Source organism: Zhongshania sp. R06B22, assembly GCF_040892595.1.
In the GTDB taxonomy this organism is placed as follows: Bacteria; Pseudomonadota; Gammaproteobacteria; order Pseudomonadales; family Spongiibacteraceae; genus Spongiibacter; species Spongiibacter arctica.
In genome coordinates, this window is the sequence record NZ_JBFRYB010000001.1 from 1,497,317 (window position 1) to 1,958,689 (window position 461,373).

General features: G+C 49.1%; 418 protein-coding genes, 3 pseudogenes and 1 riboswitch (2 of these 422 only partly in view). Of the genes and pseudogenes, 253 read left to right on the forward strand and 168 right to left on the reverse strand.

Annotated elements, in window-relative coordinates; genetic code table 11:
* Together AB4875_RS06795 and AB4875_RS06800 are read right to left on the reverse strand one after the other, a co-directional pair.
* A protein-coding gene (locus AB4875_RS06795; RefSeq protein WP_368375298.1) for a spinster family MFS transporter crosses the window boundary here: on the reverse strand, positions 1 to 494 show its start. Its footprint begins 838 nt before the window's first position; only the first 494 of its 1,332 coding nucleotides appear in the window; the start codon lies at positions 492 to 494; its stop codon lies off the left edge, out of view.
* Between the two features lie 341 nt (positions 495 to 835).
* Complete coding sequence (locus tag AB4875_RS06800; RefSeq protein ID WP_368375299.1) at positions 836 to 1,975, reverse strand: zinc-binding dehydrogenase; 1,140 nt, start codon at positions 1,973 to 1,975, stop codon at positions 836 to 838.
* Positions 1,976 to 2,318: 343 nt separating this feature from the next.
* Here AB4875_RS06800 and AB4875_RS06805 point away from each other — a divergent pair, with 343 nt between their 5' ends.
* From AB4875_RS06805 to AB4875_RS06855, 11 genes and pseudogenes are all read left to right on the forward strand, one after another.
* Positions 2,319 to 2,804 carry a hypothetical protein gene (locus tag AB4875_RS06805; RefSeq protein WP_368375300.1) on the forward strand — a complete coding sequence of 162 codons (486 nt, stop codon included), beginning with the start codon at positions 2,319 to 2,321 and terminating at the stop codon, positions 2,802 to 2,804.
* A gap of 69 nt (positions 2,805 to 2,873) precedes the next feature.
* Complete coding sequence (locus AB4875_RS06810) at positions 2,874 to 3,710, forward strand: helix-turn-helix domain-containing protein (RefSeq protein ID WP_368375301.1); 837 nt, start codon at positions 2,874 to 2,876, stop codon at positions 3,708 to 3,710.
* Positions 3,711 to 3,813: 103 nt separating this feature from the next.
* Positions 3,814 to 5,619 carry an acyl-CoA dehydrogenase gene (locus tag AB4875_RS06815; RefSeq protein WP_368375302.1) on the forward strand — a complete coding sequence of 602 codons (1,806 nt, stop codon included), beginning with the start codon at positions 3,814 to 3,816 and terminating at the stop codon, positions 5,617 to 5,619.
* Between the two features lie 28 nt (positions 5,620 to 5,647).
* Positions 5,648 to 6,109 (forward strand): MaoC family dehydratase, encoded by a 462-nt coding sequence (locus tag AB4875_RS06820; RefSeq protein ID WP_368375303.1) that lies wholly within the window; start codon positions 5,648 to 5,650, stop codon positions 6,107 to 6,109.
* Positions 6,110 to 6,125: 16 nt separating this feature from the next.
* Positions 6,126 to 7,037, forward strand: coding sequence for an SDR family NAD(P)-dependent oxidoreductase (locus tag AB4875_RS06825; protein WP_368375304.1), 912 nt, complete (start codon positions 6,126 to 6,128; stop codon positions 7,035 to 7,037).
* Positions 7,038 to 7,129: 92 nt separating this feature from the next.
* Positions 7,130 to 8,311, forward strand: coding sequence for an acetyl-CoA C-acyltransferase (locus AB4875_RS06830; RefSeq protein ID WP_368375305.1), 1,182 nt, complete (start codon positions 7,130 to 7,132; stop codon positions 8,309 to 8,311).
* A 384-nt stretch (positions 8,312 to 8,695) separates the two neighbouring features.
* Positions 8,696 to 9,400 carry a crotonase/enoyl-CoA hydratase family protein gene (locus AB4875_RS06835; RefSeq protein ID WP_368375306.1) on the forward strand — a complete coding sequence of 235 codons (705 nt, stop codon included), beginning with the start codon at positions 8,696 to 8,698 and terminating at the stop codon, positions 9,398 to 9,400.
* Between the two features lie 457 nt (positions 9,401 to 9,857).
* Positions 9,858 to 10,556: a LysE family translocator gene (locus tag AB4875_RS06840; protein ID WP_368375307.1), complete on the forward strand. Its 699-nt coding sequence runs from the start codon at positions 9,858 to 9,860 to the stop codon at positions 10,554 to 10,556.
* Between the two features lie 408 nt (positions 10,557 to 10,964).
* The gene (locus AB4875_RS06845) at positions 10,965 to 11,429 is read left to right on the forward strand and encodes an ATP-dependent zinc protease family protein (RefSeq protein WP_368375308.1); all 465 of its coding nucleotides are present in this window, start codon (positions 10,965 to 10,967) and stop codon (positions 11,427 to 11,429) included.
* A gap of 64 nt (positions 11,430 to 11,493) precedes the next feature.
* A pseudogene (gene rimK, locus AB4875_RS06850) lies at positions 11,494 to 12,417 on the forward strand (30S ribosomal protein S6--L-glutamate ligase); the annotation flags it as partial.
* A gap of 15 nt (positions 12,418 to 12,432) precedes the next feature.
* Entirely contained in the window at positions 12,433 to 12,705 is a 273-nt protein-coding gene (locus tag AB4875_RS06855; RefSeq protein WP_368377056.1) for a cation:proton antiporter regulatory subunit, read from the forward strand.
* Between the two features lie 2 nt (positions 12,706 to 12,707).
* Here the strand turns inward: AB4875_RS06855 and mgtE are convergent, their stop codons facing one another.
* The 5 genes from mgtE to AB4875_RS06880 form a co-directional block, all read right to left on the reverse strand.
* Positions 12,708 to 14,033 carry a magnesium transporter gene (gene mgtE / locus AB4875_RS06860; RefSeq protein WP_368375309.1) on the reverse strand — a complete coding sequence of 442 codons (1,326 nt, stop codon included), beginning with the start codon at positions 14,031 to 14,033 and terminating at the stop codon, positions 12,708 to 12,710.
* Positions 14,017 to 14,871, reverse strand: a complete 855-nt coding sequence (locus tag AB4875_RS06865) for a magnesium transporter MgtE N-terminal domain-containing protein (RefSeq protein WP_368375310.1) — start codon at positions 14,869 to 14,871, stop codon at positions 14,017 to 14,019. Before AB4875_RS06865 ends, mgtE begins: the two co-directional genes overlap by 17 nt.
* Complete coding sequence (locus tag AB4875_RS06870; protein ID WP_368375311.1) at positions 14,861 to 15,685, reverse strand: mechanosensitive ion channel family protein; 825 nt, start codon at positions 15,683 to 15,685, stop codon at positions 14,861 to 14,863. The genes AB4875_RS06865 and AB4875_RS06870 overlap by 11 nt, the downstream gene beginning before the upstream one ends.
* A gap of 384 nt (positions 15,686 to 16,069) precedes the next feature.
* On the reverse strand, positions 16,070 to 17,872 hold the full coding sequence (locus tag AB4875_RS06875; RefSeq protein ID WP_368375312.1) for an alpha/beta hydrolase: 1,803 nt from the start codon (positions 17,870 to 17,872) through the stop codon (positions 16,070 to 16,072).
* Positions 17,873 to 18,089: 217 nt separating this feature from the next.
* The gene (locus tag AB4875_RS06880) at positions 18,090 to 18,950 is read right to left on the reverse strand and encodes a sterol desaturase family protein (RefSeq protein ID WP_368375313.1); all 861 of its coding nucleotides are present in this window, start codon (positions 18,948 to 18,950) and stop codon (positions 18,090 to 18,092) included.
* 101 nt (positions 18,951 to 19,051) lie between these two features.
* On the opposite strand from AB4875_RS06880, the gene AB4875_RS06885 reads away from it, so the two are divergent.
* The 15 genes from AB4875_RS06885 to AB4875_RS06955 all read left to right on the forward strand — a co-directional run bounded on the left by AB4875_RS06885 (position 19,052) and on the right by AB4875_RS06955 (position 30,773).
* Entirely contained in the window at positions 19,052 to 19,978 is a 927-nt protein-coding gene (locus AB4875_RS06885; RefSeq protein ID WP_368375314.1) for a LysR substrate-binding domain-containing protein, read from the forward strand.
* A gap of 115 nt (positions 19,979 to 20,093) precedes the next feature.
* Positions 20,094 to 20,519 (forward strand): VOC family protein, encoded by a 426-nt coding sequence (locus AB4875_RS06890; protein ID WP_368375315.1) that lies wholly within the window; start codon positions 20,094 to 20,096, stop codon positions 20,517 to 20,519.
* A gap of 52 nt (positions 20,520 to 20,571) precedes the next feature.
* Complete coding sequence (locus tag AB4875_RS06895) at positions 20,572 to 21,060, forward strand: GNAT family N-acetyltransferase (protein WP_368375316.1); 489 nt, start codon at positions 20,572 to 20,574, stop codon at positions 21,058 to 21,060.
* 92 nt (positions 21,061 to 21,152) lie between these two features.
* Positions 21,153 to 21,596, forward strand: coding sequence for a TM2 domain-containing protein (locus tag AB4875_RS06900; RefSeq protein WP_368375317.1), 444 nt, complete (start codon positions 21,153 to 21,155; stop codon positions 21,594 to 21,596).
* A gap of 299 nt (positions 21,597 to 21,895) precedes the next feature.
* A complete protein-coding gene (gene cobB / locus AB4875_RS06905) occupies positions 21,896 to 22,609 on the forward strand; it encodes a Sir2 family NAD+-dependent deacetylase (protein WP_368375318.1) in 714 nt (237 codons plus the stop codon).
* Between the two features lie 248 nt (positions 22,610 to 22,857).
* A complete protein-coding gene (locus AB4875_RS06910) occupies positions 22,858 to 23,256 on the forward strand; it encodes an ectoine synthase (RefSeq protein WP_368375319.1) in 399 nt (132 codons plus the stop codon).
* A gap of 607 nt (positions 23,257 to 23,863) precedes the next feature.
* Positions 23,864 to 25,171 carry an ATP-grasp domain-containing protein gene (locus AB4875_RS06915; protein ID WP_368375320.1) on the forward strand — a complete coding sequence of 436 codons (1,308 nt, stop codon included), beginning with the start codon at positions 23,864 to 23,866 and terminating at the stop codon, positions 25,169 to 25,171.
* 397 nt (positions 25,172 to 25,568) lie between these two features.
* Positions 25,569 to 26,102, forward strand: a complete 534-nt coding sequence (locus tag AB4875_RS06920) for a GNAT family N-acetyltransferase (protein ID WP_368375321.1) — start codon at positions 25,569 to 25,571, stop codon at positions 26,100 to 26,102.
* Positions 26,103 to 26,155: 53 nt separating this feature from the next.
* Positions 26,156 to 27,256 (forward strand): histone deacetylase family protein, encoded by a 1,101-nt coding sequence (locus tag AB4875_RS06925; RefSeq protein ID WP_368375322.1) that lies wholly within the window; start codon positions 26,156 to 26,158, stop codon positions 27,254 to 27,256.
* A gap of 51 nt (positions 27,257 to 27,307) precedes the next feature.
* Complete coding sequence (locus AB4875_RS06930; RefSeq protein WP_368375323.1) at positions 27,308 to 27,685, forward strand: hypothetical protein; 378 nt, start codon at positions 27,308 to 27,310, stop codon at positions 27,683 to 27,685.
* Between the two features lie 130 nt (positions 27,686 to 27,815).
* Complete coding sequence (locus AB4875_RS06935; protein WP_368375324.1) at positions 27,816 to 28,154, forward strand: rhodanese-like domain-containing protein; 339 nt, start codon at positions 27,816 to 27,818, stop codon at positions 28,152 to 28,154.
* A gap of 112 nt (positions 28,155 to 28,266) precedes the next feature.
* Positions 28,267 to 29,088, forward strand: coding sequence for a class II glutamine amidotransferase (locus AB4875_RS06940; protein WP_368375325.1), 822 nt, complete (start codon positions 28,267 to 28,269; stop codon positions 29,086 to 29,088).
* A gap of 74 nt (positions 29,089 to 29,162) precedes the next feature.
* Complete coding sequence (locus AB4875_RS06945) at positions 29,163 to 29,972, forward strand: ion transporter (protein ID WP_368375326.1); 810 nt, start codon at positions 29,163 to 29,165, stop codon at positions 29,970 to 29,972.
* Between the two features lie 20 nt (positions 29,973 to 29,992).
* Positions 29,993 to 30,136, forward strand: coding sequence for a hypothetical protein (locus tag AB4875_RS06950; protein ID WP_368375327.1), 144 nt, complete (start codon positions 29,993 to 29,995; stop codon positions 30,134 to 30,136).
* Position 30,137: 1 nt separating this feature from the next.
* The gene (locus AB4875_RS06955; protein ID WP_368375328.1) at positions 30,138 to 30,773 is read left to right on the forward strand and encodes an SOUL family heme-binding protein; all 636 of its coding nucleotides are present in this window, start codon (positions 30,138 to 30,140) and stop codon (positions 30,771 to 30,773) included.
* 103 nt (positions 30,774 to 30,876) lie between these two features.
* Here AB4875_RS06955 and recQ read toward each other — a convergent pair whose 3' ends face one another.
* From recQ to AB4875_RS06980, 5 genes are all read right to left on the reverse strand, one after another.
* Complete coding sequence (gene recQ, locus AB4875_RS06960) at positions 30,877 to 33,021, reverse strand: DNA helicase RecQ (protein ID WP_368377057.1); 2,145 nt, start codon at positions 33,019 to 33,021, stop codon at positions 30,877 to 30,879.
* A 6-nt stretch (positions 33,022 to 33,027) separates the two neighbouring features.
* Positions 33,028 to 33,570 (reverse strand): DUF2058 domain-containing protein, encoded by a 543-nt coding sequence (locus AB4875_RS06965; protein ID WP_368375329.1) that lies wholly within the window; start codon positions 33,568 to 33,570, stop codon positions 33,028 to 33,030.
* A 152-nt stretch (positions 33,571 to 33,722) separates the two neighbouring features.
* A complete protein-coding gene (locus tag AB4875_RS06970; protein WP_368375330.1) occupies positions 33,723 to 35,384 on the reverse strand; it encodes an NAD(P)/FAD-dependent oxidoreductase in 1,662 nt (553 codons plus the stop codon).
* Positions 35,385 to 35,420: 36 nt separating this feature from the next.
* Positions 35,421 to 36,173 (reverse strand): SDR family oxidoreductase, encoded by a 753-nt coding sequence (locus tag AB4875_RS06975; RefSeq protein ID WP_368375331.1) that lies wholly within the window; start codon positions 36,171 to 36,173, stop codon positions 35,421 to 35,423.
* A gap of 99 nt (positions 36,174 to 36,272) precedes the next feature.
* Positions 36,273 to 37,442 (reverse strand): BaiN/RdsA family NAD(P)/FAD-dependent oxidoreductase, encoded by a 1,170-nt coding sequence (locus AB4875_RS06980; RefSeq protein WP_438273531.1) that lies wholly within the window; start codon positions 37,440 to 37,442, stop codon positions 36,273 to 36,275.
* A gap of 397 nt (positions 37,443 to 37,839) precedes the next feature.
* Here AB4875_RS06980 and AB4875_RS06985 point away from each other — a divergent pair, with 397 nt between their 5' ends.
* Both AB4875_RS06985 and AB4875_RS06990 read left to right on the forward strand, forming a co-directional pair.
* Entirely contained in the window at positions 37,840 to 40,014 is a 2,175-nt protein-coding gene (locus AB4875_RS06985; RefSeq protein WP_368375333.1) for a glutamine synthetase III family protein, read from the forward strand.
* Positions 40,015 to 40,440: 426 nt separating this feature from the next.
* Positions 40,441 to 41,751: a mechanosensitive ion channel family protein gene (locus AB4875_RS06990; RefSeq protein ID WP_368375334.1), complete on the forward strand. Its 1,311-nt coding sequence runs from the start codon at positions 40,441 to 40,443 to the stop codon at positions 41,749 to 41,751.
* A gap of 175 nt (positions 41,752 to 41,926) precedes the next feature.
* Here AB4875_RS06990 and AB4875_RS06995 read toward each other — a convergent pair whose 3' ends face one another.
* The 3 genes from AB4875_RS06995 to AB4875_RS07005 all read right to left on the reverse strand — a co-directional run bounded on the left by AB4875_RS06995 (position 41,927) and on the right by AB4875_RS07005 (position 44,362).
* Positions 41,927 to 42,919: an LLM class flavin-dependent oxidoreductase gene (locus tag AB4875_RS06995; protein ID WP_368375335.1), complete on the reverse strand. Its 993-nt coding sequence runs from the start codon at positions 42,917 to 42,919 to the stop codon at positions 41,927 to 41,929.
* Between the two features lie 55 nt (positions 42,920 to 42,974).
* Positions 42,975 to 43,976 carry a metal-dependent hydrolase gene (locus AB4875_RS07000; RefSeq protein ID WP_368375336.1) on the reverse strand — a complete coding sequence of 334 codons (1,002 nt, stop codon included), beginning with the start codon at positions 43,974 to 43,976 and terminating at the stop codon, positions 42,975 to 42,977.
* Positions 43,977 to 44,110: 134 nt separating this feature from the next.
* Positions 44,111 to 44,362, reverse strand: coding sequence for a TIGR02647 family protein (locus AB4875_RS07005; protein WP_368375337.1), 252 nt, complete (start codon positions 44,360 to 44,362; stop codon positions 44,111 to 44,113).
* Positions 44,363 to 44,591: 229 nt separating this feature from the next.
* Here AB4875_RS07005 and AB4875_RS07010 point away from each other — a divergent pair, with 229 nt between their 5' ends.
* Together AB4875_RS07010 and AB4875_RS07015 are read left to right on the forward strand one after the other, a co-directional pair.
* On the forward strand, positions 44,592 to 46,067 hold the full coding sequence (locus AB4875_RS07010; RefSeq protein WP_368375338.1) for an amidase: 1,476 nt from the start codon (positions 44,592 to 44,594) through the stop codon (positions 46,065 to 46,067).
* A gap of 177 nt (positions 46,068 to 46,244) precedes the next feature.
* On the forward strand, positions 46,245 to 49,217 hold the full coding sequence (locus AB4875_RS07015) for a methyl-accepting chemotaxis protein (RefSeq protein WP_368375339.1): 2,973 nt from the start codon (positions 46,245 to 46,247) through the stop codon (positions 49,215 to 49,217).
* A 217-nt stretch (positions 49,218 to 49,434) separates the two neighbouring features.
* Here the strand turns inward: AB4875_RS07015 and AB4875_RS07020 are convergent, their stop codons facing one another.
* Both AB4875_RS07020 and AB4875_RS07025 read right to left on the reverse strand, forming a co-directional pair.
* On the reverse strand, positions 49,435 to 50,142 hold the full coding sequence (locus tag AB4875_RS07020) for a pseudouridine synthase (protein WP_368375340.1): 708 nt from the start codon (positions 50,140 to 50,142) through the stop codon (positions 49,435 to 49,437).
* A gap of 304 nt (positions 50,143 to 50,446) precedes the next feature.
* Entirely contained in the window at positions 50,447 to 51,967 is a 1,521-nt protein-coding gene (locus tag AB4875_RS07025) for a succinylglutamate desuccinylase/aspartoacylase family protein (protein WP_368375341.1), read from the reverse strand.
* A gap of 334 nt (positions 51,968 to 52,301) precedes the next feature.
* Here AB4875_RS07025 and AB4875_RS07030 point away from each other — a divergent pair, with 334 nt between their 5' ends.
* The 12 genes from AB4875_RS07030 (at position 52,302) to efp (ending at position 62,592) form a co-directional block, all read left to right on the forward strand.
* Positions 52,302 to 53,846 (forward strand): 2-isopropylmalate synthase, encoded by a 1,545-nt coding sequence (locus AB4875_RS07030; protein ID WP_368375342.1) that lies wholly within the window; start codon positions 52,302 to 52,304, stop codon positions 53,844 to 53,846.
* Positions 53,847 to 54,674 (forward strand): hypothetical protein, encoded by an 828-nt coding sequence (locus AB4875_RS07035; RefSeq protein WP_368375343.1) that lies wholly within the window; start codon positions 53,847 to 53,849, stop codon positions 54,672 to 54,674. It begins immediately after the preceding gene.
* A 4-nt stretch (positions 54,675 to 54,678) separates the two neighbouring features.
* A complete protein-coding gene (locus tag AB4875_RS07040) occupies positions 54,679 to 55,125 on the forward strand; it encodes a GNAT family N-acetyltransferase (RefSeq protein ID WP_368375344.1) in 447 nt (148 codons plus the stop codon).
* A gap of 45 nt (positions 55,126 to 55,170) precedes the next feature.
* Positions 55,171 to 55,593, forward strand: a complete 423-nt coding sequence (locus AB4875_RS07045; protein ID WP_368375345.1) for a hypothetical protein — start codon at positions 55,171 to 55,173, stop codon at positions 55,591 to 55,593.
* Positions 55,594 to 55,668: 75 nt separating this feature from the next.
* Positions 55,669 to 56,601, forward strand: a complete 933-nt coding sequence (gene pbpG, locus AB4875_RS07050; protein ID WP_368375346.1) for a D-alanyl-D-alanine endopeptidase — start codon at positions 55,669 to 55,671, stop codon at positions 56,599 to 56,601.
* An 86-nt stretch (positions 56,602 to 56,687) separates the two neighbouring features.
* Positions 56,688 to 57,131 carry a hypothetical protein gene (locus AB4875_RS07055; RefSeq protein WP_368375347.1) on the forward strand — a complete coding sequence of 148 codons (444 nt, stop codon included), beginning with the start codon at positions 56,688 to 56,690 and terminating at the stop codon, positions 57,129 to 57,131.
* Between the two features lie 152 nt (positions 57,132 to 57,283).
* Positions 57,284 to 58,237: a ribosome biogenesis GTPase YlqF gene (gene ylqF, locus AB4875_RS07060; RefSeq protein WP_368375348.1), complete on the forward strand. Its 954-nt coding sequence runs from the start codon at positions 57,284 to 57,286 to the stop codon at positions 58,235 to 58,237.
* A 28-nt stretch (positions 58,238 to 58,265) separates the two neighbouring features.
* Complete coding sequence (locus tag AB4875_RS07065; protein ID WP_368375349.1) at positions 58,266 to 58,754, forward strand: YehS family protein; 489 nt, start codon at positions 58,266 to 58,268, stop codon at positions 58,752 to 58,754.
* 549 nt (positions 58,755 to 59,303) lie between these two features.
* Entirely contained in the window at positions 59,304 to 60,113 is an 810-nt protein-coding gene (locus AB4875_RS07070) for an enoyl-CoA hydratase-related protein (RefSeq protein ID WP_368375350.1), read from the forward strand.
* A 219-nt stretch (positions 60,114 to 60,332) separates the two neighbouring features.
* Positions 60,333 to 60,782, forward strand: coding sequence for a PaaI family thioesterase (locus tag AB4875_RS07075; protein WP_368375351.1), 450 nt, complete (start codon positions 60,333 to 60,335; stop codon positions 60,780 to 60,782).
* 40 nt (positions 60,783 to 60,822) lie between these two features.
* The gene (gene earP, locus AB4875_RS07080) at positions 60,823 to 61,968 is read left to right on the forward strand and encodes an elongation factor P maturation arginine rhamnosyltransferase EarP (RefSeq protein ID WP_368375352.1); all 1,146 of its coding nucleotides are present in this window, start codon (positions 60,823 to 60,825) and stop codon (positions 61,966 to 61,968) included.
* 51 nt (positions 61,969 to 62,019) lie between these two features.
* Complete coding sequence (efp, locus tag AB4875_RS07085; RefSeq protein WP_368375353.1) at positions 62,020 to 62,592, forward strand: elongation factor P; 573 nt, start codon at positions 62,020 to 62,022, stop codon at positions 62,590 to 62,592.
* A gap of 153 nt (positions 62,593 to 62,745) precedes the next feature.
* Here efp and AB4875_RS07090 read toward each other — a convergent pair whose 3' ends face one another.
* On the reverse strand, positions 62,746 to 63,279 hold the full coding sequence (locus AB4875_RS07090) for a hypothetical protein (RefSeq protein ID WP_368375354.1): 534 nt from the start codon (positions 63,277 to 63,279) through the stop codon (positions 62,746 to 62,748).
* A gap of 332 nt (positions 63,280 to 63,611) precedes the next feature.
* Between AB4875_RS07090 and AB4875_RS07095 the strand changes: the two genes are divergently transcribed.
* On the forward strand, positions 63,612 to 64,277 hold the full coding sequence (locus AB4875_RS07095; protein WP_368375355.1) for a class I SAM-dependent methyltransferase: 666 nt from the start codon (positions 63,612 to 63,614) through the stop codon (positions 64,275 to 64,277).
* A gap of 187 nt (positions 64,278 to 64,464) precedes the next feature.
* Here AB4875_RS07095 and AB4875_RS07100 read toward each other — a convergent pair whose 3' ends face one another.
* From AB4875_RS07100 to AB4875_RS07110, 3 genes are all read right to left on the reverse strand, one after another.
* A complete protein-coding gene (locus AB4875_RS07100; RefSeq protein ID WP_368375356.1) occupies positions 64,465 to 65,238 on the reverse strand; it encodes a hypothetical protein in 774 nt (257 codons plus the stop codon).
* A 116-nt stretch (positions 65,239 to 65,354) separates the two neighbouring features.
* Positions 65,355 to 67,184: an alkaline phosphatase family protein gene (locus AB4875_RS07105; RefSeq protein ID WP_368375357.1), complete on the reverse strand. Its 1,830-nt coding sequence runs from the start codon at positions 67,182 to 67,184 to the stop codon at positions 65,355 to 65,357.
* Between the two features lie 11 nt (positions 67,185 to 67,195).
* The gene (locus AB4875_RS07110) at positions 67,196 to 68,743 is read right to left on the reverse strand and encodes an alkaline phosphatase (RefSeq protein WP_368375358.1); all 1,548 of its coding nucleotides are present in this window, start codon (positions 68,741 to 68,743) and stop codon (positions 67,196 to 67,198) included.
* 454 nt (positions 68,744 to 69,197) lie between these two features.
* On the opposite strand from AB4875_RS07110, the gene AB4875_RS07115 reads away from it, so the two are divergent.
* Positions 69,198 to 71,537: a TonB-dependent receptor gene (locus tag AB4875_RS07115; protein WP_368375359.1), complete on the forward strand. Its 2,340-nt coding sequence runs from the start codon at positions 69,198 to 69,200 to the stop codon at positions 71,535 to 71,537.
* A gap of 160 nt (positions 71,538 to 71,697) precedes the next feature.
* Here AB4875_RS07115 and AB4875_RS07120 read toward each other — a convergent pair whose 3' ends face one another.
* From AB4875_RS07120 to AB4875_RS07130, 3 genes are all read right to left on the reverse strand, one after another.
* Positions 71,698 to 73,017, reverse strand: a complete 1,320-nt coding sequence (locus AB4875_RS07120; RefSeq protein ID WP_368375360.1) for an ABC1 kinase family protein — start codon at positions 73,015 to 73,017, stop codon at positions 71,698 to 71,700.
* A 323-nt stretch (positions 73,018 to 73,340) separates the two neighbouring features.
* The gene (locus tag AB4875_RS07125) at positions 73,341 to 73,778 is read right to left on the reverse strand and encodes a hypothetical protein (protein WP_368375361.1); all 438 of its coding nucleotides are present in this window, start codon (positions 73,776 to 73,778) and stop codon (positions 73,341 to 73,343) included.
* Positions 73,779 to 73,986: 208 nt separating this feature from the next.
* A complete protein-coding gene (locus tag AB4875_RS07130; protein WP_368375362.1) occupies positions 73,987 to 74,541 on the reverse strand; it encodes a carboxymuconolactone decarboxylase family protein in 555 nt (184 codons plus the stop codon).
* Between the two features lie 259 nt (positions 74,542 to 74,800).
* Between AB4875_RS07130 and AB4875_RS07135 the strand changes: the two genes are divergently transcribed.
* The 9 genes from AB4875_RS07135 to AB4875_RS07175 all read left to right on the forward strand — a co-directional run bounded on the left by AB4875_RS07135 (position 74,801) and on the right by AB4875_RS07175 (position 86,614).
* Positions 74,801 to 75,382: a TetR/AcrR family transcriptional regulator gene (locus AB4875_RS07135; protein ID WP_368375363.1), complete on the forward strand. Its 582-nt coding sequence runs from the start codon at positions 74,801 to 74,803 to the stop codon at positions 75,380 to 75,382.
* A gap of 102 nt (positions 75,383 to 75,484) precedes the next feature.
* Positions 75,485 to 76,159, forward strand: coding sequence for a haloacid dehalogenase type II (locus AB4875_RS07140; RefSeq protein ID WP_368375364.1), 675 nt, complete (start codon positions 75,485 to 75,487; stop codon positions 76,157 to 76,159).
* A 181-nt stretch (positions 76,160 to 76,340) separates the two neighbouring features.
* The gene (locus AB4875_RS07145) at positions 76,341 to 78,521 is read left to right on the forward strand and encodes an FdhF/YdeP family oxidoreductase (protein WP_368375365.1); all 2,181 of its coding nucleotides are present in this window, start codon (positions 76,341 to 76,343) and stop codon (positions 78,519 to 78,521) included.
* Between the two features lie 93 nt (positions 78,522 to 78,614).
* Positions 78,615 to 79,313, forward strand: a complete 699-nt coding sequence (locus AB4875_RS07150; protein ID WP_368375366.1) for a c-type cytochrome — start codon at positions 78,615 to 78,617, stop codon at positions 79,311 to 79,313.
* On the forward strand, positions 79,310 to 80,761 hold the full coding sequence (locus AB4875_RS07155; RefSeq protein WP_368375367.1) for a flavin monoamine oxidase family protein: 1,452 nt from the start codon (positions 79,310 to 79,312) through the stop codon (positions 80,759 to 80,761). Before AB4875_RS07150 ends, AB4875_RS07155 begins: the two co-directional genes overlap by 4 nt.
* Positions 80,762 to 80,979: 218 nt before the next feature.
* Positions 80,980 to 81,780 carry an iron-containing redox enzyme family protein gene (locus tag AB4875_RS07160; protein WP_368375368.1) on the forward strand — a complete coding sequence of 267 codons (801 nt, stop codon included), beginning with the start codon at positions 80,980 to 80,982 and terminating at the stop codon, positions 81,778 to 81,780.
* A 14-nt stretch (positions 81,781 to 81,794) separates the two neighbouring features.
* On the forward strand, positions 81,795 to 82,541 hold the full coding sequence (locus AB4875_RS07165; protein WP_368375369.1) for a class I SAM-dependent methyltransferase: 747 nt from the start codon (positions 81,795 to 81,797) through the stop codon (positions 82,539 to 82,541).
* On the forward strand, positions 82,538 to 85,312 hold the full coding sequence (locus tag AB4875_RS07170; protein ID WP_368375370.1) for an AMP-binding protein: 2,775 nt from the start codon (positions 82,538 to 82,540) through the stop codon (positions 85,310 to 85,312). Before AB4875_RS07165 ends, AB4875_RS07170 begins: the two co-directional genes overlap by 4 nt.
* A gap of 147 nt (positions 85,313 to 85,459) precedes the next feature.
* Positions 85,460 to 86,614: a Na/Pi symporter gene (locus AB4875_RS07175; RefSeq protein ID WP_368375371.1), complete on the forward strand. Its 1,155-nt coding sequence runs from the start codon at positions 85,460 to 85,462 to the stop codon at positions 86,612 to 86,614.
* Between the two features lie 201 nt (positions 86,615 to 86,815).
* On the opposite strand, the gene AB4875_RS07180 is transcribed toward AB4875_RS07175, so the two are convergent.
* Positions 86,816 to 89,185, reverse strand: coding sequence for a neutral/alkaline non-lysosomal ceramidase N-terminal domain-containing protein (locus tag AB4875_RS07180; protein ID WP_368375372.1), 2,370 nt, complete (start codon positions 89,183 to 89,185; stop codon positions 86,816 to 86,818).
* Positions 89,186 to 89,553: 368 nt separating this feature from the next.
* On the opposite strand from AB4875_RS07180, the gene AB4875_RS07185 reads away from it, so the two are divergent.
* From AB4875_RS07185 to AB4875_RS07230, 10 genes are all read left to right on the forward strand, one after another.
* Positions 89,554 to 92,160 (forward strand): efflux RND transporter permease subunit, encoded by a 2,607-nt coding sequence (locus tag AB4875_RS07185; RefSeq protein WP_368375373.1) that lies wholly within the window; start codon positions 89,554 to 89,556, stop codon positions 92,158 to 92,160.
* Positions 92,157 to 93,071 (forward strand): outer membrane lipoprotein-sorting protein, encoded by a 915-nt coding sequence (locus tag AB4875_RS07190; RefSeq protein WP_368375374.1) that lies wholly within the window; start codon positions 92,157 to 92,159, stop codon positions 93,069 to 93,071. Before AB4875_RS07185 ends, AB4875_RS07190 begins: the two co-directional genes overlap by 4 nt.
* On the forward strand, positions 93,068 to 94,342 hold the full coding sequence (locus tag AB4875_RS07195; RefSeq protein ID WP_368375375.1) for a DUF1302 family protein: 1,275 nt from the start codon (positions 93,068 to 93,070) through the stop codon (positions 94,340 to 94,342). Before AB4875_RS07190 ends, AB4875_RS07195 begins: the two co-directional genes overlap by 4 nt.
* Positions 94,332 to 94,913 carry a TetR/AcrR family transcriptional regulator gene (locus AB4875_RS07200; RefSeq protein ID WP_368375376.1) on the forward strand — a complete coding sequence of 194 codons (582 nt, stop codon included), beginning with the start codon at positions 94,332 to 94,334 and terminating at the stop codon, positions 94,911 to 94,913. Before AB4875_RS07195 ends, AB4875_RS07200 begins: the two co-directional genes overlap by 11 nt.
* Positions 94,914 to 95,059: 146 nt before the next feature.
* A complete protein-coding gene (locus AB4875_RS07205) occupies positions 95,060 to 95,461 on the forward strand; it encodes a rhodanese-like domain-containing protein (protein ID WP_368375377.1) in 402 nt (133 codons plus the stop codon).
* A 248-nt stretch (positions 95,462 to 95,709) separates the two neighbouring features.
* Complete coding sequence (locus AB4875_RS07210; protein ID WP_368375378.1) at positions 95,710 to 96,585, forward strand: HupE/UreJ family protein; 876 nt, start codon at positions 95,710 to 95,712, stop codon at positions 96,583 to 96,585.
* Positions 96,586 to 96,599: 14 nt separating this feature from the next.
* A complete protein-coding gene (locus tag AB4875_RS07215) occupies positions 96,600 to 96,947 on the forward strand; it encodes a DUF6488 family protein (protein WP_368375379.1) in 348 nt (115 codons plus the stop codon).
* 10 nt (positions 96,948 to 96,957) lie between these two features.
* Positions 96,958 to 97,305, forward strand: a complete 348-nt coding sequence (locus AB4875_RS07220; RefSeq protein WP_368375380.1) for a hypothetical protein — start codon at positions 96,958 to 96,960, stop codon at positions 97,303 to 97,305.
* A 248-nt stretch (positions 97,306 to 97,553) separates the two neighbouring features.
* A complete protein-coding gene (locus tag AB4875_RS07225; protein WP_368375381.1) occupies positions 97,554 to 100,082 on the forward strand; it encodes a TonB-dependent receptor in 2,529 nt (842 codons plus the stop codon).
* 11 nt (positions 100,083 to 100,093) lie between these two features.
* Complete coding sequence (locus AB4875_RS07230; protein WP_368375382.1) at positions 100,094 to 101,542, forward strand: M20 family peptidase; 1,449 nt, start codon at positions 100,094 to 100,096, stop codon at positions 101,540 to 101,542.
* Positions 101,543 to 101,596: 54 nt separating this feature from the next.
* Here AB4875_RS07230 and AB4875_RS07235 read toward each other — a convergent pair whose 3' ends face one another.
* The 4 genes from AB4875_RS07235 to AB4875_RS07250 form a co-directional block, all read right to left on the reverse strand.
* On the reverse strand, positions 101,597 to 104,704 hold the full coding sequence (locus AB4875_RS07235; RefSeq protein WP_368375383.1) for an error-prone DNA polymerase: 3,108 nt from the start codon (positions 104,702 to 104,704) through the stop codon (positions 101,597 to 101,599).
* 4 nt (positions 104,705 to 104,708) lie between these two features.
* The gene (locus tag AB4875_RS07240; RefSeq protein WP_368375384.1) at positions 104,709 to 106,193 is read right to left on the reverse strand and encodes a Y-family DNA polymerase; all 1,485 of its coding nucleotides are present in this window, start codon (positions 106,191 to 106,193) and stop codon (positions 104,709 to 104,711) included.
* Positions 106,193 to 107,014, reverse strand: a complete 822-nt coding sequence (imuA, locus tag AB4875_RS07245) for a translesion DNA synthesis-associated protein ImuA (RefSeq protein WP_368375385.1) — start codon at positions 107,012 to 107,014, stop codon at positions 106,193 to 106,195. Before imuA ends, AB4875_RS07240 begins: the two co-directional genes overlap by 1 nt.
* Before the next feature lie 241 nt (positions 107,015 to 107,255).
* Positions 107,256 to 108,281, reverse strand: coding sequence for an AraC family transcriptional regulator (locus AB4875_RS07250; protein ID WP_368375386.1), 1,026 nt, complete (start codon positions 108,279 to 108,281; stop codon positions 107,256 to 107,258).
* Positions 108,282 to 108,622: 341 nt separating this feature from the next.
* Here AB4875_RS07250 and AB4875_RS07255 point away from each other — a divergent pair, with 341 nt between their 5' ends.
* The 9 genes from AB4875_RS07255 to AB4875_RS07295 all read left to right on the forward strand — a co-directional run bounded on the left by AB4875_RS07255 (position 108,623) and on the right by AB4875_RS07295 (position 121,494).
* Positions 108,623 to 109,756, forward strand: coding sequence for a saccharopine dehydrogenase family protein (locus AB4875_RS07255; RefSeq protein WP_368375387.1), 1,134 nt, complete (start codon positions 108,623 to 108,625; stop codon positions 109,754 to 109,756).
* Positions 109,757 to 109,774: 18 nt separating this feature from the next.
* The gene (locus AB4875_RS07260; RefSeq protein ID WP_368375388.1) at positions 109,775 to 111,331 is read left to right on the forward strand and encodes a class I adenylate-forming enzyme family protein; all 1,557 of its coding nucleotides are present in this window, start codon (positions 109,775 to 109,777) and stop codon (positions 111,329 to 111,331) included.
* Between the two features lie 38 nt (positions 111,332 to 111,369).
* The gene (locus AB4875_RS07265; protein ID WP_368375389.1) at positions 111,370 to 112,173 is read left to right on the forward strand and encodes an SDR family NAD(P)-dependent oxidoreductase; all 804 of its coding nucleotides are present in this window, start codon (positions 111,370 to 111,372) and stop codon (positions 112,171 to 112,173) included.
* 31 nt (positions 112,174 to 112,204) lie between these two features.
* A complete protein-coding gene (locus tag AB4875_RS07270; protein WP_368375390.1) occupies positions 112,205 to 113,446 on the forward strand; it encodes a thiolase family protein in 1,242 nt (413 codons plus the stop codon).
* 335 nt (positions 113,447 to 113,781) lie between these two features.
* Positions 113,782 to 114,162 (forward strand): hypothetical protein, encoded by a 381-nt coding sequence (locus AB4875_RS07275; protein WP_368375391.1) that lies wholly within the window; start codon positions 113,782 to 113,784, stop codon positions 114,160 to 114,162.
* A 312-nt stretch (positions 114,163 to 114,474) separates the two neighbouring features.
* Positions 114,475 to 117,186 (forward strand): helix-turn-helix transcriptional regulator, encoded by a 2,712-nt coding sequence (locus AB4875_RS07280; RefSeq protein WP_368375392.1) that lies wholly within the window; start codon positions 114,475 to 114,477, stop codon positions 117,184 to 117,186.
* A gap of 281 nt (positions 117,187 to 117,467) precedes the next feature.
* Positions 117,468 to 118,754, forward strand: coding sequence for an acyl-CoA dehydrogenase family protein (locus AB4875_RS07285; protein ID WP_368375393.1), 1,287 nt, complete (start codon positions 117,468 to 117,470; stop codon positions 118,752 to 118,754).
* A gap of 40 nt (positions 118,755 to 118,794) precedes the next feature.
* Entirely contained in the window at positions 118,795 to 119,901 is a 1,107-nt protein-coding gene (locus tag AB4875_RS07290) for a DUF5938 domain-containing protein (protein WP_368375394.1), read from the forward strand.
* A gap of 30 nt (positions 119,902 to 119,931) precedes the next feature.
* Positions 119,932 to 121,494, forward strand: coding sequence for a class I adenylate-forming enzyme family protein (locus tag AB4875_RS07295; protein WP_368375395.1), 1,563 nt, complete (start codon positions 119,932 to 119,934; stop codon positions 121,492 to 121,494).
* Positions 121,495 to 121,654: 160 nt separating this feature from the next.
* On the opposite strand, the gene AB4875_RS07300 is transcribed toward AB4875_RS07295, so the two are convergent.
* The 5 genes from AB4875_RS07300 to AB4875_RS07320 all read right to left on the reverse strand — a co-directional run bounded on the left by AB4875_RS07300 (position 121,655) and on the right by AB4875_RS07320 (position 128,632).
* On the reverse strand, positions 121,655 to 122,392 hold the full coding sequence (locus tag AB4875_RS07300; protein ID WP_368375396.1) for a Coq4 family protein: 738 nt from the start codon (positions 122,390 to 122,392) through the stop codon (positions 121,655 to 121,657).
* 85 nt (positions 122,393 to 122,477) lie between these two features.
* Positions 122,478 to 123,362: a metal-dependent hydrolase gene (locus AB4875_RS07305; protein ID WP_368375397.1), complete on the reverse strand. Its 885-nt coding sequence runs from the start codon at positions 123,360 to 123,362 to the stop codon at positions 122,478 to 122,480.
* A gap of 191 nt (positions 123,363 to 123,553) precedes the next feature.
* Positions 123,554 to 124,516: an AraC family transcriptional regulator gene (locus AB4875_RS07310; protein WP_368375398.1), complete on the reverse strand. Its 963-nt coding sequence runs from the start codon at positions 124,514 to 124,516 to the stop codon at positions 123,554 to 123,556.
* 445 nt (positions 124,517 to 124,961) lie between these two features.
* Positions 124,962 to 126,185 carry an FAD-dependent monooxygenase gene (locus tag AB4875_RS07315; RefSeq protein ID WP_368375399.1) on the reverse strand — a complete coding sequence of 408 codons (1,224 nt, stop codon included), beginning with the start codon at positions 126,183 to 126,185 and terminating at the stop codon, positions 124,962 to 124,964.
* 212 nt (positions 126,186 to 126,397) lie between these two features.
* The gene (locus tag AB4875_RS07320) at positions 126,398 to 128,632 is read right to left on the reverse strand and encodes a TonB-dependent receptor (protein ID WP_368375400.1); all 2,235 of its coding nucleotides are present in this window, start codon (positions 128,630 to 128,632) and stop codon (positions 126,398 to 126,400) included.
* Positions 128,633 to 129,357: 725 nt separating this feature from the next.
* Here AB4875_RS07320 and AB4875_RS07325 point away from each other — a divergent pair.
* From AB4875_RS07325 to AB4875_RS07340, 4 genes are all read left to right on the forward strand, one after another.
* Positions 129,358 to 129,756: a DUF4345 family protein gene (locus AB4875_RS07325; RefSeq protein WP_368375401.1), complete on the forward strand. Its 399-nt coding sequence runs from the start codon at positions 129,358 to 129,360 to the stop codon at positions 129,754 to 129,756.
* 134 nt (positions 129,757 to 129,890) lie between these two features.
* Positions 129,891 to 131,102, forward strand: a complete 1,212-nt coding sequence (locus tag AB4875_RS07330) for a DUF445 domain-containing protein (RefSeq protein WP_368375402.1) — start codon at positions 129,891 to 129,893, stop codon at positions 131,100 to 131,102.
* A gap of 122 nt (positions 131,103 to 131,224) precedes the next feature.
* Positions 131,225 to 132,091 (forward strand): metal-dependent hydrolase, encoded by an 867-nt coding sequence (locus tag AB4875_RS07335; RefSeq protein ID WP_368375403.1) that lies wholly within the window; start codon positions 131,225 to 131,227, stop codon positions 132,089 to 132,091.
* 328 nt (positions 132,092 to 132,419) lie between these two features.
* On the forward strand, positions 132,420 to 132,842 hold the full coding sequence (locus AB4875_RS07340) for a hypothetical protein (RefSeq protein ID WP_368375404.1): 423 nt from the start codon (positions 132,420 to 132,422) through the stop codon (positions 132,840 to 132,842).
* Between the two features lie 115 nt (positions 132,843 to 132,957).
* On the opposite strand, the gene AB4875_RS07345 is transcribed toward AB4875_RS07340, so the two are convergent.
* Complete coding sequence (locus tag AB4875_RS07345; protein WP_368375405.1) at positions 132,958 to 134,229, reverse strand: serine hydrolase domain-containing protein; 1,272 nt, start codon at positions 134,227 to 134,229, stop codon at positions 132,958 to 132,960.
* A gap of 230 nt (positions 134,230 to 134,459) precedes the next feature.
* Positions 134,460 to 135,341, reverse strand: coding sequence for a DUF6279 family lipoprotein (locus AB4875_RS07350; protein ID WP_368375406.1), 882 nt, complete (start codon positions 135,339 to 135,341; stop codon positions 134,460 to 134,462).
* Positions 135,342 to 135,632: 291 nt separating this feature from the next.
* Here AB4875_RS07350 and AB4875_RS07355 point away from each other — a divergent pair, with 291 nt between their 5' ends.
* Positions 135,633 to 136,073 (forward strand): BLUF domain-containing protein, encoded by a 441-nt coding sequence (locus tag AB4875_RS07355; RefSeq protein WP_368375407.1) that lies wholly within the window; start codon positions 135,633 to 135,635, stop codon positions 136,071 to 136,073.
* A 121-nt stretch (positions 136,074 to 136,194) separates the two neighbouring features.
* Here AB4875_RS07355 and AB4875_RS07360 read toward each other — a convergent pair whose 3' ends face one another.
* A complete protein-coding gene (locus tag AB4875_RS07360; RefSeq protein ID WP_368375408.1) occupies positions 136,195 to 137,421 on the reverse strand; it encodes a cytochrome P450 in 1,227 nt (408 codons plus the stop codon).
* Between the two features lie 41 nt (positions 137,422 to 137,462).
* Positions 137,463 to 137,957 carry a 2,4'-dihydroxyacetophenone dioxygenase family protein gene (locus tag AB4875_RS07365; protein ID WP_368375409.1) on the reverse strand — a complete coding sequence of 165 codons (495 nt, stop codon included), beginning with the start codon at positions 137,955 to 137,957 and terminating at the stop codon, positions 137,463 to 137,465.
* A 270-nt stretch (positions 137,958 to 138,227) separates the two neighbouring features.
* Here AB4875_RS07365 and AB4875_RS07370 point away from each other — a divergent pair, with 270 nt between their 5' ends.
* A complete protein-coding gene (locus AB4875_RS07370) occupies positions 138,228 to 138,590 on the forward strand; it encodes a YkgJ family cysteine cluster protein (RefSeq protein ID WP_438273521.1) in 363 nt (120 codons plus the stop codon).
* Between the two features lie 102 nt (positions 138,591 to 138,692).
* Here the strand turns inward: AB4875_RS07370 and AB4875_RS07375 are convergent, their stop codons facing one another.
* From AB4875_RS07375 to doeB2, 4 genes are read right to left on the reverse strand one after another with little or no spacing between them, the layout of a single operon-like run.
* Positions 138,693 to 140,054 (reverse strand): NAD-dependent succinate-semialdehyde dehydrogenase, encoded by a 1,362-nt coding sequence (locus tag AB4875_RS07375; protein ID WP_368375410.1) that lies wholly within the window; start codon positions 140,052 to 140,054, stop codon positions 138,693 to 138,695.
* A 56-nt stretch (positions 140,055 to 140,110) separates the two neighbouring features.
* Positions 140,111 to 141,382 carry an ectoine hydrolase gene (gene doeA, locus AB4875_RS07380; RefSeq protein WP_368375411.1) on the reverse strand — a complete coding sequence of 424 codons (1,272 nt, stop codon included), beginning with the start codon at positions 141,380 to 141,382 and terminating at the stop codon, positions 140,111 to 140,113.
* Positions 141,379 to 142,617: an aspartate aminotransferase family protein gene (locus tag AB4875_RS07385; protein ID WP_368375412.1), complete on the reverse strand. Its 1,239-nt coding sequence runs from the start codon at positions 142,615 to 142,617 to the stop codon at positions 141,379 to 141,381. Before AB4875_RS07385 ends, doeA begins: the two co-directional genes overlap by 4 nt.
* A 47-nt stretch (positions 142,618 to 142,664) precedes the next feature.
* Positions 142,665 to 143,864: a N(2)-acetyl-L-2,4-diaminobutanoate deacetylase DoeB2 gene (gene doeB2, locus AB4875_RS07390; RefSeq protein WP_368375413.1), complete on the reverse strand. Its 1,200-nt coding sequence runs from the start codon at positions 143,862 to 143,864 to the stop codon at positions 142,665 to 142,667.
* 393 nt (positions 143,865 to 144,257) lie between these two features.
* On the opposite strand from doeB2, the gene ggpS reads away from it, so the two are divergent.
* Positions 144,258 to 146,534 (forward strand): glucosylglycerol-phosphate synthase, encoded by a 2,277-nt coding sequence (gene ggpS, locus AB4875_RS07395; protein ID WP_368375414.1) that lies wholly within the window; start codon positions 144,258 to 144,260, stop codon positions 146,532 to 146,534.
* Positions 146,535 to 146,661: 127 nt separating this feature from the next.
* On the opposite strand, the gene AB4875_RS07400 is transcribed toward ggpS, so the two are convergent.
* Positions 146,662 to 147,303, reverse strand: coding sequence for a TetR/AcrR family transcriptional regulator (locus AB4875_RS07400; protein WP_368375415.1), 642 nt, complete (start codon positions 147,301 to 147,303; stop codon positions 146,662 to 146,664).
* 123 nt (positions 147,304 to 147,426) lie between these two features.
* Here AB4875_RS07400 and roxB point away from each other — a divergent pair, with 123 nt between their 5' ends.
* From roxB to AB4875_RS07435, 7 genes are all read left to right on the forward strand, one after another.
* On the forward strand, positions 147,427 to 149,508 hold the full coding sequence (gene roxB, locus AB4875_RS07405; RefSeq protein WP_368375416.1) for a rubber dioxygenase RoxB: 2,082 nt from the start codon (positions 147,427 to 147,429) through the stop codon (positions 149,506 to 149,508).
* A gap of 72 nt (positions 149,509 to 149,580) precedes the next feature.
* Positions 149,581 to 150,822 (forward strand): cytochrome P450, encoded by a 1,242-nt coding sequence (locus tag AB4875_RS07410; protein ID WP_368375417.1) that lies wholly within the window; start codon positions 149,581 to 149,583, stop codon positions 150,820 to 150,822.
* Positions 150,823 to 151,167: 345 nt separating this feature from the next.
* On the forward strand, positions 151,168 to 152,610 hold the full coding sequence (gene gtfA, locus AB4875_RS07415; RefSeq protein ID WP_368375418.1) for a sucrose phosphorylase: 1,443 nt from the start codon (positions 151,168 to 151,170) through the stop codon (positions 152,608 to 152,610).
* Between the two features lie 259 nt (positions 152,611 to 152,869).
* Positions 152,870 to 153,076 carry a cold-shock protein gene (locus AB4875_RS07420; protein ID WP_008251819.1) on the forward strand — a complete coding sequence of 69 codons (207 nt, stop codon included), beginning with the start codon at positions 152,870 to 152,872 and terminating at the stop codon, positions 153,074 to 153,076.
* Positions 153,077 to 153,251: 175 nt separating this feature from the next.
* Positions 153,252 to 154,640 carry an ATP-dependent RNA helicase DbpA gene (dbpA, locus tag AB4875_RS07425; RefSeq protein ID WP_368375419.1) on the forward strand — a complete coding sequence of 463 codons (1,389 nt, stop codon included), beginning with the start codon at positions 153,252 to 153,254 and terminating at the stop codon, positions 154,638 to 154,640.
* A 34-nt stretch (positions 154,641 to 154,674) separates the two neighbouring features.
* Positions 154,675 to 155,778 (forward strand): PepSY-associated TM helix domain-containing protein, encoded by a 1,104-nt coding sequence (locus AB4875_RS07430; RefSeq protein WP_368375420.1) that lies wholly within the window; start codon positions 154,675 to 154,677, stop codon positions 155,776 to 155,778.
* A gap of 140 nt (positions 155,779 to 155,918) precedes the next feature.
* A complete protein-coding gene (locus AB4875_RS07435; protein ID WP_368375421.1) occupies positions 155,919 to 156,941 on the forward strand; it encodes a putative metalloprotease CJM1_0395 family protein in 1,023 nt (340 codons plus the stop codon).
* Positions 156,942 to 157,024: 83 nt separating this feature from the next.
* On the opposite strand, the gene AB4875_RS07440 is transcribed toward AB4875_RS07435, so the two are convergent.
* Positions 157,025 to 158,326, reverse strand: coding sequence for a DEAD/DEAH box helicase (locus tag AB4875_RS07440; RefSeq protein ID WP_368375422.1), 1,302 nt, complete (start codon positions 158,324 to 158,326; stop codon positions 157,025 to 157,027).
* A gap of 300 nt (positions 158,327 to 158,626) precedes the next feature.
* Here AB4875_RS07440 and AB4875_RS07445 point away from each other — a divergent pair, with 300 nt between their 5' ends.
* The 4 genes from AB4875_RS07445 (at position 158,627) to AB4875_RS07460 (ending at position 162,861) form a co-directional block, all read left to right on the forward strand.
* Positions 158,627 to 160,213 carry a peptide chain release factor 3 gene (locus tag AB4875_RS07445; RefSeq protein WP_368375423.1) on the forward strand — a complete coding sequence of 529 codons (1,587 nt, stop codon included), beginning with the start codon at positions 158,627 to 158,629 and terminating at the stop codon, positions 160,211 to 160,213.
* A gap of 166 nt (positions 160,214 to 160,379) precedes the next feature.
* On the forward strand, positions 160,380 to 160,859 hold the full coding sequence (locus tag AB4875_RS07450; protein WP_368375424.1) for a hypothetical protein: 480 nt from the start codon (positions 160,380 to 160,382) through the stop codon (positions 160,857 to 160,859).
* Positions 160,860 to 160,977: 118 nt separating this feature from the next.
* Positions 160,978 to 161,706 carry a pseudouridine synthase gene (locus AB4875_RS07455; RefSeq protein ID WP_368375425.1) on the forward strand — a complete coding sequence of 243 codons (729 nt, stop codon included), beginning with the start codon at positions 160,978 to 160,980 and terminating at the stop codon, positions 161,704 to 161,706.
* A gap of 48 nt (positions 161,707 to 161,754) precedes the next feature.
* Positions 161,755 to 162,861, forward strand: a complete 1,107-nt coding sequence (locus AB4875_RS07460) for a class I SAM-dependent methyltransferase (protein WP_368375426.1) — start codon at positions 161,755 to 161,757, stop codon at positions 162,859 to 162,861.
* A 6-nt stretch (positions 162,862 to 162,867) separates the two neighbouring features.
* Here AB4875_RS07460 and AB4875_RS07465 read toward each other — a convergent pair whose 3' ends face one another.
* A complete protein-coding gene (locus AB4875_RS07465) occupies positions 162,868 to 165,588 on the reverse strand; it encodes an AsmA family protein (protein WP_368375427.1) in 2,721 nt (906 codons plus the stop codon).
* A gap of 273 nt (positions 165,589 to 165,861) precedes the next feature.
* Between AB4875_RS07465 and sfsA the strand changes: the two genes are divergently transcribed.
* Complete coding sequence (gene sfsA / locus AB4875_RS07470) at positions 165,862 to 166,572, forward strand: DNA/RNA nuclease SfsA (RefSeq protein ID WP_368375428.1); 711 nt, start codon at positions 165,862 to 165,864, stop codon at positions 166,570 to 166,572.
* A 36-nt stretch (positions 166,573 to 166,608) separates the two neighbouring features.
* Here sfsA and AB4875_RS07475 read toward each other — a convergent pair whose 3' ends face one another.
* Positions 166,609 to 166,935: a Rieske (2Fe-2S) protein gene (locus AB4875_RS07475; protein WP_368375429.1), complete on the reverse strand. Its 327-nt coding sequence runs from the start codon at positions 166,933 to 166,935 to the stop codon at positions 166,609 to 166,611.
* 40 nt (positions 166,936 to 166,975) lie between these two features.
* A complete protein-coding gene (locus AB4875_RS07480; protein ID WP_368375430.1) occupies positions 166,976 to 168,004 on the reverse strand; it encodes a patatin-like phospholipase family protein in 1,029 nt (342 codons plus the stop codon).
* Positions 168,005 to 168,101: 97 nt separating this feature from the next.
* Here AB4875_RS07480 and AB4875_RS07485 point away from each other — a divergent pair, with 97 nt between their 5' ends.
* The 3 genes from AB4875_RS07485 (at position 168,102) to AB4875_RS07495 (ending at position 170,202) form a co-directional block, all read left to right on the forward strand.
* Positions 168,102 to 168,851, forward strand: a complete 750-nt coding sequence (locus tag AB4875_RS07485; RefSeq protein WP_368375431.1) for a M15 family metallopeptidase — start codon at positions 168,102 to 168,104, stop codon at positions 168,849 to 168,851.
* Entirely contained in the window at positions 168,848 to 169,639 is a 792-nt protein-coding gene (cysE, locus tag AB4875_RS07490; RefSeq protein ID WP_368375432.1) for a serine O-acetyltransferase, read from the forward strand. The genes AB4875_RS07485 and cysE overlap by 4 nt, the downstream gene beginning before the upstream one ends.
* An 86-nt stretch (positions 169,640 to 169,725) precedes the next feature.
* The gene (locus AB4875_RS07495) at positions 169,726 to 170,202 is read left to right on the forward strand and encodes a hypothetical protein (RefSeq protein WP_368375433.1); all 477 of its coding nucleotides are present in this window, start codon (positions 169,726 to 169,728) and stop codon (positions 170,200 to 170,202) included.
* 184 nt (positions 170,203 to 170,386) lie between these two features.
* Here AB4875_RS07495 and ppa read toward each other — a convergent pair whose 3' ends face one another.
* The 4 genes from ppa to AB4875_RS07515 all read right to left on the reverse strand — a co-directional run bounded on the left by ppa (position 170,387) and on the right by AB4875_RS07515 (position 173,916).
* On the reverse strand, positions 170,387 to 170,914 hold the full coding sequence (gene ppa / locus AB4875_RS07500; RefSeq protein WP_368375434.1) for an inorganic diphosphatase: 528 nt from the start codon (positions 170,912 to 170,914) through the stop codon (positions 170,387 to 170,389).
* A gap of 260 nt (positions 170,915 to 171,174) precedes the next feature.
* A complete protein-coding gene (locus tag AB4875_RS07505) occupies positions 171,175 to 171,495 on the reverse strand; it encodes a 2Fe-2S iron-sulfur cluster-binding protein (RefSeq protein ID WP_368375435.1) in 321 nt (106 codons plus the stop codon).
* A gap of 23 nt (positions 171,496 to 171,518) precedes the next feature.
* Positions 171,519 to 172,739, reverse strand: coding sequence for an NAD(P)/FAD-dependent oxidoreductase (locus AB4875_RS07510; protein WP_368375436.1), 1,221 nt, complete (start codon positions 172,737 to 172,739; stop codon positions 171,519 to 171,521).
* Positions 172,740 to 173,118: 379 nt separating this feature from the next.
* Positions 173,119 to 173,916 carry an enoyl-CoA hydratase-related protein gene (locus tag AB4875_RS07515; protein WP_368375437.1) on the reverse strand — a complete coding sequence of 266 codons (798 nt, stop codon included), beginning with the start codon at positions 173,914 to 173,916 and terminating at the stop codon, positions 173,119 to 173,121.
* A 366-nt stretch (positions 173,917 to 174,282) separates the two neighbouring features.
* Between AB4875_RS07515 and AB4875_RS07520 the strand changes: the two genes are divergently transcribed.
* Complete coding sequence (locus AB4875_RS07520) at positions 174,283 to 176,721, forward strand: ATP-dependent helicase (RefSeq protein ID WP_368375438.1); 2,439 nt, start codon at positions 174,283 to 174,285, stop codon at positions 176,719 to 176,721.
* Between the two features lie 97 nt (positions 176,722 to 176,818).
* Positions 176,819 to 177,211, forward strand: coding sequence for a DUF6491 family protein (locus tag AB4875_RS07525; RefSeq protein ID WP_368375439.1), 393 nt, complete (start codon positions 176,819 to 176,821; stop codon positions 177,209 to 177,211).
* Positions 177,212 to 177,239: 28 nt separating this feature from the next.
* On the opposite strand, the gene mtnC is transcribed toward AB4875_RS07525, so the two are convergent.
* Genes mtnC through mtnA form a run of 4 tightly spaced genes read right to left on the reverse strand, consistent with a single transcriptional unit; the run spans position 177,240 to position 180,199 of the window.
* Complete coding sequence (gene mtnC, locus AB4875_RS07530) at positions 177,240 to 177,926, reverse strand: acireductone synthase (RefSeq protein ID WP_368375440.1); 687 nt, start codon at positions 177,924 to 177,926, stop codon at positions 177,240 to 177,242.
* Between the two features lie 22 nt (positions 177,927 to 177,948).
* Positions 177,949 to 178,494 (reverse strand): 1,2-dihydroxy-3-keto-5-methylthiopentene dioxygenase, encoded by a 546-nt coding sequence (locus AB4875_RS07535; RefSeq protein WP_368375441.1) that lies wholly within the window; start codon positions 178,492 to 178,494, stop codon positions 177,949 to 177,951.
* Positions 178,495 to 178,512: 18 nt separating this feature from the next.
* Positions 178,513 to 179,136 carry a methylthioribulose 1-phosphate dehydratase gene (locus AB4875_RS07540; RefSeq protein WP_368375442.1) on the reverse strand — a complete coding sequence of 208 codons (624 nt, stop codon included), beginning with the start codon at positions 179,134 to 179,136 and terminating at the stop codon, positions 178,513 to 178,515.
* A gap of 4 nt (positions 179,137 to 179,140) precedes the next feature.
* The gene (gene mtnA, locus AB4875_RS07545; protein WP_368375443.1) at positions 179,141 to 180,199 is read right to left on the reverse strand and encodes an S-methyl-5-thioribose-1-phosphate isomerase; all 1,059 of its coding nucleotides are present in this window, start codon (positions 180,197 to 180,199) and stop codon (positions 179,141 to 179,143) included.
* Positions 180,200 to 180,497: 298 nt separating this feature from the next.
* Between mtnA and AB4875_RS07550 the strand changes: the two genes are divergently transcribed.
* A complete protein-coding gene (locus AB4875_RS07550) occupies positions 180,498 to 180,950 on the forward strand; it encodes a DUF2489 domain-containing protein (protein ID WP_368375444.1) in 453 nt (150 codons plus the stop codon).
* Between the two features lie 19 nt (positions 180,951 to 180,969).
* Here the strand turns inward: AB4875_RS07550 and AB4875_RS07555 are convergent, their stop codons facing one another.
* The 5 genes from AB4875_RS07555 to AB4875_RS07575 all read right to left on the reverse strand — a co-directional run bounded on the left by AB4875_RS07555 (position 180,970) and on the right by AB4875_RS07575 (position 185,490).
* Complete coding sequence (locus tag AB4875_RS07555) at positions 180,970 to 181,575, reverse strand: TetR/AcrR family transcriptional regulator (protein WP_368375445.1); 606 nt, start codon at positions 181,573 to 181,575, stop codon at positions 180,970 to 180,972.
* Positions 181,576 to 181,623: 48 nt separating this feature from the next.
* The gene (locus AB4875_RS07560) at positions 181,624 to 182,484 is read right to left on the reverse strand and encodes a GIDE domain-containing protein (RefSeq protein WP_368375446.1); all 861 of its coding nucleotides are present in this window, start codon (positions 182,482 to 182,484) and stop codon (positions 181,624 to 181,626) included.
* Between the two features lies 1 nt (position 182,485).
* The gene (locus tag AB4875_RS07565) at positions 182,486 to 183,058 is read right to left on the reverse strand and encodes a LemA family protein (protein WP_368375447.1); all 573 of its coding nucleotides are present in this window, start codon (positions 183,056 to 183,058) and stop codon (positions 182,486 to 182,488) included.
* A gap of 102 nt (positions 183,059 to 183,160) precedes the next feature.
* Positions 183,161 to 184,399: a cytochrome P450 gene (locus AB4875_RS07570; protein WP_368375448.1), complete on the reverse strand. Its 1,239-nt coding sequence runs from the start codon at positions 184,397 to 184,399 to the stop codon at positions 183,161 to 183,163.
* An 80-nt stretch (positions 184,400 to 184,479) separates the two neighbouring features.
* A complete protein-coding gene (locus AB4875_RS07575) occupies positions 184,480 to 185,490 on the reverse strand; it encodes a cysteine synthase A (RefSeq protein WP_368375449.1) in 1,011 nt (336 codons plus the stop codon).
* 189 nt (positions 185,491 to 185,679) lie between these two features.
* Between AB4875_RS07575 and AB4875_RS07580 the strand changes: the two genes are divergently transcribed.
* Genes AB4875_RS07580 through AB4875_RS07590 form a run of 3 tightly spaced genes read left to right on the forward strand, consistent with a single transcriptional unit; the run spans position 185,680 to position 187,370 of the window.
* Positions 185,680 to 186,096, forward strand: coding sequence for a DoxX family protein (locus tag AB4875_RS07580; RefSeq protein ID WP_368375450.1), 417 nt, complete (start codon positions 185,680 to 185,682; stop codon positions 186,094 to 186,096).
* Positions 186,097 to 186,105: 9 nt separating this feature from the next.
* Positions 186,106 to 186,669, forward strand: coding sequence for a sigma-70 family RNA polymerase sigma factor (locus tag AB4875_RS07585; RefSeq protein ID WP_368375451.1), 564 nt, complete (start codon positions 186,106 to 186,108; stop codon positions 186,667 to 186,669).
* The gene (locus AB4875_RS07590; RefSeq protein WP_368375452.1) at positions 186,666 to 187,370 is read left to right on the forward strand and encodes a ChrR family anti-sigma-E factor; all 705 of its coding nucleotides are present in this window, start codon (positions 186,666 to 186,668) and stop codon (positions 187,368 to 187,370) included. The genes AB4875_RS07585 and AB4875_RS07590 overlap by 4 nt, the downstream gene beginning before the upstream one ends.
* An 83-nt stretch (positions 187,371 to 187,453) precedes the next feature.
* Here the strand turns inward: AB4875_RS07590 and AB4875_RS07595 are convergent, their stop codons facing one another.
* From AB4875_RS07595 to AB4875_RS07615, 5 genes are all read right to left on the reverse strand, one after another.
* The gene (locus AB4875_RS07595) at positions 187,454 to 189,994 is read right to left on the reverse strand and encodes a TonB-dependent receptor (protein WP_368375453.1); all 2,541 of its coding nucleotides are present in this window, start codon (positions 189,992 to 189,994) and stop codon (positions 187,454 to 187,456) included.
* Between the two features lie 267 nt (positions 189,995 to 190,261).
* Positions 190,262 to 191,029 (reverse strand): alpha/beta hydrolase family protein, encoded by a 768-nt coding sequence (locus AB4875_RS07600; protein ID WP_368375454.1) that lies wholly within the window; start codon positions 191,027 to 191,029, stop codon positions 190,262 to 190,264.
* An 81-nt stretch (positions 191,030 to 191,110) separates the two neighbouring features.
* Complete coding sequence (locus AB4875_RS07605; RefSeq protein WP_368375455.1) at positions 191,111 to 192,001, reverse strand: diguanylate cyclase; 891 nt, start codon at positions 191,999 to 192,001, stop codon at positions 191,111 to 191,113.
* Between the two features lie 7 nt (positions 192,002 to 192,008).
* Positions 192,009 to 192,359 carry an Hpt domain-containing protein gene (locus AB4875_RS07610; protein ID WP_368375456.1) on the reverse strand — a complete coding sequence of 117 codons (351 nt, stop codon included), beginning with the start codon at positions 192,357 to 192,359 and terminating at the stop codon, positions 192,009 to 192,011.
* A gap of 227 nt (positions 192,360 to 192,586) precedes the next feature.
* The gene (locus tag AB4875_RS07615) at positions 192,587 to 192,745 is read right to left on the reverse strand and encodes a hypothetical protein (protein WP_368375457.1); all 159 of its coding nucleotides are present in this window, start codon (positions 192,743 to 192,745) and stop codon (positions 192,587 to 192,589) included.
* 214 nt (positions 192,746 to 192,959) lie between these two features.
* Here AB4875_RS07615 and AB4875_RS07620 point away from each other — a divergent pair, with 214 nt between their 5' ends.
* The 7 genes from AB4875_RS07620 to cheD all read left to right on the forward strand — a co-directional run bounded on the left by AB4875_RS07620 (position 192,960) and on the right by cheD (position 198,406).
* Positions 192,960 to 193,742: a sulfite exporter TauE/SafE family protein gene (locus tag AB4875_RS07620; RefSeq protein ID WP_368375458.1), complete on the forward strand. Its 783-nt coding sequence runs from the start codon at positions 192,960 to 192,962 to the stop codon at positions 193,740 to 193,742.
* A gap of 154 nt (positions 193,743 to 193,896) precedes the next feature.
* Positions 193,897 to 194,271 (forward strand): response regulator, encoded by a 375-nt coding sequence (locus tag AB4875_RS07625; RefSeq protein WP_368375459.1) that lies wholly within the window; start codon positions 193,897 to 193,899, stop codon positions 194,269 to 194,271.
* Position 194,272: 1 nt separating this feature from the next.
* On the forward strand, positions 194,273 to 196,336 hold the full coding sequence (locus tag AB4875_RS07630) for a chemotaxis protein CheA (protein WP_368375460.1): 2,064 nt from the start codon (positions 194,273 to 194,275) through the stop codon (positions 196,334 to 196,336).
* Between the two features lie 20 nt (positions 196,337 to 196,356).
* On the forward strand, positions 196,357 to 196,860 hold the full coding sequence (locus AB4875_RS07635; protein ID WP_368375461.1) for a chemotaxis protein CheW: 504 nt from the start codon (positions 196,357 to 196,359) through the stop codon (positions 196,858 to 196,860).
* A 50-nt stretch (positions 196,861 to 196,910) separates the two neighbouring features.
* Positions 196,911 to 197,333, forward strand: a complete 423-nt coding sequence (locus AB4875_RS07640) for an STAS domain-containing protein (RefSeq protein ID WP_368375462.1) — start codon at positions 196,911 to 196,913, stop codon at positions 197,331 to 197,333.
* 127 nt (positions 197,334 to 197,460) lie between these two features.
* Positions 197,461 to 197,784: a hypothetical protein gene (locus AB4875_RS07645; RefSeq protein ID WP_368375463.1), complete on the forward strand. Its 324-nt coding sequence runs from the start codon at positions 197,461 to 197,463 to the stop codon at positions 197,782 to 197,784.
* On the forward strand, positions 197,750 to 198,406 hold the full coding sequence (gene cheD / locus AB4875_RS07650; protein WP_368375464.1) for a chemoreceptor glutamine deamidase CheD: 657 nt from the start codon (positions 197,750 to 197,752) through the stop codon (positions 198,404 to 198,406). The genes AB4875_RS07645 and cheD overlap by 35 nt, the downstream gene beginning before the upstream one ends.
* Before the next feature lie 66 nt (positions 198,407 to 198,472).
* Here cheD and AB4875_RS07655 read toward each other — a convergent pair whose 3' ends face one another.
* On the reverse strand, positions 198,473 to 199,324 hold the full coding sequence (locus AB4875_RS07655) for an HDOD domain-containing protein (protein ID WP_368375465.1): 852 nt from the start codon (positions 199,322 to 199,324) through the stop codon (positions 198,473 to 198,475).
* Positions 199,325 to 199,502: 178 nt separating this feature from the next.
* On the opposite strand from AB4875_RS07655, the gene AB4875_RS07660 reads away from it, so the two are divergent.
* From AB4875_RS07660 to AB4875_RS07685, 6 genes are all read left to right on the forward strand, one after another.
* Positions 199,503 to 199,862: a response regulator gene (locus tag AB4875_RS07660; RefSeq protein ID WP_368375466.1), complete on the forward strand. Its 360-nt coding sequence runs from the start codon at positions 199,503 to 199,505 to the stop codon at positions 199,860 to 199,862.
* Positions 199,863 to 199,876: 14 nt separating this feature from the next.
* Positions 199,877 to 200,344: a hypothetical protein gene (locus AB4875_RS07665; RefSeq protein ID WP_368375467.1), complete on the forward strand. Its 468-nt coding sequence runs from the start codon at positions 199,877 to 199,879 to the stop codon at positions 200,342 to 200,344.
* 37 nt (positions 200,345 to 200,381) lie between these two features.
* Positions 200,382 to 200,780: a YbaN family protein gene (locus tag AB4875_RS07670; protein ID WP_368375468.1), complete on the forward strand. Its 399-nt coding sequence runs from the start codon at positions 200,382 to 200,384 to the stop codon at positions 200,778 to 200,780.
* Between the two features lie 69 nt (positions 200,781 to 200,849).
* A complete protein-coding gene (locus AB4875_RS07675; protein WP_368375469.1) occupies positions 200,850 to 201,692 on the forward strand; it encodes a CheR family methyltransferase in 843 nt (280 codons plus the stop codon).
* 67 nt (positions 201,693 to 201,759) lie between these two features.
* Positions 201,760 to 204,768: a methyl-accepting chemotaxis protein gene (locus AB4875_RS07680; protein ID WP_368375470.1), complete on the forward strand. Its 3,009-nt coding sequence runs from the start codon at positions 201,760 to 201,762 to the stop codon at positions 204,766 to 204,768.
* 98 nt (positions 204,769 to 204,866) lie between these two features.
* A complete protein-coding gene (locus tag AB4875_RS07685; RefSeq protein ID WP_368375471.1) occupies positions 204,867 to 205,973 on the forward strand; it encodes a protein-glutamate methylesterase/protein-glutamine glutaminase in 1,107 nt (368 codons plus the stop codon).
* A 23-nt stretch (positions 205,974 to 205,996) separates the two neighbouring features.
* Here the strand turns inward: AB4875_RS07685 and AB4875_RS07690 are convergent, their stop codons facing one another.
* Together AB4875_RS07690 and arfB are read right to left on the reverse strand one after the other, a co-directional pair.
* Complete coding sequence (locus AB4875_RS07690) at positions 205,997 to 206,278, reverse strand: late competence development ComFB family protein (protein ID WP_368375472.1); 282 nt, start codon at positions 206,276 to 206,278, stop codon at positions 205,997 to 205,999.
* 179 nt (positions 206,279 to 206,457) lie between these two features.
* On the reverse strand, positions 206,458 to 206,871 hold the full coding sequence (gene arfB / locus AB4875_RS07695) for an alternative ribosome rescue aminoacyl-tRNA hydrolase ArfB (RefSeq protein ID WP_368375473.1): 414 nt from the start codon (positions 206,869 to 206,871) through the stop codon (positions 206,458 to 206,460).
* A 479-nt stretch (positions 206,872 to 207,350) separates the two neighbouring features.
* On the opposite strand from arfB, the gene AB4875_RS07700 reads away from it, so the two are divergent.
* Positions 207,351 to 208,262, forward strand: a complete 912-nt coding sequence (locus tag AB4875_RS07700) for an alpha/beta hydrolase (RefSeq protein ID WP_368375474.1) — start codon at positions 207,351 to 207,353, stop codon at positions 208,260 to 208,262.
* 74 nt (positions 208,263 to 208,336) lie between these two features.
* Here AB4875_RS07700 and AB4875_RS07705 read toward each other — a convergent pair whose 3' ends face one another.
* Positions 208,337 to 209,476, reverse strand: coding sequence for an epoxide hydrolase family protein (locus tag AB4875_RS07705; RefSeq protein WP_368375475.1), 1,140 nt, complete (start codon positions 209,474 to 209,476; stop codon positions 208,337 to 208,339).
* 399 nt (positions 209,477 to 209,875) lie between these two features.
* Between AB4875_RS07705 and AB4875_RS07710 the strand changes: the two genes are divergently transcribed.
* The 5 genes from AB4875_RS07710 to eda all read left to right on the forward strand — a co-directional run bounded on the left by AB4875_RS07710 (position 209,876) and on the right by eda (position 215,226).
* The gene (locus tag AB4875_RS07710) at positions 209,876 to 211,075 is read left to right on the forward strand and encodes a hypothetical protein (protein ID WP_368375476.1); all 1,200 of its coding nucleotides are present in this window, start codon (positions 209,876 to 209,878) and stop codon (positions 211,073 to 211,075) included.
* A gap of 374 nt (positions 211,076 to 211,449) precedes the next feature.
* The gene (locus AB4875_RS07715) at positions 211,450 to 212,415 is read left to right on the forward strand and encodes an HlyD family secretion protein (RefSeq protein ID WP_368375477.1); all 966 of its coding nucleotides are present in this window, start codon (positions 211,450 to 211,452) and stop codon (positions 212,413 to 212,415) included.
* Positions 212,408 to 213,337, forward strand: coding sequence for an ABC transporter ATP-binding protein (locus tag AB4875_RS07720; RefSeq protein ID WP_368375478.1), 930 nt, complete (start codon positions 212,408 to 212,410; stop codon positions 213,335 to 213,337). The genes AB4875_RS07715 and AB4875_RS07720 overlap by 8 nt, the downstream gene beginning before the upstream one ends.
* On the forward strand, positions 213,334 to 214,488 hold the full coding sequence (locus tag AB4875_RS07725) for an ABC transporter permease (protein WP_368375479.1): 1,155 nt from the start codon (positions 213,334 to 213,336) through the stop codon (positions 214,486 to 214,488). Before AB4875_RS07720 ends, AB4875_RS07725 begins: the two co-directional genes overlap by 4 nt.
* Positions 214,489 to 214,605: 117 nt before the next feature.
* Positions 214,606 to 215,226, forward strand: coding sequence for a bifunctional 4-hydroxy-2-oxoglutarate aldolase/2-dehydro-3-deoxy-phosphogluconate aldolase (gene eda / locus AB4875_RS07730; RefSeq protein WP_368375480.1), 621 nt, complete (start codon positions 214,606 to 214,608; stop codon positions 215,224 to 215,226).
* Between the two features lie 8 nt (positions 215,227 to 215,234).
* On the opposite strand, the gene edd is transcribed toward eda, so the two are convergent.
* The 3 genes from edd to zwf are packed head-to-tail and all read right to left on the reverse strand — an operon-like array spanning position 215,235 to position 219,215.
* Positions 215,235 to 217,067, reverse strand: a complete 1,833-nt coding sequence (edd, locus tag AB4875_RS07735; protein ID WP_368375481.1) for a phosphogluconate dehydratase — start codon at positions 217,065 to 217,067, stop codon at positions 215,235 to 215,237.
* Complete coding sequence (pgl, locus tag AB4875_RS07740) at positions 217,067 to 217,762, reverse strand: 6-phosphogluconolactonase (RefSeq protein WP_368375482.1); 696 nt, start codon at positions 217,760 to 217,762, stop codon at positions 217,067 to 217,069. The genes edd and pgl overlap by 1 nt, the downstream gene beginning before the upstream one ends.
* The gene (gene zwf, locus AB4875_RS07745; RefSeq protein ID WP_368375483.1) at positions 217,755 to 219,215 is read right to left on the reverse strand and encodes a glucose-6-phosphate dehydrogenase; all 1,461 of its coding nucleotides are present in this window, start codon (positions 219,213 to 219,215) and stop codon (positions 217,755 to 217,757) included. Before zwf ends, pgl begins: the two co-directional genes overlap by 8 nt.
* A 217-nt stretch (positions 219,216 to 219,432) precedes the next feature.
* Between zwf and AB4875_RS07750 the strand changes: the two genes are divergently transcribed.
* A complete protein-coding gene (locus tag AB4875_RS07750) occupies positions 219,433 to 220,047 on the forward strand; it encodes a GNAT family N-acetyltransferase (protein WP_368375484.1) in 615 nt (204 codons plus the stop codon).
* Positions 220,048 to 220,071: 24 nt separating this feature from the next.
* Here AB4875_RS07750 and AB4875_RS07755 read toward each other — a convergent pair whose 3' ends face one another.
* From AB4875_RS07755 to flgA, 3 genes are read right to left on the reverse strand one after another with little or no spacing between them, the layout of a single operon-like run.
* A complete protein-coding gene (locus AB4875_RS07755; RefSeq protein WP_368375485.1) occupies positions 220,072 to 220,497 on the reverse strand; it encodes a flagella synthesis protein FlgN in 426 nt (141 codons plus the stop codon).
* A 5-nt stretch (positions 220,498 to 220,502) separates the two neighbouring features.
* On the reverse strand, positions 220,503 to 220,805 hold the full coding sequence (flgM, locus tag AB4875_RS07760; protein ID WP_368375487.1) for a flagellar biosynthesis anti-sigma factor FlgM: 303 nt from the start codon (positions 220,803 to 220,805) through the stop codon (positions 220,503 to 220,505).
* Positions 220,806 to 220,865: 60 nt separating this feature from the next.
* Positions 220,866 to 221,576 (reverse strand): flagellar basal body P-ring formation chaperone FlgA, encoded by a 711-nt coding sequence (gene flgA / locus AB4875_RS07765; RefSeq protein ID WP_368375488.1) that lies wholly within the window; start codon positions 221,574 to 221,576, stop codon positions 220,866 to 220,868.
* Positions 221,577 to 221,898: 322 nt separating this feature from the next.
* On the opposite strand from flgA, the gene flgB reads away from it, so the two are divergent.
* The 39 genes from flgB to AB4875_RS07960 all read left to right on the forward strand — a co-directional run bounded on the left by flgB (position 221,899) and on the right by AB4875_RS07960 (position 259,144).
* A complete protein-coding gene (flgB, locus tag AB4875_RS07770) occupies positions 221,899 to 222,318 on the forward strand; it encodes a flagellar basal body rod protein FlgB (RefSeq protein WP_368375489.1) in 420 nt (139 codons plus the stop codon).
* A gap of 3 nt (positions 222,319 to 222,321) precedes the next feature.
* On the forward strand, positions 222,322 to 222,723 hold the full coding sequence (gene flgC / locus AB4875_RS07775) for a flagellar basal body rod protein FlgC (protein ID WP_368375490.1): 402 nt from the start codon (positions 222,322 to 222,324) through the stop codon (positions 222,721 to 222,723).
* A gap of 11 nt (positions 222,724 to 222,734) precedes the next feature.
* Positions 222,735 to 223,400, forward strand: a complete 666-nt coding sequence (locus AB4875_RS07780; RefSeq protein WP_368375491.1) for a flagellar hook assembly protein FlgD — start codon at positions 222,735 to 222,737, stop codon at positions 223,398 to 223,400.
* A gap of 56 nt (positions 223,401 to 223,456) precedes the next feature.
* On the forward strand, positions 223,457 to 224,674 hold the full coding sequence (gene flgE, locus AB4875_RS07785; RefSeq protein ID WP_368375492.1) for a flagellar hook protein FlgE: 1,218 nt from the start codon (positions 223,457 to 223,459) through the stop codon (positions 224,672 to 224,674).
* 27 nt (positions 224,675 to 224,701) lie between these two features.
* The gene (locus tag AB4875_RS07790; protein WP_368375493.1) at positions 224,702 to 225,445 is read left to right on the forward strand and encodes a flagellar basal body rod protein FlgF; all 744 of its coding nucleotides are present in this window, start codon (positions 224,702 to 224,704) and stop codon (positions 225,443 to 225,445) included.
* 12 nt (positions 225,446 to 225,457) lie between these two features.
* Positions 225,458 to 226,243, forward strand: coding sequence for a flagellar basal-body rod protein FlgG (gene flgG / locus AB4875_RS07795; RefSeq protein WP_368375494.1), 786 nt, complete (start codon positions 225,458 to 225,460; stop codon positions 226,241 to 226,243).
* Positions 226,244 to 226,330: 87 nt separating this feature from the next.
* Complete coding sequence (flgH, locus tag AB4875_RS07800) at positions 226,331 to 227,035, forward strand: flagellar basal body L-ring protein FlgH (RefSeq protein WP_368375495.1); 705 nt, start codon at positions 226,331 to 226,333, stop codon at positions 227,033 to 227,035.
* Between the two features lie 11 nt (positions 227,036 to 227,046).
* On the forward strand, positions 227,047 to 228,180 hold the full coding sequence (locus AB4875_RS07805; protein ID WP_368375496.1) for a flagellar basal body P-ring protein FlgI: 1,134 nt from the start codon (positions 227,047 to 227,049) through the stop codon (positions 228,178 to 228,180).
* 29 nt (positions 228,181 to 228,209) lie between these two features.
* Positions 228,210 to 228,632 carry a rod-binding protein gene (locus AB4875_RS07810; RefSeq protein WP_368375497.1) on the forward strand — a complete coding sequence of 141 codons (423 nt, stop codon included), beginning with the start codon at positions 228,210 to 228,212 and terminating at the stop codon, positions 228,630 to 228,632.
* 10 nt (positions 228,633 to 228,642) lie between these two features.
* Positions 228,643 to 230,532 (forward strand): flagellar hook-associated protein FlgK, encoded by a 1,890-nt coding sequence (flgK, locus tag AB4875_RS07815; protein ID WP_368375498.1) that lies wholly within the window; start codon positions 228,643 to 228,645, stop codon positions 230,530 to 230,532.
* Positions 230,533 to 230,612: 80 nt separating this feature from the next.
* Positions 230,613 to 231,806 carry a flagellar hook-associated protein FlgL gene (gene flgL, locus AB4875_RS07820; protein ID WP_368375499.1) on the forward strand — a complete coding sequence of 398 codons (1,194 nt, stop codon included), beginning with the start codon at positions 230,613 to 230,615 and terminating at the stop codon, positions 231,804 to 231,806.
* A gap of 428 nt (positions 231,807 to 232,234) precedes the next feature.
* Complete coding sequence (locus AB4875_RS07825; protein WP_368375500.1) at positions 232,235 to 232,636, forward strand: hypothetical protein; 402 nt, start codon at positions 232,235 to 232,237, stop codon at positions 232,634 to 232,636.
* A gap of 305 nt (positions 232,637 to 232,941) precedes the next feature.
* Positions 232,942 to 234,336 carry a flagellin gene (locus AB4875_RS07830; RefSeq protein WP_368375501.1) on the forward strand — a complete coding sequence of 465 codons (1,395 nt, stop codon included), beginning with the start codon at positions 232,942 to 232,944 and terminating at the stop codon, positions 234,334 to 234,336.
* Positions 234,337 to 234,479: 143 nt separating this feature from the next.
* A complete protein-coding gene (locus AB4875_RS07835; protein ID WP_368375502.1) occupies positions 234,480 to 234,974 on the forward strand; it encodes a flagellar protein FlaG in 495 nt (164 codons plus the stop codon).
* A gap of 163 nt (positions 234,975 to 235,137) precedes the next feature.
* On the forward strand, positions 235,138 to 236,538 hold the full coding sequence (gene fliD / locus AB4875_RS07840; protein ID WP_368375503.1) for a flagellar filament capping protein FliD: 1,401 nt from the start codon (positions 235,138 to 235,140) through the stop codon (positions 236,536 to 236,538).
* A gap of 100 nt (positions 236,539 to 236,638) precedes the next feature.
* Positions 236,639 to 237,073 carry a flagellar export chaperone FliS gene (gene fliS / locus AB4875_RS07845; RefSeq protein ID WP_368375504.1) on the forward strand — a complete coding sequence of 145 codons (435 nt, stop codon included), beginning with the start codon at positions 236,639 to 236,641 and terminating at the stop codon, positions 237,071 to 237,073.
* A gap of 78 nt (positions 237,074 to 237,151) precedes the next feature.
* Positions 237,152 to 237,499, forward strand: coding sequence for a flagellar protein FliT (gene fliT / locus AB4875_RS07850; RefSeq protein ID WP_368375505.1), 348 nt, complete (start codon positions 237,152 to 237,154; stop codon positions 237,497 to 237,499).
* Positions 237,500 to 237,717: 218 nt separating this feature from the next.
* Positions 237,718 to 238,812, forward strand: a complete 1,095-nt coding sequence (locus AB4875_RS07855; protein ID WP_368375506.1) for a sigma-54 interaction domain-containing protein — start codon at positions 237,718 to 237,720, stop codon at positions 238,810 to 238,812.
* Between the two features lie 484 nt (positions 238,813 to 239,296).
* The gene (locus AB4875_RS07860; RefSeq protein ID WP_368375507.1) at positions 239,297 to 240,295 is read left to right on the forward strand and encodes a sigma-54 interaction domain-containing protein; all 999 of its coding nucleotides are present in this window, start codon (positions 239,297 to 239,299) and stop codon (positions 240,293 to 240,295) included.
* Positions 240,296 to 240,306: 11 nt separating this feature from the next.
* Positions 240,307 to 240,654 carry a flagellar hook-basal body complex protein FliE gene (gene fliE, locus AB4875_RS07865; RefSeq protein ID WP_368375508.1) on the forward strand — a complete coding sequence of 116 codons (348 nt, stop codon included), beginning with the start codon at positions 240,307 to 240,309 and terminating at the stop codon, positions 240,652 to 240,654.
* A gap of 39 nt (positions 240,655 to 240,693) precedes the next feature.
* Positions 240,694 to 242,325 (forward strand): flagellar basal-body MS-ring/collar protein FliF, encoded by a 1,632-nt coding sequence (gene fliF / locus AB4875_RS07870; protein WP_368375509.1) that lies wholly within the window; start codon positions 240,694 to 240,696, stop codon positions 242,323 to 242,325.
* The gene (gene fliG / locus AB4875_RS07875; RefSeq protein WP_368375510.1) at positions 242,312 to 243,334 is read left to right on the forward strand and encodes a flagellar motor switch protein FliG; all 1,023 of its coding nucleotides are present in this window, start codon (positions 242,312 to 242,314) and stop codon (positions 243,332 to 243,334) included. The genes fliF and fliG overlap by 14 nt, the downstream gene beginning before the upstream one ends.
* A gap of 70 nt (positions 243,335 to 243,404) precedes the next feature.
* Entirely contained in the window at positions 243,405 to 244,121 is a 717-nt protein-coding gene (locus AB4875_RS07880) for a FliH/SctL family protein (RefSeq protein WP_368375511.1), read from the forward strand.
* 42 nt (positions 244,122 to 244,163) lie between these two features.
* The gene (fliI, locus tag AB4875_RS07885) at positions 244,164 to 245,504 is read left to right on the forward strand and encodes a flagellar protein export ATPase FliI (RefSeq protein ID WP_368375512.1); all 1,341 of its coding nucleotides are present in this window, start codon (positions 244,164 to 244,166) and stop codon (positions 245,502 to 245,504) included.
* Positions 245,505 to 245,569: 65 nt separating this feature from the next.
* Entirely contained in the window at positions 245,570 to 246,031 is a 462-nt protein-coding gene (gene fliJ, locus AB4875_RS07890; RefSeq protein WP_368375513.1) for a flagellar export protein FliJ, read from the forward strand.
* A 145-nt stretch (positions 246,032 to 246,176) separates the two neighbouring features.
* Positions 246,177 to 247,469, forward strand: coding sequence for a flagellar hook-length control protein FliK (locus AB4875_RS07895; protein WP_368375514.1), 1,293 nt, complete (start codon positions 246,177 to 246,179; stop codon positions 247,467 to 247,469).
* Between the two features lie 380 nt (positions 247,470 to 247,849).
* The gene (locus AB4875_RS07900; RefSeq protein ID WP_368375515.1) at positions 247,850 to 248,323 is read left to right on the forward strand and encodes a flagellar basal body-associated FliL family protein; all 474 of its coding nucleotides are present in this window, start codon (positions 247,850 to 247,852) and stop codon (positions 248,321 to 248,323) included.
* Between the two features lie 10 nt (positions 248,324 to 248,333).
* Positions 248,334 to 249,281: a flagellar motor switch protein FliM gene (locus AB4875_RS07905; RefSeq protein WP_368375516.1), complete on the forward strand. Its 948-nt coding sequence runs from the start codon at positions 248,334 to 248,336 to the stop codon at positions 249,279 to 249,281.
* 9 nt (positions 249,282 to 249,290) lie between these two features.
* Positions 249,291 to 249,695 (forward strand): flagellar motor switch protein FliN, encoded by a 405-nt coding sequence (fliN, locus tag AB4875_RS07910; RefSeq protein ID WP_368375517.1) that lies wholly within the window; start codon positions 249,291 to 249,293, stop codon positions 249,693 to 249,695.
* Positions 249,695 to 250,198, forward strand: coding sequence for a flagellar biosynthetic protein FliO (fliO, locus tag AB4875_RS07915; protein WP_368375518.1), 504 nt, complete (start codon positions 249,695 to 249,697; stop codon positions 250,196 to 250,198). The genes fliN and fliO overlap by 1 nt, the downstream gene beginning before the upstream one ends.
* The gene (gene fliP, locus AB4875_RS07920; RefSeq protein ID WP_368375519.1) at positions 250,195 to 250,941 is read left to right on the forward strand and encodes a flagellar type III secretion system pore protein FliP; all 747 of its coding nucleotides are present in this window, start codon (positions 250,195 to 250,197) and stop codon (positions 250,939 to 250,941) included. The genes fliO and fliP overlap by 4 nt, the downstream gene beginning before the upstream one ends.
* A gap of 100 nt (positions 250,942 to 251,041) precedes the next feature.
* Positions 251,042 to 251,311, forward strand: a complete 270-nt coding sequence (gene fliQ, locus AB4875_RS07925; protein WP_368375520.1) for a flagellar biosynthesis protein FliQ — start codon at positions 251,042 to 251,044, stop codon at positions 251,309 to 251,311.
* Positions 251,312 to 251,318: 7 nt separating this feature from the next.
* A complete protein-coding gene (gene fliR, locus AB4875_RS07930) occupies positions 251,319 to 252,095 on the forward strand; it encodes a flagellar biosynthetic protein FliR (RefSeq protein WP_368375521.1) in 777 nt (258 codons plus the stop codon).
* Positions 252,096 to 252,098: 3 nt separating this feature from the next.
* Positions 252,099 to 253,226 (forward strand): flagellar biosynthesis protein FlhB, encoded by a 1,128-nt coding sequence (gene flhB, locus AB4875_RS07935; protein WP_368375522.1) that lies wholly within the window; start codon positions 252,099 to 252,101, stop codon positions 253,224 to 253,226.
* A 153-nt stretch (positions 253,227 to 253,379) separates the two neighbouring features.
* A complete protein-coding gene (gene flhA / locus AB4875_RS07940) occupies positions 253,380 to 255,485 on the forward strand; it encodes a flagellar biosynthesis protein FlhA (RefSeq protein ID WP_368375523.1) in 2,106 nt (701 codons plus the stop codon).
* Positions 255,486 to 255,569: 84 nt separating this feature from the next.
* Positions 255,570 to 256,922, forward strand: coding sequence for a flagellar biosynthesis GTPase FlhF (gene flhF / locus AB4875_RS07945; RefSeq protein WP_368375524.1), 1,353 nt, complete (start codon positions 255,570 to 255,572; stop codon positions 256,920 to 256,922).
* Between the two features lie 140 nt (positions 256,923 to 257,062).
* On the forward strand, positions 257,063 to 257,890 hold the full coding sequence (locus AB4875_RS07950; protein ID WP_438273522.1) for a MinD/ParA family protein: 828 nt from the start codon (positions 257,063 to 257,065) through the stop codon (positions 257,888 to 257,890).
* Positions 257,887 to 258,618: an RNA polymerase sigma factor FliA gene (locus tag AB4875_RS07955; protein ID WP_368375525.1), complete on the forward strand. Its 732-nt coding sequence runs from the start codon at positions 257,887 to 257,889 to the stop codon at positions 258,616 to 258,618. The genes AB4875_RS07950 and AB4875_RS07955 overlap by 4 nt, the downstream gene beginning before the upstream one ends.
* A gap of 64 nt (positions 258,619 to 258,682) precedes the next feature.
* Positions 258,683 to 259,144: a DUF2802 domain-containing protein gene (locus AB4875_RS07960; protein ID WP_368375526.1), complete on the forward strand. Its 462-nt coding sequence runs from the start codon at positions 258,683 to 258,685 to the stop codon at positions 259,142 to 259,144.
* A gap of 8 nt (positions 259,145 to 259,152) precedes the next feature.
* Here AB4875_RS07960 and AB4875_RS07965 read toward each other — a convergent pair whose 3' ends face one another.
* Positions 259,153 to 259,731 (reverse strand): hypothetical protein, encoded by a 579-nt coding sequence (locus tag AB4875_RS07965; RefSeq protein WP_368375527.1) that lies wholly within the window; start codon positions 259,729 to 259,731, stop codon positions 259,153 to 259,155.
* 531 nt (positions 259,732 to 260,262) lie between these two features.
* Positions 260,263 to 260,378: riboswitch (TPP riboswitch) on the forward strand.
* Between the two features lie 53 nt (positions 260,379 to 260,431).
* Here AB4875_RS07965 and AB4875_RS07970 point away from each other — a divergent pair.
* From AB4875_RS07970 to AB4875_RS07985, 4 genes are all read left to right on the forward strand, one after another.
* Positions 260,432 to 262,579: a TonB-dependent receptor gene (locus AB4875_RS07970; protein WP_368375528.1), complete on the forward strand. Its 2,148-nt coding sequence runs from the start codon at positions 260,432 to 260,434 to the stop codon at positions 262,577 to 262,579.
* A gap of 86 nt (positions 262,580 to 262,665) precedes the next feature.
* On the forward strand, positions 262,666 to 262,929 hold the full coding sequence (locus AB4875_RS07975) for a YkoF family thiamine/hydroxymethylpyrimidine-binding protein (RefSeq protein ID WP_368375529.1): 264 nt from the start codon (positions 262,666 to 262,668) through the stop codon (positions 262,927 to 262,929).
* A complete protein-coding gene (gene pnuC, locus AB4875_RS07980) occupies positions 262,922 to 263,548 on the forward strand; it encodes a nicotinamide riboside transporter PnuC (protein ID WP_368375530.1) in 627 nt (208 codons plus the stop codon). Before AB4875_RS07975 ends, pnuC begins: the two co-directional genes overlap by 8 nt.
* Before the next feature lie 7 nt (positions 263,549 to 263,555).
* On the forward strand, positions 263,556 to 264,431 hold the full coding sequence (locus tag AB4875_RS07985) for a choline kinase family protein (RefSeq protein WP_368375531.1): 876 nt from the start codon (positions 263,556 to 263,558) through the stop codon (positions 264,429 to 264,431).
* Between the two features lie 63 nt (positions 264,432 to 264,494).
* On the opposite strand, the gene leuA is transcribed toward AB4875_RS07985, so the two are convergent.
* Positions 264,495 to 266,174, reverse strand: coding sequence for a 2-isopropylmalate synthase (leuA, locus tag AB4875_RS07990; protein WP_368375532.1), 1,680 nt, complete (start codon positions 266,172 to 266,174; stop codon positions 264,495 to 264,497).
* A 314-nt stretch (positions 266,175 to 266,488) separates the two neighbouring features.
* Between leuA and AB4875_RS07995 the strand changes: the two genes are divergently transcribed.
* The 9 genes from AB4875_RS07995 (at position 266,489) to AB4875_RS08035 (ending at position 277,481) form a co-directional block, all read left to right on the forward strand.
* Positions 266,489 to 266,968 carry an Lrp/AsnC family transcriptional regulator gene (locus AB4875_RS07995; RefSeq protein ID WP_368375533.1) on the forward strand — a complete coding sequence of 160 codons (480 nt, stop codon included), beginning with the start codon at positions 266,489 to 266,491 and terminating at the stop codon, positions 266,966 to 266,968.
* Between the two features lie 55 nt (positions 266,969 to 267,023).
* Positions 267,024 to 267,389 carry a Rieske (2Fe-2S) protein gene (locus AB4875_RS08000; RefSeq protein WP_368375534.1) on the forward strand — a complete coding sequence of 122 codons (366 nt, stop codon included), beginning with the start codon at positions 267,024 to 267,026 and terminating at the stop codon, positions 267,387 to 267,389.
* Between the two features lie 32 nt (positions 267,390 to 267,421).
* Positions 267,422 to 267,859 (forward strand): DUF2721 domain-containing protein, encoded by a 438-nt coding sequence (locus AB4875_RS08005; protein ID WP_368375535.1) that lies wholly within the window; start codon positions 267,422 to 267,424, stop codon positions 267,857 to 267,859.
* Between the two features lie 44 nt (positions 267,860 to 267,903).
* Positions 267,904 to 268,611, forward strand: coding sequence for a glutathione S-transferase family protein (locus AB4875_RS08010; protein WP_368375536.1), 708 nt, complete (start codon positions 267,904 to 267,906; stop codon positions 268,609 to 268,611).
* Positions 268,612 to 268,977: 366 nt separating this feature from the next.
* Entirely contained in the window at positions 268,978 to 269,382 is a 405-nt protein-coding gene (locus AB4875_RS08015; protein WP_438273523.1) for a GFA family protein, read from the forward strand.
* Positions 269,383 to 269,415: 33 nt separating this feature from the next.
* Positions 269,416 to 269,697, forward strand: coding sequence for a DUF427 domain-containing protein (locus AB4875_RS08020; protein ID WP_368375537.1), 282 nt, complete (start codon positions 269,416 to 269,418; stop codon positions 269,695 to 269,697).
* Between the two features lie 638 nt (positions 269,698 to 270,335).
* Positions 270,336 to 275,138, forward strand: coding sequence for an NAD-glutamate dehydrogenase (locus AB4875_RS08025; RefSeq protein WP_368375538.1), 4,803 nt, complete (start codon positions 270,336 to 270,338; stop codon positions 275,136 to 275,138).
* Between the two features lie 199 nt (positions 275,139 to 275,337).
* Positions 275,338 to 276,492, forward strand: a complete 1,155-nt coding sequence (locus tag AB4875_RS08030; protein ID WP_368375539.1) for an FIST signal transduction protein — start codon at positions 275,338 to 275,340, stop codon at positions 276,490 to 276,492.
* 26 nt (positions 276,493 to 276,518) lie between these two features.
* Complete coding sequence (locus AB4875_RS08035) at positions 276,519 to 277,481, forward strand: sensor histidine kinase (RefSeq protein ID WP_368375540.1); 963 nt, start codon at positions 276,519 to 276,521, stop codon at positions 277,479 to 277,481.
* Between the two features lie 479 nt (positions 277,482 to 277,960).
* Here the strand turns inward: AB4875_RS08035 and AB4875_RS08040 are convergent, their stop codons facing one another.
* Positions 277,961 to 278,593, reverse strand: a complete 633-nt coding sequence (locus AB4875_RS08040) for a TetR/AcrR family transcriptional regulator (RefSeq protein ID WP_368375541.1) — start codon at positions 278,591 to 278,593, stop codon at positions 277,961 to 277,963.
* A 48-nt stretch (positions 278,594 to 278,641) separates the two neighbouring features.
* On the opposite strand from AB4875_RS08040, the gene AB4875_RS08045 reads away from it, so the two are divergent.
* The 6 genes from AB4875_RS08045 (at position 278,642) to AB4875_RS08070 (ending at position 284,643) form a co-directional block, all read left to right on the forward strand.
* Positions 278,642 to 279,535, forward strand: coding sequence for an alpha/beta hydrolase (locus tag AB4875_RS08045; RefSeq protein ID WP_368375542.1), 894 nt, complete (start codon positions 278,642 to 278,644; stop codon positions 279,533 to 279,535).
* A 591-nt stretch (positions 279,536 to 280,126) separates the two neighbouring features.
* Positions 280,127 to 280,666: a DUF6680 family protein gene (locus tag AB4875_RS08050; RefSeq protein ID WP_368375543.1), complete on the forward strand. Its 540-nt coding sequence runs from the start codon at positions 280,127 to 280,129 to the stop codon at positions 280,664 to 280,666.
* 80 nt (positions 280,667 to 280,746) lie between these two features.
* Positions 280,747 to 281,739 carry a DUF3644 domain-containing protein gene (locus tag AB4875_RS08055; protein ID WP_368375544.1) on the forward strand — a complete coding sequence of 331 codons (993 nt, stop codon included), beginning with the start codon at positions 280,747 to 280,749 and terminating at the stop codon, positions 281,737 to 281,739.
* A 114-nt stretch (positions 281,740 to 281,853) separates the two neighbouring features.
* On the forward strand, positions 281,854 to 282,273 hold the full coding sequence (locus tag AB4875_RS08060; RefSeq protein ID WP_368375545.1) for a hypothetical protein: 420 nt from the start codon (positions 281,854 to 281,856) through the stop codon (positions 282,271 to 282,273).
* Positions 282,274 to 282,879: 606 nt separating this feature from the next.
* Positions 282,880 to 283,347, forward strand: a complete 468-nt coding sequence (locus AB4875_RS08065) for an RDD family protein (RefSeq protein ID WP_368375546.1) — start codon at positions 282,880 to 282,882, stop codon at positions 283,345 to 283,347.
* 21 nt (positions 283,348 to 283,368) lie between these two features.
* The gene (locus AB4875_RS08070) at positions 283,369 to 284,643 is read left to right on the forward strand and encodes an NAD(P)/FAD-dependent oxidoreductase (RefSeq protein WP_368375547.1); all 1,275 of its coding nucleotides are present in this window, start codon (positions 283,369 to 283,371) and stop codon (positions 284,641 to 284,643) included.
* A gap of 181 nt (positions 284,644 to 284,824) precedes the next feature.
* Here AB4875_RS08070 and AB4875_RS08075 read toward each other — a convergent pair whose 3' ends face one another.
* From AB4875_RS08075 to AB4875_RS08165, 19 genes are all read right to left on the reverse strand, one after another.
* A complete protein-coding gene (locus AB4875_RS08075) occupies positions 284,825 to 285,103 on the reverse strand; it encodes a hypothetical protein (protein ID WP_368375548.1) in 279 nt (92 codons plus the stop codon).
* A gap of 168 nt (positions 285,104 to 285,271) precedes the next feature.
* Complete coding sequence (locus AB4875_RS08080; RefSeq protein ID WP_368375549.1) at positions 285,272 to 286,156, reverse strand: FAD:protein FMN transferase; 885 nt, start codon at positions 286,154 to 286,156, stop codon at positions 285,272 to 285,274.
* 32 nt (positions 286,157 to 286,188) lie between these two features.
* Complete coding sequence (locus AB4875_RS08085) at positions 286,189 to 288,036, reverse strand: protein-disulfide reductase DsbD family protein (protein ID WP_368375550.1); 1,848 nt, start codon at positions 288,034 to 288,036, stop codon at positions 286,189 to 286,191.
* Positions 288,037 to 288,152: 116 nt separating this feature from the next.
* Positions 288,153 to 289,484 (reverse strand): DUF3570 domain-containing protein, encoded by a 1,332-nt coding sequence (locus AB4875_RS08090; protein ID WP_368375551.1) that lies wholly within the window; start codon positions 289,482 to 289,484, stop codon positions 288,153 to 288,155.
* A 21-nt stretch (positions 289,485 to 289,505) separates the two neighbouring features.
* The gene (locus AB4875_RS08095) at positions 289,506 to 289,721 is read right to left on the reverse strand and encodes a DUF4266 domain-containing protein (RefSeq protein ID WP_368375552.1); all 216 of its coding nucleotides are present in this window, start codon (positions 289,719 to 289,721) and stop codon (positions 289,506 to 289,508) included.
* Between the two features lie 43 nt (positions 289,722 to 289,764).
* Positions 289,765 to 290,241: a TlpA family protein disulfide reductase gene (locus AB4875_RS08100; protein WP_368375553.1), complete on the reverse strand. Its 477-nt coding sequence runs from the start codon at positions 290,239 to 290,241 to the stop codon at positions 289,765 to 289,767.
* A 422-nt stretch (positions 290,242 to 290,663) separates the two neighbouring features.
* On the reverse strand, positions 290,664 to 291,503 hold the full coding sequence (locus AB4875_RS08105) for a sulfite exporter TauE/SafE family protein (RefSeq protein WP_368375554.1): 840 nt from the start codon (positions 291,501 to 291,503) through the stop codon (positions 290,664 to 290,666).
* Positions 291,496 to 291,705, reverse strand: a complete 210-nt coding sequence (gene ccoS / locus AB4875_RS08110) for a cbb3-type cytochrome oxidase assembly protein CcoS (protein ID WP_368375555.1) — start codon at positions 291,703 to 291,705, stop codon at positions 291,496 to 291,498. Before ccoS ends, AB4875_RS08105 begins: the two co-directional genes overlap by 8 nt.
* The gene (locus AB4875_RS08115; RefSeq protein ID WP_368375556.1) at positions 291,698 to 294,193 is read right to left on the reverse strand and encodes a heavy metal translocating P-type ATPase; all 2,496 of its coding nucleotides are present in this window, start codon (positions 294,191 to 294,193) and stop codon (positions 291,698 to 291,700) included. Before AB4875_RS08115 ends, ccoS begins: the two co-directional genes overlap by 8 nt.
* Complete coding sequence (locus tag AB4875_RS08120; protein WP_368375557.1) at positions 294,193 to 294,747, reverse strand: FixH family protein; 555 nt, start codon at positions 294,745 to 294,747, stop codon at positions 294,193 to 294,195. The genes AB4875_RS08115 and AB4875_RS08120 overlap by 1 nt, the downstream gene beginning before the upstream one ends.
* A gap of 10 nt (positions 294,748 to 294,757) precedes the next feature.
* Positions 294,758 to 296,227 carry a cytochrome c oxidase accessory protein CcoG gene (gene ccoG, locus AB4875_RS08125; protein WP_368375558.1) on the reverse strand — a complete coding sequence of 490 codons (1,470 nt, stop codon included), beginning with the start codon at positions 296,225 to 296,227 and terminating at the stop codon, positions 294,758 to 294,760.
* Between the two features lie 13 nt (positions 296,228 to 296,240).
* Positions 296,241 to 297,146, reverse strand: a complete 906-nt coding sequence (gene ccoP / locus AB4875_RS08130; protein ID WP_368375559.1) for a cytochrome-c oxidase, cbb3-type subunit III — start codon at positions 297,144 to 297,146, stop codon at positions 296,241 to 296,243.
* Entirely contained in the window at positions 297,139 to 297,318 is a 180-nt protein-coding gene (locus tag AB4875_RS08135; RefSeq protein WP_368375560.1) for a cbb3-type cytochrome oxidase subunit 3, read from the reverse strand. The genes ccoP and AB4875_RS08135 overlap by 8 nt, the downstream gene beginning before the upstream one ends.
* 10 nt (positions 297,319 to 297,328) lie before the next feature.
* Positions 297,329 to 297,937: a cytochrome-c oxidase, cbb3-type subunit II gene (gene ccoO, locus AB4875_RS08140; protein WP_368375561.1), complete on the reverse strand. Its 609-nt coding sequence runs from the start codon at positions 297,935 to 297,937 to the stop codon at positions 297,329 to 297,331.
* Positions 297,934 to 299,364 carry a cytochrome-c oxidase, cbb3-type subunit I gene (gene ccoN, locus AB4875_RS08145; RefSeq protein WP_368375562.1) on the reverse strand — a complete coding sequence of 477 codons (1,431 nt, stop codon included), beginning with the start codon at positions 299,362 to 299,364 and terminating at the stop codon, positions 297,934 to 297,936. The genes ccoO and ccoN overlap by 4 nt, the downstream gene beginning before the upstream one ends.
* Before the next feature lie 84 nt (positions 299,365 to 299,448).
* On the reverse strand, positions 299,449 to 300,060 hold the full coding sequence (locus AB4875_RS08150; RefSeq protein WP_368375563.1) for a Yip1 family protein: 612 nt from the start codon (positions 300,058 to 300,060) through the stop codon (positions 299,449 to 299,451).
* A 134-nt stretch (positions 300,061 to 300,194) separates the two neighbouring features.
* Positions 300,195 to 300,935, reverse strand: coding sequence for a fumarate/nitrate reduction transcriptional regulator Fnr (gene fnr / locus AB4875_RS08155; protein ID WP_368375564.1), 741 nt, complete (start codon positions 300,933 to 300,935; stop codon positions 300,195 to 300,197).
* A 101-nt stretch (positions 300,936 to 301,036) separates the two neighbouring features.
* Positions 301,037 to 302,461, reverse strand: coding sequence for an oxygen-independent coproporphyrinogen III oxidase (hemN, locus tag AB4875_RS08160; RefSeq protein WP_368375565.1), 1,425 nt, complete (start codon positions 302,459 to 302,461; stop codon positions 301,037 to 301,039).
* Position 302,462: 1 nt separating this feature from the next.
* Positions 302,463 to 303,035 (reverse strand): hemerythrin domain-containing protein, encoded by a 573-nt coding sequence (locus AB4875_RS08165; protein WP_368375566.1) that lies wholly within the window; start codon positions 303,033 to 303,035, stop codon positions 302,463 to 302,465.
* A 308-nt stretch (positions 303,036 to 303,343) separates the two neighbouring features.
* On the opposite strand from AB4875_RS08165, the gene AB4875_RS08170 reads away from it, so the two are divergent.
* Positions 303,344 to 305,479 (forward strand): acetyl-CoA hydrolase/transferase C-terminal domain-containing protein, encoded by a 2,136-nt coding sequence (locus AB4875_RS08170; RefSeq protein ID WP_368375567.1) that lies wholly within the window; start codon positions 303,344 to 303,346, stop codon positions 305,477 to 305,479.
* Between the two features lie 281 nt (positions 305,480 to 305,760).
* The gene (locus AB4875_RS08175) at positions 305,761 to 306,117 is read left to right on the forward strand and encodes a hypothetical protein (protein ID WP_368375568.1); all 357 of its coding nucleotides are present in this window, start codon (positions 305,761 to 305,763) and stop codon (positions 306,115 to 306,117) included.
* 146 nt (positions 306,118 to 306,263) lie between these two features.
* Here the strand turns inward: AB4875_RS08175 and AB4875_RS08180 are convergent, their stop codons facing one another.
* Positions 306,264 to 308,066 (reverse strand): acyl-CoA dehydrogenase C-terminal domain-containing protein, encoded by a 1,803-nt coding sequence (locus AB4875_RS08180; protein ID WP_368375569.1) that lies wholly within the window; start codon positions 308,064 to 308,066, stop codon positions 306,264 to 306,266.
* A gap of 244 nt (positions 308,067 to 308,310) precedes the next feature.
* Here AB4875_RS08180 and AB4875_RS08185 point away from each other — a divergent pair, with 244 nt between their 5' ends.
* Positions 308,311 to 309,438 (forward strand): enoyl-CoA hydratase/isomerase family protein, encoded by a 1,128-nt coding sequence (locus AB4875_RS08185; RefSeq protein WP_368375570.1) that lies wholly within the window; start codon positions 308,311 to 308,313, stop codon positions 309,436 to 309,438.
* 54 nt (positions 309,439 to 309,492) lie between these two features.
* Here the strand turns inward: AB4875_RS08185 and AB4875_RS08190 are convergent, their stop codons facing one another.
* From AB4875_RS08190 to AB4875_RS08200, 3 genes are all read right to left on the reverse strand, one after another.
* Positions 309,493 to 309,672: a hypothetical protein gene (locus AB4875_RS08190; protein WP_368375571.1), complete on the reverse strand. Its 180-nt coding sequence runs from the start codon at positions 309,670 to 309,672 to the stop codon at positions 309,493 to 309,495.
* Between the two features lie 107 nt (positions 309,673 to 309,779).
* A complete protein-coding gene (locus tag AB4875_RS08195; RefSeq protein WP_368375572.1) occupies positions 309,780 to 310,967 on the reverse strand; it encodes a lipid-transfer protein in 1,188 nt (395 codons plus the stop codon).
* Positions 310,968 to 310,990: 23 nt separating this feature from the next.
* Positions 310,991 to 311,425, reverse strand: coding sequence for a Zn-ribbon domain-containing OB-fold protein (locus AB4875_RS08200; RefSeq protein WP_368375573.1), 435 nt, complete (start codon positions 311,423 to 311,425; stop codon positions 310,991 to 310,993).
* A 268-nt stretch (positions 311,426 to 311,693) separates the two neighbouring features.
* Here AB4875_RS08200 and AB4875_RS08205 point away from each other — a divergent pair, with 268 nt between their 5' ends.
* From AB4875_RS08205 to AB4875_RS08235, 7 genes are all read left to right on the forward strand, one after another.
* Positions 311,694 to 312,881, forward strand: coding sequence for an acyl-CoA dehydrogenase family protein (locus tag AB4875_RS08205; RefSeq protein WP_368375574.1), 1,188 nt, complete (start codon positions 311,694 to 311,696; stop codon positions 312,879 to 312,881).
* 31 nt (positions 312,882 to 312,912) lie between these two features.
* A complete protein-coding gene (locus AB4875_RS08210) occupies positions 312,913 to 314,049 on the forward strand; it encodes an acyl-CoA dehydrogenase family protein (protein WP_368375575.1) in 1,137 nt (378 codons plus the stop codon).
* 208 nt (positions 314,050 to 314,257) lie between these two features.
* Complete coding sequence (locus AB4875_RS08215) at positions 314,258 to 314,659, forward strand: hypothetical protein (protein WP_368375576.1); 402 nt, start codon at positions 314,258 to 314,260, stop codon at positions 314,657 to 314,659.
* 135 nt (positions 314,660 to 314,794) lie between these two features.
* Positions 314,795 to 315,694, forward strand: a complete 900-nt coding sequence (locus AB4875_RS08220) for an alpha/beta fold hydrolase (RefSeq protein WP_368375577.1) — start codon at positions 314,795 to 314,797, stop codon at positions 315,692 to 315,694.
* Positions 315,695 to 315,926: 232 nt separating this feature from the next.
* Entirely contained in the window at positions 315,927 to 316,625 is a 699-nt protein-coding gene (locus tag AB4875_RS08225) for a CsgG/HfaB family protein (RefSeq protein ID WP_368375578.1), read from the forward strand.
* A 15-nt stretch (positions 316,626 to 316,640) separates the two neighbouring features.
* Entirely contained in the window at positions 316,641 to 317,000 is a 360-nt protein-coding gene (locus tag AB4875_RS08230) for a DUF4810 domain-containing protein (RefSeq protein ID WP_368375579.1), read from the forward strand.
* Complete coding sequence (locus AB4875_RS08235; RefSeq protein ID WP_368375580.1) at positions 317,000 to 317,653, forward strand: DUF799 domain-containing protein; 654 nt, start codon at positions 317,000 to 317,002, stop codon at positions 317,651 to 317,653. The genes AB4875_RS08230 and AB4875_RS08235 overlap by 1 nt, the downstream gene beginning before the upstream one ends.
* Before the next feature lie 222 nt (positions 317,654 to 317,875).
* On the opposite strand, the gene AB4875_RS08240 is transcribed toward AB4875_RS08235, so the two are convergent.
* The 4 genes from AB4875_RS08240 to AB4875_RS08255 are packed head-to-tail and all read right to left on the reverse strand — an operon-like array spanning position 317,876 to position 321,558.
* Entirely contained in the window at positions 317,876 to 318,784 is a 909-nt protein-coding gene (locus tag AB4875_RS08240; protein WP_368375581.1) for a hydroxymethylglutaryl-CoA lyase, read from the reverse strand.
* 30 nt (positions 318,785 to 318,814) lie between these two features.
* On the reverse strand, positions 318,815 to 320,014 hold the full coding sequence (locus tag AB4875_RS08245; protein ID WP_368375582.1) for a CaiB/BaiF CoA transferase family protein: 1,200 nt from the start codon (positions 320,012 to 320,014) through the stop codon (positions 318,815 to 318,817).
* Between the two features lie 29 nt (positions 320,015 to 320,043).
* Positions 320,044 to 320,814 carry an SDR family oxidoreductase gene (locus AB4875_RS08250; protein WP_368375583.1) on the reverse strand — a complete coding sequence of 257 codons (771 nt, stop codon included), beginning with the start codon at positions 320,812 to 320,814 and terminating at the stop codon, positions 320,044 to 320,046.
* Positions 320,815 to 320,838: 24 nt separating this feature from the next.
* Positions 320,839 to 321,558 carry a glutathione S-transferase family protein gene (locus AB4875_RS08255; RefSeq protein ID WP_368375584.1) on the reverse strand — a complete coding sequence of 240 codons (720 nt, stop codon included), beginning with the start codon at positions 321,556 to 321,558 and terminating at the stop codon, positions 320,839 to 320,841.
* 249 nt (positions 321,559 to 321,807) lie between these two features.
* On the opposite strand from AB4875_RS08255, the gene AB4875_RS08260 reads away from it, so the two are divergent.
* Positions 321,808 to 324,222 (forward strand): TonB-dependent receptor, encoded by a 2,415-nt coding sequence (locus AB4875_RS08260; RefSeq protein WP_368375585.1) that lies wholly within the window; start codon positions 321,808 to 321,810, stop codon positions 324,220 to 324,222.
* Positions 324,223 to 324,256: 34 nt separating this feature from the next.
* Here the strand turns inward: AB4875_RS08260 and AB4875_RS08265 are convergent, their stop codons facing one another.
* Positions 324,257 to 326,365 (reverse strand): TonB-dependent receptor family protein, encoded by a 2,109-nt coding sequence (locus tag AB4875_RS08265; RefSeq protein WP_368375586.1) that lies wholly within the window; start codon positions 326,363 to 326,365, stop codon positions 324,257 to 324,259.
* A 508-nt stretch (positions 326,366 to 326,873) separates the two neighbouring features.
* Here AB4875_RS08265 and AB4875_RS08270 point away from each other — a divergent pair.
* The 3 genes and pseudogenes from AB4875_RS08270 to AB4875_RS08280 form a co-directional block, all read left to right on the forward strand.
* A complete protein-coding gene (locus tag AB4875_RS08270; protein WP_368375587.1) occupies positions 326,874 to 327,116 on the forward strand; it encodes a type II toxin-antitoxin system Phd/YefM family antitoxin in 243 nt (80 codons plus the stop codon).
* On the forward strand, positions 327,113 to 327,376 hold the full coding sequence (locus AB4875_RS08275; protein WP_368375588.1) for a Txe/YoeB family addiction module toxin: 264 nt from the start codon (positions 327,113 to 327,115) through the stop codon (positions 327,374 to 327,376). The genes AB4875_RS08270 and AB4875_RS08275 overlap by 4 nt, the downstream gene beginning before the upstream one ends.
* A 236-nt stretch (positions 327,377 to 327,612) precedes the next feature.
* Positions 327,613 to 328,409 (forward strand): annotated as a pseudogene (locus AB4875_RS08280) (transposase); the annotation flags it as partial.
* A 257-nt stretch (positions 328,410 to 328,666) separates the two neighbouring features.
* On the opposite strand, the gene AB4875_RS08285 reads toward AB4875_RS08280, so the two are convergent.
* Positions 328,667 to 328,930 carry a hypothetical protein gene (locus AB4875_RS08285; RefSeq protein ID WP_368375589.1) on the reverse strand — a complete coding sequence of 88 codons (264 nt, stop codon included), beginning with the start codon at positions 328,928 to 328,930 and terminating at the stop codon, positions 328,667 to 328,669.
* Positions 328,931 to 329,367: 437 nt separating this feature from the next.
* Positions 329,368 to 331,566 (reverse strand): molybdopterin-containing oxidoreductase family protein, encoded by a 2,199-nt coding sequence (locus AB4875_RS08290; RefSeq protein ID WP_368375590.1) that lies wholly within the window; start codon positions 331,564 to 331,566, stop codon positions 329,368 to 329,370.
* 383 nt (positions 331,567 to 331,949) lie between these two features.
* Between AB4875_RS08290 and AB4875_RS08295 the strand changes: the two genes are divergently transcribed.
* A complete protein-coding gene (locus tag AB4875_RS08295; RefSeq protein WP_368375591.1) occupies positions 331,950 to 332,117 on the forward strand; it encodes a hypothetical protein in 168 nt (55 codons plus the stop codon).
* A complete protein-coding gene (locus AB4875_RS08300; RefSeq protein ID WP_368375592.1) occupies positions 332,114 to 334,777 on the forward strand; it encodes an EAL domain-containing protein in 2,664 nt (887 codons plus the stop codon). Before AB4875_RS08295 ends, AB4875_RS08300 begins: the two co-directional genes overlap by 4 nt.
* Before the next feature lie 30 nt (positions 334,778 to 334,807).
* On the opposite strand, the gene AB4875_RS08305 is transcribed toward AB4875_RS08300, so the two are convergent.
* From AB4875_RS08305 to AB4875_RS08325, 5 genes are all read right to left on the reverse strand, one after another.
* A complete protein-coding gene (locus tag AB4875_RS08305; RefSeq protein ID WP_368375593.1) occupies positions 334,808 to 335,059 on the reverse strand; it encodes a GlsB/YeaQ/YmgE family stress response membrane protein in 252 nt (83 codons plus the stop codon).
* 162 nt (positions 335,060 to 335,221) lie between these two features.
* Complete coding sequence (locus tag AB4875_RS08310; protein ID WP_368375594.1) at positions 335,222 to 336,073, reverse strand: transglutaminase family protein; 852 nt, start codon at positions 336,071 to 336,073, stop codon at positions 335,222 to 335,224.
* 42 nt (positions 336,074 to 336,115) lie between these two features.
* On the reverse strand, positions 336,116 to 336,919 hold the full coding sequence (locus tag AB4875_RS08315; RefSeq protein ID WP_368375595.1) for a transglutaminase domain-containing protein: 804 nt from the start codon (positions 336,917 to 336,919) through the stop codon (positions 336,116 to 336,118).
* 125 nt (positions 336,920 to 337,044) lie between these two features.
* Positions 337,045 to 337,755, reverse strand: coding sequence for a pseudouridine synthase (locus AB4875_RS08320; protein WP_368375596.1), 711 nt, complete (start codon positions 337,753 to 337,755; stop codon positions 337,045 to 337,047).
* Positions 337,756 to 337,809: 54 nt separating this feature from the next.
* Positions 337,810 to 338,187 (reverse strand): cereblon family protein, encoded by a 378-nt coding sequence (locus tag AB4875_RS08325; protein ID WP_368375597.1) that lies wholly within the window; start codon positions 338,185 to 338,187, stop codon positions 337,810 to 337,812.
* Between the two features lie 122 nt (positions 338,188 to 338,309).
* Here AB4875_RS08325 and AB4875_RS08330 point away from each other — a divergent pair, with 122 nt between their 5' ends.
* Positions 338,310 to 338,969, forward strand: a complete 660-nt coding sequence (locus AB4875_RS08330; RefSeq protein WP_368375598.1) for a class I SAM-dependent methyltransferase — start codon at positions 338,310 to 338,312, stop codon at positions 338,967 to 338,969.
* On the opposite strand, the gene AB4875_RS08335 is transcribed toward AB4875_RS08330, so the two are convergent.
* The 3 genes from AB4875_RS08335 to AB4875_RS08345 are packed head-to-tail and all read right to left on the reverse strand — an operon-like array spanning position 338,944 to position 340,679.
* Positions 338,944 to 339,867, reverse strand: coding sequence for a M48 family metallopeptidase (locus tag AB4875_RS08335; RefSeq protein WP_368375599.1), 924 nt, complete (start codon positions 339,865 to 339,867; stop codon positions 338,944 to 338,946). The genes AB4875_RS08330 and AB4875_RS08335 overlap by 26 nt on opposite strands.
* Before the next feature lie 3 nt (positions 339,868 to 339,870).
* The gene (locus AB4875_RS08340; protein ID WP_368375600.1) at positions 339,871 to 340,347 is read right to left on the reverse strand and encodes a YbjQ family protein; all 477 of its coding nucleotides are present in this window, start codon (positions 340,345 to 340,347) and stop codon (positions 339,871 to 339,873) included.
* Between the two features lie 2 nt (positions 340,348 to 340,349).
* Entirely contained in the window at positions 340,350 to 340,679 is a 330-nt protein-coding gene (locus AB4875_RS08345; RefSeq protein WP_368375601.1) for a YbjQ family protein, read from the reverse strand.
* A 285-nt stretch (positions 340,680 to 340,964) separates the two neighbouring features.
* On the opposite strand from AB4875_RS08345, the gene AB4875_RS08350 reads away from it, so the two are divergent.
* The 3 genes from AB4875_RS08350 (at position 340,965) to oadA (ending at position 344,664) form a co-directional block, all read left to right on the forward strand.
* Positions 340,965 to 341,114 carry a hypothetical protein gene (locus AB4875_RS08350; protein WP_368375602.1) on the forward strand — a complete coding sequence of 50 codons (150 nt, stop codon included), beginning with the start codon at positions 340,965 to 340,967 and terminating at the stop codon, positions 341,112 to 341,114.
* 301 nt (positions 341,115 to 341,415) lie between these two features.
* Positions 341,416 to 342,831, forward strand: a complete 1,416-nt coding sequence (locus tag AB4875_RS08355) for an acetyl-CoA carboxylase biotin carboxylase subunit (protein WP_368375603.1) — start codon at positions 341,416 to 341,418, stop codon at positions 342,829 to 342,831.
* A gap of 18 nt (positions 342,832 to 342,849) precedes the next feature.
* Positions 342,850 to 344,664 (forward strand): sodium-extruding oxaloacetate decarboxylase subunit alpha, encoded by a 1,815-nt coding sequence (oadA, locus tag AB4875_RS08360; RefSeq protein WP_368375604.1) that lies wholly within the window; start codon positions 342,850 to 342,852, stop codon positions 344,662 to 344,664.
* A 175-nt stretch (positions 344,665 to 344,839) separates the two neighbouring features.
* Here oadA and AB4875_RS08365 read toward each other — a convergent pair whose 3' ends face one another.
* Positions 344,840 to 345,118: a peptidylprolyl isomerase gene (locus AB4875_RS08365; protein ID WP_368375605.1), complete on the reverse strand. Its 279-nt coding sequence runs from the start codon at positions 345,116 to 345,118 to the stop codon at positions 344,840 to 344,842.
* A gap of 505 nt (positions 345,119 to 345,623) precedes the next feature.
* Between AB4875_RS08365 and AB4875_RS08370 the strand changes: the two genes are divergently transcribed.
* The 3 genes from AB4875_RS08370 to AB4875_RS08380 all read left to right on the forward strand — a co-directional run bounded on the left by AB4875_RS08370 (position 345,624) and on the right by AB4875_RS08380 (position 348,294).
* The gene (locus AB4875_RS08370) at positions 345,624 to 346,295 is read left to right on the forward strand and encodes a hypothetical protein (protein ID WP_368375606.1); all 672 of its coding nucleotides are present in this window, start codon (positions 345,624 to 345,626) and stop codon (positions 346,293 to 346,295) included.
* Between the two features lie 102 nt (positions 346,296 to 346,397).
* Positions 346,398 to 347,423: a YaaC family protein gene (locus tag AB4875_RS08375; protein WP_368375607.1), complete on the forward strand. Its 1,026-nt coding sequence runs from the start codon at positions 346,398 to 346,400 to the stop codon at positions 347,421 to 347,423.
* A gap of 109 nt (positions 347,424 to 347,532) precedes the next feature.
* Positions 347,533 to 348,294 carry a VIT1/CCC1 transporter family protein gene (locus tag AB4875_RS08380; protein WP_368375608.1) on the forward strand — a complete coding sequence of 254 codons (762 nt, stop codon included), beginning with the start codon at positions 347,533 to 347,535 and terminating at the stop codon, positions 348,292 to 348,294.
* A gap of 202 nt (positions 348,295 to 348,496) precedes the next feature.
* Here the strand turns inward: AB4875_RS08380 and AB4875_RS08385 are convergent, their stop codons facing one another.
* From AB4875_RS08385 to AB4875_RS08400, 4 genes and pseudogenes are all read right to left on the reverse strand, one after another.
* Positions 348,497 to 348,712, reverse strand: a complete 216-nt coding sequence (locus tag AB4875_RS08385; RefSeq protein ID WP_368375609.1) for a hypothetical protein — start codon at positions 348,710 to 348,712, stop codon at positions 348,497 to 348,499.
* 205 nt (positions 348,713 to 348,917) lie between these two features.
* A pseudogene (locus tag AB4875_RS08390) lies at positions 348,918 to 349,064 on the reverse strand (acyl-CoA dehydrogenase family protein); the annotation flags it as partial.
* 68 nt (positions 349,065 to 349,132) lie between these two features.
* On the reverse strand, positions 349,133 to 350,101 hold the full coding sequence (locus AB4875_RS08395; RefSeq protein ID WP_368375610.1) for an MOSC domain-containing protein: 969 nt from the start codon (positions 350,099 to 350,101) through the stop codon (positions 349,133 to 349,135).
* 7 nt (positions 350,102 to 350,108) lie between these two features.
* Complete coding sequence (locus AB4875_RS08400) at positions 350,109 to 351,491, reverse strand: NAD(P)/FAD-dependent oxidoreductase (protein WP_368375611.1); 1,383 nt, start codon at positions 351,489 to 351,491, stop codon at positions 350,109 to 350,111.
* Positions 351,492 to 351,820: 329 nt separating this feature from the next.
* On the opposite strand from AB4875_RS08400, the gene AB4875_RS08405 reads away from it, so the two are divergent.
* Together AB4875_RS08405 and AB4875_RS08410 are read left to right on the forward strand one after the other, a co-directional pair.
* Positions 351,821 to 352,072, forward strand: a complete 252-nt coding sequence (locus AB4875_RS08405) for a hypothetical protein (protein WP_368375612.1) — start codon at positions 351,821 to 351,823, stop codon at positions 352,070 to 352,072.
* Positions 352,056 to 352,664, forward strand: coding sequence for a TetR/AcrR family transcriptional regulator (locus AB4875_RS08410; protein WP_368375613.1), 609 nt, complete (start codon positions 352,056 to 352,058; stop codon positions 352,662 to 352,664). Before AB4875_RS08405 ends, AB4875_RS08410 begins: the two co-directional genes overlap by 17 nt.
* Before the next feature lie 248 nt (positions 352,665 to 352,912).
* On the opposite strand, the gene AB4875_RS08415 is transcribed toward AB4875_RS08410, so the two are convergent.
* Positions 352,913 to 354,061, reverse strand: coding sequence for an acyl-CoA dehydrogenase family protein (locus AB4875_RS08415; protein WP_368375614.1), 1,149 nt, complete (start codon positions 354,059 to 354,061; stop codon positions 352,913 to 352,915).
* Positions 354,062 to 354,212: 151 nt separating this feature from the next.
* Between AB4875_RS08415 and AB4875_RS08420 the strand changes: the two genes are divergently transcribed.
* From AB4875_RS08420 to AB4875_RS08435, 4 genes are all read left to right on the forward strand, one after another.
* The gene (locus tag AB4875_RS08420; protein WP_368375615.1) at positions 354,213 to 354,635 is read left to right on the forward strand and encodes a hotdog fold thioesterase; all 423 of its coding nucleotides are present in this window, start codon (positions 354,213 to 354,215) and stop codon (positions 354,633 to 354,635) included.
* Positions 354,636 to 354,748: 113 nt separating this feature from the next.
* Positions 354,749 to 355,450 carry a tRNA (guanosine(18)-2'-O)-methyltransferase TrmH gene (gene trmH, locus AB4875_RS08425; RefSeq protein WP_368375616.1) on the forward strand — a complete coding sequence of 234 codons (702 nt, stop codon included), beginning with the start codon at positions 354,749 to 354,751 and terminating at the stop codon, positions 355,448 to 355,450.
* Between the two features lie 103 nt (positions 355,451 to 355,553).
* On the forward strand, positions 355,554 to 356,675 hold the full coding sequence (locus AB4875_RS08430) for a DUF1214 domain-containing protein (protein ID WP_368375617.1): 1,122 nt from the start codon (positions 355,554 to 355,556) through the stop codon (positions 356,673 to 356,675).
* Positions 356,676 to 356,688: 13 nt separating this feature from the next.
* On the forward strand, positions 356,689 to 357,882 hold the full coding sequence (locus AB4875_RS08435) for a sulfotransferase family protein (RefSeq protein WP_368375618.1): 1,194 nt from the start codon (positions 356,689 to 356,691) through the stop codon (positions 357,880 to 357,882).
* 92 nt (positions 357,883 to 357,974) lie between these two features.
* Here AB4875_RS08435 and AB4875_RS08440 read toward each other — a convergent pair whose 3' ends face one another.
* The 9 genes from AB4875_RS08440 to AB4875_RS08480 all read right to left on the reverse strand — a co-directional run bounded on the left by AB4875_RS08440 (position 357,975) and on the right by AB4875_RS08480 (position 369,281).
* Positions 357,975 to 359,927, reverse strand: a complete 1,953-nt coding sequence (locus AB4875_RS08440; protein ID WP_368375619.1) for an acetoacetate--CoA ligase — start codon at positions 359,925 to 359,927, stop codon at positions 357,975 to 357,977.
* A 66-nt stretch (positions 359,928 to 359,993) separates the two neighbouring features.
* On the reverse strand, positions 359,994 to 360,860 hold the full coding sequence (locus tag AB4875_RS08445) for a hydroxymethylglutaryl-CoA lyase (RefSeq protein WP_368375620.1): 867 nt from the start codon (positions 360,858 to 360,860) through the stop codon (positions 359,994 to 359,996).
* Positions 360,861 to 360,862: 2 nt separating this feature from the next.
* Positions 360,863 to 362,872, reverse strand: a complete 2,010-nt coding sequence (locus tag AB4875_RS08450) for an acetyl/propionyl/methylcrotonyl-CoA carboxylase subunit alpha (protein WP_368375621.1) — start codon at positions 362,870 to 362,872, stop codon at positions 360,863 to 360,865.
* Between the two features lie 79 nt (positions 362,873 to 362,951).
* The gene (locus AB4875_RS08455) at positions 362,952 to 364,559 is read right to left on the reverse strand and encodes a carboxyl transferase domain-containing protein (protein WP_368375622.1); all 1,608 of its coding nucleotides are present in this window, start codon (positions 364,557 to 364,559) and stop codon (positions 362,952 to 362,954) included.
* A gap of 48 nt (positions 364,560 to 364,607) precedes the next feature.
* Positions 364,608 to 365,780, reverse strand: coding sequence for an isovaleryl-CoA dehydrogenase (locus tag AB4875_RS08460; RefSeq protein ID WP_368375623.1), 1,173 nt, complete (start codon positions 365,778 to 365,780; stop codon positions 364,608 to 364,610).
* 35 nt (positions 365,781 to 365,815) lie between these two features.
* Positions 365,816 to 366,220, reverse strand: a complete 405-nt coding sequence (locus AB4875_RS08465; RefSeq protein ID WP_368375624.1) for a MerR family transcriptional regulator — start codon at positions 366,218 to 366,220, stop codon at positions 365,816 to 365,818.
* A 246-nt stretch (positions 366,221 to 366,466) separates the two neighbouring features.
* Entirely contained in the window at positions 366,467 to 367,828 is a 1,362-nt protein-coding gene (locus AB4875_RS08470; protein ID WP_368375625.1) for a cytochrome P450, read from the reverse strand.
* A gap of 17 nt (positions 367,829 to 367,845) precedes the next feature.
* Positions 367,846 to 368,499: a TetR/AcrR family transcriptional regulator gene (locus tag AB4875_RS08475; RefSeq protein WP_368375626.1), complete on the reverse strand. Its 654-nt coding sequence runs from the start codon at positions 368,497 to 368,499 to the stop codon at positions 367,846 to 367,848.
* Between the two features lie 260 nt (positions 368,500 to 368,759).
* Positions 368,760 to 369,281 carry a YbaN family protein gene (locus AB4875_RS08480; protein ID WP_368375627.1) on the reverse strand — a complete coding sequence of 174 codons (522 nt, stop codon included), beginning with the start codon at positions 369,279 to 369,281 and terminating at the stop codon, positions 368,760 to 368,762.
* A 178-nt stretch (positions 369,282 to 369,459) separates the two neighbouring features.
* Between AB4875_RS08480 and AB4875_RS08485 the strand changes: the two genes are divergently transcribed.
* From AB4875_RS08485 to AB4875_RS08525, 9 genes are all read left to right on the forward strand, one after another.
* Positions 369,460 to 370,611: an alpha/beta hydrolase family protein gene (locus AB4875_RS08485; RefSeq protein ID WP_368375628.1), complete on the forward strand. Its 1,152-nt coding sequence runs from the start codon at positions 369,460 to 369,462 to the stop codon at positions 370,609 to 370,611.
* 368 nt (positions 370,612 to 370,979) lie between these two features.
* Positions 370,980 to 371,957, forward strand: coding sequence for a Zn-ribbon domain-containing OB-fold protein (locus AB4875_RS08490; RefSeq protein ID WP_368375629.1), 978 nt, complete (start codon positions 370,980 to 370,982; stop codon positions 371,955 to 371,957).
* Positions 371,944 to 373,020: a thiolase family protein gene (locus tag AB4875_RS08495; RefSeq protein WP_368375630.1), complete on the forward strand. Its 1,077-nt coding sequence runs from the start codon at positions 371,944 to 371,946 to the stop codon at positions 373,018 to 373,020. Before AB4875_RS08490 ends, AB4875_RS08495 begins: the two co-directional genes overlap by 14 nt.
* Positions 373,020 to 374,183, forward strand: coding sequence for a thiolase family protein (locus tag AB4875_RS08500; protein ID WP_368375631.1), 1,164 nt, complete (start codon positions 373,020 to 373,022; stop codon positions 374,181 to 374,183). The genes AB4875_RS08495 and AB4875_RS08500 overlap by 1 nt, the downstream gene beginning before the upstream one ends.
* Positions 374,184 to 374,371: 188 nt before the next feature.
* The gene (locus AB4875_RS08505; protein ID WP_368375632.1) at positions 374,372 to 376,003 is read left to right on the forward strand and encodes an acyl-CoA synthetase; all 1,632 of its coding nucleotides are present in this window, start codon (positions 374,372 to 374,374) and stop codon (positions 376,001 to 376,003) included.
* A 103-nt stretch (positions 376,004 to 376,106) separates the two neighbouring features.
* Entirely contained in the window at positions 376,107 to 376,928 is an 822-nt protein-coding gene (locus AB4875_RS08510; protein ID WP_368375633.1) for a crotonase/enoyl-CoA hydratase family protein, read from the forward strand.
* Positions 376,929 to 377,025: 97 nt separating this feature from the next.
* The gene (locus AB4875_RS08515) at positions 377,026 to 378,177 is read left to right on the forward strand and encodes a CaiB/BaiF CoA transferase family protein (RefSeq protein WP_368375634.1); all 1,152 of its coding nucleotides are present in this window, start codon (positions 377,026 to 377,028) and stop codon (positions 378,175 to 378,177) included.
* A gap of 4 nt (positions 378,178 to 378,181) precedes the next feature.
* Positions 378,182 to 378,856 (forward strand): nitroreductase, encoded by a 675-nt coding sequence (locus tag AB4875_RS08520; RefSeq protein WP_368375635.1) that lies wholly within the window; start codon positions 378,182 to 378,184, stop codon positions 378,854 to 378,856.
* A 46-nt stretch (positions 378,857 to 378,902) separates the two neighbouring features.
* Positions 378,903 to 379,670, forward strand: coding sequence for an enoyl-CoA hydratase/isomerase family protein (locus AB4875_RS08525; RefSeq protein ID WP_368375636.1), 768 nt, complete (start codon positions 378,903 to 378,905; stop codon positions 379,668 to 379,670).
* Between the two features lie 316 nt (positions 379,671 to 379,986).
* Here the strand turns inward: AB4875_RS08525 and AB4875_RS08530 are convergent, their stop codons facing one another.
* The gene (locus tag AB4875_RS08530; protein WP_368375637.1) at positions 379,987 to 380,994 is read right to left on the reverse strand and encodes a helix-turn-helix domain-containing protein; all 1,008 of its coding nucleotides are present in this window, start codon (positions 380,992 to 380,994) and stop codon (positions 379,987 to 379,989) included.
* A 201-nt stretch (positions 380,995 to 381,195) separates the two neighbouring features.
* On the opposite strand from AB4875_RS08530, the gene AB4875_RS08535 reads away from it, so the two are divergent.
* The 4 genes from AB4875_RS08535 to AB4875_RS08550 all read left to right on the forward strand — a co-directional run bounded on the left by AB4875_RS08535 (position 381,196) and on the right by AB4875_RS08550 (position 386,652).
* Positions 381,196 to 382,548, forward strand: a complete 1,353-nt coding sequence (locus AB4875_RS08535) for a cytochrome P450 (RefSeq protein WP_368375638.1) — start codon at positions 381,196 to 381,198, stop codon at positions 382,546 to 382,548.
* 25 nt (positions 382,549 to 382,573) lie between these two features.
* The gene (locus AB4875_RS08540; RefSeq protein ID WP_368375639.1) at positions 382,574 to 384,859 is read left to right on the forward strand and encodes a TonB-dependent receptor; all 2,286 of its coding nucleotides are present in this window, start codon (positions 382,574 to 382,576) and stop codon (positions 384,857 to 384,859) included.
* A gap of 250 nt (positions 384,860 to 385,109) precedes the next feature.
* Complete coding sequence (locus AB4875_RS08545; RefSeq protein ID WP_368375640.1) at positions 385,110 to 385,742, forward strand: START domain-containing protein; 633 nt, start codon at positions 385,110 to 385,112, stop codon at positions 385,740 to 385,742.
* Between the two features lie 106 nt (positions 385,743 to 385,848).
* Complete coding sequence (locus AB4875_RS08550; RefSeq protein ID WP_368375641.1) at positions 385,849 to 386,652, forward strand: SDR family NAD(P)-dependent oxidoreductase; 804 nt, start codon at positions 385,849 to 385,851, stop codon at positions 386,650 to 386,652.
* 181 nt (positions 386,653 to 386,833) lie between these two features.
* Here AB4875_RS08550 and AB4875_RS08555 read toward each other — a convergent pair whose 3' ends face one another.
* Positions 386,834 to 388,600 (reverse strand): BamA/TamA family outer membrane protein, encoded by a 1,767-nt coding sequence (locus tag AB4875_RS08555; RefSeq protein ID WP_368375642.1) that lies wholly within the window; start codon positions 388,598 to 388,600, stop codon positions 386,834 to 386,836.
* Between the two features lie 181 nt (positions 388,601 to 388,781).
* On the opposite strand from AB4875_RS08555, the gene AB4875_RS08560 reads away from it, so the two are divergent.
* A complete protein-coding gene (locus AB4875_RS08560; protein ID WP_368375643.1) occupies positions 388,782 to 389,876 on the forward strand; it encodes a mechanosensitive ion channel family protein in 1,095 nt (364 codons plus the stop codon).
* 135 nt (positions 389,877 to 390,011) lie between these two features.
* On the opposite strand, the gene AB4875_RS08565 is transcribed toward AB4875_RS08560, so the two are convergent.
* The 5 genes from AB4875_RS08565 to AB4875_RS08585 all read right to left on the reverse strand — a co-directional run bounded on the left by AB4875_RS08565 (position 390,012) and on the right by AB4875_RS08585 (position 394,698).
* A complete protein-coding gene (locus AB4875_RS08565; RefSeq protein ID WP_368375644.1) occupies positions 390,012 to 391,706 on the reverse strand; it encodes an alpha-glucosidase in 1,695 nt (564 codons plus the stop codon).
* 76 nt (positions 391,707 to 391,782) lie between these two features.
* Positions 391,783 to 392,106, reverse strand: coding sequence for a VOC family protein (locus AB4875_RS08570; RefSeq protein ID WP_368375645.1), 324 nt, complete (start codon positions 392,104 to 392,106; stop codon positions 391,783 to 391,785).
* A gap of 87 nt (positions 392,107 to 392,193) precedes the next feature.
* Positions 392,194 to 393,060 carry an acyl-CoA thioesterase domain-containing protein gene (locus tag AB4875_RS08575; RefSeq protein WP_368375646.1) on the reverse strand — a complete coding sequence of 289 codons (867 nt, stop codon included), beginning with the start codon at positions 393,058 to 393,060 and terminating at the stop codon, positions 392,194 to 392,196.
* 49 nt (positions 393,061 to 393,109) lie between these two features.
* Positions 393,110 to 393,550 carry an acyl-CoA thioesterase gene (locus AB4875_RS08580; RefSeq protein ID WP_368375647.1) on the reverse strand — a complete coding sequence of 147 codons (441 nt, stop codon included), beginning with the start codon at positions 393,548 to 393,550 and terminating at the stop codon, positions 393,110 to 393,112.
* On the reverse strand, positions 393,547 to 394,698 hold the full coding sequence (locus tag AB4875_RS08585; protein ID WP_368375648.1) for an iron-containing alcohol dehydrogenase: 1,152 nt from the start codon (positions 394,696 to 394,698) through the stop codon (positions 393,547 to 393,549). The genes AB4875_RS08580 and AB4875_RS08585 overlap by 4 nt, the downstream gene beginning before the upstream one ends.
* A gap of 272 nt (positions 394,699 to 394,970) precedes the next feature.
* Between AB4875_RS08585 and AB4875_RS08590 the strand changes: the two genes are divergently transcribed.
* From AB4875_RS08590 to AB4875_RS08605, 4 genes are all read left to right on the forward strand, one after another.
* Positions 394,971 to 396,032: an AraC family transcriptional regulator gene (locus tag AB4875_RS08590; RefSeq protein WP_368375649.1), complete on the forward strand. Its 1,062-nt coding sequence runs from the start codon at positions 394,971 to 394,973 to the stop codon at positions 396,030 to 396,032.
* A gap of 108 nt (positions 396,033 to 396,140) precedes the next feature.
* Positions 396,141 to 397,316, forward strand: coding sequence for an acyl-CoA dehydrogenase family protein (locus AB4875_RS08595; RefSeq protein ID WP_368375650.1), 1,176 nt, complete (start codon positions 396,141 to 396,143; stop codon positions 397,314 to 397,316).
* A gap of 11 nt (positions 397,317 to 397,327) precedes the next feature.
* Entirely contained in the window at positions 397,328 to 398,017 is a 690-nt protein-coding gene (locus AB4875_RS08600; protein WP_368375651.1) for a glutathione S-transferase family protein, read from the forward strand.
* 38 nt (positions 398,018 to 398,055) lie between these two features.
* Positions 398,056 to 399,213 (forward strand): acyl-CoA dehydrogenase family protein, encoded by a 1,158-nt coding sequence (locus AB4875_RS08605; RefSeq protein WP_368375652.1) that lies wholly within the window; start codon positions 398,056 to 398,058, stop codon positions 399,211 to 399,213.
* A 332-nt stretch (positions 399,214 to 399,545) separates the two neighbouring features.
* On the opposite strand, the gene AB4875_RS08610 is transcribed toward AB4875_RS08605, so the two are convergent.
* The 4 genes from AB4875_RS08610 to AB4875_RS08625 all read right to left on the reverse strand — a co-directional run bounded on the left by AB4875_RS08610 (position 399,546) and on the right by AB4875_RS08625 (position 404,671).
* Entirely contained in the window at positions 399,546 to 400,946 is a 1,401-nt protein-coding gene (locus AB4875_RS08610) for a hypothetical protein (RefSeq protein ID WP_368375653.1), read from the reverse strand.
* Between the two features lie 639 nt (positions 400,947 to 401,585).
* A complete protein-coding gene (locus AB4875_RS08615; RefSeq protein ID WP_368375654.1) occupies positions 401,586 to 402,779 on the reverse strand; it encodes a GAF domain-containing sensor histidine kinase in 1,194 nt (397 codons plus the stop codon).
* A 332-nt stretch (positions 402,780 to 403,111) separates the two neighbouring features.
* Positions 403,112 to 404,068: a glutathione S-transferase family protein gene (locus AB4875_RS08620; RefSeq protein WP_368375655.1), complete on the reverse strand. Its 957-nt coding sequence runs from the start codon at positions 404,066 to 404,068 to the stop codon at positions 403,112 to 403,114.
* A 156-nt stretch (positions 404,069 to 404,224) separates the two neighbouring features.
* On the reverse strand, positions 404,225 to 404,671 hold the full coding sequence (locus AB4875_RS08625; protein ID WP_368375656.1) for a DoxX family protein: 447 nt from the start codon (positions 404,669 to 404,671) through the stop codon (positions 404,225 to 404,227).
* 131 nt (positions 404,672 to 404,802) lie between these two features.
* Between AB4875_RS08625 and AB4875_RS08630 the strand changes: the two genes are divergently transcribed.
* The 5 genes from AB4875_RS08630 to AB4875_RS08650 all read left to right on the forward strand — a co-directional run bounded on the left by AB4875_RS08630 (position 404,803) and on the right by AB4875_RS08650 (position 408,475).
* Positions 404,803 to 405,699 (forward strand): LysR family transcriptional regulator, encoded by an 897-nt coding sequence (locus tag AB4875_RS08630; protein WP_368375657.1) that lies wholly within the window; start codon positions 404,803 to 404,805, stop codon positions 405,697 to 405,699.
* Positions 405,700 to 405,919: 220 nt separating this feature from the next.
* Complete coding sequence (locus AB4875_RS08635; RefSeq protein ID WP_368375658.1) at positions 405,920 to 406,396, forward strand: DM13 domain-containing protein; 477 nt, start codon at positions 405,920 to 405,922, stop codon at positions 406,394 to 406,396.
* Positions 406,397 to 406,561: 165 nt separating this feature from the next.
* Positions 406,562 to 407,485, forward strand: a complete 924-nt coding sequence (locus AB4875_RS08640; protein WP_368375659.1) for a DUF1295 domain-containing protein — start codon at positions 406,562 to 406,564, stop codon at positions 407,483 to 407,485.
* 149 nt (positions 407,486 to 407,634) lie between these two features.
* Positions 407,635 to 408,057: an MAPEG family protein gene (locus tag AB4875_RS08645; protein WP_368375660.1), complete on the forward strand. Its 423-nt coding sequence runs from the start codon at positions 407,635 to 407,637 to the stop codon at positions 408,055 to 408,057.
* A 76-nt stretch (positions 408,058 to 408,133) separates the two neighbouring features.
* Positions 408,134 to 408,475, forward strand: a complete 342-nt coding sequence (locus tag AB4875_RS08650; protein ID WP_368375661.1) for a DUF2834 domain-containing protein — start codon at positions 408,134 to 408,136, stop codon at positions 408,473 to 408,475.
* A 37-nt stretch (positions 408,476 to 408,512) separates the two neighbouring features.
* Here the strand turns inward: AB4875_RS08650 and AB4875_RS08655 are convergent, their stop codons facing one another.
* Positions 408,513 to 408,695: a DUF6435 family protein gene (locus AB4875_RS08655; protein ID WP_368375662.1), complete on the reverse strand. Its 183-nt coding sequence runs from the start codon at positions 408,693 to 408,695 to the stop codon at positions 408,513 to 408,515.
* Positions 408,696 to 409,041: 346 nt separating this feature from the next.
* On the opposite strand from AB4875_RS08655, the gene AB4875_RS08660 reads away from it, so the two are divergent.
* Positions 409,042 to 410,334: an esterase/lipase family protein gene (locus AB4875_RS08660; protein ID WP_368375663.1), complete on the forward strand. Its 1,293-nt coding sequence runs from the start codon at positions 409,042 to 409,044 to the stop codon at positions 410,332 to 410,334.
* A gap of 32 nt (positions 410,335 to 410,366) precedes the next feature.
* On the opposite strand, the gene AB4875_RS08665 is transcribed toward AB4875_RS08660, so the two are convergent.
* The 4 genes from AB4875_RS08665 to AB4875_RS08680 all read right to left on the reverse strand — a co-directional run bounded on the left by AB4875_RS08665 (position 410,367) and on the right by AB4875_RS08680 (position 414,099).
* The gene (locus tag AB4875_RS08665; RefSeq protein ID WP_368375664.1) at positions 410,367 to 410,723 is read right to left on the reverse strand and encodes a DoxX family protein; all 357 of its coding nucleotides are present in this window, start codon (positions 410,721 to 410,723) and stop codon (positions 410,367 to 410,369) included.
* 213 nt (positions 410,724 to 410,936) lie between these two features.
* A complete protein-coding gene (locus tag AB4875_RS08670) occupies positions 410,937 to 413,207 on the reverse strand; it encodes a TonB-dependent receptor (RefSeq protein WP_368375665.1) in 2,271 nt (756 codons plus the stop codon).
* 55 nt (positions 413,208 to 413,262) lie between these two features.
* The gene (locus tag AB4875_RS08675) at positions 413,263 to 413,541 is read right to left on the reverse strand and encodes a hypothetical protein (protein ID WP_368375666.1); all 279 of its coding nucleotides are present in this window, start codon (positions 413,539 to 413,541) and stop codon (positions 413,263 to 413,265) included.
* Positions 413,542 to 413,553: 12 nt separating this feature from the next.
* Positions 413,554 to 414,099 carry a hypothetical protein gene (locus AB4875_RS08680; protein ID WP_368375667.1) on the reverse strand — a complete coding sequence of 182 codons (546 nt, stop codon included), beginning with the start codon at positions 414,097 to 414,099 and terminating at the stop codon, positions 413,554 to 413,556.
* Between the two features lie 109 nt (positions 414,100 to 414,208).
* Here AB4875_RS08680 and AB4875_RS08685 point away from each other — a divergent pair, with 109 nt between their 5' ends.
* Positions 414,209 to 414,790 (forward strand): TetR/AcrR family transcriptional regulator, encoded by a 582-nt coding sequence (locus AB4875_RS08685; protein ID WP_368375668.1) that lies wholly within the window; start codon positions 414,209 to 414,211, stop codon positions 414,788 to 414,790.
* A gap of 235 nt (positions 414,791 to 415,025) precedes the next feature.
* Here AB4875_RS08685 and AB4875_RS08690 read toward each other — a convergent pair whose 3' ends face one another.
* From AB4875_RS08690 to AB4875_RS08710, 5 genes are all read right to left on the reverse strand, one after another.
* On the reverse strand, positions 415,026 to 415,187 hold the full coding sequence (locus AB4875_RS08690; protein ID WP_368375669.1) for a PFL_1563 family small protein: 162 nt from the start codon (positions 415,185 to 415,187) through the stop codon (positions 415,026 to 415,028).
* 600 nt (positions 415,188 to 415,787) lie between these two features.
* Positions 415,788 to 416,264 carry a GFA family protein gene (locus tag AB4875_RS08695; RefSeq protein ID WP_368375670.1) on the reverse strand — a complete coding sequence of 159 codons (477 nt, stop codon included), beginning with the start codon at positions 416,262 to 416,264 and terminating at the stop codon, positions 415,788 to 415,790.
* Between the two features lie 225 nt (positions 416,265 to 416,489).
* Positions 416,490 to 416,984 carry a cytochrome c gene (locus AB4875_RS08700; protein ID WP_368375671.1) on the reverse strand — a complete coding sequence of 165 codons (495 nt, stop codon included), beginning with the start codon at positions 416,982 to 416,984 and terminating at the stop codon, positions 416,490 to 416,492.
* A gap of 131 nt (positions 416,985 to 417,115) precedes the next feature.
* Entirely contained in the window at positions 417,116 to 417,856 is a 741-nt protein-coding gene (locus tag AB4875_RS08705) for a glutathione S-transferase family protein (RefSeq protein ID WP_368375672.1), read from the reverse strand.
* 114 nt (positions 417,857 to 417,970) lie between these two features.
* Positions 417,971 to 419,176, reverse strand: coding sequence for a winged helix-turn-helix domain-containing protein (locus AB4875_RS08710; RefSeq protein ID WP_368375673.1), 1,206 nt, complete (start codon positions 419,174 to 419,176; stop codon positions 417,971 to 417,973).
* A 275-nt stretch (positions 419,177 to 419,451) separates the two neighbouring features.
* Here AB4875_RS08710 and AB4875_RS08715 point away from each other — a divergent pair, with 275 nt between their 5' ends.
* The 3 genes from AB4875_RS08715 to AB4875_RS08725 all read left to right on the forward strand — a co-directional run bounded on the left by AB4875_RS08715 (position 419,452) and on the right by AB4875_RS08725 (position 422,367).
* Positions 419,452 to 419,970 carry a hypothetical protein gene (locus AB4875_RS08715; RefSeq protein ID WP_368375674.1) on the forward strand — a complete coding sequence of 173 codons (519 nt, stop codon included), beginning with the start codon at positions 419,452 to 419,454 and terminating at the stop codon, positions 419,968 to 419,970.
* A gap of 60 nt (positions 419,971 to 420,030) precedes the next feature.
* Positions 420,031 to 420,927, forward strand: a complete 897-nt coding sequence (locus AB4875_RS08720; RefSeq protein ID WP_368375675.1) for an alpha/beta hydrolase — start codon at positions 420,031 to 420,033, stop codon at positions 420,925 to 420,927.
* A gap of 411 nt (positions 420,928 to 421,338) precedes the next feature.
* Entirely contained in the window at positions 421,339 to 422,367 is a 1,029-nt protein-coding gene (locus AB4875_RS08725; RefSeq protein ID WP_368375676.1) for an AraC family transcriptional regulator, read from the forward strand.
* On the opposite strand, the gene AB4875_RS08730 is transcribed toward AB4875_RS08725, so the two are convergent.
* Complete coding sequence (locus AB4875_RS08730) at positions 422,364 to 423,257, reverse strand: LysR family transcriptional regulator (protein ID WP_368375677.1); 894 nt, start codon at positions 423,255 to 423,257, stop codon at positions 422,364 to 422,366. The genes AB4875_RS08725 and AB4875_RS08730 overlap by 4 nt on opposite strands.
* 183 nt (positions 423,258 to 423,440) lie before the next feature.
* Here AB4875_RS08730 and AB4875_RS08735 point away from each other — a divergent pair, with 183 nt between their 5' ends.
* Genes AB4875_RS08735 through AB4875_RS08750 form a run of 4 tightly spaced genes read left to right on the forward strand, consistent with a single transcriptional unit; the run spans position 423,441 to position 427,249 of the window.
* On the forward strand, positions 423,441 to 424,127 hold the full coding sequence (locus AB4875_RS08735; protein ID WP_368375678.1) for a histidine phosphatase family protein: 687 nt from the start codon (positions 423,441 to 423,443) through the stop codon (positions 424,125 to 424,127).
* Positions 424,128 to 424,187: 60 nt separating this feature from the next.
* Entirely contained in the window at positions 424,188 to 425,411 is a 1,224-nt protein-coding gene (locus AB4875_RS08740) for an acyl-CoA dehydrogenase family protein (RefSeq protein ID WP_368375679.1), read from the forward strand.
* A 9-nt stretch (positions 425,412 to 425,420) separates the two neighbouring features.
* Positions 425,421 to 426,449, forward strand: coding sequence for a phosphotransferase (locus tag AB4875_RS08745; protein WP_368375680.1), 1,029 nt, complete (start codon positions 425,421 to 425,423; stop codon positions 426,447 to 426,449).
* Positions 426,450 to 426,469: 20 nt separating this feature from the next.
* Positions 426,470 to 427,249: an SDR family NAD(P)-dependent oxidoreductase gene (locus AB4875_RS08750; protein WP_368375681.1), complete on the forward strand. Its 780-nt coding sequence runs from the start codon at positions 426,470 to 426,472 to the stop codon at positions 427,247 to 427,249.
* 33 nt (positions 427,250 to 427,282) lie between these two features.
* Here AB4875_RS08750 and AB4875_RS08755 read toward each other — a convergent pair whose 3' ends face one another.
* Positions 427,283 to 428,209, reverse strand: a complete 927-nt coding sequence (locus AB4875_RS08755) for a LysR family transcriptional regulator (RefSeq protein ID WP_368375682.1) — start codon at positions 428,207 to 428,209, stop codon at positions 427,283 to 427,285.
* A gap of 153 nt (positions 428,210 to 428,362) precedes the next feature.
* Between AB4875_RS08755 and AB4875_RS08760 the strand changes: the two genes are divergently transcribed.
* Both AB4875_RS08760 and AB4875_RS08765 read left to right on the forward strand, forming a co-directional pair.
* A complete protein-coding gene (locus tag AB4875_RS08760) occupies positions 428,363 to 428,719 on the forward strand; it encodes a hypothetical protein (RefSeq protein WP_368375683.1) in 357 nt (118 codons plus the stop codon).
* A gap of 321 nt (positions 428,720 to 429,040) precedes the next feature.
* A complete protein-coding gene (locus tag AB4875_RS08765; protein WP_368375684.1) occupies positions 429,041 to 430,570 on the forward strand; it encodes an acetyl-CoA acetyltransferase in 1,530 nt (509 codons plus the stop codon).
* Between the two features lie 54 nt (positions 430,571 to 430,624).
* Here the strand turns inward: AB4875_RS08765 and AB4875_RS08770 are convergent, their stop codons facing one another.
* Positions 430,625 to 431,644, reverse strand: coding sequence for an AraC family transcriptional regulator (locus AB4875_RS08770; RefSeq protein WP_368375685.1), 1,020 nt, complete (start codon positions 431,642 to 431,644; stop codon positions 430,625 to 430,627).
* Positions 431,645 to 431,860: 216 nt separating this feature from the next.
* Here AB4875_RS08770 and AB4875_RS08775 point away from each other — a divergent pair, with 216 nt between their 5' ends.
* From AB4875_RS08775 to AB4875_RS08795, 5 genes are all read left to right on the forward strand, one after another.
* Positions 431,861 to 433,822 carry a TOL_0244 family TonB-dependent receptor gene (locus tag AB4875_RS08775; RefSeq protein WP_368375686.1) on the forward strand — a complete coding sequence of 654 codons (1,962 nt, stop codon included), beginning with the start codon at positions 431,861 to 431,863 and terminating at the stop codon, positions 433,820 to 433,822.
* Positions 433,810 to 434,385: a TOL_0243 family YfiR-like periplasmic protein gene (locus AB4875_RS08780; RefSeq protein WP_368375687.1), complete on the forward strand. Its 576-nt coding sequence runs from the start codon at positions 433,810 to 433,812 to the stop codon at positions 434,383 to 434,385. Before AB4875_RS08775 ends, AB4875_RS08780 begins: the two co-directional genes overlap by 13 nt.
* Before the next feature lie 20 nt (positions 434,386 to 434,405).
* Positions 434,406 to 435,980 (forward strand): ATP-binding protein, encoded by a 1,575-nt coding sequence (locus AB4875_RS08785; protein WP_368375688.1) that lies wholly within the window; start codon positions 434,406 to 434,408, stop codon positions 435,978 to 435,980.
* A gap of 1,077 nt (positions 435,981 to 437,057) precedes the next feature.
* Positions 437,058 to 439,556 (forward strand): TonB-dependent receptor, encoded by a 2,499-nt coding sequence (locus tag AB4875_RS08790; protein WP_368375689.1) that lies wholly within the window; start codon positions 437,058 to 437,060, stop codon positions 439,554 to 439,556.
* 3 nt (positions 439,557 to 439,559) lie between these two features.
* Positions 439,560 to 440,282, forward strand: a complete 723-nt coding sequence (locus tag AB4875_RS08795) for a hypothetical protein (protein ID WP_368375690.1) — start codon at positions 439,560 to 439,562, stop codon at positions 440,280 to 440,282.
* Positions 440,283 to 440,359: 77 nt separating this feature from the next.
* Here the strand turns inward: AB4875_RS08795 and gpt are convergent, their stop codons facing one another.
* From gpt to AB4875_RS08810, 3 genes are all read right to left on the reverse strand, one after another.
* Positions 440,360 to 440,824, reverse strand: coding sequence for a xanthine phosphoribosyltransferase (gene gpt, locus AB4875_RS08800; protein WP_368375691.1), 465 nt, complete (start codon positions 440,822 to 440,824; stop codon positions 440,360 to 440,362).
* A gap of 203 nt (positions 440,825 to 441,027) precedes the next feature.
* On the reverse strand, positions 441,028 to 443,226 hold the full coding sequence (locus AB4875_RS08805; RefSeq protein ID WP_368375692.1) for a TonB-dependent receptor: 2,199 nt from the start codon (positions 443,224 to 443,226) through the stop codon (positions 441,028 to 441,030).
* 183 nt (positions 443,227 to 443,409) lie between these two features.
* Positions 443,410 to 443,793: an MAPEG family protein gene (locus tag AB4875_RS08810; RefSeq protein ID WP_368375693.1), complete on the reverse strand. Its 384-nt coding sequence runs from the start codon at positions 443,791 to 443,793 to the stop codon at positions 443,410 to 443,412.
* A gap of 214 nt (positions 443,794 to 444,007) precedes the next feature.
* Between AB4875_RS08810 and AB4875_RS08815 the strand changes: the two genes are divergently transcribed.
* Complete coding sequence (locus tag AB4875_RS08815; protein WP_368375694.1) at positions 444,008 to 445,369, forward strand: sigma-54 interaction domain-containing protein; 1,362 nt, start codon at positions 444,008 to 444,010, stop codon at positions 445,367 to 445,369.
* Between the two features lies 1 nt (position 445,370).
* Here the strand turns inward: AB4875_RS08815 and AB4875_RS08820 are convergent, their stop codons facing one another.
* Both AB4875_RS08820 and AB4875_RS08825 read right to left on the reverse strand, forming a co-directional pair.
* Positions 445,371 to 445,772: a VOC family protein gene (locus tag AB4875_RS08820; protein WP_368375695.1), complete on the reverse strand. Its 402-nt coding sequence runs from the start codon at positions 445,770 to 445,772 to the stop codon at positions 445,371 to 445,373.
* A 146-nt stretch (positions 445,773 to 445,918) separates the two neighbouring features.
* Positions 445,919 to 446,266 (reverse strand): SUI1 family translation initiation factor, encoded by a 348-nt coding sequence (locus tag AB4875_RS08825; RefSeq protein WP_368375696.1) that lies wholly within the window; start codon positions 446,264 to 446,266, stop codon positions 445,919 to 445,921.
* A gap of 87 nt (positions 446,267 to 446,353) precedes the next feature.
* On the opposite strand from AB4875_RS08825, the gene AB4875_RS08830 reads away from it, so the two are divergent.
* Positions 446,354 to 446,572 carry a SlyX family protein gene (locus AB4875_RS08830; RefSeq protein ID WP_368375697.1) on the forward strand — a complete coding sequence of 73 codons (219 nt, stop codon included), beginning with the start codon at positions 446,354 to 446,356 and terminating at the stop codon, positions 446,570 to 446,572.
* A gap of 115 nt (positions 446,573 to 446,687) precedes the next feature.
* Here the strand turns inward: AB4875_RS08830 and AB4875_RS08835 are convergent, their stop codons facing one another.
* Positions 446,688 to 446,948, reverse strand: a complete 261-nt coding sequence (locus tag AB4875_RS08835; RefSeq protein ID WP_368377061.1) for a cold-shock protein — start codon at positions 446,946 to 446,948, stop codon at positions 446,688 to 446,690.
* 424 nt (positions 446,949 to 447,372) lie between these two features.
* On the opposite strand from AB4875_RS08835, the gene AB4875_RS08840 reads away from it, so the two are divergent.
* The gene (locus tag AB4875_RS08840; protein WP_368375698.1) at positions 447,373 to 449,982 is read left to right on the forward strand and encodes a PAS domain-containing sensor histidine kinase; all 2,610 of its coding nucleotides are present in this window, start codon (positions 447,373 to 447,375) and stop codon (positions 449,980 to 449,982) included.
* A gap of 72 nt (positions 449,983 to 450,054) precedes the next feature.
* Here the strand turns inward: AB4875_RS08840 and AB4875_RS08845 are convergent, their stop codons facing one another.
* The 5 genes from AB4875_RS08845 to AB4875_RS08865 all read right to left on the reverse strand — a co-directional run bounded on the left by AB4875_RS08845 (position 450,055) and on the right by AB4875_RS08865 (position 456,170).
* Positions 450,055 to 450,264 carry a cold-shock protein gene (locus AB4875_RS08845; RefSeq protein ID WP_368375699.1) on the reverse strand — a complete coding sequence of 70 codons (210 nt, stop codon included), beginning with the start codon at positions 450,262 to 450,264 and terminating at the stop codon, positions 450,055 to 450,057.
* Positions 450,265 to 450,712: 448 nt separating this feature from the next.
* Positions 450,713 to 453,580: a valine--tRNA ligase gene (locus AB4875_RS08850; RefSeq protein ID WP_368375700.1), complete on the reverse strand. Its 2,868-nt coding sequence runs from the start codon at positions 453,578 to 453,580 to the stop codon at positions 450,713 to 450,715.
* A 162-nt stretch (positions 453,581 to 453,742) separates the two neighbouring features.
* Entirely contained in the window at positions 453,743 to 454,249 is a 507-nt protein-coding gene (locus tag AB4875_RS08855) for a hypothetical protein (protein ID WP_368375701.1), read from the reverse strand.
* Between the two features lie 6 nt (positions 454,250 to 454,255).
* Positions 454,256 to 454,678 carry a DNA polymerase III subunit chi gene (locus AB4875_RS08860; RefSeq protein ID WP_368375702.1) on the reverse strand — a complete coding sequence of 141 codons (423 nt, stop codon included), beginning with the start codon at positions 454,676 to 454,678 and terminating at the stop codon, positions 454,256 to 454,258.
* Between the two features lie 13 nt (positions 454,679 to 454,691).
* Entirely contained in the window at positions 454,692 to 456,170 is a 1,479-nt protein-coding gene (locus tag AB4875_RS08865) for a leucyl aminopeptidase (protein WP_368375703.1), read from the reverse strand.
* 373 nt (positions 456,171 to 456,543) lie between these two features.
* Here AB4875_RS08865 and lptF point away from each other — a divergent pair, with 373 nt between their 5' ends.
* Together lptF and lptG are read left to right on the forward strand one after the other, a co-directional pair.
* Positions 456,544 to 457,656 (forward strand): LPS export ABC transporter permease LptF, encoded by a 1,113-nt coding sequence (lptF, locus tag AB4875_RS08870; RefSeq protein WP_368375704.1) that lies wholly within the window; start codon positions 456,544 to 456,546, stop codon positions 457,654 to 457,656.
* Complete coding sequence (gene lptG, locus AB4875_RS08875; protein ID WP_368375705.1) at positions 457,649 to 458,710, forward strand: LPS export ABC transporter permease LptG; 1,062 nt, start codon at positions 457,649 to 457,651, stop codon at positions 458,708 to 458,710. The genes lptF and lptG overlap by 8 nt, the downstream gene beginning before the upstream one ends.
* Here lptG and AB4875_RS08880 read toward each other — a convergent pair.
* Both AB4875_RS08880 and AB4875_RS08885 read right to left on the reverse strand, forming a co-directional pair.
* Positions 458,707 to 459,273 (reverse strand): RDD family protein, encoded by a 567-nt coding sequence (locus AB4875_RS08880; protein WP_368375706.1) that lies wholly within the window; start codon positions 459,271 to 459,273, stop codon positions 458,707 to 458,709. The two genes, lptG and AB4875_RS08880, sit on opposite strands and share 4 nt — an antisense overlap.
* Positions 459,274 to 459,339: 66 nt before the next feature.
* Positions 459,340 to 459,828, reverse strand: coding sequence for a hypothetical protein (locus tag AB4875_RS08885; protein WP_368375707.1), 489 nt, complete (start codon positions 459,826 to 459,828; stop codon positions 459,340 to 459,342).
* Between the two features lie 177 nt (positions 459,829 to 460,005).
* Between AB4875_RS08885 and AB4875_RS08890 the strand changes: the two genes are divergently transcribed.
* Together AB4875_RS08890 and AB4875_RS08895 are read left to right on the forward strand one after the other, a co-directional pair.
* The gene (locus tag AB4875_RS08890) at positions 460,006 to 460,683 is read left to right on the forward strand and encodes a winged helix-turn-helix domain-containing protein (protein WP_368375708.1); all 678 of its coding nucleotides are present in this window, start codon (positions 460,006 to 460,008) and stop codon (positions 460,681 to 460,683) included.
* Positions 460,670 to 461,373: the 5' portion of a sensor histidine kinase gene (locus tag AB4875_RS08895; RefSeq protein WP_368375709.1), read on the forward strand. The gene runs 670 nt beyond the window's last position; the window shows 704 of its 1,374 coding nt (coding positions 1-704); the start codon lies at positions 460,670 to 460,672; its stop codon lies beyond the right edge, outside the window. The genes AB4875_RS08890 and AB4875_RS08895 overlap by 14 nt, the downstream gene beginning before the upstream one ends.

The following is a 461,373-nucleotide window of genomic DNA, read 5'->3' on the forward strand; positions in this document are numbered from 1 at the left end:
CCAGAAGAATAAAGGCCCATTGCCGTTGCGCGCTTCTCAACAGGAAAAATATCGGAAATGATTGAGTGGGAGGGCGGGCTGCCACCGGCTTCGCCGACACCAACACCAATTCGAGCAAATAAGAGCTGCACGAAGTTTTGCGCTAGGCCACTAATGCTGGTCATAAAGCTCCAGATAAAGACAGCTAGGGCAACAATATTGCGGCGGTTGGCGCGGTCTGCCCAGCGGGCAATGGGAATGCCCGCGGTCACATAAAATGCGGCAAAGGCAAATCCGGTGAGCAGGCCCAGATGTGAGTCGCTTAAACCTAAGTCGGCCTTAATAGGTTCTTGAAGAATAGCGAGTAATTGCCGATCTATAAAATTAAAACTATAAACAATGGTTAGAACACCGAGCGAGTAATAAGCCGCGCTTGTTGTCTTGGATTGTGGCGGCGTGACGTTGTCACTAGGTTTGGGACTGCTTTTAGCCGTGTCTTTATAATCAGCACTCATAAAGTTGATTCCCGCTATTTATTGTTATGGAAATATCTCGAACTTCATACTAATTGCGGTTTTAAAGACAAATTTCCGCCAGCGTGATATTTGAGTCCAAGCTTGTTTTTATAATCAATTCACCTGCCTATCTGGAACAGATGGATAGAGTGGTGGTTTTGAGTATAGCTGCGGTGCCGCTTATAGTAGCTATATTCGGTAGATAAATACCCCGTCCTTTTAATGGGCTTTGCTCACGCCAGTGTTGGGGGCGGCTTAGTTCTTTAAACATTCAAGAGCAAGCAGGGATCGCTAGATTTATCCTTATAATTTAACTAGCGACCTCATATTGTGTGCCCCCGCTATTTTGATGGATTAATCAGGAATTTTCTTCCGGTAGCTTGCTGGCTATACGCGGCAACAATATCTTTATCAAGCGCCTCTATCAGAGAAATTTCATCGCTGTAATGGCTAGCAAAGGTGCTGCGCAGCTCATTGGCGACACGCTTGCGCAATTCCATTGTTTTCGCCATGCCGACCTTTTGTGTGAAAGGCGTGAGAAGCCAAGCACTGATACCCCAGCTAAAGCCAAAGTTACGGTTAAGAATGGTGGGTGACATATCCAAACCACCGTAAATATATAGCTGTTTAAATGTGGTGGAGCCATAAGGTCCGGGATGTTTCTCACCTTTCAGCGCCGCTTTTTCCATGCAGCTTAGAATTTGGCTCCCTAGGGTGCCGCCGCCGGTGGCGTCGAAGGCGATGTAAGCGCCGGTTTCTTCAATAGCGGTGGTCAGGTCGGCCGTAAAAGTATCGTCACTGGAATTGCATATATACTTCGCGCCCTGAGCTTTTAGTAAGTCGGCCTGCTCCTTTTTGCGCACAATATTGATTAAGTCGACGCCGTCTTTGAGGCAAATTCGGTTGAGCATTTGGCCTAAATTCGACGCCGCAGCAGTATGGATAATCGCTTTGTGGCCTTCCATTCGCATGGTCTCTACAAACCCCAGTGCGGTAAGTGGGTTTACAAAGCAAGACGCGGCCTCCCTTGCAGTAGTGCCCTCGTTCAGTGGCATGCACTGCATAATATTGACCTTGCGATACTGGCAATATAGCGCGCCGTCTAAGACTGCCACGGTTTTGCCCAGTAGGGCTTGCGCGGCGTCGCTGCTACCGGCTTTTACAACTGTGCCCGCGCCCTCGTTACCGATAGACAGTGGTTTGCCGACCCTGGCTTGTACGCGGTTCTCAATGCCTTTGCGTAATTTAGCGGTATAGCTGGTGTCAGCGCCGGTTCCAGTGGTTTCGCCGGTGCTTACATCCGCAGGTATGATGAGCGTCATCTGGTCTGATGGGTTAATAGGGGTCGCTTCAATTCTTACTATCACTTCGTCTGCGCCGGGTTCTGGCACCGCTGCTGATTGTAAAAATAACTTTAGGTGGCCATCCTCAGTAACTAATGACCGCAGTTGCAGGCCGGATGTAATAGTGTCGTTGCTCATAGCGTCGGTCTCCTGAAAAAGTCTATTTAGACTTATGATTATTTTTTTACTTAATAGCAGCCTACCATCAACCGTCGCCAAGGTATTCATTATCTAGGGAAGTCGAGGGTCACAGGTTGAGCGCCGACTTTTTAGCTGGCGGATGCCTTGCTGGTGATATGGATGCTGTTAGGATTGATTTCTGCTATGGCTGTATTAAAGCTCGAAGCAGTCTAACTATGATTACTTGGCCATTTTATGTTTAATGCCAAAAGGGTAGTAGCGTCAGTTTATGTTTCAATGATGCGTGAGCACGCGCTTTTGCAACGGCGCTTATCGGGCTATTAATGAAGTCGGTGGAAAAATGACAAGACAAAAGTTGTTCGCAGTATTTTTTGCCTGTTTGCTATTGGCAGCTTGTGCGCAAACGCCTAATACTCCAATCACTTACAGCGGCCCTGTAGCGCATCTTAATGATGGCATTAAAAAAGTGTCGTTGATCAAGTGGCATTTTTATGAATTATCGATGATAGGTGATAAACCCATATACGCCAGCTCTTCTTGCACCTACAACGACGGCGCCAATAGCCAACTGGGAGCAGATGTGTGTAAGGGGCGTCACCCGGTTCCTGCGGGCAAGCAGTTATTGCATATTCGCGCGGTAAATTATTTAACGGTGCCGTTTTTTTCACTACTGAACAACATCTATAAAGCGGAAGGCGATGTGCTTGTCACCCTAGAAGCCGGTAAGGAGTATTTTGTCAAAGGTCAGCTCATAAAAGGCTATGCCGCCGTTTGGGTAGAGGATGCGATGGGGGAGCGGGTATCACGGAAAATCGAAACCCGATAGGACTTTACGTGCAGCTCCCTAACTGCTTTGATGGCGCCAGCTTGTCCTTATTTCGTGATAACAGTGTGAATGGAAAATAATAGTTCAAAACCGGTTTTCGGGCGTTTTCTTAAGTTTTGGCGCGGCGTCCATCAGCTTAGTCAGGAAGATCTGGCGGATCGCTTAAATAGCTCTCCGCGCCATATTAGTCGCCTTGAAAATGGTAATAGTCGGCCCAGTGAAGCCATAGTGCTAGATATTGCCAGAGTCATGGGGCTGGGCCGGCGTGACTTAACCCATTTATTGATCGCCGCCGGCTACGCTCCCAGAGAAGAGCGGGTCGACTTCAATGCGCCTGAGTTAAAATGGCTTCGCAAGGCCTTGATGATGAACCTGCGGGCGCTAGACCCGTTTCCCGCCTCGGTAGTGGACAGCTCGGCCAATATCCTAATGGTCAACCGCGGCTGGGTAAGCTTTTACTCGCGAATTGTGAGCGAAGAGGCACTGGCATCGGTCACCAATTTTTACGACTTTATATTTAGTAACTCCGGTGCCGGTAATATCCTCAGCGATTGGCCGGACACCCTGTCGGCTATTTTGATGTCTATTCAGCAAACGGCCCTGTTCTCTGGTACCGACGTCGCGAACGACACCATTGCGCGCCTGCAAGCCTATCCCAGTGTGCCCTCAGATTGGCCGCAGCGGGCCGCGCGCACCGAGCCTATGGCGAGTTTTCGGGTGCAATTAGACATTGATGGCGAGTTAAAGCGGTTTTTTAGTGTGGGCACCATGGTGGGGGCCTTGGGTCCTAGCGCCTTCGCGTCTGAGCCCCAACTAAGCATTATTACCATGTATCCTGAGGACGAGGCAGACACCTTTGGTGATGCCTTAGATCAGACTTTAGCGCACCCGCTATTGTTTTATTAGCCGCCAAGCTGCCCCGTCTATTTTATCTAGACATTGGGTGTCGTGGTGGCTTAATCGTCAATTGGTCAGAATGTGTGTCTACATAACAATGAGGTCAGATAATATGACAGCGGCAATACTCTCTGAACGCGATATCCAGTTTATGCTCTACGAACTATTTGATGCTGAAAAGCTCATTAATAGAGCCCGTTACGCTGATCATTCGATAGAGACGTTTAATGCGGCAATTAATACTGCCCAGCAAATAGCCACAAAATACTTTTTGCCTATTCGTCAAAAGATAGATAGTAACCAGCCGACCTTTGACGGCGAAAAGGTCATTATGATCCCCGAGATCAAACAGGCTTTAGATGCTGCTCAGGCGGCCGGCTTAGGTGCAACCACGGCTGATTTTGAATTGGGTGGAATGCAGTTACCACCCATAGTGGCCGCAATGGTAAGTGCCTACTTAACTGCCACCGGCAGTACCACTATCGGTTATATGGCGCTCACCTCAGCCAATGCCAGCTTAATTGAAGCCTATGGTAGCCCAGAGCAAATTAAAACCTGGGTTGAGCCCATGCACGCGGGACGATTTGCCGGCACCATGGCCATGACTGAGCCCAGTGCTGGCTCGGGCTTGGGTGATCTCACCACCAGCGCCGTTAAGGCTGAGGATGGCAGCTACCGCATCACCGGCAATAAAATCTATATCTCAGGGGGGGATCACGACCTCAACGAAAATATTGTGCATTTGGTACTGGCCCGCATTAAAGATGCGCCAAAAGGCACCAAGGGTATTTCACTGTTTATCGTTCCCAAATTTCTTGTCAATGAAGATGGCTCACTGGGTGAGCGCAATGATGTTGTCTTAGCGGGTCTATTCCACAAGATGGGTGGCCGCGGTCAAACATCCTGCGCCTTGAACTTTGGTGAAAATGGCGGGGCGGTGGGGTATCTAGTCGGCGAGGAAAATCGTGGCCTGATGTGCATGTTCCACATGATGAATGAAGCCCGAATCATGGTAGGCACTGGCGCGGCGACCTTAGCCCTCACCGGTTATCAGTATTCTTTATACTATGCCAAAGAGCGTCCCCAGGGTCGTCTGCCATCGAGCAAAGACCCCTTGTCAGCGCCGGTTAATATTATTGAGCACGCCGATGTGCGGCGGATGTTACTTGCCCAAAAAGCCTACTCAGAAGGCGCCATGGCGCTGTGTCTGTTTGGCGCCCAATTGGCGGATGACAGCCATACCGCCGACACCGAAGAAGCTCGGAAGTACGCGCAGACGCTACTGGATTTCATTACCCCAATCGTTAAAACCTGGCCCTCTGAATACGGTCCCAAAGCCAATGATCTTGCCATACAGGTCTTGGGCGGAGCGGGTTATACCAATGATCATCCGGTAGAGATGTTCTATCGCGACAATCGCTTAAACCCAATTCATGAAGGCACCACTGGTATTCAGTCGCTAGACTTACTTGCGCGCAAGGTGCCAATGAACAATATGGCGGGCTATTCACTGATGCTGGGTGAATTTCAGGCAACCATAGAGCAGGCCTCAAAACGCACTGATCTGGGCGCCTTAGCTGAGCAAATGGCAGAATCTGTTGCTGTGCTTAAAAGCACCACCGAGCTCCTGCTAACATCGATGTTAGATAAAAATATTGATATGGTCTTATCTAATTCGGTGAAATACCTAGAGCTATTTGGCAACGTGGTTATTGGCTGGCTGTGGCTCAAGCAGGCGATAGTTGCAGTTGATGCATTGGCTAAATCGCCACATGAGAGCGACCGTAATTTCTATCAGGGTAAGCTTCAGGCCACACGTTATTTCTTTAGCTTTGAGCTTCCTCAAATCCATGTTTGGTCTAAAATTCTGACTGATCTTGATAGTAGCTGCTACGACATGCAGGCCGACTGGTTCTAAGCATAATTAAAAAAAGGAGGGTTGCCCCATGGTGACATTTGTTGATAAAGAACAGGTATTCGACAAGATTGGATATGAGTCGGAGCCAACGGCTTGGTTTACGGTTACCCAAGAAACCATTAATAAATTTGCCGACTGCACCTTGGATCACCAGTTTATTCACGTCGATCCAGAAAAAGCCAAAGCCACGCCTTTTGGCAGTACAATTGCCCACGGCTTTTTGAGTCTTTCTATGCTCTCGCATTTTGCCGAGGAATATAGTCTCATAATCAACGGTTTTTATATGGGCGTGAACTACGGCTTTGATAAAGTCAGATTCCTTGCTCCGGTAAAAGTGGATAAGCGTATTCGCGCGGTTCCAAAAATTTTAGACATAAGCTCAAATAAGCCCGGTCAGTATTTGTTTAAGACCCAGGTGACAATAGAAATCGAAGGTGAAGACAAGCCCGCCTGTGTGGCGGAATGGCTCAGTATGCAAATGGTTGCTTAAAGGAGAATATAAAAAAATGACAATTAGATTTGATGGACAAGTAGCAATAGTCACAGGCGCAGGTAATGGTCTGGGTCGCAGTCATGCACTGGCGTTGGCCGAACGTGGTGCGAGGGTTGTTATTAACGATCTAGGCGCATCCAGAGACGGCAGCGGCGCTTCCTCAGAAGCGGCGATGGAAGTGGTGGCCTTAATAGAAAAAAATGGCGGTGAGGCAATGGCTCACGGCGCCAATGTAGCCAACTTTGCTGAAGTTGAAGATATGGTTGCACAGGCAATGGCCAAATGGGGCCGCGTTGATATCCTCATCAACAATGCCGGCATATTGCGCGATAAGACCTTCGCCAAAATGACCTTAGACGATTTTAAACTGGTCCTAGATGTTCATCTAATGGGATCAGTAAATTGCTGTAAAGCGGTTTGGGAAATAATGCGCCAGCAAAATTACGGTCGCATTGTTATGACCACATCCTCAAGCGGTATGTACGGCAACTTTGGCCAGAGTAACTATGGCGCTGCCAAAATGGCGGTGTTGGGCCTAATGAATACGCTGGTGTTGGAAGGTGCAAAAAACAATATTCGTGTTAATGCCCTGTCGCCAACCGCCGGTACGCGCATGACAGAAGACTTAATGCCTAAAGAAATGCTCGACCTGTTGACGCCTGAAGCCGTTACTGCCGGCGCCTTGTTGCTGTGTCACAAAGACTCGCCAACACGTCAGATTCTGTGTGCGGGTGCCGGCGGCTATGCGAGTACACGCTTGTTTGAAACCGATGGTATTTTCCTTGCGGCCGACCAGCAAACCCCAGAGGAAATTGCTGCCCAGTGGGATGCGGTGAACGACACCAGTAAGCAGCAGAATCTCGAATCCGGCAGCAAACAAACTGAGAAGTTTTTGACTAAAGCAATGTCTCAACTGAAATCTTAGTGCCACCTTATTTTGTAAAATAACCATAGACCTGTGTTGCGGCAGAGATTGCCGCCTCAGGCAGGATGTCTAATCAAAAAGAGATCGATGCTATGAAAGATGCCGTTATTGTATCCGCCGCCCGTACGCCTATTGCCAAAGCTTATCGTGGTGCGTTTAATAATTTAGAGTCGCCGTCCATGGCTGCCCACGCCATTAAGGCTGCGGTTGAACGGGCTGGAATTGACCCAAATGAAATTGATGACTGCCTGATTGGCGCAGCCTTGGAGCAGGGCACCCAGTCCATGAATTTAGGTCGTATGGCCGCGATCGCTGCTGGCTTACCAACGACTGTGTCCGGTATCACTATGGATCGTCAGTGCTCGTCGGGCTTGATGGCGATCGCTACCGGCGCCAAGCAAATTATTACCGACGGCGCGCCAATGCTGGTCGCCGGCGGTTGCGAGTCGATCAGCTTAGTGCAAAACGAACATATGAATATGCATAAGCTGGTCGATCCGATGGCTATCGCCAATTCACCCAATATTTATATGGCCATGCTGGATACCGCCGAGATTGTCGCTAAGCGCTACGGCATCAGTCGCGATGCCCAGGACGAGTACGCTTTACAGTCGCAAATGCGTACTGCTGCGGCGCAGGCGGCGGGTAAGTTTGACGACGAGATTATTCCGGTAACGGCCACCAAGTTGGTGACCAACAAAGAAACCGGTGAGACTAGTGAAGAGTCGGTGACGCTGAGCCAAGACGAAGGCAACCGTCCCAGCACTACTCTAGAAGGCCTGCAGGGACTGAGAACTGTCCGCGAGGGTGGTTGCATCACCGGAGGTAATGCTTCGCAGCTATCCGATGGCGCTGCTGCAGTCGTATTGATGGATGGCACCCTCGCATCACAGCGCAATATTGAGCCACTGGGTATCTACCGTGGTATGGCGGTTGCGGGTTGCGAGCCAGATGAGATGGGTATTGGTCCGATCTTTGCCATTCCCAAATTGCTCAAGCGCAATGGTCTAACTATGGACGATATTGGCTTGTGGGAGCTAAACGAAGCCTTTGCGGTTCAGGTTATTTACTGCCGCGATAAGTTGGGCATTCCAAACGAAAACTTAAACGTCAATGGTGGTGCAATTTCTATTGGTCACCCCTATGGCATGAGTGGCGCACGCATGGTGATGCACGCTTTGATCGAAGGTAAGCGTCGCGGTGTTAAATACGTTGTTGTTACCATGTGCGTAGGTGGCGGCATGGGCGCGGCGGGTCTATTTGAAGTTCGTTAATCGCCCCTTTCGCGCTGAACTGGTTTGAGATCATAGTCAGCGCGATTCTCGCCGCAATACCGCCTTGTTGGTGTCGCGGCGACGAAATCCCCCCCTTATTTTTTTATTGAATATATACCGCTTGAATATTCAAAATATTAAATTGCCTCTATTCAGTCTGTTCACGATTTTCCTGCGCTCTTGAACGTCGGCCCGATACGCCTTTTCTAAGCTCAGTGTTGCCTGCGATTCAATATGCCGGTCTGCAATCGATGCTGCGCAGCATACTAATTCCGGTCCCCTCGCTCTCGGTACGATTATTCTGCCGTAAAAGCTGGCGGCTTATGGGTGAGTTACGTAGAATGGCTGATCAATGTTTTCGGTGAGAACACTAGGGAAGCTATAATGAACAATCTTGTTAACTACCAACTTGAAGGCAAAATTGCCACGATTACCATGCAAAATGGCAAGGTAAATGCGATGTCTCCTGACCATATTGCGGCCATTAACGGCGCGCTAGATCAGGCTGAACTAGATCAGGCGGCAGTGGTGATGATTGTTGGTCAGCCAGGAATCTTTTCTGCGGGCTTTGATTTAAAGGTCTTCCAAGCCGACGCTCGCGCGGGCATCGAAATGGTTAAGGCCGGCTCGACCCTATGTCGCCGCTTACTCGCTTTTCCTGCACCGGTGCTGGGTGTTTGTACTGGCCATTCTATCGCGCAGGGCTGCTTTACCCTACTGGCCTGCGATTACCGTATTGGTGTAGATGGTCCATTCCTGCTTGGCCTGAATGAAGTGCAGATTGGTATGACCATGCATCACGTGGGTATTGAGTTGCCCCGTGCGCGTTTGACGCCGTCCTACTTTCAGCGCTCCGTGAACACCGCCGAAATGTTCTCACCACAGGACGCCATTGCCGCGGGTTTCCTCGATAAAATAGTTCCTGCCGATGAGCTAATGACGGCGGCTACGACCGAAGCAAACCGTTTGGCTGGATTGAATCTGGCGGCCTACCAAGGCACCAAGTTGAAGGTGCGTGCCGGTTTGTTAAAAACACTGGATGACGCGATTGCTCTAGATTATAAAGAGCAAATGGCCCTATTAGGCTAATGCCTATATTGCCTTTAAAACCGGGCCAGTATGACCTCGGTTTTAAAGGCAGTGACAACGCGCTATGCCGCTCCCGGCGGCACACGTACCGCAGCGAAATCTATTTCCTGAAATCTATTCCCTGAAATCTAAGCCTTGAAAGTAATCCCCTATAATTCCCCCGTCTCGTTTGTATCAATAGACCGCTAATGCCATCGCCTTGCTCACCTGATGGTTATGCTGCGCGATGAGGAAATCACATTGCTATATTCGCTCAACGCTTAAGATTTTATTGGAACACGGTTCTGATACCACGGCTCGAAGTAGCAACATCAGTGGCTGATGTGTTTCACTAAAGCACTTGAAGCTTTGGCGCGCAGCTATGATCCCAAGCAGGGACGTAGGGAAAAGCAGTGATGACTGTTTGACTTAAAATGCTGCGCCCGATTATCCACTGCCTATGACCTATGGTTAGTACTTGGCCGGCCTTCTTGCCATAATAGTTGCGTGGCTTCCGGCCTTGATTAAAGAGGACAATACCGTGTTTGGTATCGAAAATTTATTCTTGTTTATTGTCTCTGGGATTTTACTAAATTTAATTCCCGGGCCAGACTCATTGCTAATTGTGGGTAGGGCGGCGACGCAAGGCTTTAAGGCTGGTTCGGCGGCTGCTCTGGGTGTTGGCAGCGGCACCTTTCTACATATTCTAGCGGCTACCTTCGGTTTGTCGGCAATATTAGCGACGTCTTCCATAGCATTCACGGTCGTTAAAATCTGTGGGGCCGTGTATCTACTCTATATGGCGCTAAGCATTTTTAGAGATAGTGCCGAGCAGAAGCAAATGAGCGATATCAGGCCTGCGAAGGCCTCTTTACAACGAGTATATGCGCAGGGACTCATCACCAACTTATTCAATCCCAAAGTGGCGATCTTCTTTTTAGCGTTTATGCCGCAATTTATATCAGAATCCAGCGACAGTAAGGCCTTAGCATTTTTGCTTCTCGGTTTTATCTTTAATCTCAATGCCATGATTTGGTGTCACTTTATTGCATGGGTTTCCTCGGTAAGCAGTAAGAAGTTGGCAGTGAGTCAGCCGGTCAGGAAATGGCTTCTCAGAGTGAGCGCAGGCCTGTTTGCTGCACTTGGCCTTAGATTGCTAGTTTCCAGCCAAAGCTAATAATATTATTCAATATAGTAAAGTGCGGTCGTCGCCGATATTTCGATGAGCAATAGCTATCGGTTCTTTGATTCATCAATTAGCATCCTAAATTTTTGAATTAAATTGATGTGGGTATATGATCGAGGGAAAGAGCAGTTAGATAAAAATAAACCATCACCCTAGCCGGATTGGAAAATTCGCAAGCCATCTGTTCGCATTTAACACGAATCGACGGAGCAGAGTTAAATGGAATATACGGTCTTCCGGCGTGAGAGCCGCACTCCCAAAGGTGGGGCAATAAAGTGTAGGCTCCAGCCATTTATTGACATACAATCTTTAGAAGTCTAACCACCGAAATTAATGTCGCTCCCAGACTCGAAGCCCATGCTCGACCTCCCTGTCTAACCAAAGAAGATCTTGTGAAAAATGACAAAATATCCCGATAAAATACTCGTAGGTGCACTAGAGCTATGTGATATTCCGGAATTAGGGATTACCGACTTGCAAATGCGAGTGGACACCGGCGCTGCTACCTCATCCTTGCATGTTGATAATATTGAGGAATTTGTTGTTGAGGGTAAACGGAGAGTACGCTTTGATATACATCCGGACGTCCATAATGTTGAAAAAATCATAACTGCTACCGCCCCGCTAAGCGGAAAGAAAACAGTAAAAAGTTCTTCCGCCGACAAAGAAAAACGCGTTGTTATTAAAACAGCCATAAAACTGGGCGGCGAAACTTGGAAGATCAAACTAACCTTAACGGATCGATCTACTATGACTAATCTGATGCTGTTAGGTAGGGAGGCAATGAAAGACCGGATTTTGGTAGACCCTAGCGAAGAGTTTATTTTGACCAAAGATAATTCAACTGCTTTTTTGGATAGTTAGGCCAAACCAAACTACAGAGTTGGTGCACTTGTTGTAAAACATTTTTGAACTTGGAATACTCATTATGAAACTTGCAATTTTATCCTGCGGCCCTAAAAGCTACAGCACCATGCGCCTTAAAGAGGCTGCACTGCAACGAGGCCACGACGTTAAAGTTCTCGATACCCTCAAGTTTGCTATTGATCTACAGCAAGGCGTGCCTGACCTTTACTATCGACAAAAACCCTTAAGCCACTACGATGCGGTGCTACCTCGTATCGGCGCTTCGATCACCTATTATGGTACCGCCGTGGTTAGGCAGTTCCAGGAAATGGACGTATTTTGCGCTAATACTGCCCACGGTATTAGTAACTCCCGAGATAAGCTTCGAAGCCTGCAAATACTCAGCCGCCATCATATTGGCATTCCTCGAACGACGTTTGTACGCGACAAGAAAGATGTTTTGCCTGCCATTGAGCGGGTCGGCGGCGCCCCCGTCATCATTAAATTGATCGAAGGAACTCAAGGTATAGGGGTTTTGCTTGCCGAAACTGTACAAGCAGCTGAATCCATTATTGAGCTGTTGCAGAGTCAAAAACAGAATGTGTTAATTCAAAAATTTGTCGCGGAAAGCAAAGGCAAAGACATTCGAGCATTCGTCGTCGGTGATCGCGTGGTTGCGGCAATGCGTCGAGTGGCACAAGGCCAGGAGTTTCGCAGCAATGTTCACAGAGGCGGTGTCGCCGAAGCGGTCGAGCTCTCTCCCGAGTATATAGAAACCGCTGTTCGCGCTGCCCAAATTACCGGCTTGCGCGTTGCAGGCGTCGATATGCTAGAAAGCGAATCTGGACCCCAAATAATGGAAGTGAACTCCTCACCCGGATTGGAAGGCATCGAAACCTGCACTGGCCTGGATGTAGCCGGTGCAGTTATCGATTACATTGCAGCACAGGTGGACTTTCCCGAGATCGATGTGCGCCAGAGACTAACCGTTAGTAAAGGCTATGGTGTCAGTGAAATTTATGTGCCTGAAGGTTCAAAATTTGTTGGCAGTACCATCCAAGGTACCAATCTGCGAGAGCAAGATATTAACGTACTCACCTTATACCGGGGCTCAAAAGTCATTCCGAACCCGCGGGCAGATCGTGTTCTTGAGCCCAATGACAAACTGCTATGTTTTGGCAAAATGAACTCTATGCGCGATATGGTACCCGCTAAAACACGGCGCCGGCGCAGCCCTAAAATTACCGAGCTGCCACCTAATATACCTGAAGGCAATGCGCCAGAAGGCTCCTAAAGTTACAGCATACCGCTCAGCATCGTAGCGATGCCCAGGAAAGCAAAAAACCCGGCAATATCAGTCACCGTCGTAAGAATAATTGATGACGCTTGAGCCGGGTCCTGCCCCAAACGCACTAGCACGATGGGGACTAGGGCGCCGGCAAATCCTGCTGCAACCATCGCCAGTATCATTGACGAACAAATAACGATAACTAAGCCAAGCGATCCGCTCCACAAATAAACCCCCAGCCCGCAGGTTACGGCAATACAAACGCCATTCATAAACCCTGCGGCCACTTCTTTGCGCATTACTCTAGTCCATTGCCTAGTGGTGATTTCTCGCAATGCTAAGCCACGCATGGTCACCGCCAGTGCTTGCGCACCGGCGTTTCCTGACTGCCCAGCTACCACTGGTAGTAGTACCGCAAGCGCAGTGAATTGGGCGATGGTATTTTCAAATAAGGCAACAACTGATGCCGCCATAAAGGCCGTAATCAAATTGATCTGCAGCCATGGCATTCGCTTCTTTACTGCGAAGACAGATTTAGACAATGCTCCTTCTTGGCGGCTAGCACCGACCATCGCCAACAGATCAGATGAAGACTCTTGTCGCGATGTTTGCAGCAAGCTGTCGTGGTAGATAATGCCCAGCAGCTGATTATTAAAATCGACCACGGGCAAGTCGAACAGCTTTAACTTCTCAAATAATTCTGTGACCTCTTCGTTGGGCGCGGTGTTTTGAATCGCAGCAGATACCGGCTGCGTGAGATTTTCAAGAACCGTGCCGGGCTCCGCAATAGCGATGTCCTGCAGATGAACTTTACCCGAAAGTCGGCCGACATCATCAACCAAAAACAATGAGCGAGCTGTTTTCATTTTTGCTTTTCGAAGTAAAACTACCGCTTGATCGACCGTCATATCGCCGCGAAAATGATTGATTCGAGTATCCATTAGACGACCAGCCGTGTTTGGGGGGTATGCCATTAAGGTCTTTAATTCGAGTCGAACCTCCGGGTCCAGTATTTGCAAAAATGCTTGCAAACGCTCCTCATTGAACTGACCCAGTATTTTTACCGTGAAATGCGGAGGCAGCTCACTCAGCAACTGTTTGCCTAGCTGCTTGGGTATAGCTTGTAATAGAGTCGCAGCAACATTGGGTACTAATAGCTGCCATACTGGTAGTTGCACGTAAAGTGTTTGCTTACTCAACACCTTAGCAACCATGGCAAGATCGAGATCTTCTATAATCTGAGCCGCATCCCCAGGGTAATCCAGCAAAAAGCGGCGAGCCAATGTATCATCTACCGCCTCGAATATTGCTTCCTTACTAGCGTTTGCGGTCATCACTATTTTCCTCTGTTCGGGCAGTTCCCATGCCACTCGTGGTTATTGCAAGAAGGCCAGTTGCAGTGGCCACCATGGCACTACTTAAGTGCCCGAGTAAGGTATCCTCGGGGGTAGTCTTTCGTGCAGGCTGACTCATTAACATCGCACTCATCAATGCTGTTCGATTAATTGTTCCTGCAAAAATGTCGTTACTGTCTCGAACAGGTAAGGTGTTGTAACGCCTCCACCCCTCAGCTTTCTTTGCGACTGGTAAGCTATTGTTCGCGGCTAAAGCTACGCAGCCGGAGTCAGTAATTTCTTTAAGCTTACGCTGGGGCGCGCTTATCAGTAGAGCGCTTGGTGAAATCACACCATCAATCGCGTGCTTGTCATTGATGACTACAATTAGCTCAAAAGATTGCTGGGCTTTCTTGAGTACGGCAAGACAGTCGCCCACAGTGAGCTCCCGAGAGAAGTGGGGAGTCAGATCATCCATCCAAGCACCCACAGTATCTTCGGGGTAGCTGAGTGAACGCTTGAGTGCGTTGACTAACTGACTTGGCAAGTGCTCCACGATCAGTTGACGCTGCTGCTGGTCAACCAGACGCATTATGGCGGCAACCACTGGATACTTCAGAACACTCAACACCGCGCAGGTTTTATCTAAAGGCATGCACTCAAGGATACGTGCGGCGGGCCAGCTTTCGATCTTTTCAATGACCGGTGCTACCACCCGAATCGGAATATCGTTAGCGAGATAAATAGCGGACTCTTGTGCCTCTAGGCTTTGCAATACACGCGCAGCCATTCCGGGCTTCTGAGTTAAAAAGTCGAGACTGAGCGGATTAATTGCCATCCTTTTTCTCCGATGTAATTAAACTTAGACTTTGCTCCATAAAAAGCTTTGCCGGCAATAGCGTTCGGCCGTGCTCAGTTTCGAGTAAAACACCGGTGGCAGTAAATTCCAGTACGCGGCCATGCAGCGACCCACAAGCAACTTGCTGGCCGGGTTTGACTAACAATTTGAGATGCTGATTGGCAATTAAGTTTTCGACTAAGGGTTTGGCGCCGAGGCCGAAGGCGAGAGAAAACCCTGCCAGTACCGTCGCCAATACTATGCCGAAAAGCATAATCAGAAAGGTAACATCAACGCCAATCTGTCCTAGTCCAATAATCAAACCAACAACAATAAAAGCGACCTGGGAGGATTGACCCAATAACTCTGGTCGAGCAATGTCAGCAGTTTCAGCTGCATGGGTGATCAGCTTTCTGGAAGCGCTGCCAATAATCGCGCCAGCGATAATAATCAGTCCGCCAGAAAGTAAAGAGGGTAGATAAACCACAAGGCGTTCCAGCCAGTGAGCCACTCCATCAAACCCCATAAGGCGAACAGAAACAGCCACAAAAACCAATATTGTTGCCCAAAAAACTGTGGCGCCTAACAGCTGTTGCACCGTTGTGGGAATGCGAGCAAATTCACTGTTGGTGCCATAAAAACGTCCCGCCACCAGCGTATTGAATGCTCTCGCAAGCCGCGTTATCGCCATTCTCAAAAATCTCGCCAGCAACCAACCAAGCAATAACATCAATACCGCACCGAGTAGGTCTGGCAGCAATGTGATAACAGTAGTTATTACATTTGTGGCTTCTTGCTCGAAAATTTCCAGCATAGTTGCTCCCGCTATGTGTTGAGAAAGAGAATATTAACGAGTATAGATTAAAACGGTTACGGGGTTATATTCGCCACGAACGGCATAGTGCCCGTTGTAGCGGCTTAAATAGGCTAAGTTGCGGAATTTGATTTCATGCGTTTGCAATACTCAGATTGAGCTTGCCCGCTAGCCTTGCTAGGCGGCGATGTGATCTTTCCAGTGTTGCTCGTTGTGGATTGTGTTCATAGATGGCTCGGCAGTTAAAAACTGAAGAGTAAGCCGGCCATGGGTAAATTCTTAGATGTGGTTTATTGACCGCTTACGATGATTTTGGTGAGGGGAGTGTGCCGCTGACGGTATAATAAATACCACCAGCGACGGGCTGGACCGCTTGTGAAAGATTTATTCGGCGCTGCTTGCGACGAAGGGAAAATCGATTGTACCGCTAATGGCGGCAGGAATCGGCGGCTGGGTAATGCTGCTTATGTGGGTAAAGTAGGGGTGGAAACCGTATACCATTAAGCCAATAGTGTCGCCGGCTGCCACTGGCTCAGAAACCCCAATCATTTCTTGTGCCACTAGGCCGCTGCCGCGAATGGGCAATACTTGATCGTTAATTAAGAAAGCATCGCCGCCGGCGGCAGGTATTTTTCCCAAACCGATATACAAAAGATTGCCGTCACCATTGCCACCGCTGATATTTAGCATGGCGAGTGGAATGCCCGCCAATACGCCGTCATTAGCCATTGTTTGCAGAGGAATAAATTTACCCTTGGCAACTAATTGGCTGATTAGCTCGCTGGGCAGCAAGTTCACGATGTCATCAAGATAATTTATCAGCGACGTGGGATCGGCACTGGCTGTTAAGACAGCAATTAAGGTGCTGGTGGCTTCTAGTGGTAGTGAGGTCACTGTAGCGAGTACGGTTTGCAGTGGCAGGGCCGTTAGCAGATCGATGACGTTACTGAGGCCGCCTGGAATAATCTGTGTGTCAGCGACGTTGTTAAGTGAGCCGCCACGTTTGACTTCGTTGCTTGTTGTGCCGGATTCCTGACCGGAAAGACTAAAGCATACGTCTGGTATTGTGGCGGTGCTGTTACCTCCCTGAAGTTTGTCGGCTAAAAAGTTCAGTGCTAAATCGGTGGTGGGATAGGTTTTATCATCGCAATACAGGGTGGTTTCGGTATCAAATAAAATCTGCCGACCAGCAGTTTGCAGTAGCGGTAAAATATGGCCATCACGCTGAACAAATAGATGCGCTTCGCGGCCCTGTCCCTTCCAGCATTCATAGTTCACTACGGCGTCGTTAATATTAAAGAGTACGTCGTTGCTGCCCTGAATAAATAGTGCGTCGGCGGTTGATAAGGTTCTGCCGTCGCTGCGCTCGCCTTCACAAAACGACAGTGGGCTGTGCCCAGCTAAGCGGGTTATGGTTTCTGGGGCTATTTCTCCCGTCGTGGTGGCGCCGATAACGGCCTCGAAAAGATAAGGTTCGAGTTTGCCCATAGAGGCGACGGTTAGAATGTCTAACCAAATATTCTTGGGCGTATTATTGGCGTATAAGCTGTAGGGTAGGTCGCTCCAGGCTGCTAGCGGTACGATGGCATCAAAGCGCTTATCGACACTTGAGCACACGGTTTGAAATCCGCCGCCGTAAGATAGGCCGATTGAGCCAATAAGCGGGTCGCTGCCCTCTGAGCTAAGGTTTACGAGGTTTTCTTCTGCCCAGTCGATGATTTGCGACACATTGCGGCAGTCGATATCGGGGTCCATTACGGTGATATTGCCTGAGGTTTCACCGAAGCCGCGCTGATCAAAACTAATGACGTAGAAGCCGCGTTCTAGCCAAGCTCGGCGGGCGACCTCGCCTGAGATATCGTTGGTGATGACGGCTTCAAAAATATTGGGGTCTTCAAGATTCTTAGCTCGAGACAGCCCAAAGCCGTGGCTGTGGAGGATCAGCGGCACCTGCTTTCCCTGGGGGTTTTCGGGTATGTATACGGTAAAGGCCACAGACTCGTCGTCAAAGCCGGTGAGGATCTGATCAAAGTGATTTTTGCTTTCCGCTTGGCCGGTGTTGTCGCCGCCAGAATTGTCACCAGTATTGCTGCGAGACGACGAGCTAGAGCTGCCGCCGCAGGCGGAGAGCATGGCGACTAAAAGGAATATGACTAGCTGGGTGACGTAGCGCGAGTACGGGAGCATAGGGTGCCTCGTTATTATATTGTCTTAAATGCAGTCGCTAATGGTTTAGTTAATGCATCGACAAATAAGGAAATTCAGATAACGAAGTATAATGTTTTCACCGAAAATATTAATGCTTAAGGCATTAAACTTTTCTGTTTCGTGAGCTGCCGCACTTTATAACACTCATTACTAGCTGCGCGCCCTAGTTTGGCGCACAACTAGTGGTGGCTTAGGATTAACCCAGTTTTTTCATATCAATTGCAAAGTAGCGGTGCCATATATTGTGTTCTTCTTGTGCTGATTGTTTCCAGCCGTATTGCTTGGGGCGCTCGGTTTCGATGGCGAGGGTGCCGAACAGCAGCCAATCGTAAATCGACAGAAGATTGCACATATTCTTTGCCGAGTTTTTGCCGCGAGCGTGATGGTGGTGATGTTGTGTGGGAAATGTGAGTACATGACAGAGCGCATACATGGTTTTGCGTACCCAGGCCCAGCGGTGGTTTAAGAAGTACAGATCATAGTTCCAGTTCACGTGATTGTGAGCGGCCCACAGGCCCTTAAACGCCGTGCCAAAGAGAAAGACTTCGGTCAGGCCAAGATATAGACAGGTAAATTGGAACCAAAAGTTAGGCATGATGAACCAAAACAGCGAGTGCTCAACAAAGGTCTGGGTAACTGTGATCTCACCCTTGCCATCATTGGTACCAGAAAAATGATGGGGGCGATGACCAATTTTAAAGAGCTGCTGCGCATACAGCAGGGGTTTCCAGCGCATACGACGGGCGTGGGAAAACCAGTGAGCACCGCTGTGAAGAAGCTCTTCAATACAGATATAGGCCAGTAACACCGGCCAAAAGTAAACCTCTTGCAGCCACCCAAGACCGCCCTCAAATTCCGGTACCAATATGCGCCCTAGCCACGCGGTGGCAAAGACCAGTGCGGGGCGCTGCACCGCTGCGAGCGTGACTGAGGCCAATACTGCCATGCCCCAGTCCTCTTTGCTCTTTCTGCCATCGCTGTTGCGGCCCGCCAGAAGCTCCCACAATGATGCTGCGCCGATAAAGGCGATAACGGAAAGGGTGACGTATGTGTCCATGACGAATTACCACGCTTGTTTATTGTGAGGACAGCTTAGCCCACTAGAATTATTTGTATATTAGATATTTAATATACCTATTATCCATGAAGGTGATAATAATGATAAATCTGCGTTCGGTAGACCTGAACTTACTCGCTAGTTTTGATGCCCTGATGATTGAGGGTAATTTGACCCGTGCGGCAGATCGCATTGGCTTGAGTCAGCCTGCGATGAGCGCCGCGTTGCAACGCTTGCGGTTAACCTTTCGCGACGAGCTTTTTGCTCGTACTCGACAGGGCATGGTTCCCACCCCTCGCGCCATCGCCATATACCCGCCGATTTGTGAGGCGCTCTCCTTAATACGGAGCACTTTAGTGGCCGATGAGACCTTTGATCCCGAGCGGGCTCAGCGCAACTTTACGGTGGTGGTCGATAACTATTTTGAATCGGTGGCTCTAGGCCCCTTGATTGCGCTATTAAAGCGCAGCGGTGCGGGATTGTCGCTGGAAACAAAGGGCTTAGAGAAAGATACTATCAGCAGGCTGCAGCGCATGGATATCGACCTTTTGGTGGACTACGTCAGGCCAGACTCCGATGCTCTGCAAGCTGAGCAGGTCGGCGCTGAAAAACTGATTGTTATTGCTAGGCGTGCTCACCCGCGTCTTGACGCCATGTCCAAACACCGCTTATCGCTGGATCAATACCTGAGCGAAGAGCATGTGTTCTTGCCCGTTCGCAGTCGCGAGCGCAGCCAGCTAGAGCAGGTTTTGGGTAGTCAGACCTTCCCGCGTAAAAAGGCAGCACAGGTGCAGCATTTTTCGAGCATGCTGCCGGTGGTCGCGGCCAGCGACTTTCTCGCCGTGTTGCCGGCGCGTTTATATCAGGTGTATGAGAAAGCCTTTGATCTACAATGGTTTGAATTTCCCACTGACATCCCAGCCATTCCGGTTTGGATGGTATGGGCCAATGGCTTGCAGAATGACTCTGCCCATCGTTGGCTGCGCAGCACGGTAAAAGACGTTTCTGCGGGCCTGGTGGAAATCTAGGGTCGATGACACTAATGTCTTGCTGGGTGCCCAGTGCAGACACTCGACCTTGTTGGTGGGCCTTGCTATCGTCATTGTTTAGATAGTGCTTTTGCTAAAAAGTAGGAGGATTCCAATGCCCACCTCACTGACACATATTGCCATGCACGTTCACGATTTAGCCGCCTGTGTTGATTTCTATCGCGGCTATGCGGGCATGCGTGTCGTGCATGAAAGACCACACAACAGCGGCAAAGTGACTTGGATGGCTGAACCGGGCAGGGAAAAGGATTTCATTTTAGTGCTGCTTCCCGGTGGCCCGGGCAGGGAGCAAAACGATTATGACTTCTCGCATTTGGGCTTCGCGATGGAAAGTCGTGACGCCGTTGATGCTATTGCAGACCGTGCACGCGCGGACGGGATTCTGGTTTGGGAAACCCGCGATAACGACTACCCGGTTGGCTACTACTGCGGTGTGCGCGACCCAGATGGCAACTTTGTTGAGTTTAGTTTCGGTCAGCCCCTTGGGCCGGGAGCAGAAGAGATCGAATTTCCCCAGTGATTTTTATCAATTTGGTGAACTCGATGACCAGGCAAAATAAGGTGAATACTGTATGCAGCTAAAGCTGGCGGACTATAAGGCCGGCAAGGATCGTGAGGCGATAGAGATGTTGATGGCGCACTACGCCATGGACCCCATGGGTGGTGGCGAGCCGCTGCCCGATGATGTGTTGGCCAATCTCTGCGATGCACTTGCCACCGTTCCCAATGCCGCCACTATTTTGATTTACGATGAGCAAAGCCCCGTGGCATTAGCCACGGCGTTGCAGAGTTTTTCAACTTTTAAGTGCCAGCCGCTGCTGAATATTCATGATGTGATTGTGTTGCCGGAGTATCGTGGGCGTGGTTTGGCTAAGCGCCTGATGGCCGAGATTGAAAGTCTTGCTGTGCAGCGGGGGTGCTGCAAATTAACCCTCGAAGTATTGCAGGGTAATACTGCTGCTAAGGCGGTGTATCAGCGCTGCGGTTTTGCGGCCTATGAACTCGATCCACAACAGGGCCCGGCCCTGTTTTGGCAAAAAGACATAAGTGCTAAGAGCTAGCTAGGACATTGGCCCGCAGCATGGTAGCGAGTTATGCTGAGTAAATAGGGCTTCGATGATCAACTTACTATTTGACCAAGGTTTGGATATTTATGAAGGGCAAAATTCTCGATTTTAATTCCGTGTCGGCCGAGGGTGTTATCGCTGCCGAAGACGGAAAGCGCTATCACTTTGTGGGTGGTGAATGGAAAAGCGAAGGCGCGGCCCGTGCAGGCCTTCTTGTCGATTTTGTTGTCGATGGCGAAAGCGCCCAGCAACTATACTTGGATAAAACGATTGCGCCGGTATCATCCCGAAAAATTGCTGCTGCGCTGCTGGCGTTTTTCTTTGGGGGGCTTGGTGCTCATAAATTTTACCTTGGCTACAATAAGCAAGGCATCATAATGTTGCTGACCTTCTTGTTCGGATTTATTCTGCTCGGCCTGCCATCTATGGCTATCGCCATTATTGCGTTTATTGAATTCATCTTATATATCACTAAATCAGATGATGACTTTGAGCAAAGCTATATTGTTGGTCGCCGACCTTGGTTTTAAGTTAAATACAGGGCTGATTTTCGCTGTTGTGCGGGTGGCGAGTAAGGATGAATAATCCCAGATACTTTGATTTATTGATCAATAAAATTGCCTGGGGCTTGTTTGTTTTGGGGCCGGGCCCCTTGTTGCTCGTCACCGTATTAGCAAAAATTGGAATTTGGCCTGACTCCAATCCTAATCCAGTCGGTCTAGGAATCTTAGCGCTATTTACTTTTTGGCCGGCTGTCATTTGCCTTGTCACCGGCCTTGTCGTCTGGCTGTGGAAAAATCTCATTTTTAAACGGACATAGAGCCTGCTTATGCCATACCAACGTATTGTTATCCTCACTGGCGCTGGTATTTCAGCAGAGTCAGGTATAAAGACCTTTCGCGCCGAAGATGGCTTGTGGGAGGAGCATCGCGTTGAGGATGTGGCCACCCCTGAGGGTTTTGCTGCAGACCCAGTGTTGGTACAAAATTTCTATAATGGGCGTCGTAAGCAATTATTAAGCGACGCGGTAAAACCCAATGCCGCGCATTTCGCCCTCGCAAAACTCGAGCAGGAATTTGATGGTGAACTGTTAATTGTCACTCAAAATATCGATAACCTTCACGAGCAAGCTGGGTCTAATAAGCTTATTCACATGCATGGCGAATTGCTCAAAATGCGCTGTGCCTACACCGATATCTTATATCCCATAAAAGGCGATATAAGCGTTGATGATCGCTGCGAATGCTGCGGTATGCGCGGGGCCTTGAGGCCGCATGTGGTATGGTTTGGTGAGATGCCTCTGCAAATGGAAGACATATACCAGGCGCTGGAAACCTGCGATTTATTTATTGCCATAGGCACCTCCGGTAATGTCTATCCCGCAGCAGGTTTTGTTCGTCAGGCTGGGATTTCTGGCGCAAACACGATGGAAATAAATTTAGAGCCGTCTGCCGTGCAGTCGACGTTTTCCGAGCATCGCTATGGCTTAGCAAGTTCAGAGGTGCCACGGTTGGTCGCTGAGATTTTGAGTGTGTCTTTATAATTTTCAGTCATAGGACAATAAAAAATTTAGTTCGAAATTTAATTTATGTTCTCCTTCTCCGCTTTTAAGGGCGGTTTCTTTGCCACAATTCTGTGGCGGCGTTTTATGTGATAGACTACACGGCGTTTAATTTTATTCTTGCGACTGCTCTGTAAATTAAAATTAAGATAAATATGGAAGCAGGATCTATACTGGTAGATATTTGTAGTGCTTATTCGTAATAGTTACTTAACTAAAAAGGGATTAACATGAAAATTGTCAGAGTCCAGGACGTTATCGGAACTGAACGCGAAGTAGCCGGCGTCGAGTCTCCTTGGGTTAGCCGCCGCCTTTTGCTTAAAAAAGAAGGTATGGGTTTCTCCTTCCATGAAACCATTATTCCCGCAGGTTCAGAGCACGAGTTCTGGTATAAAAATCATCTTGAGGCTGTCTACTGTGTTGCTGGTAATGGCTCGATTACAGACCTGGAAACCGGTGAAACCCATCAGATCACTGACGGCACACTCTATGCGCTAGACAAGCATGACAAGCACTTGCTGCACGGCGGTACCGAGGATATGCGCTTAATTTGCGCCTTTAACCCGCCGGTTACTGGTCGTGAAACTCATGATGCTGACGGCGCTTACAGCCTAGTCGATGATGAATAAAACCGATTTGGGTCTAATTCGTTAAAAGTCAGATCAGCTCGCCGCGACCAGTCTTTGCTAGTTGCGGCGTTATTATGCTGAATTAAGCGGGGCTATATTTTCTTTCTAATTCCCGTATTTTTTTGAGCTATATAGATGGCCTTATTGTTTTTTTGAATGCGCTCTATTTTTTATTAAGCGCTACAGTTGGCGCTCAGATGTTATGAGGGCTGTCATCTTTATTGTGGCGTCTTAGTGCTCGATTTGGGTTTTGTCAACTTTTTGTGTTGAAACTTTTTTATTAAAAATAATATTTTTTATAAATCATAAATAAGTCTATAAATTCAGCTATAAGGTATCGTTATTTTCACTGAGTTAGCGCATTAGGAGTCGGCAGCTTTGCTGTCGTGGTTTCAATTTGCGGCCAAATAAGCTATATTGACGCAGAGATTGGGACGCACTGACCCGCTGAAATTAAGCCCAGTGAACCTCCATGAGCCGCAATGTCTCACCTAGTGTTTGGTCACTCAATCTCTTGTAAGCGAGATTGCCTAATTGCTCAGTTCACCGAAAACTCGCCCCTATGAGGGCGCAGCTGTATGGGTTAACCATAAAAGGAGAATATTGAATGTCGATCAAATCAGAAAAACAAATGTCAGACGCGGTAGCTGCCTGGCTAGAACCCGACATGGATTCCGTGAAAGGAACTGAAACTCCAAAGGACCCCAACAAAGGTTATATTGCGCTGCTTGGCTGGAGCGTCAACGCGATTAAGGCCGCGCAGAAGTTTGATCGCCGCTATATCGTGGTTGCTCCGGATTGGGCAGCGGATTTCTGTACTGCCAATAAGATTCCCTTTATAGCATGGGATTTCACCCGCCTGAATGATCGCTCTATGGAGATTGCGCAAACGCTAAAGGCGGAAGGCGTTGATGTAGCCATACCATTATTTGAGGAAACGGTAGAGTGGTCCGGCGCCATTAACTCGGTGCTACTCGACAGTCCTCGGATGTATGGTCAGTCTATTCTGTTTCGCGACAAGGCACTGATGAAGCGTCGCGCTCAGCTTGGCGGTATTCGTGTTGGTATTTTTGAGGAGGCCCACGAGAAGGAAGATATCGTTCGCTTCATGAAACGTGTCAATCAAACACTGCTTAAACTTGACGGTGACCCGGATGATCCTATTCACGTTAAGGCATTCGACAAAGCCGGTTGCCTCGGCCACCGAATGATTCGCACGGTAGAAGAAATCGACAACATTCCTGATGAAGAATATCCACTGTTGATGGAAAGTCACTTGGATGGTTGGGAGTTTGCCGTTGAGGCTTGGATTCACGACGGTAAAATTCAGTTCCTTAATATTTCTGAGTACGTAACTTTGGGTTACTCGGTTTTCGTGCCGGCTACTGAGCAGCTTGAGAGCTGGCGTCCAGCGATTACCAAGCAGATTGAGCTGCTTATCAAGACTTTTGAGATTAAATTCGGTCTCATTCACCCCGAGTACTTTGTGACCGCTGACGGCGAAATGTACTTTGGCGAAGTTGCCTATCGTCCGCCAGGGTTTAAGGCTTTCGAACTTATTGAGAAAGCGTACGGATTTAATGCGTATCAGGCGTCTATGCTTGTCTTCGATCCTAATAGCACCAAAGAAGAGGTCGATAACTTCTTTCCTCGCGAGGTGGTCGACGCCAAGGGCTATGCAGGTTGCTTTGGCGTGTATCCGCGGCGTCGGGTGATCAGCAAGCTCGAAATGCCTGCTGAGACGATTGATCATCCCTACTTCGAATCCCACGAGTTAGTTGCGCCTGCAGAAGAGACGGTGCCCGATCGGGCAGCTTTTGGTACCCATTGGGGCCTGATCTTCTTCTTTGGTGACAATCCCATCAAGATGCGGGATCTACTCAAAAGACAGGAAGACCTAGACTTCTACGTATAGATCCTTGACTTTATAAGCCTAGTTTCCCAGCGGGAAGCTAGGCTTTGCTGTTTCTAGCGCCGTAAATTTTTTTGCCCCTCTATAATCCCTTCTGTTTTAGCCTCAGACATCAAAGCTGAAGCAGGCTCTCGTATTTATTCTCCTTATGACTTCATCCGCATTGGCGATCGGTATACCGGCCTTTTCGATACCTTACCTTAGCTGAGCGTCGTGGCATCTGGTATTGTTGTTTGGCATTGATTCTGAAGATAATAGCTAAGTAAATAGCGCTGAAAAATTATTATGGAAAATGGTGTTTCAAAGATCGGTTTGCCGCGCAAAAGTGGCAGATCATGCTATGGTCTTCTAGCGATATGAAATAAATCTGATCTCTTTTTTTGGATGCGGGTGGTGTTCTATGCTTGCAAAAACGTACAGCCGTAAAGATCTATTAATACGCAAGGCCGAGGACGGTGATCTTCCGGTGCTGGTAGATTTCCTGGTTAAGTTAGCGCTCCATGTGACTGGTCCACCTTCGCAAAAGCTGAAGAGAAAAGAACGCAAACGCCTCTTAGATTTTCTCGCGGCAGCCCTTGGCGATAGCGATAAACTACTGGTGGTTGCGGAGCTGCCAGATACCGGTCTTGTCGGCATGGCCTATGTCTATATTGTGCGTAGCCAAGGCATATGGGAGCAGGCGGGTGACTATGAGTATACGTCTGGCATTATTGATGATATCTGGGTGGAGCCGGCGTTTCGCAAGCTGGGTATATTCAGTGCAATGCTGAGGCGGTTGATAGCGTTTGCCGAAAGCCGCGATGTACCCGAGCTCATTCTAGAGTACGCGATTTCTAATAAAGAAGCTGAGGCTACCTGGAAAAGACTGGGCTTTGAGGTTACCGGTGTTCGCGCCGCAGCATTTACCAGTTTAGTTAAGAGTAAGCTGGGATAAAGTTCGTAGAAGGTTTGGTACAGCATGTAATTAGCGGCAGTGGGAGGTGTTTAGTGATTGGTGATCGCAGTGTCACAGTTTTTTATGACGAGCTTATGCTTGGTCATAATCCCGAAGTTGATTTGCCCTTTTTGCCCAGTCGGGTGGAGAAGCGGGTCAGAAATATCCTCAAAGATCTGGACTTCAAATGGAGCTATCCGGAACATCCGGGCCGCTTGAACGCGATCAAGGAGTTACTGGACGCCGAGCCAATACCCGGTGTTCAATTCAAAGCGGGCCAGCAGGCCAGTTATGAACAGCTGGGACGGGTTCATACGACCTCTTATCTCGATCATATATTCTCCCTGGAGGGGAAGACCGCGTGGCTAGATAGTGATACTACCGCGGTGTCGCCGAATTCCATCAAGGCGGCGACCTCGGCGGCGGGTAGTGCTATCGCTGCGGTTGAGTGCGTGGTGAGAGGCGAATCGCAAAGTGCATTTGCACTGGTTCGGCCACCGGGGCATCACGCCGAACCGGTGAGAGCGCGGGGATTTTGCTTATTTAATAACGTCGCCGTAGCCGCGGCTCATGCTCAGGCTAAACTCGGTTGCGAGCGTATTCTGATCGTTGACTGGGATGCCCATCATGGCAACGGGACTCAGGACATCTTCTGGGCCGATCCCGATGTCTTGTTCTTTGATATCCACTGCGCTGCACCTTTCTACCCTGGTTCCGGCCATCTCGAAGAAGTTGGGGGTGGGCTTGGTGAAGGCTATAATATCAATGTGCCGATTCCCGAAGATGCCGGAGATATCGCCTTTGAAAAGGCATTTCGAGAGATACTGATTCCCGCTGCAGATTATTTTAAGCCGGATCTGGTTCTGATTTCTGCAGGCTTTGACGCTCACCGTAACGATATGGCCCTAAACCTTAGTTATGATGGTTTTGCAATGCTCACTAGTATCGTTCAGGGCATTGCTGATAAGCACTGCGAAGGTCGGCTGGCTTTTGTGCTTGAGGGTGGCTACAACCTAAAATCCCTGTCCCGTGGTGTTCACACTGTATTAGAAGTTCTAGCCGGTGGTGAAGCCCCGGAGAAACTAATGGAGCGCGGTTTTAAGGAAGTGGAAGATGCTGCGGAGTTTCATATGGATGCATTTAAAGATGATTAAGCGAGCAGTATTATTTAGCCGCTCTGAGCCGGCTTTATTAAGGATTATAATGTGAATATAGCCATTTCAATATTATTATTCATTGTGGGCCTTATAAACTTTGTTCCCGTTATTGGCGTTATGTCAGCAGACAGATTATCGAATGCCTATTCAATTGAATTAGTCGGCAACGATATCGTTGTCTTAATGCGTCACCGAGCTTTGCTATTTGGTATTATTGGTGGGTTTATACTTTATTCAGTATTCAATCCCAGCTACCAGATTGCAGCGGTGATAATGGCCGCAATTTCAATGCTTGGGTTTTTATATTTTGTTTGTGCTGTTGGTGACTACAATGGAGCTATTGCCAAGGTAGCTATAATCGATTTAGTAGGTATTGCAATTTTAGCGATTGCCGCTGTTTTAAAATTCGTCAATGAAAATGGCTAGCAAGACTTTAAAATAATCTTATTTTTACCAGTTTCCCCAGTAGTCGTTAATAGTATTTTTCAGAGATGCGCGTCTGCTTATTTGAGTATTTACATCTCAGTGGTTTTTTATTCAGAAATGAGGTTTGTGTATGAATTGGCGGAAATTAATAAGTTGCTGTGTTTTTTTTATTATCATACCTTTTTCTTCTATCTCCTATGCAGACCCGGTGTGGATTGATGTGCGCAGCGCCGGCGAGCATATGATTGACAATATCGAAGGCGACACTCGTATTTCACATGGCGAGATTGTTGCCGAGGCGAATAAAATGTTTAGCGATAAGGATACCGAAATAATCCTGTATTGCCGCAGTGGCGGCAGAGCCAGCAAAGCAAGATCGGCATTACTCGATGCTGGATATACTAATGTATCCAATGTCGGCGGAATAAATGACGCGCGCAAAGCAAGAGGTCTAAGCGAAGCACAGTAAGTTTGGGCCGTGGCTGATTAGGGCGCATAAGTTATACGCCGAGTATTGTTAAATTATTTGGCTGCGCAAGGGGCTGTCACCGGCTAGTCCACCACCCAAGGAGCAATCCAGTATGTGCGAATTACTCGGAATGAGTGCCAATGTTCCTACCGATATCTGCTTTAGTTTTGCAGGTCTTAGCCGCAGAGGTGGTGAGACCGGTCCCCACGTGGATGGCTGGGGTATCGTATTTTACGAGGAGGGTGGAGTTAGAGAGTTTAAAGACTATATGCCAAGCCACGGCTCCAAGCTTTCCCAGTTCTTAAGTGATTACCCCATCAAGAGCCATATTGTAATAAGCCATATTCGGCAGGCGAATGTGGGCGGTGTGGGGCTTGAAAATACCCACCCCTTCCAGCGCGAACTTTGGGGGCAAGCCTGGAGCTACGCGCATAATGGTCAGGTGCCCGCCGCTTTAGATCTGGCAAATACCCGGTTTTCAGCCATAGGTAGCACCGACAGTGAGCGTATATTTTGCTGGCTAATGGATTCCTTGGCGGCACGCTTCGATGCGGCACCTGATCCACAGGTATGGGCGGACTATTTAAGCGGTTTGTGCGAATCGATAAATAAGCTTGGTGTTTTCAATCTATTACTGACCAACGGCAATGCGCTGTTTTGCTTTTGCTCCACTAAGCTATGTTGGATCACTCGGCGTGCGCCCTTCGGAGTTGCCCAATTGTCAGATAAAGACCTAAGTATTGATTTTGCAGAAGTAACCACAGATAACGATATTGTTACCATGATCGCCACCCAAGCCCTGACCAATAACGAGGTCTGGCATACCATGGCGCATGGGGAGTGTCGGCTATTTGTGGCGGGAGAGAGCGTTTGGGAATGCCATACTAGGGCGGTTTTACATGCCAGTGCAGCATCGCAAGCAGACGGAGCTTAAATAATAGCTAGCAAGGGATAGTAGCTTCGCTACAATACGTGAGCCCTACTATTGCGAGAATTGGAGAATCACCTTTGCAGGCAAAGCTAACGTTATTTATTGAAAACGCAGTGACCCAAAGAGTGATCATTTCGCTGATTATTCTAAACGCCATACTTTTGGGAATGGAGACTTCCAGCGGGGCCATGGCGGTGATGGGGACGTATATAGTATTCCTTGATCAAGCAATACTGACGGTGTTTGTTGCGGAGATCGCCTGCCGCATATATGTCTATCGGCTCAAGTTTTGGAAAGACCCCTGGAGTCTGTTTGATTTTGCGGTGGTGTCCATTGCAATTATTCCGACGAGTGGCGCGTTCTCGGTATTGCGTGCGCTGCGGGTATTAAGGGTGCTGCGTCTGCTTACGATGATACCGTCTATGCGCCGCGTGGTGGGAGCCTTGCTCAGTGCCATTCCCGGTCTTATCTCAATCGCCGTTGTCTTGCTGATTATTTATTATGTATTTGCAGTTATTGCCACCAACCTGTTTGCTCAGGACTACCCGCAGTGGTTTGGTAGCCTGGGCATGTCCTTGTACACGCTGTTTCAAATTATGACACTGGAAAGCTGGTCTATGGGCATAGCGCGGCCTGTTATGGAGACCTTCCCCTACGCCTGGGCCTTTTTTATACCCTTTATCTTAGTTGCTACCTTTACCATGCTGAACTTGTTCATCGCGATTATTGTTAATGCGATGCAAACCTTTAGCGAGCAGGAGCACAAAGAAACCATCGAGGCAGTAACCGTGCTAGATAATGATCTGCACGGAGAATTGAAACTTTTGCGCCAAGAAGTGCGAGAGTTAAGGCAGTTTCTTACTGATAAGACCCTGCCGCCGAGCTAGCTTTTTTGACGGTATTTTACGTGCCGTCTTTACTCAAAGTGAAAGTTGCTGCGGCGAATAGTGAGAGCGCCTATGATGGCGCAATGCTAGATCGTTTGAAGGAATTTATGCTACTTCACAAGCTGCGTGCGGGTTTGACGCAGTTCAAAAAGAAGGCGGGCTAATATGGGAAATCTACTAAGGGCGGCATTGGTTTTTGTTGCTGCGATGTTGGGGCTGGGAAATGCTATGGCGGTAGAGGAAGCGGAATACGCGGTCGAACTCAAGGAGCAATCCTTTGAGTTGCGACTTTACGAGCCCCATCTTATTGCTGAAACCCTAGTAGACGGAGAGTTTGACGAGGCCGGCAGTAAAGCCTTCAGGCGACTTTTTAAGTATATATCCGGCAATAATCAGTCTCGTGAAGAACTAAAAATGACTGCCCCGGTTGGTCAAGGCGCAGCCAGTGAGAAGATCGATATGACTTCGCCTGTGGGGCAGCAGCGTGAAAATGACCAGTGGGCGGTCAGCTTTATGATGCCCGCAAGCTATTCATTGGAGACTCTACCTGAACCACAAGACCCCATGGTGGTCCTGCGTCAGGTGCCTGCTCGCCACATCGCCGCGATTCGGTACTCGGGCTTTTGGAGTGAAAAATCGTATCTACTCAATAAGGCAAAGCTGGACGCTTGGATTGAGGAAAAAGGCTTCACGGTAGTGGGCAAGGCGGAATGGGCGCGTTACAACGCGCCATTCACTCCCTGGTTTATGCGCCGGAATGAGGTGTTAGTGCCTGTTATGAATCCTTCGGGAAACGACTAAACATCGCGCTATCATCGGCGGACAGGTTTCTGCAGTTCTGGTTTTTAATTGCTATGCCATGAATGTATAAACGCTCAGTAATCTGAGCGATTACTGCGGCAGTCTAAATACTTAGCGATACTTTGATCGCTTTCAAAATATTGTAATCGTACTCGCCGTCTAAGGCCTCAAAGACGCCTTTCATTTTGCCGTCTTCGCTTAGCTCAAAAGCAAATTGAATTTCTTTTATTTGTGTTTCATTCAGGCTGATTACGTCGCTGAGTGCAAGTTCGCCGTTGGCGATACCTTGGCAGAGGTGGGCGTAGATAGTGTTAGTAGATAACTTGCGCTCGCTTGCGATATCTTCTGGCGACTTTCCCTGTTTTAAAAGAGAAATACTGTTGGCGGCGGTGTCATTGATGCCGTCATTTTGATCATTGTCACTGCCGGCAGTCGCCAGAATAATATCTAAAAATCCCTGACCATAGGCCTCTAGTTTTCTTTCGCCGATACCGGATATGCGGCCAAGCTGCTCTAGGTTTTGTGGTTGACGCTCGGTCATTTCAGCGAGGGTGGCATCATGGAAAATCATATAGGCGGGAATACTTTGTTCCGTTGCCAGGATTTTACGGTGATCGCGCAATGCATCCCATAAGGTGTTGTTTGCGGCGCCAGAAAAAGTGCGGGTTTTGCGGCCTTGGCTTTTCTTGCTGATTTTGGCCATTTTCCGCAAAGTCAGTTGTTCTTCACCTTTTAATACCGGCCGGGCGGTGTCGGTGAGTTGCACGCTGCCGTGCCCTTCAACATCAATATGTAATAAGCCCCGAGCAATAATCTGGCGGTATAAGGTTCGCCACTCGGTGCTGTTTAGCTCGGTGCCAATACCGTAGGTGGAAATTTTATCGTGACCGAATTGGCTAATCCGGTCCTGTTCTTTACCGAGTAATACATCTACTAAATAACTTACGCCAAAGCGCTGCCCGGTGCGGTACACGCAGGACAGTGCCTTTTGTGCGGCAACGGTGGCGTCCCAGGTTTCTGGCGGTGTGAGGCAGTTGTCACAGTTGCCGCAGGGATGATCTAAGTTGTCGTCAAAATAGCGCAGCAAGGCTTGGCGACGACAGGTGGCGAGTTCGCAGAGTCCGAGCATGGCGTCTAATTTATGTTGTTCTAGGCGTTTTCGGCCTTCCTCTGCCGTGGAGTTGCCCTGCATTTGTCTGAGGGTAATCACGTCTTGCAGGCCGTAGGCCATCCACGCATCGGCGGGCAAGCCGTCACGACCTGCACGACCAGTTTCCTGGTAATAGGCTTCAATACTTTTGGGTAAATTTAAGTGGGCCACAAAGCGTACATCGGGTTTGTCTATGCCCATACCGAAGGCAATGGTGGCGACGATGATGACGCCGTCTTCGCGTAGAAACCGCTCCTGATGTTGCTGACGCATTTCGTTGCCCAGGCCTGCATGGTAGGGCAGTGCGGTCATGCCTTTGGTGCTTAGCCACTGGGCGACTTCGTCTACCCGTTTGCGCGACAGGCAATACACAATGCCGGCTTCGCCTTCGTGCTCGTTCAGAATAAAGCGTAGTAATTGCTCGCGGGCGTTGCCCTGATTTTCGGTAATGCGGTAGCGAATATTGGGTCGGTCAAAACCGTCGTTGAAAACCCGAGCTTCTTGCAGTGACAGGCGCTCGATGATTTCCCGCTGCGTTGTGCCGTCGGCGGTGGCGGTGAGGGCGATACGTGGAATATCGGGAAAGCGTTCGTGGAGAATCGATAGCTTGATGTACTCGGGCCGGAAGTCGTGGCCCCACTGGGATACGCAATGGGCTTCGTCGATGGCGAATAAGGCCAGCGGCGCTCGGCTTAGGAGGTCGAGCATGCGCGGCATCATTAAGCGTTCTGGCGCCACATAGAGTAGATCCAAGTCGCCATTCATCAACGCGGTCTCTACGCCGTTAACTTCCATTGCAGTTTGGCTGGAATTTAAAAATGACGCTCTAATGCCGTTCTGACGCAGCGCCATCACCTGATCTTGCATGAGTGCGATCAGCGGGGAAACTACAATAGCAGTGCCTTCGCGAACCAGCGCGGGAACCTGAAAACATAGCGACTTACCGCCGCCCGTTGGCATGAGTACCAGCGCGTCACCGCCATTAACAAGGTGATCTACAATCTCCGCTTGCTGGTTGCGAAAGGCGTCGTAGCCGTAAATTGTTTGCAGGACATGTAAGGCGGCGTCTGCGGGTTTACTGGTGTCAGTATGTAAGATAGTGCATTACCACATTAGGTCGTCGGGGATTTGGTAGGCTGCGTAAGGATCGTCTTCTTCCACGGCATCGTTGCTGACTTTGGTGTTGTGCACTAGCACCGCGCTGTCGTCGCGCTGGGCAATTTTATCGGCAATGGCCGCAGGCACTAACTCATAGCCGTCTCTTAATTTAACCAGGGCAATCACGCCTTTGATTAATTGCGTTTGCAAGAGTGCGTCGACGTATAGTTTTTTGATTTTTTTGCCATCAGTGAATTGATAGGCGATTTCGCCGCGTCTACGGTCAATCTTGTTTAGCGTTATCAGCTGAATGATTTGGGCTTTAATCGCTTTCTTGTCGGCTTCGGCCTGGCGCTGACGATTGAGTTCGCGATCGCGCTCGACTTTTTCGGCAAGGGCGCGTTTGGCGGCTTCTTTACTTTCGTCAACAATGACTTGGCCTGTGGCCTTGGCCTGCTTAACTTGCTTGCGCTTTTCTTGATTAAGTTGCTTGGCCTTCTTCTTGTCGACCATGCCTGCTTTAAGAAGCTGCTCTTGCAGAGATATCATGCAATAACCTCCCTATGCCTGTGTGAGTGTGTAATGTGATAGCCGTGCCTATTCTAAGCTATTCGCGTCTGCGGAGCTTGGGCTTATTGCGGTCATTTTTGAACCGGGGGCTCAGCGGCTGTGGACGGTGAGCAGTTAGTGTTCGAGCTGGCTTAACGTCCGCTGGGTATGGCGATATCCAGCTTTAGCAAATCGATGGCCACGGCTTCCGCGATCTTTATGCCGTCAATACCGGCTGACAATATACCTCCAGCGTAGCCTGCGCCTTCTCCTGCGGGATAGAGTCCGCGGGTGTTTAGGCTTTGATAATCCTTGCCGCGTTTAATACATATTGGCGACGAGGTGCGGGTTTCTATGCCGGTGAGGATGGCGTCGTTCATGGCAAAACCTTTGATCTGTTTGTCAAAGGCGGGGATCGCTTCACGAATGGCCTCATTGGCAAAGTCGGGTAGCGCTTTTGATAGATCGCCCAAAGACACACCGGGTTTATACGAGGGCGTGACGCTGGCGAGCTCGCTTGATGGCGTGTTGCGCAAATAGTCGCCAACGAGCTGCGCCGGGGCATTGTAATTTTCGCCGCCGAGTTGATACGCCAAGGTTTCCAAGGAGCGCTGTAAATCGATACCCGCTAATATGTGCTCGGGATAATCTTTTTCTGGCTCAATGCCGACCACAATAGCGGAGTTGGCATTGCGCTCATTGCGCGAGTACTGCGACATGCCATTGGTGACCACCCGGCCCTCTTCAGAGGTGGCTGCCACTACCGTGCCACCGGGACACATGCAGAAACTGTATACGCTGCGACCATTTTTACAGTGGTGAACAAGCTTGTAGTCGGCCGAACCTAAAATGGGGTGGCCGGCTTGCTCGCCAAATCGCGCTGCGTCGATAACCGATTGCGGGTGCTCAATTCTAAAGCCGATAGAAAAAGGTTTAGGCTCTATATAAACGCCTTGATCTAGAAGCATTTCAAAGGTGTCGCGGGCGCTGTGGCCAATAGCCAGAACCACATGGCTGCTTGGCAGGTGTTCGCCGCTACTCAAGGTTAAGCCGGTGATTTGGCCTTGATCATCGCTAGTCGCTTCGCGGTGAATGGTTTCTACTTTGGTGTCGAAGCGAATTTCGCCACCTAGGCGGGTAATTTCAGCGCGGATATTTTCCACCATCTTAACCAGCTTAAAGGTCCCAATATGGGGCTTGCTGACCATCAATATTTCTTCGGGTGCGCCGGCCTTAACAAATTCGGTCATGACTTTACGACCGAGGAAACGCCGATCTTTGACCTGGCTCCAAAGCTTGCCATCAGAGAAGGTGCCCGCGCCGCCTTCGCCGTATTGCACATTGGATTCGGTATTGAGTTTACCCTCGCGCCACAGCCCCCAAGTATCTTTGGTGCGCTGGCGTACGTCTTGGCCGCGCTCTAACACAATGGGCTTAAGTCCCATTTGCGCAAGCACTAAGGCCGCTAAAATGCCGCAGGGGCCAAAGCCGATAACCAGCGGCCGCTGCTGATCTGCTGCTGGGAAGTTGCTTTGTGCCTGAGCGAGTAGTGTGTATTCAGTATTGGGGCTGGGACCAAGAAAGGACTTGCCTGCAAAACGCGCCAGTAATGTGGCTTCGCAGGCTTCGCTTACCGCGATATCTAATTGATAAATTAACTGGATATCGCCTTTTTTGCGGGCGTCATAGCTGCGCTTGAATATGGCGACTGAGTGAAGATCCGCGTCCTCTATACCCAGTCTGGCCAGAATGGATTTACGTAGGGCCGCTTCTTCGTGGTCTAGCGGCAGTTTCAAGTCGTTGAGTCTGAGCATTAAGAGGCGTCGTGGTGTACTGGAAAGCGCGCTATTCTACCACGGAATAGTTTTGTGCTCCCAGTCGATAAATGTCGCTTCTGCTGGCGAGTCTTCAAGAGTGTTGGCGGTCTGCTGCATTAGCTCAAGTAGACTGTTTGCGACAAAGGCAGGAGAGAATAACTTGCCCTCTGGTACGGACGCCTGAAACGGCCGCGACAGGGCCGAGTCGGTGGTGCCGGGATGAAAGGCGATTAAGCGAACATTTTTTGCGCGCCGGCCGTATTCAATAGCAGCGCTGCGAATGCCCATGTTTAAAGCGGCTTTCGACATGCGGTAGCTATACCAGCCGCCGAGATGATTATCAGCGATACTGCCAACGCGCGCACTGAACACTGCCATGACACAGGCTTGGGGTGATTTTAATAGTGGCGCTAAGGCTTTCATCCACAGCATGGGCGTGAGGGTGTTGCTTTGCATAATGGCCATCATGGCCTCAGCGCTGATGTCTTCTAAGCGCTTTTCTGGTTTGATATTGTCGTCATGCAGGCGACCATTACAAATAATGACACGGTTAATTTTGCCGCGTAACGGGGAGAGTTCGGCAATGCATTTGCCAATCTCCGCTTCGGAATTGTCACATTGTAGATAGCTAAGTCCCTCGGTTTCGGGGATGGCCGGGCGGGCTCGGCTAATAGCCACTATGTGCGAGGTGTCAGCCATCGCACTGACGGCGTGAATACAGGCAGACGCTAAGGCGCCGCTCGCGCCAATAACGACGGTGATTGGCAATGAGTCAGGAGTTTCCATACGTTTGATACCGTGGCGCTAGAATAGTGCCTATCTTTACGGCGCTGCGGCATAGCTGGATTTATCGCCGGGCTTTGCGCTGTCAGTAAAGTGTGGGTATTAAACCACAAGGCCGGCGCTATAACCGGATGACCATGCCCATTGAAAATTGAAGCCCCCCAGCCAGCCAGTCACGTCAACTACCTCACCAATAAAGTAGAGTCCGGCTTGGTCTTTGGCCTCCATAGTTTTGGAGCTGATACCGGCGGTATCGACGCCGCCACGGGTGACTTCTGCGGTGCGGTAGCCCTCGGTACCAGACGGTTTTAACTGCCAGTTATTGAGTTTTTCACCGATGCCTATGAGCTGTTTGTCGGAAAACTCCCCCATCGGCTTGTCGGCCTGTTCATGCCACCACAGCCACTGCAGTTCGGCGACCAAACCCTTGGCTAGTTTATGGCTTAGCACGCTTCTTAGCAGACTTTTAGCCTGGCTATGTTTGGCATTGACTAACCAGTCAGCGGCGTTAATACCGGGCAGAATATTCACAGTGATGACGTCGCCGGGGTCCCAGTAATTTGAGATCTGCAGCGCCGCCGGGCCAGAAATGCCGCGATGGGTAAATAGAATGTTTTCGGTAAAGCTCACTTTATTGGTGGAAAGCTCCACTTCCAGTGCCAAGCCGGCGAGCTTTTCGCAGAACTGTTTCATGGCGTCGCTAAACATAAAGGGGACCAAGCCGGCATGGCGTTTAGTTAGCGCTAAGCCGAACTGCTTGGCAATATCGTAACCGACGCCACTGCCGCCAAGGGTGGGAATGGAGAGCGCGCCGGATGCCACCACAAAGGATTGGCAATGAAATTCTTGCTCGGTGTCCTGCTGATTTACGGTCAGTTGATAGCGTGATGAGCCCGCAATGTCTACTTGGCAAGGTGCTATTGAGACAAGTTCCGAATGGGTGCGAATCTCTGCGCCGGCCCCGGCACACTCCTCTAGCAGCATATTTAGAATATCTTTGGCTGAGTTTAGGCAGAAAAGCTGGCTGTGACGGCGCTCTTCATAGGGAATATTATAGCGTTCCACCATGCCGATAAAATCCCACTGGGTATAGCGGTTTAGGGCGGCTTTACAAAAGTGCGGATTGGCAGAAATGAAGTTGTCGGCTTCGACGAAATGATTGGTGAAATTGCATCGTCCACCGCCAGACATCAGTATCTTTTTGCCCACCTTATTGGCTTTTTCTAATACCAGTACGCGGCGGCCACGCTGGGCTGCGGTGATCGCACACATCAGGCCCGATGCGCCTGCACCAAGAATGATCACGTCGTATGTCTTTGCGCTAGTCGACACGGTGAGGGCTTCGCTGTAAGTGGTTTTGCATGAGCGGGAAGTGGGCTGGCTCTGTAAAAGAGGCGAAGTATACCGACAAAATCCGCTGTCTTATACGCGCAAGCGCCGCGCCACTGACGTGCATAGCCGTATTTGTCGAGGGCTATCTGTATAAGCTCGCTTTTCAGTCGCCTACATTGAGGTAAACAGAAATATTTGCTCCGGTAACGCAGTTTTAGGTTAGGCTGGTGCAGATTTTGCAGGCATCCGCCTAATCATTTCAGTTCCTGGTCCTCTCAGCAAACTCGAGTGATACAGATTACTTAATTTTCTAACTAATAAGGCGAGGTCTCCTTACATGAGTCGCAACCAAGCGCGTGTTCAAGCTGTTTCCCAAATAGTAAATCGTAAAACCACAGACGTTACGATGCCTGAGCCTCTGAGCAAGATCTGGGCAAGCGATGTCTTTAATCTTGCGAAGATGGAGGAAGCGCTGTCTAAAAACGCTTTCAAAGCCATCAAGACTACCGTACAAACTGGCGAGCCACTTGCTCCAGCCACCGCTGATGTTGTCGCTGCGGCCATGAAAGATTGGGCGCTTGGCAAAGGTGTTAAGTTTTTCTCGCACATTTTTTACCCCATGACCAATGCCACTGCTGAGAAGCATGATGGCTTTATTATTACCAATTCAGATGGTAATGCGATCACCGAATTTACCGGTAGCTTGTTAATTAAGGGCGAGCCGGACGGTTCATCCTTCCCCAACGGTAGCCTGCGGATGACCAATGCGGCGCGCGGATATACTGCATGGGATCCAAGTAGCCCCGCCTATATTATGCACACCGATAACGGCGCAACCTTGATGATTCCTAGCGTTTTTATGAGCTGGACAGGTGAAGCGCTAGATAAGAAAATCCCTTTGCTGCGCTCGAATTCTGCCATGAATAAAGCAGGTCAGCGGGTGTTGTCGCTGATGGGCGAAACCGAAATTGCGGCGCTGAACTCTAGCTGCGGTGCTGAGCAAGAATACTTCCTGATTGATTCTAACTTTGCCAATAGTCGTCCAGACTTGCTGTTGGCCGGCCGGACTTTGTTTGGCGCAGCGCCAGCTAAAGGCCAGCAGTTTGATGATCATTACTTTGGTGCAATCCCTGAGCGTGTTCAGATCTTCATGCAAGACTTTGAAGACCAGCTTTACCGCTTGGGTATTCCAGCTAAGACCCACCACAATGAAGTGGCTCCCGGTCAGTTTGAAATTGCACCTTACTTTGAAGCTGCAAATGTCGCATCTGACCATCAGCAGCTGCTCATGACAGTGCTGAAATTAACGGCAAAGCGTCATGGTTTTATGTGTCTATTACACGAAAAACCCTTCGCTGGTGTTAACGGTTCAGGCAAACACGTGAACTGGTCAGTGGGTAATGCAACTCAGGGTAATCTCCTTGATCCAGGTAGCACTCCCCATGAAAACATTAACTTCCTGCTCTTTTGTGGTGCAGTAATTCGTGGCGTGCACCTTTATGGCCCGCTTTTGCGCGCCGTTATCGCATCTGCATCGAACGATCATCGCTTGGGTGCAAACGAAGCCCCTCCGGCTATCCTGTCTGTTTACTTGGGCGACCAGCTTGAGCGCGTGTTTAACGATATCAAAGAAGGCAAGTTGCTGAAGTCAGAAGTTGGCGGCCTTATGGATTTGGGCTTGAGCCAAATTCTTAAATTTGAACGCGATCCCGGTGACCGTAACCGTACTTCTCCGTTTGCTTTCACCGGTAACCGTTTTGAGTTCCGTGCGGTAGGTTCTTCTGCCTCAGTCTCAGGTCCGCTGGTGGCGATGAATACCATGTTAGCTGATTCATTGAACTGGATTGCCGACAAGCTTGAAGCTGAATTAGCAACTGGTACCAGTAAGCCGGTAGCCGCAGTCAAAGTATTGAAGGAACTGATGGACGGCCACAGCAATGTTATTTTTGGTGGCGACGGATACTCTGCAGAATGGCACCGTATGGCTGTTGAAGATCGCGGCTTGAAGAATCTGCCGACCTCGGCTGATGCCCTACCTGCACTGCGTGAAGAGTCTGTTGTTAAGCTGTTTTCTGGCACCGGGGTATTAACGCCGGTTGAGCTTGAAAGCCGTTTTGAGGTTTATTCGGAGCAGTATCTGCTGTCGATTGAAGTAGAAGCCAAGTTGGTTGTTGATATGGCCACTACTAGCATTTACCCAGCAGCTATTGAGTACTTGTCGCAGCTGGCTGGTACCGCGTCTTCAATGGCAGCATTGAATATTACTTTGGACAGCGGAGTAGCTGCCGCTGTTGCTAAAGAAGCCAATGCCATGATGACCTCGGTCGCTGCCTTAAGCGCTGCATTAGACGTCCACGATTTTGACTCTACTGAAGCGCATATGCAGTATTCGGCAAGCACCTTGTGTAGCTTAATGCTCGAAGTGCGTGCTCATGCAGATGCCTTAGAAGCACTGGTCGCGGATGACTTGTGGCCACTGCCTAAGTACGCTGAAATGCTGTTTATTAAATAATACTGCGGCGGCTTTCACCGGCCGTAATAGTGTTACTTGATGACGCAAAAACGCCCTCACCTGAGGGCGTTTTTGCGTTTAGGGTATTTCTCTCGCCATCGACTCTCAGAATATATTGCTTGGGCTTGCTTCGATTGATCTTTTGTTCCCAGAGCAAAACGCTTCGCTGAGTAAATGCGGGTGGCGTCTGAAGGCAGTATTGGGCAGTCCGCGCCTTAATGTCTTGAAGCTAAAGTCTGTGATGTATTTAATATGCCTGAATAGGGTGTTGACCTCGGCTAATATAGAGAATGAATACGGCGACGATATGCTGTGACTGGTGCTTTAATTTATGTGAGGCGCCGTCGGCGTGTAAAAATGTATGTTCTAAAAGGGTGGAAGGTGTGAGATTCTGCCCTCTGATAACAAAAAGTAAGAGTAGCCAGCGTGAATTTTCAGAATTATAAGCAAAGTTTTACAGACCTCGGTAATCAGGTGGTGACCGCGGTGCTGCAAACCGAAACCTATGCCCAGCTCGGGCTGGTGTTGGTGATCTTTGGATTAACCTTTTTTATAAGCACCTATATTCGTAAGTTTGTGCCACTGTTTGCAGATGCACCGGCAAACGCGCCGCTCAAGCCTCTGCGCAAGTTAACTGGTAAATTAGGCGTTCTTATCTTTCCTCTGCTCGCCATTCTGGCATTGAGTTTAGCTGTTCAGTTGAGTCAGAGCTTTTTCGGTGAATCCTGGCTGATACGTGCCGCCTTAATCGTCGCCATGATGTTGGTTTACAGATCAATAGTTCGTGACCACGTCAAAAATGAATTCATTATTTTTGTATTCCGCTGGGTCGGCCAGCCACTGCTGTTATTACATTTATTAAATGTGCTTGAACCGATCATAGCGGTTCTTGAAGCCATGCAATTGACCGTCGGTAATATCGAGATTTCGGTGTATGGCATTGTCAGGGTGGTCTTGTTTGGATCGCTATTGTTTTGGTTGGGACGAGTTTCAAGTAGTACCGGCCAGGAGATCATTCGACGACAGCCAAAGCTCGATTTTCGCACCAAGGAAGTGGCTGCAAAGCTCTTGGAAGTCGCTATCTTTGTGGTGATTTTCTTACTGCTATTGCAGGTCATGGGGATTAATCTGACCGCCTTGGCGGTGTTTGGTGGCGCCCTCGGTGTTGGTCTGGGCTTTGGCTTACAGGCGATTGCGTCCAATTTTATTTCGGGCATTATTATTCTGCTTGATCGCTCAGTTGCACTTGATGATTATATTGAGCTTGAGGACGGCAGGACCGGGGTCGTTCGTGAACTGACCCTTAGGTCGACGACATTAGAGACCTATGATGGCAAAGACATCATGGTGCCAAACGAAAAGTTCGTGACCGAGAGCTTTACCAACTGGACCCACAAGAATAAAAAGCAGCGTTACCGTGTCGATTTCTCGGTAGCCTACGATTCGGATATTCGTCAATTGGTGGAGATCATCAAGGAAACCGTGGCATCACATGAACAGGTGATTAGCGGTGAGGATATTCCCTTTGAAGAGCGGCCAGATTGTGAGATAGATAGCTTTGGCGATTCCGGCGTGAATATGTTTGTTGAGTTTTGGATGATTGGCATAGATGACGGTAAAAACCGTGTCGGTGGCGATCTACTACTGATGATATTCGAAGCAATGCGTGACAATGGCTTCCAGATTCCATTCCCTCAGCGCGAGGTGCGGGTACTCAACGAAAGCATTGGCAAATAAACCTGCCACTTCATATGTCGCCAGACGGCTTGTTAGCAGGCAGTTTGGCGACGAAGTTCGCCGCCTCGTTTTAGCACCGTCTCTTTTCCCGTCCTACGGCTAAACACTGCTGTTGTTATGGCTGGCTGCTTTCGTCGCGCTGTGCATTTACAGACGGCTTGATACCCGCCGAAAACTAGCTGAGCTGGGACTGCAGTGACGACACAATTTCATAAGAATGGAGACGGGCCTCATGGGAGTATATCTGTGAGGTAATCATTAACTCGTCAGCCTGAGTCAGGTCGATAAATTTTTGCATTTCGCGCTGTACTGTATGTGCAGCGCCAATGGCCGAGTAGGACATAATTTGCTGGAGTAGCATTTGGTCGCTGGCTGATAATTGCGCGAGGTAGTTGTCTGCAGGGGGCTGGAGTTTTCCTGGTTGACCGCGTCGTAAATTAACGAAAGCGCGCTGCATCGAGCTCGCCAAATAGTGTGCTTGGGCATCGGTGTCGGCGGCAAAAACGTTGTAGCCAAGCATCACATAAGGTTTGCTCAGTTGGGCAGAGGGGCGGAAGCGTTCGCGGTATACGGCGATCGCATTAAGCATTTGTTCGGGGGCAAAATGCGATGCGAAGGCGTAGGGTAGACCAAGCGAAGCTGCTAATTGGGCGCCAAATAGGCTGGAGCCTAAAATCCAAAAGGGAATGTTGAGGCCTGTTCCCGGTACTGCATGGATCTTTTGCCCCGCATGCGGTTCGCCAAAATATCCCATTAGCTCAACGACATCTGTGGGAAACTGATCAAGGTCGGCGTTTAAGTTGCGACGCATGGCGTGTGCAGTTATTTGATCTGTTCCCGGCGCTCGGCCAAGACCCAAATCAATGCGGTTTGGGAATAGCGCCTCTAAGGTGCCGAATTGCTCAGCAATAATGAGGGGTGCGTGGTTGGGCAGCATTATGCCGCCGGCGCCAACCCGAATGGTTTTGGTGCCGGCGGCAATGTGGCCGATAACCACCGCTGTCGCCGCACTGGCGATGCCCTGCATATTGTGGTGTTCGGCGAGCCAGTAACGATTGAAACCCCACTTTTCGGTATGTTGGGCCAGCGACAAACTGTTTTTTAGTGAGGTGCTGGCGTTGCCGTCGGCGGTGATCGGCGATAAATCCAGGACTGCAAGCTTAACCATGGGGAATCCGCGTTGTTTGTGTGTGGCGATATTGGTTTTGGGTTTTGGCCTGGGCTTAGTGGGTCAGCATTTGCCATAGTTGATTGAGTTTGGCCCTGCCGTCAGCGCGATGGGTTTGATAGCTCACCGCGCTGTCTGGCGAGTCTGGCGACAGCTGTATACTCCAGAGCGCATCCAGTTCATTGGGCAACAAAGAATAGCGGATATCGATAATGCGATTGGGGTCGTTGGGGTCTAGAGCAATATAACCTTGGGAGAACCAGCGAAAGCGCTCAATGTCTGTCGCTTGCCGACTATTGGCAACCAGCCATGGTAGATCTGAGCTGAGTTTGAGCAAGGGAATACTGTCGCCGGTAAACACTTTGGGCTCACTGCCGACCCGCACGGCGTCGATGTAATAGGCTTCATCTGTGCGATAGACGATTTTCCAAAGCAGGATATTGCCGAAGGAGGGCTTTGCCTCCAAGCTGCGAACGACGTGACCCCGGCTGGCTGCTAATTGGTAGCCTACCGCCTCGGCGCGATCTCGCTGTAACCACCCTAAACTAGGGTAGGCAAACACCCAAAACAGCGCCATAGGAGCCGTCCAGCGCCAGTGTTTGCGCACACTTAGAATCAGTAATCCGGCAATGGGTAGAGTGTATAGCGGGTCGATAATCGACATCACATTCCATGACACACGCTCATTGCTAAATGGCCAATAGAGTTGGGTGCCATAAGTCGTGCAGGTATCGAGCAGGGCGTGTGTGGCGTAGCCCAGGGTGCAAAACAGCACAGATTGTTGCCAGCTGAGATTGGTGTTTCGCCGGCCCATTAGCTTGTATAAAACCAAGCCGCAGATGAGGCCGCCCAAGGGGATGAAAATCAGCGAATGGGTGAATTGGCGGTGAAATTCCAAAAACAGTAAGGGGTCGCTTTTAGAGCGAATTAGCACGTCTAAATCGGCGGCCATGCCGGCTAAAAAGCCGAGTACAAGCACAGTGCCGCGTTTTGCGTTGATATTGCCAGAGTTGCGAACAGCGACTGCGCCAAGTAATCCTTGGGTAAGGGGATCCATAAGTTGCTCTGTAATCGGGGCGAATCGAGAGTGTATCTGAAAACTGGTGACAGAATCACGTAATGCGAACAGCAGTGTTCATGGTCGGCAATAGTTAGAGCGTTTCTATTTGCCGACCACAGAGGCTAAGCGTGTCAGGCAACTAGGGCCTCTTTGCATTGTAGAACCGTGACTAGACTGTCCAAATGGCGAATGACTTCTTGGCCACTATTAGTCAGGTAGCCGCCGTCTGGCAGAGTAATCAGTTCTTTTGCATATAGTCGCTGGGTGGCGGCTATGGTGCTTTGATCGGCGGTGTGATGTACCTTAATGCCTTCCAGTGCGGAAGCCGGGTTAAACTGGGTGAGGACACGTATTTCGTCAAGAATGTCTTTGGATAGCGGCATAGCTACAACCTTGTATTGTTATGAATTAAAGGTGTTGCATGGATCATTTGCATAGTGAATGTTCGCTCTGGGAAGTTGTTTATTTGTTTGCCCAGATTCAATACTGTAGCGCGAAATTGGCTGTTCGGCCAAAGGCATTTTAATTATTTACACAGCAAAGCCAATTTGCTCATTTTTAATGGCTGGGCGTGGCTTGCTAGTTCCACATAAATAGACTGCGGGGGTGGGGATGTTTAAAGAATACGGTCAGTATGATGCAATGGGCCTGTCGATGTTGGTGCAGGCGGGAGAGCTTACGTCGTCAGAGCTATTAGAGGCTGCGATTGCGCGAGTTAATGCGGTTAATCCGCGTCTTAATGCGCTTATTCATCGCTTTGATAATAGGGCATTCCAGCACATTAAAGACGGTCTTGCCGACGGTCCCTTCACGGGGGTGCCCTTCGTATTGAAGGATTTACTGGCGGCGTTTGCCGGCGAACCGCTCACAATGGGCAGTCGGGGTATGACGGCGGTGCCGGATTATGACAGCGAATTAGTGCGTCGCTACAAAGCCAGTGGGGTAAATATATTCGCCAAAACCAATACCCCTGAATTCGGCCTGATTATTACTACTGAGCCCAAGGTTCATGGTGTTAGCCATAATCCTCATAAATTAGGTTACAGCACCGGCGGTTCCTCTGGTGGCAGTGCGGCGGCAGTGGCGGCGGGTATTGTTCCAATGGCTCACGGCGGCGACGGCGGGGGTTCTATTCGATTCCCCGCATCGTGGTGCGGTGTTTTTGGCCTAAAACCCTCCAGAGGACGAAACCCCCTCGGCCCTGATCAAGGTGAAGACTGGCAGGGAGCCGTGGCCGAGCATGTATTAACGCGCAGCGTGCGTGATAGCGCCGCGATGTTGGACTGTAGCAGCGGTCATGACATTGGCGCGCCCTATAATATTGGCCTACCATCGGGTTCTTTTTTGGCCGCCACCGAGCGCGATCCAAAGTCACTGCGCATTGCCCTGAGTCGTAAGCCCTTGCTCAATACTGCCTTGCACCCCGATGTAGAAGCAGCCTTAAATAAAACCGCCAAACAATTACAAGATCTTGGCCACGAGGTCATTGAGGTAGAGCCAGATATCGATATCACTCATTTTTGGCGTGATTTCTTTGTGGTGGTCTGCGCCGAGGTCGGCGCAATGGTCGACAATTACCGCACTCTATACGGCAGGGCGTGTGTAGATAAATTTGAGCCCGCTACGAAGAATATGGCAATGATCGGCCGCTCACTAAGTGCTGCCGATTTGGTGTGTGCAAAAAAAGGCTGGCACGATGTTCAGTTGGCTATGGGTAAATTATTAGAGCGTCACGACGTGATGCTATGTCCCACTGTGCCCACCCCAGCCGTGCCCCACGGCCAATTGCCTAATAGCAAAGTTGAAGAGCTACTCATGCTGGCGTCTCATCGTCTCAATATTGGCAAACTATTAATGCGTTCTGGACTGGTGGAGCAGATGGCGTCGCCGGTTCTCGAAAAAATGGCCTTCACCATTATGGGCAATATAAGCGGACTGCCTTGCATGTCTGTGCCACTGCATAGCAGCGCCGATGGTTTGCCGGTAGGCATGCAATTTACCGGTCGGATGAACGACGAAGAAACCCTATTTAGCTTGGCCGCTCAACTGGAGAGAGACCTTGGCTTTTCTGCTTTAGCAAGTCTATAAGAACGTCAGATAGGCGCCCCGAGTGGCGCGCCCTGCTATCTAACACCTCGAATGATGCGCAGTATTACCTATAGTTATATTCTCAGATCGGGCCTATTGTGATGTAATTCCAGCTGATTTTTTGCCTGTTAAGAAGGTGCCGGCTGTAGCCACTTTAAATAATAATGTGAGGTTGCCATGCCGGCGAAAAGATCAATAGCGTCCGATTATGCGCGCTTGTCTAGTACGTTTGACGCGATCAGTGCGTCTCAGGCAATCATCGAATTTGAGCCTGACGGCAGTATTGTCAATGCTAATCAAAATTTCCTAGCTATCACTGGCTACACCGAAACAGAGCTAGAGGGCGCTCATCATCGCATTTTTGTAGAACCCGGTTACGCCAGAACATCGGAGTATAAAGAGTTTTGGGCTTCGCTTCGCGATGGTGATGCACAGACCGGAGAGTTCTGTCGTTTCGCTAAAGATGGCAGCCTCTTTTGGATACAAGCCTCATACAATCCCGTTTTTGATAAGTCCGGAAACGTCAGCCGGATTGTAAAAGTGGCGGCGGATATCACTTCTCAGAAGCTTCGAAATATTGATTATAAAGGCCAGATTGAAGGCATCGGCTTGAATCAGGCTGTTATTCAATTTGATGTCTCAGGCACTATCACCTTGGCCAATGATAACTTTTTAAAGGCGGTGGGTTATACCCGGAATGAAGTTGTGGGTAAGCACCACAGTATGTTTGTTGATCCTACTTATCGTCAATCAGCCGAATATCGACGGTTTTGGACAGATCTCAGCAATGGTCAGGCTAAAGTCGGTGAGTTTAGTCGAGTCACTAAAAGCGGAAAGAACATTTGGTTGCAAGCCACTTATACACCGATCAAAGACTTAGAAGGTAAAGTATTCAAGGTGGTGAAATATGCATCAGACATCACTGAGCAAAAACTCCGCAATGCAGATTTTCAGGGGCAAATTGAAGGTATTGGCATTTCTCAGGCGGTTATTCAGTTTGAAATCGATGGCAAAATTATTTCCGCCAACGATAATTTTTTGCATGCCGTTGGCTACAATCGCGAAGAGGTAGTTGCTAGGCATCACAGTATGTTTGTCGATCCCGCTTATAAGCAGTCCGACGACTACCGCCGGTTCTGGGCAGCGCTCGCATTGGGCGAAGCCCAGACCGGTGAATTCTGCCGACGCCATAAGCAAGGTCACGATATTTGGATCCAAGCTTCATACACTCCGATAAAAGATATGAACGGCAAGGTATTTAAAATCGTTAAATACGCTAGCGACATAACCGCGCAAAAAATTCAGAACGCGGACTTCCGTGGCCAAATTGAGGGCATCAGCGCGTCGCAGGCTGTTATTCAATTTAAAACCGATGGCCAGATCATTTCGGCTAACGACAATTTCCTGAAAGCCCTAGGCTATCGAGCGGACGAAGTTATAGGGAAACGTCACAGCATGTTTGTTGAACAAAAATATGGCCAATCTGAAGAGTATCGTCGCTTTTGGGCTGCGTTAGCGGCTGGCGAAGCTCAAACTGGCGAATTTCGTCGAATTCGAAAAGATGGCGGCGACGTTTGGATACAAGCCTCCTATACGCCTATCAAAGATATCAAGGGTAAAGTTTTTAAGGTGGTGAAATACGCGAGTGATGTTACCGCACAGAAGTTGCGCAATGCTGATTATGAGGGCCAAATTACAGGCATAAGTGCGTCGCAAGCGGTTATTCAATTTGAGACTGATGGCAAAATTATCACCGCCAATGATAATTTCTTAAGCGCTTTGGGGTATGAGTTGGGCGCAGTTGTGGGTAAGCATCACAGTCTATTTGTTGATTCCGCCTATCAGAAATCCACTGAGTATCTCCGTTTTTGGGAAGCCTTAGCGAACGGTGAGGCGCAAGTGGGCGAGTTTTGTCGCAAGCATAAAGACGGTAGCGATGTCTGGATTCAGGCCTCTTATACGCCTATTAAGGACTTTAGTGGCAAAGTCTTTAAGGTTGTGAAATACGCCACTAATATTACTGAGCGCAAAGAAACAGTGGCAGAGGTTGAGTCCTTAATCCTTGCCGCCCAAGAAGGTCGTTTAGAAAATCGTGCAAACCTAGAGGGTACGAGCGGGGATAATTTAAGTTTGCTTGAAAATATCAATGCGATGCTTGACGCTATTACCGCGCCAATAAATGAAGTTTCAGCGGTAATGCAGTCGGTTGCTGAAAATGTTCTTAGCGAGCAGGTATGCGGCAATTATCTCGGCCAGTTTGATGTCTTAAAACAATCAGTGAATACCGCAGTTTCGCAGTTGCGAGATTCTATGTCCCATGTGCTTGAGTCATCTAAGCAAGTGACTGCGGCATCTGGTTTGATCGCCTCAAGCAGCCATTCGGTCGCGGTTGGCGCTTCGCAGCAGGCGGCATCACTGGAAGAGACGACGCGCTCACTCGATGACGTGGCGGAGCAGACGCGCAAAAACGTCGCCAATACCCGTCATGCACAGCAATTAGTTATGGAAACCCAAGATCTCGCTAAAAGTGGCAGTGACACCATGACTGAAATGCTGGCCGCGATGGACCGTATTAAAGCCGCAGCTAAAGATACCCAAACTATTATCAGTGATATTAATGACATTGCCATTCAGACTAATTTGCTGGCCTTGAATGCGGCGGTAGAGGCCGCTAGAGCTGGTGAATCGGGACGCAGCTTCGCGGTTGTCGCGGCAGAGGTTCGCAGTTTAGCGCAGCGAGCAAAAGAAGCAGCGACTAAAACCGCTGGCCTAATCGCACAGTCCGAGGAATCTGCTGAAGATGGTGGTCGTCTAACTAACGATGTAAATGGTCAGCTTACGGGTATCACCGGCGCCGTCGGCAAAGTGACGAATATCGTCAATGAAATCACCGCCGCAAGCGAGGCCCAAAGTAGTGGCATAGAACAAATTCACTTGGCCATTTCCGATATGGATCAGGTTGTGCAGCGAACCGCAGCAGACTCCGAGGAGTCTTCTAGCGCTGCCGAAGAGCTCTCTGGTCAAGCTCAAGAACTCAATCACATGGTAAGCCGCTTTGAGTTAGGTGAAGACGCACGGGTGACAGAATTTCGGCAAAGTCATGCAGCGGAACGTAAAGTTAAGCCAGCTCCGCAGCAGCGTAGAGCTTAGTGGTGTAAGTCATTAAATGACCGGTAGATTTTTTGTTCGCGCCTAAGATGTCGAGGCTAGGAATACCGCGCTGGACTGCTATATAAGATTCATCTGCCCGCAATCGTTATGGGTGGATATTGGGGGAAGTGGGTGTCATTCCCAGCAAGCAGCTCTAGAAGAATTAGCGTTTGGCCTTCGCTGGCGCTATGTATCATGGCGGAATATCTAAGAACTGCTACTGGCAAGAATATAACGACTTATTAAATGATTGGACTTCATCGGCCGTTAAGTAGCGCCACTGGCCAATATCGAGATCTAGGCTAAGGTCGCCGATCTTTTCTCTATGAAGCGAAATCACGCGGTTACCAACTGCAGCAAACATGCGTTTAACCTGATGAAATCGCCCTTCTGTAAGGCTTAAAAGTACCTCTTTGTTACTGACGATATTTAAGATTGCCGGCCGCGTTAATTGCTTTTCACCCTGTAATTTCACTCCATTTTTAAAAATAGCGTCGACATCATCGCCAATCGCCCGGGATAAACCAACACGATAGACTTTGCTGCACTGTGTGGTGGGCGCCATGATATTAAATGACCAGCGGCCGTCATCAGTTATTAATACCATGCCGGTGGTATCTGAATCCAAACGACCAGCGATATGCAGTTCAGAAACGTTCTCAATGTCTAAGTAATTGAATAGCGAGGGATAAAACTCATCGATATTAGAGCAAATAGTGCCCGCTGGTTTATGCATCACAATATAGCGAAAATCTCTGGCTCTCAGTCTTTCGCCATTTAAGATTATGCTGTTGTTCTCATGCACTTGAATGGCTTCATTGGTCTCAATAACACCATTAACATAAACCGCACCAGCCGCGATTTTTGCGATAGCCTCACGCTTGTTTAGGGTGGTGCTTTTACAAATAAATTTATCAAGCCGCATGATTAGAAAACACTGAGAATAAGAGGGGGCTATTGCTTATCTCCGCCCATTGAAAATAATTTGTAGTCTGCGAATAATATTTCATGCCGAGTTTATGTCTGATTGTAGCCAGTAATTAGCGCCGCTCATGCAGTATGATCATTACTTGAAACGCAAATCGCGCAATATCCATAGTAGGGCAATTGAACAGTAGCCAAGATTTTAATATCTAAGAGCGCTTTGCTTAAAATGCGAGGGCTTACCATTAATTGGTATGCCCTACATTGATTCGATACTGTGGCGCCCACTTATTATTTTATACTCGCTATTCCGGATGTTCTTCCAGCTCGTCATTGGGGCGCTCAGAGCTAATAGATTCTGTTGTAGCTCGGCTTCCGCCGCGTTGCGCTGCATTTTTATTCACATCGCTCGCGGGTTGATCTACCAATTGGGAGGCATTGCGCGCTGCATTTTGAACGGCTTTGCGAGCAGCGGCGCCGACGGTAGCGGGATCGTTGCTGGTTCTCGCGGCGGTTTGCGCCGCTTCACGGGCCACTTCTTTCATGTTCTCAGCAACTGGCTCAAGCGCTTCGGCTACCACGCTGTCGGCGACTTTATCGGCGGCCACTTTTTTCTGATCGGTGGCAATGCCAACGTGATAGGCGGCAAAGCCAGGCATAACCATTTGATTTAATGCTAGACCAATAATTTGGCCATCTACATTGCTTCTAATCACGGAACTGCGGTTGGTGATAGGGTCAGTGACCGTGCCCAGGATGTCGCCTTTTTTCACATTTTGACCTAGTTTGGCCTCGGTGAGGAATACGCCGCTTTGATCTGCGCGCAGCCAGGTAGATTTGTAGAAGACATTTTGTTTTGGCGCGCGATTAGGTTTTTGGTCGATCATTCCCAAATGGTGCATGACCGCTTTTATACCGTTAACACTTTGAATCACTTCTTTGAGCTGCAGCCGAAGCGGTTCGCCAGCTTCTAAAGTTACCGCCGGAATACCTGCATCTACCGCCGCTCGACGCAGTGTTCCCGGCGCGCCAGCACCATCTAGCACGGTGACGTCATGGAACATTTTACTAAATTGGAAAACGCTTTCTTTGCCCAAATTACCACGCAACTGGGTGAGGTTGGTACGGTGAAAAGAGCCGGTATGGATATCGATCAAGCGATCACAATGGGTGATAACTTCATTGAAAAAACTGTGGGCAATACGTCCCGCCGAGCTGCCTTTGGGGTCGCCGGGAAAGTAGCGATTGAGGTCGCGGCGATCAGGAAGGTAGCGCGAGGTGCGTCTAAAACCATGCATATTAACAATGGGTACACCGATAACAACGCCATTTAATTTGTCGCTCTCCAAGCTAAACATAACTCGGCGTATGGCCTCAACGCCATTGAGCTCGTCGCCGTGAACGGCGGCAGTTAAGCACAGTGTGGGGCCGGGTTTATTGCCGGCGGCAACAAGAATCGGAGTAGGCATGGCGAGTCCGGCGATGGCTTGGCCGGCGGTCCAGTACAGCCGCTCAAAACTGCCGCGCAGAATGTCTTGCCCAAGTAGGGTAAAGGCAACTTCTGAGGACGGTTGCCCCGCTGCATTTTTATCAAAGTCGGTGTTTAACACGTTATCTTTGCGTCGGTTAGACGTAAACGTAGTGCCTTCTATGTTTGTGATCTCGCTGACGGTGCTGGCATTGAGTGCGTGGGACTCATTCAGCGATTTTGGTGCCTGCTCGTTTGCCACTGCAGTCAGAGTGACTAACTGTAGTCCAAGTGCTATCAGAATAATGAATAGGCGTTGCATGATGCCGCGGGTGACTCCGTTTGTGGTGGTGAGCAAGATATGGGCTTCCCTATTAGTTGCGAGCTATTATATTCAAGTAAGGCCGCAGCCCTGCGATAAATTGTATACAAAATCACCAGTCGAAACGTCTTTAAATTGGTGCTTGCTCAAAATCCTTCCAGTATGCCTCCGGTGTTTGACGCTATTATTCGCCTAAGTTCATTTAGTGGTCTTGGCATTTTTGCTTAGTTTGGCCGGTATTGGGGGCAAAAAACCACCGTGGATGGTGAAAAGAGCCAACAATTGGGCCTCATGTCCGACTATAATTGCGGCATAGTTTGCGCCGCTGGCGATAGCGGATGACAAATAATGATAATTGCAGGAGTTCCCCATGGCTAAAGATCGGCTAATTATTTTTGATACCACCCTCCGTGACGGCGAGCAGAGCCCCGGTGCGTCTATGACGCGCGATGAAAAAGTGCGCATAGCCAAGATGCTAGAGAAAATGGGGGTCGATGTAATTGAAGCGGGTTTTGCCATAGCCAGCGTGGGCGATTTTGAGTCGGTTCGGGCCGTAGCTGAAGCGATAAAGGGCAGCACAATATGCAGCTTGGCGCGCACCGGAGCCGAAGATATAGATCGAGCAGCGGAGGCTTTGCGACCGGCGGAGTCAGGCCGTATTCATACCTTTATTGCCACGTCGCCTATCCATATGGAGTATAAGCTCCGGATGTCACCTGACAATGTGGTGGAGCGTGCAGTGGCAGCGGTAAAGCACGCCCGTAATTTGGTTGGCGATGTTGAATTTTCCTGTGAAGACGCATCACGCTCTGAATATGAGTTCCTGTGTCGCATCATTGAACAGGTGATCGATGCTGGCGCCCGCACCATCAATTTACCTGACACTGTCGGCTATGGTGAGCCCGGTGAGTACGGCGCGATGGTGGGACGGTTGATGAATTCTATTCCGAACGCCGACAAAGCCATTTTCTCGGTTCATTGCCATAATGATCTGGGTTTGGCAGTGGCGAACTCCCTGTCGGCTGTTATGCATGGCGCCCGTCAGGTGGAATGCACTATTAATGGTTTGGGTGAGCGGGCCGGTAATGCGTCTCTGGAAGAGTTGGTGATGGCGGTTCGTACGCGGCCGGATATCTTCCCAGTTGAGGTCAGTGTTGACGCTACTCAAATTCTAGCCACTTCACGTCTAGTATCGTCAATAACCGGTTTTGTTGTTCAGCCGAATAAGGCGATTGTGGGCGCGAACGCCTTCGCACATGAGTCCGGTATTCATCAGGACGGGGTTTTAAAATACCGTGAAACCTATGAAATTATGCGCGCCGAAGATGTGGGCTGGAACGCCAATAAATTAGTCTTGGGTAAGCACTCTGGCCGCGCGGCCTTTAAGGCTAGGCTAGAAGAATTGGGTATTACGCTGGATAACCAAGCGGCACTGAATTTGGCGTTTACCCGCTTTAAGGAATTGGCAGATAAGAAACACGAAATTTTTGATGAAGATCTACAAGCTTTAATGAGCGACGTACAGCCTGCTGAGTACACGTCGCGCTATAGTTTCGTCAGTTTAGAAGCACTGTCTCGCACCGGTTCAAAACCCCATGCAGATATTCAACTACTTATCGATGGTGACACCCAGCAAGCGTCGGCTGAAGGGGATGGCCCGGTAGATGCCGCCTTCAAAGCTGTGGAAGTGCTGGTTAATAGCGGCGCCAATCTTTTACTGTATTCCGTGAACGCCATTACCAGCGGCACGGACTCACAGGGCGAAGTGCAGGTGCGGCTTGAGAAGGACGGCACTATTGTTAATGGTAACGGTGCTGATACCGATATTATTGTGGCATCGGTAAAGGCCTATCTAGACGCGCTAAATTTATTAGACGCGGGTGTTCTAAAAGCACACCCACAGAGGGGCGTGTAAGTGAACGAAGCGCTGCGCTTAGATTATTTGCAGGCGATGGGCGTGGACAGCTACGTGCCGCGTTTCTTGCTAGAAGGCGCGGCGGCTTCGCCACTGTGTGAGATGGATTTTGCTGTTGCAGATTATGACGATAGCGACTCCAGCGACGCAGCATCCTATGATCTTGAAAATGAATATGAGCAGCATAGTGCGCAACGCGATAGTGAAAAAACCGCTGCTATCCCGAGCCCGGACCAAGGTCAGAGTCGATCTCGTATCGCTGCTGATCTAGAAGGCCTTAATCTTGATGCCAAGGCACAGAAGCGCGCTGCCCCGGAAAGTAAAACTGAGCAAAATAGCGGGACCGCAGAGAATACCGCGTCGCAATCCAATCCGGTGTTCAAACTTGATCTAGTCGGCACCGGTATTGGCTTGCTGCTTGTTGCCGACACCAGCACCCAGCCACTGAGTCCCGCTGAAAAGCGTTTGCTTGCCAATATTGCTGTGGCGGTCAAAACCTATCATAAAATAGCGGTGGCGCCGACATTCTCCAGCGCCAAATTTCAGTGGCCGGTCGCAAAAAATCTGGGTTTAGCTCAGGGGGTTGATGCCGCCAAAGACGCTTTACTTGGTAATGTTATGGCGCACGCTGAGCGTCAAAATGCCCAATGCGTGATTGTGTTTGGTGAGCAGATGAAGCCGTATTTCGAACATGCGGTATTGTCGTCTGCCGGTTTGACGGTATTGTTTAGCGCGTCGCCGGCGGCAATGCTCGCGGATGGCAGTTTGAAAGCCGCGCTTTGGCAGCAGCTGCGTGGCTATTCTTTTCCAGTGCAAGGTTCTGAGTAACATCATGTCGCGTGTCGCTATGCTTGGTATTCAACATCTTGAGCAATGTCTATTAATAGAAACTCGATCTGATCCTCATCCCTGGGGGCGGATAAATTGGTTGCGAAGCCTTCGAGACGACCATTGTCTGGGTTATTGGGATGAAGGTGAATTATTAGCTATCAGCGCTTATAGCTTGGTATTAGATGAAGTCAGTTTATTAAATATTGTGGTCGATACCGATAGTCGTGGTAGCGGCGTTGGCCGCCATTTACTGATTGAAGGTTTGGAGTGGATGCAGCAGTTTGGCGGACAGCGCTGTTTGCTTGAGGCTCGGGTATCCAATACAGTGGCGCGAGCCTTATATCGTAAGCTAGGCTTCGCCGAGGATGGTATTCGCAAGAAATATTATCCGCTTGGGGACGGCCACGAAGACGCGGTATTGATGTCGGCCGATCTTCCGTTATTGTAAATAGAATAAATCGAAGCGTTTAGCGAATTTATTGGGACAAAAATTATGCAGGAAGTTGAATCCGATTGGTGGTTCATTGGTTTGCCCGAAGAATGGCGTACCGAGCAGGATGAAGATAGCATTCTGATCTTTGATCAGGACGAGTTGGGCTGTATTAGTTTAAGTAGTTTGCAGGCCGAGCACGGCAAACCGGCAAGTGAGCAAGATTTAAAGGCGTTAATCAAAGAAGTTGGTATGCCACTTGCTGAAGGTAAAGCGTGCAAAATAGGCGATGATTACAGTGGTTGGGAATTTGAGACACTAGAAGACGGTGATTATATTCGCGAGTGGTTCTTGCTCGGTGGTGGCCATTTGCTATTGATAAGTTATGCCTGTGCGGATGAAGATAGTGAAATGGATCGATCTGCGGTAGATCAGATTTTAGACACACTGCGTCTTAAGGACGATGAGCCAGAGGATTTAGCGTAATATTGACTGAGTCGGCAGTTTTGCTCTGACGGCCATGATAACTTCTGCTTAATAATATAGTTAGACGGTGACGTAATGAAGAGAATAATGATTACGCTATTTTTATCGCTATTGCTGTCCCCCGCAATGGCGGCGGGTGCGGCATCTGATAAGCCGAAAACAACGCTTAATCCAGCCAATTTGCAGTTGGCCTCGGTGAGTGCCATGGTCGTAGATGCCGACAGTGGCGAGGTCTTGTACCAAAAGTATGCTGATATCGTGAAGCCCATTGCCTCGTTAACGAAAGTGATGACGGCGATGGTGGTATTAGATTCTAAGCAGTCACTGCGCGAAGTTATTCGTTTTTCGCAGGCAGATCGCAAGGCGATTAATAACTATTTTTCCCGTATTCGGGTTGACTCTGAGTTACCTCGTGGCGAAGTTCTACGATTGGCGTTGATGTCCTCAGAGAATCTCGCGGCTGCGTCGTTGGGCAGAAACTATCCCGGTGGCATGAGCGCCTTTGTTACCAAAATGAACGCCAAAGCCAAAGCCTTGGGCATGAAAAACAGCCATTTTGTAGATAGTAGCGGCCTGTCACATCACAATGTGTCGACGGCTGCAGATATGGCCAAATTGATCGCGGCGGCGGCCAAATACCCAGTCATTGCCGAGTATTCGACGACGGCTACGCACACCGCTAATTTTCGTCGCCCGTCCTATCGTTTAGCGTATGTGAATACCAATCAGCTAGTGCGTTACAAACGCTGGGACGTTGGCATGAGTAAAACCGGGTATCTGAATGAGGCTGGCCGCTGCTTGGTAATGAAGGCCGAGGTTGACGGCAAATCCTTATTATTTGTGATGCTGGATTCTTTTGGTAAAACCAGCCCGATTGGCGATGCCGGCCGTATTAAGCGGTGGCTAGCTTCTGGTAAGGGCGGTAATATTGCGAGTTCGGCGCAGCTTTATCAAAAGCAGAAAGTGGCTGAATATCTGGCTGAGAGAGCCACAGCAAGTATCCGTTAGCACATCGTTTTGTGCAAAAATCTAGGGCCTTCCTGCTTGCAGGAAGGCCCTTCTTGTTTTTATTAGTATGTGAAGGGTTTATAGCAATGAAAGTGAACTGGGATATGAGTGTTCTGCCTAGCGGCAAGCTCGCAGAATACGTCTATGTAACAGATAGCGCGGCGCAGCTTGAAACAGAGTTAGAACCCTTAATCATTGCCTGCGTGGATAAAGCCGTTAGCGTCATGCCCGAAAATATTAACGATGATTCGCTGTATCTGATTTTTGAGTTCGATGACCACCGTGTGCTGCGTATTGTGATGACCGACGATACCAAGCAGCAGGAGTCTGCTTACGGTATTGCCTGTGATATGTCGTCGGTGACGCCGTATCTCGCCGAATCTGATTATTGGAAATTTAAGGATGAGCGCTTTGCTGACATTGTTAAGCATTGCATCCGCGACTATCTGACCACCTGTGGTGCATTTATGCGCTATTCATTGGTGGCGGTATTCTCTGAGGGTGATCGAGCTAGAACAGAGCTACTATAGGGTGTTGTTTGAGTATTGGACGGTCTCGCTCTGGCGCCTATCCCCGAATACCATCGCAGTGTTATAGCGTGTCGGTTAATTTCTGAGTAATTGCGCTTAATAGCTACCGTGCTTACCCAATGTGGTCTGCTTAACGTACAATAGCGCCTTTCATGATTAAGGCGTATTCGATGGCGATTCAGTGGTATCCGGGACACATGTACAAAGCGCAAAAGGCGATTGCCGAGGTACTGCCTCAGGTTGATCTGCTGATTGAGGTTTTAGACGCGAGGATTCCCAGTTCCAGTGAAAACCCTGCCATCGCAAAATTGCGCCGTGATAAGCCCTGTATCAAAGTACTGAGTAAGGCCGATCTGGCTGATCCTAAGGTCACTGCAGAGTGGCAGGCTTATCTTGAGCAAGATCGTGGCGTAAAGTCCTTTACTACGACCACGGATGAGCCTTCCAAAATAAAGCAGTTGATTCCACTGTGCCGAAAAATGTTTCCGGCGAAAGACGCCAGTTTAAAAACCATTAATACCATGATCGTCGGTATTCCCAATGTGGGTAAGTCGACTCTGATCAATATTTTAGCCGATCGCTTGATTGCTAAAACGGGCAATGAACCAGCCGTCACTAAAAGTCAGCAGAGAATTAATTTGGGTAGCGGTATTGTCTTGTTTGATACCCCTGGGATTCTGTGGCCAAAAATTGAAAACCCCAATGGTAGTTATCGCTTAGCCGTTACTGGGGCGATTAAAAATACCGCCATGGAGTTTGATGATGTGGGGTTTTACGCCGCCGAATATTTAATTCGGGCCTACCCAGAACTTCTTAAAGCACGCTACCAACTCGACAGTGTTCCCGATACCGAATTAGCCTTTCTAGAAGCTGCAGCTCTGCGTCGCGGCGCCTTAACGGCGGGCGGTCGAATAAATCTTCATAAAATATGTGAAGTGCTGATTAATGAGTTGCGCGCCGGTACTCTAGGGCGTATTAGTCTTGAAACCCCAGCGATGATTGAGCGCGAAAACGTGGTCGTGGCTGAGGAAAAGGCAAAGAAAGAAGAAGATATGAAAGCGCGAAAACGTCGGTTTAAAGAGGGCTCTCGCCGTTCCGATGATTGAAAGTTAAGTACGAAAATAGGAAAGTAGAATGGTAAATAATGATGTGTTGCGCCGAGTACGTTACATCTTTGATTTTAATGACTCAAAGATGATTGCGATCTACGGATTGGCGGATCACCATGTTTCGCGAGAAGAAGTCAGTGCCTGGCTTAAAAAAGAAGGCGATGAAGACTATGAAGAATGCAGTGATCTCCTAATGGCAGCCTTTCTTAATGGTTTAATCACTGATATGCGCGGCGCCAAAGACGGCCAAAAGCCGGTTGTAGAAAAGCGCTTGACCAATAATATGATTTTCATGAAATTGAAAATAGCATTGAGTCTAAAGGCAGAAGACGTGATGGCTATTTTAGCCTTAGCTGATTTTAAAATCAGTAAACACGAGTTGAGTGCCTTTTTTCGTAAGCCAGAGCACAAACATTACCGTGAGTGTAAGGACCAAATTCTGCGGAATTTCCTCAAGGGTTTGCAGTTAAAGCTTCGCAATACCAATGACGATACCGAAGACGACGAGACTTAGTGTTTCCTTGCCGAATATAGTGGCCAGATCCAGTCAATAGGACGCGTCTATTTAAGATCGAATACTAAGCCGATGTTAAATAGACGCCCGGGGGTCGGCATAAATGTTCTGCTAGTCTGAGAGTTAAATGATGACCGGATGGTTGTCGTTACCCTGAATACTCCTTTCTATATACTAAGTCACTGGCAGCCATACCGGTGACGTAAACGCGGCGGCGAGAGCTTCTCTCCATGCTCAACCCGGCGATGCATTACAAGCCTGTAGATGCATTACAGTCCTGCCCTCTTTATCCAACTTGATACTTTTTTGTGTTTAATGCGCCACGTTACGATGACAAAAGGGCGGTTGGGCCTGGGCATCGATAGCTAGCTAGCAAGAATGGGATCAAATCGAGCATATTTGCTGCGGTTTAGAAAAATGCCTATGCACACCAGTCCGGCTTATAAATAGCGCTGCTATATAGATTGTTTTTAGTGACATTGTCCCGTATTTTGTGCCCATAGGCTTCTATTCGAGTAGGTTTAGCTAGACGCTAATAGGATAAAAATAATGAGCAATAAGATTGGTCCCGTTCATTCACGTCGTCACGGCAGAGTGCTGCACGTCATTTTAAGCCGTCCGGCCTTGAAGAACGCGATAAATGAAGAAATGGTGACCTCCTTATACCGCTGCCTGCGGGACGCAGCGCAAGATGATTCGATTGGGGCAGTAGTGCTTGAAGGCGCGGGCGATGCCTTTTGTTCTGGCGCCGACATTAAAAATTTGGCCTTGGGGATAGAGCACACTCGTAAGTATTCCACTGAGGTTTTGCTCAGGGTAGGTGCGGAAGCGGCCATGTTACTGCATGAAATGCCCAAGCCGACCATCGCCATGATTCGTGGCCCGGCAGTGGGCGGGGGCTTGTCGTTGGCTTTGGCCTGTGATTTCCGGCTGGCGGATAACACCGCAACCTTGGGATATGCGCATACGAAAATCGCATTGTCTGGTGACTTCGCCGCGGCCTACTTTTTAAGTAAATGGATGGGCGCGGGCAAAGCCCGCGAATTCTGTTTGCTCTGTCCGACTTATAGCGCGGATGAGGCTTTTCAAAATGGCCTGCTTACCAAAGTTTGCGAGGCTGAGTCGCTGTGTAGTGAGGTCGAGAGTCTTGCCACGCGATTAGCCGATGGCCCTACCAATGCTCTGGGTTGTATCAAAAATAACCTTAAAAATGCCGAGGCCTTGAGTTGCGATAGCTATATTGCTGAAGAAATTAAAAACTTCCAGCGCTGTCGCAATAGCGATGAACATCGTGAGGCTTTAGCGGCTTTTCTAGAGAAACGTGAGCCGGTACTTCCCCGCGCCAAAGTTGCAAGATAGCCGGTGCCTGCTACTTAAAAAGAAAAGTGTTGTAGTGCGCCACGCCGGGAAGACTCGTTTATCAAACTCCTATCCCTTATCCCTAAGGTGGCTATAGTGGCGGTGCACGTCTCTGAGTAAATCCCTCGCTAAATCGCAGCTAGACTAATAAATTATGGCCAACTTGTGACCCATACTATGATATCTTGCCGATTTTAGCGGTAAGGATTTTAACGACAGATGACAGCTCTAAACCCAGTGTATTTCCCCGATATTGAATCTTCAGACTGGATGGCAATGCCCATGCCAGAGGGCGATAGCTTTGATAGTCTTCTTGATCCCTATCAGTTTCGCAAAATCGCTGCGGGCAAGGCCGAGGCCTTATTTGAAACCAATACCCACAGTCAAAATGGTCAGAACGGTCTTCATGGCGGATTGTTAGCCGCGCGTGCCGAGCAGGTATTGTATCTGCCCCTATATGTAAATCGCAGTGTGGCGCTGCGGCGGGTGGTGACTATTGATATGAGCTTGCAATATGTTGCCGGTGGTAGCGTGGGTTTGCCCATATTGGCAGAGATTGAGTTAATTCAAGAGACCGGCCGTATGGGGTTTATCCGCGGCGTGCTCAAGCAGGAAGGTCGTGTGCTGACCAGCTTTACGGCTACCCTGCGAAAGTTAGCTGAGGCATAGATCGTTAACGATACTCGCTGTCCTTTCTCGCAGGCCTGCAATGCGCACTAGCTGGGATATATTTTGTCACATCGTCGATAACTACGGTGATGCTGGGGTTTGTTGGCGTTTGGCGCGGCAACTGGCGGTAGAGTATGACGCCGACGTGCGACTATGGGTCGACGACCTGACCACCTTTAATCTGGTCTCTGGTGGCGCTGGTCTTGATGTTTCCGCCGAATTGCCGCGTTTCGTTGACGGCGTGTGGCTACATTTATGGCCAGCTCCTTGGCCTGCGAATGTGCTGCCAGCTGATGTGGTGCTAGAAACCTTTGCTTGTGAGTTGCCCGCAGACTATGTTGCGGCAATGGCGGTACGAGAGTTCCCATCCCTGTGGCTGAATTTAGAGTATCTGAGCGCAGAGGAGTGGGTGTCGGCGTGTCATGGCCTGCCATCATTACAAGCCAATGGCCTGCAGAAGTTCTTCTTTTTTCCCGGTTTTAATATTGCTACTGGCGGCCTACTTCGGGAAGCTGGCCTGCTGCGGCGGCGACGGGAATTTCAGCGCAGCGCCAGCGCCAGAGCGACTTTTCTCGAGAGCATTGCGGTGTCTGCGGCTCCCGACGCAAGGCTCGTGTCCTTGTTTTGTTATGAGAACCCCGCGCTGCCTATTTGGCTGAATGCCATGTCCGCTGGCGACCTGACTTATCACATCTTGGTGCCAGAGGGTCGGGTGGTAGCGGATGTTTGCGGGTGGCTGGGGGAGGACGCTTTTAAGTTTGCTCGGGTGTATAGGCAGGGCAATGTCGCTATTCAGTTTATTCCCTTTTTGAGTCAATGTGATTATGACCGACTGCTTTGGAGCTGCGACTTTAATGTGGTTAGGGGCGAGGATTCTTTTGTTCGTGCTCAATGGGCTGGGAGGCCCTTTTTGTGGCATATCTACCGGCAGGAGGACGACGCCCATTTAATAAAATTAGACGCCTTTTTAAGCTCCTATACCGCCGGCCTCGGAGTGGATGAAAAAGCGACTTTAGTGGCTCGTTGGATAGCGTGGAATAGCGGCCAAATAGCACCCTTTGGCGGAGGTGAGTTATTCGCTGGAGGAGTAGAAATGGCGGGCCATGCAGAGGATTGGTGTGCTGCTTTAGAGAGTCAAAAAAATCTTGCGCAATCACTAGTGGATTTCTATCAGAATTGGGTATGATAGCAAGCCAAAAAAAAGCTGGCTTATATCATTTTCCATTTGGATAAACCTATGAAAACAGCACAAGAAATGAAGCCCAGTAGTGTGATTTTGATTGATGGCCAGCCTTGGATGGTTCAGAAAGCGGAATTTACTAAATCAGGTCGGAATAGCGCCATCGTAAAAATGAAGTTGAAGAACCTATTGAGTGGCTCGACCACGGAAACTGTTTATAAGAGTGACGATAAAGTTGAGCCAGTTATCCTTGAGCGTATACCGGTAACATACTCCTATGTCGCTGAGTCCACCTATGTGTTTATGGACGAAGAATACAATCAGTACGAACTCAAGGAAGAGGACATAGAAAGCGTACTTCCCTATATTGTTGATGGTATGACGGATATCTGCGATGCAGTTTTCTTCGAAGGTAAGCTTATTTCAGTCAATCTGCCGACCATGATCGTCCGTCAAATTACTTATACCGAAGGTTCGGCCCGTGGCGATACGTCCGGCAAGGTGATGAAGCCTGCAAAATTGAGTAACGGTACAGAAATCAAGGTGGCAGACTTCTGTGAAATAGACGATTGGATCGAAATCGATACCCGCAGCGGCGAATATAAATCCCGGGCCAAGGCACCTGTTTAAGCCGTTCTCACTGTAAGGCTTATTAAAGCTAAGTTATTCTTAGATCTAATAAAGAGTTGATCTAAAAATATCAGCCATAAAAAAACCGACATCAGAGTCGGTTTTTTTATGCTCGTTAATACTATGGCGGATGACGTCAGGCGCTAGTCTTGGCTATGAACTCTTACTATTACAGCGGCTAAGTGCTTTAGCGCGGGCTTCATTAAAACCGGCGAGTGAGAACCGATCATTGCCCTTTGCAAAATGATGTGACACGTCGCTAGTCGCAGGCATAAACATATTTACTGCATCGGAATGTGACATCAGGTCAAGCAATTCAGCATTGGCAAAGACATGCCCCATGATGACTTCGTGGCTATTTCCTGCCGTGGGTCGGATCGCCACAACTTGAAGGGGTATAGACATGGAGACACCGTCAAAATTGGCATCCATTGTTACCGTTTGGCCCGCTAAAGACCAAACATCGCTGCTGTTGCTAGACCAGCTCACATATAGCTCGTCGCTGCTGCAGGTGTTGCTATGCTTTACTAAACCGAACTGATGGTTGGCAGTGTTCTCACCTTCGGTGGTGTAGCCGGTTGATTTTGATATTTCGTCAATTTGCCAAGCGGGTGCGACATTGGCAAGCGCGTTAATAGACAGTAGTGCGGAGCCGAGTAGTAGTGGGTAAGCGAGTAATTTTTTCATGTTTGGTCACCTAGGCAAATGAGAGCGTTGTGAAAGAGTCGAGTTAATCTTGCCGACTATTGGGCGAGGTCGGTATACGTAGTCACCGTGAGTGAGAACGGAGTCACATTATCTAACGATATCAATAAGCTCCTATATTTTGCTTTTCTCTGGGGGCTATTGGCGTGGAATTTTGAGGAATAGGGGATGATGCGTATAGCATGTTGAGGGTGTACATATTGGGCGGCGACATTAGTTCACAAGACTTACATCGTTTATGCGTCTATAGTGACGGGTGCGCGTGTTGTGAGCCAGCTTGGTTCGCGGCTTATGCCCACAGCCTGGAGTACGTTGTGGAATCTATTCGTCTTCGTTACCAGACCATCGACGTTAGTGGTTTTGATATACACGTTCGCAGTCTTCGCGATAACCAACAGTTTGCAGATACCTTAGGCGAAGCCGAGGCCCTCGGCATCTCATCGGCGCAATGGCCCTTGTTTGGGGTGCTCTGGGATTCTGGTGCGGTGTTAGCCAATGAAATGGCGGGCTTCGAGATAGCAGGTAAGCGTATTTTAGAAGTGGGCTGTGGTATGGCCTTGTCTAGTTTATTGCTCAATGCGCGTCACGCCGACATTACGGCCACGGATATTCATCCCGAGGCCGGTAATTTTCTGATAGAAAATGTCCGTTTAAATAGCGGCGCGAAAATCCCATATTTGCGCGCTGATTGGAAAGATATCACTGACGGTTTGGGTAAGTTCGATGTGATTATTGGCGCTGATATATTGTATGAGCGGGAACATATTAGCCTGCTATCAGATTTTATTGAGCGCCATGCCAAACCCTGCTGCGAAGTGATTATGGTCGACCCGGCGCGGTTTAATCACGCCGCCTTTAGTAAGCGAATGGTGACTCTAGGCTATGTGCATAGTCAGCATAAGCCGGATACCAGCAGCTTTTTAAACGCGGAATTTAGAGGCCAAGTGCTGCGTTACCAGCGCACCAAGCCTCAAATTTAGGCTGGTTTATTGTGCTTGCCGGCGAGTTTTTGTTGGCGCCCGATCACCTGCAATTGAAGCTTAGAATAACGAAATAGACAGACACTCGATTCCTTTTAAACTCCTCGTTTGATACCCCTCCGTCGATATTCAACTAGTCACGATAGGGTCGCCATGGCGGCTAGGCAGTGACTTTTGAGAGCCGCGCTCAGTGGTGATGTTCGCCGCCAATATCATTGCCTTGGGCGTCATACATGCCGGAACTGCCGTGCTCGATAAACCCTAGATTAATCATCTTTTTCAGAAACGGGTCAGATTCATTGTCGCCAATGTCTGCGTAGTCTGTGGTTTGGTAATCTAGATGCTCCTCAAAAAAGGCGTTGATCACCTTTATGTCGGTGCTCTTCGCTGTTAGCAACCAAGTGGCGGTTTGGCCTTTAGCGTTGCGCGTATACGATTTAACGAGTCTATAAGTGGGTAGCCAGTTTAGCGTGATGGACTGCTGAGGGTCTTTCAAGGTGTAGATTTCTTCGCGGTCGCAGCCGCTGCCTATTGTTTTTATTAAGGTCATTTTGGCGAGCAGGGAGTTGGCGACTAGCTGATTTTTCATACTCCAATCGTCGTCGCTGCCTAGGTCTTTAATTTCACCTGGTGCGTATTCAATACCGCGCTGATATGCGTCAAAGTAGCGGTTTAACTTAATGCTATTGCTGCGGTTGCGCTCCCATAATTCGGTAATGGCTCTTTTGGGGTATTGCTCAGCAACGCTATTGGCGCGACGCCATAGCACCATGTGGTCAAATTTCTCTGGCTTGGTGGCCTCGGCATGTTTGCTAATTTGGTAATGGGCGCTGATGGGTGTGTCTGTATTGCAGGTCGATGCGGAGGCTGCCGGTAGAAGTATTGTCATGCCGGTGACGACAGCTGTCGCTGCCAAGATTGTGCGCAGTGATAGTGTTGAAAAATAGGTGTGTAACTTCAAGGTAAATCCCCAATTCTAAGTTTGTACTTTGGTGAAAACTCGGCTGCTGTTTATTAATAAAGGCGCCGGCTTGCACTGGCGCCAGAAGGCTTATCACTTATTAAATTATTATTGTATTAAGGCGCCACTTGCTTGCCATTGGCTTTATTAACAAGGTCTGCAGCGTAGTTCATGACATGAAATATCACGTTCTGCTCATTCGTGCCGCTAACCAATGCAGAGCCAGGGCCTTTTGCATAAACACCAACATCTTCACCTGCATGGGTTTCTGAACCAAGTGGGATTAAGGCCTCTTGGTGGAAACCCGGTGATTGGGTGTCTACCAGTAATAGGTCTTGGCGGCCGGTGTCGATTGCGTAGTTATATCCCTCGTCAGCATCAGTTTCATCACCGAGGTCGCGAAAGCCTAGTCCGTTGGTATAACCAACAGTGGTATAGGGCATACCATCTGCGGCAAGCGTGGGTGATGTTGAACCGATGTTTACGACTTTGCCCAGAATCGGGTTGCCGCGTTTGGGGTAACCCGCAATCGTAAATACATGGCTGTGGTCAGCCGTGACAATGATTAGCGTCTCATCACTATTGGTTAGCTCAACGGCTTTGGCGACGGCCTCAGAAAGCTCGATCGTGTCGGTCAGTGCGTTATACGCATTGCCGGCGTGATGAGCATGGTCAATACGACCCGACTCAACCATGAGGAAGAAACCATTGCTGTTATTGTCTAAGACCTGAATGGCTTTCTCGGTCATGTCGCGCAATGAGGGCTCGCCGGCGACGTCATTTTTGCGATCAGCTTCGTACTGCATATGCGATTCATTGAATAGTGCCAGCACTTTGCTGGTGCTTTCGGTATCAATTGCGTTGAAGCCGGTTTTATCGAAAATGTAGCGGCCTTGGGGGTAGCGCGTTTGCCATTCTGCTGTTAGATCGCGACCGTCGGTGCGATCACCCTCTACGCTGCTCACGGCGTCTGGACTATTAAAGGCGGCATCTTTTGGCAAGAAGCTGCGACGACCGCCGCCCATTACCACGTCGATGCCATCGACATTAATACCACCGATACGGGCTTCTAGATTTGACTCAAAATTCACCAATTGCGAGGCAATATCTTCGCAGCCAGCAATTTTTGCGGCAGCGGGCATATCACCGTCGTCTTCCCAGTTGCGGTCAGCAGACTTTGCATATGTTGCTGCGGGTGTTGCATGGGTGATGCGGGCAGTGGACAGTATGCCGGTAGATTTACCGGCGATTTCTGCCAGCTCAAGCGCAGTCACTAGTTCATTGCCAGCCACGGTAGTGCAATCACCGCGAACAATATTTTCGTTCACGCCAATCACACCGACGTCGGTTTTAACCCCGCTCATGATCGCCGTCATGGTGCCCGCAGAGTCTGGCGTTTGGGCGTCGACGTTATAGGTTTTTGCTAAACCGCTGTAAGGGAACATATCGAAGCTTAGGTTATGCTCTTCGCCCAGTTTGCCATTGAGCTGGCCCTCTAATATGCGCGCCGCAGTGACGGTTGAAATCCCCATGCCATCGCCGACAAATAGGATCACATTTTTTGCCGCGCCGCGGGTCAAATTAGGCGCGGTGACATCGGCTATTTTTGCTTCTGCATCGCTAAACCAGGCGTTGTTGCGGGTGTTGCCGATAAGATCGACAGATTCTGGCGCTGTGTAAGGCTCGCAAACAAACTTAGTGTCGGTAATTTCACTGCTTTCTAAATTACTATTGCTGTTACTGTCTGGGCCGCTGTCAAATTGAACCCCGCCACCAGGGCAGTTGCTGTCGCCAGCCGGCAGTGCAGTTTGGGTAATAAGGCTGTTGATGCCATTGTTGCCGTCCGCACCATTATTACCGTTGACGCCATTGCGGCCGTCGTCGCCACCACAGGCGCTAAGACCTGCTATCGCAGCGCTTAATATCGCTATTTTAATGTGATTCATTGCCATTCTCCTTATTCGCCGGTCAGCAGATCGAGGGCTTGGTTAATCATATGGAACACCATATTTTGCTCAATAACGCCGTGTACAAATTGCGAACCTGGGCCGCGGGCGTGAAGGCTAATGTCTTCGCCGGCATGGGTTTCGGAACCTAGCGGTATTAATGCTTCTTGGTGAAAGCCTGACGATTCAGTATCAACACTGCCGAGATCTGCCCGTCCTGCTTGATTACCCTTTGAGTATACCGCGTCGGCATCTGTCTCTGCGCCAAGGTCGTGAAAGCCTAGGCCATTGGTGTATCCCACCGTTGTGTATGGCATGCCGTCGGCAGCATTGGTGGGTTCAGTTTCGCCAACAGCGACGACCTTGCCTAGAATCGGATTGCCGCGTTTGGGGTAGCCGGCAATAGTGAACACATGGCTGTGGTCAGCGGTGACCATAATCAGGGTTTCTTCCGGGTTAGTTGCATCTACTGCTGCTTGTACCGCATTCGATAGCTCGATGGCATCTGTTAATGCGCTATAGGCACTGCCTGCGTGATGGCCGTGGTCAATACGGCCAGACTCCACTACCAGTAAATAGCCCTTGCTATTGTTGTTGAGAATGTCGATGGCTTTGCTGGTCATTTGAGTCAAGGACGGCTCGCCGGCAACATCATTGCCCCGATCTTGTTCGTATTGCATGTGGGATTCGTTAAACAGACCAAACAATTTACTGGCAGTACTGGCATCTACAGCGTCAAAGCTGCTCTGATCAAAGACATAATTGCCAGCGGGGTAGCGTGTCTTCCATTCAGCGGTAAGGTCGCGACCGTCGGTCCGGTCACCCTCGACACTGCTGAGGGCATCGCTGCTATTAAAGGCGGCGTCTTTGGGAAGGAAGCTGCGGCGACCACCGCCCATGACCACGTCTAAGCCATCAACATCGCTATTGGCAATGCGCGCTTCTAAGTTGGCTTCAAAGTTTACTAACTGCGATGCAATATCTTCACAGCCCGCTTCTTTGGCGGCGGTGGGCATATCACCGTCGTCTTCCCAGTTGCGGTCCGCCGATTTCGCGTAAGCGGCTGCGGGGGTGGCGTGAGTGATGCGCGCGGTAGAGATAATACCTGTCGACATACCCTTTATTTCGGCTAACTCAATAGCGGTGATTAACTCGTTGCCGCTGACGGTAGTGCAATCGCCACGCACAATATTCTCAGCAACGCCCAAGACACCGGCATCACTTTTTACGCCTGACATCATGGCTGTCATGGTACCGGCAGAATCTGGCGTTTGTGCATCCACATTGTAGGTTTTTACCAAGGCCGAGTGGGGAAAGGTTTCAAAGCTTAAATAGCCTTCTTCACCGGAATTACCGTTTTGCTGGCCTTGTAATATACGCGCGGCAGTTAGGGTAGACACGCCCATACCGTCACCCACAAATAGAATGACGTTCTTTGCTTTTGTCGGCGTAGTCGCGGTGGTTTTAGTTTCAGTTGTGGCCGCAGCATCAGTATACCAAGGGCTATTAGACTGATTTGAAGGTAATACTGCCGCAGCGGCATGTGTTGCAATTGCCATGGGCAAAACCCCTGACAATATAGCGGATCTTATACGCATTTTAAGGCTCCTGGTCTGGAAAATAATTTTTCCTATATTAGGTATGTCGTGCTTGGGTAAGAGGCCCCATCAAAAACGAGCGTCGCTAGCTAGCATCACTTACCGGCACAGAGACTAGAGCCAAAGGCTTACAGTTTGATGGCGCTTATATGGAGGTTTTAAGACGGTCGGATGACAGTAGTGTTGAACCGTTTGGTGTTAACTGTGCAGGCATATAAAGGGCTTTGGGTCTATTACCCTTGATAGCGTGCAAGTTGGCTTGAGTGGCGATTGTGTGCGCAGCTGATCTTTACAACCGTAAATATTTAAAAGTTTACGCGGTGTAAATTTTTTGATAGATTCCATCCTATAATAACTAGCTAATCTTGCGTCGACACGGATTAGTACTTTTTTCAGATCTTGTCTGGTATAAAAAATGAAGAATAAAAGCTATTGGTTTTGTGGTTCAGCGCTTGCCTGCGCAATGTCATCGACGTCTTTATACGCTGCGCAATTAGAGGAGGTTATTGTCACCGCGCAAAAGCGTCAGGAAGACATGCAAACCGTGCCGGTATCGGTCTCTGCCATCACCGCTGACCAACTCCTCGATATTGGTTTTAATGACATCACTGATATTGCAGCCCAAGTACCATCGCTTATCGTGCTCACTAATATCAGTCCCTTGGCTACCACTTTCCGGATTCGTAACATTGGTAATGCCGGCAATATACCTAATTTCGAGCCTGCGACCGGCCTGTTCATCGATGGCGCATTTCGATCTCGCTCCGGTATTGGTATTGGCGATTTAGTCGATGTCAGTTCTGTTGAGGTTTTGAAAGGGCCGCAAAGTACCCTTCACGGTAAGAACGTCACGGCCGGTGTTATTAGCATTCAGACTCAGGGCCCGACCGAGCAGTTAGAAGCCATGGTTGAGGTGAATCTTGGCAGTGATGACTTACGCCAAGTGAAGTCTTATGTCAGTGGTCCCTTAACGGATTGGCTTAGCGGACGCCTGAGTGTCGTTGATACTAGCCGCGGCGAACTTATAGAAAATGCGGCCGGCCCCGATGCAGATGGTCAGAATAGCTATGCTGTTCGAGGCCAGCTCAGAGCAGATTTTTCCGATAAGTTGAGTGCGCGTCTCATTGTTGGATACGCCGAGAAAGATATGAACACCTTGACCGGCGACGTCTTTTTGAGTGAGGAGAGTCAGCGTATCGTCCGCAACGCTGGCGGCACTTTGAGTATTCCCAATGACCCTTCGGATAGGCTTATCGAATACAGTGATGGTAGCTACTACGAAGGTGATGCCAACGATATTATTTTAAATCTAAGTTATGCCGGTGATGGCTATACCTTTACCTCTATCAGTAGCTACGATGACTACAATGGGCTTAGCTCTTTAGAGGACGTAGAACAATTTAGTTTGAAGGTCGCCGACTTTTACGACAGACAGCAGGGTAGTTCATTTTCCCAGGAACTTCGTATTGCCTCAGATGGTGGCGAAGACTTTAATTGGCTGGTGGGTGGATTTTATTTCACCAATGAATTTATTCGTGGAGATAAATCTCGGCCCGAATTTATTGCCACTGAAGATGTTGAAGCCTACGGTGACGCCATTGTTGATGAGCTGATCGCTGGTGGTGCGCTGCCTATTAACTTATTGCCTTTAGTCATTCCTGCGTTTGGCGTAGAGGGTGATCGCGGGGATTATTATATTACTCAAGATACCGATAATATTGGTCTCTTTACCAAACTAGATTTTAACTTTAATGAGAAGTGGAAGGGCGCGCTAGGGCTTCGCTACTCCTATGAAGACAAGCGCGGCACGGTAGACCAAAGCAATCAACTATCAGCTTTGGGTTGTGTGCCGCCCATCAATACCAATTTGATTTGTCAGGTGACTCCAGACGGTAATAACTTTGATCAGAGCGATAGCTTTGAGGCCCTTACCGGCTCGGTATCGGCGAGTTACTTTTTGAACAGCGATACCATGCTCTATGGTGCAATATCATCGGGTTTTAAATCGGGTGGATTTAGTTTGCAAAATGGTACGGCCAGCGACGAGCTGCGTCCCTTTGATGAAGAGACCGTGATTAATCTGGAACTCGGTGCCAAAACAGAATTTCTCGATCGCCGCGCACGTGTTAACGCCGCTATATTCCATACCGAGTATAAGGACTTTCAAAATGCGAGCTTTGAAGGTCTAGTGTTTATTATTAATAACGCTGAATTAGTGACGGTAAACGGTATTGAAGTTGATTCGACTATGATTTTGTCGGAGCACACAATGGCCACTGTTAATCTGGCCTATATCGATACCCTGTATGACGAATATACCCGTGGCCAATGCTATTACGGGCGGACGCCAGACAACGATGCAGGGCAGTGCGATCTGAGTGGTGAAGCCTTGCCCTCGGCCACAAAGTTTAAAGCCAATATAGCCTTGAATTGGCGTAAGCCGTTTTCTGGTGGCGATCTATATTCCCGCTTAGATTATTTATATTCGAGTTCGGCCAATGCTAGCTCTGCGCTAGACCCTAGGTTCGATATGCCGGCGTCTAGTATGACAAACCTGCGTTTTGGCTGGCGTAATGATTCGATTGATTTGGCGCTATGGGGTAGGAATATCACTGATGAAGTCGTTATAAATCAAGTCGCCCCTGCAAATATCCACACCGTGGTAGATTCACGAGTGGGCGCAGCAGAAGGATCTTATCAGGCGTTTACACTACCGCAGCGTACATTCGGTATTACCGCTCGCTATACCTACTGAGCTTAAGACGAAGATAGTGAATGCTATCTTCGTCTTTTAAGTCTTGTGACGGTTGTTGTCTCGCCCGCCAAAATGATAGTAATCCTGCTTTTGTCTACCTTGATATCGCATGCTGTATGGGGAATTTTGAACAACTCCTTACTACGTATCTCTGACTAGATTATTGTTTATTGTAAGGCGCGAATAGACTCTGCATATCTACCTTCGCTTTTAGTTTTATTGCCAGTAAAAACAAGCCACCTAATTTGCGATGTAAAAAAATCGCATTGGCCACCGGGGTGTGAGCGTACTCTTTCTCTAGCCCTAATTGCATTCCCTGCTGCTGTAATCGCAAAGATAGATCAGAACTAGCAAAGTCGTAAGGTGATTCTTTATACAAAGGTTCGCAGGCGATATACGCTAAGTCAGTGATATTTTGTTGCACTTTTTCAGGCAAGTCCGGCCGGATTAGCCCTATATCTAAGATGGCTTGGCGGATCTGTGCCTTGTCATGACGGCTGCCGCCCTGCATAAGCAGGCGATAATTTTCGGCCATGGCTGATGTATAACTGCGAGTCGCCCCAAAGTCTAAAAGCACAATCTTTTTGCTATTTTGATTATATTGATAGTTCGCAAAGTTAGGATCGGTTTGCACCAGCTGAAAGTCGAATAATTCTTTAAAAAATAAACGCATCAGATCGCTCATAACCTGATCACGGGTTTCTTGAGGGGCGTCACGCAATTGCTCTATCGGTATGCCATCTACAAAGCTCATAGCAAGAATGGTCTCGCTACTAAACTCCTTATTAAAAACCGGCATCTCAAAGGCATCATCATTGTCTATAAGAACTGCGTATTGCTCTAAATATCGTGCTTCAAGGGCATAATCTGCTTCATCGTGAAGCTGTTTTTTAGCTTCAGCCAATAAGGGCTTTAGATCTAGACCTTTGGGTAATAAACCGGTCATTTTTATGAGGGTAGCCACGTTATCGACGTCGCTATTAATACTTTGCTTAATACCTGGGTATTGAATTTTAACCGCCAGACGCTCTAAGTTTAGAGTGAGGGCTTCATGTACTTGGCCGATGGAGGCTGCGGCAATGGGTTGTAGTGGAAATTGTTTGAAGTTCTTCTGCCATCCTTCCCCCCATTGTGATTCTAGTAATTTTATAAGGTCTTTTTCCGGCATAGATTTGGCGTCTGAGCGCAGTCTAGCCAGTAGCTCTGTTAACTCGGCGGGCAACATATCGCCCGCATCCATCGATAGCATTTGACCTACTTTCATTGCCGCGCCGCGCATTTGCGCCAGCTTCTCCGCCACCTTGATAGCGTTGCTCGGTGTCAGTAGTAGGTCCTTTATTCTAGGTCGATTACCTTTAGCTATTTCAGTGACACCTTCAGCGAACATATTGCCGGCGACTCGCCCAGCTAAAGAACTGAGTTGGCCAAAACGACTTAATCGTCCTTTGGGTATGGACGCGGTATCTGCCTTTTTTGCCATGAATCAATTGCCCTATAACTATAAATAGACTGATACGTTGTTCCGAGTGTTCTAGACTATGTTATCTCGGTCATTTCGTGAAGTGGCAGCCACTTAGAGTATGCGGGCTGCATGAATAAACACTTAGCTGATCTGCCGGGCGGAGCCGACTCACGCCCGCCAACGCCTTGGGTTTCTGTGACGCGCTTCTAGATATTTTGATGTGTGCATGACCGGCACATGATAGACGCCTGGCAGCCATCCTTAAATATACCTTCAATTTTAATGGATAGCTCAGGGTTATTGTCGGTGTTCAAGGCATATTATTTTGCAGTGCTCTCAGCTCATAATTGCCTGTTGCGGCTAGGGACAGCCAATAATGTATCCCAGTCTCTTAGCCAGTAGAGGGCAAGGCAGGCTGCTAGCATGGGCCAGGCTGCAAAAAATAGCAGGTTGTCAAAAGCAGCCATGTATTGCTTATAAGACATGAATGTTGAAACTGCGTGAATGATTAGCACGCCTCCGTAAGTCCAGCGACGCCAAAGACCGGCGACAAAAGCGAGTATTAGTAGTAGCTCAAATACACCAATTACGGCTGAGAGGTGTTGATTTAACCAATCCACCCCGTAAAACGCGCTGAATACCTTTCCTGTATGTTCTGGGTTAACAAATTTGTCCAGAGTCCACATCAACATCACCACAAAAACACCTAGACGTAGCATCAGTAGTGAGCGTGATAAGGGTTTAGATAAGGTATCTGGCATCGCTGCGTGGGTATTCATGGTTCTCCCTTCCTATTCCTTGCTTAGTATTAAGCATTGAAAAACACGGCAGTTAAATCATTGCCATCTATCACCGGCTACGAGTTTCAGACCTTGTCATTAAAGGCTGATCAGTCTCTGCGTTCAGCGTACTCACTTGATGAACAAGTCCGTTTATACGTCGCCCTTCTGTTTATTAAATCTTCACTAGAAGGGCGCGCTAAGCTTGCTAGGCCACTTTTGTCCACATGAACTCTTTGAACGGAGCATCTACAGGCGTCTTCGCTAGATGATTTGTGTAGTTCGACATGATTTTCTGCGAGACGCCAAGCACCACCTCTAATATATGACGTTGAGTAAATCCGGCATTTATAAAAGTCTCCACGGTGTCGCTGTCAACATTTCCTCGCTTGCGGACAAGGCTCAGAGTGAATACGCGCAGCGCCTCTAGACGCGGATCGGCTAGCGGTGTTTCGTTGCGCAGCGCTAGCGAGATATCTTCGCTTACACCCATTGATTTGGCGATGGCGGTATGGGCGGGGACACAGTAGTGGCAGGCATGTTCGACATTTATTGTCTGCCAAACCACGGTGAGCTCATCCTTGTTAAAGCTAGAGTTAACAAAAAGCTCGTGAACTCGCTGGTAGGCTTCGAGTAGACCGGGTGCCTCAGCCATGACGGCGTGTAGGCCGGGTATCATTCCAAAGGATTTTTTCGATTGGGCCAGTAGCGGTTTGCTGGCTTCGGGTGCGGTGTCAGTGGTGTGTAAGGTGAATGTGGTCATAGCGCGCTCCAGTTCTTTACTCGGCTTCGGGTAAGTTTTACCCGAATTGGCCCAGCATAGTATTGTTTAGACCGATCGGTCAATACTTTTGCTTTATTGGATGACTGGGCGCTGAAGATTGATGTTGGGGCTTGCTAATATACGTTATTTAATGGTCTATATTAAGGCATATTAGACTGTGCGGCCGCTGCTGTTAAGTTTGTATCACCTGGTCTAAACATGCTATAAGAGGGGAGTATTGGAATCGGAGTTGGCGTTCATGCCTTGGGAAAAAAAGTTTGATGAGAACACTGCCTTAGAAAAGGCCATGCAGGTGTTTTGGAGCAAAGGTTTCGACTCGGCTTCGATGGCTAATCTTATTGCGGAGACCGGGATCAACCGCGGAAGCCTTTACAATGCCTATGGCGGTAAACGGGCCTTGTTTGTAAAAGCACTGCTTAAATATGACCAGGAAAATCGCAAGGCCATCTTGGCGCAGCTTGAAGCCCTAGATGATCCACGCAGCGCTATTTATAATTTTTTTGATAATACCGTTGCTAATACTGTGGCTGATACCGAGCGCAAGGGCTGCTTTCTGTTTAATACCGTACTAGACAGCGGCTCTCATGGTGAAGAGGTCAATACTATTGTTGCCAATGGCCTTCGAGAAATTGAGGGCTTCTTTCGGCGGAGTATTGAAGTGGGGCAGATGCGTGGCGATATTCGTAAAGACATAGATCCGCAGTCAAAGGCCAAGGCCATGCTGGCGCTGGCACTTTCGATTAGAGTTCTTGGTCGTGGGGCGTATACAGAGACCGCCTTGCGCACCATTGCTGCTGAGGCAAAACAGCTTATCGATTAAGCTTGAATTCGATTATCTCTCGCTTAGTTAAGCTCTCAGTGTCAAACCGTGGCGGTGTTGACTGCTTTAACGGCGTTAATTTTTACAGCGGAGACTGATGTAATGCAGATGCCAAAAGTTATCATTTTTGATGTCAACGAGACGCTTCTAGATCTTGCGCCTTTACGATATTCGGTAGGGCAGGCGCTGCCAGACGGCGAGCAGTATTTATCACTGTGGTTTTCTACCATGTTGCATTACTCATTGGTCGAAACCTTAAGCGGCGACTACCACGGTTTCGGCGAGATCGGCACAGCCGCGCTGATGATGGTCGCAGCTAGTAAAGGTATTGAGCTAGACCCCGAGGTGGCGAGCGAGGCCATTGCCGGCACTATCACCAAATTACCCGCCCACCCAGATGTGGTGCCCGCTTTGCAAACGCTAGCAAAATTAGACGCCCGCCTAGTGAGCTTGAGTAATTCCTCCAAGGCGGGTCTTGCTGCTCAGTTTGAGTATGCGGGTTTGACCAAGTATTTTGATCGATGTTTCAGTGTTGAAGACGTTCGTGCTTACAAGCCCGATCCACGACCCTATCGCTGGGTGCTGGAACAAATGGGAGTTCAAGCCGAAGATGCATTGATGGTCGCAGCGCATGCTTGGGACTTGGCCGGTGCCAAGGCGGTTGGAATGCAAACTGCATTTATTCAACGGCCGGGCGCGGTCGCGTATCCGCTTGGCGCGCAGCCAGATTATATTGTTAAGAACTTGCCGCAATTAGTCGATCTTCTCGACGTGTAAATAAGAGTTACTGGCGAGTTCGTCGCTGGCTCTTGCCTCCTATTATCATACCCCTGAGATCTTTGTTTTTATTCTAAGGGTCGACTTCTATACTAGAGTCGCATCAAAAGCGGTGTATGGTTGATATCGGTTGTTGAGTTTGGCGACCTAGCCTGTCATCTAAAGAAAAAAGCGAGTATCTATGAAAGTCATTGGTGGTGGCCCCAAGAAACTACTCTATACGCTTAATACGGCGCGCAGAATTGGACTGCTCAACTCTGCCAAGGCCCTGAGCGCTAAGAATGCGTGCAAGGCCTGTGGTCTAGGCATGGGTGGTCAGCGCGGCGGGATGACCAATGAATTGGATGAGTTCCCCTCGGTTTGCAATAAAAGTATCCAGGCCCAGTCTACGGATATTCAGCCACCTATACCCGCTGAGGTATTTGCTCATACCTTGGAAGAATTTCGACAGCTGTCGGGGCGTGAGCTCGAAACTCTTGGTCGTTTGGGTCAACCGATATACAAAGCCGCTGGCGGCAATCGCTATAAAGAAGTCGATTGGAATTGGGCGCTAAATCATGCTGCCGAGGGTTTGGCCAAGGTAGATCCCAGCCGCAGCTTTTTTTACAGCTCGGGTCGCTCCTCAAATGAGGCCGGGTTTTTGCTGCAACTTATGGCGCGTCTTTATGGAACAAACAATATCAGCAATTGCTCCTATTACTGCCATCAGGCCACTGGCGAAGCTTTAGGTGCAACCGTCGGCACCGGCACTGCAACGGTCGAGCTGGATGATATTGCCCACTGTGATCTGTTCTTTTTGATTGGCGCTAATCCGGCCTCAAATCATCCGCGTTTGCTGCATAAGTTAATTGGTTTGCGTCGTCGTGGTGGCACCGTGGTGGTGATAAACCCTCTGCGTGAAGCGGGCTTGGTGCAGTTCGCCGCCCCCAAAATGATCAGCTCCATGATAAAGGGCGGCGATGAAGTCGCCAGTATTTATCTGCAACCCAAAATCGGGACGGATATTGCCGTGTTTGCTGCGATCGCTAAAGGGGTTGTTGAACGGGGAGGCGCTGCCCACGATTTTATTAAAAAATACACCAATGATTATCCGGATTTTGAACGCCATGTGCAGACCCAATCTTGGGAATCCCTCTTGGATTGCTGCGGAATTGATAAGGCCGACATACTGCAGGTCGCCGATGTTTATATAAACGCCCAAAATGCGATTTTTGCCTGGGGTATGGGAATGACCCATCACCGGCACGGCGTTGATAATATCGAGTGGATTAGTAACTTAGCATTGCTGAGGGGCATGGTGGGTAAGTCCCACGCCGGTTTGCTGCCGCTGCGAGGTCATAGCAATGTGCAGGGTATTGGCACCATTGGCGTAAAGCCGGTGTTATCCAGTGAAGTATTCAGCCGTATAGAGCAAACCTTTGGGGTTAAGTTACCGAAAGACACAGGCATGCATACCTTGGAGTCGCTGGCGTGCGCCCATGATGGCGGTATAGACGTGGCAGTGGTGATGGGCGGGAATCTCTATGAAGCCAGCCCAGATAGTAAGTGGACCGCCAGAGCGCTGGACAATATTGGTCTTAAGATTTTTCTTACCACAACCATTAATCGCGGCCATGTGACCGGGGTTGATTCGGGGGAATCAATTGTTTTTCCGGTTTGTGCCCGCGACGAAGAGCCTGAACCCACAACACAAGAATCCATGTTCAACTATGTTCGCTTAAGTGATGGTGGCATTGCGCGCATTGCATCTGTTCGTTCTGAAGTCGCCATTCTTGCAGATATCGCCAGTCAGTTACTGGTGGATTGCCCCATTAACTTTGCCGAATTTAAACGTCACAAAAATGTCCGCCAAGCGATTGCTAAGGTCGTGCCGGGCATGGAGGAACTCGCTGATATTGATGTGGCGAAGAGGGAGTTCTATGTCAGCGGTCGTGTTAAGCACACGCCGGAGTTTAATACCGAAGACGGTAGAGCGCGGTTTGTGATTCCCCTCAGCGGGGGAAGCCATAGCGACGTGTCGCGGCCATACACCATGATGACCATTCGTAGCGAAGGCCAATTTAATTCTATTATTTATGAGGAGAATGATAGCTACCGCGGCGTTAATAAGCGTTGGACGGTATTGCTAAACCAGCAAGACGCTTTAGAACTGGGAGTAAGCGAAGGTAAAACCGTCGATATTAGCTCGGACTATGGTGAGATGCGTGGGGTAGAGATCAAACTGTTTAATTTACCTAGGGGCTGCGTGGCGGCGTATTACCCCGAGGCAAATATTCTCAGCTCGCGCCTAACAGATCCGCGCTCACACACTCCGCAGTTCAAATCGATAGCGGTCTCGCTGGCGCCGGCCTCGACTGCATAAGCACTTCAAGGCTATGCTTATTCTTCAATTGTTACTTAAAATTTTGATTCCGAGTTGTTTGGAAATTCATATGTACCTGCTGAAACTTAATTTATGAAAGTTGCCATTTATATTTTATTACTAGTATCGGCCTTGATTATATCCGCCGCCTATTTTGTCAATGGTAAGGTAGTCAGTACCTCTGCACCACTTGCCGTGATACCTGAATCGCCGTGGGTCATAGAAGGAGAAAGCGGTACGCTTGGTGCAGAATTATATGCATCTTGTGCGTCTTGTCACATGGCAGATGGGAGTGGTCGCAGTGATGGTGACGTTCCCCGTTTAGCCGGTCAAAGTCAAAAAGTGCTGGTCCATAAATTACAAAAACTGCGTGATGGCTCGTCTTATCTTCCGGTTATGCTTCCTTTTGCTCGTGCGCTAAGCGCAGACGAGGTCCTTGAAGTATCTCGTTATATAGCAGGCTTATCGACTATTACTGCTGCCACTCTTGTCCAAACAGTGCCTGCTGCCGATAGCCTGGCAGCGACCAAGTATCAAGAATATTGTTCAGCCTGTCATGGCGCGCAAGGCCAGGGAAATGATGCTTTATTAGCCCCTAAATTGTGTGGCCAGCATTCCGCTTATCTACTTCGGCGCATGAGTGAAACTAGGCAAAATCTTCGAGGGGATGCCGATTCAGGGATGGCTGCAATTTTAAATATCATCGAGAAAGCTGATCAGATTGAAATTGCACAGTGGTTGGAAGCCATTCAATGCACCGCAACAGGTCTTAGTGCAGGGAGTAATACATGACTCGTAATCGCCGCGAATTCTTGAAGGCCGGATCTGCGGCGCTGACGCTGGGCATGTTACCTGCTCGGGTCTCGTGGGCGAATAAGATCGTGGATCATCGCGTTCAAGTAGCGGTGATTGGCGGTGGTCTAGCCGGTTTATCAACAGCTCATAATCTGCTCAAACAGGGTGTTAAGTCGCTTGTGGTTTTGGAATCACGTGACCGAGTAGGTGGGCGAACACTTAATTTACCCTTACCGAATAATCATGTTGTTGAGGGTGGTGGTGAGTGGATTGGTCCGGGTCAAGATCGTATCGCAGCATTTGCTGCAGAAATGGGTGTTGATACTTTTGACGCTTATTACGAGGGCGCGGGGCTGTATGAGATTCAGGGCTTGGTTTCGAAGGGGCTGCTACCAAAAATAAATGTAGAACAGGCTTATGATTTTGTCCGCTTGGCTTCGCGCTTGCAAAAAATGGCGAATCGTTTGCCGCCAGGGAAACCTTGGCAGGCAGACAACGCAAAGTCTTTAGATAATATGACGCTGGCGGCATGGCTAGATTCGCAGGGTGCGTCATCGTGGACAATTGAAACGTTTAGAGTTGTCACCCGGGCCATAATGGCAGGTTATCCTGAGCGTATTTCGCTGCTATGGTTTTTGCATTACATCCAATCTAGTGGGGGCCTGCTTCGCATCGCTTTAAACGATAACGGTTTGCAAGACCTGCGTTTTGTGGGTGGTTCTCAGTTGGTGTCTATTAATGCCGCCAAAGCTTTGCAGGGTCGAGTTCACTTGAGTGAGCCGGTATTAGAAATTAGTGATCGACCGACTGAAGCTGTTGAGGTGATAACGAGAAAGGGGCGTTATCTCGCTGATAGAGTGGTGGTGGCGATGGCGCCGGCGGACACCTTGCGTATCGATTTTAAAACCGGTTTGTCAGACCAGCGCAAGGAGTTGGTGCGGCGCTGGGCGGGCCTCACGAAATTACCTTTAATTAAACATTCCGTTGTTTATAAGCACGCCTTTTGGCGAGATGCCGGCTTTAGTGGCAATGTCGTTACTGACCGTGCGCCCCTGCAATTAGTTTTTGATAACTCACCACAAGATGCATCAATGGGTGTGCTGACGGCATTCTTATCTGCGGCTGAAGTTCCAGCCATGGCAAGTGAGTTCGACCGGGCGAGATTAGTACCGCAAGAGTTAAGCCGGTATTTTGGTCCCAAGGCACTTTCAAACATTGGCTATGTTGAGAAAGATTGGTCGACGGATCCGTGGAGCATCGGCTGTATTACGCCTTTAAGCAAAGGCATCTTGACAGCGGCAGGGCCAGCCTTGCGCGAGCCTGTTGGGAGAATTCACTGGGCGGGAACAGAGAGTGCAGAAATAGGATGTGGTTATATGGATGGTGCAGTGCGTTCTGGTGAACGCGCTGCGGCTGAGGTATTGGCGTTGCTAGAAAAAGCGTGAGCGTTGACGGTAAAAATATCAGTAGGCGTTAATGGTTTTCTGTCATTTTGACTTTATTGCTCGGAAGGCGAGTTCATAGTCCACGCTTTATTGATTTACACCTCTTTGGTAAAGGTTAGTTTAGATCCCTGCGGCCGGAATAAGGCAATTCTCCAAGATGATACTAAAAAACAGCCTGAGACTGATTTGCAATGTGATGCGAACTTGGGCAACAATAAATGGCAACTGACAACAAAACCGAAGCAGATGCTATGAGTAAAAACCCACTAGGGGCGGCTTTCGTCGAGCGCCTCGGCAATGAGGTGTTTCAATCCACTGCGGTCTCCCATCCTTATTTACAGGCCCTCCAAAAGGGCGATCTTCCCAATATCGACTTGGCTCTGAAAGATTTTGCCTTCCAATACGGTTTGTATAGCTCCCAATTCACCCGTTATTTATCAGCGGTCATCGCCAAGCTGCAAGACGCTTCACATGTGAGAATACTAGAGTCCAATTTAGCAGAGGAAAAAGGTCATATAGGCGAGCTTGAACTTCCTCCAGAAGTATTGGCCAGTGTAGAAGGGCAGTCTCATGCGAGTTTGTTTCGTCGCTTTCAGGAGGCATTAGGTGTTAGTTCCGACTACAGCCATAGCGACGCAGATCGTCCCGCAGGCAAATTGTGGAGTCAGCAGTTTTTAGCGCTTTGCAGTATCAACGAGTATGTTGGGGTGGGGGCTATCGGCATTGGCACGGAGCTTATAGTGTCTAATGTTTATCAGCAGATTCTTTCCAGTCTTAAAACGCACAGCGACCTTACCTTAGAGCAGCGCATCTTTTTTGACTTGCACAGCGCGTGCGATGATGAGCATGCAGCCGAAATGCTGTTGCTTGCTACTGAGCTAGCTACGGATAAAGAGGCTTGTGAGCAAATAGAATATGGCGTGAAATCAGCGCTCGAATTGCGAACCCTGTTTTGGGATGCCTTACTAGAGCGAGCCCAATGTTTCCCTGTTTCCCAGCCTCAACTTACGTCGTCATAGAGGAGTCCTGTGCTTTGGATACCGCACAAGTTTACAACGACAACGCCAAAAAGTGGCTGCGTTTAACACCGAGTTCCCTGTCAGATTTTACCGCGCGGCCGTTTGTTTTTGAGGCCTGTGGCGAACTGAATAAGCGCTCAGTATTAGATGTTGGTTGTGGCGAAGGGTATTGCGCCCGAGAGCTCAAGCGCCGGGGTGCTGGCGATTACCTCGGCTTAGATTTATCTGCGCAGATGATAGAAGCCGCCCAAATACAGGAAGCCCAAGACCAGCTAGGGATTGAGTACCGAGCTTGTAATGTGGTTGAATTTATCCCCGACAGGCAGTTTGACCTTTGTATTGCCGTGTTTCTGTTTAACTACTTGCGGGTAGAAGATATGCAGCGTGTATTTTCTATGGTCTACAAGTCATTGCCGCCTCAGGGCGAATTTATTTTCAGTGTGCCTCATCCCTTTTTTCCCTTTGTGCGTGCCAGTCAAGCAGCGCCATTTTACTTCGATGCCACCGGTAAGAACTATTTTACTGACGTGAATGAGAAGTTTGAGGGCGAAATCTGGAAGCGCAGCGGTGAACCTTTGCATGTCCAGTGTGTGCATAAAACCTTTAGCGATTACTTTGATTGCTTGCGACACGCAGGCTTCTCCGCTATGCCTGAAGTAAAAGAGTTAAGTGTGACACCGGAACTTGTCGCGATAGACGAGGCGTTTTTTTCCCCCCTGTTAAATGAACCATTACATGTGCTGTTCAAGGTTAAAAAATGACGCTCGTCGGTCATTTTAATGATGTTAGCTTAAGCCCCGGCTCCTTAATTGAACGTCTCCTTTACCATGCAGAAATGCATCCAGATCACGACGCTATTGTTAGCCAGACAGCAAGGCTGTCATATGTCCAACTTGCTCAGCTGGTTCGGTCCCAAGTCAATCGTTTCAATGACGCGGGTATTAAAGCCGACGCCGTAATTGGAATAAAATGCGCGGATGATAGTCAGCATCTGGTTCTATGTCTCGCCGCAGTATATATGGGCGCAACGTCGTGTACGGTGCCTTCATACGAGCCTGTGGAGAACCAAGAAACCGTTGTTGAGAGCTGCGGTGTTAGCTATGTTGCTGACGGCACCGCTTTTGTGAATGAGCCATCATCAGCCGAGCTATTGGAAGCAAGCCCGGAAGTCGCCGCGAAAGCGTCTTTATTATTTTCTACTTCCGGCACCACCGGGGCTCCCAAGCTAGTTGTTCATTATGATAGTGATATTGTTGCACAGGCCCATCGTCACATCGGTTCTTCACATGAGCGATTCGCCTGCCTGGCCTCCATGGAACACAATTTTGCCAAACGTCATCGGCTCTATTGTGTCGCGATGGGTGCGACTAATGTCTTTATTGATACCATTCAGAATTCGTTACTTGCCCAATGCCAAGCACTCGATGTAAATGTGATGCACGTGTCCGCGTTTCAGGCCCAAGAGTTATTGGCAATACCGGGTGTTGACGCTTTATCTAATATTCAATTGAAGTTAGGCGGATCGCATGTTGCCACAACGCTTCGAGCGCGGCTGCGAAATTCAATCACTAGCAACTTGCGGGCGGGCTATGGAACAACTGAAACAGGTGCTATTGCATTTACAGATCCCGATGATGCGGGCTCAGATAATAGCGTTGGCCGAGCCTTGCCAGGAATTGAAGTACGCACTGTGTCAGCAGACGGAGAAATTCTTGGCCGCGGCGAAACCGGAGAGTTGCATATTCGTTGCCACGGCATGTTTCGTGGATATTCCGGTAATTCGGATCTGACGGCAAGCCGACTTGAAGATGGTTGGTTTCGCAGCGGTGATATAGGTTATCTCGACGAAGAAGGACGGATTTATCTGTGTGGCCGGTCCGACGATATGTTCGTTTTCAACAGCATGAATATATTCCCTCAGGATATTGAATCTCAGATACGCCAATTTCCGGGCATCGTCGACACCGCGGTTTTCCCTAAGCGCTCGTCGGTGCATGGTAATATTCCGGTTGCGCTGCTTGTTTTCGCCAAGAATACGAGACCTCAGCTGCAAGAGTTGGAGAAATTTTTAAAGCGACATCTGGGCTTGCGTTCACCACGGCAGCTTCTTATTGTCGATGAGATTCCCAGAAACACAGCAGGAAAAATCGCTCGCCGAGAAGTGGCTAAGCTTTCAGCGCAAGCGGAGCCGATACGTAAAACCATTATTCGGGCTTTAGATCCTAAGGCAAAAATGTCCCTCAAGGCATCCCAGATAGCAGAATTTGAGCGGGGTAGTGGCGACATCTTGTTCCGCAAAGTCGATTTAGACTCCCTCGGGCGTATGGAATTATTAGTCGCCCTCGAATTGGAATATGACGTTGTTATTCACCCCAACGAATACGGTAATTTCCGCTATTTGGGTAATATGGTCGCGAGGGTATTATCATTACAGCACACAAAAGAACAAGAAGAGCAGCAAAAACAAGAATTGGGGCAGAAGTCACAAGACTTACGGAAGACGAATATCGACTCCGATTTTAATGATGTTATTCGCGATGATCGTTCCTTTGATACACCGCCGTACATCGTACAATTTTTTAAGCGTATCGTCAGACTTTGTCCCACCGTTGCGCATTTAAACAGAGCGCTAACATCTCTTGAATATCGACTGTCCCCAGCTGATGTTGATGTGTTGTATGCCAAGAATCGTGATAAGGAGCTAGTTCCCGCAGGTAACGGTCAGAAATATCATGCAGCAACAGGTCGTTGGCTAGAGGATCTTCAGCAACAGCTATTAAGTAGTGGAAAACTGAAGACAGAGCCTTTTATTTACCAACGCCTGGCACCTACCGCCACGCTATTTATTGGCACAGGAACACCGGCGGGTAAAACCCTATTGATATGCTTTCCAGGTAGGGGAGATCGAAGCATGATGATGCCGGTTGCGGTATTGTTACAGCACGTCGATGCCGCTGCCTATGATGTCTTAGTCATTGCGGAGGTTTTGAATCAAGCTTATCAGCGCGGTGTCCCGTTTCTTGGCAACACCGTGACGGATATGGCCGACTGGATAGCCAATTCTCCGCGGCTAGTCAACTACGGTGCCTATCGTACTATGGGCTGCAGCGCGGGAAGTTACCCGGCTTTAATCACTGCCTATCGATTGAGGGCAGAATTGGCGCTATCTATCGGTGGTCGTTTCCATAAAAATAAACATATCATCAAAATTCTGGGGAGAATATTTGTGATCTGGCGCGCTCGCTTGAAGGGGCATTGCCCACAAGTGCTATTAAGTTATGCTAAAAATGTAGGTCGTGACCGACAATATGCTAGGACAATTGCCTTCCTTTTTGGCGCTAAGCCGCTAGTCATTGAGCGGGATAATGGTCAGGTCGGACACCTGATTCTTGAGAAATTAGTTGAAAACGGTGGCTTGAGAACATTCCTGACACAAACCGTCTTTGCGCAAGCCGGCATGGAAATTATCCCTAATAAAAATGGCGATTTAGTTTTTAGCTTTCCTGAAAATAAAGTTCTAGAACATCAATAAATCCCTCGCCACCTCTAATATTCTTCTCTGTTATTAGAAGCTAATTTTATAATCCGCCTAGCTGACATTTAATTGAAACATAACTGACATATTATATTGGGAATATGCGTTTAGCCTTCAATGAATAGTCACTAGGATTAGTAAACTGTGTCGAATTTAGACTTGAGCTTGGCCGATCAACCCCAGGAGGACCCTGGTAAGTATCTGGTTTTCAAATGGATGCAGTTACTGTTCTTGATATACATTATTTTGCTCGCCGTCAGTGTTATTGGTGACGGATTCAAATTAGCGACAGGCGAGCACGCTACCGCACTTTTCGAATTTGCCCAGAACCCGCTGCTGGGTCTTATCATTGGCATGACGGCGACCGCACTTATTCAATCTTCAAGCACCGTAACTTCGATCATAGTCGCTATGGTTGCGGGTGGTTTGCCCATAGGTATTGCGATCCCCATGGTAATGGGAGCGAATATTGGTACCAGCATCACCAATACGATTGTTAGCCTGGGTCATATTACTAATAAAAACGAATTTCAACGGGCCTTTTCTGCTGCAACCGTGCATGACTTTTTTAATATGCTCTGTGTGGTGATATTTTTACCTCTGGAAATTGCGTTTGGTCTCTTAGAAAAAATCAGCAGTACGGTAATCACCTGGCTCGCAAAAATTCAAACTAGTGGTAATGGCTTTAACCCAGTAAAGGCGATCACAGAACCCTTCGCTGAGCGGCTTGTTTCTTTGGTGAGTCCCTTATCTGAGCTGATGGGTGGTATGATTTTAGCTGTAGCGGGTGTTGGTTTGATTGTTTTTGCCATTACGTTTATCGGTAGAACCATGAAGTCCTTGATGGTTGGCAAGGCCAAAAATGTTCTTCACCATGCTATTGGTAAAGGTCCTGTCACTGGGATTTTCTCAGGCACTATTGTGACGGTAATGGTGCAGTCATCTTCTACCACCACGTCCCTGGTGGTGCCCTTAGTGGGTAATGGTATTTTAAAAACCCGAGATATATACCCCTTCACCCTGGGTGCCAATATTGGCACCTGCATAACAGCATTAATTGCTTCGCTGGCGGTCACTGGCGAGTTTGCGCTAGTCGCACTACAAATTGCCCTAGTACATCTTATTTATAATGTGCTCGGAGTTGCGGTGGTGTTTGGGATTAAATTCTTACGTGAAATACCGCTTAAAATTGCAGAGGGGTTATCCCAGCGGGTAGCGGAGCAAAAGATTCTCGGTTTTGCTTATATCGCTAGCGTATTTTTTGTAATGCCGATTGTGGCTATCTTTGCTAGCCAATAAGCAAATTAAAATTTAGGTATACGTTTTTATTGCCCGCTGGGTCGCGTGTATATAGCTAGCACTTCACATGCGCTAGGCTAGATAAAAGCCCAAAATTAGTGAGTTAATTAGCTTATTGTTTTTAGGCAATAGTGGTTTCTGTTTTATTGTTGAAGAAGCCCCAGTAATGCTGCTCGGCGTTGCTGGGGTTCCTGCAAGGTCTTATGGGCAGACACTCTCCGTGCCGATAATGGTGAAGGTGTTTGATATTGCCTGGTATGGTTGGGCCTCTAAAGCGATAAGGCCTAGAGACTTGCCTTCTACCCGCAATCGATAGGTGCCCGTTGGCGTATTCGCTGGAATCGTCCAGTTCACTGCTGCTGTGCCGCCGCTAGTAAGCAGTGGTCGCTCTAGGGCTACGGGTGCTTGTAGTATCGGTTTCCATTCATACAGTAATTCTGGCGTACGATCTTCCTCAACTACTAACCAGTCACCGCTAGGCAATTGCTTTTCGACGTAGACATAACTCTCCTGAATTCGTAGATCATTACCGGGATGTCCGACCACGAATTCAGCGTCCAGCACCTCACCTGCAGTGATTGAGCTGGGTGGTTGAGTGACGACGGTGCCCGCTGGGCCGCCGGGATTTGGTAATTCTCGGGGGCCGGCCTGTAGAGTTAAATCTATGCGATCACCCGGTGCGGGTGCTTCGCTTACTGGCGTTTGACTGCGCATAGCGCGTGCGAGCTGCAAGGATTCCTGAGCAACGGCGGCCTGTGTCCACGGACCATAGAGTGTGGAGGCACCTTCATATTGCTGTGACGAATATTCTTCGCGTGTGGTGAGGTAGTGAACATAATCGTTAACTAACCCGGCAATGACCACAGTATCAACGCCAATGGGTGCTAGCTCTTCTAGTAATAGCCCACGGATGCGGCGTGCCGACATGGTGGTGACTTCCCAGGGCAGGCCCAGTAAGGCCAGGTTACCCACGCGGAATAACTGAATCGGTAATTCCGTGCCACCACGCGGCAGCAAGACGGGTTTTTCGGCTTGGCAGGAAAAATCCCCTAAGAACAATAGCGCGTCTCTAGCGTTGCACATAACAGCTGCTGATAGGATATGACCGGGGATTAAATCCTCGGGCCAGCTACCGGGAAAGCCTTCTAATCGCGCTCCGGCAAGCGTCTCAATATCGTTTAGAGCGGCTTCGAGTATGGCGGGATCGTCACTGCACTTCAGCCCTTCCTGGGTGGGTCCTGGGCCGTCTTCTGCACCGGCGCCAAAAGAGGTGCCAAGAATACCGTCACAGGTTTTCTTTACCGCCTCATCCAGCTCAGCGGGGTGTTTCAAACTTGCCAACACCACCGGGTCATCGACCGTAATATTGGTGATGGGGATTCGCAAAAATTGATAATCCACCGGCCCATTGACTACCTTGCCGGTGCCGTAAAGTTCGATTGCTCTTGCCAATTGTTTGATCCCCGAAATGGCATTGGCGTCGAAGTCGTTTTCACCGCCGCCACGTTTGGGGCTGGGGTAGGGAAATTCTTCGATGGCTATATTGGGTGAGGCATCGCCTTCATCTGCCTGGGCAAAAGCGCCCACGAAGGTGCCTGTGGCTGGATCTGCGCGGTAGTCGGTTCCCATTAGGCGTTCGAAGCCGAGTGAGGCGTAGCCTTTTACATCGCCACTCACGTATTTTTGAGCTGGACCGATGACGGTGGGGTGTACGCCAAACCAGTTAATCAAACCCGCAGCGCTGCCGTCTTCACGATTCAGTTCAAGCTGTACCATGCGCTTGTTGACCTGAGTTTCTTCATTTCGGGCGTTTAAAAACAGGTTTCGTTCCGCTTGGGTATTTTGTGCGTAGGCGGGTTTGGAGCGGTTTATATTGGCATTTAACAATTCACCTGAAGACAAGTTGATGCCTGCTGGTTCGGGATTCGCCAGCAGATTCGCCTGCGCCTTGCTAATGGCTTGAACGATGCCGTTCGTGATAACGGCTAGACCATTGCCTATGCCGATCAGCCCTGTGCCGGGGTCTGAGTGGGTATGGGTAACAGACAACATAATGTTGTTCGCATTATAGAGTGTGTTCAGCTCTTCATCGGCGGCAATTTCGGCTAGAACAGCGTCGCGGAGACTCGCGCTCATTAGCCCAGTATCAATGGAAACAAACATCACCCGCTTATTGTTGCAGGGTGAGGCAATGGCAAATGCACGGGCATAAACGCGAGAGTGAAGAGCGCTGAATACTTGCTGTGGATTTACCCAGGCGAGGCTGGCGGTGTCGGCGATGGGTGCAGTGATGTCGTGTAGACCGGTGCCGACCAAATACTCGGCGTTACTGGAGCACAGCGCCGCACTGCCCCGTGCGGCGCTGACGTCCACTTCTAATTTTCCCGGAGCGTCCAGACCGTCGCCGACCAATCGACGCGGGTCATCTACCACGCATTGCGCGCCTTCCTCGTTGACGAGTTGTGATCGGGTCTGGGGGGCTGCCGCATTGCCATTATTGCTACTGCTGTCGTTACAGGCGACTAGCGCCAAGCCGCAGAGCATAACTAATGCGGGTTTGATCAGTATCATATGCTACACCTGATATTTTATTGAAGTTGTTATATAGCTGGGGTGTGTTATCCCAACTATAAAAATCCGTGCGGCTCGATTATAGCCTGTTGCAGGGTGACTCCAAATTCAGCCGGATAGCTTTAGCTACAAATATACCTGCGCAATAAACGTATCAGAGCAATAAACATACCAAGGCTAGGGGCGAGACCGCGCCGCTAAGACGCTATAAAGATGCAAATAAGAAAAATAAGCATTATTTGGCTGCTTAACGTGGAGGAGACGGAGGCATCACCTCCATGAACAAGGCTTAATTACACTTGCAAACCAACTGGTCGGTCGTGTAGGATCCTGCAGATACAAAATAAGAGTATTGGAGTAGTGCCCCCGTGCAATATCTGTTGAATCGTATCCAAGACTGGCTGGAAACAGTTCCCGAGCAATCAGTGCGCTGGCGCTGGTTAATCTTACTTGTGCTGATTAGCAGTCTAGGTCTGTCGATTTGGGGTGTGATGACCCGAATGACCTTGGATATGTCTCCAGAAGTTTGGTTTGCAGAAGACGCTCAGCCCGTTTTGGTAAGAAACGCCTTTCGTCATCAATTCGGTAGCGACGAGGACATTTTTATTGCCTATAAGCCCAAGTCCGGCGATGTGTTTTCTGCCGACGCTTTGCAAACACTGGTTCAGTTGCACCGGGATATCGAGAATAAATCAGCAGCTATCACCCTAGCAGACGGCAGCAGCAACCCCTTTAATCGCATTATCCGCATCGACAGCCTTTACAATGCGCACTATCAAATCGCCGACGGCGACACACTTATTTCACGACCACTGATTGGTCACGACTTTCCTAGGACTGAAGCTGAGCGCGAAGCCCGACGCGATATAGCATTGGGTCAAAAAAGCTTTGAGCGAATGTTTTTCTCGCCGGACTTCACTACCGCCGGAATTCGTTTGAAAACCAATCTAGGCGCCATGCTTAAGTCTGATGGTCTCTCAGAAGAAGTGGCGTCTGATGATTTGCTGAGTAGCGGTGACTTCATGCTGGACATTGGTGCAATGGACGCACCATCTGTAGACGCCGCGCCAGAGGCTGCGAAATTTTTAGAAGAACAAGTTCTTAATTACGCCCAGGTCGTTAGGGCAATCAGGGAATCCCTTGAGGACCCCAAGTACGCCGATTTCGAATTTCACATAGCAGGCAGTCCTTCTCTGATGGAGTTTTCTATGAACTCTATGGAGCAGGCAAGCGGCCTGATCGGTCTGATGATACTGCTGATTATCGTGCTGAGTTGGTTTAGCTTCCGCTCCTTTAGCGCAGTGGTGTGGCCTCTCAGTATTGTATGTATCTCTGTAGTCTGGGCGGTGGGTCTTGGCTGCTGGCTGGGCCTGTCCTACACCGCTGTCCTAGCTCTCACTGTCATGCTGGCTATTGCTGTTGGCGTCGCAAGCTGTATCCACGTACTCAATGCCTACCTCCTATTCAGACAGGAGCACCATAGTCATGAGCGCGCCATGGCGCTGTGCTACCGGCAAACGGGTACGCCGATTCTACTGACCTCACTTACTACCATGATCGGGATGCTGTCGCTGACGCTGGCGGATATGCCAATTATGGAGGTGTTCGGCATGGTCTCAGCCTTTGCCGTGCTGTTCTCTGTGCTGCTGGTATTATTTTTACTACCACTGATGCTGCATATTTGGCGCCCCACGCACAGGATTGCTGTTGCCCGAGCCAGACAATCGACAATCCAGCGGATTTTTAATATTGAAGCTTTTTTGGGCAAGGTTGCAGAATTTACTGAGCGTTTCTCCAAGCCTATCGTGATTATTTATGTCGCCGCCTTTATCTTATTGATATACGGCGGCACCAAGGTGGCTATCGACTCCAACTACGCCGAGCAAGCTCGCGAGGGCACAGACTTACGCAATGCAATGAATGTGGTCGACGAAAAGCTGATGGGGGGAATGGCGCTAGAGATATATCTTAATTTCAATCATCGCGACGCCCTTAAAGACCCCGTGGTACTCAAGGCTATGGATGAATGGGTTAATGACCTTAAGCGCGATTACCCCGACAAAATTGTGAAGACATTTTCTCTGGCCGATGTGGTTAAAGACTCTAATAAGGTTATGAACCAAGGCGATCCCAAATTTGAAGTGATCCCCGACGATCCGCGAATGGCCGCGCAGCTTCTTTATTTGTTTGACAGCGCCAATTCAGCAGACCGCCGTGCAGTAGTTAGTGATGACTACAGCCATGGGCACATCAGCTTTATGTTGAGAAACGCGGGCTCCTATGAATACACCGACATGTTCGAGCGTATTAACGACGATATTGCCAATCACTTTCCGCAGTTGCATGAGCGCTATCCCGATATGGAAATGAAAGTGACGGGTTCCTTCCATCTCATCATGGCGCTTTTTGATCTTGTTATTACCACCCAGCTGAAGAGCTTTGGTTTTGCTTTAATTGCCATCAGCGTCGTCATGATGATCAGTCTAGGCAGTATTCAGTCCGGCTTAATCTCTACGCTTCCCAACCTAATGCCCGCTGCATTTACCTTCGGTATTCTGGGCTGGCTGGGGGTTTCTTTAAATGCCGACACCCTAGTTATTGCGCCAATCATTCTCGGTATTGCTGTTGATGACACCATCCACTTTATCAGTCACTACCGAGAGTCCTGGATCAAACACGGCGATGTCCGCAAAGCCATGCATGAGACCCTGCGCGAAGTCGGTCAGGCGGTTATCTTCACCACGCTGATCTTGGGTTTCGGCTTCGGTGTTCTCATCTTCTCCAGCAATATGGGACTGGCTAAACCCGGCGCCCTTGGCTCGGCGGCAATCTTTGTTGCCCTGCTGTCTGATTTGCTGTTCCTGCCGGCGCTGATCTACTGGTTCAAGCCTGAACTGGGACGCGACAAAGCTCTGCAGATTCGACGCTCAGCACAAACCCACCTCGGCACGCTAGAGTCAGGAGGCTCACAATGATAAGAACCCTAGAAGCGTTATTCGTGAAACGTATTGGCGCTCACATTATATGTGGCGTTCTATGCACGGCTGGTTTTATTCACCAGGCCAGCGCCGCCGATGATGCTCAAAGTATCATGGATAAAGTGGATCAGCGGCAGCGCATGGTTGCCAATGGCTCGCTGACTAAATCGGTGCTCTCCAGCTGTAAATTCACCATGAAGAATAAACAACTGGCTTGCGCCGAAACACCTCGTACTAAGGTTTTGGAATCAGCCTCTAAGCAATACGGTGAACACCTCAAAGACAGCCGGGGTATTTCCATTCTGATTGACCCCGCCAGTGAGCGCGGCATTGGGATGCTCACCTACAGCTACGACGATGACAATCGGGACACTGAATCTTGGCTTTACCTCTCAGCCCTAGGCAAGGTGAAGCGGATGGCCAGTGGCAGTGGCGAAGACCAAGAGCCGGTGTCAGTCTTTGGTTCCGAGTTCACCACCGAAGACATGGAGAACGGAAAAACCGACGAATACAGCTACGAAATCCTCCAAGAGGGGCCCTTTGGTGACCGCCCAGTGTGGGTGATTGAATCCACGCCAAAACCGGTGCGCGCTGGTAAAACCGAGTACAGCAAGCTGCGATTCTGGATCGACAAGGAACGCTTTGTCGCTCTAAAGGCGCAGACCTTTGATAAGCAGGGCAAGGTCTTCAAACAGATACTATCTAAGGATATTGAGGAAATTAACGGCCTGTGGATTGCCCGGGACGTCACCTTAATTAATCTGCAGACTCGGCGCCTGTCGAATATGAAAACCGAAGCAATTGCCATGGGCGTTGAGATTGATGATGAATTTCTTACCCAGCGTACACTTACAGATTTCGCCTTCCGAGAAAAAAGTCTTCAGGCGCTGCGTAAGCATTTCCAATGAGTAAGCACGTGACACAGCAAGTTAAAACGCTGGCGGGGATGGGACTGGCAATATTGCTGCTACCTCACTCAGTTAGCGCGCAGACAGGGGACTTACTGGGTGGCGACGATTTTCTATTTAACTCCAGTGAGATCGATAGCGTTGAATCCCACTGGAGCGACGGCCTAAAAACCACCCTTGAGCACAGTCACACTGAGACAACAGAGGCAACGCGGGAGCAGCGCAGCCATCTGCGTCTAGAATTTGAGACCGGCTTTGCCGGCGGCTGGTTTATTCGCTTGGACACCCGCTACCGCTATTTTTGGTCAGAAGATCGCCTCGCTGAAAATCGTGGTAATTATGGTAAGAACGAATGGCAGAATGCCTGGCTGCAATACAGCCACAATAGTTGCGCCGCTAAAGTGGGGCGCCAAACCCTGATTTGGGGCACGGTGGAAGGCACCTTCGTTACTGACATTATCACCCCCTTCGACTATACCGAGCAGTTGCTAACCGATTTTGGCAATGTTCGCGAACCTCAGGATATGCTGGTTGGCGACTGCTTCTTCGGTGCAGATCAAGTACAGGTGTTCTTCACCCCAGAAGCAAAAACCGATGTTCTGCAGCACGAGCCGCTTGCCCTAAGCCTCGCCCCCGGAGCACCGCCTATCTCACTCGATGTTGATGCCGGCCAAGAGTGGGGGCTGCGATATAAATGGTCGCGAGAAGGCTATGATATAAGCGCCATGTATGCGCGATTATTCAGCAACACACCGACGCTAGTCATGGCGCAGGGCGCGCAGCTACCCACCGCTGAGCTTAGCGAATTCGATATGTACGGCCTTGGCGTGTCCATCGCACGTGGCCGTTTATTAATTAAGGGTGAGGCCGCCTTTAAAACCGAGCAACTCGTCTCGCTAAGTAATGAAACTACTGATCAAATTGACGTCGCCCTAGGCTTTGAATACACCACCCAAGACAACCACGCCGTTAGTGCCGGTCTGTGGTCGCGATATCAAGATAATGATGTGGTCGAACATCAACAGATTGGCGGTGCTACACTTAGCTGGCGAAAGCCCTATCTCAATGATAATTTAATAATGAGTCTATTGGGTAACTGGGCCTCGGAGCCGCGCTTTTTAAGTCTCACAATATTTGCGGAATACCAGTGGGATGATTACTGGAGCAGCTCACTCGCCTTGGGCACTGCCAGTCTCAGTAAGGCAGCACAGACCATCCCGTTTTTAACGACGGACGACTATGTCACGGCCGGAATAAAATATGAGTTCTGAAGAACGGCGTCAACAGATCATCGACGGTGCCACAGAAGTACTGATCGAAAAGGGCATTGTTGCTAGTCGCATGAACGACTTTATCGAGGCCTCCGGCCTCAGCAAGGGCGGGGTATATCACCACTTCTCCAGCAAAGAAGAACTGATGATAGGGGTGCTAACGCACTTGCTGGTGATAAATGCGGAGTCCATGCAGGCTATCCCTGACACCGGCAGCGCCCGCGAACAACTTATCTTGCTGTTGCAAGAATACGAGAAAGTCATCGCGTCTCTCGCGCAATACAATCGCTTGCTTCTGGATTTCTTTGTTCTGGCGCCCCACACGCCCGAGGTGAGCGAACTTTTTAAACAGGGATACCTGTCCTTTCTTGCTAAACTTTCAGGCTTGATACAGCAGGGAATAGACGAGGGTGAGTTCAAAGCCTCCACCAACCCTGAAGCGATTGCCCGCGGCCTACAAGCCTTGTACGACGGTATGGGGATGACCATGATGGTAGTGCCGAATCTGGTGAGTTTTCCCAGTGATGCCAGCGAGACAGCCATGACAATTATTGCTGGTATGTGCCGTTAATCTAAAAACCTTTCTGACACCTTGATTTTTTATGCTGCGAATTTCGAAAAATGTTCACGCATGGCGGCAGCAGATAGCAAATTGACTTGCGCCTTTAATTTCTTTTATTTACAAAAGAGTAAATACTAACTCGAGGATTAAAATAAATGACGTTAAATATATCTTCAAAGCAGCTCGTTCAAGAAGCATCTGCAAAAATCAAAACCTTATCGCTTGAAGAAGCTAAGCTTCTATTAGGTAAGCCTGATGTTCAATTTGTAGATATCCGCGATGTTCGGGAACTCCAGCAAGAAGGCACGATTCCCGGCGCCTTCCATGCACCTAGGGGTATGCTCGAATTTTGGGTTGACCCTGACAGTCCGTATTTCAAACCGGTGTTCGGTGAAGCTAAGCAGTTTGTGTTTTTCTGTCGATCCGCTTCACGCTCTGCACTTGCAAGCGCAGCATTGCAGGATATGGGGCTGAAAAATGTCGCTCATATTGCCGGCGGCTACAGCGCATGGAAGGAGTCTGGTGGGGATATTGCTACGCCAGAAAAGTCGCTTTAAAGCTCGTCAAAGATCATCACTAAACAGTGAAATAGCGTTTGTCAGCTCAAACCTAAAGAGTTTGCCTTGGGTCAATACGGCGTTGAGCTTAATACCCTGCAAGATCAAGTTGCCATAGCAATTGGCGGCCAGGGCGCGGGATTCTTCTAGGGGCGTGATTGGCGGTATTCTGTCGTCGACACTGCTTACCTTATTTGTGCTGCCGTCCTTGTACCGAATGCTGCACCGCACCGATAAAGGAGCATAATGTGAAAAAAACAATGTTTACAGTGCGGTTTTACGCCTTCATTGCTGCATTAGCGACGATGATGTTCACTAGCGTGAATGTGCTCGCCCACGGTATGTCTGAGGCAGATAAACAGCGCGCAATTGAGGCTGGTCTGCCAGATTACATATTGTTGGGTGCAGGTCATATGCTTACCGGCTATGACCATCTGCTCTTCTTATTTGGGGTTATCTTCTTTCTCAGCCGCTTTGCCGATATTATTAAATTCATCACGGCTTTCACTGTGGGTCACTCGATAACGCTAGTTTTTGCCACGCTTTACTCAGTACAGGCAAATTACTTTTTGATTGATGCTGTGATAGCACTCACCGTTTGTTACAAGGGCTTCGAGAATCTGGACGGCTTCAAACGTTATCTTGGTGTAGTGTCGCCGAATCTAATGTGGATGGTGTTTGGCTTTGGCTTGATTCACGGTTTTGGCCTGTCTACTCGGCTGCAGCAACTGCCCATGGGGGACGGCAGTATCGTTATGAAAATACTCGCTTTCAACGTCGGTGTCGAAGTCGGTCAAATCGCGGCACTCACCGTAATGCTGGCACTGTTAGTAGGGTGGCGCAAGACGGCCTCATTCAAACGCTTTAGCGTTATGGCCAATACATTGCTGGTCATCCTTGGTGGCTTGCTTTTCCTGCATCAATTGCATAGTTATCAGCACACCGTACTTGCCGAAAATTTTCCAATTAATACTGATGACCACTCGCATATTCATGAAGATATGGCAGCCGAAGCGAAATCAAATATTCTCGATCGCTATCCTAGGCGCATAATCACTCCTCAGCCTTCACCGCAGGAAGAAGGCCCACATGAACATGGCGATGGCGCCTACCACAGCCACTAAATAAAGGTGAAAACATGAAATATCGAATTACTCTGTGTTTACTCGCAAGCTTGTTTGTAAGCTCAAATCTACTGGCGCATGGCAGTGGTCATGCGCCAGTTACCGAAAAAAAAGCGTTAGCCATAGCAACTCAAACTGTTCAGGGTTTTGCCAATATCGATCCGCAGCTTGGCTTTGGCAAAGTGCCTGCGAGCTGGGCAAATATCGGTAATGAGGCCGCGACAATTTTTCAGAGTGGCGATGGCTACTATATTTTTAAGGTTGTAAATCCCAGCGATGAGCGCACGCTTTATATCCTGATGTCGGCTGAAGGCCAAGTGTATGATGCGAATACCAGCGGTAAGTTTGAAGGCGTAAACTAAAGGTGGAGCTATGACGGCTTATATATTTGCCGCAAAGATACTTCTCGCAGCGTCGGTTATCGGCTATGCGTCGTGGCTATCTGATAAGAAACCGGTGTTGGCGGGCTTTATTGTCGCGCTACCACTGGTTTCTATTTTGGCTTTATTTTTTTCGTACGTAGAACACAAAGATCCACAGGCCAGCATTACCTTTGCCAAAAGTATTCTTTTTGGCGTGCCGATTTCATATTTATTCTTCCTGCCGTTTTTACTGGCTGATCGGCTTCACTTTGGCTTTTGGCAAAGTTATATATCGGGTTTGCTATTGCTGGTCGGGGGCTACTTTGTACACCGAGCGATAATGATTGCCATTGGGTGACCTTCCTATTGGCTATCAAACTCATAACCAATTTCAATTAAGAAGCCAGCCCCCTTCTCACCGTTGACGAAGAGTCGGCAAAGGATTTTCACGAAATATCCACCTGACCATTCGGCTTTATCTTGGGTGAACAGGCGGCGAAGTTACGGGTGAATCGACACGCTGAATTCTAAACATCTTTAGTTAATGCCCTGTAACGCGATAGGATGGCGGGTATAAAAATAAATAGCGTGTTATAGGGAAAACTTATGATCTTGAATACTCGTCGCTTCTATTGCTGTGTGTCTGCCTTGTCAGCATTTTTGTCTGTGCCGTTTGTTGTGGCAGAGGAGTCGAATAGCAAGACTAGGGCGGTATTGGAGGAGGTTGTGGTTACTGCCCGCCGTCGAGAAGAGGGCTTGCAGGAGACACCTCTGGCGATTACAGCTTTAAGTTCGGACTATCTCGATGCAATGGGGGTGAGTTCTATTGCAGACGTTGAAACCCTCAGTCCAAGTTTGCAGTTTTCTCAAACCAACTATAAAGCACCCGCCATTTTTATTCGCGGTATTGGCCAGCGTTCGGGTAATCCTGTTTTAGATCCTGGTGTTGGCGTGTATTTAAACGGGGTGTATATACCGCGCTCTGATGCGCAATTATTAGACGCCGTTGATGTTGCGAATATCCAAGTGTTGCGGGGGCCGCAGGGCACCTTATTCGGAAAGAATAATATCGGTGGCGCCTTATTGGTTGACTCTAAACGGCCGAGTTCCGATGCAACCGAAGTTGAGGTGCGTGTAACCGCTGGAAGTTACGGCCGTAAAGATGGCAAATTAACGGCAAATATACCGTGGACTAATGACAGCATTAGTAGCCGCATCGCCTTGAACTCTAAACGTAGCGACGGCTATATCGATAACGTTAACTCCAGTCACAATTTATTTGACGAAGATAGATTGGCTGTGTCACAGCGTACTATTTGGTATCCCACGGATACCCTTGAATTAGACTTTTTTAGTTTTATGAGCCGCATTGATGAGCGCGGTACGCCCTATAGTTGTGGCTTCCAAAATAGCGGAGCAATATTAACCCAAGGTGTTTACAGAGGCAGTGGCGGAGAGAATCTAAAGGCCGCCTGTGATGCCAGTGCGGCGCTGGCCGATAGCTTTAAAGTCAGTCAAAACGATGAAGATGCGGTTTATGCGATAGATAACCAGATGTACGCGCTCACGCTGCGGATGCCGGTGTTCGGCTTGGAGATGGAGAGTGTGAGCAGTTTTGCTCTGCAAGATAATATCCGCATAAGTGGTGACTCTGACGGCTCCGCAGTTGAGAGCGTGTCGGTGGGTTCTAATGCCGGTAATGCCGTTTTTATGGGTGGTGGTTTGACTGCACCAAGCGCAGACCGAAATCAGTTCACCCAAGAGTTGAAATTTAACGGTAGCTTATTAGACGACACGCTTAAGCTTACCTTCGGGATATTTTATGCTCGCGAAGAATTGAACAATACCTTGGACGGCACGGACGTCGGTGATAACGGTTTGGTGGGGATACCTCCTGATGCTGCAGTTGCACTGCCGGTGGCGGTTCCGCCCGCATTTTTACTGCCGGTGCAGGCCAATACTGCGTCCTTGGCAGACTACGAAAATGAAACCCGCGCTATCTTTGCACAGGCCTCATGGGATGTGTATGACTGGTTGCAGTTGACTTTGGGTCTGCGATACACCGAAGAAGAACGGCATGCTATTCACACCATGGTGGTGCCAGATTATGAGGAATATGCGAATCGCCTAAATGCTCAAATCGGCACTAATCCGGCCATCCTGTTACCGGTGGTACATGCCATGGATGGTATTTATAGTCCAGTTAGTAGGGACCAGTATTTCGCTTATCAGGCGCCCGAGGTTCCGCTGGTGTTCTTGCCCTCAATTACCGGCGGCACCACCTTTTCAGAATTCACGCCGCTGTTCACGGCCAATTTCATTGCACCTGAATCACTGGCGAATGCGCTTAATTTTGATAGCGTGATTGCCTACTTTACAGTGAGTGATGGCTTTAAATCGGGCGGCCTTGATGTGCGCTCTACTCAAACCGGCTCAGAGCTTCAGCAGTTTGATCCCGAGCAAGTCCGCAACACCGAGCTGGGTGTCAAAATAGACGCCCTTGATCAGCGCTTGCGATTTAATGTGGCGGTGTATCAGCTTGATTACACTGACTTACAAGTCGCCCTTTATGAGCGCGGCAATACCAATACCGAAGTGGTTCAGTTTACCGGTAATGCCGGTGAAGCGGTGGTCGATGGTTTTGAACTTGAGTTAACGGCCTTGCTGGGTAACTGGACGATTAACGCCAATGCCGCTTATACCGACGGTGATTTTATTGAGTACGACTTGGGCACCAACACCGCCGATGGCTTCGCCATTGTTGATAGAAGCGGCGAAGCCTTTCCACAAGTGCCCCAGAATGTCAGGGGCATGGTGGTTCAATACGATTGGGAAAGTCCCATAGGCCGCGTTGTGCCTAGTCTCCAGTATTATTATTCCGATGAGATTTTCATCGGTACCGATTACCTCAGCGGCGAGTACGAGAGTTCCAATATCGGTCAATATGAAATTTATAATGCGCGCATGTTATGGGATGTGAGCGATCAACTTAGTGTTGCTGCTTACATTAATAATCTTAAAGATAGCTCCTACTTTGTTGGCGGTATTGCCGTCACCAGCGTGATAGGAGTGGCTAACCGAGTGCCTGGCTCGCCAAGGCAGTTTGGTGTTGAAGTGAGCTACCGTTTTCAATAAGAGATTGATGGATGAAAAAGTTATTAGCTATCGCCTTCCTTGCTTTAATTGCATTTGTCTTGATTCGCGGCCTAATGTTTGGGGTAGATGCGGTCGAGGTGCAGGGTATCGAGCCCATAGCCTGGGAAGAGGGCAGGCCGCTTGAAAGTCTGATCGCAGCTATACAGATACCGACCATCTCCGAGGGTGACGGCCGGCCAGTTAATGCAAAGGCCTTTGCTGATTTTAGGCAATATTTAGCCCTGCGTTATCCGCGGGTGTTCAATGAGCTAGAGGTAGAAATACTGGCAGAGCACTCGCTGTTATTGCGCTGGGACGGATCTGGCAGCCAATCGCCGGTGATGTTTTTAGCGCACCAAGACGTTGTGCCGGTGATTCCAGGTAGTGAGTCATCTTGGCGTTACCCCCCCTTTGCCGGGGTGGTGAGTGAGGGTTTTATTTGGGGGCGCGGCGCCCTTGATGATAAGGGAAGTTTAATTAGTATTTTGGAGTCTGCTGAACGCTTACTCTCTGAAGGTTTTGTGCCTGAGCGAACCATCTATTTCGCCTTTGGACATGACGAAGAAATCGGCGGCGAAGGTGCCAAAGCCATCGCCAAGGCACTGGCTCTAAGAAATGTGCGGCTGGGCTTTTTATTGGACGAGGGGGGCTTTGTCACCAAAGACTTAATCCCCGGTATTAAGGGCCGTGTCGCATTAATCGGCCCTGCAGAAAAGGGCTATGTGAGTTTAAATATAAGCGCGAAGGGCGACGGTGGCCACGCCTCTATGCCCCCCAGTCATACCGCCTTGGGCCTTGTTGCTAGGGCAATCACCCGCTTGGAGAATAATCCCTTTCCCGCTGATCTTAGTTTTACGCGCGACACCTTGGAGGCTTTAGGTTCAAAGGCGCCGTTTATCCAGCGCCTGGTGTTTGCCAACCTTTGGCTATTGGGGCCATTGGCGGAAAGTATGATGTCGGATATTCCGGGAGCCAATGCGGGTATCCGCACAACGACGGCGGCGACCATGATGAGCGCAAGTGTAAAAGACAATGTCTTACCGCTGAGCGCTAACGCCGTGGTTAATTTCAGGATTTTACCGGGGGATACGGTTGAGTCGGTTATCGCCTATGTGAATCGGGTTATTGATGACCCCGAGGTTGTGGTATCGCCGTATAGTGACTTTGCTAATAACCCTTCCAAGGTCGCCCCTGTGGGTTCGGGTGGATACCAAGTGTTGAGCGAGATCATTCGACAAGTGCGACCAGATACCGCGGTGGCGCCGCGTTTAGTGGTTGGCGCAACTGACGCACGTCATTTTGAAGCGATTGCTGATGCGAGCTACCGCTTTTTGGGCTTAGAAGTGGGGCCCGAAGAATTGGCCGGTATGCACGGCACTAATGAGCGGGTATCGGTGGAAAGTTTTATGGATTCAGTGCGTATCTATTATCGTTTAATGCAACGCTCAGCAGAGCTTTAGAAACACCTTTAAAAATCATGTCCCTGGTCTGCGCTGCATATGACGCCGCAGACATTAATGGAAATCATGGGATGAATTCTTGATATTCATAAGATGGTCGCAGTTTTCAATACTGAAGGCCACCACATGAATCACGGGTGTGGCATGGCCGCTTGCTGATTTTTGCAGGCAGCCTTTAACCATTAAAATACGGCCTTGTAAGACCGCTTTTTGACAGCGTTCTTGCACTGCTGGCCAGACAATAATATTACTGTTGCCGGTTTCATCTTCTAAGGTCATAAACATCACCCCAGAGGCGGTACCCGGTCGTTGTCGACAGCTGACCAAACCGCCAATACGAATAAATTTACCGTCCTTAATAGTGTTTAAATCTTGCGCCGTCGCACAATTTTTAAAGACCTTTTGACTGCGCAACAAAGCCATAGGATGGCGCCGGAGAGAGAGGCCGGTATGGCGATAATCACTGAGAACCTCTTCAGTTTCGACAGGGGGTGTGAGTTGTATGGTGTCCTGTGTCGCTCGCAAATTACCCAAGGGCGCAGGGGGCTGCCAGGCGCTAATTTCCCACAGGCTTTGGTAGCGGTGCATATTAAAACAGTGGAAGGCATCGGCCTGTACCAATTGCTGCCGGTACTGTTTGGCGATGCTTAGCCGAGTACAGAAATCGTCCATACTATGGAATAGCGCATCTTGCCGCACCCGGCAGAGTTGCGTCGCGATACGCTGCGTAAAGCCCTTAATTAAACGCAGGCCCAGACGCAGTGCGGGCGCACTGGGGTCGCCTTCAAGACGGTGATCCCACTCACTATGATTAATACAGATGGCGCGCACCTCAATGTCGTGACGACGGGCGTCTTGTATCAGTTGCGAGGGCGCATAAAATCCCATCGGCTGACTGTTCAATAGACCACAGTAAAACGCGGCGGGGTAGTGACATTTGAGCCACGCAGAGGCGTAGGCAAGTAAGGCAAAACTGGCGGAGTGGGACTCTGGAAAACCATAGGCACCAAACCCTTTCATTTGACTAAATAGCCGCTCGGCAAAATCTTCGCTATAGCCGCGCTCGCGCATACCGCCGACAAGTTTGTCGCGGAATTTTATTAAGTCGCCGTTCTTGCCCCAGCTGGCCATAGCTCGTCGCAATTGATCCGCCTCGCCGCCGCTGAAGCCAGCAGCGACCATTGCCAACTGTATGACCTGTTCTTGAAATACTGGCACCCCCAAGGTGCGTTTTAATACCCTTGCGATGGCGTCATTTTCATACTCGGCTTTTTCTAAACCCTGCCGACGCTGTAAAAACGGATGCACCATGCCGCCTTGAATCGGTCCGGGTCGCACAATGGCAATTTGAATAACCAGATCATAAAACGTGCGGGGCTGCAGGCGTGGCAACATGGTCATTTGGGCGCGGGATTCAATTTGAAATACCCCCACACTGTCGGCGATACATAACATTTGATAGGTGGCGGGGTCCTCCGCAGGAATATCACTGAGCTGATGAACCGTACTGCCAGCGGCGCTGATATAGCCAAGGCTCTTACGTAGCGAGCTGAGCATACCTAGGGCTAATACATCAATTTTCATCATTCCCAGTGCTTCTAAGTCTTCTTTGTCCCACTGGATAATAGTCCGCTCAGGCATGGCGGCATTTTCTATGGGCACCAAACTAGCAAGGGGGTCGCGGGTAATAACAAAGCCGCCCACGTGTTGCGATAAATGACGGGGAAAGCCCAGAATCTCATTAAGCAAAGCCATAAATTGCTGAATGGGAATGCTGTCGGTATCGAACTGGGTTTCTTGTAAGCGTTGAATAAAAGTGCTTTTGTCATCCCACCACGCCATATTGCGCGATAATTTTTGCAGCAAGTAATCGTCTAGGCCAAGGGCTTTACCCACATCGCGAACCGCGCTGCGACGCCGATAACTGATAATGGTGGCGGCGAGGGCGGCGTGCTGGCGACCGTATTTTTTATAAATATATTGAATAACTTCTTCGCGGCGCTCGTGTTCAAAATCGACGTCGATATCGGGTGGCTCGTCGCGCTCTCTAGAAATAAAACGCTCAAATAATAACTGTCCCCGCGACGGGTCAACCTCAGTAATAGACAGGCAGTAGCACACCGCCGAATTGGCCGCTGAGCCTCTGCCCTGGCAGAGAATACCTTGGTTGCGGGCGAACTGAACAATATCGTAAACCGTTAAAAAATAATGCTCGTATTGTAGCTCGGCGATTAAGGCGAGTTCTTTTTCCAGCAAGCTTTTAACCAGCTCGGGTACGCCTTTGGGCCAGCGCCGTTGCGCGCCATGCAAGGTGATTTCGCGAAGAAATTCACGGGCGTTTTTATTAATGGGCACCACTTCATTGGGGTACTGGTAACGCAGCTCTTTTAACGTAAACGTGCAGCGCTCGGCAATAGCGACACTCTCGCTGAGTAAGTCTGCGGGATAGTCTCGCTGTAGCAGTTCCCGCTTTTTAAGATAACGCTCGCTATTGGCCTGTACTTGGCTGCCAAGTTTCTGCACCGAGGTGTTAAGGCGAATGGCGCTGAGCACATCTTGCAAGGGCTTGCGCTGGCGGCAATGCATATGCACATTGCCACAGGCCACCATACGAATGCCGTGCTCGCGGGCGAGTTGATAGCGCTTAAAATAATAGGGCTCGGCTTGCTGCTGACCGTGAAAGCTGATGCCCAGCCAGAGTCGATCACTAAAATACTGCTTTAGCTCACTCGCGTAGTGTTCCTTGTCGTCGGGGTTGAGCCAAATAGCGAAACAGTGCTGACTATAACGTCGTAAATCCCCTAAGTTCAGCTGGTAACTGCCTTTGCTACTGTGCAGGCGGGCGCGACTAATTAGCGAGCACAGCTCGGTATAGGCAAGCCGCACCGGAGCAATTAAAACCAGATGAATTCCCTCGTCGAGAATAAACTCGGCGCCGCAAATTAATTTAATCCCATGCTCTTCACTGGCGCGATAGGCGCGCACAATACCTGATAGCGAACATTCGTCGGTAATGGCGATAGCCTGATAGCCAAGCTCGGCGGCCTTGCTAACGAGTTCTTGGGGGTGAGAGGCGCCGCGCAAGAAACTGAAATTACTCAGGCAGTGAAGCTCGGCGTAAGAGCTTGGCTCAGTTGGTGTCTCGGCTTTTTTACTATGCATGGCGCTACCCAAAAAAGCCGTGTAAATACCACTGGCGCTTCAGGCAGTCTTTGAAAATCCAGCACAGCGCGCCGTTTTGATGGCGGGCAATATAGTAATCTCGGGTTTGGCGCTGCTGCCACCACTGGCCATCAAAGCGTTCCGGACCTTGCAATAAATGCAATTCGCCCTGCCAGAATAAACCCTCGCCGGTTTCGCTAATCGCCTTGGGCGGGTGGCAAAGCCAGTTTGGTCTAAGCAGCGGTTTATATTCGCTTGCTGCTGATGGCGCCGCTGCCACCGCTTTTAGTTTGCTGTGGCTGGCGGTATGGGCATCGCGAAGAACCCAGTTCAGCTCTGGGAGGTGGGCGTCTTGCAAATTGAATTGATGACAGCGGTGGGGGCCTAATCTCAAGCGGAGTTTATCTAATACTTGGGCGGTCTTTTGCTGTTGCTGACTGTTATTGGCGGTCTCGAATAATTGCTCACTTTGCAGCTCGTTATGAATAAATTGCTCGCAGTGTAGGCTCAGTGTTTCTACCGAGCCTTTTAAGCTGAGTTGCTCTAAGCGCAGCATAACCAGTTCTATCAAACTGCGACGGTCAAAGTGGTGATGGCTTAGTGCCAAAGACCATGGCTCTTTGCTGCCGTCTAAATAGTGAAACTGCCACTCTAGATCGCGGTTCACACACTGTCGCAAACGCAGATAGTGCTCCAGTTCGCTGAGTAGCGCCGAGACCGGAAAGCGTAATTGCTGTTTGCTATGTAGGCCACCGTCAAAATGACGCTGGGCGGTGAAAGTTTCTGGGGGAATAAACTTGGGCCGAATATCTGCCTGTTCCCCCTCTAGTTTAGCGAGCAGCTTGGCAATGTCTTTACCGAAGCGGCGTTCAAGCGCGGCGCGGGGCAGGGCCTGAATATTACCCAGGGTGTGTAAGCCCATTTCCTGTAAGGTGCTCAGGGTTTTGGGGGGCAGTGTTAATAAGCTAATGGGCAGCGCGCTCAGGGCCTTTTGTAATGCGTCTTGATGCAATTGGCCGGCGCCATTTACTAAACTTGCCGGGCTTAGGTTTTGATGGCTGAGTAGCTCAGCCGCCAATGGCGTAGGGGCAATACCCAGCTTTACGGTAAGTCCACGGCGGCGAAAGGCGCTAATAAATTTACGGTATAGCCGCGCCAAATTGTTAAATAAGCGCAGTGAGGCGCCCAGCTCCAATAACACCGCATTGGGCGGGCAAAGACAGACGTCTCCGCTAAAGCGATATGCCCAGAGTGCAATATTGTCTAAATGCTGTTGCTCGCGCTTCAGGTCGCGGGGGCGAAGCTCTAGGGCGCTGCATAAACTGATGGCGGTAGTGACTGACATGCCCGCCGCGACCCCCGCTTGTTGCGCCGCGCCATTCACCATCTCGATGGTATTGTTATTTGTTAGTGCCAACATACCCGCTGAGCGGCTTTCGCTGATGGCGTCTAATGGCAGCTCTGGTAGCCTCAGGCACAACCACAGCATTAGTGCGACTGCTCTTTGCTGGCAGTGGTGGAGAGCTTTGTGACATCGTCTTGCTGTGGGGCGGCGAATATAGCGGCCTTGCCGGTTTTGCTTAAGAGACTAATTTTACGCAGGGCTTGGCGTTGAGGTGGCAGAGCCGGTGTAGTGTTATATACCGGCCAGCTGGCGGCGGCGCTCTGCTGTAAAAACAGCGCGGGCGGCCGAGCTAATTGCAGCTGCTGTCCGGCATGGCCCCCCTGCTGCTTTATCACATTAATCTGCAGGGCTTGGTTTGCGGCAGCTAACTGTAGCCGTAGCGGTGCGGGAGATATTTGTTGTGCAAAGACGGAGGGGCGAAAATGGATATGCCAGCATTGCCCTTCCAGCGCGGCAATATGCAGACGTCGCAGCTGTCGATCATTGAGATCCGCGCCGCTAAACCAGCTCAATACAGCGGCATAGGCGCCACTGCGGAGTAGCTCTTCGGCCGCCCACAGCTGGTCGCTCAAGGTTTTGGGTCTCACCAGTAACTGCTTATTTACAGCTAGTCCCTGTTCAGCCAAGGCTGGGGTATAAGGTAAAAACGGCGGGTTTAGCCACGCCATGGCTCGATCTTCAAGGCGCTCACGCAAGGCGGGCATAAGCAGCCACAACTCGCCAATGCCATAATCACCCAGCAACTCGGTAGAGCCACTGCGCGGCCAGCCACCAATGTGTAGGGCCGCATCTAAGGCTCTAAACCCAGTGCAGAGGCGATCACCGACCGCCACCCTAGGGCGGAGTTGCTGGCCTCGCCAGAGCTTGCGCTCATCGAGTAATTGGTCAAGGGAGTGAGTTTTCATATTGCCGCTAAAAATACGTCAGCAGGAGATTGCTGTATGTATATACAGTATATTAAGTGAGGCAAATGTCAATGTTGAGATTTGCATTCTCATGGAGTTTGAGCTTGTGGGCTTTGAATAGCGGGGGCTGAGCTCGGCTATAAAATATTACGACGTCGCTGATTTATGCTAAACAGCTAGATATATCTATTTGTTGTGGCTTGTATATTTTCTTAATGATTCTCATCAGCTTATTTAACCATTATTGGTCTTTCCAAATATTCGGGTTTTGTCTTATTTCTGCAAACAAGGAGCTTGGAGATTTTCCAAACCAACGTCGGCATGCATGGCTTAGTGAGCTTTGTTCTTTGTATCCGAGTAACGCAGCAATCTGCGATAGCTGCATATGATTTTCTTCTAAATAGATAATAAATAGCTCTTTTCTCACATCATCAAGTAAATCATTAAACTTAATTTCTTCCTCTTCAAGTTTACGTTGCATGGTACGAAGACTAACGGCGTATTTATCCGCGATGATTTTAAGCTTGCAACTTCCGGTGGGGAGTAAAGAGCGAATAGAAGCGCGGACCTGCTCCTCTAGCGTGGAGTCGCCTCGGGGAGTCATCTGTTCGATGTAATCGGCCAGTACTTCTTTTGTCTTCGGATCATTCATTGCAAGTTTTTTACGTAAATCGTCTAGCCGCATATCTAAACTATTAAATTCTTGCCCAAAATAAACAGGACAGCCAAAAAAGCGGCGATAGTGATTTATTGGTAGCAGGGGGCTGTGGCTGAAGTGAATTGAGTGTGGGCGAGATTGACTTCCCGTCAGTATTTGTAAGTGGCGGGCACCAACCCCAATACCCCATTCCAAAAATTGCCGAGATCGACCTGCTCTAGTTTCTTGGAGCTCGTAAATCAGACTGTCGGCATTATTGTTAAGTGGCTGAATTCCTAGTTTTATCGCGGGCAAAAAAACGTGCAGATATTTGATAATAGCACTTACGGCTTCCTGGCCATTTTCGCAGTGTTTTGCGATCAGGGCGACGGGCCCCAAGGTTCCTGGGCCTATCTCGTATCCTAGGCGAAGGCCGAAATCAGGAACGCCTAGTTCGTCGGCACAAGCTTCAAGTAGTTTTATAAAGGTGGCGCTGGGTAGCGTTGCGTCTTCATTTTCTAATTGTCGCGGTGATATCTGGAATTGCTGCAGTAGAGCGCGTGAATTACCCCCTAATTTATCTACCATCTCTGGTAGACCATGTAATGTCCACGCGCGCATATATCCCATGAGAGTCTCCTTAATCTAGCGAGTGTCATTTTTTATTGAGCTAGATTTGGCATTGTATAACAAACAGTTGGCGGGCAAAAACAAGTTATTCGCCTGTGAAATCCATATGGTGTAGTTATGCAGGATATAGCGGCATATGCCATAAATGTGAAAACAATAATGATGCCTGTATGAGGAATATAAGCTGTCCAGTTCCGATAATAGCGGCTTAAGACTAAGTGACATGATAATGCCAAAAATTATTTATTAATCATGTGCTTAGAGGGAATCACGCCGCGCTTATATCAATACGTTTGGACATATAACTAATTTTTTAAAAACCAAAATAAGGAGTAATAATAATGGCAAATTTTCCAGTGGTGGTTTACGGCGCTAGCGGTTATACCGGCATGTTAATTATGGATTGGTTGATAGACCAGAACATTGGCTTTACAGCCGTTGGCCGCAATGCCGAGCGGATCAAAGAGATGATGGCTGAGCGTGTTGTTCGTCTTGAGTCGGCGAAATACGAAATTATTGAAGCTGAGCACAATGTAGACAGCTTGGTTAATGCATTTAAGGGCGCGAAAGTCGTTTGTAATACGGTCGGCCCATTTATTAAATACGGGCTTGTGGCTGTTGAGGCCGCATTGAAAGCGGGTTGCCACCACCTCGATACTACTGGCGAGCAGGAATATATCCGCAATGTGCGTGATGAGTTCGGCGAAAAGTACCGTCAGGCCGGCCTGTTGGTGTCACCGTCATTGTCATATATGTACACGTTTGTAGAAATTGCCGCTGAGCTAGCGTTGGAAACTCATGGTATTGATACGCTCGAAACCGTGACTTTGGCACGGGGACCGAGAGGAGTAGGCGCAGGCGTTACCGTAGGCTCTACCGCATCCATTTTTGAAATGTATCGCAGCCAAGCTTGCTACCTATGGGAAAACGAACTAGTTCCTCACGCGCCAGATGCGTCATTTAATTTCACCTCACCAGATTTTATGGAGCCCGTCTTTGGACTGCCATGGGGCGGCACATCCCTGCCAATCTATTTTGAAAATGATTCAAGGGTCCGCGCCTGTGTTTCGGGTGTTGGGTTTTACGACAACCCGGTCATGAAAATGGTCCATGCCTTAGGTCAAAAATGGGAGGCTGAATACAAAGATCTTCCTGCTGAGCAACAGGACGCTGTTATCAAAGAACTTGTGGACTCTACGACACCAGCGATGCCGCCCCGTGAACGCACCACCATTCAGCGCTCGGTTGATTTCGCCATAGGGCGCGGTCAGTTGGCCGCTGTTCGAGCAACGGTACGTGGTGTTACTCCCTATATTTCAACAGGCGCACTTCAGGTCGCTGGTGTAATGAAGTTGCTGGACAATGACATTAATTGTGTCGGCTTCGCTTCCGGTAGCAAAGCTTTCGGCCATCGTTACTTGCTGGGTTTCCTTGAGCAGCGTGGTCTCGCTACTGCTACAGTTGAAACGCTATAAGCAGGGAGGGATTTAACGATGGCAATTATTGATTTCTTCGATCGAGGCTGGCGGATTAATCCTACGGGTACTGCTTACAGTCAGGGTGATCGCGACTGGAGTTTTAATGAGGTTGGCGATTTGTCTTGCCAAATCGCCAACGCGCTGTTGGCTACGGGCTTCTCCGCGGGTACCAAAGGCGCAGTATGGGCCGGTAACGATGTGGAGTCCTGGGCGTGTACCTTGGGCTTGTGGCGCGCCAATATGACCTGGCTGCCGGTGAATGCCCGGAGCTCTGTAGAGGGAAACGCTCAGATTCTCGATAACTTCGACTGCGATATTATTTTCTTCCAGGAGCAGTTTTTAGAAGAAATCAATTCGGTGCGTGATCAACTCGGCAAGGTCAATTTGTGGATTTGTATTGATGGCAATGTTGAGGGTACAAGCTACTTGCAGGCCTGGTGTCAGTCTCAGCCTGTTACTCGTCCCGATGTGCAGGTAGACCTGGACGATGTGGTGATGCTGTCACCTACTGGCGGTACCACCGGGGCGCCAAAAGGTGTGATGAATACCCACCGCAGTGTCCAGACTTTTGTCGCACATTTCATGATCAGCTGTCGTTATCACGCAGATGAAAAACCGGTAAACCTAGCGGCCGCACCTATGACCCATACGGCCGGTATTCTGTCTCTGCCCTGCACCGCTCGCGGCGGTGCTGTGGTGGTGTTGGCTAAGCCCGACGGCGGCCCACTGCTGGAAGCAATTGTTAAAAAACGGGTGACGGAATTCTTTTTGCCGCCAACGGTGATCTACCGTCTGCTGGATGTGCCGGGTATTGAGAATCTGGATTTTTCCTCTCTGCGTTATTTTATGTACGGCGCCGCGCCGATGTCGGTGGAAAAACTGAAAAAAGCCATCGAGGTCTTTGGTCCGGTGATGACCGGTGGTTATGGTCAGACTGAAGCGCCGGCGTCAATTGCGTTTCTTCCGCCCGACGAGCACTTTATTGACCAGCGGCTGGCAACTGATGAGCGCCTGTCGTCGGTCGGTCGGCCTAACCCGCTGGTTCGGGTGGAAATCATGGATGAAAACAATGCCATCCTTCCTGCGGGTGAGAGTGGTGAGATCTGCGTGCGCGGTGACCTGTTGATGAAGGGCTATTACAAGGCGCCCGAGAAAACGGCAGAGACTATTGTTGATGGCTGGCTGCACACCGGCGATATCGGCCATATCGATAGTGAGGGCTACCTGCATATTACTGATCGCAAGAAAGACATGATCATCACCGGTGGTTTTAACGTTTACCCCAGTGATGTTGAACAAGTGCTTTGGAGTCATACGGCCGTGCAGGACTGTGCGGTAATCGGGGTGCCTGATGCCGATTGGGGAGAAGCGATCAAAGCTGTTGTCGAGTTGAGTGAAGGTGGTCAGGTTAGCAGCGAAGAGTTGATCGCACTGTGCAAAGAAAAACTCGGCAGTGTTAAAGCACCGAAAACCGTGGACTTTGTTGAGTCGCTGCCGCGCAGCCCCGTCGGCAAAGTCTTGAAGAAAGATTTGCGGGAGTTGTATTGGTCCGACGCTGATCGCCGTATTTAGAACTCATAGCTACTTAAGACTAAAAATAAGAGGTATTTATGTCGTTATTTTCTGGAAAAGTCGCAGTGATAACCGGTGCCGGTTCAGGTATTGGTCGCGCACTGGCGCAGCAATTAGCTGCAGACGGTGCGCGCTTGGCATTGTCGGATATCAGTGAGGAGGCTCTGGCAGAAACCTGTGCCGTTCTGCCCGCTAGCTGTGAACACCGCAGCTATGTGGTGGATGTCTCGTCTAAGGATGCTGTTTATGCACACGCTGCAGATGTTGAGCGGGACTTTGGCGCGGCGCATTTTGTGTTTAATAATGCGGGCGCCACCGTGGTGGGCACTATTGAGCACCTCGACATTGATGAAATTGAGTGGCAGTTAGGCATTAACCTCTGGGGTGTTATCTACGGCTGCAAAGCCTTTCTGCCTTTAATGCGCCGTCAAGACGAAGGCTGTCTGGTCAATATCAGTAGCGTGTTTGGCTTGGTCAGTTTTCCTGCGCAGGGCGCCTACAATATCTCGAAATTTGGGGTGCGCGGTTTGACCGAATGTCTATGGCAGGAGCTAGCGGGAAGTGGTATTCGCGCGGTTTGTGTTCACCCTGGTGGTATCAAAACCAATATCGAAAAAGCAGGCAGGCGAACTCGTAACGCAGGTCAAGAAGAGCAAGTTTTTTCCGGTGCGGCCGACGCCATGTTGCGAACCTCTCCTGAAAGTTGTGCAAGGGACATTCTAAACGGTATCCGTCGTGGCAAACGTCGTATCCTCACTGGTCACTTGTCGAGCACATTATTCTGGTTATCGCGGCTATTGCCCAATCACTACCCTCGCGTGATCGCTTTGCTTTCGCCGTGATTGATTTTAATCATACCTAAAGGAATAAACCATGAGTGATATATTTATTGCGGGCATCGCGATGACGGTCTTTGGTCGTCATCCGGAACGCAGTCTTGAAGACCTTGCGAATGAAGCACTACAAGGCGCGATTAAAGATGCTAACTGCCGTATTGAGGATATTGGCGTTGCATACTATGCGGGTATGACTAACGGGCCATTACAGGGGCAAATCTCTATCCCAGGTCAGGTAGTGTTTAGTAAGATCGGTATTGAAAGTATTCCAGTATTCAATATCGAAAATGCCTGTGCCTCGGGTAGCTCGGCGGTCCATCTGGCTATACAGAGTTTGCGCGCGGGCAACTGTGACGTGGCTTTGGCTTTAGGCGCTGAGAAAATGAATATTCCGGACAAGGCCAAAGCCATGCAAATTTTTGAGGCAGGCTGGGATGTGTCTCGAGCCGAGGAAAACTTTGCCAGCCTGGCGCGTATGGGTGAGGGGGTGGAAATCCCACCAGGCAGTGAATCAGATCGGCCCTATAGTCGTTTTATGTCGATTTACGCAGGACTGTGCCGCCAGCATATGAAAACCTTTGGCACTACCCAGCGTCAGATCGCAGCCGTTTGTGCCAAGAATCACCAGCATTCGGTGCACAACCCTTACTCCCAATTTCGCAAACCCTTTACCATCGAAGAGGTGCTGGCGGCCCCCCCGATCACCTATCCGATCACTCTGCCGATGTGCGCACCACTGAGTGATGGCTCGGCCGCCGCGATTCTCTGTACCGAAGAAGGCTTAAAGCGGATTGGTGCGGATCGGTCCCGCTGTATTCGCGTCGCCGCCAGTGTAATGCGGAGCTTCAGTAATCGCAGTCTTGATGAGTATGATAAAAACGTCGGCCACCTGGCTGCCAAGCAGGCCTACGAGCAAGCAGGTGTTGGCCCGGAGGACATGGATGTGGCAGAAGTGCACGACGCATCTGCGATGGGTGAAATTATCCAGTCGGAAAATCTCGGCTTTGTAGCATTTGGTGGTGGCGGGCCGGCGGCCGAACGCGGCGAGTTTACCCTCGGTGGACGTATCCCCATTAATACATCGGGCGGACTGGAGTCAAAGGGGCACCCACTCGGTGCGACCGGGATCGGTCAGTTGTTTGAGCTTGTTAGTCAGTTGCGCGGTGAGGCAGGGGGGCGTCAGGTAGCAGGTGCACGTCTTGCCATTCAGGAAAATGGTGGCGGACTGCAGGGTATTGAAGAAGCTGCCGTTGCAATACATATCCTTGCGAAAAAATGATAGCGCGAAGGTGCTCTTTGGTTGCTTATGTAATATAGCCCTTGGCCTATTCTGAGCTCTAAGCGCTTAGTTTACTGATACATCGGCATATTTATGTGGTGTGCCTACAATCCGCTATATGTCGATATCGTGTGTCTATTGTTTTTGTAGCTTAAACTTAAAATAATAATGTAGAGATAGGTGTGATGGATTATGAAACACGTAACACTGCGTTTATCTACTTAAAGATACGCTTTGGGGGCATTCGGCCCTAGGGTGATAATGTGCTAATTACATAGAAAGCCGGGTCCGTTTATAGAACACGGTTCTTTATTTACACTGTGAGATAAAAAGAAATGTCAGAATCACAAGCACGACTATTATTTCAGATAAGCGCAATTTTTAACGGGATTGCATGCTTGATACTCTTTGCACCGTTTGGCATTGCGGGGCAACTCGGCGTCAGACCTATACCCGCTGGTGGCCCTTTTGAATTAATAGCGGTCTCTGCGATAGCCTTATTTGGCTTGGCCTACTTCTGGGTTTCAAAAAATCCTTACGGTAACTTACAGCTCGTGAAATTAGGCTTGATAGGTAAAATCGCTGTGGTAGCAATCGTCTATTATAGTGCATTTGTCGGTACTGCTAGTCTTGAATTTGCAGCATTGGCATCGGGTGATATCGTCTTCTCTGGATTGTTTATTTGGTTTCTTGTTGATGCCAAAAAGCGGGTTTAGGTATGTAAGCAGGGCGGTGAGGGGTTTATTCTAAGATAGCCTAAATTTTGACCTGCTGGGCAAATAATCCTTGGCATCTGCTTCATACAGAACAGATATGGGCGTCTCATCCTATATCTGCTTTCAAGTCGTTCACCTTTATGGCTAATTGTGTCTTGCTGCAATACTATGGATAAACTAGATGTTCATTTCATCAATCTGCTGAAATGCAAGATATTATAAGAATATTAGCTATTATTCATAACAGTCACTAAGTGATTTTCGACTGTGCTACACGACCTGAGTGTAGCTAAACTTGGAACCCCAAACGCAATGCCCGCCAGAAAAAATTTCAAAATAATTACCGCCAAAACTTTGCCGCCGCAAAAACGTGGTAAACAAGTATCTCGGCATAATGAAAGCCTGTTGTTAAAACAAGTTAGCGAAGCGCGTCTGTGTTGTGTCGTTGCACCCCCGGGCTACGGTAAGACTAACATTCTTTCGCGCTCATTTAGGCATCTAAACAATTTAGGATATCTTGTTGCGTGGGTGAGTTTTGATGCTCAGGACAATCAGTTTTATCGTTTCCTTTCCTATGTGCTGGCTTCATTACAGCAGGTTAGCGCACTTAAGCGAGAGTGGCGTGACTTACTACTAGACACGTATTTGGAGGATCAGGGAGACCATTTGTTGTCAAGTTTGATAGAGGAGCTATCAGATAGTGACAATGATTTGTATCTTATATTGGATGACTTCCATCATATTCAGGACCGGCAGATACATGATTTCCTGAAACGCCTACTCGACTATGCACCTTATAACTTTCATTTGATTATAGGTTCGCGACAGCGCTTAGACGTCAGTTTCTATCGAAGTGTTCAGCATAGTACATATGTAGAAATTGGTTCTAGTCAGTTGCAGCTAAACTTGACGGATACACAGCATTTTTTTAAAGATTGTTGTGATATGGAGCTGTCGCCAGCGGAAGTGGAGCGTTGGCATCGAGATACTGAAGGATGGGTATTTCCCCTTAAATTAGCCAGTATCTCTATTAAACAACGGCCTGGTTTTGCGCTGGGTGATTTATTACAAAAAGACCGAGGTATTTCAGAATACCTTAGCGATGAAATTTTAGCGGGTATGTCTAAGCCATTTGCAAATTTTCTTATGGCTATAGCTGTACCCGATATATTTTGTATTGAAGCCTGTGGTTATATTGCTGGGGTCGCTAATCCTCATGAGTTTCTAGAGCAGGTGCAATCTCAAAATCTTTTTATTGAGCGCTTGTCGAGTGACGGAGAGTGGTTTCAACTCCATCCATTTTTCCGAAGTTATCTCGAAGCGCGCCTAGCTAAGGAATCTCCGGGCTTGTTAATTAGCCTGCATCGTAAATCGCGAGAGTGGTTTGAACAGAATAATATGCCTAGCTATGCAATAAAACATGCCATAGATGCAGGTGAAAGTAAGCTATTAGCTAGCCTATTAGAAAAGAGTTGTTACGACCTACTATTAAATGGCCAGTATATGGAGCTAGTAGGGTGGGCTCAATTATTGGGGGATGAGGATACCCGATCTCGGCCGAAACTATGTTTTGCGGTGGCTTTTAATTACATTTTAATGCATCGGTTTGAGGACGGACGCCGCCTTATTGAGTCATTGACAGATTCGGCAAAATTACGCCGACAATTGGGTGAGTTTAGCGATGGCTTGCCGATACTTTTGGGCTTGGATGCGGGATTTCGGGATGATGTAGATGCTGCTATGACACACTGTCGAGATTGGCTTAAAACTATCGAATCGCCGAGCAAAACCTTGCCACTTTTATTGATTACTGGCTGTAATATTCTTAGCTACTGTATGCTTTATAAAGGGCGATTTGCAGAAGCTTTAGATGTGCAAGTATCTTGGAAGGCAGTGCCAGAAAATGAACTTCCCGCCTACGGTATTGCATACGCCAATTGTTTAGAGGGCCTAGTAAAACTTCACTCGGGTGACATTGCTGAGGCAGACCGAGCTTTTATTAGGGCAGGTAAGGTCGCTGTGGAGAAGCTGGGAGAGTTTTCAATTTATTCATCCTTTCCAACGGCGTTTCTCTGCGAGATACGCTATCAGCAAGGCGATTTTCGTTTTTTGTTGGAGGAAGTGCTGCCGAGCTTGGATACGATCAGTAAGATTGGTCTAGTCGATTCCCTAATACACTCCTTTCCCTTGGTCGCCTCTGCCCTGCATTTTAATGGTCGCTACGTGGAGGCTAATGAAGTACTCGATAGGGCCGAATCTATAGCTAGGCTTTGCGGATGGCCGAGATTGGCGCTGGCATGTATGCATCAAAAGTTACGTTATGCGATTGAGAACCGCGCTTCTATTGATCGTCAGTTGATCAATAGCAAAGTTGAGAAAATTGAGGTAGATGCCGGCAAGCGACTTAATATCAGCGCTCAGTACTATTTGGTATTAATTAAAGCTGAGAGTTGTGCTGCTACTGGTCAATTTAATGACGCCATAGATTTGGTCTTTTCTTTCCATAACGTGTTGATTGAAAAGAGTTTTTTGTATCTCGCTTTTTTGTGTAAAGTCAGGTTGGCTTTCTTTTATGACATAAATGGTGATCAGGACAAAGCTATTAATGTACTAAAAGAGTGTTTTGATTTTGCCGCTTCCGCCAAATTGACCCAGGCATTTGTGGACGCCAGTTACATTAGCCCAAGTTTACTGAAGGTTTACGGTAATTCGACGGTCCTTGGCAGCCATGTTGAGATGCTGACTGAAATAAATAGTCAGATCAGTAGCCATGGTAAGCTCAAAGACAGTTCGCATGAAGCAAAGCCAGTTGACAGTGTGGAAATAGATCTCAACGTCAGTGAGCGTGAAGTAGAGATTCTAGAATTACTTGGTCAAGGCTTAACGAACAAGCTTATTGCTCGATCCCTCAGTATTGGGCAAGAAACAGTCAAATGGCATATTAAAAATATTTTCGGTAAGTTGGAAGTGAACTCTCGCGTCAACGCGGTCCAAAAGGGGCGTCGTTTAGGCCTTATCGCATAGCGCACTGCCAGATAGCCTGCTATTTCACTGATCGCTTACTATTCTCGCGCGGTATAGCCAACGTCGTTTACCGCTTAATTCTCAAATTTCCCCAACCATTCCCTCTACCCCCCCCATCACTGGTGGGGATATTTCTCTCAAAATCTATAGTCTAGATAGTCGTCATCGAATCTAAGACAGGTTTTGTGAACATCAAATATAGATCGTAGAGCAGGTCAAAAAATAATGTCGAGTCAGTATACGCTCGCTTGGTAAATTGAAATCTAAACCGAGGAAAAACAATGTTTGCTTTCGAAAAAGTAGAATTGCCTGTATTGGGCTTGCGTGGTCTTGAGGCGGATCTCTCTGAAGAAGAAAGGGCAATACAAGAAAATGTGCATAGGTTTGCCCGTGATGTTATGCGACCGATTGGTAAGAAATTGGATGCTATGTCGCCCGAGGAAGTCATCGCAGAAGGCTCGCCATTACACGACTATATGGCACAAATGTATGCCAGCGGTATATTGGATTTAGGTGCGCTCGACAGTATGAGCGATCTGGAAAAAAGCCGTATTTTCCCGATTATTTTTGAAGAGTTAGGCTGGGGTGACTCTGGTTTGGCAATAGCGACCCTTGCATCGGCGATACCGGCATTTACAGCGCACACTACCGGTGATCCAGAGATTATTGAGCGTTTTGGTAGTCTTCCTGGCTGCTGGTTGGCGACACAGCCAGATAAAGGCAGTGAAGTAGTAGATATGGATGCGAGCAATGTCCATCCTGGCGGCCAACAGAACAAGGGTAATATTGGGGTTCGAAAGGAAGGAAATGAGTATGTGATTAATGGGCAGTCGTCTGCGTGGGTGTCATACGGGCCATTAGCCCAGACCGCCATGGCCTATCTTCCCTGTGATTACGGTGAAGGAACATTTAAAGAAGGTACACAGGGGCTAAATTGGGTTGGGGTTCTGATTCCTCTTGATCAACCGGGTGTCTCCAGAGGTAAGCCTTTAGATAAAATTGGTCAACGTCCTTTACCCCAAGGCGAAATCTTTTTTGACAATGTTCGTATCCCTGAAAAATTTGCTATTGCTACCGGAGAAAAAGCGATTGGTCAGATGATGGCAACACTGACTTTTGCCAATATGGAAATGGCAGCCACCTTTACTGGCGTTGCGAGAGCCGCCTTCGAGCACGCCTTAGAATACGTCCACGAACGCAAGCAAGGTGGTACAGCAATCATAAACCACCAATCTGTACAGACTAGAATTTTTTCTTTGTGGCAAAAAGTTGAAGCGGCACGGGCCCTGTCTCATCGCGTTTTTAGCTACAACTATTCAGCGCATGGCCCACATTTGTTGGCATCCGTTACGTCTAAAACCTTTGTTACAGATACCACGTTTCAGGTTGCCAGTGATGCGCTGCAGCTGTTTGGCGGCAATGGCTTAACGAAAGAATATCCCATGGAGAAACTGATGCGCGATGCCCGCGCAGCGATGATCGAGGACGGTGAAAACACGATCCTTGGCCTGAAGGGAGTGACGTGGTTAAGCTGTTGGTATCAGGATAAAGCAGGTATTTCAGTTTAATAAGATTAGTACTTCAAATATTTAATAAAGGATAAAGATCATGGCTAAGAAACCTGTCGTTGTTTATGGCGCTAGCGGTTACACCGGTAAATTGATTTGTGAATTTTTGCGCGAATATCAAATCCCCTTCATAGCAGCGGGTCGTAGTCGGGCGCGCATTGAAGAAGCGTTAATCACTGTCCCTGGTATTGAGACCGCCGACTATGAAATAGTGGAAGTCGAGCACAGTGTTGCCGCATTGACCGAGTTATTAACGGGCTGCGAAGTTCTCTGTAATACCGTGGGTCCATTTGAATACTTTGGCGAAGTAGCTGTTGAAGCGGCAGCGAATGCCGGTGTTCACTATATGGATACCACCGGTGAACAATCTTATATGATTGATATGCGTAACAAATTCCATGAGGTCTTCAAAGCCAATGGTAAGATTTTGGCGCCCAGCACTGCATATATGTACACACCACTCGATATTGCGATGAATATGGTTTTGGAAGATGGCAGTATCGATACCATCGAAGCGGGCTGCCTGGCAGCGGGTGTACCAACTTACGGTTCAACGCAAACAATTTTTGCTATGTTCAAAGCAGAACACCTGTATTTAGAAAATAATAAAATGTTGCCATGGGAAAAGGGGCGTGGTTTTGAAATGGCTGTACCCGGTAAGATGATGACCCAGCTTGCTCATCCCTGGGGTGGCGGCAGTGTTCCGATGTGGTTGGAAAATGACTACCGTGTACACAGTGCGCGTCAGCTGACCGCATTCACCAATCGAACTATGTACGAACAGTTAATCGCTCTACAGAAACATTACGAAGATAATATCAAGCCACTGCCGCTTGATAAGCAGGAAGCTGCGCTGAAGGAAATCGCTGAAGGTATGCAGCCCGGTATGCCGCCTCGCGAAAATAGAACGGTACAACGTACGACTGATTTCGTTCATGGTATAGGTACTGGGGTGCGTAAAACCTGCGTAATTCATACCGCTGCGCCATACCAGTTAACGGGTGTTGTGCAGGCTGGCCTCGCGTCCTATTTGCTAAGCGAAGCGCCGCGTAAAACGGGCTTTGTTTCCTCATGTCAGGCAGTTGGTCACGAGGTTATGTTGGGTGCTATTAAGAAGTTCCTGCCAATTCAAGTCGACATGTACTAGTTTTAGCAAATTGATGAAAGAGATATAACCATGAGAATGATCGACTACTTTGACAATGGTGCGAAGTACTATCCAAACAATATTGCCTTTATCGATGTTGATTGCGGCGATGCCAGCATTACCTATGCAGCGGCCTCTGCGGTGACCCATCGTATAGCGGCGGCGATTCGAGGTAATAGCTATCAGCAGGGCAGTCACATTGGCATATTAGCGCCAAATTCGACCATCGCATTTTTGACGCTATTGGGCTTGTTTCGCGCTGAGGCGGTTTGGTTGCCGATAAATCCTCGCAATACGGTTGCTACGAATGTCGATCTTCTTACCCGCTTTGACGGTGATCTGCTGTTTTATCACAGTGATTACGCCCAAGAAGCGCAACAAATTATGGACGCGGTACCAAATATACGCGAAGCAGTGTGTATTGATGGTGACGCGACGGTAGGCAGCACACTTGAAAATTGGAGTGAGGGCCACCCTGAAACTCACCAGATGGGTCCTGCAGATTTGGAGGCGACCTTTGCGGTATTTCCTACCGGTGGTACTACAGGGAAATCCAAAGGCGTGGTGTTGAATCATCGTTCGATATACACCATGTATCAGAACTTCTACGCACATTTTAATTATCACGATGAGACCTGCCATTTAGTTGTTGCGCCAATGACGCATTCGGCTGGGATCATAGGCGGATTACATTTTGCTCGTGGCGGCACGAACGTAGTTATGAGCAAAGCTGCGCCGAATTTAATTTGCGATGCCATTGATAAGTACAGTGTGTCGCATCTCTTTCTACCGCCGACGGTTGTATACATGATGCTGGCGTTGCCAGATGTAAAAGATCGCGACTACAGTTCACTGCAGCATTTCTTGGTGGGTGCAGCGCCTACGTCTGTAGAAAAACTAAAGGAAGCTGTCGCTGTTTTTGGGCCTGTTATGACGGAAGCCTTCGGTCAGTCAGAAGCGCCGGCGGCAATTACCGCCAAAGCTCCTTGGGATTATATAGATAAAGACGGGAATATTAATGAGCGTCGGCTTGCGTCGATTGGCCGACCCTGCGTCAATAATCGTGTAGCGATTCTTGACGAAGACGGGAAGGAGCTTAAGCGCGGACATGCAGGCGAAATTTGTATCCAAGGGGATTTGGTCTCGCCGGGCTACTATAAAAATCCCGAAGCCACTGCAGAGGTTAGGCAGTTTGGCTGGCATCATACCGGCGATGTCGGGGTGATGGATGATGAGGGTTTTATTACCATTGTCGACCGTAAAAAAGACATGATCATCACTGGTGGCTTTAATGTATTCCCTAATGAAGTTGAGCAGATCTTAAATTCTCATTCTGCGGTTCAGGATTGCGCTGTTATCGGTGTTCCCGATGACAAATGGGGTGAGGCAGTTAACGCCATTGTTCAATTAAAAGCCGGGCATGAATGCGATGAGGAAATTTTAATCGCATTATGTAAGCGGGAACTAGGTGGTGTTAAGGCCCCGAAGGTCGTTGAATTTATAGACGATCTGCCACGTAGTTCGGCAGGGAAAGTGCTTAAAACCGAGCTGCGTAAAAAATATTGGGAAGGCAGAGAGCGAGCGGTAAACTAGCTATTTTGAGGTGCTTATTGTCTTCTAGTGTGGGAATACTATTTTTTCGTAGTGATTCCCATCAAATTTAATCAAATTCTGGGGCTAGCTAAACTGAATAGCTTTTCATGAATTTTTAATATGATCCATCTGCTAGCTAGTAGATGGATCATATTTGGATTTACGCGGCAAGAGAGAGCGTGCTTGGCAGTGTGCCCGCTTCTGAGATACCGAGTTCTTCGCGTAATTCATCCAGATTTCGATGATATATATTTTCCCAGTCTAAGCCGACGACACATTTTGCCTTGCTACCAATATCGTAGCCCTTACAGAAGGCGCGAACAATGTCACCCAAGCTGTCACGTTTTTTCCAAACGTGTTGCAGGGTCAAAATAGACAGAAAAAACGCAAAGAATGAAAACTTGGGCATTTGCGCCATGTAGAATCCGGAGACCCCGTATTCACCGTTCATATTGAAATAGTGCCCGGTTAAAACATGCCAAAAGTCATGCGTTTCGTACAGGTGAGCCATTAACCAGTCGCCATCAGTATTTCCTGGTATTGGTTCGACAATATTTGGATCGATACCGCGCTCAAGAGATAAACTTGCGAAAGTATGACCAAAACTGCCAACAGGCATGCTTGCTAAGTGCTGTTGATCGATACGTTTCAGCCTGCGTCTGCTTTTCATGGCCTCTGCGACTTCAGGGTGGTCTTCTAGAAGTTCTTCGGCTAGTAGATCCCAGCGAGCGATTTTCTTACCGAACTTTGAGCGATTAAAATAGATTTCGACAATTGCAGCTTCATCTACATTCGCCTCCAAATCGTCAGGATCTTTAAGAACCCGCCATGTGGCGAGTACCGCTCTAAAGAAGCCACGAGGCTTACTCGAGTATTTGTAACCTTCCTGAATTTTCATAGACATACTCTCTTTTATTATTGCTATGCAAGACAGTTGCGTTAAGGTTTATTGAAAACCTTAGCGCAAGTTAACTTTTTATTTTTTAAACAACCAGATTTTGCGGCGCGTATATTTCCTTTTCATATTTCTGAATTAGGCTAGTGTTCTCATGCCCGAATGTTAGTTTATAGCTAGGCGACATGTACTCTGCCATCCGCACAGCCATCTGCCGGTATATGCCAGGGGTCGCCCATTGGTACTTTAGCAGAGCTATGCGGTTCTTGACGGAGCGGGAGTGCCCAAATCCCTCCGCAAATATGTCTAATGCGCCGTCGACGAGATTGAATACGTGTTGTGATGCGCGCAGTGCTGTCTTCATGCGGTGGCTGTAGGCATTACCCATAAAGTAGCGATATTGGTCGTGACTAACTGCACCGTGCTCGGCCTCTTCCATAAAATGCCAAACAAACAGACGCCTTGCTTGAGGATGAATTTGCGCTTGCATTGCGCGGTCATTCAGTAGAATCATTGCGAAGGAGTAAAGCCCGTGCTCTGCAGCGGAAACGAAACCCAGCTGGTCGATTGGTGTAAATCCAGCAACCATTTCCTTTAACTTATTGTCGAAGTATTGGGTTGCGCCATCAATATCGTAGCCAAGCTCTTTTAAACGATTATTGAATTTTCGGTGAGTAGAGGAGTGTAATGCCTCCTGTTTAATCATCGCATCAACATCACGTTTTAATTTGTCATCCCCAACAATGCTGTCTAGTGTGGGTTTAAGTGATTTTATGAAAAAACTTTCTATGGGAGTGGCTCCGCATGAGAATGCGGCATACAGGTAACTTAGGAATATATCGCCTTCTACAAATTGGCGTTCTACTTGGGAGAAGTCCCACTCCAAATCCCGGCGTACCGGTATATCGAACGGTGTCTGTGAGATCGTTTGTGTCTGGTTTAGGTCGTCTAAAGGAATACCGCTGTTACTCATAACTATTTCCTATTTTCATGGTCCGTTGCAATAGTACGAACTTTTTATTATTTCTAGGATAGAGGTGGGAAGGATGGAGCGGAATGTCTATATTCGACATTGTCTTGGTCATTCTGACAAATATATTTGCTAGGCAGATCGCCGTTCACAAATGTATAACCATCGCTGTTGCTAAACATGACGGCAGCAAATTACTTGGATAACAGCTCTCTTTGGAATTCGGTTGGACTCTTTCCTGTCCACCGTTTAAATCCATGATTGAAGGCGGTGATGTCGTTATATCCGAGCTTCCGGGCAAGCTGAGATATATTCATTCTTGGGTTTCTTAGCTGGGTGCGGGAATACTCAACTCGACAACGCATTAATAATTCGCGATAGCTGGTACCTTCTTTGGTCAGCGCGAATCGCAACTGACGATCAGAAAGATTTAGTTGTAAGGCAAGATCGTGCATATTTGGGGGCTGAGAGATCTGGGAAGTTAGTATTCCGCTGATTTTTTCGGAAAGCTGACCGGTAATTCTGCTGTCTTTTAATTGTTGTTCATACTCTACGCCATAGCGTTTAAACGAGGCTCGGTCAGCAAAGGGATTTGGCGTCTCTAACACTTTCTTGGGAATCACACCTGTATTTTCACTTAAATTGATGTCAGGGCAAATGGCAAAGAACTTTTTGTACATTGCTAGATAGGTATCTGTGCAATTTCGAAGTTTTATACTGTGGAAATTATGGCTGCCGCCAGTGACTAATGAGAGCTCAGCGGAAAGTGCAGAAAATACAGCGGCGGTGAGAAATATTTCCGCTGTTTCAGATGTCGGCAATCTGAAATCCAACGCGAAATAGCCGAAATGTTCATCTTGAGTGAAATCGAAAGTGATCAACGGTGCCTGAAGCTTCACATAACGTGCAAGAAAATGCAGGCTGTCGCCAAGCGTTGGTGCAAACTTCATGGGTATTGCGAGCGGCGCGTAGGCAGTTAGCGGAATTTGCGAACCGGCTAGAAACGCTAGCTCATGTCCTAGGGGCAGCTCAGCCATAATTTCGAAAAGACGACGTGCTTGCTCGTGCTGATCGGCGAATGGATTTTTGGCAAAGCTTTGGACTAGTTCATTTAGCTCGCCGCGGACCGGGCTTTCGGGAGGTATCGCGTTTTCCAATATCTCCTGCAGATATACCCAGAACGTTGAGAGTGAGCCTGACATTGCAAAGCCTTTGTTTGTTGATTTTATGAGGGCAGAAATTATTCTACCATTTAGGCATCACGGGCTAGAACTGTCAATAAGACCAAGTACTTGTTTATTATGACGCACTCTCACCGCATTGCGTACGGTCCAGGAAATGATATGTTTTTCATTCCAAATAGTAGGCATCGTTGCTGGGAGCGCTTAGATGAGAGTTGATGTATCTGCGGCTTGAGTAGACTTTGCCGTAAATGGACATACTGTTTATGTCAGGTAAAGGGTGCCCTTAGCTAAATTCACCCACGATCCTGTCATTACATTGCTTGGTGTGCGTCACGATTGACCTTATCGATAAGTCGATATTGAAAGATGCCCGCTTTTTTATTATAGATATGCTTGGACAAGCTCCGATTCGCTAGAGCTACTTCATATACCAGTTTTTACCCTCTAGCATCGATTGCCACCATTGGTTCATCTCGGTTTCAGACATATCGTTCCATATCGGTGCGGATGTGACTAGTCCGTCGCCGAGGGTTCTAGAAAGGGTGACCTGTTGCCGAAGCTTGGGTGATTCCTGCAGCTGCCAGCTTTGTAAATTGTCTGAGATTGACGATGATGTGCTTTGCAATGCCTGCGCAAGGCTCAGGGCATTGTCGATGGCTTTTACCGCGCCTGAGGCTGCGTGTGGCCGAAGTACCGCTGCTGCGTCACCGATAAGTACAATGTTGCTAGTTACTAATTTCTTTGCATCGAGATCTACAATTGCTTGAACAAAAGGGGCAGATGTTTGGCGAAACAGGTTTGCGCTTAAGGCGGGAATATTATTCAGTAAGTTGCGCAGATGCTTTTTGGCAGAATCATTTAGTGAGTGTGCCGAGCTTGCTTCAGGGCTTTTCGCGTCAGGTAATAGTTTGCTAAGAAGATCGATATCGACCTTGTCGTAGATTCCCCAGTTTAAGGTATGTTTTTGCGTTGAGGCCGAGTGTTCGCTCGCAGGAATGACATAACAGCCAGCCATTCCGCCGTTGTATGGGTGCCAGAGAACATCGTTTTGCGGTGTGGGTATTTGCCACGCGGGCGCTGATGTTTGGTCTAGTAGCCCGCGCCATAGCACATACCCCGAATAGTTAATCTTTGTTGGGCCATTGACTAGATCGCGGGTCCGAGAGTGGATGCCGTCTGCTGCGATCACAAGGTCTGCGAGATAGGTAGAGCCGTCGCTTAATGTGAGTACTTGGCTCTGATCGTCATTTTGTTTGATGTCCAGGACGTCAATACCATTGATGTAGTCTTGCTCAAATACCCGTTTCCTTAGTTGTGCAAAAAGGTGGCCCCATCGCATCGAAACTGCGTCGAGTGGGCGGTGCCATATCGAACGGCCTTCTTCGGCATTGCTAGCGTCTTTTACTCTATAGCTCATACCACTTAGCGGGGTATGTGGGGTGTCTTGGTCTAGCCATTGCTGTTCCTTGAGAGACTCGAATAACGGTGTGGGTATCACGATCCCGGCGCCGCGATCCTGTAATTTACTAGAGGAGCGCTCAAAAATTTGAACATCGTGGCCGTTTTTGGCGAGTGCAATCGCCGCACTGCAACCAGCGATGGAGCCACCTACGATTGCGATTCGATATTTTTTATTTCTCATAAGGATTGGCGACTACCTTGGCGTCTCGGTGGCAGAAAGTTCTACGATAAGCGAATAAGATAATTTGGATTACATATCTTGGGCTGTTGAGTCTTTGCCGTTGTAATGGAGTTGCTTCTAAGAAGCGCTGGGAGGTTGAGGTAGTGCAGGTCAAACGGGCAAATAGCCGACACCATTTTGCGATGATGTCGGCTATTTGCCTTAGCAAAGGCCTAGTAGCGGTAAGATACCGTGGCAAAGAAGTAGCGCGGATTGTTGGTGCTGGCAAAGTGCCCGCCCGAGGCTAGGATGGCATCACCACTCCACAATTTAATCAGCTCGTCGCTTAGATTCTTACCGTGAACTTCAACGCGCCATGTGTCTAGCTGACTTTTTATGCCAATACGGGCGTTGTACAACCAATGCGCTTCCTGGCTGTCTAGTGGATCGAGGTCAGAGTCGAATAACTCGTCGCCCTTAAAGGTTGCGTCAACACCAGCGAATAGATCGACACCCCAGTTAAATGGTTCGAACACATAGTCGAGACGGATACTACCGTTCCATTTAGGCGCGCGATGTAGGTCGCGACCACTGAGGTCGCAAACCTCATTGCTGTTGGTGGCGCTGCCAAGCAAAGCACCGGGATCTTGTGATACAGATTTTGTAGGGCAGCCACCATTGGTGTGTTTAATGAATTTTGCGTCGTTATAGCCGACGTTACCATTCAGGATCAGCCCGGGTAGAAGCATGAGGGTACCATCGGCCTCGACGCCTCTAGATTCTACTTCTTCAGCGTTCGAGGTTATGTAGCCCAAGCCTATAAAAGTACTGATTTGGTAGTCTTGATAGATAGTTTGGAACAAGCCGACATTCAGTCTTGCTGCGCCACCCAGTAATTCGGTTTTTACACCCAGTTCATAGGTATCTGAAGACTCGGCGTCGAATAGCACTTTGTCTGGGAAGGTTGCGCCGTTATTGAAACTACCTGCGCGAAAGCCTTGTGCATAGGTGGCGTAAAAGGTCGCTTCATCAAATGGTTCCCAGCTAAGTGAGACCTTGGGTGAGAAGTCTTTGTCAACAACCTTGGCTTCCACTTCAAAATCAACACCCGTTAATAGTGGAAAGATTGGTGCGGGTCCAGTGGAATAGGCGCCGTAGAAGCCGTCTTTCACGTCGCGAGAATATCGAGCACCTACTATTAGAGCTAATTCGTCTAACATTTGCCATTTGGCTTGGCCAAATATAGCGGCAGACGTCGTGGAGATATCATTTAATTCAACCAGCGAGTCGACTTCATCTCCGGAGCTCCCTGTAGGAACAAGTGGAGATATTAGCCCTAAAATATCCCCGACAATGGGGAGGGAGTCGCCTAGTAGAGTATCCCCAAGGTATGTGAATACTGTGTTAGCACCTAAATAAAGAGGCAAGCTAAGTTCGGTATCTTGCTGGGCTGTGAAGTAATAAAGTCCTGCAATATACTCGAAGTCGCCCGGTGCTGAAGTGAAGCGCAGCTCCTGACTGAATTGACTGTTTTTCATGTGTATCGGCAATGCTGCTATATCAGCGGCGGTGTTGTCTATGTCACCACCCTGATTGTCTTCCAGTTCCGCGATTGAGGTTATTGACGTAATGGTGCTGTCACCGACATCAATATTTATGGTTAGCGGAATCATATAGCCGTTACCATCAAATTGGCTATCATTGGGTGCACTGGTTCTACGATCAAGAGTTGTTTCTAGTTTGGGGTCGAGGGTACCAACCACTAATCCTAGGTCAGTAGGGTATTCGTGATACTCATTGCCAAGCCACGTTTCAATGCGGTAGCCAAACTTCGTCGCTCCGAGGGTAATATCGAAGTTTGATTCTGGGTTGTAGCGCAGTATTAGCCGTGTTTGCTCAAGATCGCGATCACCCAGTGTTTCATTGTCGGTAACACTGTAGGTGCTGCCATCCTCAGTGCGACGTTTGGCTGCAAAGCGAAAAGAGAAGTCATCCGAGAGTGGGCCGGAGATCATTACTTCACCTTCCTGAATATTGCGCTCACCACCTGTTAGGGTGACCGAGCCTATCCATTCGTCCGAAGGTTGGCCGTTGGTAATATTAATAACACCACCTGATGCGTTCCGACCGAAAAGTGTCCCCTGTGGCCCTTTGAGGACTTCAATGCGCTCTAAATCCATAAAGCCGGGTTTGAGATAATCGCCACGTGGCAAATAGACACCATCAAGAATAAATGCAATTGCTTGCTCACCGACTGGATTCAGCTCTGGCGAGCCGATCCCCCTCACATAGAGAGAGCTGGAGCTGTCATTCAAGGAAATATTAGGCATGAAGCGCGCCATATCGTTAAAGCTTTTAATACCTGCGTCGCGCATATCGTCGCCACTCATGACGGCTAAGGACATTGGAACATCGCGAACATTTTCAGATCGCTTCTGAGCAGTAACAACGACTTCCTCGAGCCGCATCGACTGAGATCTTTTTGTTTCATCTGTCTGCGCATAGCTCGCGTTAGATAGCATGAGGAAACTTTGTGTTAGAGCAATAGTGAGTCCGATGCTTTTTTTAGATTTAGCGTTGTATATTGGCGTCATGTCAGTTCCAGCGATGTTGATGTTGTTATTTTAATAACTTAGTTAATCGAGTCTGACAGATTTAGGTGACGATAGCCTCCCCCCGCGATGGGGGGCATGTTTGACCAAGGATTTGTCCATAATAGCCATTCTTCTAGATAATATAGGCCTCTATTATGGCTGAAAATATTGCATCTACAGTCTGTAGGGGATCTTCCGCGAAAAGTCATCTGGTCGTGTTTAGCCAGAGGAAGTATGACATATTCGACTATAAGGCGGCTTTTAACGCTTGCATTGTCGTTGAAGTTACTTCGATATTTGGCCATTGTAGCTCAGGCTCACTCAAACGAGTGGATACTTGTGCGAGATATTCGAGAGTAAACCAAGCCGGTGCTGGGTCAGAGCTATACACCATAAAAGGATGTGACTGCGGTAGAAAGTAATCTAGTGAAGCTTGTTTACTTACACCGCAAGATGTCGTGGTTTTATTGCTGTTGATAACTTCACTGTCCCATGAGTTGCCGGGTGATGTTTTCAAGCAAGTAAAAGCTTTGGTTAGTGCAAAAAGTATAAAAAAAACACCAAGTTAAGTTTGTTCCAGAACGCGATGGAGAGCGCTCATGAGTTTACATAAGGTAGGGCGCATTGTCGTGGCGGTAGTTGCTGCAATGTTGATACTTATTGGTCTTGCATACTTACTTTTTCCGATGGAGATTTTATCACTTACCGGGCAGTTCACTATCGATGGCGATGCATTAATCGATGTTCGCGCGACCTACGGTGGTATTCAGTTGGGTTTAGGGTTGTTTTTGGGTATTCAGCTTATTAAGCGAGAGAATATTATATTCTCGCTATTTTTGTTGGCGGTGATATTTACTTCGGTTGGCGGTATCCGCTTGGTGAGTGCTCTTGTTGAGGAAGACCTGTCCTATCTCCACATGCTTGCTGCTTTGGCTGAAATAGCTAGTGCTGCAGGCTGCATGCTCTTATCGAAGAGTATTGCAAAGAAAACTAATTAGCACGCCTTACAAGGTTTACAACTTCTCATTTAAGGGGCGTATCTCTAGATTTCCCTCTTTAGTGCGTCCTATTAAATCTCTTACCTTTTTGGCGGTGCTTTGTGAATGCCGGCCCGACGCATCCGGAGATGCTTATGTCTTGGAATGAGTTAATCCCCTATTTAGTCATTGCCCCCATGACAGCCGGTGTGGGTTGGTTAACCAATTTGCTTGGCATAAAAATGATGTTTTACCCTGTTAATTTTGTTGGGGTTGGTCGTTATTTTGGCTGGCAAGGGATTATTCCACGTCTGCGTATTCGTCTCACGCGGAATTTGGTGAATATCTCTATCGCAAAAATATGTTCCCCCAAGGAGGTCGTGATGGCCCTTGACGATGGTGACGCCATCGAAAATATACAACAGTTAATTTCGCCATATATTGATGATTGGATTGAAGATGTATTAGTGGAACAGAATGTCCAAGCATGGCAGTACACGCCAGAAAGGGTGAAGAAAATGGTTTTTGCTCGGGTCCAGGACAAGCTGCCTGGGGTCGCGCAGGCCATACTGGCAGAATTTGCGGATCGCGCCGATCAGCTTGTCGACTTTGCGCAGCTTGCTGAAAACCAGGTACGGGATAAGCCTGAATTACTCAATGAATTGTTTCTTCGCTGCGCCGGTAGTGAGCTGCGCTTTGTGATTCGTTCTGGCTTGATGTTTGGTTTCCCCTTGGGTTGTGTGCAGGCCTTGATTTGGTATTTCTATCCTTATACTTGGGTATTACCTGTTTTCGGTGTATTTGTTGGCGCCGGTACTAATTGGATTGCACTCAAGATGATTGCGCATCCCGCTGACCCTGTCATGGTTGGCCCATTCAAGCTGCAAGGCTTGTATTTACGAAGACAGCCTGTGGTTAGTCAGGAATTTGCCGAAATTTTTACCAGTAGTTTTATGAGTCCCAAAGCCTTTATGGATTATTTATGGTTGGGGCCAAAGAGTATGGAAGTGCACAGAATTGTCCATCGCCATGTTAGAAAGGCCTTGGATAAAAATATGTTGGGTAAAATCGCCGCGCAAATGGCGGTAACGACGGACGGCTTTGAAAAGCTGAAAAAAACGTCGGTGGAATATACCGCTGATCGGATTATGGAAACGATAGACAACCCCGAGGCAAATCGTAAATTAGCGCTGCCGATAGTCGATCTGATCGCTAGGCGGATGTCTGCCTTGAAACCCAAGGAATTCCAGCAACTTTTATTACCTGCTTTTGAGCAGGACCAGATGTTAATTGTATTGTTGGGTGGTGTTCTTGGCGGTTTAGTCGGGTTTGCGCAGCTTATCTGGTTGTTTGGTGTTTCGATTTAAGGGTCATATTCAAGCGGGCTCTATGGCCAAGTATTTGTTCGATGTGACCATTCTTATGAAGGCTACGTAGTGGCAACATCTATATCATCAAATAATTAACAATAGTTATGGAGCTCAGACCAATGCAACATGCTGACCCGCAAAGCAAGCCTAGCCTATCCCAAACTCCCTTCGATATTCCGATTCGAAGGGATCTGCGCTGGGATTTTTCTGAGGTTCCCGCAGATTTTGTAAAAGGTGGGAATCCGCTTATCAGCTATTTGTGGGCGGCCATGTCGGCAGGCGCTACGCCGATAGAAAGTTTTTTCATTAAAGCGCTATTACCTACGCTTGAAACGATAAAAGACGATGACAAGCTATTGAAAGATGTTCGGGATATGGTTGCCCAAGAGGCGCTACATTCTTCTGTGCATAATAAGCTAAATAAGCGTTTGGAATCCCAAGGCTACAATATTAAGGCTGTCCAAGAAAATTTTGGCAAAGTGCTAGGCAAGATGACCGATGGTTTAGACTCTGTAGGTATGCTGGGCGTTGTGGCGGCAGGCGAGCACTCGCTTTATTCCTTCGCGAAAATCTGGTTTCAGTGTCCAGAGATGCGTCATGATATGCATGAGCAGGCAGCTCGAGTTTTCCATTGGCATTTCTTGGAAGAAGCCGAGCATGGCGCCGTAAGCCACGACCAGTATCGCTACTTCGCACACAATAATTACTGGCATCGCCTGAAAACCACGTTTCGTGCGAGATATGTCTTTTCTATGCTTACCGACGCCATGGATATTATGGCTGAAGGCTTCGGATACAAACCTACCCTAAAGGATCGCTTCGGCTTGTTTTATTACAAGTGGTTCAAGCCTGGATTGTTTCGTCTGATGGCATTCAGAATGATGGAATACTTGTCTCCTAGGTATGCCCTTACTTTTGAACACGATGATATAGAGCTTATGCGCCAGTGGAGTAAAGAGGTTTACGCAGATCAGCCATCTGCTTGAGCCCTAAGCTACCATTCGAGCCTCTACTCAAAAGTAGAGGCTAAACGGCAGCCAATGAAAGCTTTCATTGGCTAGAAGGCAGCGTGTTGCTAGGTTGAAGAAAGGTCCAATACAAAAAATTTGGCGCGCGCATCGACGCCCGCCGAACAGCTTTTACGCCTCATCTGTGTAAGTCAAAAACTGACCTTTGGGTTCCAAGGGTTTAATTTATATTTGTGACAAAATCGCGCGGCCCATGCCAACACCATCGCTGCGGTGCAAATCATCATTTGGTATTTGCCGGAAATCGGGGTGGGGGTGCTAGCGCGCCTAGAGCGGAGCTTTGAAGATGGCTAATGGATTGAATCTTGATGTTCGCGGACTCAAGTTAATGAGCGCTAATGAGCTTAAAAATTGCTTTCAATCTGCGCCCGCAGCGGAAATGGTTTCTGGCGTTTACAGCGGCGGATCTTTAGTTCTCTCGGGTACTCGGGTCGGCCAAGTTGTAAATGCGCTGCTACAGATGATCTGGCAAGGAAAGAATATCGACCTTGAGTCATCCTTCATTTACAACAGGGTTACGCCTTTCGGCTTTTCGCTGCTACGCGGGTCGCTATCACATGGTCTTGGATTAGACGGAAAGCCCAGCACTATAATCACTTATCCAATTTTGGGTGCAGGCGATGAGGTTCGCCAAGTTGGACCAAAAACGTTCTTGGGTCGCGGTACGCGAAATGGCCAATACGTGGTCTATTTTTACCTCGCTTGCTAGTCAGGAGGCAATGAACATTGCGCCTGATGGCTTTTAGAAGTACACGCAGAGCAGCCTTGGTATCGCGCTTGGTAAATAAGGAGGAATTCAATAGTATTCCCCTACTTGCCAATGCTCAGCTCAGGTTTTCGATGCAGCGCACAACTTCGATTTGATAGGCTTTGCCGCGCTCATTAACTAAGTCGAGGATGTTCAGTGACGTGGGTACATAGCCAAAGCCGATTCGGTGCTGCGGGTGCCATTGAAAGATAGATCCGCCTAGCCCCATCCAGCCATAAAAGCCTTCGCGGCCATAGTTTAAGCCGTTGTCGAATGCGCTAGCCTTCGGACCTTGTTGTGCAAACTCTGCCAGACCGCCCTGGGTAAAGGCGACATTCATTGCCAGCATATTGCGGCCGATAGCTGCTGCGTGCAGTGCTGCATGGGCCGAGTCGCCCATAAGTTGCTGCCCCTTGAGGCTGCCACCGTTGGCCATGACTGCTGCCAGTTTTGCTAAACCGCGGGCTGAGCCCTTAGCGCCTGCTGACGGTGTTTCGCCGCTTGATACCAAGGGTGAATTAATAGTGTGTAGATTGTTCATGCCAGTAATGGCTTCCGGTGCACCTCGGGCAGTAGAGTTTCTCAGGCTTGAAAATATGTGGAAAATTCTAGTAATAATTTGCAGTAGATTGAGTTCCATTTTACGGCCAAAAATCCGTGGGATAAGACCTTGTAAGAACTGGTATTTGAAGCTGAGTACTTTTACATTGCTAACGCGCTGCAGTTCGGTTTCTTGCAGGCCTATATAGACATCGGCGTCAAAGGGAGTGCTGATTTCCTGACGTAGGAATTCGCCCATTGTGCGGCCACTAGGTTCCACTCGCCGGAATACTTCATTGGCGACCCAGCCACGTGTTAAGGCGTGGTATTCACGCTGATTATTACTACCTTCACGAAACCTAGGCGTTTGGCGCTCGATAATGGCGCCGATGGCATTTTGCTTGATGGCGCTGGTCTGTAGCTCGTCCGGTTTGATGGTTTGATCAAACACAGGCAGACCTGCTTCATGGCGCATCAAATCTGCGACTGTAAGATCACCCTTGCCATGAGCACTGAATTCGGGCCAGTAGTCGCTTATAGGCTTATTCAGGTCTAGCAAGCCGCGATCAATCAACATGCCGAGCAGGATAGGCTCTAGGCTTTTTCCACTGCTCCAGATATTGACGAGCGAGTCTGCAGAGAATGTTGCATCGTCTATGGCAGACGCCCACAGGTCAACCACACACTCCTCGCCGACATAGATACATAGCTGGGTGTTGCGCTCAGTTAGGGTGTTCATATTGTGTTGGTATAGCTGCTTGACCGACTCATAGCCCGGTGCAACGGTGCCGTTAATTTGTATATTCATTGCTGGTATCGCTTAAGGAGGTGAGGGTGATACTAACATTTCGCCCAGGCAAAGAAACCACCGCTTTGGCTTGTGAATCAATAGTGATTGAACGTCTTACTTTGTCTCGCGCTCCGAACGCGCAATGATTAGAATCGTAGCTTGCCTGAAGCGGGGGATTAACCGTGGACACGCAACTGTAACGGCAGTTTTTGGGGCTGCTAGCATGGCTATTGCTCAGTGGGGCCTACTTACTGTGCGGACCCACAGTCGCGGGTACTTAAGCGTGTAATATCGTCTGTGATTTCACCGAGCTCAACGAGTAAATGCTCGCGCTGACGCTTGCTCAAAGAGCGGTCTAGGGCTTGTAGAAGTCCTCGCGCAGATTGCTGGCTGGCCGCAAGCCGACCGCGCTCGTCCTCAGTCAACAATAATTCCGGGCGTAAAAACAGCTCGCTTAAATCGACTTTAAAATTATCGTAGGGCCGTTTTGAAAATATCTCCTGCAGCCGATCTCGCCAGTGTAAGCGCCGAGTAAAGATCAAACCGTAGATATTATCGCTGCTGCGCGCCCACTCTAGGGCTAGCTGTTGCTGCCCATCGTCGATGCTGCCAGCCCAGCGTTTCATGGCGTCGCGGACACGCTCCACGCGCAGCTTTTCGAGCTCTGTGGCATTCAGTGCAACATACTCTTTCTGGAAATGCTTATTCCTGCTATCGAGCTCTTCTAGAAATTGCGCTACTTGCTCATCGCTAAGACTTTCAAGTATTTTTGGTGTCTTGATCAGTGCGCGTGAAAGTGAGGCGGTCCAAGCTTCGCTTGCGCGCTCAGAAAAGCCCAGCAAGGAGGTGTCGCTTATACGCAGCTCGTCCTTAGAAAGTACGGCGGATAAATCTTGCAAATACTCGCCGTAGCGGGGTAGTTCTGCGCTGCAATGCCAGTCAAGCCAATCCTCCAGGGCCGCGTCGAATAGAGTTTGTTGCTCGCGATCAAAGGAAATATAGTCATCTACCGCCCAATTGATAAACCAATCAGCGCGCTTGTAGACAAAACTAGCACTACTGCACGCTGTCAGGAGTAGCAGAATAAGGGGGAGAATGATTAGTGTGCGCATGGCAGTGATGTCACTCAAAAAAGTCTATGGTAGCTGTGTGGAGGGCGCACCGCGAGCAACCGTTGCTGATGGCTTCCATGTCCCGCGCAATTGAACGCTAGCCTGAGTTTAGCGCTCACTGGCTTCTCGTAACTATATCCTTACCGATACAAACCTTTAAACATACTGCTTATGCCCCATTTAAGGCGCTGACAAACTAAAATGTTGAGCGCTAATCAAGTCGTATAATCACATATAGTCACAGCGTTACACTTATGGATAAATTATAGGTTGTAATCAGGATTTCCCTCACTAGCGTAGGCCTACAGCATGTCTTTGTATCAACTTATTTATTGCAGTAAGCGGGTCATTTCTGCAGAGGATGATAGCGGGGTCACGGTGGACGTCGAGCAGTTACTCATTCAAGCGCGCCGAAACAATGAATTAGTTGATGTTAGTGGGCTATTGTACTTTGGTAGTGAATATTATCTGCAGTGTCTTGAGGGTTCACCTAGCGCTGTTAACTCTGTATATAACAAAATTATTAGCGACTCTCGCCATAGTGACATTGTCCTAATTGATTACAGGCAAATAGCAAAACGTGCCTATTCCAATTGGGATATGGCCTATGTAAAAGAATCTTCTATGACCGAGTCTTTAATAAAATTATATGCTGGCGGATCGAAATTTAATCCACTTGATATGTCAGTGGAGAGTGTTATGCAGTTGATGCAAACGTTCAAGAGTTGCCTGACTGTTGTCGACGCTTGAAGCCTAAGACTCGATCACTGTTCTGTATGGCGATTTAATTCTTAAGCTCAGTTGAATGCGGAAGGACTGACAGGCGCGAACATGAATGTTCACACCTTCTCAGCTATTGCAGCATTACTCGCTAACGAGGATATAGCTTTACGGGCATTTCTTTAAAGCCATTCGCCATATTGGAGCGAATCCGCACGGCTTTTCCGCTTAGTTCAATCCCTGAAAATAGTTTAAAGAATTCTTCAAAGAAAATGCGTGTTTCCATACGAGCTAGATTGGCCCCTAGGCATAAATGAATGCCGTGACCAAAAGCCATATGCGGGTTGTGTGAGCGATGAATATCGAAGACTTCTGGGTTCTCAAAAACGGTATCGTCAAAGTTAGCAGAGCTATATAGCATAACGACTTTGTCATTTTCTTTGATCTGCTGCCCGCCAATTTCGGTATCGCAGGTGGCAGTGCGGCGGAAGTAATGCAGGGGGCAGGTCCAGCGCAGCATTTCTTCGATGGCGCTTTTCATTAACTCCGGGTTCTCTAGGTGCTTTGCTTCCAATTCGCGATAGAGCTCTGGACGCTGTATCAGTTCGTACATGCCGCCGGAGATTAAGGCGCGGGTTGTTTCATTGCCGGCTACGGTGATCTGCACAAAGAGTGAAGCAAACTCCATTTCGGAAACCTGGTGGCCATCCACCTCCACATTCACCAATAGGGAGATCAGATCATCACCGCCCTTATCTTTGCGTTCTGCAGCTAACATATAGCCATAGGTTCCCATTTCTATTGATGCCGCTTGCACCTCTTCTGGGGTGCCGCCAATATCTGGGTCACTGGCAGACGTTTGCATATCTGACCACTCACGCAACTGGTGCCACATATCTTGCGGTACGCCCATCATCGAGCCAATAACCGACGTTGGTAGTTCTCCCGCGACATCGTAGACAAAATTACATTCGGGCTTTTCCAGTGCTGCCAGTAAAATAGTGCGAGTGATGTCACGCACTTTAGGCTCTAACTCGGCCAACATTTTTGAGGTGAAGCGGGTGATCACCGAGCGCCGAAGGGGCCCGTGATTTGGTGGGTCCATACCGAGTAGCTGGCCTTTAACCTGTTCTAGAATCTCTGGGGGCAGATCATCTACCAGCACAAAGCCACGCTCTGCGGAGAAGGTCTTATTATCACGGGACACCTTCATCACATCTTGATGCCGGCTTATCACCCAATAGCCACCGCCATCGGGATGCGAGTGCCAGTAAACCGGCGCCTCATCACGCAATGTTTTAAAGTCTGCCAAGGGCACGGCGTCAACATAGTTATCGGGGTCGTATATGTCCAAATTTTCTAGGGTCTTGGCATTCATAATAGGGTTTCAACTAGGCTGTGGATAAAGGTGACGAGTATTTAAAGAATGCTCTCGGCCGAAATGTTGTGGCCTTGCTCTTTACCCAAACGGATATACTCTGCCAATTGAGTATGGCCATCGGAAATGCCCCAAATGGTGCCGTCTTCGGTGTAATTCACCAAGCTGCCTTCAATAGTGAAGAAGACAACAGTTGGCTCGCCTGCGTCATCAGCTACCTTCAGCGTATGTGCGGTGTTGGCCGGTTCCATAATAATTGAGCCCGCTGTGGCGGTGAAATTACTTTCCAGGTAACCCCATTTTCCCTGCAGGGTATAGGCTTTTACGACACCGCTATGCCGATGGGTTGGCAGCTGCGTGCCAGGCGCAAAACGGTTCATAATAATCCAGCTGCCGGTGACGTTGCAGACCTGTAAGACTTTGACTTCAATACCCCAGCCCTGATCGACCCATGGGAAGTCATTGTGATTAAGGTGACCTGATTCCAGCGGGGTTTCAGGCAGAGTAGTGATGTTGACGGGCTCAGGTAATTCCATGGCGCTGCTCTCTATTTGGCTTGTTACTGTTATCTTTATAGGTTGCAGAGTATTTCATTGCGCAGCCTTGTAATCAATTCTTAAGGATTACCATTTAGTAAGCTAGCTCGGCTGCGTGCCACAGTGAATGAGTCTGTCCCGTCGGATGCAAAAGGCGATCGCTTACCTGGGTAGGTATTGATATTAAAAGGCGTCGCAATGTGATCGTGCTAAAGCTGATAAACTAGCGACCGGCGTAGAGCAATAATGGGGCAGGGAGCAGTACAAAAGGTGGATAGTGTTTACAATAATCGAGATATTATCGCGCGCTTACGCGAGCAAATTCCGTCCTTCGAGTGTGTGCCGGGTTGCCACGATTGCTGCGGTCCGGTAACGACCTCTTCGGAAGAAATGTCGCGGTTGCCAGAGAAAACCGACGCCGAACATGATGCCGCTTTAAATGACTTTAGCTGCGTACACTTGGGTCCAAAGGGTTGCACTGTCTATGGGGAACGTCCCTTGATTTGCAGATTGTTTGGTACCACCCCGCGCATGCCCTGCCCAAATGATCGTCGTCCAGAAACCATGATTGACTCTAAAATTGAGGATCAGGTTCATCACTACATAGCAAACACCCGGCAAGTCTTGGTGTAAGTTATGTCTAAAATTTTTTAATTTAATAGAGTGCGCTGAAGTCATAATAAATGACGTAGCGCAGAGCTAGCACTGATTAATCTCAGTGCTAGCTTATGCCGGTCACTTCACCCAAATCTGCTTGCTATTCACAAATTCCCGAATGCCATGTGGCCCGAGTTCGCGGCCATAGCCAGAGCCTTTTATACCGCCGCTGGGTAAGCGTGAGTCAGTTTTGACGATGCCGTTGATAGCGACTTGGCCGGCTTCAAGACGATTGGCGATATTGGTGGCTAGCTCCGCATTGCTGGTCCAGACGGCGGCACCTAGGCCGTAGGGCGTTTCATTGGCGAGCTGCACCGCTTCTTCCACATCGGCCGCCCGTATCACCACCATAATCGGACCGAAGGTTTCTTCTTTAAACGCGCACATGCCTTCGGTGACATCAATGAGCAGGGTCGGTGGATAAAAGAAACCGGGGCCATCGCTTAGCTCACCGCCCAATAGGCATTTGGCACCGGCGTTAATGGTTTCTGTGACCTGGCGATGCAGGTTTTGCCGCAGATCCTCGCGGGCGATAGGACCAACGTCGGTGTCTGCCAGTAGTGGGTCACCGGATTTGAACTTGGCCATGCGACTTTGGAGTTTTTCAACAAAGACATCGTATACCGAGTCTTCGACAATAATACGTTTTGCGGCAATACAGGACTGCCCGGCATTAATCATTCGGGACAGGGTGGCAATGTCGGCTGCGGCTTCTAAGTTTGCATCTGCAAGTACGATGCAGGGGTCTGAGCCGCCTAACTCCAATACCGTGGGTTTTATTTCTGAACCAGCTACGGCGGCAACTTTACGGCCTGCGTTGCCAGAGCCTGTGAAGGATACCGCGGCGATGCGAGGGTCGCGGATGGCGGTTTCTATGGTGTCGTTATCTATGGGTAGATTGACCACAATATTTTCTGGCGCACCGGCGTCGGCAAACACTTTAGCGATGGCAATGGCGCAGGCTGGCACGTTGGGGTCGTGCTTCATTACGCAGGTATTACCGGCCATTAATGCGGGCGCCAAGTAGCGAAAGGCCAGCCACAGCGGCGCATTCCAAGGCAGAATGCCAAGTAAGGTACCCAGTGGCGGGTGGCAAACGTAGCTGATGCTGGCGTCTGAGGGCAGAGTTTGCGGGGCCAAGTGCTCGGCGGCGTGTTCTGCATAATACTCTGCGCAGCCAGCAGCCTTTTCAACTTCAGCGATACCTTCTTTGAAGGGCTTGCCCATTTCAAGGGCCATTAATTCTGCCAGCCTGTCTTTTTGTTTGCGTAGCTCGGCGGCGACGGCTGTCAGTGTTTGTCCTCGCTCTTGGTAGCTTAGCGCTTGCCATTGGTCTGCCGCGCGGAAGGCGTCGCCAATCCGCTCGTGAAGTTGGGTGTTATTGAGGGTGGGGTACTCGGCAATGATTTTACCGGTACACGGATTCTTCGCTATCAGCATAGCTACCTCGTTGTGATCTTGATTCAGGCTTTTATTGCCATGAATAAATGTGTGGTTTACTCGCCGTTTTCTGTTTTTACATCGTCTGAACTTTTAATACTGTCAGACTTTTCCTTTTTGTTTTTTCGTGCTTCGTCAATCTTTAGCATTGCTGGTTTTCCGGCTTCAGGCTTTACGGTGAAATCTCTGTCCATAGTGAAAAATGATTCACAGCCGGTGTCGGTGATATAAATGGAATCTGATATTCCACAAGTCTTATCGCCGTCTACACCCCACATCCACGGAATAATATGGAAGGTCATGCCTGGTTGTAGCACAGCGGATTCGCCCTGTTTAAGACTGACGATATAGCCTTCGTCCCAGCTGGGTGGAAAGGCGATACCGATAGAGTAACCTGAGCGGGTTATGAGCCGCGCGCCACAGTCGTTATCAGTAATAATATTGCGCACTAGATTATCGGCATCAGAGACCGTCATTCCCGGCTGGAATTTTTCATGAACAGCGTGCAGGGCGTGATTCATTTTCTCTTGGGCGTGATGCATAGAATCACTGAGCTCACCGAGTATCACGGTGCGCATCATGGCGGTGTGATAGCGGCGATAGCAGCCGCCAACCTCTAAGAATACGTGCTCGCCGGGTAACACGGTACGGCCTTCCCAAGTGGCGTGACCGATCATGGAGCGCGGGCCTGAGGTCACATAAGGCATAACCGCAGGGGGTTCGCCGCCGGCGCGGAACATGGCCGCGCTGATGGCAGCACCTATTTCGTTTTCAGTGACACCCGGCTGGCAGGCATCTATTCCGGCCCGCATACCTGCTTCGGTGGCAAAGGCTGCTTTTCGCATAATTTCAATTTCTGCTGGCGATTTACAAATACGTCCCTGTTCAACAATACCAAAACAGTCGAGTAATTTTGCTTCCGTGAGCGTGGTGTGCACGCGGTCCTGTTGGTAGGCAGGGAAGAAGTAGCTATTGCGCTCATAGCCAATACGCTTTTTGGCCAAACCGAACTCTCGTAAAGCATCTACCAACATTTGAATAGCGTCGCCGGTATCTGGGTAGGGCCGTGTGCGCTCCACCCATGTGCGGGCAATAATATTCGACTCTTCCAATGCCCTTGTAATCATAAAGGGTTCATCTTCCAGCGGCACAACTAAAGCTTGGAAGAATGAATAGCCGGTGGTTTGGTAGTCGGTTAGATACATGATGTTTTCTGGATCAGAAATCACCACCGCGTCTAACCTTCGGTCGGCAATACGCTGCCGCAATCCGGATAAACGACGCTCGTATTCTTCAAAGGGGAAGGTCATGTCGTCGCGCTGAATCATGAGATGGCCTCCATCACTTTGGTGGTATGCCGTACCAGAATGTCTAAGCCTTCTTGAAGGTCTTCATCGGGAATAGTTAATGGAGGAATCAATTTAATAACTCGACCACCGGTACCGCAGCTGGCAATGAGTAGACCGGCAGCAAAGCAGCTATCTACAATTGCTTTGGCTTGCTCGCCGCTGCCTACATCTAAGCCGAGAATCATACCCTTGCCGCGCACCGCAATCGCCTTAAAGTTCTTTTCCAGCGGCGCCAGTGCTTTCGCCATGACCTCGGCTTTTTCTGCCACTTCGGTCATTAGTTCATTGTCCTCGAAATACCCCAATGCTTCACTGCCGGCGACAAACGACAGTGATTGGCCTCGGAAAGTACCGGTGTGTTCGCCGGGTGACCAATAGTTATCAATGGCGGGCTTAACGAGATTGAGCGCCATGGGTGTACCCATGCCGCCAACGCCTTTGGCGAGACAAATGATGTCGGGATCGAGACCCATGCCATCGAAGCTAAAATAGCTACCGGTACGGCCACAGCCTACTTGAATGTCATCAACAATAAGCAGGGCGCATACGTCTTCAGCGAGTTTGGCCAAGGCGTGTAGCCACTCTTTACTGGCGACGTTCACGCCGCCTTCCGCTTGTATCGTTTCTACTAAAAACGCGGCGGGGGGAGCAATGCCGCTAGACGGATCAGCGTAGTGTGCCGCCAGTTGTTCGAGGGATTCAAGACATCCAAATTTATGATGTGAGACATGATTAAGGGGCACGCCCGCGGCGCCGCGAAAATACGAATTAGCGGTGCAGGCTAGCGAGCCCAGTGTCATACCGTGAAAACCGTGGGTGAAGGCTGCTATCTCTTGTCTTTTGGTGGCGCGCCGCGCAATTTTAAGGGCAGCTTCGACCGCATTGGTGCCAGTCGGTCCCATAAATTGCATTTTATGGGGCATATTGCGTGGCTCAAGAATCGTCTTTACAAAGCGCTCCATAAAGTCGCGCTTGGCGGTGGTGTGCATATCGAGGCTATGGGTAACGCCATCCGATTCTAGATAGTCGATCATGGCCTTTTTCATGCGTGGGTTGTTATGTCCGAAATTTAAAACCCCAGCACCGGCAAAAAAATCGATGTACTGTTTGCCATTCTCATCGGTTTGACGGGCGTTGGTGGCTTTGTCGAAGACCACTGGGTAAACCCGGCAATAGGCGCGGATACCTGATTCACGTTCTTCAAAAATACTCATGCGAACTCCTTCGTGTAAATAAAGTTCGTCGACGTGTCGACGGTTTACTATTTTAAAATGGTTTGTTTTGCAGGTTTTTCGGGCGTCGTCACACCACATAGGCGAGAAAATAAATTGCTCACCAAGGGAATTAGTTTGTCGTTAAAATCATAGTGGGGGCTGTGACAGGGCACTTGATGGTGCTCGTCGCCATCATCTGCGCCGATCAGCGCAAACGCGCCGGGAATTTCCCGCAGATAATAACTAAAATCTTCAGACGCCATAATTGGAGTCCGGACGTTTTGATCGATCGCGTCGGCACCATAGCTTTCTTGCCATAACTGCCGAACGTGGCCGGCTTGAGCGGGGTGATTGATAGTCGCGTGATAGCGAGGCGTAATTTCCACGCTGCATTCCACGCCATAGCTACGCGCGGTTTGCTGGCTTACCTCGGTGATGAGAGCGTTAATTTGATCCCGTGTGTTCTGATCCGGCACTCTTATACTGCCGCCCAATACCGCTTGTTGCGGAATAATGGTGGGTCCGCTATCAGCCATAAATGAGGTTACGCTGATCACCGCGGCTTGTTGCGGCGCCAAGCGGCGACTCACGATCTGTTGTAGAGCAAGGGTGATAGCACTGGCGGCAAGCACTGGATCGCGGCAGAGTTCAGGTTGACTGGCATGCCCACCTTTGCCAGTAACGGTAATAGAAAAGGTGCCGTTGCCACACATAACAATATCGTCAGGACAGACCAGCTTGCCGAAGGGGATCGCTGGCCAGTTGTGCCAGCCGTATATTTCGTCGATACCGTCTAATGCGCCCTCATTTATCATTTCCCGCGCGCCATGTCCGCCTTCTTCTGCTGGTTGGAATAACAATGTGACAGGGTGGCTTAGGCTTTGTTCATTGTGTTTTAACCACCGCGCGGTGGCTAATAATGTGGCGGTATGTCCATCGTGGCCACAGGCGTGCATGCAGCCAGTATGGGTAGATGACCACGCCTTACCGGTTTGTTCAATAATAGGAAGGGCGTCGATGTCACCCCTGAGAGCGATGTGTTTAGCGCCAGCTTGAGGTGTGGCTGTCGCCAAGGTGGCTATGGTGCCAGTTCCCGCGCATTTGCGCCATGGTATAGCTAGTTGGTTGAGGGTGTTACGCACGGTTTCAGCGGTACGGACCTCGTGCCAGCCAGGCTCGGGGTGGGCGTGTAGGTCGCGGCGTAGGGTCTGCGCGGCGGCCATTGTATCTAGCCAGAAATCAGTCATTACGTTTTTACTGTCGCACAGCTTTTGTGTTGGGGCAAACTTACTTTTGACTATTTTTATGAAATTTGTCGGGCGGTCAATTTTGGTGCGCTTTTTTAATTTACTGATGTGCTAACGACTGAGCAGTAGTGGGATTTAAATTTTTTGATAAAATTTCTTTTTTTTTAAACATGGCTATGGGCGCCAATGGTGGCGCTTTTAGCGAGCTTGTTATGGAATGCTGATTTGTAGTCGGCACAATCCCTGCATGTATCGCTGTGAAACTTTACACAGCTGAACTATTTAAATCATTGTGTGGTTTGGCTGTGTAGTATGTTGGTGTTATGAACTTTTTATAACAGCACCCGGAGTCTGGTGGGAGCTGGGCTCTGCGATTAAACGCAGGTATTACTAATGCTTTTAGCAACAGATTTAGACGGTACATTTCTCGCTGGCGATAACGAGCAACGCCACAAGCTTTATCAGTTGATTGCAGCGCACCCCGAAATCAAGCTGGCCTTTGTAACCGGTCGTGGACTTGAGTCCGTATTGCCGCTGCTTTCCGATCCGACTATTCCAGAACCCGATTATATTATTTGCGATGTAGGTTGCACCGTTGTTGATGGGCACACGCAACAAGCTATCCAACCACTGCAGGGCGATATTGATAAACGCTGGCCCGGTGAACATGTGGTTGAGCAAGCCGTTGCCCATATCCCCAATTTACAGCGTCAGGATGTTCCACAAGAACGGCGCTTTTCCTTCTTTTGTGGCGCGGATGCCGTTACTAGTGAACTCGAAGAAGTGGTTCGTGACTTGGATTGCGAGCTCCTGTATTCGGCAGGCTTGTATCTGGATATTTTACCCAAGGGGGTCAACAAGGGCTCTACCTTGCGAGGCTTGGTAGAGCTGCTTGATATTGGCGACGAAAATGTATTGGTTGCTGGCGATACCTTAAATGACCTGTCAATGTACGAGCACGGTTTTATTGGTGTTTGTGTGGGTGAGTCCGAAGCCGGCTTATTGAAAGAGACTGAAAATCAGGCGCGGGTGTATCACGCTGACCATCCGGGATGCGGTGGTATTCTGCAAGCCTTCGAGTATTTTGGTTTTTTGGGCACAGCGGGTATGGAGGCAGAGCAGCGCGATGTAGCGGTGCCGGGAAAGTCTGACCTGGTGATTGTATATCACCGGCTTCCCTATGAAGAATTTCGTGAGGATGGCGTCACGGTTCGTCGCAAGCCCACCTCACCAAACGGTATTATCCCTACCTTGATGAGCTTTTTTGCGGATGGGCGTGCGGGTTCATGGGTGGCGTGGTCAATTCACGAACCTGAGGACGGCAAGTTTGAAACCCATACCGAGGTCGATACCGCGCAGTATCCTAACTTGGTGGCGTCGCGGGTTGCCTTGAGCAAAAGGGATGTCGATATTTTTTACAAGAAATTTTCCAAAGAGGCATTCTGGCCAACACTGCATACTTTTTGGGAACGAGCGACCTTCCGCGAAGATCATTGGCAGGTGTTTCTTGATGTGAATCGACGCTTCGCGGAAGCGGCGGCGGCAGAGGCCGCTGAAGGCGCAACGGTTTGGATACATGATTACAATTTGTGGATGGTGCCGGCCTATTTGCGCGAGTTGCGTCCCGATGTTGTTATCGCCTTTTTCCATCACACATACTTTCCCTCAGCGGATGTTTTCAATGTTATTCCCTGGCGCCGAGATATTATTGGCAGCCTATTACAATGTGACTATATCGGCTTCCATATTCCGCGCCAGTCCGAAAATTTTGTCGATGTGGCAAGGGGTGTCACGCCCCTAGAAGTGACGACGAAAATGAACTGTGCTCCGCGTTTCTTTACCTATGGCTGCGCGGTAGGCCTGGATGAAATGACTACCGAGATAAAGGTCAATGATCGCCTTATCCGCTTGGGGGCACACCCGGTTGGATTGGACTTGAAACGGGTAGAGAGCGCACTCAAGGACGAGAAAATTCAGCGGCGCATGGATGAGCTTAGGCTTGAGTTGCATGGCACCCGGATGATTTTATCGGTGGGCAGACTGGACTATACAAAAGGCATATTAGAACAGCTTGAGGCCTACGAACGCTTGCTGGATGAATACCCGGATTTGCACGACAAAGTTACTTTGATGATGGTGTGTGTGCCGGCTGCTAGTGAAATGGCGATTTATCGCGATTTACAAACTCAGATTGAGCAGGCGGTGGGGCGGATTAACGGCCGATTTGCAAAAGTTGGCTGGACGCCGCTGCAGTTTTTCTTCCGCAGTTTGCCCTTTGCCGAATTAGTGGCTTATTACAGCATGGCAGATGTGATGTGGATTACACCGCTGCGCGACGGGCTTAACTTGGTGGCCAAGGAATATATTGCCACCCAGGGTATGACGGATGGCTCGGGCGTATTGGTATTGTCTGAATTTGCCGGTGCGGCTGCTGAATTGCGCGGCCCGATCTTGGCTAATCCACATGACCGCAATGAGATGGTTAGAACCTGCTATTTGGCGTTAACCCTAGAGCGGGAAGAGGCGCGTAGCCGCATGCGTGAAGCCTACGATGTGGTTCAGCACTATGATATTAAGGTGTGGAGCGACGAGTTTATGAACGCTGTGGATGCCTGCCGAAGTGGCGATAGTGCGTTGCCGTCAAGTGACCTAGCATCTAAAGTGGCTTAGCTAATTTGGGCCGCTTAAGGTGTTTTATCTTTTATCTTTTATCTTTTATCTTTTATCTTTTATCTTTTATCTTTTATCTTGGTCGCTGAAATTGGCTGTCAATGTTGATGGTGGCGCTTTACTGTGACTAACTTTTTTGCCCGGCAATAATACGTTCTAAATACGCGATCATGGCTGCGGCGCATTCGCGCCGATAGGCTGGTGTGATTTCGCCATGCAGAAAATATGACAGCCGCAAGCAGGCGGTACCCAACTCGACAACAAGCGCTTTGGCGTCAGGATTTTCATCCGCCAAGGTCACACCGATGGCGCGCATTAAGGTGTCGACGTGGCGGCCGATATGAGAAATGGTCAGGTGCAAAGCCTGATGACTTTCATGACTTGCCACGCTGCCAAGTATTAGTATGCCAGCAGCTTGATGGTGGTTGTAATAGTTGGCGACAATGTCTGCGACCTCACTAATAACTTGCTGCCATGGTTTGCCTTCTATGGCATAACTTAGTTTTTCAACTTCCTCTTCCAGTGTGATTAAGTGTCGCCGCGTGAGTTCATTGAGAATGGCATAGGGGCTGGGGAAAAAATGGTAAATACTGGTTCGCGTACAATTCAGTGACGATGCTAGTTCTGGAATCGAGAAACTGCTTAAGCCCCCCTGAATTAACTGCGCCTCAGCGGCTTCGAGAATGCGCTCAAATCGCTGGCGGCCGCGCGCTTGTTGCGGGGGTCTAGCAGCTGATGGGGCAGAAGTGATGGCGGTAATTTCAGTCATGGCGGCATCATATCACTTGACTCAAATATCATACAAATGTACAAATAACAAAATCATACAAGTGTACGATATTGCTCCAAGCACAAAGATAAAAATAAAAAAGTAAGATGAGGCAGCGTTCAAATGCAGAAAAGTCTATTGGTTTTGGCGGCATATTCCCTGTTGCTGCTGGCGGCATGCGGCGGTTCATCGAGTAACCCATCACCGCAGGTACTTAATCCCGGTGGTGACGACACTAGCGGTGATACTGGCTCGGACACTGATACGGAGTCGTTGTCACTGCTAGTGAGTCGGCGCGGCGGCCATTATTGGCATGATTACTGTGCCGATAAACCTGATAACACAGCTGTGCCTGCCGATCCCCGTGAAATGGTGGTGCCGGGTGTTAACGAAAATAAGGCCGTGTTGATGAATGCATGGTGGCAAACTTGCCAAGAAGATAATCAGCCGGCCAATTGTGGTGAGCTTCGTCAGCGTGCAGAGCATGGTCTGGCCTTGGTTGCCGCCGAGGGGCGACCTGGCGCTGCTAGTTTCTTTTCCGGTGACGCTAGTGAGTCAGGATTTTCGTTTCCCGCTGATGCCTATGCAGAGATGTGGAAATCGATTTGGGGCCTGAGTGAGCGCCCGCTTCAGTACGATGAATTAGTCGCCCAGCGCTGGGGTATGCCGCTGTCAGTTGTTCGCAACCCCTATCCCTTGCCTGGCGAAGATCCAAATCTAAGTGATGGCGGCAGCGGTCAGCTGCCAATGGGAGTGACCCAGCTCCGCGAGGCCAACGGAAGCTGGACCGGACAACTCAATGTCACTTGCAGTATTTGTCATGGCGGGGCGGTGGGAACGGCTGATGAAGCTGAGGGGCTGGGGGCAATGTATGGCAATAATAGTCTCAGCGATATTACCGTGATGTTTTCTGAACTGGCGCGTTTGGCGCCGCAGCAGGCGGCGCTGGCGATCATCTCTCAGAATAAGGTGCGCGGCACAGGTAATATCACTAACTTTCAACTTTTCGGCACGCTGACGCTTGCTGATTACGACACCATTCCGTCTTATCTCACTATTCAGGCTGAGCCTTCTACCGGCACCGAAGATCCGCCTGTGTGGTGGAATGTGGGCAGTCGCAGCGCGAAATTCTATGACGGTGGTCAGGTCGTCGATGCCAAACGCATTGAGCTGTCGTTTCACTTTCCTGATTTCTTCAATGATATTGAAGGTGCCAAACAATGGATATTGGATAATCAGCAAGATAGCGATGCGTGGATTAGCTCGCTTAAGTCACCGCCGTGGCCAGAATCGGTGTTAGGCAGTGTAGATAGATCCTTGGCGGAAGCTGGCGCGGTGCTATTTCATGCTAAAAATTTATGGGCGCCGAGTTTGAATAATCCCACACCGCGTCCGGAAGGCGGCAATGGATCGTGTGCAAGCTGCCATGGTGCGTACTCACCGCGCTATGTTAATGATCCCACTTACTTAGATTCGCCATTGTTAGATGGGGTGGCGGCGTATATCACACCCATTAATATTATTGATACGGATCCGGCGCGCCTGAATGGCAACTCCCCACGGGTGGCGGAATATTCGAAAAACAATTGGTTTGCCTATTCGGAGGGGCCATATAACGATGACGGCGTATCGCTATGTGGTAACTGGGCTGATGAGTCTTTGCGCGGTGATCGCGAACTGGGCTATTTAGCGCCGCCGCTTTATGGGGTATGGGCTACGGCGCCATATTTCCATAATGGCTCGGTGCCGAATATCGACGGTGTCCTAAATCCGGCCGTGCGGCCCACCATTTGGCGTCGGCTTTCGAAGGATGCGCCGACAGACTTAGCGGGGCAGGTGGTAATGGGCTTTGATTACAGTCTTAAAACTGGATACGACGCTGAAAAAATAGGGTGGCGTTATGACGAGCTGGAATGCGGCTCGGGTTTGGCATTACCATTAATTGGTGCCGCTACCCCCGGTGTGGACTGCAATCCACTCGATTCTAGCGGCCCAGTTTTACAAGATGCATTATCGGTGCTTTGGGGTAACGGTGGTCTGGCATGGAATTTATTGAATGTGCCGATTGTGAGCGATCAGCAGATTGAAGAGCGAAAAATCTATAACACTAAACTCTACAGCCAAGGTAACGGTGGTCATGAATTTACCAGTGTGCTGAATGACACCGAGCGACGTGCTATTAAAGAATATCTTAAAACCTTATAAATAAAACTTAGAAAAACCGCAGTGCTAACTGGGGTTTAGTATTCAAGCTATTCGTTATTAAAGGAAATGATTATGGGCGGTCTCAGTGACTCAATACTTAGCGATGCAATGTCTTACACGCGTCCTGCGGACATTAGCGCTAAATTAGCGGAATTGCGTGAGCATCGGCCGATCTGTTTGATCGAGCCTGAGGATATTCGTCCGTATTGGGCGATAACCCGTTACGAAGATATTCGCTATATCGAATCGAATCCTGAGCTATTTAGCGCAGAGCCCAGAGCGGTCTTAATTTTAGAGGCCTTAGAAAAATTAAATCAAGAGCGCTTCGGTGAAATCATGGGGGTGAAAACCCTGGTTCACATGGATGGTGAGCGTCATTTAGCCCTGCGTAAAATTACCCGTGATTGGTTTATGCCGGCCAATATTGCCAAAATGCGCGGTCATGTTGCCGAGCTGGCAGAAAGCTTTATCGAGCGAATGAAAGATATGGATGGTGAGTGCGATTTTGCCAGTGACATTGCTTTTTGGTATCCCTTGCGGGTTGTGCTGCAGCTGATCGGTATTCCCGAGAGCGATGAGGCCCATATACTAGATTTAACCCAGCGCCTCTTTGCTCCAGAGGGTTTTGCTAGCGCCGAAAAAGATTCCATGACCGTGTTTATGGAGTGCGTGCAGGCAATGGCGGAGTATTTTACGGTGCTAGCAGATGATCGCCGCGCCGCGCCAAGAGACGATATTGCCAGCGTGCTAGCCAATGCAAGACTCGACGGTGAATTGATCGATCCGTTTACCCTGACCTCGTATTTTGTGTTGCTAGCTACTGCGGGTCACGATACCACTAGTGCAACGATCGCTGGCGGCTTGCAGGCCCTTATTCAAAACCCGGCGCAGCGTAAAGCTTTACTTGATGATCCTAGCCTTTATCCAGCCGCTGCCGATGAGTGTGTTCGCTGGGTGACACCGGTGAAGCACTTTGCGAGAACCGTGCTTGCGGATACCGAGCTACGTGGTGTGAGTCTTAAAAAAGGCGATACCGTTGCCATGTTTTTTGAAGCGGCCAATCGGGATGGTGACGCCATCCCGCAGCCAGAGGTTTTTGACGTGTCGCGCAAGGCAAGTAAGCATCTGGCATTCGGCCAAGGCCGTCATAACTGTTTGGGTATGCATTTGGCAAGAATGGAAGTGGAGACATTTTTGCGTTTGCTGCTGCCCCAGCTGGAAAGCATTGAATTGAATGGCGAGCCTGCCTATATTCCAAGTCATTTTGTGAGTGGCTTAAGCTCATTACCTATTAAATATAAATTTAAAGCCTAGGCTGGCTTGATGATTTAATGGCAATTTTTTAGCGTCGGGAATGACATCGATAAATGATTTTTTATTGCTGTGATTTCCGATTTATTTTTTCGATAATCAAGACTGCCATTAATGTATCTAGATACGTTTTTCTGGGTTTAATTTCCTCCGCCTGTGAAGAAATGACTGTGTGTTAATTTAGTTATTGCTTTTCCTGCTAAGCACAATGAAGTAGGGCTCTTTCTCCAGATATTGTGATCTGGTCCTGAAAATACCGACATTCTGGCCATGGAATGCCGCTGTTAGTTTGCATGCTTGCTGGTCAATGGTTATGGTTATGTATCCCTGATAGACCGGAGCCGTCGTATGGCCTTGCGCAATGCTGTGCAGTTAATTTGTTATCCCAATCGTCTTGGTAATAATCTTAAAGATTTACACACTGTCATTGAGAAGCATTTTTCGGAAGCGATAGGTGGCGTGCATATACTGCCTTTTTTTCCGTCCAATGCTGATGCGGGATTTTCGCCATTGACCCACAAAGAAGTCGATCCGGAATACGGTGATTGGGACGATATAGAGCGAATTTCGGTAAAATATGACCTCTGTTGCGATGTCACCGTCAATCATATTTCTGACGAATCTGAGGAGTTTAAGGACTTCGTTGCCAAGGGCTACGATTCTGAATATGCCGATCTCTTTGTGCATGTCGATAAGTTTGGTGAGATCAGTCCTGATGATCTAGCAAAAATTCATATCCGCAAGGAGAAGGAGCCGTTTCGGCGGGTGGACTTTGCCGACGGCAGCACCGGCCGAGTTTGGTGTACCTTTACCGAGCATCAGATTGATTTAAATTATGAATCTGATCAGACCTTTCAGCTGATGGAGAATTATATCGGTTTTCTCGCCCAGCGCGGGGTGAAGTTATTCCGCCTTGATGCCTTTGGATATACGACCAAGCGTATTGGCACGAGTTGTTTTTTGGTTGAACCGGATGTCTACCGCAACCTCGATTGGATCAATAGTGTTGCCCAGTTGCACGGCGCGGAGGTCTTGCCAGAGGTGCATGATCACAGCAGTTATCAGTACGCTATCAGCCGCCGTAATATGCATCCCTATGGTTTTGCCTTGCCGCCGCTGTTGCTGTTTTCGCTACTTGATGCCAATAGCGTTTACCTAAAGAACTGGCTGCGAATGTGTCCGCGCAATATGGTCACGGTGCTTGATACCCACGACGGCATTTGTATTCCGGATGTGGAAGGGGTGTTGCCGGAAGAAAAGATCCGCGCCTTGATCGATAATATTTCCAGTCGCAGTGCCGACCCCATACTGCGGCGCTCGGCGGCTAATATTCACAGTGTTGGCGCTATCTACCAGCTGACGTGTACCTTTTACGATGCCTTGATGCGCAACGATGATGCCTATTTGGCAGCGCGTGCGATCCAGTTTTTCTCGCCAGGTATTCCGCAGGTTTACTACGTTGGCCTGTTGGCGGGCTGCAATGACAATGAATTGATGGAGGAGACGGGTGAGCTACGGGATATTAACCGTCATTTCTATACAATGAACGAAGTGGATGAGGCAGTTGAGCAGCCGGTGGTGCAGCGATTGCTTGCTCTGATGCGCTTTAGAAGTAATTACCCCGCATTTGATGGTCATTTTGAGCTGGGCTACTCCAATGATTCCAGCGTCTCAATGGCATGGCGGCATGGCGATTATTACTGCCATCTCTTCGTCGACTTGAATTTTAATACTTCTAGCATTACTTATCTGGATGAGGAGTCCTTGGCGGAATGTCGCCTGCAGTGTTGATACTCATTTCTTGATTTCTGTGTAAACCCTGCTTTTATAAGGGTATTACACAGGGATTTGCTTGTGATAAAGGGTAGACAAGCACGGAAATGTCTATATACTCACTCCCAGCTAGAAAGTTCGACCTATATTTATGTACACCATTTCGAAGTCCTGTCTGTAGTTTTCGTCCTGTACTTCATAAGTAATAGAATCACTTCCAGCCTAATCGGTCTGATTTCAGATCAAAATTACCTTTGAATATATCAGGAATAAAATTATGTCTACTACTACTGGCACAGTAAAATGGTTCAACGAATCTAAAGGCTTTGGCTTCATCGAGCAAGAATCTGGCCCAGACGTTTTCGCTCACTTCAGCGCAATCTCTGGTTCAGGCTTCAAAACTTTGGTTGAAGGCCAGCGCGTACAGTTCACTGTTACTCAAGGACAAAAAGGTCCTCAAGCAGAGAACATCGTAGCACTGTAATTTGCTATGGGCTGGGCCTTCGGGTTCCAGCCAGCTTCAAACCCTTGTGGATTGAATGCTAAAGGGGCAGGACCTATGGGTCTTGCCCTTTTTTCTTTTCAGAAGCACTATTTTTATTTGCGTACATTGCGCCACCGCCGCGTGTTTATTCTGGCGGTATTACAGGAAAAACACCGTGAGTCAGCTAGAATTTTCTACCCTTCCCTTAAATCCCGCTTTATTAGATAACTTGAATTCATTGGGCTATACCGAAATGACCCCGATTCAAGCCAAGGCCTTGCCGCACACCTTGCATGGCAAAGACGTGATTGCGCAGGGGAAAACCGGCTCCGGGAAAACCGCTGTATTCGGTTTGACGCAGCTGCAAAAGCTCGATGTTAAACGTTTTTATGTGCAGTCATTGGTCTTGTGCCCGACCCGTGAACTGGCCGACCAAGTTGCCAAGGAGTTACGCAAGCTAGCGCGTACCATCCACAATATTAAAGTGCTTACCCTCTGTGGTGGCATGCCCTTTGGTCCGCAAATTGGCTCGTTGGAGCACGGCGCTCATATCGTTGTTGGCACGCCAGGAAGAATTGAAGAGCATGTTCGCAAAGGCACGCTTAAGTTAGAAAACGTCAATACTCTGATATTGGACGAAGCTGATCGTATGTTGGAAATGGGTTTCCAAGATTCACTCGATACTATTATTGGCTATATTCCCAAAGAGCGTCAGACTTTACTTTTTAGCGCGACTTATCCCGACGAGATTCAGGATGTGGCGATGCGGATCATGCAGCGTCCCTTACTCGTGAAAGTAGAGTCTACCCATGATAATGAGAGTATTGCCCAGCACTTTTTTAAAGTCGCAGATAATACCCAGCGCATTGTTGCCGTTAAATTACTATTACTTCGTTACCGCCCTGATTCAACGGTGATATTCTGTAATACCCGTCATGAAACCCAGCAGGTGTGTGACGATTTGCGCGAAGCCGGATTCAGCGTGTCGGCCTTACACGGCGATCTAGATCAAAAAATGCGTGACCAAACCTTGGTGCGTTTCGCCAATAAAAGTGTGTCGGTGCTAGTTGCCACTGATGTGGCCGCACGCGGTTTGGATATAGATGCCTTGGATGCGGTGATTAATTACCATATTGCTCGCGATGCTGAAGTGCATATTCACCGCATAGGCCGTACCGGGCGAGCGGGCGGAAAAGGGATTGCCTGCAGTCTCTATACCGAGCGCGAAAGTGCCAAAATTGCTCGTATTGAAGAGATGCGTGGCAGCAAGGTAGTTCCTGAGGCGCTGCCCAATATTAATCATCTAGATAAACCTACCTTTAAGCCGCCGATGGCCTGCCTACAGATTGATGGTGGTAAAAAGCAAAAGGTACGCCCCGGTGATATCGTTGGTGCCCTTACCGGCGCAGATGGTATTGAAGGTACTGATGTTGGGAAAATTCATGTCTTTGACAATACCGCCTATGTGGCGGTGCGCAATGATGTGGTGGCCGATGCGCTGCGTAAATTAAGTGAAGGGCAACTCAAAGGTCGCAATTTTAGAGTGCGCCGTATTCGCGGTTAAGCTGCGTATACGGATGCCGTACTGTTAAGCAGGTATGAATAGAATACTGTTTAATATCCACCGAGTATTGGCATTTCTTATCTGCCTGCCACTGTTGCTGATTTGCGTTAGTGGCAGTGCGCTGGTGTTTAAGCATGAATTAGATTCGATATTGATGCCCGAGCGCGTTCTTGTTGGTGAAGCGACCGCGACGCGCTTGCCCTTCGATACACTGCTACAGTCATTTAATAGTCATTACCCCGGCTACGAAGTCACTGGCTGGCGAATTTTTGCGAAGCCAAATCGATCTGATTTGGTTTATGTGATGGCCCATGGCGGCAGCGATTGGTCTTCGCTGTTTGTCGATCCCTATACCGCTAAAATATTGTCACCGCCGCAGCCGCCGCGATATTACTTAACTGATGCGCTGCGTGAACTCCATTACCAGTTATTGCTAGGTAAGGTGGGTCTATTTATTGCTGCCTTGCTTGCAGTGTTGATGTGCTTGCAAGCAATCACCGGCTTAATTCTGCATCGCAAGTTTTGGAAAGTCTTATTCACCCTTCGTTTTCAGGCGCGACCGATTATCTATCTGGGCGATATGCACAAATTGGTCGGTGTACTGGTCTCGCCGGTGCTTCTAGTGCTGGGGGTAACGGGGGCTTACTGGAATATCAATCAGCTGATCTACAGCGTCGCTCAGCCTCTTGCCGCGCCATATATCGTAGATCAGCGGCTGTACAATTCAAGTCTGTCTGTGGACGCCTTGGTGGCGGAAAGTCGTAAACGCTTTCCTGGCTTTGAGGTGAGTTTTATTGCTCTTCCCGCCAAACCCGGCTATGCCATTAATGTGCTAGGTGGCCGTGACCGGCAAAACCCTTTCTTCAGTGAATTTTCTGTTTCCTTGAGCTACCACGCTCAAACTGGTGTCCTGATTACGGCGCGGGACATTCAGGATGCTGAGCTTGGGGATCAGATCACCCATAGCTTTCGACGCCTTCATTTCGGCGATGTTGCCGGTTTAGGCAGTCGGATGATATGGGCATTGGTGGGTTTTAGCCCGCTGGCATTGATGCTGAGCGGGCTGTCGATGTATTACTTGCGCAGACCGGTGCGAAAGAGGATAGCAGAGCGGCGGCGTGAAGGCCGAGCGCAATAAATGCGATTGGCTGAGCGCGGTAAGGTCTTTAAATGATTTTTTAGGGGGCTTTATTGGGCCTGCCTCGGCTTTTTTGCGCTGGTAATTTTCATAAATAAGACTAGAATTAGATCAAAGTTTAACCAGTTTGAGGCGTGGCGATGAATCCGGTAGCCGGCTCGTCGATTAATCCTATATCTCGGCCCAGTTTACGGCCAGTGACGCCGGTGGAATTGGCTTCTTCCTCGGCGGGCGCAAATGTAGCTAATACAAAGCCCATCAACACCGCTCTGCCTAGGCCTGTCACTGCGCCTGAGTTTGAAGAAGCTCCCCTAAATCTACTAAGACCCTCTAAAACCGCTGAATCAATTTTCGCCGAGCAGGGGGTATCTCCCGCCAAAATGGCAATATTGTCGGCAAAACCGGTATTACTTGCAGAAGCAATATTGTCGCCAGAAGGCATGATATACGCCGTGGATACGGGTGGCCGGGGTCGGTCCGCTGAAGGTCAAAGCGAGGCCGCTAAACAGCTTGGTTTATCCGCTACGGTAGGTGATGGTTCGCCGAATGAGCAAGAAAGTCGGGCGGAGAGCGCAGAAAAATCATCCAGCGCCGCGCAGAGCCGCGAGCAAGAGCAGGACATTCAAGCTGAGGTGCGCGATCTAGCCGCCCGCGACCGCGAGGTGCGTAATCACGAGCTTGCTCACTCAGTAGCGGGTGGGCGTTACAGTGGCTCGCCCAGTTACGAGTTTAAGCGCGGCCCTGATGGCAATAATTATGCAGTGAATGGAGAGGTCAGCATCGATTTGGCTAGAGCCGCGACCCCTCAAGCTACCATTGAGAAGATGGAAATTGTCCGCCAGGCAGCCTTGGCGCCGGCGGAGCCGAGTAGTCAAGACCGTCAAGTTGCGGCTGAGGCGGCTCGAATTGGAGCTCAGGCGCGTCAAGAGTTGCTTGCTGAATCGAGTCAGACTTCTCAAAACACGGTGAGCACTACTAGCGTGGGAGCTGTGCAGCAAAGCTTGGAAAGTGAGTCGAATTCATTGCGCGACGGTCAGCAAAGCGAGGCTCAACAAAGAGCAGATGTCGACACGCTTAAAGCTCGGCGAGTTAGCAGTCTGTATTCAGAAAATAGCGGCTTATTCGAGCGCGAGCCGGCAGGGGTGGTAAACAGTCGGGCTTAAGAAGCGACATGTAGTTAGTGTGAATGAGTAGGGGCGCGTCAGTGATTGGGACGCGCCCTTTGTCTTTGCGGAGCCTAGTTAAATTAGACTTTTGGTGCCGAAGAGCGAGCGCGATTACCGTTGCTGTTGCCATTGCCACTTGGGCGTCCGCTACGGCGGGCGGCGGGGCGCTGACCATCGCGGTGTTCAGTGTGGCTTTTGGGTCTAGGCTTCCGTGCTGGGCGTTGATTTAAACGTGACTCTGGCAGAGCGTGAGTTGGCTCAAAGCCAGCCAGTGTTTCCCTTGGCAGCACTTCTTGAATTAGACGCTCGATGTCGGCTAATAGTTTAAAGTCATCCGAGCAAACCAAGGATACCGCGCTGCCGACTGCACCAGCGCGACCGGTACGACCAATACGGTGTACATAGTCTTCTGGAACATTCGGTAAATCAAAATTGACCACCTGTGGAAGTTGGTCAATATCTAAACCGCGGGCGGCGATATCGGTTGCGACTAAGGCGCGCACTGCACCGCTTTTAAAGTCGGCTAAGGCCTTGGTGCGCGCGCCCTGGCTTTTATTGCCGTGAATCGCTGCGGCGCCGATGCCTGCTTTTTCTAAGTGCGCAGCTAGGCGGTTGGCTCCATGCTTCGTTTTCGAGAATATAAGAACCTGTTGCCAGTTATTGCTGTTAATCAGATGCGTTAATAAGGCTGGTTTCTGACTTTTATCAACCGGATAAATTGACTGAGTAACGCTTTTGGCGGTTGTGATTTCTGGGTTAATAGAAATTTCCACCGGGTTGTTTACCAAGCCTTTCGCGAGTTCGCGAATATCACCAGAGAAGGTGGCGGAAAACATCAGGTTTTGACGCTGCTTTGGCAATACCGCCAGAATTTTACGAATGTCGTGAATAAAGCCCATGTCTAGCATGCGATCGGCTTCGTCCAATACTAAAATTTCCAGCTGCTTAAATTTGACGGCGTTTTGATTGTACAAGTCTAATAGCCGACCGGGGGTGGCAACTAACACGTCTACGCCACGGCGTAATTTAATCATTTGCGGGTTGATTTTAACGCCGCCAAATACCACCGCTGAGCGCAGCGGCAAATGTTTGCCGTATGTTGCTACGCTCTCGCCCACTTGCGCGGCAAGTTCGCGGGTTGGCGTTAAAATTAAAACACGAGCTTGATTCGCCTGAGCGCGCTCGCCTCGGGATAGTAATTCCAAAATAGGCAGCGTGAATCCCGCTGTTTTGCCGGTGCCGGTTTGCGCTGCGGCCATAACGTCACGGCCTTCTAATACTGCTGGAATGGCCTGTGCTTGAATGGGGGAAGGGGTGTCGTAACCTTGCTCGGCAACAGCCGCCAAAATTTGGGCGGATAAGCCCAGGGAGGTAAAACTCATAGAATCTATCATCTCAAAAATGTCGCATGTCGCGGCGTGATGCTCGTTGCCAGAGTGACAGCGGGCGTGCATCTTACTGGATTAGTGGCTTTGGCGCCAGAGTTGTGGTGTGTGAATAGGGCGGAGTACCTGGATGAGGGGCGTTGTGGCGATGATTTTGGTCTGTCTGAGTTTTCTGGGTGAGTGCTAGTTATTACTGAGTATGATTCGTGAAAAAACAGCGTAAATAACGTAGAATCGCGCCTCCGCCGCGACAGTCTTTAGATCGCGCCCATTATTTAAGCCAGAAGACCCATTCAGATGTCGAAATCGTCTTTACAGCAGGAAATCGCCAAGCGCCGCACCTTTGCGATTATTTCTCACCCCGATGCCGGTAAAACCACTATCACTGAAAAGTTGATTCTGCTCGGGCAGTTGATTCAGGTGGCGGGTACAGTTAAGGGCAAGAAGAATGACCGCGCTGCTACGTCTGACTGGATGACACTGGAAAAGGAGCGGGGAATTTCTGTTACTTCCTCTGTTATGCAGTTTCCTTACCGCGATCGAATCGTTAATTTGCTCGATACGCCTGGTCATGAGGATTTTTCTGAGGATACTTACCGCACCCTGACGGCGGTGGATTCGGCGCTGATGATTATCGATGGCGCCAAAGGCGTGGAAGATCGCACGATTAAACTGATGAATGTCTGCCGCCTTCGCGACACCCCTATCTTGGGTTTTGTGAACAAGATGGACCGGGATATCCGTGACCCGATTGAGTTATTGGATGAAGTGGAAAGCGTATTAGGTATTGCCGCCGCGCCCATCAACTGGCCGATTGGTATGGGTTCAGATTTTAGGGGTGTTTATAATCTTTATACCGATACCATTCATGTGTTTACCAAGGGTAAAGGTTCAGTGATCGCCGAAGACATCCAAATCAAGGGTTTGGATAATGACGAAGCGCGCAAATTACTTGATGATGAATACGATAACTTCTTAGAAGAAATTGAGTTAGTTCGTGGTGCCAGCCATTTCTTCGACCGCGACGCGTATTTAGCAGGTAAGCAGACTCCGGTGTTTTTTGGTACTGCCCTGTCTAATTTCGGTGTTAAGGAAATGCTTGATGGCTTTGTTGAATGGTCACCAGAGCCGCTGGATCGTGCTACCGACAATCGTGAAGTAAGCGCCAAGGAAACCGAGTTTTCAGGCTTTGTATTTAAAATTCAGGCGAATATGGACCCAAGGCATCGGGATCGTATCGCTTTTATGCGTATTTGCTCAGGCACCTATACCAAGGGCATGAAAATGCGTCATGTGCGGCTGGGTAAGGACGTCAAGATAGTGGATGCGGTGAGCTTTCTGGCCGGTGATCGGGAGCTGGTGGAAGAAGCGGTGTCTGGGGATATTATTGGTCTGCACAATCACGGCACCATCCAGATTGGCGATACCTTCTCTTCAGGTGAGAACTTCAAATTCACTGGCATCCCGCATTTTGCTCCAGAGCTGTTTCGGCGCATTCGTCTGAGTGATCCCTTAAAAGGTAAGGCATTACAAAAAGGCTTGCAGCAGCTTTCCGAAGAGGGTTCTACCCAGGTGTTTATGCCGCAGCGCAATAGCGATCTGATCGTGGGCGCCGTGGGTAATTTACAGTTTGAGGTGGTGAGTTACCGCCTCAAAGATGAGTACAAGGTAGAGGCTCTATATGAGCCCATTAATGTGTACACCGCTCGTTGGGTTGAGTGTGATGATCCTAAGAAATTTGAGGAGTTTAAGCGTAAATGTGCGGATAATCTCGCGATTGATGGCGGTGGACATTTAACCTATCTGGCACCGACTCGGGTTAATTTAGCGCTGACCGAAGAGCGTCATCCTGAGGTACGCTTCCGGGCGACAAGAGAGCATTAATTTAATCTCTGGCTTGATAGAGGCTGACTCGGGGCTGAACAGGACCGTAATCTTATAAAAAAGTTGCGGTGAAAATTACGCGATTGATTACTTGTCACACCGGAATGCTTCTCTACAATGAACACCACATAACAAGTGTGACAAAACAAACGGGGAAGATATCACCATGAAAATGAAAAATATTGTAATCGCAGCTACATTAGTGGGTTTGAGTGGCAGTGTAATGGCAGCTGAAGGCAGCTTTTTAAGCCGTATTGGTCTCGGTAGTGATGACTCTAAATCAGAAGCCAAAGCAGAAGCCAATATCAGTGTTGACACCAATATCGATGCTAAAGCAGCCGAAGCGAAAGCCAATGCTGAAGCTAAGCGTGACGAGATGAAGGCCAATGCTGAAGAGCAGAAAGCCGAAGCGAAAGCTAAGCGCGAAGAAATGAAAGCCAAAGCAGAAGCTGAAAAAGCTGAGCGAAAAGCAGCCAAAGAAGAGCGTGATGCGCAGGCTAAAGCCGATGCCGAAGCTCGGGAGCAGAAGCGCGCCGAAGCCAAAGCCGAAGCCAAAGCAAGTATGGAAGAGAAAAAAGCGGCCTTGCGCAGCCTGACTAATATTAAAATTAATGCAAACGTTGAAGCCGGTGCGGACGCTCAGTAAATCTGACCCAAGCAAGACGTGAAATAAAAGGGCCTTTAGGGCCCTTTTTTTATTGCCTGCTTGAAGCGTCAGAGTAGTTACCCGACAATACCGGCATTATTTAAGGGCGCTAGGATTTGTGAAGACTTCTAACAAGCCAATACGCTTGGACCGCTATCTGGCCAGCGTGACTGATTATTCCCGCAGTGATGCCAAAAAACTGATTAAATCCGGTGATGTTCGCGTTGATGGTAGTTCGGTCCGCGATCCGGGGCAGCTGATACCGGCCGAGGCCGGTGTCACTCTTATGGGGAGTCTGTTACGTCCTCTTGGTCCGCGATATTTAATGCTCAACAAGCCCCAAGACGTTGTCTGCGCCGCGCGCGATCGTCGTCATTCCACCGTGCTGGATTTATTGGATGAAGATAATCCAGAGCATTTACACGCAGCCGGAAGGCTAGACATAGATACAACGGGGCTGGTGCTACTAAGCGATGACGGCAACTGGTCGCATGCAATAACCTCACCCCAGCGCAAGTGTTGGAAAACCTATTACGTAGAAACTGCCGACCCTATTCCAGAGCACACCGTAACGCAGTTTGCGCAGGGTGTGTTTTTAAAAGATGACAAAGCGCGGACCCTGCCAGCGCAGCTGACGATTTTGGATGAGCGTATCGCAAGATTGAAAATTTGTGAGGGCCGCTACCATCAGGTGAAACGTATGTTTGGCGCAGAGGGCAATGCGGTTGTCCGTTTACACCGAGAGGCAATTGGGGAGATTCACTTGGATGCCGAACTGCTGGAAGGTGAATACCGCGCCTTAAGCGCGGAAGAAATTGCTAGTGTTTACCACACTGAGACTAAGTAGGCGGGTTCTGTTTATTGACAGGCGCTGCGCCACAGGAAAGAAATGACCATGTCTAAATCGAAGCCTAAAGCTAAGTCGAAATCTAAAACTGGAGAAGGTTCGATGGGCAGTGAGGGACGTACTGCGGATACCGCACTAGCGGCGCTTTATCGGCAATTTTCTCCGCTACCCTCTCCGGTTTGGTGGTTTGCTGATGAACATATTGCTGGTTTTGCCCTGCCACCAGCACAGAGCGATTGGCAATGTTTTACCAATCGCTGTGATATCGCCGATCAATTGCGAGAGGGCGGATATACAACGCAGCTGGGTGACTTTGATATTCCTATGGATATGGCTCAGCCACAAACAGTGTGCTATCGCGTATCCAAAGAAAAGGCCTTAGTGCATTACATTATTAATCAGGCTTTAGTGCGTTTACCGGTGGGCGGTAGCTTGCTACTCAGCGGCCACAAAAATGATGGCCTGCATAACTATGCAAAGAAAACGGCGGCGTTGATGGGCTGCAGTGCGGATATTAAAAAGCATGACGGAGCTGCGTATGTGGCGACAATTATCAAACAGCAGGCGCCAAGCTCACTGCTAGATGACAGCCAATACACCTTGATTCGGGAAATTGCGCTAGTCCCACAGTTATTCAGTAAACCAGGGGTATTTGGCTGGCAAAAGCAGGATCGCGGTAGCACCTTGCTTATAGAATATTTGCCGGACTTTTTAAGTAAATTTGATAGCCCGCCTGCCCGGGTTGCCGACCTTGGCTGCGGTTATGGCTTTATCTCGGTGATGGCAGCGCAGTGCTTGCCAGACGCACAATGGCTGTTAACGGATAATAATGCCAGTGCGATATTAGCCGCCGAAAAAAACTGTAGTGTCCACGGATTAAGGTCTGAGTTGGTATTGGCAGATTGCGCCGCCGGTTTGCAGGGTCCCGTCGATATGGTGCTATGTAATCCGCCATTTCATCAGGGTTTCGCGGTGGCGGGTTCCTTGACTGATCGTTTCTTAGCCGCAGCCCATCGTTTATTAGCGCGGCAGGGCCGAGCGCTATTTGTCGTTAATCAGTTTATCCCCCTTGAGCGCAAAGCCCTGGGTTTGTTTAGTGCTAGCGAAGTGCTACTTGAACACGACGGCTTTAAGCTGGTCTGTCTGCACAAGTAGTCGCCGTCAAGGCATCGCTGACTGTATTGATGTAGCGGTATTTTGATCGCCTTGTGGCAACGTGCCCTCTGGTCCACGGGGGTTCAAAATTTCATCCGGCAGTTCTTCCACCGTTGGGATGTCATCGATATCACCGTCGCAGGCACTACCTGCGTAGATCGCCCGCTTGATCAGGCCCTGTGCGAGCAGCGACAGCCCGCCGGTGTAAATGGCGGCGCCGGTCGACAAACTCGAGGTGAACATGCCGGCAGGGTCGGCGACAATCTTGGGCTTACTAAAGGTGCCACCCAGTCTAACTAAACCTGCCGCCGCACCAACATTAATACCAACTCCTGTGCGGGCGATAGGGGAAACCCCGAGTAATAACTCTTCCTTGCCGATATCAATATTGCCGGTGCCGATGATTTTGGTTTGCTTAGTTTCTAAGGCAATCCCATCGTCGCTAAAAAACTTACCCTTACTACCTTTAAAATGCACCGCAACGCATTCTATCTCGGTGCTCGTTTTCGCTTCGGAAAAGGGGTTGAGCTTGTCGATGGTTTCGCTAAGAACGTCAGAGCCGATAAGATTTAGGGCATTGCCTTGAGCTAGCAAGTCAGTAATTTTTATATCTAATTTGCCGTTCATATTGGCGGCTAATTGATGTGGGCTAATGCCTTTACTGTCGGCGTCTAGACGAATGCGACCCTTGCCCTTGTCGATGCCAGCCGCTTTATTTAGGCCCAGCTTGCCGTAGTCGTCGGCATCGACACTGAACCGAATATCAAGCTCGGGGATGGTTTTACTCGCATCGAGTGTCAGCGCAACTTTGGCTTCGCCGCCATCAAAGTTGACAGTGGTATCTTTGAGGTGCAGCAAGCCATTTTGCAAAGTGGGCTTTAATTTCGCCGTTTTAATAAAGTTATAGCCGGTGTCGATATCTTCAAGCTCTATTTGCAGCTTGGCATTGATGGACTTTAAAGCCTCTAGCGCTAAGGGATCGTTACTAATCATTTTTGTCTTTGACGATTTAGCCGGCGATTTGGTTTCAGTATTATTATTATCGGCACTGACCGGCGCCGAGAGAAAGGCGAGGTCAATTTTACGCAAGGCGACGCTGCCGCTCAGTGCGGGTATCTCTTCAGGCCTTATGGCCGGTGTAAAACTGAGATCGAGGTCGCTACTTTGCTGACCTAGCCGACCGCTACCTTTAAGGGCGTAGCTGTCGTCGCTGGTTTTAACAGTGGCTGCTATTGATAGCTTGCCGGCCTCCTGCCAGGGAAGTTGGGCGAGGGTCCAAACCGCTTTGCTGGCCTCGGCATCCGCGTTTACTTGCAGCTCAGTTCCTGGCAGGCCATTAAGATTAAGTTTGCCAGTGACGGTGGCGGCGATGCCTTGTTGTTTGGTTTTTAGGGACAGCTGCACGTCGGGGCCAGAGGTCTTTTTTGATAGGGGCTGTAGGCGAATGTCGGCTGAAAAATCATCTATGTCGCGTTTGCTCGCCAATTCTGAAATTTGGCTGGCGCTCACTTTGACATCGATGGACTGCTTTAGTGTGATGTCGGAATTTAGCTTGGTCAGTTGCCAACCCACGGCCTTGAGTTTTTCAATATTAAGTTTGAGTTTTACATCGGTTTCGTCCAGCCATGCCCAATCGATTTCCGCTTCTTTTACTGGGGTATTACTTTGCGCCGCCGGGCTGGGTGACGAGGAGTTTGGTGACAAGGTGTTTTTGGCAGTATTAGTATTCTCCTCAGTCTGGGCTGGCGGGGACGGCAATAAGCTATCTATATCCAGCATCGCGGAGCGTAAGCTTGCGTCAACAGCAGAGCTTTCTGCATTAACGTTAACGTTGCCCTCAATGATATTACCGTTTAGCTGAAGGACGATATCGCGTAGTTCGTAATTTGGCGTAATCGCGATATTGCTTGAGAATTTTGTTTTTGGTAGTACAGGGATTTCAGTATTTACTAATGTGGCAAGTGCATCGGCGCTGCGCAAATCGATATCAATTGATAGGGTGCTGCCACTTAAATTTGGGTTGAGAAATAACTTACCCTTGCTCTTAATATCAAGGTCTTGATGGTGTAGTGATAAATCGTAGCCGAGTATCCCCTGTAAGGGGTCGAATAGGGTAATCGCGCTATTTAACTCAATATGTTGTTCTAAGTAGTCTAGGCCAATATAGAAATGGCCGTTGCCGGCTTCAATTCGCTCTGCAGTAACTTCCGGCAGGTAAACATGGCTTCGATTATCTTTTTTATCTCTCCAGTTTAGGGTGACGTCCTTGATAACGATGCGATTGAAATTGAAATCCCCGGGGAGTTTCGGGCCACTGCTGATCTCCTCAGGAATCGGAGTGTCGACCTCAGGTTTTAATTTACTGCTTATCCAATTAAGTTCACCGGCTTTATTTTGCTCTAGGTTGATATCTAATTTCTTGGCGCTAAGTTCCCAAAAAGCGAGATGACTAAAGGGGCTTTGGGTGAGAGCAATAGTGATGTCGGCTAAGGCCAGTAGTTCAGGTCGTGGCCATTCGGGATTATTAATACGCAAGCCGCTGATTTCAAAGCGCAATGGTTTGAGGTGGGATTGAATGTCGTAAATCTCCACTTCAAGCCCGGCAAAACGTTGGGCGCTGCTGCCGATTAATCCTCGCAATAAGTGAGGTTGTATTAGCCCTATACAGATTACCAATACCATAATAAGTATAAGTAGGCCGAGGCCTAGTAAAAATTTCTTAATCACAATGAATACTCTTTTACAGCACGTTGTTGTTTTTATACTAGGGTGTTGCTCGTAAATTACACATAAAAATCCTACGGTAATTAACGCCTTGCAGATGTTATCGATTAGGTTCTTGAAGCACTCACATTAACATTGCTATGTTCGAGATGGTACAGATTGACGCATTGGCGGCGGGAATGAGGCACTGTTCTGGCGTGGAAAATCGTGGCTTGGTGGGGCATAAGGTATGATTGCGGTTAACCCCCCTTTTTTTGAGTTGTGACGGAGTATGGCGTGAAGTGGCCTGAAAGATTAGTGCAAGGGCACTTATTAAAACGCTATAAGCGTTTTTTAGCCGATGTGGTTTTGGACAGTGGCGAGGAATTAACGGTGCACTGCCCCAACACCGGAGCCATGACGGGGTGTGCGGTGGCGGACAGTCGTGTGTACTTACTAGATAGCCACAATCCTAAGCGCAAGTATGCTTACACGTGGGAGCTTGTTGAAAGTGATTCTGGGGCGATGATATGCATTCATTCAGCCCGCGCGAATGGCTTGGTGGCTGAGGCTTTGGCGGCGTCCAGAATAGCGCCATTAGCTGCTTACACCAATATTCACCGTGAAAAGACCTTGGCGTCTGGTAGTCGCATAGATTTCTTTTTATCTTCTCCCAAGACGGCCTTACCCGACTGCTATATTGAGGTGAAGTCGGTGACCTTGCATTGCGGTGAGGGCATTGGCGCTTTTCCCGATGCGGTCAGTACCAGAGCTGTGCGTCATATTGAAGACTTGCTTGATTTGCGGCGACAAGGCGCTAGAGTAGTCCTGTTGTTTGCGGTCCTGCATGAGGGGATTGATGTTGTGCGACCTGCTGCGGAAATTGATCCGGTGTATGCGCAAACACTTAAATTAGCGGCGGAGCATGGGCTTGAGGTGCTTGCCTATAAGGCCGTCATTAATGAGTCTGAAATTTTTCTGGCAGACCCGCTTCCCGTGATTTTGTGAGCTAGCTCCGCTGAGTGACTTAGCTTACCACCTACGTTACGTAAAGTTATCTATGAGGATCACGCAGTCGTTTTCGATTTTACTGGCCACGAATTCAAGTGTTTTGCCGTGGCATGGCCCCGCAATACATTCCCCCGATTCAATAATGAACAAGGCGCCGTGGGTCGCACACTGAATAAGTGAGTTGTCGAAGTCGAGAAATTGATCGTCCTGCCAATTTAGTTCGATGCCGAGGTGAGGGCAGCTATTTTGATAGACAAAAACCTGCCCTCGCTGGCGCACGGCGAATAGGGATTTGTCTTTAAATTTAAACCCTTTAGAGCCAGGTTCGGCTATATCTTCAAGTCGACAAAGTATATGCATAATGAAATATAAACTGTTTGAATTTGTTTGTTGTGCTGCGCTAGTCAGTGGACTCTAGGAAGCGATCGTCACCTTCACTGTTAAACGCATGGCGAATGGCGGGTAACATTCTATCAACCGCGTCGCGGCCTTCTACAATGGCCTCTGCAGCACTGCTGAATTCCAGTAAGCCAATATGCCCAAGTCGCGGCCACAACATAATATCAGCGGGCTCGCCGGCGAGGCGACTGCGGGTAATTCGATCCTGCATTATATTAATGGCGCTCATCATCACGCTCATGGTGTTGGGCGGCTCTGGTTTTTTCGTCGCGTCTGAACTACGGAAATTGTTGGCCGCGTCTTTGATTGAGGCCGCAAGACGACCGAAGGCTGCACCTAGGGATGGGTCATCTTCGGCATCTGCCGCTATTATTAATGCTTCCTCTTCAGATTCCTCTTCTTCGATGGTCTCTTCGTTTGCGGGCACCTTGGCGTCGGTCATCACCCTTTGACGGCCAATTAAATCGCTATTGAGGTCGACGCCGATAATAATGTCGGCACCCAAGGCGCGGCATACCGAGACCGGGACCGGATTAACCAAGCCGCCGTCTACCAGCCAGGAATCGCCGAATGCTACAGGCGTCAAAATACCCGGAACAGCCATGGATGCGCGCACCGCATCCCACAGCGGGCCACGCTGTAACCAAACTTCGCGACCGCGTATTAGATCGGTGGCGACGGCGGCAAAAGGGGTGTTCAAATTTTCTATATTGGGGTCACCGTATTCTTTTACAAAGAACTCTATGAGCCTAGTGGCCTGGGCAACACCGCCAGTGGCCGTCAGGCTGACACTCATATAATGCAGTACTTGTGCAGTGCTGAGGGACTGAATCCAGTCAGTGAAGTGCTCTAGCTTGCCGGTGAGGTAGCATCCCGCGATAACCGAGCCGATAGAGGTGCCACAGATAATATCGGGTTTAATGCCCAGTTCCTCTAGACGCTGAATAACGCCAATATGAGCCATGCCCCTTGCCGATCCACTGCCGAGAGCGAGAGCGATTTTCTTTTTTCCTAGCGGGGCGTTTTCCACGTCGTTGTTCTCCGGAATTTCAACACACATCAATTGCCGGTAGTATGATGCTTTGGCTAGCCACAACTCAACTGCCGGGATAATTTCTACCTAAAATATGTTAAATCTGAATAGTCACGACATCAGCACTGAACTCCTGCTAGGACTCGATGAATCCGCGATGATTATGCTTGACGGTATTCTGGTCCACCAGGATATTGTTGCGCCTTTAACATCGCTTAAAGCTGCTGCGGCTAGCTCAGGTTTTGAACTACGGATTGCGAGTGGTTTTCGCAGTTTTGAACGTCAACTGGCTATTTGGAATGCCAAGGCGGCGGGTGAGCGGCTGCTGTTAGACGATACGGGATTGGTCTTGGATTGGGCCTCTTTGTCTGAGCTTGAGCTAATGGCAGCTATTCTGCGTTGGTCGGCGCTGCCTGGAGCATCGCGGCATCACTGGGGCACGGATATTGACGTGTATGACGCGGCGGCGGTAGCTAGTGACTACCAAGTGCAATTAACGCCAGCGGAAGTGGCAGATGAGGGCGTGTTTGGGCCATTTCATAAATGGCTTGATGGTGAGTTTGCGGCGGGAAGGGGTAATGGCTTTTTCAGGCCGTATAATATTGATCGCGGTGGCATTGCGCCAGAGCGCTGGCATTTAAGCTATGCACCTTTGGCGGCGTTCTGTGATTTGGCATTGCACGCTGAGCTTCTTCATCAGGCCTTGCAGCGGCGGGAAGACCTGTGTTTAAAAGACGCAATTTTGAGAGAGTTACCCCATATTTATAGACGCTATATTGCGGTGCCAGCGAGTTGTTACCCAGCGTCCTATGCTGATGCCTTACGCGGTCGGGAGTTACTATGAGTTTAAGCGTAAATGAAATGTGGTCTGCAATGACCACTGAGGCCCGGGAATACGGCCGCAATGAGCCGGTTTTGGCGAGTTTCTATCACGCTAGCATTTTGAATCATGCAAACTTCGCCGATGCATTGAGTTTTCACATTGCAGCTAAGCTGGATTGTGATTCAGTACCGGCAATGTTGATTAGAGATGTGTTTAATGAAGCGTTTGCCAGTGATCCTAGCATCGTCGACGCGGCGGCTATGGATATCTGTGCTCATTTTGAGCGTGATCCAGCCTGTGATCACTACGGTATGCCGTTTTTATATTTTAAGGGCTTTCAAGCGATACAGGCATATCGTATTGCCCATTGGTTATGGTTGCAGGGGCGTGAGTCTTTGGCGCTATTCTTGCAGAACAGAATAGCCAGTGTCTTTGACGTAGATATTCATCCCGCTGCCGTACTTGGTTGTGGAATTATGGTGGATCACGCAACGGGCCTAGTCATTGGGGAAACCGCGGTTGTTGGTAATAATGTGTCAATGTTGCATTCGGTGACCTTAGGCGGCTGTGGTAGTGGTCCAGGACCCCGTCATCCGCGTATCTGTGATGGCGTTTTGATCAGCGCCGGAGCAAAGGTATTGGGACCGATTGTGGTCGCTGATGGTGCAAAAATTGCGGCGGGTAGTGTGGTTTTGAACGATGTAGCGGCACATTCCACGGTTGCTGGGGTGCCGGCGAAACAAGTAGGCGCATTATCGGCAGAGCTACCAGCTTTGAACATGGATCAATACGTCAACGAAGACACCTAGCGCAGCTATATAATGGTGTCAGATTTATTAAATTACATATGTTATATTTCGGGTTATAGTGACGAAACAGGAAAAGCGAGGTTAATGTGAGCGTTAAACTACTGGATAACAAAGCTTTCTATGGCTATAGGGTGCGTCGTACCGTGGCGGGTAAGTTGTATCAGGAGTATTTCTCGCTGAAAACCGGCGGTAGCCGTCTTGAAGGTAAGAAAAAGAAGGATATTGAGAAGGAAGCGCTAGCGCGCGATGTAGTATTGGAGGCGCAGCAGAATCGGTATTTAGATGAAACCAAAGAGGACCGTTGTTTTAAAAGCGATGGTACTGTGCGCGGAATTAGCTACCTACTTAAGACAGAAAAAAGTGGCAACTTAACGCCTATTTTTCAGGTGGGGGTGGCTTCAAAGGTGGAAAATAAAACTGTTTGTACCAGTTTCTCTCTTAATGCTCATGGTAGTGATGACGCCTGGAACCGGGCAGTAGAAGCTTATGCGAAGCACAAAACGATTCGCAAAAATACCAAGCTTTATCAACGCTTATTAAAAGCGATGCCAAACGTATCGTAGTGTTTTAATACTGCTGTCGGTCGATACTGGCAGGGTGATGGTAACGAGAGCGGGGTCTATTGTTAGGCGCCGTTTTTTTATGTCTGGATTTAACTATGATGAAAGGTTTTAGATTCTCGATGGCCTTGCTGGGTGTTGCTAGGCATGGTGCTACGGAGCCGACAGCGCGGCTCCGTCGTCGACCCTAGCCTTTGTAAGCTGCAGCAGCTTTCATGATTTCTGCTTTGGCTTCTTCGCTGCCAGCCCAGCCATCAATCTTAACCCATTTGCCTTTTTCCAGATCTTTGTAGTTTTCAAAGAAATGCTCGATTTGCTGAATCAGCAGGGCGGGCAGATCAGAAGGTTCTTTCACGTCTTGATAAAGTACGCTCAATTTGTCGTGTGGAACGGCGACTAATTTAGCGTCTTTACCAGCTTCATCACTCATATTGAGGATGCCGATTGGGCGCGCGCGAATAACTGAGCCTGGCACGACGGGGTAGGGGGTAACTACAAGCACATCTAGTGCATCGCCGTCTTCAGACAGGGTATTGGGAATGTAGCCGTAGTTAGCTGGATAAAACATCGGAGTTGCCATGAAGCGATCGACCATCAGCGCATCGAATTCTTTCTCGATTTCGTATTTGATCGGGCTGCTATTCGCAGGAATTTCGATAGCAACGTAGATGTCATTAGGCAAATCTTTGCCAGCTGGAATTTGGTTGTAGCTCATTGTGGGCTTCCATTTCAGATTGCGTTTGGGGTGGATAAATCTGCGCAGATTATAAACTGTGCGCGGGAGGATTGCCAAAGGCTGGCATATATTGTCTGCCGAGTGCCCGGAATCAGTCCAGTGCGGTGGTCGAATCCGCTTGAAAAAGCCTATTTTAACCCGAGTTGGCGGCTCGCTTAGTTCAAGCGATCATTGGCGGCGGATAACAGGACGTGACTTTTGCATAGGGCTTTATTAAGCCCTATGCAATGGTGTGAAACCTAGTATTGCGCCTTTGGCATGGTGATAACCATGCCGTCCATGTCATCAGTAATAATAATTTGACAGCTTAAACGGCTAGTTTCTTGCGGTTCTAATACGCACTCGAGCATTTCGTTCTCAGTGCTATCGGCTTCGCCGGTTTTAGCCACCCATGCGGGATCAACATAGCAATGGCAGGTTGCGCAGCTGCAGCTGCCGCCGCATTCGCCAAGAATGCCGTCGATACCATTATCAACTGCTGCTTGCATAACACTGCCGCCCACTTCGGCGTGAACTTCTTGAATGTTACCGTCATGTGATGTGTAGAAAATTAATGGCATCGTCTGTGTTCTCATACTTTGAATTAGTTGAATACGTCTTTCATCTCAATCGACTCGTCAGCGAGCTTCAGCGGATCAGCCGTCTGGCCGCTGCTGAGCGCGCGCTTACTCATCATGAATTCTTTCGGGCGGTTAATCGCATCGACCGCGATAAAACGACCTTCACTGAAATAGAATGCTGCAAAGCTGCGCCCCTCTTCACTGTTGCCGCGGATAATAACTTGGTCAAAACCCTGCGAGAGTCCCGCGATTTGGAGCTTTAGATCGTACTGGTCTGACCAAAACCACGGTAGAGCTGAATAAGCTTGAGGTTTACCACAGAGACTTTTCGCCGCGATCTTTGCTTGATCAGTGGCATTTTGTACGGATTCTAAGCGCAGCTTACGCATGTAGATGGGATTGTAGTGATTGCTGCAATCGCCGGCAGCCACAATGTCGGGGTCATTGGTGGTGGCAAATTCGTCGACCACAATACCGTTGTCTATGTTGAGTCCCGCTGCTTCGGCTAGCTCGATGTTTGGGATAACGCCCACGCCAATGATGACCAGATCGGCGGGGATGGTGCTGCCATCGGCAAGGCGCACGCCCTCAACATGTTGATCACCAACAATGGCCTCGACACCGGCTTGGGTGCGAATATCGACGCCTTCTTCCCGGTGTATGCGGCTATAAAAAGCTGATACTTCTGGTGCGGTGACGCGTTGGAGCACACGCTCCATCGCTTCAATAACGGTGACATTCATACCGATTTTGCGCAGCGACGCCGCGGTCTCAAGACCAATATAGCCGCCACCAATAATGACCGCCGACTTGCCCGGACCAGTAAACTTATGGGTTTGCTTTACGTCGTTAAGATCGCGCATATAGAAGACGCCAGCAAGCTCGCTGCCGGTAAATGGGATCTTGCGGACCCGGGCACCGGTGGTGAGAGCGAGCTTGGTGTAGCTAATTTCAGCGCCGTCTTTGAGGGTGATTTTTTTTGCGTCGCGATCAATGTGGGTAACCGCCGAGCCCAATAGCAGGTCAATATTGTTTTTGTCATAGAACTCAGCCGAGCGAATGAGCAGCTCATCTTCTGATTTTTCGCCGACAAAAAATGCCTTTGATAAAGGCGGGCGATGGTAAGGCAGATAGGGCTCGTCGCCGACAATGGATATTCGGCCCTCCCAACCCTCTTGGCGAAGACTGCCGGCCAATTGGGCCGCAGCGTGGCTGGCGCCGATGATAATACAATGTTCACTCATAGCTATATTCCAAGAATCCTATGTTCAGCTTCATATTATCTTGCGGGCTGTCGCAAGACTTATGGATTATGTCTTATTTCTTGTGTACTTCTAAGAGTACGTTCATGGACGTTGCTGTATGAACAACAAATACCCTCAGCGCAGTATTATCCCGCTGTCCAGTTTGTGGCGTCCAAAACATGATTGATTCCCAGACCGCGCCACAGCAGTTGTCTAATCAGGCAATGGAAACGGGAGCGCTATTGTCGGCGATTTCCCTTGTAATTGCATAGGCTGCAGGCAGTAAATCTGCTCAGAATATCCTGTGCGAATCTATCTGGGGTCTTTGCTGCCTGAGATTGCTTAGCGACGAGCGCATGGCGCCACGCCACTGCAGCTTTTACTGGCCGGTAAATTTAGCCGCTCGTTTTTCAACAAATGCCGCAACACCTTCATCAAAATCGGCGGTTTGGCCGGCAATTTTTTGCAGCTCACGTTCTGTCTGTAATGTGGACTCCCAGTTGGAATCTACGGCTGCCCAAACGGCTTTACGAATTAGGCTCAGGGCAGTGGTTGGCCCGTTGGCGAGGGTGACGGCCATTTTAAAGGCTTCGTCTTCCAATGCTTCATCTGCGACAACGCGGTTAATGAGTGCCCAGTCCAGCGCTTTTTCGGCGCTGAGACGGTCTCCCGTTAACATTAACTCCATGGTGCGAGCTCGGCCAATGGTCCGGCTGAGGAGGTGGGTTGCGCCGCCATCTGGGATAAGACCGATTTTGGAAAAGATTTGTATGAACGTGGCGTTCTCACTGGCGATGATCATGTCTCCGGCGAGGGCGAGAGAGGCGCCAAAACCTGCAGCGCTGCCGCGAACAGCGGTAATCCAAGGTATCGGCAGGTTTTTTAGTTTGATCATAATGGGATTTAAGTATTTTTCTAGAATTAAACCGATATCACGCTGGCTGCGATCAGATTCTATGGGTGTCAGCGGGTTGCTGGGGCTGAGGGATGCACCTGAGCAAAAGCCACGTCCTGCGCCGGTAATGATCATGGCACGGGCATTTTCAGCGAGGTAATCAATCGCGTTACTGACCTCTTTCACCATGAGGGGTGTCAGTGCATTGAGTGTGGTCGGTGCATTAAGTGTGAGGATGCCGACCGATTCGCGAATTTCAACGGTGATTTCTTGGAAATTCATCTTTTATTATCCTTATGTAGGGGTATTTAGATTTGCGTGCACAGCGCTGCAGGCGTTTAGACCACGGTGCAGGGCAGTAAAGTCGCCCGTATTTTGCATGTCTTAGCGGCTGTATGCCATGTTCAATACCTTAGAATGAGCTAAAAGCAGATATTATTAGTGAAAATCGGTACTGAAAATAAGTCAAACTGGGCGCGCATCGTTCACACTGGACTTGATTTCCGGTGGCTCATAGCTATTCAAAGAGCTCGATATTGTTAGCGCTGGGTAATTCGGAAAAATTCACTAAACCTTGTTATCCTTCTCCGCCTATTGTCTTGGAAGAAATCAAATTACTTTTGTCATGACCTACTCATATTGCTCGCCATGCTGACGGAAGAACAGTTATTAGTGACTCGTCACATTCGCGGTCATGCTCGTGTGACTGCGGTCGCGGGTGCAGGCAAAACCACAACGATGGTGCGCTATGTGCTAGAGCGTTTGCGATCTGGCATGGACCCGCGTCTAGTGCGGGTTGTGATGTTTAACAAGGCGGCCCAGGAAGATTTTAGCCGCAAGTTACAACTTGCTGTTGGTGGGGCATTCGGGCTGCCGCCGGTGCGCACGTTTCATGCAATGGGCCGTAATCTAGCCATTTCTTTGGCAAAGGAAGGATATTTACCGCCTTTTGATCCTACTCCTCTTGGTGATACTCAGATTGGAATAGAGATGCTGCGCGCGCTGCAAGCTTCAGCGGGGACATCGTCGCAGCGGGCCGCTATTCGCGACGAGCAACAACAGTGGTTAGATGCTTTTGTGGGTTTTGTTGATTTGGCTAAGTCTAGCTTGCAAACACCGGAATCCAGTTTCTATGCTGGTGGCTATCCTGATCAGTATGAACTATTTATAGAAGCGTTTGCGCGTTTTGAACAATGGCGTAAGGCCGCTGCCCGAGTGACATTTTCAGATTACCTGTACGACCCCTGTTGCGCTATTGCAGCCAATCCCGACTTGGCGCAATTTCTAGCCAACCGGGTAGAGCTATTTGTTGTTGATGAATTCCAAGATATTAATGATATTCAGTTTTTTCTGCTAAAAACCTTGGCGGGTGAGCGCGCACATTTACAAGTTGTGGGTGACACTGATCAGTGTATCTATGAATTTCGCGGCGCGCGCCCAGACTATATGCTCACTCATTTTGGTGAAAACTATCCCCATAGTAGCTATCAAATGTCGCGGACTTTTCGTTATGGGCATCGTCTGTCGCTGGCGGCTGCGCATCTGATCGCGCATAACCAGCGCAGGGAGCCAGTGCTATGCATTAGTGCTGACAACGCGCCGGCCACCAAACTTGAGCTTCGCCTGCAAACGGCTGACGGCTTTTCATTGGCCGATCTGTGTTTGGCTGAACACGCCAGTGGCAGGCCTTTCCGAGACATGGTGTTTTTATGTAGAACTTGGGCTCAGGCGGCGCCGGTTGAATTGGTACTTTTACAGCGCGGTATACCAAACCGAATTACGGGTGGCAGTCGCGTGCTGGAGCGCCAAGAGATTAAAGTCTTGCTGGTGTTGTTGCGGATTATGTCAGGACGTTTTAACGAGCAGAGTCCGGCGGATTGTCAGCAGCAAGTTTTTGATCTTCTGCGATTTTGTGAGTTAAAAATCAAGCATGAAGTGTTGCGTCGCTATGCGCAAAGAGTCCTTAGTGACGGTCATGGATTTACCGCTTTAAAGCTGTCTGATGACGGCTTGTCTATCTATCAGGAGCAGCGTTTGCAGCGGCTTGCAGTCGCACTCGACGGTATCGAAAAATCGGTGTCTGCGGGCCTTGGTTTAGAGACATTTCTAGCAGATTTAGATTTACTTAAGGCTATTCGCGACAATGCGCTGAGTAGTGAGGATGGCGAAAATAGAGCCGCGACTATCGGCGCGTTTGTAGGCTTTGTTGCAATGCAAGGCGATCAGAGTCCAGCTGCCGTTGTGGCTATGATTGAGGGCCTTCGCGTTGCTGACGCGGATCCTAAACAAGGCGCGTCGGTGACTGATGCCGTGACCATCACCACTATGCATCGCAGCAAGGGGCTTGAATGGCCTGTGGTTATTTTGCCGGGTTTGAGTGCGCATTACATGCCATATCAAGCCGGTAGACGGCGACGAGCTGATGAGGAGCAGCAGGAATCTGAGCGACGGCTAATGTACGTCGCCATGACCCGCGCGATAGATGCCTTATATTTATTTACCCCTAGCCTCGATTGCCATAAGGGTTGGGAGGGTGGCCTCAGGCCTGAGCTGAATATATTGCCCAGCCCATTTTTACGCGAGATGAATATTCCCTTGGCGGTTGAGCTGGGGGCCGTGCTAGAAGACGGCACGGGGAGCAGCAGGGCCGATGCCGGCCTTGCGCTAACGAGCACGGCAAGGAGCTACCTAACGGCATTGGCGCTAGACGGAGAATTTTCGAGTGCCTTCCCCTGGGTCGATATATTCGAATTTGGTGTTGCGGTACGTCATGATCTGCACGGTGATGGACGCATTGTAGCGCTTGATGAGCATGGTATAACGGTGAAATTTTCTGATAAGCAGGTGTATTTCTCAGCGTTGTTAGTCGAGAAGGTTTTGCAGCTTATCGACTCGCCGCTTGAGGACCTAGCCACAAGGGAATTACACAGCGAATTTGTTAGCGGTGAGGTGTTGGCGCATAGTAAGTATGGACGAGGTATTGTTGCCGATGTTGATGCGCGTTTTATTCATGTCCGTTTTCGTGAGGGCAGCAAGAGTTTTCGCAAGGATCTGTTCCGCGCCACCCGTATCACGGGGCAAAAATAGACCTTATTGATGGTGTTGGCGAGCACGAACCTTATGACGGCAGAAATGTCTGATATAAACGCGACGTTTATGCCGCTCTCATTCCCCAGAGGTGGATATGAATAGAACAATAATAAAGCTCAATGTGCTGATATTGTTGGGTTTCTCTCTGCTGGCCTGCACTGCGGTCATAGACGACGCCAAGGGCTTAGACGAACGTTTGGCGGAATACGGCTATCGTCCCGGTCAAAACGTCGATCAAATACACTCTTACCAGATCACGGATTGGACGTATTTGGATAGTAGACACCTTATGTTTAGCAATGGCCGTGCTGAGCACTATCTTATTAGCTTGCAAGGCCCCTGTGCCGCCTTGCGGGGCTCAGAGATTCTGTTGTTTAAAACCCGCACAAATTCCCTTAGCAAATTCGATGAGCTCGTTGTGCCTGAGGATGGCGTGGCTAAGCACTGTAGTATTGAATCGATGTCGAGACTGATTCGCGCAGAGTAACAGTAGCTGGTGTGAATACCGGATTAACTTAATCTGGTAGTTGAATATCCGCGAAGCTATTAACGCTCTGGTGTTGAGCGTGGGTGCTAATTACTGCCGGAGCGCGCTGAACCCACGCGGTATGCATACCGGCGTCAGCGGCAGCATTAAGTTCTTCCACAATATCTGATAGAAACAAAATTTCCTTGGCGGCAATGCCAATGGCTTCTTGGATTAAGCGATAAGACTCTGCCTCGCGTTTAGGGCCCGTTGTGGTGTCAAAGTAGTCCTTAAATAAATATTGTAAATCGCCACCTTCATTAAAGCCGAAAAATAGTTTTTGGGCGTGAATAGAACCAGATGAATACACGTAGAGATCAATGCCTTGCTGGTGCCACGCAATAAGCTTGCTGAGGGCGTCTGGGTAGATATGCGCTTGATAGTCGCCATGGCGATAGCCGTGATCCCACACCAGACCTTGCAGCGTTTTTAATGCCGTTACTTTTTTATCTTCCGCGATCCATTGCAGCAGCTGCGCGATTAATTTTTCGGTGTCTTTGTTATCGAGACCCGCTTGGTCCGCGACGTCAGTTAAGGCGACTTCAACCGCCCTGTCGCCGCGATGTTGGCGAATAAAGTCGGGAAGTATTTTTGCGGCGTAGGGAAACAATACCTCATGCACAAATTGAATGGAGCTCGTTGTGCCCTCTATATCGGTAACAATAGCTTTGATCACGAAATATTCCTTTTGGCCGGATTCAAGCGTCGAGCCGCGAGTAGCGGTTGGCGATATCGTTAGCGGTATAGTTGGCAACCCAGCCCTCGGGATTGTTAAAAAAACGAATCGCGACTAGATCAGGTTGCGGGCCTAAATCAAACCAGTGACTGGTGTTAGCCGGCACGCTTAGTAGATCGCCCTTTTTACAGATTATTTCAAACACCTTGTCGCCAATGTGCAGTGCAAATAATCCTTGGCCTTGCACAAAAAAGCGCACTTCGTCTTCGCTGTGAGTGTGCTCATCTAAAAACTTTAGTCGCAATGCGTCTTTCTGAGGATGGTCGTTGGCAATACTAATCACGTCGACACACTGGTAACCCTGCTCGGCAATGAGGCGTTTAACGTCGCCATCGTAAGCCTGTAGTACGGCTTCCTGGCTATCGCCGGCGGCAATGTCATCTCTAGTTTGCCACTGTTCAAAGCGAACGCCGACGGAGTTCAGCTGCTCGCAAATCTCCTTGGCGTCATGAGTGTTAAGTAGTGCTTGGCTGTTGTCAGTATCAGAAAAAATAGTTAATTGACTCATTGGAACTCCTTGCCGTTCTTAATGGCTAAGACGCATTAGCTCTAGCTCGCAGTGCAACAGGCAATCTAAGGCTTCGAGATTGCGCATAGTACTCTCCAAATCTTTACCCCAGCAATACACACCGTGGCCGCGTATTAAATAGCCGGGGCAGTGTGGCTGTTCTGCCAAATAGGCATCTACTTGATCGGCTAGAGCGCTTATGTTTTGGGTATTATCAAAAATCGGAATATCAATGCTGGTGTCGTGGGTATCAATACCGTCGAAGGCCTTTAGCAACTCATAGTCGCTGAGCGTGATTGCTCTCGCGTTTTTCAGGGCTTTAGAGATGACAGTCACCGAGGGTGAATGACAGTGTAGTACCGCGCCAATATCTGCAAAACGCGCATAAAGGCGCGTGTGTAGCTCAGTTTCGGCCGAGGGTTTGCCATCGCTAATGGGCTGGGCTTGCAAGTCTACGGCGATAAAATCTGTGGGGCTCAGGCGACCTTTGTGCTTGCCCGAGGCGGTAACAATAGCTGACGTCGCATCGAGGCGGGCAGAGAAATTGCCACTCGTGGCCGGCACCCAAGCGCGTTGATAAAGATCTTCGCCGGCAGCGGCTAGTGCGACAGCCTGTTGATAAAAGTATTTACTATCAATCATGTTTTCACCTGTTATTTCTTTTGCCTTCGGCAAGATGCGCTAGCACCTTGATGCGATCAGGTTGATGAATAATACCGTGCTCGGTGACGATAGCGTCTATCAATTGCGCGGGTGTGACATCGAAAGCAGGATTACTAGTGACCATATTTTCTGGCGCCACGCGCTTGCCAAAGCTATGGGTTATTTCTTCGGCGGGGCGCTGTTCTATTGGTATTTGAGGCCCGTCTATGAGGGCGTCAAAGGTGCTCGTTGGCGCCGCGACCATGACTTTGGCGCCGTGATGTTTGGCAATAATAGCAAGATTATAGGTGCCAATTTTATTAGCGGCGTCGCCGTTGGCGGCAATGCGGTCGGCGCCAACGATGATCCAGCTCGGTTTATGTTCGCGTATTAAGTGGGCCGCTGCACCTTCAATAGCGAGGGTGACGGGAATACCATCTTGCATCAGCTCCCAGCTTGTTAGGCGGGCGCCTTGCAGCCAGGGGCGCGTTTCGCCGGCAAACACGCCGCGAATTTTGCCGTCGCGATGGGCTGAGCGAATCACCCCTAGCGCAGTACCATAACCACCGGTTGCCAGTGCACCGGCGTTGCAGTGGGTGTAAACAATACTGTCGGGGGGGATTAGGCTGGCGCCAAAATCACCAATGCGTTGATTGATTTGGATGTCTTCGGCGTGAATGTGTACCGCCAAATCGGTGAGCGCTTGCAATACTTGGCCGCCATTCCCTTGCTCTTCTACTACGCGGTCGCAGCGCTCCAGTGCCCAAAATAAATTAACGGCAGTGGGGCGTGAGTTAGCTAGCGCTTCACGCGCAGGCCCCAGAGCTAAGTGCCAAGCGGCCGCACTGGCGGGGGATGACTTAAGTTGCTGCGCTGCTAAGACCATGCCGTAGGCGGCAGTAATGCCAATTGCCGGTGCGCCACGTACTACCATCGCGCGGATGGCGTCAGCGACTATATAGGGGTCGTCGTAATGGAGGTATTCGCATTGGACTGGCAAAATACGCTGATCCAGTAATTGCAGTTGATTGTTTGACCAGATAATAGCGCTGGGAGTTGCCACGGATTAGCTCCACTTTTCGGGGACGCAATTATAAGGCAGTGCGGGCTTTGCTCATAGGGTGACGCTGATTAATTACCACCCTCAGGGCTTTGTGGCACTGGCCTTATTCGGAATCCGTATTTACTCCGTGTAAACTCTTAATCTTGGCTCCGGCGACATCCCAACGACTTTCGCTCACGATATTAATGACTGACTCTCTAATGTGTTAATTAGCGATTCTCGCCGCGAGTATAATTGGACTGGCTCACAGCAGTTCTATGAGTGACGTTCCAATCGCGTTTGAATACAGGGGTATTGAATGACAGATTATATGGTATGGCTGATTCCAGCTCTGCTTATTATTGCGGGCTTGGTGGTCGTTGCGGGGCGTTTGCTTTGGCGTTTGCGAATGCAGACACAGGTCGAGCGAGCGGCCTTGCAACAAGCACAACAAGAATCTACTGCCGAACAGGCGGAGGCCCAGAATGGAATTGATATTCTGGCGCGCTGCTATTTGAGTGGTCAGCTTGCGGCCAGTGAATTTGCGCTTCGGGTTGCGGTATTGGCAGAGACTGCCGCCTTAGACCCCAAGTATATGAAGGACACTGCCATATTTACGGAAATGGCCGCCGCTTTAGCGCACATTCCAATACATCAGGCATGGAAGGATTTGACGCCCGATCAGCGCGCAACTTACGGTACTGAGATGGCCTTGCTGGAAGGCAAGTACAGCGATCGATTGCGGGCAGCGACTGCTGCTTTGCTCAAGTAAGTGGGTCTTCCGTGCAGGGTTACTTTTTAAGTGTAGATCGCTGTGCCAGGCTACTTAAACCGTCAACCATATCTTGTTGGAATTGCAATTGCGCCTCTAGCTGCTCGGGCAGCAAGGGGTCTACGCCAAATATTGATTTATGCAAGGGCGCTAGCGTTACATAGCCTAGGATCATGCAGTGGAATGCCATTGCAGTGGGTACGTTGATCCATTCTTTATCGGGGTTGCTGGCGGGATCGCTGATGGCGGAAAAAAACTTTCGATACCAGCGATCACTTAACAGATTTAGAGTTTCGTCTCTGGCTAGAGTGGCGTGCTGCACGATTCTGGCGGTATTCGGTTTATTGGCCAGTAGCGACATGACTTGGTGAATTTGCTTACGAGTTTCGGTGAAGTCGGCGTCAGTAGCTAGACCGCGGGTAGCGTCCGCCAAGGGGGCAAATAGACGTTGGCAGACCTGCTCGTAGATCGCAAATTTATTGTTAAAATGTTTGTAAATACCCGGACTGCTGATGCCTACCTGCACCGCAATTTCGCTCACTGACGTCGCCCCAAAACCCTGCTGAGCAAAGAGGTCTTCGGCGATGTCGAGGATACGTTCTTTGGTATTGCGGCGGGTAGCCATAGTGTTGTCCTTGTTGTTCTAACTTTTAATGGCGGGTCTATGTTTGTGCTATTTCGGTATTATCATCCAGACCAAAGCGGTGGCACTGACAATACTGACAAGCAATAAGCCAAAAGCCTGCCATCGATAGCGTCGGCTTAGGGACTCTGGCTCTGAACTGGCAATGATATAGGGTTGTCGGCGGCTGGGCGAATAGCTGATGGTGTTTACTGGCGCAAGGGAGGGCGTATTTTCTAGGTGGCGCCGTGCTTCTGTCCGTACCAGCTCCCATTCCTGTAAATCAATCTCACCATCGCCGTTGCGATCGAAGCGGTTAATTAGGCTGTCATAATCTTGTTTCCATTCGGCAAGAATCTTCGCCATTTCGCTATCGCGGGCGGCAGTGATGCTGGGTGGATGGCGGGTTTCGAATAGGCCGATGACATAGACGATGTCTTCGGCGCAGAGCATTTCCTCGGTATAGCGGTAGCGTTTACTGAAAAGGCCCCTTGAGCTTATTTTAGCGGGGTGACGTGAATTCCCTTCCCAGCTCCGCTTGCGCGCCGTGCTGACTTCTGCGCGCTCTGGCATAACATAGCACTCGCCGCTGCCATCAGTGAGGGTAAATGGCTGGCTGCTGGTTGTACTTTCTATGCTTCGCCAGTTGCTGTTTTTACCAGACGACTCATAGCGTTCTATTTTATAGCGATACCACAGACAGGGAGTTTGACTTAGGCCACTCAGTAATAGTGACTCTGGCCCGGTCTTGGCAATGCCAACAAGTTCCACATAGCCTTGGTGTGCAGAGCGGATTTTTGAGGTCGGGGTGTCTTCAATAATTCTGGCGGCGCTTAAGCGCTTAATGCTCGTGACGGCACTGACGAGGGATATTACGGCGCAAATCACCAGCGCGACGTAGTCGATTTCCATTCTAGCTAAACAGTGATTTTACGTTTACGTCACTTAATTCTTCTTTTTTGAATTGCAGTAATTCAAAGGCAGTAAAGCGAAACCAGCGGGCGATAATGACATCGGGGAATTGCTCAATACGCACATTGTTATTATTCACCGCTTCGTTATATACCTCACGCCGGTCGGCTATGGCATTTTCGAGGGCCGAAATACGGTGCTGTAAGGTGGTGAACGTGGTGTCTGCTTTTAGCTCTGGGTAGTTTTCAGCCAGCGCAAATAACTGCCCCATGGAGGCGCGCAGTCCGGTTTCAGCTTGGCCCAGGGCTTTCATGTCATGGCTAGATTGGGCGTCTGCGACGTTCTGCCTAGCGGCAATGACCTTGGTTAGAGTCTCTTGCTCATGGCGCATATATTGTTTGCAGGTTTCGATTAGCTTGGGGAGTTCGTCGTGGCGCTGTTTAAGTAAGACGTCGATATTGGCTAAGTGCTTAGCGACATTGTGTTTGAGGTTTACCAGGCCGTTGTACAGCATTACTGTGTAGGCAATGACAAAGACCAGAAGGCAGAGGGTGGCAATAAATCCAATTTCCATATTATTTTCCTTTTCCAGTTACTGCGCGACGCTGACAATGAGCCTGGCCCGTGAGTATGGGGCTAGAGTATAAGCCTAAAGTATAAAATGAAATTATGGCTATTAGGTGCTGGTATCGAAGCTAATACGCATATTTTTAATGCCGTTAACGAAATATGAGCGGGTGTAGGCTATATCGCCCACTAGGCGAGGGTTTCTAAGTCGAGGAATTATCTCTTCAAACATGACTTGCAGTTCCAGTCTGGCCAGATGGGAGCCAATACAAAAGTGTTGGCCTATGCCAAAGGAGCGCAGTTGCTGGCCGAGTTTCGGCATGCGCTCACTGCGGCGGACATCAAAGCTCATGGCGTCATCACCAAAAACTGCCTCGGAATGGTTAACTGCATGGTAGTGAAGAATGATTTTATCGTCGGCGCGTATTTGTTGGCCACCGAGTTCGAGATCGTCGGTGGCGGTTCTGCGCATTTGAATAAAGGCGGTGTTAAAACGCAAAATTTCGTCGATGGCCGCTGCGATATGTTCCGGGTGTTGAACAAGGTATTCCAGTTGGTCCGGGTGTTCCATTAGCAGACGCATGCCATGAGATATCACGGTGCGGGTGGATTCGTTGCCACCGACCAGAATAAGAATAAACATCCATGCAAAATCTTCTTCTGATATAGGCTCTCCGTCTACGTTGCCGTCGAGCAGGGCGCCGGTAATATTTTTCATCGGGTGTTGGCGGTGTTGTGCTGCCAACTTTAAAGCGTAATTGATGCATTCGCCTGCGGCTATCTGGCCATCTTCTATGCTGATGGCCATATCTGGATCGTCGGCAAACATCATGGTATTGGTCCAATCGAAGAACTGCTTGCGGTCTTCAATGGGGACGCCAAGTAACTCTAAAATGGCAACTAGTGGCAGTTCGGCGGCAACCTCTTCAACAAATTCGCATTCGCCGCGGTTTACCACGCTATCGAGAATACGTTTGGCATGTGCTCGAAACGCCGGCGCGTAGGAGTTAACGCCTTTCGGTGTGAAGGCTTCACGAACAATGCGCCGCACTTTTTGGTGGCGAGGTGGGTCCATATTAATGATGGTGTGGCAGTGAATGAAATCCACCTCATCTTGTGGGAATTCCATTGGGAAGGCGGTGCGTCTGGCAGAAGAAAACAGCGATGGATTTTTGCTGACGAAATCTAACTCCTGCTGACCGACAACCGCCCAATAGGGAACGCCGGTGAGTGGGTCTGCCATTTTTACCACTGGACCCTGTTGCCGTATGTCTTTAAGGGCCTGATAGGGCATGCCTTGGGCGTAAGTGTCTGGGTTTAGCAGATTGGCAAAGGGACATTGCTGCATGGTGAGTTAATCTCAGTTGACGAGATATTTGTCGTTTGAAACAGACTGCAACCGCAGTCTGCGCTATGGCTTAGTTCGATTTAGTTCCGTGTCCAGTGTGGGGCTGGCAATCCCATATTCTCTAAAAACACGGGATTAAACAATTTACTTTTGTAGCGGTCACCGTAATCACAGAGAATTGTGACAATGGTATGGCCGGGGCCAAGTTTACGGGCTAATTTGACTGCGCCGGCAATATTGATAGCAGACGAGCCGCCAAGACACAGTCCTTCATGGCGAAGCATATCGAAAATATAGGGTAGTGCTTCAGCGTCGTTTATCTCAAATGCCTCATCTACTGTTGCCCGACGCAAGTTGTCGGTAATCAGGCTGATACCTATTCCCTCGGTAATAGAGCGGCCTTCACCGCGTAATTCGCCATTGGTGAAATAGTTATACAGTGAGGACCCCATCGGATCGGCAATACCAATAGTGACATCTGGCTTGTGGGCTTTTAATGCGCGGCTGACACCGGCAAGGGTGCCGCCCGTGCCCACTGCGCAAATAAAGCCGTCGATATTGCCGCCGGTTTGTTCCCAGATTTCTTGGCCTGTGGTTGTTTCATGGATGTCAGAATTTGCGGTATTGTCAAACTGACGAGCCCACACCGCGCCGTGAGGTTCGGTTTCATTTAAACTTTCGGCTAGGCGGCGGGCGGTATGAATATAATGATTGGGGTCGCTATAATTTGTGGCCGCAACAAGACGCAGGTCGGCGCCGTACAAATCAAGCAATTCTATTTTTTCGCGACTTTGGCTGTGTGGCATAACGACTACGCTGCGATAGCCCAATGCGTTCGCGATCATAGTCAGGCCGATGCCTGTATTGCCCGCGGTTCCCTCGACAATGGTGCCCCCGGGTTTCAATGTGCCTTTCTTTTCGGCGTCGCGAATAATGCCCAGCGCGGTGCGGTCTTTAACGGACCCACCCGGGTTGAGAAATTCTGCTTTTCCCAGAATGGTGCAGCCGGTCAATTCTGATACTTGCTTAAGATGAAGCAGGGGGGTGTTGCCGATAAGGTCCGGCATAGATTTAGCGCTAGGCAAAAACATGGTTCTCTCCGTTTTTTCAGGTTTAATGGTATAGCTCGGAGCCGGCAGCAGCAATGCTAATTATTAGTCTAGTTTGTGCTAATCTTGCTATCTAGATGTAAGTGCGTGATTAGTTGAAGCGCTGTGAGCTAAATAACGAGATAATAGAAGGCTGGCAGTGAATACCAAAAAAGCAGTGAAGGGAGTTTTATGCTTAAAGTCGTTATCCGACTCTTAGTGTGCGGGGTGTTTTTTTTTGGTGGGATCGCTCATTTTTTACTTACAGACGACTTTGCTGGTATTGTGCCTCCGTTTTTACCCTGGCCGGTAGTGATTGTTTGGGTAACGGGTATTTTAGAACTGGCCTTGGTATTGGGTATCTTAATACCGAGCTCGCGCTTATTGACGGGTAAGTTAGCCGCTATTTATTGTGTATTGGTGCTTCCCGCTAATATTTACCAAGCGCTTAATGATGTGCCAATTTTTGGCAGCCCAGTTGCTCCAGAGCTTCTATGGCTGCGTATTCCGCTGCAATTTGTACTAATTGTGGCGATTTTATGGTCTACAGGTAATATTGGTAGGACATTGATCCAAAAGTCTACAGGCAGCGTAGATGGCCTGAATTAAGGGGTTTTTATGGCAGACAATGCCGCCAAGCAAGAACGTAATGGCGAGTTTTGGGCTGATTGCGTGACTCGTATTGCTGAGAGTCGAGATAAAGACAGTTTTATGTTGGTGTTTGACCATTTTTCACCCAGAGTCAATGCGTATTTACTGGGTCAAGGAGCGGCATCATCGATAGCAGAAGATCTCGCACAAGAGGCGCTATTGGCCTTGTGGAATAAGGCGCACCTTTATCATCGCGAAAAAGCTGCCGTCAGTACGTGGTTATTTCGGGTGGCGAGAAATCTGTGGATAGATAAATTACGTAAGCAGAGAGGTATTGCTTACGAGACAGATGACAACTTGGAAGAGACGGTTGATGCCGATGTTCGCCTCAACGCGGACGGAGATCGACTCAAAGCGGTACTAGATACTTTGCCGGTGAATCAGGCCCAAGTAGTTTACAAGTCGTACTACGAGGGCAAAAGTCACAGTGAAATTGCACAAGAGACTGGGATGCCCCTCGGTAGCGTAAAATCAAGTTTGCGGTTGGCGATAAAAGCTTTCCGTCAGCATTTTGGAGAAGGTGGCGTATGAGCCGAATAGAACATCATCCCAAGGACGATACTTTGTACAGTTATGCTGCAGGCTCTCTGCCAGCGGCGCTGGCACTGGTCGTGGGGTGCCATTTACAATTTTGTCCGCAGTGTCGGTCTCAAGTTCGTTCCGGCGAAAGCTTGGGCGGTACTTTAATGTCGGCCTTATCGCCTCAAGCGCTGTCTGAAAGAGCAAGATCGAATGTCCTGCAAAGATTAGAAATGCAGGAGGTTCATGCGGATACCCAAGTGCTAACCCACACCGATGAGATCGAGATTGTATCTTCCTTAGCCGGCGGTAAAAATACGGGTGCGCGTGGTTCAATGCCCGTTTTGTTGCAGAAGGTTCTGGAAGAGAAAGACTTTGACGCGCTGCCATGGAAGAGAACAATAGCGCCAGGCTTAAAGCAAATTGTTGTGGATTGTGGTGAAGGCCGAGCGCGTTTGTTACGGATTGCTGCCGGTCGTAAAATGCCGGCTCACAGCCATAGCGGTAGCGAGTTAACCCTGATTCTCAGCGGCGGTTATAGCGATGCGCTTGGACAGTTTAATGCTGGTGATGTGGCAGACTTAGAGGGTAGCACAGAGCACCAGCCGGTGGCAGATAGTGATAGGGATTGTATTTGCTTGGCGGGTATGGATGCACCGTTAGCGTTTAAAGGCTTGGTAGCAAGATTGATTCAGCCCTTAGTAGGTTTGTAGACTTGAACTAGGTAGTTATTTTTAGTAAAAACGTAGATACAAAAAAAGGCAGCCTAAGCTGCCTTTTTTTGTATCTGACGTTATTAGTATTGGTAGATTAGGTCGATGCCATAAGCTCTAGGATCTCCCCAAATGACTGTCCGGTCACTGTGTGGAAGATTGTCGACCGCAGTAATTTCAAACTCTTCATCTGTCAGGTTTTTACCCCATAGACCAATATAGAGTGTGCCGTATTTACTGACCGGGATTTCACTGAAGCTGATGCGGCCGTTAACTAGGCCGTATTCACCAATGTATGTGTTTTTCGCATTGGCGGCTCTCACGCCACCGCGACGCTTGTCCATATAGTTGTAGCTTAAGTTAAGCGCAAGCTGACCCCATTCGTATTGCCCTACCGTGTAGTCAGCTGCTGCCGTATAAGACTGGCCGGGAGCCGAGTAGAAGCCGAAGCTATCGGTGAGATCGTTGCCGAACTCGTCTAGGGCTTTAGTCACCTCGGCATCCAAAAATGCATAATTCAGCATTAGCATAAGGTCTTCGGTGGCCATGAAGGTGATGTCGGTTTCAAAACCGCGCATTTCAGCTTCACCGGCGTTGGTGACTTTGGTGTCTGCCACGGTGCCGCCAAGTATAAAGTTAAGCTGAATGTCGGTGTATTCGCTAAAGAAGATATTAGCGTTGATACGCAGGCGGCGATCCATCAGTTCGCTTTTTATGCCGGCTTCCAAAGAGGCAACGCGTTCTTCATCAAAGCCATCTGCAAACCCGAAGCCGTAGACATTGCCATCTGGCGCAGCCACTGCGGTGTCGTCGCCTTTGCCGGGAGTGCCAGCTGCAAAGCCAGTGCTGCCGCGCTGCGGATCACGGGTGTTAAAACCACCAGACTTATAGGCTTGAATGAATTTACCGTAGAGATTTATGTCGTCGGTCAGGTCGAACTCTGTGATGAAGCTAAATGAGGTGTCATCAAAATCCTTTTCGCCAGATACATTGTCAAAACTACGGTCGCCGGGAAGTAGAAATCCGACTTGCTCAAGTACCGGTGACAGCGCGCTAAGGTTTTCGGTGTCGATTGCCTGACCGAGACTTCTTAGCTCAAGGTAGGTCTTGTCGGTTTGATTCTTCAGTGCTTGACGAGAATCGGCCGAGTAGCGAGCGCCAAAGGTTAGGTGCAGACGTTTGTCGAGCAAATCCGGTGTCCATGTGAATTGACCAAAGACAGCCTTGGCTTCATTTTTAATGTCATAGCGCTGAGACAGCATATTCACCAGATGGACGTCGCCGGCGCCGATGAGCACGCCGCCGAGTATTTCACCTAGTAAGGGGATAGGGATAATGCCATTACTGATTCTAGAGCTGAACTGGTGATGCAGTGGCGAGTTATTCTCAGTGGCTTCTTCTTCAAAGTAATAGGCGCCTAAGATGTAATCTACGCTGTCATTAAATAGCGAGCCGCTCAGTTGGAACTCATGGGAAAATTGCTCTTGGGTTATGACGGGAATCACCAAGGGTAGGCAGTCAGAACCGGTTTCCGCTGCGACTGACGGACCACAGTACGCGTTTGAGTCAACGCGGTAATCTTCTGAGCCCAGGCCGCCACCTAAGTCGGCGTAGGACGCATCGGTGAGTTCGCGGTAAGCGCCAATGTATTTAAACTGTACGTTCTCAAAGTCTTTGGTAAGGATGAATGAGTGGCCTTCGATGTCGGTAGTGGAGGCCTCAAAGTTCCTTGCCGTCGCCATGCTGCTGAATCTATCTTCACTGTGCTTTGATTCGCTTACCGCAAATTCGCGAATAGGCTCGGCTTGGCCTTTATTCTGGATTGCGGGGTTAATAGACTGGTACATATAGTTGTAGTATTCAAAGCTTGAATTGTCGTAGGCATAGTCTAGCGACATGCTGTCGGTGATATCCCAACGCAGATCTATGCGGTAACCATCCACTTCTTTGTCACCGAAGTCGCCACCGGGGCCAGTATTTTCTATAAAGCCGTCAGACTGGGTGGTGAGGTAGGCCACTTTGGCGGCAAGGGTATCGCCGAGCGGAATGTTTGCGGATGTTTTTGATGTAAACAGACCGCGGTTACCCACGGTAAATTTTTGCTTTAACTCAAAGGCGTCGGTCGTGGGGCGCTTGGTGATTAGATTTATAGCGCCGCCGGTGGTATTGCGCCCGTACAGTGTGCCCTGTGGTCCCCGCAGGACCTCTATTCGCTGGAGTTCTGCAACGTCTAGCGCGGTGCCGGTTGAGCGAGCAATATAAACACCATCAACGTAAATGCCGACTGGTGGATCTTGTGTCACCTGTACGTCGGCAATACCGATACCGCGTATAAAAATCCGCAGGGTCGCATTGTTAATAGGGAAGGGCTCGATAGTCAAACTAGGTACTTTAGAGCCGATATCGCCGAGATTGCTAATACCGTCAATTTCTAAGCGTTCTTCACCAAAGGCGGTTAGCGATATTGGTGTGTCTTGTAGCGACTCGGCTTTTTTCTGGGCGGTTACAATCACTTCTTCTAGAGCGAAGCTGGATTTTTTAACTTCTGTCTGAGAAAAGGCTGGGTTGCTCATCACGACCGAAAATGCACACAGTCCCGATACTATAGGCGTTAATTTTTTCACGTAGGCGCTCCGTTCCAGATCATTATTGTTATGTAATGTAGGGCATTAGTTAGAACATATTAACCATTTAAAGATAACGCAGGCATAATCCGCTTGAAGTAGTTCCGCGTTAACGCGTTTACTGCCGAGTGTTTAGCTCATTATGGTATATTGTTGATTTCTAATATGCGTTATTTTTGGGTTATGCTTTTGCGCATATATGGGTAGTTTGCCACTCTTCTTTAATATATGCGCTATTTTATTGATCTTATTTTGTGATCCTGTTCTCTAATTCTTGCTTGTAACGCTCGCGTTTCCACCCTGCGGTCTGGCGAGTATCTCCGCAATGATCCTGTAGGCATCGCGATTCACAGCAAAGCCGATATGGCTTGAATTGATGGCAATGTTATAGGTGTTCTCTGCGGTCAATTTGGCGATTTGGGGAGATACAATGCCATCAACAGGGCTGTATATAACAGTTGTTGGTACTGTGCGCTTGCCATTATTAGTCATAGACCAGGTATCGGTGCTCTGCGATTCATCTGCCTGAGTGCCGCGATTTAGCCGTTTTAAGACATTCCATGCAGCGGTTCCACGTGGGTCGCCGTAGGGGGTGCCGAGGGTAATGACTTGGCGGATCAAATCTGGATGGCTTTGAGCAAGTAGGTTGGCATAGTTGCCTCCCAGGCTCCAGCCAACCAAACTTACTTTTTGCGCAGTTTTATCGCATATTTCGCTAATATTCTGGCTTAGACGGAGAAGAATGCCGGCTTGAAAATCGTTCATTTCTTCTAAGCTAGTGATACGTGTCGGCGGGATATTGCGGCCTAGACTCCAGCCATGGGCTTGGTAATTTCGACTCTTAAGGAAATATCTAAGTGGGGCCATACAGCCATCGGCGCCAGCATAACCGGGGAGTGTCATCACTGCGTGGCCGTCGCCTTTGGGGGTGTTGAGCAGTGAGGCAGCGCTAAACGCAAGCTGAGTGGCTTCTGCTCCGGCGCGCCAGATCTCGCTTAGCGAGTGCATAAGTGGTGGTGGGGCTATATTGTCCACAGTTTATGGTTTCCGTGTTTAATTTTATTATTCTACGCTCTCGACGCCGTACGGATTTTGGTCGAGGGTAGTTTTGATAACTTACTCTGAACAGATAATACGATTCCGCCCGGTTTGCTTCGCGGTATAAAGCGCCTTGTCTGCACGTTCGAAGAAGGCGCTTTGGTTGGCGTCGCGATGGCGATCAAACTGAGCGATACCAATACTCACGGTTAAATTAATTTGCACATCATCACTGACGACGGTCGGCTGAAATTGGATTGCGGAGCGGATGCGTTCCGCGACGCCCCAAGCCTCATTTTGGTCGGTGGCCGGCAGTAGGATGACAAACTCTTCCCCGCCATAGCGACCCACTTGATCGTACTCGCGAAGATTTATGTTTAAAATATAAACAACGTGCTTAAGGGCGACATCGCCGGCGGAGTGCCCATAGGTATCATTGACCTTTTTGAAATGATCAATATCTAAGATCATGAGGGAGAAAGTTGTGTGCTTACGTGTGGCTTCAGCAATGCTGTGGGAGAACAGCTCGTCGATCATGCGTCTGTTCCAGCACTGGGTGAGAGCGTCACGCGATGCTAGCTGGTTGAGTGTTTGTTCTAAGCGAACGATACGACTGCCGGCAGCGATCCGCACTTTAAGTACTCGGTGGTCAAAAGGCTTGCTGAGGAAGTCGTCGGCGCCTGCTTCCATTGCCTCGATTATGGCCTCATTACCCTCTTTACCCGTAAGCATGAGGATGTAAAAGAATTGGCCATCTTCTCGTTTACGGATGGTCTTGCATAACTCCGGCCCGCTCATGCCAGGCATTGACCAGTCAATTATGAGTAAGTGCGGCGTGGTGTCTGTAGCAAGCCTCTGGAGGGCATTCTCAGCATTTTCTGCGACAATGGGTATAAAGCCCCATTCCTCCAGAGCAGCGCAGAGTGCAAGGCGTGTGATCGCATCATCGTCGACAATTAGCACATCCATAGAATGTCTATATACCTGCCATTTCTGTTAGCTCAACAATCATAGTGTCTAGTTTTAGTTTTGCCGCATTCCAGTCGTTGCCCCAGTCACTCAGCGTAACAACAGGTGATTCATTTTCTGCGGCCGACGATTCGAGACGCGAGAACTCTTGATAGTAGCTGCTGGTCACAAAATTCCCCAGTGCACTCTTTAAACGGTGGACTGCGATCGATAATGTTTTGCGATCAGCTTGCTGATATGCCTGCTCAATGTTGCTGATCATATCAGGTAGTTCCTTGAGAAACAGTTGTGATATCGACACCAGTAGTTTGCTGTTGCCCCGAGTGATGTCCCTAACTCGGTCTTGGTCTAGAATCATATCACCGCTGCCTCTGTCAGCACGTTTGAATGAAGGCGCATTGTGTTTGTTTAGCCTGCACTGGGATTATCTAATGATAATACACCTTTCGCATAGCGTAGTGGCTCAGGATAGACTAAGTGGGGAAATTAATGGCCCGATGCGGAGATATGTGATGCGGAAGCACATTCTCCGTACAGCTGAGCGCTAAATTAAGCACTAGGTCACCGAAATAAGGCAGAGAGTGTTTAGGCGCTTAACGCTGTTGCGCTTAGTAGCAATGCGACGATGAGTGCGATAGCAGGTAGTGGCCCCATGCTGATTTGCGCTGCTGCCCCAGATGCGCCAATCAATACGACGTTGGCCGCAACCGGAATACCGATACTAATTGCTTTGGAATTTGCCATTTTGTTGCCCTTCTTCACTGTAAAGAGATGCTGGGTATACGTGGTAACCAAATATCTAGATTATGAGAAGTAGTATAGGGAAAAAATGCCGAGCTTCGATCCGAGCTTATACCTATTAATAGGAGCAATGTGCATATGTTTATAGCGTCCCGCTTAGCTTGGGCTTCATTGTCATAGTGGATTGTTGTTGGATTATATTAGGCGAATCTTGCGCGTGTTTGAGTTGAATTCAGTTTACTCCCTTAGTCCAGCATTTGCTGCTTTATTGGTCCTTATTGGGCTTGTCGCCGGCGTTATTAATACCTTGGCTGGAGGTGGCTCAAATCTGACATTGCCGGCTTTAATGCTGATGGGCCTGCCGGCTGATGTCGCCAATGCTACCAATCGACTGGGAGTGCTTATGCAATCCCTCGCTGCGGCCAAAGATTTTGATAGGCGCGGACAGCTAGTGCGTCATGATCTTTGGAATATTTTGAAGCCAACCTTGCTGGGATCTTTGCTAGGAGCAGTTATCGCTGCATTTGCTCCTAGTGAGTGGCTCAAGCCCGCACTTTTAATGGCCATGGTTTCTATGGCGCTACTTATATTGATTCGCCCAAGCATCATTGCGCCGCCACTGGGAACCGAAGCATTGGCAATGGCTGATTCGCCAAATTCGGCTTGGACGCTGTTCTTTGCTGGCGTATACGGAGGCTTCGTGCAGGCAGGCGTGGGCTTCATTCTCATTGCCGCGCTTGCCGGAAGTTTGCGCTACGATTTAGTTAAAACTAATGCCATAAAGATGGTGTGCACTGCGGCGCTAACAATGGCGGCTTTAGCTGTTTTTATCTGGCAGGGATTGGTGGCCTGGGTGCCAGGGATGATACTTGCTGTGGGCACTGTGGTGGGGGCGAAAATTGGGGTGCGTATAGCGATAACGGCAAGCCCCGCGGGTCTTAAATGGTTTTTATTTATTATGACCGTCATGGCCAGTGCCGCGGCATTGTTAAAGGATTAATGACGACGGTCAGTACAATTACGAATATCTAGTCGAACGTCGAATTAGTTTACTGCAATTAAGAAACTTGCCGGTGGCACGGCCGTTACTTTCAAGCGGCTGTCATGCCTTATTGCAATTTAAGCCCATTAGAATAACAGGGTGAGACTAATTTATGGCTAGCATACTTGCCGTTGATGATTCTCCTTCCATGCGTCAGCTGGTGTCCATGACATTGCGCAAGGCAGGACATGAAGTTCATTCCGCTGAAGACGGAACGGACGCTTTAAGCTTCGCGAAAGAGCAGGGGGTAGATGTTGTCCTTACCGATATCCACATGCCTAATATGGATGGAATTACGCTGACAGCTGAGCTCAGGCGTCTGCCCTCCTACCGATTTACCCCAATTTTAATGCTCACTACAGAGTCGTCACCTGACATGAAAATGCGCGGCAAAGACGCTGGCGCAACAGGTTGGATCGTGAAACCGTTTGATGCCGATGCTTTGCTGCGAATTCTCGATCGTGTTTTAGAACCGAAAAGGAGCTGATATGTCGCTCGATCTTGATATGGCAGAAATTCACGCCATTTTCTTTGAAGAAAGTGCGGAAGGCGTTGACGTAATGGAGTCCGGTTTGCTGAACCTGAGTCCTGACAATACTGATGTTGAAACAATAAATAATATATTTCGTGCGGCACACTCGATGAAAGGTGGCGCCGCGACCTTTGGCTTCCTTAATATTTCCGGTTTCACCCATGGGGTAGAGACCATACTTGATGAGATGCGCTCTGGTCAGCGGGACGCAACAGAGGAGGTGATAGGCGTTTTGCTGGCATCGGTAGATTGTATAAGAGATATGCTATCCGCAAGCCAGAATCAGACCGAAGCTGACCAAGAGAATATTGATTCAGTACAAGGTAAAATTGATGCGCTATTAAGCAAAGAGCTTAGTGCCTCGAAGCTACCTGATGCCGACAAAGCCGATTCACCGCTGCAACAAGAAGGTGGGCTCCAGGGTTGGAAAATACACTATGCGCCAGAGCCCAGCATATTTAAAACGGGCAATGAGCCCAAGCGTCTGCTGCGCGAACTCTCCGAGATGGGCGACATATCGGTTGTCGCAACACTGGGACAAGAAGCCGATTTTAATAGCATGGATCCCGAGTCCTGTTACACCAGCTGGGATATAGAGCTGCGGGGCAATATAGAGAAAGATGCCATACTTGATGTGTTTGAGTGGGTGAGTAATCAAAGCGAGATTCGTATTGAGGCGCTAAGTAATAGCCCGGTAAGTCAAGACGTAGCCGCGACGGTTGAGATTCCTGTGGCTAAAGAGCCTCCAGCTTCTGCGTCTCGTAAGCAAGGGGCAGTCCAGTCTTCCCCTAAAGACAGCGGTTCTATCAGGGTAAGTATTGATAAAATAGACATGCTGCTTAACTTGGTGGGTGAGCTTGTAATCACCCAATCCATGCTTGCACGCTTCGGTGATACAGAAAATGGCGGCGGCGACGGCGATTCCCAAGGCTTGCGCGACGGTTTATTAGTTCTTGAGCGTCATACCCGTGAATTACAAGAAAGCGCTATGCAAATTAGGATGTTGCCCATAGGCGCAAGTTTTAGCCGTTTTAAGCGTTTGGTGCGAGACATGAGTGCCAAGCTCGGTAAAAAAGTCGAGTTACAATTATCCGGAGAAAATACTGAGCTCGATAAAACGGTACTTGAAAAAATGAGTGATCCCTTGGTTCACTTGGTAAGAAATTCACTAGATCACGGCATTGAAATGCCAGCTGATCGGATCGCCGCCGGTAAGCCAGAAACAGGCATTTTACATCTGAGCGCTTACCATGAGGGTGGCAACATCGTCATTAAGGTGAGCGACGATGGTGCAGGCCTAAACCGCGCGAAGATATTAGAAAAAGCGATTGAGCGCGGTGTTGTGGCGCCGGGTGAGATACTCACTGACGACCAAATTAATAACCTTATATTTCAGCCAGGATTTTCAACGGCCGACCAAGTAAGTGATCTTTCGGGTCGCGGTGTTGGTATGGATGTCGTGCGTCGCAATATTATGGACTTGGGTGGCAGAATAGATCTCCAGTCTACACTCGGAAAAGGCTCTTCACTGAAGATCCGGTTGCCACTGACCATGGCAATACTCGACGGTCAATTAGTGCGTGTTGGCGATCAGGTTTATATATTCTCACTGCTGTCGATCGTAGAGACCGTACTCGTATCTAAAGGACAAATTAGTAAGGTCGTCGGTGCCGGAAACGTCTACCGTTTGCGGGATGACTATATCCCGGTTGTTCGCCTCAGCGAAGCATTCAATATGTCATCGGACTCAGTTATCAATGACTCGGAAGAGAAAAAGGGTGAGCTTCTCGTGGTTGTAGAGAGTGATGGTCAAAAGATGGGATTGTTTGTCGACGAGTTATTAGAGCAACAGCAGGTTGTTATAAAAAGTCTGGAAGAAAATTATTCGCCAGTACTAGGCCTCGCAGGTGCAACCATTCTTGGCGACGGCAACGTTGCCTTGATCATAGATGTGCCGGGTTTAGTACATAGTGTTGATGCTCAGCAATTAGACAATACTCCGCAGTCTAGTGCGGCTTAATGATACGTGAGGAAAATTAAATGAGCACTGAAGCCTTACAGCTATCTCCGTCAGACATGTTACACGCTGACACAAATCAGTACCTTACTTTTATGCTTAACGGCGAAGAGTACGGGGTTGAAATTCTACGTGTGCAGGGTATTCAGGGTTGGGACACAGTAACGCCAATTCCGAGTTCCCCTAGATATGTGTTGGGAGTAATGAATTTGCGGGGCGCGATCGTTCCTATTATCGATTTGCGCAAGCGCTTCGGTATGGAATCGATAGACTTCGGACCAACGACAGTGATTATCGTCGTTCGTGTTGAAAATGACGACAAAGGCAGAACGATTGGCATGGTGGTTGATGCTGTCTCAGAAGTGTATAGAGTCGATGAGAAAACGGTGCAGGCAATGCCGGACTTTGGTAGCACCGTGCGTGAAGACTTTATCAAGGGCCTGTCCACGGTGGACGACAAAATGCTAATACTGTTGGATATCGATAAGCTGTTAACGATAAAAGAGATCACTGCGACGGCGGCGTAATATTTTTTCGAAGCAAATGTATTAACATTAAATGTCGTGAAGGGAGGCGTATGGCTGACTCTAGTGAATTTGTGATCTTGCTCGATCAACCGAGCGACGAGATAGAGAATCCTCGTTCAGAAGAATTCGTATACCTGTTGGATAATGAGCCGGCGGAAAAGGATGATAGCGAGAAAGAAACTGGGACTTGTCTAACATTACCATCAAACTCAACGATAGATAGTGTTATGGCACTCTATCAAGACCTAGCAGAATTGGACGCAAGTAGTGATGCCTGCTTAATCTTGGATGCATCCGCGGTCACGGATTCAGACACCGCTGTATTACAACTGTTGTCGTCGTTTGTTGTCAATTCAGATCGTAATGGAACCGCCATCGCCTGGTATCAGCCGACACCGTATTTTTGCGATTTAGCAAAGCAGCTAGATTATGCAAAGTATCTTAAGTTAGATTCTTTGGTTGAATCTCTCTAGCGGGGTCGATGCTATGGGGAGGGGCGGAGCGAGCGATAGAGGTAAGACGCAAAAGCCTTTGTTAGGAATTTTGTCTGATCAAGTGGCTGCTGCTGTAACTGAGGCAGCAGCAGATGTAGGGGGGCTTATGTCGGGCTTTCTAAGTCTAGATCAGCAGTTGGCTGAGCTGACGAAGTCAGGTCTTATTGACCCAAATTCGACTAAGAAAATAGAAGATACCTTGGGCGAGATTGTTATCCACATGCAGTGTTTTGATCTTCTTGCTCAAAAATTAGGTCATGTACAAAACGCTCTAGTGCTAGTTGAGGCAGAAATTCCCACTGCCCTCAGCCATAAATTAAGTCGTAAGTTAGATAATGAAGTTAAGGGTTTATACTCCTCATCTGAAGAGTTAAATGTTCATATCGGTGCCTCTGATGATGCGTCGTGCGAAAACTCCGAGCTATTCTAAGGATGAAGTTGTGCCGCAAGCCCAGTCAAAATTAAATGCCAATTATCCCGATATTCAAAAGCATTGGGATGGCGCCCATGAGGTCTATGCGGCTAGAGTATTGCCTGGTCAGTACTATGTTTCAGGTAGTGAGCAAGAAATGATTACCACCGTTCTTGGTTCATGCATCTCGGCATGTATTCGGGAGCGAGTCCTAAAAATAGGCGGTATGAATCACTTTATGTTGCCGGAGGGGGATGCCAAAATGGATGGCATGGCGGCCCGATACGGCGCCTATGCGATGGAACATCTTATCAATGACATCCTAAAAGTAGGTGGTAGGCGCGAGAATCTTGAGGTAAAAATTTTTGGCGGCGGTCGAATGATGAGAGGCTTGAATGATATTGGCAAAAAGAATATTTCCTTCGTTCGCGCTTTTCTTGAACTTGAACAGATAGATATTGTTGCAGAAGATGTCGGTCTCGATTTTTCAAGAAAAATTTACTACTTCCCTACAACCGGTCGTGTACTAGTTAAGCGACTTAGGTCCTTACACGCTAATATGGTCATTCACGAAGAAGAAGTATATGAGCGTACCTTACACGACAAGCCCGTGTCGAATGATATTGAGCTCTTCGATTGAGTTTACTATATAGGGCTTATTATTGACTTTCCGATGCCTGCGAATAGCGTGAAGTTGAGATGGATGTTAGCTGGGGATGAAAATTTTAAGTAGATCAGCGACTTCGTCCTGAATGCCATGTAGAAGTTCAGGAATGCTATCTTTACTGATTTTTAGTTGTAGCCACGCATTTTCTTGAATTTCGGGCGCATCTTCCAACGTGGTGCTTTCTAGCTCCGCTAACACAGCCAAACTGTTTGCGATGTGAATCACCATAACGAGATCGGGTGTGGGTACGAGTTTGTTTGGCTCGTGATGCGCGTAAAGACACTCCTGCAGTGATTGTGGAAGCTTCCAGTTTATTGCTAATTCAAGTCCGACGTTAGTATGATCATAGCCAAGAACCTCTTTTTCGCAGCGGTAGGTGGTGAGGCCATCAAATTCTAAAATTGATTTAGATAAAAATTCCTCAGACTCTTCGGCTAAACGGCTAAATATAATGAGTTGGCCAATGTCATGAAGCAAGCCGGCGGTGAAGGCTGCGCCAGCATCAATTCCCTTGCAGAGTTTGGCAATTCTTTTGGCAATAGACGCGCAAAGTAAGCTGTGCTGCCAAAAATCCTCTATGGTAATTAGGTCATTGGTCAAGTTGTTAAAAGATTTTGCTACCTCAATACCCAGAACTAGCTCATTAATCTGTCGATATCCTAGGCGTGATACCGCGCGGGACACAGTGTTTATTTCCACTCCGGTATTCATTGCTGCGCTGTTAGATATACGAAGTACTGCTGCGGTCAAGGCGGGATCGCGTTCAATAATGTCGCTCACTTGTTTTCCGGAATTGTCGCCTTTACTGATTGCGGTATTTAGTGCGATAGCGACATCAGGAAAGGAAATTAAGGAGGTGGTGTCAACCACTAGTTCGCGCGCATTTGGCATGATCGATGAGCTCAGTATTAATACACCATGGTAAGGTCGTCATCTTACTACTATTAAAGTAAGTATATTCGCCTTACTAAAGTCGTTACTCAATAAGTATCATCACTGATAGGGGAATTGTAAATCTTGTGATGAACTACCCATAATTACCGAATTACTACTTAAGGAAAAATAAAACATGAATATTATGGTTGTCGACGACAGTGCTGCTATGCGTAGTATGATAATACGGACATTGCGTCAAGCTGGATTTGGTGGCAACGATATTTCTCAAGCCGAGGATGGCGCTATCGCGTTTGAATCAATAAAGGCCAAGGTACCAGATTTAGTTTTGGCAGATTGGAATATGCCAAATATGACAGGGATTGAGCTGTTAGAGGCAATGAATGAAGAGGGGATAAAAACCAAGTTCGGGTTTATTACTACAGAAGCTACCTCGGAAATGAGAGCCAAGGCCTCTGCCGGCGGTGCAAAGTTCCTTATATCCAAACCGTTCTCGGTAGAATCGTTTGAAAAAGTTTTAACAGCGATAATGTAATCGGGGCATAAGATATGGCTAATAGACTTATTGTACCAACCTCCGAAAGTGTATCCGATATGTTGTCTATGTTGTATGGCAACGACGTTGATACTAGCGAGATACCGGATAAAAGTATTGCCGGCGCTTTTGTTGCCAGCTTTGTAAATGATGAGGGTGAACTTGTTGCAGTGTGCGCAAGTGACCCAGCTTTTGTTGCGTTTTCCGGAGCAGCCTTATCTATGATGCCAGTTGGCGGTGCTGAGGATATGCTAGATACCGGTGATTTTACTCAGAAGGCAGTTGATAACTTTTATGAGGTTATCAATGTGTGCTCTCGTTTGCTGATGTCTGATTCGTCAACACATCTTAAGTTAGACAAGGTATACAGGCCGGCTGAGGCCGCTGCAATTGTTGAAGGATTTACAGCTCGCGTCACCGTTGGGTTTAAACTGAAAATACCGAGATACGGTGTGGGTAAATTATTGTTTAGTGTGATTTAGGGTGGCTGTAAGAATTATAATGATTGGATAAAGTAAGATGAGACTATTTACCTTTTTAGGATTCTTCTTTATTGCGCTTGGCACAATTGGTGCGTTTTTACCTGTGCTTCCAACTACACCCTTTATTCTTCTTGCCGCAGGCTGCTTTTCTCGATCATCGAAAAAGTGGCATAACTGGCTACTTGGAAACAAGTTATTTGGTCCAAGCATCCATCGCTGGGAAAGTCGGCGCTGTGTTAATTGTAAAACGAAAGTATTTTCTCTGCTTTCAATGACCGTCATGGGTGGTATCTCCCTGGCCGTAGCATCTCATGGCTTCTATTTCAAACTTGCCGCCGGTGCACTGATGTTAATAGGTGCTTTATGCATAATTAGGATCGCGACGTGTGGCTCTTCCTCAGAGTTTTCTCCGGTGGTCAAGAACCCCGTGGGGTAGGTCTATGCTAAACGAAACAGGGTTGCAGGTGTTGCTTTTTCAAAACCAAGTTTATGGGTGGAATTTAAATTGACTGCAGAAGTTGAAGTGATTGAGCAAAAGTTCGAATTCCCTTTTCAGAATGAGCATTTTGAAAAGTTGAGGATTTTGGTTTTTGAGCACACAGGTATTACCTTGGGGGATGAGAAAAAGCAATTGACGTACAGTCGATACGCAAAGCGTTTACGTGCTTTGGGTATGAAAGATTTTGATGACTATATCGGTATTATAGAATCTGGCGACGACTCAGAGATGCCGTTTTTTATAAATGCAATAACAACAAATTTTACAAGCTTTTTTAGAGAGAATCACCACTTTGAATTCTTGGTAAGTGAAGTTGCACGCTTATTAGAATTGCAGAGTTCCGTTCGTATTTGGTCGGCCGGATGCTCTAGTGGTGAAGAACCCTACTCAATGGCAATGTCCTTGTTGCATGGTATACCTGATATTGACGGCGCCGATGTTAAGATTCTGGCTACTGATTTAGATACTGAAATTATTGCCAAGGCTTCTCGTGGTGTCTATGCCGATGAGCGTTTTGATAGCTCTAATAATGAAATAATAAAACCGTGGATTAAACGCGGTCGTGGAGATAATGCCGGTCTGGTAATGATGCATCCCACCGCGCGTAAAATGATTACTTATCGACAGCTTAATCTCTTGGAAGAATGGCCGATGAAGACTTCATTCGACATTATTTTTTGCCGAAATGTAATTATTTATTTTAGTAAAGAAGTTCAGAAGAGATTGTTTAGTCGCTTTGCCAGTAATCAGAAGAAAGGGGCTAAATTAATGATTGGTCATTCCGAAAATATTGCAGAAGTTTGTGATTCATACCGACTTATTGGTAGAACGATATACGAGAAAATCTAATTATTTATAAACGTGATTTTTAGAGCGTGACGTGCTCACGTTGAACTTTCAGTTTGGGAGAGTGAAAATGGAAACGAAAATAAAGGAAAACACCAAGATTCGTGCAGTGCCTACTGTCGCCAAATCGAAGGTTGGCGCCGCCAGTCCTCGAAAGGCTCCGGCTAAGGCTAAAGCTGCCGCTGGAAAACCATCTCCCGCGAGATCAGGTGTTGCTGCTTTACAGAAAGAATTGAGTCAATGGCAATCGCTTATTGAGGGTGTCAAAGCGCCGATAATGATTGTTGATAGCGACCTCACCGTCACGTTTGCCAACAGTGCGGTTATGTCACTAATGGAAATGCACGCCGATGAGATCTCGGCCGTGTACTCAAAATTTGATCCGGAAAATATAATCGGGCTGTGCGTCGATCGTTTGTTTTCAAAGGACCCTTCTTACAGCTCAGATAAATTGTTTGAGGCTTCAAAATCGTCGAATTCGAAAGATGTTGCTATTGGTGAATTGATTTTTAATATTAACGCTACCTCACAGATGGATGATACTGGCGAGCATGTCAGTACTATTTTGGAATGGAGCGATGTGACTGAGGAACGCGCGGATAATGAGCGCGTAGTGCGGCTGCAGACGGCAGTTGATGGCGCACTAACTGCGATTATGATGATTGATCGCGACCTGGTAGTGACCTATGTTAATGATTCTACTCGTAAATTATTGGCTGGCTACAGTGATGAACTAAGGGCTGTATACCCCGGCTTTGAAGTTGAAAATATAGTGGGTACTTGCATTGATATTTTCCACAAAAACCCTGCCCATCAGCGCGGTATGTTGAGTGATCCCGCTAATCTTCCGCATTCGGTTGATATCAATGTGGGTAGCCTAATTTTCAATATTAACGTGACATCCCAAATGGGCGCCGACGGCGCTTACATTGGAAATACCCTAGAGTGGCTTGATGTTACTGAGACGCGCGCCAAAGAGACCGAGGTGGCAAGGCTGCAGACCGCTGTTGGCAGCGCTCTAACCGCGATTATGATGGTAGATCGCGATCTCGTCGTGACTTATGTCAACGAGTCAACTAATACTTTATTGGGAAGTCATCGTGACGCAATGGCGGCGGTGTATCCGGGGTTTAATGTTGATAATATCGTGGGTACTTGCATTGATATTTTTCACAAGAATCCCGCGCATCAACGCGGTATGTTAGCCAATCCGGCGAACCTACCCCACTCTGTAGATATCAATGTTGGCCATTTAATATTCAATATTAATGTCACCGCGCAAATCGATAACAGTGGTAACTACATCGGCAACACTCTTGAATGGCTGGATGTTACCGAGCAGCGTGCCAAGGAAATTGAAATCGCCTGTTTGCAGTCCGCAGTGAATGGCGCGGAAGCTAATTTGATGATGTGCGATGCAGATCTTAACATTACGTACGCAAACCCCGCGGTCTTACAGATGTTGAGGAATCGGGAAGATGTGTTACGTCAACGCTTCCCTTCATTCTCGATTGACAACCTGATCGGGCAATCTATTGATCAGTTTCACAAGAACCCGAGTCACCAGCGTGGCTTATTGGCAAATATCAGCGGTCTTCCCGCCAAAGCGGAACTCAAAATTGCAGACTTAGAATTCGAGGTGAATGCAACTGCGGTACTCGGTGCTAACGGCGAGTACATGGGGAATATGGTTGAGTGGAAGGATATTACTGAGCAAAAAGATGCAGAGCGCCAGATTGCGTCCTTGATCGAGGCAGCCTCTAAGGGCGAATTGGATCAGCGCCTTGCCGCTGAGAACTACCAAGGGTTTATGCGTCGCTTAAGTGTATCGATAAACGGCCTAATGGACGCGATAGTTAGCGAACAAGCTAATGCTGAAAAGCAAATAAATGAGTTGCTGGAAGGCGCAATAGCTGGACAGCTTGATAGTCGTATAGATGATCAGACTACAGTGGGCTTTTTGCGCCGTTTGGCGACTAGTCTGAACCGTTTGATGGATGCGATTGGCACGCCATTAGAGGAAAGTTCTCGGGTCATGGCAGCCCTGTCGGAAGGTGATTTGATGCAAATCATGGACGGTGAATACCATGGCCAGTTTGCAACAATGCAGGACGCACTAAATCTGTCGGTGACCAACTTGCGGGATACGGTGACCCAGATTCGAGAGGCCGCTACCGGTATTCAAAGTTCAGCCTCAGAGATAGCGCAAGGTAACCTAGACCTGTCAAACCGGACTGAAGCCCAAGCGGCATCTCTGGAGGAGACCGCGTCCAGTGTCGAGGAGTTTACGGCGACAGTTAAGCAAAATGCCGAGAACGCCTCGCAAGCTAATAATCTTGCCTCAGGTGCAAGAAGCCAGGCTGAGAAAGGTGGTGAAGTGGTTGGGCGCGCGGTAGGGGCAATGCGTGAAATTAACTCTTCCTCAAAACGTATCTCCGATATTATCGGTGTGATTGATGAGATTGCATTCCAGACCAACCTACTGGCCTTGAATGCTGCTGTTGAAGCGGCGCGCGCCGGTGAGCAGGGAAGAGGCTTTGCGGTGGTAGCTTCGGAGGTCCGTAATTTGGCGCAGCGTAGCGCCCAGGCCGCTAAAGAGATTAAAACGCTGATCAAAGACAGTGTTGAGAAGGTTGATGAAGGCACTAAGCTCATTGATGAATCTGGCTCTACTTTGGGTGAGATAGTAAGTAGCGTGAAGAAAGTCTCAGATATCATTGCCGAGATTGCGCTTGCCAGCCAAGAGCAATCAGCAGGGATTGAGCAGGTCAATAAAGCGATTGCTGAAATGGACAAAGTGACTCAGGAGAATGCGGCACTTGTCGAGCAAGCTGCGGCGGCCAGTCAGTCCATGGATACCTTGTCCCGCGGGCTAACCGATCAAATGACTTACTTCAAAACCTCTGCCAATGAGCTTGGGGCATCTGACGCAAGATCCGGTTTAGCACCTAAACCCGCAGGAAGTCGCGGTGGCGACGTGCATCAGATTGTTCCCCGCAGCAAGCCCGCAGCGGCGAAGGCTCCAGCGCCTCGCAAAAAGACAAGTAATCAGCAAACAGATGATTGGGAGGAATTTTAATACTAAGTAATAGGTGGCGCTAGTACTATTGGTAGCTAGCGCCATCTTCCGGTCTCATCATTGAGCGCACCGCTGAATGCTATTTTGGAGTGTGTATATTGGGTTCTGTTCCGGGGGAGGGCGCTAAGCCTCGCATTAAGGTCCTAGTTGTTGATGACTCTGCGCTCATGCGGCATGTGTTGTCTGAAATTTTAAACTCAGACCCAGATATTGAAGTAGTGGGGGTGGCTTCGGACCCCTATATTGCTCGCGATAAAATAAAATTGCTGAATCCCGATGTGCTTACCTTAGATGTCGAAATGCCGAAGATGGATGGTTTGCAGTTTTTACGAAATTTAATGCGCTTAAGACCCATGCCTGTGGTTATGGTGTCATCATTAACGCAAAAAAATGCCTCGGTTACTCTGGAGGCCCTAGAGCTTGGCGCAGTAGACTTTGTCAGCAAACCCGAAATCGATATAGCAAGTAAGCTGAAGGACTACGCTGAGGACATTATAGAAAAGGTGAAAGTAGCACGCTATGCTACCGTCAATAAGTTGGCACCTAGCACGGAGGTGCGATGTAACGAAACCTTTATCTCCCCGGCAGGAAATACTAATATTTCGAGTAATTTACACTTTAAAACTACAGATCAAATCATCGCGATTGGTGCATCTACTGGAGGTACTGAAGCTATTCGGGAGGTTCTTGAGCGCTTGCCAATCGACACCCCTGGCACGGTTATTGTTCAGCACATCCCAGGTATGTTCAGTGGGCCATTTGCCGAGCGAATGAATAAATGCAGCGCAATGACTGTCTGCGAAGCACAAGATGGCGAGCGGGTATTACACGGGCACGCTTATATTGCCCCAGGTGACTTCCATTTAAGCCTTAGGCGAGATGGGGCCAGGTATTACTGTGTGTTGAGTGATCATGATCCTGTAAATCGTCATCGTCCATCGGTGGATGTGTTGTTTCATTCGGTTGCGAAATATGTCGGTAAAAATGCGGTTGGAGTTATCCTAACCGGTATGGGAAAAGACGGCGCAGAGGGCTTAAAAGCCATGCATGAAGCAGGTGCTAGCACCGTTGTGCAGGATGAGGCGTCATCAGTAGTTTGGGGGATGCCCGGCGCCGCCGTAGCAGTCGGTGCCGTGGATGAGGTGCTGCCAATAGCAAAAATCGCCGCCAGGATTGTGAGTCTCTACGAAGAAAAGCGGCCTTAACCGGTTATAAAATAATAGCCGGTTTAGTCTCTCGCTTGCGCACTTCGGCGATGCGACCCTAAAACCTTGTGCCCCTCATGCATAGCGCTGATAACTTTCTGCGCAATGTCCTGGCGTTGGGCTGGCGTTATATTAATTCGCACATCTATAGTGTTGCGTACGTAGTGTGGCGAAAGCTGATTTAATGTTAGACAGAAAAGATCTTGTACGTAGTCGTTGTCAAATTGCGTACTGATGTTCTGCCGTTCAAACTCCTCTTCAACAAGCGTTTCCATGAAGTTTGTGATGTCTTCATTTAATTGCATAGTAAGACCTTATCGAGCTGAGCAATATAAGGTTGGCAGTTTGAAATCTATTTGAATTTTATTCTATACGATAAAACCGAGGGGTCGCGCATATACTTCCTTAATAAGGCAGAGCGAGTTCTGATAAACGCGTCTTTTGGTGTGTGGGGCGATGGTATGTCTACGAAGAGTGCTTTACTTCATTCGTCGACACGGCCGCGTAGATTCTTGATCTTCCCCCGTTGAGATTTGGTATCCATGCGACGTCGCTGTGACCCCTTGGTGGGTTTGGTAGGGCGTCTAGGTGGCAGGATTTTGATGGCGTCGTTAATCAGTTCACGCAGGCGCGTTAGGGCGTCATCGCGGTTTTTTTCCTGAGTTCTAAATTGCTGGGCTTTTATAATTATGACGCCATCTTTAGTGATACGCTGATCCTTTCTGTCTAGCAGTCTTTGCTTGTGAAAGTCTGATAGCGATGACGCATTGATGTCGAAGCGTAAGTGGATTGCTGACGATACTTTGTTAACATTTTGACCGCCCGAGCCTTGAGCTCTGATGGCAGTTAGCTCGATTTCGTCGTCGGAAATTGATACTGACGGCGATATATTAAGCATGACTAATAATTCCTCTTTTTTGATATAACAATCTTTTAAATGGCCCTTGTATCGTGCATCGCTTCGCAGCGATGAGCTATAACGTTGCTGTTCTGCCCTGTATTGTAACAGACCGCGAGGCTTTTAATTTTAGCATCATGGTGTTGATAGGCGAGGGCCTTACCAAGCACCTTGTGCATTGGCAGTATTTAATTTGATTAGACCACACTTGAAAAGAGAGGCGGTCAGCTATGTTTAGCTTTAAGTCGCGGATGCCCGCTGTGGTATCTTGGAAATACTGCCTGGGCGTTTGAGTGCTGCGCCATACGAAAACATGGCAATAAGAGGGGCGATTTCTGTTGCTGGGTATTTAGCGCCTTGTATTAGTTGACTGTGCTGTTGTTTTTGTCGCTAAACTGCATAATAAATGCCCGCTGTGTGGTCTTAGCAGTGCTATAAGGTGATGTTGTTTTAGCTTTTCGTATATGAAGGATAGATTGATGAAGCAAAGTATTCGCAGTCGGCTGTTGAATTTTGTACTTAGGCTACTTCGTCGTCCGCTTTGGAACCTCGCGCAACTAAGTTCGCTTCGGGCGCGTTTTGCAAAGCTGGATAAGCGGGCTGCCGGTAAGGCAGATTTACTTTGCCGTATTAGTCAGGTCGATTTACCCAACTGTCAGGCGGACGTCTTGCAGCCACTAGAATTTAGCGACGATCCGCTAAGTGCTAAACACGTGCTTTTTTTTCACGGTGGTGCCTATTGCTTGCACTCTCCGAATACTTACCGTGCGATGTTGGCTGGCATATGCAGTAATCTTGGTGCTATCGGCGTATTGCCGGATTACCGTTTGGCGCCAGAGCACCCTCACCCTGCGGCAATAGATGACTGCTTTGCAGGTTATCAAATGTTGTTGGGTAAAGGTGTGCCACCCAGTCATATCGCTCTGCTTGGTGATTCCGCTGGCGGAGGCTTGGTGCTATCAATTTTGGCTAAAATTCGCGAGGCAAAATTACCGATGCCAACGTCTGCAAGCTTGTTCTCGCCCGCGGGTGACTGGACCCTATCGGGGCCGTCACTCTATGAAAATGAAGGTCGAGACCCGATGTTCCGCCTCAGCTCGTTTTTGTTTTTTCGCAGCCTATACTTGGCCGGCCACGATGCCAGTGATCCTGCAGTGTCACCTTTATTGGCCTCATTTGAGAGCTACCCGCCCATGTATTTCACCGCTAGTAGCACCGAATTACTGCGCGATGTAGCTGTGGTAGGAGCTGCCAAAGCCCGCGAAGCGGGTGTGCCGGTTGAGATCGATATCTGGCCGGGTCACTGCCATGATATGCAATTAATGGCGGTGTTGCCGGAGAGTAAAATCGCACTAAACAAGCTTTGCGAATTTATTAGCAAGCACTGGTAATGAGTACGCATTGCTAGTTAATGGGGGTGTGAGTTTGCCGCAGGCCTCCATACTAAGCTAAGCCTGCGTGCGAATTAACGAACTTTTGCGAAGCAGTTGCGTACTTCCTTGACAAAAAGCTCGGGTTGTTCAAAAGCGGCAAAATGGCCACCTTTATCCAGTTCGTTCCAGTGGATCAGATTTTCATAGACACGTTCAGCCCATTTACGGGCGGGCCTGAACAACTCCTTGGGGAAAATTGAAATACCGCAGGGCATCGTCATGACCTCGGCACCGAAGGCGTTGAAGCTTTCCCAATACAGGCGTGCAGATGATGCGCCGCTGTTGGTAAGCCAATACAGGCTGATGTCGTCTAGCATTTGATCAACAGAAAGCGCGTCTTCGGGGCGGCCCTTATTATCTGTCCAGCGATGAAATTTCTCGTATATCCATGCCGCTTGTGCGGCCGGGGAGTCTGCCAAACCGTAGCCGAGCGATTGTGGGCGCGATTTTTGAATCATCGCATAGCCGGAATCCGAGTCGAAGTAAAATTGGATATCTGCCAAGGCTTTTTGATCACGTTCGGTGAGTGATTCCATATCTTCCGCAGACGGTTGTGCCAGCGACATATTTAGGTGGATCGCGGCACACTCCGGCGGGCATATATAAGCTATTGCGCTAGTGACGCCGGCTCCCCAGTCACCGCCTTGGGCGACAAATTTTGGGTATTCCAACCTTGCCATTAGGGTAATCCAGGCCTTTGCAATACGTTCCAGTCCCCAGCCAGTATTAGTTGGTTTCCCGGAGAATCCATAACCAGGCAGGGATGGGATCACTAAATGAAAGGCATCACTGGCACTGCCGCCATGCTCGGTGGGGTTGGTTAGTGGGGCGATTACGCGCATAAACTCGAGTACTGAGCCGGGCCAGCCGTGTGTCATAATCATCGGCATGGCGTTTTCGTGCGGCGAGCGAATATGTAGAAAGTGTATATCAAGACCGTCGATTTCTGTGATGAATTGGGGGTGGCTGTTTAATTCACGTTCACAGCGCCGCCAGTCATAACTGTGTTGCCAGTATTCGCATAGCGATTGCACAGCGTTGAGCGGTGTTCCTTGGCTCCAGTCATCGACCGGCTCGACGTTGGGCCAGCGAGTGTTGGCGAGCCGTGCTTTAAGGTCATCAAGTTGGGCTTGCGGAATGTCTATTTTAAAGGGCTTGATTGACTGCTTCATGTCTATCACTCGCTTGGGAACGGTTAGTTGAAATAAAATCTTGCTATGGATATACAGAGTATTAAAACATAATTTCTTGATCGCAGAATGTGCCGCTTTTTCCTAATTGCAGCTTTTTAGGCTCGGTATTTTTTTGTAGCTTGTAAGTGAATTAGTGTGTCCCGAAATTTGTTGTAAGGCCACGTTGTGCGGGGCCTAGCCGCTTGGCATTTAGCTTGTGAATGGCGCCGCCTGCCTGCTATATATCTCGCTACTAAGCAGCGAAGTCCAAAAGTGTGAACTGCAGCACGCTATTTGGTAGGTATAAACCCGTACCATCGCAGCTCAGGACAAGCGTCAGCCATTTAAGTATGCGAGACGCAATATCATTATAAGAACATTTGATGAGAGCGCGTGAATATGCAAAAGAATCTATTTAAGAAAACACTAATGGCTGGTTTGATGGCTACTGCGGGCGCTGTGCAAGCAGGTCCTCTGGCAGTTATCATTTCACCTATTGCTGATGCTACCGCTGGAACGCCACTAGATGTGTTGGTAGTTCAGTTGGTTCAGGTTGATAACCAGTTGGGCGGATTGTCCGACGGCGGTTTGCCTGGTTTAGATGCATTGCCCGGCTTAGATTCCTTGCCCGGCCTAGACGCACTGCCAATCCCAGGCTTAGGCGGCGGCGGTGGCGGTGGTCTACCTGGTTTAGACGCACTGCCCGGCTTAGACGCATTGCCAATCCCAGGCTTAGGTGGCGGTGGCGGTAGTGCTGGTATTCCCGGCGTAGAGAAACTATTCCAGCTTACTGCGACTCTTGATACCACGCTTAACGACGCGGCGGGTATTGATGGCGTTACTGACAAAGTGACAGATATTGTTGACGCGCTGCCAAGCGCAGATCAAGAAAAGATTCAAGCCGGATTCTTTCTGCTTGGGGTCCAGCTTAGAACAACTGTAGATCATTTGACGTCTAATTTGAGCGAATTGGCTGGCGGCGATGCTATTCCTGGGCTAGATGCCTTACCTGGTTTAGATGCACTGACTGCTCTAGGCTTGCCGGTTCCTGGCGCAGGTGGCGGCGGTGGCTCTGCTCTACCTGGCTTAGATGCACTTCCTGGTTTGGATGCATTACCTATTCCAGGTCTTGACGCGCTTGCCGGTGGTGGTCTGCCAGGTTTGGATTCACTGCCGATTCCAGGCTTAGACGCACTTCCTGGTCTAGATGCACTGCCGATTCCGGGCTTAGACGCATTAGGCGGCGGCGCTAGCGGCGGTATTCCCGGCGTGGATCAGCTTTTGCAGCTGACTTTCACTGTTGACACCGCACTTAACGACGTTGCCGGTTTCCTTGGTGTGACCGATAAATTGACAGACGTGATTGACGCGCTCCCAAGTGCAGATCCAGACATGATTCAAGCGAGTGCTATGTTAGTCGGTGAGCAGCTACAAGCGACCGGTGAGCATTTGGCAGCCAACTTGATGGCATTGGGCGGTGGTTCTGGTGGCGGTGGTCTGCCAGGTCTAGATGCGCTACCTATCCCAGGCTTGGATGCTCTGCCTGGATTGGATTCGCTTCCAATTCCAGGTCTAGATGCACTACCTTTGCCTATCTAAGTGGGTTTGTGGGGTAACCCACAACAAGCATAGTTGAAAAGGCCAGACCGGCAACGGTCTGGCCTTTTTGGGTTTTGCGCTACTTAAATTACTCTTTAGTCGCGATATGGGGTATTTTTTAGGTCATGGTTTTTATTGCGCTACTACAATAATTAGACAGCTCAATTTTCGTGTTCGTCATTATTCGCAGATTAGCTGATGATAAATAATATAGTCCGACCCTAGTTTGCAGGGGCATTTGGCTGTGAATAGCAATTACCGTCTTGCAAATACGAAGAACTAATCAATAACTGTGTATTTCTAATTAGACATGATGCCTGTGGAAGTCGATTGATACGGATCGACAAGTTTTATGTAAATATTGGAGTGACGACATGCCGTTTTTCCTGCGTTTAAGTGTGATGGGCGCACTGCTATTACTTGTTGGCTGTGAGTCATCAACGACTCCCGGAGGCTTCAATGGCTACGTGGAGGCCGAATATATTTACGTAAGTGCACTAGAGCCTGGCTGGGTTATAGCTAGCATGGTGAAAGAAGGCGATATCGTAGAAAAAGGCCAAGTATTGCTGCAATTGGATAATGACCGCCAACGTTTTGATCTACATGAAGCCAACACTCGGGTGCTACAAGCCGATGCGCAATACCAAGACTTAGCGACTGGCGCCCGTCCTGATGAAATTAATCGCTTAACGGCACAGCGAAAGGAAGCGGTCGCGGCAAGGGCACTGGCTGAGGTGGAAAATCGGCGCCTGAGTTCGCTGCGCGAAAAGGGCGTCGCCGCCCAGTCTAGTGTTGATCAGGCAACTGCGCAGTTCAATGCGGCCGATGCCCGTGTCGATCGTATGGATGCAGAAATACGGCTGGCGAAGTTGGCATCTAGAGAAAATACCATATTAGCGTCACGGGCTGCTTTTGAGTCAGCGCAGACTGGAGCTGAGCGAGCGCAGTGGCGTTTGGAGCAGCGTACTTTATATGCTCGACGGGCGGGGCGCGTTGAACAAGTCTTTTTCCGCGAAGGTGAGCAGTTAGCTGCGGGGGTGCCAGCGCTTGCATTACTCCCCGAAGATGGATTAAAGGTGCGCTTCTTTGCGGCGCAAAGCCAGTTAGCCAGTTTTCCTGTCGGGTCGATGGTGGGCGTACGACAAGATGGCATTACAGAGCCCATGACCGCCTTAGTGTCGTATATAGCAGCCGAACCTGAATACACTCCCCCCGTTATCTACAGTGTTGCGTCACGGCAAAAACTGGTGTTTTTAATTGAGGCTAAATTGGCGCCAAACAGTGGCCTACATCCGGGGCAGCCGGTGGATGTTTTCTTAGGTGCTGATGGCAATGACTGAACTTGCGATTGATGTGCGCGGCCTGAGCAAGCATTTTGGTAATAAAGTAGCGGTAAATAAGGTCGATCTGCAGCTACCGAAAGGGCAGGTATGGGGTTTTCTTGGGCCCAATGGATCTGGAAAAACCACAACGATAAGAATGTTGTGCGGACTGTTAAAGGCAACGGAAGGCGAGGGCCGCTGCCTTGGTTTTGATTTGCGAAGCGACGCGGAGCTCATTCGCCGGCATACCGGTTATATGACGCAGAAATTTTCGTTTTGGAATGAGTTAACGGTGCGTGAAAATTTAGAATTCGTCGCCCGCATATACGAGCTCGAGAATAGACGACGCTGCGTTGATGACACTCTCGAGGTGCTCGGCTTGGGCCATCGCCAGCATCAGCTGGCAGAGGCATTGTCAGGCGGCTGGAAGCAACGGTTGGCCCTTGCCGCCGTCACCATGCACAAGCCTGAATTATTGCTTTTAGATGAACCGACCGCCGGGGTAGATCCACAGGCGCGTCGCGATTTCTGGGATCAAATACATCGGCTCTCCAATGAGGGCATGACCGTATTAGTGTCTACCCACTATATGGATGAGGCCGAACGTTGCGATCACATCGTCTATCTGGCACACGGTAATTTAATCACCGAAGGCACGGTGGCTGACATTATTGATCAATCTGGTTTGATAAGTTTCCGCGCCGAGGGGACCGGTGTCCGGAGTCTGGAGCCACATATTGCTGCGCAGGCCGGTGTTGAGTACGCGGCCTATTTTGCTGCGGGCTTACATATTTGCGGTCACGACCGAGCTCTTTTAGAGAAAGCGGTGAGCTCCGTAGCTAGCAAAGGCTACCACTGGCAGGAGATTCGACCGAGTTTAGAGGATGTCTTTATAGCCTTAATGGATCAGTCTGGGGCAGATTTGCGGAGTCACGCATGAGTGATCGCGGGCGATACAGCACAGGTATTAATTTTGCTCGAATTAACGCGGTGTTTATTAAAGAATTAATTCAAATGCGTCGCGATAGGCTGACATTTGCCGTTATGCTGGCTATTCCTATTCTTGAATTGGTGTTATTTGGCTACGCGATTAATACTGATCCAAAGCATTTGCCAACCGCCGTGCACGCCGAGGAATATACCCCGCAGGTACGCAGCGTGCTGGCAGGCTTGGAGCATTCTGATTACTTTGATGTGAGCATGAATATCCCAGATGCCCGCACTGGTGATCACTTGCTCGCCAGTGGTAGGGCGGTGTTTGTGATCGAAATACCAGCAGGTTTCACCGAGCGATTACTGCGAGGCAAGCGCCCGCAACTGCTGGTGGCCGCAGACGCCACTGATCCAGTGGCGGCGTCAAATGCACTGAGTCGAATCAATACCATTGTAAATAGATCATTGCGCAAAGATTTTACTGGCGCTTTGGCTTATTTGCAGGTGGACCCTGGGCCAGTTGAAGTGGTTATTCACCCCCGGTATAACCCCGAGGGTATTACTCAGTACAATATTGTCCCCGGTTTGCTGGGTGTCATTTTAACCATGACCTTGGTGATGATTACTGGGGTGGCTATGACCCGAGAAACCGAGCGCGGCACAATGGAAAACTTATTGGCAATGCCAGGTTCACCATTCGAGGTGATGATCGGCAAAATCATGCCGTTTCTCGGTGTTGGTGCGGTGCAAACGCTTATTGTCTTGCTTGTTGCGCATTGGCTTTTTGCAGTGCCATTTGTAGGCAGTATCAGTTTGTTGTTGATGAGTGTGGTACTTTTTATTATTGCAAATTTAGCCCTGGGTTTTACGTTTTCGACCATTGCGAAATCGCAAATTCAGGCAATGCAGTTAACCGTGTTTTTCTTTTTGCCATCAATGTTGCTGTCTGGTTTTATGTTTCCTTTCCGGGGCATGCCGGCATGGGCACAGGCCATTGGAGAAGTGCTGCCGCTAACGCATTTTTTGCGGGTGGTGAGGGGAATAATGCTCAAAGGCGCGGGCTTTAAAGATTTGAAAATGGATTTAGCCGCAATTGTGGTCTTTATGCTTGTGGTGGTATTTATTGCGATGCTTCGCTACAAACGCACACTAGATTGAGAGCCAATTATTTTTGATGCCACGGCGCTGTCACGTGTAGAGTAGTCCTTAACCTTTACATTTATGACTCTGATCCCAAGTGATTTGGGGGACGGGTGTGCAAAGCAGGAGCGAACTATGAATGATGCGCTAAGGATATTGCAACGCGCTGCGCCGGTAATGCCGGTGGCCCATTTCCATTCTTTGGAGCATGCGCAGGCCTGCGCTGAATTATTTGCAGAAGCTAAAGTGCCAACGGTAGAAGTGACCCTTCGGCATCCGCAAGCATGGCAGATGGTGAAAATTTTTAAAGACACTATGCCGCTGGCAAAAATTGGTGTCGGCACCGTGGTGAATCGCCGCCAAATGCTCCGAGCCGCCGATGAAGCTGATTTTGTGATCAGTCCCGGTTTTTCTGCCGAGCTGTCAATCTTAGCCAGAAAAACTTTAACGCCCTATATTCCCGGTATTGCTACCGCCACTGAATTGATGGCCGCCATGAAAGAGGAGCACAGTGTTTTTAAGTGTTTCCCCGCTGCTGCCGTCGGTGGTGTTGCCTTGTTGAAAGCCCTGTCTGCACCTTTTCCCGATGTCACATTTTGTCCAACGGGTGGTATTTCTCTGGCTAATTATCAGGCCTACTTGGCGCTTGAGTCGGTGGCCTGCGTGGGGGGGAGTTGGATTGTGCCTAGCGAGGAGGAGCTGCAAAAAGACCGTGACAGTTTTTTGGCCATGCTCAAAGACTTATACAAGTCTTAATTGTTTCCCTATAGGAAGGTGGCAGCACCTTCCTCTGCGGTACCTACGTTAGCTCGTAGACCGGCAAACAGATCGCGGCCATAATTATCACTGTTGGCTGCGGGCTCAGACCTTGCGGGCTGACGCTGCGCTAATTCATCGGCAGATATTAAGATCTCTAATATTTCTTTGTCGGTGTCGAGAACTAGCATGTCACCGTTTTGAATTTTTGCGATCGGGCCGCCGGCAATAGCCTCCGGATAAAGATGTATAGCGGCCGGTATTTTACCAGAGGCGCCAGACATACGCCCGTCAGTCACCAGTGCCACTTTAAATCCGCGTTCCTGCAAAATACCAAGATACGGAGTCATTTTATGAAGCTCCGGCATGCCGTTCGCTTTGGGGCCCTGAAAGCGAACGACGGCGATAAAGTCGCGCTCCAATTCCCCAGAGTCAAAGGCTTCTTTTAGCGTTTCTTGGGTATCAAAAACGATGGCTGGCGCTTTTACATATCGGTGCTCGGGCTTGACCGCTGAGACTTTAATAATACTGCGTCCGAGCTGTCCTGTGAGTAATTTCATGCCGCCGTGAGGATCAAAGGGTTCAGTGACCGGTCGCAGCACCTCACGATCTGCGCTGATGGAGGGGCTTTTTTGCCAGTGTAAGCTGCCGCCCGCTAGCGTCGGCGCTTGGATGTAATGGTGTAGGCCTTTGCCCCACACGGTATTGACGTCAGCGTGGAGTAAACCGGCCGCGAGTAATTCAGCGATAACAAAACCGGTGCCGCCAGCGGCATGAAAGTGATTGATATCGGCGGTGCCATTTGGGTAGATTCGGCAGAGCAGGGGGGTGGCCTCGGACAGTTCGGAAAAATCCTGCCAGTCGATAATAATTCCCGCCGCACGCGCAATGGCGATCCAGTGAATGCTGTGGTTTGTTGAACCGCCAGTGGCCAACAAGGTGACAATGGCATTCACTAAACTGCGTTCATCTACGACATCGCATAGCGGCGTGTAATTTGGGGTGAGCGAGGTAATTTTGCATACTTGCTGAGCGGCGGTGCGTGTTAGCTGCTCCCGTAATGGCCCGTTCGGCGGGACAAACGCCGTGCCTGGCACATGTAAACCCATAGCCTCCATCAACATTTGATTGCTATTCGCGGTGCCGTAAAAAGTACATGTTCCCTCGCCGTGATAGGCGCTGGCTTCGGCATCTAATAGTGCTTCTCGCCCGACTTTGCCCTCAGCATAGAGTTGCCGAATACGTGCTTTTTCATCGTTGCTTAGGCCGGTCGACATAGGCCCTGCTGGAATCATAATGAGGGGAAGGTGGCCAAAGCTTAAGGCGCCAATTAATAAGCCGGGCACGATTTTATCGCAGACTCCTAAGCATAAAACGGCGTCGAACATATTGTGTGTCAGAGCGATGGCAGTGCTCATCGCAATTGTGTCTCGGCTGAACAAGCTTAATTCCATGCCTTCGGCACCCTGGGTAACGCCGTCACACATGGCGGGCGTTCCCCCGGCGAATTGGGCAGTACAGCCTAATTCCGATACTGCTTCGCGAATAAGGTCTGGATAGTATTCCAGAGGCTTGTGGGCCGACAGCATGTCGTTGTAAGCGCTGACGATGGCGATATTTGCAGCTTCTTCTAGGCGAATTAGTGCTTTGTCGTCGTCGTTACAGGCGGCAAAACCATGAGCCAAATTACTGCATGAGAGCTGTCCGCGCTGAGTGCCTTTACGGCGCATACTTTGACATTTTTTTAGGTAGGCATTGCGGCTCGCAATACTGCGAACACGGATGCGTTCAGTCACACTGGCAATAACGGAATGCAAAGGTGTTTTAGAGCTTGAAGTCATTACGGTGCCCAATAGATGTCGACGGGTACTTGCTGCTGATGCAAGACCATAGAAATAGGGTAGTCGGCGTATTTTCCCAAGGCATTTTCCAGGATGTCGCGCTTGGCTTTGCCGGTAATGTGGATCACAATTTTCTCACTGCTAAATACGGCATTTGGAGATAGCGTGATTCTTGCGTATGGCGCTGCGCCGGGGTGTACCGCAAAACAATGCTGGGAGTGTGCGGCGCATAATCTTGGGTACTCTGGGGAGTCGTGAAACCAAGATGCAGTGTGGCCGTCGTCGCCCATACCTAGATGAACAACACTTAGCGGCCAGGCCAAGGTGTCCAGTTGTTCTTCTAGCTGGTATTGGCCATCGTCAGGTGTTTCAGCACTATTTTTCAGCGGCAGATATTGGCACGCGGCGGCGGCTCCTTTCAATAATGTTTTCCTAAGCATGGCTTCATTGCTGTTGGTGTGATCCTTGGGTAACCAGCGTTCGTCTACCAATAGTGTGTGTATGGCGGGCCAATCGATAGAGGCTTGGCCTAGTAGGCTCAGCATTTTTTGGGGCGTTGAGCCGCCAGAGACAGCCATGCATGCTTGCCCATGATTATGCACTGCGGTATTAAGTGTCTTTGCAATGTTGTCGCTAAGCAGCTGGTCCAGCTCATCGCGATTAGGCAGCAATATGAGAGTGGGTTTATTACTCATGCCAGCTCCTCCCATGTTTCTCTGGTAAGGCCAGTGAGGCATTGGGTCCCATGGTACCGGCGGCGTATGATTTTGGTTTAATACCGGCGTTTTGCCATGCGTCAATAATACTGTCCACCCATGCCCAACACGCCTCTACTTCATCTCGGCGCATAAATAGGGTCTGGTCGCCTTCGAGCACGTCAAGTAATAGTCGTTCGTAGGCTTCATGCGCCTGCAGTTCGTCGTGTAAGTCTGCATCAAGGTTTAATTCGACCTGCTCTAGTTTTAGTTGTCTGCCAAGGCCGGGCTTTTTGTTAACTTTGTAGAGGGTAATATTTTCCTCTGGCTGCAGCCGTATCACCAATTTATTGGGTAGGTCATTGGGGTCGCCTTCGAATAAGCTGAAGGGGTGTTTCTTTAACTCAACAATAATTTCTGAGTACCGCCGAGCGAGGCGTTTACCGGTGCGTAGATAGAATGGCGTACCTTCCCAGCGCCAATTGTGCACATCCGCTTGTAAGGCGACAAACGTTTCGGTGTACTCGCTGTCTTCAAAACCGGTTTCATCTAAAAATGCGGCTACGGGCGCCGCATTTACCGCGCCGGCGGTATATTGACCGCGCACTGTTTTCGCTTTGACATTGTCAGCGGTGATTGGACGCAGGGCTTGCAGCACTTTTACTTTCTCATCACGAATAGTGTCTGCGCGTAAATTGGCCGGTGGCTCCATGGCGACTAAACACAGTAGCTGTAAGATGTGATTTTGGACCATGTCGCGCAGTGCGCCAGTTTTGGCATAGAAGTCGCCGCGGCCCTCAACACCAATATCTTCTGCCACGGTGATTTGAATATTGTCGATATATTGGCTATTCCACAGCGGCCCAAATAAGGCGTTGCCAAAGCGTAAGACCAATAGATTTTGAACGGTTTCTTTTCCCAGATAATGATCAATACGGAAAATATTACCCTCGGGGAAAACTTGTAAAACCTCGTGATTGATCTCCGTGCAACTGGCGAGATCGTGCCCCAATGGCTTTTCTAGTACTACCCGCGAATCTGTATTCACAATACCAATACTATGAAGATTTCGACAAATACTGGTGTACAGGGTGGAAGAGGTGGCCAAGTAAAATGTCACCGCGCTATTCGGATGCCGATGAATGGCGTCGGCTAGGCAGTGATAGTCCTTAAGAGTGTTTACGTCCAGGCTGATAAAATGAAGCTTTGCCGAGAATGCCTGCCAATGTTGCTCATCCCAAAAGTGGGCAGGAAGGAACTCGCGCATTTTTTCTTTTATAAGCTGCCGATACTCTTCATCGCTGCTGTCGCCGCGACCTAATGCAATAATGGCACACACATCGTCCAGCAGTCCTTCGCGTTGCAGTTTATACAAGGCTGGTTGCAGTTTTCGTAGTGCGAGGTCGCCTGTGCCACCAAAGATAACAAGTTGTGAGGATTGATTACTGGTCATCGCCACTCTCTTTAATTTGAATGAGGCTGGTAACAAATCTTCCTAGCTGATACTGATGGGCTGCGGCAGTATTTGCGGGGAAATTTGCCTTAGCTGTCTTCGAGCATAGTGGTTTTAGAACACTTTTAATACCACTGTTACACATTTTTAAGCAGTAATTAGCCATTCATTCATGCTATAAAATTCATTTTCACACCGCAAATTGGTAATAGTGTTAATGGGTATACGTAAGGCAATAAGTAAGGACAGCGTGCAGATAGCGCCACTGATATTCTCTTCTGGCCCGGTGACGTTTGACTATATTTTCAGCACTAGACACGGCCCAGCAGTCGTCGATTTTTTGAAAATTGAATTCGCCGAGAGCCAAACGATGTTCAGTCATCGCCATCACCACGTCTACGAGCGCGACGGCAATGTCGTTGGCAGTATTGGTAGTTTTGACGCGCCCAGCCATAGTGCAACGTTTTTGGGGAATGCCCGCGCTATTTTTTGCAACTATGGACTACGAGGCGTTTTAAAAGGTCTGCTATTTGAGCTTCGCTTAATGAAAGCGCCGCGCAAGGGGTGTTTGTATCTTTTTCATGTTGCCGTGCGGGAAGATTGTCGAGGTCAGGGTATTGCGGCACAAATGATTAATTTTATGATGGCCAAGGGGCGCGAGGGGGGCTATCGCTGTCTTAGTTTGGATGTTGCTGAGAAGAACACCAATGCATTGCGTTTGTACCAGCAGTTGGGGTTTGAGGTAGTAAATAGAAACAAGACTTATAACTCGGTGCTAGATAATCATCTCTATATGGAATTAGATTTAGCAGCGGCGAATGATCATAGCTAGCAAGAGGCTGAATTTAGTCATTGGCTAGGCTTTTCCCAGCGCCTGCTTTGGGCCTGCAAATTGCGCCGCTCCGCTGGCACTATAGAGCTGGGTCTCTGCGTGTGGAGTGCCAAGTATTTCAAGAGCGCGTTGTTTGTATCGAGATTGCACAGTGATATCTGCGCCGGCTTGATTGTTTAACATTTGACAGCGTGAAAGAATGGCAAGAGCGTCTTGCCAAACAGGATCTCTGTCATATTGATCGCCATCGCTGGAGTCGTCTATTAGTTGCCGGCGACGCAGGGCAAGTTGATCGAGGGCTTGCACTAGGTCCATTTTCTGGATGGCGATGGCTTCAATGTTTTCAGCGGAGTCCGCGCGTTTCAGATTGCTTGCTTCGCTAAGCAGTACGGACTCAAGTTCACAGGCATGGCTGTGAATGTGTTGAATTACATCACTAAGTTCAGTCATTTTTATCAGGCGCCTGTCAGTGCTTCCATATTTACCATGGCTTCCGCTACTTTGCTGGCATCGATATTAAACTCGCCATTGCGAATAGCAGTCTTAATGGCATCTACTTTTTGACGGTCAATACCATCACTATTATTCACTTGCGTGCGGGTGCGCTCCATAAGTGGCGTCTCCGCAGTAGATGATGCCTTGTTATTAGCTGCCGCAGCGGTGCTCGCGCCGACACCTTCAGATTTACTACCGCCAGCGCTGCCGCTCTCTAACTTGCGGAGCTGGCCCAGTGAAGAGCCATCTAATCGGTCGATCATGTCAAAATCCTCTCGTTTAATATGCCTACGTCTATTGTATCGGCAGTTAGGCAAAAAACTTTAATTAAGTCGTACAACATTTTCTGATTCCACCACACCCTCTAGGCGCTTGCCAGAGTTGAGGTTTTTTACCAATATTCGTGCCCCCAGGGCGCCACTCTCCATGGCAATACCCATCATGCTCACATTGACTGCTCCGGCCTTGGAATTTAACTGCACGCGCTGTCCTTTACTAACAATACTACTGGCCTCAACCATATTAGGAGTGAGTACTGCGCCCTGCGCAATACTGCGCCGGCTGCGATAGCCACCGCGATCACCCAAGGATCGTAAATACCCATATCCCAGTGCAGAGATATCACGTTGACTCCAGCTAATATCGCGCTCGCTAATCTCAGTATTAGGGGCGATGGGATGGCGAGCCACCATCACTTTTGCAAAAGCCTCGACCGTTACTGGCAAGTATATTTTCCAGGGTTTATTGCTGTTGCAACGAATACCCACGGTGGTCCGACGTTTTACTTTTGCTCCCGCAGATAAAAATGCCTCAAGTTTTACTGGGCATTGCCTGAGCTTGGTACGAGGGTCTAAAGATTGAACGGTAATCTTGGTCGTCATCTGTTGCCAAGGGTGACGCTCTGCAATATAGGCGCGAGCGGTGTCAGCGATGCGTGTGTGACTTTCTGTCGCGCTAGCAATAAGCGGCTGGCTCGCCGTAGCGAGTAGCATGCCGATTAGCAGTAGTGCGCAGTAATGTCCTTGTTTTTTCATAGCCATTCAAACTGTCAAAGTTTTGTCATTTGCTAAATGGCTGCAATGGCTATGCCAAAGTGACAATTAAGTTAGCCAGAAAAGGTAGGGGTTTATACGGAGGATGAAGCCTGCCGGAATTTTGCCGGTATTGGAAGATTGGCGCCGTTTTTTTGGCAAATGATAATTTTATGGTTTGCAACACATTGATATTTATAGATTATTTTTTATGGCACGAGCCTTGCCTTGGTCGTTAGTGCGCGGCGATAAAAGCCGGTATGCGTCAAGGCTATTGAATACATCGGCAGTGACCATAGAAACTTTAGAAAGAATGGTATTAAAAATGGCTATTAACTTTGATAAAGCATTAGGGATACACGATCAGGCATTGCAAGTGCGCCAGCGGCGCAATGAAGTGCTTGCTACCAATATAGCGAATGCTGATACCCCTGGCTACAAAGCACAAGACATCGACTTTAAAGCAGTCTTGTCACAGTCTGCGGCAGCTGGAGGTCACTCGCAACTAGCGATGCGCACTACCAATAGTGGACACATACAAGCAGCTTCAGGTGTCAGTGCGGAAAGTTTGCCGATGGATCTTAAGTACCGAGTGCCCAGCCAGCCATCGGAAGATGGCAATACCGTCGATATGAATATTGAACAGGCTGAATTTGCCGACAATGCCATGCGCTACCAAGCTACATTGTCGTTCTTAGGCAGCCGTTTCAGCGGATTAAAATCTATTTTGCAAGGAGGTCGCTAAGTTATGGCTAATCCATTGAGTATCGCCGCATCAGCAATGAATGCGCAAATGCTTAGGCTTAACACCGTCGCCAGTAATATGGCGAACGCTGATACCGTGAGCGGCACAGAAGAGGGCGCATATCGTTCTCGCCAACCGGTATTTGCAACCATGATGGATCAGCAGCGTGAAGTTATTGGTGTTGCGGTCACCGGTGTTGTTGAAAGTGACGCGCCAGTAACTAAACGTTATGAGCCTGGACACCCACAAGCCGATGCGGAGGGTTATATCTATAGCTCGAACGTCAATACGATGGAAGAAATGGCGAATATGATGTCTGCATCACGGGCTTATCAAAATAATGCAGAAGTTTTCTCAACCACTAAAACCTTGATGCTGCGAGCCTTGCAGTTAGGCCAACAGTAGGAATAAAGATTATGGAACTTCGCACTTTAGAAGAGCTGCAATTGCAGACCTCAGCGAGTAAGACCAAGAAAGATGCGTCTTCGCTAGATCAGAATGACTTTATGAAACTTATGCTTCAGCAACTTAAGAGCCAGGACCCGCTTAATCCGGCAGATAATACCGAATTCATTAGCCAAATGGCGCAGCTGACCTCGGTGAGTGGTATTAGTGAAATGAACGAAAACTTGGCTGGATTAACGAAGTCATTGTATTCGGCTCAATTGCTAGATGCCTCATCATTAATTGGCAAGGACGTGTTGCTAGAGACCGAATTTGCAGCGCTGCCCTCAGGTGGCAGTGTGCAGGGGCAGGTAAATTTGGCCACCAGTACCACGGCCTTAGATATAGAAATTGTTGCGCCCAGTGGCGAGGTTATCGGCAAAGTACCTCTGGGTCCGCAGCGCGCTGGAACCGTTCCGTTTGAATGGAATGGTGTTGGTCTCAATGGTGAGCGCATGCCACCCGGTACTTATCAGATTCGCGCCAACTATTTGAATGGCAATACCTTGGAAGCCGCAGCGACTGAAGTTCGCAGCGAAGTCATGAGCGTGAGTGTGCCGGCTGGCGGTGGCACTCCCCAGGTACAAGTCCAGGGCGTAGGCACTGTCAGCATGTCACAGATTCTTGAAATCAGCTAAGCAGTAATGACGCTGTTTAGTACAAATTAGATGTTTTTAGACCAGGAGTAGGCCCTATGAGCTTTCGTATTGCACTGAGTGGATTAAACGCCGCATCATCTCATCTCGATGTAACCGCACACAATATCGCCAACGTGAATACGTCTGGTTTTAAAGGGTCGCGGGTGGCATTCGCAGATGTATACGCCACATCCAATAACGATGTCACCAAGACCACGCCGGGCGCTGGTGTACGTTTAAATACGATTACCCAAGAGTTTTCCCAGGGTAATGTCGACTTCACCGATAACAATTTAGACCTTGCGATTTCGGGTGAAGGTTTCTTCACCATGAAAGGGTCTAGCGGTGTAAGTTACACCCGCGCAGGTTCTTTTAGTGTCGATCGCGATGGCTTTGTTGTGAACAATAATTTAGAGCGTTTGCAGGTGTTTCCCCCCTCTGGGGATGGCAGCTTCTCTACTGGCTCTTTAAGTGATTTGGAATTGCAGGTCTCGGAAAATGCGCCGGCTGCCACCTCACGTGCTGAGATCGGTGTGAACTTGCCCGCCAATGCCCCAGTGCCAACCGCAACGCCATTCGATCCAACACTGGCAACAAGCTATAACCACGCAACGTCGCTTACGGTATACGATTCCCTGGGTACTCAACATACCGCGACCTTGTATTTTGTGAAGGACGCGGCTCCCAATACCTGGAATCAACAGCTGTATGTCGATAATAACCCTGTCGGCGGTTTTAATCCGGTGAGCTTTAGTAATGCCGGCGAATTGCAAGTTCCAGCCTCAGGTCTAATTACCTACCCTTCCTATGATCCAGGTAGTGGGGCCGCTGATATTGACTTGAGCTTTGATTTTACGGCGACCACGCAATACGGTGAAGAATTTGGTGTGAATAACTTGCAGCAAGACGGTTTTACCACCGGGCGCTTAACGGGTATTGAAGTGGATACCACCGGCATCATATCTGCTCGGTTTACCAATGGTCAGTCGAAACAACTCGGTAGAGTGGCTATGGCGAGCTTTTCTAACCCCAACGGTTTGCAGCAACAGGGTGATACCTCATGGGCGGAAACCTTTGCCTCCGGCGGCGCTCGTGTGGGTGAGGCGGGTTCTTCGAATTTCGGTTTGCTGCAGTCAGGCGCACTGGAAAGCTCCAATGTTGATCTGACCGCCCAGCTGGTTGAAATGATTACAGCGCAGCGCAACTTCCAGGCGAATACCCAGATGATCCAGACCGCTGATGCGGTAACGCAGGCCATTATTAATATCCGATAGTCGCGCGCGTACTGAACGGGAGGGTGTATGGATAAGTTACTTTACATAGGCATGATGGGTGCTAAAAACACCCAGCAAGCGCAGGCTACTAACGCCAATAATCTGGCGAACGTGAGCACGGCGGGCTTTCGTGGTGACTTTCAAAATTTACTTTCCCGTCAGGTTGCCGGCCCCGGTATGGAAACTCGATTTAATTCGGTTCTTGAAGGTCAGGCAAGTGACTTCTCTGCCGGTGCAGTGACTACCACAGGACGTGATTTGGACATTGCTATTCGTGGTGATAAGGGCTGGTTTGCAGTGCAGGCCAACGATGGTAGCGAAGCCTATTCTCGCCGTGGAGATTTTCATATTAGCGCAGATGGCATGTTGTTGAACGGCGCAGGCCAGCCGGTGATGGGGGACGGTGGCCCAGTCGCTATTCCCGAGCACGAAAGTTTGATGATCGGTGATGACGGCACGGTATCGATTGTGCCGCTGGGGCAGGGGCCAGAATCCGTTGCCACGGTTGATCGAATTCGCTTAGTCGATGCCGCGCCAGCGGATCTTGCAAAAGGTGAGGACGGCTTGATGCGAATGCGAAATGGTGGTGTTGCAGAAACGTCGTCGGAAATTCGAATCATCGCCGGTAGTTTAGAGTCGTCGAATGTAAATACCGTCGATGCCATGGTCACTATGATCGCCTTGGCCAGGCAATTTGAAATGCAGGTCAAGGTCATGAGTGCAGCTGACTCAATGGCAGAAACAGGCAGCCGTATGCTGCGTTTGGAATAAGAGGAAGTAATTATGAATTCATCACTATGGGTTGCTAAAACTGGTCTCGATGTCCAGCAAACTCGGATGCAAGTGGTCAGCAACAATTTGGCAAACGCCAATACCACCGGCTTTAAACGCGACCGAGCTTCTTTTGAAGATCTGTTGTATCAAAACATGCGCCAGGTTGGTGGTCAGACTTCACAGCAAACCCGATCTCCTAGCGGGATGCATATCGGCACTGGTGTCAGGGTCGTCTCGACGGAAAAAATATTCCAACAAGGCACCATGACGCAAACCAGCAACTCCATGGATGTGGCGATTAATGGCAGGGGCTTTTTTCAGGTCCAAATGCCAGATGGCACCGCCGCATATACCCGCGACGGTTCCTTCCAGCTAGACGATCAAGGTCAAATTGTCACCAATACCGGCAATATTGTTGATCCGGGTATTACGGTCCCGCAGGGCGCATTAAGTGTCACCATAGGGTCCGACGGTGTGGTTAGCGCCATGCTGGCAGGCAGTTCAGCGCCAGTGCAATTAGGCAGCTTTCAGCTAGCCGATTTTGTTAACGCCTCAGGCTTGCAAGCTCGCGGTGAGAATTTGTATATGGAATCTGCCTCTAGCGGCGCGCCACAGACCGGTACACCAGGCCTCACCGGGCTGGGCACTATTCAACAAGGCGCCCTAGAAGGCTCCAACGTTAACGTGGTGGAAGAGCTGGTGAATATGATCGAAACCCAGCGAGCCTATGAAATGAACTCCAAGGCCATCGCCACTAGCGATCAGATGATGCAGTACGTTAATAACAATTTATAAGTAGCAAATGGCTGCGCGTTAGCTAGCTAGAGCGAATGTAAGGCACTTATTAATGGCACTTATAAATACAAATTGCAGGCGATTAAGATGATTAAAATCACAGCAAGAAACATTCAGCGCTTAAACCTCTTGTTGGCGGCAGCCGCGGTGATTTTATTGTCTGCTTGTTCCTCGGCTCCTGCGAAAGATCAATCTGCAGATTATGAATCTGCGGCACCGACAGCGATGGCCGACGATAGTCAAAATATGGGTTCGATATACCGTTCCGGCTACGGCATGAGTTTGTTTCTAGATCGTCGCGCTCGGCAAGTCGGCGATATTATTACGGTAACCCTTGAAGAAAAAACCGATGCCTCGAAGTCTTCCAGCACGGCAACCGGCAAAGAGAGCAATATTTCGGTTCCTACTGTGACCTTATTCGGTCGTGGCGTTACCCATAATGGGGTGCCGATTGTTTCTTCGGGGGTGTCCTCTGATCAGGACTTCTCCGGCCAGGGTACTAGCAGTCAAAGTAATAGTTTAACCGGTAGCATTACGGTTACGGTATCGGAAGTGCTGCGTAACGGCAGTTTGCGGGTGCGCGGTGAGAAATGGGTAACCATTAATCAAGGTGAAGAATTTATTCGAATTAAAGGTATTGTGCGCCCTGAAGATATCGGCCCCGACAACGCAGTGCCCTCATACAAAGTCGCAGATGCTCGCATTACCTATAGCGGTAAAGGCGCATTGGCAGATGCTAATTCCATGGGCTGGCTGGGACGAATTTTCCAGTCGGTAATATCGCCCTTTTGAGGTACGCCATTATGTCGGTATTTAAAAAGCTAGATCGTGTCCGCAGTGCATTGTTTGCGGTGGCAGTCGTACTTTCCTGCCATATTCCAGCAGTCAATGCTGAGCGCGTAAAGGACTTGGTAAATGTAGCCGGGGTGCGCGAGAACCAATTGGTAGGCTACGGCTTAGTGGTGGGTTTAAGTGGCACCGGTGATCAGACCAGCCAGGCGCCGTTCACTATTCAAAGCATTCGCAATATGTTGACCGGTTTTGGTGTTCGGGTTCCAGATAATGTAAACCCACAGTTAAAAAATGTCGCCGCGGTGACGGTACATGCCAGTTTGCCGCCCTTTTCCAAGCCGGGCCAGACCATTGACGTGACCGTTTCATCAATTGGTAACGCCGCTAGTTTGCGTGGTGGTAGTTTGTTGATGGCGCCAATGATGGGTGCAGATGGTCAGGTTTACGCTGTGGCGCAGGGCAGTCTCTTAGTGGGTGGTTTAGGTGTGTCTGGTGCAGATGGCTCTAGGGTCACTGTAAATATCCCCAGCGCAGGCCGTATTCCCAACGGCGCCATTGTCGAACGCGCGGCCCCGAGTGTGATGTCTGCTAACGGTGAAATTATGTTGAACCTGAAAAAGTCAGACTTCACCACCGCTCGACGTTTGGCCGAAGAAATTAATTCCAAGTTTGGTGCCGGTACGGCAAGTGCAATGGACTCTGCCACCGTTAAAGTGCAGGGCCCAAGTAATGCTGATCGCAGCGTCACATTTATCTCTATGTTAGAGACCTTAGAGATCACCCCCGCGCAGGCAAGTGCTCGGGTAGTGGTGAACTCTCGTACTGGCACCATTGTTATTGGTGGCAATGTTCGGGTTATGCCTGCCGCAGTGAGTCACGGCTCATTAACGGTATCGATCTCGGAGAATGTTGAAGTGTCGCAGCCGGGCGCGTTTGCTCAAGGTGGTCAAACCGTTGCGGCTCAACAATCGGATATTGATGTTCAAGAAACGGGTTCGCGCATGTTTTTACTCGATGGGGGCGTGACCTTGGAAGACATTGTTAAGGCAATTAACAATGTTGGGGCGTCGCCAAGCGACTTGGTGGCCATTCTTGAAGCTTTGGATCAGGCCGGTGCCTTGCGCGCTGAACTACTGGTAATTTAAGCCTTAAATTAATACAAGGTTGAAATCTAATGGACGTTAAGGCAGCAGCTAATTATCACGACTTTTCGGGCTTGGCCGCGCTGCGCAGTGATGCCGAGGCTTCGCCTGAAGAAGCCATTGAGCCGGTTGCCAAACAGTTTGAAGCCTTGTTTTTGCAAATGATGTTAAAGAGTATGCGCGCGGCAGTGCCCGAAGGCGGCTTGTTTAGTGATAGTAGTGTGGCGATGTATGAAGAAATGCTCGACAGCCAGCTGTCGGTAACCTTGTCTGATCAAGGTGGCATTGGCATGGCTGAGTCGATAGTAACGCAATTAAAAGGGCCTGCGGATCAATCGCCGCAAGCCTTAAGTGCCGAGGGTAGCGCGCTGCGCAGTCGGCTGCAGCAGCTTGGTGGTATTGAGCGCAGTATTCAAGATTTTAGCTTGAACGCCGATAAATCGGTTAGTAAATAAGGGGTAGTTCATGGGTGATATGTTAGGTAATGCGTTGTCGGGACTGGTGTCTTATCAGCGTGCCTTGGCAACTACCAGTCATAATATTGCCAATGCGGATACCGAGGGCTATAGCCGCCAGAAAGTCGACTTTGCCACTCGTGTGCCATCGCAATCCGGTAGTTTAACCATTGGCTCTGGCGTTAAAGTGTCGTCGATCAGTCGCGTGTATGACGCCTTCACCGTCGATCAGTTACGCACTTCTCAGTCTGCATTTTCCCAAGCAGAAAGTTATTTCCAATTAGCTAGTCAAGTTGATAATGCCTTGGCGGATGCCGACCTTGGTCTCAGTGCATCCTTGTCTCGGTTCTATAATAGTCTGCAAGACGTGGCAGATAACCCCTCGTCTATTCCCGCACGGCAATTGATGTTGGCCGAATCGGAGAGTTTGGGTGATCGCTTTGCAGATTTGTCATCTCAGCTGGACAGCTTAGAACGCGAGGTGAGCACCCGCGTCCGAGCGTCAGTGAGTGATATCAATGACTTCAGCACTCAAATTGCTGAACTCAATCTAATGATTAGTAAAGCTCAGGGGCAGTTTGGCACCGAAGCTAATGATTTGCTTGATCAGCGAGATCAGGCCTTATTGTCACTTAATGAGCTAATCGGCACCTCTTCGGTTGAGCAGGCTGACGGCACTGTCAGTGTGTTTATCGGCAACGGTGAAGCGCTGGTTTTGGGTGAGCGCGCACTTGCAATGCGGGCAGTGACCAATGTGTTCGAGCCCGGCCGGGTAGAAATTGCAATGGAAGTCGGTGGCAATAGCGCGGTTATAAGTGACAGTCTGAGCGGTGGCAGTCTGGGTGGCACTTTGAGTTTCAGAGATGGTGTATTAAGCGATACCCGTAATGAGTTGGGACGACTCACGGTGGCGATTGCCGATACCCTCAATAATATTAATCGCTCTGGTATGGACTTAAAGGGTGAGCAGGGTGGCGATATATTCTCGGTCTCAGATCCCGAGGTCTATCGCAGTAGAAACAATACCAGCGGTGCAGAATTTAATGCGCAGGTAAGCGATGTTTCGGCGCTGACAGGCAACAATACCCTTATTCGTTTAGATGGCAGTGGCTGGCGCTTCTTTGATGAATCTACCGGTGCCGCTGTCGCCGGCGTAACGGGAACTGGTAGCGCTGCCGATCCCTTCATTGTGGATGGTGTGTCCCTTAGTTTGACCTCTCCGGCGGCGCTGGGCGATCAGTTCTTGTTGCGCTCAACCCAGGGCGCGGCAGATAGCCTAAAGGTGATCATGACTGATCCGGCTGGTATTGCTGCGGCTGCTGCGACACGCAGCACGGCAGATTTGAACAATATTGGCTCGGGGCAAATATCTGAAACCGATGTCATCGACAGTAGCAATCCAAACTTGCTTAGCCCCGTCGCCATTCAGTTTTTGTCGGCGACTAGTTATCAGGTCAATGGCGCGGGTAGTTTCAGTTTCACATCGGGCTCAGATATTACGATTAACGGCAGTAAAGTGACGATTACCGGGTCTCCTGAGGCGGGTGATCAATTTACTATCGGCGCAAACACTAACGCTTTAGGTGATAACCGCAACTTATTGAAAATGGCGGCCGCGGAAAGTAGTAAGGTACTTAATGGCGGCAGTGCCAGTATTCAAGATACCGTGAATGGCTTGGTGGGTGATATTGCTGTGGCGACTCGTAGTGCCCAGATAAATTATCAGTCTCAAGAAAACCTGCTTAATCAAACCCGTACTAACCAGCAATCGATATCCGGCGTGAATCTCGACGAAGAGGCCGCGAATTTACTAAAATTTCAGCAGGCTTATCAGGCCGCAGCACAGGCTGCGAGCGTAGCGAATGACCTATTTCAAGCACTGTTGGGCGCATTTCGTTAAGACATAGAGTTAGTGTTCGGGTTGTCATTGCAGCAAATCGACATTAAAGACAGGTAGCGGCAGGAATAGAGAGTAGGCTAATGAGAATTTCAACCAGTCAAATGTATACCAACAGCGTGACTAGTATGCTTAACCAGCAATCTAAGCTGGCGGCCACGCAGGAACAATTGTCGACCGGTAAACGCGTTCTTAGCCCCTCGGAGGATCCTGTGGGTGCGGTTCGCAGTCTCGAGCTAAATCGCGCTCAAGATCAAACCACGCAGTATTTACGCAATGCAGATTTACTCGATAGTCGTCTCCGCCTTGAGGAGAGTATTGTCGAAAGCACTATAAATGTTGTTCAGCGTGTTCGTGAGCTTACTATTCAGGCTAATAATGATTCACAGAGTAATGAATCGCGTCTGTCTATCGCTTCCGAGATGCGGCAGCAATTGGATAATCTGCTTGGCTATGCAAATACCAAGGATAGCAGTGGTCATTTCATCTTTGCGGGTTACCAAGAGAACAGTGCACCATTCTCCAAAACTGCGAATGGGTATATCTATAATGGTGACGATGGCCAGCGCGAACTACAAATCGGTCCATCACGTCGCATGGCTGATGGCGACCCCGGCTCAGATGTCTACATGGGCATCTTTAATGGCAATGGTCAGTTTATCGCGAGCGCCGCCACTACGAATACTGGTACCGGAATTATTGACGCTGGCAGCGTTGCCGATGTCACTGCTTTTAATCGCGATAACGTGACCATTCGCTTTAGCAGTGACACCCAGTATGATCTGATTGATGACAGCGGCGCTGTTATTGACAGTGGTGATTACCTGGACGGCGGCGATATCCGCGTTGCCGGTATGTCGGTTGGCATCGAAGGCCAGCCGGCGGCTGGCGATGAATTTAATTTAGGTCCCTCAAGACGCCAAGATTTATTCTCAATGCTTGAGTCACTAACGGTATCACTGGAAACGGAGCGAAAAAATCCCACCGAGCGCGCGGCTCAGCACAATGAAATAAACACCGCGCTCAGTGGCTTCGATCAAGCTCTGGATCATCTAATACAAAAGCAATCTAATATTGGCGCCCGAATGGAGTCTCTCCAGCGTCAGGTAGATATCAACGAGGGGGCGACGCTACAAATCGCGGAAAGCCTGAGCTTGATCAATGATTTAGATTACGCTGAAGCGATTTCACGGTTTAGTCAGCAGCAAGCGGCGCTGCAGGCAGCGCAACAGGCCTTTGCTAAGACCCAGGGTTTGTCGCTATTCAATTATTTGTAAGTTGATAGCGACGCTATATTTTTTTCTCACTCTCAACTCTTACAGTTGAGGTGATGGGATGATCGCCTTTCTTTATAATTATTTCGTCTCAACTTAACTATATAAACTCTTCTATCAAGGCTAGCTCCCTAGCGGTAATCCACTACCTTATCCTGTCGCCACCAAGACGATGACATTTTTATACATAGATTGTGCTCCCTATTCCATTTTGTAAAAAATTTAAGGCCATGATTTTTAATGGTTTTCATTTTTTCTGTGAGTTGAGGGAAGCGAAAGTTAGCTATGTATACTTACATTAGTTTTAATAGATCTACTTTTGTCTCGTGCGATAGCTAGCGTAATCAATAACAATCAGCGGAAGAAGCCACGAGTCCCATAGTGGGCATACTACCGCAGCGTCCACTGTGAAATATTGGGAAGATCACTTCATGAATACAGCGTATAAACCATCCAAGCTCCTATGGGCAGCCATTGTATTGTGTGTTCTGGTACTTATAGCTCATGAATTGCTCGGAACACCCATGGTACTGCCTCCTTTATCTGCTGCCGATTTGCCGGCGGAGGTTGTATGGCTGCACCATTTTTCTTGGCACGTTGGCTCCATCGCAATCATAGCGATGATTGCACTATTTATTCTCGCCACTAAAAAGCGAGATAACTTATTGATGGCGACGGTTGCTACTGCGATGAGTTTTGGCTTCGCATTACTCGGCGTCAGTTTGGCGATAGGCGGTGATAAGGCGCTTTGGGGCACACCTGCACCTTACGCGTGGTGCATCGTCGCGATTATTGGAAGCCTTGGGATTATTAGATCGCGCAGAATGGAATGAGTAGTAGGGCGCGAACGATTAAAATCATGACGCCATTAGGTAATATTTGAGTTTTAAGTAACTTTAGTTTTCGATTTTCGGGTCGATATGACTGAAGTCCAATATTCTTAGGGCCTACAGCGGCTAAATAACGCAGTTTTGATGTTCAATACTCACCCAAATGCGTACATCTACTTACTAAATAAACTTAAAGATCTTCCTTGGAACTCCGTTATATGGGGTGAAAGCAAATCACAGTCAATCAGACTGGTGCTTAATCAAAGACTCTTAGTCTTTATACCGCATAGTTTGGAAGGAGATTTACCATGGCCCTAAGTATTAACACCAATGTTGCGTCACTGAATGCACAGCGTAATTTGGAAAAGTCGCAAGAGACATTGAACACTTCGCTGCAGCGCCTTTCTACTGGCCTGCGTATTAATAGTGCAAAAGATGATGCGGCCGGTTTGGCGATCACTACGCGCTTCACAACGCAAATCAACGGTCTGAACCAAGCGGTTCGTAACGCCAATGACGGTATCTCACTAGCGCAAACGGGTGAAGCGGCCATCGACGAAATTACAAACAACTTGCAGCGTATTCGTGAGCTAGCAGTACAGTCTGCTAACTCAACATACTCTGCTTCTGACCGCCAAGCACTGGATTCAGAGGTGCAGCAACGTCTAGCTGAAATCGATCGTATCGGCAGTCAAACCTCCTTCAACGGTACCAAGCTTCTCGACGGTAGCTTCGGTAGCGCCAGCTTCCAAGTGGGTGCAAATGTTGGTGAAACTATCGGTGTTAACTTGGCAACCGGCGTAAAATCTAACCAGATTGGCCAGATAGCCAGCACAACCGGCACTGCAACTGCAGCGGCCATCCCTGCTAGCACTCTTAGTATTGCAGTCGGGTCTGGTGATGCAGTGGTCATCGATGCATCTGTAGCAGGTAATGGCGCAGGTCAAACTGCCGCTAGTGCTTTTGCTAAAGCAGATGCCATAAACTCGGCTGGTGTATTCGGCTTGAGTGCGACCGCGACTAACGAAAGCACCTTGGCATTCACCGATATCGGTGGATCCGCAACTGACACTTACGCACTGACGATTAATGGTGTGGATGTGTATGACGCGGGTACTGATGCCTCTACGGCTATCGATATTGACGCCTTTGTAAACACCGTAAACCAGAAATCGGTCGAAACCGGTGTAACAGCGACCGTGTCGGGTACGGATGTAGTATTCACTGCTGCTGATGGCCGCGAGATCGCCCTGGACGAGACCACAGTAGTCGGTGGTGTTGGTGACGACACCAGTTATGGCAGTGTGACCCTGTCATCGTCAGACACCATTACGGTGGTCGGCGGCACTACAATCGGGGTGACTGATGGCACGGTGGCAAAAGATACCACCACTTTATCCTCAGTGTCGGTCTCTTCTGTTGCTAACTCAAACGATGCGATTCAACGGATCGACTCGGCTCTGAGTTCAGTAAGTAGTCTGCGGAGTGAGTTTGGTGCGGTTCAAAACCGCTTCGAGTCTACGATCACTAACTTGCAGACTATCTCTGAAAACCTGTCTGCATCACGTGGCCGGATTCTCGATGCTGACTTTGCCGCAGAAACCGCGAACCTGACCAAAGCACAGATCCTGCAGCAGGCTGGTACCGCCATCCTAGCTCAGGCTAATGCGCTTCCACAGGCTGCTTTAAGTCTGCTGCAGTAAGCAGCGTATACCCGATGATACCCCGCGCTCTTTGAACGCGGGGTTTGTCGGCCCCAAAAGGGAGTTAAAGGGAGAGACTTAAGGGCCAATTGGCCCTATTTGTGTTCTCCGATTAGCTGTTTTAATGGGTGAAAGGTTAGATTATGGACACGAGCTTAAATGTACAAGTAGTCGCGACAGGGGTCGCTAAATCGCCGCCGAGGGCAGTGAATACCTCGCCAAATATGGGCCAGGTGTCGGCAGCTAGGCAGTCTCAAGCCGGCAAGGTATTGCCTCAGGACTCGAATTTAGGCCTCAAATTGCCGCTAGCAGCAGAAAAGAAGGACGCTGCAGAGAAAGCAGCCACCGTAACGCAGCGCGATCAGCTAAGTCGTATGGCCGTCGCCCTCGTCACTGAACTTGGTTCGCGGGGAAATGTTGAGCGCACCGAGCAGGCCGTTGCAAAACTCAATGAGATTCTTAAAGATCGCGAGCGCGACCTAGAGTTTTCAGTAGATGAAGACACTGGGCGAACTGTTCTTAAAGTCATACACGCGGAATCTGGCGAGGTCATTCGGCAAATTCCTCCTGAAGAGTTACTTCATATAGCGCGAGTGTTTATTGAAGGTACCGGCAGTTTGATTGATGATCAGGCATGATTGGCGCGATACCTGCATTGCAGTACCGATATGAAGTATTCTAATGAATGTTTTTATATGTATTTAAAGACATATTATATGCGTTAGTAAGTATATGTGTTTATGGCGATACTACGGTATTGATCCATAATGTAATGTTGAAAGAAGCGGGCAGGTAAAAGACATGGCAACTATAACCGCATCCGGAATAGGCTCAGGTCTCGATATCAATAATATCGTTTCACAATTGGTGGCAGCGGAACGCGGCCCCACGGAAACGCGACTAAATTCGAAAGAATCGCTGATTCAGGCGCGACTATCTGCGTTTGGCTCCCTTAAATCCGCTCTCACAAATTTCCAGTCCAGTCTTAGCACTCTCGCTAATCCTGATAGCTTTACCAAACGCAGTGCATCGATTCAGGATCCAACCGTCTTCTCTGCGGCGACCACAGATGTCGCCGCATCAGGTAGTTACTCTGTTGAAGTAGAGCAGTTGGCCGCCAGCCAAAAAATTGCATCTCAAGCCTATACCGATAGTGATACCAGTGTCGGTAGCGGTGATTTGAGCTTTACCGTCAATGGCGAGTCCTTTTCGGTGACCATAGCTGACGGGGCCGACAGTTTGGCGGATATCCGTGATGCGGTGAATTCTGCTGCAGATAATACCGGGGTATCGGCCTCAATTATTAACGACCAAGACGGTGCACATTTGGTGTTCTCTGCGACCAAGACGGGGGTGGAGAATGCCGTCAATATCGCTGTAACTAACGGTGCCAGTGGTGACCTGAGTCAGTTGGCTTATGATAATAGTTTAGAGACTCAGCTGAGCTCGATGGTCGAGAAGACCGCGGCCCTGGATTCGATTGTTATCGTCGATGGTTTTACTCAAACCAGTGCGAATACAAAAATAGAAGGCATGATTGACGGTGTGACCCTAGATCTCAAGAAAGCCCTGCCGGGTGAAAGTTTTAGCCTTAGTATACAAGTTGATAGCCGCTCGGTTAAAAGTGCTATTGAGGGTTTTGTCACTAATTATAATACCTTAATGACCACCATAAACGATCTCACCGCATACGACCCAGAGACCAAAACAGCTGGTTTATTGCAGGGCGATTCGGCAACACGTAGCGTTGCGAATCAGTTGCGCCAGGAAATGGGCACTATCGTTAGTGGTTTGGGAACCGAGCTAGATTCTCTTGCTGAGCTGGGTATTACCACTGGCGATAAAAATAAACTGGTGCTAGACAGTGAGCAGTTCGCAGAAGTGATGAGCTCTGACTTCGATAAGCTCAGTGGCATTTTTTCAAGTGAGTCCGGCTATGCGGTTAGGCTAGACAGCCTAATAGGCAATCTTACCGCTAGCGGTGGAATTTTGTCGAATCGCACCGATGGCCTAAGTAGTCAAGTTGAGCGTATCAATGAGCAGCGTGAAGCCTTAGAGAAACGCATCGTGGGTATTGAGGCTCGTTATCAGGCTCAATTCAGTGCGCTAGATAGCTTGCTGGGTCAGCTTAACTCGACTGGTGATTTTTTGACTCAGCAATTGGCGAACCTGCCTGGCACCGTATTCAGAAACGGTAAATAGTGAATGCTTGTAAGTATAAATACCTTGATAAATCGCTAAAGAAAAACACTGAAAAGTCGTCAATTGGGGTAAGCAACGAAGCTTACCAAGAGGAAAAAAAATGAGCTATTCAGCAGGTAGGGCGACTCAAGCATATGCATCAGTAGGGGCTCAGTCGAGGGTGTCGGCAGCAACACCGCATCGCCTAGTTCAGCTTTTAATGGATGGTGCGCTTGATAGACTGGCGATCGCTAAGGGTCACATGCAACGCAGAGAAGTACCGCAAAAAGTCAATGCGGTAAATCGGGCTATGTCGATAGTCGACGGTTTGCGAATGAGTTTAGATCACAGCATTGACGCGGCGATGAGCGATAATCTGGAAAATCTATATGATTATATGAATCGTCGTCTTTTACTTGCCAATATTAACAATGATGTTTCGGGTTTAGATGAAGTGTCTGCTTTGTTGCGCGAGTTAAAGGAGGCATGGGATGCCATACCCCAAGGCTTACAAAATGGCGAAGTCAATAAAAGTGCAGCCTCATCAACAATGTGATGGTGAAATCGAGTGTATTTTAGCTTTGCTCTGTTCGTGGCGCTCGGGCCACGACAGGAGCAGCTTCTATGGTGAATAATGAACAATATTGAAAGCATACCTACAGCGCTCACTGCCAGACAACGCAGCTTGCAGGCCCTGATGTCCTTGACTGAATATATTCAAGAGCTTGCAGAGAACAATGATTGGGTGTCAGCACTCAACGAGCAGCGCCGGCGCCGTCTTTTAATGGATGAATTCTTTGCAACGCCCTGTACTCCCGCGGAGAGCAGCGACGTAGCCAGTGTTATTGAAAAGATACTTTTGGTTGATAAGTTGGTTAGCGAAATGTTGTATCGCCAGCGCGGCACAATGACCCAGGAGGCCAATCAATCGTGTCAAAATATTCGCAATGTCGATCGCTATTTGAGCAATAGCCCTTTCTAAAATCGCCGCTTTTGTGTCTTATATTGTGCCTTCAGCAATGCTGTCGCAGCATAACCTAGGACATCCACGTATACACAGCCACCCTATTTCTTATGCATTATAGAGACACTGGCAATGCATATTGATATCACGGCATTGTTTCCGGGGCCTATTTTGCAATGCGATTATCTGTTCTAACGTTTGCTGGGCGCTATATTCATTGAACGAGTGAACCTTCAATGCGGAACAATAATAAATTAATCACTGAAGACTATGATCTAGTTGCCAAAAAAACACTGGAGTCACGAGCGATGCGCGATCTTGATGAGTTAATTTCTCAGGTAGCGACGTTCGACACCTTGGTGCTTATTCGTGGTGAGTCTGGCAGCGGCAAAGAAGTTGTCGCTCGGCGTATTCACAATGCATCTCCTCGAGCAACTAAAGCCTTTATTCCGGTTAACTGTGGCGCTATTCCCGCCGACTTATTGGAAAGTGAATTATTTGGTCATGAAAAGGGCGCGTTTACGGGGGCGATAGCTACTCGTCAGGGACGATTTGAGCTGGCTGAAGGTGGAACCCTATTTCTTGACGAAATTGGTGATATGAGCCTGCCTATGCAGGTTAAGTTGCTGCGGGTGTTGCAAGAGCGTTGTTTCGAGCGTGTTGGCAGTAATGATACCAAAAAGTGTAATGTACGCATTCTAGCTGCCACTCACCGCAATCTAGAAGAGATGGTGGCAGAGGGTACTTTTCGAGAAGATTTATTTTATCGATTAGATGTTTTTCCTATCGAAGTGCCGGCGTTAAGAGAGCACACCGAAGATGTTTCAGTCCTGATGTCCATTTTTATGGAAAAGCTAGAAGCTAGAGGTATGCGTACTCCCCGATTCTCTTCTAGCGCCTTGCGCGCCTTAAAAGTGTATGGCTGGCCAGGAAACATCCGCGAGCTAGAAAATTTGATGGAACGTTTAGCGATTACGCATGCCGGCAAACTGGTTGGTATGAACGATTTGCCTAGGCGCTTTCGCACCATGGGCATGGTTGACTTTGCTATCGATGAAGAACGTGAAGATCAAGATGCTTTGATGACGTCTTTGTTAGCACGTCCCTGTAGTGATGATCTCGATGTGGCAGTGTCAGTGCAAGCTAGCAATGGTAAGCCGCCTCTACCCGAAGATGGCATTGATTTAAAATCGTATCTACAAGATATTGAGCAGTGGTTTATCTCCGAAGCTCTGCGTAAAGAGCAGGGTGTGATTACCCGTGCAGCTCAGTTGCTGGGACTGCAGCGCACAACTTTAGCCGAGAAAATGAAGAAATTAGGTGTGTTGTAATCCATTATGATTACTCCGCTTGCTTATTAGCTAGGGCCCATAATAATAAGTATCCCGCCTTAGTGCATTTTCAGTGTTATTTAAACTCCTACATTAAAAACTAACGTCAATAATAAGTTGGTTTTGCACATAAAATAATTCCAAACTTTATCCCTTCCGTTTGCTTATAAATGGCGCCAAAAAACGCTCGCCAAAAAACCGTCGCGAATATCAATTTATACTATAACTTGTTGTTTTTGAACGGCTTTATATAGTGGCATGACGATTGCTTTATGTTTGGAAAGTAATTGATGTAGGCCTGCGACGATGACAAAAGATAAATCTAAGAACAATAGTTTCAATGGAAACAAAAATCTTATCGATAGTCGTTGCTTGGATTTCTGTCATCGCGAAATAACATACGCCACGCAACGTTTACTTACGGAATTATCGATTGCAAAACGTCTCGCTGCGAATAGCCGTGCTACTAATGGAGGTCGTTAAGATGGCTGATCTAATTATAGCCGATAAGGCATCAAAATCAGTACAAGAGCTCGCGTCTCGTGTTGCTAAGACTGATGCGACCGTATTGATAAGTGGTCCGAGTGGCGCTGGTAAAGAAGTTTATGCACGTTTTATTCACAGTCAGTCTCGGCGTTCCGAAGCGCCATTTATTGCTTTGAATTGCGCAGCGATTCCAGAAAACATGCTTGAAGCCATGCTGTTCGGTTATGAAAAAGGTGCGTTTACCGGGGCGATCAGTAGCCATACAGGGAAGTTCGAGCAGGCTCAGGGAGGAACTTTATTACTTGACGAAATTTCAGAGATGGACCTCGGCTTGCAAAGCAAGCTTTTGCGGGTATTGCAGGAGCGTGAGCTAGAGCGTTTAGGTAGCAGGAAAACGCTGAAACTTGATGTCCGGGTTATTGCAACGAGCAACCAGGATGTTCGCGCGGCAGTTCGCGAAGGTGAATTTCGTGAGGATTTGTTTTATCGCCTAAATGTTTTCCCCTTGTTCGTCCCCAGTCTTGCTGAGCGTCGTGGCGATATTTTGCCTCTTGCATATCACTTTTTGGGTCGCGATAGCAGTGTCCGTGATCCCTCTGTCATGTTGAATGAGGAGGTGATTCATAAATTATTGGCCTATGCATGGCCTGGCAATGTTCGCGAACTGGATAACGTGATTCAGCGCGCTTTGATTTTGAGACAGGAAGACGTCATCACTGAGCGAGATATTCAATTTGAAACTGGATTGAGATTTGTCAGTGATTTTGACGAGCACTTTGATCGTGCTGCTGCCGAGAATACGGTTGGAGAGGTGCAGTCTAGTGATAATGGCGGTGTACTGGGTGGATACATGCGGGATCAGGAGCGCCGCGTTATAACGGACGCCCTGCAAATGGGGCGATCTAAAAAAGAGGCAGCTGAAATCCTCGGTATTAGCCCGCGGACTTTGCGCTACAAGCTCGCACGCTTGCGTGAACAACGTTATATCGCCGGTTAAGGAGTAGAGACATGTCAGATATGCGCGTAGACCAAATTCTCACTCAGATTCGCTCACTCCGCGACCAAACTGCGGTCTCTGGGCCCGAAGGCGGCACAAATAGCCTGGGCGCTATAAATGTGGGTGGCACGCCGAAAGTCGATTTTGGCTCGGTACTTAAGCAGTCCATTGACTCCGTAAATGATATGCAGAAAAGCGCTGGTACATTGCGTAACGCCTTCGAGCGCGGAGACCCAGATGTGAGCTTGACCGAGGTGATGGTTAGCTCGGAGAAGTCTTCGGTTAGTTTTAAAGCCATGGTAGAAGTGCGCAATAAATTTGTAGAGGCTTATCAAGAAGTGATGAGGATGTCGATGTAATGGCAGGTATCAGCGTAATCGTGACGGTGGAGAATCATCATGGCCGAAACTAAAGCAAACCCACCCGCCAATTTGTTGGCGCAGCTGGCAGGGAATGACGTTCTGCGCCAATTACTTATATTAGTGGGAATTGCCGCCAGTGTTGCTGTCGGGGTGGCGGCAGTAATGTGGTCGCAGGGTAGTGATTACCGCACTTTATACGCCAATGTTGAGCCGCAGCGGGCTGCCGGCGTTGTCGATGCACTAACTGCTGCGGGTATCCCTTATAAAATTGAAGACGGTACTGGGTCTATCATGGTACCAACGAAGCAGTTGCATGACGCGCGTATCAAACTTGCTGGGCAGGGCGTTATGCGTGATGGGTCTGGTATGGCTATGCTAGAGCAGGAACAAGGCTTTGGTGTTAGTGAATTTATGCAGTCTAAGAAATTTCATTACGCCTTAGAGCAGGAGTTGGGCCGAACGATTGAAAGTATGCATCAAGTGCGCAAGGCACGGGTGCATTTGGCCATTCCCAAGCAATCAGTATTTGTTCGTGACCGCAAAGCGGCTAGTGCGTCAATTATGTTAGATGTGTTCCCCGGCAGCATTATCGACAAGCAAAATGTGGGAGCTATTGTGAATCTGGTAGCGTCAAGTATCACCGGTTTATCACCCGATCAAGTTACTGTAGTCGACCAGCAGGGGCAGCAATTGTCTTCTCAGGACGACCAGGACGACCTGGGGCTGAGCTCGCGTCAATTTACTTATCGTCAGCGTATTGAAGAGTCTTATCAGAGAAATATTGAAGAGTTATTGGGCCCCTTGGCCGACGCCGGTCAAGTGCGCGTTAAGGTGGCTGCAGATATTGATTTTTCCAGTGCCGAGCAAAGTCGCGAAAGCTGGAGTCCAGAAAGTAAGGTGGTTCGCAGCGAGCAGATAAATGAGCAGATGAGCGGTGATGTGAACGCCAATGCCAGCGGTATTCCTGGCGCTTTAACTAATCAGCCGCCAACTAACGGCGCAGGGAATAACAATGGGGCGGCGGATACCGGTAACCGATCTATTGTTCGTAATTACGAAATAGAGCGAATTCTGAATTATTCATCGACACCGACTGGCACGGTTCGTCGGCTCTCGGTTGCAGTGGTGGTGGCTAATCGTCAAGGCACTGATGCAGAGGGTCAAAGTACATTGGTAGAAGTGTCACCGGTAGAGTTGGAAAAACTGAATTTGTTGGTGCGAGATGCTATCGGTTTTGACGCGACCCGCGGTGATCGAGTCACCGTAGTTTCTGCCGATTTTATACCCCAAGAAAATATTGAAATGGAAACGGTTGAAACGGCTTTCTGGGAGCAAGCATGGTTTGCAAATCTGATTAAGCAGTCGCTGGTTGGTATAGGCGTATTGTTTATTATTTTCGCCATCCTGCGCCCCGGAATGCGGACATTAATGAATGCGCAGGTTAACGCCGCGCATGCCGCGCCTCGGGCCTTAGCAGGTGGCGGGGAAGCTGGTGTCAGCGGTGAGGTATTGCACCCTGCGATAGCCGCACTAGGTGCACCACCTATGGAGGGACGTATGGGCTTTGAAGATAAGATGACTGAGGTGCGCTCGGTGGTGGATGAGAATCCACAGCGGGTTGCTCAAGTAATGAAAAAATGGGTGGCAGAAGAAAATGGCAAATCCTGAGATGGCGACGAATTCCGGCGGTAGCGGCAGCGAGAAGGCAGCTTTATTCTTGCTGATGCTCGGTGAAGAGCAAGCGTCCAAGGTACTAAAGTTTGTAGAGCCATACGAGGTTGAACGAATCGGCACCGCTATGGCGTCTATTCGCAGTGTAGACAATCGTTTGGCCGAGGCCGTCGTAGATGACTTCCGTAGCGCCTTGCATCAAGAAACCTCCCTAGGTGTGGGTGTGCATGGCTATGTGCGTAAGTTATTTACTTCAACCTTAGGTGATCAAAAAGGCAGTACCTTAGCTGATCGGGTTCTCGGTGATGAAGAAACCCAGGAAATGAGCTCCCTGCGCTGGTTGGAGCCAGAGGCATTGCTTCACATGATGCAGGATGAGCACCCCCAGATTATCGCCATTACCATGGCGCATATGGATCAGGCTCAGGCAGTCGCGGTGCTCAAACAGATGCCGCCTGCACTACAAGACGATATCGTGATGCGTATTGCCAATATGCAAACCATTCCCCAGTCAGCTATGCGCCAATTACAGACCGTGCTCAAGAAAAAACTGTCTGTAACCGCGACCTTTAAAAACCGTAAAATTGATGGTGCCAAGACCGTTGCAGGCATTATGAATGGCTTAGATCCCGATTCTGAAACTCGCATTCTGGAGGTGGTCGCCAAAGAAAATCAATCCCTCTCTGATCGCATCCAAGACCTGATGTTTGTGTTCGGTAATCTCATCAATATTCCTGACAAGGGCATTCAATTACTGTTGCGCGAAGTCGGTTCCGATGTGCTGCCAATGGCACTTAAAGGCGCCGATGAGCAGGTGCGTGAGAAGATCTTAGGAAATATGTCTAAGCGCGCTCGCGAGATGTTGCTTGAAGACATGGAGTCACGTGGCCCCATGAAGCTAAGCGATGTTGAAGCTGCCCAGAAGGATATATTGGCGGTGGCAAGAAAGCTTGCAGATGCTGGCCAAATTGACTTGGGTCGCGGTGGTGGCGATGACTACGTTTAATGGGATTGGTTGTTTGGTGTCGATTAGTCTCGCCGTCACCTTGCGAGTTATAGGGAATTAGGAAGCTAGTATGGCAGATATCTTTCAGGTCTTTAGTCCCCGCGTTGTAGCCGCGGATGCGCAAGCCCAAGAGCCGCCGGTGAAGAGCCCGGTTGATGAGCGAGGGTATCAAACGTGGGTGCCACCGCGGGTTAGCGGTGCGGTAGCCAACACGGCTGCAGCGAAAAAAGAATCATCGCCCCATAGCGACCTGCCAAATGAAGCGGATCTTGCCCGTGAAGCCGCTAAAAAACAGGGTTTCGAGCAAGGACTTGCAGAGGGACACGCCGAGGCTAAGCGCATACTTGCCGAACAAAGCCAGCAACTACAACTGGCAATGGCAGCCTTGCGCGAGCCGCAAAAATGGGTGGATACCGAGCTAGAGCGTGAATTATTGGCCATGACCCTGACCTTGTCTCGCCAGCTTTTGCGACATGAGTTGAGTGTTCGGCCGGAATTGATTGAAAACCTAGTGCATCAGGCCATCGAGGCCTTACCGCTGACCAGCGGCGACTTAAATATTTATCTTAACCCCGCCGATGTTGATGTGTTGCGTGAACTAGCGGCGGAGCACGGCGAGCCAATCGAATCGTCATGGATTCTTCTAGAAGACCCTAGTGTGAGCCGCGGCGGATGCCGTATCAGCAATGACTGCTCGCGTATTGACGAGGAGCTTGAAACTCGACTGCAGCGCATTACGGCTGAAATGTTGGGTGAGCAAACGGAATTAACGCCTGCCCATGGCTGAGTACATCGCGGCAATACCACTGCAGTATAAGAGTAAGTGTTTATGACAGTATCAGCTCGCGGCGAACTGACGGCAAAATTCGCACAGTATCGTCAACGTCTCAGTGGTGCTGATCGGCCGGTGGTCGAAGGCCAGCTTAAACGTGTGGTCGGCACCATGCTAGAGGCGGTGGGTTGCAAGGCGCCAGTGGGCGGTTACTGCCTGGTGGAAGCGGCTGATGGCGAATGGCTAGAAACTGAGGTGGTTGGCTTTGCCACCGACAAAATCTTATTAATGCCCACTGGTGAATTGCGCGGGGTAATGCCAAATGCCCGAGTGATACCTATTGAAAAGGGCTCAGACTTCCCGGTTGGCGACGGTCTCTTGGGGCGGGTGCTAGATGGCGCAGCAAGACCCCTAGACGGCAAAGGCCCGCTGCAATGCAGTCAGACACGCTCCATCTCAGGCGTGCCTATAAACCCTTTGTTACGCCAGCCTATACGCGAGCCGCTGGATGTTGGGGTGCGCTCTATCAACGCCTTACTCACAGTAGGTCGCGGCCAGCGACTTGGCCTTTTTGCCGGCAGTGGTGTGGGTAAAAGCGTACTCCTGGGTATGATGACCCGATTCACAGAAGCGGATGTGGTGGTAGTAGGTCTTATTGGCGAACGTGGCCGAGAAGTAAAAGAATTTATCGACAGCATTTTAGGTACAGAAGATATGAAGCGCGCGGTGGTCATCGCCACGCCCGCAGATCACCCGCCACTGATGCGTATGCGGGGTGCTTGGCTAGCAACATCTATCGCCGAACACTTCCGTGATCAGGGTAAGCAGGTGTTACTACTTATGGATTCTCTCACTCGTTTCGCTCAAGCTCAACGTGAGGTTGCGCTGGCCACGGGTGAGCCGCCGGCGACCAAAGGGTATCCGCCATCGGTATTTGCGCGCTTACCAGCCTTGGTCGAACGAGCGGGTAATGGCGCGGCAGGCGGTGGATCAATCACCGCATTCTATACCGTTCTTGCGGAGGGCGATGATCAGAATGATCCGATTGTCGACTCGGCTAGGGCGATACTAGATGGGCATGTGGTCTTGTCGCGGGCCCTTGCCGATGCTGGGCATTTTCCAGCCATAGATATTGAGCGGTCAGTGAGTCGAGCCATGAACGATGTCACCGACAAAAGTCACCAAGATCAGGTTCGCTACTTTCGGCAGATGTATTCGCTGTACCAGCAGAATAAAGATCTGATTACGATCGGAGCCTACCAACCGGGCAGTGACGCTCGCCTAGACGAGGCGGTATCGGCATGGCCTAGAATGGTGAAGTTTCTACAGCAGGCCTATGACGAGTCTGAGGGCTTTGATAGGTCACTAGATCAGTTAAGTGTCTTGCTAGACGAATAATCAAGTAGTCGGTGTGGCACCCATCGCAGTAGCATTTTCGCAGTCACGTGGTAAGAGGTCTGACAATGAAAAAATCCAAGCGTATGCAAACCGTTAATAGCATTGCTGAGCGGGACGAGCGAGAACAGGCCGATAAATTCTCAAAGAGCCAGCGACACTGCGAGGCCCAAAAAAATAAATTAACAGAACTAAAGCAATATTATCAAGAATATGCAGACGCTAGTCGCAATCCGCGTGGTGAATTTTTAGATATAAACCGCTTGCAAGAATCCCGCGCCTTTATGGCCAAGTTGGCCACTGCGATTACCCAGCAGCGCGAAATAGTCCGTAAGACCGAACTTGCCATGAATACTGATCGCAAACATTGGATGGATTGTCGCCGCCGCGCAATGAGTATGCAAAAGCTCACTGAACGCTATGTTCATCAAGAATTATGCGAAGCGGAGGCAAGTGAACAGCGGGTAGCAGATGATCTAAGTAGTCAGCGCTTTGTTTGGGCTATGCGCCAAAATAGCGCGATGGCATAAACATTGCCTATAACTATATGAATACAAAAATTTCGCCATAGATATTGCGTTAGATTATTTCGTTAGGCGTATATAAATAGAATTTGTAAACCGATTTAGCCAGAAGTGAGTTACATTTCTAGACGTAACAAACAGGTCATACACGATGCAGAATAGTATTAGTCCAGCGTTACCTAAAGTAGACGGCAGTGCAAAGACCACTGCTCTGAGCAGCACGGGCAGTAGTGATGATGCTCAGCCAAGTACGCCATTTAATCAGTTGCTGAGCACCGCGCAAGGCGCGACACCAATTAAAGATATTGCAAGCTTTGAGTCAGCTGAAATGACGGGTGACCAGCAGCTTAGCGCAGACATTGATATATTTTCCGACTCTTTAGCCGATGTCGGCTTTGGCGGCAAATTGATGCCTGAAGGCGGACAGGGCTTGCCGTTTTCTGCGCTTGAGTCTAGCGAAGTCTTAAGCAGCGTTGCACTTCAAGAAGATAGTGAAGATGGCGATGTTCTAGTGACCTGGCAGCAGTCGCAGATTGACTGGTTTAGGCAGTCCACTTCACTAGTTTCTAATCAAGGCTCTACCGCTAGTGCTAGCTTGAATGCGGTGGCAGTGGGCCTCGATCTTGATACTAATGCAGCCAGAGGAAAATTTAGTGGGGGCGAGAACGTTGCTACTACTTTACTCAGCGTAAATGATAAAGGCAGCGACACTAAGGCAAATGTTGCCCTAACGGCAACAGTAGCTGGTGATTTAAGTAAGCCTACCACGGGTTTTGCGACCGCAATGCAGCTAAGTTCGGCGGCTAATGCACTACCAACTGTGAAGGCCGCTGGTCAGCCAATCGAATTAAAAGCTGATTTGACCGCAGGCCTTGATCTCTTGTCTGCTGCGCCGACGCGAAGCACCGATAATAGCGCCGCAGTGCGCGCGCCCGTTAATTTAACGGTAACTCAAAATGCTTTGACTGATCCTGCTTGGTCACAGGCTATGGCTGCTAAAATTTCGTGGATGGGGGGAAATGGTGTGCACAGCGCCACCCTGCAACTTCGTCCGGCTGAGCTAGGTAGCATCCATATTCAATTGTCTATGCAGGGAGATACCACCTCTGTGCAAATTCAAACCCAGCATAAAGATACCTCCGATCTTATGGAAAAGATGATGCCGCGCCTACACAGCGGTATGGAGAACCAAGGTTTGCGTCTAGAGGACGTTAAAGTTAGTCATAATCCGAACTTAAACGATGGCGGCGCCGCAAATAGTGGCCAGCAGTTTGCAGGACAGTCTGCGGGTGATCGTTCTGGCGCAGCCGATGACGGTCGCAATGGTATTAAGCAAAATGGTCTTGGTGAAAATGGTGTTGATGGCGTTGACGACGGCAGTTCCTCAGGGCTGCAGAACGCGACCGTAGTATTGCAAAACAGCGGAGTCGATTACTACGCTTAAGTGCTTATGCTGATGTCACTATTACTTACCAATATTTACACGCATAGATATCTCTTCTTGCCGGCGCTTATTCGCCGGCTTAAGCAAAATTTGATGGGGCTGGTTTTTAGCCGAGCTAGCCACACCATCTGCTTCTACTAGTTTTGTATTCCCCGCATAAAAGTTATCTGCGCGTACTCATGCTGTGGTTATTACTAATGGCCTGATTTCTCTGTATTGCTACAGTGGCTCTGTGCTCAGCCGCTAGCGCCAAATTATTGTCGTTCTCCCGGATAATTTTCATAACGTATTGTTATTTAAGCTATTTATTGGTTGGCATAAGCTTTGCTGTAACCCTATTAGAATGCTGATTTTTGGCGAAAAAGGAATTAGGAACAGGTATGAATAAAAAAATTATTATTATTGCGGTACAGGTCGTGGTGTTGATTGCGGCTGTGGGCGGTACCTGGTTTTTTATGCATGAACCTGAACCAGAGCCAGTTGCTGTTGTTGGTACCGACGGTAAGCCGATTGGTGAAGAGACAAATGCGAAGAAAGAGCCAGAGTATTACAGCCTGTCGCCGTCCTTTGTTGTTAATTTGCAGAATGAACGCGGTATTCGCTTTTTGATGGTGGAAATCGACTTAATGTCTCGCAAAGATGATGTCTTCTCTCGCATTGAGCAATATGAGCCGCGTATTCGCAATGACTTACTGATGTTATTCAGCAAATTAGATAGAGATGCCATAGCCACTGCCGAGCAGCGTCAGGGACTTCAGAATGAAGCACTTGCTGCGATCAACGAGGTACTGAAGGCAGAGTCTGGGAAAGGTGGCGTCGAGGCAGTTTACTTCACCAAGTTTGTGATTCAGTGAGGATAGCGACATGAGCGATATTCTCGATCCCGAAGAACTAGAAGCTTTAATGGAGGGTGAGGATCAGAACGATCCGGGTCGCGAAAAGTATAATTTGGCCCGCCAAGATTATGCTATCCAGCGATTGATCCCCGCACTATCACTTATCCAATCACAGTTTGCTACGGCCACCCGGGATCGGATGCGCGAGTTTGTCTCCACAGTGGATGCGGTGCGAGTTGATAAAATTACCGTTATGAAATTTGACGAAATGCTGAATACCTTACCCGCACCCTGCAGTATTTCTGTGGTGAAAGGTTTGCCAATGAACGCGAATATCTTATTGGCGTTTGAATCTGATTTGGTGTTTCAGATGGTCGATCGCTATTTCGGTGGATCGGGCAGTATTCAAAAAGGTCAGCGCGAACTACTGTCGGTCTCTGAGTTTAGTTTTATGGAAATGCTCAGTTCGGCCTTATTAACTGACGTGGCTAGCGCATGGAAATCGGTCATAAAAACTGAGCCCAGTATTGCCACCCAAGTAAGTGACTCGCGGATGTTGGACAGTATTGGCGAGGCTGATTCCCTGGTGGCAACAAGATTTATTGTTAACGTTGGCGAATTTGCTGGCGGCCTTTGGTCGATAGTGCCTTGGAGTGCCATTGATGCGGTGCGTGATAGCTTAAGCGATCCGGCAAAACCTACCAGCAAAGCATCAAGTGCAGATTGGCGAGACCGTCTGCTTGAGGGGCTGGAGACCGCGCCTATTGAATTAGTCGCCATTTTGGCTCAAACCCGAATGAGTTTAAAACGCGTTTCACTGCTTAAGGTGGGCGATGTCATCGATATTCCGTCGGCGGAAGATGTGATTCTTATGATCGACGATACGCCGTTTATGCACGGTCGCTTTGGCAGTAATGAAGACAAGTTAGCTGTTCGCTTGATCGGTAGATCGGAAACGAATCGAAATCAGCATTGAGGATTGACCATGACGGATCAAACTAATGACGAGCAAGTAAATGATGGCGATGCCACTAATCCAAATACGATGGCCGCAAGCGCGGAGAGCACAACTTTGAGTGACAATAATGCAGCGCAAACTACATCTCCAAAACAAGGAAACGGACGCATGAGCAAGGATATGAGTCTGGATATGATTATGGACGTCAACGTGAGTGTCGCCGTTGAAGTGGGGCGGACCAAAATGAGTATCCGAGACCTGCGTGACTTGAATCAGGGTGCGATTATTGAGCTAGACCGAGCGGCGGGCACCCCGCTGGATGTCCTTGTTAATGGGACCTTAGTGGCCCGTGGCGAGATCGTGGTAGTAAAAGATAAATACGGCATTATGCTGACCGAGGTGGTTGGTCAAGAAGAGCGCGAGCGTCACTAATGGTTATTTTCGCTAGTCATCGTAGGCTCTGCACAGCAGTAAAACTATTCAGTGCTGCGACCTTTACGCTACCGCTGAAAGTATTTGCCGAAGACCTTGCGGCTAAATCTGCTGCAGCGCCAATGCCGGTGGCTCCGTCGATAGATGTAGCTGGTATGGTTGGTAGTTTACTATTTGTGATTGTGTGCATTGTTGGCCTAACGTGGCTATTGCGTCGCAGTCGCTTGGTGTCTACAACTGGTCAGGCTGGTGTCAAACTGGTCTCGCAAATACCACTGAGCATGAAGGAAAAGTTGTTGGTAGTGCAGGTCGGCGATGAAAAATTATTGATAGGTTGTACCGCTACCGCAATCAATACGCTGCACTGCTGGGCGTCGTCGCCAGATGACGAAAGTGATAAGCCAGCGGAGTCGCCATTTGCCAAATTGCTGGCAAAGCGTCAAATGATGGCGCCATTAAGTAAGGCCAATATAGATCTCTCAGTGCGGGGTGAGTCGCAATGAAGCTTACCCGTATCCTGACGTTGCTATGCCTTTGTGGCTTGCCCTTGTTTGCCAATGCGGCGCCCTTAGCTTTACCTGCGGTTACCTCGGTAACTACCCCTGCAGGGGGCCAAGAATACTCGGTGTCATTGCAATTACTTGCGGTGATGACCGCGCTTACCTTGCTGCCAGCCATACTGCTGGGGATGACGGCATTTACACGAATTATGATTGTCCTGTCGATTTTACGCTTGGCCTTAGGTACTGGCCAAACACCGTCGAATCAAATTTTATTGAGTCTGGCGCTTTTCCTTACCCTGTTTATCATGCATCCGGTAGCAGAAATAGCGTATACCGATGCCATCAAACCCTATATCGCAGAAGAAATGAGCTTTGACCAAGCTCTTGAAACGGGCTTCCAGCCCTTTCGCGAATTTATGCTCCGCCAAACACGGGAAGAAGATATCGGTCGTTTTGCAGAGATCGCTGGCCTGCAACAGCTTGATAAGCCGGAAGACGTGCCTTTCACTATTCTCATGGCGTCGTTTCTTACCAGCGAGTTAAAAACCGCGTTTCAGATTGGCTTCCTACTTTTCATCCCTTTTGTGGTTATTGATCTCGTCGTCGCCAGCGTACTGATGTCGATGGGTATGATGATGCTATCGCCCATGATGATTTCGCTGCCGTTTAAAATTATGTTGTTTGTTTTGGTGGATGGCTGGACTTTGGTGATGGGTTCACTGGCGGCGAGTTTCTATCAATGACGGCCTTCATGGCAAAAACGACCTTGATGGCAATGACGACCTCGGCAGCAGTAAAGATAGTGGCGGCAAAGACTATGATAATAATGTACGAGGCCAGGCAATGAATGCAGACACGGTAATTGAACTCGGTCGTCAGGCTATGAATGTCACCGTACTATTGTCCGCTCCCTTGCTGTTGTCGGCACTTGCTGCCGGTTTGGCGATAGGGATGTTTCAGGCTGCAACCCAGATTCAGGATATGACTCTGAGCTTTATACCTAAGCTGGTTGTGCTGGTTGTGGTTTTGGGGGTTGCGGGCCCTTGGATGTTGGGCCAATTGCTTGATTATACCCGTCAATTATTCTCTATGATCCCGAGTTTAGTCGGGTAGCCTGGCGATGATCGCGCCAACGCCAGACGAACTCAGCGTTATGCTCGCATCCGCGTGGCTGCCGTTTGTGCGTGTTAGTGGTGCGATGATCGCGGCACCCTTATTCAGCGCGGCGTATATACCCACACCTGCACGTATTTTAGTTTCAATATTCATCACCGCCATTATTTTACCGATGTTGCCCCCTGTGCAGGCGACGAATTTAATCGGTATCGAAGCCATGCTGCTGGCAGTCAATGAATTGTTGATTGGTATCTGTATTGGTTTAATCGTGCAGTTGGTATTTGATGCCATTATTCTTGCCGGACAGATTATTGCCATGGGCATGGGGCTGGGCTTTGCCATGATGGTAGACCCTCAGCGTGGTGCGCAGGTACCTGTGCTGTCGCAGTTTTTACTGATATTTACCATGCTTATATTTGTTGCCTTGAATGGCCATATAGACTTTTTGGCGTTATTGGCAAGAAGCTTTGAATATTGGCCGGTGGCCGGCGACGGTATTTCCGTTGGCCAGTTTAGTATTGTGTGGATGCGCGGCGCTGAGCTGTTCTCTGGCGCAATACGAGTTTCCATACCCGCCGTAGTCGCTCTGCTGGTTGTGCAGCTTGCCATCGGTATTGTGAGTCGCGCAGCGCCAACCTTAAACCTGTTTGCGGTGGGTTTTCCTATCGCAATGCTGATTGGATTCTTGGTGGTCGATCGTTTGCTACCCAATTTACTTCCCCTGTTAACGACTATGTTGGGCAGCGCATTTATTGCTGTCGAACTGTTTCTCGGAGGCTGATGTATGGCTGAGAACGAAGACGGTCAGGAACGCTCAGAAGAGGCAACCCCCAAGAAATTGGCGGATGCCAAAAAAAAGGGGCAAGTAGCGCGGTCCAAAGAATTAACCACAATGATGGTCACCGTAGGTGGCTCCGCAATATTACTATTTACTGGCGCCGACCTTGCCGAAGCGCAAAAGGCATTGCTTGCTAGTAGCCTGTCACCAGAATTTTTATTAGTCGACAGTGAAACTCTCATTGTCTCCCGTTTGTATAAAACATTGATAATGGGAATGTTGAGCATTTGGCCAATACTGGCTATTGCATTGTTAGCGGTCGTAGTTTCGTCGACTATTCTGGGCGGTTGGGTCTTTAGTTTGAGTGTAAAGCCGGAACGAATGGACCCCATTAAGGGATTGGGTAAATTATTCTCTTTGCGCAGCCTTGGCGAGCTGGCTAAATCTATTATGAAAATGGTATTTATCGGTGTTGCGGCAATATGGTTATTGTCCGGAATGGCGGATGATATTCTAGGCCTTAGCCTGCAGTCACCTAAGGAGGCCATTGTTAATAGCGCCTTACAGCTGGGGTGGTTTTTCTTTGTCGTCAGTTTGCCTCTGGTAGCGATAGCCGCTATCGACGTGCCCTGGCAGTTATGGAATTTTAATAAAGAATTGAAGATGACTCATCAGGAAGTGCGTGATGAGCACAAGGAATCTGACGGTAGCCCCGAAGGGAAAGCCAGAATGCGTGAAATGCAGCAGGCTGCTGCTAATAATCGCATGATGGAAAAAGTCCCCACTGCTGACGTTATTATCACCAACCCTACTCATTTTGCAGTTGCCTTAAGATACGATGAGGCGCGCATGGGAGCACCTATTTTACTGGCGAAAGGCGCAGACAATATTGCGGCCAAGATTCGTGAGTTAGGAACGGAACACAATATTCCCATTGTGGAGTCCGCGCGTTTGGCAAGGGCCATTTTTGCGAGCACTGATCTAGATTCTGAAATCCCCGGAGGCTTGTACTTGGCTGTGGCCCAAATACTCACTTATGTCTACCAGTTACGCAGCTGGGAAACCATGGGTGGAGATTGTCCAGATACCCCAGAACCTGATATTGCTGATGAATACCTTGGCAATCTGCTGTAGCAAACCTCACTCGAGAGAGTTGAAAGTAGTCGTCCACTGACGATCAGTATTTACCCCTACAAATAGTGGCCTCCATGTTGCAAAGGTAGTCTATAACGACGAAATTTTGGCGCAGCCTTAAAGCGCATTACGTTTTTGTAGAGAGACCATAGTATGGCAACACAAGCAATTTCAATGCCCGGATGGCTACAAAAGACTGCCGACAGTGGCATTGGCGTTTTGGTATTGCTAATAGCCTGTCTGGGTATGTTGGTTATACCCATGCCGCCGTTTTTATTGGATTTGCTGTTTACCTTTAATATCACTTTGTCGTTGGTCATTATTCTGGCGGTTATCTACGTAGATCGTCCCATCGACTTCTCCGTGTTTCCCACCGTATTGCTATTGGCAACCTTATTGCGGCTTGCCTTGAATGTCGCATCTACTCGGGTGGTGTTACTAGAGGGGCATACCGGCCCCGGCGCTGCGGGTAAGGTTATCGAATCCTTTGGTGAATTTGTTATCGGCGGCAATTATGTCGTCGGTATCGTGGTATTTATCATTCTGGTTGTTATTAACTTTGTGGTGGTCACCAAGGGCGCTGGGCGGGTGGCAGAAGTGACTGCGCGTTTCACCCTAGACTCTATGCCAGGTAAGCAAATGGCAATAGATTCAGACTTAAACGCCGGCTTGTTAAATCAAGAACAGGCCAGCCTTCGCCGTGAAGAAGTGCGTACCGAGGCGGATTTCTACGGCTCCATGGACGGCGCCAGCAAGTTTGTACGCGGTGATGCAATTGCCGGCATTATGATTTTGTTCATCAATGTTATTGGTGGTCTTGGTGTAGGGATGACCCAGCATGGTTTGAGTTTTGCGCAAGCCATGCACAACTATACCCTGCTGACCATCGGTGACGGATTGGTGGCACAGCTGCCGTCATTACTGCTCTCAACCGCGGTCGCGATAATTGTCACCCGTATATCCCGCTCGCAAAATATGGGTAAGCAGATTGTTGGCCAAATGTTTGCCAATCCCAATGTGCTGTATATGTCAGCGACCTTACTTGGCCTGATCGGTATCATTCCCGGTATGCCAAATTTGGTATTTCTTATTTTGGCTGCGGCCTGCGGCGGCAGTGGCTGGTGGATGCAAAATCAGAAAAAAAATGCAGCAGAAATTGTTGATGAAGATCAAAACCTCGAAGAGCTTCCGTCTGCTCGTGAACCCAGTGAACTGAACTGGGACGAAGTCACCCCAATGGATGTAGTGAGTCTGGAAGTAGGCTACCGCTTAATTCCTCTGGTAGACCGCAATCAAGGTGGCGAGCTAATCGCAAGAATCACCGGCGTACGCAAAAAGCTCTCCAAGGATTTGGGCTTTCTTATTCAGCCTGTCCATATCCGCGACAATCTCGAACTCTCGCCCAGTAGCTACCGCATTCAGTTACTAGGAGACACTATCGCCCAGGGAGATATTCAGGCAGGCAAGGAATTGGCCATTAATCCCGGTGGTGCGCAAGGCACATTGCGCGGCTCTCCTACTAAAGATCCCGCCTTCGGTATGGAGGCAGTATGGATTGACTCCAGTCAGCGGGATCAGGCGCAAACCATGGGCTATACGGTGGTCGATCCCTGCACGGTAATCGCGACTCATCTCAGTCAAATCATTAAGAATCATGCCCATGAATTACTGGGCCACGAAGAAGTGCAGCAGCTATTGGACAGGCTGGCTAAAACAGATCCACGCTTGGTTGAGAATGTGGTACCCAAACAATTGCCACTCAGTATTGTGGTTAGAGTATTACAAAATCTGCTGAAAGAAGGCGTGTCTATCCGCAGTATTCGTCTAATCGCCGAAAGTTTGGCGGAGCAAGCGCCGCGCAGCAAAAATCCTGACGAATTATTGGAGGGGGTTCGGGTCGCCTTAGGTCGAATGATTGTTCAAGAAATCAATGGCTTAGAGGAAGATCTACCTGTTTCCGCACTAGATCCAGATCTGGAACAGTTGTTGCAAGACATGCTTAGAGGCAACGCTGCCGCCGCTGGATTAGAGCCAGGAATTGCAGAGCGATTACAGAATGACTTGGCAGACTATAGCCATCGTCAGGAGCTAGCAGGGCAGCCAGCGATAGTTTTAGTGTCACCGTCTATACGTTCTTGGGTGTCACGTTTTACACGCCGCAGCGTACCGGGATTAGCCGTGTTGTCGTACAACGAAGTACCAGACAGCAAGCAAGTGAGATTACTGTCAACAATCGGTCAGCAAGGGCGCTTGAATTAAGGTGTTTGAAGTTGGCGACAGACAGTTAGAGATAAATTTATTAATGACATTTCGCCGTAAATTGAGATGTGCTGGGAGTGGCTTATGCAAGTGAAAAAATATCAAGCAGCGGATACGCAGCAGGCCATGAGATTGGTTCGCGCGGCCCATGGTCCAGACGCTGTGATTCTCGACTGTCGTAGTGTGGCAGGCGGGGTGGAAGTGGTTGTTAGTCTTGAGAGTATGCTTGAAACCTCAATGGCTGCGGCGCCCCCAGCATCATTTCCGGCTCCGCAGCAAACCCGCAGCCCCGACGCAGGTCGCGAGCCAACAGCCCTCGATGCTCTGTTTAACCGCCGAAAAAAAGCCGAGGAAGAAATCAGCCAGCTCAGCAGTCCGCCAGCCCGGACTGCTGATAGCAATAGTAATGGTGTTAGACCGACTGCGGCAGAACCGCAAATGGTATGGTCCCAGAATGAAGAACTGCTCACCATGAAGCAGGAAATGGCCTCAATGAAATCAATGCTGATGGACCAATTAAAAGGTCACAATTGGCAGCAAGCCAGTCATCAAGCACCAGAGCATCAAGGCCTAAACGATTTTCTTTCGGCAATGGATATCGACCCAGCCCTAGGTAAACGCCTGTGCGCAGAAATTCCTAGCGATGAATCGGCCACGGTGCAGCGTGAAATGCTTAAGATGCTGTTAGTCAACAAATTGGCGGTTAAGGCGCCGCCTAGCGCTGGGGCTATTTGTTTGGTTGGCCCCCAGGGCGCGGGTAAAACCACCACCATTGCAAAAATTGCGGCGCAATATGTGCTGACTCACGGCCGCTCAGGCATTGCGATCTTAACCACAGACGCGGCTCGAGTCGGGGCGCAAGAACAATTGCGAGCCTATGGCCGCATTCTGCAAATACCGGTTCACGTCGCCAGCGACCCAGACGAGGCCGTTAAAACCTACCGTCTTTTACGTAAAAAGAATTTAGTGCTAATAGATACTGCGGGTATCTCTTTTCGGGACAAACAGGGTATCAGTGAACTCAATCAGCTGATTTCCGGTATGCAGGACCTTCAGGTGTTTCTAACCTTGCCCGCCGATTCAGAGAACTATGTGCAGAGCGAAATTATCGACGCCTACTCGTCATTTAACGTCCAGGGTGCAGTTCTTACCCGCATTGACGAAGCCATGCGCTTAGGCGGCGCCATGTCAAATTTGATCCAGCACCGCTTGCCTTTGGTGTGGTGTGCTAACGGCCCCCGGGTACCGCAAAACTTGTCGGCGGCAGATGCCGGAAAACTGGTGAATATGGCCGTGCGGATGACCAAGGCCTTTGAGGTTCGTCGCAATGGCACTCCGGCGCCAATGCCGGCACCCGCGCAGCAAGAATCGGTGCCCGCTGAGGTGGCTTCTGCCATGCAAAGTCAGCGTGGAAGTGCGCTAAATGTGCGGGTTTAGGCAAGATTAGTATGAAAAGTTAGTGATAGTGCGTAGAGCAATTTTAGGACGACAGACATACCATAGAGTAACGATAGTTTGAGAATCCGCTACCATCTAATTGGGGTGGTTAAAAATGTATCGGGAGAGTGATAAAAACAATGAGTCCTGTAAAAGTTATAGCCGTAAGTAGTGGTAAGGGTGGTGTTGGTAAAACCAATGTCTCAGTTAATTTGGCCTGCCAGTTAGCCAGACGCGGTAATCGTGTTTTGCTGATGGATGCCGATTTAGGTTTGGCTAACGTCGATATCATGCTGGGGCTAAAACCGAAATGGAATTTGTCACACGTACTGGATGGCAAGTGCTCAATCGAAGATATTCTGCTTCCCGGTCCAGAGGGGATTTCGATTATCCCGGCTGCATCGGGCATCAAAAAAATGGCAGAGTTGGGTAATGACCAGCATGCCGCCATTGTTCGCTCACTAAGCGCGCTAAGTGGTGATTATGATGTAATGATTGTCGATACCGCCGCCGGTATTTCAGACAGCGTTATTACCTTCAGTCGCGCCAGCCAATATGTATTGGTGGTGGTGACAGACGAATTAACCTCAATGGCCGATGCCTATGCCTTGATTAAGGTTATGAACCGCGACGCCGGCATTAAGCGCTTTAAAGTATTGCGTAATATGGTTAACAGCCACGACCACGCCCGCGATGGATTTGAGCGTTTAAACGAAGTTGCCCAACGTTTTCTAGATGTCACTCTGGAGTACGCCGGATTTATTCCCCGCGATCCGTATTTGATAAAGGCCGATACCCGCCAAAAAGCCGTCAGCGATTTATATCCCGGCGCAGAGTCCTCGCTGGCATTCCGCCGCTTGGCAGAAACAGTCGATAAATGGGCAATGCCCAGCGGTCCAAGCGGCGATATTGAATTCTTTGTCGACCGTATGTTTACACCGGCGGCCGCCGCCGGAGTTGCGATGTGAACGGGCACTCCGCCTACCTCAATGTGCAATACGGCAGCCGCGAAGAGCTGGTAGAGCGTCATGCACCTTTGGTAAAGCGAATTGCCTATCACTTGGTCAGCCGTTTGCCGGCCAGTGTCGAAGTTGATGACCTTATTCAGGCGGGCATGATTGGCCTACTGGAAGCGGGCAGTAATTATCAAATGAATAAAGGCGCAAGTTTTGAAACCTTCGCCAGTATCCGTATTCGCGGCGCCATGATTGATCAAATGCGCCACAACGGCTGGGCGCCGCGCTCTGTAACCCGTCAACTGCGGGAAATGAGCGAAGCGGTTCGCAAGGTTGAAAGTCGCGTAGCCCGCGAGGCAAACGCCAATGAAATTGCCGATGAAATGGGCATATCACTAGACGAATATCATGACTTATTGCGCGACACTAGTTCCGTGCGCCTGTTTAGCCTAGACCAAATGAGCGAAGGCGAACACGAAGCTATTGAGGTGGGCGGCGGCGATGATCGTTACGCACCGCTGGAAAATGTACTTGAAGACGACTTTCAGACCGCACTGGTGAGCCAGATAAATGGCTTGCCAGAGCGGGAAAAGTTAGTGATGGCGCTCTACTACGAAAACGGTCTTAACCTTAAAGAAATTGGTGAGGTTATGGAAGTGAGCGAATCAAGAGTATGCCAAATCCACAGTCAAGCGATTGTCAGGCTAAAAGGTCGGCTAAGCGACTGGACTGCGGCCTAGGCAATATGAGCTGCTGCCAAGGTAGCAATCAAGAGCTAAGATTTAAGTACAGGAAGAATCTACAATGACTAAATACGATTATCTCGAATTTCCTATGAAGTTTATTGAATGGTGCCAAAGATTATCTGAGGCGTCGTTGCTGGGCTTAGTCCTGAGTTTAGTTGGTATTGGCTTGCTGATGTTTATGGTTAAAGCCCGCCGTAGCGATACTGTAAAAGAGATTAGCCAAACTCAAAATGCCGATGCCGATGCCGATGCCGTTGTGGTGGCATTGGAGCGCAAAATTGAATACCAAAACTCTGCTATGACAATGCTCGGCGAGCGTATATCGGCGTTAGAGGAATACTTGGAGATGCTCGGCGAGCGTCAGCAGCGGAATGACGCCGATAAAAAAGACATGCGCTTTTACCAGCAAGTTAGCGTGATGGCAGGGCAGGGCGTTGGCGCGCCAGAACTAGCCCAGCGCTGCGGTATTTCTGCCAGTGAGGCGGACTTGATCACAGCGCTTTCGAAAAAATCACATTGAGCAACCAGCTACTCTTTATCTATTTCAATCATGAGCTGCTTAAACAGAGAGAGCTTAGCTTTTCCAAGTGCTTCGCCTTCAAGAGTTTGGCCTTTGGATAAAGAAAGCCATTTCATACTCGTCGTGGCGTCAGTTTGAGCGGAAACTTTTTTTGTTAAAGTACCATTTTTGTACACATCAACACTTCCTACAATTTTGTAGTCGTAGTCGTACCAGAACAGTGGTTCTAGTATGAAAAAAGTAAAGCCCGTGATGAATGCCTTGATCATTCCGGAACCCATATGAGGATCCATTTCGAGGTCGAATTTTGATTCTAACGTGATATCTACTTTGTCATCAGGTCTTAGCGGGTAATAGACATTTTTGGCGAACCTAGAAGTTCGAAGCTCTGTTCCAAAAGATTCTGTGATGTTCCCGGCCGGAGCATAAACTTTGTCGCCTGGTATGTTTCGTAATCCTAGATCCTGGTATTTATAGTTGTAAATGGTTCCAAAGCTATCTGGATCCGGTGTGACTAATACCTTTGTTCCAGTGCATCCTGTTGCGAATATTGTCATTAGGATTGTTAGAATTAACTTCCTTTTCATTTCTTAAGTTCTCCTTGGTTTTATATCTTTCTATAAAGTTGTAATTATATATTGTCGATTAAGGATGATTTTTTGTGTTTTCCTGATTTTTCTTATTTGGTTGGCGTGATCCTCTAATAATTCTAGTCGTCGACCATTTTGTTTTTATTTTTGGTGCGAGACTGGGGGTGAAAATTTCACCTCTATTTTTAGAGGAAGCGTAAATCTTAGGGTTTTTTTTAATCTTTTTTCTATAAAAATAATATTTTTTCGGTCGATATTTTGAGGTGTATCGATAGGTGGGCGTTTGCAGGTGGTTAGATATTTTGCGTAATATATGGATGATGGCCGCGACATTTATAGTAACCATTCCTTTGGCTAGGGTGTTGTGAAAGTGAAGTTATGTCCGAGGTTGAAAACAATAGTACGTAAATTGATGTAGGGCAAGTGCTACTTGCTTTTTCGTTGAAAATATTTTGTTTGTTGCGGTGGTGGGGTGTAAGGTCTTTTGGTCTTCCCGAAAACAACTGAAACCTGATACAATCTCGCTCGAAAAAACCTAAGGGGTGGCTGCGGCCTGAGATGTGGTGGATTTGAATAAATCCACACTGCAAACCCTTGAACCTGATCCGGTTAATACCGGCGTAGGAATAGGTGAGCACTCAAAAACCCTCTTCTAGCGCGTGCCGGGTCTCTTATTTTTGTTATATATGAGAGAGCCATGAATTATATATTTACCCCAAAACCCATCGCCTTGTCTGTTGGTCTTGCCTGTCTAATGACAGCGGGACTCATCCATGCTGGCAGCAGTTCTAAAGCCAATAATCTTGAAGAAGTGGTGGTGACTAGTCAATTTAGGGACAGCAGTTTGCTGGATCTTGCTAGCACCGTCAGTGTGTTTGACGCCGCAACTATTGAAGCGCGCGGCGCTAACAACATCGAGCAGCTACTCAATTTGGCCCCCAACGTAAATTTCTCCTCTGGTGCGTCGCGCGGTCGTTTCTTTCAGATTCGCGGTATCGGTGAGCGCAGCCAATTTATTGATCCAGTCAGCCCGTCGGTGGGTTTAATTATCGATGGTATTGATTTTAGCGGCCTAGGTTTGGCGGCGAGCACTCTCGATATTGGTCAGGTCGAAGTACTGCGTGGTCCCCAGGGCACAGCCTACGGTGCCAATGCCTTGGCAGGCCTGATCAGTATGAGTAGCAATACGCCAACGGCAGAGCAAATGCTTAAGGTCTCTGCGGAGGCGGCTACTTACAATGGTAAAACCCTGGGGCTTATAGCCAGCGGGCCGCTCAGCGAGCGCGTCGGATACCGGCTTGCGCTACAAAATCAGCAATCCGACGGTTACATTGAGAACACATTTTTAAACCGAGATGATGTCAATAATATCGATGAGTCGGTGCTGCGTGGCAAGCTGAGTTTTGCAGCCAGCGAGACCTTAGAGATCGACTTTAATCTTTTATATATTGATGCCGACAATGGCTACGATGCCTTCTCGTTTTACAATAATCGTAAAACCCAGTCTGACCAACCAGGCACAGATGCGCAGGAAACCCTTGCTGGCTCAGTGATTACGCGCTGGTCGGGGAATTCGGCCTTTAGCCTTGAATCGATATTAAGCGCGGCCAGCTCAGAAACTGAATACGGTTACGATGAGGACTGGAGCTACGTGGGTTTTGATCCCAATGGGTACAGCTCGCAAGACAGCTACCTGCGCGATAAAGATAATATCAGCGCGGAATTGCGGTTTATTTCTAGCGATCAGTCCAAACTGTTTAACGCCACTAGCAGCTGGGTAGTGGGGGTCTACTTGCGTCAGGAAGCCGAAGACTTAGAGCGCAATGCCAGCTTTAGCAGCCAGTTCGAAACCGAGAACTACGCCGTGTATGGCCAGTTGATAACGGCCCTTAGTGATAAATTGAACTTGGTGTCGGGTTTGCGCTTTGAAAAACGTAACGCCGATTACAGTGACTCGCTGATGCCGAGTTCGGCCAACGACGAGGATCTGTGGGGCGGCAATCTGACTCTGGAATACCGCTACGCCGACTATAAGCTGATATACAGCACTATTTCGCGAGGCTATAAGGCGGGTGGTGTAAACGGCCGTATTATATCTGCTGCGCCAGAAAACTCTGATATTAGCAGTGATATGTATGAGTTCGATACCGAGCACATGATCAATTATGAACTAGGTATAAAAGGTTCATGGCTGGATAGTCGTCTACAAGCGCAGGTGGCGGTGTTCTACCAAGATCGTAGCGACGTTCAAGCCAAGCAATCTATATTTGATGGCAATGATCGTTCCTTTGACGATTTTCTCGTTAACGCCGCCGGTGGTAAAACCACCGGCGTAGAAGTAGAGCTTAATTATCTTGCTACTGAGCGGCTGCGCTTTTTCGCCGCTGCTGGGTTGCTAAATGCAGAGTTTAACGGCTTTAGCAGTAAGTCCCACGTCGACGCAAAAGACGATGTTAATCGCGCGGAGTTGCCACCGGTCAATCTTGACAGTCGTGAAGTTGCCCACGCGCCGAAATACCAATTATTTGTGGGTAGCGAGTTATCGCTGACGACTAATCTGGTGTTGCGTTTGGAGGTGGAGGGCAAGGATGAGTTTTATTTCTCGAACAGCCACAACGAGAAATCCACAGCCTACGAGTTAGTCAATGCGCGTTTGACCTATTTCGCCAGCAACTGGGAAGTGTCTTTGTGGGGCCGCAATTTAACGGACGAAGATTACGAAACCAGAGGTTTTTACTTTAGTAATGCCTCCGGTAACAACCCAGCCAATGGCTACGCGCCAGAGGCTTACTATCAGTTGGGCGAGCCGAGGGTAGTGGGTGTGTCGGCTAACTACACTTTTTAATTAATCGCTTGCTCTATTTTAGCAGGGGTAGTTAGTTGCCCCTGATAGCCGATTAAGTAATAACCCGATATTGAAGGATGAGCGCAATGAATCTCTCTGTTGAAATCAGTATGTACCCTTTGAAAGACGAGTTTATACCCGCCATTCAAAATTTTATCGATAGACTGAATACCCACCCAGATTTGCAGGTATTAACCAATACCATGAGCACCCAAGTATTTGGTGATTACGATGTGGTGATGGATGTCCTGAAAGAAGAAATCCGCCTGTCGTATGAGAAATTTGGTCGCGCGATTTTTGTATGTAAGTTTATTGACGGCGATTTAAGCCCAGAGCCTAGTCATGCTTAGCGAGCAGGTCGTCACCGCGATTTCTGATGCGGTTGCGGCGATGTCCTTCTGGGAGTTGGGCGCAGTGGTATTAGCGCTGGCCTACCTTATTCTCGCTATGAGGGAAAATAGCCTGTGCTGGTATGCGGCATTCTTCAGTACGTCTATCTACGTCTTTTTGTTTTGGGATGTCAGCTTGCTGATGGAATCTGCACTACAGATTTTCTATTTAGTGATGGCGGTGTACGGCTGGTGGCAGTGGCGCAATAGGGGCGATGAGCAGCAGGAATTGCGTATTCATCGCTGGTCGCTGCGCACCCATTTACTAATCGCTGCGGTGGTGGGGGTGTTAACACTGGTCTTTGGCTACGTATTGCATACCTCCACCCATGCGGCCTTACCTTATTTGGATTCATTTACCACTTGGGGCGCGGTCATCACCACCTATATGGTGACACGCAAGGTATTGGAGAACTGGATTTACTGGATTGTGATCGACGGCGCCTCGGTGTATTTATACATTGACCGTGGTTTGTATCTCACTGCCTTGCTGTTTGTGATTTATGTGGTGTTGGTGGTGATTGGTTTCTTTCAGTGGTACGCCATTTACAAGCGCGAGCAGCTCGCGTCGCAATCATAAGGTCGCTATGACTTCAGCGCTAACAGACATTATTCCCCTCGACTGGCCCCTGTGGAGCAAGTCCAAGCCTGTCCTTATTAGGCCGCTATTGGGTGGCTTGACCAATAAAAGTTGGCTGATTTCGGCTGATAACACAGTGATGGTCTTGCGCCAAAATTCGCCCATCAGTTCGGCGCTGAATTTAGACCGGGTTACCGAGGCGCAGGTTTTAAAATTAGCGGATCGCGCTGGGCTATGCGCTCCGCTGATTCACTATGATGCAGATTATAAATATATGGTTGGCTATTTTGTCAGCGGCCAGCATTGGCGGGCGGATGCGGCGGGCTTAACATCCTTAGCGTATTTACTGCGCAGTATTCATGGCCTAGCTGCAGTTGACGGATATTTAGATATTAATGAAAAAGCGGCGAGTTACTGGCGGGCGATAAGCAGCGACGCTGAGTTTGCCGCTGACTTAGAAAATCTAGCGGAGGATGTGGCATCGCATATTCAAGATGCCAAGGCTCTGAGTGCGGGGAGCTGTCTCTGTCATAACGATTTACTGCTAGAAAATTTAGTTGCCGCCGATGATGGCGGTCTCTACGCCATCGATTGGGAATACTCAGCCATGGGTGATGCCTTCTACGAGCTTGCGGTCATTGTTGAGGGGCATGGCTTGAATGAGCAGCAACAGCGCTTACTACTGACGGAATATTTGCAGCGACCTCTGACAAGCGATGACTGGCGTCGTCTGTATCACTGGCGGGTTATTTACGCTTATTTAACGGTGCTCTGGTATGCGGTCCAGTGGTCTAGCGGTGTGATGGCCTCCGCCAAGACGGCCAATGATATTGTGCAGCAGATTTGTGCTTTGCGTACTCTTATGAAGATTGAGCCAATATAAAAGCCGCGCTGAATTGCTTCAACGCGGCTTTTTTCTCTCGATGGTATCAGTTAGCCTAAATAGTCAGGCCGCTTTCGCTTGGCTCTCGGCGGCTTGCTCGGCTGCATTGAGCACCGCTTTTAGTGAGGCTGAAATCACATCGCGATGTTTGGCTACCCCAATATAACGCTGATTATTGATAGACAGATGTACATAGGCAATCGCCTGCGAGTCTGTGCCGCTACCCAGTGCGTGTTCGCGGTAGTCCAGAATTTCTATCTTGTCGCCAAACTCCTGCTGCCAAGCGTCAGCCAGCGCGCTAATGGCGCCGTCGCCATGCCCTTGAAGATGGCTGATGCCTCGGCGATTCTTGTAGCTAAGGCTGAGCAAATCCTGCCCCGCGTTTTCAGTATTGTCTTGGCTAACTGAAAAATTTTGAATGCTGATATTCCGGCTCGTTTGCAGATAATGGGCGTCGAACAAATCCCATATTTGCGCCGAGGTGACTTCGCCAGAAATTTCCTCTGCCCGCGCTTGTACCATGCGACTGGCGTCTATTTGCAGCCAGCGTGGCAGTTCTAAGCCGTAGTCATTTTCTAGCACCCAGCTCACACCGCCTTTGCCGGACTGGCTGTTAATACGAATGACCGCTTCGTAGCTGCGACCCAAATCGGCGGGGTCAATGGGCAGGTAGGCAACTTGCCAAGGCTCATCAGCTTGTTGCTTGCTCAGGCATTTACGGATTGCATCCTGATGGCTGCCAGAAAAGGCAGTAAAGACCAACTCGCCGGCATAGGGGTGACGGGGATGAAGTGGTATCGCCGTGCAGTGTTCTACCACCGCAATGATCTCATCCATATCAGCCAAATTTAGACCGGGGTCTACGCCCTGGCTGTAGAGGTTCATGGCCATAGTGACAATGTCCATATTGCCGGTGCGCTCGCCATTCCCCAGCAGCGTACCTTCAACCCGATCGGCGCCCGCCATAACGGCCAGCTCGCCAGCGGCAACGCCACAGCCGCGATCATTGTGGGTGTGTACGCTCACGGTAATATCTTTGCGATAGCGCGTGTTGCGGCAGAACCATTCGACTTGATCGGCAAACACATTGGGGCTGGCGCACTCGACGGTTGCCGGCAAATTGATAATGATGGGATTCCCGCTGTCGCGCCATTCTGCAATCACCGCGTCGCTGACTTCGACCGCAAATTCAATCTCCGTGCTGCTAAAACTTTCCGGCGAATATTGGAATGACCAGTTGGTTTCAGGCTGACGGATAGCATACTCCTTAACCCACTTTGCACCCTGTATCGCAATATTGCTAATGCCTTTTTTATCCAGACCGAAAACCCGTTCACGCTGCACCGGACTGGTGGAATTGTAAACGTGAACAATGGCGTTCTTAGCGCCTTTCAGTGCCTCGTAACTGCGGGCAATCAGTTCTTCACGGGCCTGAGTTAACACTTGGATAGTGACATTGTCAGGAATGCGATCTTCTTCTATCAGCACCCGCACAAAATCGAAGTCCGGTTGTGACGCGGCGGGGAAGCCCACTTCAATTTGAGTGAAGCCGAGTTTGACGAGTAGATCCCACATACGCAGTTTTTGCTGCACGTTCATGGGCTCAACCAATGCCTGGTTACCATCGCGTAAATCTACAGAACACCACTGTGGTGTTGTCGAGATGGTGTTATTGGGCCACTGACGGTCTGCTATGCTGATGACCGGTGTGGGCCGATATTTGCGGTGGTTGAACTCGCCCATGATCTGACTTTCCTTTTGCGTTAGTGTTCTACGTAAATAGTGTGGGGTAGGAGCCCGGTGTACCGGGCGTTTTACCGTGTTTCCTTGGCCATCTTTTGTAAAAGCTGGTGTTTTCGTGCGTGCTGAGCGCGGGGTGTAGCGGTCAGTGCGACGTAGTGTGCGGAGCGGTAACTCCACGGTCCCCAGTATAGGGGCAACGCTTTGGCAGGGGATTGCGAAGTTGTGCTTAGAATGGTGTCAATGTAATCGATAGTTGCTTAAAATATTAAATTAATGGCATATTATGCCTATATTCTATGGGTGGTTGGAATAAAATGAGTTTAGATGGCTACGATCGGCGGATTTTAGAAGCTTTGCAAGAGGATGGTCGCCTGAGTAATCAGGATTTGGCTGATCTTATTGGTTTGTCACCCTCGCCGTGTTTGCGACGGGTGAGGCGCTTAGAAGAGGCGGGGCTGATTGCCGCCTATCGCGCCGTGCTAAATGCTCGTGCGCTGGGGCTAAATTTAATGGCGTTTATTCAGATTAGTATGGATAGGCATACACCGGAGCGTTTCGAGAATTTTGAACGCCATGTCGGCGAGCTACCCGAGGTCTTGGAATGTCATTTGATCACCGGTCAATCGGCGGACTATTTGTTAAAAGTGATAGTTGCCGATATGGACGGCTTTCAGGCTTTGCTGCTCAATAAGATCACTCGAATAGATGGTGTGACCGGCGTACACTCAAGCTTTGTGATGAAGTCTCCGGTGAGTAAAACCTCGCTGCCCTTGTTGTCATCACCAGCGGGCTGATATCGTTGAATGCGGCGATATTTAACGACGAAAATAGATAATAAGAGAGGGATTTATGGAAAAGATTTTTGTAGCAAATCTTGATGATATTGAGACGGATGCCCTGTTAAGTAAAAATGTCAGTGGCAATAAAGTATTACTGAGTCGAATAAACGGCCAGATTTGCGCGGTAGAAAATCGCTGTCCTCATCTGGGCTTGCCGCTCGCCAAGGGTAAAGTATGCGACGGCGCGGTGGTGTGTCCCTTCCACGGTTCAAGTTTCGACCTCCTTAGTGGTGAGAATATTGATTGGACCAACGCATTTGTCGGTATGCCCATGCCGGGATGGACCCATAAACTGATTGCCCTCGGGAAATCGCCACAGCCACTGAAAACTTTCAAAGTAGAGTGCGAAGGCGAACAAATTTTTATTTACGTATAAGAAGTCAGTTAAGCAGCGTCTTAAGGAATAAAATGGCAGTTGATTTTGAAGTCGTCACCATTACCCATGCGATTCAGCAAGCCGTCGCGCCCGTGTTCTTGCTGGCGGGTATTGGTGGTATTTTAAATGTACTAACTAATCGCTTGGCGCGGATTATTGATCGCAGTCGCAATTTACACCACCGCTTAGAAACTGTGAGCGAAGAGCGTCGTCTAGTGATTCTCGACGAGTTGGCAATGCTCACTCGTCGGGCGCGGGTGGTGCATCGCGCTATTGGCTTTAGTACTGCTAGCGCACTGCTGGTGTGTGTGGTGATTGCCATGTTGTTCTTGAGTGCGGTCATGAGCTGGAATAGCAGTGTTGCCGTGGCCTTGCTGTTTGTTTTTGCGATGTGTTTTTTAATAGTGGCCCTAACCGGATTTTTACGCGAAATTCAGTTAGCCACGCGGATTATGTTAAACGGTCCTTAAGCCTAAGTATTGAAACGGCATAGGCGATTAGCCAGGGAGGCGTGATGATTACCTTATATGGATTTGGTGAGGCGTTTGGCATGGTAGATGCCAGTCCCTTTGTGTTGAAGATCGATGCCTATTTACGCATGGCGGGCTTGGATTTTGAGCGCAAGTCTGTCATTTCTAATTTGCGTACCGCTCCCAAGGGCAAGCTGCCGTATATCGTCGACGATGGTAAAACCATTGCGGACTCGGCCTTTATTATCGAATACTTAAACGACAAGCCCGGTGTCACCATGAGTTCTGCTCTGAGTCCTGAGCAGCGCGCACACGCTTATTTGATCGCAAAATCCTTGGATGAAAATTTCTACTGGTGCTTGCTGTATTCACGTTGGCTTAGTGATCAAACCTGGCCACTAACCAAGCAGGCGCTGTTCGGCGCTCTGCCTTTTCCTATAAGCCATATTGCCGCGGCAGTCGTGCGCAGGAATATCCGCGCTGCTGTTTATAAGCAGGGCATGGGCCGGCATTCAGAGTCGGAAATTCAACAGATATATATTAATACCCTAGACAGTCTTTCGGTTCTGCTGGGCAGTAAAAGCTACTTTATGAACGATAAACCCAGCGTACTCGACGCATGTGTTTTCGGTTTTCTAGGCCAAGTTATTTTAGCCGATGTCGCCAATGATTTTAGCACTATTGCCATGCGGTATGAGAATCTAGTGGCCTTCTGTAATCAGATTCAAAAGCGTTATTACACTGGAGTTTAGCACTCTATTCACAGTGTGTTGATTTATCCTAAGGGGGGCAACCGTCACAAGAGCGGTCAATTGTTGTTATAACATCGCTAAGGCACTTAAACACTAGACTCCTTCCCATTAACACATTGACGAGTTACTTAACTCATTGAAATTTCTAAAAAACGGGATATGATCAGGGGAACGGAATGTTTGGCAGAATTAAAGGAAATCATTCTTCGTTTGACCGGCGCTTGCTACTCGCGAGACATACATTTTATTGAATTTCCGTATATTTTTTAATCCATGCTGAAGCCCCGATTTTGATAAGCGGGCCAAAGCGATAAGGGCCTGAGTCGTTATAAACTCTCGGGTGTCATTGAAACAGGGTCAATATCTGTGATCGAAGGGGAATGCTTCTGTGGCGCGGTGCGATACCGAATTGACGGCGCACTGAAGAATGCACGTTCTTGCCATTGCTCTCGATGCCGAAAGGCATTCAGTGGTGCCGCCTCAGCGTACGCTGAATTGGAAAGCCCGAAAAGCTTTGTCTGGGTAGCGGGCGCGGAAAATGTGACCCGGTGCAGTTCGCAAGTTGACTGGGGGCTGGGGTTCTGTAGAACCTGTGGCTCGACTCTATGCGGCTACTTCAAAGAATCTGTGCACGGTGTCACGCTCGGTTGTGTGAATGGTGATCCTGGGATTGAAATTGGCGCCCATATCTTCGTTGGGTCCAAGGCTCCCTGGGATCATGTCGGCGGGGATGCTCCTCAGTTCGAGGGGCATCAAGTACGATTGCCTTAATATTGATAAAGCAGCAGCGCTTTGGGAGTAAATATGAAAGCTACTTGGAATGGGGTGATATTGGCCGAGTCTGACGACACAATCGTTGTGGAAAATAATCACTATTTCCCAGCCGATGCGATCAAAAAGCAGTACTTTTCCGAAAGTGCTCATACGTCGCACTGCCCTTGGAAAGGTACTGCAAGCTACTTTTCAATCGACGTTGCGGCGCACCGCAATGAAAATGCGGCCTGGTACTATCCGGAACCACTTGAGGCTGCTGCTTCCATTCGCGGTCGGGTGGCGTTTTGGAAGGGCGTTGAGATCGGGGAGTGATGACGCCCGACAAATCGTTGCAGTGGACTTTTTTGACTCGCCACTCATTTTTGCTTGCATAAAAACGTGCCTTGCCTCGAAATCCGCTGAGCTCGGGCGTTATTAATCTTAGCTATAAGTGAGGCGTCTTCTAAATTAGTGCTTTTCTTGCACTCCATACTTGGAGGTAGCTAGGTGCTATTTTCGACTATCAAATTCATATCAATCGCCGCAATTGCCGCTGAAAAGTGCGGCGGGACAGGCAAAACGTTGCGCTTCTTTTGCCTGTCCCCGCTGCAGGGCGTTGAGGCTGTAGAAAAACCTACCAACTTACATCTGATTCTGGTTTTTGAGCGCCTGCTTATTACCCGTTCAGGAAGTGGCTGCTTAGATACTGGGTGTGTCTGGCTCTAGCGTCACATTAGCGGTTAGTCGCTGAATTTCAAATCATCAACTGTGTCGTAAACCCAGGGCAGTTCAGTTCCTAGCTTCCATTTCTATCCTAATATGGGAAAGGTTGGGAATAAGGCAATCCTAGGGGGCGCGTTTGAAATCGCCGATATATTGACTAAGCTAAACCCAAGCCCGTCTGCTATCCGGTAGCGTACTGAACAAGCTACTCAGCCAATACCTTGATCATTACTAGGCAAGCCTGACACATGAAATCAAAAACCGGAAAATTAACACGTTTCATTCAACAAAAGCTCGGCAATACCCCTGAGTCTGAGGCCTTAAGTGCCTTAGCGAGCCGTTACTGGGATGTTACCGCCAGTGAAACCATTGCCAAGCGCAGCGCCGCTGAGCTGCTCGGTACGGTTCAGTCACACTTGAGTCTTGCCGAATCACGACGTCTCGACCAGCCGAAAATAAGCATTAGCGAGCAGGGCGACAGCGGTCTATTGGTATTTGAAATGGTGACCAAAGATCGGCCATTCATCTTTGATACGCTTTCCAGCCTAATATACGATGCCGGCTACACGGTGCTCTTATCGCACCATCCCATTTTCTGGGTAAACCGAGACAAGGTCGGACAACTTCTTGATATCGTTGCACTCGATCGCAAGCAACAAGAGCTCACCGACTACCGCGCCGAGTCATTTGTGCGCTATGAGCTGGAAGCTTCCCCAAGTGCAATATCACACACTCGCCTAAAACAGCGTATCCGCAAAGCACTTAGCACTATCGAGCAGATTGTTAAGCACTGGCAGCCCATGCGGGAAAAAGCGGAAGCGCTGCAACTCTATTATTCACAAAGCCCGGCGCCGATGAAAACAAAACCGCGCCGGCAAATTTGTAATTTTCTTAGCTGGCTTACCGCCAATAACCTCACCTTTCTTGCTTATGTTGAAATGCAAGTTAAGCAACAGGGTGGCCAAAGAAGCTTGCATGCAATCGAATCATCACGGCTCGGTTTGAAATTAGAATCTACCCCTTGGGAGCACATCGAATCGCCACAGCAGCGCCAACAGATTTTAGAGCACTATTTAGAAAGTCCACGCGTACTTACCATTACCAAATCGACCGAGCTGGCGCCCATCCGACGTTTTGTGCCCATGGACTATATCGCCATTAAAGATTTTAACGCCAAAGGCGAGCTGAAAGGTGAACACCGTTTTTACGGTTTAATGACCCGCGTCGCCTATAACAGCCGCGCACTTGATATTCCGTTGTTAGCTGACCGTATCCACGCCGCCATGAACCTCGCGCATTTCCCGTTAGGCAGTCACAACGGCAAAGTGATGCTGCAAACACTGGAAACCTTTCCTCGCGATGAACTATTTCAAAGCAGTGCCAAAAAATTATTTGAAATCGCCATGGGCCTGGTCGCCATAGAAGAACAGAATCGTGTGCGGGTGTTCAGCCGTACCGACCCCTTTCATCGTTACTACTCTATTCTGGTCTACATTCCCCGAGAGCAGTACAGTCAGTACGTTCGCGAGAAAATACAAACTTTAATAGCCGCAAAACTGAATGCAGATAGTAGCGACTTTGCCATTTATTTCACCGACAACCGTATGGCGCGCCTACATCTCATTGTTCAAGTTCGCACCGAGGAAGCGAAAAGCTTAGATAATGCAGCACTGGAAGAAATGATCAGCGGCGTCACGGAAAGTTGGCCGGAAAAGCTGAAGTCGGTACTTTATAGCAAGCATTCGCGCAAAACCGCGCAACAGCTATTTCTTCACTACGGCGAGGCTTTTACCGCGCCCTATATTGCCAAGACCACTATTGAAACCGCCACCGATGACATAGAACAGCTGGAGCAATTACAAAAATCAAGTAATAACTTAGCGGTAAAAATTTACCGCGACGCATCCCGCCCCGACGAGCGAGTTGAACTACGTTGTTATTTTAAGGACCAGCCGCTGCCGCTCTCCGACATACAGCCGCGGCTAAGCAACCTCGGATTGCGCCTAGTAGTGGAAGATTTATACCCAGTTACCATTAACAACGATAAAACATACTGGATTCAGGATTTTCGTGCCCGGACAGCCGTCAATGTGAATCACGTGTTTTGGCACGACGCCAGTCAATTTGAGCAGGCTTTTATCGCCATTCACAAGGAATTATGTGACGACGATGATTTCAATCGTTTGATTATTAGCGCCGATATCAGCTGGCGTGAAGCCTCGCTAATTCGCGCCTATTGCCGTTATCTAAAACAGCTAGGCAGCCACTTCGAACAAAATTATCTCAGTAAGTTATTGGTTGATAACAGCGGCATCAGCCGCCTGTTAATCGATTTATTTCACGCCCGTTTCAAGCTGCATGTCACTGATCGCGACAGCCTACAAATAAAGCTAACTGAACAATTAGACATTGCACTGGAATCTGTCCAAAGCCTTGATGCCGACCGTCTATTCCGCAGCTTACGCAGCCTCATTATGGCAACGTTGCGCAGCAACTATTATCAAAGCGAGAATGAGCAAGCCTTAAAAAATGCCATATACGCCTTCAAATTTTCGACGCGAGATATCCCAGAGGCACCAGCACCGCGGCCGCGATTTGAAATCTGGGTGCACGCGCCGCGCTTTGAAGCAGTGCATCTACGCGGCGATAAAGTCGCTCGCGGTGGCCTGCGCTGGTCAGACCGGCCGGAAGATTTTCGCACCGAAGTCCTCGGCTTAGTGAAAGCGCAAATGGTTAAAAATGCCGTTATCGTCCCCGTCGGTGCCAAGGGTGGCTTTGTGTGCCGCCGTTTACCCGAGAACGGAACGAGAGAGGCCACCCAAGCTGAGGTGATCCGCTGCTATAAAGATTTTATTGGAGCAATGTTATCGCTAACCGACAACCGACAAGGCGACCGTGTCATTCGCCCGCCGTTAACGGTTTGTCACGACGACGAAGATCCCTATCTTGTGGTTGCCGCTGACAAAGGCACGGCGGCATTTTCCGATATTGCCAATAGCGTCTCCAAAGACTTCGGCTTTTGGATTGGCGACGCCTTTGCTTCAGGTGGCTCCAATGGCTACGACCACAAGAAAATGGGCATCACCGCCAAAGGTGGCTGGGAAGCGGTCAAACGGCATTTTCGCGAACAGAACAAAGACATCCAACGCCAAGAATTTACCACGGTGGGCATTGGCGATATGGCCGGCGACGTGTTTGGCAATGGCATGCTGCTATCGAAGAAAACGGCCTTAATCGCGGCCTTCAATCATCTGCATATTTTTCTTGATCCGACACCCAATACCGAAGAAAGCTGGAAGGAGCGCAAACGCCTATTTAAACTGCCCCGTTCAAACTGGAGCGATTACGACAAAGCACTTCTGTCAAAAGGCGGCGACATTTATTCCCGCACATTAAAAAGTATTACACCTAGCGAGCAAGCCTGCCGCGCATTGGCCTTGGAACACCGCGCTTACACCCCAGATGAACTGATTTACCACATTCTGCAAGCCCCGGTGGACTTACTTTGGAACGGCGGTATTGGCACCTATGTCAAAGCAGAGAGCGAAACTCATCAACAAGCGGGAGATCGTGCCAACGACAATCTCCGTGTGAACGGCGCGCAATTACGCTGCAAGGCGGTAGGCGAAGGTGGTAACTTGGGCCTTACCCAAGCCGGGCGTATTGAATACGCGCTGAAGGGTGGGCTGTGTAATGCTGACTTTATCGACAATTCGGCCGGTGTCGACTCATCAGACAATGAGGTCAATATAAAAATACTGCTTAACGAGCTTGTCGCCAAACAAGCAATAAGTTTTATCGATCGAAATAAACTGCTGAAAAGCATGACCAAAGATGTGGAGCGGCAAGTTCTACGCAGTAACTACCTGCAAACTCAATCGATTAGTATGGTTGCCTCGCAATCGCCGGAGCGCTTGGGTGAGCAGGCTGAACTGATCCGCATATTAGAACGCGACGCCGGGCTGGATCGAAAACTCGAATCACTACCCGATGAAAAAACCATTCAAGGCCGCCGCACTGCAGGACTCGGGCTCACCCGCCCTGAGCTAGCCTGCCTATTGTCTTACTCCAAAATACATATCAATAAAATTTTGCTGGATTCTACTGTTCCCGAAGATCCCTATCTAGCACAGGAGCTATACCGCTATTTCCCGCAACAATTAGGTGAACGCTACCCCGACGAAATCAGCCAGCACCGCCTGCGCCGAGAAATTATTTGCACGGTGATTACCAATAGCTTGGTAAACCGCATGGGTAGCGCCTTTGCCCATCGTTTAAATGACGAGCTTGGCAACAGCTTCGAAGATATCGCTCGCGCGTATACCGTTGCGCGTGATCTTTTCGACATTCGCTCACTTTGGACGGACATTGAAAAACTAGACAATAAAGTGCCCGACGAATTACAAACGCGCATGATGGTTGAAATCCGCCGCCTCGTAAAACATGTCACGCTATGGCTAATCAACAACAAGGAGCAACTAAACAATATTCAGAGCTTAATAAACCGCTACGCTGCAGACATAAAGTTGCTGGGCGACGAAGTTAAACACTATTTGTCTGAGGATGAGTTACAACTCATTGAGCATCGTATTACTGAGTACTGCAACAGCGGCATTCCACGCCAAGTGGCGCAACGGGTTGTTATGCTCAAAGCCCTGTTCGCGAGTCCCGACATCACTTGGCTGAAGGAGCACACCAGCGTTTCTGCAAAAGTTTTAAGCGAAATCTACTTCAGATTGGCGGAGTCCTTACAAATAACTTGGGTGCGTCGGAATATCGACAAACTCACTGCCGAGTCCCGCTGGCATGCATTGGCCCGCAACGCCCTGCGCGATGATTTATATCAGCGTCACCGCGAGCTCTGCGCCAAAGTGGCCGGCGACATCGACGTGAATGGCCACATCGCGACGGAGCTCGATAACTGGCTGGACGGCAACAATGTTCAAACTGGGTATTTGAGCAACTTGATTGCAGAGGTTAAAAGTACTCAGCAAGCCGACTACCTAAGCTTATCGGTCATATTGCGGCAGTTGGGACGGCTGTCCGCATAATCGTACTTTTTTCTTTCTGATTGTCCGCTAATTATCTGTCATTTGGTTTGACGTATAAGGTCGACAACCGCAGTAACATTCGGTCAATACGTACTGAAATTGCTGCGTCTGTGACATACCATCTCCAGATCAAGCTGGGAACGACGCTTTGATAATGAAGTAGTATGATTTCAGTAAAGCTAGGGAAGGTGCCTTTGTTATGTTTAAAATTGTAGTCAGTCACAGCAATGACCCGGACACACGCTCAGCTACCGAAGACCTTCTCCTTCAGTGCGATAAACAGCTTGATGGGCAGATGCCAACGGCGGGGCTGCTATTTGCAGCTATTGATTTTGATCATCAATCACTGCTAAACGACATTATGGATGCATGGCCTGACCTGCAACTGATTGGCTGCACCACCGATGGTGAGGTTTCCTCGGTACTTGCGTTCCAGCAAGATTCCGTCACGCTGATGCTGTTCTGCGCTGACAACTCGATTCAAATCAGTGCAGGTATCGGCAGCGACGCATCGAGTGACGCGGCGGCAAGCGCCAGATCGGCTATCACACAGGCGACACAAGCTTTGACCAAGCCCGTGCGCTTATGCATTACGGTGCCTGAAAGCCTAGGGGTCAACAGTAAGGCCATTCTCGACGGTCTAGCAGATGCACTGCCCAATGGCGTACCTGTGGTGGGAGGCTTGGCCGCAGACCGATGGCAATTCGACACCACCTACCAATTTCACGGTCGATCTTTGTATTCTAGTGCAGTGCCGGTGTTACTGTTTGCTGGCGCCTTGCGTTGCGCCCATGGGGTTGCCAGCGGCTGGCAGCCAATAGGTAATCCGGGTATCGTGACGCGCTCGAAAGCTAACACAGTTTACGAAATAGATGGTGAGCCGGCACTGTCTTATTATCGAGAGTATCTCGGCAAACACGAACCGTCATCCAACTACCCGCTTGCAGTCTTCACTGAAGACGACCAGTTTTACTTGCGTGCTCCCAGCGGTGAATTTGATACAGAAACAGGTAGCGTTAATTTTTTCGCTGAAGTACCAGTGGGTGCTAAGGTTCAGATGAGCGAGTCAAATAGGGATGATATTCTGGCGGCCAGCCGCGAATCGATGCTACAAGCTGTCGCTGCTTATGGCCCCGGCGAGCCTGTCGCGGCGCTGTACTTTTCTTGTGCAAGTCGGCGTCAGCTATTGGGAACCCGCACACACGAAGAATTCGAACAAGCACGCGACAGCATTGGTATCAGCGTACCGAGTTGCGGCTTTTACACCAACGGCGAAATTAGTCCCATGGAACTTGGCGCAGCTACCCATTTTCACAATGAAACGTTTATTTCGCTATTGATCGGTTCCGAATAAAATTCCGATAAGCAGGCCAATAATTGATGTCAACCGAAACAGAAAAGCAACTTCGCATTCTGCGCAAGCAGCTCGAGCGCTCAGAAGCCGACCGTGCAGAATTAGAAATTAACAAAGAAAAAGGCGACGCATTACTGCATAACGTGATTATTGAGCTGCGCGAATCCAAGCAAGACCTAGAATCAAAAAGCACACTGCTGGAACAGGCGCTAAAGGAACTGCACTCAGCCCAAGATGTGCTGATTCAATCGGAAAAGATGTCAGCCCTAGGTCAACTGGTGGCGGGTGTGGCACACGAGGTCAATACACCCATCGGCGTTGGTGTGACCGCCGCGTCACATATGCAAAGCGCGACACAATCATTGCTAGACAAGGTAGAGGAAAATACGCTCACGCACAGCTTTGCTAGTACTTCAGTGTTACACATTCAGGAATGCGCGGATATCGTTTTACGCAATCTGCTGCGTGCTGCGGACCTTATCAACAACTTTAAGCAGGTTGCAGTTGACTGTTCGTTTCAGAGCAATCGCGTCTTCAATATAAATGAGTATCTCAATAGCGTAATAATCTCAGTGAAATCGTTGCTCGATAAACGTGATGTCACTGTGTCGATTGATGGCCCACTAGAACTTTCCATATATAGCGATCCCGGATCATTTGCTCAAGTCATCACCAACTTCGTTACTAATTCCCTCGCCCATGGCTTTGTCTCTAACAAGCCGGGACATATCCACATCGACTTTGAAGCGCAAGGCGACTGCTTGTGCTTGCGCTACCGAGACGACGGTGCGGGTATTAGCGCTACGCATATTAAACAGATATACGAACCATTTTTTACGACTCGGCGTGGAGAGGGCGGGAGTGGTCTAGGCCTGAATATTGTATTCAATATAATAGTAAATAAACTCAAAGGTAGTATCCATTGCGACAGCGAGCTCGGCGAAGGTTGCTGCTTTACGGTGATACTTCCAGGCCTGCAAACAGCATAGAATAGAGCGAGGAAAAATAAATTTCTGGCGCATAGCTCTTGATTGATTCATTGCCAAACTGATTTTTACAGTACAGACCTCGGATGTAATAATCCCGGCCGGTCAGATGGCTTGGAGCTACTTGTTCACCGCAGCCGCCAAACTTTCTGGATTCCCGCCCCGAGAAAGTGTGAGGGGCGGTCACTCTGGCTGACACTCGGGAAATTTCGGATCGGGGTGGCGTGAGATAAAGATTCGGTCTGTATGCACAAAAAGTTTGAGGCGTTTCGGCACTGCCGACCCGGAGGCCTCTTTTCGGAGTCTCTTCGCTGATTAGCCTCAAAAAGGCCGGGAAGTCACAAAAGCGGTCATGCAGCACCGCTATATCAACACGCAAGCCTTAAGTCCGAGTTAAAATGTAAACGTAATATATTGCTCTTAGTACTTGCCAAGCGAGATTCTAGTCTTTGCTGGCATGGCATTAGGTAAGAGCGCGCGCCTTATTTAGCCAAAATGCGTTTAAGCGTCTGATCAATAATCTGTTCTCTTTCCTGCAACTTGTGCGGATGAGCAAGCAGCCCCTCGATCACGTAAATCAGTAATTTTGCATCAAGTTGCGCCTCGTCAAGGCACACCTCGGCGTTGACCAGCTCTGACACCGATAGTTGTTCTACCATCGTATGAAACTGTTCGTGCCAGACTTGCACTTTGGTGGAATGGTTTACGCGGGAGTGAACATCAGTCATCAATGAACCTGAGTTCTCAATTTGGCCAATCAGTGTTAGCACTCTTGCTCTGAACGTTTGCTCGCGTAACGTGGCCATCTCGGCTATGGCTTGAGACACCACTCGGTTTAGTACAGCAATCAGGACGTCGTCCTTGTTTTCGAAGTACCAGTAAATGGTATTCGCGGCCACACCGGCGCTTCTAGCGATTTCGGCCATAGAGGTTTTGTCGTAGCCCTTTTCCTTAAGTAGCGCCATGGCTACAAGCTCGATCTCTTCCTTTTTAACTTTCGGTTCCAAGTGGCGTTTGTTGCGGGCCAAGGCAAGCTCCTGTGAGGCCGACTGATGGCCTGTTGCGTCTATTTGTTGATTGGGATTCAAGATACATGATACATTCTTGAATGTCATTCTAGAAACAGGCAGGCGTAGAGCTTGCTGACACAAAGGGGCTTACACATGACTCAGTCGATCTGCCAGAAAGGCTCATTTACTCACCAGCAAACACGGTGCGCGGCAACGCTGCATAAGCGCCAGAATGCAGACGCGTCAGCGTATCCGACGATTCTGATCGTTCACGGATGGGGCGCTACCCAGCTGACGCTGATCACAAACTACATCGCCGCGTTTAACGACGCTGGGTTTTGTGTCGTCACGTTTGACTACCCCGGCTGGGGAGACAGCGAGGGTCTCCCGCGCAATGTCATCAGTCCATGGCGGCGCGAAAAAGTTGTCGAGAGCGCGCTGGCATATACCAAGTCACTGCCTGATGTTGATGAGACGAATATAATTCTGTGGGGTAGTTCATTCGGTGGCGGGCATGTCGTAAGGATCGCCGCAGAACACCCGGAATTGCGCGGAGCCATTGCGCAGGTGCCGATGCTTGATGGCTTGCTCGCCGTCAAGTCCGTGCCCTTGGCGCGTATGTTGCGATTTGGCGTCGACATTCTGCTTGATCTGCTCAACCCCTTCAGCACCCGTTATGTCCCAATTATCTCTGAGGCCGGTGGCTACTCATCAATGGATCGCGACGGAGCCTGGCGGGTAGAAGAATGGATAAGGGCCAACCTGACGCAACTTAATGACAACCGCGTCGCGGCCCGATCCTTGGCTACGATGGCGTTTTATCGCCCGTTTAAATACCTGCAGTCGATCCAGATTCCGACTCTGGTCATTGGCGCGACACGCGATACCGTCGCGCCATTTGATGAAGATAAAGTAAAGCGAATGTCTTCAGAGGCTATTGAAATTCGTACTATCGATGCCAACCACTTTGACCCCTATCTCGAGCCTTGGTTTGAGGGAAATATCAAGCTACAGCTGGATTTTGCGACCAGAATTATTGCACGTTGAAACCTGATAGCTACGTAAAAAATGTTGTTGCAGCGCACAAGTATTTCTATAACGAATAAGAGTGGGATAAATATCTGGGCGGCTGATAAGTCTGATCGTTTAATCTAAGAAGCTATTAAATCGTTCGCCCCTTGTAGACCGCAGTGCATTCTCGTTGATTGTCCATAGTGAGTTGCGAGCTCTATATCCACAGTCTGACCACAAGAGGTCCGCTTTTTACCAGATCAGGAAATGCCCCTTAGTTACTGGGAGTGTTTGGCTCTAGTGTCACATTAGCGGTCAGTCGCTGAATAGCGCTGAGTACTTGGGGAAGTCCAGTCAAGCTCGTATTCAGCAGCACTGCGCTCACTAATTCCGGTGGAAATTACTTAAGCAATTGATTTTTATTGAGAAGTGATTATGCTCAGCACTAAGGGATTCCACATCAAATGCAGGATGCACACAAATGAAAAAACCATCTCAGGCTTACTATCACTCTGATTTAAATAGAATTATCCTGCTTAATCATCTCAAGGCTTAGACTCGCTATGTACACGAGTTATAAAGCGCAACGCATTAGAATTTACTGTTAAGTTTCACAAGGAATCACCTATGAGCGAAACGAAAATAATAATTGATCTAACAGGCCCCGCGATGATTTTCGCAACGATTGCTGGCCCTGTTCTCGCTGTATGGGCATCTGAGTGGCGACACTCTCGTAGGTCGAAGCATGAGGCTCGTGAGAGAGTTTTCCAAACACTGATGAGCACCCGAGCAACAAGGCTGAATATCGTTCACGTCGAAGCTCTGAATCAGATAGATTTTGTATTTCAAGATAAGAAATATAACCAGATTCGAGAGTCTTGGATGTTATACCGGCAGCATTTGCAGTCAATTGAATCTGCCTCAGTTGGCGAGGCTCAAGCTGTCTGGCAGTCAAAGGCAAATGATCTTTTTGCAAATTTGCTTCACGAGATTGCAAAGGGTTTAAATTTGTCATTTACTAAATCCTATATCATTGATAAGTCATACCGACCTGATGCCCACCTTGCTAATGAGCTGGATTTTATTGAAATCCGCCAATTAATCTTGCAGGTATTAAAAGATGGTCGCCCTATAAATATTCGCTCCGTAGATGAGTCAAAAACTTAACAAATCAAAGCAGCATCGCCTTCGGCTGGACGCGCTAAAGCGCGCCGCTGTTTGAGGCGTTAGCTCCGGTAATCCTCCCTATGAGATCACGATCCCAAACACTAGCTAGAAAGTCTGTAGATGCGATGGTTGCGGCTATTGAGGCATACAACAAACCTAGCTTTTCCTACCGAGAGGAAACTTTCGCAATTCTCGCTATAAACGCGTGGGAGTTGTTATTGAAAGCCCGGATTTTGCAGCTGTCAGGGAATAAGATCAGCTCCGTACTCAAATATGAGAAGCGGAGAAAGGCCGATGGCGAAATGTCTACTAAACTGTACCGAGCCCAAAATAGGTCAGGGACACACCTGTCAATAGGAATGTTTAAAGCCTTTGATCTTCTGGAGCATGAATACGGTGACAGCATGCCAGCAGAGGTCAGGAAGAACTTAGAGCTCTTGTGTGAAATTAGAGACAACTCGATTCATTTTGTGAACAAAGGCTTTGATCTGGCATTGCTTGTACAGCAGCTCGGTACAGCATGTCTCAAAAATTATTTGGTGGCGGTGAGACGGTTATTTGGCATAGATTTATCAGATTATAACTTCTTCTTAATGCCTCTGGCCTTCTACGGAAGTGATGCAGGGCTGCAGGGAGTATCTCTTAACGCCGAAGAAAAGAAGCTATCGACGTATCTGAGAGCCGAAACGCGGGTTCCAGAATCCGAAGCCGAGCCGGGCTACTACAACGTATCCTTGAACGTGAATGTTAAGTTCACTAAATCTAAGAGCGATGATTCTGAGCACGTAAGAATTACAAATGATCCAGACGCCACTCCCATAACCATGACAGAAGAAGATGTTAGGGAAAAGTATCCTTGGGACTACAAAATCCTGACTACTAGGCTCGGAAAACGCTATTCAGATTTCAAGATCAATAAGGAATACCATGATATTCGCAAGTCGTTAGAGTCCAACGAGAATTTTTGCAACAAGCGCTACCTAGATCCAGCAGTTCGTACAGGAATTGGAAAATGTTTTTACAATCCCAATATAATTAAAGAGTTTGATAAACATTACTCGAAAAAGAGCTAACAATTGCATGGAGTGGGACAATTTTTTCCACTACGGCCTTCGGCACTTCGTTCCAAAAATAGCCCCTCATGCAAGGCGTTAAGCAATCGAAAATACCAAACCTAAGGAGCAACAATGAAGTCATTACTATTTATTCTAGCAATCACCTTATCCACAGCTACTTTTGCAAAAGAGGCAATAGTAGAAAGTGGTTTCAAAGCTTTCAAAGAAGGCGGCGCCAATGCAGCATGGCCAGCATGGGCGAAAGGCGGGCCTCTTGATGGAAGCAAAGAATTGATAGCTCAAGCATCACAATTTGGAACTATTGCTGCTTACTACGGAAACTATGTCAGCCACGAGTATATTTCTGAGATAAAGTTGGGAGATAACAATAAAGTGTTGTATGTGATTATGAACATGGACAGCGGCCCACTTTATGGGGCGTTCTATCTGTATAAATTACCAAGTGGAAACTGGAGCGTTCCCAACTTTATGTTTCATATGCAAGCCCAACAAGTTTGGCCACAATGCATGTATTCAGTTTGTGGAGAGTAATGCTTAATAAGGCAATCAACCATTGCTACTTCGTGGCTAAACAGCCTAAATCGCGCTTCGCACACGGATGCCGGCTATGGCGGCGTTGAGGCTGTAGAAAAACATGCAAGCTTGCATCTAGGGCGCTGTTTTGACTGTCCGCTTTTTACCAATACCGGCCCTCGATTGAGAGTTCCAACACTCTTTTTACCATAAAGTGTCCAGCGCCAATTTTTACCGTACGTTTGCCAAATCGTTTATCTTATGGGCGGACCGACAAGCGGGAACGAAACCGGCTCACTGACTCGGCCGCTCGCCTAGTAAGCGGAGTGCCCCACTCACTGTAAATAGAGCAGTTAATACTGGCGTTCATTGCTGTGGTGTCGCGTAGCTGGCATCAATCTTGTTATTGCATATTGATGGTTTTATTTTTGGCTATATGCATTCAAAAGCTGGCGTCAGAATGAGACTAGGTTTACTCTCGCGGTTAATCTTTCCAGGCTTATTTTTCTGGCGGCCTAAAGAACTTCTTGATCATTATCGTTTAGTGGACGGCACTGCATTCTGTAGCTCGTCACCATCTAATCGTTTTTATACGCCGTTATAGCAAACAGGGAAATGTTGCTTATGAGTACACCAAAATACGCAGGCTTCTGGGTGCGTGTAGGCGCATCAATCATCGATTCAATATTGATTTTACTTGTGCTTGGCCCCTTGTTAACGGCGATATACGGTCGCGGCTACTGGTTGGGCGAAGATGGCATTGGCACAGGTTTAGATGTGTTGCTCAATTACGTGCTTCCCGCCGTTGCGGTGCTGATGTTCTGGGTGTATAAGTCTGCGACTCCTGGAAAAATGATGACCCATTTATGCATTGTTGATGCCCGCACTGGCGCAAAACCAACGACCACTCAATTTGTATTGCGCTACATCGGCTACTACGTGTCGATGATCCCCTTGTTTCTAGGGATCCTCTGGGTCGCTATAGACCCAAAGAAGCAGGGTTGGCACGACAAGATGGCAGGCACCGTGGTTATTGTGAAATCAGCAGAATATCAAGCCCAGGACGATAACGAGTCGTACGAATCGAGTTAGCGATGTAGAAGTGAGGTGAGTATGAATATTGTTATTGTTGGCGGTGGGGCAGGAGGTTTACCACTGGTAACAAAGTTAGGGAAAACCTTAGGCAAGCGCGGTAAAGCAAATATTACCTTGGTAGATGCCAGCCCCAGCCATATTTGGAAGCCCCGCTTTCACGAAGTCGCCACTGGCGCGATAGATTCAGATTTGGATGCGGTAGATTATCGAGCCCACGCCTATCAAAATCATTACAACTTTTCTAAAGGCCGCATGAGTGGCCTAGATCGTGATAAAAAAGACATTATCCTTGAGCCGGTCACTACATCAACAGGCAAGGAGATACTGCCCGAACGTCGTATTCCCTATGATTATCTTGTGATTACTGTGGGTAGCCTTGGCAACGATTTTAATACCGCTGGGGTGCGAGATCATTGTCTGTTTTTAGACACCCGCGAGCAAGCCGACCGCTTTCATGAACGATTTTTAAATCACTGCTCAAGCGCAGATTATTATCACGATCCTCTGTCAGTTGCGATTGTCGGCGGCGGCGCCACAGGCGTTGAGCTAGCTGCAGAAATTCACCACGCTGTGGGGCTGTTAAAACTCTATGGCCTTAAAGCGCTGGATCGTAGTCGACTGCAAGTTCACGTCATTGAGGCGGGGCCGCGCCTATTGCCCGCTCTAAGTGAGCAGATCGCAAGCGCCGCCCAGGCCGAGCTAGAAAACATGGGTGTAAAAGTGCATACCGCAACCATGGTTAAAGAAGCCGACGAGCAGGGCTTTATCACCGGCGACGGCGAACGTATTGACGCCGCGCTTTTGGTTTGGGCCGCTGGAATCAAGGCGCCGGATGTAGTGGGGCAGTGGGGTCTGCAGGTTAATCGTATTAACCAGTTGGTGGTTGATCCAAATTTACAAACCGCCGATGCCGCCATCTTCGCAATGGGTGATTGCTGCGCCTGTGAACTTGCAGCGGGCAAGAACGTACCACCGCGCGCGCAATCGGCTCAGCAAATGGCCAAGCACACAGCAAAGAACTTGCAGCGCATTGTTAAAGGGCAGCCACTTAAACCGTTTAGCTATCGCGATCACGGTTCATTGGTATCGCTGTCTGAATATTCCGCACTGGGGAATTTAATGGGCAGTATGCGCGGCGGCAGCTTTTTCATAGAAGGCTGGATGGCGAGAATAATGTACGTCAGCCTATATCGACTGCATCAAGCGGCTATCTATGGATGGTTGCGAACGGTGATGTTGCTAATGGCGGGGCGTTTTAATCGGTTGCTAAGGCCTAGATTGAAGTTGCACTAGCTTAAAAATTAGAGTGATGCGGCAATGACTAGGCCGATTTTCTGTAGTACGGCAAAGCAGCCCCACAATGAACGTTACATCTCATTGCGGGGCTTTTTATGTGGGCGCAGAAAGGCTGCTTGGAAGCATGTATTTAGCGCTTAGCGAGCGCGCTGGCAGTCAAAGCTTGATCTTCTTAGGTCTATTCACTTGCATATACGGTATTAAAATAAAGCGCACCGCGCTTAAGGTAAATTTCAGTGCTTGTTGCCGGAATGCAGTTTTTTAAGCTTGAAATAATGTATCTACCGTTCTCAGTTTTAATGGTGGCGTGTGATACTCCTTCCATCGTAGCGCCACCAAGAGTGTCACATTTCTGTACTTCACCCGCTATCACTTCTAGTACCTCACCACTTTTACTAATGCAAAGTGCTGTATAGAAACCAAGAATTAATAAAAAACTAACAATAATCCAGCGCATTTATAATCTATTTCATCCGTTCTGATAGTTGTAAGGTTTAATGACCGCAGCGGCGGTGGTCAGCGACAATTCAACATTAAGCTTGGAATAGGTTTTTGTAGATGGCCTTATTCATAGCTTCATTTGAGTTGATACCCAAGCCTATGCAGCTAACACGCACAAAGCGGTTTAGCGCTGTACCCAATGTAATACTTCTTGTGCCTGTATGAAATCCTCTGCGTCTTTACCTTGTAGCATTGATAAGGTGGCTAGTAGTCCTGCTTCGACGCAGCTGGCTGTGGCAACGGTAACTGAGTGGGGGGCGTCCATGACTGGCCATCCGGTCATTGGGTTAAGCACATGTGGGTAGCGTAGGCCGTCTCGAAGTAAGAACCGCCGAGCATCGCCGCTGGTTGCAAGACCGCCGCGCTGTAACTGGATGTTGGCGGACTGCAAACCGCCGATATTCTCGACACCCACTAGCCAATGTTCTTGATAACTTGGTGGTGCATTTGCAAATAAGTCGCCACCGAAATTCACCAGTATCGGCACATCGCTAAGGCTGCTCACTAACGCGGCGGCTTTGTCGACTGCATACTCTTTGCCAATACCGCCAAAGTCGATCTCCATGCCGGGTAGTAATGTTAAGTATGGGGATGACCATGTCACTTTATGCCAACCAATGATGGGCAGTATTGCAGTCACGTCATCCGGATTGGGAATGTGATTGCCGCCATCGAACTTCCATAGTCGACGTAATACCCCAGAGCTTAGATCAAATAGGCGGTCACTTATTTGATAGGCGTGGGTGGCGAAATCAATAAGATGAGTCGTCTCTTGATCTACTTCTAGGGTTTTTCCCTTGGCGTTATTAATGCGATAAACAATATTGTCGTCGCGGTAGCGACTGAATTTCGATTCTATACGCCAAGCTTCTGCGGCAACGGTTGAAGTGATTTGTTCGGCGAGGGCTTTACTGTCGCAGTCGATCAACACTTCGCAGGGGCTGGCCATCGCTTTAAAGCGACCTCTATATCCACGCTCGGTTTTTGTTACTAGCCACTCTCGATTCATGGTGTGCGGTTTCCCTGATGGAATAAAGAGTATCAGCCACCTTGATCTTCATTTCCAGTTTGGGCATCTGTGAAGGTCGAAATTATCATGTCCTTATTAAGAATTTGCGGCAGTACCACGGGGGCTTTGCCACCGCCCGGAAAGTAAACGTAAAGCGGTACACCGCTTCTGTTGTAGCGGGCTAGCAGCCTGCTGACTTCGGCGTCACGACTGGTCCAGTCGGCGACCATATAGCGAATATGTTGGTCTGCCATTGTGTTTTTTACTAAGTCTGTGTCTAAGACTAGGCGTTCATTGGCTTTGCAGGTGATACACCAGTCCGCCGTGACGTCGAGGAAGATTGCGCCGCCATCGTTTTGCAATGACGTGAGCCGCTCTGAACTGTAAGCCAATGCAGCGCCGTCTTTTGCAGTTGGAAATGCGCTTGCAGATAGATTCTCGGTCTCGGCCATACTGGGGCGTAACAAGGCCGAGCCGAGTATTGTGGCTGCGGCAATACCTGACACAATGGCGATACCGCGATGCCAATGTGCTTTTTTCTTCCAGAAATACAGCGCCATACTTATAAGTAGGCAGCCGATTAACACTAACATGGCAGCGTTAATACCTGCCTGCCTTCCAAGCACCCACAGCAACCATATGCCGGTGAGATACATAGGGAAGGCCATGACTTCTTTGAGAGTAATCATCCAGTTGCCAGGCCGTGGTAATAATCTGCCGAGACCGGGGATGATCGAGAGCAGTAAAAAGGGCGCGGCCATGCCCAAGCCCAGAGCGATAAATACCGTGAGCGCAACATACATGGGCTGTGTTAGCGCGAAGCCTAAAGACGCTCCCATGAACGGCGCAGTGCAGGGGCTGGCAACCACAACAGCCAGTACGCCGGTGAAAAATGTGCCCTTTAAGCCGCCTTTTTCTACTAGCCCTTGACCGACCCCTGCAATACCAGCACCGAACTCTACTACGCCAGAAAAACTTAGCCCCATGGCGAAGAATAAATACACGAGTGCGGCGACAAACCATGGCGATTGCAACTGATAGCCCCATCCCAATTCTTGCCCTGACGCTCTTAGAAACATCAGTAAGCCGGCAAAAAACATAAAACTTGCCACCACACCGGCGGTGTAAACCAGGCCGTGTATACGGCGCTCGGCCGCTGATGTATCGCTACTTTCTAAGAGGCTGATTGCCTTTAATGCGAGTACCGGAAAAACGCAGGGCATAAGATTTAGAATGAGACCGCCGACAAAGGCCATGGCGGCCATAATCAATAAACTCGCTGGCACCGCAGCCGCGATACGAGCTGGGCCAGAATCTGTTGACGTTATAGATTGCGCAGATGCTTGAAGCGAATCCTTTGGCTGCTCTGTTTGAGACGTCGCAGGTTTTTGCGGGTCTAGTGGTGTCACCAGACCCGCTTGGGGGTCAACCCTAAACCAGCGGTGATCTGGGGGGTAGCAGAGGCCGGCGTCGGCGCAGCCCTGCGAAGAGATCTTGATAGTAAACGGCGCTGTTGTCGGCAAGCTTAAATGGGATTGAAGCTGCTGATAGAACACCTCTACATCACCAAAATACTCATCATGCTTTAGCTTGCCCCCAGGGAGTTGAATGGCCAGCTTTTGAGTTTGCTCATCTACGCTCCAGCTCGCCTTGAATCCCTTGCCGTAAAGGTAATAACCCTCGGCAATCTGCCAATCCATTTCTAACTTGTTGCCGCTTAGCCGCGGCTTCATTTGGTAAGCCTGATCGACGGGTAAAAAATCACCTCCGCTTGTTGTGGTGGCAACCGTCTGGTCGACCTTAGCCTGGGTATCGATTGCCCAGCAAGATACTGAGAACAGGCCAAGTAGAATAAGCAGGGATGCAATAATTCTTTTCATGGAAATAAATCACCAATTAGGGTGTAAACACAAAATCGCGCACCGCGAAGTAATGCAAGTGCGCGCAATGCCGTCAACCTTGTGCCGTGTACGGCACTGGTGTTGATGGAGAGGGCTTAAAAGTCGTAGCCGATCCTTAACATCAGGGCGTCAACATCGGGATAAAGCTCTTGATTTTTTAGTTCACCAAATGCCTGCGCGGGCTCATCGCCGGTTTGTAGATAATATTCCAAGGCAACACTCCAGGAGTTCTGAGGATTGTCCTGACCGTATTCCATACCCACGGTATAGGCCATAAACTCACCTAAACGATAGTCTGCAGAAGCGTCAGAAGATGTGTCGCCCACGGTGGGTTGATCACCGGCAATAAAGAACGGCGTATAGAAGTCAGCCGCCGTCTGCTGATACACGCGCACATGGGGCTCGAGATATGAGGTCTCGCCAAATTTCCACCGGTAGCGAAGGTCTACCGTGTTGGAGCTAATCCCCCAGTCATCGACCATAAAGCGATAGGACGTATCGAGAACATTGTTACCAATAAGGCGTTTATATTGGCCGTAAAAACTGTGTTTAAGACGACTATCAGGTCTGTTTTCATACACCACCGTGGGCAAATTAGGTTCCGCATTATTCTCAAAGAGCGGCACGCCAGTCACTGGGTCAACGACACTGATAAATTTATACGGGTCTGTTAGGTAGCCACTTGAGGAACTCAGTGAGTAACTCAGTTGAAAAAGACTGTTTTGATCAATAATCTGGGTTACGCCGACAACAAGATCAAACAAGCTCTTGGTATCATCGCTGCCGTTTTTTACCTTATTGCCATCGTCGTCTTCATCGTCATCATCGCCTTGTATTTGCAAGGTGCCAAAGGCAACCGGTTTACCATTCACTGGCTCGACCAGATCCATGCCCAGAGATATGCCGGCCGTTAGTGTGGTATTGCCATTATTAATGTCTTTGGCAAACGTAGAGCTGACCGCAAATGAGGTGTAGTCATACTCTGATGAGAAATTACCACCAAGCACCATGGTTAGGTCTTTTGCGATTGGCTTTTCCCAGGCCGCGTTAACAGCGACGCGAGTATCTTTAAAGGATTCGTCAAGCGGGGTTTCGCCCGCGGGTGTGACCACCGCTGTGCCGCCAGAGGGACTGGTAAAGGTCTGCGGCTGGTTGGTAGGTACCGCTCCACTGGCAGAGGCACCCGTTAGGGTGTCGACGGTCAATTTAAGCGATAGGGTTTCATCGGTATCAATCTGTTTTTTGGCGCTAATCACCGGTTCTGTTGCCGTAACGCGATCAGTCTCGCTGTAAAACAGTAGCGCCGCACTCACGTCCCACTCACCGACATCATGTTTGTTCTCAGCCATTGCGGCGTTAGCACCAATTAAGGCGCAACTTGCTGCGGCCAATGACAAGCGAATATTCTTTTTAGTGTTCGATTTCATCATACTTCCTCAAAGTTCTTATCAGTTACAGCCGCAGCCACCGCCGCCAAAACCACGGCCACCGCTTGATGCTTCTTTACTGAAGTAGATGTGATCGTCCAGGGCCGAGCGCAAGGGCGAACTGTCCAGTGCCATTTCCGGCTTGGCCAAGTTCTGACGTTGCCACGGTTCAACCCCCATATTGCTGCAAGCTGCCAACGAGCTGCTGGCGAGAAGTAACAGGATAATTTTCTTCATGGTCTTATCTCATCAATAAATGACTGATTAGGATTTGTGAGATCTAGCGCGAAATGGCTGCGGAAATTTTCGCACGTAGAAACTCAGGATCTTTTTTGGTAAAGCCCATATGCTTTAGGATTAGCTCACCATTGCGATCAAACAAAAATGAGTTCGGCATGCCGCTAACGCCATACTGAGATGCAACGCTGCCTTTGCTATCAAAGAAGACTGGGAAGTTGGGTTTGAATTCGGCGATGAATTCATCTGCGTTGTCACGGTCTTCATCGAGGTTAATTGTCACCACAGCTAGATCGTCACCATATTCAGCAGGCAGATCATTCATAAAGGGAAAAGACGCGCGGCATGGGCCACACCAAGATGCCCAAAAATCTAGATAGACCACTTTGCCGCGGTAATCTTGAAGATTAAACGCAGGGTTTTCAGCGCCACCTGTGGTTTCGGCATAGCTTGTGATTGGTAATGCCAGACTGATAATTGCAAAGGTGAAAAAGGCGAGAAGAAATCGGCGCTTATTCATGGGAACCCTTTTGGTCGGTTATTTTAAGACAAGGGTAATTTTCAAAACTTAAGGAAAAATTAAAAGATGCTATAAAATTTTCTGAACAGGTGGTGGGGAGCGCGAGCAGACGAGATGCTAAATGTAATGCGACTCTAGCGATAGCTCTGCAGAAGTGCGCTGTTAGACGATGCAAAGTGGTCTAATTTTCGGCAGAAATGTATCAGCGAGCATTGACTTGAGTATTCGGCACTCAGCCATCGTCAGTTTGATAAGCGAGGTATAAGTAGTATTAATTTATAAATAACAAGATCTAACACTGTGTGTCAGGCGACGATATTAATCAAAAGTGACCGTTATCAGGCGCTATTGGCGCGATTCACCGTCTGGCGCTGCAGATAAATACTTCAATATATTTTTACGCAGATTACCTAGCGATGACGTTATTCCATGTGCATTAGGTGTTCTTGCTGGTTTGAGGTGCTGCTGTGGCCAGTGTGTTGAGCATGGGATTTTTCGCCCATAGCGAGCCAAGGTGTTATTGCCAGAGCAATTAATAATATGGCAAAACCGCGCCGTGCTAAGGGCTTTTTCATCAGCAGGCGGAGGCTGCCTGTCAAACCGCTTACCCCCATCACTGCAGGTACGGTTCCCAGTCCAAAACAGAACATGAGCACGCCAGACTGTATTGCGCTGCCGCTTAGCGCCGACCATGCTAAGGCGCTATAGATTAGGCCGCAGGGTAAAAATCCCCATAATCCGCCAATGGCGAGGGCCTTGCGTGGCGAGTTAACGGGAATAAGGCGCTTGGTGAGAGGTTGAATTCGCTTCCAGACCCCGCCGCCGGCGCTTTCGAGGAAGCGGGTGAGCTGTGTCCATCCGGCAATGGACAAGGCGACCATTACCAGCATTAGGCTCGCCAGTATGCGTAAGCCTTTGGTGATGTTGGCTAGATCTTCAATAGCAAAGCTGCTGGCGGTTATGAGCCCCCCAACCAGTCCCCCGGCGAGTGCGCCCAGTAGGGCGTAGCAGCTTATCCGACCGAGCTGAAACAGACTGATAAGTAGTATTTGATAGAGCTGCTTTTGAAGTTGCGCAGGATCGCGGCGCTCGGCGATGGGAATATACTCAACGGTGGCAGACGCCGTGGATTGAACGGCAGCCGCGGATGGCGCCGTGCTTGAGGCAAGCAGTCCTGCGATGCCGCCGCACATACCCACGCAGTGCGGACTGCCGATTAAGCCGATCATAAACGCCGCAGAATAGCTGATAGCCTCATTCATGCGGCGGTCCGCTGCTCTTTTCTATTTCGGTTTTAGATTTAGGCTGGTCTTTGGTTTCGCCTGGGTCGCTGTCAAACAGAATGCGCTGGCCCTCTTTATCCAGATCATCAAACTGATTGTCGCCCACTGCCCAGAAAAACAAAGCCACCATCAGGCAAAAAAATATCAGTGCGACCGGTAATAAAATATATAAGCTACCCATGTGCATTCTCCACTGAGGTCTTGACCGGCGCCTGAATAGGCAATTTTTTGCTGTCGCTAAGATTAGCTTTGCCTTTGATTCGCAGGGCGTTCAATACCACAACTAGAGAGCTGGTCGACATACCGATGGCAGCCAGCCAAGGTGGCACTAAACCTACCGCAGCCAGTGGCAATGAGGTGAGGTTATACAGCAGGGCCCAGCCGATGTTTTCTTTCAGCAGTCGCCGGCTTCGTTTTGCGGTGGCAAAGAGCGTGGAAACTGCGCTCAGCGAGTTATCTAACAGACTGACATCGGCCTGATTGCGGGTCAGGGCACTGGCGCTACTCATTGCAATGGACATATCCGCAGCGGAGAGAATTGGGGCATCGTTGATACCGTCGCCCACCATTAACACCCTTTCTCCGGCGGCTTGGTAACGGTGTATCGCTTCCAGCTTGGCGGCAGCGCTGAACTCACCATGATAATCGGGAATATTTAGGGTATTGGCGATTTTTGCGACGGCTTGGTTTTTGTCGCCGCTGAGAATCGTTATCGCAATGCCTTGGTCGCGAATTTCAGATACCAGCGCGGCGGCCTCGGGGCGCAGGCTATCTTCGAGTATGAATCTGGCAAGAGGCCCTTTGCTGGAAACCAGATAAACTTCGGTGTTGTTGGCTTCTTGCTCAAGGCTTGGCAAGTCCGCCAGCGGTATACAAAACCCGCCTTGACCAATTCGGTAGGATTCACCATCGATGTTAGCGGCTATGCCTTCGCCGGCATAAATACTGAGCTTGTGAACTTCCGGTAAGTCGATGTTCGACGGCCTGCGGAAGGCTTCTGCGACGGGGTGATTGGAATGCTGCTCCAGAGCGGCGGCAATGCGCATTATTTGCTCGTGGTTATCTTGATAATAGTGGCTGCTTTGAATGTGCGGTTTACCCAGCGTCAGGGTGCCAGTCTTATCAAAAATCACCCGGTCAACCTTGTGCAAGGCTTCAAGGGTTTGGGTGCTGCGCAATACAATACCGTCGCGTCGCAGGGATGACACCGCCGCTGTGAATGTCGTTGGCGTCGCCAGTGACAGGGCGCAGGGGCAACTGACCACGAGCACCGATAGCGCAATGATAAAGGCCTGTTCTGGACTGTGCTGCAGCCAATAAAGATAGCTTGCTAGGGCTAATAATATTACGGCGCTGACAAAATGACTGGCCAGCCGGTCTGCAAGTTGTGCAAATTTAGGCTTGGCAGCGTGAGCCTGTTCCAACAGCGCTTCCATCTGCACGATGCTGCTTTGACTGGCGGTGGCGGTGACTTCGATATCCAGACTGCCGTCGATATTTCCGCTGCCGGCCAGTACGGTGCTGCCGATTGCCACCTGCACGGGTAGAAACTCGCCGTTAAAGGCACTGGTTTCTACGCTGCTTTGGCCGCGCAGGACTCTGCCGTCGATGGGAATGGTTTCACCGGGCACGACACTGATAATATCGCCGCGCTGTAAATCTTTCAGTGGTAGCCACTGGTAGCTATTGTCTCCGGCCTGGGTGATTTTTCTGGCGGCCAGCGGCAGCAATACGGTATTGCTGGTTTGTGTTTGTCTTACCTTTGCCTGTAAATAACGGCTTAATAGTAGAAAAAAAGTGAACATGCTGACGGTGTCGAAATAGACATGCTCTTGTTGTTGCAGGGTTGCCAACACGCTTGCCGTAAACGCAGCCACTAGTGCCAGTGATACTGGCACGTCCATGCCGGGTTGTCCGGCTTTCAGTGATCGCCACGCGCCGCGGAAAAACGGCTGTGCTGAGTAAAGCAAAACCGGGGTGGCGACCGCGAGACTGAAATAGCGTAGTAAATTGCGCGTGGTGTCATCCATGCCCTGAAAGTCACCGGCGTATAAACCAATGGCAACCATGCCGACCTGCATCATACCAATACCTGCCAGACCTAGGCGGCGCAGCAAGCCGTCAAGCTCCTCTTGCAAGTGTTGGTCACGATTGGCGGGGGAGTAGGGCAGTGCCTGATAGCCTAGCTGATGAATGGCTATCATGATTTCGCTCATCTTGATCTCATCGCGTCGCCAGCGAATTGTGACAAGGGCGTTTTGTAGATGAACGCTTACTGACTCAATACCGGGCAAGCGCTGCAGACGATTTTCGATCAACCACGCGCAGGCAGCGCAGTGCAGCCCAGCTACGCTCAGCCTGCTTTCCTGGCGCGTTCCACTGTCATCGAGGGCGTGGCTAAAATCTGCTAGCACCCCTGGATTATCGTAAAGGCTGTAATCTTCGTCGCGAGAGTCTGGTGTTGCTGGGTTGTCGCTGCGGAATCGGTAGTAGTCATTAAGCCCCGATCCAAGAATACACTGGGCGACGGCAAGGCAGCCGCGGCAGCACATGGCGCGCTGCTTGCCTTCTATCTCAATCGAGAGGGTTAGCGACGCTGGGACATTTTCGCCACAGTGGTAACAATATTTATCCACCTTATCGGACTCGTGAAAGAGCGGCTTAGACATTATTGAGCAGCGGATAAATTAATGGTTTTGTAGCCTGCGCTTGAGGCGGTCAATGTGACCTCCGATTTCAGCCTCCAGCTTCCCGGGGTGTCGACTGATTCTGGTTTGATAGGACGGTCTTCAAGAGTCACATACCAGCGGCCACTGGGTAGGTCTTTGAGTTGGGCCATATACTGAGCCTGGCCCTGGTTGGTGAGCACGGTAGTAAAGTCGTTGGCCTCGTAGGTCGGATGCTGCCAATGTAGAAGTAAATGGTCAGGTGCGTTTTGCAAGCCCAATAGACTCACCGCAATGGTGTCGGGCGCGGTGATACGTATTTGCGCGCCTAGATTCATTGCCGTGGCGAGATCATCTTGGGCGAGGTAGCGATTGATAGCGAGGCCGTCGCGGTAGTAATTATCGTCGACCAGATTGTCGCTATATCGCACTGCAATCACCAGCGTGCTGATGCTGGCGATAACCACGGTTCCCGGCAAAATCAACAAAAACCAGGGCCAGAATTGGCGGTACCAAGGTGATGTGTCCATGTCATTCAAACGCTCTTGCGCCATCATATACTCACCCTTAGTGCTCACTGCCAGGCGCAATAAAGCGACTTTCGACGGTGACAGTTTTATCCAGATTATCGGTGGCGGCGGCAATAAAACTGACGGCTACCGATGGTGTTTTTAAACTACCCGGTTCGGCTAGTAATTGGATGTTCAATTCGCGGACTTCACCGCTCTCAACTCTTAGCGCTTTGCTGCCCCTAAGTTGAAGTTCTGCCGTGCTGTTAATACGCAGTTGATAGTCGTGATCTTGTTCGGTTTTGTTGGCAATTCTTAAGGTATAGCGGTTTTCGATTAAACCATCAACGCTCTGGAAGTATAGGGCTTGGCGATCTCGCAATACGCTGAGTACCAGAGTGTCGCGGGTAATCATGCGGTAGCCAAGTAGCGAGCACATGATCAGCACAGCAATAACATAGCCGACAAGTCTGGGCCTGATGATGCGCAGTGGCTTGCCGCTTAGGGCGTTTTCGGTGGTGTAGCTAATCAGACCCTTGGGGTAGTTCATTTTTGCCATGACGGAGTTGCAGGCATCCACGCACAGTGCGCAGCCTATGCACTCGTATTGCAGGCCGTTGCGAATATCGATGCCTGTCGGGCAGACTTGCACGCAGAGCTGACAGTCAATGCAATCGCCTAGTCCGACCTCAGCAGATGTCTCATTGCGCTTGCGTGAGCCCCGAGGATCACCGCGCGCGCTGTCGTAAGAGATGATGAGGGTGTCGCGGTCAAACATGGCCGACTGAAACCGCGCGTAGGGACACATATGCATGCACACCTGCTCGCGCATCCAGCCTGCGTTTAGATACGTTAGCAGGGTGAAAATGAAAATCCAGACGCCGGCCCAGGCGCTGACCGAAAGGCTAAATAGGCCGTAGCCAAGCTCATCAATAGGGGTGAAATAGCCGACAAAAGTAAAGCCGGTGAGAAAGGCAAATCCAAGCCACATACCGTGTTTGAGAAATTTCTTGAGCGCTTTACTGGGTGTCCAGGGCGCTTTGTCGAGCTTTATACGTTGATTGCGGCTACCTTCAACGCGTTGTTCTATCCACATGAAAATACTGGTCCACACGGTCTGTGGACAGGTATAGCCACACCACACACGGCCAGCGAAGTTGGTTACCGCAAACAGGCCAAAAGCCGCAATGATCAACACCCATCCCAGCATCGACATATCTTGGGGCCAGAATGTCAGCCCCAGAATATGAAATTTACGTGCAGGTAGGTCGAACAATACTGCCTGCCGGTCGCCCCATTGAAGCCAAGGTAGCAGCAAGTAGCCCATTAACAGTGGCCATCCGGTAAACATCCGCAGCCGTTGAAATAAGCCCTCGATCTTGCGGGTGTAAATCTTTTCCCGCTTTTGATAAAGATCGATTTCCGACACTTCCGCTGGCGCAAATTCGTGCACCGAGATTAAATCGGGATCAGTGTTCGATACCTCTTCACTGCTAGCGGGCGTGATGTAAGGGGGCTTGCTAGTCACGTATTGCTACCCCTTATGGTTTAGCCTTGGCAGGTGATACTGGATTCGATAGCGAGTAAACATAAGCCGTTAACAGGTGAATCTTGTCAGCGCTCAAGGTTTCGCCTTGGGCAGGCATTTTGCCGTTGCGCCCCAATGCAAGGGTCTGTTTCACTTGGCCGGGATCACCGCCGTAGAGCCAGATGTCATCGTTGAGTCTAGGTGCGCCCATTAGTGGGTTACCGCTACCATCAGGCATATGGCAGGCAGCACATAGCATCGCAAATTTCTCGGCAGCAGCGGGGTATTGTTCAGCTGCATTTCCCTTGGACAGAGCGACCACATAGCCCGTCATATCTGTTAGGCCTTGTTCGCCTAATATTGACTCCCAAGCTGGCATCATGCCGTTGCGGCCAGCGGCAATGGAATGTTTTATTTCCTGGGCGCTACTGCCGTACAACCAGTCCTTGTCGGTAAGGTTGGGGAAACCGTAGCCGCCCTTGGCCTCAGTACCGTGGCAAATAGCGCAGTTGTTCGAGAATATCCGTCGGCCCAAGCGCATTGCCTTATTGTTTTCAGCGAGTTGCTCCACTGGGGTGCTGACGTAGCCTGCATAGAGTTCAGCTGTTTTTGCATCTGCCTTGTCAACATCTGCTTGCCATTGACCGACCGAGGTCCAGCCCAGTACACCTTTGAAATTACCCAGACCCGGGTAGGCAATCAGATAGCCGACTGCAAACACGATGCTGATAACAAACATTTTGAACCACCAGCTTGGCAGGGGATTGTCGTACTCCTCGATGCCGTCATAAACATGGCCGGTGGTTGGGTTTTCTTCATCTTTGACGGTGGTAGTACGGTTGGCTAGCAAAAGCCAAGTCACAAGTACCAAGGTGATCACCGTCAATATGATGATCCATGCGCTCCAAAAACTAGTCATTTTTATCCCCATTTGGCGTCTTCTTGAGGTCGTCTTCGCCATCCTCAACGAAGGGTAGATTGGCCGCGTCGTCGTAGTAGGAATTGCGTTTTCGATACACGCTTATCGTTAAACCGACAAACGCGAGGAAGATCAATAGTGTTGAAATTGCCCTTAGGCTGTCTTGGTCCATATCCCGCTCCTCAGCGCTTGTACTTCAACAGCGTACCCAATTGCTGCAGGTAGGCGACGACGGCGTCAATTTCAAGCTGGCCGTCAACGATTTCTGCGGCACCGGCGATATCTGCATCGGTGTAAGGCACGCCCACTTTGCGCAGCGCAGTCATTTTTTTGCCCACTAGCTCGGCGTCAATGACGTTCTGGAACAACCAGGGGTAGCTGGGCATAATCGATTCCGGCACCACATCGCGGGGATTGTATAAGTGAGCGCGATGCCATTCATCGCTGTATCGCTCGCCAACACGCGCTAGATCAGGCCCGGTGCGCTTGGAACCCCAGAGGAAAGGGTGTTCGTAAACGTGCTCACCCGCCACGGAGTAGTGGCCATAGCGTTCGGTTTCGGAGCGCAGTGGTCTGATCATCTGTGAATGACAAACATTACAGCCTTCGCGGATATAAATATCACGCCCGGTCAACTCCATGGCGCCTAGGGGTTTTAAGCCTTCAATCGGTTCTGTAGTTTGCTTCTGGAAAAACAGCGGAACCAGTTCAACCAAGCTGCCAAAGCTGATGGCAACGATGATGAAGACAATCATTAGGCCGATATTTTTTTCGACGATTTCGTGTTTCATGCTGTTGCCTCCGCGGTGACGGCAGTGGACGCAGTTTGTTCTTTACGAATGGTCATCCACACATTCCAGGCCATGATTAGCATACCGACAAAGAACATGCCGCCGCCTAAGAAGCGCACTAGATAACCGGGGTGACTGGCGACAACAGATTCAGCAAAGCTATAAGTTAGGCTGCCATCGCTGTTATAGGCGCGCCACATTAAGCCCTGGATAATGCCGTTGACCCACATAGAGGCGATGTACAATACGGTACCGATGGTTGATAGCCAGAAGTGCAGATTAATGGCGGGAATGCTGTACATTTTTGCGCGGTGATACAGCACCGGCACCATGTGATAGACCATGCCGATAGAAATCATCGCCACCCAGCCCAGTGCGCCGGAATGAACGTGGCCGATGGTCCAGTCGGTATAGTGCGACAGTGAATTGACTGTCTTAATAGACATCATCGGGCCTTCAAAGGTGGACATGCCGTAGAAGGACAGAGACACCACCAGAAAGCGCAGAATTGGATCGTCGCGCAGTTTATGCCAAGCGCCAGACAAGGTCATAATGCCGTTAATCATGCCGCCCCAAGACGGCGCCAGCAGAATTAATGACATTACCATGCCCAAGCTCTGAGCCCAGTCAGGCAGTGCGGTGTAATGCAAGTGATGAGGGCCGGCCCAGATGTATACCGCCACCAGTGCCCAGAAGTGAACGATCGACAAGCGGTAAGAGTAAACCGGACGTCCAGCCTGCTTGGGCACAAAGTAATACATCATGCCCAAAAAGCCTGCGGTCAAGAAAAAGCCTACCGCGTTATGGCCGTACCACCACTGAACCATGGCATCTACCGCGCCCGCATAGGCCGAGTAGGATTTGCCGAGGGTTACGGGGATGGCCATGCTGTTGATGATGTGAAGGACCGCAATGGTGATGATAAAGGCGCCGTAGAACCAGTTAGCGACGTAGATGTGTTGGGTGCGGCGTTTCATTATGGTGCCGAAAAACACAATGGCGTAGGCCACCCAGACCACGGTAATCAGAATATCGATGGGCCATTCAAGTTCGGCGTATTCCTTGCCGGAGGTCATGCCCATAGGCAGGGTAATAGCCGCCAGCACAATCACCAGATTCCAGCCCCAGAATACAAATGCGGCGAGTTTCTTGGCGAATAGCTCAGCCTGACAGGTGCGCTGCACCACGTAGAACGAGGAGCCTATTAAGGCGCTGCCACCAAAGGCGAAAATAACGGCATTGGTGTGCAGCGGTCGCAGGCGGCCGAAGCTTAGCCAAGGAGTATCGAAATTCAGCGTTGGCCACACCAGCTGACCGGCGATCAGCAAACCGACAGCCATGCCGACGATGCCCCAAACCACGGTCATGATGATGAATTTTCGCACCACATCGTAGCTGTATACAGGTGCAGGGAGATTAGATTCCATGAAAGGATCCTTCAACATTTAAAGTAAAACGGTTCAGTGCTAATACAGCGCAGTGGTGGCAAAGCCGCCACCGCTTCTTAAGTATTAGGCGTCGATAAATACCGGCGCCATGCCCATGTCCCAAAGTATTACCACGGCACCCATCAGGGACATGAAGATAACCATGCAAATACCAACCACGGCAGAGGCGTATAAAAAGCCTCTTTCTTTGGGTATGTTCATCACTTCAGGAATACCGACATATAGCAGGTAGACGGCCCAGCCAAGGCTGCCGATGCCAATCAGTAAATCCACCCAGAAAACTGGATAAAATCCGATGAGCCCAGCGAAAAAGAGGGGGGTGGCGGTGTAGCTAGCCACTACGGTGCCTTTCAAAAAAGACGATTTGCTGCCGTAGGTTTCCGCCATCCAGTGGATGAAGTAACCAATAACGGCAAGGGAGCAAAGCATGGCTATATAGAACGCGATGTTGATATGCAGCGCGCTCTCCTTTGTCATCAGGATTGTCTCGCCGTCACCGACGGTCCAGCCTATTTGACTGGTACCGTAATACCAGGCGACACAGGGGCCTATGGCTAGAATCACGGGGTATAGCAGCTTAGTCAGAAGCTCATCGTCGTTGAGTAAACCAACGGCTCGCCACTGCGCACGCGTATTGAATAAAAATCCCAAGGGATTACTGGTGAATGTCGCCACGGTCTCCGTCTCTCCTTGTAAGTGGAGTGGTTGCGAGGGAGACAATATCAGGATCACTATCGTCAGATGTTGATCCTGATCAATAGTGCGTGCGCTAAAGGCTTAAATTTATTGAGGCTGTGCGTAAGGTGCGTTTACTCGGCGAGGTTGGCGAGTTTTCGTAAAGCAGCAATATCCATGACGGTGACATCTTTATTTGATACCGAAATAAGTTCTTGCTTGGCAAAGCGGCTAAATACCCGGCTGACGGTTTCAATGGTCAGGCCGAGAAAGTTGCCGATGTCGCTGCGTGACATGGGAAGTCGAAAGGATACCGCCGATAAGTGCAAGCGGGCATGCCGTGCTGAGATGCTAACAAGCAGAGAAGCCAGTCGCGCCTCTGCCGAGTTTTTGCTTAGCAGGGTGATATGTCGTTGATCTTCTACAATTTCTTGGCTGAGTAATTTGAAGAAATGCTTTTGCATGGTGGGAAGCTTAACACTGAGTTCTTCTATGCGGCTAAAAGGGATCTCGCAGATCGCTGAGACGTCCATCGCTTGGGCTGAGTTGGCGTAGCGATTCTGGCCGATGCCATCCATGCCGACAATTTCGCCGGGAAAATAAAAACCAGTGACTTGTTCTTCGCCGTTATCGCTTACGCTGTAAGCTTTTATCGAACCGGAACGAACCGCATAAATGGATTGGAAGGTATCACCTTCGCGATATACATGCTGTCCCTTTTGCAGTGGGCGGCCTCTTTGTACAATATCGTCCAGCTGTACTATTTCTTCCCTCTCTAGAGCCAAAGGTAGGCAAATACTGCTTAAGCGGCAGTTGCTGCAGCTTATCCCTTGGTCGTGTGGGCAGCTATGTTGTTTGCTTGCAGTCTTAATCATGGACAAATAAACCCGAAACTTTTTAAGCACTTTGAAAGGCGATGAACAGCTTGCCAGTGGCCTAGCTTATTGTAAACTAACAATAGGCTAGCTAAAAAGTCTTACAGGGTTTTTGAGTATGCCGAGGTCTCTGCATCAAGATAATTATCAAACACCATGCAAATATTCCTCAACAGATTACGGCCAATGTCAGTGACTATAATGCCCTGCTCAGACAGTTTGAGAATGCCATCGTGTTCCAATTCCTTTAGTGCGTCAAAGTTTGTTTTAAAGTGCCCGCGGAAATCGATTCCGAAGAGATGCCGGAAAGTGTCGAAATCCAAGCTGAGATTGCAAATAAGCTGCGAAATAACATAATTCCGCAGCCGATCTTCCTGATTCGATATCAAGCCCTTAGCTACCGGTAAGTGGCCGTTGTCCAATGCATCATAGTAGTGGTGAAGGTCTTTGTGATTCTGGGAAAAATTCCCAAGAATCGAGCTAATAGATGAGGCTCCCATGGCCAGTACATCTGGCGCAAGGCAGGTCGAATAGCCCTGAAAGTTTCGTTGCAGTCTGCCCTCTGTCTGGCAGATCGCTAAGCTGTCTGCCTTTTTAACAAAATGATCCATGCCAATGTGGACATAGCCCGCCTGGGCGAATTTTTCAGCTGCTAGACACAGCATTTCCAGCTTTTGGTCGCTATTGGGTACCGTGTGCCTGTTGATAGCGCGCTGGGCGGGAAACCGTTCTGGCATGTGGGCATAGTGGTAGAAAGCGATCCTGTCGGGCGATAGAGAAATAACGTCATCTAAGGTTTGCGTCATAGTAGAAAGTGTTTGCTTGGGCAGCCCGTAAATTAGGTCTATGGCAATGGAGTTAAAGCGGTAGCTCCGGGCCTGCGCCATTAATGACTTGAGCTGCTGAAAGTCATAACGCCGGTTCACGGCGGCCTGCACGTTGGGGTTGGTATCTTGAACCCCAAAACTTAGGCGATTAAAGCCCAGTCCTCGCAATAGCGCCAGACGATCGCCATCGACCGTGCGAGGGTCAATTTCAATCGAATACTCCCTCTCACTGTCATCATCAAGATTGAAGTGGCTTGCCAGCGAGTGAATTAATTCTGTTAGTTCTGCGTCGTCGAGAAAGGTTGGGGTGCCACCGCCGAAATGTAGCTGAGTAACGTGGCGTCGATTGCCAATTTCCTTGGAGAGCATCTCAATCTCCCGGTTTAGGTAAGCCAGGTAGTGCTGACTCACAGTCGGGTCTTTGGTAACAATCTTATTACAGGCGCAGTAATAGCATAGCCACCGACAGAACGGCACGTGAACATAGAGAGATAAGGGGGCGTCACTTTTCCGAGCTTCGCGTAATAGTTTTCGGTATTCTTTTTCGGTGAAATCAGTGTTGAATTGCAAAGCGGTGGGGTAGGACGTGTAGCGCGGGCCTGGGCCGCTATATTTAGCGCTCAAGGTCTTGTTTATGCCATTTAATAACACCGGGCTAGCCTCGGGCGCAGGGTGATTACTTGTATTGATAAGATTCATATTAATGGAGTCCCGTACCGGTAAAAGCATGCTTAGCTGTTATAGATTCGCAGCGCAGGATGTAGCCTTCGTCAATTGACTGTGAATCTCGGAACTTGAGTTGGCTAGCCACTTTGGCATTAACCTCATCCCAGTCGGCGTTGCTAAACAGCTTGTCAATTAGCGAGAAAATGCTGCGTTCAGCATGGATATGCGACATTTGCTCCGCGTGGTACTGCCGACCTAGCCTCATAGCTTGCGGCGATGGCACCATATTCGCGGCTTGGTACTCACCGAATACATAGGCCATTTGCGCACTTAGGGCTTCCAGTCTAGGGTGGGCATGAAGCAGTTCTTCAATGGCAGGATGGTTAACATTAGATTTGGTGAGTAATTGCTTGAAAATGATATCTTCCACTGGGTGGTGCCAAGCCTCTGGGTAAGTCTGGATATAATCGAGTATCTCCAAGACTTGATCATAATTGTGTTTGCCCGTCTTAAGCCCGACAAATTTGTCGAGCTCTCTGTTCAGTAAATACATAAGCCGCAGTATACGGCGATGATCATTTTCGAGTTGATCCAGTAAATGATTCATATTAGTTCCAGATGTTTTTTGTGAGGCTTGCCAGAATCCACCGTAGCAAAAGTCTGCGATTAGACTTTTGATATGTATCAATAGGGCGGTCGAAAACTGGCTTTGTCGGAGCTTGCTTGTCGCATTTTCTGCGGGTGTGCGCTTATCTTGCCTTGACTAAAATACCGACTATATTGATGAGGCTCGGGGCTGAGCATTGGATAATGTGTGTCGATTGTTAAAAAATGCTCAGAGTCCGCTGTCTGTCTTGATAGCTGTCAAAATGTTTGGCCCATAGAAGATATTTCCCTAAGCGTTCAGGAGCATAAATGTCCTTACATCAAACAAAACTTGAGATGGTTGGCGTTGATTACTGTGTTGAGCAAATTATCGAGCGCTTAGGAAAAGACTTGCGTGTCGCGATGCCCTTGGGCTTAGGCAAGCCGGTCGAGCTAATAGATGCCTTGTATCGCCGAGCTAGCAGCGATCCCAGTATTTCATTGACGATTTTGACTGCGCTGAGCTTAGCGCGCCCGCGTGAAAGTGACCCCATTCGGGGGCGTTTGCTTAATCCTGTCTTTGATCGACTCTATGCCAAGTACAGTGAGCCGCTGTATCTACAGGCTGAACGCAAGGGCGAGATGCCGGCAAATATTCAGCTTTGCGAGTTTTATTTCAAAGCGGGCAGTCGCCTAGGTCACGTATCTGCGCAGCAAAACTATATCAGTTCAAATTATACCCATGCGGCAAGAGATGTGGTGGCACGAGGCTGCAATGTAGTGATCCAGCTACTTTCGCAGGAAGGCGAGGCTCTCAGTATGAGTTGCAACCCCGACACCTCGGCTGAAGTGGTGGCGCGATTGAAACAAGCCAAACGCGATTATGTTGCGGTTGGGGTTGTGCATCCCAGCTTGCCATTTATGTACGGCGACGCCGAAATTGACCCAGCACAGTTTGATTTTTTAGCGCTAACAAATAGTGAGCAACACGATTTATTTCAAGTGCCTCGCCTGCCCCCGATTCCCGATGCTGATTACGCCATCGGTTTGCGTGCCAGTACCTTAATCAGAGATGGCGGCACCTTGCAGCTGGGTATTGGTGCAATGGGTGACGCAATTGTTCAGTCAGTATTGCTCCGTCATCAACGCAACGCCGACTACCGCGAACTACTAAAGAAATTTGACGTTGATTCGAACAGCGCGGATTTAGTGGATGCCATCGGCGGCCGCAATACTTTTGAGCAAGGATTGTACGGCGCCACTGAAATGTTTGTAGAAGGTTTTCTACATTTATTTGAGGCCGGCGTACTGCGCCGCCGTGTTTATGACTTTTGGGCACTGCAAGAATTAATTAATTTGGGTCAGTGTAATCCCTTAGCGTTGACACCTGACTGCTTAGCTTTGCTGGCAGAATTGGGGGTGCGAGAATTACGGGGTAAAGATTTCGATACCCTGCAGTACCATGGTTTTTTTAATGACGAATGTCGCTATAGCGAGGGCCAGTTATTTTCGCCGCAGGGTGAAAGTTGTCCCGCGAATATGGCAAACCCCGATAGTCAAAAATTTATGGCCGCACATTGTTTAGGTTCGCAATTACGCAATGGCAAGGTGATGCACGGCGGTTTCTTTTTGGGCAGTGGTGAATTCTATCGTGCTTTGCGCGAGATGCCTGAAGCACAGCGTCGGCAGTTGGCTATGTGTGGGGTGGAAAAAATCAATCAGCTAGACAACAACCCACGTTTATATAAATCACAGAGGCAAATGGCCCGCTTTATCAATACCGGCTTGAATGTGAGTCTTAATGGCGCGGTCGCTTCAGATACCTTGGAGAGCGGTCAAGTTCTGTCGGGTGTGGGAGGGCAGTATAATTTTGTGGCTATGGCGCATCAGTTAGAGGGCGGTCGTTCGGTGCTGATGATTCGCGCGACTCGTTCGCAAGGCGGTAAAGCGGTGTCAAATATCGTCAGCCACTACGGTGCATGTACCATTCCACGTCACTTGCGGGACATTATTGTTACTGAATACGGTGTTGCCGATTTGCGCTCTAAAACCGACGAGGAGGTGTGCATCGCATTGATTAATATTGCTGATTCGCGCTTTCAAGCTGGCTTGCTCGCTGAGGCGAAGGCTGCGGGTAAATTGTCTGCTGACCATCGGGTGCCGCAAGCGTTTTCTAATAACTTGCCTCATATTATCAAGGCCAATGTGGCGTGGGCGCGGGCAAAGAATATGATGCCAGCCTACCCTTTTGGCTGTGACTTTAGCGAGGGAGAGTTGGAAGCTGGGATAAGCTTAAAGGCGCTTGCGAGTATGACTTTGAGTCAAAAACTAAGCACCTTTATTCACGGTGGTAGGGAGACAGATACCTCACGTCGGGTGCTGGCAGTATTGGGTTTACAGGGTGCTTTGAATGGAAAAGAGCGCCTGCTAAAGCGTCTATTGGAGGGCGTAAACAATAAAAACTAGGAGTTTTATCTCTAACGATTTAAATAAATTGCGATGGCTGTCACAAATCTAAGGCTTAGTTACTACTGAGAATATACTATAAAAAGCGCGCAACTCATTGTTTATGTTAACTATAAAAGTAGGTGTGGGGCGAATTTAAGTGCTTATACGCACTGCCAATTGCTTTGGATTTTCACTACTCTAGATGTCAGGATCATTGTTACTGCCGCTAAGGAGTTGTCTGCAGAAGACAGTTTGAGCGTAAGTTGAGCAGTAACATCGTCAAGCTCAGTAGGTGTATTGTGAATATTAAATTAGCAAGCTATGTTTTGTGCTCATTTTTCAGTGTGTCGGCCATGTCGGCGTTCGCAGAACCAGAGAACTGTTTAGATTGGGACGTGCAAACGTTCCCGGCTACCTCGGAACAGTCGAGTTGTTCCTATTTTAATCACGATAAAGTTTCTACGCGCTTTACCGTCCACAATGCTTGCGATATTAAAGTGAGTGGTGTTTTCAGTTACTACAAAGATGATATAGATAAGCAGGCGATAGTGAGCGTGCAGTCTTTTGCAGTAAGCCCCGGAAGTAGCCAAGAGATAGCCAACCCCTGTGGCATACAAAACAGTGCCGCTTACAAGGTGTCGCAAGTGACGTTTTAAGCACAGATTATGTGGAGCGCTAAGCCATAAAAAAAGCCCTGACAGAAATGTTAGGGCTTTTTTTATGGCTTAGCACTTCGAACCGCTTCTTGTCTCACGCTATAACAACAATGTTACAGCGTGAGAGCGGCGCAGATGGGCCAAACTTAGCGCGTAGTGAAACGATCCAGTGGCATCGCCATAACGCTGTCAGTGCTGCTATTCATGCAGGCAGCGTGACCTTTAGCGCGCGGTAGTAAGCGCGAGAAGTAAAACTCTGCAGTTTCTAACTTCGCTTCGTAAAAGTCTTTATCACTGCTACCTTCTGCTAATTTCGCAGCGGCCACTTCGGCCATCATCGCCCAGTAGTAGGCCATAGAAAGGTAACCGCTATACATCAAAAAGTCGTAAGACGCAGCGCCAACGGCATCGCGATTCTTTGAGGCGCGTGCAACCATTTTAACTGTGTGCCAGTTCCACGACAGTGTATAGCCGATTAATTTGGCTGAGTAACCGCGACGCTTGCCGCTGATTAAATTCTTAAAGCCAAATTTATAAAGCTTTTTACAGAAGCCGCCGTAGAGTTTAAAGCTGTCTAGCACTACTTTGCGACCGATAAGATCCATGGCTTGAATACCAGTGGTGCCTTCGTACAAGGTGGCAATACGGGCGTCGCGGTAAATCTGTTCCATGCCGTGTTCTTTAATGTAGCCGTGACCACCAAATACCTGCATGGCGTTGCTGGCAGACTCAAGACCGGTTTCGGTTAGGAACGCTTTTAAAATCGGAGTTAAGAAGCCCAGTTCGTTTTCTGCTGCATCGCGATCTTCTTGAGAATCTGCTTGTACCATGCGGTCAGAATATTTAGCTGCATCATAAATCATGGCGCGGCCACCTTCGGCAAAGGCTTTCGCTGTCAGCAGCATACGACGTACATCGGGGTGATGAATAATCGCATCGGCTGCTTTTTCTGGGTTTTTAACACCAGACAAAGAGCGCATCGAGTAGCGATCTAGCGCATAAGGAAGGGCATTTTGGTAAGCAAGTTCTGAGGCCGCCAAGCCTTGAATTGCGGTACCGATACGTGCGGTGTTCATGAAGGTAAACATTGCATTCAGACCTTCGTTCTCTTTGCCGAGCATATAGCCGGTTGCTGAGTCGAAGTTCATAACGCAGGTAGCGTTACCGTGAATACCCATTTTGTGTTCAATGCTGCCGCACTTCACACCATTGCGGTCGGTGATGGTGCCGTCTTCGCTGGTGTTAAACTTAGGGACAATGAAAAGTGAGATCCCTTTGGTGCCTTCGGGTGCGCCTGGGGTACGGGCAAGTACAATATGAATAATGTTGTCTGCGAAGTCATGTTCACCGGCAGAGATAAAGATTTTGGTGCCATCAATCTTGTAGCTACCGTCGTCTTGGGGCTCGGCTTTACAGCGCATTTGGCCTAGGTCTGATCCACAGTGAGCTTCGGTCAAACACATGGTGCCAGTCCACGTGCCTTCACATAACTTAGTTAGATACAGTTGCTTTTGCTCTTCCGTGCCGTGCACGTACAGCGTGTTCATTGCGCCCAGGCTGAGACCGGGGTACATACCCCAGGACCAGTTAGCGGTGCCAACTAATTCAGATTTGATCAGACCCATCGACATGGGCAGGCCTTGGCCGCCGTATTCAACAGGGTGTGACAGGCCTTGCCAGCCGCCTTCAACCCACAATTTGTAGGCTTCTTTAAAGCCGTCTGGGGTGGTGACTACACCGTCATCCCACTGACAACCTTGGTCGTCACCGGACTGGTTTAACGGAGCCAGAACTTCTTCGGCAAATTTTGCCGCTTCGGCGGTGATGGCTTCTATCATATCTGGTGTCGCTTCAGCGCCAGAAGGGATAGTTTGGTAGTGGGCGTTGAAGTCCAGTAATTCATTGATGACGAAGTTGATATCGCGCACTGGAGCTTTATATACGGTCATAATATGCCTCTGCTATTCCCGTGTATGGGGGATCAATTACGCAGCGGATCATAGCGGATGCTGCTGTGGGGTAAATTGGCCGCTTTGTGTCTAGAAGATGACGCTTCGGTCAATGGTCTAAGAATCCAAAATATAGGCCATTAAATTGCGTCATTGTTTTAGTGAGCGATTGCGCTCGCAAAGGCTTGAGCCACTTGGACTCTAGCGCGATACTGGGATGATTCCGAAGGGAGGGTAATAAGAAATGCAAGTTGATTACACTGTGTGTTTTGAAAGACATCCTTTGCCCGCAGGGGGCTATTTGGCGCAGCTTACACTCAATGCACCTCGGCGTGTGAACGCCCTGACGCTTGAAATGGTAACGCTGCTCTTTAAGTTGCTACTTGAAATTCGCGACGACCCCGAGGCTGTAGCGGTATTTTTGGACGGCGCTGGCGAGCGCGGCTTTTGTGTGGGTGCGGATGCTCGGCGAATACGTGAATCTGCCCTTGCTAATCCCGGTGGCGCGGCAGTGGAAGCAGATTCCTTCTTTGCTTATGAATACGCGGCAGCACATTTAATACACCGTTTTCCCAAGCCGGTGATTTGCTGGGGAAGTGGCATTGTGATGGGAGCGGGTCTGGGTTTGATGGTTGGCGGCAGCCATCGCATTGTCACCAGCAGCAGCGCGCTGGCAATGCCTGAAATTAGCATTGGGCTATTTCCCAATGTCGGCGCGAGTTGGTTTTTGGGACAAATGCCTGGTTCAACAGGGATATTCACGGCCTTAACCGGCGCGCATCTGTCTTCGGCAGACGCCTTATACGCAGGCTTGGCAGATTATTGTTTATCCGATGAAAGTAAGGCCGAGGTACTGCGCAAGATTATCAATATAGATTGGTGTGATGATGCTCAGTGGAATGCAGAGCATTTAACGGAGTGTCTTACCGATATCGAAGTAGAGCAGGGTGTGGTGCTGTCACAAGCGTCATTGAAGGACCATCGTCCTTGGATTGATAAGGTGTGCGGGCTGGCGACCCCCGCGGCGGTAGAAAAAGAGATTTGTCGCTACCGAGGCAATAGCGAGTGGCTGCAGCGCGCAGCGCAGGGATTGACGCGGGGGGCATCGAGCACCGCTAAGTTGATTTTTCGACAGTTGGAGCTTAGCCGCAATTTGAGCCTGGCTGATGTCTTTAAGATGGAGTTGGTGTTGTCGTCAAATCGGGTGCGCGACCCAGAGTTTGCCGAGGGTGTGCGCGCCCACTTAATTGACCGTGATCGAGATCCACGCTGGTGTTACAAAAGCATTGCTGAGGTGCCAGAGTTAGAAATTGATGCCTTGTTTACGTCGCCGTGGCAGCAAAATCCGCTGGATGAGTTATTTTCGCGTTAGGGTGTAAGACAGCGCTTTTTATCTTGATAGGCCTAGATACAGACGATGTGGAAGTTAGTCCATAAACGATTTGAATAGCGCCAGCGCCAAGGACAAACCGACTAAAGGCAGAATCCAGCGGCGAATTTTTGACTGCTGTTCGGGTGATGGTTGGGGGCCGAAACGCTCGATCAAAGGCACTAATACCATTAGTGCAATAAATAGAATCGCCAATATTGTTAATAGGTTTGCCATGAAGGTGCTCCGCGTAAAAAGTGGGCCGCCTGATTCACAGCAAATGATTGCTGTGAGCGTAGGGGCTGATGAGTACCAGCCCCTATTCTACCTATTACTGCTAAGGATTACTTCTTGAGGATAACCGAGGAACCGTGGCCGAAGAGGCCCTGATTGGCGGTAATGCCCACCTTGGCATTGGGCACTTGCCGATCGCCTGCTTGACCACGCAACTGCCATGTTAATTCGCAGATTTGCGCCAAGGCCTGTGCGGGTACGGCTTCGCCAAAGCAGGCTAGACCGCCGGAGCTATTTACCGGTAAGCGACCGCCGAGTTTGGTGACGCCTTCGCGAACCAGTTGGGCGGCTTCGCCGCGTGGGCATAGCATCAGGTCTTCGTACCAGTCTAATTCCAGCGCCGATGACAGATCGTAAACCTCGGCGAGGCTGACATCTTCAGGTCCAATGCCGGCTTGTTCGTAGGCTTTTTTCGGCAGTGCGGCGCGAAAGCTATGCGCTTCAACACCTGCGGCTGCCGCCGAATCGGTGGCGATGTCTGGCATTTCAACCACTGAGCTGGCGAAAGTAGGGGTGACGGTTGATACCGCGGCGACCCTAACGGCATTGGCTTTGCCGATACGTTTGGCGTAATCCATACTCGATACAATCATTGCTGCGCCGCCGTCGGAGGTCGCGCAAATTTGCAGCAGACGCAAGGGGTCGGCAACCATGGCGGAATTTTTAATGTCTTCCATAGTGAATTTTTTCTTGTAGCGAGCGTTGGGGTTAGTAAACCCGTTTTCGCTATTTTTAATTTTCACTAGTCCAAAATCGTCTTCCGTATCGCCGTATAGATCCATGCGGCGGCGGGCATACATGGCGAAGTAAGTTGGATTGGTAATACCTAAATAGAAGCGTAACCAATCTGGGTCTTCCGGACGATAGCCCTTAGCTGGGGCTAAAAAGCCCTTTGGGGTGGTGTCTGCGCCGACGACTAAGGCAACTTCACATTCGCCCGACAGGATTTTTGCTCTTGCCGCTGCTAAGGCTTGCGAGCCTGATGCGCAGGCTGCGTAAGAGGTATTCACTTGCGCGCCTTGCCAGCCTAATGCCTGGGCAATAGTCGCACCCGCAACATAGCCTGGATAGCCGCAACGCATGGTTGCCGCGCCAGACACAAATTGCACATCTTGCCAGGGTATACCGGCGTCTTTAAGTGCTTCGCGAGCTGCATGTACGCCGTATTCGCTAAAGTTGCGGCCCCATTTACCCCATGGGTGCATGCCGACGCCCAGTACTGCAATATCTTGACTCATTCTACGTTCTCCTTGGGCGGTATTTAGCGCTGTGGCTGCCATTTCCAGGTGACTTTGATGGCATCGTCATCTTCGTGCAGGGTTTCAAGCACTAGCTCTGCGGTTTGCCCCACTTTTAATTGATCAACATCCACGCCTTTTACAACCTGACCAAGAATGATCATTTGTTCTTTTTCCAATTCAACTGCCGCAATGGTGTATGGCACAAAGGGCTCATCGGCAATAAAGGGTTCAGGCGGCTTGTAGCAAGCGTTGGTATAAGACCAAATTTTGCCTTGCCGGCTGAGCTCGACCTCGCTAAATGCGGTGCTATCGCAGGCCGGATTCTTACAGTAGCTAAGTGTTTTGGGGAAATAGTATGTGCCGCATTGGTCGCAGCAGGCGCCAATAAGGTGCGGGGTGTCCGTGTTGAGTGTGAACCAGCCTTCTATGGCGGCCTGCACGGGTTTATTACTCATTGTGAATCTCCACCGAATGGACGGGCGACGCGCAGCAATGTGCTTATTAGGGCTGGGAGTCTGTCTCGTATAACCGACAAATCATCGCAAGATCAGTGACTTGGCACTATCGTCTGAATGGCTGATAGGTGATCTGCCGCACGCTGACTGCAATTGTCACTGGGGTGAGTGAATTTGCAATTGTTGTCATCCCGCCAAGGCCTATCATTGGCCTCATAAGCATAAACAGATAAATCTAAGATTTTTAAGCCTAAATTAGGGGACGGCAATGAAAGTTGAGTTTACCGCAGCGCAGGATGCCTTGCGCAAAGAACTGCGGACCTATTTTGAAAACCTGATGACCCCAGACCTGAAGGCGGAGTGCGACGAAGCCATGGGCGAGGGCGGTGGTCCGCTATGGCGTGAAGCCCTGAAAAAAATGGGCAAGGACGGCTGGATTGGGGTTGGCTGGCCCAAGGAGCTGGGTGGTCGTGGCATGAGTCCCATCGAACAATTCATCTTTGTCGAGGAAGTCATGCGGGCAGGCTATCCCTTTCCGTTTCTTACTACTGAGTCGGTGGGGCCTCAGTTGGCCGAGCATGGCAATGAGCGTCAGAAGCGTGAGATTGTGCCGAAAATACTGGCCGGTGAATGTTTGATCGCCATCGGCTATTCAGAAGCGGGTGCGGGTACTGACCTCGCCAGTCTTAAAACTAGCGCAGTGAAAGATGGCGATGGCTGGCTGATTAATGGCCAGAAAATGTGGACTAGCTTGGCGCATTTTTGCGACTACGTTTGGCTGGCCTGCCGCACAGATCCTGACGCCGCTAAACCCCATAAAGGCATTTCTATGTTTATGGTGCCGACTAGCGATCCAGGTTGGAGTTGCAGCCCGGTTATTACCCTAGGCGAAGTGCGAACCAATGCGACCTTCTACGACAATATTCGGGTTGCCGACGACGCCATGGTTGGTGAACTCCACGGCGGTTGGAAGCTCATTACCAGTCAGCTAAATCGTGAGCGTTTAAGCTTGGTTAACTTTGGTCCCACCGCAGAAATGTTTAATAACATTGTGCGCTGGGCGCAGAAATTGGACACGGCGGATGGCGGCAAATTAATCGATGAGCCCTGGGTACAAATTAATCTAGCCAAGGTGAGGGCGGGCGTCGAGGCCCTGAAGCTGGTTTGTTACAAGCAGGCGTGGGCAATGACCGAGGGCAATTTGGAAATGGCAGATGCTTCTGCAGCCAAAGTGTATGGCTCTGAATTTTTCATAGAAGTGTATCGCCTATTGGGTGAGGTGATTGGGGAGGCCTCCTTGATTAGTCGTAGAACCGACGGTGCAAATCCCATTGCCGCGCGAATTGAGCGGCTATACCGAACCGCATCAATCATTACCTTCGGTGGTGGTACTAACGAAATACAACGCGATATTATTTCTGCGGCGGGTTTATGGATGCCGCGCGCATCACGTTAATTCTGCGCAATAAGATATAGAGGATTAGATCATGGATTTCGGATTTTCTGAGCAGCAGCGTGACGTGCAGAATCTAGCGCGAGATATTTTGAATGACAATGTCAGCGCGGAATCATTGAGCCAGTATGACGATTATAAAGCTGAACGTTTTGATCGCGACTTGTGGAAAAAGCTCGCCCAGGCGGGACTGCTGGGCGTCGCAATAGATGAAGAATACGGTGGTATGGGTTTTGGTTTTTTTGAGTTGGCCCTACTGCTAGAAGAAGCGGGTCGCACCATTGCGCCGCTGCCTTTAATGTCACATTTGATTTCAGCGGCACTGCCCATTCAAAAATTCGGCAGTGATGTTCAAAAACAACAATGGTTGCCCGGTGTAGTCAGCGGCGAATCTTTATTAACCGCCGCTTTAAGTGAGGCCTATAACGATGATCCGGCTCAGCCCTGGCTGACGACTGCCAAGGCTGAGGGCGACAGCCTAGTGATCAGCGGTGAGAAAACCAATGTGCCGTTTGCACATATCGCCAACAGAATACTACTTGCAGCAAAAACCAGTGACGGCCTTGCTGTTGTTTTGCTCGACCCGAAAGCAGAGGGCGTGACCCTTAGCGCCCAGCAGGTCACTACTTATGAGCCGCAGTTTGTGCTGACTTTGGATAATGTTCGAGTGGACGCGGCTGATATTTTGGCGACAGGTGTTGATGGCCAAGCGGCGATGCAGTGGATTGCTGAATGCAGCACGGTCGCATTGTGTGCCCATCAGCTTGGCGCCAGCGATAAGGCCATGCGCATGACGGCGTCATATACCGCCGAGCGCAAGCAATTTGGCGTATTAATTTCAACCTTTCAGGCTGTGGGGCATCGCGCTGCTAACTGTTTTATCGACGTTGAATGTTTGCGTTTGAATACCTATCAGGCGATTAGTCGCTTAGATGGTGGTTTGGACGCCACCAACGAAGTGCAGATCGCTAAGATATGGGCTGGTGATGTGGGCCATCGCGTTAGCTACGCGGCGCAGCATTTGCACGGTGGAGCCGGTATTGATCGAGATTACCCGCTTTGGCGCTATTGTCTTTGGTTGCGCCATAACGAAATTGCCTTGGGTAGCTCGGCAAAAACCTTGGCGAAGCTGGGTAAGCGGATTGCGGCTGGTGAGGCATTTTGTAGTTAATAGACGTGAGTATTGTTGTTAGTAAGCCGCCTTCGGGCGGCTTTTTTGTGGGCGCTAGTACGTCGGGCGTTCAGCAAAGGCTTGTATGCTAAGTAATACTCAGCCGGATTTACTTAACAGCCATAGACAATGGGTGTTAGCATCATGCGATCAATGTATTAGTTGATATCTGACTTTCTGAGTCGAATATAACAATGGGACAATAAGAATGAGTCACATACGCAGTATTGTTGCATGCCTGTTTGCCACTGGTTTTATCAGCGCTGCGGGCGCTACCGAAACCGGCAATATCATAGGCGAGGTTGGTTTTGTTGATGAGGAAACTGGCGTCACCGTCGAGTCGATTGAGCGTGGAGAAATATCGGGTGAATACCGGGTATTAATATCGCTGCCGCGTAAAGGCGACTCCCCGGCAATGGAAATTGAAGAAATATTGGTCACCGCGCCGGCATTAAAGTCAGAAGATGCCGCTCCGCCGCCACGCTATGAGTTTGTAAAAGACTATAGTGAAGATCGCTACGGATTTTATGTGTATATCGGTAAAAGCCGAGAGTGGCCCTTCCGTATTTATTTTAAAGATCATGACAGCGACCTAATTCATAATCGCTAATGTAAACTCGTTCAGCACATATTATTACAGTGTGTATTCACCGAGAATTCCTAGCTGCGTTGCATCATTAATAATGGCTGACCCCTTAGGGTTTTCCATTATCAAAATTCATATCAAATGTAAGGTGTCATGGGCATGGAATGGACACGGGACCGTATTGTAGTAAGTGACGGAATTGAATTAGCCTACGAAGATATTGGCGAGCCCGACGCGCCGGTAATTTTGCTTATCATGGGTTACGCCAGTCAGTTAATAGTATGGCCGGAATCGTTTTGTCATTTGCTTGCAGAGGGCGGTTATCGCGTCATTCGTTTCGATAATCGCGACGTTGGTTTGTCCTCTAAAATAGATGACGACAGGCCGCTAAATATTATTGGCTTGCGGCTGCGCCAACAATTCAAGTTGCCATTAAATGTGGCGTATACCTTAGATGATATGACCGCAGATACGGTTGCGCTGCTCGACGCGCTGAATATTTCTAGGGCTCACATTGTGGGCGCATCGATGGGCGGTATGATTGCACAATTGATGGCGGCTAATTATCCCGAACGAGTCAGTTCGCTGGTGTCGCTGATGTCTAGTTCCAGTTTTGGCGGCATGAAGCCCAAAGTGCTTTGGCATATATTGAATAAGGCGGCTCCCGATCGCGAGTCGCAAATTACCCACTCCCTAAAAACGTGGCAATTAATATCTAGCCCAGAACTCGGTGATCCAGAGCAACAGTTGCGGGCGCGAATTGAAGCGGCTTATGACCGTGCTCATCACCCCGCAGGTAAGGCGCGCCATATGGCTGCGATAATGGCCAGCGGTAATCGTCAGAAGTTACTTCATAAGATTAAAAGCCCGACCTTGGTGATACACGGTGACAAAGATCCTATGTTGCCGCTTAAAGGCGCGAAAGATACCGCGCGCCGCATCCCCAATGCCCGCCTCGAAATTATTGAAGGGATGGGCCACGACTTACCCGAAGCGCTGCTAGACGAGTTAGTGAGTTTGATCTTGGGGCATGTGCAAGGCGCCGATGCCGAGGCCTAAGTACTGATTAGTCTCGCTGAGTTAGGGTGTTATGTTTGGTGTATTACGCGATCTCGCTCAGTGTCTCGGGTCTTGGCTTTTTGCCTAAGCCTAAAAAATAACGGTTAGCTCAGAATCGGAGCTGAATCGCATAAATAACTCCTATCTACGATGCCTTTTTATCACAAGCAGATTGACGTGCGGAATAGCTCGCGGCCATAATTGAGCACAACTTAATAAATGGACTTGGCAGATGTTGACTATTCAGAGTTTAAAATATTTTCATCATTTAGGGCGTTCCTTGGCCGCGATTTGCGCAGCATTAATACTGTCTGCCTGCGCGACAGAATCGCATCAGGTAGTGCAATCTCAGACCGTCGCTAGTTATGGCACAGCCTACTCAGGCAGCAAGCAGGTGCTGGTGGTTGGTCAGTTTGATAATCGCTCAAATTATCTGCAGGGTATTTTTAGTTCTGGTTCCGATCAGCTGGGTAATCAGGCAAAGACCATCTTAAAAACCCATCTTCAGCAAACCAATCGCTTTACCGTCGTTGATCGCGAAAATATGGCGCGTATTGCTGAAGAAGCAAAGCTTAGCGGCGTAAAACAAAAACTGAGTGGTGCGCGCTTCGCAGTCACTGGTGATGTTACTGAGTTTGGTAGAAAAACTACTGGTGATCAGCAGTTATTCGGAATATTGGGTTCGGGCAAAACTCAAACGGCCTATGCCAAGGTGTCGATTAATATCGTTGATGTGACTACATCAGAGATTGTTTACTCCACTCAAGGTGCTGGTGAATATGCGCTGAGTAACCGCGAGGTGGTTGGTTTTGGCGGTACCTCAGGCTATGACGCCACACTAAATGGCAAAGTTCTCAATTTCGCCATCACCGAAGCCGTTAATAATATGGTTCGCGATTTAGAGGCTGGAGTTTGGTCGGCTGCTAATTAACAGGAAAGGATTCCGATGAAAAATATTATTTTAGTCAGCGCCTTAGCGCTGGCCTGCTCTGCTTGCGTGCCTGCCCAGAAAACCATGTATTACTGGGGTAGCTATGAAGACCTCATCTACAAGATGTATGTCAAACCCGGCGAGGCACCACCGGATCTGCAAATTCAAAAATTGACGGAAGATATCCAGCGAGCTCAGGACAATGGCCAAGCCGTGCCTCCGGGGGTGTATGGCCATTTAGCTTATATGTATAGCGCCGTGGGTAATCTGCCACAGGCGACGACTGCCTTTCTCCAAGAAAAAGCGCTGTACCCAGAATCGGCAGTCATGATCGACGGGTTTTTATCACGCTTACAGCAGCAAGGAGCGCGATAATGAACAGGTCGATAATCAGTAAAGCAGGTCTTTTTGTGCTGTTGGCCTTTTCGCTTGCGGCTTGCCAAGTTGCACCATATGACTACTCAGCACTCGAAGCGAATAAACCGCGCTCTATTCTTGTTATTCCGCCACTCAATGAATCAGTAGACGTCAATGCTCCCTACACCTTTATTTCCACGGTGTCTAAGCCGCTTGCAGAGAAGGGCTATTACGTTTTTCCGGTAGCTGTTATCGATCAATTTTTGAAAGAGAATGGCTTACCTTCACCCGGTGAAATGAATAGTGTGCCACTGCAAAAGCTGCGTGAGATTATCGGTGCTGATGCGGTTTTATATACCACCATTAATCAATGGGGACAGAAGTTTCAATTGGTGAACTCAGCGACCATTGTGGATTCCGAGCTTAAGCTGATTGATGCGAGGTCTGGTGAGTTATTGTGGACAACGCGTGCGTTTGCCCAACAGTCATCCGGTGATGGTGGCGGTGGCTTAGCCGGCGCCATAATTGGGGCAATTGTTGAACAGATTGCCGGTTCCATTGTTGATCGCACACCAAGCCTTTCATCTGCGGCTAATGCGCTAGCCATTAATGCCCCGAATCAAGGTTTACTGCCCGGCCCCTATCTTCCTGTAGAGAACCATCCTGAGTGAAAATCGATTGGTTCTGAGCGGGTATTCTGAGCGGAAAAGCCCTGCGGCATGTGCCAAGGGGCGTCCGTTATTACTGATCAGGTCAATGGACGGTTGCACTCAAAGGTATTGATTTCTCGCGGATACGCTAAGAATTTAGAGTGACATATTGTCGTAGTGCCTGGAGTTTTAGCTATCTTGAGCGATCAGTATAAGATTACTCAATACACCAATTTAACTGATTTAAAGCAGACCTTTTTCAATTTGTCGCTTAATCCATTTTGCGGAATTTGCCGTTGCATGGGCGCCGGTTTGCTCGGCCACTAAATCGGCCGCCAGCACGAGCTTGGCTAAGTCGATACCAGTATCAAAGCCCATTTGATTTAACATGAGCACCACGTCTTCGGTGGCGACATTGCCCGACGCGCCGGGTGCAAAGGGGCAGCCGCCAAGGCCGCCAATCGAAGAATCAAATTTACGTACACCACACTCAACAGCAGCGTACACATTGGCGACGCCCATTGCGCGGGTATCGTGAAAATGGCAGGACAGGCGCTGTGCACCAAACTCCGCGACTAGCTTGCTCATAAGTGACTTCACCTGCGCTGGTGAGGCCGCGCCAATGGTGTCGGCTAATACCACTTCGGGGGCGCCGGCGGCGAATAATTCAGCGCATAAGTCGATCACAGTTTTCTCAGGTATCAAACCTTCAAAAGGACATTCCCAGGCGGTAGCAATGCAGGCGAGAGTGCGAAAGTTATCCGCTTGAGCTCGGCCCAATACGTCTTTGGCAAAGCTCAAGACTTGGGCGTTGTTCATGCGAATATTTTTTTCGTTCATGGTGTTGCTGGCGGCAATAACCAGGCTAACTGTGTCGATGCCAGAGGCTTTGGCTAAGTCATACCCTTTGAGATTAGGGATGAGCGCAGAGAAGTGAAAATCGCCTCTAGGCAGTGCGGCGATGACCTCCGCTGTGCCACGCATGGCTGGCACTGCGGTAGGAGATACAAATGAGCCCACTTCAATATGTTTTACACCGGCCGTGAGCAGTGCTCGAATTAAGGCCACACGCTGCTGCGGTTCAAGTGTTACCGCTTGATTTTGCAAGCCATCGCGGGGACCAACATCGTTAATTATAATTTTTTCAGCCATGGCGTCATCCGCTATTTTTTTGGTGTGTTCTTAGGCAATGATACCCGCTGCTTTTAGTCTCGCGGTATCCGCTGGCGAGTACTTGCTTAATTCTGCCATCAGTTCATCAGTATTTTGGCCTAGTAGCGGCGCCGCAGAGAAGGATTCTTCATTGCTGCGTGACAGTTTAATGGGATTGCCCGGACCCTTGGTGCTTGCACCTGAGGGATGCTTTAGCTCAACGACCATATTGCGATGCTGCACCTGAGGGTCGTTTAAGGCCTGCTCAAAATTATTAACCGGTGCTACTGGAATCCTTGCGTCATTTAATTTTGTTAGCCAGTTTGCCGTGCTGTCGAGGCGGAAAATATCGGCTAAGGTCTGGTCAATTATTTCTTTGGCTGCCAAGCGTCCTGGCTGGCTGTCGTACTTGGCGCTATTAAGGGCTGGGCAGTTCACCAAGTCTTTTAGCTTGTGCCAGAAATTATCTGTGAGCACACAAATCACAAGATGGCCGTCGGCGGTTGGGTAGCTATTGTAAGGCACGTGCACAAAATGACTATTGCCGATAGGGTGCGGGTTCTCGCCCGACAGGTGATACATGGTGGCCATGTAATTTAGTAATGAAATCTGTACATCGAGCATAGAGATATCAACGTGCTGGCCAACGCCGGAAGTATGACGTTCTATCACTGCGCTCAGTATTCCCATAATGCCAAACATACCACCGCCTAAATCGCCGATAGGTATACCTGCTCGCATGGGCTGGCTGGCATCTGTGCCGGTAATGGACATGCCGCCACCATAGGCCTGGGCTACTTGGTCGAAGGCCGGTCGATTTGCACCGGGGCCGTCTTCGCCAAACCCGGTAATTGAGCAGCTAATAATGCGCGAATTGACCTTTGCCAAATGTGGGTAATCAATTTTGAGTTTGGCGGGGACGCCAGCGGCAAAATTATTAATCACTATATCGGCGGTTTTAACTAAATCGTAAAAAATATCTAAACCTTCAGCACTTTTTAAATCGATAGCGATACTGCGTTTATTGCGATTTAGAGTGATGAAATAGGCACCCATACCGTCTATGGAATGCCGGGGGTCGTTGGCCAGCAATTTGCGCGTGCCTTCGCCGCTGATCGGTTCCACTTTGACGAGATCAGCACCGAGGTCAGCCAGTGTCATAGTGCAAAACGGGCCCGACAGCATATGGGTTAAATCCAAAATGCGCAGGCCCTTGAGGGGTTTATTCATAGCTAGCTCAGGTCTTTTGAGTTGATGCCTTATCCGGCGCTGACGACTGATCCGCCGTCGATAACCAGCAATCCGCCAGTCATATACGACGATGCGCGTGAACATAAATAAATGGCGGTACCCGCAGCGTCTTCCAGCTTGCCAGCGCGGTGCATGGGAATACTGTTATTCAGTGCTTCTTCGTCTTCCATTAAGAAAGCGGTCATATTACTGGGGAATAAGCCGGGTGCAATGGCATTCACATTGATATGGTCTTTAATCAAGCTAGCACCCAATTGCTGGGTGAGTTGCAGCACGGCCGCCTTGCTAGCGGAGTAGGAAAAAGTATTCTGATGTGAGTAGCGCAATGCGTAGATGGATGCCAGATTTACAACCCGTGCAGGTTCGTCTTTAGTTGCCGCGCTGCGCAGCAAGGGCAGTAATTTTTGGGTGAGAAAGAACACCGATTTTACATTGAGATCCATGACCTTGTCCCAGCCGCTTTCCGGAAACTCATCGATAGGCGCGCCCCAGGTTGCCCCTGCGTTATTAATCAGAATGTCTAGTTTACTCTCTCTGCTTATCAGCTCATCAGCTAACTGTTTAATACCATCTAATTGAGATAAGTCTGAGGGAATGGCGATACACTCGCCCAGCTCAGACAGCCGAAGGCAGGTCTCGTTAAGTTCTTTGGCCTTGCGTGAGGTGATATAGACCTTGGCGCCGGCGCGGACAAAGCCCTCAGCGATCATGGCACCAATGCCTCGCGAGCCGCCAGTGACTAGGGCGGTTTTGCCTGCAATCGAAAATAAGTCCTGCATAAAAACTCCTGTTTGCTCTATTTATTAGCGTTGGCGATATTGTTCTTCACCGAAGGAATATGACCACGTTTTCTCGTCTAATTCCATTTTAAAATTAGGCGGCAGCTGATAGACCCAGCCATGAATGACGTCCTTGCCTTTTTGTACTGCAGGTCGTTCTTCAATGCGTTTAAACCAGTCGTGCAAACGGGGGAAGTCTTTGTCGAGATGAATATCAATTAAGGATAAGCAGCGTAGCCAAGGCCAGCAGGCAATATCGGCGATAGAGTAGTCGCCAGCCAAATAGTCTTGCTGTTGGAGCTGAGTTTCCAGCACGCGGCATTGACGTAGGCTTTCGTTAACATAGCGTTCCCGCGCGTAATCCTGCGGAACGCGCGCATAGCGAATAAAGTGATGCGCTTGTCCCTGTAAAGGACCAACACTTGATACTTGGAACATCAGCCACTGCAGTTGCTGAAAGCGGGTTGCGGGGTCTTGCGCCATCAGTTTGCCGGTTTTCTCGGCGAGATAGAGGAGGATAGCGCCGGTCTCAAAAATCACCATTGGCTCGCTACTGCCTGAAATAGGGTCGTGGTCTACTAGCACGGGTAATTTATTGTTGGGGTTGAGCGCCAGCAATTCCGGCTTAAATTGGTCTCCTATGCTGATGTCGTAGGGAATGACATTGTATTCTAGGCCCAGTTCTTCCAGGGCAATTGAAATTTTATGGCCGTTGGGCGTAGGAACGGTATGCAGGTCGATCACGATGCGACTCTCCTTATTTAATTGTCAATTATATTGACATTATGGGCATGTGAATGTCCAGTGGAATTTCTTCGATTTGGGCTTTCATCGAGCGCGGAATAGGGCACTTGACGGCAGCTTGTGGACGCGTTAATAATGTAAACATAATTGACAATATAAATACTCAGAGTCGCCCGGTATTTTGCGGCTATCTGAATAAGTCGATGCTCAATGTCGGCGCTCAATAATAATAAAGGTAGGGTAGTTATCATGTTAATGGGTTCAAACGCGCGCTGGTGGGCGGCGGGAATAGTCGCCTGTGTGGCGCAAGCTGTCATCGCGGCAGATACGTCGTCAGATACCACGTCAGTGCAAAGCACAGATTCGTCTAATCGTCGTATGCTCGAAGAAGTGGTGGTGAGCGCGCAAAAAGTCAATCAATCATCCCAGGACGTGCCAATATCATTAACGGCAGTTAGCGGCGACTTTATGCGAGAGGTGGGCGCAACCGGCTTGCAAGATATTGCCCCCTATATTCCGAATGTGCGTTTTTCTTCAGATACTGATCCCGCCCTGGCGCAAATTAATATTCGTGGTTTTGGTTCTAATCCCCTGAACTCGGCCTTTGATAGTTCGGTCGGCTTTGTGCAAGACGAAATATTCTTCAATCGCCCCTCTTACTATAACGAAGCGATGTTTGATATTGCCCGCGTTGAAGTGCTGCGCGGTCCGCAGGGAACCTTATTTGGCAAGAACACTATTGCTGGGGTGTTCAACGTCACCACAAAAGGTCCGACCGAAGAACTGTCTGCAGATTTGCGGATGAATAAAACCGATCCTGAGGAAGTGAGTTTAGAAGCGGGTATTGGCGGCATGGTTACCGATTGGTTTGGTGTTCGTATCGCCGCCCAAGATATTAGCCGGGATGGTCAGCTGCACAATCAGTTTTTAAATCGCCAAGATGATAAGCATGAGCAGAATGCGCAACGGTTAAAATTATTATTTCTACCATCCGAAAATGTGTCATTCGAATTGATGGGTGTGACCTCAGAAACATCGGCAAATTACTGGGGTCTGCAGCTAATGAACCTAGATGAGGGCAGTAGCGATTTCCTTAAAAACTATGATCCCAATATTGAGGGCGACCCTTATAATTTCACCAGTTCGTATGATCAGGATGGTTTCTTAGATAAGACCTCTGACACCCTCGGCTTGAAAACCGACTGGGATATTGGCCCTGTCGGCGCACTAGATAATCTTAATATGGTATTAGTGTTAGCTGATACCGCATTAACTATCGACAGCTTGGTCGACTTGGATACCTCGCCGGCTAACCTTGCGGTGCTAGAAGTGGTCTCAGATTACGAGCAGCAATCAGCCGAGCTACGATTCACCGGCACGGCTGACAGCCTGTTTGGGCTTGGCTCGGGTGTTGAATTTGTAGTGGGTGCTTATGTCTTTGATTCACGGTTTAGTCAGGCTACAAAAATAACTACTGGCGATGACTTCGGCGCTTATTTACTCACCGATGACGCCTTACAGCTGGTGTCCGGACAAACCAATGTTTCAAGTGGAGGCTTGCTAGGTGGGCTCAATCTTGCCGGCATTGGTTTAATCAGTAATTTAACCGGCGCACTCATTGGCGAAGATTTCTTTCGTTTAGATTACCTTTTGAATGTGGATGCCCAAGCGATTTTTGCACAAATGAGCTGGGCCTTGACCGATCAGTTTATTATCACTCCGGGTATTCGCTATAGCCGCGAACAAAAGGTCGCGGATGCGAGTGGAGAAGGCGTTTGTCGCACTGCCGCACTGGGCACGCCTTGTATAATGGAGTCGGCATTAAGCGCAGAAGACTACGATGAGCGAGGCTTAAGTCGCAAGGAAAGCGATGTTTCACCTAAATTAGCGTTTCAATATTATTTGAATCGCGACACCAATGTCTTCTTAACCTATGCCCGCGGCTATAAAAGCGGCGGTTTTAATGCCTCGTCTTTTGGCGGCGAAGATCTGTCTTTTGAGCCGGAAGAAGCCGCGACAATAGAGGCGGGATTTAAAGGCGAGTTCTTTGAAAACACTCTGCGCTTGAATGCAGCGGTGTACCAAACCGAGTTTGATAACTTGCAGGTATTGGCGTTTAACGGCGCATTCTTTGATGTGACCAATGCCGCATCAGCAATATCTCGTGGCTTGGAAATGGACTTTATGTGGCTGACGCCGTTTGAGCCGCTTAGTATTGCCGGTTCGCTAGGGCTGCTAGATGCCAAATATGACAGCTATCCCAATGCGCCAGCGCCGATTACTCAGGGTGTGAATGCCAAGCAGGATCTAAGCGGTAAGCGTATTGCCTTCGCTCCAGAGCAAAGCGCCAGTATTACTCCGACCTTGACCCTACCGCTATTTGGCCTTGCCATGCGCGCCAGTGTAGATTATTTGTACCAAGGTAATCAGTACACCGACGGTGACTTAGACCCCAATAGCTACCTCAAAGGTTTCTCGCAAGTATCGGCCAGAATTAGTCTCGGCTCCACTGATCAACGCTGGGCTGTAAGCTTGGGCGGTAGTAATTTAACCGAAGAAAAAGTACTGAATCAGGTCTTAGATACCGTATTTTTCCCCGGCTCCTACAACGCCCGTCAAAAGTCTGGCCGCAAGATTTTTGCATCGCTGTCGTTTGCTTGGTAAGACACTGTCTACTGGATAGCGTGTAGCTGAGACGTTAGCGAATTTCGAAGCGGAACCCCATATAAAAGGTCCGCTCCTGAGCTGGCTCAATACCGTCGGCCCGCACTCGGCTATAGTAGTCTTGGTTTAGCATATTGTTGATGCCGCCGTACAAGCTCCACTGTTCGCTGTATTCATATTCGAGGCTGAAGTCCAACACCTCATAGCCTGGAATCTCCGCAGCAATCTCGCTGGCGCCGCTGCCACGGGCTAGGTTGGAGTCCTGCCAATACTGTTCACCTACGACGGTAGCGGTAAGAGCGGCGTTCCACTTTTCACTGTCGAACAGCAAGCCAGTACGCAGCAAATGTTCGGGCGAGAATGCGGTGCTGTTACCAATCAGGCTGGTGTTCAAGCTATTGCTTATTTCGGCATCAAGCAGAGAGCCGTTGGCGAACAACTTGAGTGAGCGCGAGGTGCTCGGTAGTAGGTCGTACTCTACACTAAACTCCACACCCTGATGGCGTGAGTCGCCACTGTTTATCCTTTCAACGTCGGTGACATTCACTTGGATCTGTTCGACTTTGTCTTCGAAATCGATGCGAAACAGACTGATATCGAGAACCAGATTATCAATCGGCTGGCTGCGATAACCGATCTCATAGTTGACGGCGCGCGATACGCTAGGGTTGTTGCTACCCGCCAATTCTGATGCCGGGTTGATCAGATCGTCGAAGCGCTGCGGGCGATAAGATTCTGAGAAGTTGGTGTATATTTCTGACCGCTCACTAGCCTGGTACATCAGACCCAAGCCGAACAGGGTTTCATTAAATGTGCGATCTAGGTCTATGGCCTCACGATTGAGACTGGGATTTTTCACCACTTCCGCTAAATCGTAATTGACCCGCTCGAAGCGCATGGTCGGCACCACGCTAAGTTTACCGAAGCGGAAAAGGTTCTCGACAAAAACAGCGTTATAGCTGATGACGCGGTCCTGCTTGAAGGCTAGATCCGCCGAGTTCTGGGTGCTGGATCTAATGTCACTACTGATATGACGGGTGCGCGGGTTGTCGCCTAGGTAGGCGGTGGTGCCGGCGGTTAGCACGTTGTCATGCCCCCAAGACAAGGCGTAACGGACGTCGAAGCCATAGTTTGCGAACTGCTGCTCGTCGATGGCGGTTGTTGCGGGCTCGTCAGCGGGGTCGGTGAACATTGCAGATCGGCGGCTCAAGCGATCCATAGAGGAATACCAGATGCTGGCATCTAAGGTCGAGGCCTCATTGATCTGCTGCTCATATTTGGCAGTGGCGATCAGTTGATCGATTTCTACGCGATTAAAGGGCGACTTCACCAGATCGCGGTTGCTTGCAAACTCCTGCGAGGTGAGTCGGCCAGCTTCACCAGAGTCGGACTGGTAGAGATCTAAATCGAAGCCCAAACGAATATCTTTTAAGCCTTCATAGGAAACGCCAAAGTAGCCCGCGTTAGTCTCGTAGTCTTCATTACGGCGCGGCCCATCTGCGCTGCGGTGGTCGTAAGAGGCCAAGAAACCGAAGTCATTATGGGCCCAGCGCACTTCATTATAGGTGCTGTATAAACCGTCACTGCCAATTGTCTGGTCGGTGCTGAAGGAATTTTCCGCTTCGGCATCCGCACGGCGGGTCACGAAATTTAACACCGGACCGATCTGTGGTCCGTAGAGTAAACCGCCGCCACCACGTACGAATTCGATCCTTTCCACCCTTTGTGCGGCAGGCATAAAGTAGATCGTCGGGTAACCAAAAAGGTCGGCGGCAAGAGGGATGTTGTTCTGAAAGAATGCCACGAATTCGGATTCGTGCGGGTTACCCAACCCCCGGTAGTTTACATTATAGATACTCGGAATTTTTTGATCGGAAACGAATAGGCCGGGCAGGCGTGAGAACATCTGCCGCAGATTGGGCTCCACGAATACTGGCTGCTCGTCTAGATTAACCGACGTGGTTTTCTTACCCTCAAAGATTTTGCCGTTCTGCAGGGCGGGGAGTGTTCCTGAGACATTGGAACCCAGGAATAGGCCGTGAACCTCGATGGTTTCAAGAGTTTTGATATCTGTTTGGCCGTTGGCGGCAGCAAAAGAACAAAGCGACAGCGCAGCGATTGCGGCGCATCGTGTGCTAAGCATGGGGTGATCCTCGGGTGCGAATGATAATGCGAATGATTATTATAAATATCTTTGTGAAATGCAAGATCGAATGTCTTCAAATGTGAGCGGGGGCTCAGCGCATGGCTCTGCAGGGGGCTAACTTGGGCCAACATTGTAAGCTGCGGAACAGTGCGTATTGCCGGTCCGGAATCTGAATAGCGCGTTTTTGCTATGTCTCGGTATATATTTTCCGGCCATCTTAGCGTTTTGTTGATTAGCCCATAAGTTGGAAGGGAAGTTGAACCATAAGTTGGCTAAAAGGAGCATTTTCTGCGATATGGCTTCCAGTACCCAGCGGGGTTTTACCCATAACATGGCCACAAGTTCACCCATATTATTGCCGGAACGTCACATTAGCGGACATTGGAAATGCTCTAATACATATACAAAGCAGGCATCCCCTGACGTCTCAGTCGTAAGCGGAACGATAGGTCGGATTGACATTGCGTACGTAATGGCGTACGCTTTCGTCTATATGGAGGAACCTATGACCACACTTAATGCCACAGAAGCTCGTTCCAAGCTTTACGCGCTGATAGATGAAACGTCTACAAGTCACCAACCTATTATTATTACTGGAAAGAGGGGCAACGCTGTTTTACTGTCGGAAGACGACTGGAATGCCATCAATGAGACACTTCATCTGCTATCCATTCCCGGTATGCGCGAATCTATCCGAGAAGGTATGGACGTCGAACTCGACAAATGTGGTAAGAGTCTTGATTGGTGAGCTGGACTCTTTATTTCACTAAACAGGCTCAAAAAGATGCTCGAAAACTAGCGTCGTCCGGGCTAAAAGATAAGGCTCAGGAGCTGCTGAAAATTGTCGAAAGGAACCCGTATCAGAATCCTCCTCCCTATGAAAAATTAATTGGTGATTTAGCGGGCGCCTATTCTCGCCGAATAAACATCCAGCATCGCTTGGTATACCAAGTGTTAGAAGAAGACAAAGCGATCAAAGTATTGAGGCTATGGCCTCACTATGAGTAAAGCCTAAAACGGTAAAAATATCCCTGATAATAGAAATACAGTTACTTCCAAACCTCCGCTTTCGATCAATTGACGTCATGATTGAACGTCCGCTTAACCCAGACTGTGTGAAAACTACGGATCACCGGTTGATCTAGATGTCCCTTGCTTATGAAGAATCAGTCTTAGCCGGCGATCCAAATTTAAGGCCGCATTTAGTATAATAAATTGGTAAGCCAAACCAGACGCAATCTGCGATGACTCACCATATCAAAGGCCAATCAAGACACCAATCCACGTTATTTCCAGAAGTAATAGATAACTTTGTTACGGAAGACAACCCTGTTCTAGTCATTGATGTTTTTGTCGACCAGCTTGATGTATTGAGCCTAGGTTTTGAGAGCGTCACCGCAAAGCAAGCTGGTCGTCCAGGTTATCATCCAGCCACTATCTTAAAGCTCTACATTTATGGCTACTTAAACCGTATTCAATCATCTCGCCGGCTAGAAAAGGAAACTCACCGCAACGTAGAGTTAATGTGGCTGCTAGAGTGGCTAAGACCTGACTTTAAACCATTGCCGACTTTAGGAAAGATGACGGCAAGGCAATTAAAAATGTCTGTCGTAAATTCGTTGACCTGTGTCGGCAAATTAATATGTTTGATGATTTCGCTTTCGCTATTGATGGTAGTAAGTTTAAAGCGGTCAACAATAAGGCTAAGAATTACACACCCAGCAAAGTCCAATTTCATATCGATCTTATTGAGAGCGGTATTCAAGATTACTTGAATCAAATGAGTGCCAACGATAACGAGGAAAAGCACACACCCAGCTCGGTCTCGGCATCAAAATTAGCATGGTTTAAGCAAGGTTTACTTGAGCTCAATGCGCTAGAAAAAGAGGTAACCGAGCACCCCGATAAACAAGTATCACAAACTGATCCTGATGCACGATTAATGAGAACTCATCATATGGATCGGCAGGTCTGCTATAACGTGCAAAGTGCGGTGGATACGAAACACCACCTGATTGTTGCACATGATATTGTTATGACAACTACCATAAGCCGTGTAAAGCGGACAACTTATGGGTGAATCGACATTTTTGACATAGGGGCAGGACAAGCTTGCATCGCTACGGATGAAAATGAAATTGTGGGCGGTTGCCGTTGCCTTGCAGTGCGATTGCAGAGGGTGAGCAGGGGGGAATAAAAACGCGACGCCGCTACACAAGCGGCATCGCAAAACGTAGCGCCTTAATAAGCGCCACGGCAAATTTCAAAGAAATCCTGATGGGCTAAGCATTCCAGGTTTTAGCGTAATGAGCCGCGAATACGCTGATAAGACTCTTTTAGCTCGCGCACCAATTCTTGACCAGCCAATGACAGGCCTTCGGCGCTTTCGCTAGAAGCGTCGCGCAGATGCTCGCTTTTTAGTTTAAGTTGATCTAAGCGGTCTTCGAGTACTTGCCATTCATCGCGGATTTCCGCGCCAGCAAGATGAACACGCACATTTAGTTCGTCGCGCTCAGTTTTTAGTTTGCCAACAAGCTCGTCGTATCCGTCTTTTATGCTCATTTTCATTCTCCAAATCTAAATATGCTTAGTAGTGATCGCCATATTGCTAAGGTAAATACCGCTTGTTTGATGGTACGTCCTTGGGCCTTAACACCCTTGCTTTAAACACTGCGAGGGCAAGTTAGAAAGATATTACTCACCAATATAAATGATGCTTAAAGATCCGTATGAATTCACTATAGCAGTGCCCCTAGAGCAACTAATGATCTGGATCAATGATTTGTCGATTTCAGTAAAAACGGCATAAATTAGGCGAAGTGAAGGTCTGGCTGGGGAAGGAGTGACCGCACGGTTTTGCGTGAGACTATTATTCAGGTGATGACAAAGCTTAGGCTTGCCTGAGGCAATAAGTTTATCTGGCGTTTTTATTTATCCCTTTTTTTTATGTCACGATAAATCGTTTACCTAATGGCTGGTGACATCAAAAAAATTCAGCTTCATATGCAATCCACACGCACAGGAATATTCGACATCAGTGGTATGCCTGTAATGGGGTCGTAGTTTTTTTCCACTGACACTAAGCGGCCCGTGTTACTTCCTATTTCAATCACCTTGTCATCGTCTTCGCCGGGGTTGCCGCCAAAGGCATGTGTCATAGAAATGATCCCATTCAATAAGGTGGCATCCGCTTCAACAATGCCGCGAATAGCACTGTGCGGGGAGGAAAGTAATACTGTGTCGCCACTGCTTAAACCCAGGCGATTCAGGTCGTCGGGGTGCATATAAGCTGGGTTATATTGTTTGCCCAATGATTTCTTAAGTTCTCTGCCGGCTGAGTTAATTACCGAGTTTAGGCGCCTACAGACCAGTCTGAAGGGGAAATCGTTTACGGCTTCTTGGCTTGCCGGCGGTTCTGCAAAGACATCGGCCAGCTCTTGCATCATCATGGCATTGCCAATACACAGCTTGCCTTCAAATGCGGGATCTTTAGGCTGAACGATTTCCTTCACCTCGTATATTTTGCCACCGCGGTGTTTTTTGACTTCTTCCAGCGAGATTCTGGCATTCGCCGTTAAATGTTCATGTAGCTCGTCTGTTGTGGGTTTGTTTTTCATGTCGAGAAAGGCGAAGGCTGGGGAGCTCTCTTGAAACTTGTCCCAACCGGTTTGCGAGGCCACAAATAAGTTCAGTCCCATGCGCTGACCCAGACCATAGAAAAAGGCCCACTCCTCTACAACATCGGCGCCTTTTGGTGGCTCAACCACCGCAGGTGCATAGCTAGCGTAGGGCTCATCAAAACCTAGACCATAACCATAGTGTTTATTCCCTTCGCACAACTGCGTTGTAGCGGGGGTTTCCAGTGATAACTTGGGCGGTATCACATAATGCGCGAGCTCAGCGGTCGCGGTCATGTGGTAATCGAGTACAACCAGCAGTTCTAGATTCTTCAGCGCCTTATAGGTTTTATTCTGGTCTGGCCAGGCCATCATTGGATTGCCTGCCAAGCAGATCAATACTTTTACTTGGCCCTCGCCCTCTAACAGCATTTCGTCGGCCAATGCGGCCGTCGGCATACCGCTTGCCGTTTTGCTGAGATTGCGAACCCGCATTTTTTCGGGATAATCCCAGCCCTTATAAGGCGGCCTCGCCTGCGCTTTGGCAATATATGCGGGGGTGAGTACATTGGGTTTGGTGACTTTATCGCCGGCTCTAGACCAGTAGCCACACACCGACATCAGACAATAACCGAGATATTCACTCAAGCTACCGTGTAGCGACATGTTCGGCCCTGTGCCCAGCGTCACGGCGCCGCCCCGGCCACTTTGGCCAACCGCTGAGGCATAAGTTCTAGCGGCAGCAATTAGCTGATCCACATCTATCTCTGCGCGCTTGGCTACATACTCGGGTGTGAACAGCGCGACACGTTCTGCCAGTGCTTCAAAGCCCTCTACATCTTCTTCAATAAAAGCCTGGTCATACAGCTTTTCAGTAATAATAATATTGAGAAGTCCCGCTAAAATAGTGGGGTCTTCGCCGGGCTTGGCCTGCAAGTGAATATGTGCGCGTTTAGCGGTTTCCGTGACCCTAGGGTCTATAACAATGAGTTTGGTGCCGCGCTCTTGGGCTGCTTTTAGACGCTGTGCTGGGTTATTCCCCGGCGCGCCACTGGCCTTAGATATAACCGGATTTGCACCAACAATAATCCAGCTATTGGCAGTATTGAAATCCAATTCACCGGCGCCCCAAAGGCCGTGCGCTGCCATGGCAATGTGTTTGCCCGGCTGGTCAATAGTGCTGGAGGTGAAGTGCATGGGCGAGCCAATGCCCATTAAGAAAGAGACGGCTACTGAGGGTGCTACCGGTGTAGAGACCTGACCGGTACCGCCATAAACGGCGACTGAGCGCGGGCCGTGCTTTTCAATAATCGCCGCTATTTTGTCGGCGATCTCGTCCATCGCCGCTTCGCTGCCTATGTTCTCGAAGGTGTTTGCAGACGCCCGTTTTTGGCAGTGGAGCAAGCGATTAGGGTTGTTGTGCTGTTCAGGAAGCGCCCGTCCCTTAGGACAGGTGTAGCCTTTGAAGTAGGGGTCGTCTTTGTCGCCGGTAACTTTTGTTAATTTTCCAGCATCTACATGGGCAATGATTTGGCAATAGGCCGGACATACACGGCATATGGCGGAATGTGTATTAGTCAACGTTGTGTAACCCCGATATTCAATTTTTATTTTTAATTTGATGATTGTATCGCGGCGAGCAGTATACTGAAATTTGGCAACTTATCGCAGTCTTTGGCGCGGCTGCTCCGCTTTTACTCGCTTCAATAGTGGCGCAGTTCACTAGCTACGCAGATATTGAGAAAAACAGGGCTTGAATAGGTCCAAAGCTCAAATCTACTTTTGCACACGCTAATAATTTGCTGTGCTAGATTACCAAGGCGAACATCCGCCAAATACTATTTACTGCTATATTTAAGCCTCATCGTATAAGGCTTTGATTGATACATGTGAAACCGCGGCACCACCAGTTAGATTAGACCCGTATTCTTCTTAGATAGTAGTGCCAAGCTTCAGGAGGGGATGTGACAGTAATGCGTTCAGTATGTAATAGCCGGCTTTGCTCCTGCGTTATGGCAGAGGATTATTACTGGGCGAGTGAGAAACGATTTAATTTTGGGAAAAATAGCTGGGTGTCAGTATTCCAAGACCTCATGCACTTGGGTGATGTGGCTTCTTCGGAGCGCGTATGACTCCTTTCCAGAGTGACTCCCTGCAGTGCGAATTGCGGCTATTTGTTGCGGGTGATACCAACAACTCCTTAGAGGCTATCGCTAATCTGAGGGCCTTGTGCGAGGAATACTTGCCAAGTCGCTACACCATCGAAATCGTGGATGTGATGCAGGAGCCTGCCCGAGCGATTGCCGATGGGGTTTTTATGACGCCGACCTTGCTCAAGCTAGGACCGCGTCCCCTGCGGCGAGTTGTGGGTAGATTGGCACGAAGCTCAGATGTGCTGCAGGCATTGGGTTTGACGCTTAACGACAGGCCGATACTGTCCAGCGCGGACGCTGAAACCGCTAAGTTGATAGCAACGCTGGATGAGGCCGGTCGGCGTTTAGAAGAACTTACCGGTGGTGAAGTCGATGCAGTCCTTAGACGCGATGGCAAGCCGCTTTTACTATTAAGCGCCCAAGCGGAGTTGCGCCACCGCGAAGCGGCAAGACAAACTGCCATCCTCAATGCCCTACCTGCTCATATTGCATTGATCGATAATCAGGGTGTTATTGTGTCTTTTAACCATGCTTGGCAGAAATTTGCCGAGTTAAATGGCCTGGCTTCCCCTGGGTATGGCGTTGGAATTAACTATCTGGAGGCTTGCGACAAGGCGGGCGAGGGCAGTGAGGCGGCCGAGGGCATTCGCTCAGTACTGGCAGGACATTCGAGAAGCTTTTCCATTGAGTATCCCTGTCATTCCCCGACGGAACAGCGCTGGTTCCTGATGACTGTGACGCCCTCTAATCACGATGCCAAGAACGGTGCCGTGATCATGCATCTAAACATAAGCGATCGCACCGAGGCGGAGATCGGTATGCAGCGCTTGCAGCGGGTCTACGCGGTTCTAAGTGAGATTAATGAGTTGATCGTTCGCGTGCCCAACCGCGATGAACTCTTCCGTGAGGCATGTCGGATAGCGGTCGAAACTGGCGGGGTTTGCATGACGATGATAGGCATTGTCGATCAAGCCACTGACACTGTCGTTCCGGTCGCCTCGGTAGGCGTAGAAGATAAATTACTAAGGGACATCAGGAGCCTACTATCCTCAGATGAGAAAGCGTCGACGACGATGATTGCGAAAGCGGTCCGCGACAAGACGGCGATCGTATCCAACGATTTGAGTGACGACCCGCGGGCGCTGCTCCGGGATCTATATACCGAGGCGGGAGTGCACTCGGTGGCGGTTCTTCCCTTGATTGTGTCGGGGCAAGTGGCGGGGGTGTTGGGCCTATACGCAGGGGAAAAGGATTTCTTCCACGAAGAAGAGATGCTGCTGCTGAGCAAACTGGCCGATGACGTTGCGTTTGCAATCGACCACCTCGAAAGGCAAGAGCGGCTCGACCATCTCGCGTCCTACGACCAGCTTACGGGACTAGCAAATCACCATCTGTTCCTTGAACGTCTTGAGCAATTTACGCGTGGTGCTGCCGACAGTGGCCACCGCTTAGCACTGATCCTAATTGACCTAGAACGCTTCAAGAATATTAACGACAGCCTCGGGCGAGCGGCGGGCGATGTACTTCTGCAACAGGTCGCCGAGTGGCTTACCCAGCACATTGATGATGTACATCGGCTTGCCCGGGTCGGCGTTGACCAGTTCGCTGTGGTGCTGCGTGAAGAAGGGCGGGTCGGTGATGTTGTACGCCAGTTGGAAGCGGTGATCGAGGCCTTTCTTCTCCATCCCTTCAAGCTCAAGCCCTCTGTATATCGGATCGCGGCAAAGTTCGGTGTAGCAATGTTTCCAGAGGATGGCGCCGACGCGGCCACTCTCGTCAAGAACGCTGAAGCGGCTTTGAAGAAGGCCAAGGTGGAAGGTCATCGGCATCTTTTCTATACGCAGAAGATGACCGACACTGTGGCGCAGCGCCTGAATCTCGAAAACCAGTTGCGCCAAGCGCTGGATAAGAACGAATTCGTACTGCACTACCAGCCTAAGGTGAATCTTGCTAGCGGCGAGATCACGGGCGTGGAAGCCTTGATCCGCTGGAACGACCCTCTCACAGGCTTGGTTTTGCCAGATTCCTTCATCTCGATTCTTGAAGAAACGGGGTTAATATACGACGTCGGCCTATGGGCCTTGCATCAAGCACTGCAAGATTTTTTGCGGTGGCGCGCCGCCGGATTAAATGCAGTGCGCATTGCGGTGAATGTCTCGCCGCTGCAAATGCGTCACCCCGGATTCGCCGCCGCTATTGAACAGATCGTGGCCATCGACCCGCGCGCCGCCCAGGGCTTGGAACTAGAGATCACTGAAGGTATGGTCATGGCGGACATGAAGCAGGCGATATCGAGTCTGCATGCGATTCGCGCGCTCGGCATCAGCATTGCCATTGATGATTTTGGTACCGGATACTCCTCATTGGGTTATCTATCGAAGTTGCCGGTTGATACGCTTAAGATCGATCGTATGTTTATAGCGGATATGGTCACCGATCCACAGGGCTTATCGCTGGTGTCCACAATCATTAACCTCGCCCACTCTTTGCAACTCAAAGTTGTGGCCGAAGGCGTTGAGACCGAGGAGCAATCCCGCTTATTGAGATTGCTGAAATGCGACCAAATACAAGGTTATTTGTTTAGCAAGCCCCTTGCTGTGGAGGTCTTAGAAGAGACATTCCTGCGGCGTCTCGGCTAGCCGCAGTGAGTGACCGCGCGCGGAGTGTTATTAGGCTTTTTTGATAAGCCGAATGATGTAAATTAAAATTATCGCGCCGGCGGTAGAGGTCACAATAGAGCCAATTAATCCCCCTGCTGAAATCCCTAAAAAGCTAAAAACATAGCCGCCTACTACGGCGCCCACCACACCGACAATAATATTGCCGATTAAGCCAAAGCCGCCGCCTTTCATTATCTTGCCAGCCAACCAACCCGCCAGTGCGCCAATGGCTAAGAATATAATCAAACCTTCTGCATTCATTTTACTTTCCTTGCATTATTGAGATTGTTAATAGGGGAGTTCGGCAATGCGACTCACCGCTAACACTTCGATTCATCAAGTGCGTCATTGTAGCCAAGCTATTCTCAATCATATCAATACTGCTAATTTTGCATGCTAGCGTCGCCGTCAAATTATGATCGATCAGGGTAATTTACTCACCCATACACCCACATCCAAGCTTGAGTCTGGCGCGCCTCTAAACGATCCTTCTATTGGCGGCACGGATTTAGAGAGCCGTGCAACCGCGACTGGAATATGGTCGGTGCCGGCCATTTCGCCAATCGTGGGGTCAAAGCCCTTCCAGCCAGCGCCGGGTAAATAGACCTCTGCCCAAGCATGGGTAGCACCAGCGGCATCGCTGCCGGGCGCGTGTAGGTAGCCGCTGACAAAGCGCGCTGCGAGCCCCATGCACTTTGCGGCATCCATAAAGAGTTGAGCAAAATCTCGGCAGGAACCCGTACCACATACCAGGGTGTCCTTGGCGGTTTGCACGCCCGGTTCTTCTCGTAATTTATAGGTTTGGGTTTGATAAATATGACTGGCGATTCGCTGTAGCAAGGTATAAGTCTGAATCTTTTCGTCGCCCTGCCAAAGTGTTTGAGCCCATTGAGAGATCATTTGCTGTGTTTCTTGATCGGGTAGCTGCATATATGGGCTCAGCAAAACTTGATCGTCCGGCAAATAACTAAAGGGATAATTGATGGCGTAATCGGCAACCATAAAATTAAGCGGTGACTCATTGTATTGCTGAATGATGAGCTCGCTTTCAAATACCAGCTGCTGGGCGGGGAGATCGAAGGTGGCGGTGGCCACGGAGTTTCCCTCGGCGTCGCGGTGCCATAGTAAATTAGCATTGGGCGAAATTTTTAGGGAGAACGACTCGATGCGAAGCTCATAGTCTTCTCTTGGCCGCAGGCGTAAGTGGTGTGGCCCAAGCTGCACTTCTTCGGAAAAGTTATAGTAGGTTCTGTGGATAATGTTATAGCGCTGCATAGTGTGTCCAGTATTGAGCCGATCTACCGCATTTAATTTCGACTAGTCGATGATGGAGCTTTCATTGATAAGCTCTACGCTAACCACTTGGCTGGAAGGATAGACTCCCGGTCCAAATTGATTGTATACAGCGACATCGGCAGCATCGCGGCCGTAACCAATGGCGACATAGCCGCCTTTTAAAGAGGGCTGGGTTGCGTCGAAGGTGTACCAGCGGTCGCCCACATAGGCTTCAAACCAAGCATGTAGATCCATCGGTTGCAGACCATATAAATAGCCTACTACCATTCTTGCCGGAATACTCAAGCTTCTGCAAAGCGCAATGCCTAGGTGGGCCATATCGCGACACACCCCCCACTTTCGCGCGTTTATCTCAATGGCAGTAACTTGGGCATCGCTATTGCCCGGAGTGAAAGTAACATTGTTGCGCAGCCAGTTCTCAATGGCGGCAACTTGGTTGTAGCCCAGGAGTTGGCCGGCGGTAATCTCCATCGCCATTTGGCCAAAACGATCAGATTCGCAATAGCGGCTGGGTAGAAGATAGTTGAGTACCGAGTCTGGCAGTCTTTGAACTTCAACAAAGGGGGCGCCGGGGGCTTGGTCTAAAAAATCGGCGGTCTTTGCCTCTGCGCGAGTGTGTATAGAGAAATACCCCGGCTGAGCGACTAAGCGCTGACAGAGATTGCCATAGACATCGGTGAATTCAAAAGCAGGGACGCTGGGTGCCAGTTTATACTGTTCGCTGGCAATCCATTGCTGGGCGCCACTGCGCGGTCTAAGCATCAATACAAACGGTGTGGGCACTTCAATATCGAAGGATAAATCGCAACTCGTTTTTAACCACATGCGTCTGCTCCTATTGATTGAAACAAGGTGATATAAGCTTGGCGTTGCCCAAGATGTATATCATGAATTCACGGTCATTGTGACAAATGCGGATATTAACTGCCAATAAAGCGCGGGGGCACCGCTTAGCTTGGGTCAGACCAGAATGTGGCGCCTAAGTTTATGTCTAGCTCATCTTTATTGCCGGGGTGGATAAATTTTAGCCGTGAGGCGTGCAGCAGTAAGCGCTCAGCGGCTGCTTTTGCCTTGGGGTGAGCGTAAAACTCACAGCCTAAAATGGGGTGGCCAATACTGGCGGTGTGAACTCTCAGTTGGTGGGAGCGTCCAGTGATCGGTATCAAACGTAATTTGCTGTGGCCGCCCGCCGTTGTGCCGCAATTTTCATAATGGGTTTGGGCGTGTTTGCCGTAGTCGAAATTAAGTTCTTGGCGAGGGCGGTTGGGCCAGTCGCAGGCCAGCGGAAGGTCGATAAACCCCTCTACGCTGCTAACCTTGCCGTAAACAATGGCTTGATATTCCTTATAAACTTTGCGGTCTTGAAATAGCCGACTCAGCGCCCGGTGGCTGTCTGGATGGCAGGCGACAATCATCAGCCCAGAGGTGGACATATCAAGGCGGTGAACAATGCTTGCGTTGGGGTAATCTTGGTTTATACGACTAATAAGGCAGTCTTTATTGTCAGGGTGACGGCCGGGTACAGATAACAATCCTGCCGGTTTGCTGACAATCAGCAAGTCGTTGTCGCGGTGCAGATAGCGAATGGCCTCGGCGCAATGGGGCACAATGAAATCGGCGCCGGTGCTTGGCTGCTTTTCGGTATGTGAGCTATCTGACATAAGGCTTTTTGGTCGCAGCATGGAGTTGACGCAAGTATACCGGATATTGGCGTCTTAATTTTTGCTGCGTAAAGAGCTGGGAATCAGTGCAAAGAAGGACTCTAGGTGGTCATTTTCATAGTACCAGCCAAGTTGTTCTGTGCAGTGTTCGCAGTGGGCGTACTGCCAGCGGTAGCCTTGGAACCAACAATACTGAGACGTGGGTTCACCGCTGATAATAGTGCCCGGTGCCGAGTGGAAGCAGCACACATCGTAAATAACGCCGCCGGGATTGATAAAGCGGTGGTGATGTTGGTCGTGGATACGGATACGGTAACTGCTGGCAGTGATCGCCTGGTGGCAGTTTAGGCAAGAGATAAGTTCAGAGGGTTCGCTGCCTTGAACTTGAAATAATGCATCGTGAACGAGCTGCTTTATGGGCAAATTACTCATAGCGTTCTCCGATTGAGTTAGGTGCCATTATGGCGCTCTCCGAAAAACCGTTTTAATCCGGTAATATGCTTACTTTCATGTTTAAACATATAGAGGTTGGGGCTTTGCTACAAGCGCTTTCAGTGAGTGAAGGGAGACAAATTCTTGCGACCTTGTTGCAGGACTTTTTACCACAGGCAAAAGTGGTGAACACGCCGCTGCCCCTAGTGCCAGAAATCGCCCTGTTGCTGTTAAGCGCAGATTATCCGCAGCATGATTTAAGTCCTGAACAGACCCAGCGGATCATGAATTATCCCGCGTATTGGTGTTTTTGTTGGGCCAGTGGTCAGGTTATGGCGCGCTATCTCTTTGATAATCCAGACCTCGTGCGCGGTAAAAAGGTGCTGGATTTTGGCTGTGGCTCGGGGGTGGCAGCCATTGCCGCAAAGCTTGCGGGTGCCAAAGAGGTGATTGCCTGTGATCTCGACGCCGATGCCATTGTGGCGAGTCGTGCCAATGCCGCGCTGAATAAGGCCGAGCTTAGCTACAGCGATGATTTCTTCGCCAATGACGAGCACTATGATGTCATTCTGGTGGCCGATGTACTTTACGATCGCGCAAATTTACCCTTGTTAGACGCTTTCTTAAAGCGTGCTCCACAGGTCTTGGTGGCCGATTCACGGGTGAAAGATTTTAAGGTCGACAACTACCACTGGCTGGCATTTCAGCGTGCTACCACCGTGCCGGACTTGGCTGAGTCTGAAGAGTTTTCCAAGGTTAATTTATACCTTGGTACTCGCTAGAGTCTTGGTCTTGAGAGCCATTATTAGCGAGCATTTCCTGAATATTTTTCAAGCGCGGATCTAAAGCCTTGGTTTCCGGCTTTGCGCCATTAACTAGGGTGAGGCTTTGAGCGCGGGCCTGAATGTAATCAATACGTTGGCTTAAATCCGGGTGGCTGGTAAACAGTGCCTGCCATCTGGCCTGTTGGTATTGGCCTAAAATTTTTGCAAAGAATTCCTCGGTGCCGGCCAAGTGACCATAGTAATTTTCTAGGGTATTCATGGCGGCCGTATCCGCGGCAACTTCCATTTTTCGACTAAACCCCAGCATCGTTAGTATGCCGGTTTGCTGGGCGGTGCTCTGCAGGGCGCTGGCGTTTTGTCCGCCGGTGACAATGCTTAGAAATAATTGCACCAGCAATCCGCCGCTTAAAGACTGGGCGGGGTGACGGTATTTAATATGGGCAATTTCATGGGCGAGCACCATCGCCAGCGCATTTTCCGAAGACACTTCCCGCAGTAAGCCGGTGGTCACAAATATTTGGCCGCCCAAGGTGGCAAAGGCATTGGGTAGATCCGGCTGGTCGAGCAGTTGGAACTGGGTGCTGATTCCTGCTGGGAGTCGAGATTGTAGTGCTAAGTTTTGGCCAAGCTCCTGAATAGCGGCCTCGGCGTCTTGAAAGGCAGCGCTATGCTCAGGTTCTGAGCGCGTCCACTGCCCGTATTTGCTCATCAACTGCTGTTCGTAGCGAAACGGAATATAGGGCGCCAAGCTGTGTGCAAATACCAGCAGCAGCGTCACTGTAGTGCCGAGAATAATAAACACCCCGAGCAACAGAATAAAAAATTCCTTGAGGGGGTTATCTGCAGAAGTGTTGATGCCCTCGGGAATCTTGGGATTTTGCTTGGCAAAGCTCACCGTTTACTGGCCTTTTATCTGGGCAGCTTGGGGTGTTAAAGCCGTCCCATAGGCTAATACCTCAATCGAGCCAATACCTTTGCTGCTGCCGCCAGATATTCTACTGGTCTCAAATTTGGTATTAATAATGGCTTCGGCGCCAGCGCTGCGGGCTTGCTCTTGCATACGCAACAGCGCTTCGCGGCGGGCGCGGTCGAGTAGGGTCTCATAGCTGCGAATGCGGCCACCCACCAAGGCCCGCAATGCGGCGGACACCCGTTTGAAATAATCCACTGAAATCACCACATTGCCGCTGACCAGCTCGCCGTGGTGAGTCATAAATTGCGTGGGTGGAAAGCGGTCGGTAGACACCACAATGTGGCGCAGCTCGTCTTCGCGGGCAAAGATACTTTTATAGTGTTTGGCTTCGGCGCGGCGACCAAAGAAAAACCCCAAGCCCAGCAGCAGCGCAAAGACACCTAATTGAATCAGGCCTTCCATGATTATTTTTCCTCAAGGAAAACGGCAGTGCCATAGGCGAGAATTTCTGAGGCGCCAGCGGTAATAGAAGAGGTGGAGTAGCGCACATTAACAACGGCGTTGGCGCCAATGGCCTTGGCTTGCTCGGTCATGCGGTCGGTGGCTTCTTGCCGCGCTTCAGACAGTAGCTCGGTATAACCGGCCAACTCGCCACCGAAGATGTTTTTTAGGCCGGCCATAATGTCTTTACCCGCGTGTTTGGCACGTACGGTACTGCCTAGCACTAGTCCTAGGTGTTGAGTAACGCGTTTGCCGGGTATGAGTTCTATATTGCTGATGAGGATGTCGGTCATTGAGCGGTCCTTGGGTGTTTCAGGTCAGTGTGTCTATTTTGCCTAGGGTGCGGCTTAGTATTTTTGCTAGGGTCTATCAAAGCTGGTTTTTGGGTGTGTGTCTATATGGGAAACTTAAGAAGAGTTTCTACTCACATTAGTAGGCTTTTTGCCTATAGCGAGGTCGTCGAGATTATCTGCTAGGCGTTCTAGCAGCTGTTCGACGCTAGACTCAATGGCAATGCTGGGCTTGCACCATAAATGACCACGATGCTCCCTTAACTCTATTTGAAGGTGCACTAGACCTTGTTTGAGCGCTCTGGCGGCGCGATGCATTCGCCCACCCGCAGCCGTCAACAAAAGCTGCTTACCCTAATGACCAAACAGGGCTTGGCCGACGACGTCTTCCAAACGGCGTATTTACGAGCTGAGAGCTGCTTTGCGGTTTTGGGGTAGCTGTGTTGCTGGCAAATAAGCAAGAATACAGCGGCTTGGAGAAGGCTTAGACTGCTTAAATAACTGACTTTGATATCGTATTTATCGTTTAATGTTGGATTGGCTCCTGCTATAACTACACGCAACTGCTTATTCATTTCAGCATAAATATTATTTTTGTGTTTATAGGTTTTTTCGGTACGGTCACTGCATGTATCTTGTGTGTGCCGGATTGCGCGCCGCTGAAGTCGGCTTTAATTGGTCGTTTGCTTACTGCTAAAGCTAGGTATCGGGGTAATTATTCCCCAAAGGGAGTTCAGCTATGTTAAAAAAAATCCTCATCGCTAACCGTGGTGAAATCGCGGTGCGAATAGTGAGGGCCTGCGCCGAAATGGGCATTCGCTCGGCGGCTGTTTACACCGAGCCAGATCGATTCTCCTTGCATGTTAAGCGCGCGGATGAGGCCTACAACGTGGGCTCTGATCCGCTGGAAGGGTATTTGAATCCCAGAAAATTAGTGGGTCTGGCGGTAGAGACCGGCTGCGATGGTCTGCATCCCGGTTATGGTTTCTTGTCAGAGAACGCCGAGCTCGCTGAAATTTGTGCTCAGCGCGGCATTAAGTTTATTGGGCCTAGCGCCGAAGTCATTCGCCGTATGGGCGATAAAACCGAAGCCCGCCGCGCTATGACTGCAGCGGGTGTGCCGGTAACGCCGGGCACCGACGGCAACCTAGCTGATGTTAACGAGGCGGTAAGCTTCGCCAAAACTATTGGCTACCCCGTTATGTTAAAAGCCACCTCGGGTGGCGGTGGTCGCGGTATTCGGCGCTGCGACAGCGAGACAGATCTCCTTAGACAGTTTGATCGGGTAGTGTCTGAGGCCACCAAAGCCTTTGGCCGCGCCGATGTGTTTATGGAAAAGTGCATCGTTAATCCCCGTCATATCGAATCTCAGATACTGGCTGACAGCCAGGGCAATGTGATCCATTTATTTGAGCGCGACTGCTCAATTCAACGCCGCAACCAAAAGCTCATTGAGATTGCGCCATCGCCCCAGTTGACCCCTGAACAGCGGGCTTATATTGGCGAGATGTCGGTGCGCGCTGCCGAAGCGGTTGGCTACGAAAACGCGGGCACCGTAGAATTTTTACTCGCCGACAATCAAATCTATTTCATGGAAATGAACACCCGGGTTCAGGTTGAGCACACCATCACCGAGCAAATTACGGGGGTGGATATTGTCCGCGAACAAATTCGTATAGCCTCTGGTTTACCGCTGGGGTATCGCCAAGAAGATATTTCCTATCGCGGCTTCGCAATGCAGTTTCGGGTTAATGCCGAAGACCCAAAAAATGATTTTTTACCTAGCTTTGGCAAAATCAGCCGCTACTACGCGCCGGGTGGTCCGGGTGTACGAGTCGACACGGCGATTTACACCGGTTACACCATTCCCCCTTATTTCGACTCCATGTGTCTCAAACTGGTTGTCTGGGGTTTAACCTGGGATGAGGTCTTAAACCGGGGCGCGCGAGCTTTAAATGATATGCGCTTGCAAGGGGTGAAAACCACGGCGGCCTATTACCAGCAGATTCTTAAGCACCCGGATTTTCGCGCCGCAAACTTCGATACCAGCTTTGTAGAAAGTCACCCCGAACTGACTCAGTACTCGGATAAAAGTCGCCCCGAAGACATTGCGCTGGTGGTGGCTGCGGCCATTGCTGCCCACGCCGGCCTGTAAGATAAAAAGGATATTATAATGAGCCAAGATAAAGCTGTTCTGATTACTGATGTTGCACTGCGCGATGGTCATCAGTCCTTGTTGGCAACGCGAATGCGAACCGAAGATATGTTGCCGGTATGCGCCCAGTTGGATGCGATAGGGTTTTGGTCGCTGGAAGTCTGGGGCGGTGCAACCTTTGACGCCTGTGTGCGTTTTTTGAAAGAAGACCCCTGGGAGCGTTTGCGTAAACTGCGCGAGGCTCTGCCAAATACGCAATTACAAATGTTGCTGCGCGGCCAAAATTTGCTGGGCTACCGTCATTACGCCGACGATGTGGTTGAGGCGTTTATTCAAAAATCCGCCGATAATGGCATGGATATTTTCCGTGTATTTGACGCCATGAATGACGTGCGCAATTTACAGACGGCTATTGCCGCGGTTAAAAAATCCGGTAAACACGCCCAGGGCACACTTTGTTACACCACTAGCCCGGTTCATAACACCGCAAAATTTGTCCAGCAGGCCAAAGACATGGTGGCGATGGGAGTGGACTCCATTGCGATTAAAGACATGGCGGGTTTGTTAACGCCAATGGCAACGTCTGAACTGGTTAAGGCTTTAAAAGATACTGTTGATGTGCCGCTGGCGCTGCATTCCCATATGACCTCGGGCCTCGCTGGTTTGTGTCAGTTGAAAGCGATTGAAGCGGGTATCGATATTATTGACACTGCCATGGCGGCGTTTGCCAATGGCACCAGCCATCCGGCAACCGAAACTATGGTCGCTGCCCTAAAAGGCACGCCCAGAGATTCTGGTTTGGACCTGCCCGCGCTTCAGGAAATCTCTGCAAAACTGTGGGAAGTGCGCAAAAAATACCATCAGTTTGAAAGCGAATTCACCCGCGAAGATGTCAGCGTGCAGATTAACCAAGTACCCGGTGGCATGATGTCAAATCTAGCCAATCAGCTTAAAGAGCAGGGCGCCTTAAATCGGATTGGCGATGTTTTTGCTGAAATCCCCGCTGTGCGTAAAGACTTGGGTTACCCGCCTCTGGTAACGCCAACCTCACAAATTGTTGGCACTCAGGCGGTGATGAATATTTTGGCCGACAAGCGCTACACAACGATCACCAACGAAGTGAAGCGCTATCTGCAAGGTCACTACGGTGCCGCACCCGCTGAAGTAAACAAAGAGCTGCGCGCTAGGGCGATTGGCGCTGAGGATGTGATTGATGTGCGGCCGGCAGATTTGCTGAAGCCGGAATTAGTTAAGCTGCGCAAGGAAGTTGGCGACTTAGCCAAGTCTGAAGAAGACGTGCTGACTTACGCGATGTTCCCTGACTTGGGTCGCACATTTTTGACCGAGCGTGAAGCGGGCACGCTGGTTCCCGAAGTTCTTGAACCTATTGGCCAAGCAACTCGTCCGGTGAGCGAAGGCGGCGTGCCCACTGAGTTTGTCGTTGATGTGCATGGCGAGAGTTACCAAGTTGCCATTACCGGTGTGGGCATCAAAGGCTCTGGTAAACGTCATATTTACATGACCTTGGACGGTATGCCTGAGGAGGTAGTGTTTGAAGCCCTGAATGAATACAAGGCCGAAGGCAGCAGTGGCCGTAAATCGGCCAGCAAGCCGGGTCATGTTAGTACCAATATGCCGGGTAATATTGTTGAAGTTTTGGTTGCCGTGGGCGATACCGTCACCGCAGGTCAAGCGGTCTTAGTCACCGAAGCCATGAAGATGGAAGCAGAAGTGCAAGCGCCAATTAGCGGTACTGTCACTGAGATATTTGTTGCCAAAGGCGACCGGGTAACGCCGGGTGAAGTGTTAATAGAGATAGAGGCGGGGGCTTAGTATTTCTAGCGTTCACCATTATAAATGATGAACGCTATTCTTTTTATGGAGTAGAGCTTGCGCTCTATGTAACCCCCATAAACACAGCACAGTCTAATGCTCTCCAATCAGCCCCGTATTCAATATTGAGTTCGGGGTTTTTTTATGGCTACAGAAAACTGCGCTGAGTCTTAGACTAATTACGGTAGATGGTTTGAATTAAATGAAAGCCAAACTGGGTTTTGACGGGGCCATGTACTTCTAAAACCGCTTCTTTAAATACCACGTCGTCAAAGGGCTTAACCATTTGGCCGGGACGGAACTCACCGAGGTCGCCGCCTTTTTTACCAGATGGGCAGTCAGAGAACTTCTTCGCTAATTCGCCAAAGTCACTGCCTTTGGCTATTTGGTTTTTTAAATCTTGGGCTTGTTGTTCGGTTTTTACCAGAATGTGGCGAGCGCTAGCAACGGTCATGAATTAATCCTTGTTGAATGGTTTTTGGCGATTATAGCAGGCCACGGCCCCTAATTGCCCGCTCGATAAGCTATGGTGGGCTTGTTTTGAAGGCATACTCTTGTAAACGTGTTCCAAATAAAAAACGGCTGTATGTATACAAGAGTTTAAACAAAGGTGGGGATTTGGCGGTGCAGTCACATTAGTGCTCAGTCGCTATCTACGCGCCGTTAAAGTACGTGAACAAGAGAGCAGGTCTCATTAACACATTGGAGCCTTACTTAACTTATTGAAATTCATATAAAACGCGATATGATCAGGGAAAGGATTGTTTGGCAGAAATAAAGGGAGTTAGTCTTCGTTTGACCGGCACTCACTAATAGCGGGGTCGCCATCTCCTTGAATTCCCTATGATTTTTCAATCAACGTAAAAGCCAGTTCCGTGATAAGGGGCCAAAGTGATATATGGCCTGAGTCGTTATAATAAATTGTTATGCAAAATCAATCATCAAGTTAGGCAGGTAAAATGGAAAACTTTGCTGTAGGACTAGCAACCTCGATCCTAGGGGGAATTATTCTAGCCATTCTTGGAAAATGGCAAGGATGGTGGCTTCGGTCAAAAAGCGAGCCTTCGATTGACCTTGCAACTCGTACACTAAAAATTCTCGACGGGGACGCCGGCGAAAAAACTAATGAAATGGTTAATCTCACCAAGCAACTTGGTGACTCTCTTGTAGCTTTCTATAAAACAAAAACTCCATATAAAGAGCACCTTGAAACAGAAGCTTTATTTCTCCTGAACGAGCTGTTGGATTTAATCAAACCAATATCAACTGAACTTTCAGCTGCAAACCCCGAGCTTGATGAGTTAAAGCGGGCTGTGAATTCATACCAAAAAGGACTTGAATGGCGCTCACAAATTATAAAGCATTTATGTCACCCACCTAATCCCCCTGCAATGGACCCTGGTCATGTCAGGGATCAGCTCTTGTCGAAAAATCTATTACCCCATGAGTTGCTAAAAGCTGCTCAGGGTGAGGCTGCTATTTTTTTACGTGGCCACGGTGTTAACTGGTTCAAAAGACAAAACTATCGCCGCGACATTGTAAAAAAGCATCGCGCCAAGTACAAAGAGGCTGTCGCGCATGACTATCGCTCTGTTCTGCAGCAAACATCTTTGCACAAAGCACGAAAGTAGTTGCGAGTAAAAATGCATAACAAAACCAGCCAGAGGGAACAAAAAACCGCCGCTTCGCTCTGGTTTTTCGTCCCCTGCTGGCGGCGTTAGAAATGGAATCGAATGAGCGCCCATAAACTACACATAGCTGGAAAAGCAGTTGGGCTACATGGTAGCCTAATTGATACTGATTTTCGGAAGCCGAGAGTTCTTTGTTCTGACCCATGGGAATTTGTTGCTCTGTGGCTAAAGCGAGATCATCAAAAGGATGCTTTATTCTATTGGGATCAAGCCCGCCATTTTTACTTGGCATCAAAAAGCTTGCCAGAGCTTTCTTCTCCTCTTACGTCCTACTATTGTTTTCTGAATGCAGTTAAAGCTCTTTTGTCGGCTAGTGGCCAAGAGTTTACAGAGTCACACGGTGTTGGAGGTCGATCCACTGGCAATGTTAAGTCCTTAGATAACGAGATAGTTGATTTCCAGGGCGGTGGAATTCTTCCAGCTCTATGTAAGTATTTAGAGGAGCCGGATAATGCTGGCAAAGACTTCACTCTAAAAGATATCCTGTGGCAAATGCCATTCATTCATAGAGCCTATTGCCTCACTTTCAAAGGAGCTACGGAATTATTTATTCCGTTAATAAATCAGTGCTTTATGCGAAAGGACGGATCGAAGGAGGCATGGTTTCAAGCTGAGATAAATAAGCGATATATAAATGCTCACACAAAGAAGGCAATACAACCGGGGTTTGAATTATATGAAAACGAAGGTGTTTGTGAGTTACGTAGAAAGCGTAGATTTAAATGGTCTGGGCGTGACATCGAAAACAGCATTACGGAATTTTTAAAGTATCATAAGACCATACGCCGCAGAATAATGCCTATATATTCATCTGAAAATCGGTGGTATTTAAAAAAATCTGTGTCGGGCCACGATAAGCTAAATAATTCCCAGTTGGTGTTAATGTTTGCTGCCATGCATCGCCTTAGCGAGCTTAGCCGTTATGATCCAATTTCATTGGCTGGTCATTTCAATGTCAATCATAACTGGCTGCTTGCAGAATTTATTAAGGCATCTCCAAGTCAGTTTGTTTATGGAATAGCGTCGGAAATCACTGGTTTAGAGTTTATCAGACCTGATGCGTTCTAAAATTTCTAACAAGGCCAGTCACAGCGACAGCTTTTTCGTTACGGCTTCGCCTTCACTACAAAGCTGCGCGTGCTGGCGGCGTTAGGAAGTGAATTATGGAAACACCTGAATGAAAATCCCAGACAAAGACGCTCTCATTCGAGAGCATCATCCGGAGATGGTTCAGAAGCGCTTATCCCAAGGGGGTAAAAGTCAAAATATTTCCGACGCTGTATTGGGTGGCATTGATGGATGCATAACGACATTTTCGGTTGTTTCTGGCTCGGTCGGTGCAGGTTTTCCATCGTCTGTTGCAGTGATACTTGGCTTCGCCAACCTTTTTGCTGATGGTTTTAGCATGGCTATAAGTAATTATGAGTCTAGCAAGGCATCACAAGAGTTTGCCGAGGGAATAAAGAAATTGGAAGAACGGCATATTGATGAAATTCCAGAAGGTGAGCGCGAAGAGGTAAGGCAAATATATAGAGCCAAAGGCTTTGACGGTGAGCTACTTGAAAAAGTTGTCGAAACAATAACGGCTGACAAAAAAGTTTGGCTCGAAGTAATGCTTTCGGAAGAGCACGGCCTTAGCAAATCCACCTCGAAACCTTTGACATCTGCCGGCGTGACATTTTTAGCCTTCGTTTCCGTCGGTGCAGTCCCGTTGATACCGTATATCGTGCCATACCTAGAGATGAGTCAACAATTTTCAATAAGTGCGTTTCTTGCGGGAGTCATGTTCTTTTTAATCGGTATGCTTAAAAGCGTTGCATTGGCAAAGCCTGTATTCCTTTCTGGGCTGCGTACATTAGTGACAGGAGGAGCTGCGGCAGCTCTAGCGTATTTTACGGCTTATTTCTTGCGAGAGATTTTTAACATCGCAGTCGCTTGAGGCCGTATACAGTAAGCTAGAAAATCGTACACAGTAACCCTGCGTGATTCGGAAAGTTTGGCTTATAGTTGGCGAAGTGAGTTTGATAAGAAGGTAGGGGAGTTCAAGCAGTTAAGGAGTGAGGGCCCGACTAATCGCTGAATATAATATATAGCTCGGGTACTGAACATTCATTTACAGATCAATCCCACCGTTTTAAGGCCTATTTTTCCGCTGGTATGCTTTCCAGTATCTCTAGTATCACGCGGTTGTTACCGAGTTTGGCTAGGTCGATGAGGTAGCTTTTTTCAATGCTTTGCATTGCCTGGTCTGCCAGTAATTCTTTGAGCAATTTTTCTTCGTTATTGGCGATGGCGGTTTTTATCGCGGCAAAGTTTGCGATGCTTTGCTTGTTATGATGAGTTTCCTTGTTTTCCATTGGTCTGGCTTCCTCTTTAGTTCGCTAATGAAAGGTTTAGCGTACTTCTAGTATTCACCATATGGAGTTAGCTGTTCGAATGCAAAGTTCTCTTTTTGAAACTGCAGCCTTCTTTGCTTGAGTTAGGGCGCCATAAGCAGATTTTACTCATAAAAAAGCACCCCTGCGAGATACACAGAGGTGCTTGTTCTGACCTTAAGTGTGTTTACTTAAGTAGATCGCGGCCAATAATTAGCTTCATCACTTCATTGGTGCCGGCATAAATGCGCTGCACCCGTGAATCTGCAAATGCGCGGGCAACAGGGTATTCCCAAATATAGCCATAAGCACCGTGTAATTACAGGCACTCGTCGATACGCACAGCCTGCCAATATGCACTAACTCACCAAAAGGCAACTGGGTGAGCTCGGCGTATAAAAATTACCGCTGTTTGCTGATCCAATCTATTAACTTAAATGATGTTTGTATCGTCCTGTTTCTCAAACGAGATGAAAGGGCATCAAAGTACCGAAATAGCCTTGAGCGATTAGAGGGCTCTAATCGTACGGTATCACCTACACGAATAATGCCGGGCTTGATCACTGAGATGTTAACTCCAAGGTGGCGCTGCGTATGAGACTCTAGGGCGCGTAGTACTTTCGAATCTTTCTTTATCGTTACTTGCGGTTGCGCCGGCATGGAGCAACGCACTGTTTTGGATACAACTTTTAATACTGTGTCTCCGATATAAAGCTTACCTTCTACCCATTGAAACTCATCAAAGTCAGTATTATCTGTACATGTGTCTATCAACAAATTCGGTCGAAAACGTTCAACGCAGAAATCCCCGTCGGGTTCTAATTGTTTTAGCTTTCTAAGGGAGCCGGTTGTTAGCAAGTGAAGAGGGTAGACGTCGTGATAACGGCCTGGGGGCGTCGCAAAAATAGCTAGCTCCATCATTAGTCGCCAAGTAACGGAAGAAAAGTCAGGCAGTTCTTTAGTTGCAAACTGCTTTTTCATGGCCGCTGCGCCTGCCGGAGCATTTAATCGGTAGTGCTTTAAATTACTTCTTGCTTGCAAGGGCCAAAGACTGACAGATCTACCAATCGCATTACTTAATTTTTTATTAACATCGGCATCTGCGCTATTAACCGAAGAGCCATCGGGTAGTTCGATTGTGACATGAGGCACGTTGTCTGGGCTTGGGTTTTCGTCGTACTTAGTCTTAAACTTAAGAAGTTTTGGGATTTTTCTGACAGTGGTGAGCTCGCCAATGGATTCATCCCGCAGTGCCCAGTTTCGATCGCCCAGCAGGCCGTCTTTTCCAATAAGACCTTCGTCTACTTGGGCGCCCTCCATCGACTTAACTGGATATCGCCATAACTCTTTTACAGTACCTACTTCTATCATCGTTTATTCACTCCACGTATCTATTCTTCAGCTTGCCTTCTTCATAAAAATCTACGGCTTTTAATGCACCTGCAACTAATTTAGCGCCGAGATAACGAAGTAGATTTCCTGGCGGCATCGGAATCGCCTTACGGTTAACGATCCAAAATTTTGTGAGGCTGGTTTCTTTCTCTAGTACAAGGTCGGCTATCAATCTGCCATTGAGCTGCGTTAGCGATACGCCATGGCCAATGCATCCGGTAGAGTAGATGATGTTGTTATCGCCTATAAATCCGATCTCAGGGGTCATATCTACATTGACCGACACACATCCGCCCCATTTATAATGAATTTTTATATCGTGTAGGGTGGGGAGCATCCATTTTAGATGTCTCTCTAGATCGGCCCATATCTTTTCGTCTTTCCATAGGTCCATTTTCTTGTCGTTGTACTCAATGCCTATGCTTCCCCCGCCTATGGTGATTCGGCCACATTTGGTAATCCGCATATAGTGAACAAGTTGACGATTGTCTTCTATAGACATGCGTCCATCCCAGTTAATGCTTGCCCATTGTTCCTGCGTTAGCGGTTCTGTGACGATTTGATAGGTCCATACCGGAGATTGCACGCTGGAAATTTTAGGGGAACTCTTTAAGTTTTGGGTCCAGGCATTTGTGGCGATGACTAGTTTTTTGGCTTTAATCGTAGCGCCATCAGTTTGTACCACGCACAAACCCTGATGCTTGGATATGCCAATGACCTTGGTGTTCTCATAGATCTCAGCCCCTTCTCGCTCAGCTAGTATCTTTAGTGAGCGCACATGCTTACTGGGGTCTAAAACACCGGTTTCTGGTTCATAGATAGCTCCCTTGATGTGGGGGCAATTGAGTCGTTTTTGGGTCTCGGCGCCATCGTAGTATTCAAAACTTCCCGGCTTGGTGATGTCAGATAACAGTTCGTAGGTTTTTTTTAGCCGCCGTGCTTGTTTATCGGTATAGGCAACTCTAAGCATGCCGGTATGTTCGTAATCGGAATCTAGGTTTTCAGATTCAATTAAATCTTTCACATACTGAACTGCTTTTTGCATATAAGCCTGCGCTTCGCGGGTTTTATCTTTGCCCCAGCGCATTAGCGTAAGCTCCGGTTCCACGCCAAATAGGGTCATATTAAAACCCCCATTGCGTCCGGACGCTCCAAAGCCGATTTCATTGGCGTCGAGCACCATTACGCGATTAGTTTTGTCGTCCTTGCCGATTTCCCGTGCGCAAGTCAGGCCTGTGTATCCCGCACCGATAACCAGAACATCAGTTTCATAGCAGCCACCTGGAAGTGCAGCGTTAGCGGAATAATCGCCATATTTGTACTGCCAAAAGGAGTGGTCCTTCTTTATGGCTTCATTCAATTCCGGCATCTGTGAGATCTCTTGCGGATAGTGATGATTGATTTAATATATGCGTACGCGTACTATTAAGTCAAGTTGGAATGCGATATCTGTTGAGTTTTTAGATTCTATGAGTGATCTCCTTAGCTCTAATGTTCTGGTATGGGCAGGTTCTAGACCAAAACCTAGGAGTGCTTGGCTTTCCATTGGCAATGGACGATTCAGTGCCGCCGCGGGGTAAGATAAAGGGCCGCCTACGGCGCGAGCGCTGCTAGATGGAAGGGTGTAGCCCTTATGAGTTCTGATTATCCCTGTGGTCCATTAGACTCGCTGTATAATATGCCCGTGCAGTTGATCGCATGGTTATGGGTGACAGGGTGTATTTAGAGAGTGAAGCCATTTGTCCTGAAGAGGCCGTGTATTGCTGCCGCACTGCAGCTTCTAAAGGTATTAGGGGTATTTCAAAATCAGGTAGGGAAATTGATGCCGTGGCAGATTTTATTATTCTAAGTGGCAGCTCAGTTGTTGACGCCACTACCGCCGAAAGTGGCTGGATTGGTGGCGATAAGGCTTACCAAAACGCGAGGAATCTCTATGAATCAAGAAACTAAAATGGGGAGACCGAAACAATCCGATGACGAACGACAGAAGAAAGTCGACAAAATAATACACACCGCGCATTCCCTATTTTTAACGGAAGGCTACCCATCTGTATCTATGAGGAAGATCGCTGCGAAAGCTGATATGGGTACGATGACTTTATATAAGTACTTCCCAAATAAAAATGCCATTTTACATCATTTGTGGGCCGAATTTTTTGACGAATTATTCGCGTTAATAAGAGCCAATATCGATGTAAAAAAAGATGCAAAGAGTCAGTTGAGGCAAATATGCATTACCTATTTAACTTATTGGGTAGAGCATAAGGATAGATTTCGTATCGTTTTTCTAAACGAGGATAGGGCTTCATCCTCTGATGATTTTTTTATAAACCACGCCAATATTACTGAGGAAATGCTACTTTTTGTTGGCCCCCTGATGCAGGATTTATTGGAGTCTGTAGATCACTCGGCAATGATGCTATTTCTGGAAAGTTTAATGTGTTTCGTTCATGGCATTGCGTTAAATGTCATAACGATAAGTGAATATCCGTGGAATAATCATGAAAAGTACATTGATATATTTTTGGACTCAACTTTGTAATTCGCCTCTAGTCAGGTGGTATGACGATATTAACTTGTCATATTGACGATGCTAATTAAGAGAAAAATGACTGGAATTGATCATCGACTTACGTGATTTTTGACTTCCCACTTTCATAGAAAAATTGGTCTTTGAACTTAAAGTGCAGCTTATGCCTTTTTTGCTTGAGTTAGAGGGGGCAGTTTTTACTCATAAAAAAAGCACCTCTGCGAGATACACAGAGATGCTTGTTCTGGTCTTAAGTGTGTTTACTTAAGTAGATCGCGGCCAATAATTAGCTTCATCACTTCGTTAGTGCCGGCATAGATGCGCTGCACCCGTGAATCTGCAAATGCGCGGGCAACAGGATATTCCCACATATAGCCATAACCACCGTGTAATTGCAGGCACTCGTCGATGACTTTGCACTGTAGGTCGGTTGTCATAAGCTTGGCTTTTGCGGCCATAACCGAATCAAACTTCTCTTCTAAGTGCAGCTCTAAACAGCGATCAAGGAATACTCTAGCAACACTCACCTCGGTTTCCATTTCCGCCAGTTTAAACTGGGTGTTTTGGAAGGTGGCGACAGTTTTACCAAAGGCTTTGCGCTCTTTTACATAGGCGATGGTTTGCTCAAGAATGGCTTCGGCGTTGGCAATTGCAAGAATCGCGACGTTCAAACGCTCTTGTGGAAGGTCTTGCATCAAATAGATGAAGCCCATGCCTTCTTCGCCAAGCAGTTGGTCTTTTGAAACACGTACATCCTGGAAGAATAGTTCTGAGGTGTCTTGGGCTTTTAAGCCGATTTTCTCAAGATTCTGACCTTTGCTGAAACCGGGTGTGCCTGTTTCCAGCAAAAATAAGCTTGTGCCTTTGGCGCCAGCCGATGGGTCAGTTTTGGCAACCACAATCACCAAGTCGGCATGTTGGCCATTGGTGATAAAGGTTTTTGAACCATTGATAATGTAATCATCGCCGTCTTTTACTGCGGTGGTTTTAATGCCTTGTAAATCAGAACCGGCGCCGGGCTCGGTCATGGCAATTGCCATCACGATTTCGCCTGTGACACATTTTGGCAGGTATTTTTGCTTCTGCTCTTCGCTGCCGTAGCGCTCTATATACGGTACCGCGATGTCTGAGTGTAAGCCCCAGCCAATGCCGGTAAAGCCGGAGCGGCCGCACTCTTCGTCAACAATGGCGTTATAGCGGAAATCCACGCCCACACCGCCGTACTCTTCGGTCACGCTGGGTGACAGAAAGCCTTGCTCGCCGGCTTTAATCCACAGAGCGCGATCAACTTGTCCGTCCTTTTCCCACTGGGCGTGGTAGGGTGCGGCTTCGACTTCTAGGAATTTTCTTACCGAGCTGCGAAACAACTCATGTTCTTCTTCGTAGACGGTTCTGGGGATCGCTGACATGGTGATTTCCTCTGAGGATATGAGTACTATAATGGCGCCTATGTTATCAGAGTAAACTTTAATTGCCAGTGGGTCTTTTCACCTAGTTCCTTCGGCTTCTGGGCCTTATTCGCAGGCCAATTTATAGATCAAATAAGCGGGATTAATAGTAATGACAATTTGGAAGCAGACTTACGATGTCGCCCAAGCAAACGCTTTTAACAAAAACACTATCGCTGAACCTTTGGGGCTGTTATTCACCGAAATTGGCCCCGATTATTTGGTGGGCACCATGCCGGTTGATAAGCGCACCCACCAGCCTATGGGCATTTTGCATGGTGGCGCCTCGGTAGTATTGGCCGAGAGTTTAGGCAGTTTTGCGGCGCATATGGCCACCAATGAAAATATGGCCTGTGTGGGTTTAGATATTAATGCCAACCATATTCGCTCGGTGCGCTCGGGCTTGGTAACCGGCATTGCGCGGCCAGTGCATATTGGCCGTCGCACCCATGTTTGGGAAATTCACATCACCGATGAGGCAGATAAACTGGTCTGTCTGTCACGTTTGACGATGGCGGTAATCGATACGATTTAAGCAGTCTGATGGCGGCCGAGTGGGGTGATATTAATAAGGCGAGCAAGAACTATTTGCGCACTGGGTACGCTGCAGTAAACTAGGCGGCTTTTTTATTTGTAGAGGCCATGCCCATGACAGCCGCGCGCTTGCAACGCCTGCGTCAGGTACTTGAGTTCCGCCAGCCAGACCTTACGATAGTGACCGACAATGTTCACAAAAGCCGCAACCTGTCGGCGATTGTGCGCACCGCAGATGCCGCCGGTATCGGCACGATGTATTGCGCCGTGGCAGACAAAGATTATAAAGCCTTTAAGGGCACTGCCATGGGTTCGCACAGTTGGGTGTCGGTGCAGCGCTGCGCCGATGTTAGCGCTGCTCTAAGGCCTTTAAAAGCGCAGGGCTATCAAGTCTTGGCTGCGCACTTAGCCGCTGATTCAGTTGACTACCGCGAAGTCGATTACACCCGCCCCACGGTGGTGTTACTGGGTGCCGAGAAACAGGGCGTCAGCGATGCCGGCTGCGGATTGGCAGATACTCATATCACCATTCCCATGCGTGGCATGGTGCAGTCTTACAATGTCTCAGTGGCGGCGGGGATTATCTTGGCAGAGGCTGAGCGTCAGCGGCAGATCGCCGGTTTGTATTCACAGCGTCGACTTGACGATGAGACGTATAACAAAACCCTGTTTGAGTGGGCGCAGCCCAAAATCAGCGAATATTGTCGTGACCAAGGCTTGGCCTACCCGCCATTGGCGGAAGACGGCGAATTGGTCGACGGCCTAGCTTGGCAAAACGCGGTGCGCGACGGTACGGCGCCCAAATTCAATGGCTAAATTTTCCCCTCGATTCTAGGGCCAAACCCGCGTCATCTATCTGGGTGATGCGTGGGTACTGCTGTTAAGTCAGAATACTGACGATAATAATAGGAGTATCACAATGGCAGTAGACACCCCAAATCCCCTCGTCGATATTGATGCATGGGAGGCGTTTTGTGATGAGCTTAAGGCGGCTGGCCAGCAGATCATCCGTCCAGAGGCCCCGACTGATGAATTGAACCGCGCCGAGGGCTGGCGCTACCTCACCCGACTAACTCGCATTGCTCTTGATATGTTTATGGAGTGCAGTGACCGCGATTTCCCCAGCTTTTACCGCCCCTCTCATGAAACCGCAAAAATTGGCGCCGACAATCCCGACAACTATTATCTTCGCGCCGAGATTAATGGTCAGCACGATTATCGGATTAGCGGTACGCGGGGCACCGTTGCCTACCTTGGCTTTATTGCCATTGCCGGTGGCTACGAGGAGGCCGACGGCAATATGCGCTCGGTGAGTGCCATCGACACTCACAGCGGTTTAGAGGTAAACGCCGACGGCAGCATCGATGTGATTCTGTCGCAAACCCCACAGCCCGGCAATTGGCTAAAAATTACCGATGACACCGTGGCCGTGTTAGTGCGTGAAACCTATTTAGATCGCTCTACCGAGACCTTCGCCGACCTTACTATTAGCCGTCTCGATATGGGGGATAGCAAACCCGCAGCGCTTGCCGGGCCAAAATTAAAAGCAGATTTAGCCAAGACCGCCGCCTTTGTGAAAGGCACCGCAACCTTGTTTGCCGACTGGGCGCAGGGCTTCAAGGAACACCCCAATACCTTGCCGGCGGCGGATCAGGAATACTGTCAAAAGCTAGGTGGCGATCCCAATATTTATTATTACCACGGCTATTTTAACTTGGCAGATGATGAAGCGCTGCTGATTGAAGCTGATGATATACCGCAGTGCGATAACTGGAACTTTCAGTTGAATAATTACTGGATGGAATCGCTTGAATACCGCTACGTGCAGATTCACGTTAATAAGCACACCGCAAAATATCGCAGTGATGGTGGTGTGAGTATTGTGGTGTCTGCTAAAGATCCGGGTTGCGAAAACTGGCTAGACACCACTGGCCACCGCGAGGGGACTATGGCTTTTCGGTGGATTGGTGCAGACCGTATTGTGCACCCCCGCTGCAAAGTGGTGAAACTGGCAGAACTAGCGCAGCTATTGGCCCAATAAAGGAGAGACGATCTTGAGCACAGAACAACAGAGCACAGACTTTGCTATTCCCGAGGTTGATTTAACAGCGACCACTTTATTGGCAGCAGCTATGGATGCCACCGGCTTATCTGATTTTGGTGATGAATCTTTTCGTGAACCATTGGATGTCTTGATCAAGTCATTAAACGAAGAGGCCAATCTCAATGCCGGCGGCCGCTTTGGTCAGTACCAACGTATTCTCAATATTCTAATTAATCGTCTGCGAGTGGAGGGGTGGATTGATAAACATCCAGAGATTCTTGACGAAGAAATTAGCGCGCCAGTCGTAATTATTGGTTTGCAGCGAACGGGTTCGACCTTCTTTCATCGCATACTCGCTGCGGATAAACGCTTTTACGCACCGCTGTGGTATGAAGTGCGTAACCCCGCACCGGAATTAGAGTGGGACTTTACAGGTAAGGACGCGCGCATTACTTCTGCCGAGGCTGAAGTGGCCGCCATGTTAGAGGCAAATCCAGAAATCGCCGCTATTCATCCCATGGACCCGGTGGCTGCTGATGAAGACATACTGCTACTGGAACACAGTTTTTATAGCACCGTGCCCGATGCTTTTTGCAATGTGCCGACCTATGGCAAGTGGAACGATGAGCACGACAACACACCGGCCTACCAATATCTGAAACGCCTATTGCAATTTTTGCAGTGGCAGAAAAAACAAATAGGCCAAGTCGCCGAGCGCTGGCTGCTAAAAACGCCGCATCATATCCACCACATCGCGACTTTGTTAAAGATATTTCCAGACGCTAAAATTGTTCAGACTCACCGCGATCCACTGCAGACCATTCCCTCCGCCGCAAGCATGAATTACAACCTATGGATTATGTGCAGCGATAAGGTGGACGGAAAAGTAGTTGGCGAGCAGTGGGCTGCAAAATATGCCCGCGGCACATTACACACGCTAAAAATCCGTGATCAACAGCCGCAGGCATTTTTGGACGTGTGGTATAAAGACACCGTGGTTGACCCGCTGTCATCGGTAAAGAAAGTCTATGATTTTATTGGCATGGACCTTACCGATACCGCCCGCGCCGCCATGGAGAAACATCAGGAAGATAATCGCCGCGACAGTCGTCCCAGCCATGAATATACCCTGGAGCAGTTTGGTTTAACGGAAGAAGGCTTAAAGCAACAATTTGCGGAATACCGAAAGCGTTTTGTTGATTAAACTTAGATGCCTGCTTTTTCAATATATCGAGTAGCGCTGCCTAAAATCAGCGCTACTCGATGTCAGTGCGATAGGGAATACACTGCTCCACTTTAGTTTTGTAGCTCTTGTAAATCTTTAAAATACCCAAGGGCTTCAGGGTTGGCCAAGGCGTCGGTGTTCTTCACAGCCCGCCCGTGCAGGGTTTCTCTAACAGCAAGCTCGACGGTTTTACCACTGATGGTGCGGGGTATGTCTGGCACTTGCAGAACTTTAGCTGGAACGTGTCTTGGCGTGGCGTTGCTGCGAATAGTGGTTTTGATGGTTTTGATCAGTTCATCGTTCAAGCTAATACCCTCAGCTAAGACCACGAATAGAATGACCCGCACATCGTTTTGCCAGTCTTGTCCCACCACCACTGAATCTATCACTTGCTCAACTTTGGCAACCTGACGATAAATCTCTGCGGTGCCGATACGGACGCCGCCGGGATTGAGCACCGCGTCACTGCGGCCATGAATTATAACGCCATTGTTGACCGTGATTTCGGCGTAATCGCTGTGCGCCCAAATGCCGGGGAAAGTAGCGAAATAAGCGTCGTGAAATTTTTCACCGCTGGCATCATTCCAAAAGCCAACAGGGCAGCTAGGGAAGGGCGCAGTGCATACCAGCTCGCCTTTTTCTTGATAGACAGCCTTGCCATCGTCATTCCAAATTTCTACTGCCATGCCTAGGCCACGGCACTGAATTTCGCCGCTGTATACCGGCAGCAGTGGATTACCCAAGACAAAGCAGGAAACAATATCGGTGCCGCCGCTAATGGATGACAGACACACATCGGTTTTTATATCGCGGTATACATAGTTGAAGCTTTCATCGCTCAGCGGTGAGCCGGTAGATAAAATAGTTTTTAAACTGGCCAGCGAATGGGACTCGCGCGGTGTAATGCCGGCTTTTTCCAGCGAGGCAATGTAGCGGGCGCTGGTGCCGAAAACGGAAATGCCTTCCTGATCAATCGCGTCTAGTAGCAGGGTATTATTGCCTGCCAGCGGTGAGCCGTCATATAGCACAAGGGTGCATTCGTTCGCTAAACCTGAGACTAGCCAGTTCCACATCATCCAGCCGCAGGTGGTGTAGTAGAACAGCACGTCGTCAGTTTGGATGTCGGTATGCAGGGCGTGTTCTTTTAGATGTTGCAGCAATGTGCCACCGGCACTGTGAACGATGCACTTGGGTACACCGGTGGTGCCGGATGAATACAGAATATAAAGCGGGTGATCAAAGGGCAGTTGCTCAAAAACCAGCGGACTTAGCGGGGCATTCGCTAGCAAGTCTGAGTAGTGCGTCGCGTCTTCAATGGCGCTAATATCTGATGATTCAGAAATGAGGGCGACTACCACTATTTTCTTTAATTCAGGAATACTGTCAGCGACAGATTTCACGATGTCTAGGGAGTGAATCGTTTTACCGTTGTAATAATAGCCGTCGCTACAAAAAAGAACCTTAGGTTGGATTTGTGCAAAGCGATCCAAAATGCCTTGGCTGCCAAAATCTGGCGAGCAGGAAGACCAGATTGCACCAATACTCGCGGTCGCTAACATGGCGATTAGCGCTTCCGGAATATTGGGCATAATGCCGGCAACGCGGTCTCCAGAGCTGACACCCTGAGCGCGCAGCGCCGCTGCCAGTTGTTCTACTTGTTTATATAATTGTGCATAAGAGAGACTGCGGCGTTGGCCATTTTCAAGCAGCGAGACAATGGCTGTTTTGTCGTCGCGGCGGCGCAGTAAATTTTCTGCGTAGTTAAGCTTTGCGCCCTCGAACCAGATGGTATCGGAAAACGACTTTCCAGCGCGGATGACTGAGCGGTAGGGCGCCGAGCTGCGTACCCCGCAAAACTCCCACACCGCAGCCCAAAATAAGTCCGGACAATCTATAGACCAAGTATAAAGCGCGTCGTAGCTGGCAAAGCTAGCCCCATTTTCAGCTTCAATCTTGTGCTGAAATTGAGTGAGCTTGGCGTTGGCTATTCGACTTGGCGGAGCTTGCCATAAACATTGGGCCATTATTTTTTTCCTAGCGCTAAGACCTAAAAATGTGTCCAGCGTTACACACTGGTTGTTGTTCCTTCCTTAGCTCTTTAGTGCCTGAGTAATAAATGCACTTGCTTGCAAAAGCTTGGGAAGATTAATGCCGTGGGCAATATTGAGTTCATCCAATAAGCCGATGACTGATTCGGTTGCCACATTACCTGAGGCGCCTTCGGCGTAGGGGCAGCCACCCAATCCGCCTATCGCGCTATCAATCACGGTAATACCTGACTGCAGTGCCACGCGAATATTTTCTAAGGCGCGGCCATTGGTGTCGTGAAAGTGCACAGCAAGTTTGTCTGCTGGGACCTGTTGTAATATCACTTTTAAAATAGCGCTGATTTGTTCTGGCGTGCCGCTGCCAATGGTGTCGCCCAGTGAGATTTCGTAGCAGCCCATGTCAATTAATTTTACGGCGAGCTGCGCGACTGCCTCCGGGGGAATATCACCTTCGTATGGGCAGCCAGCAATACAGGAGATATAGCCGCGTACCGGCATTCCCTGCGCTTTGGCTTGTGCAATAATTGGCGTGAAGCGTTCAAGGTTTTCGGCGATGGAGCAATTGGTGTTTTTCTGGGCAAAGGCCTCAGAGGCGGTGGTGAAAATCGCCACTTCGCTAGCACGGGCGAGAACCGCTTGTTCATAACCGCGCAGATTGGGAGTCAGGGCAATATAGTGAACACCTTGCTTGCGCTCTATGCCGGCAAACACTTGGTCGCTACCGGCCATTTGCGGCACCCACTTCGGGCTGACAAAACTACCTACTTCGATATAGCTAAGACCGGCGTCAGCAAGTTTATTGATGAGCTGCACACGGGTGTCGATATCGATAGGCTGCTTTTCATTTTGGAGGCCATCGCGTGGACCGACCTCGACGATGCGTGCCCTGCTTGGGAATATCTTTGCCATGATTATTCAGCTCGCTCAAATTGAATTAACTCAGCGCCGCCGCTGACTAGCTCGCCGGCTTGAAAATAGAAAGCCTTGACGATGCCGTCTGCGGGTGCGCGAATGGTGTGCTCCATTTTCATGGCCTCCATAATCATCAGCGGAGTGCCCTTGACGACGGTGCTGCCGGTATCCACCAAGTGGCTTACCACGGTGCCGTTCATGGGGGCGACTAATTGGTCTTCACCGGCGTCATTGCTGTTGTCGCCCAAGTCCGGCCCGTGAATAGCGAAGTGCATTGTGGGCTCTGCACTGAATAGACTATAGCTGCCGCCGTGCGCAGAAATGGTGGCGGTGAGTTGGCGGCCATTTATATCTGCTTTCAGTACTCGGCCTGCTAGCTCGCCGCTTGCGTTAAAGGCGGTGTCATTGCAGTGAATCAAAAACGCAGAATCCATGGCGCTCGATTGGGCTGTCACCGCTACCGTATGCAGATCGTCACCACTTTTGAGTGTAAAGCGATGTTCTGCGTCTTGGTTGGGGCGCCAGTTGTGGGGATTGTTCCAGGGTGAATTTGCCTCGCCACTGGCTTCTGCAAAGTCATGGATGCGCTGCTTTTGTGCCAGCACTAAATACAAGGCGGCGAGGGCAAGGCTGCTTGGATTTTGGGCTTGGGTGATGCCGATTAAACTGGCTTCATGCTTGCCGATAAAACCGGTGTCGAAATCGGCAGCAACAAAGGCCGGATGGCGACTGAGGGTGTGCAGAAAATCGATATTATTGATGACGCCGCTGATACGGTATTGCTTAAGTGCGCTACTCAGGCGGCGCAGCGCGGCGTCGCGGTCTTCATCCCAAACGATTAGCTTGGCAATCATCGGGTCGTAAAACACACTGACCTCGTCGGTTTCGCGCACACCGGTATCAATGCGAACGTGGGCGGATTCAGACGGGGTTTCTAAAAAGTGGAGGGTGCCTGTTTGCGGCAAAAACTCATTGTCGGGGTCTTCTGCATAGATGCGCGCTTCTATGGCGTGACCGCGAATTTGCAGTTCATCTTGCTTCAGTGGCAATACACCGCCGGCGGCAACGCGGAGCTGCCAGTCGACTAGATCGAGGCCAGTGATCATTTCAGTGACCGGGTGCTCAACCTGTAAGCGGGTATTCATTTCCATAAAATAGAAACTACCGTCGCTATCTAATAAAAACTCAACGGTGCCGGCGCCAACATAGTCTATGGCTTGCGCGGCGCGCACCGCGGCATTACCCATTTCACTGCGCAGTGCCGCACTTAAACCCGGCGCGGGTGCTTCTTCAATGACCTTTTGATGGCGGCGCTGAATAGAGCAGTCGCGTTCAAACAGATAAACAGCGTTGCCGTGGCTGTCGCAAAAAACTTGAATTTCGATATGGCGTGGCTGGGTAAGATACTTTTCTACCAACATCGTATCGTCGCCGAAGCCATTGAGGGCTTCGCGCTTTGCGGCCTGCAGCGCGCTGTCGAACTCGTCGGCGCTCCACACTTGTCGCATACCCTTACCGCCGCCACCGGCTGTGGCTTTTAACAATACCGGGTAGCCCATATCATTAGCGGCTTGACGAATGATCTCTGGATTCTGGTCGTCGCCGTGATAACCGGGAACCAGTGGTACGCCGGCTTTCCCCATAATATCTTTGGCGGCAGCTTTCGATCCCATCGCCACTATTGCGCTGGTTGGCGGACCAATAAAAACGATATTCTCGGCTGCGCAGCGGCGACAAAACTCAGCGTTTTCAGATAGAAAACCATAACCGGGATGAACGGCTTGAGCTCCGCTTATTTTTGCTGCGTCAATAATTTTATCGACATCTAAATAGGATTCTCTAGCCGGTGATGCGCCAATATAAATGGCTTCGTCAGCCATGCTGACATGCAGCGCATTGCGATCGGCATCACTGTAAACAGCCACAGTGAGAATACCCATTTCACGCGCCGTCTTAATAACTCGGCAGGCAATTTCACCACGGTTTGCGATTAAAATTTTGTCGAACATTGTTTTATTTCCTGGATTTTATTGCCCGCGTTTGGCGTAGCGATCACGACGGTATTTAGTGTGCTAAACAGGGTTTGGCTTACATCCTAAAGACCCCAAACTTGGTGTCTTCTATGGGCTTGTTCAAGCTGGCCGACAGGCTTAAGCCCAGCACCATGCGCGTATCGGCAGGATCGATAACACCATCGTCCCATAGTCTTGCCGACGCGTAGTAGGGGTGGCCCTGTTCCTCGTAGGTGTCGAGAATAGGTTGCTTAAAGGCTTTTTCTTCGTCGCTCGGCCAGTCTTTATTGTCGCGCTCATATTGGTCGCGTTTGATTTGCGCCATAACGCCAGCGGCTTGTTCGCCACCCATAACCGAGATGCGGGCATTGGGCCACATAAACATAAAGCGCGGGTCGTAAGCGCGGCCGCACATACCGTAGTTGCCCGCGCCGAATGAGCCACCAATAAGTACCGTGAGTTTAGGCACTTGGGCGCAGGCGACGGCGGTCACCATTTTTGCGCCGTGCTTGGCAATGCCGCCAGATTCGTATTGCTGGCCAACCATAAAGCCGGTGATGTTTTGCAAAAAGATCAGCGGAATTTTGCGTTGCGCACACAGCTCAATAAAGTGCGCGCCTTTCTGTGCCGATTCTGAAAACAGAATACCGTTGTTGGCCACAATGCCAACCGGATAGCCAAAGATGCGGGCGAAGCCACATACCAAGGTTGTACCAAATAGGGCTTTGAATTCGTCGAAGTCGGAGCCATCTACAATCCGCGCAATCACTTCTCTTACGTCGTAGGGTTTGCGGCTGTCTTTGGGAACCACACCGTAAATTTCTTGGGGTGAAAACGCGGGCTCGACGCTGGGGCTAATATCCATAGATATTGGTTTGCGACGATTCAAACGTTTTACTGCATTGCGCGCTATTTGCAGGGCATGGTGATCATTTTGGGCGTAGTGGTCGGCAACGCCGGAGACTTTGCAGTGTACATCTGCGCCGCCCAAGGCTTCGGCGCTAACCACTTCACCGGTCGCCGCTTTAACCAATGGCGGGCCGGCTAGAAAAATTGTGCCCTGTTCTTTAACAATAATAGATTCGTCCGCCATAGCCGGCACATAGGCGCCGCCTGCGGTGCAGCTACCCATGACCACAGCGATTTGCGGAATACCCATTGCAGACATATTTGCTTGGTTGAAGAATATTCGACCAAAGTGCTCGCGATCTGGAAACACTTCGTCTTGATGTGGCAAATTGGCACCGCCGGAGTCGACCAAGTAAATACAGGGCAAATGATTTTCTTGGGCGATGGTTTGCGCGCGTAAATGTTTCTTTACCGACAGCGGAAAGTAAGTGCCGCCTTTCACCGTGGCGTCATTAACAATGATCATGCATTCTTGGCCACAGACCCGGCCGATACCGGTGATTAAGCCCGCAGCTGCGATTTCATCATCATAGACTTTATAGGCAGCCAGTTGCGACAGCTCTAAAAAGGGCGCGCCGACATCCACTAAGGCACTGATTCGCTCGCGGGGCAGCAGCTTGCCCCTGTCTTGATGGCGCCGCTGTGACTTTTCGCCACCGCCTTGATTAATGGTAGCGACTAGCTGCTTTAAGTCGTCGACTTGCGCTTGCATGTGTTCGGCGTTTTCAATAAAGCTTGGATCGCGTGGATTAATGCTCGATGTCAGTACAGTCATTGTCGCGGTGCCTACCGTATTTCTTAAGGTTGATTTTTATAAACGCGTTTATTGCATCGTTTCTTTAAAGAGTTCACGGCCAATCAACATGCGTCTAATTTCTGAGGTGCCGGCGCCGATCTCATAAAGCTTGGCGTCACGCAGTAAACGGCCCGTTGGGTATTCATTGGTGTAGCCATTGCCGCCCAGGGCTTGAATCGCTTGCAGGGCCATTTGGGTGGCGCGCTCGGCGGTATATAAGATCACAGCGGCGGCATCTTTGCGGCTGGCTTCGCCGCGATCACAGGCCTTGGCTACAGTGTACAGATAGGCGCGACTGGCATTTAGTTCGGTGTACATGTCTGCCAATTTGCCTTGCATCAACTGAAACTCGCCAATGCTCTGACCGAATTGTTTGCGGTCGTGAAGGTAGGGGACCACCACATCTAGGCATGCTTGCATAATGCCTGTTGGCCCGCCGGACAGCACGGTGCGCTCAAAGTCCAAACCGCTCATTAATACGTTTACGCCACCGCCTTCCGCGCCCAAGATATTTTCCGCTGGCACTTTGCAGTTTTCAAACACCAACTCGCAGGTATTTGAACCGCGCATGCCGAGCTTGTCGAGCTTAGGTGAGCGGCTAAAACCGGGGTAGTCGCGCTCGACAATAAATGCCGTAATACCGCGGGAGCCGCCGTGGATATCCGTCTTTGCATAGATCACATAGGTGTGGGCATCGGGGCCATTGGTAATCCACATTTTGTTGCCGTTAAGCACATAGTGGTCACCGTCTTTTTCGGCTTTAAGTTTCATGCTGACAACATCCGAACCGGCGTTGGGTTCTGACATGGCCAGCGCGCCAATATGTTCGCCTGAACAGAGTTTGGGCAGATATTTTTCACGCTGGGCGTCAGTGCCATTCTTGAAGATTTGGTTTACGCACAAATTGGAGTGAGCGCCGTAAGAAAGGCCCACAGACGCGGAAGCACGGCTGATTTCTTCCATGGCAATAACATGGGCCAGATAGCCCATATTGCTGCCGCCATACTCTTCTGAGACTGTGATGCCGAGCAAGCCCATGTCGCCCATTTTACGCCAGAGGTCCATGGGGAACTCATTGTCTTTGTCGATACTCTCGGCGCGGGGAGCAATTTCTTTTTGGGCGAATTGCTCGGCGGCGTCACGCAACATCTCGACTTCTTCACCGAGGCCAAAATTCAAAGTAGGGTAGGAAGTGCTCATAGGATTTTCCTCTGGATAATTCTTGATTGCTGTATTTAGTGGGTCGTTTTATTTATTTCATTCAAGGCGTCTTGGCAGCGATCTTCGGCTTGGTCTAATTCATAGATCATGTCTTGCAAGTCTTGCAGCTGCTGCTTGAGTTGTTCTTTTAATAGTCGGCGGCGTTCACGTATCTTATCGATAAGCTTAATAAGCTGTGGGCTATTGTCGTGCTCGGGATGATACATCTCAATGATGCTTTTACTGTCTTCCAGAGATAAGCCCAAACGTTTGCCACGAAGAATTAGCTTCAATTTTGTTCTGTCGGCGGCGCTGTAAATTCGCGTTTGACCGTCGCGCAGGGGATTGAGTAGGCCCTTTTCCTCATAAAAGCGGATCGTGCGCGTGGTGACGTCAAATTCCGATGCCAGATCCGAAATACCGTAAGTTCTGTCGGCCATAGCTCATTGCCAATTATTGGTTTGCTGGGTAGCGCCATACTTTATCCGCAGTTGACGTTAACGTCAACACGATTGATGGCTGTGGTGATTAGGCTGAGTGGCTCGGATTTAGGCTATGTGGGGGTATTAAGCTGATAACTGAGCATAGGCGCTATGCTGGAGTGGGGATAGGAGTGGACCTAGATTCGAGTCAGAGTGAGAAGTCCACGCCAGAAAATCGCTAAATTTACTGGCGTGGAGAAAGGACTATTTTCTGGCTGTTAGGGTCACTGGCAAGCCATCAGTTGGGAAGGAGATAGGCACGGCGTTGTACTTCATTTCATAGCCGGGCTTAACGCTAATGGTGTAGTTGCGCAGCAAATGAAACATAAATAATTTCACCTGCATTTCAGCAAAGTTAAGACCGATACACTTGTGGCCGCCACCACCGAAGGGAATCCACTGATACAGGTGGCGCTTGTGTTCGGCGCGCTCAGCAGAAAAACGCTCGGGGTCAAACTTCTTAGGCTCTGTCCACCACTCTTCCATATAGTGGGTGAAGAGCGGTGAAATACCGATGCCAGTGTTGGCCGGCAGGGTATAACCCATAATTTCAGTTTCTTTAATTAAGCGACGCGGAATAGCGGGAACTGGGGGGTACATCCGCAAAGCTTCTTTCATTACCAGCGCGGCTTTTTCCAGTTTTGGCAGGTCGTCGTAGCCTAGATTGTCGCCTTCAATTTGCTGACATTCCTGGTAGAGAATATCTTGCCACTCTGGGTTTTTAGCTAGTGCGTAAATGATCGAACACAGCGTGCTAGTGGTGGTGTCATGAGCGGCAAACAGCAAGAAAATAGTGTGGTCGCGCACGGCCTCATCGCTAAGGGTGTTGCCATCTTCGTCTTTGGCGTGACAAAACTGTGAGAAGAAATCACTGCTCTCGGTGGCGCGTTTTGCTTCGATATGTTTTTCAATAAAGTTTTTGAGAGTTTTACGACCATTCAAACCCTTCTGCCAAGTGGTGCCCGGTATCGGTAGTTTCACGACCGCTAGTGATGCTTCCATCGCGTGCAAAAAGCCTTTGTTAATGGCGTCGGCCTCGTTGCCCATTTTTACGCCCATAAACACTTGCGCGGCAACGTCTAGCAATAGTGATTTAATGCTGTCTTTAAACCCGAACTCGACTTGCTTGGGGAAGGCAGCGACGCCTTCACGCATGCGCGGGTTCATCTCGTCGAGATAGCCCTGCAGTGCATCCTTTTTAAATGCTGCTTGCAGAATACGGCGATGGAAGCGGTGCTCATCAAAATCGCGCAGCATCAGACCGTCTGGGAATAATCTATCCAGAATAGGGTCCCAGGCTTTCTTGCTGGAAAAAATCTTGCCGCTATCTTTAAGAACCAGTTCATTAGCCTCTGGCCCTAGTAAAGCAACCGAGCGCTGCAGTAGCGCGTTGTTGCGGAAGATGGGTCCATAAAGCTTGTGCTTGCGAGTTACTAAACCTAAATAATCGGTCAAAAATTCTACCGTATCACCGAGGATTGGCAGTGCGCCCTTGTCACCCGGCACGTGCATAATATCGTCGGTGGACTTGCGGGGTAAGGCTAAGTAATCAGTTGGTGTTTTCATTAGGGGGCTCCGTTTTATTATCTGCGCCAGCCGTGAAACAGCAGGTCTATAGATTGTTGAATATGGGTTTCTATTAATTCAGAGGCTAACTCTGGCTTGCCGGTGAGCCGTTGATAAAAGGGCAGCTGCACAACAGGTGCGGTCGCCGATTGAACCATAAAGAACAGGGTCACAATGGGGATGTCTTTAATCAGGCCCAGGTCTTCTACTTTGGCAACCATATCGCTTATTAACTGCCACGCGGGTTCAAAATAGTGTGTGTGAAGGTAGCTCAGACGCGGGCCTTCACGCAGGGATTCTTGCTGACAGATATGGTAGAGCGCGGGGTATTCAAAGGCGCTGCGAATATATACGGCAATACCTTCTTTAAGCGCATCTAGCTCGTTCTGGCCTTCATCAATGTTTTGCAGGGCTTCTAAAATTTTGGCCGTAGTGTGGCCGCAGAGCCGGTCTACCACAGCCTGCCAGAGCTGCTCTTTGGAGCTGAAGTAGTGGTGGAAAAAGGTGTAGCTGACGTTTAATTCATCTTGCAGTTTGCGCAGGGAAACACCGTCGTAGCCGTCGCGAGCGAAGATATCCGCCGAGGCTTCGAGTAATTGCTCGATAGACAGGGCGGGCGCTTCGTTCTTCTTTGGCCGGCCTCGGCGTCTGGGTGCGGTACTGGGATTCACTGCAAAGCTGACTCAATATTAAACAGGTGTTTAATATTGAGTCAGCTTTGGTGTTTCGTCAAGTTAATTTCATTCAGATGATGTCGATTAGTTCTCGAAATGGCGTTTCTTAAATTCGCTATTACGAGTGAGGTGCCTCGAATTATGTGTCGGCTAGGGGTGGTGCAGGGGAACGGGCGAGTGCCCTTAACAAGCCTTAAACGGGATTGTTTTCTGGGGCCGGCTAAGAGGAGCTCTGCGGATATTGAAGGGGTGGTCGGCTATGTCTGCTGATCTGTCGGGGTTTCGCTAGTTTCTGTGGCTTTGGCCATGTCTTTGGCCATCTCTTCGGGTACAGGCTCGGGCTGTCTAAAAATATAAATGCTTATAATCGCGGCGACCGAAATCATCATTGCGCTCAGCCAATGTATTTTCACAATGAGCAGTGCGCTGGTAAGAATGGTAATCCACAGCATGGCAATAATTAAGATTTTGATGCGCCGCGGTATACCTTCGCCGTTTAAATAGTAGCGAATATATTTCCCCCACCAGCGGTGTTCCGTCAGCCAAGTATAGAAACGTGGTGAGCTGCGTAAAAAGCAGGCGGCGCTAAGGAGTAAAAAAGGGGTTGTCGGTACTACCGGTAATAATATGCCGATCATGCCCAAAACGAAGGAGATCCACCCGGTAGTAAACAGTATGTAGCGTATGACGGGATTGCGATGCTGGTAGGGCGTTTTCATTATTACTCGTTCTAAAGAGACGTTGTTATCGACATCTTCGCGGCCAATAGTGTTTATCATTTGCGCGGTGTCGATTGTGGCTTAACGGCAATAATACCGCAGTCTAGGACGATTGAATATTTGACGGTCATGGCTGTTCTGGGTGAGGATACGTCACAAATAATAACTTTTGTGTATCAGTGTCTGCCTCTGAGACTGATTCATAGCTCGTTAACTCCTTATTTTCAGTGGTAATAATATGAAAAAAAACCTTATTCTTGGCGCCATTATGGCCGTGACTGTTACTGCCTGTGGTGGCAGTAGTAGCTCTAGTGTTTCTGGCCCGGGTAGTGCCACTTATGTGACCGAGACCTTTACCACCGACTCCGCCACTGACTTAGCCAGCTTTAATATTGCGGGACCGCAGGATGTTAATCCCGGCTGCCTTCCCGACACCGACTCAAACCTGCCATTGCCAGAAGGCATACTGGTTTATAAAGAAGGTGAGGCGCCCACCCGACTAGTGGTATTTGCCCACGGCATAGGCCACAACGTCCGCGAAAGTTGGTTGCCCCATATGAGACGCGAAATCCGTTTGGCCAAGGACTTCGAGAACCAGCCTAGCGATGTGGCATTTGTTAGCACGGACTACCGTGACAACCTCGGTTTTCCCACCCTGCGCGGCGCCCATGACACAATAAGCGCCACACTCTATGCCATGGAGAAATTCCCCAGCATCACCACCGTCTATATGTTTGGTGTATCGATGGGTGGCTCTATCTCGGGTACCGCGATTACAGAATCTACCGCTGTTACCGAAGACGGTTCCTCGCTCTATGATTATTGGCTGGATGTAGAAGGTGTTAGCCAGCTAGCTGAAACCTATGCAGAGGCAGCTGCCGCCGCATCAATATCGGAAACCGCGGCGCAGGCCCAGGCCGGTATTGAGCGCGATACCGGTGGTAACCCGGTCACCTGTCCACTGGCGTTTGCGCGTCGCTCTCCCGCCTATCATGCCGCTGAAATGAAACTCGCTGGTGTGCGTGCGGCCACGGTAATACACGCCGTAAATGACGGTCTGGTTCCCCATAATCAGGGCCGAGTGATGGCATCCACTTTAACCACCTCTGGTATCCCCACTCAGTTCTTCACCATTATTGGTATTCCGGAGGGGCAGGATCCGGGTTCAACGGGTACCGGCACAGCAGGTGCGGGTGATGCTGACGCCTACCTTAATCTGGCTGGCCACGGCTCAGAAGCGCAGGCCTACCATCCCGTCATGCGGGTCGCGTTTGAAAATATGCGCAAAATGCTCGATGGCAGCTATAACGAAACCGTCCCTTATTTTGAGTGTATTGTTGATCCCAATATCCCCGCAGATAGTTGCCCGGTAGATCAGGTTCAGCCCTAGCTTTATTAAGGCTTAAGCAGTCGGCGGTGTTTATACTGTGTTATGGCTTCACAGCATGAGCCGCCGGCGCTCACTCACGGAAGAGTGTGTTTTGCCGCTAGCGCAATGGCTATCGTGGGCCACTGCTCGCTGACCGTCTTTGCGCAACCCTCTAGTCTTACAATTTAAATCATCCCATCCTTACTTCGGTTCATAGCAGAGCCGTCTCCCTCATTGCAGATACCGACAGTACTTGATCGTTTTTGTCATGTACTTGATCAGCTGCGACATTGTCTGGTTTCGGGGCCACAGAGATACTTCCTGCCAGGCTGGTTGGCGACACACCTGAGTGTAGCGCTGACCGATTTTAAATACGAAGGAGAGACCTAATGTCGTCATCGGCTGAAACTCTTAGCCAAGCCTTTACGCTGGGCTATACCTATACACGGTCCACTGGGCCTATTGTGGGTCAGTTTTTGACCTCCTTGCGCGCACGCAAAATGGTTGGCATTAAAGCCAGCGATGGCAAAGTGCTAATGCCGCCGGTGGAATTTGATCCGGTGAGCGCTGCCGCATTAACTGAATTTGTCGATGTTGCTGACAGCGGTGTGGTCAAGACTTGGTGCTGGGTTAAAGAACCTCGCAAAGCCCATCCCAGTGATAAGCCATTCGCTTGGGCAATGATTTTGCTGGACGGTGCCGATACCCCAATGCTGCATTGGATAGACGCCGGTGACGAAGCGGCAATGTCTACCGGCATGCGTGTCAAAGTGCGTTGGGCCGCAGAGACTAAGGGCGTCATGGACGACCTTAACGGCTTTGTTCCCGAGTCCGTTGCGCTCCTGACTGAGCTTAAACCGGCGGCTTCTGATGAGCCTATTATCGGTGTCGAATCGCCAAGCTACCTGACCTATAACTTCACCGCAGGTAAAGCGACCTCACTTTACTTACGTTCAATGAAAGAAGGTAAATTGGTCGGTCAGCGCTGTCCAAAATGCCGCAATGTTTATATCCCACCCCGTGGTTCTTGCGCGGCGTGTGGTGTACCTACCGAAGAGCAAGTGACCTTAAGCAACAAGGCCACGGTTGAGTCCTTCACCATTGTTTACATCCCCATTCCGGGTAACCCAATCAAGCCGCCCTATGTTATTGCCAACTTGGTGTTAGACGGCGCGAACTTGAGCTTCTTGCATTTGCTTAGCGAATGTAAAAACGAAGACGTGCGGATTGGTATGCGAGTAGAAGCGCTTTGGCGGCCCGAGGAAGAGTGGGGCTTTGCCATGGAAAATATCCAGTACTTTAAGCCTATAGACGAGCCGGACATGCCGGTGGATCAGATTGGCAAATTAATTGATGAGGGCCGATAAAATGCGTGATGTTGCGATAGTTGCCTTTGCGCAATCGAATTGCCAGCGAGATGCCGGCGCGCAAAATGAAGTAGAACTGATCATGCCAGTGCTCAGTGAAGTGTTTAAGCAAGCGGGGATTAACAACGCCCAAGACGTTGACTTCACCTGTTCTGGCAGCTGCGATTATCAGCAGGGCGCAGCGTTTGCCTTTGTTGCCGGTGTTGATGCCTTGGGCGCAGTGCCGCCAATTAAAGAATCGCATGTGGAAATGGATGCAGCTTGGGCACTTTACGAAGCGTGGCTGAAAATCCAAATGGGACAAGCTGAGTCAGCGCTGTTATACGGTTTTGGCAAATCTTCTCCGGGTGAGCTACCCATCGTGTTGTCTCAACAACTTGATCCCTATTACCTCGCACCGCTGTGGGTAGACAGTATCGCCTTTGCCGCTATGCAGGCGAGAACGATGTTGGATTCAGGCGAAATTACTGAGAACGATATGGCTGAGGTCGTGGCGCGCTCTAGAAATAATGCCTTGGCGAATAATCCCCACGCGCAGTTAAAAGGCGATCAGACCGCTGCCGACTTATTGAAAGAAGCGACCTATGTGTCGCCGCTGCGTCGTCATGATTGCTGCCCAATCTCAGATGGCGCCTGCGCCATGATTATCTGCACCATCGAGAAAGCGAAAGAATGGGGCAAGCCCTACGCAGTGATAAAAGGCATAGATCACCGCATTGAGACTCACCACATTGGCTCGCGTGATTTAAGCCGCTCGGTATCAACTGAAATCGCCGCTAAGGCAGCGGGTGTGGCAAATGGTCCGGTTGATGTTGCCGAACTGTACGCGCCCTTTAGTCATCAAGAAATTATTCTGAAAAAGGCCTTGGGCCTGGGTGACGACACCGTGGTTAATCCATCTGGTGGCGTGTTGGCGGGTAACGTGATGATGGCATCAGGTTTGTCGCGTATTGGTGAAGTTGCCATGCGCATTATTCGTGGCGAAGCAAAACGCGGTGTTGCCCACGCGACATCAGGTCCGTGCTTGCAACAAAACCTGATTACCGTACTGGAGGCAAAATAATGGCTCAGTTAGCTGCTGTTGTTGGCGTAGGCCAAACAAAATATAAAACCAAACGCAAAGATGTTTCTATTGCGGGCATGGTGCGCGAAGCCGCGGTCAATGCCCTCGAAGATGCAGGTTTAACCTGGGATGACATCGACGCGGTCATTATTGGTAAGGCGCCGGATATGTTTGAAGGCGTAATTATGCCTGAACTGTATCTAACCGACGCGCTGGGCTGTAATGGCAAGCCAATGTTGCGGGTACACACAGCGGGTTCGGTGGGTGGTTCTACCGCCATTGTTGCTGCATCGTATGTGCAAAGCGGGGTGTTTAAACGTATTTTGACTGTGTCTTATGAGAAGCAGTCAGAGTCGAATGCGATGTGGGCGCTGTCAAATCCACAGCCTTTCTCACCGCATTTAAATGCCGGTGCAGGCGGTTATTTCGCGCCGATTATTCGCGAGTATATGCATCGTTCAGGCGCACCCTACGACGCCGGTATCAAGGTGGCGGTTAAGGATCGTTTGCACGGTTCTAAAAACCCATTGGCGCATTTACAGCTGCCAAATATTACCCTCAAGGAAGTTGAAGACAGCCCAATGCTGTGGGAACCGCTGAGATTCTTGGAAGCCTGCCCCTCATCTGACGGTGCCTGTGCCATGGTTATCGCCAACGAAGAGCTGGCGGCTAAGTCACCCCGTAAACCGGCGTGGATTCGCGGCGCGGCAATGCGTTCAGAACCTACAATGTATGCGGGTCGCAACCAGGTGAATCCACAGGCGGGTATCGATTGCGCCAAGGATGTTTACGCGCAGGCCGGTATTCATAATCCACGCAAGGATTTCGACTGTGCTGAAGTCTATGTGCCATTCTCTTGGTACGAGCCAATGTGGCTTGAAAACCTTGGCTTTGCCGATCCCGGCAAGGGCTGGGAATTGACCATGGCTGGTGCGACCTCCCTGATCGAGGGCGGTGACATTCCCTGGAACTGCTCAGGCGGCGTCTTGTGTTCTAACCCCATTGGCGCATCAGGTATGATTCGCTTTGCAGAAGCTGCCCAGCAGGTGCGTGGTGAAGCGGGTGGTCATCAGGTAGACGGCGCCAAAACAGCGCTTGGGCATGCCTATGGTGGCGGCGCGCAGTTCTTCTCAATGTGGGTCGTGAGCTCAGAGAAGCCGTAATTCGCTAAGCCGCCATTTAGTGCTATTCACCTAGGCTCGTCTCTTGGGAGGATGGTGGCGCTAGGTGGCGGTTGTTATATTTGTGAATACTTTGTACTGCGGTGAACAATGCTATTGTTGCCAGCAGTATCAAATTTTTTCAGAATAGTTTGCGAATATCGCACAGAAAATAATAAGGGATTGAGAATATGACTATGCAATTTAACCTCGCAGATTTATTTGAAGCCGTTGCTGACAAGGTGCCGGAGCGCGAGGCGCTAGTCTGCGGAGCGAGCCGTTGTAGCTATGCAGAATTGGATGCTGGCGCCAATCAAATGGCCCACTATATGGCATCTAAGGGTGTTAAAGCGGGCGATCACGTCGGCCTGTATATGTATAACTGCAATGAGTATCTGGAAGCGATGCTCGCCTGTTTCAAAATTCGCGCTGTGCCAATCAACGTCAACTATCGCTATGTAAAAGATGAGTTGTTATATATTTTTGATAATGCAGACATGGTCGCCTGTATTCATCACCGTGAATTTATTCCGGCCATCGCTGAGGTTCGCAGTGCCGCCAAGACCCTAAAATTATGTATTGCCGTTGCTGACCATACTGAAGAGCCGCTGGCGACAATTGACGCTGTGGATTACCACACCGTGCGGGAAACCCAGTCTAAAGAGCGCAACTTCGGTGAGCGCTCAGGGGATGACTATTTCATTCTCTACACCGGTGGCACCACTGGCATGCCTAAAGGCGTGATGTGGCCGCATAAGAATGTATTTTTTGCAGCCATGGGCGGCGGTGGGCACTTTTCACCCCTAGGTGCCTGTGAGAAGCCAGAAGACATGGCCAGCCGCGTTACTGAGCACGCCTTGCGCGGTATTGCGCTGGCGCCACTGATGCACGGCGCGTCATGGTGGTACGCCTGTATTCAGCTATTGGCGGGCAACGCCTTAATCCTTAATCATCAGCGCTCTTTTAATGGCGAAGCGATTTGGCAGGTTGTTCAAGACGAGAAAGTGAACGCGGTGCAAATCGTTGGCGACGCCATGGCTATTCCGCTGCTGGATGCCCTAGACGCAAATGTTGATCGCTGGGATTTAAGCGCGGTATTTAATGTTGGTTCCGGCGGTGCGATCTTCTCTGAAGCTAAGCAAGAAGCCTTTAAAAAGCATTTCCCCAATGTCTTTATCACCAACAGCTTCGGCTCGTCCGAAGGTGGTCAAATGGGTATGGATAACGGCAGCAAAAAGACCGCATCTGGCCTTGGCAATGTAAGCCGCACAGATTTTATGGACGTGCTCATAAATCTTGAGGGCGACACTTGGCGTCATGCGGAGCTAGGTGAAACCGGTATTTTTGCCCGCGCTGGGTATATCCCAAATGGTTATTACAACGACCCTGTGAAAACCGCAAAAACCTTTATTCAAGTAGATGGTAAGACGTGGTTGCTAACTGGTGATGCTGCCAAGCTCGAAGATGACGGTTCAATCACTGTATTTGGGCGGGGTTCTAATTGCATCAATAGTGGCGGCGAAAAAATCTTCCCTGAAGAAGTGGAAGTCGCACTCAAAGCCCACACCGGAATATTTGATGCTCTGGTTGTCGGCGTTGATGATGAGCGCTGGGGCAGTCGAGTGAGCGCTGTTATTCAGGCCCGCGAGGGAACGGAGTTAAGCCTAGAAAATATTCAAGAGCACTGCCGCAAGCATATTGCTGGCTACAAAGTGCCCAGAGAAATCCATTTGATAGACGAACTGCCCCGCGCGCCAAGTGGTAAACCAGATTATAAAACCGCCAAGGCCTATGCCGACAGTGGTAAAGGCGCTGTTGCCTAAATACGTTCTGGTAGCGGGGCAGAGCATCATGGCGGCCAAGCTGTGTGCCGCTTCGCTGCCCCTGCTTACCGCGCAGTAATAATAAATTTTACGGAGCTCAAATATGGCCACTGAATTAGCCATCAGTACTAAAACCTGTCTTATCGAACAGGAAGGCAATGTTCTAATTGTCACCCTAAACAGACCCGAGGCTAAGAATGCCTTTAATCCAGAAATGCTGCTGGGTTTGTATAAAGCGTGGCGTCTACTAGACGAAGATGACAGTTTATATTGCGCCATTCTTACCGCCAATGGCGATACGTTTTGCGCCGGTATGGACTTAAAAGTCGGCCCCGATGGCGACCAAGGCACCACCCAAGAATTTATGGATTTAATGGGCACCGTCCCCAATATTCATTGGCAGGCACTGCTGCGTGAAAACCGCCCCTGCAAGCCACTGCTGCTTGCTGTAGAGGGCTACGCACTGGCCGGTGGCACCGAGATGCTGCAGGGCACCGATATTCGTGTTGCGGCAGAAGATGCTATTTTCGGTGTAACTGAAGTGGCGCGCGGCTTGTACCCAATGTCGGGATCTACCATTCGCTTGCGCAAGCAAATTCCCTACTGTTTGGCCGCTGAAATTTTGCTCTTGGGCGAACATATCACCGCGCAACAGGCCCTAGATTTTGGCCTGATTAACCGTATTGTTCCCAAGGGCGAAACCTTGAACGAAGCGAAGAAGTTGGCAGAAAGAATATGTGCCAATGGCCCGCTTGCGGTTAAGGCCGTGGTGCGTTCACTGCGTGAGCACACCGAACATTTAGCTGAAGACGACGCCATGCAGAAATCCGATGAATTGGCTGGTCCGGTCTTTGGTTCTAAAGACGCCAAAGAAGGTATGCGCGCCTTTAAAGAAAAACGTCCTGCAGTCTTCACCGGCAGCTAAGCTCTTTTACAGCGCGGCAGCGATTCAAGGTCTTGAATCGCTGCCGCGCTGTGATGCTCCCTTCCAGTTACACCCTTCTTACACAGCGAGAAAATAAATGTCCGGGCCACTCACAGGTTTTCGTATTATTGAAATGGCCGGCATAGGTCCTGCGCCGTATGCCTGTATGTTGTTGTCAGACCTTGGGGCAGAAGTCATTCGCATAGACCGCACCTCTGGCGGTGGCTTGGGCGCGCATCCCGGTGATATTACTGCGCGTGGCCGAAAATCGATTGCGGTAGATCTTAAAAAAACCGCCGGTATTGAGGTGGTTCTGCAGCTAGTAGAAACCGCCGATGTATTAATAGAGTGCTTCCGGCCCGGCGTGATGGAAAAGCTAGGACTGGGGCCGGATGACTGCGCCAAACGTAATGCGGGCTTAATTTATGGTCGCATGACCGGCTGGGGGCAAGATGGGCCGCTGGCAAAGCGGGCAGGGCATGATCTCAACTACATCGCGATTACCGGTTTACTAGACAGTTTTGGCAACGCTGGCGAGGCGCCACCGACACCCTTGAATGTGATAGGTGATCTTGGTGGTGGCTCCATGTTTTTATTGCTGGGCGTGCTGGCGGCATTGTTAGAAAGAAAACAGTCGGGTGTTGGTCAGGTTATTGATGCCGCCATCTGCGATGGCACGGTATCGCTACTGAGCACCATTCACGGCCTCAGAGGTATTCAATTCTGGGAGTTGGAACGCGAGCAAAATATGCTAGATGGCGGCGCGCCATTTTATCGAAGCTATTTGTGCAAAGACGGCCGCTCCATGTCGGTTGGCGCCATAGAGCCCCAGTTCTATGCGCAAATGCTAGCGATTCTGGATTTGGATTTTGGCGGCAGTGATTATTTTTCCCAAATGGATAAGACCGCATGGCCGGCGCGCAGAGCGCAAATGGCGGCCAAGTTCTTAGAGAAAACCCGTGACGAGTGGGCTGTCTTGTTTGACGGCAGCGATGCCTGCGTTGCGCCGATACTGGACTTGGAAGAAGCTGAGAGTTTCCCGCATAATGCTGCAAGGCAAAACCTTGTTCGTCGCGACAATGTTTTGCAATCGGCGCCCGCACCACGTTTCTCTCGTACGCCAGGGCAAATCCAACATGCTCCCGTCGCTGAAGGCGCAAATTCTGCGTCAATCCTGGCGTCTCTGGGGTTAGAACAAAGTCACATAGACCAGCTCTTAGCTGGGGGCGTGATCAAACAAGCGGATTAACAAAATGACTGATGTTGTAAAGGTCTTTAGCGACTTAGTGAATGAACGGCGTTCGGTGCGGGCTTTCTTACCAAAACCCGTCGCCCAGTCTGAGTTAGAGTCTATTTTTGGGCTTGCTCAGCGCGCGCCATCAAACTGTAATACCCAACCTTGGCAAGTGGCGGTGGCCAGCGGTGAAAGTATTGAGAATTTGCGCAGTAAAATTTTGCCGGCATTCAGCGCCGGTGAATGGACAATGGATTTTCCCTACGATGGCAAATATCAGGGCGTCTATAAAGAGCGTCAATATAAGGCAGCGGCAGATCTATACGATGCCATGGGCATTACCCGCGAAAATAAAGTAGCGCGCAATGAACAGTTTATGAAGAACTACGAGTTCTTTGGCGCGCCGCATGTCGCTTTTCTGTTTTTGCCCGAGCCCTTTGGTCTTCGCGAAGCGGCAGATTTAGGCATGTACGCGCAAACGCTAATGTTAAGTATTGCTGCGCACGGCTTGGCCAGCTGCCCGCAGACGGCGCTGAGCTTTAACTGTGATTTGGTCAGGCAGGAACTCAATATAGACCCCGCCAATAAATTACTTTTCGGATTGTCTTTTGGTTTTGAAGACACTAAACACGCAGTAAATGCCTGTCGCACCGACAGAGCCGAACTGTCAGACACAGTAAAATTTTACAGTTAAGCGGAGCGAACCAGCTCTCCCTAGATTAAATAATAAAGAGAAGACTATGAGCGACACGCTATTACAGCAGCTGGATGACGACGGTGTATTACTACTAACCCTAAATCGCCCGCGCAAAAAGAATGCCTTTAATAATGAGCAATGGCTGGCTTTCAGAGATGCTCTTACAGCAGCAAATACTGACCCCCGTGTTGCCTGTGTGGTAATCACCGGCGCCGGTACAGATTTCTCATCTGGAGTTGATCTCAATGATTTCGCAGATGCAGATGGTGAGCACCCCTTTGAGTCTTCAGCTAAGGCCTTGGTAGATTTTGACAAGCCCGTTGTCAGCGCCGCCCGCGGTGTGGCTGTGGGTGGTGGTGCCACCCTATTACTGCATACAGATGTAGTATACGTGGGTAGCAGTTTACGTTTGCGCTTTCCCTTTACCGCCCTGGGCCTAGTGCCTGAATGGGGAAGTAGCTACCAGCTACAGGCCATTATTGGCGCCCGCAAAGCGGCAGAACTTATGTATACCTCTGAGTGGATAAACGCTGAGAAAGCGGTTGAAGTGGGTATTGCCACCGCATGCTTTGATGACGAAGAACTCTTAGAAAAAGCCATGGCTAAGGCCCGTGAAATTGCACATTGGTCGATTTCGTCCTTGGTAGAAACCAAAAAATTAATGCGCAATGTGCACCGCGCCGCTATTCATTCTGCAATGGGCGGTGAAGCCGAAGGCATGTCACGGCTAGCGGGCACCCCAGAAAATATTGAAGGGGTAGTGGCTATTATGGAAAAGCGTCCCGCCAATTTTAAACAATTTAGAAAGTAGCAGCTATGGAAATACCCCTTACATACCCGGTGTGAGGGGCTTCAGCTCTACAGTATTGGACATTCCATTCAGCTGACTAGACCTTGTTGACCGCTATACTGCCTACGACGTGTATTTGAAATGACTTTTCGGTATGTCCTATCTCATACGTTAGCTCGGAAGTGGATGGAGGCAGTATGAGCTTGCAGTTGGTACGTTTTAGGGGTGGAGCTCTATACGATTAGCTCAAATGTGATGCTCAGAATTGCGAAAATATGAGTAGTTAAGGTGTAGGTGACGACAAGGGAAATGAAAGTTTTCCTTGCCAAACTAGCATTCACTTTGAATACTCCTCGCGATATTCTTTCGGGCTCAAACCGGTCCATTGCTTGAAGGCTTGTGAAAAAGCGGCCGTATCTGAATAGTTAAGTTGATCTGCAATTTCCGAAATACGTGGGTGAGATGTTGTCACTAATAATTTCGTAGCATATTCAGTTCTACACTGCTTTAGAATTTGCTGATAGGTGGCGCCTGTCTTATTTAGTGAGTACCTGAGTTGACGTTCCGACATCTTAAGTTGGCGGGCAATTTCCTCTTTTGACTTAGGGAACCTGATATTTTCCATGACAAGCTGAGTGACTCGCTCCTTAATACTAATCGAGCCTAGGGCTAAATCTTTTTTTGCGTGCAGTTCTTCCTGTAATTGTTTAAACGTCGCAATGTCAGCTGAGGGATTTGGAGAATTCAGCGCTGAGATTGTAAAGCGTATAACCGTTTTTTTATCACCAATCTTTACGGTCGTGCCCAAAGCCTTGCTCAGTTCGTCTATAGGCCAGCTAATGCCTTCGCGTAATTCAACGTCAGATAAATTTCGTGTTCTACCAGTGATTAGTGAGAGCTCTTTGTTAGAAGCGATTAAACAAATTATTGTCAGGACACTTTCCGCAGCCGGTGAAATGGCGACATTGGGGGAGAATGTTACGAAGCCCTGGTCGACAATGCTGGATTCAGATAACGATATGCTAACTACCGGTACTATGAGTTCTGCAAGCTCAATCAGAAACTTAACTGCTTCGAACGCAGAAGGTGCGACCTTTACGCCAAGACTCAGGTAGCCTGTAGATGAAACTGGGAGGGCACTTGCGAGCGCAAGCACAAGGTATTCATAACGGGGAAGTGTAGCAACTGCCTCGGCTATCACTGGAATGATGCTAGCGTCATCCACCTTCGAGTGTTCCGAATGGCTTGATAGGTGTTTGAGCACCTCGAAGGGTATTACTACTCCTTCTGCATTAGCTGCTATAGCAAGTCGTTCGGCTATTTGACTATAGAGGGTCGATTTCATACCAGATACCAAGTCTTTGTATGTGAATGGGCTAGTCGTAAGTATCGCTTTGTCTTGTTCGTTGAGATTGACATAAAAATGACTTAAAAACGTACAAATTGTCAGTTTCAACAACTTTACGGCGGTTTGGAACATAGAGTCAATGGTTCGATGCTTTTAATCTATCTGCTCGACGAATTCTATTGAATGCTGAGGAAGCCAATGAGCTCTGTGAGTGCGAGTAGTAATAATTCAAATCAGGCGAAATTAGATTTACCGGCGCCTTCTGTATCAGGCCTGCGTTTGGGGCTCGAGTACTGGTTTCGTCCCGAAGTATTCATGAGTCGACTAGAGTCGCTTGGTGATAGGTTTTTGATGCCGTTACCGGGATTTCCAACGTCTGTTGGTCTGACTTCACCGGAAGACGTACGAAAAATTTTTGCTGGTGATCAAACGGCGCTTCACTTCGGTGAGGCACTGGGAAAAGTTTCGCCGCATCCTGTCTTGCTTGGTGAAAATTCCATTAGTTTTAAAGATGATGAGCCACACCTCGAAGATCGAAAATTGATGTTGCCTCATTTTAGCCGCGGCGCAGCAAAAAAATACGAATACATTTTTGCTAAAAAAACTGAGGAGCACATGGCGCGCTGGCCGCGCGGCAAGTCGTTCTCTTTTCATCAGGCAATGATGGACCTAACATTAGACATAATTGTTGACGTCGTAATGGGGGTCACGCAGCCAACTAGAGCAAGACGTCTTCGCAGGGCAGTGTTAGATATGGTGTCCGAAGTAGGCAGCATTGGTTTCCTTTTCTCGACGATCGTTGCCGTTTCAAAAGGTGGCCGCTGGGATGGAAAATATAAGAAGCTTCGTGCCGCAATTGCTGACGGCGATAATATTCTACTGGAAGAAATGAATGAGCGTCGTGCATCAGGGGACGAGCAGCGGGAGGATGTGTTGGCGGTTTTTTTACAGATGCAGAGCGATAATCCCGAGAAAGTGACTGATGAATACATATTTGAAGCACTGCGCACGATGTTAATTGCAGGATATGAAACAACAGCGTCAACGCTTGGATGGTTGGGAGAAAGAATATCGCGTAATCCGCGTGTAGTAACCGAGATCGAAAGATCTATCGAAGATGACGATTATACCTATGTAGAAGCAGTTTGTTCTGAAGCGCTGAGATCTCGTCCGGTCTTGCCCTTCACTGGACGTTTGGTTGTTAAACCGGTCGATCTTGGTGCTGGCTTGGTGCTAGAACCCGGGATGCTTGTATTTACTATGATGACTTTGTTGCACCATCGGGAAGACGTTTATCCCAATGCAGAAGAATTTAGGCCTGAACGTTTTCTTGAAAAGAAAGTTAGCCCTTATGAAATGATTACATTTGGTGGCGGTTTGCGACGCTGTTTGGGGGCGCCCTTTGCTGTTTCCGAGATGCACGTAATTATTACGACGATTTGCCGAAACCTACATTTTGAAACAACAAATAAGCCCTCTGAGCGAATCGCTCGTCGCAGTATAACTTTGGTGCCATCTAAAGGAGCTCAAGTAGTACTTAGTGAAAGATAATAATAATTTAAAAAGGAACGGTTTTATGGATTGGAAAATTGTAGGGCTGGCGTCTCTGTTGTGTATCTCAAGTTCTCATGCGGCCAAGCTAGAGGAAGTTTTGGTCACTGCGCAGAAACGATCTGAAGACGTGCGTGATGTACCAATCGCCATCTCTGTTATTTCTGGCGACGATATGCGCGATGCGGCGATCTCAAACTTCAATGATCTTGCGTTATTTTTGCCAAATGTTTCAATCAATACCGATTTTAATGCACTCTATCTCCGAGGGATTGGTACTTCTGAGTTGAATGTCATTGGTGAACAGTCCGTTGCATATATTATTGATGGCGTTTACGTTTCGCGTTTAGATTATCTCAAGCCTGGGTTTATGGATTTGGAAAGGATAGAAATCCTCAAGGGACCACAAGGTACATTGTTTGGGCGAAATGCTACGGGCGGTGTAATAAATATCACAAACGGAACCCCGACAGAAGACTGGTATGGGCTGGCGAGCGTAACAAAGGGTGATAGGAATATAGAAGAAGTAGAGGGCATTATTTCTGGCCCTATTACTGAGTCATTGAGATTTAGGCTTGCAGGTAAGCAACGGGATGAAGATGGTTCTGGGTATAGCACAACTAGTGATGATACGCTTGGTGATAAAGCGCTCAGTCAGGCTCGTGCAACTGTGGTGTGGGATATCACTGATTCGTTGAGTGCCAAACTGTCTTACACGAAACTGGACTATGATATTGGCGTGTGGCTTGGAAGTGAGATTTCCTATGCGCCAAACGATCAAATAACGTCACTGCTGGATGCAGACTATGAAAGTAATATGGATCGGAATTCTAGTCTCAAAAAAGGTAATCAGAGTAAGGGTAAAGGTCGGATAGTTCCATTGGAACTAAACTGGGATGTTGGTGAGTACGTGATCACATTGGTGTCGGCGATTACAGAACTTAACGATAGCCAAGGTGGTGACATTGATGCAACAAATGCGGACTATATAGCATTAAGCGGTAGTGCGAAGTCCAAGCAGTGGAGTGAGGAGCTTCGATTAACGTCGCCTCCAGGTGTGTTTGAGTATGTGACTGGGCTTTACTACTTTAAGTCAAGTATCGAGACTGAGTTGACTATGCCTGCTTTTATAACTGGAGTAACCGGGATAACTGACGCCTTGTTGAGCAATCAAACTGGGGGCGTATTAGACCCTGTTCTTGCACCGGTATTTGGGGGAATTCCTGATCTTGACCTAGTTACGGGTCCGCTAGATACATTCTATGGTTTTACTGATATTGAAACCACCTCGATAGGCTTGTTTGGGCAAGCAAAATGGAATGTGTCGGATTATTTCGCACTTATTTTTGGCCTGCGCTATTCGGAAGACGAGAAGCTCGGGTCGAGCTATTCAAACCACGGTTCCCCATTGCCATTATTTGAACTATTGGCTGGGCCAGAATATTCCGTGTTAAATAAAAGCATAATTGATCGTGACGTATCGCCAAAATTTTCCGTGATATGGGATCCTCTTGAAAGCGTTTCAATGTATTTTACTTACGCGGAAGGGTTTCGCTCCGGTAGCTTTAATATTGCCGCATTGTCGGCAGATGAGGTTACATTCGATGCCGAAACTTCCGTCACGGTGGAGGCGGGGATTAAAACCGAGCTGTTTGATGGTTCTACTCGCTTTAACTTAGGTGCATTCCATACTCGCTATTATGACTACCAGCTAGCAACGTTTACAGGTTTTGGCTATGCGACGGCAAATGCGGCTGAGGTCGTATCAAAAGGATTCGAAAGTGATATCACCACGATGCCAATTGAAAATTTGTTGATAGTCGCTAGTGCTGGGTACAACGAAGCGGAGTTTGAGGATTTTAAGAATGGTGGTTGTCAGACTCGGCCTTTGTCAGAGGACCCTACTCCTACTGGCTTGGCTGTTTTACCCGAAGAGGTTTGCGATCTTAGTGGTCGTCCGATCCACAGAGCTCCCGAGCTAACTGGGAGTATCAGGATTGACTATAGCTTCACTCCATTTGATCTGCCATTCAGTATTGGCGTCGGCGTCGATGCGACATTCAAAGATTTCGAATATATGGATTCTGATCTCGACCCGCTGGATTCCCAAGGGGCCTACTGGCTTTACAATGCACGAGTTGGGATCAAATCTTTAGACGATAGGTGGAGGTTCGATATTCATGGTAAGAACCTAAGCGATGAACTGATAAAGACATTCAGCGGTGACGCAATTTTGCAGCCAGGCTCACATGCAGCGCTTACCAATTCGCCGAAGTACTTTTTTGCGACGTTAAGATATACATTCAATTAGGCTTACAGGGATGCTAGCTCCCCGTTTATTTTAGTTGGTTATTCTGTGGATAATACTTTTATGTTGCACCTATATGAACGATTACGTTTGGTGGATTCAGTTGGTCGTTACTCGTGACGATATTAAAGAATTATTTGGATAAAAGGAGCTGGTTTTAAGAGTCTTGGCATTCTTTTAGCTCCGCTATTAGGCAGTATTGTGAGTCAAGGTAGAGTGTATGTTGTTTTTGAATAGATTTATTTTGACATGCTTGTCATTGTTTCTTTTAGTCGATTCCTCTTTAGCTAATGATTGGCGGCTAGAGCGGGACGAGGGTGCTGTCCAAGTTTACAGTCGTGCGGTTGAGGGCTCTTCTATTCGAGCCGTGCGTGGGGTGACTTGGATTGATTCATCACTTATACGCATAGTAAATTTACTTTGGGACCCGACGGTTAGGCCTACCTGGGATAAATACTGTGGTGAAACTTATACTTTAGAGTCTCGATCCGCCAGAGAGAAGTTTGTGTACGTGCATACTGAATTACCTTGGCCAGTGAGAGATCGAGATATGGTCAACAGTGTTACTTGGGAACAGGCACCTGATACCTTGGTAGTAACTATGCGTGCGGTTGCTACGAAAGGTTTTCTTCCTAGAAAGAAAGATCGTGTTCGTGTGGTGCAGTCTTGGAGTACTTGGACGTTAACACCATTATCTGGAGGAGGTGTTGCGGTAGAATTTAGTGCTCATATTGATCCAGCCGGACCGTTACCATCTTGGCTGATAAATACCCTCTCAGTTGAATCTCCCTACGATATTTTGAAGCGTTTACGAGGCCCGTTAGCTAATCATCAGATTCAGCGAGATTTGATCGGGGTGATTACGGAGATTCATGGGAACGGCTAGCTATTACTAATCCAGCAGAGACTGCAAGATAGTATTTTAAGAGGCTAGGAAGTGTATAGGTATTTGAGTTCGTACCATGTCCTGTATATAGATTAAAAGGAAATCGATGAATAAATTTACGAGCAAGGTGGCCGTAATCACTGGTGCAGGCTCTGGCATTGGACGGGCATTGGCAAAGCAGCTTGCAGCTGAGAACGCTCGTTTAGCGCTGTCGGATATCAACGCAGTGGAGCTTGAGAAAACCTGTCATTCTTTGCCTGACGGCTGCGAATTTCGCTCCTACGTACTTGATGTGTCATCTCGTGAAGCTGTGTATGCCCATGCAGTTGAAGTTGAACAAGATTTTGGTGCCGCTCACTACGTATTCAATAACGCAGGTGTCGATATGATCGGAACGATCGAGAATATGGAGATTGATGAAATCGAGTGGCAGCTGAATGTTAATCTCTGGGGCGTTATTTATGGTTGTAAAGCTTTCTTGCCCATAATGCGTCGTCAGGGGGAGGGCAGCTTAGTGAACATTAGTAGTGTATTTGGTCTGGTCAGTTATCCAGCTCAGGGAGCCTATAATATTTCTAAATTTGGGGTGCGCGCATTGACAGAGTGTCTTTGGCGAGAGCTGGAAGGAAGCGGCATAAATACCGTCTGCGTTCATCCGGGTGGTATTAAAACTAATATCGAAAAAGGTGGCAGGAGAACGCGTAACGCTGGCCCACAGGAGGCTGAATTTACAAAAGCGGCTGACGCGTTGTTGGTAACGCCTCCAGAAAAGTGTGCGGAGGATATCCTTAATGGTATACGCCGTGGAAAACGTAGGATTTTGACTGGCCACATGTCTAGCACGCTTTTTTGGCTTTCGCGTCTATTGCCTAACCACTACCACCGAGTAATCAGTTGGCTGTCTCCCTGATCGATTTGAATGACACCTGAATGATTTCATAATAGGTGATATCTTTGCTGGTATTGCCATAACGGTATTTGGAAGTAGCGAGCTGACCATATGATGATAAATTAGATGCCATAATTGCCGATATTAATGTCCGCTTTTTCTAGTTCCAGCCATTAAATACACCAATAACTAAGACCAAATCCTAAAACCGCTTCTCAGTTGTGATCCGCCACTGGTAGTTAGAGATACCGTCGCTGCGATCCAGTGGTTTTACCAAATCGACATGAAGTATGCCGTGTGAGCCTTCTTCTTTATTGCCTGTTCGGGTAGGGGAGAAGCGCAGCCCTAGACCGACGTCTTTAATCCAGCCTCGATCTTTCTCTGAGACTGCTAGGCTGGGGTCGTTAAGATTGTCGCCCCAGGCGCGGCCCGCATCAAAGAAGACCGCAGCGCCAGCGTGAAATAGAGAGAACCATTCCCGCTCGCCAAAAAAGTGCTGTTCCATGGTGAAGAGGATTTTACGATCCCCGCTTTGAAAGTGACTGGGATAGCCTCTGAGGCCGGTGTCGCCACCTAAAACAATATTATGATCTTCATAAAGATTGTAGCCTTTCATGCCGGACAACTGGGTTAGAAATTGGCCATTGCTGATGTTTTTCCAATACCAAGACACGGCAGTTTCAAATACGCTATCTACCAAGCCGTGATCGGTGTAGCGGCCGTTAAATGAAATATTATGTAAGATCATGTGCTTGTCGCCCAGCATGGTTCCTACTGAGTTTTCGGCTTGAATAATATAGCCGTCATCTGGACCATCTATATTCGACGCGGCGTAACCGAAGCGAGCACGAAATTGGTTCCCGAGGTTGAAATATTCTGCCCTGTTTATTTGTTGAACATTAGTGGTCTTGATGAAGCCGTCGTGAATGTTCTGATATTCAATCCATAGACTATCGTCAGAGCGATTTTCAGGTAGCGCTACGGCGCTGAGGCTATCGTTATTTTCACTGAACTCGTCTTCTTCCTTGCTGATACCGAGTATTAGACGGCGAGCAAATTGATTGTCTTCCGATAGCTCCTCTATTCGTCGCCCATAATATATTGAGTTAAGGGTTTTTTGGTGGTCAAAGCTGGCCACTTCTTCGCCGGCAATATAGTTGGACTCCGACATGATGGTGTCATCGTGATTTATTTCTCCCGTCCATTTGGTACTTAAATCTAGAAAGGGGCGGTTAAGGGTAATGCGCTTTTCAATGCCGTCGTCGTTGTCTGAGTATCGTAAACGCAGTTGGCTGTTATAGGCGCCGGTGTTGGGGTCGTGGTAGTCGAGCACACTGCCAGAGCGGAGTTCGTTGCTAAAGTGCATTAGCGACACGGCCTTACCTGTTCCCAAGAAATTACTATCTTCAAAGCCGTAGCTAGAATTGCTATTGCCACCCGAGCGGGAGAAGCCGATTTTGGGTTTTAACGTCCACACATCGCGAACAGAAACGTCAATGTCAGCCTGATTTGAACACGGTGAATACACGGTATCGATGCTAGCCTGATTAAGATAGCGGCGAGTGTTCAAGGTTCGTTCGCTGGTATCTACTAAGGTTTGGTTTAAGGGGGTGTTCTCTTCGAATAGTAAGTCATCTCGAATGACTTCTGGCCTGGTTGTAATATGTAGGCGGTTGGCTAAGCGAAATAGCCAGTTGTTTTCTTTGGGGTCGCTTTCGTCAAAAATTTGATTAACATTTATATTAATGGCGTTAATAGTGGCCTGTTGATTTACTTGGCGGACATTTTCTTCTGGGCTAGATATTGGTTCTGTATTTCTGGGTTTGCTGATGTCTTTATCGTTTAAATCGACTTTGAGATCACACTCAGTTTCTGAACTAGCCTTATTGCTAGACTGAGCATATATGGCCGGGCAGATGCCAAAGCCCACAAGCCCAATGAAAACGACCAGCCGAGCGCGATGAAGCATGATCTGGACTACCTATTCATTATCCTTGAGTTAGCCAAGCTATACCTCAATTGTTAAGCCTTACTTAAGGCTCGGCAAAGGCTCGCTAAAGGCTTGGCTTTATGAAGCGGGCGAGAATTTAGCTCAAGGGTATGGTATTTGCTTTGTATTCTATTAACTCGGTCACTCTTGGGTCGCCTATATGGATATGTACAGTTCCGCTAATCTATTACTTAACCCCTGGGCCATTGCCGCCGTGACATCATTGGCGACGATGTTGCTTCTTTTAGTGTTGAAGCGCATCATTTTGGGGTGTGTTGGCGGCATTATTGACCGCAGTCGCTTCACTATGGACTCGCTTATTGTGGCGGCACTGCCCCTGCCAATTACTTTCGTCATCCTTTGTTTGTCGGTCGCGGTGTTCAAGATAGTCTGTGCCTACCTTGGTCTTAAGCTGGATTATCTTGATGGGTATATTAGGCCGGTCCAGTATTTTTTAATCATTCTCGCTGTGGTGGTGTTTGTGGATCGCCTGTGCAGCGGTGCTATTGGTAGCTACTCCGAGCAGTCCGAGACCATGCGAAGCAGCAGGAGCATCTTGCAAGGGATGACGCGTGGCATCGTTTGGGGTTTAGGCCTCCTAATATTGATGGGCACGCTGGGCATATCTATCACGCCAGTGATCGCTTCTCTGGGTATCACCTCTTTGGCCGTGGCTCTGGCCCTGCAGCCAACACTGGAAAATTTCTTCTCTGGGGTGCAGTTAGTTATTGATAAACCCATAAGGGTGGGTGATTTTATTGAACTCGACTCTGGAGAGCAGGGCTTTGTAGATAGGATAGGCTGGCGCTCGACCTGGGTTCGCATGCTCCCCAATAATATGGTGATCATGCCAAACAGTATGCTGTCGGGCTCAAAAATCATTAATTATTACTATCCAGAAAAAGAGCTATCAGTGCCTGTTGAAGTGGGAGTGCACTACGATTCAGACTTGGATCATGTGGAGCGGGTGACTTTGGAAGTGGCCCGAGAGATTCTTGAGAGTCATGAATGGGGCGTATCTGACTACAAGACCTTTGTGCTGTTCCACACCTTCGATAATTCCAGTATTAACCTGACGGTGATGTTGCGAGCCAAGGAATATTTTAACCGCTTTTGGGTGAAGTCTGCTTTTGTGAAAGCGCTGCATAAGCGGTATGCACAGGAAGGTATACGAATTCCTTATCCGATTCGCGCCATCAATCTAGACCAGGAGCAGGCACGAGATGGCAGCGCTTCGATAAATTTTAAGGACTGAGGCCTTGTTTAGCTGAAGGGGGTTTTTAAGCACTTCAAGCCCGGCTTCGTTATTCAGTCAGCTAGGCCGCTAAGGGTTTTAGCATAGGCGCAGCGTAGCCGCGTCCTATGCTAAAGCTTATTGCATGAGCATGGTTCAGCTAGCTATTCCCTCTACTTCTATAATCACCGCTTCCCAAGCCTCAAGTGCTATTTTGTTTGCCACCATTACTTTAGATTGGCTTAGGGTTGAGGCCAGAATCTCACCATTTTGATACGGAACTGAAAAATGCTCCGCTCGATTGGAAAGATTCAATAGCACGAGGCATTTCGCCGGCGCATCTACCAGGTATCTCTCATACGCTAACACAGAGCTCGGGAAGTTAGGGTGCTCTATTATCTTCAAGGCACCGCTTTGTAAAACGGGAGAGTTATTGCGAAGCTTTAAAAACCGCTTATAGCAATGCAGTAATGAACCAGGATTTTTTTCCTGCTGCTCCACATTGCAGCGTTTAAAATTATCATTCACGGGCAGCCAAGGCAGACCTTCCGGCGGGGAAAATCCTGCGTTTTCAGTGCTACTCCATTGCATAGGCGTTCGAGCCTCATCGCGGTTAAGTAAAAGTCCAAAATGACGTATTAGATTTCTACTCACCGCCGGCAGCAAGCGCAAATGGTGTGAAAGGGCGTCTTTGCTGGTTTTGGGATCAAGCGTTGGGTTGCTCATGCCAATTTCTTCACCGTAGTAAATGCATGGCACTCCGCGCAAGCTCAATTGTAATGCCGCATTGAGTTTGGCTTTTTTAATGTCGTTTTTTAGTCTGAAAATCCGGCGCGGAAAGTCGTGATTACTAAAGACCCAGGTGGGTAGTAGGGGATCTGCAAAGGAGCTCTCTGCGGTTTTAATCAGCGACTTTACTTTTTTGACGTTTAACAGCGTATTTAATGAGTTGAAATAAAAGACTAGGTTAAGGCCGTCGCTCTTACCATTTGCTACGTCACCAAAATATTTGCGCTGGTCTTCGGCTGGCCCGTGCACTTCGCCCACTAAAAATTTGCCGCCGAATTCGTCTACGGTTTCACGGATCCGTTTACAGAAATCGATTGTCTCCGGTAAGTGTAGTTGTCTTTCGGTTTTTTTAATCAGTCCGTATTTTGAGGTGAATGGCAGTGGGATCGCAAAAGGCTCATCCCGACATTGCTCATCCTCAAATAGGGCGTGAATAATATCAAGTCGGAAACCATCGACGCCTCTGTTGAGCCAAAACCGAATGGTGTTAAGCATCTCTTCCTGAACCTCGGGGTTTCTATAATTGAGATCAGGTTGAAAATCTAAAAACTCGTGGTAAAAAAATTGCTGGGTGTGCTCATCATATTTCCATGCGTCACCGGTAATCATGGCAGTCCAATTATTCGGCGGCTTCTTGCCATTTTTACCCCTGCCGTCTTTCCAGATATACCAATCGCGTTTTGGATTGTCGCGGCTGGATCTAGATTCAACAAACCACGGATGTTCAGCGGAGGTGTGGTTCAGGACTAAGTCCATCACAATACGCAGTCCACGTTGGTGAATTTCTGCAACCAACTGGTCAAACTGTTCAAGGTCACCATATTCAGTATTGATGTCCCGATAATTGGAGATATCGTAGCCACAGTCATGTAGGTGATAGGGTTTATCCGTTGGTGACGGATACATAGGCGAAAGCCAAATAGTCTCTATTCCGAGTTCTTTCAAATAATCTAGCTTAGAGATAATGCCGGCAATATCCCCTGTACCCGATCCCGTGGTATCCATAAACGAGCGCGGGTAGATTTGATAGATAACTGTTTTTTCCCACCATAGATCTGACATTATTTTATTTCTCTTTTAGCGTTTAAGGCAGGCGCACTGTTTTTATGCGTCAGTCTGCATTTTGTTGATAGGGACTTTACTTCGCTTGGTAGTTTGCTTGTGGCCATAATTCATTTATTTCATCGGCCTGCTGTTGAGCGCTGAATCGCTCCCAGGTAATGCCATTGACATCCTTTTCTGCGCTGAAGTTTGGCGCTGAATCATCTTCCCAGCCTAGATGTCTAAGCTCTCCCTGTGTGCAGCTTGGATCTTGTCGGATCGATAGATTTAGTGAGTCTGTTCTCCACAGGGCGTATTCATTTTCTACAAATGAGCATGGTTCAAGTCCAAGGCGGACGCTATAGTCCTTGATGGTTTCTTCAATTTTATTTGTAGAAATGGCGATGTGTAACTTTCTCACTATTACTCCTGTTTAGTGCTGAAAATAATACTTTCCGACAAGCTGGCTGCTAGCCTTTGGACACTTGGTTTGCGTCATGCTGCGGGTTTAACTTCCCCGCTTCTTACGCATTATGCCTTCTTGGGCGCTGCTTGCCACTAGCCTTCCTGCACGGTCATAAATTTTACCGCGCACAAAGCCGCGACCATTGGAGGCGCTGGGGCTCTCCATATCGTATAACAGCCAGTCATTAAAATCGAAAGGGCGATGAAACCACATGCTGTGGTCGATGGTTGCCATACGCATGTCTTCAGTTAAGAACGAGACTTCATGGGGTTGGCTGGCGGTGGCTAAAAAGAAAAAGTCTGAGGCGTAGGCAAGCACGTAATTGTGGATGCAGGGGTCGTCTGGCAAGCGACCGTTAGGGCGCATCCAGGTTTGTTTTATGGGCGGACTCTTGTGGGGCTGCTTGAGGTCGTAGTAGTTGACGGCGCGAAAATCGATGGCGCGCACGGCGTTAAATTTAGGTAGCCACTCTTGTGGTGCAAAGCGCAGGTCTTCTTCACGCAGTTCTAATTCAGGGGGTAAGTCATCTGGCGGCGGCACTATAGGCATGTCACTTTGGTGATCGAAACTATCGATGTTGAGCTGAAATGAACTGGTCATAAAAAAGATAGTTTGGCCGCGCTGTACTGCCTTTACTCTGCGGTTAGAGATGGTGCCGGCGTCTAGATTGCTTTCCACCTCAAAGATGATGGGATAGTCGGGGTTGCCAGGCCTTAAAAAGTAGCTGTGGAATGAATGAATATGACGGTCGGGTGCAACCTGCTGCGCTGCGGCTGACAGCGCCTGGGCGATTACTTGGCCACCGTAAACCCGGCCCCAGTCGGTAGCTTCGGATTGGCCGCGATAGATATTCTCGTCAATTTTTTCAAGTGTGAGCAGGTCAAGTAGGCTCTTGAGTCCGTCTGACATAGTTACTCCAATGGGCTTGTGGCACTCAAATTTAGTTTCTTGCGATTAGCTATTCGCAGATGAGCGCGGCTAATACCGATCTCACTTTATCTGGAATGCTGACCGGCTTATTGGTGTTGCGATCAACGTATACATGAGCAAAGTTGCCTACCGCCGATGCGCTGTCTTCGTCATTGCGAAAGATGGCGGTTTGATAGCGAACGCTGCTATTGCCAAGGTGTTCCACTTTTATGCCAACCACGATTAAGTCGGGAAAGCTGACCGCAGAAAAATACCGGCACTGGGTTTCAATCACTAAGCCGATGGCTGGGCTGTTGGCGATGTCGAGTGCGCCGCTATTAATCAAATGCTGATTTACGGCGGTGTCGAAAAAGGAATAATACACCACATTATTAACGTGCTGATAAACGTCGTTGTCATGCCAGCGGGTTTGTATTTCTGAAAAATGCGGGAAATCGGCGCGGCAGGGAATCGTTGCTTTATCGCTCACAGGGCCTCCTTATAGAGTGCGATGGCATCCGCTAAATGGATCTCGCGGGGGTTGTTGATTAGTAGGCGACTCTGCTTCATTGCGTCTTCTGCAAGCAGGGCGATGTCGTCTTCGCTGATACCAACGTCGCGCAGCGATTTAGGAATGCCGAGTTCACTGGCCAAGTCACTCAGGTAATTAAGTAGTGACAGCGCGCGGGTATGCGGCGTGCCTGCGGCGGCGGGAAATACCACGTCGGCAAGCTCTGCATACAGATGTTCGGCATCGCGTAAATTAAAGCGCAGCACGGCATTGAGCATTAATGAGTTAGACAGGCCATGGGGCACATGAAAGCGCGCGCCCACGGGATAGGCTAGGGCATGTACGCCGCCCACCGGGGCATTCGCAAAGGCCATGCCGGCTAAGCAAGAGCCGAGTAGCATGTTTTCACGTGCTTGAATATTGTCGCCGTGCTGGCAGGCGGTATGAATATTGGCAGACAGTAAGCGCAGCGCATCTTTGGCGAGGCTATCTGAAATAGGGTTCTTAAGGCGTTTACTGGTGAAGGCCTCTATGGCGTGTACCATCGCATCTATGCCGGTGGCAGCGGTCACATGACTGGGTAGGCCGAGTGTTAGCTCGGCATCGAGCAGGGCAATATCGGGTAGCAATAGTGGCGACACCACACCCTTTTTCTCGTTTTCACCGGTTGTCACAATGGCGATGGCGGTGACTTCGGATCCGGTGCCGGCGGTTGTGGGTATTAACACCAGCGGCAGTCGCTGGCCTTTGGCGGCATTCACGCCGTAGACCTCGGCTAGCTTTTGTTCGTTGTTGGCTAGTAGGGCTATCAGCTTGGCAACATCCATAGAACTGCCGCCGCCAAAACCGATAATGCAATCGGCACTCTGCTGTTGGGCGGCCTCGATGCCGCTTAGAATGACCGCTTCAGGCGGGTCTGCGACCACATCGGCAAATACCGAAGCGCGAATGTTTAAGTCTTTGAAATTGGCCAGCGTGGCGTCTAGCAGTCCTGCCTTTACAACGCCGGGATCACTGACAATCATGACTGACTGGCAGGCCATGTCGCGGATGCGATCGGCTAGCTGTGCGGCGGCGCCGCGTTCAACAATAATGGATTTGGTGGTGTGAAACTCAAAGGCCTTCATATCCTCGTGTCCCTTTCTCGTTGTTATCTTGTAAAACACATATGCAAATTTAAGGCGCGCTTAGTGCGTGCAATGTTAGCATGCCAAACAGGATAGCGGAGCATCACGCTTACTCGATACCCACTGAGGCGACCGGCCCCGGCTTTTACCCCGCTTGTTACTCAAGTTCGCGGTATAATCTGGCTAAACTCGATTCTTGTGCTCAGAAGCTCATATTCTGATCGCCAAATAGAACTCTTACACTCAGGCATTAAAGGCTATTTAGAATACGAATGTCGCTTAGCAATGAAGCATCAAACAAGTTAAGTTCTGTGCCGCGCTTCAGCGCGGAGCTGAAGCGGTCTTGGACGGTGAATAGTTCTGCCTTGAACACGCTGTTTCAAGCCGCAAAGACCTTGGGTGCAGACATTGATCAGCTTATTAACGAAGTGGGTGTTCAGCCTGCGGAGGTAGATAGCGATCAACGAGTTCCGGTAGCAGACCTGTTTAACTTATACGACTGCGTGGCCCGAGCCACCAATAAGCCTGACATTGGTCTGTATGTTGGCCGTATCGATTACATCAACCTTCTAAATCTACAGCTGTATGCCTGTTCTGGTTGTCGCACCTTTAAAGAATATTTGAATGTGATGCCTAGTGTGCTGCGTATTTTTGGTGATATCGGTGAGGTGAAAGTGCGGCGCGAGGATCAGTTTATCCGCTTAGACTGGCAGCCCTTAGAAGAAGAAACCAACTCTCAGCGTTATTTGTCAGACTCCTCGCTGGGGGTCGCCGCCGCCATTGTCAATTCAGTGTGTGTTCAGCCCATTCCGGTACGCGCGGCGCATTTTACTTATGCGCGGCCACAGGACCTGACTTTGTTACGGCAGCAGTTTGGCGACAATTTAAAATTTGATCAGCCGGTAAGCAGTTTGTATCTGGATCTCGCTTGTTTAGGTTATCCCCTTATCGGTTTAAATGCCGGCTGGGGGCAGGTTTTAGCACAGCCAATCCGGCACTTATTTGAAGAAGATAGTGCGAGCAGCGACTTTATTATCGCCTTGCGCAAAACCTTATTACGACTATTGCCGAGTGGCGATATGGGCGTGGATAAGGTCGCGGCGGCCCTCAATATTTCCAGGCGCACCTTACAGCGGCGTCTAGCTGAGCAGGGCACCCAGTTTTTACAAATACTGCAGGAGTTGCGCGCGGACCTTGCTCAGCAGTATTTGGCCGATGAGCGCTTGAGTATTACTGATATTGCCTTTTTGCTGGGGTATATGGATCAAAGCTCTTTTTCGGCGGCTTTTCGCGGCTGGTATGGCGTCTCTCCCAGAGACTTCCGCAAGAAATAAACCCCTGCTAGTGGCACCAATTCCCGATTTCGCTGGCACCAATTCCCAAGCCATTATCGTCCATATGTATAGACTAAGCTGACCGCTCTAATCTAATAAGGAAGATCAATGTCTCTCAGTTTTGATAGCGCAAGGATGTTCAATCCGTATTTGCGACCCGAGCACGAAGAGTGGCGCACACAGCTTCGCAAGTGGCTGGAAAAAGAAGTGGTGCCATTTTTAGATGATTGGGAAGAGGCCGGCAAAATACCTGACGATCTGTGGCGCAAAGCTGCCGAAATTGGTGTTATGCAAATGGGCTACCCTGAGGTTTACGGCGGTATCTCTGAAGGCATTGACCAGTGGCATATTAATATCTGCAATGAAGAGTTTACCCGGGCTGGATCTGCCGGGGGCTTAATCAGTAATCTGCTTATTCACGGCATTGGTCTGCCGCCGGTGATCAATTACGGCAGCGACGCGATTAAAGAGATGGTTGCGCCCAAGGTATTGGCTGGTGAAAAGCGTATTTCACTTGGCATTACCGAGCCCTCTGGTGGTTCCGACGTGGCCAATCTCACCACGACCGCCGTGCGCGATGGTGATCATTATATTGTTAACGGTAGTAAGACCTTTATTTCTGGTGTGATGAATGCCGACTGGGTATCTACCGCAGTGCGAACCGGTGGTGAGGGTGGCCGTGGCGTGTCCATGCTATTGATTCCCACTGATTTGCCGGGTGTGGCGAGAACGCCGCTGGACCGCAAGCAGGGTTGGTGGTGCGCAGATACCGGCACGATTTACTTCGATAATGTGCGGGTGCCGGTCGAGAATTTGTTAGGTGAAGAGGGCAAGGGTTTTTGGGTCATTATGACCAACTTTAACCCTGAGCGGCTCAGTTTGGCGGTGACCATGGAGGCGGCGGCGCGGGCTTGCCTAGAAGACGCAGTCGTATGGGCGCAGCAGCGTAAAACCTTTGGCAAGCGCTTGGCGGATCATCAAGTGATTCGTCACAAAATTGCCACTATGAAGCAAAAACTCAATGCTACTCAAGCCTATCTTCAGTATCTAACCCAAGCTTATATCGATGGCCGTTGTGACCCCGGTGACTTGGCGATGGCCAAGGTGCAGGCCAGTGAAACCATGGAATACTGCGCACGCGAGGCCAGTCAAATATTGGGTGGTGCTAGTTATTTGCGTGGCAACCGAGTGGAACGTTTTTATCGCGAAGTTCGCGTTAATGCGATTGGCGGCGGTTCAGAAGAAATAATGCGCGACCTTGCGGCGCGTCAATACCAGTTATAACAGGACTCAATATGACTTCGAATAATCTACCTAAGCTTTGGCATTGTTATACCGCTCGATCATTGCGGGCCTTGTGGGCTCTGGAAGAAATGGGCATAGAGTATGACCTTGAGGTTTTAGCGTTTCCGCCACGGATGTTTCAGCGCGAATTTCTAGAAGTGAACTCGCTGGGGACAGTGCCGTATTTTGTCGATGGCGAGACTCATATGACAGAGTCCTCAGCTATTGGCTTGTATTTGGTTGAACGTTATCAGCGCTATGACTTTGGTTTAAAGGCGGATCACCCTGAGTACGGTGACTACCTGAACTGGTTATTCCACAGCGATGCGACCCTAACATTCCCGCAAACGCTGGTGCTGCGGTATTCGCAATTAGAACCTATGGATCGCCGCCAACCGCAGGTAGTAAAAGACTACTACAAGTGGTTTTTAGCGCGTCTTAAGCGTCTCAATACCCATATTGCTGATCGCGAATTTCTATGTGACGGCCGTTTTACCGTGGCTGATATTGCCATTGTCTATGCGCTGTATCTTGGTCATGGACTGGGGCTGTCGCAGTTTTATGAGCCTCAGGTGCTCGATTACATGCAGCGCATGATGGCGCGGCCAGCCTTTCAAAAAGTCGAACCAATGGGTAAAGATAAGTCGCTATTTTCGCCGGCTCCTTACCCGTTTGAGAACATCCCAGATTTGTTTGCTTAAGAGATATATCTCTCATAAATATTATTGTGGAGTAGAAAATGATATTCACAGAAGAGCACGAGGCGATTCGCCAAACCATAGCAAAATTTATTGATACCGAGATTAATCCCCATGCCGACCAGTGGGAAGCGGACGGAATATTTCCGGCTCATGAATTGTTTAAAAAGATGGGTGATCTGGGTCTTTTGGGTATCTGTAAGCCCGTAGAATATGGCGGTATGGGCTTAGACTATAGCTACCAGATTGTTTTTTCTGAAGAGTTGGGCCGTATCGCAACCGGTGGTGTGTCGATGGCGATTGGTGTGCAGACCGACATGGCAACACCGGCACTGGCACGTTTTGGTAGTGATGCTTTGCGCAAGGAGTTTTTAGCACCGGCGATTGCTGGTGACGCGGTATTTTCTATTGCTGTGAGTGAACCGCACGCGGGCTCAGATGTGGCGGCCATTAAAACTACCGCCAAAAAAGACGGCGATGATTACATTATTAATGGTTCTAAAATGTGGATTACCAACTCCACTCAGGCAGATTATTTGTGTCTGCTGGCCAATACCAGTGATGACAAGCCTCATTTGAATAAGTCACTTATCGTGGTGCCCACCAATACACCGGGTATTTCATTCTCTGAAAAATTAAATAAATTGGGGATGCGCTCATCCGATACTGCGCAGGTATTCTTTGACGATGTGCGAGTGCCGCAGAGAAATCTGATTGGCGAAGAAGGTCATGGCTTTATTTACCAAATGCTGCAGTTTCAAGAAGAGCGTTTGTTTGCTGCCGCTGGCAGTTTAAAAGCGATGGAAGATTGTATTAGTAAAACCATTGACTACACCCGCGAGCGGCAAATATTTGGGCAGTCAGTGTTAGATAATCAAGTAGTGCATTTTCGTTTGGCCGAACTACAAACCGAAGTCGAAGCGCTGCGTGCACTGACTTTTAATGCCGTAGAGGAATACCTCAATGGCACCGATGTTACCCGTAAAGCGTCTATGGCAAAGCTAAAGGCCGGTCGTTTGCTGCGTGAAGTCACCGATAGCTGCATGCAATATTGGGGCGGTATGGGCTATATGTGGGATAACCCAATAGCGCGCGCCTTTCGCGATACCCGTTTAACCTCGATTGGCGGTGGTGCCGATGAGGTGATGCTGAGCATTATTTGTAAAACCATGGGCACCTTGCCGAAGCGCAAGAAATAGGCTGCCTGTTGAGCTCCACATTAAATTGATATTACATTTTAATGTGGAGCTTATTCCGTTGACGTAGTGCTTTCGATTTAAACTTAAGTATTTCTTGAGAAAGTTCTGGGCCAACCTGTTTTGCAAATATTTAGCTAAACTGAATCATAATTAAAACTGATTCAATGGTCTGCCCTCCGGACCTTGCGGCGGGTTCGGTACTGACTTTTGATGAGCATTGTCAAAGTAATGTTAAGGCTAGTGCCTTTGGTTTATAGTCGTGAGGTTGCATACTCTGATTCCAGAAAAGAGAAATCAGAGCAGCGTCTAGCTTAATGAAGTGCTATGCGTACTTAGTGCAGAGAGATGATTTCCTCAAAGAATTGCTGCTTCCCAGACTCCTTTACTTCTTTTATCTGAGTGATGTGGTTGCTGCCAGTAACGTGAAGGCGCCGGATAATGAACGGTCGCTCATCCGGATCCACCCCCGTCACAACCTTGTTGAGATTAGCAAAAGTACAGCTAGTGTTATCATCGCAGTCAAACGGGAAACTATGGCTATCGCCGATGTCACTAAGGTTTATGGTTCCAGTTTCAGACGGGCTCAAGGTGCAGTTATTATACCCACCAAATGAGTTAAAGCCGTCAGTACCGGTGAAGTCAACGGTAGTACTTTTAACCTGATAGTTGTAACCACCTTGTGTGATTTCAGGGTTGCAATAGGATGATGTGATGACGCTTTTAGCCGTCAAGCCATTAAAATCCGTAACTCGCTCATCAGAAAAGGCGATTAGCTCTCTGATTTCCCGACCACTTGCTACAAATTGCTTTACGACGAGAATGCCATTTGATCCCTTTCTATGTGAAATGGTGACTTCAACGTCGCGATTATCTGCGTCTAGACCGCTATACGTGCGGTTTAACTCATCATAAGTGCAGATCGGCGCATTCTCGCAGTTATACCAAGCGTCTGCCCGGTTGTCGTATGCTTCAGAAAACGGTTCGGGTGTGGCGGACAGTCCACAAGATTCGTTCCATGAGTCGGCAATTTCCCCGGAGACAGTTGTCGCGCCAAATTCATAGGAGAGACCGCCGACCGAGTGTCGGCATTCACTGTTTCTCATTAAGCTGAAAGCATTTAGTCCATTGAAATTTACTTTGTAGTCGCCGGCATTATTGTTGATCGATAATGCCAAATGCGCACGTGCATCGGCAACACCAACCAGAGATGTGTTGGCGTTGGCTTGCACGAAGCTGGCAACGGATGGGTCATTTTCAAAGTCTTCGGTTTGCTGATCGAAATCGATGATTGAATCCGAAGCACTAGGAAGTTGAAGTGTTGTGGTATCTCCGTCTGCATCAAGTGTCAAAAGAAGGCGTGCGATGTTAAGGAAATAATCCTGACTATGGGTTTCGTTCTGCAGATCCATTGGGGTGATGATGTCCCCCGCGGCGACAGTACCAATCACATTGCCATAGAGTGTGAAGCTTATATACTCACCAGTCTTGTAGGTGAATTCCCCGTTAGCATTGGTCACACCTCCGCCAGTGTTTGTTTCATAGGTTAAGCCCTGGACTGGCGAGTCAACAAAGACTCCTTTCAATGTGCTGGCCGTCCCGCCGTCATTCCCATCTGTTTCTGAACCGGAAGCGTTATTGCCGCCACTACTTCCTCCGCCGCATGCAGAAAGGGCTAAGGTCATGATTGCAACATAAGTGAGACTGCGTTTCGTACTGATAGTTATTCTGATCATAGAAGCTCCATTTCATATTTATCCATAAAATATTTTCATTTTCCCAGCCTAATAATCACGCTTTCACTACTCATGCAGGTGTCAGGCTGGAAATATACCAAGTGAAAAGACTGGCTAAATTTAGCAAGCAGAAAACTTGGTAATCTTAAGTTTAATCGAATAATTGGAACTTAGACAATCTAATAATACTTGAAAAGATGATCAGACTGCGTCAGACAATACCCCTGTTCCAATCCGTCTCAGCGGAGACGGGAAGGCGGCTACTATCAATCAGGCTCGGCTAGAGTGGCTCATCTGTATAAACCATGACGCAGCGAATATCTGCACGAATCGTTATAAGATCGGCTGTCACCTATCGTATGGAAATGCACCGAAAGGTTGGTAATAAGCACGTATTGCGGAAGTTTGGCTTCAATCTGTGTTGCGAATATTTAGCTAAACGGGATCATAATTAACAGCCCGTCGACAATCAAAGATAAGGATATTCTGCAGTGCAATGTTATTTATACTATGGATCTTATGAGGGGCTGAATTAGATTGCCCTACTTTTTTAATCCGTTGTTTATGACAGCATTTAAATGGGGCTCAGCAATGTGCGGCTGAGATATTACTCATTATAGCGTTACATCCTATATGCTATTAAGCTGCGCTAGGAAGGTGGAGTATCAATTTGGCGCCGTCTTTATAATCGCTATCTAGGGATAAGTAGCCTTTTTGCTTACGTGCAAAATTACCGCATAAGCTTAAACCCAAGCCAGAACCCTTTTCTCCCTCGCTGCCATGCTGACTAGTGACGCTGTCACCAAATAGCAGATCTTTTATCTCTGCGGGTACTCCTGGTCCGCTATCTCTTATGACCAGCTGCACCTCGCCGTCAACGGTGTTGGTTTCAATGTATATACTGCCATTCTCTGGTGTGTATTTGACGGCGTTTGCCAACAAGTTGCGAATGATAGTTTTCGTTAAATTGACGTCAGCCATAGCGGCAGTATTATCATTTCTATCATAGGTGATATTTATTTTTTTTAAGGCAAAGCTTTCTTTCATGAAATCCATGCTTTCTATGACTAGTGGAGCCAATGGCGTAGATGTTAAGTCAACGTGAACAGCGCCCAATTGATTGCGCGACCACTGCAAAATTTCGTCTAGTAATTGATAAAATTTTAATGATGACGCCAAAATGCCATCTGCCATTTGTGCAAGGCGCTCTGGTTTTAAGGTGTCTGCCTTTTCGCGCAGAATGTTTGATAAACCCAGAATGCCGGTGAAAGGGGAGCGTAAATCGTGAGCCATAACGGCAAAAATTTCTTGCTGATCTTTCTGCATGCGCTCTAGACGACGGTTATGAAGTCTCAGCTCTAATTGACTAACCACCTGTTTGGCTAAGATGTTTAAGGCGAGCTTCTGATTTTCATCCAACATTTTAGGCTCGGTATCAATGACGCATAGGGTGCCAATGGGTAGGCCGTTTTTAGTTACCAGTGGTGCTCCCGCGTAGAAGCGAATGTCCGGCCCAGCGGTTACCAGTGGGTTGTCCACAAAGCGCTCATCTTTTAATGCATTTGCTACTTCAAATACTTGGTCTTGCAAGATAGCGTGGGAACAAAAGGCGATATCTCTAGGTGTCTCCGGTGCGTCAAGGCCGACGCGGGATTTAAACCATTGGCGATCTTTGTCGATAAGCGAGATAAGTGAGATTGATGTACCGCAAATGGAACTTGCCAACTCAGTCAGTTCATCTAGGGCTTGTTCGTCTTCAGTATCCAATACTTCGTAACGCAGCAGTTCTTCGATACGTTGTGTTTCATCTGGGTGCAAGGCGGCGCTTATCATAATGCACAAATTCCTAGATTTAGGTAGCTCGGCAGCACCAAGTACATTGAAAAAACAGCTAGCAACGGGGTGTTGAGGTTATATTTACGTCAGCCTGGGTGCGCTCCGGTTTTCCGCTGCGGGTTCTGTGAGTATAGACGGAATATCCGCTCCATTCTTATGTAATGGCGGCATAGTTAGCGCGGCTATATCAAATCCTTCACGTCTTTGTATATTCAAGATAGCAGTGTTTTCTGTATTTGGAACCTGCTCCGTGGCGAGCGCAGTCAATTGCATATGTAGAAATGCTGACTGCGGCGACAAGTTTGCTAGCAGGCCGGTACTTGCCGGATTTACAGTTTTTCTCGCCCATGAGCGATAGAAAAGTCTTGGTTTGGTCCTAAGGGGATGATCCCGGTGGGGTTGATCATCAGGTGGCTGGCGTAATAGTGGGTTTTAATGTGTTCAAAGCTGACCGTTTGCGCTATGCCGGGGACTTGATACAGCTCGCGTACATAGCCGCTAATGGCGGGATAGTCGGCCAGTAATTGGCGGTTAGTTTTGAAATGGCCAAAGTACACCGCGTCGAAGCGAATCAAGGTGGTGAATAAACGCCAGTCCGCTTCGGTTATTTGGCCGCCTGTCAGGTAGCGCTGCTGGGATAGCAGGTCTTCAAGCCAATCTAGCGATTCAAATAATTGATGAAATGCGGCTTCATAGGCTTCTTGGGTGCTTGCAAAGCCCGCTCGGTAGACGCCGTTATTAACGGTGTTGTAAATGCGGTCGTTCAGAGTATCGATACTTGCCTGTAAAGGTTCTGGGTAATAGTCGCTGGTGTTGCCGCTTAAATGATTAAACGCGCTATTAAACATGCGAATAATCTCTGAGGATTCATTGCTCACAATGGTCTCGGTTTGCTTGTCCCACAGTACTGGAACGGTAACTCTACCCTCATAATCGCCATCGGCTTTCAGATACAATTGGTAGAGAAAGTCCAGGCCGTAAAGCGGGTCTTTCATTTCCCAGCCGTTTTCCAGCATGACTGGCTCGACTACGGTGACATCTATATAGTCTTGCAATTGCTTTAGCTCGCGAAAAATCAGTGTGCGGTGTGCCCAAGGGCAGGCCAGTGATACATAGAGATGGTAGCGACCTTTCTCTGCCTTAAAACCCTGTTGACCCTCGGGGCCAGCTTCTCCGTTTGGCGTTAACCAGTGCCGGAAGCCGCTGTCCTGACGGCGAAATTCACCGCCGCTATTGTCTGTTTCATACCACTGGTCAACCCATTTACCCTGCTGTAATAAACCCATTATGTTGCTCCTATAAAGTGTGTTGCCCGATAAAGCGGCCGACCTGTAATTCTTATCCGGTAATACGGTCGGCCTAAGGGCTAAATCCTGCGCTGCTATTGATGGCTAATATGTTCTTGTTGATATCACTTATACGATGTTTGTTCAGTGAATAGTCTACTTTGGCAGTTGAATATTAATCAGGCGATCGACACTTAGGCTGCCCGCACCTCTGAATACTAGGCCGACACTGATTGCGAGCAAAGCTAGGGCAAATTCGTAACCATTATTTGCCATAAAGAAGCCGTTATCCAAGTGAACGGTAACGATAGCAACGATCATGGTGAAGGCAAGAACCAAGGCTGTGGGGCGTGTTAGCACGCCGGCGATGAGGAATAGACCGCCAAAGAATTCCGCGCTGCCGGCTAAGATTGCCATTAACATTCCGGGCTCGATTCCAATCGATGCCATCCAGCCAGCGGTGCCTTCAAGACCGTAACCACCGAACCAGCCGAATAGTTTTTGAGCGCCGTGGGCAGCAAAAATGGCGCCCGCAGCTAGGCGAATGGCTAGTGTGTCTAGACCGCTGTGTGTTGAAGTGATGGTGTTTATGATTGCTTTCATTATATTTCTCCATGCGTTTGTTATGAGGTTTGCTTAACTGATGTGCTCATTGTAATGATTCTGGATGTGGTAATAAGAGGTGTTATTTGTTTAGAATGTTCTAATTATTAGAACTATTTTAGGGTGCTGAAATGGCGAGAAATCCAATAACAATTGATGTCTTGGAAACACTCGACGCGATCGAGCGACGCGGCAGCTTTGCAAAAGCGGCGGAAGAGATGAATAAAGCCACCTCGGCGGTTTCTTACGCCGTGCAAAAGCTAGAGGAACAGTTAGATATCACTTTGTTTCAGCGCCAGGGCCGGCGCTCAGTATTAACGCCAGCGGGCAGGCTAATACTGGTCGAGGGCCGGGAGATATTGCAAACCACGGCGCATCTGGCAAATAAGGCAAAGGAGCTTGCCACGGGCTGGGAGACCCATATCAATATTGCTGTTGAGTCATTGCAATCCTATTCCAGTTTTTTTGCGGTGCTGTCTGAGTTTCTCCGCGAGCATCCAACTATTGAAATAGATGTGCGTGAATCGGTCTTAAATGGCGGCTGGGAGGCGCTAGAGCAGGGTCAGGTTGATTTGATTGTGGGTTCGCCGGGGCCGGTTCCGCTCCAGAAAGGCTACCGCGCGATACCTATGAAGAGGCTTGATTTGCTGCCAGTAATAGCGTCTTGTCACGAGCTGGCCGTTTTTGCGGCGAAGCCAGAGACTTTGGAGGTTTTGCTCTCTAAGGTCAGGCGGATCATTACCCACGACACGTCGATGACGAGTGTCACTCGCAGCGCGGGCTTGAGCAGCGATGGCAAAATATTCTATGTACAAAACATTGATCAAAAAGTGGCGGCGATACGGGCCGGCATTGGTATAGGTCATCTGCCACGCCAGCGTATTCAAGCGCAACTTGATAGCGGTGAATTAATCCCGCTGGGGTTAGCCGTAGTACCTGTCCTTGAAAATTTTATCGCTTGGAAAATAAGTAATAAAGGCCGGGGCTTGCGGGCACTGACACAGGGCTTGGCGGCCGCTTTAGGCTAAAGGTGCTGAAACCGTATTGCTAAACAGGTCAGCGGCGACGTGATTGTCTGCTGTAGACAAGCCCGGCCTTAATACACAATGTCCGCGCTGGGATATTTTGTGTAATATTAAAAGTTCTGAAATGAACCCACTATAGACCGGCCTTGATAAGGTCGCTCGCTGGATACAAAGGCCTTCTTAAGCGTTTGCAAGGCCATAAAAAATAAGCGGAGATCTATTCGTGAAGATTAAGTACGCCTTCTTACTCCTTGTGTCCCACGGGCTTGCTGTCGCAATTGGCTTTGCTGGGGGAATTTATGCTCTGCCTATTCTTATCGCTCCGCCACCGCCATCGCTGGCTGATATATCTGCGGGTGCTGACGGGGCTATGTACTCGGCAGAGTTTCATCGCGACCTTGAGGGCAGCGACGCTTTTCACTGGGGAGAGGGCAAAGTATCGATAGGGCGTGACTCAATCTCGCTCATGGGTAGTCTAGCGCCAGGGCCGGACTACAAGCTCTACCTCTCGCCTGAGTTTGTCGAGACCGAAGCCGAGTTCAATCGGCTGAAGTCGCGAATGGCGCTCGTTGGCGACATTAAGACCTTTGCCAACTTCTTGATTAAGCTTCCCGCAGGTGTCGACCCGTCGCGTTACACAAGTGTTGTCGTTTGGTGTGAGACTTTCGGCGAGTTTATTACCTCTGCTAAATACAAGTGATCGCTGCTGTGACCTTTAACATGGTGGCGGCTGTGTGGGCTTGAGCAGCAGTAAATCTAATAGGTGATGGCTGGCGTGCATAATCATGGTCGTGAGTTTAAGGGTATGGGGGTATTTCCTAGCCGGTATCTTATTCATTTAAAACAATCAATCTAGGGGCAGGGGATGAATTTCGGTGGCGCGTTAAGTGTGGTGTTTTTGGCTATCTGGTCGGTGGTAATGTTTGCCGCGAATGAAACATTGGTTTCCATGATGTTGGTGAACGCGGCTGTTCAGGTGGTGCTCTTTATCTTGGTCGCATGTATTCCATTTCTAATAACGGGCCGTATGTCATATGTTGATATCGCTTGGCCGTTTGGTGTTGCCCTTATTGGTGTTCTGATTCTATTGATGGGCGATGGCAATGCCATCCGTAAGTTTGTGGTTGGCGGTGTCTATCTGCTCATTGGTTTGCGCATGGGCCTAGGCGCGTTGACTATGGCTAAGGCCACGGGTGTTATTTTTAAAACCGAATTTCCTCGCTACGTCTATCGTCGCATGATTTTGGAAGAGTCTGACGGGGCGCGGGTTAAATTTCATTCTCTGGCCGAAATTATGGCCCAGGGCTTTGCGAATATGTCGGTTTTGGCCTTGCCCGGCTTTATGCTGGCCATCAACGGTAGCGATGTGTTTTCAGTATGGGAAATTGCGGGCGTAGGTATTTGGCTCTTGGCGTATATTCTGGAATCGATAGCGGATGCGCAGAAGATGCTGTTTATCTCGAAAAACAAGCGGGGAGTTTGTGATATTGGTTTGTGGCGCTACAGCCGTCACCCCAACTATTTTTCTGAATGGCTGGTGTGGACGGGCTTGGTGATAGCCTCAGTTCCTTCGTGGCTGGCATTGCAAGAGTTTGAAATCCTGGCTATTTGGATCGTATTGGGGGTGGGCGCGATTGGCGCGTCGGTGATGTTGTACATTACCCTCAACTATCTCACTGGTGCCATTCCTTCGGAATACTATTCAGTTCAAAAACGCACTGAATATAAAAGGTATCAAGAAACAACAAACAGGTTTTTTCCTTGGTTTCCAAAAAATCCAGGATCTTAATTATTTGATGAGGTTTTGCAGCGCTGCGGTTACGGCTGTGGCGATGATGTTTGTGAGTAGATATTAAATTTACTGAAGAGTTTGGCTAGGCTAGTATCTTGAAATTTGAACACGTTCTTTACAGCCCGCCAGAGAATTAAGGAGAAACTATGGAGGAAGCAGTTTATTGGTACGCGGTAGCTGCAGTGCTACTGTTCTTAAAGATGTTTGCTATCTCTGCCTATCAGGGTTTTCATCGCATCGGTAAAATGACGTTTAAGACGCCTGAAGATGCTGCCTTCCTAGGAAAAGAGCCGGTTATGGAAGAGCTTCCTCAAATTCAAAGGTCGGCCCGTGCTTGGCTAAACGATCTTGAGAATATTCCAATTTTTTTATGCCTTGGCCTTGCCTATATTTTGGTGGATGCTTCTCCAGATTCGGCAGTGTGGTTATTTATGATATTTACTGCGGCCCGCTATGTGCACACATTGTGTTACCTGATAGGACTTCAGCCCTGGCGGACATTGGCCTATTTTGTCGGAGTCGGTTGTACGTTCGCCATGTGTGTTCAAATTTTGGCGGCGCTTCCCTAGCGGTCACGGGTACGTCTGTCGCCCTGGTTTTATCACTTTAAGTATTTTCTTGGCGCTATCTAGCGAGAGTTAAATTATGAGTCGTACTGTGTTCAAAGCCTGCCTTATATTGGCGGCGCTGCTATTCACAATCATTTTCTGTGTTTTGATGATTCCGGCACTGATTCAAAATCCCGATATTATTGCGGCGTTTGGGGCGGGTTTTGTTAACCCATTTGCAGCCGGATATTCCACCGACGTATTTTTTTGCTGGTTTGTGTTGGCGGTCTGGGTATGGTTTGAAGCTTCAAATGACGGAATAAAGCACGGCTGGGTCTGCCTAGTTTTGGGTGTGGTTCCGGGTGTGGCAGTGGGTTTCGCACTTTACTTGTTGCTCCGTTATTCGCAGTTGAGTGCCAAGAGCACTGAACAAGTGTAATAAAAGAGCGTCTGGAAAGTTGAGGTAATGGGACTCGCTACAGACTTGCGGTAGATTCGCGCAGGGCGTCCATCTTAATTCTAATGTCTTCTGCTTCACTAGTGATGGTGGAGTAAGACCGTATATCGCCATTGCGCTGCGCATACATGGCTTCTTCTAGTTTTTGTAAATAGAGCTTGTTTAGTTTTTTAATAGGGTCTTTCTTAAGAAATGAGAACATGGCAAACACCTGAAAGTCGTTTAATAGTGGTGTGTACGCGGCCCAGTCAGTTCCGGTTTACATTTTAGCTCTAAAAGTCTATCAATCGTTGTTAGGGCGATCTCAAGCGCTGCTTCTTTGAAACGCCACTGCTCTCAGCGCATGCAGGCAGCGTTTAGGGTGGGCGACTGATACACGGGACCACGAGGCACCAAATGATCTCAGTAGTGGGTTTGTGAATATATGTATACATAAGTGTACTAACTCGCGCTCAAGCTAGGTATATTGCAGCTTGTATATTTATTGAACAGCGCTTTGCTCCCCGAAAATGCAAGCTAGCGCGAGAGAATGACCACCGAGATGATCTATGGAAACTGGAAAAAGCCTGCACGGCGCGGCCCGCTTAGCCTTTGATGCAGTAGAAAATGTCACTGATATTGTCGAGGGCATGTATCGCAATATTGCGGCTGTGCCGCTGCCACTAGGTAAAGCGCCGCAGGGTCGAGCGCGGGGTATTGCCGGTCTGGTTCATGAGGTAGTGCGGCAGGTGAACAGGGGAGTCCGCAGTGCGACTGACGTCGTACTCACGCCAGCATCGGATTATTTCGACAAATTTTATCCACCGGGCCCGCATCGGGCCGCAGCTATCGCGGCACTAAACGGCGTTTGTGGAGACCACCTGCTAAAAACTGCTAACCCACTAGCGATACCTATGCGGATGCGGGTGTATCTGCCGCTAGACAGGTCCGAAAGCCCCAGTGTAGACGGCGACCAAATCGAGCCAAAAATAGCGTTTGCGAGCTTATTTGAAACCTCCTTGCGGGCGGTTGAGGTATATCCACAGCCATGTGCTTTCGCAGAGGCCGATTTTAGCCCCAGTGGTCGGATTCTGATTTTGGCGCACGGCCTTTGTATGAATGATATGGAGTGGACCTCGAAGAACCATAATCACGGTCGTATGCTGGCAGATGCACACGGCTATACGCCGGTCTATGCACACTATAATTCTGGCCGACACATCTCAGAAAATGGTCGCGAATTTGGTGAGCAGATCAGCGGCTTGATCGACGCTTGGCCTGTGCCGGTAGAATCGGTAAGCATCGTTGGTTTTAGTATGGGTGGTTTATTGACACGCAGTGCCTTGCATTTGGCGCAGCAGCAGCAAAGCTCGTGGTTGGAGAAAGTCGACAAAGTCGTTTATGTGGGTACGCCACACCACGGTTCGGCGCTTGAGCGCGGTGGTTATTGGTTGCAAAAATCCATGACTTACAGCCCCTACACCGCCCCTCTGGCCGCACTCGGCAGAATTCGTAGTGCCGGCATTACCGATCTGCGTCACGGTAATATATTAGATGACGACTGGCAGCTCCATGACGAGCATGAAGACAATTCCGATCACCGCAGCTCCGTACCGTTGGCGGCGGGCATACAGCACTATGCCATAGGTGCAAGCTTGTCTAAGTGTGCAAGCACAGACATGTCGCGCCTGCGAAGTGATGGTCTGGTTCACCCCAACAGTAGCTGGGGTAAACACCCTAAGCCTGAATTTAATCTGCAACTCTCGGAAGATAACTGCCGTATTTTTTATGGCTTAGGCCATTTAGCGATGTTGCATGACCAGCGTGTCGCAACGCAGTTGAATACCTGGTTGCAGCGCTGATCGGCCTGCATTTACGCAGGGCCCTGATGAAATCAAAAGTCAGCAAGCATTGAGAAATGGGCGGCCAGTGCTGCGCAGAGTAAAGCCAAGACCATTGTGCCCCAGCCATAGGCCGCAGGACGCTGGGTGAAATTGGTGTAGCAGGCGCCAATCATTACGGCGGTAAGTAGACTTGCACCGAATGCAGCGTAGATTGGCTGCCAGAATCCGACGATTAATAGTGGGGTGGCAATCAGCTCCAGTGTGCCGGCAACACGCATAAGCCAGTGCGGGTAACCAAAGTTATCGAATTCGTCGCGCATGTGAGTGTGGCCCAATACTTTCATTGCGCCAGCAATACTAAAAAAAACAATAAATACGATCTGCAAGATGCTCACTGCGATATTCATTGGACCGCACCCTTAGGGGCTGTTTTGCTAAGCGAGCGCTCGTGAGTTTGAGCCCAAGTTCTATTTAAATATATTAACCGCGCCAATATGCCTGTGGCCGTCAAGTGAGGTGGCGATGAAAATTCCAGTGAAAAGCTAGGCATCACTGGAGTGGGCGTCGGTGATATCTTCTTTAGCATAAATGCTGCCCTTTATTATTATTTTGAAGCGATATTAAAGACTGACACTGAGCTCTGCCGTGATCATTCTGGGCGGCATTAAAAATCCCATATGTGAACCTTCAAAGATGGGTAGGTCGGCGGTGAATTGGCGAATGAGTTTATTTTCTAGGTTTTTAATATGAACCATAAAGCGCCAGCGTTCCTGGGGGTCGACTAGGCCAATATGTAAATTCACTAGCGAGTAGGCGGTTTGGGTATCGATGGGGTCGAGGTCTAGGTCAAAGAAAATATCGTCACGCCAGCTGTAATCGGCGCCCAAGACCAGCGCTAATTTATTATCTATAAGCGGTACTGCAGTGTGGAAGCCAAAATTGGCGCTGTATTTTGGCGCTCTGGGTAGTTGCTTGCCGGTGAGGTCGCAGGTGTCATCTGATGATCCAGCCTGACAGGGGCCATCGATATATTCATCAAATAAGGCATTGGTATAGCCGGCACTGGCGTAGATCATGGTGCCGCGCCAAGGTTGGAAGTTTATGTCGAACTCCAGCCCCTCGGTAGTTGCTTTGGCCGCGTTGCTGACTAGAAAGCCATTGCCAATAAACGCTTGAATCTGCATGTCGCTAAACTGGGTTTGAAAGGCAGCCGCATTGGCAGTTAGCGCGCCATCTAGGGCGGTGAGCTTATAGCCAAGCTCATAGGCGATGGCGGTTTCTTGATCGAAACCGGATTCGTCGGCGGTGCGGGCCAAAGGATTATAACCGCCGGCTTTAAAGCCTTCGGAGTAAGACGCATAGAGCATCTGATCGTCCCAGGCGTACTTTAGCGACAACTTGGGGGCGACATTGGATTCATTTCGCTTGTCTCGCAAGGTGTACTCGGTGACGCCAAAGGCGCTCTGTAGTAGCAGGCCGGTTTGCTCGTAGTCTTGTACCAGGTCAACCTTCTTGGTTTCTTTTGAGGCGCGCAGTCCGGCAATGGCACTGAGACGATCACTGATATTCCAGCTTAGTTGGGTGAATAGGGCGAGTGTGCTGGTGTCTTGCTGAAAGGTTTGGATTAAGGCGTCGGTGGAAGCGCTATAAAGTAAGGGGTCAAGAATATTGCCCAGTGGGCCGGTGATGGGCGAAAGCTGATCAGCCAGTGCCGACGATAGCGCATTTAACAGCACAGCGCTGACAGCGGGATCGGGTAGCATGCGCAGATCACCATCTAGGTGATTGTCTGAACGAAAGCCAAAAGCGCCCACTATGTATTCAAGTTTTCCCGGTGCTGAGGTGAAGCGAATTTCCAGCATTTGTTGATCGTATTCGGTTTGCCTATCCCAGTCGGCAATGGGGGCGGGGCCGGTATCTGCGTCAACGTATAAGGATTCGGTCATTTGTGCATGGCTGGCGATAATCGTCAGTAATTGCTCACCGAAATCCCAGTTAGTATCTAGGTTAACAACCGTCGATTCGCTGCTACTGGCGTTGTCGCTATTGCTGTGGCCAACATAATCAAAGCGATCTTCTAGGGTGGCGTCGAACAGGCCGTGGACGGTGGCCGCGTCTGGCTGCAATACAAAGGGTTCCCAACCTTGGCCGTTGTCTTTAGCTTCACCGCGATACAGGGTTAGAACAAAATTAAGATCGTCGCTGGCGTCGAATAGCAGTTTGCCGCGAAGCCCCTGTTTATCGACTTGCTTCTCATCGACATTGCGGACTGAATTATAAACATAGCCGTCTTTGCTATGGCTAGTGGCGGCTAAGCGCAGCGCGAGTTTTTCTTCGATGAGGGGGGCATTCACGGTGGCGCTAATTTCCTGATTGCCAAAGTCGCCGCCGTTGATTGTCGCGCCGGCCTGCCACTCGTGCTGCGGATTGGCACTCGTCACGCTTATTGCGCCTGCCACGGTGTTTTTGCCGAACAATGTGCCCTGCGGGCCCTTTAATAATTCGACGCGTGAGAGGTCAAGAAAGGCGTCTTGTAGAAAGGCGAGCTTGCCGTAGTAAATGCCATCTACATAGAAACCAACGGATTGCTCCATGCCATCATTTATCGGCGAATTCAGGCCGCGCATGCCCACTTGTACGTAGCCTGGGGTCATATTGATATCGGTGTTGGGGCTGGCAAGGGCGACGTCTTCAAAGGACTTTATAGCGGAGGCCTGCATGCGCTCCGCGCTCATTACCGATACCGAGAGTGGAACATCTTGTGCCGATTCAGCACGTTTTTGCGCAGTGACAATGACTTCTTCAATATAGTCTCTGCGTTTTTTTTCTTTGATGTCTGTCCAGGCATTGCCGGACGCGATCAGAATAGCTAACAGTAGAATTATTTTCATTATTATTGTCCGTGCTATTGGTTTTATTCTGTAAGTGCTCAGGTTTTCGGTAATTCTATTTTCCCACGCTGGACTTTTTTAAACTGGATGTTGGTAAACACAGTCGCCCCATTTGCCAGTAGGCGTAAAGCGAAAACACAATGGCGGTGGCGGCAACGTATATTCCTCTTTGTAGCGAAAACGCCAATGGGTCGGACGCCAATAACAGGCGGCAGAGATCAAAGACGGGCCACATAATTAGCAAAATATATAAGCCCATCGCGATGGCAATAAGACGAATTTGATGTGAGCTTACTGCAAAGTGACGGGATGCGGCTTGTTTGTCATTAGTCATCTTAGGTCTCATCTACATAGGTTTAACAATGGCGAGATACAGCACGGTCATACCGCCAATGGCGATGACTGGTGTAGTGACAATCAGGAACCACCAGTGGCGGTGGATGGCCAGCTCATAGTGCGGTGAATTAAAACTGTCGCCGTCGGGAAGGCTGCGGCGTATCTTGGCTTTATTGCCGCCAAAGTGAGAGAGCCAATAGTCAAGGCATTCAATGGGTAGAAAAACCAGAACGACAATAGTGAGCTTCATAGCGAGCCAATAAGATTGTGGCCCCCAGCCGCTAATGAGCAGTAGCGCTAAACCTGAAATGAGGACCGCAGGGAAGGCGGTGTGCTCCAGTATCACGCCGTCATCGAAACGTTCCATTGCCCAATTTCGCTTCTTTATACTATCTATATCGTCGGGGTCCGCCTGCCATGCGCGCAGTACCGGCACTAAATAATTTAAATAGGCGACCGAGGTGCTCCACAGCCAGAGTGTCGCAAAGCTGATATGGATAAATTTGATATGTATATAGTGGCTAGCCAGCCATTGGCTCAGGGTATCCATGCTCATATTAGCTTCTTGGTTTTTATTGTTATGGTAATTACTGTTAATCTCTAAGACAATACCATACGGTATGGTATGTATTATAGTCAAGAGTATTGACAATTTTGGGGTCTGCATGAACATGGGTGTCACAAAGCCGTCGAATAGACGTAAATCGATACAGGATTTTGTCAGCGAGGCCTTTGAGCTTCTTGCAGAGGCGGGGACGGCGGACGCCTTAACAATAGACAGCTTATGTTCGCGCTTGGGCGTTTCTAAGGGTAGTTTTTACTGGCACTTTAAAGGCCGCGGTCCGCTAATTGACGCCTTGGTCAACGCATGGGCCGGTAATTTTCACGTTGCCATTCACCGTGCGATTGAGGCGCAGACCGCCGACAATGGGCGCACAGTTATCGAGGAAATTAGCCATTATTGGCTAAGCAGCAATATGTCTAGGCTCGATCAAGTGATGCGCCATTGGGCGCAACACGATGAAGGTGTTTATAAGGCGGTATGCCAGGCTGATGAGCTGCTACTTAATTTCTTAAAGAGCAATATTAAAACCCTTGCTTATAGTGAGGAAGAGGCACATCGCCGTGCAAGATTGATGATGGCTATTGGGATTGCCGAGCCCATGCTTGCCCATTTACCCAAAGCTGGCTCCGATGACAAAGAGCTTCAATGGATACTTGATAGCGTTCTTGGCTTAAAAAAATAGCACATTCGGCTGAGCGCCGTATCAAGGTGTGATGGCTTTAAAGAGATTAGGGCTATTCAAGGCAGATTGAGGAAACGAGTTGATTTGACTTGTGGTATGCATGAGCACTTTGCCACCTTCTGAGTTATCAAAAAGTATGGATCAAGGTGGCGGCGCTGTAACTTGCTGGGGGTGTTACTTATTTTTATCTACCCTAGGTCTTGATGCTAGGCCTTAGCACCAAGGATCTAGACCATTAGGCCTTTTTTGCTTCAGGCTGTTTAGTCGGGGGAGGAACGATTTGGCCACTGACGCCTTTGACGACATATTGAACCGCGCCACCAGACTTTAAAAAGGCAGCCGTTTGTTCTTCAATAGTGGCTGTAGTGACGATATCTTTTGCGGGTGTCTTACTCATTCTATATTCCTTGTTAAATATTGGCTTGTTCGCCCGCTTTGATAATCGCTACTATCTGAATTGGGGCAAATCTCGTTGTAGTGAATAATGAAATTCTATTCCCGCTGTCACCATTGCGAAAATACTGGGTGAAACTGATTTGACAGCTATCTCGAATGTAGTGATATCCGCTTAGGCCGATGTCATTTCGCGTGTCGTTTATACTGCCGATAGAAGATGCAGTGGTATATCTGGCGTGTATTAACGCTGCCCTTGCCATACTTCGCTGCCACAGTATACGCTTTTTTCGGTGTCTCTATCGGGAAATCTTTTAGTTGTCCGCCCTGTAGCCTCCTTTTGTCAACTGCCAGTACGGCCTTCAACATTACTAATAATGTGTTCCGCAGCACTCCGCGGCTCTGTTTGCGCGCTAGGAGCGTCCTAAAATTGGATGGCTGCGATACCAATTCTGTGTGGTGAGTGTTTGCGACGATGCTGGGCTATTGCTTAAGGGGAGAGATTAGATGACGGTTTTTCTCATCGGGCGTGATGTGAGCCAAGCGCCACCGACACAATTCACCTATACAGATGCTCAGTGTCGGTGGCCTTAGTCGCTGCGGCTTATTTTGGGCTTGCGCGGCCGCTTAGCAGCGATACGATTAATTTGTGTCCAAAGGCAGCTTGGCTTTTCCAGTAGCCATTAAACTTTGCTAAACCATCGTCAATGTCGGACACGCGACTGTGGTAGAACATATGCAGGGCCGGATCGATCACACAGTCTTGGTGAAGATTATTGCTTGGGATAATAATTAACTTAGCTAGCAGGGGTATTTGTAGGGATTCTACCGCCGGGCTGCCGCAGGATTTGCACTTACCTCGCTGTACCGCTGGTGGCGGCCGATAGGCTTTGTACTCTAAAGACTCGGGGCTGGGTAGAACCACATTTTTAGCCATGTAAATACTAATGTCTGCGAAGGCGGCTTGATTGAACTCTTGGCAAATAGTGCAGTGGCAGTAACAACGCAGTAGCGGCGAGCCTTGAACCGAAAAAGTAGTTTCCCCGCACGAGCACTGACAAGCATATTGGTTTTCTGGCATGTACTACCTCCCTTGTCTTTAACTTATTGCCACCACCGATTAGTTTTCAATACGGTGTAGGCGCTGCCTAATTATCCACAGTAAAACGTCGTGGGTCTTCATGTTTAATTCATTTGCTGGCTTTATTCTTCAAGCATTAACTGGGTTTTTCAATGCCCGCGGATCAACTTTTTCAGATGATTGCTGGCGATTTCGCCCCCCAGACACACACGGATACTGCTTTTTCTAGTGTTGATGTTTTTGCGGCTGATGCTCAAAACCTGGAAAACGTTTATTGGCAAATACTGAATGGCAGTTCGCACAGCCTTCGACTAGGCGAGAGTAGCGAAAGGCGACAAGTTCTGGGTCTTGTGATTCGGCCGCCTGTGCAAGCTGTTTTGCTCTCGCGTGGAACTCCATATCGAGGCGTTTGAACTTGCTGGGCAGTTTTTGCCTTAGCTCAAGGCTTTGCGCTGGCGTGAGTGACTTTTTCATAATGTAGCTTGCATGCATCTTCTTAGCCGTTTCATTAACCGCCTTCCAGTCTGCCGTGGCGATAGAGAGCGCGACGCTTTGAATGCCATTCCCTAGCTCGCCCATCTCTGCCTTTAGTAAAGTCATCAGCTCGGGTGATAGATCAACGGCTGATTTTTCTTTGTCGCCAGCGAAGCTTGGCGCTGGTGCGATGCAAATTGCTATTGTGATGGCCAATACGGCTATGCCAGATTTTCGAAATTTCACCTTAGGCTCCTTTATTCTGTCGCAAACGGAGAACACCTTATTGTAGCGTTGTTATATATGACCGGCGTTTATCTTGCTGAAATTAGTCGGGGCATTAAAAGTCCACGGCAATAAAGTTTAAAATATTGGGATCACTGCACTCTATCTTTAAATAATCGCAAAGCATACTGGCCGGCGCTATGTGCTCTGAATTTTTCTACATCAGCCCTAGCGTCGGCAGGCGCTTCTTCGAGGGTAGGCAAGCGTATGCCATATTCTGGGGGGAGCAATATTGCGGCAGCCATACTCGCAAAGGCAAGATCAGCGGCGGTGAATTGCGCGCCGCATAAAAATGGCCGGCCATCACTGAGTAATTTTTCGACCCTGTCGAAGGCCTGCTCAATGATCGCGCGACCGGCAACTATATTTTGCTTAGAGATTTTTAGATGCCTGCTCAAATAGATGCGGAATACCGGAAAAATAAAGGGTGCCAGTGCACGCTGCCAATAGGGAGTCATTTGGGCCGCAGTGCGTAAGACCTCCTTGCTAGGTACTTTTAGCCAGTGGAAGTACACCCATCTTCTAGACTCAATGCCCAGACCCTCGTCAAAAAAATGTTCTAAGGCTTCAACCTCTGCAATGATTTCTGGCGGATATAGTTTTTGCTCTGGGGCAAGCCTCTGATCTAGGTATTTAAGAATGTCGGTGGAGTCAGCGATAGCTTGGGAGCCATCGACTAATACCGGAACCATGCCCTTTGATTTGAGACCGCGCACTGCCCAGTAGTGAAAAACTTGTAGGTGGGCCTCTTCAGAATAGGTAATCCCAGCCAGCTCTAAACCCCATCGCGCTTTCTCGCAGTAGTGGCTCATGGGAATAGTGATTAGGCGCATGGTTTAACTCCGGCAGAAAAATGATGTGATTAGACAGATTCGGACAGAGATAGCAGTCTTGTGCAGTACCTCTACATTGCCGCCCTTTTATCATATGCTTTTTTATTAAGATTTTTACGGTGTAATTTTTGCGAAAGCCGTCCTTAGTATGGCTAGGTAGTTATTAGGACTGGCTTTGTGCAAGCTGAGCTGCGTACAGCGATTGAATTGCATAAAGCTAGGTAGTTTTTTGCACAGTGCGTGCGCGAGTCCGTCGATATTTTCCAGTGACGGTTCTACGGCGAGATGAAGGATATGTAAGTGCGACTCGCGCCTATCCGCCTTGCAGTCCATTCGCGCCACAAGTTTTCCATTCCATAATATCGGCAGTGAGAAGTAACCGTACTGCCGTTTATGCTGCGGCACATAGCATTCTATTAAGTAGTCAAAATTGAATAGTGCCTGCATACGTTTGCGTTGAATAAGCAAATTATCGAAGGGTGACAATATAGCTAGTTTGTTGCGTGCTAGGGGTGTGTTTAGTAGCGCGAGGGAGCGGGGTAGAGCGACGTATTGATTGCCGCCGACGTCGAGCTGCACCAACTCACCGTCCGCCAGCATACTCCGCAAGGTGGTGGCGATAAGTGGCTTAGTGTTTTTTCTTAGGTAGCTTATTTCGGCAGGCTGGCCCACGCCATTAGCCTCTAGATATCGCTTAATCAGAAAGCGGCCATATTCTTCTGTAGTGGGCGCCGTGGTGTTAACGGTGGGGCCTAGTACGCGTTCGGTGAGCTCGTATACTTTATGAAAATTTCGCCGCTCTGAGATCATCAGATCACCGCGCATATAAAGGCACTCGAGCGCCCGTTTGGCGGGTTTGCTGCGCCACTCACCGAGCTTCTCGCCGCGATATTCGAAGTCTTTTGCCATGAGTGGGCCCTCGCTAGCAATACGTTTTAAGACCGCTTTCATCAGTGGCTTGTCAGGTTCGTACCAATGGCCTTGCTCGCCACTTGCGATGGCGTGCTTACGCGGCAAGCTGTAGCGATAGTCCCGCATGGGCAGGTATGCGGCCGCATGAGACCAGTATTCAAAGACCTGCTTGCTGGCGAGCAGCTGATCGAGGTGAGTCGCATCGTAGTGGGGGTTGCGGTTCCATAGTGTGTGGTGATGGGCACGTTGAACGGCAGAAATAGTGTCGATCTGAATGTAGCCAAGATGTTCGATGGCCGACAATGTGGCTGAGATTGCGCTACCGCTGCGGCTCGGTCCGGTCGTCGCTAGTTGCTGAGAATGTAAAATCAGTTTTCTGGCTTGTTGAACAGAGAGTGAATCGCTCATGTAGTAAGACTTTAGTAAGGTGGTGAGTAGCGTGGATATAAAGCCTCAGGACTTAGGGTTACGTCGCTAGTATTCGACTGATACTTAATATGCCGTTGAGCCTTCTCTTTGTCAGTAACTATACCCTAATAGCGTGTTTTATCAGGCCTTATCTTTGGCGTTCTTGATGTCCGCTAATCGTATTGTCTATACGCCGAGGAATGGTACTATGCGACTGAAATAATGTTTTTAGTGCGCGTTGCAGACGCCACCGTCGATATTGAGAATAGCTATTTATGCGTTTGCCCGCTTTTCTATTGCGCCGCTTACAGGCCAAAGCTGAACAAATTACCCATCGTATACCCAGTAAAATCATTGGTACCGATTACCTGACCCGCTGGTATGTGATGCCGCGTAATCGTCTGTTTAATGTCTACCTCCATCATGTGACCGGTGATGATCCAGATATTAATTTACACGATCACCCCTGGGTGTTTAATTCGTCGATAGTTCTGCGTGGACGAATACTGGAAGAAATGCCTGGCAGAGACCGAGTATTAGAAACGGGGAGTTTTACGACGCGTTTGGGGCGTGCACCACACCGTTTGTTGTTGAACACCCCAGATAGCCTGACCCTCTTTATTACCGGGCCAAAAATTCGCAAATGGGGTTTTTACACGCCAAGCGGCTGGATCAATAGCAAGGCGTATTTGCGAGTAGATGGCAATGGCCGAAATGTGACTGCATTGTATGCGGTGCCGGTCACGCCGGAATTGACAGCGTCTGCTTGTGGTACCGAAAAGCGCTCGGCCTAGTGTGCGACAGCCACTCGGATTGAGCTGGTATAGGGTTCCTTTTAATAATAAGCGTGGTGTATGAAAACACAACTTAAAGCCGCTGTGATACGCAGTGCAGTAAAAGCAGGCACCCGATTGCGCTGGCTTGGAAAAACCGCGAAACATATTGTGGTGCAAAAGTCGGATATCGAAACTGGCCACGGCCGTATTCGACTGCGTATATATCAGCCGCCGGGAGAAGGCCCATTTCCGGTGGTGGTTTACTACCATGGTGGCGGTTGGGTGATTGGTGATCTGGTTGTGTATGATCCGCTGTGCCGGGATTTGTGCGACCACAGCAACTGTATTGTTGTTGCGGTGGATTATCGTCTGGCGCCTGAACATCCCTTTCCAGCGGCCCCCGAAGATTGTCTGGCGGCTTTAAAATGGACCTACGAACATATTTCGCTATACGGCGGGCAGCCAAATGCCATCGCTGTGGCGGGTGATAGTGCGGGCGGTAATCTCGCAGCAGTCACCGCCCTGCAAGCGAGGCAGTGTTTGCCGGGTGTGGTGAAGGGGCAGGTATTGATTTATCCGGTAACGGATCATTACGAGCCGGGCACGCCATCTTATGAAGAGAATGCGAAAGGTCCAGTACTCACCCGTAAGTTAATGGTCTGGTTTTGGGATACCTATCTTAAGGGCAGTCCTTTACTTGACGCTGGGCAAACCCGTCACCCCCGCGCCACACCGTTAATTCGTGATGATTTAGATAATTTACCACCGACCTTATTACTGACGGCGGAGCGCGACCCCCTTCGGGATGATGGCGCGAGTTACGCTGAGCGACTGCAGCGGCATGATAATCAGGTGCAATACAGCTTGTATGCCGGCGCCTGCCATGGCTTCGTTGGTTTGCAGGGGCCGAAGCCAGATCACAATAAGGCGATGGGCGAAATTAGTATGTGGTTGGGCAAGCTATTTGCGGCCTAGCATCCGCCATGCTTTTTGCTGCTGTGATGAGTCTTTGCCAACACTAAGTAATATGCATTACTTGGTGTTGGGAGATGACAGCAGCTCAGAGCTGCCGCCGTTAACCTGCCATCGTTTTATCTTATAGTTGTCATCCCAAGGTCTTTTTTCGAACTCTCCCAGGCGGCTTGTCAGGCAGGGCGTCCGCATAACCTTGTAGTTAGGGTGGGCCCTCGATTACCTTGCCATTGTCGGTGCGAACTAGCCTAAAGAATGAGAATCGCGGGCTGCCTTTTGCTTTTATGGCTTGAGGTGTGGCACGGGCTAATACTTGCTATGATTCCACCCGTAATCTCTTTTGAGAATGCGTATCTATGATCTAAATTGCGCTTTATTACGCTATTTTTAAGCTTAAATAAACGAGGTGGATTCTTGCGTACACCAACAGTGTGCTCTGAATATTTGGTCGATTTGCTGCAGTACATCGAAAATCGCGGTGTTGATGCGCAGAGCTTCATTGCGGCGGTGGGTTTTAATCCGGAGCAGCACCTAACCTTGCAGGGGCGCTTTCCTCTGCGTTTGTTTGAAGTCATTTTAGATGTCGCCAGTGCCATGCTGGAGGACCCTTTTTTGGGCGCCAATGCTGGCGCAAATTCGTCCCCAGCAGCGTGGGGAATGGTGAGTTATCTTGGTATGAGCGCGCCAAACTCCCGCGCCGCCTTCGATGCGGTGGTGCATTTCTCGCGTTTGCTGATCGACCACGGTGACGTTATGTACAGTGAAACCGACGACGAATGGACGCACTTAACGTGGGTGGTGCCAGAGCGTAAACCGGTGTCGCGGCAGTTAACCGAGTTCTTTTTTACCAGTTGGTATCATGCGCATAAAACCATATTAGACCGTTGGTGTAATCAGCGAGAAGTCTATTTTAGCCATGCGGGACCGGCGGATAAGAGCGAAATTGAGCGTATATTGGAAGCCCCGGTAAAATACCAGTGCGACGCGAATGTGGTGAAATTTGATAGCCATTTTCTGGATCGGCCGACCCGTTTTCCCCATACCGGCATCTATAATTCGCTGTTGCAAACGGCGCGGGCAGAGCTGGCAAAGTTGCAGATGGAAGATCGCATTGTTAAAGATGTGATTGCCTGCGTGGTAAGACAATTGCCGGAGGGGGTTCCCAAACTTGATGATGTCGCAGCAGAGCTTGGCTTAGCGCCACGTACCTTACAGCGTCGTCTAAACAATACTGACACCAATTTTAAGTGTTTGGTGGATGACGCCCGCAAGCAGCGCTCAAAGCAGCTTGTGGATGATGGTGAGATGCCCTTGCTCGATATTTCTGCTGAGCTGGGATTTAGCGACCAAAGCTCGTTTCAAAAAGCCTTTAAGCGCTGGTTTGGTTTGGCACCGGGTCGCTATCGCATGAGTCAGCAGTTATCTAATAACGCGAGCAATTAATGCTCCTGTGCCAATTTCATCGTAAATTCACGTAGCCAAAGTACCGCGGGGTCGTGCTCCACGCTTTTGTGCCAGAATAATTGCAGCTCGAGTTTTGGGGTTTCGAAGGGCAGTGACTGCTTAGACAGATGCCAGTGACTGGCAACGGAGGCGGGTACAGCTGCAATAAAGTCAGATTCCGCGAGCAAGGTTGGCAGTGCCGCATAGTGCTGCAAACGAAGCCCGATACGGCGCTTTTGGCCAATGGATCGCAGCGCTAAATCAATATGCCCGGCCCCCTTCATGCGACTAGATATATGAATATGCTCATGTTCTAAAAACTCCTCTAGCGTCATTGCCTTGTTGCTCAGCGGGTGATTGGGGCGCATGACACAAACATAGTGATCAGTTTGCAGAGGTTGGCTAATCAGCTCGGGGTGGCTTAGCAGCGGCGCATCGACCGCGAGGTGCACATTGCCACTGGCCATTTGATAGGCTACTTCTCGGCGATCAAAAAACACCACTTCCAAATTTACCTTGGGCGCATGGCGTTTAAGTTGTTTTAACAGCGCCGGCAATAATATTAGCTCGGCATTTTCGGTGGCATGTATACGGAAGGTGCGGCTTGCGGTGCTGGCCTCAAAGGGAATTCTGGCGGCAACGCAGCTGTCCAGATTTTTTAAGGATTCTCTCACGGTGCCGACGAGTTGCCTCGCAAGAGGTGTTGGCACCATGCCCGCGCTGGTGCGCACAAACAGTGGGTCATCGAAAATGCTGCGCAGTTTAGCGAGTGAACCGCTAACGGCGGGCTGGCTAACGTGCAGTACGCCGGCCGCGCGGGTCAGGCTTTGCTGTGAGTAAATCGCATCAAAGACAATGAATAAATTTAAGTCTATCTTGATGGTGTTCATATATTCCGCTCGATGAACAAATGGCATTAAACAATAATAATCTGTGCTTATTATGCTGGATAACAACAATAAATTTCAATAATGATTCTGCTGCCGTTACTATGGCCGGGAAATACCTGATTTGTCGCGTTATGGCATATGGCCTTGCGCGTAAATTTTAGAGTCTAGGGTTTAGGGGGAGTAGTGGCAGAAGTTGTTGTAGTCCGGCATGGTCAGGCCGCCTTCGGGACGGATGATTATGATCGTTTGACCGATCTAGGCTGGCAGCAAGCTCGCCTATTGGGGGAACACTTTGCCGCAGCGGAACAATATTTTGACGCCGTGTATACCGGCACGCTGCGTCGTCACCGCGAAACTTTGGCCGGAATTAGGGAGGGGGCAAGTGAAGCACGCATTGCCGGCCCCGACGCAATAGAGTTGCCGGGTTTGAATGAATACGACTCTGATATATTGTTAGAGCGCTATATTGCGCTTAGCGGTGACATGCTTGATGGTGAGGCGATAGACCTTAGTAATTCACGGACTTTCTATCGCTTGCTGCGTTCGGCTTTGTTGGCGTGGAGTCGCAATGAGTTATCAGATGTGACCGAGTCTTGGGGCGATTTTGAACAGCGGGTAGGTGCCACCTTAGCGACCTTGTCGGCAGAAAAGGGCCGGGTGCTAGTGGTCACCTCAGGTGGGCCAGTGAGTGCCATGTTGCGAGAGGTTCTAAGTCTGGATGTCGAAACCATGGTGAATACTAATTTACAGGCTAAAAATACTGGCGTGACCCGGTATTTTAGCCGTGGAATGAATTTTAGTTTGAATATGTTTAATGCGCTGCCCCACCTCGAAAGTGCGGCGCACAGTCACTTAATTACTTATACCTAATCGAATGTCATTGTTTATATTGGCGCAACGTCGCCGCAAACCGCAATTGAGGATTGAATAATGGATCTTACTTCCAGCCTGAAAGCCCAAGCTTTGCTAAAGAAACTCAGCACGTTTATGGATGAGCATATCTACCCCAACGAAAAAGCCTATGCGGAACAATTGCATGCTGCCAAGGATCGCTTTGCTATTCTGCCTTTGATGGATGAACTTAAAGACAAAGCCAAAAAAGCCGGCTTGTGGAATTTATTCTGTCCAGAGGAGTTTCCACAGTATTGTGAGCATGGCGGCTTGAGCTTTGTCGATTACGCGCCGCTAGCTGAGCTGATGGGCCGGGTGTTGTGGGCGCCAGAGGTGTTTAACTGTAATGCGCCCGACACCGGCAATATGGAAGTGTTTATGAAGTACGCCACTGACGCCCAGCGCGACACGTGGTTAACACCGCTGTTAAATGGCGATATTCGTTCTTCCTACGCCATGACTGAGCCGCAAGTGGCGTCTAGCGATGCGACTAATATTGAATTGAGTATTGTAAAAGACGGCGACGACTGGGTATTGAATGGTCGTAAGTGGTTTATCACTGGAGCCATGAACGAGCGCACCAAGATCTTTATTGTGATGGGCAAATCTGATCCAGAGAACGCCAGTCGTCATATGCAGCAAACACAGGTATTGGTGCCCAAGGACACTGCGGGACTATCAATTATTCGTCCACTGACAACCCTAGGTTACGATGATGCGCCGATTGGTCATGCTGAAATTGTATTTGAAAATGTACGAGTGCCTCTAGAAAACGTTTTATTGGGCGAGGGGCGGGGTTTTGAAATTGCCCAAGGTCGGTTGGCTCCCGGTCGTATGCATCATTGCATGCGGCTGATTGGCGCTGCCCAGCGTTCACTGGAATTAGCTTGCAAGCGTGCGGTGTCTCGTACCACCTTTGGCAAGCCGCTGAGCAAACATCAGTCAGTGCGTGAGGAGATTTCTCGCAGCTTCTCTGAAATTGAAATGGCACGCTTATTAGTGCTGAAAACCTGTAAACAAATTGATGAGCAGGGCCCAATGCAAACTACCGATATGATTGCGGCGACCAAAACCACCGTGCCACTACTGGTGCAAAATGTGATTGACCGCTGTATGCAATTGCACGGCGCGGGTGGTTTGACCGAAGATTACTTTATGGCTGAAGCGTTTAACTACGCGCGCTGGTGTCGTCAGGCCGACGGTCCAGATCAAGTGCATCAAATGGCGTTGGGTAAGCAAATTATTAATCGTTACGCTAGCTAAGGAGGTCTTATGGCAGATGCATTTGAGCTAGATATAGCCACGTTAACGGCGTATCTCGAAGCCAATATCGACGGTTTTAAAGGCCCGTTAACCGCAGAGAAATTTGCTGGCGGGCAGTCTAATCCCACCTATTTGATTGCGGCCGCCAGTGGCAAATATGTACTGCGACGCAAGCCCCCGGGTGAGTTACTTAAATCTGCTCATGCGGTAGATCGTGAATTTCGGGTCATGCAGGCCTTGGCGAATACCGAGGTCCCAGTGCCGAAAATGCGGGTCTTATGTGATGACAGTAGCGTTATCGGCTCGATGTTTTATGTGATGGACTATCTTGATGGCCGCATCTTTTGGGACGCGGCCCTGCCAGAGCAAACGCCTGTAGAGCGCGGTGCAATTTACGATGCGATGAATAAGGTGCTAGCAGATCTACACAATGTAGATGTCGACAAAGTTGGCTTGAGCGATTACGGCAAACCCGGTAATTATTTTGAGCGCCAGATCGGTCGCTGGACTAAGCAGTACCGCGCCAGCGAGACTGAAACACTGCCCGCCATGGAAAAATTAATAGTATGGCTGAATGATAATTTGCCTGCTGACGATGGCTTGGTGTGTATCAATCATGGCGATTTTCGTTTGGATAATATGATGTTCTCCCGCCACGGCAGTGATGTCTTGGCATTGTTGGACTGGGAGCTTTCGACCCTAGGACATCCATATGCAGATTTGGCCTACCAGTGTATGCAGCTGCGGATTCCCAGCGATGCGGCCATTCCTGGCTTGGGTGGCGCAGATCGTGGTGCTTTGGGTATTCCGACCGAGCAAGCCTACGTGAAGCAATATTGCGAGCGCCGCGGTATCTCAGGTATTGATAATTGGGTGTTCTATTTGGCGTTTGCGTTTTTCCGCTTAAGCGCAATTTTGCAGGGCGTATACAAGCGTGCCTTAGATGGTAATGCCTCGAGTCAAAAAGCGCTGGATTACGGTGGCTTAGCTGCACCCTTAGCCGAATTAGGTTTGGCCTTGATTGAGAAGGGCGAGTAAATGTTAGAGAGTCAAAAGATATGAACACAGCAATATTCAATAGCCTAGATTTGTCTGGGCAAGTCGCTTTAGTGACCGGTGCGTCCAGTGGTTTGGGTGCCCATTTTGCGACGGTGTTGGCGCAGGCAGGGGCGACCGTAGTGGCGGCGGCGAGACGGGTAGACCGACTTGATAGTCTAGTGGCAGATATTGGCGAGGCGGGCGGCAAGGCGATTGCGGTGGCTATGGATGTTAATGATGCTGACTCGGTGGTGGCAGCGTTTGATCAGGTAGAAGCTAGCGTTGGCACTGTGACAATTCTTGTTAACAATGCGGGTGTGGCCGACCCCAGCCGCTTTGTCGACAGTACTGAGCAAAAATGGGACTTCACCGTAGATACCAATTTAAAAGCGGTGTGGCGGGTGTCTAGAGATGCTTCCGAACGAATGATCAAGGCTGGCGTTACCGGAAGCATTATCAATATCGCGTCTATTCTCGGATTGCAGCCAAGTGCAAATAATGCCCTGTATGCAACGGCTAAAGCCGGGGTTATTCAGTTGACTAAGAATAGCGCGCAAGAATTATGGCGGCACAATATTAGAGTCAACGCCCTGTGTCCGGGCTATTTTGAAACTGAAATTAATGCCGATTTTTTCCGCTCGGAAAAAGGCAGCCAGTATCTCAATAAAATTCCGCCAAGGCGCTTAGGCAATATGGATGAATTAACAATGCCGCTGCTAATGTTGGCGAGCCAGGCCGGCTCGTTTATTACCGGTGTTGCCCTGCCAGTTGATGGCGGTCATCTGCTGCAGTCGCTATAGCCATACACCCGCGGCAACACGGCGCCGTGGGTGTTAACTCAGGCCTAACTCTTGCTGTAGTTTAAGTAGCTCAGCGCCGACCATTTTACCTTCAAGAAGGGGGATATAGGGCTGTATGGATTCCAGCATAAAGTCTCGAAATATCCTGATGCGTGCGGTGGTCCGTAGATCAATGTGGGATAGCAGCCAAAACTCTAAGTTCGGTTGAATATAGTCGCTGTCTATCCGCGTGAGCTTGGGGTCGGCATCACCTAAGCCGCAGGGCAGCAGCGAAAAACCTAGGCCCTGCGCCACTAAGTCGTAGGCGATGACCAGTGAATTGACGCGAAAGCGTACGGGCATTTCTGGAAACGTTTTTTGCATCCACTCGGGTGCGGTATAGTCGTCACCCATCCAAGAAATACCAGAGATTCCCTGTTTATCATCTAAATAGCGCTGATACAGGGTTTTACTGCCGTAAACCGCATAGGCAAACTTCGCTATTTTGGTGCCGACCACATTCGGTGGCGGCTGATCGGTAATACGAAAGGCAATGTCTGCCTCATGGCCGGCAAGGTTAAAGGTGTTTTCTGAGGCGATCAGCTCGATCTTGATATCTGGATAGCGCTCAGAAAAAGCTTTGAGCCCGGGCAAGAGAATACGTTGTATACAGACATCTACTGCGGTCACCCGCAGTCTGCCACTCAACTCCTGACGATCGGCCTGTACCGTGCGCTGAATACTAAAGACGTGTTCGCTTATTTGCTCTGCCGACTTAAGAACTTCTTCCCCCATTGGGGTTATTAGCCAGCCGCTGGTGGAGCGATCGAAGAGTGCTGCGCCCAATACTGCTTCTAGGCCGCTAATGCGACGGGAAACCGTGGCATGGTTTACGCCCAGCTTTTTCGCGGCAGCGGTCACCGAACCTTCGTTAATAACGGCCAAGCAATAGCGTATATCGTCCCAATTGAGCGAATTCATTTTCGGCAACACCCTTTTACCTATCTATTTTTGCACAATCTATGTGATATTTTTGATATTTCCGTGCATTAATATAGATACTAGACTGGCCCCTGTGATTCAGCAAGTGATCAATAAACGCAGTCTATGAAATCCAGGGTGAGGGAGAAAAACATGAGAAATCGCAAAACAAGGGTACTGTCAGCGCTATTATTTTTGGTGGCTTCCTTAAGCATAGAGCAGCAGGCATATGCTGAGTCGTACATCAATAAGGCCTATGCAATGTGTAAAGCTGAAGCAAACGCAAAGTACGGTGCGGAAGACGAGCTGCTGCGAACCAAATTTAAAGCCGCCACCGGCAGTCAAGTAAAGCTAACTATCTTGCTGCAGGTTTTCCAGCGCGATGCCGATTCTTTTAAAGTTATGTGCAATATTGATGGGCGAGCGCATCAGGTGGTGTCTATTGAGCGCAAGCACCGCTTAGATAATATGCGTATTGTTGGCGCGCACAACAATAATATGGCGCCCTAGTGCTTGGAATACGTGCTTGCAGTCGGTCATAATTAGCTTTTTTAAAGCGTTAAAGTTTTCAGGTGTGGCATTGGCTTTGAGCTTGGCTCAAGATTGATGCCAGACCTGTTTTTTTGTTTAACGTTAACAACAATAGCAATATCATCAGTATGCAGTATCGATGGCAAGTTATGTAAAACGCTCTGCTTGACGATATCTATAAGGCCGTTTCACCTCTTAAGAGGCTGGCTGAGATACCATAGCAAGTGGTGTGGGCTATCAATTCGCTTTGCGTGATTGAGCGCGACACCACTTATAAATAATGACTAATGAGGAAGCTTTGTGGCTAATACAACTCCAATTCTGATAGCGTCTGGGCAATATGTTTTTCGTGATGAAGTGACAGCAGAAACGGTAATGTCGCCACTTGATATTGCTGCCAAGGCAGCTAATGTGGCAATAGCGGCAGCCAATGCCCATAGTGAATTAGCTTCTCAAATAGATACCATTGCCTTTGTTCGCGGTTTTATGGATTCAGTGCCTGGCGGTCAGGGCCCGTTTGGCGCTAGTAATAATATGCCGCGCTCTCTAGCCAAGCGTATTGGCGCCGATCCACAGCGCGCTATATATGGCCGAGAAGGTGGCCATTCGCCGCAGCGCTTTGTGAACGAATTTGCCGAGAAAATTGCCGCCGGTGAAATGTCGCTAGGTTTAATTGCCGGAGCTGAGGCTACCGGTATTGTTAAACAAGTGGCTAAAGCAGGACTCGCGGTAGACTGGAGTGAAACCGTTGACGGTGACCTCGACAACCGTGGCTGTCACTGGTTATTTACCGAGCATGAAATTGCCCACGGTATTACGTTTCCAACTCAGGTCTATCCTCTGTTTGAACACGCTTGGCGTGCGCGCCATAAACTTAGCGTCACCGAGCATCGCCAGCTCGCGTCTGAATTGTTTGCGAAGTTCTCAGATGTCGCCGCCAATAACCCATATTCCCAATTCCCTGTTGCACGTAGCGCTGAGTTTTTAAATACCGTTTCAGCTGATAATTACTGGGTAGCGTCTCCGTATACGAAATGGATGGTGGCGCAGGATGCCGTTAACCAAGGCGCGGCACTGCTAATGTGTTCGGTCGATAAGGCACTGGAGCTAGGCATTCCCGAATCACAGTGGATTTATTTGCATAGCTACGCCGATGTCGATGACCGTTGGGTGTCTTCGCGACCAGATTTGTCGCTTTCAGAATCTATGAAGTTAACGCTTAATGGCGTGCTTGCCGCAGCGGGTAAATCGATTAGCGACATTGATGTGATGGATATTTACAGCTGTTTTCCTATCGCGGTGTTAGCAGCGTGTGAGTCTATGGGGCTCGATTGGAATACTGATAAAGCGCTAACCGTTACCGGTGGATTGCCATTCTTCGGTGGTGCAGGAAATAATTACAGCACCCACGCTATTGCCAGTTTGACTGATCAGCTGCGCGATTCGCCGTCGGCCTTTGGTTTGGTGACAGCGAACGGCGGCTTTTTGTCTAAGCAATCAGTAGGCTTATATTCCGCACAGGCGCCGCAAACACCCTGCAAGAATGCAGATTCTAGTATGCAGGCCCAGTTTGATAGTTTGCCGCTTGTTGAGGTGGCAGAACAAGCCAGCGGTCTTGGCACAGTTGAAACCTACACTGTTGTTTATAAACGCGATAAACCTAGTTTGGGTATTGTGATTGGCCGACTGGCTGATGGCCGTCGTTTTCTGGCTAATACGGCGGCGGATGACGAGGCAGCGTATGCAATACTAGCTGGCGATGAGGAAGTGATTGGTCGGCAAGTGGAGGTCAGTCACCAGGCACCGCAGAATATTGCGCGCTTTATATAAAAACGTATTTGTATGGTCAACAGCGTGCTTAATTTAAAGCACGCTTATTCCTCATTACATCCGGCGCCGGTAGTGCTGTGGCGTCATACCTGTCCAACTTTTAAACGCGCGGGTAAATGCACTGGATTCTGAAAATCCGGTGCGCTGCGCGATACTCTCTATAGAAAGATTTGAACGGCCGAGGTGGTATAGCGCGGTGTCGTGACGACACTGGGTTTTAAGCTCGTTAAAGGTCGACCCTTCCTGAGCCAGTCTTCTGCGCAAGGTTTGTGGGTGTAAATGCAATTGTTCTGCGATTTCTTCAATTCCGGGGGTATCAATCAGGCGTTTGTTTACAATCATTCTTACCTGCGCGGTCCAGCTCTTTTCACGGTATTGCTGGATTAACATAACGAGGGTGGGGTGCTGCAAAAAACGCTGTAGAGATTGTTCTGTTTGTTCAAGTGGCAATTCAGTCAGGCTGCGATGGAAGATGATTTCGCTGCGTGGTTTGTCAAAATAGACCGCCTGACCTAAAAACAGATGCCGGTACTCCTCGGCGTGTGCGGGGGCGGAATACTCTAGATTGACGGCAATAAGCGGAAGATGTCGGCGTACCATCCAGCTGCAAAAGCGATGAAGATTAAACATAATCAGTTCAAAGCCATAGTGTCCAATGACATGGTCGGTATTGCCGTGCTCAATAACGAATTTGGCTTCGTCACCGTTGATTTCAAAGCGCGGTTGTAACCCCCATTCAAACATTTGATAAAAACGGCAGTACCTCGCCATCATATGACCCAGGGTGGCGCAATGAATGACCGAGTAGCACATATTTGTCCACGTGCCGATCACATAGCGGGACGGACCATAACCTAAAAATTCATCTCCCATTTCACGCATCACAATTGACTGCAAACGGCCAAAGTTAACCGCGGATACCCGCGCATTTGCTTGGCTTAATAGCTCCGGTGAAATCCCTGCTGCATTGAGCAGTTGCTTGCTATCCAGTCCCTGCGCCTCGGCATTGTGAAGCACGGCGTGAATAAAATAGTTACCCACTGAGATATTGCGCATCGATGAAATGCTGCTCATGTGCTCATTCGTTCCTTTATTAGCGGACTTTTTGATTCTCTATTGTTCACATAATGATATCAGGCGAGCAGTATCAGGGATAAGGCTATATACGTAAAAGAAGCTATATTGGAGAAAGGGGAAATGGTCTAGTGTAGCGAAAGAACACACTATTCAGGTGATGGAACATAATAAGCGTTGATTGCCCCTGCGCGCTAATAAGTGAGTTGAGAGAGTATGCCTAAGCTTCGTTTTAAGGCCGCAGATACATTCTGCAGGAAATCTGGGCGCAATGGCCTGTCCATTTTGGCGGTATTTATTAGTGTCGTAAACAGTAGCTATGCGGTCAACTCCGAGCCTATGTTGCTGGCGCGTGCGGGTGACTTGGCCAGTATGAGCCTAGAGTCATTGATGAATATTGATGTGGTGTCGGTGTCTAAGCACAGTGAGCCACTGCAGCAATCTGCCGCTGCCGTTTTTGTCTTGGAGGGCAGTACGATTGTTCGCTCTGGGGTTAAGAGTATACCGGAGGCCTTGCGCCTCATCCCCGGCGTTCAGGTTGCGCGACTCGATTCTCATAGCTGGGCAATAACCGCAAGGGGTTTTAATTCGACCCTGGCTGACAAACTAGAAGTGCTGATGGATGGTCGCAGTCTTTACACGCCCTTGTATTCGGGTGTGTTTTGGGATTCCCAAGACACCCTATTAGATGATGTAGCGCGAATTGAAGTCATTCGAGGACCTGGTGCGGCGCTCTGGGGTGCCAACGCGGTAAACGGCGTTGTAAATATTGTGACTAAATCGGCTGCCGAGACCCAAGGTAGCTTTCACCAGGTTGGCGGTGGTAGCGAATTTAAAGGCTTTGGGGCGTGGCGCTACGGTGGTGAAGTGGGCGATTTGGGCCACTATCGAGTGTATGCAAAAACTACTCACTACAATGCCCAGGAAACGCCTGGTGCGGGCGATGCCCAGGACGCTGGTAAACATAATCAACTGGGGTTTCGCAGTGATCTTAAGCTCTCTGATAGCGACACATTAACGCTACAGGGCGATTATTATACTGGCGCTATTCAAAGCCCTGCGACCAGTAAGGATGAGCTTGCTTCTGGTTATAATGTTATTTCTCGCTGGAAGCGCCGCTACGATGAAAGCTCTGATACTGAAATTCAGTTTATCTACGACCAGACTAGCCGCGATAACAGATTTAATTTTGCCGAGGATCGCAATACCTACGACCTCGATATAAAACACCGCTTCGCCGTGGGCGAGCGCCAAAGTTTTGTGCTGGGCGGCGGTTACCGCGTCACTGATGACGATATTACAAATCTTGAGCCATCTAACACTGAATTTACCCCGCTGAAACGCCGAGATCAAACCTTGGATCTTTTTGTGCAGGATCAGATTGTACTGATTCCAGATACCTTGCAACTGACCTTAGGTGCAAAGTATGAAAGAAACGACTATACCGGCGAAGAGTTCCAGCCCAGTGTTCGGTTCGGATATATATTGGATGATAGAAATACCTTTTGGGGCGCGGTCTCACGGGCGGTAAGAATACCTAATCGCCTCGATCACACCATAGAGTTTTTTGATGGTTTCATTGTTGGCGATGAGCATTTTAAGTCTGAAGAAGTGCTCGCTTACGAACTGGGTTACCGGGCTATTTTTAAGCCGACATTGTCGGCAGATCTTGCTGTTTTTTATAATGAATATGACAAGCTTCGGGGTGTGTCAGATGATCTTGCACAGCCACAAACACTACCAGTTCGTATTGTAAATGCGGGATCTGGTACCAGCCAGGGTGTGGAGTTGGTCATGCGTTGGGAGCCGCTGCAAGCGGTGAAAATACTGGGGAGCTACACATATTTCGATATGGATGTGGCAGCATATGCAGGTAGTCGTGATACCAGTATTGCCCAGAATGATGAGAGCGATCCCAATAGTCAGGTTTCCTTGCAGCTAGACTGGGATATTGGCGATAAGTGGTCGCTACAAACTAGGGCGCGCTGGGTAGGCGGTCTTGATGGGGTGGCGGTAGATTCCTATTCGGCATTAGATATCAGCGCCATTTGGCGATTGACTCGAGATCTAGATTTTACACTTATCGGGAGTAATTTATTAGACCCGCAACATGCCGAATTTAGTGGGGGCAATGAAATAAGCCGCAGTTTGAATGGGCAGTTCACATGGCACTTCTGAGGCGAAAACCGCAAAATACGCGGCCAACATTGGGGCTAAAGCTCCGTATGTTGCTGCTCGTCTTATTGCCGCTTAGCTGCTCCGCAACCCATGCTTACGCGGATAATATTGAGTTTGAGTATCGGGTTAAATCCGCTTTTTTGTATAATTTTACAAAATTTATTGAGTGGCCAGTTCCGGAAATGACACGTAGTGATTTTGTTATGTGTGTGGCGGGCAATAGTAAATTCCATGCGAAGTTAATCGAAACAGTGGGCAATCAGCAAAACAACAATCAGCCCATACGCTTCAGTTTTCTTCAGCACCCCGGTGAAGCTCGCAATTGCCAGTTGGTTTTTTTGGGCTTTGCTGACCACGAGCGCCTTAGCGACTGGGTTGACTCTATGTCTGAGCTAGCAGTGCTAACGGTAAGCGATGAGCAAGATTTTATTAATGTAGGGGGGATGGTTCAATTCATTATTGTTGACGGTAAAATTCGCTTTGATATCAATCAGTCTGCGGCAAAAAGTTTAAGGATAAAGATAAGTTCCAAGTTATTGGGATTAGCGCGTAATGTTAACTAGCAAGGAGTGCTCTTGAGCTTATGATACGCGGCGCCGATATCCCTATCCGAGTAAAGTTGTTGACCGCAATTGTGGGGACAACGTCCCTATGTTTAATTATTACCGCCGCGGTGTTTCTGGTGTCTAACTGGTACAGCGTTCGCTCCACCTTGACTAATAACCTCACCGCGGTTGCAGAAGTTTTTACCATGAACACAACCGCCGCGCTGAGTTTTAATGACGCGTCAGCGGCGAATGAAATACTATCTTCACTGCAAGCTAAACGTGAGGTTTTACAGGCATGCATTTACCGAGTCGAGGCTGACGGCGAAGAGACCCTATTTGCACGCTATCACAGCATGGAAGATGAGACTTTACGCTGCCCGCAAATTCCGCCCGCAGAGAGCTTTTTTAGCAAGAGCCACCTTGTTGTGGTGAGCCCTGTAAACTTGGGTGATGATCGTATAGGTAGTGTGTATATTGAACGCGGGCTCAATGATTTATGGGAGTCTATTCGACTCGACGCGATGATTGTCGGGTTAATGGTTCTAGTGAGTGTTGCCATAGCATCTATGTTGTCGCTGCTCGTGCAAAAGCTGATATCTAATCCTATTCTGGCATTGCTGGGCGCCACCAAGGCGGTGTCGGATTCGAGTGATTATTCCATTCGCGCAATCCCGACGGGCAAGGACGAAATTGGCGGTTTGATTTCTGGCTTTAATAATATGTTGGCCCAGATTGAAAGTAGGGATATCGACCTAGCGGCGACCAGAGCTGAATTAGAGCTTAGAATAGAACAGGCGGATAAAGCCAATGACGAGCTTGAACTTGCCTTGGCGAAACTCAAGGATACCCAAGAGCAACTAGTTAATAATGAGAAAATGGCCTCTCTTGGTGGCTTGGTGGCAGGTGTCGCCCATGAGATTAATACCCCAGTCGGTGTCGGTGTGACAGCAGCGAGTACCTTGCGAGAAGACACCAAGGCGACTTTCGCACTTTATGAAACGGGAGATCTAACAAATTCTTCACTGAAGCGTTATTTTTCTATTTGCATGCAGGCGACAGAAATTATTTTGGGGAATTTGCAGCGAGCAGCTGATCTGATTCATAGTTTTAAGCAGGTGGCGGTAGATCAGACTAGTACCGAGTACCGCACCTTTGAGCTTAAACGTTATATTGACGAGACCTTGCTCAGCCTTAAACCTAAGTTGCGCAATACTGAATTAAACGTGGTGGTGGAGTGTGATCCTGATCTGACTATCAATTCTGCGCCTGGTGCGATGTCACAAATTATCACTAATCTGGTAATGAACTCGGTGCAGCACGCCTATGACGAAGGCCAGTCGGGCTGCTTGCGTATTCTTGCTGAGGAACAGCTCGATAATATACATATTCATTACAGTGACGATGGTAAAGGCATGCCTGCCGATGTACTTAAAAAAGTCTTTGAGCCCTTTTTTACCACGCGCCGAGGCTCTGGTGGCAGTGGCTTGGGTATGCATATTGTCTTTAATCTGGTGACGCAGCAGCTAAAAGGTGTCGTTACTTTACGTAGTAACGTGGGAGAGGGGAGTTCGGTAGATATTGTATTCCCGAAAAAGGTGCGAGCCGCGTAGCAGTTGGATTGCCAGCTCGCTGGACATCGTTTTTTTTATGAAAGCGGCCAGCTGAAAATAGCCTTTCAGACACAATGTGTAAGCTTGAGCTATCTCTTTACTCTCCGCCTGATAATAAGTGCTTGAATGATGGTGTCCCCGATGCGATTCGAACGCATGACCTTTCACTTCATACCACTATGACTTTCATCACCAGCACAAGGCTGTTTGTGGTCTGGACTTTCTCTTCACCGTAGACGCACCTTAAAAGGTGTTTGTCCGTAGGCGCTACCCGTCAAGTCTCTGCACGTTCCACCTTTTTAAGGGTGGCTTCGCTCAGGATTGCCACCGATGTCAATAAATGACTCGCTGAGGTTTCCCTGAGTTTGAGTAGATTCACTCCCAATGTTTCCAGCGGGGTGCCCAATTTTTATACAACTAGGAGGCGAATGCTCTATCCAGCTGAGCTACGAGGACGTATTCGGGAATGATACCATGCGATGAAATTAAATTGAACGCAGTCAACTAGTTGGCGCTGTCCCTTTGAGCAAATTTAAGTAAAAATCTCGGCGGCCTAGCTTTTCGCAGATCTTGATGCCCAGCAAAAAATAACAGTGTGAAAATGGCGCAAAGACCGCTTTTAAGAAACGGGCCGTCGGCAACGTTGGCGCCCAAGCAAAGATCCCCACGCTAATAATGGAATGGCAAGAAGGCGCGCTATTCAGGCGGCTGCGCCAAGCTGGGTGCTTCTAGCTCGCGCTATACAATGACCATAAAGCAAATTTTGACAGCTATAAATCACACCATAAATCACTCCGCAATTTATCCATTGATAGGCCTCAGCTCTGCTTTGAATACTGGCCCTACTTTCGCATTTTTTATCCTCCTTATATTTTTAATATGTTGTTTCATCGTACTTGAGTAGCGCCCAAAAGTTACTTTGGAGTATATGCAACTACACCATTACATGTTATTTGTGCAATAGGTGCGGAGGCGAGTGTCGACTGCCCTTAAACTAGTGATATATCAGCCAGCAGGGGTGGCTTGTTTGGCTAGATTATTTCAACTACGTCATATAAAAATAATAGAGGTAGCGCTGTGAAGAAGCAGAGTTTTTTAGCATTTTTGGCCGTGTATTGGGTGTTTGCTAGCCTAGCTACATTTACGCCGTTGTTTAGTACACCGACCTTTGCCCAGTTAGAAGAGGTCATCGTCACTGCTAGGCGGCGCGAAGAGAGCCTTCAAAATACGCCAATATCAGTATCCGCCATAGGCGCGTCTGACTTACGGGACGCGGGGATTACCTCGCTCTCAGATCTAAAAAGTATTGTTCCCAACCTTCAGGTCGCGCCCACTGCCACCAAGAGTCAGGCGATATTTATTCGTGGCATTGGTCAGCGTGCATCAACCCCGGAACTTGATCCCGGTGTGGGCCAATACTTGAATGGTATTTTTATTGCGCGCCAAGATTCACAGTTACTGGATGCGGTAGACGTACAAAGTATTCAGGTTTTGCGAGGGCCGCAGGGGACCTTGTTTGGTAAAAACAATACCGGTGGCGCGATGCTGGTCACAACGGTAAAACCAAGTTTCGATAGCTGGACGGCTAATAGTACGGTGACGGTCGGTTCCCATGGACGTCAAGATATTAAAGCTTCGGTCAATATTCCCCTGCTCGAGAACCGCATGGGTATTCGCCTCAGCGCCACGGTTCGTCGCCTAGAGGGCTATTTTAAGAATATTGTCGATGGTAGCCGTTTCGCTGATGAAGACCGTCAAGCCATAGCAGTGCGTTTTCTTTGGGATATCAACGATGATCTTCAGCTCGATACTTTTTCATTTTGGAGTATGCAGGATGAGAAGGGGCAGGCGAATAATTGCCAAGTGATTAATGCCGAAGCCGCGGCGGCCACATTTTTCGTCCCCGGCCAGCCTGATAATTATGCCCAGCGCTGTAAGCAACAAGAAAACTTAGCGGAGAACCGCGAGGTCGCCATCAATACCGACGCTAGCTTCTATCGGCAGCAGTCGCAGTTGCATGGGGTAAAGCTAATTTGGGGACTGGGGCCGCTGGATCTGGAATCTATTACCGCTTATAGCCGCCAGTACGATCTGGGTAAACAGGAAGATATCGACGGCAGTGATTTCAGTCTAGTACCCAATGGCGAGCGGCTTGCCTTGCGGGCGCTCGATGCCGCTGGTATTGATCATGATCAAGAGGAGCGCTACCAGATTAGCCAAGAGTTGAAGTTTAACGGTCGATTTCTGGATGATAAATTAGACCTAACCTTTGGCGCGTTTTACTCCGCTGAACGAATTGATGGCTTCGCTTATCCGCAAATCATTGGTGCCAACGGCGTTCTGGGTATACCGCCTAGCTTTCTTCTAGCTAGCACTACGAGCATAAGTCTGCCGAGTGTGGATCTGCTGGCTGCGGCAACCAATACCTTGGTTTTGCCCTTGCTCTCGGCGTCGGTAAATTTGAGCTTTATAGAGAACGATACCCGTGCGGTCTTTATTCAGGGAAGCTACGACTTAAGTCGGGATCTTCAGCTCACCTTAGGTATTCGATACACCGAGGACGACAAGCAGCGAGAGGTGGTCTTATACAATGCTGATTTCGATGCATTTGGGCAGCGTGAGGGTCTAATCCATGCCCAGGGCGGAATCTATAATCCCGTGCCTAGGCCGGTCTTTGACAATATTAACTTCGCCTTGCCGATTCCGTTTTTAGCGCCGGTGAGCACTGAAGCTGAGCGCTCATTTGACCAGCTTTCTCCGGCATTTACCTTGAACTATGACTGGGGAGGTGATGGTATTGATAGTGTGTCGGTGGACAGCTTGATGACCTATCTGACTATCAGTGAAGGCTATAAGTCGGGAGGTTTGGGTTTGCGTGGCCGCAGGCTTAACGAATTTGAGCCAGAGGTTGTTGAGAATAGCGAAATCGGTTTTAAGCTGGAGGCGCTGTCTTCTCGCCTGCGACTCAATGGCGCTATTTACCGTATGGATTACGACCAAATTCAAGTGCAGCAGGCTGAAACGGGGCCGAACGGGCCTACCGATGTCATTTTGTTTTTGGATAATGCCGGTTCGGCGGTGGTTCAGGGTGCTGAGCTAGAGGCGACGCTGCTGTTAAATGCCATGCAGATCAATGCTAATCTGGGTTACACCGATGCCTATTATCGTGACTACACGGTTTTTCTCGCAGATGGTTCAAGCTATGATCGCAGCGCTGAGCCCTTTGCCGTGGTGCCTGAGAATACTCGCTCGCTGGCGATTCAATATCGATGGGAAACTCCGCTAGGGATGGTGATTCCGCGGCTTCACTACTCTTACCGCTCTGAGATATTTGTGGGTTTAGACGCCAAGGCAAATCTCTATCAGGGTGCCACGCTTGGCGCGCAAGAACTCTATAATGCGCGGCTAACATGGCTGCCCGATGACAGGCTGCGGGTCGCTTTGTATGTTAATAATTTGAAGGATTCCCTGTTCTTCGGCGGCGGTGTGGCATTGGGTGATAATCTCGGCACCACGACAAAAGCACAAGTTCCGCCGCGCCATTACGGCTTAGAAGTGTCGTATAGCTGGGATTGATTTATGGTCTTGATTCAAAAGAATGAGATCACCGTCAATGATGCTGTTCAGGAGGCGCGGGCAAGCGCCCTGGAGCTGGCGGCCATGGCAAAAATACACCGAGATAACCATAGTGCCATGGATAACTGCAGTATTGAACGCAGCTGGCTGGCCAGTGCGGGCACCTATGTGTATCACAGTCATATTGCCATCACCGGACAATCTCTTGAGCGTTTTACGTGGCTAAGCAGGACGTTTTTTCATTCGGCCGCGCTGCCCATTCAGCCTTGGTATAGTGAATTTCAGGGTGGCAAATGCCTTGCCCTTTGCTTGCCACCGCAAGACGGCGTTGATGATCATCAGCTGTGTTGGGGGCGATTTGATTTAGGCATGCCGGCCCCAAGATATTATCGCCAGCTGGTGTCTTTGCTGCGGCCAACAGAGAGCACTGCCGTCATTGTTGCGCGGTCTGTAAACCAAGGGCCGCCGCTGCCTGATGGCGCTCGACTTGCCTATACAGTAAGTCCAAATGGCGAAGTGTTATTCTGGGAAAATAACTGTCTGCACTGGCACCACATTTGTTATACACCTGGCGCCGGTATTCTTGCCGGGCGATTTGATCGCTACTTTATCAATATGCTTCGCTGCTTGCGTCTGGATCAACTTGAGCGCAATACCTATCGAAAGGAAGCAGAGCAATTGCGGGATTGGCTGCAATCACCAAACCCGGAATATGATTTAGCCTAGCTAGGCGACGAGAGTCCGGTTTGAGTGGGGTAGGGGCGCGGGAAGGTCGCCAGCTATGAGATTATTTTCTGCGCAACTTATGATACTAAAGGTTGGCTATACGTGGGCTCTATATCCCAGGGGAAATGAATCCAGGTGTCTTGGCTAAATTCGCGCACAAAGTGTTCGGTCAGTGCCTTGGCCTGAGGTTTGGCGTAAATCGTCACAAAGCAGGCTTTGGGTAGTAGTTCCTTGGCAATTTTGGCCGTGCCGCCGGTATCGACCAAGTCATCTACTAGTAGGTAGCCGTCACCATCGCCTTCCACTGTTTTAAGAATACTCATTTTGCCTTGTTGGTCGTGGTCGTAGCTGGCGATACACAGAGTATCCACAACGCGTAAATTCAATTCTCTAGCCAAGATGGCGCCGGGGACTAGACCACCGCGGGCAATACTAATAATGCCTTTCCAGCGCTTTGTGGTGAGTTTACGGGCTAACTCGCGGGTGTCGCGGTGGAGTTCATCCCATGATAAATAGTAAACGGGGGGCTTACCGTCTGACATGCTGCTAGCCTTCTACGGGGTCAAAGGTGGCAGATTGTGCCGCATGGATGCTGTCATCGCAAGGCTTTAGGGAAGGCTCTGGATTTAGTCTAGGATTGTGCCTACTAGCCTCTTAGTCGTCGTGGTCAATATTTTGACTTGTTATGATTTTTCGGGAGGCTAGCATCCTTGCGTGGCCCTTCCCGAAAAATACAATCTCGCGCTTAGAAGCTGAGGGTCAAATCCATACCATAACTTTTCGGTTCACCGAAGTATGCTGCCTGATAGGCGCCCAAGCTAATCGAATGCACTTTATATTCTTCATCGGCTAAGTTGCGCCCCCACAGCGCAAGGCTTAGCTTGGCAGAACCAAGCGCAATATCAGATAGCGCTACCCGCGTATTCAATAGACCATAGTCATCGAGGAAAAAACCGGACATATCATCATTAAACGCCGTGCCGTAACGCTCGTCTGTCCACTGATAGTCTACGCTAGCAGTCAGCATTATCGGTCCGGCACCTAGGCCGCGCTGATATTCAAAACCAACGGTGTAGTTGTGTTCTGGGGCGTAGGGCATCTCAGCTTGATCTGCAACATTCTCACCTTCGGTGGCGCTGCCGCTGCGCTGATCAATATATTCAACAAAGTCTGCATCGGTGTAGCCGTAGGACAGTTGCATGGTCAAGCCCGGCAGTAACACGGCCATAACATCCAGTTCAAAGCCGTCTATTTGGGCCTCACCCACATTGAAGACGTCGGTTAAAAAGATGGTGGCGTTATTGGTTATTTGCTGAAGCTGCATGTCTTGGTAGTCGGCGTGGAACAGCGCGGCATTGACACTGATGCGATTGTTTAGCCAGTTGGATTTAAGTCCCAGCTCGTACGACACCATATGTTCTTCATCGAATGGTGGGGTAAAACCATCCTCGGTGCTGCGCACATTATAGCCGCCGGATTTATAGGCGGTAACGACTTTGGCAAAGGTGTTAATGTTGTCATTCCAACTGTAATCCGCTGTTAAACTAGGATTAAAGTTACTCCACTCGTCGCTATCTGATTGCTCGCCATTAGTGAAATACACTGCACTGTCTTTCCGCGCCGCGCGCTTATCCACGGTGTAGCGACCTCCCAAGGTAATGTCTAAATCGTGATTCAGTTGCGCGGGCGACCAGGTCACTTGCCCATAGGCCGCATAGGCCTCGGAGCTTGAGTAGATCTGCCTATCTTCTAAGGTTATGGTCACAAAGGACGGCGGCACTAAAGGGTTAGGGGGGACAGGCGCCGGCGCTGGAATCGGCACGGTGTCGGTTTCTTTCTCGACACCGTGTTCTTTGAAGTAATAGAGTCCTGCAACATAGCGCCAAGATTCGCCAGCGTCGCCGACGAATTGGAATTCCTGCGAAACCTGATCCTGTTCGATGCCGACCCGGATTTTAAAACCGGGCAAGCCGCCACCGTAGTCCTGCACAATATCTTCAGCCAATTCGCGGTAGGCAGTGATTGACTTCAGTTGTCCCCAGGGGGTGTCGAAACTGGCAATTAAACTATGGCCGCTCAGTTCAGTATTACTGGGTTCAACACCGCCATTCCAGCTTCCGCTATCGCTGCGTTGTTCACTTGCCGGTATAGCATTTCCAGTTGATGATGTGGTTTGATAAAAATGCTGCGGCCCATCAATATTTGAAAAATCATAGGCGTAATCAATAACAAGGCGCTCGCTGGCATCCCAGCGTAAGACCGCCCGGCCAGCCTGCTTTTCTTCCTCGCCAAAGTTCTTGCCGGCACCAGTATTTTCAACCCAGCCGTCATGGCCAGACTCTAGATAACTTAATTTACCGGTAAACTGACCGACTCTGCCGCTCTCTATTTTACTCAGCGAGCGCCAATAGTCGCGGTTGCCCACGCTAAATTGCTGGCTAATGGCAAAGTCTTCCGCCGGTTTGGCGGTGATTAAATTTATCGCCCCGCCGGTCGTATTACGGCCGTACAGCGTGCCCTGGGGCCCGCGTAACACTTCGATGCGCTCCAGATCGGCGACATCGCTGGTTAAGCCAATACTCCGCGCCACGTATACACCGTCCAGATAGATACCAACGGCGGGATCTTGGGTCGACTGGCTGTCGTTATTGCCCACCCCGCGCATGAACACCACTAGGGAGCTGCGGCTATTAGGAAAAGGGGTGATGGTGACATTGGGCGCCAAGCCGGCGACATCGCCCAAGTCACTAATACCGAAGCGCGCTAGCCGTTCGCTGGAAAAGGCCAGCATAGAAATAGGGGTATCCTGAAGCGAGCTCTCGCGCTTCTCAGCGGTAACCAGAATCTCTTCTAAGGTCAAATCACTGGCGGCCATGGATGTGAGCGGCATGGCGCCGAGGATTGCTGCCGTTAACACCGACATATAAGGGATCGACTTGGACATTTTACATTCTCTTATTATTTAAATTTAACGGCAGCAAAAGTCTAGCAGGCCAATTAGCGGGCGAGTATCGCAAGCTATCTAGGGCTTCGCCTATCGTTCGTTTGAGTGGGAAGTGAGAAGGGGGTATAGCTGTGACTGGACGCGAACACGCGCCCTGTCACTAAGGTGTCATGCCGACTCAGGCTATAGGGCTGCTGCAACACTGCCGTAAATACTTCCCAAGACCAGTACGATAGTTGCCAGACCACCAATGGCAAAGCCTGCACCGCGCTTCTCTGCTGCGGCTAAATAGCCTTTGCAGTATAGGGCGCGCCCCAGTACAAAGACCAAACCCAAGCCCGCAGCAACCGCCGCACTGACGTATGTAGCAAAAATCCACATGGCGGGTATCACCACGACCATTTGCTCAAGGGTATTTAGCTGCACACGCAGCATCCGCTCAAGCTTGGGGTCGCCCGTCATAGCCGGGGCCTGAATGCCGGATTTGCCGCGGGTAGCACCGACCATCATGATAAAAACCAAGTACTCCAATAATATAATGCCGATTACTGCCGCCACGATTGCCATTTTTATTATCCTCATCATTATAAAAGTGAATCATCCTAATCCTGCCGGGCTTTAAACAAAAGCACTGAGTGCTGGTTTAGCAAATATCGCGCAGCAGCAGTAAATCGCTGATAGTCGAGTGGTAAAACGGGCTTGGCGAATGGTGATAATAAGTGAGCATTGCCACCGCTGCTGCTATAGTCAATAAAATGACACTTTATGTTAATAATTAAATATGGGTGATAGCTTGGCCTCTGCTCGACATATTCTTAAATTTGCGGTGTTTGCACCGGAGCCCCTCGCAGGGCGATTACAAAGTATTCTAATGTCATTGGGCGATTACGATATATGTACCGACATCGCTGAGCTGAAGCCAGCGGACTGTGCGGCCATTTTTACAAGTGGCCTTAGCGCTGCACAAAGTCGGTGGCTGGGCGTCACATCGCTGCCTAAGGTACTTATACTGCCAAGCGATAGGCTGGACACTAAGTCGGCTGAAGAGCTGGTATTGGGAAGTGATTTTTACTACCAAGATGTGCTCGAAGTCTTATACCGACTGCGGCTAGGTAGGGATACGTCTCAGAGTGGCGGCGTAGCCAAAAAAGATCGTTTAGTTGGTATTAGCCCTGCGGTTGCGGAGTTGCGACGCTTGTCCACACAGGTGGCAGACAAGGCGGTGACGGTGTTGATAACCGGGCCCTCAGGCGCAGGTAAAGAAGTGGTGGCCCGCTCTCTACACGACTTATCTTGCCGGCGAGATGCCCCTTTTGTCCCAATTAATTGCGGCGCCATTCCGCGCGAGTTACTAGAAAGCGAATTGTTTGGTCACGAGCGGGGTGCATTTACCGGGGCAATATCTAGCAGGGCCGGGCGATTTGAGCTGGCTGAGGGCGGAACCTTATTTCTAGATGAAATTGGGGATATGCCCCTGGACATGCAAGTGAAGATTCTGCGGGTAATTCAGGAGCGGACGTTTGAACGGGTGGGTTCGGATAAAACGCGCAGCGCCGATGTAAGGATAATTGCGGCAACCCATCGTAATTTAGAGGCGATGATTGAGTCCGGTCAGTTTCGTGAAGATCTCTATTACCGGATAAATGTATTTCCCTTGAGCGTGCCCGGGCTTGCCGAGCGGGCAGAGGATATTCCTCACCTGATTCGCGCCTTGGCGAAACAATTAGAAACCGAGGGCTTGGGGCGTTTGCGCCTTGCAGACTCGGCTATACGCTCTTTATGCGCTCATGGCTGGTCTGGCAATATTCGCGAGTTGGCGAATTTATTGGAACGTCTGGTGATTATGTACCCAGATCAGGTGGTCGGTTTTATCGATTTACCTGAAAACTACCGCTACCGTGATGACGGTTGGCGACCGCCAATATTAGCGGAGTCTGACACGGTGGCGGAAGCCGGCACCAGCCTGCCGGCGCTACCTGCAGCGGGAATAAATATGAAAGACTATTTTCAGGACGTCGAGCGGCAGTGGATATCGCAGGCCCTGAGTGTCCACGAGGGCGTGGTGAGCAAGGCGGCCCTGCATTTGGGGCTGAGAAGAACCACGCTGATTGAGAAAATGCGCAAATTAGGTATTCAGCCTTAGCTTACAATACACCAAACACTTCGATCCAATTGCCGTCGGGGTCGGCAATAAAACCAAAGCCGATGCCATCTGCAAATGCGGTTACGTCTACCGGGATCTCGACGCCATTGGCTTTTAGTTCGGTGAACCAGGCTGATAAGCCGTTTACACCCATCGATATATAGCGATAGCCTTTGGCGCTGAACCCGCCGCCGGCGATAACGTCTGCTGCTGGGGCTTCGTCGTAGCTAACGAGTTTTATGATGGCGCCGCCAAGATGGTAGCGATGCATAATGCCGCCGGAAAACGATAGCTCAGACTCATATTTCAGACCAAGTGTCTCACCATAGAAGGCCCGCATTGTGGCCATATTGGTGGTGACAATACCAACTTCTATGCTGTCACTGAGTAGCTGAGGAGGCATGCTGAGATCCTTTTGTTTATTATTTTTAGCTGTTGTGAATTTAGCTAGGTAATAGATGGTAATTGAAGCGTGGGCTAAGTGTGAAGCCTAATAGCAATGCGCGAGCTAACATGGTGTTAGGTGCTAAATTATTGAACTACTTGCTGCTACGCACCTGATAATTTGACGGTATAGCCTTTGCTTTCTAGTAAGGTTTTGAGTGCTTGACGTTGATCGCCCTGGAATTCCATCTCATTGTCCTTAATTGCGCCGCCGGTGCTGAGTTTTTGGCGAAGCTCTTTGCCCAAGGTCTTCAGTTCGCCAGCGCTTATCAATACGCCGCTCACAATACTCACGCCTTTTCCCTTGCGGCCCTTAGTTTCACGGCGAATGCGCACGATACCGTCACCGCTGGGGGCGGTGTTATCCACGTTTTTACAGACGCACTCGGTGCTGGCTTGGCCACAATCGGGGCAGCGGCGGCCAAGATCAGTTGAGTAAACAAGTCTAGACACGATTTTCTCCTATTTTGTGCTGCGATGATTATAATGGCTTCGCCCGCTTAAGGGTGATTTGAGTCTTAGTTTTTAAGGGAGCCTTAAATGGCCGATGATGTATCCGCTCAGCTTATCGACGTACAAACCCAGTTGACGTTTCAAGAAGATTTGCTTAACGCGCTGAATGATCGCGTAGTGGCCCAAGATCTTGAAATAAGGAACTTGCGGCGCACGCTAGAATTGCTCCACGAGCAGATGAAACAAAAAAACACCTCCGGTGAAGATGCCCAATTTGTCGATTCTGAGCGGCCACCTCATTACTAAGCGACGTGTGGCGTGTTAAAAAATAGCGGAGCGTAGATTTATAAGAAAGACGAGAAGCGTGGAATGCCTGCGACAAGACCGATTTCGTCTTGTCGCAGGATGTGTCGCGGTGGTGTTACTTAATCATTGTGACTTCTTCCGCCTGCGGTCCTTTTTCACCCTCAGTAAGAATGAATTCCACAGTTTGCCCTTCGTTTAGACTGCGACGCCCTCGGCCTTGGCCGCGGATTGAGCGAAAGTGAACAAAGACATCGCCACCGGCGTCGCGGGTGATAAAGCCATAGCCCTTGCTAACGTTAAACCATTTAACTGTTCCGCGCTCGCGCTGACTTTTAAATTTGTCGGCAAGCGTTGGCAGTTTGGGTGATAGTAGCATTCCGAGTAATATTGCGATTGTGATGATGGCGGCAGAGAGTGGGTTGCCGGCATCGACGCCTGTTAACTGCAGCGCTGCAATGCTTGAAAAGCTTAGGATGGCCAAAAATATAATTCTAATTATCAGTAACATATAAATCCAAAAATAGCTGAAAGTGGAAAGAACCTAATCGTATTTAGCGAGTGGTGTTTTACCCGCGCGTCATTATAGCACTCGTATACGATGGCGTCGCGGCTACTGGGGTTTGTGAAGTTGGCGCGGCAATCGCCCTGAATCTATTAGGTAATAGTGCCGATGTGTGCTCAACTCTGCGGTGTGCTAAGGGAAATTACGAATAGTGCTTGACCGCGTCAAATCGCACTATAGAAGGCCCTTCAAGGATGGGGTTAAGCAGTTTACACGTGTGGTGAATGGGGGCATGTTGATGCGTGACTGGATTGATTCCAGAGAGAGTAAGCAAAGCGCTAGAAAGCATCGTCTCATACTCAATATTGCTATTGCAGCGCTCTGTGTATTGATACTCATTTTGGCAGTATCTCAAGCATATCTTCTCAGTAAGGCTGAGTCGGGTTCTAGTTCGGCTTTATCCCAATTGCAGTTGAGAGAGACGGCGCTATTTGAGCTCGACACGGCGCTTGCGCGTGGCAATGTCTTCCATGAGTTCGCTGCCGCTTATCTTATGAATGACTCACCTCAAGTCAATATCATTCGAAGTCGTTTTATCGCAGGACGCGAGATACTACTGAGTGATGTTTTTGCATCATTTCCCCAGCCGATCGTCCGGGACTTGGTTCGTCTGCTCGATGTCTATTCTTCTTATCAATCTCGGGCCTCCGAATCTTTAATTAGCGTTTCCGCACCTTTAAATCCTCAGGTCGATGCCCAAAAAATAGTTATTGGCTTACAGGCGTTGCGGGCGTATGAGCAAGAGTGGCTGTCGGCTTTGGCTATATCGGTACTTGATCAGCAAGTGCGCTGGCATCAACAGACCCAATTTATATTTAGCTTGCTATTGCTGTGCTTGTTGCCATTGGCGGTGGGTATCCATTTTGCGAGAAAGTTCGCCAAGGAGCATCAGGGCATGCTCGATACCAGCGAGTATTTTAACCGCCTTATCAACACCTTGCCGGGCATTGTGCTGTTGACAGATCGCAGCGGGCACATTCTGTTGGCCAGCGAGTCTGCAGCAAAATTTCTAATGTACCCCTGTGAGCAATTATCACGCATGGATATGCTGAGCTTGTTGCCAAAGCGTTTTCGGCAGCAATACAAGTTGTTTAGTAATAACTATATGGACGGCAGTGCTGAGCGAGGTGGTCAGCGGGTCAAGGGGCGCGAACTCTTAATCTTGAATTCAGAGGGGGTCGAGATACCGGTCGAGCTGTATTTCGGTGATTTTGATACCACGGATGGCCAGGTGGTCGTGGTGTGTCTGCAAGATGTGTCTGAGCGTCGAGACTTATATCAAAAATATCAGCATTCGCAGAAGCGTTTTGAGATGGCAATGATGGCATCGCGAGACGGTCTGTGGGACTGGGATATGATAAACGGTTCGGTATTTTTTAGCCCTGCATGGCTAAATATGATTGGTATTAAAGGTGGCCAGCCGCTCGATGGCCGTGCGGTGTTTGATGCCAGTATTCACCCGGATGACCGAGTACGTGTTAGGCAAGCTATTGAAGATTTTCTAAAAAGCGACGATACAGTGTTCCGCGATGAGCACCGTTTACGCCGTATAGATGGCAGTGTCTGCGATGCAGTGACCCGTGCTTGTGCACAACGCGACAGCTCCGGTCAGGTTATTCGTATTGTCGGGATGCATTCAGACGTTACCCACTTTAAGGAAGCAGAGCGTGAGGTACGGCGTTTAAACCGCAACCTTGAAGACCGGGTTCGCTTGCGCACTCAGCAATTGGAGTCTGCGGTGATGCAAGCCGAGAAGGCTAGCCGCACTAAGGCGACCTTTTTGAGTGTTATGGGGCATGAAGTACGCACGCCCATGAACGGCGTTATTGGCATGGCTGATTTGTTAAGTAAAACAAAGCTAGATCGTGAACAGTGGATGATGGTTGATACGGTGCGGCGCTCGTCCATGAGTTTGCTGGCTACCCTCGATAATATATTGGATTATTCTGCATTGGATTCTGGTGATGTGGAGCTGGAAGTAGAAAGTATCCAATTGGCTGAATTTGTTGAGGGCGTGGCCGACGAATTTGCCGACAGCGCAGCTAAGAATAAAATTCGCTTTATTCTATATATTGACCCTGCGGTACCCGCCGCGGTCTTCGCTGATGCCACTCGGCTGCGTAAAATTTTGGTGAACCTATTAGGTAATGCCATAAAATTTACCAAGTCTCGGTCTGGCGACGGGCTGCTTCAGTTGCGCCTGAGTGTTGCAGAGACAGAAGCTGCGACTCGTCAAAACATCACTTTTGAAGTGATAGACAATGGCGTAGGCGTATCGGAAGAGATGCGCTCGCAGCTATTCAGTCCCTTCATGCTGGAAGAGAATAGCCGAGCCCGTCGCTTTGGTGGCACGGGGCTGGGTTTAGCAATTACCACCCGATTGCTGGATTTAATGGGAGGTGAGATAGCCTTAGACGACGATCACCTTGAGGGCAGTCGCTTTGTGTTTTCTATTCCTTTTACGGTTGATACCACGTCGAAACGCATTGTGGTTGGCGGGGACATAGTCGTATTTGCCAGCATGGGCGATGATTTGTTAAAAGAATCGGTGCGGGCCGCATTAGCGCTGGGCGGACAAGAGGTATCTTGGGTGATTTCTGCGGCAGATTTGGCTGAGCAATTGTCGACAATAAAGCAGGACAATGTCGTACTGATCTTAGGTCATGATGCCGATAGCGACTTGCTTGAATACTGCAAAACTCAGGCGGTGAGGACGATTTGTATTGCCCCCAGGCCAAGTCGGCTTAACTCCCGCGACCCAAGAAAAGTTTATAGCGATCCTTTGTTGCCATCTGCTTTGGCTAGGGCAGTTGAGTATCGGCCGCGATTAATGCTAGAAAAATTTTAGCGGTATTCTCGCTAGATAAAACACAACTTGCCGCGCGGCCAGTATTGATGGCTGTGAGAGCTTTGTCAGTGATCAGACTTTGGTCACGTCTTCGGCCTGAAGCCCCTTTGGTCCGTTAATTAGGTTGAATTCAACAGCTTGCCCTTCGTCTAGAGTGCGATAGCCTTCGCCGCGAATAGAGCGAAAATGGACGAAGACGTCATTGTCTTCGCTGTTGCTAATAAACCCGAAGCCTTTGGCGTTGTTGAACCACTTAACCGTACCGGAAACTCGGTCGCTCATTGCTCTTCCTCATTGCGTTGTTAAACAAATAGCTAGGGTGAAAAACGGATAGATTTGTGAAGATCGAAATTTTGCTGTTTAAGGTAAATAAAACGGTCTGGGTGCTGGGGAACGTGGGGGGATTGGCCGCAATGCAGTGATTACTGCTTGGCCGGGGCGCTGTATTTATCAGCGAGTTGTCTCTGCTTGCGACCATTACATTACAGCGGATATCAGACTTGTTGTGAGCTCTACTATAGCGCCTTTAGGTGTTTTGTCTATGCCTTAGGGTTTTATAGTAGAGCGCTGCGGACAGGATGATATTCGAGCTGCTTGGCCTTGGTGCATTGAAAGCTGGCAAGAATAGGGCATTTATGTCTAATAAATAATCCATTCCAGCCAGCTATGGGCTTGGCCTATTGCCCGCACTGATACTTACATAGCGCATCAACAGCCATTTAGTGGATGCTTACAATGCTTTAATCGTTTGCATTTGTTCACTTAGCTTTGCCATTGCAGCTTGCTGGCCAGCTAGTTTCTCCTGCTCTTTAGCCACAACATCGGCTGGTGCCTTGTCTAAGAATCCAGCGTTGCTGAGCTTGCCTTGTAGGCGTTGGATCTCTTTGTTTAGCTTTTGGACTTCTTTCTCTAGGCGGATAATTTCTGCCGCTTTATCGATTAGGCCCGACATTGGAACTAGTACTTCCATGGTGCCTACTAACTGAGTCGCAGACATCGGCGCTTCGTCATTGACGGCCAGCCATTGAATGTCATCGAGTTTGGCGAGCTTGGCAAGAGATTGGCGATGACTGCTTAAACGTCGCAGATCCTCGTCGCTGCCATTCTTTAGCAGTAAGGTCAGCGCTTTTGAGGGGGGCACATTCATCTCACCGCGAATATTGCGGATGGCGAGAATTACGTGCTTCAGCCATTCGACATCAGCTATGGCGTCGTCGTCTATTTTTTCACTGGCGGCCAAGGGATAGGCTTGCAGCATAATGGTGTCGGTGCCGGCACTGAATGCAACACCAGCGATGGGGGCAACCCGCTGCCAGATTTCCTCAGTGATGAAGGGCATAAATGGGTGGGTCATTCTCAGGGTGGCTTCTAGTACCCGAATTAGTGTTTGGCGAGTGCCGCGTTTGGCGTCAGCACTGGCGTTGTCATCCCACAATACCGGTTTAGAAAGCTCCAGATACCAATCGCAATAGTCGTTCCATATGAATTCATAAATTGCTTGGGACGCGTGATCGAGCCGATAGGCTGCCATTGCATTGGCAATGGTTTGCTCGGTTTGCTGCAGGCGAGAAATAATCCAGCGGTCGGCGAGACTCAGTTCCACAGCTTCGCCATTCACACCGCAGTCTTGCTCTTCGGTGTTCATGAGCACGTAGCGGGCGGCGTTCCAAATTTTATTACAGAAATTGCGATAACCTTCTAAGCGGCGCATATCCCAGTTGATATCGCGACCGGTCGAGGCCAGTGAAAATAGGGTGAAGCGCAGGGCGTCGGTGCCGTGGGCGCCAATACCCTCGGGGAATGTGCTGCGGGTGGCCTTGGCGATTTTTTCTGCCAGCTGCGGCTGCATCATATTGCCGCAGCGCTTCTCCAGTAGTGCGTCCAGTTCAATGCCGTCGATCATATCTAGTGGGTCTAATACATTACCCTTGGACTTAGACATTTTTTGGCCCTGTTCGTCGCGAATTAGGCCGGTGATGTAAACGGTTTTAAACGGTACTTGCGCATCACCGTTTTCGTCTTTATTGAAATGCATGGTCATCATTATCATTCTGGCAACCCAGAAGAAAATGATGTCAAAGCCGGTGACTAATACGTCGGTAGGGTGGAAATTTTTGAGGCGCTCAGTTTGCTCCGGCCAGCCTAGGGTGCCAAAGGTCCATAGTGCAGAGCTGAACCAGGTGTCGAGTACATCGTCGTCTTGCTTGAGTTCCAGACTCGCCGGTAGTTGGTATTTCGCCCGGGCTTCCGCTTCATCGCGAGCGACGTAGATATTGCCTTCAGCGTCATACCATGCGGGAATGCGGTGTCCCCACCATAGCTGACGAGAAATACACCAGTCTTGAATGTCGCGCATCCAGCTAAAATACATATTCTCGTATTGCTTGGGCACAAACTCAATGCGACCGTCTTCAACCGCCTCAATGGCGGGCTTGGCCAATGCGGCGGTGGCGACAAACCACTGGTCGGTGAGCATAGGCTCAATCACTAGACCGGAACGGTCTCCGCGCGGAACCTTAAGCGCGTGATCGTCTACTTTTTCGAGCAGGCCAAGGGTGTCTAAATCGGCGACAATGGCTTTGCGGGCGACATAGCGATCCAGCGTGGCATAGCTTGCGGGCACCATTTTATCGAGGTCGGTATTTTCTGAGCTGTCGCTATTGAAAATTTCTGCTTCGCTGCGAATGGCGGCGTCTTTGTCGAGGATATTAATCATCGGCAATTTATGGCGCTGGCCTACGGCATAATCATTGAAGTCGTGGGCGGGGGTGATCTTGACGCAGCCGGTGCCAAATTCGCGGTCAACATAGTCGTCTGCAACGATGGGAATTTTGCGGTCTACTAACGGCAGGGTAATGAACTTGCCGATCAGTGAGGCATAGCGTTCGTCTTTGGGATTAACCGCAACAGCAGTATCGCCAAGCATGGTTTCTGGTCGGGTGGTGGCAACCACTAAGTAGGTTTTACCGTCCGCGGTCGTTTCACCGTCGGCCAATGGGTAGCGGAAATGCCACATAAAGCCTTTTTCATCAGTGTTTTCGACTTCCAAGTCTGAGATGGCGGTGTGGAGTTTTGGGTCCCAGTTAACTAGGCGCTTGCCGCGGTAAATGAGCTTGTCATCATATAGCCGCACAAACACTTCTTGTACTGCTTTGTAGAAGCCATCATCCATGGTGAAGCGTTCATGGTTCCAGTCTACCGACGCGCCCAGACGCCGAAGCTGCCGAGTGATGGTGCCGCCAGATTCTTCCTTCCATTCCCACACTTTATCTAGAAATGCGTCGCGGCCGAGATCGTGACGAGTTTGGCCAGTTTCAGCAGCGAGTTTGCGCTCGACTAGCATTTGGGTAGCGATGCCTGCGTGATCGGTGCCAACCTGCCAAAGGGTGTTGTGGCCTTGCATGCGGTGGTAGCGGGTGAGGGCGTCCATGATCGAGTCTTGGAAAGCATGCCCCATATGCAAACTGCCGGTGACGTTTGGCGGCGGGATCATGATGCTGTAAGGGTCGCCCTTGCCCTGAGGCGCGAAATAGCCTTTTTCTTCCCAGTTTTGGTACCACTTGGTTTCGATATCTGCGGGCTGAAATGTCTTGTCCATTGAGTCTCTGCGGCGTGTTAGCCTGATGTTTTAGGTGGTGTTAATGGCGCCGCGCGTGCTGATCGACATTATCGGTCAGCGTGGAGGCTTGGCGATTAAAAAAGTGCTTAAGTATACTGAGTTTTGGGCGGGCTGGCTAAAAAGAAAGTCGCATTTGCGGTGTTAGTTGTCGCTGTGAAGTTGAGAGTGCCAGCGCTGTAGAATGACATTGTCCAAGCTCAATAGTCGCTTGCGCAGCTCCGCTTCTATTTCTGGCATCATCGAGTCGATGACTTCCTGCATAAATATTTCGCGTCCGTAGTCGCCATCGCCGGAATAGTTGCTATCAAAGCTTGGCGTTGATTTTCTTGCATCGACACTAACGTCAGTATCGTTAGCAAAGTGGAGTGGTGAGTCGTCGATCAGGGTGTTGCCATATTCATTAGCTATTGTGTCGGCGGTGAAAGCCCCAGTGCCTGCATTGTCAGCGGCCATGTTTTCAGTTTCTAGATCATTAGTTTCTAGGACCACAGAGTCTTGAACTCTGGAATCTAAAAGCCCGTCATCGACATCGTCCTCAATAATATCGTCAAGCAGTGGGATCGCGGCCAAGTCGACACCGTGTTGCTTATGTAATACCGCTTTAAGTTCTTCCAGTTCACCCAGCAGAGGGCCTTTTTCCGTTGCCATTGGGAATTAACCTGTGATGGTGTGAGTTTTTAATGGATAGCCGCGATCTTTATAGAAACTATAACGCTCGCGCGATGCGCTCAGGCTGTCGTCTTGCTGGCTGACAATTTCGGCTAGGCGTTTAAAGCGGCTGAAGAAAGTAGGCACTTCCTTGGCGAGATTGACCAGCACGTCGCAGTGTTCACCGGCGTGCTCACCGCAACCTATTAGCACTGGGTTAAGGTCTGCGGGGTGACTGCTGTGGGGAATGAAGCTCTCGTCGCGATACTGCCAAAGCATGGCGTCTAGGGCTTCAGTGGCGTCGACATCATCACAATGTAAATACACCTGATGGCCCGCGCGCCAGGCTTTCTCGGTGAGGCGGCAAGCGTAATGCATTGCCGCCTCGGCACTCATAAGACTGAGTATATGGAAGTCAATTCGCGTCATGGCCCAGCGCCTATTAACCTGCCTTGCTTGCAAGATACTGGCACAGCAGGCCAACAGGGCGTCCAGTGGCGCCTTTGTTTGCACCGCCTATCCAGGCTGCACCGGCAATATCGAGATGCGCCCAACGGTAATCTTTGGTGAAGCGAGACAAGAAACATGCTGCGGTGACACTGCCGGCTTCAGGCCCGCCAATATTGGCCATATCGGCAAAGTTGCTGTCTAGCTGGCTTTGGTAATCATCCCACAGGGGCATATGCCATGCGCGGTCTTGGGCAAGTCGACCTTGCTCTAGCAATTCTGCGGCAAAGCCGTCGTCATTACTGAACAAGCCGCTAGCGTGTTTGCCTAAAGCCACCACGCAGGCGCCCGTTAGGGTGGCGATATCAATGACTGAGGCAGGCTTAAATTTGCCGGCGTAGGTGAGGGCGTCGCACAGAACGAGGCGACCTTCGGCGTCAGTATTGAGGACCTCAATCGTCTGTCCCGACATACTAGTGACAACATCGCCGGGTTTGGTGGCTTTGCCACTAGGCATGTTTTCAGCTGCGGCGATAATACCGATGACATTTAGCTTGATGTCCATGTTTGCCACCGCGTTTAAGGTACCAAGAACACTGGCGGCGCCGCACATATCGTATTTCATTTCATCCATTTTCGCGCCGGGCTTTAGGCTAATGCCACCGGTGTCGAAGGTGACACCTTTGCCGACTAAGACATGGGGTTTATCAGATTTTTTGCTGCCCTTATATTCCATGACAATAAGTTGCGCGGGCTGATCGGAACCAGCGGAGACTGATAGCAAGGAGTGCATGCCCAATTGCGCCATTTTCTTTTCGTCGAGTACGCTGACGGTGACCGATTCGAACTTGCGTCCCAATGCCCGCGCTTCACTAGCAAGATAATTTGGCGTGCAAATATTGCCGGGTAGGTCGCCCAAGTCGCAGGCCACATTAATACCCTTGCCGATACTGGCGCCAATGTGAACGGCGCGGCGATTAGCGTCGGTGTTCGCGCTCTGCAGTGTTAAGCGGCGAATAGACAGGGCAGGCTTGGGTTTACTAACGGTGGCAGTGTAGCGATAGCCAGCGGTGGTGATGAGTTGAGCGATGCGCTGTAACTGCCAAGGCGCGTTGCGATCAGCTACGCTGATACTATCGATCATCATGCTGATGTCTTTGCAGCCTGCACTGGCGGTAGCATTAATCGCAGCAGTGATGATTTTGTCAAATTCGCTGTCTTTAAGGTCAGCGTTCTCACCTTTGCCAATAATTAATAAGCGTGGCGCTTTTAGCCCGCTAACCGCGGGTAAGTAGAGCGATTCAGCGATTTTGCCACTGAAGTCGCCACGATTGATGATTTTAGTGATGGCGCCGCCCGTGGCGGAGTCTGCGGCCTTGGCGATATCTGTGCTCAGCGAGCGATCAACGATGAGGATTAGGCAATCGGTGTTTACAGTAGTGACATCTTTACAGGGCTTTAGACTAATTTGCATGGATATACTCGCAGACAGTGGGCAGATTGGTGATAATGCACGCCGTTATATTATTACTTGATCGTTGAGGCGTTACACGCCGCGTTATATTAACGCTTACTCGCAAGTCAGTATAAGGCTGTATTCTGGCCTTAGTGTAAAGGGTATCATCGTGGCGTGAAATAGTTAGTGCGGGTCTGATTAATGACTAGGCTGGGTATTTTTAGTGTCGGCGGTGGATGGAAACGATTTTTATTTTCTTGATAGGCCTGTGTCTGGCGCTTTGGCCGGATTTAAATTAGCTGCGGATACGGTATTAATTAGAATTTACGAGTATATAAAGTTACGGTGCTGTCATTGTGATTGATTGCCGTCAGGGGTGGTGGAGATATGGTTGATTTTATTTAGGTACCTCACTAGCGAAATGCTAAAGACGGTTTTCGCCGTTACGCTGACCTTGCTTGTTATTATTATGAGCGGACGTTTTGTGAAATACCTTGGTCAGGTAGCGTCGGGAGACTTTGCCCCAGATGTACTGTTTTTGGTAATGATGTACCGCCTGCCAAACTTTCTTGAAGTGGTGCTGCCCCTGGGATTGTTTATCGGCATCCTACTCTCATACGGTCGTCTATACGTCGACAGTGAGATGACCGTCATGAGCGCCTGCGGCTTGAGTCGGCGGCGTTTACTGACCTATACCTTAATCCCAAGTTTGATTGCTGCCGGTATCGTGGCGTACATCAGTTTGGTGGTAACTCCCTCTGGTATTCAGGCCTACGTAGAGCTATTGGCAAAAAGTCGCTCTGAGGTAGGTGTAAAGGCGGCGGTAGAGGGCCGCTTTCGATTAGATAAAGCTAGCGGCCGGGTGACGTATATCGAAAGAGCCGATCGCGATGATCAGACGATGCAGGGGGTGTTTATCGCCCAGCCTGAGCCCATTGTCGATGGCGGCCGGCCGCTAATATCACTAGTCACCGCGGCGCAGGGCCGCTTTGAAATCGACGAGAAATCGGGTCAGCGCTACTTGGTATTAGATGACGGTGTGCGTTATGTGGGCCAATCTGGGTTTATGGATTACCAAGTGACCAGCTTTGGTCAACTTGATCAGTTGATTCGAGATTCTGAGGCAAAAACCTATAGGCAAGAGTTAGATGGCAAGGACTCCGCGGAGCTGTGGGGCTCGTCAGAACTTGAGGATATCGCAGCTATACAGTGGCGGATTTCTTTGGGCTTATTGGTGCCGATAGCGGCGCTTATTGCTGTGTCGCTAAGTAAAACCAATCATCGCCGTGGTCGCTACGGCAAGATGTTTCCCGCCTTTATGATTTATATGGTGTATTTGGTTTGCTTAAATGCGATTCGCGATTCCATTGCTAAAGGGGTATGGCCGGTATTTCCCGGTATGTGGATTGTGCATGCCGCGTTCTTATTGCTGGGTTTGGTTTTGCTTTACTGGGACAGCATGTTGCGACACTGGTGGCTGAACTGGAGACGTCACCGTGGCTAAACTCAATCGCTATATAGGGAGAACCGTTGCCGGTGCCATAATTATGGTGCTGTTTGTGATCGTTGGTTTAGATCTTCTGTCAGAGCTTATCGATGGACTGAAAGAGGTGCGGGGTGACTATACCTTTGTAGCGGTACTTAAATATGTGGGTCTTACGTCACCGGGAAGTTTTTACGATTATTTACCATTTGCCGCCTTGGTAGGTTGTTTGGCGGGTTTGGGGTCACTGGCGAGTAGTAGTGAATTAATTGTGATGCGCGCCGCCGGAGTTTCTACCCGTCAGCTGGTATTTGCGGTGATTAAACCGACCTTGGCAATCACCTTGTTGGGCCTGGTCGTGGCGGAATATGTTGCGCCGGTGTCCCAGCAAATCGCCGAAAGCCAGCGCGCCGTTGCCTTGCAAAAAACACATTCTATTCACTCTCGGCACGGCATGTGGCATCGCGAGGGCCAGCAGTTTATGCACTTTAATGCGGTGCAGCCCAATGGAGTGTTGTTTGGTGTCAGTATTTTTAGTTTTAACCAAGAGCGCCAATTAGAACGCAATATCTTTGCCGAGCGGGCGCATTATATAGACGGCGACTGGACATTAGAGGCGGTAAAAATTGTCGACCTCGGACCTAAGGGCGCCACCTATGAGTTTATTCCGCAGCTGCCTTGGGACACCGGTCTGTCGCCGGAACTATTGAATATTTTGGTCTTGGATCCCAAGGATTTGTCGATAAGTGGTCTGTGGCGATATGCTCAATATTTGAATAAGCAGGGCTTGAACGCGGGCGATTATGAACTGGCGTTTTGGAATAAATTACTACAACCGCTCACCATTATGGGCATGGTCTTAATCGCGATTTCCTTTATCTTTGGCCCCTTGCGCAATGTCACCATGGGGTTTCGGGTGTTTGTCGGGGTGATGGTGGGAATTGTATTTAGAACTCTACAAGATATTCTTGGGCCGTCCAGTATGGTCTATGGCTTTGATCCGATTTACGCCAGTTTATTGCCCATCGTGCTATGTTTTATTGCGGGCACCTATATGCTCATGAAAAAGGCCTAGGTTTTTTTGGCCTTTTTCTTGTCTTTGGGTATTGAGCGCAAGACGGTTTTAGACGCGCGATCATGCCAAGAGCGGTTGTCGCGATCTAGCCAGATCCACCAGTAGCCCAGTCCGCCGGCGGCAAGAGAGATACCCGCGACTAATACTCTAATAACGCACTGCGTCCAGCTGGGTTGCTCGCCATTGAGGTTTTCCAGTTTAATCCGCCATGCTTGCATACCCAGTGTTTGGCCACTCTTTCGCCAGAAAAAGCCATAAAAAATAATAATCAATACCATTAAGTATCCGCGGTAAATCCATCCCTGCAAGGGGATGTCTAGTTCGTGGACTACGCTATTATTTGCGGGGCTAGCAACAAAGGATTCTGGACTGAGGAAATACGCAGGAATCAGGGTAGCAACAAACAGGACCGCAAATAGCAGGAATACGTCGTAGACAATCGCGGCAATACGCCGAAATACCCCCGGTGGCCCTTCCCTGTGCTCAGAAAGGGAGTCATTGGCGGCCATAGGCGCAGCGCCTTTATTCGATACGGGCTTAGAATGTCGAGATTTTGGAGGCATTGGCAGCAGGTCCAGAGCAGAAACCGCCGCATTGTAACAGGGCTGACATTACTAGGTGTAGTCCGATTAGAAGGTGAGTGCGACACCTAAGGTAAGCGAATCACTGCGCAAATGAACTTGGTAGTCTGTTTGGTAGCGGTCGAAGCTCGACATGGCGACACGACCTTCTTCGTCCGGTAAATAACGTTTGGCGCCGGCACTTCTGCCATGGAAGGCTTTATAGAGTGCTTTTAATCCCATTTTCACTAGCGCTTTGGTGGCATCATTCCCGTGTTTGGCGGTTTTCTGGTCCATCCATACCCGGTTAAAACGGGCTTGATTGGCGTTAAATGCCTGGAATTGACCGGTGGTCTGGTCGCGTTCAATACAAAAGCTGATAGTGGGGCGGTAGTTTAGTTTCTCATTCTTTGATGGGGTGATGTCGTTAATGGATTCTGTGTCCCAGACACCAGCAACGGCGGTGCATGGTATTAGCCCGCAGGTCAGTAAAAACAAACAATGATATTTGTTGATCCAATGGTTAAGGCAGGCATAAGCATTTTTTATATTATTCATTGCTGTTAGTCTCCCTAAGCTGAGTTGAAGCTGTTGGAAAAAAGTGTACGCGCCCGCATACTAAGGGTGAATAAGTAGATGTACTTCACATACCTAGGTCTTTCATGGATAGCTGTTTCGCGAGTGAAAGACGCTTAAGTGATGAAGCCAAGATAAAAGTGCAAGGGATTAGTATAGATGCGGGTCTTATTGATAGAAGATGATGCAAGCGTAGCCGAATATATTGTGAAGGGCTTGCGTGAAAGCGGGTATCAAGTTGAGCACGCTGCCGATGGAAAAACCGGTTTGGTCAAGGCGACCACTGAAGATTACGACGCGCTTATTGTCGATCGCATGTTACCCCATGTTGATGGACTCACCATTATCCAAACACTGCGGGCGTCAAATGACAGCACCCCTGCCTTGATTTTAAGCGCATTGGGTGAAGTGGAAGATCGCGTTAAAGGCTTAAAGGCCGGTGGCGACGATTATCTTGTGAAGCCATTTGCCTTTGCTGAATTATTGGCCCGTATCGAGGTCATGTTGCGTCGCCAAGAAGCGGGTTCGGCTGTTACCCGTTTGAAAGTGGCTGACTTGGAAATGGATTTGCTGGCGCACAAGGTCTCCCGTGCCGGTCAGCCTTTCAATTTACAGCCCAGAGAATATAAATTATTGGAATACTTGATGCGTCACGCCGGTCAGGTTGTTACCCGCACCATGTTACTTGAAAACGTGTGGGACTATCATTTCGATCCGCAAACCAATGTGATTGATGTGCATATTAGTCGCCTGCGCCAGAAGATCGATAAAGGCTTTGATAAACCCCTGCTGAACACAGTTCGCGGTGCTGGATATATGTTGGATGATTCTCAGTAAAATCTTTAGTAGTTTCACCTTTCGTTTTTTGGTCAGTTATGTCGCGTGGCTCAGTGTTGCAGTATTTATGGTGCTGGCGCTGATCTATGCCTTCATTGCGTATGACTTTTTTGCCGAAGTTCATCACTCGGTAGAAAGCGAACTGGGGGCCTTAAGTCAGTCTTATGAGACCGGTGGCGCCTCAGCGGTTGATGAGTTTGTAAAAGACCATAGCGGTCCAGATCGCCTTATTCGATTTTTCTATTACGTGGGTGATGAAAATCTCAATAAAATTGCGGGCAATCTAGATCAGTGGCCCGACAGTCAAGAGTATCGCAACGGCTGGCTGGGCTTTAGTTTTGAATCTTTAACGAGCCCCTCTGACTATATTGGCACCGAGTTTGTGGCGCGGTCTCGGCAATTAGCTGGCGGCGAACATGTGCTGGTAGCCCGGCATTACGCCGATGTACTTAATAGCACTAAATTAGTCGGCGGCGCCTTAACCCGTAGTATGGTCGCGACTATTTTATTGGGCACCATTGGTGGCGCAATCGTCACGGGATTAACGCTTAGGCGAGTCGAACATATCAATGTCACCTTGCGACGTATTATGACCGGTGACCTATCCGAGCGTATTGACACCAATGCGAGTAGTGGCGACTTTCTGCGCTTGTCTGAAAGCGTCAATCAGATGCTCGACCGAATAGAAGC

Coding starts and splice junctions, on each gene's coding strand:
- AB4875_RS06800 (WP_368375299.1), bottom strand. CDS start 1,975: ATGAGCAACGACACTATTACATCCGGCCTGCAACTGCGGTCATTAGTT.
- AB4875_RS06805 (WP_368375300.1), top strand. CDS start 2,319: ATGACAAGACAAAAGTTGTTCGCAGTATTTTTTGCCTGTTTGCTATTG.
- AB4875_RS06810 (WP_368375301.1), top strand. CDS start 2,874: ATGGAAAATAATAGTTCAAAACCGGTTTTCGGGCGTTTTCTTAAGTTT.
- AB4875_RS06815 (WP_368375302.1), top strand. CDS start 3,814: ATGACAGCGGCAATACTCTCTGAACGCGATATCCAGTTTATGCTCTAC.
- AB4875_RS06820 (WP_368375303.1), top strand. CDS start 5,648: ATGGTGACATTTGTTGATAAAGAACAGGTATTCGACAAGATTGGATAT.
- AB4875_RS06825 (WP_368375304.1), top strand. CDS start 6,126: ATGACAATTAGATTTGATGGACAAGTAGCAATAGTCACAGGCGCAGGT.
- AB4875_RS06830 (WP_368375305.1), top strand. CDS start 7,130: ATGAAAGATGCCGTTATTGTATCCGCCGCCCGTACGCCTATTGCCAAA.
- AB4875_RS06835 (WP_368375306.1), top strand. CDS start 8,696: ATGAACAATCTTGTTAACTACCAACTTGAAGGCAAAATTGCCACGATT.
- AB4875_RS06845 (WP_368375308.1), top strand. CDS start 10,965: ATGACAAAATATCCCGATAAAATACTCGTAGGTGCACTAGAGCTATGT.
- mgtE (WP_368375309.1), bottom strand. CDS start 14,033: ATGACCGCAAACGCTAGTAAGGAAGCAATATTCGAGGCGGTAGATGAT.
- AB4875_RS06865 (WP_368375310.1), bottom strand. CDS start 14,871: ATGGCAATTAATCCGCTCAGTCTCGACTTTTTAACTCAGAAGCCCGGA.
- AB4875_RS06870 (WP_368375311.1), bottom strand. CDS start 15,685: ATGCTGGAAATTTTCGAGCAAGAAGCCACAAATGTAATAACTACTGTT.
- AB4875_RS06875 (WP_368375312.1), bottom strand. CDS start 17,872: ATGCTCCCGTACTCGCGCTACGTCACCCAGCTAGTCATATTCCTTTTA.
- AB4875_RS06880 (WP_368375313.1), bottom strand. CDS start 18,950: ATGGACACATACGTCACCCTTTCCGTTATCGCCTTTATCGGCGCAGCA.
- AB4875_RS06885 (WP_368375314.1), top strand. CDS start 19,052: ATGATAAATCTGCGTTCGGTAGACCTGAACTTACTCGCTAGTTTTGAT.
- AB4875_RS06890 (WP_368375315.1), top strand. CDS start 20,094: ATGCCCACCTCACTGACACATATTGCCATGCACGTTCACGATTTAGCC.
- AB4875_RS06895 (WP_368375316.1), top strand. CDS start 20,572: ATGCAGCTAAAGCTGGCGGACTATAAGGCCGGCAAGGATCGTGAGGCG.
- AB4875_RS06900 (WP_368375317.1), top strand. CDS start 21,153: ATGAAGGGCAAAATTCTCGATTTTAATTCCGTGTCGGCCGAGGGTGTT.
- cobB (WP_368375318.1), top strand. CDS start 21,896: ATGCCATACCAACGTATTGTTATCCTCACTGGCGCTGGTATTTCAGCA.
- AB4875_RS06910 (WP_368375319.1), top strand. CDS start 22,858: ATGAAAATTGTCAGAGTCCAGGACGTTATCGGAACTGAACGCGAAGTA.
- AB4875_RS06915 (WP_368375320.1), top strand. CDS start 23,864: ATGTCGATCAAATCAGAAAAACAAATGTCAGACGCGGTAGCTGCCTGG.
- AB4875_RS06920 (WP_368375321.1), top strand. CDS start 25,569: ATGCTTGCAAAAACGTACAGCCGTAAAGATCTATTAATACGCAAGGCC.
- AB4875_RS06935 (WP_368375324.1), top strand. CDS start 27,816: ATGAATTGGCGGAAATTAATAAGTTGCTGTGTTTTTTTTATTATCATA.
- AB4875_RS06940 (WP_368375325.1), top strand. CDS start 28,267: ATGTGCGAATTACTCGGAATGAGTGCCAATGTTCCTACCGATATCTGC.
- AB4875_RS06955 (WP_368375328.1), top strand. CDS start 30,138: ATGGGAAATCTACTAAGGGCGGCATTGGTTTTTGTTGCTGCGATGTTG.
- AB4875_RS06965 (WP_368375329.1), bottom strand. CDS start 33,570: ATGATATCTCTGCAAGAGCAGCTTCTTAAAGCAGGCATGGTCGACAAG.
- AB4875_RS06970 (WP_368375330.1), bottom strand. CDS start 35,384: ATGCTCAGACTCAACGACTTGAAACTGCCGCTAGACCACGAAGAAGCG.
- AB4875_RS06975 (WP_368375331.1), bottom strand. CDS start 36,173: ATGGAAACTCCTGACTCATTGCCAATCACCGTCGTTATTGGCGCGAGC.
- AB4875_RS06980 (WP_438273531.1), bottom strand. CDS start 37,442: ATGTGTGCGATCACCGCAGCCCAGCGTGGCCGCCGCGTACTGGTATTA.
- AB4875_RS06985 (WP_368375333.1), top strand. CDS start 37,840: ATGAGTCGCAACCAAGCGCGTGTTCAAGCTGTTTCCCAAATAGTAAAT.
- AB4875_RS06995 (WP_368375335.1), bottom strand. CDS start 42,919: ATGGTTAAGCTTGCAGTCCTGGATTTATCGCCGATCACCGCCGACGGC.
- AB4875_RS07000 (WP_368375336.1), bottom strand. CDS start 43,976: ATGGATCCCCTTACCCAAGGATTACTTGGCGCAGTCGCTGTTCGCAAC.
- AB4875_RS07005 (WP_368375337.1), bottom strand. CDS start 44,362: ATGCCGCTATCCAAAGACATTCTTGACGAAATACGTGTCCTCACCCAG.
- AB4875_RS07010 (WP_368375338.1), top strand. CDS start 44,592: ATGTTTAAAGAATACGGTCAGTATGATGCAATGGGCCTGTCGATGTTG.
- AB4875_RS07015 (WP_368375339.1), top strand. CDS start 46,245: ATGCCGGCGAAAAGATCAATAGCGTCCGATTATGCGCGCTTGTCTAGT.
- AB4875_RS07020 (WP_368375340.1), bottom strand. CDS start 50,142: ATGCGGCTTGATAAATTTATTTGTAAAAGCACCACCCTAAACAAGCGT.
- AB4875_RS07030 (WP_368375342.1), top strand. CDS start 52,302: ATGGCTAAAGATCGGCTAATTATTTTTGATACCACCCTCCGTGACGGC.
- AB4875_RS07040 (WP_368375344.1), top strand. CDS start 54,679: ATGTCGCGTGTCGCTATGCTTGGTATTCAACATCTTGAGCAATGTCTA.
- AB4875_RS07045 (WP_368375345.1), top strand. CDS start 55,171: ATGCAGGAAGTTGAATCCGATTGGTGGTTCATTGGTTTGCCCGAAGAA.
- pbpG (WP_368375346.1), top strand. CDS start 55,669: ATGAAGAGAATAATGATTACGCTATTTTTATCGCTATTGCTGTCCCCC.
- AB4875_RS07055 (WP_368375347.1), top strand. CDS start 56,688: ATGAAAGTGAACTGGGATATGAGTGTTCTGCCTAGCGGCAAGCTCGCA.
- ylqF (WP_368375348.1), top strand. CDS start 57,284: ATGATTAAGGCGTATTCGATGGCGATTCAGTGGTATCCGGGACACATG.
- AB4875_RS07065 (WP_368375349.1), top strand. CDS start 58,266: ATGGTAAATAATGATGTGTTGCGCCGAGTACGTTACATCTTTGATTTT.
- AB4875_RS07070 (WP_368375350.1), top strand. CDS start 59,304: ATGAGCAATAAGATTGGTCCCGTTCATTCACGTCGTCACGGCAGAGTG.
- AB4875_RS07075 (WP_368375351.1), top strand. CDS start 60,333: ATGACAGCTCTAAACCCAGTGTATTTCCCCGATATTGAATCTTCAGAC.
- earP (WP_368375352.1), top strand. CDS start 60,823: ATGCGCACTAGCTGGGATATATTTTGTCACATCGTCGATAACTACGGT.
- efp (WP_368375353.1), top strand. CDS start 62,020: ATGAAAACAGCACAAGAAATGAAGCCCAGTAGTGTGATTTTGATTGAT.
- AB4875_RS07090 (WP_368375354.1), bottom strand. CDS start 63,279: ATGAAAAAATTACTCGCTTACCCACTACTACTCGGCTCCGCACTACTG.
- AB4875_RS07105 (WP_368375357.1), bottom strand. CDS start 67,184: ATGAATCACATTAAAATAGCGATATTAAGCGCTGCGATAGCAGGTCTT.
- AB4875_RS07110 (WP_368375358.1), bottom strand. CDS start 68,743: ATGGCAATTGCAACACATGCCGCTGCGGCAGTATTACCTTCAAATCAG.
- AB4875_RS07115 (WP_368375359.1), top strand. CDS start 69,198: ATGAAGAATAAAAGCTATTGGTTTTGTGGTTCAGCGCTTGCCTGCGCA.
- AB4875_RS07120 (WP_368375360.1), bottom strand. CDS start 73,017: ATGGCAAAAAAGGCAGATACCGCGTCCATACCCAAAGGACGATTAAGT.
- AB4875_RS07125 (WP_368375361.1), bottom strand. CDS start 73,778: ATGAATACCCACGCAGCGATGCCAGATACCTTATCTAAACCCTTATCA.
- AB4875_RS07130 (WP_368375362.1), bottom strand. CDS start 74,541: ATGACCACATTCACCTTACACACCACTGACACCGCACCCGAAGCCAGC.
- AB4875_RS07135 (WP_368375363.1), top strand. CDS start 74,801: ATGCCTTGGGAAAAAAAGTTTGATGAGAACACTGCCTTAGAAAAGGCC.
- AB4875_RS07140 (WP_368375364.1), top strand. CDS start 75,485: ATGCAGATGCCAAAAGTTATCATTTTTGATGTCAACGAGACGCTTCTA.
- AB4875_RS07145 (WP_368375365.1), top strand. CDS start 76,341: ATGAAAGTCATTGGTGGTGGCCCCAAGAAACTACTCTATACGCTTAAT.
- AB4875_RS07150 (WP_368375366.1), top strand. CDS start 78,615: ATGAAAGTTGCCATTTATATTTTATTACTAGTATCGGCCTTGATTATA.
- AB4875_RS07155 (WP_368375367.1), top strand. CDS start 79,310: ATGACTCGTAATCGCCGCGAATTCTTGAAGGCCGGATCTGCGGCGCTG.
- AB4875_RS07160 (WP_368375368.1), top strand. CDS start 80,980: ATGGCAACTGACAACAAAACCGAAGCAGATGCTATGAGTAAAAACCCA.
- AB4875_RS07170 (WP_368375370.1), top strand. CDS start 82,538: ATGACGCTCGTCGGTCATTTTAATGATGTTAGCTTAAGCCCCGGCTCC.
- AB4875_RS07180 (WP_368375372.1), bottom strand. CDS start 89,185: ATGATACTGATCAAACCCGCATTAGTTATGCTCTGCGGCTTGGCGCTA.
- AB4875_RS07190 (WP_368375374.1), top strand. CDS start 92,157: ATGATAAGAACCCTAGAAGCGTTATTCGTGAAACGTATTGGCGCTCAC.
- AB4875_RS07195 (WP_368375375.1), top strand. CDS start 93,068: ATGAGTAAGCACGTGACACAGCAAGTTAAAACGCTGGCGGGGATGGGA.
- AB4875_RS07200 (WP_368375376.1), top strand. CDS start 94,332: ATGAGTTCTGAAGAACGGCGTCAACAGATCATCGACGGTGCCACAGAA.
- AB4875_RS07205 (WP_368375377.1), top strand. CDS start 95,060: ATGACGTTAAATATATCTTCAAAGCAGCTCGTTCAAGAAGCATCTGCA.
- AB4875_RS07215 (WP_368375379.1), top strand. CDS start 96,600: ATGAAATATCGAATTACTCTGTGTTTACTCGCAAGCTTGTTTGTAAGC.
- AB4875_RS07220 (WP_368375380.1), top strand. CDS start 96,958: ATGACGGCTTATATATTTGCCGCAAAGATACTTCTCGCAGCGTCGGTT.
- AB4875_RS07225 (WP_368375381.1), top strand. CDS start 97,554: ATGATCTTGAATACTCGTCGCTTCTATTGCTGTGTGTCTGCCTTGTCA.
- AB4875_RS07230 (WP_368375382.1), top strand. CDS start 100,094: ATGAAAAAGTTATTAGCTATCGCCTTCCTTGCTTTAATTGCATTTGTC.
- AB4875_RS07235 (WP_368375383.1), bottom strand. CDS start 104,704: ATGCATAGTAAAAAAGCCGAGACACCAACTGAGCCAAGCTCTTACGCC.
- AB4875_RS07240 (WP_368375384.1), bottom strand. CDS start 106,193: ATGCTGTGGTTGTGCCTGAGGCTACCAGAGCTGCCATTAGACGCCATC.
- imuA (WP_368375385.1), bottom strand. CDS start 107,014: ATGAAAACTCACTCCCTTGACCAATTACTCGATGAGCGCAAGCTCTGG.
- AB4875_RS07250 (WP_368375386.1), bottom strand. CDS start 108,281: ATGGGATATATGCGCGCGTGGACATTACATGGTCTACCAGAGATGGTA.
- AB4875_RS07255 (WP_368375387.1), top strand. CDS start 108,623: ATGGCAAATTTTCCAGTGGTGGTTTACGGCGCTAGCGGTTATACCGGC.
- AB4875_RS07260 (WP_368375388.1), top strand. CDS start 109,775: ATGGCAATTATTGATTTCTTCGATCGAGGCTGGCGGATTAATCCTACG.
- AB4875_RS07265 (WP_368375389.1), top strand. CDS start 111,370: ATGTCGTTATTTTCTGGAAAAGTCGCAGTGATAACCGGTGCCGGTTCA.
- AB4875_RS07270 (WP_368375390.1), top strand. CDS start 112,205: ATGAGTGATATATTTATTGCGGGCATCGCGATGACGGTCTTTGGTCGT.
- AB4875_RS07275 (WP_368375391.1), top strand. CDS start 113,782: ATGTCAGAATCACAAGCACGACTATTATTTCAGATAAGCGCAATTTTT.
- AB4875_RS07280 (WP_368375392.1), top strand. CDS start 114,475: ATGCCCGCCAGAAAAAATTTCAAAATAATTACCGCCAAAACTTTGCCG.
- AB4875_RS07285 (WP_368375393.1), top strand. CDS start 117,468: ATGTTTGCTTTCGAAAAAGTAGAATTGCCTGTATTGGGCTTGCGTGGT.
- AB4875_RS07290 (WP_368375394.1), top strand. CDS start 118,795: ATGGCTAAGAAACCTGTCGTTGTTTATGGCGCTAGCGGTTACACCGGT.
- AB4875_RS07295 (WP_368375395.1), top strand. CDS start 119,932: ATGAGAATGATCGACTACTTTGACAATGGTGCGAAGTACTATCCAAAC.
- AB4875_RS07300 (WP_368375396.1), bottom strand. CDS start 122,392: ATGAAAATTCAGGAAGGTTACAAATACTCGAGTAAGCCTCGTGGCTTC.
- AB4875_RS07305 (WP_368375397.1), bottom strand. CDS start 123,362: ATGAGTAACAGCGGTATTCCTTTAGACGACCTAAACCAGACACAAACG.
- AB4875_RS07315 (WP_368375399.1), bottom strand. CDS start 126,185: ATGAGAAATAAAAAATATCGAATCGCAATCGTAGGTGGCTCCATCGCT.
- AB4875_RS07320 (WP_368375400.1), bottom strand. CDS start 128,632: ATGCGGCTCGAGGAAGTCGTTGTTACTGCTCAGAAGCGATCTGAAAAT.
- AB4875_RS07325 (WP_368375401.1), top strand. CDS start 129,358: ATGAGTTTACATAAGGTAGGGCGCATTGTCGTGGCGGTAGTTGCTGCA.
- AB4875_RS07330 (WP_368375402.1), top strand. CDS start 129,891: ATGTCTTGGAATGAGTTAATCCCCTATTTAGTCATTGCCCCCATGACA.
- AB4875_RS07335 (WP_368375403.1), top strand. CDS start 131,225: ATGCAACATGCTGACCCGCAAAGCAAGCCTAGCCTATCCCAAACTCCC.
- AB4875_RS07340 (WP_368375404.1), top strand. CDS start 132,420: ATGGCTAATGGATTGAATCTTGATGTTCGCGGACTCAAGTTAATGAGC.
- AB4875_RS07345 (WP_368375405.1), bottom strand. CDS start 134,229: ATGAATATACAAATTAACGGCACCGTTGCACCGGGCTATGAGTCGGTC.
- AB4875_RS07355 (WP_368375407.1), top strand. CDS start 135,633: ATGTCTTTGTATCAACTTATTTATTGCAGTAAGCGGGTCATTTCTGCA.
- AB4875_RS07360 (WP_368375408.1), bottom strand. CDS start 137,421: ATGAATGCCAAGACCCTAGAAAATTTGGACATATACGACCCCGATAAC.
- AB4875_RS07365 (WP_368375409.1), bottom strand. CDS start 137,957: ATGGAATTACCTGAGCCCGTCAACATCACTACTCTGCCTGAAACCCCG.
- AB4875_RS07375 (WP_368375410.1), bottom strand. CDS start 140,054: ATGCTGATAGCGAAGAATCCGTGTACCGGTAAAATCATTGCCGAGTAC.
- doeA (WP_368375411.1), bottom strand. CDS start 141,382: ATGATTCAGCGCGACGACATGACCTTCCCCTTTGAAGAATACGAGCGT.
- AB4875_RS07385 (WP_368375412.1), bottom strand. CDS start 142,617: ATGAGTATTTTTGAAGAACGTGAATCAGGTATCCGCGCCTATTGCCGG.
- doeB2 (WP_368375413.1), bottom strand. CDS start 143,864: ATGACTGATTTCTGGCTAGATACAATGGCCGCCGCGCAGACCCTACGC.
- ggpS (WP_368375414.1), top strand. CDS start 144,258: ATGCTTTTAGCAACAGATTTAGACGGTACATTTCTCGCTGGCGATAAC.
- AB4875_RS07400 (WP_368375415.1), bottom strand. CDS start 147,303: ATGACTGAAATTACCGCCATCACTTCTGCCCCATCAGCTGCTAGACCC.
- roxB (WP_368375416.1), top strand. CDS start 147,427: ATGCAGAAAAGTCTATTGGTTTTGGCGGCATATTCCCTGTTGCTGCTG.
- AB4875_RS07410 (WP_368375417.1), top strand. CDS start 149,581: ATGGGCGGTCTCAGTGACTCAATACTTAGCGATGCAATGTCTTACACG.
- gtfA (WP_368375418.1), top strand. CDS start 151,168: ATGGCCTTGCGCAATGCTGTGCAGTTAATTTGTTATCCCAATCGTCTT.
- AB4875_RS07420 (WP_008251819.1), top strand. CDS start 152,870: ATGTCTACTACTACTGGCACAGTAAAATGGTTCAACGAATCTAAAGGC.
- AB4875_RS07430 (WP_368375420.1), top strand. CDS start 154,675: ATGAATAGAATACTGTTTAATATCCACCGAGTATTGGCATTTCTTATC.
- AB4875_RS07435 (WP_368375421.1), top strand. CDS start 155,919: ATGAATCCGGTAGCCGGCTCGTCGATTAATCCTATATCTCGGCCCAGT.
- AB4875_RS07440 (WP_368375422.1), bottom strand. CDS start 158,326: ATGAGTTTTACCTCCCTGGGCTTATCCGCCCAAATTTTGGCGGCTGTT.
- AB4875_RS07445 (WP_368375423.1), top strand. CDS start 158,627: ATGTCGAAATCGTCTTTACAGCAGGAAATCGCCAAGCGCCGCACCTTT.
- AB4875_RS07450 (WP_368375424.1), top strand. CDS start 160,380: ATGAAAATGAAAAATATTGTAATCGCAGCTACATTAGTGGGTTTGAGT.
- AB4875_RS07460 (WP_368375426.1), top strand. CDS start 161,755: ATGTCTAAATCGAAGCCTAAAGCTAAGTCGAAATCTAAAACTGGAGAA.
- AB4875_RS07475 (WP_368375429.1), bottom strand. CDS start 166,935: ATGCATATACTTTGTCGACTTGAAGATATAGCCGAACCTGGCTCTAAA.
- AB4875_RS07485 (WP_368375431.1), top strand. CDS start 168,102: ATGTTAAATCTGAATAGTCACGACATCAGCACTGAACTCCTGCTAGGA.
- cysE (WP_368375432.1), top strand. CDS start 168,848: ATGAGTTTAAGCGTAAATGAAATGTGGTCTGCAATGACCACTGAGGCC.
- ppa (WP_368375434.1), bottom strand. CDS start 170,914: ATGAGCTACAACCAAATTCCAGCTGGCAAAGATTTGCCTAATGACATC.
- AB4875_RS07505 (WP_368375435.1), bottom strand. CDS start 171,495: ATGCCATTAATTTTCTACACATCACATGACGGTAACATTCAAGAAGTT.
- AB4875_RS07510 (WP_368375436.1), bottom strand. CDS start 172,739: ATGAGTGAACATTGTATTATCATCGGCGCCAGCCACGCTGCGGCCCAA.
- AB4875_RS07515 (WP_368375437.1), bottom strand. CDS start 173,916: ATGAATTTCCAAGAAATCACCGTTGAAATTCGCGAATCGGTCGGCATC.
- AB4875_RS07520 (WP_368375438.1), top strand. CDS start 174,283: ATGCTGACGGAAGAACAGTTATTAGTGACTCGTCACATTCGCGGTCAT.
- AB4875_RS07525 (WP_368375439.1), top strand. CDS start 176,819: ATGAATAGAACAATAATAAAGCTCAATGTGCTGATATTGTTGGGTTTC.
- AB4875_RS07535 (WP_368375441.1), bottom strand. CDS start 178,494: ATGAGTCAATTAACTATTTTTTCTGATACTGACAACAGCCAAGCACTA.
- AB4875_RS07540 (WP_368375442.1), bottom strand. CDS start 179,136: ATGATTGATAGTAAATACTTTTATCAACAGGCTGTCGCACTAGCCGCT.
- AB4875_RS07550 (WP_368375444.1), top strand. CDS start 180,498: ATGACAGATTATATGGTATGGCTGATTCCAGCTCTGCTTATTATTGCG.
- AB4875_RS07555 (WP_368375445.1), bottom strand. CDS start 181,575: ATGGCTACCCGCCGCAATACCAAAGAACGTATCCTCGACATCGCCGAA.
- AB4875_RS07560 (WP_368375446.1), bottom strand. CDS start 182,484: ATGGAAATCGACTACGTCGCGCTGGTGATTTGCGCCGTAATATCCCTC.
- AB4875_RS07565 (WP_368375447.1), bottom strand. CDS start 183,058: ATGGAAATTGGATTTATTGCCACCCTCTGCCTTCTGGTCTTTGTCATT.
- AB4875_RS07570 (WP_368375448.1), bottom strand. CDS start 184,399: ATGCAGCAATGTCCCTTTGCCAATCTGCTAAACCCAGACACTTACGCC.
- AB4875_RS07575 (WP_368375449.1), bottom strand. CDS start 185,490: ATGTTTTTGCCTAGCGCTAAATCTATGCCGGACCTTATCGGCAACACC.
- AB4875_RS07580 (WP_368375450.1), top strand. CDS start 185,680: ATGCTTAAAGTCGTTATCCGACTCTTAGTGTGCGGGGTGTTTTTTTTT.
- AB4875_RS07585 (WP_368375451.1), top strand. CDS start 186,106: ATGGCAGACAATGCCGCCAAGCAAGAACGTAATGGCGAGTTTTGGGCT.
- AB4875_RS07590 (WP_368375452.1), top strand. CDS start 186,666: ATGAGCCGAATAGAACATCATCCCAAGGACGATACTTTGTACAGTTAT.
- AB4875_RS07605 (WP_368375455.1), bottom strand. CDS start 192,001: ATGGATGTGCTAATTGTCGACGATGATGCGATCACACGCCTTGCACTC.
- AB4875_RS07610 (WP_368375456.1), bottom strand. CDS start 192,359: ATGATTCTAGACCAAGACCGAGTTAGGGACATCACTCGGGGCAACAGC.
- AB4875_RS07615 (WP_368375457.1), bottom strand. CDS start 192,745: ATGGCAAATTCCAAAGCAATTAGTATCGGTATTCCGGTTGCGGCCAAC.
- AB4875_RS07625 (WP_368375459.1), top strand. CDS start 193,897: ATGGCTAGCATACTTGCCGTTGATGATTCTCCTTCCATGCGTCAGCTG.
- AB4875_RS07630 (WP_368375460.1), top strand. CDS start 194,273: ATGTCGCTCGATCTTGATATGGCAGAAATTCACGCCATTTTCTTTGAA.
- AB4875_RS07635 (WP_368375461.1), top strand. CDS start 196,357: ATGAGCACTGAAGCCTTACAGCTATCTCCGTCAGACATGTTACACGCT.
- AB4875_RS07640 (WP_368375462.1), top strand. CDS start 196,911: ATGGCTGACTCTAGTGAATTTGTGATCTTGCTCGATCAACCGAGCGAC.
- AB4875_RS07645 (WP_368375463.1), top strand. CDS start 197,461: ATGTCGGGCTTTCTAAGTCTAGATCAGCAGTTGGCTGAGCTGACGAAG.
- cheD (WP_368375464.1), top strand. CDS start 197,750: ATGATGCGTCGTGCGAAAACTCCGAGCTATTCTAAGGATGAAGTTGTG.
- AB4875_RS07655 (WP_368375465.1), bottom strand. CDS start 199,324: ATGCCAAATGCGCGCGAACTAGTGGTTGACACCACCTCCTTAATTTCC.
- AB4875_RS07660 (WP_368375466.1), top strand. CDS start 199,503: ATGAATATTATGGTTGTCGACGACAGTGCTGCTATGCGTAGTATGATA.
- AB4875_RS07665 (WP_368375467.1), top strand. CDS start 199,877: ATGGCTAATAGACTTATTGTACCAACCTCCGAAAGTGTATCCGATATG.
- AB4875_RS07670 (WP_368375468.1), top strand. CDS start 200,382: ATGAGACTATTTACCTTTTTAGGATTCTTCTTTATTGCGCTTGGCACA.
- AB4875_RS07680 (WP_368375470.1), top strand. CDS start 201,760: ATGGAAACGAAAATAAAGGAAAACACCAAGATTCGTGCAGTGCCTACT.
- AB4875_RS07690 (WP_368375472.1), bottom strand. CDS start 206,278: ATGCAATTAAATGAAGACATCACAAACTTCATGGAAACGCTTGTTGAA.
- arfB (WP_368375473.1), bottom strand. CDS start 206,871: ATGCTTAATATATCGCCGTCAGTATCAATTTCCGACGACGAAATCGAG.
- AB4875_RS07700 (WP_368375474.1), top strand. CDS start 207,351: ATGAAGCAAAGTATTCGCAGTCGGCTGTTGAATTTTGTACTTAGGCTA.
- AB4875_RS07705 (WP_368375475.1), bottom strand. CDS start 209,476: ATGAAGCAGTCAATCAAGCCCTTTAAAATAGACATTCCGCAAGCCCAA.
- AB4875_RS07710 (WP_368375476.1), top strand. CDS start 209,876: ATGCAAAAGAATCTATTTAAGAAAACACTAATGGCTGGTTTGATGGCT.
- AB4875_RS07715 (WP_368375477.1), top strand. CDS start 211,450: ATGCCGTTTTTCCTGCGTTTAAGTGTGATGGGCGCACTGCTATTACTT.
- AB4875_RS07720 (WP_368375478.1), top strand. CDS start 212,408: ATGACTGAACTTGCGATTGATGTGCGCGGCCTGAGCAAGCATTTTGGT.
- AB4875_RS07725 (WP_368375479.1), top strand. CDS start 213,334: ATGAGTGATCGCGGGCGATACAGCACAGGTATTAATTTTGCTCGAATT.
- eda (WP_368375480.1), top strand. CDS start 214,606: ATGAATGATGCGCTAAGGATATTGCAACGCGCTGCGCCGGTAATGCCG.
- edd (WP_368375481.1), bottom strand. CDS start 217,067: ATGACTTCAAGCTCTAAAACACCTTTGCATTCCGTTATTGCCAGTGTG.
- pgl (WP_368375482.1), bottom strand. CDS start 217,762: ATGAGTAATAAACCCACTCTCATATTGCTGCCTAATCGCGATGAGCTG.
- zwf (WP_368375483.1), bottom strand. CDS start 219,215: ATGACCAGTAATCAATCCTCACAACTTGTTATCTTTGGTGGCACAGGC.
- AB4875_RS07750 (WP_368375484.1), top strand. CDS start 219,433: ATGGGTATACGTAAGGCAATAAGTAAGGACAGCGTGCAGATAGCGCCA.
- AB4875_RS07755 (WP_368375485.1), bottom strand. CDS start 220,497: ATGACTGAACTTAGTGATGTAATTCAACACATTCACAGCCATGCCTGT.
- flgM (WP_368375487.1), bottom strand. CDS start 220,805: ATGATCGACCGATTAGATGGCTCTTCACTGGGCCAGCTCCGCAAGTTA.
- flgA (WP_368375488.1), bottom strand. CDS start 221,576: ATGAAAAAACAAGGACATTACTGCGCACTACTGCTAATCGGCATGCTA.
- flgB (WP_368375489.1), top strand. CDS start 221,899: ATGGCTATTAACTTTGATAAAGCATTAGGGATACACGATCAGGCATTG.
- flgC (WP_368375490.1), top strand. CDS start 222,322: ATGGCTAATCCATTGAGTATCGCCGCATCAGCAATGAATGCGCAAATG.
- AB4875_RS07780 (WP_368375491.1), top strand. CDS start 222,735: ATGGAACTTCGCACTTTAGAAGAGCTGCAATTGCAGACCTCAGCGAGT.
- flgE (WP_368375492.1), top strand. CDS start 223,457: ATGAGCTTTCGTATTGCACTGAGTGGATTAAACGCCGCATCATCTCAT.
- AB4875_RS07790 (WP_368375493.1), top strand. CDS start 224,702: ATGGATAAGTTACTTTACATAGGCATGATGGGTGCTAAAAACACCCAG.
- flgG (WP_368375494.1), top strand. CDS start 225,458: ATGAATTCATCACTATGGGTTGCTAAAACTGGTCTCGATGTCCAGCAA.
- flgH (WP_368375495.1), top strand. CDS start 226,331: ATGATTAAAATCACAGCAAGAAACATTCAGCGCTTAAACCTCTTGTTG.
- AB4875_RS07805 (WP_368375496.1), top strand. CDS start 227,047: ATGTCGGTATTTAAAAAGCTAGATCGTGTCCGCAGTGCATTGTTTGCG.
- AB4875_RS07810 (WP_368375497.1), top strand. CDS start 228,210: ATGGACGTTAAGGCAGCAGCTAATTATCACGACTTTTCGGGCTTGGCC.
- flgK (WP_368375498.1), top strand. CDS start 228,643: ATGGGTGATATGTTAGGTAATGCGTTGTCGGGACTGGTGTCTTATCAG.
- flgL (WP_368375499.1), top strand. CDS start 230,613: ATGAGAATTTCAACCAGTCAAATGTATACCAACAGCGTGACTAGTATG.
- AB4875_RS07825 (WP_368375500.1), top strand. CDS start 232,235: ATGAATACAGCGTATAAACCATCCAAGCTCCTATGGGCAGCCATTGTA.
- AB4875_RS07830 (WP_368375501.1), top strand. CDS start 232,942: ATGGCCCTAAGTATTAACACCAATGTTGCGTCACTGAATGCACAGCGT.
- AB4875_RS07835 (WP_368375502.1), top strand. CDS start 234,480: ATGGACACGAGCTTAAATGTACAAGTAGTCGCGACAGGGGTCGCTAAA.
- fliD (WP_368375503.1), top strand. CDS start 235,138: ATGGCAACTATAACCGCATCCGGAATAGGCTCAGGTCTCGATATCAAT.
- fliS (WP_368375504.1), top strand. CDS start 236,639: ATGAGCTATTCAGCAGGTAGGGCGACTCAAGCATATGCATCAGTAGGG.
- fliT (WP_368375505.1), top strand. CDS start 237,152: ATGAACAATATTGAAAGCATACCTACAGCGCTCACTGCCAGACAACGC.
- AB4875_RS07855 (WP_368375506.1), top strand. CDS start 237,718: ATGCGGAACAATAATAAATTAATCACTGAAGACTATGATCTAGTTGCC.
- AB4875_RS07860 (WP_368375507.1), top strand. CDS start 239,297: ATGGCTGATCTAATTATAGCCGATAAGGCATCAAAATCAGTACAAGAG.
- fliE (WP_368375508.1), top strand. CDS start 240,307: ATGTCAGATATGCGCGTAGACCAAATTCTCACTCAGATTCGCTCACTC.
- fliF (WP_368375509.1), top strand. CDS start 240,694: ATGGCCGAAACTAAAGCAAACCCACCCGCCAATTTGTTGGCGCAGCTG.
- fliG (WP_368375510.1), top strand. CDS start 242,312: ATGGCAAATCCTGAGATGGCGACGAATTCCGGCGGTAGCGGCAGCGAG.
- AB4875_RS07880 (WP_368375511.1), top strand. CDS start 243,405: ATGGCAGATATCTTTCAGGTCTTTAGTCCCCGCGTTGTAGCCGCGGAT.
- fliI (WP_368375512.1), top strand. CDS start 244,164: ATGACAGTATCAGCTCGCGGCGAACTGACGGCAAAATTCGCACAGTAT.
- fliJ (WP_368375513.1), top strand. CDS start 245,570: ATGAAAAAATCCAAGCGTATGCAAACCGTTAATAGCATTGCTGAGCGG.
- AB4875_RS07895 (WP_368375514.1), top strand. CDS start 246,177: ATGCAGAATAGTATTAGTCCAGCGTTACCTAAAGTAGACGGCAGTGCA.
- AB4875_RS07900 (WP_368375515.1), top strand. CDS start 247,850: ATGAATAAAAAAATTATTATTATTGCGGTACAGGTCGTGGTGTTGATT.
- AB4875_RS07905 (WP_368375516.1), top strand. CDS start 248,334: ATGAGCGATATTCTCGATCCCGAAGAACTAGAAGCTTTAATGGAGGGT.
- fliN (WP_368375517.1), top strand. CDS start 249,291: ATGACGGATCAAACTAATGACGAGCAAGTAAATGATGGCGATGCCACT.
- fliO (WP_368375518.1), top strand. CDS start 249,695: ATGGTTATTTTCGCTAGTCATCGTAGGCTCTGCACAGCAGTAAAACTA.
- fliP (WP_368375519.1), top strand. CDS start 250,195: ATGAAGCTTACCCGTATCCTGACGTTGCTATGCCTTTGTGGCTTGCCC.
- fliQ (WP_368375520.1), top strand. CDS start 251,042: ATGAATGCAGACACGGTAATTGAACTCGGTCGTCAGGCTATGAATGTC.
- fliR (WP_368375521.1), top strand. CDS start 251,319: ATGATCGCGCCAACGCCAGACGAACTCAGCGTTATGCTCGCATCCGCG.
- flhB (WP_368375522.1), top strand. CDS start 252,099: ATGGCTGAGAACGAAGACGGTCAGGAACGCTCAGAAGAGGCAACCCCC.
- flhA (WP_368375523.1), top strand. CDS start 253,380: ATGGCAACACAAGCAATTTCAATGCCCGGATGGCTACAAAAGACTGCC.
- flhF (WP_368375524.1), top strand. CDS start 255,570: ATGCAAGTGAAAAAATATCAAGCAGCGGATACGCAGCAGGCCATGAGA.
- AB4875_RS07950 (WP_438273522.1), top strand. CDS start 257,063: ATGAGTCCTGTAAAAGTTATAGCCGTAAGTAGTGGTAAGGGTGGTGTT.
- AB4875_RS07960 (WP_368375526.1), top strand. CDS start 258,683: ATGACTAAATACGATTATCTCGAATTTCCTATGAAGTTTATTGAATGG.
- AB4875_RS07965 (WP_368375527.1), bottom strand. CDS start 259,731: ATGAAAAGGAAGTTAATTCTAACAATCCTAATGACAATATTCGCAACA.
- AB4875_RS07970 (WP_368375528.1), top strand. CDS start 260,432: ATGAATTATATATTTACCCCAAAACCCATCGCCTTGTCTGTTGGTCTT.
- AB4875_RS07975 (WP_368375529.1), top strand. CDS start 262,666: ATGAATCTCTCTGTTGAAATCAGTATGTACCCTTTGAAAGACGAGTTT.
- pnuC (WP_368375530.1), top strand. CDS start 262,922: ATGCTTAGCGAGCAGGTCGTCACCGCGATTTCTGATGCGGTTGCGGCG.
- AB4875_RS07985 (WP_368375531.1), top strand. CDS start 263,556: ATGACTTCAGCGCTAACAGACATTATTCCCCTCGACTGGCCCCTGTGG.
- leuA (WP_368375532.1), bottom strand. CDS start 266,174: ATGGGCGAGTTCAACCACCGCAAATATCGGCCCACACCGGTCATCAGC.
- AB4875_RS07995 (WP_368375533.1), top strand. CDS start 266,489: ATGAGTTTAGATGGCTACGATCGGCGGATTTTAGAAGCTTTGCAAGAG.
- AB4875_RS08000 (WP_368375534.1), top strand. CDS start 267,024: ATGGAAAAGATTTTTGTAGCAAATCTTGATGATATTGAGACGGATGCC.
- AB4875_RS08005 (WP_368375535.1), top strand. CDS start 267,422: ATGGCAGTTGATTTTGAAGTCGTCACCATTACCCATGCGATTCAGCAA.
- AB4875_RS08010 (WP_368375536.1), top strand. CDS start 267,904: ATGATTACCTTATATGGATTTGGTGAGGCGTTTGGCATGGTAGATGCC.
- AB4875_RS08020 (WP_368375537.1), top strand. CDS start 269,416: ATGAAAGCTACTTGGAATGGGGTGATATTGGCCGAGTCTGACGACACA.
- AB4875_RS08025 (WP_368375538.1), top strand. CDS start 270,336: ATGAAATCAAAAACCGGAAAATTAACACGTTTCATTCAACAAAAGCTC.
- AB4875_RS08030 (WP_368375539.1), top strand. CDS start 275,338: ATGTTTAAAATTGTAGTCAGTCACAGCAATGACCCGGACACACGCTCA.
- AB4875_RS08035 (WP_368375540.1), top strand. CDS start 276,519: ATGTCAACCGAAACAGAAAAGCAACTTCGCATTCTGCGCAAGCAGCTC.
- AB4875_RS08040 (WP_368375541.1), bottom strand. CDS start 278,593: ATGACATTCAAGAATGTATCATGTATCTTGAATCCCAATCAACAAATA.
- AB4875_RS08045 (WP_368375542.1), top strand. CDS start 278,642: ATGACTCAGTCGATCTGCCAGAAAGGCTCATTTACTCACCAGCAAACA.
- AB4875_RS08050 (WP_368375543.1), top strand. CDS start 280,127: ATGAGCGAAACGAAAATAATAATTGATCTAACAGGCCCCGCGATGATT.
- AB4875_RS08055 (WP_368375544.1), top strand. CDS start 280,747: ATGAGATCACGATCCCAAACACTAGCTAGAAAGTCTGTAGATGCGATG.
- AB4875_RS08060 (WP_368375545.1), top strand. CDS start 281,854: ATGAAGTCATTACTATTTATTCTAGCAATCACCTTATCCACAGCTACT.
- AB4875_RS08065 (WP_368375546.1), top strand. CDS start 282,880: ATGAGTACACCAAAATACGCAGGCTTCTGGGTGCGTGTAGGCGCATCA.
- AB4875_RS08070 (WP_368375547.1), top strand. CDS start 283,369: ATGAATATTGTTATTGTTGGCGGTGGGGCAGGAGGTTTACCACTGGTA.
- AB4875_RS08075 (WP_368375548.1), bottom strand. CDS start 285,103: ATGCGCTGGATTATTGTTAGTTTTTTATTAATTCTTGGTTTCTATACA.
- AB4875_RS08080 (WP_368375549.1), bottom strand. CDS start 286,156: ATGAATCGAGAGTGGCTAGTAACAAAAACCGAGCGTGGATATAGAGGT.
- AB4875_RS08085 (WP_368375550.1), bottom strand. CDS start 288,036: ATGAAAAGAATTATTGCATCCCTGCTTATTCTACTTGGCCTGTTCTCA.
- AB4875_RS08090 (WP_368375551.1), bottom strand. CDS start 289,484: ATGAAATCGAACACTAAAAAGAATATTCGCTTGTCATTGGCCGCAGCA.
- AB4875_RS08095 (WP_368375552.1), bottom strand. CDS start 289,721: ATGAAGAAAATTATCCTGTTACTTCTCGCCAGCAGCTCGTTGGCAGCT.
- AB4875_RS08100 (WP_368375553.1), bottom strand. CDS start 290,241: ATGAATAAGCGCCGATTTCTTCTCGCCTTTTTCACCTTTGCAATTATC.
- AB4875_RS08105 (WP_368375554.1), bottom strand. CDS start 291,503: ATGAATGAGGCTATCAGCTATTCTGCGGCGTTTATGATCGGCTTAATC.
- ccoS (WP_368375555.1), bottom strand. CDS start 291,705: ATGGGTAGCTTATATATTTTATTACCGGTCGCACTGATATTTTTTTGC.
- AB4875_RS08115 (WP_368375556.1), bottom strand. CDS start 294,193: ATGTCTAAGCCGCTCTTTCACGAGTCCGATAAGGTGGATAAATATTGT.
- AB4875_RS08120 (WP_368375557.1), bottom strand. CDS start 294,747: ATGATGGCGCAAGAGCGTTTGAATGACATGGACACATCACCTTGGTAC.
- ccoP (WP_368375559.1), bottom strand. CDS start 297,146: ATGACTAGTTTTTGGAGCGCATGGATCATCATATTGACGGTGATCACC.
- AB4875_RS08135 (WP_368375560.1), bottom strand. CDS start 297,318: ATGGACCAAGACAGCCTAAGGGCAATTTCAACACTATTGATCTTCCTC.
- ccoO (WP_368375561.1), bottom strand. CDS start 297,937: ATGAAACACGAAATCGTCGAAAAAAATATCGGCCTAATGATTGTCTTC.
- ccoN (WP_368375562.1), bottom strand. CDS start 299,364: ATGGAATCTAATCTCCCTGCACCTGTATACAGCTACGATGTGGTGCGA.
- fnr (WP_368375564.1), bottom strand. CDS start 300,935: ATGATTAAGACTGCAAGCAAACAACATAGCTGCCCACACGACCAAGGG.
- hemN (WP_368375565.1), bottom strand. CDS start 302,461: ATGAATCTTATCAATACAAGTAATCACCCTGCGCCCGAGGCTAGCCCG.
- AB4875_RS08165 (WP_368375566.1), bottom strand. CDS start 303,035: ATGAATCATTTACTGGATCAACTCGAAAATGATCATCGCCGTATACTG.
- AB4875_RS08170 (WP_368375567.1), top strand. CDS start 303,344: ATGTCCTTACATCAAACAAAACTTGAGATGGTTGGCGTTGATTACTGT.
- AB4875_RS08180 (WP_368375569.1), bottom strand. CDS start 308,066: ATGACCGTATATAAAGCTCCAGTGCGCGATATCAACTTCGTCATCAAT.
- AB4875_RS08185 (WP_368375570.1), top strand. CDS start 308,311: ATGCAAGTTGATTACACTGTGTGTTTTGAAAGACATCCTTTGCCCGCA.
- AB4875_RS08190 (WP_368375571.1), bottom strand. CDS start 309,672: ATGGCAAACCTATTAACAATATTGGCGATTCTATTTATTGCACTAATG.
- AB4875_RS08195 (WP_368375572.1), bottom strand. CDS start 310,967: ATGAGTCAAGATATTGCAGTACTGGGCGTCGGCATGCACCCATGGGGT.
- AB4875_RS08200 (WP_368375573.1), bottom strand. CDS start 311,425: ATGAGTAATAAACCCGTGCAGGCCGCCATAGAAGGCTGGTTCACACTC.
- AB4875_RS08205 (WP_368375574.1), top strand. CDS start 311,694: ATGAAAGTTGAGTTTACCGCAGCGCAGGATGCCTTGCGCAAAGAACTG.
- AB4875_RS08210 (WP_368375575.1), top strand. CDS start 312,913: ATGGATTTCGGATTTTCTGAGCAGCAGCGTGACGTGCAGAATCTAGCG.
- AB4875_RS08215 (WP_368375576.1), top strand. CDS start 314,258: ATGAGTCACATACGCAGTATTGTTGCATGCCTGTTTGCCACTGGTTTT.
- AB4875_RS08220 (WP_368375577.1), top strand. CDS start 314,795: ATGGAATGGACACGGGACCGTATTGTAGTAAGTGACGGAATTGAATTA.
- AB4875_RS08225 (WP_368375578.1), top strand. CDS start 315,927: ATGTTGACTATTCAGAGTTTAAAATATTTTCATCATTTAGGGCGTTCC.
- AB4875_RS08230 (WP_368375579.1), top strand. CDS start 316,641: ATGAAAAATATTATTTTAGTCAGCGCCTTAGCGCTGGCCTGCTCTGCT.
- AB4875_RS08235 (WP_368375580.1), top strand. CDS start 317,000: ATGAACAGGTCGATAATCAGTAAAGCAGGTCTTTTTGTGCTGTTGGCC.
- AB4875_RS08240 (WP_368375581.1), bottom strand. CDS start 318,784: ATGGCTGAAAAAATTATAATTAACGATGTTGGTCCCCGCGATGGCTTG.
- AB4875_RS08245 (WP_368375582.1), bottom strand. CDS start 320,014: ATGAATAAACCCCTCAAGGGCCTGCGCATTTTGGATTTAACCCATATG.
- AB4875_RS08250 (WP_368375583.1), bottom strand. CDS start 320,814: ATGCAGGACTTATTTTCGATTGCAGGCAAAACCGCCCTAGTCACTGGC.
- AB4875_RS08260 (WP_368375585.1), top strand. CDS start 321,808: ATGTTAATGGGTTCAAACGCGCGCTGGTGGGCGGCGGGAATAGTCGCC.
- AB4875_RS08265 (WP_368375586.1), bottom strand. CDS start 326,365: ATGCTTAGCACACGATGCGCCGCAATCGCTGCGCTGTCGCTTTGTTCT.
- AB4875_RS08270 (WP_368375587.1), top strand. CDS start 326,874: ATGACCACACTTAATGCCACAGAAGCTCGTTCCAAGCTTTACGCGCTG.
- AB4875_RS08285 (WP_368375589.1), bottom strand. CDS start 328,930: ATGAGCATAAAAGACGGATACGACGAGCTTGTTGGCAAACTAAAAACT.
- AB4875_RS08300 (WP_368375592.1), top strand. CDS start 332,114: ATGACTCCTTTCCAGAGTGACTCCCTGCAGTGCGAATTGCGGCTATTT.
- AB4875_RS08305 (WP_368375593.1), bottom strand. CDS start 335,059: ATGAATGCAGAAGGTTTGATTATATTCTTAGCCATTGGCGCACTGGCG.
- AB4875_RS08310 (WP_368375594.1), bottom strand. CDS start 336,073: ATGCAGCGCTATAACATTATCCACAGAACCTACTATAACTTTTCCGAA.
- AB4875_RS08315 (WP_368375595.1), bottom strand. CDS start 336,919: ATGTGGTTAAAAACGAGTTGCGATTTATCCTTCGATATTGAAGTGCCC.
- AB4875_RS08320 (WP_368375596.1), bottom strand. CDS start 337,755: ATGTCAGATAGCTCACATACCGAAAAGCAGCCAAGCACCGGCGCCGAT.
- AB4875_RS08325 (WP_368375597.1), bottom strand. CDS start 338,187: ATGAGTAATTTGCCCATAAAGCAGCTCGTTCACGATGCATTATTTCAA.
- AB4875_RS08340 (WP_368375600.1), bottom strand. CDS start 340,347: ATGGAAGGCCTGATTCAATTAGGTGTCTTTGCGCTGCTGCTGGGCTTG.
- AB4875_RS08345 (WP_368375601.1), bottom strand. CDS start 340,679: ATGACCGACATCCTCATCAGCAATATAGAACTCATACCCGGCAAACGC.
- AB4875_RS08355 (WP_368375603.1), top strand. CDS start 341,416: ATGTTAAAAAAAATCCTCATCGCTAACCGTGGTGAAATCGCGGTGCGA.
- oadA (WP_368375604.1), top strand. CDS start 342,850: ATGAGCCAAGATAAAGCTGTTCTGATTACTGATGTTGCACTGCGCGAT.
- AB4875_RS08365 (WP_368375605.1), bottom strand. CDS start 345,118: ATGACCGTTGCTAGCGCTCGCCACATTCTGGTAAAAACCGAACAACAA.
- AB4875_RS08370 (WP_368375606.1), top strand. CDS start 345,624: ATGGAAAACTTTGCTGTAGGACTAGCAACCTCGATCCTAGGGGGAATT.
- AB4875_RS08375 (WP_368375607.1), top strand. CDS start 346,398: ATGAGCGCCCATAAACTACACATAGCTGGAAAAGCAGTTGGGCTACAT.
- AB4875_RS08380 (WP_368375608.1), top strand. CDS start 347,533: ATGAAAATCCCAGACAAAGACGCTCTCATTCGAGAGCATCATCCGGAG.
- AB4875_RS08385 (WP_368375609.1), bottom strand. CDS start 348,712: ATGGAAAACAAGGAAACTCATCATAACAAGCAAAGCATCGCAAACTTT.
- AB4875_RS08395 (WP_368375610.1), bottom strand. CDS start 350,101: ATGATAGAAGTAGGTACTGTAAAAGAGTTATGGCGATATCCAGTTAAG.
- AB4875_RS08400 (WP_368375611.1), bottom strand. CDS start 351,491: ATGCCGGAATTGAATGAAGCCATAAAGAAGGACCACTCCTTTTGGCAG.
- AB4875_RS08405 (WP_368375612.1), top strand. CDS start 351,821: ATGGTTATGGGTGACAGGGTGTATTTAGAGAGTGAAGCCATTTGTCCT.
- AB4875_RS08410 (WP_368375613.1), top strand. CDS start 352,056: ATGAATCAAGAAACTAAAATGGGGAGACCGAAACAATCCGATGACGAA.
- AB4875_RS08415 (WP_368375614.1), bottom strand. CDS start 354,061: ATGTCAGCGATCCCCAGAACCGTCTACGAAGAAGAACATGAGTTGTTT.
- AB4875_RS08420 (WP_368375615.1), top strand. CDS start 354,213: ATGACAATTTGGAAGCAGACTTACGATGTCGCCCAAGCAAACGCTTTT.
- trmH (WP_368375616.1), top strand. CDS start 354,749: ATGACAGCCGCGCGCTTGCAACGCCTGCGTCAGGTACTTGAGTTCCGC.
- AB4875_RS08430 (WP_368375617.1), top strand. CDS start 355,554: ATGGCAGTAGACACCCCAAATCCCCTCGTCGATATTGATGCATGGGAG.
- AB4875_RS08440 (WP_368375619.1), bottom strand. CDS start 359,927: ATGGCCCAATGTTTATGGCAAGCTCCGCCAAGTCGAATAGCCAACGCC.
- AB4875_RS08445 (WP_368375620.1), bottom strand. CDS start 360,860: ATGGCAAAGATATTCCCAAGCAGGGCACGCATCGTCGAGGTCGGTCCA.
- AB4875_RS08450 (WP_368375621.1), bottom strand. CDS start 362,872: ATGTTCGACAAAATTTTAATCGCAAACCGTGGTGAAATTGCCTGCCGA.
- AB4875_RS08455 (WP_368375622.1), bottom strand. CDS start 364,559: ATGACTGTACTGACATCGAGCATTAATCCACGCGATCCAAGCTTTATT.
- AB4875_RS08460 (WP_368375623.1), bottom strand. CDS start 365,780: ATGAGCACTTCCTACCCTACTTTGAATTTTGGCCTCGGTGAAGAAGTC.
- AB4875_RS08465 (WP_368375624.1), bottom strand. CDS start 366,220: ATGGCCGACAGAACTTACGGTATTTCGGATCTGGCATCGGAATTTGAC.
- AB4875_RS08470 (WP_368375625.1), bottom strand. CDS start 367,828: ATGAAAACACCAACTGATTACTTAGCCTTACCCCGCAAGTCCACCGAC.
- AB4875_RS08480 (WP_368375627.1), bottom strand. CDS start 369,281: ATGATAAACACTATTGGCCGCGAAGATGTCGATAACAACGTCTCTTTA.
- AB4875_RS08485 (WP_368375628.1), top strand. CDS start 369,460: ATGAAAAAAAACCTTATTCTTGGCGCCATTATGGCCGTGACTGTTACT.
- AB4875_RS08490 (WP_368375629.1), top strand. CDS start 370,980: ATGTCGTCATCGGCTGAAACTCTTAGCCAAGCCTTTACGCTGGGCTAT.
- AB4875_RS08495 (WP_368375630.1), top strand. CDS start 371,944: ATGAGGGCCGATAAAATGCGTGATGTTGCGATAGTTGCCTTTGCGCAA.
- AB4875_RS08500 (WP_368375631.1), top strand. CDS start 373,020: ATGGCTCAGTTAGCTGCTGTTGTTGGCGTAGGCCAAACAAAATATAAA.
- AB4875_RS08505 (WP_368375632.1), top strand. CDS start 374,372: ATGACTATGCAATTTAACCTCGCAGATTTATTTGAAGCCGTTGCTGAC.
- AB4875_RS08510 (WP_368375633.1), top strand. CDS start 376,107: ATGGCCACTGAATTAGCCATCAGTACTAAAACCTGTCTTATCGAACAG.
- AB4875_RS08515 (WP_368375634.1), top strand. CDS start 377,026: ATGTCCGGGCCACTCACAGGTTTTCGTATTATTGAAATGGCCGGCATA.
- AB4875_RS08520 (WP_368375635.1), top strand. CDS start 378,182: ATGACTGATGTTGTAAAGGTCTTTAGCGACTTAGTGAATGAACGGCGT.
- AB4875_RS08525 (WP_368375636.1), top strand. CDS start 378,903: ATGAGCGACACGCTATTACAGCAGCTGGATGACGACGGTGTATTACTA.
- AB4875_RS08530 (WP_368375637.1), bottom strand. CDS start 380,994: ATGAAATCGACCCTCTATAGTCAAATAGCCGAACGACTTGCTATAGCA.
- AB4875_RS08535 (WP_368375638.1), top strand. CDS start 381,196: ATGAGCTCTGTGAGTGCGAGTAGTAATAATTCAAATCAGGCGAAATTA.
- AB4875_RS08540 (WP_368375639.1), top strand. CDS start 382,574: ATGGATTGGAAAATTGTAGGGCTGGCGTCTCTGTTGTGTATCTCAAGT.
- AB4875_RS08550 (WP_368375641.1), top strand. CDS start 385,849: ATGAATAAATTTACGAGCAAGGTGGCCGTAATCACTGGTGCAGGCTCT.
- AB4875_RS08555 (WP_368375642.1), bottom strand. CDS start 388,600: ATGCTTCATCGCGCTCGGCTGGTCGTTTTCATTGGGCTTGTGGGCTTT.
- AB4875_RS08560 (WP_368375643.1), top strand. CDS start 388,782: ATGGATATGTACAGTTCCGCTAATCTATTACTTAACCCCTGGGCCATT.
- AB4875_RS08565 (WP_368375644.1), bottom strand. CDS start 391,706: ATGTCAGATCTATGGTGGGAAAAAACAGTTATCTATCAAATCTACCCG.
- AB4875_RS08575 (WP_368375646.1), bottom strand. CDS start 393,060: ATGTCAGACGGACTCAAGAGCCTACTTGACCTGCTCACACTTGAAAAA.
- AB4875_RS08585 (WP_368375648.1), bottom strand. CDS start 394,698: ATGAAGGCCTTTGAGTTTCACACCACCAAATCCATTATTGTTGAACGC.
- AB4875_RS08590 (WP_368375649.1), top strand. CDS start 394,971: ATGTCGCTTAGCAATGAAGCATCAAACAAGTTAAGTTCTGTGCCGCGC.
- AB4875_RS08595 (WP_368375650.1), top strand. CDS start 396,141: ATGTCTCTCAGTTTTGATAGCGCAAGGATGTTCAATCCGTATTTGCGA.
- AB4875_RS08600 (WP_368375651.1), top strand. CDS start 397,328: ATGACTTCGAATAATCTACCTAAGCTTTGGCATTGTTATACCGCTCGA.
- AB4875_RS08605 (WP_368375652.1), top strand. CDS start 398,056: ATGATATTCACAGAAGAGCACGAGGCGATTCGCCAAACCATAGCAAAA.
- AB4875_RS08610 (WP_368375653.1), bottom strand. CDS start 400,946: ATGATCAGAATAACTATCAGTACGAAACGCAGTCTCACTTATGTTGCA.
- AB4875_RS08615 (WP_368375654.1), bottom strand. CDS start 402,779: ATGATAAGCGCCGCCTTGCACCCAGATGAAACACAACGTATCGAAGAA.
- AB4875_RS08620 (WP_368375655.1), bottom strand. CDS start 404,068: ATGGGTTTATTACAGCAGGGTAAATGGGTTGACCAGTGGTATGAAACA.
- AB4875_RS08625 (WP_368375656.1), bottom strand. CDS start 404,671: ATGAAAGCAATCATAAACACCATCACTTCAACACACAGCGGTCTAGAC.
- AB4875_RS08630 (WP_368375657.1), top strand. CDS start 404,803: ATGGCGAGAAATCCAATAACAATTGATGTCTTGGAAACACTCGACGCG.
- AB4875_RS08640 (WP_368375659.1), top strand. CDS start 406,562: ATGAATTTCGGTGGCGCGTTAAGTGTGGTGTTTTTGGCTATCTGGTCG.
- AB4875_RS08645 (WP_368375660.1), top strand. CDS start 407,635: ATGGAGGAAGCAGTTTATTGGTACGCGGTAGCTGCAGTGCTACTGTTC.
- AB4875_RS08650 (WP_368375661.1), top strand. CDS start 408,134: ATGAGTCGTACTGTGTTCAAAGCCTGCCTTATATTGGCGGCGCTGCTA.
- AB4875_RS08655 (WP_368375662.1), bottom strand. CDS start 408,695: ATGTTCTCATTTCTTAAGAAAGACCCTATTAAAAAACTAAACAAGCTC.
- AB4875_RS08660 (WP_368375663.1), top strand. CDS start 409,042: ATGGAAACTGGAAAAAGCCTGCACGGCGCGGCCCGCTTAGCCTTTGAT.
- AB4875_RS08665 (WP_368375664.1), bottom strand. CDS start 410,723: ATGAATATCGCAGTGAGCATCTTGCAGATCGTATTTATTGTTTTTTTT.
- AB4875_RS08670 (WP_368375665.1), bottom strand. CDS start 413,207: ATGAAAATAATTCTACTGTTAGCTATTCTGATCGCGTCCGGCAATGCC.
- AB4875_RS08675 (WP_368375666.1), bottom strand. CDS start 413,541: ATGACTAATGACAAACAAGCCGCATCCCGTCACTTTGCAGTAAGCTCA.
- AB4875_RS08680 (WP_368375667.1), bottom strand. CDS start 414,099: ATGAGCATGGATACCCTGAGCCAATGGCTGGCTAGCCACTATATACAT.
- AB4875_RS08685 (WP_368375668.1), top strand. CDS start 414,209: ATGAACATGGGTGTCACAAAGCCGTCGAATAGACGTAAATCGATACAG.
- AB4875_RS08690 (WP_368375669.1), bottom strand. CDS start 415,187: ATGAGTAAGACACCCGCAAAAGATATCGTCACTACAGCCACTATTGAA.
- AB4875_RS08695 (WP_368375670.1), bottom strand. CDS start 416,264: ATGCCAGAAAACCAATATGCTTGTCAGTGCTCGTGCGGGGAAACTACT.
- AB4875_RS08705 (WP_368375672.1), bottom strand. CDS start 417,856: ATGCGCCTAATCACTATTCCCATGAGCCACTACTGCGAGAAAGCGCGA.
- AB4875_RS08710 (WP_368375673.1), bottom strand. CDS start 419,176: ATGAGCGATTCACTCTCTGTTCAACAAGCCAGAAAACTGATTTTACAT.
- AB4875_RS08715 (WP_368375674.1), top strand. CDS start 419,452: ATGCGTTTGCCCGCTTTTCTATTGCGCCGCTTACAGGCCAAAGCTGAA.
- AB4875_RS08720 (WP_368375675.1), top strand. CDS start 420,031: ATGAAAACACAACTTAAAGCCGCTGTGATACGCAGTGCAGTAAAAGCA.
- AB4875_RS08730 (WP_368375677.1), bottom strand. CDS start 423,257: ATGAACACCATCAAGATAGACTTAAATTTATTCATTGTCTTTGATGCG.
- AB4875_RS08740 (WP_368375679.1), top strand. CDS start 424,188: ATGGATCTTACTTCCAGCCTGAAAGCCCAAGCTTTGCTAAAGAAACTC.
- AB4875_RS08745 (WP_368375680.1), top strand. CDS start 425,421: ATGGCAGATGCATTTGAGCTAGATATAGCCACGTTAACGGCGTATCTC.
- AB4875_RS08750 (WP_368375681.1), top strand. CDS start 426,470: ATGAACACAGCAATATTCAATAGCCTAGATTTGTCTGGGCAAGTCGCT.
- AB4875_RS08755 (WP_368375682.1), bottom strand. CDS start 428,209: ATGAATTCGCTCAATTGGGACGATATACGCTATTGCTTGGCCGTTATT.
- AB4875_RS08760 (WP_368375683.1), top strand. CDS start 428,363: ATGAGAAATCGCAAAACAAGGGTACTGTCAGCGCTATTATTTTTGGTG.
- AB4875_RS08770 (WP_368375685.1), bottom strand. CDS start 431,644: ATGAGCAGCATTTCATCGATGCGCAATATCTCAGTGGGTAACTATTTT.
- AB4875_RS08775 (WP_368375686.1), top strand. CDS start 431,861: ATGCCTAAGCTTCGTTTTAAGGCCGCAGATACATTCTGCAGGAAATCT.
- AB4875_RS08780 (WP_368375687.1), top strand. CDS start 433,810: ATGGCACTTCTGAGGCGAAAACCGCAAAATACGCGGCCAACATTGGGG.
- AB4875_RS08785 (WP_368375688.1), top strand. CDS start 434,406: ATGATACGCGGCGCCGATATCCCTATCCGAGTAAAGTTGTTGACCGCA.
- AB4875_RS08795 (WP_368375690.1), top strand. CDS start 439,560: ATGGTCTTGATTCAAAAGAATGAGATCACCGTCAATGATGCTGTTCAG.
- gpt (WP_368375691.1), bottom strand. CDS start 440,824: ATGTCAGACGGTAAGCCCCCCGTTTACTATTTATCATGGGATGAACTC.
- AB4875_RS08805 (WP_368375692.1), bottom strand. CDS start 443,226: ATGTCCAAGTCGATCCCTTATATGTCGGTGTTAACGGCAGCAATCCTC.
- AB4875_RS08810 (WP_368375693.1), bottom strand. CDS start 443,793: ATGGCAATCGTGGCGGCAGTAATCGGCATTATATTATTGGAGTACTTG.
- AB4875_RS08815 (WP_368375694.1), top strand. CDS start 444,008: ATGGGTGATAGCTTGGCCTCTGCTCGACATATTCTTAAATTTGCGGTG.
- AB4875_RS08820 (WP_368375695.1), bottom strand. CDS start 445,772: ATGCCTCCTCAGCTACTCAGTGACAGCATAGAAGTTGGTATTGTCACC.
- AB4875_RS08830 (WP_368375697.1), top strand. CDS start 446,354: ATGGCCGATGATGTATCCGCTCAGCTTATCGACGTACAAACCCAGTTG.
- AB4875_RS08835 (WP_368377061.1), bottom strand. CDS start 446,948: ATGCTACTATCACCCAAACTGCCAACGCTTGCCGACAAATTTAAAAGT.
- AB4875_RS08840 (WP_368375698.1), top strand. CDS start 447,373: ATGCGTGACTGGATTGATTCCAGAGAGAGTAAGCAAAGCGCTAGAAAG.
- AB4875_RS08845 (WP_368375699.1), bottom strand. CDS start 450,264: ATGAGCGACCGAGTTTCCGGTACGGTTAAGTGGTTCAACAACGCCAAA.
- AB4875_RS08850 (WP_368375700.1), bottom strand. CDS start 453,580: ATGGACAAGACATTTCAGCCCGCAGATATCGAAACCAAGTGGTACCAA.
- AB4875_RS08855 (WP_368375701.1), bottom strand. CDS start 454,249: ATGGCAACGGAAAAAGGCCCTCTGCTGGGTGAACTGGAAGAACTTAAA.
- AB4875_RS08860 (WP_368375702.1), bottom strand. CDS start 454,678: ATGACGCGAATTGACTTCCATATACTCAGTCTTATGAGTGCCGAGGCG.
- AB4875_RS08865 (WP_368375703.1), bottom strand. CDS start 456,170: ATGCAAATTAGTCTAAAGCCCTGTAAAGATGTCACTACTGTAAACACC.
- AB4875_RS08880 (WP_368375706.1), bottom strand. CDS start 459,273: ATGCCTCCAAAATCTCGACATTCTAAGCCCGTATCGAATAAAGGCGCT.
- AB4875_RS08885 (WP_368375707.1), bottom strand. CDS start 459,828: ATGAATAATATAAAAAATGCTTATGCCTGCCTTAACCATTGGATCAAC.
- AB4875_RS08890 (WP_368375708.1), top strand. CDS start 460,006: ATGCGGGTCTTATTGATAGAAGATGATGCAAGCGTAGCCGAATATATT.